This is a genomic window from Rhizobium aethiopicum (assembly GCF_900094625.1).
GTDB lineage: Bacteria > Pseudomonadota > Alphaproteobacteria > Rhizobiales > Rhizobiaceae > Rhizobium > Rhizobium aethiopicum.
In genome coordinates, this window is record NZ_FMAJ01000001.1 from 334,649 (window position 1) to 782,527 (window position 447,879).

Below are 447,879 nucleotides of genomic sequence, written 5' to 3' on the forward strand. Positions count from 1 at the left end.
GCCGGGCTGTCGGTATGCGAGACAGTGGCTTTTTCAAGAATTCGCTCGAGTTGCTTTGTATAGGCGGCGCTCCTTGCGGAGGCTATCCGCACTCCTTCGGCATCGACGTCTCCGACCGTTCGAAACGCTGAGACCTCCGGCACCAGATAGGTCGCTTTGACGGAGATGTAGGGAGGTGAAAAGGAAAACCGGTCGGCTCTCGAAGGATCCGAGGCAATGAAAGCAATGTCCCACTCGCCGCGATCCGAAGCGGCGAGGATGTCGGCGGCCGAGCCGTACTGGATCAGCGACAGGGCACGATCCAGTTGCTCGGCAATTTTGTGACCGATCCGGGCGCTTGGTCCGACCAAGGCGCCGGCCTGATCGTCCCAACGGACCAACGCTGCATTCGACATGTTGACGGCGGCCCGGATTACGCCCGCCGGCGCTATCTCGGACAGAACTTTCTCCCGCGTCGACATTGGGCCGGGCTCCCTAGTATGCAAACCGGGCTGCGAGCGCCTCCGATCCTCTCGCAAGGAGGGCGACGTCTACGCCAACGGCGGTGAACAACGTCCCGAGCGAAATGCAGCGGGCTGCGAACGTCTCGTCCGGCGTGAGGATGCCTGCCGGCTTTCCAAGAAATTTCAGGCGTTGGATCGCATCTTCGATCGCCGCGACCACCTCGGGATGTCCCGGCTGGCCGGGATGGCCGAAGCTCGCCGCCAGATCGGCAGGGCCGATGAAGACACCGTCGACACCGTCGACCGCTGCGATGGCCTCCAGCCGACCGAGTGCCTCGCGGGTCTCGATCTGCAGAAGCAGGCAAATCTCCTGTTCGGCAATCCGCGTGTAATTCGGCACACGCCCGAAGCGGGTGGCGCGCGTCAAGGCGGAGACGCCGCGAATCCCGTGCGGGGGATAGCGTATCGCGGCGACCGCCGCCTTCGCTTCCTCTTCGTTCTGCACATAGGGAATGAGGAGCGTCTGGACGCCAATGTCCAGAAAGCGCTTGATCAGCACGGGATCGTTGAAGGCGGGGCGTACGACCGGGGAAACGTCGTATGGCGCGACCGCCTGCAATTGCGGCAGGACGGTGAGGACGTCGCTTGGTGAGTGCTCGGTATCGAACAGCAGCCAGTCGAAGCCCGACGGCGCGACGATTTCCGCCGCGTAGCTTCCGGGAAGGCCGCACCAAAGTCCGATCTGGCTTTGACCGGCTCTCAGTTTCCGCTTGAAGCGATTGACGGGGAGTTCCATGGGCACCTCACACGAACGAGACGCCGATGGAGCCGACCGGGCCATAGTCGGCTTGGATAACGTCACCCTTGGCAATGTCCACCGGGCGCGTGAACGAGCCGGCAAGCACGATCTGGCCCTTCTTCAAGCCGCCTCCGACGGCATGGAGCTTGTTCACGAGCCAGGCGATCCCTGCAGCGGGATGCCCCATGATGGCTGCGGAAACGCCCGATTCTTCGATGATGCCGTTTTTCGAAAGCGTCGCGCCGACCCAGCGGATGTCGATATCCATCGGCCGGATGATACGGCCACCCACAACGATCGCTCCGAAAGCGGCGTTGTCGGCGATCGTATCGGTGATCGCTCTGGGCACCTCGGTTCGGTAGTCGATGATCTCAAGAGCAGGGACGACAAACTCCGTCGCGCGCATGACATCATAGACGCGAGTGCCCGGGCCCTCGAGATCCTCACCCATCACGAAGGCGAGCTCGACTTCGAGGCGAGGCTTGATGAAGAGCTCCGCCCTGATCTGCGCTCCGTCGTTAAAGAGGGCATCGTCGAGAATGACGCCGTAGTCGGGTTCCGTCATTTTCGAGGCCATCTGCATCGCCCGCGATGTCAATCCGATCTTATGACCCGCGATCAGCGCGCCCTTTGCAATCCGCGCCTGCGCCCAAAGCGCTTGGATCTTGTAAGCATCTTCAAGTTCCAAATTCGGGTATGTCCTGCTCGGCTGGACGATGGGCTTGCGTTCGGTTTCTGCCTTCAGCAGTGCGTCGGCCGCCGCCTGGCGTTCCTTTTCCGTAATCATGATTTGGCTCTGCTGATTTCGTTATTTGATCGGTGGGCGCGGCAGGATGGCCTCGCCCGGCTCCATGACGTAGGTATAGTCGAGCGAGAACCACGGACCACCGACGTCCGTGTCGGACGGGTGCGGCTCGTCATGACGGACAAAGTCGCCTGTCAAAGCCGCGGTTACGCCGAACTGCACATCGGAATCAATGTTCGGATCGCTCGGGTCGAAGACCTGGGAGATGAGGGTTTTGTATCCCTCTTTGAAGATCAGGGCATGCAGATGAGCAGGTCGGTAAGGGTGTCGGCCTTGCGCTTGGAGAAGCCGACCTACGACCCCGTCGATAGGGATCGGATAGCCCATCATCTTGACCGTTCTGAACCAGAATCGACCCTCGCCGTCCGTAGTGAACTTGCCGCGCAGATTCATTTCCGCCTGATCAGGATCCTGGTTCTCGTAAAGGCCGACAGGAGACGCGTGCCATACGTCGACCTCGGCGCCTTGGATGGGCTTACCTCCGCGATCAACCACCTTCGCGTGGACGAACAAGGGCGTTCCGGGCGTTTCCGAGCGGATGATGGTTCCGCCGTTCTCGACGCGCGGAGAGTTGAGCCGCCAAAAGGGCCCGAGTAGCGACTGTGAAGTCTCGGTCTGCCCGTTGTCGCCGTTGTTGAGCAGGCACACAAGCGACGAGACGCCAAGCGATCCGGCGATGAGCACGAACTCATTGTGGCTGTCAGTCTGCAGCTGCCCAATTTCGTTGAGGATGGCGGTCGCTTCGCGAAACTCGACTTCCGACAGCCTTACCTCCCGCACGAATGCGTGGAGGTGCTTCACCATTGCAACGAGTATTTCCCGGAGCCGCGGATCTTCGGTGCGGTTCATCACGGTGAGAACGGCAGGCGTCAACTCGCTTTCGGTCCTGATTGCCATAAGGCTACCTCCCAATGAGGCTCGACTACCAGAATAATCGATTATCGGTCAAGTCAGTCATTGAGCTTTAAACGCCAACGGCAGAGGCTGAATCGCACATTATTGCAACTAAATTACTGAAATAATTGTAAGAAAAAGAATTTTCGCTTGCGAAGATGCGGGCATGCGGCGCTTTCTCACGTATCGCGTTGACAAGAATAATCGTTTATTATATCGATCATCGAAACTTATCCGAATTGCTGGGAGGAAGGATGGATTCGGCCGACGACAGCTCTCTTGGGCCGTTGACAGAAGACGGGCCGTCAACCGGTTTTTTCGACGATGGCAAGAACACCATCGGCAGCCAGCTGGCATCGCGCCTTCGGGAGGCGATCATCTCCGGTGAATTGGAAGCGGGCAGCAAGATTAATCTCGACAAGGCGCGGAAGACTTTCAATGTCAGTCTGAGCCCATTGCGGGAGGGCTTGGCCCGGCTCATTTCAGACGGCCTGGTCGAGTTTCAGGACAACAGAGGCTATCGCGTCGCGCCGATCTCGCTGGCTAATCTCGAAGAGGTCACAAGCCTGCGCGAGGAGCTCGAGGTTTTCGCGCTGCGTGAATCGATGCGTCTCGGCGACGTCGAATGGGAGGGCAACATCATGCGTGCGCTTCATCGTCTGAACCGCACGGAGCGCGACGCCGCTCGTCCCGAAACGCTGGAGCACTGGGAAACGCTTCACCGCGAATTCCATCTCACCCTGATCTCGGGCTGCGGCAAACCTCTGCTACTTCACTTCTGCAGTCTTCTGCTCAATCTCAACGACCGATATCGCCGTATCTTCCTGATCCGTACGTCGGGGGATCGCAACGTCGGGCAGGAGCACAGCGAGATTGCCCAGGGCGCGGTCGCGCGTGATGTCGAGTATGCCTGCGAAAAGCTGCGCCAGCACATCCATCGCACCGGCACCAATCTTCGCAACCATCTCGCGACGAAGGGGATCGCGTGATGGCCGCCGCAGCATTGAGATCGGCACCCGTGATTGGCGTTGCGCATTTCTCATCGATATTGCTGCCTCCGGTGGAATTTGCGAAGGCCGCCGCCCGCGCAGGCTTCTCCAGGGTCGGGCTCAGGCTGAATCCGGCGTTCCCTGGTGCGCCTTACTACGAGCTGCCTGTCGGTGGTTCGGCTGCTCGCGAGCTGAAATCCGTGCTTGCAGGCGAAGGCGTCGAAGTTTTCGATGTCGAGTTCTTCGTCATCGATCCGTCGTTCGACGCGTCGTCGGTGGAGGCCACCGTCGCAGCGGCCGCGCACATTGGAGCACGGCGGCTTAGTGTCTGCGGAGACGATCCTGATCACGCCAGATTGGTAACGAACTTTTCGGAATTCTGCGGCCTCGCGGACCGTTACGGCTTGGCCGTCGACATCGAGAACATGGGTTGGCGGGTGATTAAAACCTTCCAGGACAGCGTCGGACTTGTGAAGGCGAGTGGTGCCCGCAATGCTGGCGTCCTCGTCGACGGAGTACATTTCTTCAGGAATGGCGGCACGCTCGCCCCGCTCCGAAGCGATGCCGGTTGGGTAAAGCACGTTCAGTTGTGCGATGTCGTTGGACCGGCGCCGGTGACGCCACAGGAGATGATCACTGAAGCTAGAGGCGGGCGGTTCGCACCAGGGGAGGGCGAATTGCCGTTGAAGGAACTCGTTGCAGCGGTCGATAGCTCCGCGGCGATCTCGGTGGAAGTCCCACTCGCAGGGTCCGCCCCGCCTGAGACGCATTTAAAACATCTGTACGACAGGGCAGAAGGATTATTCGGGCCGGATCGCTGATCCGGCGCCGGCGAGGCGTGAGCCGCGTCGGAGGGAGGAAGTCAACACATGGGTTATACGTTCGATTTTGGTGCGGTCTTCGACCGCGCCCCGGAATTTTTTTGGGGTTCGCTTGGGACGCTCGGTCTCGCGGTCACCGGAATGATCCTTGCGCTCGCGATCGGTATTCTCGGCGTCGCTGCAAGAACGTCCAAGAACAAGCTCGTCCGAGCTCCGGTGATTGCCTTCGTCGAGATTGTTCGAAACACACCGTTCCTGGTGCAGATTTTCTTCATCTACTTCGCGCTTCCGCTCATGGGAATCCGTCTGAACCCTACGGCTACCGCCATTATCGCGCTGGGGATCAATGGGGGCGCTTATGCGATCGAGATCATTCGAGGCGGTGTGGAAAGCGTGAGCAAGGGGCAGGTCGAGGCAGGCTTTGCATTGGGCTTGCATAAGACCGATGTGTTCCGGCTGATTGTTCTAAAGCCGGCTCTGCGGGCGATCTATCCGTCCCTGACCAGCCAGTTCGTGATGTTGACCTTGACGACTTCGGTCTGCACTTCGATCGCCGCCTACGAGCTGACCTCGGCGGCGCAGCGGATCGAATCCGACACTTTCCGAAGCTTCGAGGTCTATTTCAGCGTGACCGCAATCTACCTGGTCATCTCGAGCCTCATGATGGGCATCTTCGCCCTTATCTCCCGTTCCTACTTCAACTACCCGACCCGATAGGAGTCGTTCATGGGTCCCATCGGTGAAAACGAGCTGTTCTTCCTCTTGCAGGGTCTGAAATGGACTGTGCTGCTGGCCATCATCGGCTTCGTCGGCGGAGGCGTATTTGGAGTTCTGATCGCTCTGGTGCGCACGTCGAAGAACCGCTTCGCACGTTTCTTATCGTCGGGCTACATCGCGCTCTTCCAGGGCACGCCGCTCCTGATGCAGCTCTTCGTCGTCTATTACGGCGTCGCGCTATTGGGCGTGGACGTCAATGCATGGATCGCCGTGGCCATCGCGTTCACCCTCCATGCAAGCGCCTTCCTGGGGGAGATCTGGCGCGGCTCGATCGAAGCCGTTCCGAAGGGCCAGACCGAAGCCGCAAACGCACTCGGGCTGCATTACATCTCCCGAATGAAGGACGTTGTCCTGCCGCAGGCGCTGAAGATTTCGATGCCTGCAACCATCGGATTTCTCGTCCAGCTCATCAAGGGCACATCGCTCGCAGCAATCGTCGGCTTCATCGAGCTTACCCGTGCCGGACAGATCATTTCGAACCAGACCTACCGCCCACTGCTCGTCTTTGGGATCGTCGGAATCGTCTACTTCATCATTTGTTGGCCTCTCTCTCACATCGGGAGCGGCCTCGAAAAACGGATGGCGAAAGCTGCCCGCTAACCTTGCTTCGCTCGAAGCAAAGACCACAGAGGAGGAGAATGGAATGTATAGCAATCGCAGGCAATTTCTTGGAATGGCCCTGGCTACGGCCGCCTTCGTCACGGTAGGCGCCGCTGCGGCCTCCGCGGCGACCGTCGAGGAGATCAAGACCAAGGGCACGATCGTCGTCGGCATTCAGGGCGACAACGAGCCATGGGGCTTCGTCAACACCAGCGGCAAGCAGGACGGGTTCGACGCCGATGTCGCGACACTCTTCGCTAGGGAACTCGGAGTTAAGGTCGAGTTCCAGCCGCTCGCCGTCGCCAACCGCATTCCGGCCCTGACCACCGGCAAGGTCGATATCCTGTTCGCCACCATGGCTATGACGGAAGAGCGCGCCAAATCGATCCAGTACAGCAAGCCATATGCTGCGAACACCATCTCGCTCTATGCGGCAAAGGCCGATACCGCAAAAACGCCTGCCGATGTTGCCGGGTGGGAAATCGGCGTGCCGAAGTCCAGCTCGCAGGACAAGGCCGTTACGGACGCCGTGGGATCGACGGCGACCGTCCGCCGCTTCGACGACGACGCCTCGACCATTCAGGCGCTGGTCTCCGGACAGGTCAAGGCCATTGGAGGCAACATGTTCTATGGACAGCGGCTCGATGCCGCCAGCGCCGGCACCTACGAGCGCAAGATCGACTTCCTGACGACTTACAATGGCGTCGGAACGCGACTGGGCGAGAAGGACTGGAACGAGGCCGTCAATGCCTTCCTCGACAAGATCAAGGGTAATGGCGAACTTGCAGCCATCACCAAGAAGTGGATGAACATCGACCTGCCGACGTTCCCGGAATCCATCCCCAACATCCCGTTCACCGTCAAGTAAAGCATACATGGAGGGCGCCGTGCTCAGTTCCGCTAATGATCAGTCGACATTGATATCCCTTGAAAAAGTGGAGAAATGGTACGGCTCCTTCCATGCATTGAAAAACATCAGCCTGTCGGTTCGCAAAGGTGAGAAGATCGTCCTTTGCGGACCTTCAGGTTCCGGCAAGTCGACGTTGATCCGCTGCATCAACGCTCTCGAGCTGATCCAGGAAGGCAGGATCATCGTCGACGGGCAGTCGCTCGACGGCACAAGCAAGGCGATCGATGCCATTCGGCGTGAAGTCGGGATGGTGTTCCAGAACTTCAATTTGTTCCCGCACATGACCGTTCTGCAGAACTGCGCGCTTGCGCCCATGAGGGTCCGCGGAACCAGCCGGGCTGACGCCGAGAGGCTGGCGAGAAAATACCTCGAACGGGTTCGAATCCTTGATCAGGCGGAGAAGTATCCCGCGCAGCTCAGCGGAGGGCAGCAGCAGCGTGTCGCCATTGCCAGGGCCCTTTGCATGGAACCCAAGGCGATGCTGTTCGATGAACCGACATCGGCGCTCGATCCGGAAATGGTCAAGGAAGTGCTGGACACCATGATCGGTCTCGCACGCGATGGCATGACCATGATCTGCGTGACCCATGAAATGGGTTTCGCCCGGCAGGTCGCAGACAGGGTTATCTTCATGGCCTCCGGCGAGATCATCGAAGAGGCCAAGCCCGAGCTCTTTTTCAAGTCTCCGAAGCATGAGCGCACCAAGGCTTTCCTTGGAGAGATCCTCGCACATCATTGAGTCGATTGGGCATATTGCGATGAACAATAAATTCCTCGTCGGCCTCATCGGGGCCGACATCCAGATGTCGAAGTCGCCCGCACTTCATGAAACCGAGGCGCGGCACCTGAAGCTGGATTACCGTTACGAACTCGTCGATCTCGCCGAACGCAGTCTACCCGCTTCTGCGCTGCCCGAACTGCTCGCGGAACTTAGTGATCGCGGCTTCGCAGGAAGCAACATCACGCACCCGTGCAAGCAGACGGTCATCGCGCATCTTACCGGCCTGTCCGAGGACGCCGAGATGCTCGGAGCGGTCAACACGGTCGTGCTTCGGGACGGAAAGCGGATCGGGCACAATACGGACTGGTACGGCTTCTATAGGAATTTCGAGCGCGGCATGCCCGGCGCTGCCAAAACGCATGCCGTCCTGCTCGGAGCCGGCGGCGCAGGGGTTGCCGTCGCGCACGCGGCCATCAAGCTTGGTATCGAGGTGCTCTCGATCTTCGACCAGGACACAAGTCGCGCCGCTGCGCTTGCCGATCAGCTCAACCGGCGCTTTTCAAGAACCTGCGCGCAGCCGATCAGGGACGTCGGCGCGGCGCTCGATTCTGCGGATGGGCTGATCCACGCTACCCCGACGGGCATGCGAAGTCATCCGGGTCTCCCGATCGACCCGGAATGGCTTCATCCACGTCACTGGGTCGCCGACATCGTCTACATGCCGCTCGTGACCGAACTTCTGGCCTTGGCAGAAAAGAAGGGTTGCCGGACCTTGCCGGGCGGCGGCATGACCGTGTTCCAGGCCGCGGCGGCCTTTGAACTGTTCACGGGTGTAAAACCGGATGCGGAACGCATGTCGCGCCACTTCGAAGAATTGTGTCGAGCTACCGCCTGACCGGGAGGACATGCCTTGCCGCACATCATTATCGACTATAGCCAGGGTGCTGCCGAACGGGTGGCGATCGATGAATTGACCAGAGCGGTCCACCATCGGGTGCGGGACGGGGGCCTGGTCAAGCCCACTGCCGTGCGGACCTTCGCGAGGGAGGCGACCTTCTCCTGCGTCGGCGACGAGCATCCTGACAATCACTTCATCCAGATAATCGTGCGCATCGCGCCTGGCCGGCCGGCAGAAACGAAGCGGAAGTTGTTGAAGGCCGTCCTCGAAGCCGCGCGCGGCGTAGCGGCTCCCGCGCTTCAAGCGGGACGGCTGGGGCTGCGGGCTGATCTTTACGAATCCGATCCGGATTTCGCATTCCAGGAAATAGCGTTCGCCTGAGCTTGGCAACGCCCTCACAAGGACAATTACAATGAGCCTGATCTATGTTCTCAACGGCCCAAATCTCAACTTGCTTGGAAAGCGTCAGCCTCACATCTACGGTCACGAGACGCTGGCCGACGTCGAGGCAGACTGCCGGAAACTGGCCACCGAACTTGGCCACGAAATCCGCTTCCACCAGAGCAACCGTGAATACGAAATCATCGACTGGATCCACGAAGCGCGCGAAGACGGAGCCGGCATCGTCATCAATCCAGCCGCATTCACGCACACGTCTCTTGCAATCCTCGACGCCTTGAACACGTTCGAGGGTCCCGTCATCGAGATCCATATCTCCAACGTGCATAAGCGCGAAAGCTTCCGTCATCATTCCTTCGTTTCCCACCGCGCCGACGGCGTCATCGCCGGCCTTGGTACGGAAGGCTATCAGCTCGGAATTCGCCGCGTCGCGACGATGCTCAAGGCCCCGAAGAAGGACTGACTATGGCTCCCCCAGTCAAGCTGGCGGTCCTCGGCGCGGGGCTCATCGGAAGGCGTCACATCAAACACGTGCTGGACGAACCGATTGCGGAGCTTGTCGCGATCGTCGATCCGACACCGGCTGGAGAGGCGATTGCAAGCGAGGTCGGCGCCAAATGGTTTTCGAGCTTCGCTGAAATGGTCGCCGTAGCGCGCCCTGACGGCGTCATCATCGCGACGCCCAACCAGATCCATGTCAGAAACGGTTTTGAGGCGGTAGAGGCCGGCATCCCGGCCTTGATCGAGAAGCCAATCGCCGACGATATTGCCGCTGGCGAGAAGCTTGTTCAGATAGCGGAGGCCAAAGGCGTCCCACTGCTGACCGGGCATCATCGCCGACATAATCCCATGATGCAGAAGGCTAAACAGATCATCGAAAGCGGAACGCTCGGGCGAATACTGGTCGTGAACGCGATGTTCTGGCTATTCAAGCCGAAGGAATACTTTGATATTTCCTGGCGGCGCGAACGCGGCGCGGGGCCGGTCTTTCTCAATCTGATCCACGACATCGACAACCTTCGCTACTTGTTCGGGGATATCACGGCGGTCCAGGCACGCGAGTCCAATGCAGTTCGCGGGAACGCGGTTGAGGAGACCGCGGTGATCCTCATCGAGTTCAGCAACGGAATTCTCGGCTCTGCTTCCGTTTCGGATTCCGTCGTCGCGCCCTGGAGTTGGGAGATGACGACCGGCGAAAATCCTGCCTATCCTAAAACTGAGGAGGCCTGCTACATGATCGGCGGCACCCACGGGTCGCTGTCGGTGCCGTCACTCAACATGTGGAGCAATCCCGGCAACAGGGGCTGGACGGAACCGTTCGAATGTCATCGCTCCAAGATCGAGCACGAGGATCCGCTCGTCCTGCAGATACGCCAGTTTTGCAGGGTCATCAGAGGCGAGGAAGAACCGCTGGTCAGTGGACGTGAGGGACTGGAAACCTTGAAGGTTATCGACGCCGTGAAGCGATCCGCCGCAGCGGGCCAGCGTGTCACCCTGATCTAAATGGTTATCCGCCAATTCAAGGCGGCCGCGACTCGCGCGATGTCAATCCGGCGCTGAGGTCTGCAGCGCGAGCGCGTGCAACACGCCGCCCATATTGCCCTTCAGCGCCTCGTAGACCATCTGGTGCTGCTGCACGCGGCTTTTGCCGCGGAAGGCTTCGGCGACGACTTCGGCGGCGTAGTGATCGCCGTCGCCCGCCAGATCGCGGATCGTCACCTTGGCACCGGGAATCCCAGCCTTGATCATGTCTTCGATATCGCCGGGTTTCATGGCCATGATCGTTACTCCTTGCGCATTATTCCGCGGCCAGTTCGCCGCGGCCTTCCATGAAATCAGGGAACCACGATTCATGGGCATCGCGCAATTGCTGAATCGGCAGCGAGATGAGATCGCCGACGACCAGCGCCGATCCCCCGACCGTGCCGAGACGGCGGAAGGGAACGCCGGCACCTTCGGCATTAGCGCAGACGAAATCGGCGACATCGGCTGGCACCGTCAGCACGTAGCGCGCCTGGTCTTCACCGAAGAGCAGCGCATGCGGCGCACCCTTGCCCTCGCCGAGATCGATCTTCAGGCCCTTGTCCGATGCCATGGCCATTTCGGCGAGCGCGACGCCGAGGCCGCCCGAGGAAATGTCATGGCAGGCGGTCGCCTGGCCGTTGCGGATAACGGAGCGGACGAAATCGCCGTTGCGGCGCTCGGCGAACAGATCGACCTCAGGTGCGGGACCTTCGCGGCTGGAAAGCACGTCACGCAGGTAGACGGACTGGCCGAGATGGCTGCCGTCCACGCCGATCATGATCACCTTGTCGCCGTCATTGGCGCTGCCGATGCGGGCCATCTTGCGCCAGTCCGGCAGCAGGCCGACACCTGCGATCGTCGGGGTCGGCAGGATGGCGACGCCATTGGTCTCGTTGTAGAGCGAGACGTTGCCGGAGACGATCGGAAAGTCGAGCGCGCGGCAGGCTTCGCCGATGCCCTTCACCGCTTGAACGAACTGGCCCATGATCTCAGGCTTTTCGGGGTTGCCGAAGTTGAGATTGTCGGTGGCGGCGAGCGGCTCGGCGCCGGTTGCGGTGATGTTACGCCAGCATTCGGCAACGGCCTGCTTGCCGCCCTCGAAAGGATCGGCCTCGACATAACGCGGCGTCACGTCGGAGGAGAAGGCAAGCGCCTTGCTCTTATGGCCGTCGACCCGCACGACGCCGGCGTCGCCGCCGGGAAGTTGCAGAGAATTGCCCTGGATCAGCGTGTCATACTGTTCGTAGACCCAGCGGCGGCTCGACTGGTTGGCCGAACCGACGAGTTGAAGTAGCGCCTGGCCGTAATCCCTGGGAGCGGCGACGAGATTGGCGGGCAGGGGCGCAGGCTTGCCGGCTTCGCGCCAGGGGCGGTCATATTCCGGCGCCTGGTCGCCGAGATCCTTGATCGGCAGGTTGGCGACTTCTTCGCCCTGATGCATGACGCGGAAGCGCAGGTCGTCGGTCGTCCTGCCGACGATCGCGAAGTCGAGGCCCCATTTGACGAAGATCGCCTTGGCTTCCTCTTCCTTCTCCGGCTGCAGCACCATGAGCATGCGCTCCTGGCTTTCCGACAGCATCATCTCATAGGCGGTCATCCTTTCTTCACGGACCGGCACCTTGTCGAGTTCGAGCAGGATGCCGAGATCGCCCTTGGCGCCCATTTCGACGGCCGAGCAGGTGAGGCCGGCGGCACCCATGTCCTGGATGGCGATAACAGCCCCGGTCTGCATCAGTTCGAGGCAGGCTTCGAGCAGGCACTTTTCGGTGAAGGGGTCGCCGACCTGAACGGTCGGGCGCTTCTCTTCGATCGATTCGTCGAACTCGGCCGAAGCCATCGTCGCACCGCCAACGCCATCGCGGCCGGTCTTGGCGCCAAGATAGACGACCGGAAGACCGACGCCCTTGGCTTCGGAGAGGAAGATGGCGTTGGATTTCGCAATGCCAGCGGCAAAGGCGTTGACGAGAATGTTGCCGTTGTAGCGCGCGTCGAACTCGACTTCACCGCCGACCGTCGGCACGCCGAAGGAATTGCCATAACCGCCGACGCCGGAGACGACCCCGGAGACGAGATGGCGGGTCTTCGGGTGATCCGGCTCGCCGAAGCGCAGAGCATTCATCGCGGCGATCGGGCGCGCGCCCATGGTGAAGACGTCGCGCAGGATGCCGCCGACGCCGGTCGCCGCACCCTGATAGGGTTCGATGTAGGAGGGGTGATTGTGGCTCTCCATCTTGAAAACCACGCAATCGCCATCGTCGATATCGACCACGCCGGCATTCTCGCCCGGGCCCTGGATGACGCGCGGTCCCTTGGTCGGCAGCGTGCGCAGCCACTTCTTCGAGGATTTGTAGGAGCAGTGCTCGTTCCACATGGCCGAGAAGATGCCGAGTTCCGTAAAGGTCGGCTCGCGGCCGATCAGATCCAGAATGCGCTGGTACTCGTCCGGCTTCAGGCCATGGCCCGCAATGAGTTCCGGCGTGATCGGCATGGTGTTTGGAATGGTCATGAGCGGAGAGTCCCTGGCGCGTTTTGCGCTGTCTTTAGCTTATGTAGCGGCGACGCGCGACAGGAAAATGCCCGCCGTCAACAGAGGGCGGGCAGAGTTTTCGACAAAAGAGCGAGCGATCAGAACTTGTAGCCGATCTGCAGGCCGGCGCGCGTCATGCCGTCGTTCGGTCCATCACAGAGATTGGCATGGGAGGAGTGGGCGATCTGGGCCATCACGTTCCAATTGCGGGTGAAACGATAACCGGCGCCCACATATTCGTGAAAGAGGACGCGACAGCCGAGTCCCGGTCCGTCATCATCGTCATCGAGATCGCCGGTGTGGATGACACCGCCGAAACCGGCTTCGGCAAACAGCTTCTCGTTGAAATCAACGGTCCAGGTGAAGCCGGTGAAGAACTGCGTGGCTTCACCCGCTGTGCCGATCGAGGTGCCGACATGGACACGTGGATGCAGCAACTGCTGCCAGCCGACCGTCTCATCATAGCCGAAGGGATCGAAGAGGGCGGTAATTTCAGGAAAGACGCCGTTTTCCCTGGAGTGCCCCGATTGAACCGAAGCTGAAACGCCGAAGCGCAATTCGTCGAATATTTGCTCACCTGCACTTGCGGAGCCGGTCATGGCGAAAAAGCCGATTACCGCTGCCACTGACGCTGTACTCAAAAAGCGCAGAGCGACCCTGCCGAAGTCGATCTTCATCTGCTGTCCTTTGATTCCCACGGGGGATGATCAAGAGGTACCACGGCCGTTCAGGTGGTAAAGCATCGCGATTCACCACGGATGTTTTTTTGGAACTATGACGTGTATTTGCAACAGGTCATATTTCGCCGTCATAGGCGGAGCCGCCATTTTCCAACAGCCGGCGCAGGATCATCAGGCCCGCTATCAACTCTTGTCCCGTCTTCGGCGAGGAGAAGCCAACGCGAACCCGGTGATAGGTTTTCTCGCCGCGTGCCGTCTTGAACTCGTCCTCGTCGTCGACCAGCACGCCGTCGCGGAAGGCGGCGTTCTTGAAGGTGCCGGACATCCAGGGCTCCGGCAGCTTCAGCCAGAGGAAAGGTGCGTGCAGGTGCGATGCGAAATCGAAACCATGCAGGTGCTTGCGAGCGAGCTGGGTGCGGCGGGAAAGCTCCTCGACACTCGCCTTGCGAATCTCATGCGCAGCGCCACTTTCGACGAGCCGTGCACAGGTCTCGGCCAGGATGAAGGGCAGGCCGCCCGTGATCATCCTGTGCGTTACCTTGATGCGCTGGGCAAAATGCGGCGGGCAGGCAACCCAGCCGCCGCGTACGCCGGCGGCGACTGATTTCGACAGGCCGTTGACGAGAAAGGTGCGATCGGGCGCAAGTGCCGCAAGCAGCGGCGTATCGTCGTCGGCCATGCCGCCATAAAGGTCGTCCTCAATCAACCAGACGCCGTGTTTCCTGGCTATGCCGGCGATAGCAGCACGACGCTCATAGGGCATGATCGCCACTGTCGGGTTATGAACGGTCGGCATCAGGAAAGCGAGCTTCGGATGCTGCTGCTGGCAGAGCCGCTCGAAATCCTCGGGGATCATGCCGTGTTCATCCGAATCGACTGTCACCGTGCGGCGACCAAGAAGGCGGGCGCTGCGGCTGACCTGCGTGTAGCTGAGATTTTCGAAGACGATCTTATCGCCTGGAGCCGAGACGGCGCCGATAACGGCTATCGCCGCCGCATGAGCGCCGAGCGTCGGCACGATATTTTCGACTTCCGGTGTCCAGCCGCTGCGGGCAAGCCAGCGACGTCCGGCTTCGAACCAGTTCGGGGGGAAGCTCCGGGAGTAGGACGAAATCTCTGCGAGATGCTGTTCGCCGATCTCCGCCAGAATGCCCGCTATGATCTTGCCCTGGCCGAGGTCGGGAGCAGCAGTGGTGTCGAAGCGGATCTTATTGGCCGGCGCATCCTGGAAGCGGGTGCCGCCGAGCGAGACGGCCATCGGATCGATCTGTTCGCCAGGCGGCGTCTCGGCTCGGTTCAGCACATAGGTTCCGCGCCCGACCTCGCCGGCAACGAGGCCGCGCTCGTGCACCAGCGCATAGGCGCGGCCGATCGTGCCGATCGTCACGCCGATATCGTAGGCGAGGTTGCGCTGCGGTGGCAATTTGCTGCCGGCGGGCAGGGCGCCGCTCGCAATGGCGGATTCGATGCTGTCGGCAAGCCGGAGATAGACCGGGCCGGAACCGCGGGAGAGATCAGGGAGCCAATTTGTCATGGTGACAATTGCTTATATTGTCACATTGTACCTGTCAAGCGTAAGAGTCAATTCCAAGGCAACCGCAAGAGGATTCCTGGAATGTCCGCCTTACCCGAGATCAAAATGCCGATTGTACCGATTGTCTCCTTCGACGACCGGCGGCAGGTTGTCGTGCAGCCCGTGCCCGCAAATACGACGACGCGTTTAGGCCGGATCTGGTCTGCAATTCTTCTCTGGCATCAGAAGCGGGAAGGCCGCCGGGCACTAAGGGGCCTGACGGCGAGCGAGCTCAAGGATATTGGCGTATCGCAGTCGGACGCGGCGCGTGAGGTCAGCAAGTCGTTTTTCTGGGACTGATCGCCTCGGCGGCGCAGCTGGTTAGCTGCAGGCCTTATTGCCAGCCGACCAGCGATTGACGTCGCCGGCGATGCGACCTGCCACCGGCTCCTGCATCATTGGGCCGAAGGCTTGAAGACGCGCCGGGCTGCCCTCGGCCTGCACGACGAGCAATGGCCGGCTTTCCGGGCTGCCCTTGTGAACAAGCAAGATGCGGGGGCGGCCGGTGAAGGAATTAAGTTCCGGCGCGAGCTTATAAGCAGCGAAAGCCGGATCGCCCGATTTGAACCAGCAGGCGTTCGCGCCAAGCGCCACCCGCTCCATCGTCGGCAGCGCGCCACGGTTCGGCGCCGTTACCGGAGCCGGCGACTGGCAGGCAGCCAGCATGGCTGCGAGAACAGTCGACAAGGCGGCGTTTACGATGGAGAGGCGGGGGCGCATGGTCTTGCTCCAGGGTGAAGGCTTGCACGTCCTTGCCCGCATCACGCCAGCGAGCAGGATGCATCCAGGCGGGTTCAGGCGGCGATGACGTCGAGCGCCGAGGCGAAGAGGCCACGGCCGTCCGAACCGCCATGGGCGGCTTCGATCAGGTTTTCCGGATGCGGCATCATGCCGAGCACGTTGCCCTTTTCGTTCATGACCGCGGCGATGTCGTTGAGCGAGCCGTTCGGATTGCTGCCTTCAGCATAACGGAAGACAACCTGGCCATTGCCTTCGATCTTCGCCAGAGTGGCTTCGTCGGCGAAATAATTGCCGTCATGATGGGCAACAGGGCAGCGGATGACCTGCCCTTGCGCGTAGGCGCGGGTGAAATCCGTCTCGGCATTGACGACTTCGAGTTTGATCTCGCGGCAGACGAATTTCAAAGAGGCGTTGCGCATCAGCGCGCCCGGCAGCAGGCCCGCCTCGACGAGAATCTGGAAGCCGTTGCAGACGCCGAGCACCTTCACGCCCTTTGCAGCCTTGTCGATGATCGCCTGCATGACCGGCATACGCGCGGCGATCGCGCCGCAACGCAGGTAATCGCCATAGGAGAAGCCGCCGGGGATCACAATCAGATCGACATCCGGAATCTCGGTTTCCGTCTGCCAGATTGTCACTGGCTCGCGGCCGGAGATCTTGGTCAAGGCCGCGATCATGTCGCGGTCGCGGTTGAGGCCCGGAAGTTGAACGACGGCTGATTTCATGGGGTGCCTGCGTTTAGCGAAAGAAATTGAACTGGAACGCTTTCGGCGAGCCATACTCCATTGTCGGAGACAAAGAAAGAATGGCCCTTAGAAAACATGGCGGCTGCGTCGACACGCAGGATGATAGAATCGCCCTTACGGCGCGTGGCGACGATTTTCGCGCTTTCGATATCCGCTGAGAGATGGACGTGGTGCCGCTCCATCTTCTTCAGGCCTTCGCGCTCGATCGAGGGCCAGCTTGTCCTTGACGTGCCGTGAAAGAGGACATCAGGCGGCTCGACCGCCTTCAATGCCAGATCGACGCCGACGCTGTGGCCTTGATTGGCACGAATTCTGTCATCGACGAGCGCAAAGCGCTTCTTCGGACTGTTCTCGATGATCTCGACAATATCGGCGCGAGACACGTCGTATTTCGACGTCACCGCCTTTGCGAGCGCATCGAAGGATACCCATCCTTCGAGATCGAGCGTCAGGCCAGCGGCATCCGGCGCATGGCGCAAAACATAGCTCATGAATTTCGAGACTTCCGTCTCCAGCTTTGCTTCCACCATGACGCCTGGTCCTTATGGCCTGTGCGGGGCAGGCCCGCGATCGTCAGTCGATCGCGATCGCGTAGTTCTCGATCACCGTATTGGCGAGCAGTTTTTCGCACATAGCCTTGAGGTCGGCCTCGGCCTTGGCCTTGTCGGCGCTTTCCAGCTCCAGGTCGAAGACCTTGCCCTGTCTGATATGGCCGACGCCCGAAAAGCCGAGGGCGCCGAGGGCGCCTTCGATAGCCTTGCCCTGCGGATCGAGAACGCCGTTTTTCAGCGTGACTGTGACACGAGCCTTAATCACTTTGTCTTTCCTGCCTTACTTGACGAGACGTTTTTACTTAACCAAAACGGGGCCGGTGCCGCGCACGGGCTCGTTTTCATTGATGATGCCGAGGCGGCGAGCGACTTCGGAATAGGCTTCGAGCAAGCCACCGAGGTCGCGGCGGAAGCGGTCCTTGTCCATCTTCTCGCGGGTTTCGATATCCCAGAGCCGGCAGCTGTCCGGCGAGATCTCGTCAGCGAGGATGATGCGCATCAGATCGCCTTCGAAGAGGCGGCCGCATTCGATCTTGAAATCGACGAGCTGGATGCCGACGCCGAGGAAGAGGCCGGTCATGAAGTCGTTAACGCGGATGGCGAGCGCCATGATGTCGTCGAGCTCGGCGGGATTAGCCCAGCCGAAAGCGGTGATGTGTTCTTCGGAGACCATCGGATCGTCGAGCGCATCGGATTTGTAATAGAATTCGATGATCGAGCGCGGCAGCACGACGCCTTCCTCGATGCCCAAGCGCTTGGCGAGAGACCCGGCGGCGACATTGCGCACGACGATCTCGAGCGGAATCATTTCCACTTCCTTGATCAACTGCTCGCGCATGTTGAGCCGGCGGATGAAATGCGTGGGAATGCCGATCTTGTTCAGATGGCTGAAGATATATTCGGAAATACGATTGTTGAGGACGCCCTTGCCGTCGATGACTTCGTGTTTCTTCTTGTTGAAGGCAGTGGCATCGTCCTTGAAGAACTGGATCAAAGTGCCCGGTTCCGGACCCTCATACAGAATCTTTGCCTTGCCCTCGTAGATACGGCGGCGACGGTTCATCGTGGTCATTCTCTGTTGTTGGCGCTCTTGGGATGGCGCGGTGGATCGATCTCGTGGCGTCCCCTTAAAGGAAAAGAGCGGCTTTCACAATCCGCCTGTCACTCCTTCCTCGGTTTCCGAAATTCCTGGCGCCGGCTTTCGAATTTTTCGGAATGCCGCTCAGAGAATCGAATGAATGCGCCAGACAAGTTTAGCGCCTTTCCCTGTACGGTGGAATGAAGGCGAAATGGCGGGCCGCTTATACAGGTTTTATTTGGCGGCTCTGCTTGGCAGTGCGCGGCGAAGATGGGTCTGCAAGGCGCGAGCGGCAGTCAGCCCGGGGCGCCAGCTTCCGGCGCGGATGAAGGAGGGAATCTGCATGGCCGGCATCGGCCGGGCGAGCGCATAACCCTGCAGCGTGTCGCAATCGAGTTCCTGCAGAATGCGGATATGATCAGCCGTCTCGACGCCCTCGGCAATGACGAGGATGTTGAGCGAGCGGCCAATATCGATGATCGAGCCCACCAGTTTGCGCTGCTCGGACGATTGCGGCAGCATGCGGATCAGCTCGCGGTCGATCTTCAGTGTCTTCGGGCTCAGGCGCAGCAGGCTGACGATCGATGCGTGGCCGGTGCCGAAGTCGTCGATCTGGATGTCGATGCCGAGCTTGCGCAGCTTCTTGAGGTTGGCGGCCACCGCTTCGTCGCAATCGTCGAGCGAGATCGATTCCAGCAGTTCGAAGGCGATGGTGCCGGGTTCGATCTTCAGGGTGCGGAGCTTCTTGCCCAGATCGGGATCGGCCAGCCGCCGGGCGGAAACGTTGACCGATATTTTCGGGATCGACAGCCCCTCCTTGATCCAGGCGCGGCGGTCGGCCAGCGCGCGCTCCAGGATCAGGGCGTCGATTGTCGAGACGACGTCGAGATCTTCGGCGATTTCGAGAAAGCGGTCCGGCGCCAGCAGCCCGTGTACGGGGTGTTGCCAGCGGGCGAGCGTCTCGAGGCCCGTGATGTCGAGGGTACGGGCATTGAACTGCAGCTGGTAGAAGGGCACGAACTCGCTGCGTTCGAGGCCGATCAGGATCTCGTCGGCGAGCTGCTTGGCGGAGACGACGTCGCGGCGGGCCGATGCCGAGAAGAATTCGAAGCGGTTGCGGCCGAGGCCCTTGGCGCGATAGAGTGCGATATCGGCATCGAGCAGCGTCTGCTTGGCGTCCAGCTTCGGTCCGCCGTCGATGGCGATGCCGATGCTTGCGCCGAAACGGCAATCGTGCCCCTCATATCTGACGGGTTTGCGCAATTCGCGAATGATACGCTGGGCAAGGCTACCGATTTTCTTCGATGCCGCATCGACGGTGCAGAGGATGACGAATTCATCACCGCCGATGCGGGCGACGAAATCGCCGGTGCGGACGGAATTAATCAGCACGCTTGCCGCGTGCTGCAGCATGGTGTCGCCGGCCCGATGGCCAAGCGTGTCGTTGATCTGCTTGAAGCGGTCGAGATCGATATGCAGGATCGCCAGGGCAAGGCCCTTGGCGCGACATTCGGCCGAGCGTTCGTCCAGCATCTTGTCGAGATAGCGCCGGTTCGGGAGGTCGGTGAGATAATCGTGCAGCGCCAGGCGCTCGATGCTCTCCTTCGCGGCCTCGAGCTCGCGGTTGCGGGCCTCTGCCAGGTCCTTGGCGCGCTGCAGCTCGTTGCGGAGTGCGACGTCCTCGGTGACGTCCCAGTTGGCGCCGATCAGCTTGCGGTGGCCGTTGCCGTCGACGAAAAAGGCCGAGCGGGCGCGGATAATGCGCTCCGCGCCGTCGCCGCGGATAATGCGATATTCCTGCTGGAAATCGCTGCCGCTTTCGACGCTGCGTCCGGCCAGGCCAAGCACGCGCTCGCGATCATCGGGATGGAGGCTTTTCGCCCAGGCATCGCCTGCGATCTGGTGCGGGGCGCCCTGCAGGCCGTAAATGGAGATGAGGCGATCGTCCCATTCGACAGTATCATTCTCGATATCGGCCTCGAAGACGCCGATGCGGGAAATCGCCAGTGCCAGGTCGAGCCGGCGCGACAGACGCGACAGTGTCTCCTCGGCCTCCTTGCGGGCGGTCATATCGATATCCGTGCCGACGATGCGTGTCGGCACGCCATTTTCATCCCATTCCACGCAGGCGCCGCGACAGTCGATCCAGAGCCAGTGGCCGTCCCTGTGGCGTTCGCGATACTCGAAGATCTGATATTCCGGGTCGCCGGCGTTCTGCCGCTCGATGGCATGCGCGACGAAATCGCGGTCGTCGGGATGGACGAGCTGCAGCCAGGCGTCGTAGTCGCCGACGACGTGCTCGTCGGGTGCCATTCCACGGATGGTTTTCCACGTGGGCGAGTAGTATTTCCTGCCGAGACGGAAGTTGTGGTCCCACACGCCCAGTCCCGAGCCGACGAGCGCATGGTTCCAGCGGCTTTCGCGTTCCGCCAGGTCTAAGTCGCCGGCTATCGCCCCGTTGACGCCTGCCTCAACCGCTGCGGTATCGCCATGCGGATCATCGGCCTCTGGATGGGCTTTCTTCACGGGCATTCTCGCTTATTCATCCCGGCGCAGTCTGGTGTCATTCCATTAAGAAAGACTTAGAAAGAAACTGCTCAATTAGCGAGAACGCGAGTTTTCCTCAATCGGCAGAGAGACGGCTCAGGAACTGGGCGAAGACCATGGTTCCTTCGGGCCACGGGCCGTGACCGGAATCTGCATTGATATGCCCTGCCTCGCCGGCATCGACGAGGAAGGAACCCCAGCTGCTGGCGATATCGTCAGCGTGGTCGTAGCTGCCGAACGGGTCGTTGCGGCTGGCAACGGTGATCGACGGGAAGGGCAGCGGATCGCGCGGGTAGGGCCCGAAGGTCATCAGGTGCCGTGGACGAATGTCGGGATTGGTGACATCGGGCGGGGCGACGAAGAATGCGCCTGCTACCCGCTTGCGGAAATGCGGGATGGCGTGGATCGCCGAAGGTACGCCGAGCGAATGGGCGACGAGAACGACCGGGCGGGTCGAGGCGTTCACCTCTTCGGCTATGCGGGCGATCCAGTCCTCGCGGACCGGTTTCGTCCATTCGGCCTGTTCGACGCGCCGCGCCGTGCTGAGCTTTGCCTCCCAGCGGCTCTGCCAATGGCCGGGGCCGGAATTGGTATAGCCGGGAATGATGAGGATATCTGCGTCTGAGGCTTTCATAGTGCCGCCGATGTGAGAAAGCCCGTCCAAGATGTCAAGAGGGGGCGGCAAGGGAGAGAGCGACACGGGCGCTGAAATTTGTTATGTTGCTCCAGTGCCGGTTGCGGATTTCGTATCGGCTTGCCCCCGATGCGTGTCCGCCGCCGACCAAGTCTCGGCTGAGGAGGAGAAAGCCATGGCGGCATTTCATGTCATGACGGGTGCCAGCGAAAACTTTGCGCGGCCCGTGATCAATCGCATCGGCATCGCCGACGTCTTCGATGCGCTGAAGCGCGGGCTCGATGATTTCAGTGAGAAACCTTCCCATTACGTGTTCCTGTGCCTGATGTATCCGATCGCCGGCGTCTTCCTGACGCTGTGGACCTCCGGGGCCAACCTTCTGCCGATGGTCTTCCCGCTGATGTCCGGATTTGTGCTGATCGGCCCGATCGCGGCAATCGGCCTCTACGAAATCAGCCGCCGGCGCGAGGAAGGCCTCGATACGTCATGGAAGCACGCGCTCGAGGTACGCCATTCGCCGGCGCTGCCGTCGATCGTCGCGGTTGGGCTGATGCTCTTTGGACTTTTCGTCGTCTGGCTGGTGACGGCCCAGACGCTGTACACCAGTCTTCTCGGCGACGTCTTTCCCCGCACCATGACGGATTTCACCCGCCAGGTCTTCGCCACGGCCCAGGGCCTGCAGCTGATCATCTGGGGCAATCTCATCGGCTTCGGCTTCGCGCTCGTCGTGCTGGCGATTTCAGTCATCACTTTTCCGCTGCTGCTCGACCGCGACGTCGGTGCGGTTGCCGCCGTCGTGACCTCGATCCGTGCGACGGTCATCAATCCGGTGCCGGTGCTGCTTTGGGGCCTGATCGTCGCAGCGCTGCTCGTCGTCGGCACCATCCCGGTCTTTGCCGGACTTGCGCTGGTCATCCCGATCCTCGGCCATGCGACCTGGCATCTCTATAGGAAGCTGATTGCGCGCGAGCCCGCGTGATCGCAGCTTTCCGGGGATCGCGACCGTCGCGATCCCCGCAATCCCGGACCTGGCCTCGTTTCCGGAACCTCGAGACTTCTTCCCGCGTTATCTAATGCCGGCTTTGAGTGGGACTTTGAGAGGTGACGATGAAGCATCTGTTCGCCCGCTTCGCAAGCAAGACATCGGAATGGGCGGGCAAACCCGTCGTCTTCATCCTGGCGCTGAGCGTCGTCGTCGTCTGGGCCGTGCTCGGCCCGTTCTTCGACTATTCGGAAACCTGGCAGCTCATCATCAACACCGGTACGACGATCATCACATTCCTGATGGTGTTCGTGCTGCAGAACGCTCAGACGCGCGACACGCGGGCGATCCAGGCGAAGCTCAACGAAATTATTCTGACGAGCCATGCGGAGAACCGCTTCATCGGCATCGAACATCTCGACGAAGACGAGCTGAAGCATCTCGACCGGCTTGTCGCCAAGGCTGCCAAAGGCAGGGGTGAGACAGAGGCGTGCCGGACGACGGAGGCCGCTCAAGCGACGCCACCGCCGAAGAAGGCAGAGGCGGACAAACGTTCTGCCAAAACATCTAAGCAGAAGCAGCGGCCGCTTGAGAAAAGCTAACCATCATCCACTCTGCAACACAAAATGACAAAGGCATAAATCAAAACGGCGCCTGCGAGGCGCCGTCAGACTGTTGAAAAAGTCTCCCTCGTCATGCTCGGCGTTGTGCCGAGCATCTAACCACCGCGATTTCCTCGTCTTAATTGGGTCGGCGCAGATCCTCGGCACAAGGCCGAGACGACGTCGCCGCGCTGCAAGACGCCGTGTATCGCTGCAGCCTGCTCAAGCGTTGCCGAAGACGCGGCGGAAGATCGTATCCACATGCTTCGTGTGATAACCGAGATCGAACTTCTCCCGAATATCCTCCTCGGAAAGTGCGGCGCGAACCTCAGCATCAGCAAGCAGTTCCTCCAGGAAATCCTTGCCCTGTTCCCACACCTTCATGGCATTGCGCTGCACGAGGCGATAAGCGTCTTCACGGGAGGTGCCGGCCTGGGTCAGCGCCAGGAGGACGCGCTGGGAGTGGACGAGGCCGCGGAACTTGTTGAGGTTCTTCTCCATGTTCTCAGGGTAGACCAGCAGCTTTTCGACGACGCCGGCCAGTCGTGCCAGGGCGAAGTCGAGGGTGACTGTGGCGTCCGGGCCGATCATGCGTTCGACCGAGGAGTGAGAGATATCGCGCTCGTGCCACAGGGCGACGTTTTCCATGGCCGGCATGGCATAGGAGCGGACCATGCGGGCAAGGCCGGTCAAGTTTTCGGTCAGCACCGGGTTACGCTTGTGCGGCATGGCCGAAGAGCCCTTCTGGCCGGGCGAGAAATATTCTTCCGCCTCCAGCACCTCGGTGCGCTGCAGGTGGCGGATTTCGGTCGCCAGCCGTTCGATGGATGAGGCGACGACGCCGAGGATGGCGAAATACATGGCGTGGCGGTCGCGCGGGATGACCTGAGTCGAGACCGGCTCGGCCTTCAGGCCCAAGGCTTCGGCCACATGCTCCTCGACGCGCGGATCGATATTGGCGAAGGTGCCGACGGCGCCCGAGATGGCGCAGGTCGCGACTTCCTCGCGGGCAGCGACCAGGCGCTGGCGGCAGCGCTCGAATTCCGCATAGGCAAGCGCCAGCTTGACGCCGAAGGTGGTGGGCTCGGCATGGATGCCGTGCGAGCGGCCGATGGTGACCGTGTCCTTGTATTCGAAGGCACGGGTTTTCAGTGCTGCAAGCAGCCGGTCGAGATCGGCGATAAGGATGTCGGTGGCGCGCACGAGCTGAACGTTGAAGCAGGTGTCGAGCACGTCTGACGAGGTCATGCCCTGATGGACGAAGCGTGCATCCGGGCCGACGATCTCGGCGAGATGGGTGAGGAAGGCGATGACGTCGTGCTTGGTGACGGCCTCGATCTCATCGATGCGGGCGACGTCGAAGGTGGCGGCGCCGCCTTTCTCCCAGATCGTCCTTGCCGCCGATTTCGGAATGACGCCGAGCTCGGCCAGCGCGTCGCAGGCATGCGCCTCGATCTCGAACCAGATGCGGAACTTGGTTTCCGGAGACCAGATGGCGACCATTTCGGGCCGGGAATAACGCGGGATCATGGGCGGCTGCCTTCACTTCAAGAGGTTTACTTCGATTTGTCTCGCGCAATTCCTGGGAAAGCTGCTTCGCGTTTTTCGGGGAAAACCGATCGGCACTTTACTGAAATTGCTTTAGCGCCCCTGTAGCAAAGACGGACGGCAATCTCAACGCATGCGTTTGGCAAGATGATAGCTGCTGACGAACAGGCAGACGAGGCCGAGCGGCAGGAACAAGCGAAGGCCGATTACCAGGAACTGGTAGACGGCGCTGATGCTGGTGAAGACGAACTGGATGGCCCAGACGATACTGCCGACGGGCGCGTGCCAGCGCGAATAGAAGATGCGATACTCCATCGCAAACAGGAAGGCGGTCATCAGGATCGTGGCTGTCGTCAGCGTCACGAAGAAGGCGGCAAAGCGAGCTTCCAGCGGCCTGTTATGGGCAAAAAAGCGGGCGACCGGCAGGGCGAAGGGCCAGGAGAGCACGCCACCGAGGAAATAAAGTGCGGCGACCTCGGCAAGCCGGCTGGTCTGCAGACCGTTGCGGAGGTAAAGGCCGAGCATGGCGGCGGCGAGCATCTGCATGCCCCAGAGCAATGCGCCGGCAAAGAGATCGGAGGCGGGCGGCTTTGCCGCCCTTAGACGATCCATCCTGGGGCGATCCAAGTTCAGGGATGAACTGGAACGGCGATCCAGCGTCCGTTCCTCTCCGCATCGAAGGCCAGGACGAGGGCGATGTGAACTTGGTTTCCGCCTTCCGGCTGGTAGACCATCGCGCCGCCGATCCGGTATTCCACCGAACAGGCGCGCTCTGCCGGAACGGCGGTGGCCTGGCGGGCCGCCTGACGGTTCGGGGCACCCTCCTTTTCGATCATCTGCAGGCTGAAGCCGATGATGCGTTTATCGATAGCGGCGCATTCCTTGGGCGTCGGCACGGGCATCTCGCCGAGCGAGAGCGTATAAGGCGATTTCGGCGGTCCGTCGGTCGCAAGCGTGGTGTAGCGAAGCGTTTTCGAGGGAGAGCCGAGCTCGGTCGGCGGGTTGAAGGCGGCAATCAGGCCGGGATTGGTCAGGAGATCGTATTTGTCCATCTGGCTGCGCGCTGCCGTCAGGTTCTGCCGCCGCGCCTTGGAGAGATTGGCGTCCTTCTCGGTCAGTTCGGTGCGGAAGGGCGTGCCGTCGAGATACTGACCGTTGCCGGTATCGATGAAATAGGTGTTGGAGTAGGGCGCGCTGCCGCCTGCCTCGATTCCGAATTCCTGAAATGCGAAGACCTTGCCGTCGGCGGAAAAGCCGATCGGTTGAATGCTGGCAATGTCGCCGGCCAGCGACATGCCCGGCAGGCCGGCAATTGCGGCGGCAAGCATGCCACCCATCATCAGACGCTTCTTCATGCTCGTGCCCCTTCGGCTGCCTGACGCAGACCGGCGACGGTCTTGCGGTACTCCTCGACCGTACCGCCCTTGAAAATTGCAGAGCCTGCGACGAGAACGTTGGCGCCGGCGCGTGCGATAGCCGGCGCCGTTTCCATTGTGACGCCGCCGTCGACTTCGAGTTCGATCGGGCGGTCACCGATCAGTGATTTCGCGGCGGCTATCTTGGCCGTCATCGCCGGAATGAATTTCTGGCCGCCGAACCCTGGGTTGACGGACATTATCAAGATGAGGTCGACGTCATCGAGCACGTTCTCGATGGCGCTGAGTGGCGTCGCTGGATTGATCGTCACGCCGACCTTCTTGCCGAGATTGCGGATGGTCTGCAGCGAGCGGTGCAGATGCGGCCCGGCTTCGGAATGGACGGTGATGCGATCGCAGCCGGCTTTGGCGAAGGCTTCGAGATAGTCGTCGACTGGAGAGATCATCAGATGGCAGTCGAAGGCGGCTGATGTGTAGGACCGCAGCGACTTGATGACATCGGGACCGAAGGAGATGTTCGGCACGAAGTGTCCGTCCATCACGTCGAGGTGGATCCAGTCTGCGCCGGCGGCCGTGACGTCGCGCACCTCCTCGCCGAGCCTGGCGAAATCCGCCGCGAGGATCGAAGGGGCAATGCGAATAGGCAGCGTCATCAAGTCTTACTCCCGTGTGGGCGCCATCTGCGCACGGCGCCGGAAATTCATGGCTGGCAGCCGCTCATTGCGTCGGCGCAGCCGGTGGAAAAAAGCCATTGCCCCGCCATTCGAGCAGGCGGTAGGGATTTTGCGAAAGCTCGTGTGCACCGGTGAAGGCGACGGCGCCGACCGGTGTCTGGAACGTCGTGCCGACAAGGGTCTCCAGCAGCGGTTTGCCGGCGGCAGCGGCGGCTTCCACCGCTTGACCGGCAATCAGGGCCGCCGCCAGCGACGGCAGGACATAACCTTCAGGCTCGGTGCCTTTGGCGCGCAACGCCTCGGCCGCCGGCCTACCTTCGGGCAGAAGGGTATATTCGGGCAGGACCACGGCACGCACGCCGGGCGCCAACGGCAGCGGCTGGTCGGCAGCGCGCATGGCATCGCCGCCGAGGATCGACAGCGGAATGTTTTCCGCCTCGGCGTCGCGGGCGATAACGGCGACGTCGTTGCGATCACCGCCGACGAAGACCCTGGTGGCGCCGGCCCGTTTCAGGCGACGCACGAGGGCAATCTGCTGCTCCTGGCCCGGACGATAAGTATCTGTGAAAACCGGCTTCAAGCCATTCTGCTCCAGCGCATTGCGCACCGCTTCCGTCAGTTCGCGGCCATGAATGGTGCCGTCCTCGATCAGGGCGATCGGATCGGCCGCCCAGTCCTTGAGTATCACCTCGATGATCTTTGCCGCCTCAGTGCCGTCGGCAGGCGCCAAGCGGAAGAGCGGCCAGCCGTTTTTCAGCGCATCCTCCATCAGGATGCGCGACCGTACTGAAACGGTGATCGCCGGAATATTGGCGTCCTTCAGCTTCGGCAGCGCGCCTTCCAGCGTTTCGCTACAGAGAAAGCCGACCGCGATCTGTACCTTGGCATTGACGAGCGCATCGGCGACCGCCGCGCCACCATTGTCCTCGCAGGTGTCGTTTATGGCGACGAGCGTGTTTCCCGACTGCTGGATCTCGAAGCCGGCGCCGGCGGCAATCTGCGTGCCGAGCAAGCCGAGCGCACCACCCTGCGGGGCGACGACGCCGATCGTCACGCCGGCCGCATGGCCTTGCGCCGCCGCTACCAGCAGCGTCAGAAAGGCTGCTATGCCACGCAGGTTGATCATGAAAGGCGGAGATCCCTAGCCATCGTCCATGCCCTTTTATCCGCAAGGTCGCAATCGTCAAAGAAAAACAAGCGCAACCCGACGCTTTTCACCGGTCCTATTGTAGAAAAGGTAACCGATGCTCGCCATATTGGCGCGATAGCAAGTCGAACTACGGCGTCAGGCGTCATTTCAGTCGCGCAAAGGACACTGTAGCATTTTGAATTGCTGCATAGTTCTCCTTAAATCGATCCCGATTTAAGGAATGACGCAGGCAGAAGAGCGCGCGGGAGAAGCACGTGTTGAACAGGCAGCATATCGATCCCGGCCTTTATCGCGATGCCATGAGCCGTTATGCCGGCCATGTGCAGCTCGTGACGACGGTAATGGAAGGCATGCGCCGCGGCGTCACCATCACCGCCGCCTGCTCGGTTTCGGACAATCCCGCTTCGGTGCTGATTTGCCTCAACAACACCAATCCGAAGAACGACATTTTTTTCCGCAGCGGCATCTTCGTGCTCAACACGCTCGGCGCCCATCACCAGGCAGTCGCTGACGCTTTCTCCGGGCGCACCGCGCTTGCCGATGAAGAGCGTTTCGCCAGCGCCCGTTTCGACAAGCTCGTCACCGGCGCGCCCGTCCTTGCCGATGCGCTTGCCTCCTTCGACTGCCGGGTGACCGATATCAAGGAAATGCCGACGCACAATGTCATCTTCGGCGAAGTCGCCGCCGTCCGCTTCAGCGAAAAGCATCCGGCTCTCATCTATTTGAACCGGGATTATCACACGCTCTAATTGGGGCTGGCGGGAAACGAGGAAACAGAGAATGGACAATGCCGGGATCGAGGAAATGTTTCAGGGACTTGGCCCCGTCACGATCAAGCGCATGTTCGGCGGCAAGGGAATTTATCATCTCGGGCGTATCGTCGCGGTCGAAGTGCGCGATGAAATGCTGCTGAAAGCTGACGAGACGAGCGCACCGGAATTTGCCGCCGCCGGCGCCACGCAATGGGCCTATGAAGGCAAGAAGGGCAAGCCGGTGAAGATGCCCTATTGGTCGATCCCCGAAGAGGCCTACGACGATCCCGATCTGATGGCGAAATGGGTGCGGCTGGCCTATCAGGCAGCGCTTCGCGCCGATAGCTAACCGCGTTTGATCGCGGGGAGCGCTGAAATCGCCGCCTTGGTGAAGGCAGACAACGGCTCGGGTAATTCGTTCAGGGGAAACCAACCGAAAGCCGAAAGCTTGTCGGGTTCGGTCAATTGCGGCTCGCCCTCGACGTCGCAGGCGAGATAGAGAAGTGAAATCCAGTGCTGACGGTCGGTATCGATGATCTGTTCGGTCATGCCGATCCGCTCGATCCGTCCGATTTTGAGACCGGTTTCTTCTTCGGCCTCGCGGCGGGCCGCTTGCTCTGCCGGCTCCATGTGATCGACCTTGCCGCCGACGATGTTCCAATAACCGGCTTCCGGCGCTTTCACACGCTTATAAAGCAGAACCTTGGCGTCGCGCAGAATCACCAGGCCGACGCCGAAGCCCGGAAAGTCGAGTCCGGGCTTGCCCATTGGATGTTCAGACCTTGGCGCTGCCGGCAATCAGCATGAAAGCGGGAATATCGTCACCGAAGCCGACCGGGGTCGGGCCGTCGTCGTGATCGCGATGACGGCGGCGATCGCGGCTGTCGTCGTTTGCCGGGTAAGGCCGGTTGTTGCGCGCATTGTTTTGCGGCTTCTGCTCTGCTTTGCGCTCGTTCTTCACGACTTCGGCCTTTGCTGGTGCTGCTGCGATCACTTGGACGTCATTATCCTGTATGTCGTTGTCAGATTTATGACTCGCAGCACCGTGCTTGCCGCGTCCGCGACCGCGATCCTTGTCGCCACGTTCCCGCCCGTTGCGGCGCGGACGGTCGCTGTCCTTGCTTTCTTCCACAGCCGGCAGCGAGGTCAGGTCGCCGTTCAGCCATTCGACATTTTCACCGATCAGTTTTTCGATCGCGTCGACGAATTTGGTGTCGCGCTTGGTGACGAGGGTGAACGCGGCGCCCGAGCGACCGGCGCGGCCGGTGCGGCCGATCCGGTGGACATAATCTTCCGAATGGATCGGCACGTCGAAATTGAAGACGTGGCTGACATCGGGAATATCGAGGCCGCGGGCAGCAACGTCGGAGGCGACGAGCAGCTGGAGGTTGCCGTCGCGGAAATTCTGCAGCATCGTCGTGCGGGAACGCTGGTCCATGTCGCCATGCAGCGCGCCGACGTTGAAGCCGTGGCGCTCGAGCGAACGGAAGAGATCGGCGACATCCTTTTTGCGATTGCAGAAGATGATGGCGTTCTTCAGTTCGGTCTGAGCACGGACGAGTTCACGCAGAACCGCGCGCTTCTCGTAGTCCTTGCTGTGCGAAGCGACGAAGCGCTGCGTTACCGTTTTTGCTGCCGAAGCGGGCTTGGCCACTTCGATGCGCTCTGGATTCTGCAGGAAACGGTCGGCGAGCTTCTGGATCTCCGGCGGCATGGTGGCCGAGAAGAACAGCGTCTGGCGGGTGAAGGGGATGAGCTTGGCGATGCGCTCGATGTCGGGAATGAAGCCCATGTCGAGCATGCGGTCGGCCTCGTCGATGACGAGAATTTCGACGCCGCTCATCAGCAGCTTGCCCCGCTCGAAGTGATCGAGGAGGCGACCCGGCGTGCAGATCAGCACGTCGGCGCCACGCTCGAGCTTGCGATCCTGGTCCTCGAAGGAAACGCCGCCGATCAGCAGGGCAACGTTGAGGCGGTGGTTCTTGCCGTATTTCTCGAAATTCTCGGCGACCTGGGCGGCGAGTTCGCGCGTCGGCTCGAGGATCAGCGTCCGGGGCATGCGCGCGCGGGCGCGGCCCTTTTCCAGAAGTGACAGCATCGGCAGAACGAAGGATGCCGTTTTGCCGGTGCCGGTCTGCGCGATGCCGCAAATGTCGCGACGCTCGAGCGCAAAGGGAATAGCCCCCGCCTGGATAGGTGTGGGGATCGTATAGCCCGCGTCTGTGACAGCGGATAGCACTTTTTGGCTCAAGCCAAGGTCAGCGAATGTCGTCAAAGGGAAAACAGTTTCCGTTCCGGTTCGGCCGAGCTCTGAACGAGTCGGCGGGATTGCATGCCGCAATGCAGCGCGACATAGCCCCGAATGGCCGGCAAGTCAAGAAATAGAGAGGCCGCACCCGGTGCAGAGTGAAGCTTTGGTTACCGGGCGGGTATTACTTGATATAGGTGGCGAGTTTAAGGCCGGCATTCATGAAATATACTGGATCGATGGCTCGGCCATTCTGCCGCACTTCATAATGCAGGTGCGTGCCGGTCGAGCGGCCGGTGCTGCCGGCAAGGCCGATGACGTCGTTGCGGTCGACCGTATCGCCGGCCGTGACCAGGACTTGGGACATGTGGCCGTAGCGCGTCGAGATGCCGTTGCCGTGATCGATCTCGATCATATTGCCGTAACCGCCTGTCCAGCCGGCTGATATCACCTTGCCGGGCGCCGTCGGGCGGATCTTTTCGCCCGGCGAAAAGCGGAAGTCGACGCCGGAATGCAGCGCCAGGCGGCCGAGGAAAGGGTCGCGGCGGTTGCCGAAGGGGCTGGTCATTTCCTTGCCGACGGCGGGGTTGCGGAAGGGCAGGGATTCGGCGGTGCTGCGCACAGCTTCCAGCCGTGTCAGTGCGCCGTCGAGAGCGATCAGCGAATTGTTGAAATCGTCATTGCTCTCCGGCTCGACGAAGGGGCCGCCAACGGCGCTGTTATCTTCGTCCTGCTTGACAGCGGTCTCGGGCATGGGAATCTTGAACCGCGTCAGCACGCTCTCGATGGCATTGGCGGCGTTGCCGGCGTCGCTCGTGAGCTGCTCGATGCGGTTGCGCTGGTCCTGTTCAACGTCCTTCAGCGACAGCGTCACCTTGGAGAAGATGCGGTCGGCGCGGTCGCCGACCGTCTCCGTGGCCGGCACGTAGGCAAGAGTCGTATTGTCGGGAGTGGCATCGGCTGGTGCGCCGCTTGCCAGCTGTTTCTCGATCGCCTCTATGCCGCTTTCGCCGAGCGAAGCGCGCTTGTCCTTAATGGCGGGGGCATAGGATTGCGCAGGCAAAGACGGCGCGCTGTCCCTATCCTTAAGCCCGGAGCTTTCGGCCCGGTCGAGCAGGTTGTCGAGCTTGCCGTGGCGTGAGGTGAGCGCCATCTGCTGCTCCATCAGCTTGTCGACCTTGTCTTCCACCACCTGCTGGTCGAGAAGCTGGCGGGAGGTGATGCGATCGACCTGGGCGCGAAGGGCGGCGATGCGGTCCTCGTAGTCGTGCTGCATGCGGGCCTGGCGCGCCATGGTGGCGCCGATCAGGTCGTCGCGCAGCACGAGATAGGAGGTCGCCAAGAGATAGCCGATGGAAAAGACACCGACGAAGCAGAAGGCGAGGGCGGCCATCCACGGCCGAACCGTCATGTGGCGGACTTTGTCACCACTTGCCAGGATCAGAATATGTTCCTGGGCCCGCTTGCCGAATACCCGGTGCTGATGTCCGCCGTTCACGCAGGCTCTCCCGAATGATGCTCTACGCCTCTTTCGGAAAATTAGACACGTTTATGGTTAATGAATGCTTTCGTTGCCGCCGTTTACGCTAGAAGATCAATCAGCTCAGGCATGGCTGATCGACGCCAGGGAGCGGTAGAAGGATGGCGTCAGCCCGGCCTCGGCGCGGGCGAGATCGTTGAAAGGCGGCTTCAGCGGCCCGCGGAAATTGGCGCGCACCAGCTCCTGAAAGGCCTTTGCCGGGTCGCGCTTCTCCCGCGCGCAGAGGAATCGGAACCATTTGGCGCCGACGGCGACATGACCTTTCTCGTCGTTGTAGATGACATCGAGCACCGCTGCGCTGTCGAGATCGCCCGTCTCACGCATTTTCGCTTGCAGCGATGGCGTCACGTCGAGACCACGGGCTTCGAGAATCAGCGGCACGACGGCGAGCCTTGCCGTCAGGTCGTTGCGCGTCGAATGAGCCGCCTGCCAAAGCCCGTCATGGGCGGGAAGATCGCCGTAATCGGCGCCGAGATCGTTGAGGCGCGCGCGCACCATGCGAAAATGCTTCGCCTCCTCGAAGGCGACCTGCATCCAGCCGTCGAAGAAGGAATTGGGCACCGGTTCGGTCGCGAATCGCGCGACGATATCGAGCGCGAGATCGACGGCGTTGAGCTCGATATGGGCAATTGCATGGAGGAGGGCGATCCGGCCCTTCAGCGTGTGCAGCGAGCGCTTTTCCACCTGGGTCGGCGGCGTCAGCACCGGTTTCTCGGGGCGACCGGGCCTCTCCGGCAGGGCCGCGTCGAGCGGTGAGCGCAGCGACACCCGGCGGGCGAACCAGCGGGTGGCGCTTTCCTGCGCAAGAGCGGTCTTACGGTCGAGGTCGGCCGAGCGGATGGCGTCGATAGCGCCGCCGCGCAGCGAGCTTATCGCGAAATCACCGGTCACGCGGCCAGATTCCTGACGGCCTCGAGCACGGTCTCGGCATGGCCCTGTACCTTCACCTTCTGCCAAATCGTCGCGATCGTGCCATCCTGGCGGATGAGGAAAGTCGTGCGCTCCACGCCCATGAAGTTGCGGCCGTACATGCTCTTTTCCTTCCAGACACCGTAGGCCTGGAGCGTCGTCTTCTCTTCGTCAGAGGCGAGCGCCACCGAAAGACGGTGCTTTCTGATGAACTTGTCATGGCAGGCGGCCGAATCGGGCGACATGCCGATGACGGCGGCACCTGCTGCTTCAAACTCCGGCGCAAGCGCAGTGAAAGCCAGCGATTCGGCGGTGCAGCCCGTCGTATCATCCTTGGGATAGAAGAACAGGACGAGGGGCCGGCCGTGAAAATCGGAAAGCGAGACACGGCCGCCGCCATCGCGGGGGAGATTGAAGTCGGGGGCCAGGGCGCCGATGCCGGGAACCGCCATTGGGAAAACCTTTCTTTTGCCGGGTTTGTGGATGACACTCTCTGTCCCCGAATTATATAGTGGACGGAAACCCGTCCAGCATAGCCGGGTTCAATTCTTCGATTTAAGGGAGAGCCCGAGGGCGCATGTCAGCCATCCGCGGCGAAAAGGTCACGTTTCGCAAGAAGGATATCGTTGCGCTGGACCGTTTGCCGTCCGCCCAGACCGAGAATCCGATCATCGTTCATTGCCCGCCGCCGCGTTCGCCGATGCGGCGCACGGCGAAGCTGACGTCCGTTTTTCTCGGACTGATTCTCCTCATTCTCGCCGCCATCGTCTTCACCGTCGAGAGCGGCATGTTCGACAAGCCGCTGTCTCAGCAGGCGCAGGCGGCGCTGAACGGCGTGGCCGGACCGCGCTATCGCGTCGAAGTCGGCTCCACGGTCATCCGTTTCACCTCCGACTTCCGGCTGGCGCTGGAAGCGCGCAACGTGAATATGATTGACCAGGACAGCGGCCAGCACCTGTCGACGACGGGTTCGGTTCGCCTCGGGCTCGATCCGCTGCAGCTTTTCCGTGGCCGTATCGCCGTCGCCGATATCGAAGCGGAGGATATCGCTCTCGATACCGCGCTTCTGCCCTCCGGCAAGCCCGTCCAGCTTGACGATCTGCGCATCGACGCCATGCCGGCGGCGATGGAGACGATCTTCTCGCAGCTTGACATGTTCGACAGCATCGTGACGCGCGGCTCGACAAATTCCGTGCGCATCTCCGGCATTGACATCAAGCTCGCCGATACCGCGAACGGACCGCTGTCGCTCGTCGTCGACAATCTCGTCTTCGCCCATGCCGGGCCATCCTCGCTGCAATTGAGAGGTGAGGTTGCGCTTAACGGCGAAGTGGCGGAGCTCGACGTGCTGGCCGAGAAGGAAGACGGCCAGGTGTCGAAGGTGGTGGCGACGCTCAAGCATGCGAACCTCACGCCTTTTGCGCTCAAACGCAATGATCAGGGCGTCATCCGGCAGGGGCTCAGCGCCTTTGCCGACCTGACGGTGTCAGCCACCAGGGAGCGCGCCGGCGCCCAGCCGGCGCTTGCCGCAACGGTCGATGTAGACCCCGGGCTGATCTATGCCGACGGCGATCCGCAGGAGCTGTCAGGCGGGCAAATAAACCTCGCCTACGATTTCGCCAAGCAAACGCTGGAGATCGCTAAATCGAATGTCCGGTTCGGCGCGACCACGCTTCCCCTCAACGGCGCGCTGATCGATCTCGACAAACTCGATCCCAAAGCCGGCAAAGGTTTCGGCATCGATCTGCTCGTCAGCGGCGGCACAGCCGCCCCAAGCGGCTCCGGCGAAGAGCCTGTTGCCTTCGACATCCAGGCGACCGGGCGCTATATGGTCGCCGGCCGGGAATTCCTGTTCCCCAACATGACCGTGTCCAGCCCGCTCGGCGCGCTCTACGGCGCGTTGCACGTCAAGCTCGGCGATAAATCACCGGAAATCAGCTTCGCCGGCCAATCCAGAGAGCTGCAGACAACGGCGATCAAGCAGCTCTGGCCGTTCTGGATGGCGCCCAAGGTGCGCACATGGGTGCACGGCAATCTCTTCGGCGGCACCGTCACCGACGCTTCGATTTCGGTTTTCATTCCCTTCGGCAGGCTGGACGAGGCAGCCGGCGGCAAGGGATTGAAGCTCGACGCCAACCAGATCCGCATCGGCTTCGATGTTGCGGGCGCGCGGATGAACGTCGCCGGCGACATTCCGCCGGTCCGCGATACTGCGGCGCATTTCGACCTGACCGGCCCGGTTGCGACGATCTCGATCAAGAGCGGCACCTCCTATTTTCCCTCCGGCCGGTCCGTCGGTCTCGGGGAGGGGACGTTCGTCATTCCGTCCGCATACGATAAGCCGCTGATGGCGGATATCGATCTGGCGGTATCGGGCGCGGCGGACGCGATAGGCGAGCTCCTCACCTATAAGCCGATCCGGGTGCTGCAGCGTGCCGGCTTTTCGCCTGACGACTTCAAGGGGCACATCGACGCGAATGTGAAGGCGCATTTCGGACTGCTCTCCTCGCAGAACCCGCCGCCGGCCGAGTGGAAGGCCGCCATGAAGCTCGCCGACGTCGATCTTGCCAAGCCGTTTTCCGGCCGCAGGATCAGCAATGTCAGCGGCATGCTGAACGGCGATCCGAAGCAGATCACGCTCGATGCCAAGGGCGAGATCGACGGCATTCCCGCCGATATCGATCTGACCGAACCGGTCGAGGCGTCGTCCGGCGTCGAGCGGCAGCGCGTGATCACGGCGAGCCTCTCCGACGAGCAGCGCAGCAAGGTAATGCCGGGGCTTTCCGATATCGTCAGGGGTAACCTGAAGATGGTGCTGACGCGGATTGACGACGACAGGCAAGACGTTCAGCTCGACCTCACCAGATCGATGCTCGACCTGCCCTGGATCGGCTGGTCGAAAGGCAGCGGCATTGCCGCCTCCGCGGAATTCGAGATGTCCGGCCCGCCCGAGAATACTCAGATCAAGAATTTCCGGCTGAAGGGCGACGGATTCGGCGCCAGCGGATCGCTTGTTGTCGGCAAGACCGGCCTTATCTCTGCGGATTTCGACAGCGTCAGACTCTCCTCACTCGACGATTTCGCTTTGTCGGTAAAGCGCAGCAAGGGCAATTTCGACGTCTCCGTTTCCGGCGACAGCGCCGATGCGCGGCCGGTCATCGCCCGATTGAAATCGGGCTCGGACGGCGGGGAGGACGGCGACGGTGACAATGTGGGCGTGTCGGTGCGCGCAAAGTTGAAAAACGTCATCGGCTTCAACGACGAGAAGGTCGGCAATTTCCAGGCGCAAGTGTCACTGCGCGGCGACAAGCTGCAGGCGCTGAATTTTTCCGGCGTCACCGGCAGCGGCGAGGCCGTTGTCAGTCAGATGAAGGACGGCGGTGTCATCAATATCACCAGCGGCGATGCCGGTGCCGTTTCGCGTTTCGCCGATCTCTATCAGCACATGCAGGGCGGCCTGCTGAACCTCGCGATCCGGCTCTCGGCGCAGGGCGGGTGGGATGGTTCGCTCGATGTGCGCCGCTTCTCGATCGTTAACGAGCAGCGACTACGTTCGATCGTCTCGACACCTGTCGGAAACGAGCAGCGCAGCCTCAACGAGGCTGTCAAACGCGACATCGACACCTCGTCGCAACGTTTCCAGCGCGGCTTTGCACGCATCGTCTCGCGCAACGGCATGATCGGTATCGAGAACGGCGTGCTGCGAGGCGACCAGATCGGCGCGACCTTCCAGGGCGTGGTGCGCGACCGCAGGGGCAATATGGATATGACCGGCACGTTCATGCCGGCCTACGGCCTCAATCGCCTCTTCGCCGAACTGCCGCTGATCGGCGTCATCCTCGGCAATGGCAGCGACCGCGGCCTGATTGGCATCACCTTCAAGCTCACCGGCAAGTTCGACCAGCCGAACCTGCAGATCAACCCATTGTCGATCATCGCCCCGGGTGTTTTCCGGCAGATCTTCGAATTTCAGTGAGGCGGGGCGAGACTTAGAGCCTTTCCGGATTAGATTGAAGCATTCTGCCGGAGCAGGTTTTCGTCAGGGCAAAGGCGATTGGGGACGGACATACCCCAGGTACGTCCGAGCCGATCGCCTTTGGTCCTGGCGGAAAGATGTCCGGCCCTTCGGGTTGGCTGAAACAGGCCGGCTGATCGACCGGCCGGCTTGGCCGTAGAGCTGGGCTACGACGCGCGCCGGCCGGTCGACCATCCGACTCCGTTTGAGCCAACAGAATGCTTCAATCTAACCCGGAAAGGCTCTAGATCTCCCTTCGTCTGAGGAGGTAATCGAGGCCGCCGACTCGATACCAGCGGTAGCCATAGCCATCGAGCATGACTGTATGACGTCCTTTCTCATCGGCTTCGCTACTTGCGCTATCGGCAATATCGATCAGCAATCGCCCGTGGTCGCCCACGTCGGGATCGAAGGTCACTTCCGCCGGGTGCGGATGCAGGTTGTGCAGGATCAGCACCGAGTTGCCGCGCCAGTCATAACGCAGCGCCAGTACGCCGTCATTACCCGTGTCGACCGCTGAGAAATCGCCCCAACCGATCTCGGGAGCCTCCTTGCGCATTCGGATCATCCGCTCCGTCCAGTTCAGCAGCGAATTCGGATCGCGCCGCTGGACGGCGACGTTGATGTGCTCGAAGCCGTAGGGGCCGTCCTTGATGACTGGGGAAATGGGCTTTTTGCTTTTGGTGAAACCACCTTCCGGTTCTGTCGACCATTGCATCGGGGTGCGCGCGCAGTTGCGCTCCGGCAGGCACAGATCGTCCCCCATGCCGATTTCATCGCCGTAGCGGATGACCGGTGTGCCGGGCAGCGAAAACAGCAGGCTATAGGCCATCTCGATCCTGCGACGGTCGCCGGCGAGCATCGGCGCCAAGCGACGGCGAATGCCCCTGTCATAAAGCTGCATGCCCTTCTCGGGTCCGAATGCCGCAAACACAGCGTTGCGCTGCTTGTCCGTCAGGCGACCGAGATCCAGTTCATCGTGGTTGCGAAGAAACAGCCCCCATTGCGCGGTCGCGGGGCGCGGTTTGGTGGCCTCCATCGCCTTCTTTAGAGGGCGCGTGTCGGCCGTGGCGAGAGCATAAAACAGAGTCTGATTGACCTGGAAATTGAACATCATCTGCATACGGTCGCCATCGTCGCCGAAATACTCGAAATTGTCCTCGGGCAGGACATTGGCCTCCGCCAGCACGATGGAATCGCCCAGGCGCCATTGCAGGAACTCGCGAAACTTCCTTAGCATATCGAACTGCTCGACCGGCTTGGTGACCTCAGCGCCTTTCGTGGCGATGATGAAGGGGGCGGCGTCCATCCGAAAGCCCGAGACGCCGAGCTGAATCCAGAAGCCCATGATCTTGAGGATCTCCGCCTGCACCTCGGGATTGGAGGTGTTGAGATCGGGCTGATGGTCGTAGAAGCGGTGGAAATAATAGGCCTTGGCCTTTTCGTCATAGGTCCAGGTCGTCTTCTGGACGCCGGGAAAGACCATGCCTTGATCCGCGTTTGCGGGCTTTTTATCCGACCAGACGTACCAGTCGCGATAGCGCGAATTCGGATCGCTCCTGGCGTCTTCGAACCAGGGGTGATCCTTCGACGTGTGATTGATCACCAGATCGATCAAAACCCGGATGCCCCGCTGTTTGGCGCCGTGGGTGAATTCGACGAAATCGCCGAGCGAGCCATAGCGGCGGTCGACATTGTAATAATCGGAGACGTCGTAACCGTCGTCGCGACCGGGCGACGCCTGGAACGGCATGAGCCACATCGCCGTCACGCCGAGGCCGGAGAGATAATCGAGACGGCGCATCAGGCCCTGGAAATCGCCCACACCGTCGCCGTTCGCATCCATGAAGGTCTCGACGGACAGACAGTAGATGACGGCGTTCTTATACCAGAGGTCGTTGATCATGCCGGCGCTCCAAATGCATCTGGTCGCAAATCCCGTCGAGCGGAAAAGGTTCCGGAAGGCCGTTATTCGTAGCGCCGAGAGTCGGCTAATTCCGACCTATGTCGACAAGCGTGTCATTGATGCTTTGCTTATTTTAGATAACTCTGATGTAATGTGGCTCGGTGCAATGTCGGAGGATGCCATGCAGTGCGCCCGGACCGTCTCTTTCCTTTCGGCCACCATAATGGCCGTGACAGTCGGCGAGGCTTCGCATTCTGCAGAAAAGGGCGCGCGACTGACGCCGCCGGAGAGCATCCCCTCCAAGCACGTCCTGCTGGTTCCTCTCGACGCAAAGATGACGCCGCCGATTTTCTCGATCGGATGGTGGTCGCGCGTACGGCCCGCTTCGGAGGTCACTCCGCTCGGACCTCCGCTTCGAGAGACGAAACAAGACGATGCGGAATATCGATGGCGGGCCGACTGATCCCGCTCCAAAGGAAAAGCCGGCGCGGGGCGCCGGCTTTGAAATCCGTTCAGTTTGATGCCACTTACGCCGCGCGGCGGATCAGGATGTGCTTCTTCTTGCCGAGCGAGAGCTTGATGACGCCATCGGCGGTGATTTCGCCGCTGCCGATCAGGCGGCGTTCGTCGCTGACTGCCTCGTCATTGATGCGTACTGCGCCGCCCTGGACGTGGCGGCGGGCCTCGCCGTTCGAGCCGGCAAGGCCGGCGCGGACCATCAGCGAGAGCAGGCCGATGCCGCCGTCGAGTTCGGTCGCCGGGATTTCGACTGAGGGCAGGTTTTCGGCAACGCGGCCTTCCTCGAAGGTGGTGCGCGCCGTTTCAGCGGATGCTTCTGCCGCCTCCCGACCGTGGACGATTGCGGTCGCCTCCGTAGCGAGAATCTTCTTCGCCTCGTTGATTTCGGCGCCGCCGAGGGCATCGAGTCTGGCGATCTCGGCGAGCGGCAGGCGGGTGAAGATCTTCAGGAAGCGGCCGACATCGGCATCCTCGGTGTTGCGCCAGTACTGCCAGAAATCATAGGGGCTGAAGACGTCCTCGTTCAGCCAGACGGCGCCGGTGGCACTCTTGCCCATCTTAGCGCCCGAGCTCGTGGTCAGAAGCGGCGTCGTCAGCGCGTAGAGCTGCGGCGTGCCCATGCGGTGGCCGAGGTCGACGCCGTTGATGATATTACCCCACTGGTCCGATCCGCCCATCTGCAGGCGGCAGCCGTACCGGCGGCTGAGCTCGACGAAGTCGTAGCCCTGCATGATCATGTAGTTGAACTCCAGGAAGGAGAGTGACTGCTCGCGGTCGAGCCTTAGCTTGACGCTGTCGAAGGAGAGCATGCGGTTGACCGAGAAATGGCGGCCGACATCGCGCAGGAATTCGACGTAGTTGAGCTTCAAAAGCCAGTCGGCATTGTTGACCATGAAGGCATCGGTCGGACCGTCTCCGAAGCGCAGGATGCGCGAGAAGATCTTTTTGATGCCTTCGATATTGGTGGAGATCGCCTCCGGTGTCAGAAGCTTGCGCTGCTCGTCACGGAATGAGGGGTCGCCGACCATCGAGGTGCCGCCACCCATCAGGGCGATCGGGCGGTGGCCGGTCTCCTGCAGCCAGTAAAGCATGGTGGCGGAGATCAAATTGCCGATATGCAGACTAGTCGCGGTTGCGTCGTAGCCGACATAGGCCGTCACGACCTCCTTCGCGAACAGGTCGTCGAGGCCGCTTTCATCGGAAACCTGATGAATGAAGCCGCGCTCTTTCAGCGTGCGGAGGAAATCGGACTTGAACTCGGACATGGCTTTCGTCTCTTGGTGTCTGCGCTGCGCTCACCGGGCTTGCGCAACTTCGTTGTTGTTGATCTGTCGCGGCGCGTTTAGCACTGTTTTTAGCAAAGTGCATCCGGGAATCGCATGGGAGGCAAGCCTCATGGATGTGATCAGAACCGCGGTCGGTCTGATGAGCGGCACATCGATGGATGGAATCGATGTCGCGCTGGTCAGAACCGACGGCCGCGGTTTCATCGAGCGTGGGCCGTTCCTGGGCCTGCCGTACGACGCAGCGTTTCGCGGGCGTCTCAAACGGGCGCTGGAACTGGCGCGGCCGCTGACCGACAGGAGCGAACGGCCGGGGGAACTGCGCGAGATCGAGCTTGAACTGACCGAACGGCACGCAACTGCCGTTACGGCATTCATAGAGCGTTTCGGGCTCGCTGCGGATGCCATCGATGTTCTCGGCTTTCATGGCCAGACGGTATTGCATCGTCCTGACGACGGGCTGACGATCCAGATTGGCGACGGCCGGGAGCTGGCGCGCCGGACCGGCCTATCGGTGGTTTACGACATGCGCGCCAACGACATGGTTCACGGCGGGCAGGGGGCGCCGCTGGTGCCGGCCTATCACGCTGCCCTTGCGGGAAAATTCCAGCAGGCGGGAGAGGCGGTGTGCTTTGTCAATATAGGCGGCATCTCCAATCTCACCTATATCGGCGCAGACGGCCGGATTGCGGCCTTCGACAGCGGCCCGGGCAATACGCTGATCGACCAATGGGTGGAGATGCAGACCGGCAGAAGCTACGATCCCGGCGGCGAGATCGGCGGACGCGGCAAGGTGGTCGCCGCCTTGGCGGAGCGGTATCTAGAAAGCCCGTTTTTCCGCGGCAATGTCCGCCGGTCGCTCGACCGCGGCGATTTCGAGCCGCTTCGGCGCGACGAGGCGAGCCTTGAAGACGGTGCTCGGACGCTGGCGCACGTCGCCGCCGCCTCGATCGTCAAATCTGCCGGGTTCCTGCCCGACAGCCCCTCGACCTATATCATCTGCGGCGGTGGGCGGTTGAACGGCACCCTGATGGCGGAATTCGCTGCCATGGCCGAAGGTGCGGGGTCGCGGGTCTTGACCGCGGAACAGGCAGGCTTCGACGGCGATGCGATGGAGGCCGAGGCCTGGGCTTATCTCGCGGTCCGCTCGCTTGAAGGACTGCCGCTGACATTTCCCGGTACGACGGGCGTTGCCGCTGCTGTCAGCGGCGGAGTGCTGGCAACGCCGTGACACGCGAAAGCCCTATATTGATGACGTCGCGGCTGCGCTTTGTGATGTGGGACGAAGGCGACGCTGCTCTGTTGCAGCAACTGCATTCGACGACAGCGATGACGCGCTATCTTCCCGGCAACGCTCCCTGGAGTCTCGATAAGGCCGAGCAACGGCTGCGCAGCTGGTTCGAGGAACAGGCGCGCGACGGCACGACCAAATACAAGCTTCTTGCCGAGGACGGCAGCTTCATCGGTCGCGCCGGCATTTCGCGATTCGGGAGCGAGGAATTCGAACTCGGCTATTCCCTGCGCGAGGAGGCGTGGGGCAAGGGCCTGGCGACGGAGGCGGCGAGCGCGCTGGCCTGCTGGTTCATCGCAAGGGAGTTCGCGCCGGGCTTCATCGCCTTCACGCATCCCGAAAACATCGCCTCGCAACGCGTCCTTAGGAAGATCGGCATGCGCGAACGCGCGCCGATCCTGATCGATGGAGTGCTCGACACGGCTTTCGAGCTGACTGCCGGCATGCGGCCGGGAAAGCCCAGCGCGTCGTGAGGATGGCGGTGGGCAGACCTAGGCTGCTCTGCGCTCAACGGATCCGTTTGGCCGCCGGCTCGGGCACCAGCTCGCCATTGAGGCGGCGGTCGAGATAGTCTTCGCATTCGCTCATCAGCGTCTCGACCTGACCATTGAAGAAGTGGTTGGCGTTGGCAACGGTGCGATGGGTGATGAGGATGCCTTTTTGGGTCTTCAGCTTTTCCACCAAGCCGTTGACATCCTTTTCCGGCGCCACCTTGTCGGCCTCGCCGTTGATGATCAGGCCGGAGGAGGGGCAGGGCGCCAGGAAGGAGAAGTCATAGGTATTCGGCTGCGGGGCGATCGACATGAAGCCCTCGATCTCAGGCCGGCGCATCAGAAGCTGCATGCCGATCCAGGAGCCGAAGGAATAGCCGGCGACCCAACAGGTCTTCGAATCGGGATGCAGGCTCTGCACCCAGTCCAACGCGGAGGCGGCGTCGGACAATTCGCCGGCGCCATGATCGAATTCGCCCTGGCTGCGGCCGATGCCCCGGAAGTTGAAGCGCAGCGTCGTGAACCCGCGCTTCTGGAACATGTAGAAGAGCTGGTAGACGATCTGATTGTTCATCGTCCCGCCGAACTGCGGGTGCGGGTGCAGGATGAGTGCGATGGGCGCGCTTTTTTCCTTGGAGGGCTGGTAGCGGCCTTCAAGTCGGCCGGCTGGGCCGTTGAAAATTACTTCGGGCATTGGTACTCCGGGTTTTATTTCGCGTTCGCGCTGCGTTGGACGACAACATGACTTGACTCGGGTTGTCAGCTTTTCTAAAACGCAGTTTAGAACAATTCGAAACTTGCATGGCGATCCACGGCTTCGTGGAACGTGTCATAAGGCAAGCCCGGCGGAAATTTCAAGAAAAATGCACCGCCGATGCTGAAGCAAGCTCGTCAAGCGCAGGACTGAGGATCATGGCGCCGCCACGCCTTTATCTCGACTGGAACGCCACAGCGCCGCTGCACCCCGCGGCACGCGACGCGATCATGCGCGCCATCGACATCTTCGGCAATCCGAACAGCGTGCATGGAGAGGGGCGCGCCGCCCGCGCCGCCATCGAAGGGGCACGGCGCAGGGTAGCTGCCCTTGCCGGCACCGATCCGGGCAATGTGATTTTCACCAGCGGCGCGACGGAGGCTGCCAATCTGGTGCTGACGCCCGATTTTCGTATGGGTCGCACGCCGCTTCGGCTCGGCCACCTTTATTTTTCGGCAATCGAACATCCGGCGGTGCGCGAGGGCGGGCGCTTTTCCCGGGACAAAATGACGGAAATTCCGGTGACGGAAGCCGGGATCGTCGATCTTGATGCGCTCGGCCTTCTGCTCGGCGCCCATGATAAGGCCGCCGGCCTGCCGATGGTCGCCATCATGCTCGTCAATAACGAGACGGGCATCGTCCAGCCGGTCGAGGCGGCGGCAAAGATTGTCCATGCCCATGGCGGCCTCCTGGTGGTCGATGCGGTGCAGGCGGCTGGCCGCATCGCGCTCGACATCGGGCAGATCGGCGCCGACTTCATGATCGTCTCTTCGCACAAGATCGGTGGACCGAAGGGAGCCGGCGCGCTGATCGCGCGCGGCGAGGCGCTGATGCCGAGGCCGCTGATCCAGGGCGGCGGACAGGAGCGAGGTCACCGGTCGGGGACGCAGAATTCGCTGGCGCTGATCGGCTTCGGAGCGGCGGCAGAGGTGGCAGCGGGCGAACTCGCGACGCGCAACTCCGCAATCGGCGCGTTGCGCGCGCGACTGGAAGCCGGCATGCGCCGGGTGGCATCCGACGTGATTATCCACGGCGAGGGCGGCGAGCGTGTCGCCAATACAATCTTCTTCACCCTGCCGGGGCTAAAGGCGGAGACAGGGCAGATCGCCTTCGATCTCGAAGGCGTGGCGCTTTCGGCGGGCTCGGCCTGTTCATCGGGACGGCTTGGTGAAAGCCATGTGCTGACGGCGATGGGGCGCGACGCCAAGCTCGGGGCATTGCGCATCTCACTCGGCTTTTCGACGACTGAAGAGGACATCGACAGGGCGATTGCCGCCTTTGCGAAGATCGCTTGCCGGCGCAGATCGGCGGGCGAGGCGGCCTGACCGCATCATAAACTTGCAGAAACGCAAATTTCTGCTTGCCAATCGGGCTGAAAAGTCCCTTTTGGCCTCTTACATCAGGGGCAAGTCAATTGCCCCGTGCGCTACAAGCTGCCGGACCTTGTATCCGGCGAGATTGGAGAATGAAATGGCTGCCGTGCAGGAAACGATCGACCAGGTGCGCCTGATCGATGTGGACCAGTACAAATACGGTTTCGAGACCGTCATCGAAATGGACAAGGCACCGAAGGGCCTGTCCGAGGATATCATCCGCTTCATTTCGGCCAAGAAGCAGGAGCCGGAATGGATGCTGGAATGGCGTCTGGAGGCCTATCGGCGCTGGCTGACGCTGGAAGAGCCGACCTGGGCGCGCGTCAATTATCCGAAGATCGATTTCAACGACATCCATTACTATGCCGCGCCGAAGAGCGCGCCGGGTCCGAAGTCGCTCGACGAGGTCGATCCGGAGCTGTTGAAGGTCTATGAGAAGCTCGGCATCCCGCTGCGTGAACAGGAAATCCTCGCTGGCGTCGAGAAGCCGAAGATTGCCGTCGACGCCGTTTTCGACAGCGTTTCGGTCGTCACCACTTTCAAGGCGGAGCTGAAGAAGGCCGGCGTGATCTTCATGTCGATCTCGGAAGCCATCCGCGAGCATCCCGATCTCGTCCGCAAATACCTCGGCTCGGTCGTGCCGACCTCCGATAATTATTATGCGACGCTGAATTCGGCTGTCTTCACCGACGGCTCCTTCGTCTTCGTGCCGAAGGGCGTTCGTTGCCCGATGGAGCTTTCCACCTATTTCCGCATCAACGAGAAGGGCACCGGCCAGTTCGAGCGCACGCTGATCATCGCTGAAGAGGGCGCCTACGTCTCCTATCTCGAGGGCTGCACGGCGCCGCAGCGCGACGAAAACCAGCTGCATGCGGCCGTGGTGGAACTGGTTGCGCTCGACGATGCCGAGATTAAGTATTCCACCGTCCAGAACTGGTATCCGGGCGACAAGGAAGGCAAGGGCGGCATCTACAACTTCGTCACCAAGCGCGGCGATTGCCGTGGCGACCGCTCGAAAATTTCCTGGACGCAGGTCGAAACCGGCTCGGCGATCACCTGGAAATATCCGTCCTGCATCCTGCGCGGCGACGACAGCCGCGGTGAGTTCTACTCGATCGCCGTTTCTAACGGCCATCAGCAGATCGACAGCGGCACCAAGATGATCCATCTCGGCAAGAACACGTCGAGCCGCATCGTCTCCAAGGGTATCGCGGCCGGTGTTTCCAACAACACCTATCGCGGCCAGGTCTCGGCCCACCGCAAGGCCTCGAATGCGCGCAATTTCACCCAGTGCGACTCGCTCCTGATCGGTGACAAGTGCGGCGCTCATACCGTGCCCTATATCGAGGCGAAAAACTCGACGGCGCAGTTCGAGCACGAAGCGACGACCTCGAAGATCTCCGAGGACCAGCTGTTCTACTGCCTGCAGCGCGGCATCCCCACCGAGGCAGCGATCGCACTGATCGTCAACGGCTTCGTCAAGGAAGTCCTGCAGGAACTGCCGATGGAATTCGCCGTGGAGGCGCAGAAACTGATCAGCATCTCGCTGGAAGGTTCGGTCGGTTGACATGAACGAGACGGACAAGAAACGCATTCTTGAACGTCTGGAGAATATGCGCGGGGAGCTACTGGCGAAAATTCGCCCCCGCGAGCAACGATACGAAACAGAAAAGCCGCCGGAGCAGCCTTACGTGTTTCTCCAGCAGCGCATGGAAAAGGCAGGAAAGATCGTCGGAGGTTTGCCTGACTTCATCCAAATTCTTTTCGGTTTGATCCGGTTTTGGCGGTAGTGGCCTAACGCGCCGGCATTCTTAGAAATTACGCGAGGCTCTTAGCGAGCTGTGCAGAGAAAACTCAGGAACCAAAGATGCTTGAAATCAAGAACCTTCATGCTCGCATCGCCGAAGACGGCACCGAGATCATCCGTGGCTTGAACCTGACGGTGAAGGCCGGCGAAGTGGCGGCGATCATGGGGCCGAACGGCTCCGGCAAGTCGACACTCTCCTACGTGCTGTCCGGCCGCGAAGACTATGAGGTGACGGAGGGCGACATCCTTTATAACGGCGAGAGCATTCTCGAGCTCGATCCGTCCGAACGCGCCGCCAAGGGCATCTTCCTCGCTTTCCAATATCCGGTCGAAATTCCGGGTGTCGCCACCATGCAGTTCCTGAAGGTGGCGATGAACGAGCAGCGCAAGGCGCGTGGCGAGGACGAGCTGACGACGCCGGATTTCATGCGCCGCGTCAAGGAAGCTGCGGCCAAGCTGCAGATCAATACAGAAATGCTGAAGCGGCCGCTCAACGTCGGCTTCTCCGGCGGCGAGAAGAAGCGCGCAGAGATCCTGCAGATGGCGCTGCTCGAGCCGAAGCTCTGCGTGCTCGACGAAACCGATTCCGGTCTCGATATCGACGCGCTGAAAATCGTTGCCGACGGCGTCAATGCGCTGCGTTCGCCCGATCGCGCCGTCGTGGTCATCACCCATTACCAGCGCCTCCTCGACTATATCGTGCCTGACACCGTCCACGTCCTTTACAAGGGCCAGGTGGTCAAGTCCGGCGACAAGACCTTGGCGCATGAGCTGGAAGCCAATGGTTACGCCGACATCATCGGCGCAGCAGCGGCCTGAGTTCGGGTGGAAAGGACAACGTCCATGAACATGCAGACGACGAGCCGCCTGACCGCGGCCGAAACGGCGCTCATTGAGGCCTTCAACCAGCAGATCGGCGATCTGCCCGGCAATGGCGCAGTGACGGCATTGCGTGACCGGCTTCTCGACGACCTCAAGAAGGCCGGCCTGCCGACGCGCCGCGTCGAAGCCTGGCACTATACCGACCTGAAGAATCAGCTGCGCGCCGTGCCGGTGCAAGTGGGTGATGCCGGCTCCAGCGCACTAGAGCCGATCGTTGCCGGCTCTACGGTGCTGGCGGTGATCCAGGGCCATGCCAACCCGAAGGCTATCGCCAGTGGCCTTGGTCTTTCCGCCTATTGCGAACATCTGCTCGACGGCTCCGCTGCTGATGGGCTGGATGCCTTGGGCAGCGACGATGCGGTCGGCCGCATCAATGGCAGCTTCGTGCGCGACGGTTATGTGGTCGACGTGCCTGCCGACACCGCGCTTGAAAACCCGCTTGAATTCCAGTTCATCCATGCCGGCGGGCAGACGCATACGCGCCTCCCCGTTTCCTTCGGCGCCGGTGTCAAGGGAACTGTCATCGAGCGTCACCGTGCAGTGACGGGTGATGCCGCCATGGTGTCCCACATCAGTGACATCACCGTCGGCGAAGGCACGGAGCTGACCTGGATCATCCTGCAGCAGCAGGGCGCCGAGGATACGCATCTCGGCCAGATCCGCGTCGATCTCGGCGCCGATGCCAAGCTTCGCCTGTTCGTCATCAATGCCGGCGGCAAGCTGGTGCGCCAGGAACTGCATATCAAGGTGACGGGCGAGGGCGCCGATCTGACGCTACGCGGCATCAACCTGCTCGGGGCCGAGAGCCATACCGACGTGACGATGGTGCTTGGCCACGACGTACCGCATACCGGCTCTACCGAAGTGATCCGCAACGTCGTCTTTGACCGCGCCAAGGGCGTATTCCAGGGCATGATCCGGGTTGCGCCAGACGCCCAGAAGACCGACGCCAAGATGGCCTGCAATACGCTGCTGATGTCCGACGACGCCGAGTTCTCGGTCAAGCCGGAGCTCGAGATCTTCGCCGACGACGTCCAGTGCGGCCATGGCGCGACGGTGACCGATATCGACGCCAACCATCTCTATTACCTGATGGCGCGCGGCATTCCGGAAAACAAGGCGCGGGCGATGCTCGTCAACGCCTTCGTCGCCGAAATCGTCGAGGAACTGGAAGACGAGGCCCTGGTCGAAGCGCTGGAAAGCGTGATTTCGGCCTGGCTCGAAAAGCACGCCTGATCGGATCACAGCCATGGACAAGATAGTGCCGGCCACTGAGTACGACGTCGAAGCCATCCGACAGGATTTTCCGATCCTGGCGGAGAAGGTGCACGGCAAGCCGCTGGTCTATCTCGACAATGGCGCCTCGGCCCAGAAGCCGCAGGTGGTGATCGACGCCATCTCGCATGCCTACAGCCACGAGTATGCCAATGTGCATCGCGGCCTCCACTATCTCTCGAATGCTGCTACCGATGCCTACGAGGCGGCGCGCGAGAAGGTTCGCCGCTTCCTCAATGCTCCTGATGTCAACGACATCGTCTTCACCAAGAATTCGACGGAGGCGATCAACACCGTCGCCTATGGCTGGGGCATGCCCAAGATCGGCGAAGGCGACGAAATCGTTCTGACGATCATGGAGCACCATTCGAATATCGTGCCCTGGCACTTTATCCGCGAGCGGCAGGGCGCCAAGCTGGTTTGGGTCCCGGTCGACGAAGAAGGCGCCTTCCATATCGAGGATTTCGAGAAGAGCCTGACGGAGCGCACCAAGCTTGTCGCCATCACCCATATGTCGAATGCGCTCGGCACGATCGTTCCCGTCAAGGAGGTCTGCCGGATCGCGCATGAACGCGGCATTCCGGTGCTGATCGACGGCAGCCAGGGCGCCGTGCATCTGCCTGTCGACGTGCAGGACATCGATTGCGACTGGTATGTGATGACCGGCCACAAGCTCTACGGACCGTCGGGAATCGGCGTGCTTTACGGCAAGAAGGAGCGGCTGCAAGAGATGCGCCCCTTCCAGGGCGGCGGCGAGATGATCTTCGAAGTTGCCGAGGATGCGGTCACCTACAATGATCCGCCGCATCGCTTCGAAGCCGGCACGCCGCCGATCGTCCAGGCGATCGGGCTCGGTTACGCCCTCGACTACATGGAGAAGATCGGCCGTGAGGCGATCGCCCGCCATGAGGCCGGTCTTGCGGCTTACGCTGCCGAGCGCCTCAGGTCGGTCAATTCGCTGCGGATGTTCGGGACTGCGCCCGACAAGGGGAGCATCTTCTCCTTCGAACTGGCGGGCATCCATGCCCATGACGTCTCGATGGTGATCGACCGGCAGGGCATTGCCGTGCGGGCCGGCACGCATTGCGCCATGCCGCTCTTGAAACGCTTCGGCGTCACCTCCACATGCCGTGCATCCTTCGGCATGTACAATACCCGTGCCGAGGTCGATGCACTGGCCGATGCGCTTGATTACGCGCGCAAGTTCTTTGCCTGAGGAGTGTCCGTGATGAGCCTGGATGAAAGCGAACAGAAGATCGACGTGCGCGAAGGCATCGTGCATTCGAGCATCCCGGCCGATGAGCTGGCACGGCTCAGCGACGACGTCATCGGCGCGCTGAAGACCGTCTACGATCCGGAAATCCCGGCCGACATCTTCGAACTCGGCCTGATCTACAAGATCGACATCGAGGACGATCGGATGGTGAAGATCATGATGACCCTGACCGCGCCCGGTTGCCCGGTCGCCGGCGAAATGCCGGGCTGGGTGGAGAATGCCGTCGGCGCCGTCGAAGGTGTGTCGGGCGTCGAGGTCGAAATGACCTTCGATCCGCCGTGGACGCCGGACCGCATGTCCGAGGAGGCGCAGGTCGCCGTCGGCTGGTACTGAGCTGCGCTAGTACGCAGTACCCCGCGCGGTATTGATCCGTTTACCTCGGGCGACTACATTTGATTCACGAAGCACCGGATCTTGACCCCGGTTGCGGAAGGAGATGAAGCCGATGGGCTTTGCAGTGATGAGCATGACGGACGGGGCTGCGGCCCGCGTCAAGGCGATCGTCGAGAATTCCGGGCCGGAAGCCAAGGGTGTGCGGGTCGGCATCAAGAAGGGCGGCTGCGCCGGGATGGAATATACCATCGATCTGGTGACCGAGCCGAATGCCAAGGACGATCTGATCGAGCGTGACGGCGCCAGGGTCTGGGTCGAACCCTCAGCCGTGCTTTACCTGCTGGGCACCGAAATGGGCTTCGAGCAGACGACGCTGCGCTCCGGCTTCACCTTCACCAATCCGAACCAGACATCGGCCTGCGGCTGCGGCGAATCCGTCGAGCTGAAGCCAGCCGATCTCGCGGCCCTTGCCGCACAGCGCCAGAGCGAGCCGGCGCATTCCTGACATACAGTGAGGCTGGCCAAAACTCTGCGCCAGCCAAACTCTGACAAGCTATCGGCGTGATCAGTCGCGCTTGATGCTCATGAGCATTTCCCACATGTCGGCGCCGGTTTCGAAGACCACGGCATTTGCCTTGTAGCTCTGCTGGGCTTCGAGCAGGTCGGTGAGTTCTGAAGCCAGATCGACACCCGAGGTCGTCGGCTCAATGTTGGCTTGGACGCCTGGTTCAGTCGAAGTGAGGCTGGTAGTCAGCCTTGCGTAATCGGGCGTACTGCTGTTTGCGACGTTTGTCGGCGATTGCGCCCATCCGCGTCGTCTGCGCCCGCATTCCCGTAAGAGCAATGTTGGTGATGCCGGAGATGCTCATCAGCCGTTTCCTCGAGATCTGAATGGGTCCCTTGTAGGCGCAATGGCTTAGGGAATGTTGAAGGTGTTGCGTTAGCAAAGATCTGCAGGCGCGCGGTCACGCCGCCAGACCTGTTCCGGACTGAGACAGGAAGGCGGCACGGCGATGAACCGGAGTGCTATCGCGACGCCACCCAGTCGTGCCAATCGCTTTCATTGCCGTTGAAGACGTTGAGATCGATCTTGCCGTCGACGCCGTCGGAGAGGCCGGAGCCGGAATACTGCCAGAAGACCCACTTGCGGCCGGGATAGACCTTGGAGGGATGGGCGGCGACCGAGCGCAGCCAGAAGGGATAGTTGAGCAGTTCTCCCCTCAAATTGTCGCGGTAGAAGTCCGGTGCGGTATAGATGATCGGGCGCTGGCCATAGTGGCGTTCCACCTTGTCCAGGAATACCTGCATTTTCTCCAGAACGCGCTTGCGGGAGATTCTTTGGCTGCAGCTCGACTCACCGTTCCATTCCACATCGATGACCGGCGGAAGCGCGTTGGCTTCCTTCGGCACGTTGCGGATGAACCAGTCGGCCTGCTCGCCGGCCGTTCGGCACCAGTAGAAGAAGTGATAGGCGCCGTGTTTCAGGCCGGCTTCCCTGGCGCGGCGCCAGTTCTTCTTGAACATCGGGTCAAGGTGGTCGCCGCCGTCCGTGGCCTTGATGTAAACGAAGTTTGCGCCCTGTTTGCGCAACGTTTCCCAATCTATCTCACCCTGCCAGCGCGACACGTCGACACCATGCACGGCAAGCTTTCTCGGCGAAGTCCTGCCGAAGTTGATCGGCTTGGCATCACGGAAGCGGTGGCCGTAAATTCTTGAGCGCGTCGGCGATTTCGGTCCGGCATCGGGGTCGATCCCCGGATTGTCGGGCATGAGCATCGCGACGGGCCGTTCCGTCGGCATCGGCATGCCGACGGCCTCGTCTGAAGGCACGAGCGCCTGCGGCCCAGGAACTGGCCCGGTCCAACTTAACGCCTGCTGCGGCGCGCCGGTCTGCGGGGCAGCATCGCCCACGACCGCAGCCGGTATCGGGCCGTTCGGTTTGGTGATCGCATTGGTCGTTTCCGCCGACGCCACAGGGGTGAGCACATCTTCGGCGCCGGAGCTGGCGGCGCAGCCCGACAGGATCAGGGTGGCGAGGAGAATTGCTGGCACAGCCGATGGACGCATAAGAACCTGCACGCAAAACAGAGGTCGACGGCAATATCCATGATGAATGGAACCCGCCCATTTCCAATTGCTAACAGAGACTTGCTAAGAAAGGTTAAATTTGAACCGTGTGCTCGGAATGGCTGCGTCGGGTCGGGCCGTGCGGTGATTGAAAGGCCGAACTGCAGGCTGCCCCTCCCGCACTGGCGGGAGGGGCTTGCCGAGATGCTACTCCGCAGCCTCCGCATAACTCTCGACCGGCGGGCAGGTGCAGATCAGGTTGCGGTCGCCATAGACATTGTCGACGCGGTTGACCGGAGACCAGTATTTGTCGACACGGAAGGCGCCGGGCGGGAAGCAGGCTTGTTCCCGGCTATAGGGCCGATCCCATTCGCCGACGAGATCTTCCACCGTGTGCGGGGCGTTCTTCAGCGGGTTGTTGGTCTTGTCCATGCGACCTTCCTCGATGGCGCGGGCTTCCTCGCGGATCGCCAGCATCGCCTCGCAGAAGCGGTCGAGCTCGGCCTTCGTCTCGCTTTCCGTCGGCTCGATCATCAGCGTGCCGGCAACAGGCCAGCTCATGGTCGGGGCATGGAAGCCGCAGTCGATCAGGCGCTTGGCGACATCGTCGACGGTGACGCCAGCGCTGTCGACCAGCGGACGCGTGTCGATGATGCATTCATGCGCGACACGGCCGGTCTTCGACTTGTAGAGCACGTCGTAAGCACCCTTCAGCCGGGCGGCGATATAGTTGGCGTTGAGGATCGCCACCTTGGTCGCCTGCGTCAAACCTTCGCCGCCCATCATCAGGCAGTAGCTCCAGGAGATCGGCAGGATCGAGGCCGAACCGAAAGCGGCGGCCGAAACCGCACCCGCACGGCCGTCCGTCTCGGGATGGCCGGGCAGGTGGGGCGCCAGATGCGCCTTGACGCCGATCGGGCCCATGCCGGGGCCGCCGCCGCCATGCGGAATGCAGAAGGTCTTGTGCAGGTTGAGGTGGGAGACGTCAGAGCCGATGTCGCCAGGGCGGGACAGGCCGACCATGGCGTTCATGTTGGCGCCGTCGAGATAAACCTGACCACCGTGCTTGTGCACGAGGTCGCAGATTTCCTTGACCGTCTCTTCGAACACGCCGTGCGTCGAGGGATAGGTGATCATGCAGCAGGAGAGATTAGCCGCATGCTCCTCAGCCTTGGCGCGGAAATCATCCAGATCGATGTCACCGTTTTCGCGCACCTTGACGACGACGACCTTCATGCCGACCATCTGCGCCGAGGCCGGATTGGTGCCATGCGCCGAGGTCGGGATCAGGCAGACGTCGCGATGACCCTCGTTATTGGCGATATGGTAGTTGCGGATCGTCAGCAGGCCGGCATATTCGCCCTGAGCCCCGGAATTCGGCTGCATCGAGAAGGCGTCGTAGCCGGTGACGGCGCAGAGCTTTTCCGTCAGGTCGTCGATCATTTCGCGGTAGCCGAGCGCTTGGTCTGATGGCACGAAAGGATGGATATCGGAAAATTCCGGCCAGGTGATCGGCAGCATTTCCGCCGTTGCATTCAGCTTCATCGTGCAGGAGCCGAGCGGGATCATCGAGCGGTCGAGCGCCAGATCGCGGTCGGAGAGCCGGCGGATGTAGCGGGTCATCTCGCTTTCGGCGCGATTCATGTGGAAGATCAGATGGGTGAGGTAATCGCTGGTGCGCAGCAGTCCCTTCGGCAGGCGATAGGACGGCTCGAAATCGGCAATAGTGAAATTGCCGCCGAAGGCACGCCAGACCGCTTCCAATGTTGCAGGCCGCGTGCGCTCGTCGAGCGACATGCCGATCTTTGTCTCGCCGACCTTGCGCAGATTGACGCCCTCGGCGACGGCGGCGCGCAGGATCAGGCCCTGCATATGGCCGACATCGACGGTGATCGTATCGAAGAAGCTTTCGGGCTCGACCTTGTAGCCGAGCATCTCCAGGCCCTTGGCCATCAGCACGGCTTTCTGATGCACCTGCTGGGCGATGGCCTTGATGCCCTTCGGACCGTGGAAGACGGCGTACATGGAGGCCATGACGGCGAGCAGCACCTGAGCGGTGCAGATGTTCGACGTCGCCTTTTCGCGGCGGATATGCTGTTCGCGGGTCTGCAGCGACAGGCGATAGGCGCGGTTGCCGCGGGCGTCGACGGACACGCCGACGAGACGGCCGGGCATGGAACGCTTGATAGCATCCTTGACCGCCATAAAGGCTGCATGCGGGCCGCCGTAACCGACCGGCACTCCGAAACGCTGCGAGGAGCCGACGGCGATGTCGGCGCCCATCTCGCCAGGCGATTTCAGCAGCGTCAGCGCCAGAATGTCGGCAGCGACGACGGCGATGGCGCCGGTCTGGTGCAGGCGGGAGATCAGGCCGGTGAAGTCATGCACATGACCGTGCGTGCCCGGATACTGGAAAATCGCGCCGAAGACATCGACGGGATCGAGATCGGTGAAGGGATTGCCGACGATGACGCTCCATCCCAGCGGCTCGGCGCGGGTGCGGATGAGGGCGATGGTCTGCGGATGGCAGTCGGCGTCGACGAAGAAGGCCTTCGCCTTCGACTTGGAGACGCGCTCGGCCATCGCCATGCCTTCGGCGGCGGCGGTCGCCTCGTCGAGCAGCGAAGCGTTGGCGACGTCGAGGCCGGTCAAGTCACAAATCATCGTCTGGTAGTTCAGGAGCGCTTCCAGGCGGCCTTGGCTGATCTCCGGCTGGTAAGGCGTGTAGGCCGTGTACCATGCCGGGTTTTCCAGGATGTTGCGCTGAATGACAGGCGGCGTGATCGTGCCGTAGTAACCCTGGCCGATCAGCGAGACCAGCACCTTGTTCTTGTTGGCGGTCTCGCGCAGCTTGTCGAGCGCCTCGCGCTCGGTCATCGGCGCGCCCCAGACGAGCGGCGCCTTCTGGCGGATGGCGGGCGGCAGCGTCGCATCGATCAAGCCGTCGAGGCTGTTATAGCCGATCACCTTCAGCATGTCGGTCATTTCGGACGGCGAGGGGCCGATATGACGGCGATTGGCGAAATCGTAGGGCTGATAGTCGGTGAACTGGAATTCGGTCGGCGTCGTCATTACGCGGTGAGCTCCTTGTAGGCGGCCTCGTCGAGCAGGCCGTCGGCATCGGAGGGGTTCTTGAGCTTCAGCTTGAAGAACCAGCCGGCGCCTTGAGGATCGGAGTTGATGAGCGAGGGATCGGCAACGATTGCGTCGTTGACAGCGGTGATCTCACCGTCGAGCGGACAATAGACCTCGGAGGCTGCCTTGACGGATTCGACCGTTGCGGCATCGTCGTTCTTCGCAAAGCTCTTGCCGACTTCGGGCAGTTCGACGAAGACGAGATCGCCCAGCTGTTCGACGGCATAGGCGGTGATGCCAACGGTTGCGACATCGCCGTCGAATTCGAGCCATTCATGTTCAGCGGTGAATTTCAGCATGGAAAAATCCTTTCGGAAATGGGGTTTCAGCGTTTGTAGGTCGGCGTAACGAAGGGCAAGGCGGCGACGGTGACGGGCAGGAACTTGCCGCGCAGTTCGGCATAGACCTGGGTGCCCACCGCCGCATGGGAGACCGGCAGATAGCCCATCGCGACGGGACCTTCGACGCTGGGGCCGAAGCCGCCTGATGTGACTTCGCCGATTTCGGTCTTGCCCTCGGCATCGGCGTAAAGCTTGGCATGGCCGCGTACCGGCGCCTTGCCTTCCGGCTTCAGGCCGACGCGGCGGCGGGCGGCGCCGTTTTCGAGTTCGGAGAGGATGCGGCCGGAGCCGGGGAAGCAGCCGGCGCGCGCACCATTGCCGCGCCGCGCCTTCTGCATGGCCCATTCCAGGGCTGCCTCGACCGGCGAGGTGGTGGTGTCGATATCGTTGCCATAGAGGCAGAGCCCAGCTTCGAGGCGCAGGGAGTCACGGGCGCCGAGGCCGATCGCCTGAACGTCGGGATGTTCGAGCAAGCGCATGGTGACATCCACGGCCTTGTCTGATGGAATCGAGATTTCGAAGCCGTCCTCGCCGCTATAGCCGGAGCGCGAGACCAGACTGGAAACGTCGTGCAGGCGGCAGTGGCGCACGTCCATGAATTTCATAGCCGCGACGTCGGCCCAGAGTTCAGCGAGAACCTCGACCGCGCGCGGTCCTTGCAGCGCGATCAGCGCGCGATTCAAAAGGGTGATATCGCACTGGTCGCCGATATGGGCCTGCAGATGAGCGAGATCGGCCTCCTTGCAGGACGCGTTGACGACGACGAAAAGGTGGTCGTCAACATGAGTTATCATCAGATCGTCGAGAATGCCGCCGGTATCGTCGGTGAAGAAGCCGTAGCGCTGGCGGCCTTCGGCGAGACCGAGAATATCGACGGGCACCAGGCTTTCGAGCGCCAGCGCCGCATCCTCATAACTTCCCGATTTCGCCTTCACGATGACCTGGCCCATATGGGAGACGTCGAACAGGCCGGCCTCGGTGCGGGTATGAAGATGTTCCTTCATGACGCCCGCCGGATATTGCACCGGCATGTCGTAACCCGCAAACGGCACCATGCGGGCGCCGAGCGAAAGATGCAGGGCATGCAGCGGGGTTTTCTTCAGGGCAGCAGTATCGTCCAAACGACGCCTCCGGGGTTCGCGCCTTGTTGCCAAGGCGCGGGCTCAAATCTGAAGGCGCGACTGCGCCTCTCTCCTGAGCCCCCTCTGTCCCTTTGCCTGAGATTGTTATCCCTTCGGCGAGCGTTTCGCGAACGCTTCTCTCCAGAGTTCCGTCTGCCCCCTTGCTGGTCCTTTGGCCTGAGAGTTTCCGGGGCGGTTGCTCCTTCGGCACCGGTGGTAGAAGCACCGGATTCTCCCAACAGGGTTGGCCGCAATTATCCGGCGGGCGCAGCGCTTGGCAAGGCCAAATGTCGTGACCTGACAAATTTTTGTCGCCATATTCACGGCAGGCCGCTATCTGCGGCAAATCTGCTTTTGCATTCGACAGGGAAAACGGCTATCGCGACATGCTGTTGAAGGGGATATCATGCGGCGGACTGGACTGAAAGCGACGCTCTTCCTGCGCATGCTTTGCGCCTTCAGTCTGCTTTTGCTCGGATTTGCCCATCAGGCGCCGCAGGCTGTCGCTTCCGATGGTTATGATGCCGCGGCCTATATGCTGCCAGATGGCACCTTTGCCTCGCTCTGCGTCACCGTGAAGGAGGCCGACGGCAAGACCGTCGCCTTCAAGCCGAATTGCGAAGCCTGCCGGCTGTCGGCCTCGGTGATCCTGCCGACGCCGGATGCGGGTTCCTGGCTCGAGCACAAGCTCGTCTCGCTGACCAATTCACCGATCGAAACCGCGGCGATCGCCGGGGTGGGCGCCGTCAGCCGGCCGAATTCCCGCGCGCCTCCGATCTCCGTCTGATCTTCCTCCGCAATCCTAATGCAACATGCCGGTCCGCCTGCGAGACGTGCCGCGGCCGGCGAGGAGATATTCGATGAAACCGATCAACACGCAAACTATCAAGACTTTGGCACTCGCCGCGCTTCTTTCGGCCACCGCCGTGGCCGGCGCCGAGGCGCATGTGAGCTTCCTCGACAAGCAGGCAGCACAGGAAAGCACCATTCTCGCGACGCTGCAGGTGCCGCATGGCTGCGACGGCAAGGCGACAACGGAAGTGCGGGTCAAGCTGCCGGAAGGCTTCGTCTTCGCCAAGCCGCAGCCGAAAGCGGGCTGGGAGCTCGATGTGGTCAAAGGCGATTACCAGAAGACCTACGACAACCACGGCGACAAGGTGAAGGCGGGCGCGATCGAGGTGCGCTGGAAGAACGGCAATCTCTCAGACGATTTCTACGATACCTTCGTCATCCAGGGTAAGGTTTCCGGCGTCGAGGCCGGCAGCTCGCTCGCCTTCCCGGTAACGCAGATGTGCGGTGACGCTGCCCAGGCTTGGGATCAGGTGGCTGGGGAAGGCGGAGACGCGCATGACCTCGAAAGCCCGGCGCCGCTCCTGAAGATCGTTGCGGGCGACGGCCACGGGCATGACCACGACCACATGGCCGGCATGGATATGACCGGTATGACGGCTGCCGCGCCGGCGGGCGAACCAGTCAAGGCCGGCGATCTCGAAATCTCGGGCGCCTTCGCCAAGGCAATGCTGCCCGGCCAACCGGTCGGCGGTGGTTTTTTCACAGTGAAGAACGACGGCATGATGGATGATCGCCTGGTATCGGTGTCGTCGCCTGCATCAGGCGAGGTTCAGATCCATGAGATGGTGACCAAGGACAATGTCATGCGGATGCGCCAACTGAAGGACGGCATCGTCATTGCCGCGGGCGAAACGATCAAGCTCGAGCCCGGCAATTTGCATCTGATGTTCCAGAAGGTAAAGACGCCGTTCAGGCAGGGCGATACGGTGCCGGTGACGCTGACCTTCGAAAAGGCCGGGCAGGTCGACCTGGTGCTGCAAGTACTTTCGGCACAAGGCAAGTGAGCACGGGTTGGTTGACGCAGAAAAGCCCGCGAGGCGGGCTTTTCGCTGCGAAGGGGATTGCCTCAGACGTCCTCGTAGGATTGCAGTGCCTGCTTGAGGCCTGCCTGGGGCTGGCGATTGCCCCTCTCCATCAGGTCGAGCGCCACTTCGGTCGATTGGATGATGCTGGAGGGATCGTCGATTCCTTCGGTGCCTTCGGCCTTCAACTGCCGGTCGGCGAGACGGCGCGAGTCGCGCGCGGCGGTGCTCGTGGCAACACGCTGCGGTATTCTCAGCGTTTCCAAGGCAATGGCGGCTGTGCTTGCCGAAATGGACAGGAGCTGGGTCATGCCGGCACAGTATCGACAGGTTCTTGGCGCCGGCATAAGAAAACCGGCGGCATTTTACTGAATTAAAAGAATTTATTCCGTCACGATCAGTTGCGCTCTCAAACTCGGATATCCGCCATGATCCAGGCTCTCCTCGTCGCCGTCGGCGGCGCCATTGGTTCCGTTCTCAGATATTACGTCGGCAAATGGGCGCTGAGGCTCATGGGCCCGGCCTTTCCCTGGGGGACTCTCGCTGTCAATGTCGTCGGCTGCTTTGTCATCGGCGTCTTCGCCGAATTGATCGCGCGAAGGTTCAACGCCTCGATCGAATTGCGGCTGCTGCTCATCACCGGCTTCCTCGGAGGCTTCACCACGTTCTCGGCCTTTTCGCTCGACGCCATCTCTCTGTTTGAGGGCGGCAATACCGTCGCCGGCGGCGTCTACATAGCAGCCAGCGTCGGTCTTTCTATGGCGGCGGTGTTCGCCGGCCTCGCCATCATGCGTGCTTTGGTCTGATTCCGGTTTCCGTTTTGGATGAAAATGCTCTAAGGCTGCGGCAAGAACGCCGGCTTGGCCCGCGCTGCAATTTCCGAAAGACTATTCATGGCTGGCATAGAACATATCAAGGTTGAACCTGACGAGGCGGGGATGCGGCTCGATCGCTGGTTCAAGGTGCATTTTCCCGGGCTCGGATTCGGGCCGCTACAAAAGCTCCTGCGCTCCGGTCAGGTCCGCGTCGACGGCGGACGGGTGAAATCGGATGCACGCGTGCAGCCCGGCCAGACGGTGCGCGTGCCGCCGCTCGATGTAGACACCAAGTTGAAAACCGGACCGATCGCCGGCAAGGATCTCAAACATTCCACGGATTTCGACCTCCTGTCGCGCATGGTGCTGCACGAAGACGAAAAGGTGATCGTCCTCAATAAGCCGCCCGGCCTTGCCGTGCAGGGCGGCTCCGGCGTTGCCCGGCATATCGATCAGATGCTAGAGGCCTGGACCAGCCCGAAGGGCGAAAAGCCGCGGCTCGTCCACCGCCTCGACCGCGATACGTCAGGCGTGCTCGTCATCGCCCGCACCCGGGGTGCGGCACAGAAGCTGACAGCCGCTTTTCGCGAGCGAGATACGAAGAAAACCTATTGGTCTCTCGTGAAAGGCGTGCCGCGCAAGCGCGAAGACAAGATCTCGACCTGGCTCGTCAAGGAGCCTACGGCTGACGGCGACCGCATGCGGATTGCCAAGCATGGTGAGGACGGGGCAGATCATGCAGTGTCCTACTACCGCATCGTCGAGACGGCGGCGCAGCGTCTCGCCTGGCTGGAGATGGAGCCCTATACCGGGCGCACGCACCAGCTTCGTGTCCATGCCCTGCACATCGGTCATCCGATCATCGGCGATCCCAAATATTTCGACGATGATCCGAACTGGGATTTTCCCGGCGGCATCCAGAAGCGGCTGCATCTGCACGCCCGCCACATCGACATCCCGCATCCCTCGGGCGGCAGGCTACGAGTGACCGCGCCTCTGCCGCCGCATATGGTGCAGAGCTGGAACCTGCTCGGCTTCGATGAAAATTCGGCGCCCATTCTGGACGATGAAGCATGAAACTTGCGCTTTTCGATTGCGACGGCACGTTGGTCGACAGTGCCGGGCTGATCCACGAAACCATGCGCCGCACCTTCGAGGAGTTCGGCAAGGCGGAACCGCGGTTTGAGGACACCAAGGCCATTATCGGCCTGTCGCTGGATATCGCGATCGCCCGCATGCAGGGCAGGCCGCATGTCGAGCAGGAAGACATCGACATGACAGCGCATTACAAATCGCTGTTTACGGTCGTGCGCAGGGATCTCGACTACAAGGAGCCGCTGTTTGCCGGCATCCGTGAGATGATCGATACGATCAGCGGCCGCGAGGATCTGCTGATCGGGGCGGTGACCGGCAAGTCGCGGCGCGGGCTTAATCTGGTGATGGAGACGCACGGATTCGACAGGCATTTCGTCGTTGCGCGCACTGCCGACGATTGTCCCTCCAAGCCGCATCCGGCCATGGTGACGGAATGCTGTGACGAAACAGGCATGAATGCCGCCGACACCATTGTCATCGGCGATGCGGTTTACGATATGCAGATGGCAAAGGCTGCCGGCGCCAAGGCGATCGGCGTTGCCTGGGGCTATGCCAGCGTGGATGAGTTGATCGCCAACGGCGCCGATGCGATCGCCTACCATCCGAACGAGATATTGCGCCATTTTTCCTGAGGTGACGCCATGCGCGATCTTCTGAACGATCTTTCCGAAGGCTTGAGCCATCCCGATCCCATTCGCCGCGCGCAGATCCAGATGAAGAAGCCGCTGCCGAAGCGTTTCTACACCGAGGTCGCAACCGTCGAGCACGAGGGCGGCTTTGCGATCACCCTCGATGGCAAGCTGGTGCGCACGCCTGCACGGCTGGCTCTCGCCGTGCCGACAGAGGCGCTTGCCCGGCTCGTTGCCGCCGAATGGCAGGCGCAGGCGGAGGTCATCGACCCGGCCACCATGCCGGTGACGAGGCTCGTCAACACCGCAATCGACGGTATCGCTACCAATACGCAGGCGATCTTCGAGGACATACTGCGCTTTTCCTCGACCGACCTCATCTGCTACCGCGCCGAAGGGCCGGAACGGCTGGTCGAGCGCCAGGCCGAGCGCTGGGATCCGATCATCGACTGGGCCGCCAACGATCTTGGCGCCCGCTTCATCCTCATCGAGGGCATAATGCATCACGAACAGCCGCGTGAGGCGACCGCCGCCTTCGCCGTCACCCTCGCGCGCCATCAGAGCCCCATGGCGCTCGCGGCCCTCCACACGATCACGACGCTGACCGGATCGGCGATCCTGGCGCTTGCCTTCGCCGAAGGCCGGGTGACTATGGAAGAGGCGTGGTCGCTCGCCCATCTCGACGAGGACTGGACGATCGAGCATTGGGGAAGCGACGAGGAGGCCGAGGAGCGGCGGGCCAAGCGCTTTGTCGAGTTCAAAGCCGCAGCGGATGTTTTTTTCGCCCTAAGCGCCTGAAACATATTGCCTTCCCGGGCATTATGACGAAATCTGCGACTCCAATGGGGCGTGCGGGATTTTGCAATGAATTGGCTGAGGTCGTGTTTTTGCCGGGCCGCACTTGTCTGTATTGCGCTCACGGCCTGCGTCAGCCTCTCGGCCAACAAGCCGGAGGCGCCGCTCTACGATGTTCGCAGCGCCGTCGTTCTCTCCGGCCCGAACATTCCGGCCGAGCTGCTTGCCGGTGTCAACGACCGCGTCAATGCCGCGATCAATGCCACCATGCGCGACACCGTGCTGCCCCGCGTGGTGCTGACGATCCGCGTGGTTTCGATCCAGAAGGGACTGGGCTTCCAGAAGGACCGCAATGTCGCCAAGATCAGCGTCGACGCGGCTTCGGTCGAGGACGGTTCGGTCATCGCCGTCAGCGCCTTCGACGTGACCAGTATGGCCGCCGATCCCAAGCTTGCCGACGATATTATGGCCGAGGACGTCGCCGCACGGATTCGCTCGGTTTTCTCGCTCAGCGGCCGCAGCCGCTAACGCATATCGAGCCGCGAGAGCGGCGAGGGGAGATCGCATGAAGGAAATTCTCGAGGAACTCGAACGCCGCCGCGGCGTCGCCCGTCTCGGTGGCGGCAAGGAGCGCATCGATGCTCAGCACAAGCGCGGCAAGTTGACGGCGCGCGAGCGCATCGACCTTTTCCTCGACGAGGGCTCCTTCGAGGAGTTCGACATGTTCGTCGAACACCGCTCGACCGATTTCGGTATGGACAAGAGCCGTATCGCCGGTGACGGCGTCGTCACCGGCTGGGGTACGGTCAATGGCCGTACGGTCTTCGTCTTCGCCAAGGATTTCACCGTCTTCGGCGGTTCGCTTTCGGAAGCGCATGCCGAGAAGATCATGAAGGTGCAGGACATGGCGCTGAAGAACCGCGCGCCGATCGTCGGCATTTACGATGCTGGCGGCGCGCGCATCCAGGAAGGGGTTGCCGCTCTCGGCGGTTATGCCGAGGTCTTCCAGCGCAATGTGCTCGCCTCTGGCGTCATTCCGCAGATCTCGGTCATCATGGGCCCCTGCGCCGGCGGCGACGTCTACTCGCCTGCCATGACCGATTTCATCTTCATGGTGCGCGATACTTCCTACATGTTCGTGACCGGTCCGGACGTGGTGAAGACCGTGACCAACGAGACTGTGACGGCTGAGGAGCTGGGCGGCGCCACGGTACACACGACACGCTCGTCGATCGCCGACGGCGCCTATGACAATGATGTCGATACGCTCCTGCAGGTGCGCCGGCTGATCGATTTCCTGCCGCAATCGAACACATCGCCGCTGCCTGAGATCGAATGTTACCAGTCGGTGACCGACACCGATAGTTCGCTGGATACGCTGGTGCCGGCCAGCGCCAATAAGCCTTACGATATCAAGGAACTGATCCGTAAGGTCGCGGACGAAGGAGATTTCTTCGAAATCCAGGAGAGCTTCGCCAAAAACATCGTCTGCGGCTTTGGCCGCGTCGAAGGCTCTACCGTCGGCTTCGTCGCCAACCAGCCGATGGTGCTGGCGGGCGTGCTCGACAGCGACGCCTCGCGCAAGGCCGCTCGCTTCGTGCGTTTCTGCGACTGCTTCAACATTCCGATCATCACCTTCGTCGACGTGCCGGGCTTTCTGCCGGGCACGGCACAGGAATATGGCGGCCTGATCAAGCATGGCGCCAAGCTGCTCTTCGCCTATGCGGAGGCGACGGTGCCGAAGCTCACCGTCATTACCAGGAAAGCCTTTGGCGGCGCCTATGACGTGATGGCGTCAAAACATCTGCGGGGGGACCTGAATTATGCCTGGCCGACGGCGCAGATCGCCGTGATGGGCGCCAAGGGCGCGGTCGAGATCATCTTCCGCAAGGATATCGCCGATCCGGAGAAGATTGCTTCCCACACGAAAATGTACGAGGACAGGTTCCTCTCGCCCTTCGTCGCCGCAGAGCGCGGTTATGTCGACGAGGTGATCATGCCGCATTCGACCCGGCGGCGGCTGGCGCGCGGCCTGAGGATGCTGCGCAACAAGGATCTCGCCAATCCCTGGAAAAAACACGACAACATTCCGCTTTGATATTTTCCCGCGAATAAAGCCGTGCGCTCAGGTGTTTACATCCTGTCGAAAAAGTGAACGGCCGTCAGTGATCCGTGTCTTCAATCCTTGCCGAAGACAAGCTAACGCTCGGCTCTTATACTTTTAAAGGAGAGGTTTAATGTCAAGTTTCGAGCGTCTTTCCGCCTATCGCCCCTATGGGTTGGCCGCTCTCAGAATCATCACTGCACTGCTATTTATCGAGCATGGTACGATGAAGCTTTTCGGTTTCCCGGCGTCGCAGATGGCCGGCTCGCTGTCGCCGCTGATGCTTTTCGCCGCGCTTCTCGAGCTTGTCGGCGGTCTCCTCATTCTCGTCGGTCTGCTGACGCGTCCGGTCGCCTTCCTGCTGGCTGGGCAAATGGCGGTTGCCTATTTCATGGCGCATGCCCCGAACAGCTTCTTCCCGGCCGTCAACCAGGGCGACGCCGCGATCCTGTTCTGCTTCGTCTTCCTCTACCTTTGCTTCTCCGGTCCCGGCGCTTTGGCGGTCGATAACCGCAAGACGGCTTGAAACGGACATTGATTGCGGGACGCTTCGGCGCCCCGCAGCATTTCCGGGATCAGGCGGTGAGTTTGAGGCCGGCGATGCCGGCGACGATCAGCGTGGTGCAGGCAAGGCGGGAGACACTTGCCTGGTCACCTAGCAGCCAGATTCCCAGGATCACGGTGCCGACCGTGCCGATGCCGGTCCAGACCGCATAGGCGGTGCCGATCGGCAGGTGCTTCACCGCCAGACCGAGCAACACGATGCTGACGACCATCGATATGACGGTCAGCGCTGTCGGCAGCGGCCGCGTGAAACCATCTGTGTATTTAAGGCCGATCGCCCAGCCACATTCGAAAAGACCGGCGAGAAAAAGCAGAAACCAGGCCATGCGACTCTCCTTGTCAGAGCGAGGCCGTCCCCGCGACGGTTGCATCCTGGGGATGCCGCAGTCGTCTGCGATAGTGCCTATATCAGTGAGGGAACGGCTGTCTTCAAGGTAGGAATCGCCTCGACCACCATTCCACCCGTTTCTTGCCGGCTTCCGGAAGAGATCATGGCTGTCCGCTGGAAAGGTTCTTGGCACGGCGGCAGAGGCGGTCGAAGGTTTCAAGGAAACGCGAGCGGTCTTTCGGGCTGAAGGCGGCGTTGTAACCCTTGCTCTCGCCGGTTTCGCGCAGATGCGCGCCGAGATCGCGCATGGCGCTCGCCATGCCGATATTGGTCTCGTCGAAGACACGTCCCGTGGGGCCGCTGACGAAGGCGCCGGTCGCGACGCAGCGCACGGCAAGCGGCACGTCGGCGGTAACGACGACGTCACCCGCGCCGGCGCGTTCGGCGATCCAGTTGTCGGCGGCATCGAAGGCGTTGGAGACGATGACGTTTTGGACCATCGGATCGCGCGACGGGCGCAGCCCGGAATTGGCGACGAAGGTGACTTCGAGACCGTGGCGTTCGGCCACCTTCAGGATTTCCGGCTTGACCGGGCAGGCATCGGCGTCGACATAGATCATGGCGATATCCTCATGCCGGCTCACTGGCCGACTGTCTGATCATATCGATATGGGGAATGCCGTCTTCCAGATATTCCTGCGAGGTTCCGACAAAGCCGAAGGATTCGTAGAAGCGGCGCAGATGGGCCTGCGCCGACAAGGCGATCGGATTCTTCGGATAAAGCCGCTCGCAGGCGGTGATCGCTTCGCGCATCAATGCGTCGCCCAGCCGCTTGCCTCGATGGGCAGGCGAGACGACGACGCGGCCGATCTTCGACGGATCCTGCGGCTCGTAGGGTTTCAGGATTCGCACCGCGCCCAGGAGTTGGGTGCCCTCCAGCAGCCGCAGATGCAGAGCATCGATATCCTTGCCATCGAGTTCCGGATACGGGCAGTTCTGCTCGACGACGAAAACATCAACGCGCACCCTGAGGAGGTCGTAGAGCTCTCGCGCAGAGAGCTCATCGAAGCTCCTCAGATCGACCCGATAGTTGGCTGCAGTCATTAATACACCACCACGCCGCGGATGCTTTCGCCCTTGTGCATCAGCTCGAAGCCCTTGTTGATGTCTTCGAGCGGCATGGTGTGGGTGATCATTGGATCGATCTGGATCTTGCCCTGCATGTACCAGTCGACGATCTTCGGCACGTCGGTGCGGCCGCGTGCGCCGCCGAAGGCAGTGCCCATCCAGTTGCGGCCGGTCACCAGCTGGAACGGCCGAGTCGAGATTTCCTGGCCGGCGCCGGCCACGCCGATGATCACCGACTTGCCCCAGCCGCGATGGCTGGCCTCCAGCGCCTGGCGCATCACCTTCGTGTTGCCGGTGCAGTCGAAGGTGTAGTCGGCGCCGCCGATCAGGTCGCCATTGCGTTTGGTCATGTTGACCAGATAGGGCACGATGTCGTCGCCGACCTCTTTCGGATTGACGAAATGCGTCATGCCGAACTTCTCGCCCCAGGCCTTGCGGTCCGGGTTGATATCGACGCCGATGATCATGTCGGCGCCGGCAAGCCGCAAGCCCTGCAACACGTTCAGGCCGATGCCGCCGAGGCCGAAGACGATGGCGGTCGATCCGATCTCCACCTTGGCGGTGTTGATGACGGCGCCGATGCCTGTGGTGACGCCGCAGCCGATGTAGCAGACCTTGTCGAAGGGGGCGTCGGGGTTGATCTTGGCGAGCGCAATCTCCGGCAGCACCGTGTAATTGGCGAAGGTCGAGCAACCCATATAATGATGGATCCTGTCCTTGCCGATCGAGAAGCGGCTGGTGCCATCCGGCATCACGCCCTGACCCTGGGTTGATCGAATCGAGGTGCAGAGATTGGTCTTGCGGGACGTGCAGGAATAACACTCGCGGCATTCCGGCGTATAAAGCGGAATGACGTGGTCACCCTTCTTGACCGAGGTCACGCCCGGGCCGACATCGACGACGATGCCGGCGCCCTCATGGCCGAGAATGGCGGGGAAGAGGCCTTCCGGATCGGCGCCCGACAGGGTGAAATCGTCGGTATGGCAGATGCCGGTCGCCTTGACCTCCACCAGCACTTCACCGGCCTTCGGCCCGTCGAGCTGCACGGTCATCACTTCCAGCGGTTTTCCGGCCTGAACGGCAACAGCGGCGCGAACGTCCATCTTCATATCTCCTGCTGATTTGTCGGTGCCCTACTGCTTTATCGGGCGGAGCTTGGCATGGCCGGCGAGCTGGGCTCAAGCGAATTCCATGATGACGGCGTCGACGGCCAGGCTTTCGCCGGCCGCGGCATTGATCTTCGAAACGACGAGATCGCGATCGGCGCGCAAGACGTTTTCCATCTTCATCGCCTCGACGATCGCAAGGGTCTCACCGGCCTTGACCTCCTGGCCCTCGGCGACCGCGATGGACACGACGAGGCCGGGCATCGGGCAGAGCAGGAGCTTGGAGGTATCGGGCGGCAGCTTCACCGGCATCAGCCTGTCGAGTTCCGCATGGCGCGGCGAAAAGACCTTGGCGGTCACCGAAAGTCCCTGCCAGTCGACGCGCAGGCCGTTGGGGACGGGACGGATCTGCGCGGTGATCTCCTGGCCGCCGACCTTGCCGCTCCAGACGGGATCACCGGGTCTCCATTCGGAGACAACGCTCCGGCTTTCGCCATCGATCTCCATATCCATTTCGAACGGGATGGTGACGAGGCCGTCGAGCAATCGGACGGCGACGTAGCTTCCGCCTGTTTTGACGACCCAATGCTCCCGCAGCGCGCCCGCTGCCGCGCGCAGGCGATCGGCGAAAGCTTCGCGGCGGTTCGCTTCGATGAGCGAGGCAGACAGCGCTATGGCGGCAAGCGTTGCCTCCTCCTGCCGGTCCGGCTTCATCGGCGCAAAGCCGTCAGGATATTCCTCGGCAATGAAGCCGGTGGAAAGCCGGCCCTCGCGCCAGCGCGGATGTTTCATCAGCGCCGCCAGAAACGGAACATTGTGCTCGATGCCGTCGACGACGAAGCCGTCCAGCGCCCGGCCCATGGCGTCGATCGCTGAGCTGCGCGTCGGCGCCCAGGTGCAGAGCTTGGCGATCATCGGATCGTAATACATCGAGATCTCGGCGCCCTCGAAGACGCCGGTATCGTTGCGGACGACAATGTTGCCCGTCCTGCCCTCCGCCGGCGGGCGGTAGCGCGTCAGCCGGCCGATCGAGGGCAGGAAGTTGCGGTAGGGATCCTCGGCATAGAGCCGGCTTTCGATTGCCCACCCATCGAGCCTGACATCTTCCTGGCCGAAGCTAAGCGGCTCTCCCGACGCGATTCGGATCATCTGCTCGACGAGGTCGATGCCGGTGATCAGTTCTGTCACGGGATGCTCGACCTGCAAACGGGTGTTCATTTCGAGGAAATAGAAGTTGCGGTCGCGGTCGACGATGAATTCGACGGTACCGGCGCTCTGATAGTCAACGGCCTTCGCCAGCGCCACCGATTGTTCGCCCATGGCTCTGCGGGTCTTTTCGTCGAGGAAAGGTGAGGGCGCCTCTTCGGCCACCTTCTGGTTCCGCCGCTGGATGGAGCATTCCCGCTCGCCGAGATAGACGACGTTGCCATGCGCGTCAGCCAGCACCTGGATTTCGATATGGCGCGGCTCGACGACGAATTTCTCGATGAAGACGCGATCGTCCCCGAAGGAGCTTTTCGCCTCCGAACGGGCGCGCTCGAAGCCGTCGCGCACCTCGGCCTCATTCCAGGCAATGCGCATGCCCTTGCCGCCGCCGCCAGCGGACGCCTTGATCATGACGGGATAACCGATCCCGCCCGCGATCGTTTCCGCATGCGCGGCGTCCTCTATGACGCCGAGATGGCCGGGCACCGTAGAAACACCCGCGGCATTGGCGAATTTTTTCGATTCGATCTTGTCGCCCATCGCCTTGATGGCCTTCGGCTTCGGGCCGATGAAGACGATACCCTGCTTTTCGAGCTCGGCGCAGAAGGAGGCGCGCTCGGACAGAAAACCGTAACCGGGATGCACAGCCTCGGCGCCGGTCGCCTTACAGGCGGCGATGATCTTCTCGGCGACCAGATAGCTTTCCGACGCTGCGGCAGGGCCGATATGGACGGCCTCGTCAGCCATGTCGACATGAAGCGCATCCCGATCCGCATCCGAATAGACCGCAACGGTCGAAATGCCCATGCGACGCGCGGTCTTGATCACGCGGCAGGCAATCTCGCCGCGATTCGCGATCAGGATTTTCTTGAACATCGAGACTCCACCCAGAAATACGTTCCGGAGTTTTACGCATAAAACATCGGAACGCACAATCGGGCGTGAGATGTCAGGCGACGGCGGCTTGAGCGACGGGCTCTTCGTCGACGATGCGTAGCCACCGGCTGCGCCGCGGTTCCGGCCGATCGCGCAGCGTGACGGCGGCCATGATCCCGGTCCAGTGCGGATGGTTGGCGCCTGGCAGCGTTGCCTGCTCGATCTGCCGGAGGACATCATGTTCGGCCGGCGACACGGCGATGACGCCGCCTTCGAGAATGCTTCTGAAGATGCGCATGGTAAAATCGACGTCCTGGCGGGTGATGCTCTTGCGGTCGACGGCGCGCGACAGCTTGTAGCCGCCGATGCCGTCGCTGATCGCCAGGCGAAGCTGGTCGAGGGCAAGCGCTCTCAATTCACCCGGGACATCGGCTGAAATCTCCATGACGTGGAGAATGAGCTCGAGTTCCAGCGCCGAGTTGACGACGCCGTCGGTCGTGAACATGCGCCTGATCCAGGCAACGTTGACGTCATCAAGCGAGCCCTGCGGATAGGTGTAATGGACGACGAAACCGGCGATCTGCTCCACGAAGAAAGCGTTCCACTCGGCACATTTTTCGGGACAGGAATTGTTGAGCGCCAACATTGCAACGACATCCTGGGATGTCCGGATCCCCTCTGGGAAGGCATGTTTACGCAGCAGCACGATGTCTTCGGCCGTCAGCCGATGCTTGCCGGCCACGACACAGGCCGGAAAAGCGAGACGGAATTCGCTCATGTTTTAACTCCAGGCTTCATCATGAAACCGGCGACAGTTTTATCGTCCGCGAATTGACGATCCCTCAAGAAAAGGCGTTAACCCGATGTTCCCCAAGTCACGAAGATTTTAGCGATCGCGCCTGCAGCCGCTCGCGCCAGATGATGAAGAGGCCGGATGCGACAATGATGAAAATGCCGATCCACTTGGAAAAGCTCGGGAAGTCGTTGAAAAGCGCATAGCCGAGCACAGTGGCCGAGATGATCTCGAAATACTGGAACGGCGCCAGCAGCGACAGCGGTGCAAGCCGGAAAGCCCGGACCACCAGCATGTGGGCATATCCGGAGATCGAGCCGAGGGCGACAAGCAACGCAAGGCCGAGGCCGGAGGAGGGCAGGGAAATGGCGAAATCCTCGTTGCCGGCGCTGCTGCCGACGAGAAGGGCGGCCGCCATGAAGATCGTTCCGCCGATGCCTGCCATCGTCTGCATGGTGAGCGGCGAATCGGCCTCGCCGATTGCGCGATTGAGGAACAGATACAGCGAGAAAAGAAAGGCGCAGGCTACCGGCAGCAGCGCCTTCAGGCCGAAAATCTCATAGCTCGGCTGAATGACGATCATCGCGCCGCCGAAACCAATGACGATCGCCATCCAACGCCGCCAGCCGACCTTCTCCCCGAGAAACAGCGCCGACATTGCGGTCAGCATGAAGGGCTCGACGAAATAGATGGCAAAGACATCGGCAAGCGGCATGTATTTGACGGCGACGAAGAACAGCAGGCTCGCAGCCCCGTGCAGCACGCCGCGCAGCAGGTTCATCCATGGCCGCTTGGCCGAAAGCGCCTTGAGCCCGAAAAGCGCGAAGAGAATCGGCAGGGTGCAGGCGATCTGGAAGAAGAAGCGATAGAAGGTGACCTGACCCGGCGACATGGCCTCGAAGGTCGCCATATATTTGGCGATGGCATCCATGGTCGGCAGGATGAACATCGCGCCGGACATGATGGCCATGCCCTGCAGGGAGTTTCGATGGGGCTCTGACATGGCTGCCGATTCTTGTGGGAAAGACGTCCATCAATCATGGGAAAGCCGGGCAAAGCAAGCCCCGGGAACCTCGCAAACGTCAGGCGTCGTTCACCGTTTCACCAAAAACCGTCTCGAAAGCGGCGCGCAGCATGACGTCCACATCCGCCATCATGACAGGGAGGCCGAGATCGACGAGGCTGGTGACACCATGGGCCGATATTCCGCAGGGCACGATGCCGCTGAAATGATCGAGATCGGGATCGACATTGAGTGACAAGCCGTGGAAGGTTACCCATTTGCGCAGCCGGATGCCGAGGGCGGCGATCTTGTCTTCGGCCATCGACCCGTCGGGCAGCAACGGCTTTTCCGGACGGCGCACCCAGACGCCGACGCGGTCCTCGCGCCGCTCGCCGCGCACATTCATCATGTCGAGCGTGCGGATGACGACATCCTCGAGAGCGGCGACGAAGGCGCGTACGTCTTGGCGCCGCCGCTTCAGGTCGAGCATGACATAGGCGACGCGCTGACCGGGTCCGTGATAGGTATATTCACCGCCGCGTCCGGTCGCAAAGACCGGAAAGCGGTCCGGCTGGACGAGGTCGGCCGCATTGGCGCTGGTGCCGGCGGTATAAAGCGGCGGATGCTCGACGAGCCAGACCAGCTCGTCGCCACCTTCTGCGATCGCCCCCACCTCGCGCTCCATCGTCTGCACCGCCTCCTCATAGGCAACGAACCCATCGGTGATGCGCCAGCGCACCGGGCCTGTGCCGAGTTTCGGGAGCATGGAAAATTCGAGATCTGTGCGAAGCATGGCGATTCCTTGCCGCTTGACCCGGATGCCTGAGGAAATAGGGGCGGCAGGAGACGTATATGGACCCGTTTTCTGGCCAATTCAAATGCCGTGACAGGTTTTCAAAAAAACTGTCATATCGCCCTTGTGCACCCCAAATGCTTTTGCTACATGCTGCCCCGCCGACGCAAATCGGCCTACCACGATGCGGTCGTGGCGGAATTGGTAGACGCGCAGCGTTGAGGTCGCTGTGGGGCAACCCGTGGAAGTTCGAGTCTTCTCGACCGCACCAAAATTGTTAAAAAACCCTCGTGACCGTTTGGTTCCACGAGGTTTTTTTATGTCTTCATTTCCCCGAAGTACGCGAGAATGCAGCGACGCAGGAACTCAGCCCGTGCCCGGCCACAGCTGGGACAGCTGAACGAAAAAGGGCCGTACTACGGCCCTTCGTTGCGATCGCGCTTTATGGACGATCAATGCGTTGCGCGGCAGGCTTCGGTGCGTGAGGCACCACTGTCGGCACCTTTGGTGTGGGAGCCGCTCGGGCCGACCATGCTGTGGCAAGGCGGCAGGGGCTTGATGCTCGCGGTCGCTGTCTTGTCGACCCCAGATCCCGTCATGGCAACCGGGGCGAAGCCGTCGCTGTCATTGGTGTAATCACTGGAATAAGCGGGAGCCTTGCGGTTGTTGCTATAGTGGACGGGGGCAGGCTGCGCCATCTTGGAGGGCGCAAAGCCATCGCTGTCGTTGGTGTAGTCATCGGAATAGGCCGGCTGGGCGAAAGCAGCGCCTGCAAGGCTGACGGCAAACAGGGATGCGGCGAGGGCAAATTTGATGCGCATGGTTTCTTCTCCTCAATCTGTTGTTGCATTCAACAACATAAACCATCCCCGGCGAATAGGATTTTCGCGCGTCAATTGAGGCAATTTTGTGAACTGAATGGCGCTGGGCTGCGGCATTTTGTTCAAATGAAATCACGGAGTTGTCGCTGAATCTGACGTTCTCGTTACGGCAGCAGTCTAACAATACAGGCGGGAGATCGCGCCTTCTTGCTGCAATCTGAAATTGTTAACTTTTGGTAATGTGAGACGGGGTCGGACGGGAGGCGACATTCGCCTCCCGTCGATGATCGCCATCTGCCAGTCCTGCGTCAGTCTTCGTTCGGGATATGGGCATCGACACCGGTAAGCTGCAGTTTGTTGCGGACATGGTGGACACCGTCGACCGAAAGCGCGCCGAGCTCGACCTTGCGGGCAATGCCGATCGTCTCGACCGAGCCTTCCAGGGTAACGACGTGACCATCCGCGTGAACCTCGATACTGTTGATATCGACCTCGGGAATGTTCTCGATAGCGTCGTTCACCCGCGCCTCGAGCTCGTCGCTTTCATCGCGGTCGATCGTACCAGCACGGAGCGAATCCTTCAGGCGATTCTCGTTGCCGTCCTTGTCCGTGCCATCGATCCGGAAACCGGTGTTGGGATCGCTGTCGAAATTTGCCGCAGTCTCGCCATAGGGGCGGTTTGCCGGGTCGCTGCCAGCGGTGCCGTCGGCATAAGGCCAGCCATCATCGAGATTACGTTCCTCCAGATCGCGATAATCTTCTTCACGGGAAAGTGCTGGGGCCTCGCGTGAAATCGGGGGCTTGTCACCGATCCTTGCCATTATAGTCGCTCCTTGTTTCTCTGCGGGACAACGCCGACAGGGGCGAATGGTTCGGAGCGCAGGGCGTTTTGTCAGCCCTGCGTTTTCTCCCATTTCTTGACGAGGCGATCGCGCTTCAGCCGCGAAAGCCGCTGCAGCCAAAAGATGCCATCGAGCTGGTCGACCTCGTGCTGGATGCAGACCGCGAGGAAACCTTCGGCGGCTTCCTCGTGCATGACGCCTGCGGCATCCTGATAGCGAAAGCGGATCGCCTGCGGGCGTGTGACCTCGTCGGTCGCGCCGGGCATGGAGACGCTGCCTTCGGCATGGGTCATGGTCTCCTGCGACATCCAGGTGATCTCCGGATTGACGTAGAGTCGCACACCGTCGGCTCGTTTGAGCTCCAGCACCGTGACCCGGAGGAAGACGCCGATGTGGGCGGCGGTGATGCCGACGCCGGGGGCTGCGCGCATCGTCGCCAGCAGGTCGTCGGCAAGTGCTGCCAGCGACGCATCGAAGGCCGTCACCGGCGCGCAGACGGTCTTCAGGCCCGGATGCGGATAACGCAGGATCGGCCGGATGGGCATGAAGCGGGCTCCCTCTCTTTCAAACGACGGGAAACTATCGCCGGCCGCAGGCATTGTCATCAGGAAGCACGGTTTGGCGCTTTACCACAGGCATGCTTTGAGCTAGCAGGGGCCAAGGATTCCGACTGCGGGCGCTTCGCGCGGGATTCTCTTATCCGTTTGTTGACAATGTATTTTCGGCCGACATTTGCGAATGCGGCGCGGCAGTCGTTTAAATTCGAACCAGGTGCGAGGGCGGCAAATGACCGACACGGAAGACCGCATTCGCCGGCGCGATGACGAGGAAGCGGATATCTACGACGAGGACGGCAATGTCCGCGGCGATTTCCTGGCGCTCGTCGGCGCCGCGATCGCCGATCGCGATACGCTGTTCCTGCGCGGGAATGTCGCCCGCCTGCATGAATCCGAGATAGGCGACCTGCTCGAATCGATCCAGCCGGATCAGCGCCTGGCGCTGGTGCGCCTGCTCGGCGAAGACTTCGACATGACGGCGCTGACCGAGGTCGACGAGGCGATCCGCCGCGAGATCGTCGATCAGATGCCGAACGAGCAGATTGCGGCCGCCATCGGCGAGCTCGATTCGGACGATGCCGTTTACATTCTCGAAGACCTCGACAAGGAGGACCGGGAAGAAATCCTCGCCCAGCTGCCGTTTACCGAGCGGGTGCGGCTGCGCCGGGCGCTCGACTATCCCGAAAGCTCGGCCGGACGCCGCATGCAGACCGAGTTCGTCGCCGTGCCGCCGTTCTGGACTGTGGGACAGACGATCGACTACATGCGCGACGAGGAGGATCTGCCCTATTCCTTCTCGCAGATTTTCGTCATCGATCCGACCTTCAAGCTGCTCGGCGCCGTCGATCTCGATCAGATCCTGCGCACCAAGCGGCAGACGAAGATCGAGCAGATCATGCGTGAGACCAATCACCCGGTTCCCGCCGAGATGGACCAGGAGGAGGCCGCCCAGCTCTTCGAACAATACGACCTTCTTTCGGCTGCCGTCGTCGACGAGAACGGCCGGCTGGTCGGCGTGCTGACCATCGACGACGTCGTCGACGTCATCCACGAAGAGGCGGACGAGGACATCAAGCGCCTCGGCGGCGTCGGCGACGAAGAGCTGTCCGACAATGTGATCTCGACGGCGCGCTCACGTTTCCTGTGGCTTTTGATCAATCTCGGCACGGCGATGCTGTCGGCCAGCGTCATCGGCCTGTTCGACGCCTCGATCGAGAAGATGATCGCGCTTGCGGTGCTGATGCCGATCGTCGCGTCGATGGGCGGCAATGCCGGCACGCAGACGATGACGGTGACGGTGCGCGCGCTCGCCACCCGCGATCTCGACATCTACAATGCCGGCCGCATCATCCGCAGGGAGGCCGGCGTCGGCATCCTCAACGGCGCCGTCTTCGCCACGATCATGGGCCTTATCGCCGGCACCTGGTTCCAAGACTATCAGCTCGGCGGTGTGATCGCGGCGGCGATGATCATCAATCTGATGGCGGCCGCGCTTGCCGGCATCCTGCTGCCGCTGCTGCTCGACAAGATGGGAGCGGACCCGGCGATCGCCTCGTCGGTGTTCGTCACGACGGTAACCGACTGTACCGGCTTCTTCGCCTTTCTCGGCATTGCCACGTGGTGGTTCGGCATCTGACGGATCGTCGAAATTGACTATTACGTAAAAGTCAATATTATTGCCGGTTCGACGACGGGGAACACATGCCGGTGAACAAATATTATAGCATAACGGAGCTCACGCGCGAATTCGGTGTATCGACGCGCACGCTCCGCTTCTACGAAGACGAGGGACTGATCCATCCGGAGCGGCGAGGGCGCACCCGTCTCTTCCGTCCGGCGGACCGACGGCTCATCGGAGAAATCCTGCGCGGACGACGGATCGGCTTCACCATCGCGGAGATCCGCGAGATCATCCAGGTCTACAAGGAACCGCCAGGCGAGCTCGGCCAGCTGAAGCTGCTGATGAAGCGCGTCGACGAGAAGCGTGAAGACCTTCGCCAGAAGCGCAAGGACATAGACGACACGCTGACGGAACTCGACAATATCGAAGAGGCCTGCCTCGGCCGCCTCGCCGAAATCGGCGTCACCACCTGAGACTTGCCGCAGGGCGGTTGCCGGCCTCTATTGTGCCTCAGCGCTGCATTCGCCGGCTATCGTCTGGACCTGCTCATTGTTCTGCGGATCGATTTTCCCTGTCTGCAGCGGTATGAGCAGAGCCTGGGCCTGCAGTTTGTCGAGCGTGCACTGGCAGAAGCCGCGGCAGAGAGCCTCGCCTTGCTGCTTGACGCAAGCGGCATTGCATTGCCTTAGGTAAGTTTCGACCGGATCCGGCTGCGACGGCGGGACGACAAGGGAAAATCCGTAAGCGATCGCAATCAGCACCGGCTGGTGAATGAGGTAGAAGGCAAGGCTGTGGCGGCCGAGCCTCGCCGGCAACCGGGAGCCTGTTCCGATGGCTGCAAGCCGATGCGGGAGCCTGGTTCTGATGGCGATCAAGGCGATGCTCAACCCGACAAAGAACGGCAATGCCCAGGGAAACAGCGGCACGTAGTCGTTGGAGCGTTGCGGCATTTCGGCGAGGCCGATCCATGCGAGGTATCTGGGATCGAAAACGGACGAACGCAGCAGGCCGGGTGTGCCTAAATTATCGAGGATCCAGGCGGCAAGAAGCGCGACCGTGACGAGGAGCGTGAAGGCGAGCGGCAACCTGATGAAAACGACGCCGATGAGCGTGAGCACTGCGATACTGTGCAGGATGCCGAAATAAATCCAGGTGTCCGGCATTGCAATGCGGGTGGCGACCGAGATGACCGCGGCGGCCACGGCAATCATGCCGAACCGCTTCCAGAAGGACGGCCAGCGGATCTCCGGCTTGCTCGAGAGCACCAGGCTGATGCCGACGATGAAGAGAAAGGTCGTGGCGATCGCCCGAGCATAGATTTTCAGCCAGCCGGTCTCGGCCGTGCCCGGCGCGAGATATCCCATGAATTCCATGTCCCAGGTGAAATGGTAGCTTGCCATGGCGACCAGCGCGATGCCGCGCGCCGTATCCAATAGACCGATGCGCGGCGGTCTTGCCGCCGCATCTGCCTGCATTGCCGGCATTGTCATCAAAGTCCCCCGGTCAGATCATTTCCGTCGTTCGACGGATTGTCGCGGCGAAGAGCAGAAAGCTGGAGATTTGATGGCGGGCCGGCATCCATGATCGCCAGCCGCGCCTGCGAGAAAAACTGCCGCCGTGTCAGCACGAAGATGACGGTCGCCGTCGTCAGCATGAAGACATAAGGGTTGATGAACCAGCCGAGATAGCCGATCGACAGGAAGATCGCCCTCAGCCCCTCGTTGAAATTGCTACCGGCGATGACGTTCATGCGGATGACGCGCTCGGCGGCCCGCTCGGCGGCGATGATGTCGCTCTCGGTGTCGCGCATCATCGGGATGGAGCCGAAAAGGATGGTGCAATAGTTGAACAGCCGATAGGACCAGCCGAACTTGAAGAAGGCATAGCCGAACAGCGCCGCCAGACCGCCGACCTTGAGCTCGAAGGCGGCATGGCCGCCATGGAAGACGACGGGCAGGTCGGCAAAGACGGCGTCGACCTTTTCCGTCGCGCCGAGCAGCGCAAAGCAACTGCCGAGCGCAAAGATCGAGGTCGAGGCGAAAAAGGCAGTACCGTTCTGCAGGCCGGACATGATCTGCGTATCGATCATCTTCAGGTCGCGACGCAGCGAATTGTAAATCCACTCCCGGCGCCGTTCGGTCATCGCATGAGTGAGGCTGGTGCGTCCGAAGAAGGTGCGACCCTTCAGCAGCCAGGAATAGCCCATCCAGACACAGGCAAAGAAAGCCAGAGCGATGTAATCCGCCGTCGTCATCAGTGATTCACTCTCCGCATGAATGCGGCCACCTTACATATGCGCTGCGATGCTGCAATGACTGGCAAGCCGGGGCGGCCGGATTTGGAGTGCACGGCGTCCGCAGGTCGCGTTCGCGACGATAGAGACTTTGAAAAAGCGATTCCGATTTTCAGGCCTATACGCTAGTTTGCGATGTCGCACCGACTCCATGCGATGTCGGTTCGCCGCGCGGCTCGGAACCCGGCAGCGTTTAAGCTTAAATTCCAGTGTTCAAAAGGCGCATCCATGTTTCTTTCGGTATTCGACGTGTTCAAGATCGGTGTCGGACCGTCGAGCTCGCACACGATGGGTCCGATGTCGGCTGCCAACCGGTTTCTCGACCTGATCCTGTCGAGCGAATGGCCGCGCCCGTCAGGTGCTCAGGTCGCCGCGATCAACGTCAGCCTGCATGGCTCGCTCGCCCATACCGGGATCGGCCATGGCACGGGCAGGGCCGTCATTCTCGGACTGATGGGTGAGGCGCCCGACAGTGTCGATCCCGACAAGATGGACGGCATCATCGATATGGTGGAGCGCACCGGCCGCATCACGCCGGCGGGGCATCCGGCCTACCAGTTCCAACCGAAGACCGACTTGATCTTCGACAAGAAGCAACCGCTGCCAGGCCACGCCAACGGCATGATCTTTTCCGCTCATGACAGGGATGGCCGGCTGCTCCTCAAGCGAATCTATTATTCGGTCGGCGGCGGTTTCGTCGTCACCGATACCGAACTCGAACAGATGCGTGCCAAGAAGAACGCGAGCAGTGGGGCGCGTGTGCCCTATCCCTTCTCGACCGCCAAGCAGATGCTCGAGATGGCGGAGCGCTCCGGGCTTTCGATCGCGCAGATGAAGCGGGCGAACGAGGAGAGCCAGCGCAGCCAAGAGGAGCTCGACCAGGGGCTCGACCGCATCTGGGACGCGATGCGCTCCTGCATCGAGCGGGGTCTCGAGGTCGAGGGCATCATGCCCGGCGGCCTCAACGTCAAGCGCCGCGCCCGCCGAATCCACGACAAGCTTCAGGAGGAGTGGCGCAGCAATCGCGTCAATCCGCTGCTCGCCAATGATTGGCTGAGCGTCTATGCGATGGCCGTCAACGAGGAGAATGCGGCCGGCGGACGCGTCGTCACCGCACCGACCAACGGCGCGGCCGGGGTCATTCCGGCGACGATCCGCTACTACGAGCATTTCCACGAGGATTGGGACCAGAACGGTATCCGCGATTACCTGCTGACGGCCGCGGCGATCGGCGGCATCATCAAGCACAATGCCTCGATCTCGGGCGCCGAGGTCGGCTGTCAGGGCGAGGTCGGCTCGGCGGCTGCGATGGCGGCTGCGGGGCTCGCGGCCGTGATGGGCGGCACGCCGGAGCAAATAGAGAACGCCGCCGAGATCGCGCTCGAACATCATCTCGGCATGACCTGCGATCCGGTCGCGGGCCTGGTGCAGGTTCCCTGCATCGAGCGCAATGCGCTCGGCGCGGTCAAGGCGGTTACGGCGGCATCGCTCGCCGTCAAGGGCGACGGCCAACATTTCGTGCCGCTCGACGCCTGCATCGAGACGATGCGCCAGACCGGCCACGACATGAGCGAGAAATACAAGGAAACCTCGACCGGCGGCCTGGCCGTCAACGTCGTCGAATGCTGAGTTTGTGGACTCCTGGTGGTTGCCGCTTGACGCTCGCTGCCAAAAGGATTTCAACGGCAGCATGGCATTGCATCTCATCAAGCTCTGTGTGGGCGCCGACTCGATCGACGATTTGCGCGAATGGGTGGCGGAACGGTCGCTCAGCGCCATAGCCGCCGGCCTCGAGCCGCATTCGGTGCACACGACGCGCATGGTGCCCAAACGCATGGAAGAACTGCTCGACGGCGGCTCGCTCTATTGGGTGATCAAGGGACAGGTGCAGGCGCGCCAGAGGCTGCTCGACATCGAGACGTTCACGGACGGCGAGGGAATTTCGCGCTGCCGCCTGATGCTCGGTCCCGAGGTCATCGAGACCGCGGTGCAGCCGAAACGACCCTTCCAAGGCTGGCGCTACTACGTACAGGACGACGTTCCGCCCGACCTGACAAGCCTCGGTGCCGGCATCGCTGAAATGCCGGCCGACCTCCGCCGCGAGCTTACCGAACTCGGCCTGCTCTAAAACTCAGCGCAGGCGCAACTGCACCGGCGCACCGCCGTCCGGCGAGGTCACATGCAGGTGAATGCGGGCCTCCGGCTGAGAATAGCGCCAGGCGCGGGCGCCATGGCAAAGCAGCAGATTGATGAGATCCCGGGTTTTCGGCGATTTCGCCTTCGGCCGCTGCAGGCCGATCTCGGCCAGGCGCAACGCCGCCTCGTGCAGAGGATGCAGGGATGAACGCGTCCTGGCCGCAGCGCGGCGCTCTGAAGGCGTTCCCGGAACATTCTCATTAATCGCCATTGTTTTCCCCGTAAGCAATACTGATCGAGTTCAAAAATGGTGGCCGGAAACGCAAACACCGATTCCGGCCGGTACCGATGCCGCCGACACCTCTGTGGGCAGCATCGAATAGCTCATTGGGCGGCTGCCCAGCACTTGACGCCGGCCTTCTTCAAGGCCTTGCAGGCGTTGACGGCATCACGCTGATCGTCGAAGCCGCCGAAACGAGCGCGGTAGACCTGGTCGCCACCGGCGCCATAGGCGACGGCGAAGGGCTTTGCCGAGGCGAGCGCCTTGCCGCCTTTGCTCTTTGCGCCTTCCAGCAGGTCCATCGCCATCTGCCGGCTCGGCGAAACGCCGACCTGCACGACCCAGCCGGTTGGACCAGCATTGGTCGAAGCGGCATTGGTCGAAGCGGTCGTGACATGATCGACGCCGGCATCCTCCCGCTCCACCGGCGCTGCGGCCGAAGTCTGCGGCTTGAAGGTCGAGGTCTTGACCTTGGTGGGTGCAGGCATCGCCTGCGCCACCAGCGGGTTATCGGATTTCGGTGCGGCGGTCTCTGCATAGGCGACTTCGGTCTCTGCGACCTGATAGCGCGCATCCGGCAGCGGCCCCTTGTGCGGTAGGCTGAGATCGGCTGCAGCAGCCGAGACCGGCGGCTGCGCCGCCGTGATCGTCTTTGCGAGCTGCTGCGGTGCCTTCTTCGGCAGAACGGGGGCAGGCGTTTCGATGATTGCCGGCGCGGGGGCAGGGGCTGCCTGGGCGATCAGCGCCGAGGATCCGCCGCGGCTCGATGCCTTCGGCAGGTAGGTCGCGATCAGGTTGCGCATCTGGGCGTCGCGGGCAGGCGTCGAGGTGCCGCCCATCACGACGCCGACGATCGACTTGCCGTCCACCTGCACAGAGCTCACCAGATTGAAGCCGGCTGCGCGGGTATAACCGGTCTTGATGCCGTCGACACCACGCACGGAGCCGACCAGGCGATTGTGACTGCGGATCGTACGGCTGCCGAACTTGAAGGCACGGGTGGAGAAATAACCGTAATATTGCGGGAAATGCTGGCGAAGGGCGATGCCGAGGCGGGCCTGGTCGCGCGCCGTTGTCATCTGCGCCGTGTTCGGCAGGCCGTTGGCGTTGCGATAGGTGGTGCGCGTCATGCCGAGAGCGTGCGCCTTGGCGGTCATCAACTGGGCGAAGCGATCCTCGCTGCCGGCGAGCAGTTCGCCGAGGGCGGTCGAGGCATCGTTGGCCGACAGGGTGACGAGGCCGAGAATACCTTGTTCGACGGTGATCGTGCCGCCCGCGCGCACGCCGAGCTTGGTCGGCGCCTGGGCTGCTGCATGAGCGGAGAAGGGGACCGGCGTGTCGAGACGGATGCGACCCTGCTCCAATGCTTCGAAGACCATGTAGAGGGTCATCATCTTGGTCAGGGAGGCGGGGTATTGCAGCCGATCGGCGTTCTCGCTGTAGAGAACATTGCCGGTTTTGGCGTCGACGACGATGCCGGCATATTTCGGATTGGCCGCTTTCGCTTCGACACTTGCCGAATCGACCAGGACGATCGTGACAGCCACCGAAAGGATCGCCAACAGCTTTGCCACAAAGCTGCCGGACCGGGACGATGATACGGAGGAGACTGACCTTGACACTATTCCACTCTTCGCTTGCATTTCAGTTATTCGGCAGGAACCGCGCACACTCCCCGCCGCACAGTTCGTCTTCTAAAATTACCGGTTGGGCGTTACCAATCCGTTTATGATGAATCGTTTCTTTCACTGTCCAGGGAGCATTTCAGGGGCTTGTCGCAGAACGGTTCATCAGACGCGCCTCCACAAAGGTCCGGATAGCGGCATCAATATGTTCCCAGTCGCCGAGATGGCTGCTGGAGAAGCGATAAAGGACGCTGAGATCCCTCCCGACCTTGATATCACGCTGGCAATCTCCGCTCGCCGCCTTGTCGGGGGCTGAAGGCAGTAGGCAGCGCACCACGTAGTCCGGTCCGCCTTTGACCGGCGCGGTCAGCAGCACCTCGTCGCCGTAGCCCGCGTCGGCGCGCAGACGATGCAGCGTCAAACCGTCGTGAAAGGGCTCGGCCGCCCCTTCGAGCAGATGCGAATAGATCGGCTCCAGACGTCCGGACATGTCGCGCGACATGGTGCTCTGGGCGATCTGCAGGAAGATCAGACCGGCGGATTGGGAGACGTCATCGAATCGAAGATGGTTTTCCTTGCCGTAGCCCAGCATATCGGGCCAGGTGAGATAGAGGTCGACGCGCTCGGCGGCGCCGTCATGCCTCTGGCTTGGGAAGCGGATGGTGTTCTCGGGAAATTTGACCGTATCGCGGCCGATGGTCAGCGTGATCTCGGCCGTGCTGTCGGTATTGCCGGCGAGCGAGATATGCCGGCCGAACCAGCGCCCGCCGATGCTGATCGCAACAGTCAGCACCGCAAGAACGGCGATGACCGCCATGGTGCGGAGGAGGAAGCCCGTGGAAAGAAGCGGCTGCTCGTCGGGTGCGCTCTGCGCGGTTCGGCTCATGGCGGGTCTTCGCGTTACGGCCCGCCGCAGGAAAGACATGAGCCGCCGGCGCCAATGATGAATCTCATCGGCATGATCCGACTGACAAGGTTAATACTTCACTAAGATTTCAAGGGGGTGGCCGCATCGAAAACGAAATGCTCGTCCCAAAAAGAGGCGAGCCGTCCCCGGGACAGCGGGAACGGCTCTTGGGCACCGGTCGGGGACGGGATGCGGGGACTGACCGGGCCGAAACCTGTGCCGGCTTGGCCGGCGGCTGGCTTACTTGACGCTACCGACTGCGACGGTGCGGCCGTCCTGAAGCTTCGACCAGCGGGCCGGATCGTTGGCGGACTGGCGCTTCAGATAGGTATATTCGGTGTCCGACCACAGCAGCACCTTGTTGCGCATGTTGTCGAGAATGAAGTCGCCGTGGTCGGTGCGCACCGTCAGCACGGCATGACCTTCGCCATTCGGCTGCAGCACGACCGTGATCAGCGTGTCGGATGGCGAGAAGCCGTCCTCGATCAGCATCTTGCGCTTCAGCAGGACGTAGTCCTCGCAGTCGCCGACGCTTGTGGGATAGGCCCAGCGCTCCTCGACGCCGTAGATCTGTTCATCCGTCTCCGGCTGGATCGAAGAATTGACGGTGTAGTTGACCTTGAGAATTTCCTTCCAGCGATCCTCTGTGAGGATGGCCGGCCCGGCATCGCCGCCGGCATAGGTGCATTCCGTTGGATTGACCTTGCAGAACTCATAGTGTCCGATCGGCGGGCTGGCATTGCCTGCCAGTGCCATGCTGGCGGGCGTTGCCTGTCCCGAGCCCGCCATGGTCATCGCGATGACACCGGCCAGAAGGCCGCCTTTCAGGATATTCGCAGTCGTCATTGCCGTCTCCCCTAAGTTGAGAGGAGAATGACATGGACGTTTTTATCTCACGCAAAATTACGTAATAGAATTATAGGCTTAGTTGAATCAAATACCGATAAAACTTAGCTCGAATGCGAATAAAATTTGGCACGTATTTGTGTCGAAATCGATTAAAATTGTAGTTGACGCGACAAGGGTTTCGCCGCTGGAAAGCCTGGGCTGCCGTCGCGCCGTTAAGGTTTTCATTGAGCCGGATAAATGACGGCGGCGTCGCGGCGGGGCGCGTGCGGTGGCGATGCGGGTGGAATCCGTCGGTGGGAACGGGCCGAAAGCCGAATATCGGTCGGATTCCAGAGTCCGGCATAAAAATTATTTTTGAGGAAAATCGCGGAATCGATCGGTGGCTGCGACGATTGCCGCGCTCATATCGGGATTTGCGGTGGAATGGGAAGCGTGCGGAAGGATCAGGAGCTCGCTTTGCGGCCAAGCGCGGGCCAGTTCCCAGGCGGTGACGAGCGGCGCCTCGATGTCGAACCGTCCCTGCAACAGGATGCCGGGAATGCCGGCAAGCCGCCCGGCGTTCTTCAAGAGGACGCCGTCCTCCAGCCATGCGCCGTTGACGAAGTAGTGAGTGATGATGCGGGCACGCGTCAAAACATAGGCTGGATCGGCCCAGCGCCGCGGCAGGCCTTGCGGATCGGCGAGCAGGATCGAGGCTGCCTCCCAATCGTGCCAGTCGCGCGCCGCCTTGAGGCGCGTCTCAGCGGCAGGATCGTTGAGCAGACGGTGGTAGGCGCGAGCCATGTCCTCATCCAGCACTCGCATGGTGGCGGGAACTGCTTGACGAAAACGGTGCCATTCTTCCGGAAAGAGCGGCGCCATACCGCGACACAGCCAATCGATTTCCGATCGCCGCGTGGTGGTGACGCCCGATATGACGATGGCGGCGACGCGTTGCGGATGCGTTTCGGCGTAGGCGAGCGCCAGCGTCGAGCCCCAGGAATTGCCGAAAAGCAGCCAGCTGTCGATGTCGAGAAAAAGCCGCAGCCTTTCAATATCGGCCACAAGATGCCAGGTCGTATTGAGCGAGAGGTCGGTTTCAGGATCGGCGGCACTCGGTAGGCTTCGGCCGCAATTGCGCTGGTCGAACAGGATGATTCGATAGGCATCCGGATCAAACTGACGGCGGGCGGCGGTCGAACAGCCCGAGCCCGGTCCGCCGTGCAGGACGAGGGCCGGCCGTCCCATCGGGTTGCCGCAGGCTTCCCAATAGATCAGGTTGCCATCGCCCGTATCGAGCAGGCCGTGATCATAGGGTTCGATTTCCGGATAGAGCGCTGACATCGGTTCGTGGATCTCGATTGAGGTGGAGGTTCTGCCTCTTGTCCATGACGAGGGGAAGGCGGACGGCAGGCGGGCAATCCCGGACGCAAAATCGCTCCCCGGCTCCGCGTGACTGCTTCCGACGGATCCCTGTCGCAGGTTGGTCCACCCATAATACTACATATCTACTGGTTGGAACGACTTGCGACAGGATTTCGCGCCAGCCATCCCTAGCCAGATTTGCCGCCGCTTGCTGATCGCTTGCAGTAGGGCTCCGGTCTTTCAACACGACCTGACCCGGTGTGCGGACCTGGCAAACGCTTTCGCACCAGTCCGTCACGAATTGGCCATCACCAAGGTCCGCGGCAAGGCGGCGCGATTTTCAGGCTGTCAAAGGAATTCCCGCAGCGTGTCGCGGGACTGGATCGACAGGAATTCGATCGCCACACCTTCAACGAAGTGACGCACGACGCGGCCACGCATGTTGCCGAGGCGCACCGCCGTTCCGATCGTGGGGCGCATCTCGACGTCGATGGCGGCACCCGACAGCGAAAGGTCCATGATGCGGCAGGTATAACGCGTGCCGTCCTCCAGCGTCAGTTCGGTCTTCGTATCGCGCGGCGTCAGGCGGTCGTGGCGACGATCTTCCGGCAGGCCGAGTTCGTGCTTGTTGGCAAGCCAGGTGAGCTGGGCGGCGAGCTTCTCGCGCTTGCGCTCGGTCGCATTGATCGACATGGTGAAGCCGCGGCCGTCGAGCGTCTGAACATAACCTTCGACGCGACCGAGATGGTCGATATAGGCGACTACCCGTTCGTTGGCGCGCGGTCGGCCGGAGCAGGTGACGTACATATCGCCGGGCGACATGTCGATCACCGTGCATTCGAATTCCTCGTAGTTCGCAAGCATCAGCCGGCCCTGCATATTGATCGGCACACGCTGGAAAACGCCTTGTTCAGGGCGCGGCGCAGGTCGTTGCGTCTGTGCTGGCTGGAACGAGTGCATCAAAGGGCTTCTTCATGAAAATTGGAGAGACCAATCTTTACTGCCAATCCATTAACAGAAGGTTGTTTCGCCCTATTGCGACATAGCCGAAAACGAGCATGCGCGGTGTCCCGAAACGAGACACTCAACGCGCCTGGGCACTCAGCAGCTGTGACACCATGCGGCGCATGGCTTGGCCGAACCCCATGCCCTTTGCCGCGACGATCTCGTTGATCGGGCGCAGTTCGGCGGGCGCGGCCTTGCTGAACTTTTCGGGCAACAGACGGCTGCGGTCGAGCGCCAGGAATTCCAGCGGCACGATCTCCAGCCAGCTCGCAGCCGCCTTCGGGGCGATCGCGCCGAGCAGCCGGTCGCAGGCGCCATCCGGCGAGCGCAACGGCATCATGATGATCTCGAACGAGGCCTGATGACCGATGGTGCTGTAGCCAGTGGCGTTGAACAGGGCCGGCATGGCATGGTCCATGACGCCCATAGCCGTGCGTTCGATATCGGCGTGCTGGCCGTGCGCCCAGAGGGACGAAAACCGTTCACCGCGCAGGTCGCGTCCAAAGAAATCGCAGATGCGGGTGCCGGCGAGCCGGAAGCCAATGTCTCCGCCGCCGCGCGCCTCAAGGATGAAGAGGCTTTGCAGAAGATGGGGAACGGCGGAAGGTTCGACCTGTGATTTCAGCGGCGCATCGGCAGCGCCGCGGATACGGTTCCAATAGTCAAAAATTTCGATGGTCGTTTGCACACGCATTTCACACCAACCTGTCCCATTCCGGGTCGTTTTCGGGCAGTCATTGCCCCTACAGCTTCTACCTTGCGGATTTCATGCCAAATCCCGGCCGTTAAGGTTAAGGAAGGGTTTCGCTTGAGGCGCAGCGTCTGCCATGGCAATCTCCGGCCATCGCTTCGACTTTCGGAGTTCTGCACAACCTTCCCGTCCGGGGTCTTTCCAGGGGTTCGGGTTACGCCGTCCGGCACTACGGGCGGCTTTTTTTTTGGTCATCCCTCCTGTATGGCTGGGGCCTCAACGAGGCGAACACAGATGAATGAGCAGACGGGCGAGCCGCAGATGACGCCCGAACCTTCCGAGGTCCAGCCGCGGGCGCGGCCCCCGCGCGTACCGGTCTTCAATCTTCCGCCGGCGCTTTTCTTCAGCCTTTGCCTGCTCGTCGTCATTTATGCGGTGCAGTCGCTCATTCTCTCGGACGACGCGGTGAGCTGGCTGCTGTTTACCTTTGGTTTCGTTCCCGCCCGCTATGTGATTCCGCTGTCGCAGCAGGGGCTGGAGCTGTTCTGGACGCCCGTCACCTATTCGCTGCTGCACGGCAGCGTCCAGCATATCGTCTTCAACGCCTTCTGGCTGATGGCCTTCGGCGCACCGGTCGTGCGCCGCATCGGGACGCTGCGGTTCCTGTTCTTCTGGATCTTTTCCGCCGCCGCCTCCGCCGCCCTGCACGCGGTCCTCAACTGGGGCGACGTGTCGCTGCTGATCGGCGCGTCGGGCGTCATTTCCGGGCTGATGGGGGCCGCCTGCCGATTCGCCTTTCCGGCCGAGCGACGGCCGATGGCGGTGGCGCATCTCAACGCCCGGCTTTCCTTCATCGAGGCGCTGAGAAGCCGGACGGTCGTCATCTTCATGCTGCTCTGGGTGGTCGGCAATGCCCTCATCGCCGTCGGCATCCCACTCGTCGGCGACAGCGATCAAGGGATCGCCTGGGATGCCCATATCGGCGGCTTCGTCTTCGGCTTCTTTTTGTTTTCGCTGTTCGACCGGGCGCCACGGCCGCCTGCGGAACCGACCGGAACAGAGAAGGACATGTTGCAATCCTGAGCCGGGCGGTGCACGATTGAACCATCCGTGATTGGGGGGAGAAACCGCCGCGGATGCCTGCGACACGTGTCACAGGTTCGACATAGGAGGTTCGAATGACCAGTTCAGTCAAAGCAATCCTCGACCTGAAGGGCAGGGACGTCGTCACCGCCGGGCCGAACACCACCGTCGCAGAGGCGGCCGTCATTCTGAGCAAGAAGAGGATCGGCGCCATAGTCGTCGTCGGCATGGAAAACCGGATTTCCGGCATGTTCACCGAGCGCGATCTCGTCCATGCCATCGCCAAGCACGGCAAGGAAAGCCTCGATCAGCCGCTCTCACAGCTTATGACGTCAAAGGTCTACCGCTGCCACGAGGAGACGACCGTCAACGAGCTCATGGAATTGATGACCAGCCGCCGTTTCCGTCACGTTCCGGTCGAAAGCAACGGCAAGCTTGCCGGCATCATCTCGATCGGCGACGTGGTGAAGTCGCGCATCGCGGCGGTCGAGCGCGAGGCCGAGGAGATCAAGGCCTATATTGCCGGCTGAGGTTTTGGCTGTTTGTTCAAGCGGCGCGTCGTCCCAAAACGCCTGCCGGGGCGACGCGTCATGGAGCGCTGGCGTAGACTTCCTGCATGCGCTCGATCTCGGGGAGCCTGGCTCTGGCTTCTTCGTAGCCGCGTTCGATCGCCTCACCGGCCCGGTGGAATTCTGAAAGGCCGATATAGCTGAGGCGCGGCTGCAGCGAAATGTCGGGCGGATCGCCGGCAAGGCGGGCGCGGGCAATCCTGTCCTGGATGATGTTGAAGGCCTGCACCATGACGCCGGTCATGCCGAGGCGGGCATAGGGCGCCTCTTCCTGTTTCTGCACTTCCTGCGGCGAGAGGCTGGCATTGTGCCGGACGACGGCCGAGCGCCCGTAGAGATCGTAATTGAGATTGACGGCGACGACCAGCGGCTGCTCATAGGCGCGGCAGACGGAGACGGGAACCGGGTTGACCAGTGCGCCGTCGACGAGCGTGCGATGATTGCTGCGTACCGGCTCGAAGATGCCCGGCAGCGCATAGGAAGCACGCAGCGCCGTGATCAGCGAACCATTGGCGATCCACACCTCGTGGCCGGTATTGACCTCGGCCGCGACCGCGACGAACGGCCGGTCCAGATCCTCGACGTTCAGGCCTTCGAGATGCTCCTGCATGCGCTTGGTCAGCCGCATACCGCCGAACAGGCCGCTGCCGCCGATGGTCAGATCGAGCAGACTTGCGATGCGGCGCATCGTCAGCGAGCGCGCGAAGCTTTCGAGTTCATCGAGTTTGCCGGCGAGATAGCAGCCGCCGACCAACGCGCCGATCGATGTGCCGGCAATCATGCCGATCTCGATTCCGGCCTCGTCAAGGGCGCGCAAGACGCCGATATGGGCCCAGCCGCGGGCCGCTCCGCCGCCAAGCGCGAGCGCGATCTTGAGTCTCTTGACGGGCGCGGGCGCAGGAATTGTCTCGAGTATCGTCGACATACCGGAACCGGAACCTTGGCCTTCAGCGCTTTGACGGTGCAGAGTCCAGTTCAGCATTGCGCTCTCCCCTCCCAGCAGAACACGTATGTTACGATAGTGTGCCCGTTCAGTTGCCAAATGGTATATAGAACCGGTTTCTGGCACAATAAGGGGCAAATGCCGGGGAGGGCGGTCTATTTTCCGTATATGTCCTGCGGATCGAAGTGACGCTCGTCATCAACGATATCGAGCATCGGCTTTCCGTCCCGGAGCGTGACCGTCCGATAGAAGCAGGACCGGCGGCCGGTGTGGCAGGTGGCGTCGTGTCCGGCGACCACGACCTTCAGCCAGATGGCGTCCTGATCGCAATCGGTGCGAATTTCCTTCACCGTCTGAAGGTTGCCCGACGTCTCGCCCTTCTTCCAGATCTTGCCTCGCGAGCGGCTGAAATAATGGGCCGTGCCCGTCTGGATGGTCAGCGCCAAGGCCTGGGCGTTCATATGCGCCACCATCAGCAGTTCACCATCGCCGGCGTCGGTCACGATCGCGGTGATCAGGCCGCGGTCGTCGAAACGCGGCGTGAAGTCGCCGGCGTCTTCCAACGCCGATTTGTCCTCGGATGGTTGATTGAAGATCAGTTGACTCATCGCGGCCCTCCTGAGGGAGCCGGTATCAGCGGCTCCGCACCATGCTCATGAAACGGGCCTGATCGGCCGGTTCCGTCTTGAACGTTCCCGTAAACGTTGTCGTCAACGTGGTCGAACCCTGCTTCTGAACGCCGCGCATCGCCATGCACATATGTTCGGCCTCGATCATCACGGCAACACCGCGCGGATTGAGCGTATCGTCGATCGCCCGGGCGATCTGGGCGGTCATCGTTTCCTGCGTCTGCAGACGCCGGCCATAGATTTCGACGACACGGGCAATCTTCGACAGGCCGAGGACGCGGCCATCAGGCATATAGGCGACATGGGCCTTGCCGATGATCGGAACCATATGGTGTTCGCAATGCGAATAGAACGGAATGTCCTTGACGAGGACCATGTCGTCGTAACCGGCGACCTCCTCGAAGGTGCGGCCAAGCACATCTTCCGGCGCCATGTCGTAACCGGCGAAAAGCTCGCGGTACGCCTTGGCGACGCGGGCGGGCGTTTCAATCAGGCCCTCGCGCGCCGGATTATCACCGGCCCAGCGCAGCAGAACGCGAACGGCCTCCTCGGCCTCCTGCTGGGAGGGACGATCCGAGTCACGGTTCGGCTGCGGAAAGTTCTTTACGATGGCGTCCATGATCAATGGTCTCCTGGCCCGCATCGCGGACCCATCTGTCGGAATCGCCACTGGTCAGTCCCATGCGGGAATTCATGCACCTTTGGCAGGCTCCGGGGCTTTCAGGGCAAATTCAAACGCCCGTCCGGCACGGTTTCCCAATCAAACTTACACAAGGCCATTGCATTTTAATGGCCTTCGAACGACATACATATAGGAAGACGGCCATCCTATGTAAGTATGCTCAGACGACACGGTGTGTTTTTTGTTTCGATGACAATAACCCCCCAATCAAGGCCGATCCGCAGCGATTTGGAGCGGAAATCCAGCATGGACGACATCTACAACAGCAAAATCCTCGAATTCGCCGGCAATATTCCGTTGACGGGGACGCTGGAGGATGCCGATGCGACCGCCCAGGCTCATTCCAAACTCTGCGGCTCGAAGGTGCGGATCTGGCTGAAGATGAACGGCGATACCGTGACCGGTTTTGCCCATGACGTAAAGGCTTGCGCGCTCGGGCAGGCCTCGTCCTCGATCATGGCCCGCCATGTCGTCGGCGCGACATCGGGCGAATTGCGGCAGGCGCGCCTGGACATGCTTGCCATGTTGAAGGCCGATGGAGCAGGACCTGCCGGCCGATTCGAGGACATGCGCTATCTCCTGCCCGTGCGCGATTACAAGGCCCGCCATGCTTCGACGATGCTGACTTTCGACGCGGTCGTCGATGCGATCGGACAGATCGAGGCGAAACGGGCGGAAATTGTCGAGGCGTAACCGAGATGTGCGAGTTCTGTGCCCTGCAGGCCAGCGATGACGACGACGGCGGAGCCGCCGGATCCGAAAAGACGCGCAAATCCGCGGCACACCGTTCCCGCAACTACGCCGGCTCCTTCCGCAAGACTCCCGATCGCCTGCTCGGCATGGGACTCATCCGTCTCTATCAGCTGACGCTTTCCGGCTTCGTCGGCAATTCCTGCCGCCATATCCCCACCTGCTCGGAATATGGCTACGAGTCGATCGCCCGCCACGGCCTCTGGGCAGGGGGCTGGATGACGCTCTTTCGCGTCGGCCGCTGCGGCCCGGGCGGGACCAGCGGCCTCGACCAGGTGCCGGAGACGCTCGGCGACGATTTTCGCTGGTTGACCCCGTGGCGCTATATCGCCCTCGGACGCAAATGAGGGTGACGGCGGTGAGGATACCGGCGGAGGATTGTGTTTGTGAGGGCCGGGCAGCGGCGAGGCGTGAGGTGCAGTCACTGTTCGGTGACTACGATCGCGAAGGAGCGGGGGAGAGCGAGCGGCTATGAGCATGTTTGTCGCCCTTCTGCACAGCATCGTCCTGACGCCCGACCGCCGCGTCATCATGGAGGATCTGCGGGCGCTTGCCACAGAGCTCGGCTATCGCGCGCCGCGCACACTGGTTTCAACCGGCAATCTGGTCTTCGAAGCCGACGACATGCGCCCGCATGAACTCGAGGTCGCGCTGGAAGAGGGCTTCGAAGAGAAGTTCGGCAAACATGTCGATATCGTCGTGCGCAGCGATTGCACCTGGATGGCGCTCTGCGGCACCAATCCCTTCAGGGATGGCAGTGGAGATCAGGTCATCGTCCGCGTCATGCGCCTGCCAATCGATCCGGAGAAGGTGGAGGCACTGAAGCCGCTGATGGTGGAAGGCCAGCGCATCGCCGTTGTCGGCGGCGACCTCTGGATCGATTTCGCCGGCAAACCGAGCCAATCTAAATTGCTGTCGGCGCTGACGACCAAGCGGCTCGGCATCGGGACGATGCGTAACTGGAATACGGTCTGCGGCCTCGCCCAAATGATGATGTAGACCGGGCATCTTCCTTTACTCCCGCGGAAAATCTGAGTATCAGGCGGCAGCGCATCCAACAAAGGGAGGCGCGTCGTTGCAACCACCCGCATTCGTTGGCGGGACTGGACAAGGAGAATTTCGATGTCTGAAGCCATTTCCCTGATATTTCCCGATGGTTCCGTGCGCAGCTTCCCGGCTGGCGCGACCGGCAGGGATGTCGCCGAATCCATTTCAAAGTCGCTCGCCAAGAGTGCCGTCGCCATTGCGATCGACGGCACCGTGCGTGACCTTTCCGATGCCGTGACCGACGGCAAGATCGAGATCATCACCCGTAAGGATGGCCGCGCGCTGGAGCTCATTCGGCATGACGCCGCGCATGTGATGGCCGAAGCCGTACAGGAGCTGTGGCCCGGCACGCAGGTGACGATCGGCCCCGTGATCGAAAACGGCTTCTATTACGACTTTGCCAAGAACGAGCCCTTCACGCCCGACGATCTGCCGAAGATCGAAAAGAAGATGAAGGAGATCATTGCCCGCAATGCGCCCTTCACCAAGCAGATCTGGTCGCGCGAGAAGGCCAGGGAAGTCTTTGCCGCTAAGGGTGAGCAGTACAAGGTCGAGCTCGTCGATGCGATCCCGGAAGGGCAGGATCTGAAGATCTACAATCAGGGTGACTGGTTCGACCTCTGCCGCGGCCCACATATGGCCTCCACCGGCCAGGTAGGCACGGCTTTCAAGCTGATGAAGGTTGCCGGCGCCTATTGGCGCGGCGACAGCAACAACGCCATGCTGTCGCGCATCTACGGCACGGCATGGGCGGACCAGGCCGATCTCGACAATTATCTGCATATGCTGGCCGAAGCCGAAAAGCGGGATCATCGCAAGCTCGGCCGCGAAATGGACCTGTTCCATTTCCAGGAAGAGGGCCCGGGCGTCGTCTTCTGGCACGGCAAGGGCTGGCGCATCTTCCAGACGCTCGTCGCCTATATGCGCCGCCGGCTTGCCATCGATTATGAAGAAGTCAACGCGCCTCAGGTGCTCGACACGTCGCTCTGGGAAACCTCGGGGCACTGGGGCTGGTATCAGGAAAACATGTTCGGCGTGAAATCGGCGCATGCGATGACGCATCCCGACGACAAGGAAGCAGATAATCGTGTTTTCGCGCTGAAGCCGATGAACTGCCCCGGCCATGTGCAGATCTTCAAGCATGGCCTGAAGTCCTATCGCGAACTGCCGATCCGTCTGGCGGAGTTCGGTCTCGTGCATCGCTACGAGCCATCGGGCGCGCTGCATGGTCTGATGCGCGTGCGCGGATTCACGCAGGACGACGCGCACATCTTCTGCACCGACGAGCAGATGGCCGCCGAATGCCTGAAGATCAACGATCTCATCCTCTCGGTGTATGAAGATTTCGGCTTCAAGGAAATCGTCGTCAAGCTTTCGACCCGCCCGGAAAAACGCGTCGGTTCCGACGCGCTGTGGGACCGTGCGGAAGCCGTGATGACCGACGTGCTGAAGACGATCGAGGCGCAGTCCGAGGGCCGCATCAAGACCGGCATCCTGCCAGGCGAGGGCGCTTTCTACGGGCCGAAGTTCGAGTATACGCTGAAGGACGCGATCGGCCGCGAATGGCAGTGCGGCACGACGCAGGTCGACTTCAACCTGCCGGAACGTTTCGGTGCCTTCTACATCGACAGCAACTCCGAAAAGACGCAGCCGGTGATGATCCACCGTGCCATCTGCGGCTCGATGGAGCGTTTCCTCGGCATCCTGATCGAGAACTTCGCCGGTCATATGCCGCTCTGGGTGTCACCGCTGCAGGTGGTGGTCGCAACGATCACCTCGGAGGCCGATGCCTACGGACTTGAAGTGGCCGAGGCGCTGCGCGAGGCGGGTCTCAACGTCGAGACCGACTTCCGCAACGAGAAGATCAACTACAAGATCCGCGAGCATTCGGTCACCAAGGTTCCTGTCATTATCGTCTGCGGCAGGAAGGAGGCGGAGGAGCGCACGGTCAACATCCGCCGCCTCGGCAGTCAGGAGCAGGTTTCGATGGAGCTTGACGCCGCCGTCGAGAGCTTGGCCCTCGAGGCGACACCGCCGGACGTCCGTCGCAAGGCTGAAGCAAAGAAAGCCAAGGCGGCCTGAAAACCGCTGCCATCCGACAGCGCCAGTCTGGCGCTGTCGGAAATCTGAATGAGTCCGCAATATCCTCGTCGTGAACGAGGAGCGGGGGGTCATCCCGATGCCGCATTGCGACGGTTTCTCCGAGGCCGTCTTCTCGATGCGCCGCCGAACGCACAGTTCGAAGGAAGTGCGGTCGAGCCAAACCGTTTGCGGGAGATCAATCGAGGCTGGCGCCGTCGCCGCCTTGCGGCACGAGCTGTTCGTAGGAGGGCAGCGGCGCCTCCGGAGCCGGCTGGACACCCGGCGGCGGCGGCGTGCCGGCCGGCACCTGCTGCACCGTGCGTGCCGCGGGGCTCTCTGGTTGCTGCGGCTGGTGGTCCTTCATCAGAACTTCGACATCGGTGTTCCTGCCGGCAGCGACGGTGAAGTCGCGCTGATAGATCTTGTCCTTGTTGCGCGCGACCGCGGAATATTCGCCTTCGGCAAGGACCATGGTTGGAAAGGCGCTGACGCTTTCGCCGACACTGTCGCCGGCTGCCGTCAAGATCGACCAGGCCGTGTCGGCGATCGCCTCACCGCCGGCTTCGGAGACCAGCTTGAAGGTAATCTGGGCGGCGCGGTGCTGGATCGTTGCCTCTGTGAGCTTGCCAGCCTCGACCTGGATGTCGGCGCGGATGACGGCGTTGACGCTGCCATATTCGGAAACGATATGATAGGTGCCGGCATTGAGACGCACGACCGTGTTCGGCGAGACGTCGGCCACGACGAGACCACGCTCGCCATCATCGCGCACTTCCGAGGAATAGATCGAGAAGCTCAGCTGGTCGGGGCGGATGCGGGCATCGGCGCCGGAGACGGCATTGAGTAGTAGGCCGCCGGCATCAAGCACCATCACCTGCTTGTCGACCTCGCCGTCAGTGGGCACGGTCAGCTTCTTGGTGACGCCGGCGCGGCCGAAGGAGACATTGACGAAGTAATCGCCCGGAGCGAGCTGGAAGGCGGCGGGCCCGCCCTTGGCGCTGGCGACCAGCGGCAGCTTGCCGTCGGCTCCGGCGATCGGGCTGAAGACATACCAGGAAAGGCCGTCTTCGACAGCGGAGCCGTCCGCCGTCAGCTTGGCTTCCATCGCGACGTCGCGCAGCTTGGCGCCTTCGGGCGCGGTGCCGGGTGCGATGAAGGCGTTGAGCTTCGGCATTTTCGATGTCGAGTCGAGCTGTTTGAACTCTTTGAAGGCATCCTGCGCGCCGGCGCCGATGGGCATCAAGACCATCAGGGCGATGGCGAGGCCGATGCGTGCAACAGGCGAAATGCCAAACATCTGTTTCGTGAACCGATTGACTTCTGAAATCGCAAAGGCCACTTCAAGACCAACGCGATGGCAAATTCAAGACCCACGCTCTGCAACAGCATAAAAATGAAAGTTTCTCCCGTATGAAATCCGATATCAAGCTGATTGATTACCTTGCCGTGCGCCGTTCCATCCCCGCTTTCCAGATGTGTGAACCCGGCCCCGAGAAGGCCGAGATCGAGGAGATACTGCGGCTTGCCTCGCGTGTTCCCGATCACGGCAAGATCGCTCCCTGGCGTTTCATCGTCTATCGCGGAGATGAGCGCGCACGCCTCGGCGAGGAGCTCCTGAAACTCGCGCTCGAGACAAAGCCCGACCTTTCCGAAGAGATGATCCAGGTTGAGCGCACCCGCTTCACCCGGGCGCCCGTGGTCGTCGCCGTCGTCAGCAAGGCGGGGCCGCACATCAAGATTCCGGAATGGGAGCAGCTAATGTCGGCCGGCGCGCTCTGCCTCAACGTCATGCTTGCCGCCAATGCCACCGGTTATGTCGCCAACTGGCTGACGGAATGGTTCGCCTATGATGAGCGCGCCCACCCGCTGCTCGGCGTCGAACCCGGCGAAAAGGTTGCCGGCTTCATCCATATCGGCTCAACGACATTTCCGGCAATCGAGCGGCCGCGGCCGGAGCTTGCCGATACGGTGAGCTGGGTCGGCGGAGAGGACTGATGTTCTACACGACAGACAGCAATCGGCATGGCCTCGCACATGATCCCTTCAAGGCGATCGTATCGCCCCGTCCGATCGGCTGGATCGGCAGCAAGGGCAGGGACGGTTCGATCAATCTTGCGCCCTATTCCTTTTTCAATGCGGTCGCCGACCGGCCGAAGCTGGTGATGTTTTCCTCCGCCGGGCGCAAGGACAGCCAGCGAAATGCGACCGAGACCGGCGTCTTCACCTGCAATTTCGTCAGCCGCGATCTCGCCGAAAAGATGAACCTCTCCTCGGCGGCGCTGGCCTATGGCGACAGCGAATTCGACTTCGCCGGGCTGACCCCGAAACAGTCCGAACTGATTGACGCCCCCTATGTCGGCGAGGCTTATGCCGTGCTCGAATGCAGGGTGACAGAGATCATCGAGCCGAAGACGCTGTCGGGCGCACCTTCCGAAAACGTCATGGTCTTCGGCGAGGTGGTCGGCATTCGCATCGACGAGGCGATCGTCAGGAACGGTCGCCTCGACATGTCCATCGCCCGACCTGTGGCCCGCATGGGCTACATGGATTACAGTGAGGGCAGCGATGTTTTCGAGATGTTCCGGCCGCAGGTGCCAAAAGCGTAGTCCGAACGCAAGACATACAAAGGCTTAAGAAACGTGGTGAACGAATCTTAAACCTTTTGCCGCTACCGTCGCAGCAATGAATGCAGCGCGAGGAAATCGCGTTTAATTGCTGGGGCGTCGCGTGATCGTAGAAGCTTTCCTTCGTTGGATCGAAACGGCCAAGACCGGTGATCGGGCCCGGGCCGCGAACGCACTCGGTCGAGCCTATCTGCAATCCGAGATGAGCGGCGAGGAGCGGGCAGCAGCCGAGATGGCGATGACCTTTCTTCTCGATGATCCGTCGCCGCGTGTGCGGCTCGCGCTTGCCGAGGCGATCGCCTGGTCGCCTGATGCGCCGCGCAGCCTGATCCTTTCGCTTGCCGCCGACCAGCCCGAAGTCGCCTGCCACGCCGTCACCTGTTCACCGCTTTTGAGCGACGCCGATCTCGTCGATCTTGCCGCGCGCGGCAACGGCGCCACGCGCATGCTGATCGCGGCAAGGGCCTACGTCACGCGCCCGGTCTCCGCCGCCCTTGCGGAGGTCGGTGATGAAGAGGAACTGCTCTGCCTGCTCGAAAACGACGGCGCGGCCATCTCCAGCCAATCGCTGAAACGCATCGCCGAGCGGCTCGGCGATTGCTGCGATATCCGCAACCTGCTGCTCGACCGCAGCGATCTTCCGGCCGATGCCCGCCAGCTGCTCACTCAGCATGTCAGCAATGCGCTGGTCGGCCTGCCGCTGGCGCAGGCGGCGGTCGGCCTGCAGCGGCTCCAGCGCATCAGCCGCGAGGCGACCGAGGCAGCCATCGTTTCCATCGCCGGCGATGTCGCGCCGCGGGAGGTGCCGGATCTCGTCGAACATCTGCGCCTCGAGGGCCGGCTGACGCCGTCCTTGCTTATGCATGCGCTCTGCGCCGGCAAGCTTGATTTCTTCGCTGCTGCAATCGTCGATCTCACGGCGTGCAGCGAGCGCAGGGTGCGCTCGATCCTGGCGACTGGCCGCATGCATGCGGTGCGCGCCCTTTACGAATCTGCCGGCCTGCCGAGGGATATCAGCGTGATTTTCGTCGAAGCGACGCTTCTGTGGCGCGAGGCCGCTCGAAAGGCGCCGGGCAGCGTGCTAGGCACCGTCGGCGGCCGTCTTCTTGAAAAATTCCGCCATCACGACGGCTCGCATAGCGCGGCCGGAGAACTGCTCGATATGGTGGAAAAGCTTCATGTCGCCGAGCATCGGCAATCGGCGCGCGTCTATGCGGCGCTTGCGGCGGCCTAGTCGTTCAGCCGGGTTACCACCCAGGAATAGCTGGCGGATACGAAATGCACGGGTTTGGAAAGCGTCTCCTTGACGTCTTTGCCCGATGGGAGATGTGCGCGAACCTGGCCGGCGATGTTCTCAGCAAAGCCGGCGATGCCTGGTGGTTCTTTGGGGGCGGCAGGAGCGGTGCCGGCCGCGGCGGCAGGCGCCGGTTTCGGCGGTTCCGCGGCGGCGAGCGCTCTCGGCGCCTCGCACACGGCGATAACCGAGGGATAGCTGACATTGGCGTAGGCTTTGAGCCGGCGTTCGGCTTCGGCATCGCAAGCGGCAACGGTTTCCCAACGCTTGTCGACCGTCGCGACATAGCTGCATTGGCTGACGGAATCGTCGCAACCGAGAATGGTCATTGCGATGAGCACCGCTTGCATATTCTGCCTCCCTGGCTATTGAACCTGAATCGCCTTAGACGGCGCAATTCCAACCGAAACAAGGCGAAGGCATTAAATCTTCGTCATGTCAGAAAAATTTCTCGCCGCGCAAGTATTGGAAACCATCATGTCCGTCATTATCGCCCAGGAGCCGCCGCGCCAGGACGGCGTCATCCGGCTTCTCGATCTTTCCGACGCCTATGCAGGGTCGCTCTATCCCGCGGAGAGCAACCACCTGGTCGACCTCTCCTCGCTGGAGAAACCTTCGGTAAGCTTCTTCGTCGCCCGTAACGAGGGGGCGATCGTCGGATGCTGCGCGCTGGTCGAGGCCGGCGATGGTACGGCGGAGATCAAGCGCATGTTCGTCGACCCGCAGGCGAGGGGATTGAGGATCGCGAGCGGATTGATGAATGCGCTGGAGGCGATCGCGCGGGAAAAGCGGCTGACGGCGATCCGGCTCGAGACCGGCATCTACCAGCCCGAGGCGATCGCCCTCTACCGCAAATACGGATACCGGGAGATCGAGGCTTTCGGCACCTATCTTCCGGATCCGCTCAGCCTGTTCATGGAAAAGCGGCTGGGATAGCGGCCTGCGAAGGCACGTTCAGCCTTCGGCGACGCGCGGGATCGGTTTGGACGGCGGAGCCTGTTCGTCGATGACGATCGGCGGCACCCTCTCGCTGCTCTCGGCGCTGCGGGCCTCGTGGATCCATTCACGCCAGATGGCGACGATCAGCGCCATCAGCACCGGGCCGATGAACAGGCCGAGAAAGCCCATCGTCTTGACGCCTCCGACGAGGCCGAAAAAGGTCGGCAGGAAGGGCAGCTTGATGGGGCCGCCGACGAGCTTCGGCCGCAGCGTCTTGTCGACGATGAAAAGCTCGACGGTGCCCCAGACGAAGAGGCCGACGCCGGCAACATGCGAGCCGCTCGCCAGGAGATAGATCGAGACCAGCGTGAAGGAGAGCGGCGCACCGCCCGGGATCAGCGCCATCACGCCTGTCAGCACGCCAAGTGTCACCGGCGACGGCACGCCGGCAATCCAGTAAGCCACGCCGAGCACGATGCCTTCGCCGATCGCAATCAGCGTCATGCCCATGACGGTGGAACTGATCGTTGCCGGGACGACACGCGAAATGCGCTCCCAGCGATTCGGCAGGATGCGCTCGCCGAGCATGTCGATCTGCTTGGAGAAGGAGAAGCCGTCGCGATAGACGAAGAACAGCGCGATCAGCATGAAGAGCAGCGTCAGCAGAAGGTGGAAAGCCCCGCCGCCGGCTGCCAGTACGGCGCGATAGATGTTGCCGATGTGAGCGCCGCTGACCGCCTGGATGAGTTCGCCGAGAGCCCCGGGACTGCCGATATATTTCGTCCAGAGGTCATCGAGATAGGGGCCGGCAAACGGCAAGGCGACGATCCAATCCGGTGTCGCGGCGCCGGCGCGGTTGGCGTGGATCGCCCAGGCGAGCCAGGTGCGCACTTCGCCCGTCGTATAGGTGACGGCAAGCCCGATCGGAATGACCAGAAAGGTGACGATCATGACGATGGCGATCGTCGCGGCGATCGTCGTATTGCCGCCGACACGGGCGAGAAGCTTGCGATAGAGCGGCCAGCTGGCAAAGCCGATGACGAGCGCCGCAAGCACCGGCACCAGGAAGCCGTAGAAGAAATAGACGCCCGCCGCAACGACCAGCACCAGCAGCCAGCGCGCCGCCGAAATGGAGGGAATCAGCGGCGTGCGTGTCGGCGCCGACGACCCCAGCCATCGCGGTTCATGATTGCTTTTCTGACGGTCGAACACACCCACGCGCGCCTCTTCTTATTCTTGTACTCTGGTTATGGGCCATGAACCCGGCGGTTTCAAGGTCCGCACCGTGAAAGCTGATATAAAGCATCACTCATCGACCGCCCGGCATGGCGTCTTACTGCTGCGGGCGGCTGAGAACCTTGAAGGCATAGAATTGCGTCTTCTGATTGGCGGAGAAATTATTGTCGGAACTGAGGATGAGGACGTCGGTACCGTCCTTGACCTTGCCGAGCGACATGGCCTCGATATTATCGGGCACGAGGCCGATAGCTCTGAGATCGAGAATCTGGCTCTTGCGGGCCGGAACGACACGCTGGTCGTTCTTGGCGAGTGAGGGAATCGCGGATACGTCGGTGGCGCCGGCGAGATCGACCATCATGATCTTGATGTTATTGCCGAAACCCTCGGCATAGCTGCGCTCGACGGCGAGCAGGCGGTGATCGTCAAGCGCAAGCATTTCCGACATGCCGTTGTCATTGCCGCCGTCGGCCTTAGTGGCGGCCTGCGGGATCGGCGAGACCGGATAGACATACTCAGACTTCGGCTCGCCGCTTGCGCCGTCATAGCGGATGATGCGCGACAGGCTGCCCGTCGTCAGCGACGGCTTCGGCCCATCCTGGTAGAGGGCGGCTTCGGTGCCGACGAATACGTCGCCTGAGGGCGCGACGGCGAGATCCTCGAAAGCTTGGTTGTCGCGGATGCCGGTCGACTTGCCGATGGTCGGAGCAAAACCCTCAGGCAGCTTGAACTCGCGCACGAACGAACCGTCCGGCGCAGTGACGCGGATGAAGGGCGGCAGCAGCACCTTGGCGTCGCCTTCGCTGCCCCAGTAGATGCCGTCCTTGCCGAGGCGGATCGATTCTGGGTCGACGGTCTTGGCGGCGAAGGGTTCACCGTTCTTGTCTTTCAGCGTCACATGCTTGACAACGGAAACGCCCTTGAGGCCCGACGCCTCGACATCGATGTCGAGTTCATAGAAGCGGGCGGGTGCCTTGTCCGAACGGTCGTCGCTGATGGCGATATAGTGGCCGGTGGCGGCATCGAAATCGAGGCCTGATATGCCGCCGAATTCGATGCCGTTTTCCATCTGGCCGGTGGGTATAACGAATTCACCGAGATAGGAGAGGGAAATGCCGGCGGCGCAATCGCCGAAGGGGCAGGCGCTTTCGAAGGTGGCGCCGATATCCGTGGCATTGACGGTGACAGTGCTGGACAGGAGAACGAGAGCGGCGGTCGCGGCAAAACGCTTGGTCATGGCAAAATCCGGCAAGAGTTGAAAACGTGTAATGGCGCAGGCGCCATTTCAAGGGCGCGCGCCATCCGCTTCATGCGCCGGTTGTTTGACGGAGTTGTTACGGTTCTTCGTCAGTTCCGTGAAATCGCAGGTGCTAAAATGCAGCGCGCCGGCCGTCTCTGTCGAACCGTTCGGCGCGCGTGGGACTTATTCAAATATCAAGGTTTTCTGCGAAGGCCGCACGCTCCTGGATGAAGCGGAAGCGGGCCTCGGGCTTGGTGCCCATCAGGTCGTCGACGGCGCTGCGGGTGCCTTCGAAATCCACCTCGTCGATCAACACCCGGAGCAGGGTGCGCTTGGCCGGGTCCATGGTGGTTTCCTTGAGCTGGGCGGGCATCATCTCGCCGAGACCTTTGAAGCGGCTGATCTCCACCTTGGCCTTGCCCTTGAATTCCGTCTGCATTAGCTCGGCACGGTGATTGTCGTCGCGCGCATAGGCGGATTTCGCCCCTTGGGTGATCTTGTAGAGCGGCGGCACGGCCAGGAAGAGATGGCCGCCACGCACCAGTTCCGGCATTTCCTGGTAGAAGAAGGTGATGAGCAGCGAGGCGATATGGGCGCCGTCGACATCGGCATCTGTCATGACGATGATGCGCTCGTAGCGCAGATCTTCCTGACGGTATTTCGAGCGTGTGCCGCAGCCGAGCGCCTGGATGAGATCGGCGAGCTGCTGGTTGGCGCCGAACTTCTCGCGGCCGGCGCTGGCGACGTTCAGGATCTTGCCGCGGAGCGGAAGGATCGCCTGGTTGGCGCGGTTGCGCGCCTGCTTGGCTGAGCCACCTGCCGAATCGCCCTCGACGATGAAGAGTTCGGCGCCTTCGGCGGTGTTCTGCGAGCAGTCGGCGAGCTTGCCGGGCAGGCGCAGCTTGCGCACCGCCGTCTTGCGGTTGACTTCCTTTTCCTTGCGGCGACGCAGGCGCTCCTCGGCGCGCTCGATCACCCAGTCGAGCAGCTTGGCCGCTTCGTTCGGATTGTCTGCGAGATAGTGGTCGAAGGGATCGCGCAGCGCATTCTCGACAAGACGCTGGGCCTCGACGGTCGCGAGCTTGTCCTTGGTCTGGCCGACGAATTCCGGCTCGCGGATGAAAACCGAGAGCATGCCGACAGCCGAGATCATCACGTCATCGGTGGTGATCTGGGCGGCGCGCTTGTTTTGCGTCAGCTCGGCATAGGCCTTCAAGCCCTTGGTCAGCGCGATGCGCAGGCCGGCCTCGTGGGTGCCGCCTTCGGGGGTCGGGATGGTGTTGCAATAGGAATGCACCTGCGGGTCGCCGCCATACCAGGTGATCGCCCATTCCATCGAACCGTGGCCGTTGGCCTTCTCGGTCTTGCCGGCGAAGATCTCGCGGGTGACGGTGAACTCCTTGCCCATCGTCGCCTGGAGATAATCCTTGAGGCCGCCGGGGAAATGGAAGGTGGCCTTATCAGGGACCTCTGAGCCTTCAGGCAGAACGCCGGGCTCGCAGCTCCAGCGGATCTCGACGCCGCCGAACAGGTAGGCCTTGGAGCGCGCCATGCGAAAGACACGGGCGGCTTCGAACTTCATGTGCTCCCCAAAGATCTGCGGATCAGGATGGAAGCGCACACGCGTGCCGCGGCGATTGTGGACGTCGCCCAATTCCTCAAGCCCGCCCTGCGGCAGGCCGCGCGAGAAGCGCTGGCGGTAAAGCTTGCGGTTTCGCGCCACCTCGACTTCGAGGAAGTCGGAGAGCGCATTGACGACCGAAACGCCGACGCCGTGCAGGCCGCCCGAGGTCTCATAGGCCTTGCCGTCGAACTTACCGCCGGCATGCAGCTTGGTCATGATGACTTCCAGCGTCGACTTGCCCGGCACCTGCGGATGGTTCTCGACCGGGATACCGCGGCCGTTGTCGGTGACGCTCAGATAACCCTGCAGATCGAGATGCACCTCGATGAAATTGGCGTGTCCGGCGACCGCCTCGTCCATCGCGTTGTCGATGACTTCGGCGAAGAGGTGGTGCAGCGCCTTTTCGTCGGTGCCGCCGATATACATGCCCGGGCGCATGCGCACCGGCTCGAGGCCTTCGAGAACGCGGATCGACGAGGCGCCATACTCATCCGCGTTCGAGGCGGCGGGGGCGGGGCGAGGCGAGGCGAGCGGTGCAGCCACCGGCGCACGTTCGGCCGCAGCCGCAGGCTTCTGGGCCTCCTCGCGTTTTTCAGAGAGGGGCATTCCGGAAAAGAGGTCGTTGCTGTCGTCCATGGAGCCGTTCAGATCTTCATCCTGTCTTGGGCGGACATCCGCCGTCGACCCAAAATCACCGCATTTCATGTCACGTTTGCGAATCAGGCAGATTTTGCCAGAAAGCAGCTTTATACGCGACACCGCCTCTTTTGGCGGGCTTTTCAGAAATGATTTGCGTTGCCGGGCGCGGAATGGCAAGCGGCGGCAGGCTTCAGGAAACCATCCGCATGCGAATGTCCACAAGTCATTGCACTGTTATATCGGCAATTGCGGCCTTTTTGCTGTTCGCAGCCGTGCTTTCCGCCAGCGAAGCAGCGCGGGCCGCCGATGCGCTGGCGCCGTTCAAGGACGATCTGTTCTCGAAACAGACCGTGCTGCAGACAGGCGACGACGGCGCCTACGAGGTCATCGACTATGACGAGATGCGCGATATCAACGGCCGCGACCAGATCCCGCAAAAACGGGTCCAGCAGAAATATGTCGCACTCGGCGTCCGCAAGGCCCAGGCGGACGAAACGCTGTCTCTCGACGGTATCAGGCTCGATGTCACCAGGGTGGGACAAGCTCAGAACGCCGCATTCACGGTGATCTTCATCCACGGCCGCGACGGCGACCGCCGGCTCGGCGCCAATGATTACAGCTTCGGCGGCAATTTCAACCGACTGAAGAACCTCGTCGCTGGCAATGGCGGCGTCTATTATTCGCCGACGGTCAGGAGTTTCGACAGCAACGGCGTTGCCGCGATCGAAGACCTGATCCGTTATGCCAGCGCCCAATCGCCCGGCCGGCCGATCATACTTTCCTGCGCTTCGATGGGCGGCCAGATCTGCTGGGGCGTTGCGCGGGACAGTGACAGCGTCAAGCGGCTGAACGGCATGCTTGTCATGAGCGGAGTCACCGATCCGGATTTCACCAGGAGCGCCTTCTACAAGGCCAAGCTGCCGCTGTGGTTCGCCCATGGCAGCCGTGACCCGGTCTATGCCGCGAGTGACCAGCAGGCGCTGTTCGAAAGCCTGCGCAAGGCAAGTTATCCGACGCGCTTCACGCTGTTTCAGACGGGAAATCATGGGACGCCGATCCGGATGATTGACTGGCGCAGGGTGTTGAACTGGATTCTTGCTCGCTGACGGCGATTTCGCACAAAGTCACGCGAAATCGCAGAGATTCCCGCGACATCAAGGGCATGATGCTTTTCTTTGCCGCCAGCTTTTGATAATGCGGCCGGGGACATGAAGTTTGTGGAAGGCCGGCATGACACCTGACGTGCGCCCGCTCGTGGCGGGAAATTGGAAAATGAATGGCACGCGTGCCTCCCTGGATCAGATCAAGGCGATCGCGGAGGGCGTTCGTCCGCCGCTCGCCGGCAAGGTCGAGGCGCTGATCTGCCCGCCGACGACGCTGCTCTACGTGGCAACCGCGCTCTGCACCGACAGCCCGCTTGCGATCGGCGCCCAGGATTGCCACCAGAAACCATCGGGCGCGCATACCGGCGATATCTCCGCCGAAATGATCGCCGACAGTTTCGGCACCTATGTGATCGTCGGCCATTCCGAGCGGCGCACCGACCATGCCGAGACCGACCATCTGGTGCGTGCCAAGGCAGAGGCGGCTTTTGCTGCTGAGCTCACGGCAATCATCTGCATCGGCGAAACGGCCGACGAACGCCGCGCCGGGCAGGAACTTGACGTCATCAAGCGCCAGCTTTCCGCCTCCGTTCCCGATGCCGCGACTGCCGAAAACACGGTTATCGCCTACGAGCCGATCTGGGCGATCGGCACCGGCGTGACGCCGACATCGGTCGATGTCGAAAAGGCGCATGCCTTCATGCGCGCGGAGCTCGTGGGCCGCTTCGGCGACGAAGGCCGCAAGATGCGCCTGCTCTACGGCGGCTCGGTGAAGCCCGCCAATGCCGCAGAGCTGCTCGGCATCGCCAATGTCGACGGCGCGCTGATCGGCGGGGCGAGCTTGAAAGCCGCCGACTTCCTCGCCATCTACCGGGCCTATGAGGCGCTGCTCGCCTGAGGCATTGGTCATTGCCCGGTTTATTCGTCTATTTATTCCGGGCCGAAGGGCTTGGAATAGGCGAGAGCCTCATGTAAAGAGCCGCCAGAATTCTTACTTATGTCCGTCTCCAGGCGGGCAGGACTGGACCCATGCAGACAGTATTGATTGTCATCCATCTCATGATCGTGCTCGCCCTCGTCGGCGTCGTGCTCATCCAGCGCTCGGAAGGCGGCGGTCTCGGCATCGGCGGCGGATCGGGCTTCATGTCGGCCCGCGGCACGGCCAATGCGCTGACGCGCACGACCGCGATCCTGGCGACCCTGTTCTTTCTTACCTCGCTCGGCCTCGGCATCCTAACGCGTTACGAGGGTCGTCCGATCGACATTCTCGACCGCATTCCGGCGACGAGCGGCCAGGGCAACGGCATTCTCGATTCGCTCGGCGGTGGCCAGGCTCCGGCAACTCAGCCGGCCGGCAACGGCGTTCCGAACGGCGGCGCTGCCGCTCCGGCACCGGCCGCCCAGGCTCCCGCAACGCCTGCGCCTGCAACTCAGGCACCGGCCGCCAGCGCACCTGCGGCGACTGCCCCGGCAGCTCCGTCGGCCACTGCTCCGGCGACGCCCGCGGCTCCGGCCACGCCGGCACCGGCTCAGCCCTCCGGCGTCCCGACGGGACAGTAAACCGGGCAATGACATAAACCGCCGGCAGGCCCTCGGGTCTGCCGGTTTTCTTTTGTGCAGATTCCCCCATCAGGCTCCGAAAGTTCTGGAAAAGAATTTTTGGGCTGGTGGAATCGTTATTGAAAAGGTATCCGGTGAAGCCCATGGCGCGATACGTATTCATCACTGGCGGCGTGGTTTCTTCCCTCGGAAAAGGAATTGCGGCCGCCGCTCTCGGAGCGTTGCTGCAGGCCCGTGGATATCGGGTGCGGCTTCGCAAGCTCGACCCCTATCTGAACGTGGACCCGGGCACGATGAGCCCGACCCAGCACGGCGAAGTCTTCGTCACCGACGACGGCGCGGAAACCGATCTCGATCTCGGCCACTACGAGCGTTTCACGGGGCGTTCGGCGACCAAGACCGACAACATCACCACCGGCCGCATCTACAAGAACATCATCGACAAGGAACGGCGTGGCGACTATCTCGGCGCGACGGTGCAGGTCATCCCGCACGTCACCAACGAGATCAAGGATTTCGTCACCGAGGGCAATCAGGACTACGATTTTGTCATCTGCGAGATCGGCGGCACGGTCGGCGACATCGAGGCGATGCCCTTCATGGAGGCGATCCGCCAGCTCGGCAACGACCTGCCGCGCGGCACCGCCGTCTATGTCCATCTGACGCTGATGCCCTATATTCCGGCGGCCGGCGAGCTGAAAACCAAACCGACCCAACATTCGGTGAAGGAGTTGCAGGCGCTCGGTATTCATCCCGATATCCTGCTGGTGCGCGCCGACCGCGAAATCCCGGAGGCCGAGCGCCGCAAGCTCTCGCTGTTCTGCAACGTGCGGCCGTCCGCCGTTATCCAGGCGCTCGACGTCGCAAATATTTACGACGTACCGATGGCCTACCACAAGGAAGGCCTCGACGACGAGGTGCTCGCCGCCTTCGGTATCGAACCGGCGCCGAAGCCGCGCCTCGACCAGTGGGAAGAGGTCTGCAACCGCATCCGTACGCCGGAAGGCGAGGTGACGATTGCGATCGTCGGCAAGTATACCGGCCTCAAGGATGCCTATAAGTCGCTGATCGAGGCGCTGCATCACGGCGGCATTGCCAATCGCGTCAAGGTCAAGCTCGAATGGATCGAGTCTGAGGTCTTCGAGAAGGAAGATCCCGCGCCTTACCTTGAAAAGGTGCATGGCATCCTGGTCCCTGGCGGCTTCGGCGAACGCGGCTCCGAGGGCAAGATCCATGCGGCGCGCTTTGCCCGCGAACGCAAGGTGCCTTATTTCGGCATCTGTTTCGGCATGCAGATGGCCGTTATCGAGGCGGCCCGCAATCTCGCCGACGTGCCGGACGCGTCGTCGACCGAGTTCGGCCCGGCGAAGGAGCCGGTGGTCGGTCTGATGACGGAATGGGTCAAGGGCAACGAGCTGCAGAAGCGAACCGCAGCCGGCGATCTCGGCGGGACCATGCGTCTTGGCGCTTACAAGGCGACGCTGAAGAAGGGCACGAAGATCTCGGACATCTACGGTTCGACGGATATTTCCGAGCGTCATCGCCATCGCTACGAGGTCAATATCGACTATAAGGATCGGCTCGAGAGCTGCGGTCTCGTCTTCTCCGGCATGTCGCCGGATGGTGTTCTGCCGGAGACGATCGAGTATCCCGATCATCCCTGGTTCATCGGCGTGCAATATCACCCGGAATTGAAGAGCCGACCGCTCGACCCGCATCCGCTGTTTGCAAGCTTCATCGAAGCGGCGACGGAACAGAGCCGCCTCGTCTGACGCATGCGCCGCCAGATCGCGCGGTTATGCGCGATCTGGTTCATCCGCCGTTCCAATTTTAGGCAGCCGCCGGCAACGGCCCGATATAGACCGAACGCGGGCGAATCAGCCGGCCGTCGAGCGCCTGTTCGCGGGCATGCGCCAGCCATCCGACCGTGCGTCCGATCGCGAAAACGCCGGTGAAGGCCTGACGCGGGAAACCGAGCGCTTCGAGCAGCAGCGCAGTATAGAATTCGACATTGACGTCGAGCGGCCGGTTCGGCTTGCGCGCCCTCAGGATCGCCAATGCGGCGGTTTCCACGGCTTCCGCCAGCGCGCCGCGGGCGCTGTCAACCTGGCCCGACGCGATCAGCGGCTTCAGCGCCCCCTTCAGCGCATCGGCGCGCGGGTCACGGACGCGGTAGATGCGGTGGCCGAAGCCCATTAGCCTCTCGCCACGATCAAGCGCTTCGGCAAGCCACCTGCCGGCATTATCCGGCGTTCCCACCGCATCCAGCATGTCGAGCACGGGGCCGGGCGCACCGCCATGCAGCGGTCCCTTCAGCGCGCTCAGCGCCGCCAGCACCGAAGAGGTGAGACCGGCCTGCGTCGAGGCGATGACGCGCGATGCGAAGGTCGAGGCGTTGAGGCCGTGGTCTGATATCGTCACGAGGTAGGTGTCGAGCGCCGCCGTCTGCTCCTGGGTGGGCAATTGTCCGGTCAGCATGCGCAGGATATCGGCCGCCTGCGGCAGCGAGGCGTCGGGCGCGATCGGCGTTTGACCGCGCTGCAGCCTGAGAATCGCCGGCAGGAAGACCGCCGGCGCTGCCAGAAGGCTGAGCGCAGTGTCGAAATCATCGCCGTCGGGCAGCCGGGCTAACAGCGCCCGCAGCGCATCGACCGGCAGGGCGAGCAGGGCGGCGTCGGCGGCCTTGAGGTGGTCGAAAACCTTCGTTCGCGCCTGTGCCAGCCAGTCGCGCAAGAGCGCCTCATCGAAGTTTCGCTCCATCAACCCGTCGAGCAGTAGCGCGGTGACGCGCTCATAGCTGCAGTCTGCGACCAGACGATCCAGCGATACGCCGCGGATGATCAGTCGACCCGCTTCGCCATCGACATCCGACAGCTGCGTTTCGGCGGCAATGACATCTTCCAGTCCATTTCTCATGTGGTTTTCTCCTTTACGGACTGGATGATCCGACCTAGTCTCATTGACGTCAATCTTGATGCAATTGATCAACATGAGGCTCCAATGCCGTGGCTGACCGCCGAGGAGGCGCTGCAGGCGCTGAAGACCAAGCCGCAGACGCTCTACGCCAATGTCAGCCGCGGGCGCATTCGCGCCAAGCCCGATCCCGCCGATCCCCGCCGCAGCCTCTATCAGGCTGCCGACGTGCAACGGCTTGCCGAACGCCATGCTGGCCGCCGCAAGTCCGAAAGCGTTGCCGCCGAGGCTATCCGCTGGGGCGATCCGGTTCTCTCATCGGCCATCTCCACCATCATCGATGGACGGCTTTTCTATCGCGGACGGGACGCGGCCGACTTTGCCGAGGCGGCGACGCTGGAGCAGACGGCAGCACTGCTCTGGAATGGTGCGGAAGTGCTGTCCTCCAAGACCGAGGCCGGGCGTGCCGCTCCGTCGCTTCAGGCTGCATTCGTGGCGCTTGCCGGGCGGGTGACATTGGATCTTCCGTCGCTCGGCCGCTCGCAGGCAGCCCTTCGCCACGAGGCGCAGAGTGTGCTCTCTACCGTCGCCGATGCGCTGGCGCCGGGGCCTTCGGATCAGGCGCTGCATCTCAGGCTGGCGACAAGCTGGCAGCGGCCGGATGCTGCCGATTGCCTGCGCCGCGCACTGGTGCTGCTTGCCGATCACGAGCTCAACGCCTCGACCTTTGCGGCGCGGGTCACGGCATCGGCGGGTGCTGCACTGTCGGCCGCCGTGCTTTCCGGCCTGGCGACATTGACGGGGCCGCTGCATGGCGCTGCCTGGCAAGGCGTTGATGCTTTGATCGAGACCGTCTGCGCTGTCGGGGCCGAACAAGCGATTCGCCGCACGCTTGCCCAGGGCAACCGCCTGTCGGCCTTTGGCCACCCGCTTTATCCCGATGGCGATGTCAGGGCTCTCGCGCTGCTTTCGCATTTTCCCCTGCCGCCGCAGTTTTCGAACCTCCGTGACGCCGGCGAAGCGGTGGTCGGCGAGAAGGTCAATGTCGATTTCGCGCTTGCCGCGATGGCCGCCGCCTTCGATCTTCCGAGGGAGGCGCCGATTATCCTGTTTTCCCTTGCCCGTTCCGCCGGCTGGCTTGCGCATGCGATGGAGCAGATCGACAGCGGCGAATTGATTCGGCCGCGGGCACGTTATGCAGGTCCTGCGCCCGACATGAGGAGCAGCGCTTGAGCGTTGCGCCGGTCTGCATTTTTTCGTCTAGGGAAATGTTCGAATTCGGCTATCATGCCTGACATGGAAGAAGACGGTTGGCGGGGCGTTTTCGCAGAAGCAGTTCCCGCACGGTCACGGGGGCTTTCCATGAATATGACGTTTCGCAACCTGTTTGCCGCCGCACTCGCTGCCGGCCTCATTCCGCATGACGCGGCGCTCGCGCAGTCTGCGGGCTGCGCGATCTCCCGCGATGCCGGCGCCCGCCAGGTGCTCAGTTGCCCCGGTGGCGTGAAGGTGACGGCCGAGGCCGGCGCGTCCTTCCGGTTGTCCGACCGCAACCGTGACGGCAGCCCCGATTCGGCATCGCTGCGGCGCAAGGCCATTCTCGTCGATGTCGACGGCAGTCGGCATACGGGTGGTTTCCAGGTGGTGACACCGCAGGCGATCGCCGCCGTGCGTGGCACGCAATGGGCCGTCGACGTCGCAGCCGGCAGGACTTCGGTGCTCGTCGTCAGGGGCAGCGTGGCCGTCCGCCGGCCGGTCGGCGAGCCGGTGGTGCTGTCGCCGGGTGAGGGCGTCGACGTGACCGGCGGAACCGAACCTCTCCTGGTGCGCCGCTGGCCTGCGCCGCGCGTCGCCGCCCTTCTTGCCCGCCTCGGCCAATAAGTGCCATGAGCCATCGCCTGCTGACCGTGATCGCGCTGCTGCTCGCCGGTCTTTGGGGCGCTGGACTCGGCTATCTCAATCTCAATGGCGGGATAGGCCTTCTCGACCGGATGGAGGCGTCGCTCGCCGATATTCGCAGCATCGCCGTCGGGGCTAAGGCGCCGCCTCCCGTCGTCTCGATCGTCGCGATCGACGACCGTACGGCGGCGGCCCATGGCTATCCTCTTGATCGGGCCACACTGGCGCGGCTCGTCAACGCGATCAACGCCTTGAAGCCGAAGGCTCTGGCGCTCGACATCCTGCTCGTCGATCCGGGACCGGAGGAGGGCGATGCGGCGCTGACCGCAGCCCTTGCAGGGGGACCGAGCGTGATTGCAGCGGCGGCCACCTTTGTGCAGAGCCGGCAGCGGGTCACCGACTTGGCGGACGATCCGCTTGCCGCCATCCCAGAGGCAGATCAGCTTCTCTTGCCGCTCCCGCGCTTTGCCGGTGCGGCGGCGGTCGGCGTCGTCAATGTCGCCACCGACCAGACCGGCACGCCGCGTTTCATTCCGCTGATCTCGCGCGCCGCAGACCGGCTGGATCCGGCTTTTCCGCTGCGTGCCGCCTCGGTGGCGCTCGGTGTCGATCCCAGTATCGAACGCGACGCCATCCTCCTCGGGGCGCTGCGCATTCCCACAGATATCGGCCAGCGCCTGCCGGTAACCTTCTATGGCCGGCACGGCAGCATCGCCACGTCAAGCGCCGCAGATGCGCTTGACGGCAGGCTGCCGGCCGAGGCGGTCACCGGGCGCATCGTCGTCATCGGCGCGACCGTCACGGGCGGCGGCGACGTCTTCCCGACGCCGTTCGATCCCGTCATGCCCGGCGTCGAGGTCATGTCGACGGCGATCACCCACCTCGTTACCGGCGACGGCATGGTAAGAGACCGCAGGATCAGGCTGATCGATGCCGGTATCGCCTTCGCCCTGCCACTCGTGCTGGTTTCACTGATCGCCTGGCGGCGGAGTGCTGCGGGCTATCTCATCATCGTGCTGATGCTGGTCGTCTGGGCAATGCTCAATCTGTCGGCCTTTGCCCATGGCTATTGGCTGAGCGCGGCGTTACCGATTGCCGCAGCGCTGCCGCCGGCGCTGGTCTTCGGCGCGGCCGAGCTCTGGCGCGACCGCGGCCGCGCCCGCCATTTCGCCGAGCAGAGCGCGCTGCTGCAGCGCATCGAGGCGCCGGGCTTCGGCGAATGGCTGGCGCGCCATCCGAATTTCCTTGCCGCGCCGGTGCGCCAGGACGCCGCCGTCATCTTCATCGATCTCTCGGGCTTCACAGGCCTCAGCGAAAACGTCGGACCGGTCAAGGTAAGCGAAGTGCTGAGCGGTTTCTTCGAAATCATCGACGAGGAGGCACGTGCCCATGGCGGCGCCATCACCAGCTTCATGGGCGATGGGGCGATGATCCTGTTCGGCCTGCCGGAACCGAGCGACGACGATGCCACCCGCGCCGTCGCCTGCGCGGTCAGACTGTGCGAGCGGACGCGGGCCTGGCTTGACGTTCATGCCGGGTTTGCCGAGAAGAAGATCGGCTTCAAGGTTGGTGCACATTGCGGGCCTATCGTCGCCTCGCGGCTCGGCACCGGCGACCGGCAGCAGATCACGGCGGCGGGCGATACGGTGAATGTCGGGAGCCGGTTGATGGAGATCGCTGCCCGCCACGGCGTCGAGCTGGCGCTCAGCGCCGAAATCGTCCGCGCCGCAGGCCCTGACAACGTGCTCCATACGTCAGGCCGCATCGAGGGTCCGTTGGAAACGGCGTTGCGCGGGCGGGCAAGCCATATCGACGCCTGGCTGTGGCGCAGCGGCATGCTTTGACAATCGCTGCGGGAGCGGCTAGGAACGGCGCAAATACCCCGCCGGCTGGCTCCGGCCATGGTGCATTCGCGCCTGACAGCTCCGAAAGATCGAACTCATGACAGAATTCAACGGCGTCGTTCCGGCGATCGCCAAGGCGTTGCAAAAGCGCGGTTATGCCGAACTCACCCCGGTGCAGCAGGCGATGCTCGATCCCAACCTCGCCTCTTCCGACGCTCTGGTTTCGGCCCAGACCGGCTCCGGCAAGACCGTGGCCTTTGGGCTTGCGCTGGCGCCGACGCTACTCGAGGGCAACGAGCGCTTCGGTGCTGCCGGCGCCCCGCTTGCGCTCGTCATCGCCCCGACGCGAGAGCTTGCCCTGCAGGTGAAGCGCGAGCTCGAATGGCTTTATGAGATGACCGGCGCGGTGATATCAAGCTGCGTCGGCGGCATGGACATCCGCAGCGAGCGCCGCTCGCTGGAACGCGGCGCCCATATCGTCGTGGGCACGCCGGGCCGCCTCTGCGATCATATCCGCCGCCACGCGCTCGACATGTCGGAGCTGAAGGCCGCCGTGCTCGACGAGGCCGACGAGATGCTCGATCTCGGCTTCCGCGAGGATCTGGAATTTATCCTCGACTCGGCGCCGGACGAACGTCGCACGCTGATGTTTTCGGCCACCGTGCCGGCTGCGATCGCCAAGCTTGCCAAGAGCTACCAGCGCAATGCCGTCCGCATCAGCACCGCGGCGGAGGAAAAGCAGCATGTCGATATCGAATATCGGGCCCTTGTCGTAGCCCCGAGCGATCGCGAGAACGCGATCATCAACGTGCTGCGCTATTATGAGGCGACCAACGCCATCGTCTTCTGTTCGACGCGCGCCGCCGTCAATCACCTGACCGCGCGCTTCAACAACCGCAATTTCGCCGTGGTGGCGCTGTCCGGCGAACTTACGCAGAACGAACGCAGCCATGCGCTGCAGGCTATGCGTGACGGGCGCGCCCGCGTCTGCATCGCAACCGACGTCGCCGCCCGCGGCATCGACCTGCCGGGCCTCGATCTCGTCATCCACGCCGACCTGCCGACCAATCCCGAAACCCTGCTGCACCGCAGCGGCCGCACCGGGCGGGCCGGACGCAAGGGCATCAGCGCGATGATCGTGCCGCTCAATGCCCGGCGCAAGGCCGAGCGCCTGCTCGAGAATGCCGGGATTTCGGCCGCCTGGGCGCGGCCGCCGTCAGCCGAGGAGGTGAGCGAGCGCGACGACGAGCGGCTGCTTGCCGATCCGATCTTTCACGATGCGCCGCAAGAGGAAGAACAGGGGCTGGTGCAGCAGCTTCTTTCCAGTCACGGCGCCGAAAAGCTCGCCGCTGCTTTCCTGCGTCTTTACCGCACTAACCATTCGGCGCCGGAAGACCTCATCGAGGTTACCGTTCAGGACGATCGCAGCCGCAAGCGCCGCGACAATGCCGCCCCCTTCGAGCCGGCGCAGAAGGGACCGCGCGAGGATTTCGGCCCGAGCGTCTGGTTTTCCGTCTCGGTCGGCCGCAAGCAGAATGCCGAGCCGCGCTGGCTGATCCCGATGCTCTGCCGCAACGGCAACGTGACGAAGCGCGAGATCGGCGCGATCAAGATGCAGCCCGATGAAACCTATGTCGAAATCGCCGCGGCAAGCGCGGAAAGCTTCCAGGAGGCCCTCGGCCCGAACAAGGCGCTCGAACGCGGAATCCGGGTCACCAGGCTTCCCGGCACGCCTGACTTCAGCCGCGCGCCAGCGCCGAAGCCCTATGCCGGCAAGGCGCCCCGTGACGAACGGCCGGGCGATGGGTTCCGCGACGAGCGGTCCAAGAAGAAGTTCGGCAAGGGTGCGGGCGGCGGTTATGCCGCAGCCGAGAACGGTGGCGGGGAAAGGCGGGATGCCAAGCCCTGGAGCAACAAGTCGGGCAAAACCGGCTACGATGGCGCAAAATCCGACAAGCCCAGATATGACAAGCCGAAATTTGAAGGCGGCAAATATGAGGGCAAGGGCGGCGCTGGACCGAAAGGCAAATTCTCGAAGAAGAAGCCGGGCTGATTTCGATCGTGCGATTTCTTGACGGGCAGGATCAGACGACGATGAAGCGCCCTGGCATAGCGCGTCCCGATCCCGGCGTCTTCATCAAGGCCAATCTGCCGATCTCACCGGTCCACTCCGTCCCAGAGATCCTGCTCCACACCGCAGGGCCTGCGAGCGGGCTCTGGCGGCTTGCCGGCCGTGGAGAATCCGATCCGCCGCCCTACTGGGCCTATCCCTGGGCCGGCGGCGTCGTGCTTGGCCGCTATCTGCTCGACCGGCCGGAAATGGTCGACGGCCGCCGCGTCCTCGATCTCGGCGCCGGCTCCGGGCTGGTCGCCATAGCGGCGTCGAAGGCCGGAGCACGCGCGGTCACGGCGGTCGATATCGATGCCAATGCCGTCGCCGCGATCGGTCTCAATGCGGCAATCAACAGCGTAGACATCGAGGCCGTCGCCGCCGATGTCATCGATGGGCCGGCGCCGGAGGCGACTGATCTCGTTGTGGTCGGCGATCTTTTCTATGATCCCTCGCTTGCCTTGCGGGTAATCGCCTTCTTGCGGCGTTGTCGGGCAAGCGGCATCGAGGTGCTGATCGGCGATCCCGTGCGGGCCTATTTGCCGCATCGAGACCTCAGGCGAATTGCGACCACGGCGGTCGCGGATTTCGGCTCGGTTACCAGCGGTGATGTGGTGCAGGCGGGTATCTTTTCCCTCTCCTGATCGGGAGGGAGGCGGGACTACACCAGAAGATCAGGCCGCAGCAGAATGACCGGGCAGGGTGCGCCGGCCGGCAGCTCCGGCGCAGCCGGCGGACGAATGATCAGGCAATCGGCTGCGGCGAAGATCTTCATCATCGAGGAATCCTGCTTGCCGAAAGGTTCTGCGCGCCAACCGCCTGCAGCGGATTTCGAAAGTTTTGCCCTGATATAGTCCTGTCGGTGGTCGTTGGCGCGCAGAGTAACAGCCGCCTCCGCCATTGCCTCGCGTTGGACCGGCGGCAGGGAAGCGAGCTTGCGGATCAACGGCTCCAGGAACAGCAGCGAACAAACGAGACTCGAGACCGGATTGCCGGGCAGGCCGAGCACATGCGTCTCGCCGAAGCTGCCGACCATCAGCGGCTTGCCGGGACGCATGGCGATGCGCCAGAAATCGAGCTGCATGCCGGCCTCGATCAGCGTCGCCTGCACCAGATCATGATCGCCGACCGACGCGCCGCCGAGCGTGACGATGACGTCGGCCTTGGCATCCCGGGCCTTGTCGACCGCCGCGGTGATTTTTGCCTTGTCGTCCGGCACGATGCCGAGATCGAGCACATCGGCGCCGGCTTTGCGAGCAAGGGCTGCGATACCGAAGGTATTGGAGGCGATGATCTGCGAAGGACCGGGCTTGCTTCCGGGCGGCTGCAACTCGTCGCCGGTTGCGAGGATGGCAATCAGCGGGCGCTTGAGAACCTCGACATCGGGCCGGTTCATGCCGGCCGCTACCGTCAGCCGGGAGAAATCGAGCACGGTGCCGGCAGATAGCACCGTCTCGCCTTCGGCGAAATCCTGGCCGCGGGGACGTACATGCTGGCCCTGCCGTACCGGGAAGGTGGTCCTGATGCCGCCGTCGATCTTCTCCGCATCCTCCTGCAGCAGGACGCTGTCGGCGCCCGGCGGAACAGGCGCACCGGTAAAGATGCGGACGGTCTCTCCCTGGCCAACGGTTCCTTCGAAGCCGTGGCCGGCGGACGACGTCCCGATGACCTTCAACACGGCGCCTGGCTCCGGCGCGTCGTCTCGGCGTAGCGCGTAGCCATCCATGGCCGAGGCATTGAAGGGCGGCTGGGTCAGGCGCGCCGTGAGATCAACCGCCAGGACTCGCCCTTCAGCCTCGGCAAGCGGCAACGTCTCCGACGCCACGATAGGCTTGGCGCGGGAGAGCAGGCGGTCCAAGGCGTCGGCGACGGGCAGAAGGTTCATCTTGCCTCCGGGTGACGGAAATCACCTGACTTGCCACCGGATTTTTCGAGCAGCCTGATGCCGCCGATCTCCATTGCCTTGTCGGCCGCCTTGGCCATGTCATAGATCGTCAGACAAGCGACCGAGACGGCGATCAGCGCCTCCATCTCCACACCGGTCTTGCCGGTAAGCTTGGCGGTGGCCGTGACGCGCAGGCCGGGCAGGGCGGCATCTTCCTCTATCTCGACCGTGACCTTGGTCAGCATCAGCGGATGGCAGAGCGGGATGAGATCGGCGGTGCGTTTTGCCGCCATGATGCCAGCAAGGCGCGCCGTCCCGATGACGTCGCCCTTCTTGGCGTTGCCCTGACGGATCAGCGCAAGGGTTTCCGGCGCCATCTTCACCTCGCCCTCGGCGGTGGCGATGCGCACGGTCTCGGCCTTGTCGGAGACATCGACCATATGCGCCTCGCCGGAGGCATCGATATGGGTAAGTCCTGGCTTTCCGCCGCTCATATCATTCGGCCGCGATGGCGGCTTCGCCAAAGAGCAGCGCGCGGGTGGCCGCCGCCACGTCGTCCTTGCGCATCAGGCTCTCGCCGACAAGGAAGGTATTGATGTCGACGGCCTGCAATCGCTGGCAGTCGGCATGGGTGAAGATGCCGCTTTCACCGATCAGCAGCCGATCCGCCGGAACCATGGAGGCAAGCGTTTCGCTGACCGTCAGGCTGACCTCGAAAGTGCGCAGATTGCGGTTGTTGATGCCAATCAGCGGCGAGGAGAGCTTCAGTGCGCGCTCCATTTCCGGCACGTCGTGCACCTCGACCAGCACGTCCATGCCGAGTGAAAAAGCTTCGTCCTGCAGACGCTCGGCAGCGTCATCGGTCAGCGACGCCATGATGAGCAGAATGCAATCGGCACCCCAGGCGCGGGCTTCATGGACCTGATAGATCTCGAACATGAAATCCTTGCGCAGGGCAGGCAGCGTGCAGGCGGCACGGGCCGCCGTCAGGAATTCCGGTGCACCCTGAAAACTCGGCGTGTCGGTCAGCACGGAAAGGCATGCCGCGCCGCCCGCTTCATAGGCCTTTGCCAGCGCCGGCGGATCGAAATCCGGACGGATCAGCCCCTTCGACGGGCTTGCCTTCTTGATCTCGGCGATCAGCCCGAACTGGCCGGCCTCACGTTTGGCGGCAAGCGCCTTATGGAAGCCGCGCGGCGCCGACTGATCGGCCTGCATCGCCTTCAGGTCGGGAAGCGACACAGCTGCCTGGGCGGCGGCGATTTCCTTGCGCTTATAGAGTTCGATCTTCTTCAGGATGTCGGTCATCGGCCAATCCTAATCGATATCGTTGGAAACGGCGACGAGTTTGTCGAGGGCGAGCGCCGTGGCGCCGCTATCCAGCGAATGCGCAGCAAGCTCCATGCCGTCGCGAATCGTCTCGACCTTGCCCGCGATAACAAGCGAGGCGGCGGCATTGGCGAGCGAGACATCGCGATAAGCATTCCTTGCGCCGCCGAGGACCTCACGAAGCGCTGCGGCATTGGCGACACCATCACCGCCCTTGATGTCGGCGAGCACGCAGGGGCTGACGGCGAAATCGGCGGGCGAGAGTTCGAAGGTGCGGATCTTGCCATCTTCGAGCGCCGCCACCTTGGTGATGCCAGTGGTGGTGATTTCGTCGAGGCCGTCGCCATGGACCACCCAGACACATTCGGAGCCGAGATCACGCATGACTTCGGCAAGCGGCACCAGCCACTGCGGCGAGAAGACGCCGAGCAGCTGGCGGCGGACGCCGGCCGGGTTCGAAAGCGGCCCCAAAAGATTGAAGATGGTGCGCGTGCCGAGCTCGACCCGGGAGGGGCCGACATGGCGCATGGCGGAATGATGAAGCTGCGCGAACATGAAGCCGACGCCGGCTTCAGTGATGCAGCGCTCGATGATCTCGGGACCGACATCGATATTGACGCCGAGTGCGGCCAGATTGTCCGCCGCCCCCGATTTCGAACTCAGCGCCCGATTGCCGTGCTTGGCAACGGGCACGCCGGCCCCGGCGACGATCAGCGCCGCCAGCGTCGAAATGTTGTAGGTACCGCTGGCATCGCCGCCGGTGCCGACGATGTCGATCGCATTGGCCGGCGCCTCGACGGTCAGCATTTTCGATCGCATGGTGGTGACGGCGCCGACGATTTCGTCGACGGTTTCGCCACGCACGCGCAGCGCCATCAGAAAGCCACCGATCTGCGAGGGCGTCGCTTGGCCCGACATCAGGATGTCGAAGGCGTCGCGAGCCTCGTCACGCGTCAGCGGCTCGCGGCTTGCGGCCTTGGCCAGGAACGGCTTCAGATCGGTCATAAAACCTCCTAGCGGACCGTCGCCTGTTCGGCGAGCGTCTGGTTGATCTCAGCCCCATACTGCGTCTGCAGCTGGTTGACCATCTGATCGAGGATATCTTCGCCGGCGGCATTGGCCATGGCGGTGATCTGAGCGTCGCGGTTGTTCAGCACGTCGCCGGTCGGCTGGCTGTTGACCTCGGTGACCTTCATCAGGATCTGCGTCGCGGGATCGCCGCCGACGGCACTTGCCACCGTATCGACGGGGCCGGAGAAAGCGGCCTTGACGGCGGCGCGCCCGAGAACCGGATCATCGGTGGAGCGGGTGATGCCGCTTTTGCTTTCGACGGCGATGCCGAGCGGCGCCGCAATATCGGCCAGGGCGGTGCCCTTTTGCGCCTCGGCCTTCAATTCCTCGGCCTTCTTGGCGAGTTCGGCCTTCTGCTGCTCCGCCGTCCAGTCCTCGACGGCCTTCTCGCGCACCTCGGCGATCGGGCGGTCCCGGTCCGGTATGATTTCGCGGACATTGAACCAGACATAGCCGTCATTGCCGACCGGAAGCGGCGACGCATCGACGCCGACCTCGGTCTTGAAGGCTTCGCCGAGCAGCTGCTGCTTGACCGGGATATCCTTGACCTCTTCGCCAGCCTTGTCGGCGCCGGTCATATCGACGGCGTCGATTGTTACGGCCTTGAGCTTCAACTGGCCGGCAATATCTTCAAGCGTCGCGCCTCCGGCGCGCAGATCTTCGATGCGGTCGTGAACGTTGATCACTTCCTGAGAGGCATTGGAGAGCGCCAGCTGCTGGCGGATATCTTCCTTGACCTCGTCGAAGTTCTTCACCGTTTCCGGCTTGATGTTCGTGATGCGCAGGATGACGGCGCCGAAAGAGCCGTCGACAACCGGCGTCGTGCCGCCGTCTTTCGAAACCGCAAAGGCGGCATCGGCGACGGCCTGGTCGGGAACCTTGTCCTTGGTGAACTCGCCAAGCAGCACGTCGCTGGCCGTTTTGCCCTGGTCGGCGACCAGCTGATCGAAGCTGGTGCCGCTCTTCAGTGCCGTTTCGGCGGCGGCGGCAAGATCCTTGCTGGCGAAGGTCAGCTGTTCGATCGTCCGGCTTTCGGGCGTGCGATAAATATCCTTGCCCTTGTCGAAAGCCTCGCGAATCTGGTCGTCGGTAACGGTCGCGGCGTCGGCGATATCAGCCGGCTGCAGCTTGAGATAGATGATCTTGCGGTATTCCGGCGCGCGGTAGCGCTGCTTGACGCCCTCGAACCAGGTCGCCAGCACGTCGTCGGCAGGCGCCTTGACCGGCTCGATATTGGCGTTGGTGAGCAGCAGATAGTCGACACTGCGGCTTTCATCGCCATAGAGCTTCATTGCATCGACCAGCGTCTTCGGCGCGGTAAAGCCGTTGGAAAGGGCATCGACGATCTGGCTGCGGACAGCGACCTTGCTGCGCTCCTTGATGTAGTCGTCCTGGCGAATGCCGGCATTGCGCAGGCGCGAGACGAACAGCTCGCGGTCGAACTTACCGTTGACGGCCTTGAAGGCCGGATCGTCGCCGATCAACTGGGCGAGACGATCCTCGGACAGGCCGAGGTTCATATCTTCGGCGAGCTGGTCGAGGGAAGCGCCGGCGACGAGCTGCGAGAGCACCTGCTGTTCGACGCCGAAGGCGCGGGCCTGCTCCGGGGTAAGACGCATACCGAACTGCTGGCCGAGGCTCGCCACCTGGCGCTGATAGGCGAGGTGGAATTCGTTGACATCAACCTGCTGGTCGCCGACGGTCACAACCGTCGTGCTGTTGCCGCCTGATATCAGCTCACGCGACACGCCCCAGATGCCGAAGGAGGCGACCAAGAGAAGCAGGAGCAGCTTGGCAACCCAGGTCTGAGCAGCTCTTCTCAGAAAATGGAACATGGAAACGCAAACCTCGCAGTATTCATTGACCCGCGCGCGGGCAGACATCCGACGTTCCTTAGAACAAAGCCGACAGGAAATGAAGGGTTGTCACGCGAAAAGCTGCGCAGGGCTGCGATGGTGACGCAAGGCGTTGATGGCGAACAAAAGATCGGCTCCGGCGGAACCTTTCAGGCCGCCATTTCGTTGATGCGGCATCCCATGAAACAGGAGCAGACCATGGCAGAATTGAAAACCGCTTCCGCCGAATCCACCGCTGCGCGCGTCAAGGCGGATATTGCAGCAGACGATCTGTCGGCGCAGGTAACGGCACTCCGCGAAGATCTCTCCAGACTGACGGACAGTGTGCGGGCGCTGGGACAGGGGGCAAAGTCGGTGGTTACGGACGAAGCTTCGCTGATGACGGAACGGTTGCGCGACAAGGTTCGCGAAGAACCGATCATGGCGCTCGCGGTGACGGCGGGCATCGCCTATTTGTTCGGCCTTTTGAGCCGCCGCTGAAAGGCCTTCGACAGACAAAAGCCGGACGCGAAACGCCCGGCTTTGGATTCACGTCTTCAGCAGTAGGTCAGCGGCGGATGACGCGCCCGAGGGCGATCAGAATGCAGGCACCGACGAAGCCGGTGATGAGATAGCCCAGCCAGCCGGCGAGCGGCTGAATGTTCAACAGACCCAGAATCCAGTTGGCGACGATTGCGCCGACGATCCCGAGCAATATGTTCATAAGCAGGCCCATGCTGCTGCTCATGACCTTTTCCGCCAGCCATCCGGCGATGCCGCCGATGATGATGGCTGCAATCCAACCCACGCCTGCGTCTTCCATGGTAATCCCTCCTGGTGAAACGACTCGCAACAATGCACGAAACGAAAAAAAGTTCCACTCCTGGAGGAACTTAAGCGCTCACGGATGCAGCAGGGTGACCGGCGTCTCGAGCAGGTAGGCGGCGAACTGGAACAGCAAGCCGGCTATAGCTAGAAATGCGAAGCTGAATGGCATGATCAGGCTTTTGCTAAACATTTTTCCCCTCTCCTTTCAGTAAAGCATAAGCCCAATTGGAGGTTGCGCAAGATTATTACTAATGATTGGTTAAGCACGGTATTTAAATAAAGTTATAAATAACTATAAAGGATGCGTTTTACACCCAGCGACAAAACTAAATGCCCGAATAACGGGCACATCTCCCGGCATCGGTCAAATATTTCAACGTTCCTGTGAATTTTCACCTGAAAGAGGTCTGGCCGCGACCTAACGCAGAGCGAGACATGCACCAATTCGGCGCAGGTGCCGGCACCGGCTCAATAGCCGATTTGGCGTCCGGCTTGCGGCGGATTGATTTTGACGCGCACTGCGTCATTTTTTCCTTGAATTCGGTTCAATCAGGGAAGACTCGATGCCAACAGCTGCAATCGCCATCGCCTGCCTCTGCCTGCTCACGCTTTCCGGCTGCGGCAGTACCGCAAAGGGTTGAAAAAGGATGGACAGGAGGCGAGCCACGCAATGGACAATGCGAGCCATCGGGTGCTCTCGGCCGGCGCCAAGAAGTGACGGCAACAACGCGGCAGCCATCGTCGCCACGCGGCAAGGCTCGCATGAAAAAAGCCCGCCTGGGGTGAGGCGGGCTTGGCATAACAGAGAGAATGGACGGACGGAAACCGTCCCGACTATTAGAGCATTTCCTTGAGGAAGCGGCCGTACGTCATTCGACGTAACCGCAACCGAAGGGTTCCGGCAGCGGCCGCCAGGATCGGGTCAGAAGTTGCCCCAATTCTGGGCGCGGGCACGGGCGCGAATAATCCGGTATTCGCGACCGCCATAGAGCGAACCGATGGTCAGCAGAAGTGTCAGAACATCCCAGATGATATGCATGTTATCCTCTCAGGGTTGGACGGCTCTACCGTCGATCGGTGAAGGTACAATAGCAATCTTTCAAACCTGCTTATATGACAAGAAATCGGGATGAGCGGGGAAGCGGGCAGGCCGCTTGCGAAGGAGAGGGGCGCCGCCGCCCTCGCGCATCTTGCGCGAATTCGAAAAGTTACAGCGTCCTTTGCGCGTCTGATAACACGCGTAGCGCTGTGGGAGCAGAGACATGAACAAATCAGCCGACAGCAGCCCATGACGATTTTCTCCGTCCGCCACATCACGTCCTATCGTTACCGCAGGGCAGTCGATTTCGGCGAGCACCGCCTGATGTTCCGGCCGCGCGACAGTTTCGACCAGCGGCTGATCGAGGCGTCGCTGACGACCTATCCGGAGCAAAGTCATGTGCGCTGGATCCACGATGTTTTCGGCAATTGCGTGGCGCTCGTCGATTTTTTGCGGCCGTCGTCCGAGCTTCGTTTCGAAACCTGGATCACGCTCGATCACACGCCGCAGCTCGCCCCGGACATTCGGATCGATGAGGCGGCGCTGACCTATCCCTTCGCCTACGACAAGGACGAAATCGCCGACCTCGCGCCGGCGATGCAGCGCCATTATCCCGATCCCGGTGATGAGGTCGGCCGCTGGGCGGGCCGGTTCGTGCGCCAGGGACACCGGACGGAGACCGGGCACCTGCTGATGACGCTCTGTTATGCGATCCGGGAAAGCTTTGCCTATGCACGGCGCCATGAACATGGCACGCAGACGCCACTGCAGACCTTGCAGCTTCGCTCCGGCACCTGCCGGGATTTCGCACTTCTGATGATGGAAGCGGCACGCACGCTCGGCCTGGCGGCGCGGTTCGTCACCGGCTATGTCTACGTCCCCGACCGGGACGGCTCCACGGTGCTCGGCGGCGGCTCCACGCATGCATGGTGCCAGGTCTATCTTCCCGGAGCCGGCTGGGCAGAGTTCGATCCGACCAACGGCATCGTCGGCAACCGCGACCTCATCCGCGTGGCGGTTGCCCGCGACCCGCGCCAAGCGGTTCCTTTGAGCGGCAGCTATGACGGAGAGGGATCGGATTTCGACGGCATGACGGTGCAGGTCAACGTGACCACGCGGCAGGCGTGGCTTACCGAGGGGTAATGGCCGATTGCCCCCGGGGGCAATGTGCACTGCCCGCGGCGTTATGAACCGGCCTTTGCCGGGAGATGCGCGATATGACAGTTGCGCGTCCGCGGGAACCGGGTAGCGCGACCAACGTTCCATACTCACCTCCACCCATCCGGGGAGGGACGAGGAAGCCACAATGAAGATACGCGCCGGGTTTCATCTGGGCTATGAATGCATACAGCCGACGCCGATGCTGCTGGTCCTCAACATTCATCCCTCCCGTCGCGCCGATCTTTTGAGCGAGCAGATCCTGACATTCGACCGACCGATCGAAGCCTGGGAATATACCGATGGGTTCGGCAATGCTTGCAGCCGGATCGTCGCTCCCCCTGGGCTGACGACGATTTCTACCGAGTTCGAGATCTACGACACGGGGCAAGCCGACATCGTTCCTATCCAGGCCGTGCAGCACGCGATCAAGGATCTGCCCGACGAGGTGCTCGTCTTCCTGCTCGGCAGCCGCTACTGCGACATAGACAGGCTTTCGGACTTCGCCTGGGCAACCTTCTCATCAACGCCGCCCGGTTGGGCGCGCGTACAGGCGATCTGTGATTTCGTGCATAACCACATCACCTTCGACTATCAGAAGGCCGACGTTCTCAGAACCGCGCATGGCGGCTTCACCGACAAGAGCGGCGTCTGCCGCGACTTCGCCCATCTCGCCATCGCGCTTTGCCGATGCATGAATATTCCTGCTCGATATTGCACGGGCTATCTCGGCGATATCGGCGTTCCGGCCGACCCCAATCCAATGGATTTCAGCGCCTGGTTCGAGGTCTTTCTCGGTGGTCACTGGCACACGGTCGATGCCCGCCACAACACGCCGCGTATCGGCAGAATTCTGATTGCAACGGGCCGAGATGCCACCGACGTCGCGATGTCGACGGCTTTCGGCCCGGCGACGCTTTCCCGCTTCGAGGTGATCACCGAAGAAGTTCCGTAAGAGAAGCCGCCGCAGGCGGATCCTAAGCCTTCTTGAGGAATTCGGTTTTCAGCACAAGGCCTTTGACCTGTTTGGTGTTGCACTCGATCTCGCCGGGATTGTCGGTCAGGCGAATGGCCTTGACCAACGTTCCGCGCTTCAGCGTCTCCGAGGTGCCCTTGACCTTGAGGTCTTTGATCAGTGTCACGGAATCGCCATCGTGAAGCTGGCTTCCGTTGCTGTCCTTTACAATAATGTCCCCGGCCATGATGTCCTCGCTTGATGATGCGGGAGGGGAAATCACGACGACACGGGATAGTCAATCGCCGGCCCCGGGCCGTCCCATCCGATCCTCGGTTTCCTGGGCTCTCCAAGGGGTGGCTGCACAGACCTCACGAACACAGCTGCGCAGCCAGCGATGCGCGGGATCGGCATCCATCCTCGGGTGCCAGAGCAGTGAAACCGTGAGCTCCGGCGTCGGAACGGGAAGACGGAAACTGTGCATTCCCGCTCGCAAGGCTGCCGTGTGCCGTTCAGGGACGCTCGCGACCAGGTCAGACGCGCGGGCGAGGGCCAGCGCGGTGGAAAAGCCGCCGACGATGGTGGCGACCTGCCGTTCCAGCCCGAGCGCATGCAGAGCGTCATCGATGGCTCCTTTGTCGAGTCCGCGCCGCGAGACGGCGATGTGGCCACCGGCCGCGTAACGGGAGGGCGTGATTTCATCCCCGCAAAGTGGATGCCCCACGCGCACGACGCCGATGAACCGGTCGTGGAACAAGGCCTGCGCCCGCACCTCCGGTCCCATCGTCTCGCCGACGACACCGGTTTCCAGATCAACGCTTCCGTCACGCAACGGCGCGCTGTCCTTGTCCGGTTTCTGGACGAAGCGCAGCCTCACACCAGGGGCTTGCTCGCTAAGGCGAGCGATGAGGCCGGGGCCGAAGCTCTCGGCAAATCCTTCGCTTGCGCGCAGCGTGAATGTCCGAACGAGCCGGCCGATGTCAAGCGCTTCGGCAGGTCGCAGAACCGCCCGACCTTCCTCGACGATGCGGCCGACCCGCTCGCGCAGTTCGAGCGCCCGGGGTGTCGGAACCAGGCCGCGGCCGGCGCGCACCAGCAACGGATCGCCGGTAGCCTGGCGCAATCGTGCCAGCGCCCGGCTCATTGCCGATGGGCTGAGCCGCAGCCGCTCGGCCGCACGGGCAACGCTGCCTTCGGCGAGCAGGACATCCAGGGTGACAAGCAGGTTGAGGTCAGGGGTCGACATCCAAGCGGTATAACACGGTTTTCCGGTGATGTGGCGCCAAACGCACGAATGAAATGCAAATGCTGCGCATTCCGCCATGCCGGTGCCAGAGCTACGCTTCGATGGCTCCGTTTCAGGAGCGTCAATACATGGAGGTCCTGTTGCAGCCGATCATTGAAGCACAGGGTGAGGCAGCCGCCGATCGCCCCTATTCCGTCCGCTGGGCGCTCGCCAGTCTTTGCCTCTCCATGCTGCTGCCGTCGCTCGGCACCAGCATCGCCAATGTCGGCTTGCCGGCCATGGCGCGGGCATTCGACGGCTCCTTCCAGGAGGTGCAGTGGATCGTTCTGGCCTATCTCCTTGCTACCACCACCCTCATCGTCAGCGTCGGGCGGCTGGGCGACATGATAGGCCGAAGACGGCTTCTGCTCATCGGCATCCTGCTCTTTACGCTCGCCTCCGCCTTCTGCGGGCTTGCGCCGGCGCTGTGGCTGATGACCGCCGCGCGTGCGTTGCAGGGTCTAGGCGCTGCCATGATGATAGCCCTCTCCATGGCCTTTGTCGGCGAAACGGTGCCGAAGGCGAGGACCGGCAGCGTCATGGGGCTGCTCGGAACCATGTCGGCGATCGGTACCGCTCTCGGCCCATCGCTCGGCGGCGTTCTGATCGCCGGGTTCGGCTGGCCGGCCATCTTCCTAGTCAACGTGCCGCTCGGCATCGTCACCTTCACGCTCGCCTATCGTTTTCTGCCGGCCGATTCCGAGATTAGGAAAGCCGAGAGCGCCCGCTTCGATATGGCAGGCACCTTGCTGCTTGCCCTGACGCTTTCGGCCTATGCGCTGGCGATGACGATCGGGCGGGGCAGCTTCGGGTTGCTGAACCTGTCCCTGCTGGCGGCCGCTGTTTTCGGGACCGGTCTCTTCGTCTTCGCCGAGTCGAAAACGGCGTCGCCGCTGATCCGATTGGCGGTGTTCCGCAATCGGGTGCTGAGCGCCAGCCTGGCCATGAACGCGCTCGTCTCGACGGTGATGATGGCGACGCTGGTGGTCGCACCGTTTTATCTCTCCCGTGTGCTCGGGCTCAGCGAGACCGCAGTCGGAGCCGTCCTGTCGATCGGGCCCGTCATCTCCATCTGCGGCGGAATTCCCGCTGGCCGCCTGGTCGATCGTCTGGAGGCGTCATTGGTGATCGCCGCAGGCCTCATCGCCATGGCGGCCGGCGCCATCGCGCTTGCAGTGCTTCCCGGAATTGCTGGCTACATCGCCGCCATCGCCATCCTGACGCCCGGCTATCAGTTGTTTCAGGCGGCCAACAACACCGCCGTCATGGCCGATGTCGGACCCGACCAGCGCGGCGTCATCTCGGGCGCGCTCAACCTGTCGCGCAATCTCGGACTGATTACCGGCGCCTCGGTCATGGGCGCGATATTCGCGCGAGCGTCGGGGACATCGGATATCGCTGTCGCACGCCCCGAGGCCGTTCACTGGGGCATGCAGATCACTTTTGCCGTCGCAGCCATGTTGATCGCCGCGGCACTCGCCATCGCGGTCGTGACTTACGGCGTCGGCCGAGCGGCCAGCAGATTTCATAAGGAGGTCGACGGCGTGGTCGTGAAGCAGCGCGCGACCGAGCAGGATTGAGACCAAGGTCCGACCTGACCCGGACTTCGTGCCGATACCCAAGCCCGGGTCGCGACAATAGGTTTCGCGGCGAGTCGGATTTGCGGAGTTTTAGCTGTGACCAAGATCTTACTTGTGGGAATGATACTGACGCCGGTCATTTTCTGGGGTTCTATTGGCGCGCTGATCTACTCGATGTTGTCATGAACGTCTATTGCACCGATCGTCCGCGGCTCAGAGCCGGGCTTGAGGCGCGTCGGACCGGGCAGGTGCCGCCCTCGAAGACCTTCCGAAGCTGATGCGCGATCTGTGGCTTCTTGCGCAGGATCAGGCGGTGCGGGCGCCAGGGTCAGATCGTGAAAGATCATCTGGTGAAGCTCCCGAACGATCATGCTGATCACTGGAGAGCTGAGCCCCTTGTTCATTGTCTCGGAACAAGCCCGTCAAGCAGGAAGTCCACGCCTTTCCTGAAAACGCCGTCCCAATCATTGTCCAACAGCAGACGAGCACGCTCGATCGTCGGATATTCTTGGCTGAGGTGAGCAAGACGCTGCTGCCCGGCGAGCATATCTTCGTCCGAAAGGTCGAAGTTCGCACGGGTGATGGTCGCGCCCATCACATAGTTCCAGAGCGACCATATCGCGCCGTTCAGATCCGCCTCGTCGACGCCGGCTCTGGATAAGATCCCGCCCAGCAGCTCCAGACGAGCGAGAATGTTCGGGCCGAGCGCCCGGCGCGGAAGCAGCGACGCCGACCAGGGATGGCGCAGCATGCTGGCCCGCCAGTCTTCAAGCATATGAACGACCGCTTGGCGCCAGTCCGGAGATTCGCTCAGTTGAGGCGACCCGCGATATTCGAGCACCGAGTCGAGCGCGAGATCAAAAACCTCGTCTTTGTTGGAGACGTGCCAATAGAGGCTCATCGCGCCCGAGCCGAGGCGATCGGCCAACCGACGCATCTTCAATCCGTCAATGCCCTCGGCGTCCAGCAGCTCAACCGCGGTCGCGATGATCCGTTCGAGCGAAAGGGGCGGCTCCTGTGCGGAGGGGATCGGGGCAGCTTGCCGTTGAGGCCGTTTATCCTGAGTGCCGTCGCGCCTGGCTGCCATGCGTCTTTCCTAAAAGATCAGGACATCGATTTAAGCCGACGAAGCGATGATGTCGATCCTGGCCGTTGACTCGTACAGCGTACGATGCGATGGAGTCGTACATTGTACGATTCGTGTAGCCGAAGAGTTAAAGGCGCATTCCAGCAGGCGGCGAGGGTCGTTCCTCGCACTCATCAAGGCCTAGAGAACATCATGTCACACGCAACGAAACATCTGCTTATCGGAGGACTGATCATCATGACCATGGGAATTCCCATTGCGACGATGGCGAATGAGGGTGACCTCAAGCTCACCATCGTCAATCCGAAAAACCTCTACGACCCTACGCCGAATGGCTATAGCACGGCGGTGATCGTACCCCGCGGCGCGCGGTTGGCGTACATCTCCGGACAGGGTGGCCAGGACAGCACCGGAGGCTTGTCGGCGGACTTCGCGGTCCAAGTTAAGCAGGCCTACGCCAATTTGCGCAGCGCCCTCGACGGGCTCGGCGCAAGGCCGGATCAGGTCGCCAAGCTGACGATCTTCGTGGTCGATCACGATATGTCCAAGCTCGAAGTGCTGACCAGGAACGTCAAGGAAATGTTCGGCGACGCACTGCCGGCGCAGACCCTTGTTCCCGTTCCCAAACTTGCAATCGATCCGATGCTGTTCGAGGTCGAAGCCATCGTCATGCTTGAATAGTGGCCGCGACTGATCCCGCCGCGGAAAAACGGCGGAGCCGCCGTTTTCACCGCCGCCTGCGTTCGGTCTAAATGCCACAGCAGATAACGTCGACCGGAACGAGCGATACATCCGGGCGCTTTCGCGGCCAGTGAAACCAAGGTCGCGTCTGGAGACGCTTGTCATCCGTGGCCGCTCGTCGACGCGATCACGGCGAAGCACACTGCGGCAGCCGCAGCGGCTTCTTTAGCTTCGTGAGCTCTTCCGCTTTGGCGCAATCAGGAAAGCCGACGAGCTGCATGGTTTCGATCAACCGCTGGCGCTCCGCTTCGTTAAATCCGGGAAGGTTGACAAACCCCTCGACGGTCAGATTGGGAAACCGCCTCAGTGCGTCCGTTACCGAGACCTTCGCCTCTTCGGTTCGGCCAAGAGCCGCAAGCGCGCCAGAACGCATCACCCAATGTTTTCTTCCATAGTTTTCGGGCGTCAAGCGGTCCAGCATCCGCAGGGTATCCTCGTACCGGCCCGCCATGAAATAGGCATGCGTGAAAATCCTGGCACTCCACATCGGGAAACCTGGGTTGAGACTGAGCGCCTTGTCGACCAGCTGCGCGGCGCGCTCAGGCTCGCCAAAGGTCGAGGCCCAATCGATATAGAATGTCAGAACTTCGAACTGACCGGGAGCGAGGCGCAGTGCGGTATCGAACTCTGCCTTGGCGCGTTCGAATTCGCCTCTGTCACCTAAAAGCATGGCATAAACAGCATGCGCCTCGGCATCGCTCGGGTCGAGCTGGACGGCGCGCTCGGCAGCCGCGGCAGACAAAGCCCGGTTCTTGTCGGCTTCAACCCCAAAGCCGATCAAGATGCCATGGGAATGGCTTAGTTCGACCCAAGCGCGGGCAAGGCCGGGGTCCAGTTCGACCGCGCGGGTGAGCAGCCTGACAGCCTCCTCGACGTCCGCCTGATTGACTTGCTCGAGCTTTTCGGTGCCGAGCAGATAAAGTTCGTAGGCGTTGAGATTCTCGGGCGGCTTTCGGTGGGCGGTGATGCGGCCCGCCTCCTGGACCAAACCTGCGCCACCGCCAAGGCGGTTCGAAATCTGCTCGGAAATTTCAAGCTGGATTGCGAACAAGTCTTGGTCGGGCCGGTCCCAGCGCTGCGACCAAAGATGATTGCCCGTTTTGGCATCGATGAGCTGCGCCGTAATTCTAACACGGTCAGACTGACGCTGGATGGATCCGTCGACCACAAATCCTGCACCCAGCGCCTTACCCACTTCACTCGGCACGGCCAGCTTGTCCCGGTACTGTTCAGTCGAGTTACGGGCGATCACGTGGAATTCAGGGAACCCCGCCAGATCGGTTATTATGTCCGCAGTGAGGCCGTCGGCGAGGCGTCCGGTCGCTTCGTCACCGCCATAGTTGTCGAACGGCAGCACCGCTACCGACGGCTTGCCGCTTGCTGTCGCAGTCGGCCAGAATTGCCAGACTGTCCCGGCCAGAGCCAGAATAAGGACTGGCACGGCTGCTGCTGCCCAAACCCAGCGCGGAAAAGATAACCGCGCTTTTTGGCGTGGGGCTCGTCCCTCAAGGATGACGCGGAAAGCCTGTACCGGTTCGGCGATATTCTTCACCTTCTGCTCGCCCATCGGCTCGAAGCCGAAAGCCAGCTTTTTCTCAACCTCCCTGGCGACCTTTCCCGACACACAGATGCCGCCCGGGTCTGCCAGCTGCTGAAGCCTGGCCGCGACATTCACGCCCTCGCCATACCGGTCATCGCCCTCAACGATCACCTCGCCGAGATTGATCCCGATCCTGACACTTATCCGCTGGTCCTCGGGAACGGCGGCATTCCGTTCCGCCAGCCCGCGCTGCAGCGAGACGGCGCATTCCACAGCGTCCACCACGCTGCCAAACTCGGCGAGCATCCCGTCGCCCATTAGCTTGAAAATCTGGCCGTGATGGCGAGCAATCTCCGGCTCAAACAGTTCCTTGCGTCCCGCACGAAGGCGCTCGAATGTGCCAGCCTCATCGCGCTCCATCAGCGCGGAATAGCCCACGACATCAGCAGCGAGGATGGCGGAAAGCTTGCGGTCCATTGGTTCGGCCTCACCGCCCTATTATAGGACTGGTCGCACTCAAATGAAACCGACCGACCTCTGGGAACAGCGACCGGTGCCCAGCTCCGAGCACGTGTCGTAGCGGCGGAAACATGTTTGCGATCGCTAAGCAGGTACCATCAATGAGTGAACGGCACCCATGACGAGATGACCCAACCGCGGTGTCGATCGAACTAAGGAGCGCGAATCAATTGCTTCGACTTGCTTCGCCGCGACGATGATTATGCTGAATGGACCGAACGCAGATGGCGGAAGAGGTGGGATTCGAACCCACGGTACGGTTTCCCGCACGCCGGTTTTCAAGACCGGTTCCTTAAACCACTCGGACACTCTTCCAAGTGCTTGGGAAGCTTTAAGAAATTCCGTTTCGGTCTTTCCGGTGAATCGGTGGTTTCTGCCGATTTGCTGCCCATTACTCACAGGCCGGCTTTTTAGCAGCTTTGCTGGCATCGTCAACTTGTTCTGCAGAAAAGCGGCTTTGATAGCCGCTTCTCTCTGCCGTCCTCAGACAAGGACGGCGAAATTGTCGAACGCGAGCTGCGGAAAGCCCGTCGGCTCGACGTCGGGCTGAATATCGAAGCGGATAAAATCGACCGCTCCCAAGGCTGCGAGAGAGATATGCTGGCCATCGGCAATGGTGTCACCATAGACCGTCAGCGACATCTCGCTCACCTTGTTGCCGCCGATATAACCCTCGAAGGTTACAAGGGCATCGACACCTTCATAGGCGGGGTCGAAATTGGTTGCGACGTCGACGCCCTCTACCGTGAAGAGCTTGCCATCAACACGTTCGAAAAACGGATTGTAGGGATTGGTGACGACATACTCGTTGCCGCCGGATTCGGCGACCGTCCAGAGGTTGCCATCGAGTTTGTCGCCGAACTTGAATCCTGCATAACCCGAAGCAATATCCGGCAGTCCGGGATATTGCGTGGGAGCATTCTCGAAATCGATGGAATACTGTCCTTGCGGGGGAGTGTGGACGCCGATCTTGAGACTGGCGAGATCGGTGCCGCCCTTTCCGTCGGATATCTTGAACGAGAAATTCTCGCCGAAGACCCCACCGGGCTCCAGGCCGGTCGGATCACTGACCGTGTAACTATAGCTGCCGTTGCTCCAAATCGTCAGCGTTCCGTGCTCACCCTCGATGGTAAGATATCCCGGCTCGCCCGCCTTGTTGGGAATTCTTATTCCATTGACGAATTGAACCTGAAGCAGGTCACCATCGGGATCCGAGGCGTTGTCGAGAAGATTTCCTTCAATGGCTTCCTCTGGCGCGTAATCGTGGACCGACACGTCAGGCACTGTTGGTTTGCGATTTGCCATGGCTCGTCTCCCTAAAGATGAGCGTGGAAAGGAAGGCCGGGCTGCGGCCCGCACCTTGCAAATAAACTTTCTACTCCACTTTGAGTCAAGCAACAAACTACACGCGCTAAGGGAGTTATGGCCGTCGCCATTGCCGCCAGGGACCCGCAAGCAAGAGAGCGAGAGGCCGATCAACTACCCTGAGATGAAAGCTCCAGCTGCAACCGGTGCCTGGAGAACAGCAGCTGTATGTCCTCGGTGTCTCGATCCGATATTTCTCGACCTTTTGCAGCAGGCTGACGTTTACCGTGTGCTCCGCATCGGCACGCCGGTTTCGGCTCTTATTGCAACAGCCGAAGGGCAGGGCAGAGGGCCTCGCGTTAGCAATTTATAAACCATGATCATTAGAATTGTCGCTATCGCTGCGAAATCGTTCACAAATTCGCCACGAACTTAACAAGATTAAAGCCTCGTTAGGCGGGTGGGAGTAAGGCGTTATTGGCCCAAGATGGGGCAAGGTTCCTTAACCATAACGATCTTTGAGCGGCGTGGGACATATGAGATTGGGATACGGGGCGGCGTCTTTCGCAAAGACAATGCGGTGGCTGGCGATATCGGCGATGTGCGCGTCGGTTGCAGCGTGCGGCACGACACAGGCGGTGCCGAAGAAAAAAGCCCACGGCAAGGAATATTTCTCCGAATCCGAATATGGCGTGAAGGCCAGCCCCCGCGTCGCCACCGGCAACAATATCCCGAAGGGCGGCGGCCGCTACATAGTCGGCAACCCTTACGAGGTGAAGGGCAAGTGGTATTATCCGAAGGAAGACTTCGCCTATAACAAGGTCGGCGTCGCCTCCTGGTACGGCTCGGCCTTTCACGGGCGCCTGACGGCGAACGGCGAAGTCTACGACCAGATGCATCTATCCGCCGCGCATCCGACCTTCCCGCTGCCGAGCTATGCGCGCGTAACCAATCTCGAAAGCGGCTCCTCGGTCATCGTGCGCGTCAATGATCGCGGCCCCTATCACGAAGGCCGCATCATCGACCTATCCAACAAGACGGCCGACATGCTGGATCTGCAGCACAGCGGCACCGGCAAGGTGCGCGTGCAATATGTCGGGCGCGCCCGCATGGACGGTCATGACATGCCTTATCTGATGGCCTCCTACGTGCCGAAGGGCAGCCGCATTCCGGGGGTCAATCCGGAAGGGCAGATCGCCACCGGCGTCATGGTCGCCTCCAACAGCCGCAAGATCACCCGCGATCAGCTGCAGAGTGCTGAAGGCTATGAGACGCAGCCAAAGAATGTGCCGGTACCGATGTCGGCGACCTCCTATGCCGGCTCGATGCCGAGCGCGCGCTACAATGCGGCGCCCGCCCTTGCGCCGGGCGCCCATGTTCTGGTGGCACCCTCGGCTCCTTCCTCCAGCGCCGCTCCGGCCTTCGATCAGATGGTCGTTCTGCCGGAGATCGGTCCCATGCCCTATGAGCGGCCCTATGGCGGTTCTCAGGCTTCTCTCGCGCTTGGTTATCAGAACGACGGCGTGAAGACGGTTACCGTGGATCTCGCCTTCGACGCGGTGATGGTGCGCAATGACGGGCTGACACCGGCGTCCATCCTTGCCTCGAGCAAGCGTCAGCAGGCAAAATCCAACGCGCGCTGAGCATGGCGATTGCATCCGATTTCGTCGCGCTCTAACCTTCTCAAAATGCCGTTGACCGATGGGAATTGCGATGCTGAGGCCCGTGCTTCGCCTGCTTGCATGCCTGATGCCGCTCGCCGCCAGCGCACAAGCCGCCGACGGGGGCGCATCCGGTTTCGCTACCAAGGCGGCGCAGGCCTATATGGTCGAGGCCTCGACAGGCACGGTGCTTCTCGCCAAGAACGAGGATCAGGGCTTTTCACCGGCCTCGCTTGCCAAGCTGATGACGATGGACCTGGTCTTCGAGGCGGTGACCAAGGGCCAGGTCACCCTCGATACCGAATATCCCGTTTCCGAATATGCCTGGCGCACCGGCGGCGCACCGTCGAGGACGGCAACGATGTTTGCCGCGCTGAAGTCGCGTGTGCGGGTCGAGGATCTGATCAAGGGCGTCGCGATCCAGGGCGCCAACGACAGCTGCATAATCCTCGCCGAGGGAATGGCAGGAAGCGAGCAGCAATTCGCACAGTCGATGACGCGCCGCGCCCGCGAACTCGGCATGGAAAAGGCGGTGTTCGGCAACTCCACCGGCCTTCCGGACGGCAAGAGCAAGGTGACGGCGCGCGAGATGGTGACGCTCGCCGCCGCTCTCCAGCAATCCTATCCCGATCTCTATCCCTATTTCGCGCAGCCGGATTTCGAATGGAACAAGATCTTCCAGCGCAATCGTAACCCGCTGCTCGGGCTCGATCTCGGCGCCGACGGGCTTGCGACCGGCTTTGCCGAGGGCGAGGGTTACTCGATCGTCGCGTCGGTCCAGCGCGACGGCCGGCGGCTGTTTTTGACGCTTGCCGGCATCGCTTCCGACAAGGAGCGGACGGAGGAGGCCAAGCGCGTGCTCGAATGGGGGCTGAGCGCCTTCGAGAGCCGGCAGATTTTCGCCGAGCATGAAGTGATCGGCGCAGCCAGCGTCTATGGCGGCGCGGCGCGCACCGTCGATCTTGTCGCAAAGGCGCCGGTCAGCGTCTATATTCCGATAAGCAACCCCGATCGGCTGTCGGCCCGCATCGTCTATCGCTGGCCGCTGACGGCGCCGGTGAAGCCGGATTATCAGGCCGGCACGCTCAGGATTTTCGCCGGCAGCCGGCTGCTCAGGGAAGTGCCGCTCTATACCGCGCAGGCGGTCGGGGAGGGCTCACTCAGCAGCCGGGCGGTCGACGCCATTCTGGAACTCGGCGAATCGCTTTTCTTCTCCTGGCTCTGGGACAAATCCGCCCCCGGCTAAGCGCCTTATGCGCCTCGCGACCCTCTAGATCACGCGCTTGCACACGACTGTTCTTTGCACGCATATCGTTGCCGACAGTCATGCTCCAGACTTGAACCCTCGACCTTCTGATACAATTTGCCGGGGAAGGTGATTATGTCGCCGCGGCGAAAGGTTTTCCTTCCCGATGTCTTCGGATAGAAAGAAGAGGCGGGGCGCGCGCGTGTGCGGCGTCCGGAATGCGGGAAGTTGTCATTGTCATCCGGTACGGGACTGTTCGTTACATTTGAGGGCGGGGAAGGTGCGGGGAAATCCACGCAGATCCGCCGCCTCGCCGAGGCGCTGAAAGGCGAAGGGCACGAGGTGCTGGTGACGAGGGAACCGGGCGGATCGCCGGGCGCGGAGGCCGTTCGCCACGTGCTGTTGTCGGGCGCCGCCGAGGCCTTCGGCACGCGGATGGAGGCAATCCTCTTTGCGGCTGCGCGCAACGACCATGTCGAAGAGGTAATCCGGCCTGCCCTTACATCAGGCAAGATCGTGCTCTGCGACCGCTTCATGGATTCCTCCCGCGTCTACCAGGGCGTCACCGGCAACCTCGAGCCGGAATTCATCGAGACGCTGCAGCGGGTCGCCATCAACGGCGTCATGCCGGATTGCACCCTGATACTGGATATCCCCGCAAAGGTCGGCCTGGAGCGGGCGCAGAAGCGCAGCGCTTCGGCGGGACCCGATCGCTTCGAGAAGGAGCGGCTCGAAACGCACAAAAAACGCCGCGAGGCCTTTCTCGATATCGCCGCCCGCGAGCCGGAGCGGTGCCACGTGGTCAACGCCATGCAGACGGAAGAGGCGATCGCTGCCGAGATCCTGGCCGTCGTCAAGCGGCTGATGTCGCCCGCAGACCGCGCCCGGATGCCGGAAGCCGCCCACCATGAGTAATTTCGATTATGAGTGACGATAGGCCGGGACTGCTGGACGGCGCCATCTGGCCCGCGGAAAATACGAAGCTTTTTGGCCATGAGGAGGCGGAGGCGTTCCTTGCCCAGTCCTACCGATCCGGCAAGGGCCATCACGCCATCCTGATCGAAGGGCCGGAGGGCATCGGCAAGGCGACGCTCGCCTTCCGCTTCGCCAATCACGTACTCTCGCATCCCGATCCCGACGCGGCGCCGGAGACGATCGGCGATCCTGATCCCGCCTCCGCCGTCAGCCGGCAGATCGCCTCCGGTGCCTCGCACAACCTCCTGCATCTCGCCCGGCCAGTGGACGAAAAAACGGGCAAGGTGAAATCGGCGATTACCGTCGACGAGGTGCGCCGCGCCGGAAAGTTCTTCTCGCAGACCTCGGGGACCGGCAACTGGCGGATCGTCATAATCGACCCGGCCGACGACATGAATCGCAACGCGGCCAATGCCATCCTGAAGATCCTCGAGGAGCCGCCGAAGCGGGCGCTGTTTCTGGTGCTTTCGCACGCACCGGGCCGGCTGCTGCCGACGATCCGCTCGCGCTGCCTGCCGTTGAAACTGGCGCCGCTTGCCGACGAAGCGCTCATTGCGGCTCTTGCCCATCTCGGTCTATCGGGCGAGGGCGGCGTGCTTTCAGCGGCCAAGGGCAGCGTCGGCGAAGCCTTGAAGCTCTTGAACTATGGCGGCGGCGAAATCATCGCCTGTTACGACCAGGTGTTTTCCGCCGAGGGGCCAACGGCTCGCAAGGCAATGCATCGGCTGGCCGAGGCACTTTCGGGCAAGGAAAGCGACACGATTTTCGATTTCTTCGTCAGCCACGTTGGCGACGACATCATGAGCCGCGCTCGTGCGGCGGCAGGCGAGGGGCAGATCGCCACAGCCGAACGGCTGGCGCGGCTCTATTCCAACATCACCGAGCGGCTTGCCGTTTCCGACGCCTATAATCTCGACCGGAAGCAGACGATCATCAGCATTCTCGCCGACATCAAGCAGCCCGGTCCCTAGGGCAATTCCAGTCAAAGCGCGAAGCGCTTTTGCCGGCAATCGCGTAGATCCAAACGGTTAGAGCGGTTTCAGCCGGCCAGCAGCTTCCATGCGACGACGCCAAGCGTCACGGCAAGAACAATGCGGATGGTGCGTTCGTGCAGTTTCGGCGCCAGAAGGCTTCCCAGAACGATGCCGGGAATCGAGCCGACGAGCAGGGCAAAGAGCATCGGCCAGTCGATCTCGCCGATCAGCCAGTAGCCGGTGCCGCCGATCAGGGTCAGCGGTACGGCGTGGACGATATCGGAACCGACGATCTCGCGCACATCGAGCCTGGGATAGAGAACAAGCAGGATCGTCACACCAAGCGCACCGGCGCCAACCGAGGTCAAGGTGACAAGCACGCCGAGACAGAATCCGAGAGTGACGGTGAGGGTAAGAATGGTCGCCGGCCGCGGCGGCGTGCGTTCGCCGATAGCGCGGCGCGCCAATTCAAGTATCGGGCGGCGAAAGATCAGCATGACCGCGGTCATGACGAGAAGCCAACCGAGCGCTGATGTAATGGTGTTGGTCACGCCGATGCTCTTGCGATCGACGCCCGCCAGCAGCCAAAGCATCAACAAGGCAGCCGGCACGCTGCCGGCGGCGAGACTGCCGACGATCTTCCAGTTGACGCGCCCATGCATGCCGTGGACGGCGGTGCCCGCCGCCTTGGTGATCGCCGCATAGAGAAGATCGGTGCCGACCGCAGTTGCGGGATGGACACCGAAGAGCAACACCAGCAGGGGTGTCATCAGCGAACCGCCGCCGACGCCGGTGATGCCCACAAGTGCGCCGACAAACAGGCCCGAAAGCGAATAGAGAGGCTCGAATGTCAAACAAGCGCCTCCGACGGCGCCCAGCCACAGCAATTGCAATAGGTGAAAACTGGCACTTCGTTCGGTCCTGCCCCTCTTTCTCACGACCGGTAAATTGCGTCCGAGACGGAGTCAAGTTCACGACCCAGTGTGCCGGAAATCATGGATGGCAGCGAAACTTGATGTTTCGCTTGACGGTGACATGCGCTAAGAGCGGCTAACCATTGATAGAATAAGCCGGACATTGGCCGCCATGACAGACAAGACGCCCTTCTACATCACCACCGCGATTTCCTATCCCAACGGCAAACCGCATATCGGCCACGCCTATGAGCTGATCGCGACGGATGCGATGGCGCGCTACCAGCGCCTGGATGGCAGGGACGTCTTCTTTCTGACGGGCACCGACGAACACGGCCAGAAGATGCAGCAGACGGCGCGCGCCGAGGGGATCACCGCGCAGGCGCTTGCCGACCGCAACTCCGGCGAATTCCAGGCGATGGCGAAGCTCCTGAATGCCTCGAACGACGACTTCATCCGCACCACCCAGGAGCGTCATCACGAGACATCCGGGAATATCTGGAAGCTGATGGCCGATAACGGCGATATCTACAAGGACAGTTATGCCGGCTGGTATTCGGTGCGCGACGAGGCCTATTACCAGGAAAATGAGACGGAGCTACGCGCCGACGGCGTACGCTACGGCCCGCAGGGCACGCCCGTCGAGTGGGTGGAGGAGGCGAGCTATTTCTTCAAGCTCTCCGAATACCAGGACAGGCTGCTCGCCCATTACGAGGCCAATCCCGATTTTATCGGTCCGGCCGAACGCCGCAACGAGGTGATATCCTTCGTCAAATCAGGCCTGAAGGATCTGTCGGTCTCGCGCACGACCTTCGACTGGGGGATCAAGGTGCCGAACGATCCCGCCCACGTGATGTATGTCTGGGTGGACGCGCTGACCAACTACATCACTGCGACAGGCTATATCGAGGACAGGACCGGCCCAAGGGCAAAATACTGGCCGGCGGACGTGCACATCATCGGCAAGGACATCATCCGCTTCCATGCCGTCTATTGGCCGGCGTTCCTGATGTCGGCGAAGCTACCGCTGCCGAAGCGCGTCTTTGCCCATGGCTTCCTGCTCAACAAGGGCGAGAAGATGTCGAAGTCGCTCGGCAACGTCGTCGATCCGGTCAATCTGGTCAATCATTTCGGGCTCGACCAGGTGCGCTACTTCTTCCTGCGCGAAGTCTCCTTCGGTCAGGACGGCAGCTATAGCGAAGAGGCGATCGGCACGCGCATCAATTCCGACCTCGCCAACGGCATCGGCAATCTGGCCAGCCGCTCGCTGTCCATGATCTTCAAGAACTGCGACGGCAAGATGCCGGAATGCGGGCCCCTCAGCGACGAGGACAAGGCGATGCTGGCCCAGGCCGATGCGCTGCATGCGTCGACGCGCGATGACATGGATAAACAGCTCATCCATCGTGCGCTCGCCTCGATCATTGCAGTCGTTTCGGAGGCCGACCGCTATTTCGCCGGTCAGGCGCCCTGGGCGCTGAAGAAGACGGATCCGGCGCGTATGGGCACGGTGCTTTACGTCACCGCCGAGGTCGTGCGCCAGATCGCCATCCTGCTGCAGCCTTTCATGCCGGAATCATCCGGCAAGCTTCTCGATCTCGTCGCCGCGCCCGCCGACAAGCGTGATTTTGCCGCCCTTGGCGAGGCGGGCCGCCTCGTCGCCGGCACGGAACTCGAAGCACCGATGCCGGTCTTCCCGCGCTATGTGGCTCCGGAGGTCTGAGGCGGTGCTGATCGATACCCATTGCCATCTCGATTTCGCCGATTTCGAGGCGGAGCGCGACGAGATCGTCACGCGTGCCCACCAAGCCGGCGTCAAGCAGATGGTGACGATCTCAACGCGGGTGCGCAAGCTCGAGGGACTGCTCGCCATCACCGAGAAATATCCGTCCGTCTTCTGCTCGGTCGGCACCCATCCAAACAATGCCGGCGACGAGCTGGATATTCAGACGGAAGATCTGGTGCGCCTGGCCAATGCCCATGAAAAGATTGTCGCAATCGGTGAAGCCGGCCTCGACTACTTCTATGATACGCAGAAGCCCGAGGACCAGCAAACCGGCTTTCGCCGGCATATCGCCGCCGCCCGGGAAACCCAGCTTCCGCTCGTCATCCACAGCCGCAGCGCCGACGAAGACATGGCTGACATTCTGACGGAAGAAGCGGGGAAGGGGGCCTTTCCCTTCATTCTGCACTGCTTCTCTGCCGGTCCGGAACTGGCGAAAGCCGGCGTCGACCTTGGTGGCTATGTTTCCTTCTCGGGCATCCTGACCTTCCCGAAATCGGACGAGTTGCGCGAGATCGCCAAGACCATCCCGCATGAGCGGCTGCTGGTTGAGACCGACGCGCCCTATCTCGCGCCGAAGCGCTGGCGCGGCAAGCGCAACGAGCCGTCCTATGTCGTCAACACGGCCGAAGTGCTCGCCGAGACGATCGGCCTTTCCTATGCCGAAGTTGCGCGGATCACCACGGAGAACGCTTTCCGCCTGTTCTCGAAAATGCCAAGGGTCTGAGAGCGTGCTCTACCGGCGGCGTTTCACCATTCTCGGCTGTTCGTCGTCACCGGGGGTTCCGCGCATCACCGGCGACTGGGGCGCCTGCAATCCCGACAACCCAAAGAACCGGCGTACGCGCGCCTCGTTCATGGTGCAGCAATTCGGCCCTGACGGGGTGACAACGGTCATTATCGACACCGGGCCGGATTTTCGCGAGCAGATGATCAGGGCAGGGGTCGACCATGTCGATGCGGTGCTCTACAGCCATCCCCATGCAGACCATATTCATGGCATCGACGATCTGCGCGGCTATTTTCACAATACGCGCCGCCGGGTGCCAATCTTTGCCGACCAATTTACGATGGACAGGCTGCGTGAAGCCTTCGGCTATTGCCTGGAAACGCCGCCGGGCAGCAATTATCCGCCGATCGTGCTGCCCATTGTCATTGAAAATTTCGACGAACCCGTCGAAATCCGCGGCCCCGGCGGCAAGATCGAGTTTTCACCGCATATCCAGCAGCATGGCGATATTCATTCGCTCGGCTTCCGGATCGGCGATGTGGCTTATTGCAGCGATATCAGCGATTTCCCGCCGCAGACCGTCGAGAAACTGCAAAACCTCGATGTGCTGATCATCGACGCCCTGCAATATAGCTATCATCCAAGCCATCTGTCGCTGGAACAGTCGCTCGATTGGATCGGCCGGCTGAAGCCGAAACGGGCGATTCTCACCCATATGCATACGCCGCTGGACTACGATGCGGTGATGGATCAGACGCCGGACCATGTGGTGCCGGCGTTTGACCAGATGAGCTTCGAGATCGAGTTTCTCGTATAACTCAAGCGCTGCGGCGTCCCAAGGACTGTCAAAGCGGGATCTGGGTTGAACCCGACCCGTGCCGCAGGTCACTGGATATAGGGAAGAAGCTCGACCGCGCCGCGATAAATCATGTCAAGCGAGACATAGAGGATGATCAGCAGACCGACATACGCGATCCAGCGATGACGGCTGAGCAGCCGGGCGATGAAGTGCGCCGCGATGCCCATCAGCGCGATCGACAGGCCAAGGCCGATGACCAACACGCTCGGATGTTCGCGCGCGGCGCCCGCAACGGCGAGCACGTTATCGAGCGACATCGAAACGTCGGCAACGACGATCTGGGTCGCTGCCTGAAAGAAGGTCTTTTTCGGAACGCCTTCGCCGCTTTCGGCTACCTCTTCCTCGTGGTGGCCGTTGCGAAGCTCGCGCCACATCTTCCAGCAGACCCAAAGCAGCAGCAGGCCGCCGGCCAGCAGCAGGCCGACGATCGCCAGCAGGTAGACGGCAACACTGGCAAAAAGAATACGCAGGATCGTTGCGGCAAGAATGCCGATGACGATCGCCTTTCGCCGTTGCGTGGCCTCAAGGCCGGCAGCGGCGAGACCGATAACCACGGCGTTGTCGCCGGCGAGAACAAGGTCGATAGCAATGACCTGCAGCAAAGCCGTCATACCGGCTGCCGTGAAGATGTCCATATGAAATGTCCCCTATACGTCAAGTGCCGTGCTAGCGTCTCGACGGTTTGACGTCAACCGCCGAGGGATAGAACAGACGGTGCAATTCACTGCCTGATGCATCCGAAAAGATAGGCGACAACGTTATGGAACTGCAGGTGGAATAGCGCCGGGCCGTTGCCATTGCGTGGAACATTCATCGCGGCCGCCGGTTCTTCAAGTCAGAAACCAGGCGTCGGTTCGACGGCTGGAACGAGACATCGAGAGGAGCGTTCCGTGAGCAACATTCACAACGATACCAATCCGGCTTTTTCAGGCCCGATGGGCGGCGGCAGCCTTACCGCATTTTTCGACAGCCGGTCAGAAGCCGAATCCGCGGTCTCCCGTCTCGAGGACGCGGGCGTGCCGGTCGCTAGAATAAGATTGATGCCGGGATATGAGGCGGATGAAACAAATGCCGGCGTCATGAGCGACGATCGCAGCGGCTTCTTCGATGCGCTGGCCGACTTCTTCTTCCCGGACGAGGATCGGGCGATGTATGCAGAAGGGCTGAGGCGAGGCGGCTTTCTCGTCCAGGTCAATGATATCGACGACGCGCTCTATGAAACCGTTCACGATATTCTGGACGACGAGGGCAGCATCGACATCGATGAGCGAGCTGATCTCTGGTTATCGGAAAGCGGCCGCCAAGGCGGATCCAATACGGGTTTTGCCGGCTCGGCCCGCGGCGGCAGAGCCGCGGAAGACCTGGCGGTGTCCGAAAGCGCATTTGAAGGGTCGTCTGCCGGCGAGGCGCGACCGGTCGCGGTGCGCGATACCGCGCACGGAAGCGCCAAGGTGCGTGCCTATACCTTCACAGGCGGTTCAACGTCATCGGAGCATCCGGATCAGCAGTCGCAGACCCAGTCGCAAGGCGGATCCCATCAGAGCCAGGGTTTCCGGCGCGATCATTGATGTGAACCAAGCCGACGCAATGCCGGGCATCTCTTGGGCTCGCTATTCGAGGAGACGTTCATGCAATCATCCATCAACCGCGACGGCTTTCTTCCGCCCGATCCGGATGAACTGGTCGCGGAAGGAGAACTACCTTTTGCCGATGCGGTCGCCGAGTCCGCACGTGAAAAGGCCGACCAAAGCCTGCACCGACTGCAGCTGGAGCTAAGGCTGTTGCGCGCCCGCATTGGCCTGCTGCGTGAGGATGCGGAAGCAGCGCTGAAAGCCAAGGCAACGTCAGTCGATGCAAATGCGCATGTGCAGCTCGGGGATTATCCTTGGTTTAAGCTCGCGATCGCCACCGGTGTAGCCTTCGCGGTAGCGAGGGTCATCAGGAACCTGCCATTCGGCGTATTGCTGGCCGGACTTGCCGGTCACGCTTCGCAGGCGAGACGGTGGTGAATAATCGGCCGGGTTCGAGCCGGACGACGGAGAAGACGTCGGTCAGGCAAGGACGTAAGCTTTTGGCGTAGCTGGCAAAGGTTTTCGTTCCATAATCTATCTTATGTGATCTACGTTTTACGTCGGGTGGGTTCTATTTCCAAGTGCGACATGCCGGTAGGAATACTGGCTCCGAGCGAGCGCGCCGCCTCTCCCCGGCCGGCAAGATATGTGGGTGCGCGCGCGGACTGACGACATGTGACCCACATTGGCCTCCCGATTGCGCCTGGTCGGTTTAGCTTTGCCTTAAAGAAACTGTGCAACGATGAGGCCTATCATCCAAACCGGCGATCTGATGAAATTTCGAAAAGATCAAAAAATAGCGCGCAGCTGCGCGGGCTCCCTACCCAGCTATGCGATCGCCTTCGCTCCGGCAATATTTGCGGCCATTATTGCAATCATCGTCGTCTGGGTGGCAACGAACTGGCGGCTGGAGCGAACTTTGGCTGATGAACGCTCGATCGTTGCCGGAGAGCTTGCCACAATCTCATCCCGGCTGCAGACGAACTTCAATAGCAATGTGAAGCTGTTGCAAGGACTGGCGGCCGGTATCGCCGTCGATCCAGCAATGGGTCAGAACGGATTTTCCAAACTTGCCGCACAGATCCTGCAGCCTGAGTCCCAATTGCGAAGCTTCGCCGCGGCCCCGGACATGGTTGTCAGATGGGTCTATCCCGAAAAAGGAAATGAAAGGGCTATCGGGCTCGACTACCGAAAGAATGAGAAGCAAAGGGCCGCCGCGATGCTGGCGCGCAACACCCACAATATCGTGTTGACTGGCCCGGTCGAACTTGTCCAAGGCGGAACGGCTTTCGTGGTCAGGTGCCCGGTTTATACCGATGACGGAAATAGCCAGATCTTCTGGGGCCTGCTTTCCGGAGTCATAGATATTCCAAGGCTTTATGCAGACAGTGGTCTCGGTTCGACCGAGCTGGAGATTGCCATCAGCACCGCCCCGGAGCCGAATTCCTCGAAACAGGTTTTTCTCGGCAGCCTGGAGACCTTTCAAAAGGAACCGGTCTTGGCAAATGTCGATATGACCTACGGCAGATGGACCCTCGCCGCGCGTCCCAAGCATGGATGGGGTAGAAATAGCGGGATCGGCACCTTCGAGGCTTATGCCAGCCTGTTGGCCTTCTGTGTCGTTGCACCCATCGTCTGGGTCGGCTTTCTGACCAAGTCGCGCCAAGGAACCATTGAAAAACTTCGCCTGCACAAGAAGAAGCTCGTTCGTGCGCGGCAGCGGCTGGAATACCTGTCGCTGCACGACGCCCTGACGGGGCTTGCTAATCGACGGTTCGTCGACCAGATGATCTCGCAACCGCCGCGGCCGGGTCCGCAAGATTGCCTGATTCTCATTCATATCGACCTTGACCGGTTCAAGGAGATCAACGACACGAAAGGCCATGCCGGCGGCGACATCGTCCTGCAAACAACGGCTTCGCGCCTCGCCGATCTGACCGGCCCAAACGACGTCGCGGCTCGGATCGGCGGCGACGAATTCATATTCGCCAGCTGGAGCGCCAATCCCGAGCCGAGGGCAACGGAAATGGCCAAGCAGATTGTCGATGCGCTCCAGCGGCCCGTCTTCATCGATGGAGCGGCATATGTGGTCGGAGCAAGCGTCGGTGTCGCCTGGGAGGCGGAACCGGCTCGCGGAGACCTCGGTCAATTGCTCCTGAATGCCGATCTGGCTCTGTACGAGGCGAAGAAGGCGGGCCGTGGCCGCGCGGCCATTTTCACTGAAGAGCTACGCACCGCCGCAATTCATTCGAAGGAATTGGCGGATGAATTCAACCAAGCGCTCGAACGTGATGAACTCGTCGCGTTCTTCCAGCCGCAGTTCAATGCAAACAACTTGACTATCGCAGGCGTCGAAGCGCTCGCCCGGTGGGATCACCCGCGGCGAGGACTGCTCGGCCCGAACGAGTTTCTCGGTGCTGCGGAAAGGCTCGGGCGTAGCGGCGACATGGACAGGCTGATCCTGCAAAAGGCCCTGTTCGAGCTGACGAGATGGGACGGCTTGGGGATGAGCATCCCACGGGTTTCAGTCAATATCTCGGCGCGCCGGCTGGCGCAGGCAAATCTGCTCGCCGAGCTGTCCGAGCTTCCGGCAGCGAGGGGGCGGCTGTGTTTCGAGCTGCTGGAAACGATATCCTTCGAGGAGCTTCAGCCTGCTCTCAACGAGGTAATTCCAGCCATCAAAGCGCTCGGTATTGAGATCGAGATCGACGATTTCGGTACGGAACATGCCAGCATCGTCAGCTTGCTTCGATTTGAGCCCCGAAGGCTTAAGATCGATCGAGAGATCATCAAGCCGATCATCGCCTCCCCTTCTCAACGCCGTCTGGTCTCCTCAATTATCGAAATCGGCCGATCACAGAACATCGACATCGTAGCCGAAGGCGTGGAGACAATGGAGCACGCGAAGATCCTGAAAGATCTCGGCTGCCACTTGCTGCAAGGCTACGCCCTGGCCCGCCCAATGACCTCGGAGCAGTTGATCGAATTTTGCCGCAGGAGGAACAAGGGAACGGCCGAGGCAGGCCGCTAGCGTCGGCCTCGGGCTCAAACGGCAACGAGCGTGACATCCTGGTCGTCGGTCGCCGGCTATTAGTGCTTGCAGGTCTTCGTCGGCAGGTTCATTCTTACTCCTGTTGAAGCCCACCGGCTGCGGCCGTCATGCCGTTGCACACAGGGTTGTCGTGAGATGCCTGCGATGGAATGCGCCGGCTGCGGTTTTGATATTCAGAGCGGTTTTGCTTTCTGTCCGCGATGCGGCGCAAGGCAACCCCTCTCCTGCGCGGCCTGCGGCTATCCATGTCAGCCCGATTTTGCCTTCTGCCCGAAATGCGGTGCATCGATCCCGGGCAAAGCCCAGCCCGCCGCGAAGCCGATCATCGCGGCGGTACCGGCTCAATCCGATGGCGATGCCGACCGGCGGCCGGTGACGGTGCTGTTTGCCGATCTCTGCGGCTTCACGACGCTGAGCGAGCAGATCGACCCCGAAATCATGCGGGTGCTGCAGAACGAATTGTTCGAAGAGATGACCCAAGCGGTGGAAGCCTACGGCGGCTTCGTCGACAAATTTGTCGGCGATGCACTGCTGGCGCTGTTCGGGGCGCCGGTCGCCCATGAGGACGATCCGGTGCGGGCGCTCGGCGCAGCACTTGATATGATCGAACGGGCCACTGCGGTCGGCACGCGCTGGCAGTCGCGTGCCGGCGTGCCGCTGCGTCTTCATATCGGTATCAATAGCGGGCCTGTCGTCACCGGCGGCTTCGGCGCCGCCAGTACCAAATCCTATTCGGTGACCGGTGACACGGTGAACACCGCGCAACGGCTGCAATCCATGGCCGGCGAAAACGATATTCTGGTCGGTCCGCTGACATACCGCCTCACCCGCCATGCCTTTGCCTTCGACAGTCTCGGCGCGCAGACCCTGCGCGGAAAGATTGGAAACGTCCTCGTGCATCGGCTCACCGGGCTGCTGGAGGCGCCGCATACGGCGCGCGGGCTCGAAAGTTTCGGCCTACAGGCGCCGATGGTCGGGCGGGACGCGGAATTGGCGCGCCTGCTGACCTGCCTCGACCTTGCTTGTAACGGCGCCGCGCAGCTTGTCCGCCTGATCGGTGAAGCGGGCATCGGCAAGTCGCGTCTGGCTACCGAATTCGTCGGAGTCGCAGCCAATGCGGCTCGCTTCCCTGGCCTTGCCATCCGCAAGGCCACCTGCTCTCCCCTCGGCGAACAATCCTACGGCACGCTCGCTGCGGTCGTGCGCAGCGCCTACGGGATCGGCGAGCGCGACGCTCCCGACAAGACGCGACAACTGCTGACGACGGGGTTTCGAGCGCTCGATCTCACGCCGGATGACATCGAGGCGCTTTTGCCGCTCTTTCTGCATGTCCTCGGCCTCGGCGATCCCGATGGCGCGCTGCGGCACATCGAGCCGGAACAGTTGCGGCGGCAGATCTTCTATGCGGTCCGCACCGTTTTCGAGCGGCGGCTGGCGCAAGGTCCTCTCCTGCTTGTCATCGAGGACCTCCACTGGGCGGATGCCGCCTCGCTGGAGGTGCTCCGCTTCATGATGGACCGGCTGGAGCGCAGCCGGCTGATGCTGCTTGCGGTCTACCGGCCGACGTCGCAGACCGACCCCCTGAACTCCCATCGCGTCAGCGTCACCGTACAGCGTCTCGGCCCCCTCCTCGCTGCCGATGGGCAGAAGCTGCTTGGCGCCTTTTTCGGCGAGGGTCACGGCAAATTGCCGGCGCCGATGCGCAAGCGCATCCTTGAGCGCGCTGGCGGCAATCCGCTGTTCATCGAAGAAATCCTGCGCGGACTGATCGACATGGGCACGCTGCACAATGACGGTCAGCGCTGGCATGTCGCGGCCGAAGACACCGACGTCGACATACCGGTCAATCTGCAGGCGCTGCTGCTCGCCCGCGTCGACCGGTTGCCCCAGGAGATCAGGCGTTTGGCGCAGGAGGCGGCGGTCGTCGGCCCGAAGTTCGATACCGCCCTGCTCCGCAAGGTCGCGACCGACCCGGCCTCCATCGATGCGGCGCTGGATTATCTCTGCGATGCCAACATCATCGAGGAATTGCATGGACCGGACGCGGTGATATCGCCGGGCTATCGCTTCAGCCAGACGCTGATGCACGACGTCATCTACCACAATCTGCTGCTGCAACGGCGCATGGAGCTTCACCGACGGATCGGCAGAGCCCTGGAACATCGATATGGCATCGCGCCGGATCGCGCAGAGCATCTGGCGCAGCTCGGTCATCATTTCAGCCTGACGACCGAAAAGGCCAAGGGCGCGAGCTATCTGATGGCGGCGGGCGATCTGGCCCGCAAGACATATGCCAATGACGATGCCATGCGTCTCTACCGTCAGGCGCTTTCGGCCTTTGCCGACGAGCCGGAGGTGACGCCGGAGCAATCGGCGCTGCTGGAGCGCCTTGGCGATCTCTGCGGTCCTGCAGGCCGGCGCGACGCCGCCCTGAACCATTATCAGCAAGCACTCGCCACCCACCGCTTGAAAGAGGATCGGATCGCCGCCGCGAGGATCTTGCGCAAGATCGGTCATCTGCATCTCGATGCGGGACGCCGCGATCTGGCGGAGACCCATTGCGCCGAAGCCGAAGCCATGATCGCAGCCATCGATGCGCCGGTCGAACATGCCCATCTCCTGCAGGAACGCGGCCACCTCGCCTTTCGCATGGGCGATCAGGCTGCTGCCGCCGAATGGGCCACACAGGCGCTGCAATGCCTGCAGACGCTGCCGATTGACGGAACGACGGAGGCAGGACGGGAGGCAGCGCGGGCGATGGCGGAGGCGCTGAACACCAAGGGTGCGGCGCTGGCGCGGCTCGGACGTCGACGCGATGCCGTGCAGGAGGTGGAGCGCAGCCTCTCGGTCGCCGAGAAGGCCGATCTGCAAAGCGCCGCCTGCCGTGCCTATTCCAATCTCGGCGTCCTCTACACGATTGTCGATCCCGCCAACGCCATCAAGATCTGCCGGCGCGGATTGGAGCTCGCCACCCGTATCGGTGATCTCGGCTTTCAGGCGCGTCTTCTCGCCAACCTCGCGGTCTCCTGCTGCACCTTCACCGATCGCTGCTCAGCCGAGGGCGTGCCGGCTGCGGAGAAGGCGGTCGAAATCGACCGCGCGCTCGATCAGCGCGACCATCTCTCCGTGCCGCTGATCGTGCTAGGGCAGATTCACCAATGTCATGGGCAGCCGAAGCTAGCTCGTAAGTATTACGAGGAAGCCCTTGAGGTCGCGAAGGAAATTGACGAGCCGCAACTGCTGTTTCCGTGCTATGATGGCTTGGCAACGCTGAGCCTCGAACATGACGACATGGACGAAGCGGAACGGTATTTCACGCTGGCGCAGGATGTATGCATCCGCCACAAGCTCGACCCTGGCACATTCGTCGTCTTGCCGTTTCTCGACTGAAGGTTTTGCGGAGCGACGATCGCTCGACATGCGACTACCCCAAGCGATTCAAACGCATAAAAGGAGGAACGCACAATGCAGGAGAACCACGCCGATAGACCATTACAACCTGGAGATCGCGCACCCAATGTGGTGCTGGATGCAATCACCCGCCATGGCAAGATCGCCATCGATGATTTTCGCGGCCAGAAGCCGGTGCTCGTCGGCTTGTTCCGCGGCCTGCATTGCCCCTTTTGCCGTCGGCAGATCGCCGCAATGGCCGAACTCACCGATGCATTGCAGGAGAAGGGCATCGACAGCCTGACAGTCGTCAATACGCCAATCGAGCGCGCGCGCCTCTATTTCCGCTACCATCCGCTTCCCAATTTGCTGGCGGCCTCAGACCCCGAACGGGTATCGCACAGAGCCTTCGGCCTGCCCAATATTGAGTTCACCGAATCCGAGAACGACTGGCCGCACAAGGTCAGCATGAGCACCATGTCCTCAATGCGGATCGATATGCCGGGCGAGCTACCAGAGCCCATGGATGTGATGGCTGCCGTCGAATATCTCGACAAGGCCGACGGTTATGAATTCACGGAGGACGACACGCGGATGATCACCACCGGCCACGGACAGCTCGTCGGCGAATTCCTGCTCGACCGCGATGGCGTCGTGCGCTGGTGTTTCACGGAAGTCGAGGAAGGTGGCCGCAACTTGTTCGGCGGTCCCGCCCCTCGCGATGTGATGTCGGCGGCGGCGAACATCGCTGCTTGAGGCCTGTTGCGGCTGCGCTACTGCGCCCTGAAACGGGCGTGGCAGGTCGTGCAGCTCTGCAGCATGAGGTGGAAAACATGTTCCGCTGACATTGCCGCCAGCCCCTGCCCGCTGCGGACGTGAATCCCGAGCGGGCCGCCGCCCATGGCCTCTCCAGGCTTCATCCGCATGCCCGCAGCCATCGGTCCGGGGTTATTCTGTGCGGCGGCGCCGAGCGCAACGGCATAGTCACGCAGGTCGTTCGCGATACGGTCGAACCGCTCGCGCTCCTCAACAATGTTCGGCTTGGCCTTTGATTGCGGGCTGGCCGCGTCGGATGCGAAGTGTCCGGAGAGAACAGAGCCCGATCTGTCGCGGATGGTGTCTGCTGCCCACCTGAACTGGTCGGCATTGTAGCTTGCCGGATCGTTGAACATTCCCGCGATCGTCTTTGCCGCGACGGCCATGGCCTTCATGTCCGCTTGCCGAAGCGCGACGACCTCCTCGGCGGCTGGTGACGGAGCCACGGTCGTCAGGACCGCTCCCACGGTGGAGAGCAGTCCGAACATCTTCGCGAAAAGGGCCTGTTTCATAAGGCTGCGTTTCCAATCCGTCGTGCCGCTTTGCCAGTGATATCCGTTCTCATCTGGGCAGCAAGAGGGCGAGCCTCCTGCCCTGATCAGGCCGCCATCTTGCGGCAGCTTTCGGCGCAGCGGCGGCAAGCATCGACACAGCTCTGCATGTCACCGATCCGCTCGCAATCCTCAGCGCATTGGGCGCAGATTTCGGCGCATTCACGGCAGACATGCTTGTGGTGCTCGGAGCCGATGAGCATGAAATGCGCGGACGTGCGGCAGATCTCCGCACAGGCCATCATCAGCTTGAGGTGGGGCGGACGGGTATGCTCCCCGCCCAGCTCAAGGCAGTGGCCCATGGCCATCGACAGACATTCGCTGTAGCAGCTCAGGCAGTTGGAGATGCAGTTCTTCATTTCGGTCGACATATTATGCATGGTGAAGCCTCCTATTCGACTTCCTTGATGAGGATGGATGCGATCTCAGGCAACGGAAGTCCGGGGAGGCGGATCGATCCTGCGGATGAGAAGCAGCGGCCGATAGGCGGATGGCATCGGTTCATGCCGCATCGAGTCAAAATTCGGAGCGGCGACACCAGCGAAGTCCGGCAGGATCGGACAGCAATGCATCATAGAACAGCAGACCGCGCGTTGTCCGCACGGATGGCCGCGCAGGTGATGCTCACCAGTGATGGCAGAATGCTGGCTTGGAACGGTCGCCTTCGCCGGCGCCACGCCGAGTGGGCTCGCCGCCACCAGTGCGACGAGAACAATTCTGATATAGCGGAATAGGTTCCCAAATCTCATCCGCGGGTTCCCTTCGACGGTAGAACCGTAGCGCCGCAGAAATGTTCCGGGGCCATCCGGCGATCGCGGCCCACTCGTCGATTCGCATGGGATCGAAGGAAGCATTAACGGCAGCCGATTATTCTTCGCCCGCGCGAGGAGAGGATCGATGAGAACTGGTTATTCGCTCGTCCAGATAGGGCTTCACTGGCTGGTCGCCCTTATCGTGCCGGTGCAGTATCTGACTGGCGGCAGCATCGAGAAGATCCATCATGCCCTCCATATGGGGATCACGCCATCCGATTGGGACGTCGTCCAGCACCAGATTCATAACTATGCCGGAATAGCGATCGGCCTGCTGATGGGCGCCCGTCTGGTTCTTCGTCTCCTGCAGCCGCCCGAAGCCGCTGCGCCCGGCACATGGGCCGGCCGAGCCGCCACGGCGCTTCATCACGCCTTCTACGCCGCGATCATCGGACAGGCCTGTACAGGGTTCGTCGCAAGCTACTTCTGGTTCGGGATCGCGCCATATCATGTCATCGGATCGAAGATCATCCTGGCAATGGTGGCGCTGCATCTTGCCGCGGCGGCCTGGCACACGCTGGTTGCCCGTGACGACACGGTCGATCGGATGCTGCTGCCGCGCCGGAAGCAGTCAGCCAAAAACATCTGAGTGGCGAGCGTCACCGCGCGGGGGATGCGCGTCACATAAAGGACTCGAATGTCGGGCATAGACAGGTCCGCAATTGAAAACGGGCTGATTTACCTGTAGCTGTTTGGGAATGGGAAAGATGTACCGAATCACATTGAGCACGCTGCTCGTGATGATGCGGCTGGTGATCGTCGTATCACTGGCGGGGTACTCTCTGGCGAACGCCAGCGCGGCGATGCACGGTTCCCCGTTTCCCGAACTGCAAGTCGCCGCAGAGGTGTCGCCGTCCCATGAAGGCCACGACATGGCGGAAGCGGGCCATCACGACCACTCGCGCATCGACATGTCCGACGATGGCGGTACATCGAACCTCGTCAAGCAGGAATGCTGCAAAGATTTCTGCGGCGGGTTCGGCATCATTTGTGAAAGCCCCGACGTCGGCGGAGCTGTCGTCACCTCGATCCGTCAGTTCGTGGACGACCGCACGACCTTCGGCGAACAGCCGCCGCTCCACCGCCCGCCGAATATCTGAATAGAGACGCGCCCGCTCGATCGGGTCCATTCGGTCGCCGCCTGACTCCGGGCGAGCGCCCGTAGGTTATCTCTTATTCGGAAATTTCATAATGAAACCCTCGCTTTTCGTGGTGGGGCTGCCGCTTGTCATCGGCGGCTGCACATCCACGCTTCCTCCCGACGTGGTCGCGTCTTCCGCCGCGGTCGAACAACCGTCGCCGCGCCCGGCCGCATATCGGTCACCGGTCTCGGGCTATGTCGCCAGGCAGCCCCTCGATCCCAAGCCGTGGCGTAAACAGAACGATCTGCAGTCTCCCGCGAAAGGAGACGCCTCATGATCGGTCCCCGAAAATTAACGGCCGTGCTGGTGTTCCCGCTAGCGCTCGGCGGCTGCGTCACGGGCGGCGACTATTCCAGCAAGCAGGCAGGCTTCGCTTCCGTTGCCGACAAGACCGCCATCGCGACGGCGAAGCAAACGGTCTGGATCCAGAACCAGAATCAGGCACGGTCGGCCGCCGCTGAGGTCAAAAATCTGCTCGCGCGACGGAAAATCCTCGACGCCGAGACGGCGGTCCAGATCGCCCTGCTCAACAATAAGGGCCTTCAGGCTGCCTACGCCGATCTCGGCGACAGTGCGGCCGATGCCTGGCAGTCGACGATGTTCATCAACCCGATAGTCTCGATCGGCGCGACAGGCATCGGCACACCCGGATTGGAGGCCTTCAAGACCATCGAGGGGGTGATCACGACGAACATCCTGGCGCTTGCGACGAGAAACCGCGACGTGGCCATCGCCGACACCCGCTTCCGCCAGGCGCAGCTGAGCGCCGCCGTAAGAACGCTACAGGTCGCCGCCGAGACGCGGCGCGCCTGGATCGGGGCGGTGGCCGCCTGGGAGAATGTCGGGCAGCTGCAACGCGCCCAGGCGACGGCGGACGCCGCTTCCGAACTTGCGGAGAAACTTGGCGAGACCGGCGCGATGACCAAGGGCGCCCAGGCGCGCGAACATGTGTTCGTCGCCGAGCTCGCCGGCGAGACCGCGAAGGCCCGCCTCGCAGCTCGTCTTGCCAAGGAGGAGCTCACACGGCTGATGGGTCTCTGGGGGGCCGACCTGGACTACCAGATTCCGAACAGCCTGCCGCCGCTGCCCAAGGCCGTCGTCCGACGCGATACGATCGAGGCCGAGGCTCTGAGGTATCGCATCGATCTTCAGGTGGCGAAGCTTGAGCTGGAGGCAACCGCAAGGTCGTATGGGCTCACCGAAGCAACGCGTTATATTACCGATCTCGAGATCCTGACTGGCTTCGAAACAGAACGGGAAATCGAGGACGAGGAGAAGACCACCAGAACCACCGGCCAGGTCGAGCTGGAGTTCGCGATCCCGATCTTCGACACCGGCAGGGCGCGGATGCGCAAGGCCGAGTTGGCCTATATGCGGGCGGCGAACCAGCTCGCAGAGAGGGCCGTCAACGTCCGCTCGGAAGCACGCTCGGCATACGAGGCCTATCGCTCGAACTACGACATCGCGCGGCACTACCGCAACAATGTCGTGCCGCTGCGCACCAAGGTCGAGGAAGAATCCCTGCTGACGTACAACGGCATGATCACCAACACCTTCGAGCTGCTCACCGACACGCGCGACAAGATCAACTCCATCCTGCTCTCCGTCAACGCCAAGCGCGACTTCTGGCTCGCCGAAGCCAACCTCGCGCCTGCGATCTATGGCGGCGGCACGACCAACGCGTCGGCAGAGACCGAAGTCGCCGCTGCCTCGGACAGCAGCGGCGGCGGCCATTGAGAAAGGAACCCGACATGTTCAACAGACGACAATTGTTCGGAGCGAGCGCAGCGCTGCTGGCGGCGGGCGCATGGACGAAAACCTCGGCGATGGGGCTGCCGGACGCCCCGACAATGGAATCGGCGGACATGCAACCGCCGCTCCACCCGACTTCTGGCCCGGACTATCAGCCGGTCGTCACCCTCAACGGCTGGACCCTGCCCCACCGGATGAACAACGGCGTCAAGGAGTTCCACCTCGTCGCCGAGCCGGTCGAACGCGAGGTGGCCGACGGCATGACCGCCTATCTCTGGGGCTACAACGGCCAATCTCCGGGTCCGACGATCGAGGCGGTCGAAGGCGACCGGGTGCGCATCTTCGTTACCAACAAGCTGCCGGAGCACACGACGATCCACTGGCACGGCATGATACTGCCATCGGGCATGGACGGCGTCGGTGGTCTGACGCAGCCGCATATTCCCGTCGGCAAGACCTATGTCTACGAGTTCGACCTCGTGAAATCAGGCACTTTCATGTACCACCCGCACTCCGACGAAATGGTGCAGATGGCGATGGGCATGATGGGATTCTTCGTCGTCCATCCCAAGGACCCGCAGTTCATGCGGGTCGACCGCGACTTCGTCTTCCTGCTCAATGCCTACGACATTGATCCCGGCTCCTATGTGCCGCGCGTCATGGAAATGACCGACTTCAACATGTGGTGCTGGAACAGCCGCGTGTTTCCGGACATCAGTCCGCTCGTCGTTTCCAGGAACGACAGGGTCCGGGTGCGGGTCGGCAACCTTACGATGACGAACCATCCCATTCATATGCATGGATATGACTTCGAGGTCACATGCACGGATGGCGGCTGGGTGCGGCCTGAAGCGCGGTGGCCGGAGGTGAGCATCGATATCCCCGTCGGCGCCATGCGCGCCTACGAGTTCGACGCCAAGTACCTCGGCGACTGGGCGATCCACTGCCACAAGTCACACCATACGATGAACGCCATGGGTCACGACATTCCGACCTTCATCGGTGTTGATAAATCGAAGGTCGCGGAGAAGATCAAGAAGCTGCAGCCGGAATACATGCCCATGGGCACCAAGGGCATGGCAGACATGGGCGAAATGGAAATGCCCATCCCCGAGAACACCATCCCGATGATGACCGGCTGGGGGCCGCACGGCCCGATCGAGATGGGCGGCATGTTCTCCGTCGTGAAGGTCCGCGAGGGCATTTCAGCCGACGATTACTCCGATCCGGGCTGGTACGAGAACCCACCCGGGACGCAGGCCTGGGAGTGGACCGGTGAGCTGCCGGACGCGACCAAGGCCAAAGACGCGAAGACGCAAATCACGCCAAAGCCGACGAACGGCTGAGGCTCAATATCCCGCATGAAAAAGGATCTACACATGAAAATTCATTTATTGGCACTGGCGCTCGCAGCGCTTGCAACCCCTGCCCTCGCCTCCGGCAATCACGCCGGCGGTCACGGCGAGAAAATGGCTGTCGGAGAGCCTGGCGACAAGGCCAAGGCGACACAGACGATCCGCGTCACGATGAAGGAAACCGACGACGGAAAGATGTTGTTCACGCCGGCGGTCTTCAATGTCCGCAAGGGACAAACGGTCAAGATCGCGATCAAGAACGCCGGCACAGTCGACCACGAATTTGTGCTCGATCAGCAAGACAAGATCCTGGAGCACAAGAAGGTCATGGAGAAGTTCCCGGAAATGGAGCATGCCGATCCCAATTCCATCCGCCTTCCGGCCGGAGAATCCGGCGAGATCGTTTGGAAGTTCACCACCGACGGCGAGTTCAAATTCGCCTGCCTCATCCCAGGCCACTACGAAGCCGGCATGCACGGCGACGTCAGCGTCGCCGGAAAGTAATGCGCAAAGGAGCCATGAAATGAAAACTGCAATGATCAAAATCGGTGTCGCCGCCCTGCTCGCAGCCAGCTCGGCTTCCGGCGCGTTCGCCCAGGAGTTCACCAAGGGCGTCGTCAACAAGGTCGACGTCAAGGCAAAAAAGGTTACCATCAAGCATGAGGACCTGAAGAACCTCGACATGCCCGCGATGACGATGGTTTTCCGGGTCGAAGATCCGGCTCTCATCGACAAGCTGAAGGAAGGTTCGAGCATTGAGTTCGTCGCCGAGCGCGTGAACGGCAAGCTGATGGTCACCGAAGTCAAGTAGCTGAACTCCTGCCGCCCGGATCCACGTCCGGGCGGCAGCGCAGGAGGAGTGGAGACGATGCATAGGAGAAGATTCATTGCACTGGCGACTTCCGCGATGGCGTTGCCTGTCGGCTGGGCCTTCGCCGCCGCGCCGGTAAAGATGACAGTCTACAAGGACCCGAACTGCGGTTGCTGCCATGAATGGTCGAAGGCGATGGCGGCGGCAGGGTTTTCCGTCGAGGCCCGCGATACCGACGACCTCGCCGCGGTCAAGGCGCGGCTGGGCGTGCCTGGCGACCTGGAGGGATGTCACACGGCCGTGGTCGACGAATATTACCTGGAGGGACACGTGCCGCTCGATGCCATCCGGCGCCTGTTGCGCGAGCGACCGCCGCTCCGGGGGCTCGCCGTGCCGGGAATGCCGCCGGGTTCGCTCGGAATGGGTGATGACCCGCAGGCGTCCTATGACGTCTATGCGATCCCCTCGGGGATCGGTGCGCCATTCGTGTTCATGGAATTCCGCCCCCCGAAGGGCTGACGCCTCGATCGACCGTAATCTGCCGTAAAGCCGATCAGGAGAGCGGGGCGTTGCAGAGCGCTGACCAGAGATCGTGCTTCCAGTCGGTTCCCGGCCGCGCTGAAATGTCGATCGGATAGTCGGCGGAATTTATACGCACGGTGGCGGGCGAAACGCAGCGCACGCTCGCCTTGTGTCTTCCTCCGTCCCGATAAAGCACAGCCCCGCCACGGTCGATTTCCGACAATGTGATGACGACGTCGAAATCGAAAGCCCGATCACGGGCGGGCCCGCCCTCTGCCAGACTGAGACTGACCGACCGGCTGCCGCCGAACGAAGCTGTGTGGAAGACCGCATGCTCGGAAGCCACCGATACCGATGCGGACTGGGCGCAAATGATCAAAGTCAGAAGCACTCGGCGCATTTACCCCTCCCGCGGTCAATGCTCTTCAACCTACCATATTCCAGGACGTTTCGCGACTGGCGGTGGCGACCTCCGCCCGCTACGGCCGCCAGAACGTCTGCATCTCGTCGGGCGTGACCTTGCCGTCCTTGTTGGCGTCCACGCTACCGAAGATCCGCTTGTGGGTCGCCGTCACCTCCTCGAAGGACAGCGCCCCATCCCCGTCGGTGTCAGCGATCGCGAACATGATCTTCATCATGGATCCGCGCGTACCCGTCGTCGGCATGCCCCCCATCATGCCGGGCTGCATCGGCATGCCCCCGGACGAGCCAGGCTGCATCATCATGCACTGCATTGGCATCGTATTGCCTTGACCTTGTCCCATCATGCCAGGCTGCATCATGCCTAATCCGCCCGGCATTGCGCCCTGGCCTTGGGCGGTCGTGTCCGCCATTCCCGACGGCTGGGTCGCCTGCGCCGAGTTCGCGGGATGATGCGGATCCGCCCCGCTCGTCTGCGCAAGGGCGAGCTCTGCACTGCCGACGGCAATCGCCGCGGCCAGCAGGAACGCGTTTGGAATGCTTATCATTCTCATGTCGTTTCTCCTTTTGGTTTGGTCTATATCCGCGTCTGCTTCTCCAAGCTGGAGCAGAATGGATTCGAGTGTCGTGTCCGGCGAACCTGCCGCCGGTCTAGTCGATCGACGAGTTGCGCAGCCTGAGCGATTTGCCGACGAAGGCCATGCAGACGGTCCTGCTATAAGTGCTCCAGGCTGATGAGGAACGGTTATCGTTCATGAATGTCTCGTTGCCGAGCGTTGGTCTTGGGCGTTCGAAAGGAGGCCCGCGGATTCGACCGGATAGCGCCGAGGCGCAATTCGGCATCCTTAGGCAGTAAGACGAGGAGGCCCTAGCGTGGGAGCAGATGCCAGGCCGCTGCCGGTCTGATTGCCAGCGAAAGGAAGAAAAGAAACCTGGGCTGCCGGAACTTCGAGAAGGTCCATCAAGACCGCGGCAGTGCAAGAACCGCATGGCCCTGAGCAGCAGGCCTTGTGGTCGGGTGTTTCAAAGTCGCTCTGACTCGAGACATGGGCATGATTGTGGAGGGGGGAACGTTCGAATTGCTCTTCGACCGAACGGTCATGGCATCGCATCGCTTGCACGCCGGAAGCCGGCACGAACAGAAGCGCTATCGCGACCAGCACGGCCGGCAATGCCTTCGTCCAATCGAAACTGCAGCGGTCGGCGGCCATTGTCCGGCTCCGTTCCCACGGTCAGCCGAAGCGTCGGCTGATGAAGTTGAAGATAGCAGCAATGAACACTCCCGCATAGCCGCCGAAGATAAGGCTTTGCACGATGCCGAGCGCCAGGCTTCGTACATCGAAACCAGTCAACCCCAAATAGAACTGCAGCCAGGGCCTATGCAGACCCCATTCCGGGGCCATGAAACCGAGCAGCATGCACAGCAGGAATGAGATGGTGGCGAAGGCGGCGAGCGTCGCGCCGAGCACCGGCACGGACACACACGCCGGCATCGCCGGGGAGCTTGCAGGTTCAGCATAAAGAACAGTATTTGCCATCGAGCGATCCTCCGACCGGCTGCCGTTGCAGCCTCACGACAGCGCGATCATCTGCCCGCTCGTAGCAAACTTCCTTGATTTGAATCAAATACAGCGGCCCGTCACCGCTGAAGGTTCGCCTGGGCCTTCGCGATGGCGTCGTGCGGTGGTGTTCACAGAAGTCGAGGAAGGCGGGCGCAGGATGTTCGGCGGCCCCGCCCTTTCGGACGTGATGTCAGCGGCTTCGGATATCGCCGTGTGAACCGGATCATCCGGATGCCGTATGCGATGCCAGCCAATCGTGGAACGCTGCAACTTCCTGCCGGCGCAACGCCTTTGGTGCAGCGACGATGTAATAAGCCCACTTTACCGGCCAGCGGATATCCGGCAACAGATGAACCAGCCTGCCGCTGTCGAGCTCCTGCGCCACGAGCGCCTTGCGAACGAGGGCGACGCCCCTCGCCGCGACAGCCGCCTGGATCACGGCGGCCGTAGAATTTATCTTCAATCCGCGATCCGGGGGAAGCTGGTTTACACACGACCTCACTAGCCATTCCGCCCATGTCGGAAAGTCGCCCCCCGGATGCGGCGTGCCGTCATGGATCAGCGTCTGTTCGACAATCCATCCGGCGGTTACGTCCCGATCAGCCGGCAGCAGCCGATTGTGGCAGACGGCGATGATCTCCTCGCTCATCATGAACGTCGACTTCACGTCCTTCCAGGAGCCCAGACCACAGCGTATGCCGATGTCGGCCTCGCCCTGGGCCAGATCGACGACCCTATCCGACACATCCAAGCGCACATCGATGTTCGGATAATGCGTCGAAAAATCGTCCAACCTTGCGAGCAGCCAGTTGGCGACCAGCGCCTGGGAAGCCGTTACCACCACGACCGATCTGGCTTTCCTGCCGCGAAGTTTCCGCAGCCCCGTCTCGAGAAGATCGAGTCCCTGGGCAATATCATCCAGCGCGTCCTGCGCCTCGTCGACAGGCGTGAGCCGTTCGGCGCCGGAGCGGCTTCGGCGAAACAGTGGATAGCCGACCCAATCCTCCAGCGAACGCACGAGCTGACCCACGGCAGGAGGCGTGACATTCAGCTCGGTCGCGGCGCCGACAAAGCTGCCGTGTCTCGCGGAAGCCTCCAGCGCCTGCAGGGACTTCAATCTGGTCAGCTCTCTCATCTCGCTCGCGACAAAGTTTTTCTTTGTTTACGCTATGTCCTGTTTTCCTCGCGAAATCAATCTCCCGCGCTACCCTGGCGGAAACAGGACGAGATTTGCGATATGGTGCTTCAGGGAAAGACGGCGTTGATCACAGGCGGCTCGAGCGGGATAGGTCTCGCAACCGCCGCAATGCTGCGCGATGGCGGTGCTCGCGTGGCCATTGCCGGGCGATCGCAGGACAAACTGGATCGCGCCGTGGGTGAACTGGGCGGTGACGTCGTTGCGATCTGCGCCGACGTATCCTCGCTCGATCAGCTGGAGCGGATGAGGACTGAGCTTCAGAATGCTTTCGGGTCCCTCGACATCCTTTTTGCCAATGCGGGCATGGCGCTCGGCACGCCGCTCGCGACGGCAGACGAGGAGACCTATCACACGCTCATGAACGCGAACGTGAAGAGTGTCTTCTTTACCGTTCAAGCCGTACTGCCGCTCATGCGGGAGGGTGGCTCCATCATTCTCAATACCTCCTGGCTGAACCAGGTCGGCACGCCGGGTCGGGCCATCCTTTCCGCGTCGAAGGCCGCAGTCCGCTCCTTTGCACGCAGCATGTCGGCGGAACTGATCGACCGCAAGATCCGGGTGAACGCCGTCAGCCCCGGATCGATCGAAACTCCTATTCACCGTGGAAAGAACCAGTCCGAGGAGGAATTCCGCGCCTATGCGGAGCGGGTCGGCGCACAGGTGCCGATCGGACGCATGGGCAGGCCGGAGGAAGTCTCAGCCGCCGTCCTCTTCCTCGCCAGCGACGCGTCGAGCTACATGCTCGGTGCCGAGATTGTTGTCGACGGCGGCAGATCGGAGCTTTGAACATGATGCTGAACGACGACCTCTCCAAGCGCGCACTCGTCCATGCCGGTCGGCTCGAATGGATGCCAAGCCCGACGAAAGGCGTGGATCGCCGGATGCTGTTTCGCATCGGCGGTGAAAAGGCTCGCGCCACCTCCATCGTGCGCTACGCCGCCGGCAGCGCCTTCCCGCATCATCAGCATCCGGGCGGCGAAGAATTTCTTGTCTTGGACGGCGTATTCCAGGACGAGAGCGGCGATTTCCCCGCCGGCAGCTATGTTCGAAACCCTCCCGGAACGGGCCACGCGCCCGGAAGTCAGGCAGGATGCGTGATCCTGGTCAAGCTGTGGCAGTTCAAGGAGGGTGACCGGGAGCGGATCATCCGCCTGCCCGGCGAAGGTCAGATCGGTGCGTTTAGCAAGGGGGTAACGTCATCGCGGATCCTCTTCGACGGAGCGGACGAGCGTGTAATGCTTGAGGACTGGCAGCCAAAAGCCGAAATCGAGCTATCCAATCCGAAAGGACTGGAACTGCTGGTGGTCGAGGGTTCGCTGACGGAGGCAGGCGACACCCTTGAACCGTGGAGCTGGCTGCGCCTTCCGCCGGGGCGGACGTTTCGTGCCCGGGTCGGAGATGGCGGCGCGAAAATCTGGTCCAAGTCGGCACCTCTGCTTCATAAGGACGTCTGTGCCTTCGACCAGAATGAAGAAAAAGGATGAGCGAGATGAAAGCTTGCAGGGTAGCCGTCGTCGGCGCCGGCCTCGCCGGGCTTTATGCAGCACGCGCGCTGCACGCTTCGGGTATCGACGTGATGGTTCTGGAAGCGCGGGATCGGCTCGGCGGACGCATTCTTACAACCGACGAACTGGGCAGGCCAGCGGAAGACGGTTTCGACCTCGGCCCGTCCTGGTACTGGCCGCAGATGCAGCCGGCCATGGAAACGCTGATCAGCGAACTTGGCCTCCCCTCCTTCGCACAGAACAGCGAGGGCGACGTGATTTTTGAGAGAATGTCGCGGGAGAAACCGCAGCGCTACCGGCCCACCCTGCAGGAGCAGCAGTCGCTGCGGCTTTCGGGGGGCACGGGATCGGCCGTGCACGCACTTGCAAAAGAGATACCTGCCGACCGCATTCTTCTCGATTCCACGGTGACGGCGATGGCCCTATCCGACGGCGGGGTTAATCTGACGGTGAAAAGAAGCCAAAAAAGCGCCGACCTTCGAGCCGAGCGGGTCGTTGCCGCACTTCCGCCGCGGCTGCTGGAGGCGAATGTGACCTTCAGTCCCGGCCAGGACGTTCAGACCGCCGTCCGCTGGCGCGACACGGCCACGTGGATGGCGCCGCATGCGAAGTTCTTCGCCGTCTATGACGAACCGTTCTGGCTGACGGCCGGATTGTCCGGCACAGCGCAGAGCATGGTGGGGCCACTCGTAGAAATCCATGATGCGACGAGCGCGTCGGGCAAGGCAGCGCTTTTCGGATTCCTCGGCATAGGCGCCGATCAGCGCGTCACGCTTGGTGAAGAGGTGCTGAAACAAGCCTGTCTGGCACAGCTCTCCAGGCTGTTCGGTGCCGATGCCCTCAAACCGCGGGCGGTTCTGCTCAAGGACTGGGCGGCCGATCCGCTAACGGCCACGGCTGCCGATCGCGTCGGCGGCGGCCATCCGCTGCCGGGCAGCGCGCAATGGGTGTCCGGTGCATGGAAGGACCGCCTCATCCTGGCCGGCAGCGAGACAAGCCCGTCCGAATCTGGTTACCTCGCCGGCGCCGTCATCGCCGCCGGCCGGGCGGTCGCCGACATCCTGTCGATCATGGAATGCAAATGAACTTCATGCATCACGCTCCCGCAACGGCAAGGCGAAACGCCTGGATCCTGACCGTTGCGCAAGCTTTCGGTGGTGCCAACGCCCCGATCGTCGTCTCACTCGGCGGCCTGGTCGGACAACATCTGTCGCCGGATCCCGATCTCGTCACCCTTCCGGTCAGCCTCCTCAACCTCGGGCTTGCGCTCGGGACGCTGCCGGCCGCCTGGGTGATGCGGCGGTTCGGGCGCAAGCCCGGATATTTGCTGGGTTCGACGATCGGCGTGGTTTCCGGCCTGGTCGCCGCCATAGGGATCATGCTCTCCAGCTTCGCAGTCTTCTGCCTTGGCACCTGCCTCGCGGGCTTCTACTCCTCCTACGTTCAAAGCTACCGGTTCGCGGCGACCGACAATATCACGGGATCGGAGAGCCAGAAGGCGATCGCCCGCGTCATGGTCGGCGGCCTTATCGCCGCGATCATCGGTCCGCAACTTGTCATCTGGACGCGCGACGCGCTGCCGGGGACACCCTTCGCCGGGAGTTTCTTCAGTCAGGCCGCCCTCGCCGCCTTGGCATTTCCAGTGCTTTTCATGCTTCGTGCGTCAGCCCCGCGGACCGCTCACGGACCGGAACATGCGCCGGAGCGGCCTCTCGCCGACATCCTGACCTCGTCGCGCTATTTGCTCGCCATTGCAACGGGTGTCGTCTCCTACGGGCTGATGACCTTCGTCATGACCGCCTCCCCGATCGCGATGGTCGGACACGGCCATTCTATCGACGAGGCCGCGCTCGGAATCCAATGGCATATTCTCGCTATGTATGGCCCGAGCTTTTTTACCGGCCGGCTGATGGTGCGCTTCGGCAAGGAACGGATCGCGGCCATCGGTCTCCTCCTCATCGGCGGCTCGGCGGCCGTTGCGCTCTCCGGTTTCGATATCGCCCATTTCTGGATTTCGCTGGTTCTGCTGGGGGTCGGCTGGAACTTCGGCTTCATCGGCGCAACGGCCATGGTGGCCGAGTGCCACACGCCGGCTGAACGCAGCAAAGTGCAGGGCGCCAATGACTTCATAGTCTTTGGAACGGTCGCCTGCGCGTCCTTCCTGGCCGGATCGCTGCTCCACAGCTCCGGCTGGGAAACGATCAACTGGATCGTGCTTCCGGCGGTCGCCCTGGTGCTGGTTCCGCTGGTCTGGCGGGCGGCACGCCCCGTCGCGATATAGGCTGACCTGGCCTCAAATCATCCGGCCTATTCCGGAAGACCCGCCTTGCGGTAACCATCCATGAAATGGTCAAGCGTCTGAGCGTCGCGAAATGGTTCGGTCGCCGCCCAGTGGCGGCTGGAAAAGCCAGGATTGGCGACAAGGAAGAGTTTGGTCTCCGCCCGCGCGTCGTCGAGCCGGCCGAGTTGGGCCAGGCTTGCCGCCAGGAAACGGCGGGAGCTTGTGCGATAGGTTTCGTCGTGACGCAGCGTCTCGACAGCGGCCTCGTACTGGCCGGCTGCATATAACGCCTGGCCGAGCGCCAGATAATACCAGCTTGCAGGAAAGGGATTGAGCCGGAACGCCTTGCGAGCATGCCTGAGACCTTCCTCAATCCGCCCAGCCAGAACCATGATGTCGGATAATGCGGCAAAGGTATCCGCCTCGTTCGGGTCGAGTTCGATTGCCTTAGCGAATTGCGCATCCGCCTCAGGGAAATCTCGTGCATAAGCAAGCAGATAGGCGAGGACCCAACGGCAACCGGCATCGTTCGGATCGATCGAGACGGCCTTGCGCGCCAGGTCCAGAGCAGCGTCGCGGTTCGATTCCGTCGGTCCGCCGCTATGGACCCATCCCATCCAGTGGTTCATGGCAAGCCAGCGATAGGCTTCGGCATAATCGGGATCGAGGGTGACAGCGCGCGTCAGCATCAGATGCGCTTCCTCAGCTGCCTGCGGGGAATCGTCCATCAGCTTGCGCGCCCGCACGCAGAGATCATAGGCCTCGAGGTTTTTCGGCCGATTGCGCGGCGGGGGTGCGCGTAGCCGGCCGAGCAGCGCCTCGACGATCCTTGCCGTCACCTCGTCCTGAACGGCGAAAATATCATTCAGGTCGCGATCGAAGCGTTCCGCCCAGAGGTGATCCCCGCTCGCCGCGTCGATCAGCTTGGCGTTGATGCGCACGCGCCCGGCGGCACGTCTTGCGCTTCCCTCCAGCAGGTAGCGCACACCGAGCTCCTCGGCGATCTCCCGCACCTCGATCGCCTTGCCTTTGTAGGCGAAGACCGAGTTACGGGCGATGACGAACAGCCCGGGCATCCTGGAGAGGTCGGTGATCAGGTCTTCCGTCAACCCGTCTGCGAATGATTCTTGTTGGGGATCGTTGCCAATATTCAGGAAAGGCAGCACAGCGATCGACGGCTTGTCAGGCAGCGGCAAGGTTTTTCGCTTCACGCCGCTGAGCCGATGCACCGCTCCCGTGAAGCGGTAGCCGACACGGGGAATCGTCGCGATCCATTCACCGCCGCCGGCGGACGGGCCGAGCAGCTTGCGCAGTTGCGCGATCTGGACGGTGAGATTGCCTTCCTCGACCGCCATGCCCGGCCAGGCCGCGTCCATCAGCTCGGTCTTGGCAAGGATTTCGCCTGGTCGCCCGACGAGCGCCCCGAGCAGCTTCAGCCCGCGGTGGCTGACGGCAACGGGATCATCGTTCCGAAGCAGCGTTCCCGCATCCGGATCAAGCACGAACGGACCAAAGGCAAAGCGCGATCCCTGCATAAGCGGATCTATAGTCCGTTTGGGAGTTTTTGAGAACTTTTTGGCGAGGCTTAATTACACCGCTTCCCCTAACCCGCAGAATTCACCTCTTTCACCTCAGGGGGCTCACCCCTCAGACCATCCCGACCTAAGAGGAGATCTGCATGACCGCCGCCAGCACGACATCACAGCGCGAGGATCAGGTTCCGTGGGCCGCGATGGCGGGAGTTATCGCGACCGTGACGGTGTTTGCCGTGGCGCAGGGGTTGACCTATCCGCTGCTGAGCTTCGTCCTGGAGCGGCAGGGACTGAGCTCAGGTCTGATCGGCCTCTCGGCAGCGATGACGCCCCTCGGATTCATCATATCGGCGCCGATCATTCCGGCGGTTTCACGCCGCGTAGGCGGCGCGCGGCTTGCAATCCTCTGTTCGATGCTCGCCACCCTGACCCTGGTTGCGATCGCCTGGACCCAGCACGTCTGGGCCTGGATGCCGCTGCGTTTCCTGCTCGGCTTCTTTGCCAATCCGCTCTACGTGATCAGCGAAACCTGGCTGATCTCGATCACGCCGGCGCCGCGCCGCGGCCGCATCCTTGGCCTCTATTCATCGATCGTTTCGGCCGGTTTCGCCATCGGGCCGCTGTCGCTGGGCCTTGTCGGCCCGGAAGGCTGGCCGCCCTTCATGATCGGCATCACGGCTTTCCTCGCCTGCGGCCTGTTCGTGCTTGCCGTTGCCCCACGCCTGCCTGATATGCCCGATGAAGGTGAGGCAACGTCGGTCGGCGGCTTTTTCGCGCTGGCGCCGCTGCTGCTGTTTGCGGTTTTCACGGCCGCCGCCTTCGAGCAGATTCTGCTTTCCCTGTTCGCCGTCTATGGAGCGGCGCTCGGTAGCGCCGAGGGGCGTATTGCTTCGCTCATCACCTGTTTCGTCGCCGGCAATGCCGTGCTGCAGGTCCTGCTCGGGCGGGCGGCCGAACGGTTCGGCGCGCCGCGCATTATGATGTTCTGTGTGCTGGCTTGCCTCGCCGGCTGCCTGTCGCTGGCGTTGAGCTTCACCACGTGGCTCGTCTGGCCGCTCGTCTTCGTCTGGGGCGGCGTCTCCTTCGGGCTCTACACCACATCGCTGATCCAGCTCGGCGAGCGTTTCACGGGCCAGACCCTGATCGCCGGCAACGCGGCTTTCGCCTTCGCATGGGGCATCGGCGGCATCGCGGGTTCACCTGCGGCCGGACTGGTGATGCAACTGATCGGGCATCGCGGACTGCCATTGTCCCTCGGCCTGCTCAGCTGTGTCCTGGCGGTGCTTCTATGGGTTGGGAAACTGCGGCGCTGATTGACAGCGCCGCACGTAGATCGCACGCGCAAGGCTGTTGATCCCTGCCCCTTGAAATCGTCAGTCGCTGAGATATATTACACGTTATATAACAATATATGCAGTTAGAGATCGGCATGGTCGAGGATGTGGTCCGAACGCTCGGCTTTCTATGTCTGGGCAGCCGGCTGCGGCGCATCGGGGAACGATTGCAGGCCGATACGCAGCAGATTGTCGACGCGGCCGGACTTGGCATTCAAGCCGGCCAGTATCCATTCCTCGCGGCGATCGATCGGGCCGGGCCGCTGACGATCGGCGAACTGGCTCAGTCGGTGGGCATCACCCAGCCCGGTGCGACGCGGACCATTGGCCAGCTTCTCGAACTCGGCTTGGTCGACATGCGGCCGGCGCCGGACGATCAGCGCCGCAGACTGGTGTCGCTGACCGACAAGGGGCAGGAACTTGTCAATTATTCGAAGACGACGATCTGGCCGCGCGTCGCGGCTGCCGTTGCGGATCTCTGCGGCGATCTCGACGGGCCTATCCTCGCGCAATTGGCAACAATCGAGGATGGGCTTGCGGCGGCGCCGCTCATTCGCCGGGGCACGACTGCTGCGTCGCGCGTCCTTTCAGACGCTGAGCAGGAGGAAGGACGATGAAACATGTGCTAGACCGGCCGATCTGGAGCGCGCTGCAGACGGCGCACGCCGATCTCGCCGAAGGCGGCAGATACGCGCGCCGTTATCCGCCTTCGATCGCTCCCTTCGCGGCCTCCGCGGACGATGGTCCGGAAAGCCTCGGAGCCCTCGAGAATCTACCTTCCGGCGATGAGAGAATGTTTCTCGTCGAGGCTGGACCAATCGCGCTTCCGTCAGGTCTAGTGGTCGTCATGGAGGCCTCGGTGACCCAGATGGTTGCCGAGCGCCCTCACGAGCGAATTTCGGATCCCCGCATCCAGCCACTGACCGAGGCTGATGCCGCTGAAATGCTCGATCTGGCGAGCTTGACCAAACCGGGGCCATTCACCTTGCGCGCCCAGAGCCTTGGCCACTTCTGGGGGATAAGGCATGAAGGCCGTCTCGTGGCCATGGCCGGTCAGCGTATGCGGCAGACGGGCTTCATCGAGCTCAGCGGACTTTGCACCCATCCCCATTTCCAAGGGCGCGGCCTCGGCAGCCTGCTCTTCCGTTTCGTTGCCGGTGAGATCGCATCCGGCGGCGACAAGGCCTATCTGCATGCCTACGCGGCGAACACGTCCGCCATTTCGCTCTACAAGGCGCAGGGCTTCGTGGTTCGGTCGGAGATGAACATGCGGGTGGTCAAACGTCGCCCATGACCGGCCCTCCCCATCGTTCGCAACGCAGTGTCAGGCCAATGTCATCGAAACCCTCTAAAGCGCGGGAATGAATTGACTGACGCGAGGTGCTTTCGATGGCGACATTGCAGCAGGTCGCGTTCCGGGCAGGATGTTCGCTGGCAACCGCAAGCAGAGTTCTCAACCGCAACGGGCCAGCCAGCGATCTGATGGTGCGCAGGGTGCGCCGCGCTGCCGCGGAACTCGGCTATCACTCGGCCGGGCGTCTCGGACGCAGGCCGGTGGTCGGCGTTTTAATCCCGAGCATCACCAATCCGGTCTTTGCCTCGTCGCTGTCAAGCATCCAGAACCGCATGCTGGTCGCCGGCCACGGTGTTCTGATCGCCCAGTCGAATTACGATCCGGCGCGCGAGGCCGATGCCGTCGCCGCACTTTTGAACGACCGGCCGACCGGACTGATCCTCACCGTCTGCGACCCGTCGACGAGCGAAGCGCTGCTGGCCCGGCTGCCACCGACCGTGCTTCTCAACAATCTGCCGACGGCGCAGTTTCCGGCAGCCGTCACCGCCGACAATCGCGGTGCCGGCCGCAAGCTCACGACTTTCCTGACGAGCATGGGCCACCGCCACATTCTCTTTCTCTCCGGCAATTTCGCCGCCTCCGACCGCGCCCGTCTTCGCTATCAGGGCTATCTCGATGCCATGGCCGAAAACGGCCTGACGCCTCTTGATGCGATCCAGATCTCCTTCGTCGGCGGCTACGACCAGCTCGATCTCAGCACGGCGATGAATTCGCTTTCGCCGACGGCGATTATCGCCTCCAACGATCTGCTTGCCCTCGGCGTCATCGGCGCACTGAAGCGCGAAGGGCTTTCTGTGCCTGGGGATGTTTCGGTCGCTGGATTCGACGGCATCGCCATCGGCCGGTTGATCGATCCGCCGCTGACAACCATCGAAATGCCGGATGCCAGCATGGGGGCGACGGCCGCCTCGCTGTTGCTCGACATGGCGGAAAATGCCGCCCCTGCCCGCCATCTCGATGTCGCCTACACGCTTCGCCGCGGCGGCACGGTGCGTGCCATCTGAGACGCTCCCAACAAAAAGGCCCGCCACGCGCTTGGCGTGGCGGGCCTTGCCACTTTGTCTGACAAGGAAGGCGATCAGCTGCGCGGCAGCATGCCCTCAACGTCGGCGGCCGCGTCGTCGAGCGCTTCCTTTGGTTCAGCCGACTGATCGACGATGCGCGAGAGGTTGTCGACGATCGTCTGCGTGACCTTGACGCCGTTCGAGCCGGGGAAGGCATACCAGGGGATCATCACCGGCATCTGGCTGAGGCCTGCCTGGAACAGCGGGTTCTGCTTGTAGAAGTAGCCGAGATATTCGGGCGACTTGGCGGCGAGCTCGTTGTTCGGCACATAGCCGGTGCCGGGGACGACGACGGAGGCGCCGTAGGGGCCGGCAGCGAATTTCGCGAACTTCCAGGCGGCATCCTGCTTGGCGGCGTCATGGGTCAGGATGACGACGGCGTTGCCGCCCGTGGGCAGGCGGCCGTTGACCGGATCGTTCAGCGGGATCTTGGCGGTGCGCAGATCGAACTTGTTGCCGACATTCTTGATCGTGTTACGCAAGGCGCCGGTCGTCTGGAACTCGAAACCGACCTTGCCAGCGGCGAAGGCCTGCTCACCGGCCGGTTTGGTGAAGACCGGCATGCCACCTTCAGTGACCATGCGATGCAGGATTTCGACAGCCTTCTGGCCTTCCGGACCGTTGAAGGCAACCTTGCTTTCGTCGTCGCTCAACATCTTGCCGCCGGCGCCGAAGAGGAGTGCGGAAAACATCCAGTCGTCGCCCTGCCAGCGGAAATCGATGCCGTCGACGCCATTGCCGAGCGCCTTGATCTTGCCGCCGAGCGCGATGACCTCATCCCAGGTCTTCGGCGGATTGTCCGGATCGCCGCCGGCCGCCTTCACCAGGTCGGCATTGTAATACATGATCGGGTTGGAGGTCGCGAAAGCGAGACCCACCTGCTTGCCCTTGACCTGTGCGAGCTTGAGGATCGTGTCGGAGAAGCCCTGCTCTGCCATGTTGCCGTCCTTCTGGACGAGCGGGCCGAGGTCGACGGCGACGTCGCGTTCGTCGAGCATGCGCAGGCGGTTCAGACCGATGAAGGTGATATCGGGCATTTCGCTGGTGCCGACCTGGCGAAGGATCGTCTGGATGCCTTCTTCATAGGTTGCGGATGGGCTGGCGAACTGGATCTTGATGTCAGGGTTTTCTTCCATGAACTTCTTCGAGATCGTGTCCATCACGTCCTTAAAGAAGCCCGGCATCGGGTAATGGACCGTCAGCGTCGTCTCGGCTTGCGCCGGAAGCGCGATTGCCAGGGATACGGCCGCTGCGGCGAGAAGCTGGGTGATATGTTTCATCGCTCGTTATCCTTGAGTTGAAGCCGGTCAGCCTTTCAGACCGGTCATGGTGATGCCCTCGACGAACCGCTTCTGGGCAAGCAGAAAGGCGACGACGAGGGGAAGGGTAATGATGAGGGTTGCTGCCATCAGCGCGCCGTAGTCGTCGCCGGCCTCGGCGGCGCGGAAATACATCAGGCCAAGCGGCGGCGTAGCGTAGTCCTGCCGGCTGATGACGATCAGCGGCCAGTAGAGGTCGTTCCAATGGGCTACGACTGAGAAGATGGCAAAGGCTGTGACCGCCGGCCAGGCATTCGGTACTATGACCCTGGCGACGATACCGAGTTCCGACATGCCGTCGAGACGCGCGGCATGAATGAGATCGTCCGGCATGGCGCGGAAGAACTGCAGGAACATGAAGATCGCGAAGACTGAAATGCTGAAGGGCGCGACCAGGGCGGCATAGCTGTTGAGCAATGCCGCTCGATCGAACGCGACATAGAGCGGCAGCGCGGTCGCATGGATCGGCACCAGCAGACCGAGCATGACAAGCGCCATCATGGCGCGGGCCGCACCAAAGCGCAGCTTCGCCATCGCATAGGCGCAGGGGATCGCCACGAGCACCTGGAAGAAGAAGATGAGCCCGCAGACGGCGACGCCGTTCCACAGGAGGCGGCCCATCGGCACCCGGCTCAAGGCCTTGGTGAAGTTCTCGACATAGGCGAGATGCGCCGGAAGCAGCGACAGCGACGAGGTGAAGATGTCGCTCTGCGTCTTGCCGGCCGCCGAGATCATGAAGATGTAAGGCGCCAGGAAGACCATCGCCCCGATGGAGAGCAGGCTCAGGCGGATGACCCTACCAAGGGAAAAAGTGCCGGCCATCATGTGTAATGCACCCGGCGATCGAGAAGGCGGTACTGCAGGAACATCAGCACCACGAGGATCAGGAGGAAGACGACCGTCATCGCTGAGGCGTAACCGACGCGCAGATAGACGAAACCCTCCTGGTAGATGGTAAAGAGCAGCACTTCGGAGGCCTTGTTCGGGCCGCCCTCCGTCAGCGTCTTGACCGTCTCGAACACCTTGACTGCATTGGTGATGCTGATGGTGATGACGAAGAGCGTCGTCGGCCCGAGCATCGGCCAGGTGACCAGCAGGAAGCGGTCGAGCGACGACCTAGCGCCGTCCACTTCGGCTGCGGCATAAAGCTCGCGCGGGATTGCGGTGAGCCCGGCCAGAAACAGCACCATGTTGAAACCGGTCGATTGCCAGACGCCGATGATCGAAAGGCTGTAGAGCACCGTTCCGGAACTGCCGAGCCAGTTCGGGCCGGGCAGTCCGGCAAGCGCCAGCAGCGCGTTGAGCGGTCCGATGGTCGGGTGAAACATGTATTGCCAGACGGTTGCCATGGCGACGATCAATGAGGCGACCGGAAGGAAATAGGCGGTGCGGAAGAAGCTGCGCGCCGCGGTCTCGCTTTCGATCAGCATGGCGATGCCGAGACCGAGAAGGATCGAGACGGGCGCGACGATCGCGGTATAGACCGTCGTATTCCACAGCGACTTGCGGAATGTGCGGTCGGTGATCAGATGAGCGTAATTTTCGAAACCGACAAAACGGAACTTGCCGTAACCGAGTTCGAAATCGGTAAAGCCGAGCAGGATGACCGCCGCGACCGGCAAAAGCACGAAAAGGAAAAGCAGGACGATCGCCGGCAGCACCAGCATCCAGGCGATGCGGGCCTCGCTGCGCCGATGCGCAACGGCGGCCTCACGCGGCATGGCGATAAAGGCGACGCTAGCCATGGGCGCGCTCCCGCTGGGGGTCGCCGGCATCGGCAGAGCCGAGCTGGGCATCGGCAGAGCCGAGCCCGGGATCCCCGGTCGCAACGCTACCGGCCAGCCGGCTGCCGTCTTCGGCAAAGATCAGCGTGCGGCCGGGCGACAAGCGAAGTCCGACTGCATCGCCGGCTACAAGGCCCGCTGCTTCGGAGGGTTGAACCTTGGCGATGAGGGATTCCCGGATCCCTTCGAGCCGGCAATGGAGGACGACTTCGGAGCCCAGGAACTCTACGCGTTCGATCCGCGCGGCAAGGCCATCATGCCTGTTTTTAGAAAGAAAGACGAATTCCGGGCGAATGGCGAGCGTGACCGGCTTCTTCCCGCCGGGCGCATTTTCGAGCGTCAGACGCAGGCCACCGCAGAGGATAACGCCGCCTTCGGCAAAAGCGGAAAGCAGGTTGATGCGCGGCTGGCCGATGAAACGGGCGACCTCGATATGGGCGGGATCGTCGTAGATCACCTCGGGGCTTGCGATCTGCAGCAATCGGCCGCCCATCATCACGGCCACCCGGTCGGCCATCGAAAGCGCTTCCGCCTGGTCATGGGTGACATAAAGCGTCGGCACGCCCGCACGCCGATGAAGGTCGACGATTTCGCCGCGGGCATGGACGCGCAGGTTGGCGTCGAGGTTGGAAAGCGGCTCGTCCATCAGGAAGACGCTCGGCTGGCGCACCATGGCACGGGCGAGCGCCACGCGCTGGCGCTGGCCGCCCGACATCTGGCCGGGCTTGCGGTCGAGCAGATGGTCGATCTTCAGCGAGGTCGCCATATCGCGGACGTCGCGGGCGATTGCCGCGCGCGTGGCGCGCTGACCTGGCAGCAAGGAGCCGATGAAGGGCAGCCGCTGCATGTTCGACAGCCGGCGCATCGCCAAGGGTACGGCGATGTTCTGCGACGCTGTCAGATGCGGATAGAGCGCGTAGGACTGAAAGACCATGGCGATGTTGCGGTCGGCGGCCGCAACACCGGACATATCTCGACCGCCGATCAGGATTTCGCCGCCATCGGCGTGGTCGAGGCCGGCCAGGACGCGCAAGAGCGTGCTCTTGCCGCAGCCGGAGGGGCCAACCAGCGCGATGAATTCACCGGCCTCGACGTCGAGGCTGACGCCATCGAGGATCTGGTTGCCGCCGAAGGCCTTGGTGATGCCGCGAAGCGAGAGCGCACTCATTCGACGGCTTCCCGCTGCTTGACCGCCTGGGGATAGACCTCGTGGACGACGTCGTCGAGCACATAAGCGGTCATCCCCGGAACGGCGACGATCTCGCTGTCGACCGATGTATCGAAGTCGTGAACGACGGCGCCGATCAGGCGTTCCCCCGGCATCTCCCGCTCCATCTTGTCGATGATGAAGGCAGCCGAAGGGCCCCAGGTCAGCCGGGTATTGTCGAAATGACCCTGCCAGGCCCAGTGAAGGTGGCCGCTGGCAAACAGCGCCACGTCATGGGCCGATATCAGATCATAAAGCCGCCGGCGCTGAGCCGGGCGAACGCTCCAGTAGCCGGTATCGCCTTCATTGGGCGCATCGACGAACAGAGGCTTATGCGCGAAAAGTACCACGCGTCGCCCTGCCCTACCTTCGAGCGCCTTGGCGAGCCACTCGAACTGGGCCTCCTCCTCATCATCTTCATGTCCGAGAAGCAACGAATTCAATCCGATGAGGCGCCAGCCGGCCGCATCCTCCAGCCAGCGATCGTCACCGGCAAGGCTGCGCCAGCGAGCCAGCCGCTCGGCATTGACGGGCTGGTCCGAACCTTTGAGGTGGCCGACATCGTGATTGCCGGGAACGATCAGCATCGGGATCGATACCTGGCGCATGAGATCCATCGAGAAGACGATGTCCTCGTCCTTGTCGGCACCGTCGACAGTGAGATCGCCGGTATGGACGATCAGATCGGCGCCGGTCTCCTCGATCCAGGTCAGAAGCGGCGCCCAGTTGCCGTTGAAATGCGGCTTGCCGGGGCTGAAATGGGTGTCGGTGATCTGAATAATTTTCATGAGGGCGCGCGTCTCCGAGAACCTCGGAAGCGTCTCATCGACGCTCCCTTCTCGGGCCCTCTCTAGAAGGCTCCCATGTCAATCAGACATCCGCAGTTTTCAGCTGTTTTTCAGTTTTGACATCAATCCGTCATGCAGGCGCAGGCCGGCTCCGGGAAGGAGCCGGCCAATCTGCAGGATTGGGTGAGATCAGTGACGCGGCGCGTTGGCGGGAATGGAGGACACGGTCGCCGAAACCGGATCGCTTGCCGGAAAGGTGTCTTCGAGACCTTCGTTCAGCTCCTCTTCCAGCGTCTCGCTATCGTGGGTCGAACGTGCGCTCGGCTGGCCGACAAGGCCCTTGCTGCCTTCGTCGAAGTTGCCGTTGCTCAAGGCGTCGTACCGGTTGATGCTGCCGTCTGCGCCGCGGCCGGGAAAGGCGGTCAGCTGAACCATCATCACCTTGGCGTGGTCGAGCGCGGTCGAGTTGTCGAGCTCGCCATGAGAATTGTCGATTTTGACGGCAATCGACTCTCCGCCCTCGCCCAGGAATTCCACGGTGAAGAAGTTGCCGGACTGTGTCACGCGCGTATCAATCAGCTGCATGGGAACCTCCTAGTGTTCGTGCCAAGTCAACGGCGATCAGCATCAGGAGTTCCACGGCAGCGGCATTTCAATGTGGATGCACGGCGCGCCGGTTTGCATGGGCTCGACACCCGACGGGCAGTTATGGTTAATTTATTAATAATAATTCCGGGTTTACAATTGGAACCATGCGGCCTTTCCGAGTGTTGATGCTGCGCCGTGGAGGAACCCCGATGATCCTGAAAATCCTTGCCCCCAAGATCGACCCCGATTGCCATGATACCGGCACCTACGCCGACGGAATCTTCGCCGAAAACCGCATCGATATTTCACGCCGTGACGGCCATCGTCGCTCGCCGCACGAGCGCGATTACGGCGCCGACAGGAAACTGGAAAACCTGCCGCTCGGCTTCGCGTAAGCAACCTTCGGAAGATCACGACCTGCTCTTGCCGGCCGGATAGTACCGGCCACATTCTCCCTCTGACGCCATTCGTGCAGGTTGGGAGAAGCCTTTGCCCTGGATCGCTTACATCGCCCATTTCATCGCCGCGGCATTTCTGGCCAACGGCATCCCGCATTTCGTCAACGGCGTCAGCGGCCGGTCCTTTCGCACGCCATTCGGCAATCGAAGTTCGCCCATGGTAAATGTCATATGGGGCTGGGCGAACTTCCTCTTCGCCTTCCTGCTCTTTGCCAATATCGGGCCGCTCTATATCGGCACTCCGGGCGATACGATCTTCGTCGCGGCCGGCATGCTCGTCACCGGCATCCTGCTCGCCCGCTTTTTCGCAGGCGGCGCGACGTAGCAGTTTGTTGATAAAGTCCCCTCGTCATGCTCGATCTTGTGCCGAGCATCTGAGCACCGTAATTACCTGACAAAAAAACTTTTAATTTCAGTCTCCTAACTGGATGTGCGTAGATCCTGGGCACAAGGCCGAGGATGACGTCACGGGTTGCAATGGCTTGTCAGCAGCACGCCAGAGCATTTCCTCCGCTTATGTTACTTGCATGATGATAGTCACTCCTGTAGTGACATCTGCCATGCAGCGGACAAGTTTCAGCCAGTTCAAATGCCCGGCGGCGCGCGCCCTCGACAGCGTCGGCGACTGGTGGAGCATTCTCATCCTGCGCGACGCCTTCCAGGGGCTGTCGCGCTTCGACGAATTCCAGAAAAGTCTCGGCGTTGCCCCGAACATCCTGACGCGGCGATTGAAACATCTGACGGATCAGGGCTTGTTCGAACGACGGCTCTACCAGGAGCGCCCCGCCCGCTACGAGTATCTGCTGACCGAGAAGGGCCGCGATTTCTTCCCGGTGCTGATGGCGCTGTTTTCCTGGGGGAGCCGGCACATTCCGGAAGAGGATCTCGCCTTTCTGCTCAGCGATGCCGCTTCCGGCAGATTGCGCGAGACGCTGCTGGTCGATGCCCGGACCGGCGAAGAAGTAACGCCCGAAAACACCAGCCTGCTTGCTGGCCCCGCAGCCGACGACGAGGTGCGCGAGCGGATCGCCCGCATGCGCGCCTGGTATCTCGGCATCGACGCATAGAGAGGAAAATATCATGGATCGCATCGTTGTCACCGGCATGGGACTTGTGTCGCCGCTCGGCACCGGCGTCGAGCCCGCCTGGAAACATCTCCTCGACGGCGCCTCCGGTCTCAAGGTGCTGCCGGAGGATGTCGTCGGCGAGCTTCCGGCCAAGGTTGGCGGTGTCGTTCCTGGCATCGTCTGGGATGTCGAGGCCGGCTTCGACCCTGACCGTTACATCACACCCAAGGACCAGAAGAAGATGGACCGCTTCATCCAGTTCGCCATAGCGGCGACGGACGAAGCGGTGAAGCAGGCCGGCTGGATGCCGATTGACGAAAGCAGCCGTGAACGCACCGCAACGATCATCGCCTCCGGGGTCGGCGGCTTTCCGGCGATAGCCGAAGCGGTGCGGATCGGCGAGGCGCGGGGCGTGCGGCGGCTGTCGCCCTTCACCGTGCCCTCCTTCCTCGTCAATCTCGCCGCCGGCCAGGTCAGCATCCGCTATGGGTTCAAAGGGCCGCTCGGCGCACCGGTGACCGCGTGTGCCGCCAGCGTCCAGGCGATCGGCGATGCGGCGCGGCTGATCCGCGCCGGCGAAGCAGATGTGGCGATCTGCGGCGGTGCCGAGGCCTGCATCGACAAGGTGAGCCTCGGCGGCTTCGCCGCTGCGCGTGCGCTTTCCACCGGCTTCAATGAAACGCCAGAACTGGCCTCGCGGCCATTCGACACGGCGCGCGACGGTTTCGTCATGGGCGAAGGCGCCGGCATCCTAGTGATCGAGACGCTGGAACATGCGCTTGCCCGCGGCGCCACACCACTTGCCGAACTCGTCGGCTACGGCACGGCGGCGGATGCCTACCACATGACCGCGGGCCCCGAAGATGGCGACGGCGCGCGCCGGGCGATGGAGGCAGCACTCAGGCAGGCGAAAATTCCGGCCTCGGAGGTCAGGCACCTCAACGCGCACGCGACTTCGACACCGGTCGGCGACAAAGGAGAGATCGCTGCGATCGGCACGGTCTTCGGCCGCAATGGCGCCATTGCCGTCAGCGCAACGAAGTCCGCGACCGGCCATCTGCTCGGCGCGGCCGGCGGGCTGGAGGCAATCTTCACCATTCTTGCGCTGCGCGACCAGATCGCGCCCCCAACTCGCAACCTTGTTGAAGCCGATCCGGCCGCCGAAGGCATCGATATCGTCGGCAAGACGGCGCGGCCGCTGGCGATGGATTATGCCATCACCAACGGCTTCGGCTTTGGCGGCGTCAATGCCAGCGCGCTGTTCCGGCGCTGGTCTTAAGGCGTTGCCCAGTTTTGCTGGAATTACGCCAGAAATCGCCTACACTTCGCTGCTATCTATCGGGGATCTTCCCGATAGAGCCGGAGATAATCCATGCGCGCCTTCTTCGCAGTTCTCATCCTGTGTGCCGCGTCCCTCCTCTCCACCGCCTCAGCCCGCGCCGAAGATCCGATCGAAACGACACGGACGATGATCGAGGAACAGATCAAAGCCTTCCTCAACGAGGATGCCGAGACCGCCTATTCCTTTGCCGCTCCCGGCATCAGGGAGATGTATCCCGACAAGAACCTGTTCTTCGCCATGGTGAAGAAGAGCTACGAGCCGGTCTATCATCCCGGCAATTACGCCTTCGGCCGCAGCCGCTCGATCGACAATGGCGCGCTGATCTATCACGAGGTGCTGATATCTGGCCGCGACGGCAAGGACTGGACGGCGATCTACCAGATCACGCGCCAGCCGGACGGCACCTACAGGATCAACGGCGTACAGATCATGCCCGATGCGGACAGCAAGGGTATCTGACGCGGTGTGCCGCCGTCAGAAGTCGGCCGGTTACACGGTGGCGTTGCGCTAACAATTTCGAAATCCTCCCAAGGTAATAAGAGCCACCGGAGGGTCGTTAGCGTGAACACTGGCAAGCAATTTTTCACAGCTCTTGAAGGGTTGCGGGGAATTGCAGCCATCATGGTCATGTTCCTGCATACGGGTGGCACCCTTGGCCCGCTGCCGGCAAATATCAGCTATCTAGGCGTAGACTTCTTCTTTCTTCTGAGCGGCGTCGTTCTCGCAAATTCATACGAAAAGCCATTGTTGGCGGGAGAGATTTCGCCTGCCGGATTTCTCCTGCAGCGCATCATTCGGCTTTATCCGCTCTATCTTCTTTCGCTTCCGATTGGCCTTCTCAGTTATGCGCTTCAATTCGGCCTGGAGCCGCTGGCAGGCCTTCTTCCGAGGGCGCTCCTGTTCATCCCAAACCCAAATCCAGAAGGGCCGTTCCCTTTGAACGGGCCTAGCTGGTCGCTCTTCTTCGAGCTCTGGGCCGGATTGCTGTTCGCCCTTGTTCTGATCAGACTATCGTTCAGAACCGTGCTTACCATCGCCCTGGGGACTGCCTGGATCACCACATATGGGGCATCGATCGGAGGCAATTTCGATATTGGCCACCAGCCAGGCTACTTGGGATTTGGCTTTTCGCGAGTGCTGTTCTCGTTCTCGCTCGGGATCTGCCTCTACAGGCTATTTGCTGTCCGGAAACCGACTGCCGCCAATGGCAACATGACTGGCCTCATTGTCTGTGGTTGTTTGATTCTGATCACAAACATTCCGGCCAGCGCATTCTTCGGATTCCCGTATTTCGACCTCTTCATATGCCTTGTTATTTTCCCGGCAATCGTTTGGGCTGCAATGCGCACGACGCAGACGGGCTTCATTGAAATGATATTCCGCTGGCTGGGAAGGCTTTCCTATCCGATCTATATTCTGCATGGGCCTATCTTCAGCCTGCTGGATTCACTGCGGCGAAGGGGCTTCGACCTTCCTGCCTCTCCAGCAGCCGGGATGGTCGTCGTTGTGGCAATTTTCATCGTGGCTGGCATCGCCACCGTTTGCTTCGACGAGCCCGTGCGCAAGAAGCTCAAAATGATGGTTTCGCCCAATCCACCTTCTACGGCTCCTCAATCAGCAGCCTAAACTGCGAGGAGCAAATCTGAAATGTCGCGACGCGCTTTGCCCGATTAAGCATCTCTGCAGATTGAAGTTGTGTCCGCCACCCCCCGAACGTACAGACCCTATGTCTTTCTATCGGGGTGAAACTCAATGCCTATGTCATTCAAGTGGTCGCTCGCAGCCATCATGATCGGCTTTGCCGCATGTCGGGTGTTGCGCAGGCGGAATCCTTCTCAAGACTTGCACAGCAAAATCACGCCCTCGGAAAACTGACCAAAGGAAAGGCTGGTGGATACGGCTGGGTCGTTTCCAACGGCAGCAAGCGGTTTTTCTGCCGGCTGAATGCCAGCTTGGCTTACGTCAACAAAAAAGAAATGGTGGGCATTACGTCGAGCGGACGGCTTATCAAGGTGGACCGCGCGACGTTTGAGGCATCGATCGGCGGCCCTGACCCGTCAATACCGCAGTGGAGCGAGCTTCAAGCTGGCCGCGTCAAGCCGGCTGATGTCGGGAGTTGTACAGCCGCTCGCTGATGAATCACCCGGGCGAAAAGCCGCAGCAAGATGCTAGCGCATCGGGCCGATGCGTTCATTCAAAGTGTTACAGCGTCCTTTGCGCGTCTGGCACGGTATCACAGCGCGGGCGATCAGACCGGGTCAAGATCGCCCCTCGCCCATTCCTCCATCGTTTCGGCCATGAAATCGGCGAAGCGGCCCTCGGCGATCGCCTTGCGGATGCCCTGCATCAGTTCCTGGTAATAAGCGAGATTGTGCCAGGAGAGCAGCATGCCACCGAGGGCTTCGTTGGCGCGAACGAGGTGGTGCAGATAGGCGCGCGAATAGTCGCGCGAGGCCGGGCAGTTCGACTGTTCGTCGAGCGGGCGCATATCCTCAGCATGGCGGGCATTGCGGATATTGACCTTGCCACGGCGGGTGAAGGCCAGACCATGGCGGCCTGAACGGGTCGGCATGACGCAGTCGAACATATCGATGCCGCGGGCGACGGACTTCAGAATATCGTCCGGCGTGCCGACACCCATGAGATAACGCGGCTTTTCGAGAGGAAGGACCGGCAGCGTCGTTTCCAGCATCTGCAACATGACATCCTGCGGCTCGCCGACGGCGAGGCCTCCAATCGCATAGCCCTTGAGGTCGAGCTCGCTCAACGCCTTGGCGGAACGGACGCGCAATGCCGGAATATCGCCGCCCTGGACGATGCCGAACATGGCTTTGCCGGGCTGCTCGCCAAAGGCGACCTTGCAACGCTCGGCCCAGCGCAGCGACATTTCCATGGCGCGCTCGATCTCCTTCGGCTCGGCCGGCAGCGCCACGCATTCGTCGAGCTGCATCTGGATGTCGGAGCCGAGCAGACCCTGGATTTCGATCGAGCGCTCCGGCGACATGTGGTGCAGGCTGCCGTCGACATGCGACTTGAAGGTGACGCCCTGCTCGTCGAGCTTGCGTAAGCCGGACAGCGACATCACCTGGAAACCGCCGGAGTCGGTCAGGATCGGGTGTTCCCAGCGGATCAGCTTGTGCAGGCCGCCAAGGCGGGCGACACGCTCGGCCGTCGGGCGCAGCATCAGGTGATAGGTGTTGCCGAGGATGATGTCGGCGCCGGTTTCGCGCACCTGGTCGAGATACATGGCCTTGACGGTGCCCACCGTGCCGACCGGCATGAAGGCCGGCGTGCGGATCGTGCCGCGCGGCATGGAAATCTCACCGAGACGGGCGCCGGCATCGGTCTTCTCAAGCGTGAATTGGAAGTTCTCTGTCATCTAGTCTTTCCGGAAAAGAAGGCTCGCGTCGCCGTAGGAGTAGAAGCGGTAGCCCGTGGAAATGGCGTGTTCATAGGCCGCATGCATGGTTTCGAAGCCGGCGAAGGCCGAGACCAGCATGAACAGCGTCGAGCGCGGCAGGTGGAAATTGGTCATCAGCATGTCGACTGCCTTGAAGCGGTAGCCGGGGGTGATGAAGATGCCGGTGGCGCCGGCCCATGGCTTGATCTCTCCGCTTTCCCCGGCAGCGCTCTCGATCAATCGCAACGAGGTCGTGCCGACACAGACGATACGCCCGCCTCTTTCGCGCACCGTATTCAGCCGCGCGGCGACTTCGGCACTGACATAGCCGCTTTCGAGATGCATCTTGTGATCGTCGGTATCATCAGCCTTGACAGGCAGGAAGGTGCCGGCGCCGACATGCAGCGTAACAAAATGCCTTTCTATGCCGGCCCTGTCGAGCCCTTGGAACAAGCCAGGCGTGAAATGCAAGCCGGCCGTGGGGGCTGCGACGGCGCCCTCCTCGCGGGCATAGATCGTCTGGTAGTCGGCTCGGTCGCGCTCGTCCTCGGGGCGCTTGGCGGCGATATAGGGCGGTAGCGGGATATGGCCGACGGCGGCGATCGCCTCGTCGAGCATCGGGCCGGAAAGATCGAAGGCGAGCGTCACTTCGCCCGCTTCGCCCTTTTCCTCCACCGTGGCATCGAGCGAGCCGATCATGCAGCTTTCTCCGCTGTGGCCGAAGGCGATGCGATCGCCCTCCTTGATGCGCTTGCCTGGTTTGGCAAAGGCTTTCCAGCGGCTGGGACCGACGCGCATGTGCAGCGTTGCCGAGACCTGCTGGCCGCCGGCGCCGTCGCGATGGCGGATGCCCTCGAGCTGGGCGGGAATGACCTTGGTGTCATTGAAGACCAGCGCGTCGCCGGCGTGCAGAAATGACGGCAGATCCGAAACACGATGATCCGAGAGCGCGCTTGCCGCTTTTGCATCAACGACAAGCAGGCGCGCGCTGTCGCGGGGCTCGGCGGGCCGCAGGGCGATGCGCTCCTCCGGCAGATCGAAATCGAAAAGGTCTACGCGCATAGGTGCACTTTCAGGCAAAGCGAAACCCGCCCCGCGCTCTCGCGCAAGGGCGGGTTCCAGCAGAAATCACAATCAAACGTCGGCGGCAACCCGCAAGGAGACGATCGAGTCCGGATCGGAGACCGGCTCGCCGCGCTTGATCTTGTCGACATTGTCCATGCCTTCGATCACCTGGCCCCAGACGGAATACTGCTTGTTCAGCCAAGGGGCGTCGGTGAAGCAGATGAAGAACTGCGAGTTGGCCGAGTTCGGGTTCTGCGAACGCGCCATCGAGCAGGTGCCGCGCACATGCGGCGTGGCGGAGAACTCAGCCTTCAGGTCCGGCTTGGCGGAGCCGCCCATGCCGGCACGGCCGGGATTGAATGTTTCCGAGCCCTTCTTGCCGTACGCGACGTCGCCCGTCTGGGCCATGAAGTCCTGGATGACGCGGTGGAAGACGACGCCGTCATAGGCCTTCTCGCGGGCGAGCTCCTTGATGCGGGCGACATGCTCCGGCGCTACCTGCGGCAGAAGCTGAATGACAACCTTGCCCTTGGTGGTTTCCAGAATGATGGTGTTCTCAGGATCCTTGATCTCGGCCATTGCCTTCTCCTCTTCTTTTCGTCTCGTCGTTCACTTCTTGCCCAGGGTGACCTTGATCATCCGGTCGGGACTTTTGACTTCGCCGTTCTGGCCTTCGCCGCGCTTGATCTTGTCGACATTCTCCATGCCGGAAACGACCTTGCCGACAACGGTGTACTGGCCGTTGAGGAAGGAACCGTCGGCGAACATGATGAAGAACTGCGAATTGGCGGAATTCGGATCCTGCGAGCGGGCCATGCCGACCGTGCCGCGCACGAAGGGTGTCTTGGAGAACTCAGCCGGAATATCCGGCAGATCGGAAGAACCGGTGCCGGCGAGGCTCGCATCGAAGCCTTTTTCCATATTGCCGTATTTGACGTCGCCGGTTTGGGCCATGAAGCCGTCGATGACGCGGTGGAAGGCGACATTGTCATATTCGCCCTTCTTGGCCAGTGCTTCGATCTGCGCGACATGCTTAGGCGCCACATTGGGCATGAGCTCGATGACCACCGGACCGTTCTTCAGCTGAATGGTGAGATAGTGATCGGCCGATTGGGCCAACGCATCCCCCGCGAAGGAAGCGAGATACAACACACCGGCAAATGCGAGATAGAAGAGTTTCATATGAGCTCCGTTGCGGCGGTATCCGCCTGGTCTTTGCGCTTGCTAATTTGGGCGCTTGCTAATTTGGGCGCTTGGATTTGAGGGCTTGCAAGACGGCAGCCGGCACGAAAGCGCTGACATCGCCGCCCATGGCGGCGATCTGGCGGACCAATGTGGCGGTAATGGGCCGCGAAGCGGTGCCGGCCGGCAAGAAGATGGTCTGAATATCGGGCGCCATCGTTCTGTTCATGCCGGCCATCTGCATTTCGTAGTCAAGATCCGTGCCATCGCGAAGGCCGCGGATCAGAAGCGTGGCGCCATGGGCGCGGGCGGCGTCGACGACCAGATTATCGAAGGCGACGACCGTGATGTTGCCGGTCTTGCCGGGCAAGGCTTCGGCCAACGAAAGGCGGATCAGTTCGGCTCTCTCTTCGAAGGAAAAGAGCGGCGCCTTGCCGGGATGGATGCCGATCGCGACGATGACGTTTTCGGCGACGTTCAGCGCCTGGACCAAAACATCCACATGTCCGTTGGTGATCGGGTCGAAGGACCCAGGATAAAAAGCTGTCGTCATCTGGCCCGACCATTGGTTTGACGCCTTTTGTCACGGATGCGGACTTGCCGCAAGTGATTTACCCGGTGGCGCCGCATGGCTGAACAGCGGATGAACATGTCATTCAAGGCTGTTTCAGACGCGATCTGCTTAACTCGGAGCATCAACCCAGCCAATGCCGTTCCGGCATGCGGCGCTCCCGGAAAGACCCATATCCATGCTGATCGTGCTCGTTGCACTCTCCGTTGTTCTCTCCCTCGCCGCCGAGATGGCCTATGGCTATTTCGTCGATCGCTATGAGGTGAACTGGGTGCGACCGGAGCTTGCCGAACATGCGGCGATCGTGCGCGCCCAAGGCCGCCTGCGCGGAAATGAAGGGACCGGACTTCGAATCTGAACGCCAGATGAACGAGACATTCAAGGAGGCTTCAGATCGCCATTGGTAAACCCCCCACAACATCCGGCGGAACCATTTTTTGGCGGATGCGTTCACTCAACCGACACAGAAATGCGTCAAAGCGCGGCAGGAAGGACTAAAATGCCCGGCAAGATTACGATGATTAACGTGCTCTGGATGGTCATGGTCACGGGCATGCTCACCGCAACTGTCGCTCTTTATGATCAGAAGGTTGATACCTCCAAGGTTTATGGCCCATTTGCTTCGGCTCGCACGGCCGTCATGGGCCAATACTGAGGAGCGAGTACGCAACTCCCCAGGAAAGGAATGCCTATGTTCACGATCTTGACAGTGCTCACCGCCCTCATCAGCGTCATGTTCATCGTGTCTGTGGCCTCGACGATATCAGCGCTGCGGCGCGAAGGCGAAGAGGTGAAAGCGCTTAACGAAAAGCATAGCGCGTTCTGACGTTCCTTTTCCCCACCCATGAGCGGCACCTTCCGCCGCCTGGGCCTATCAAAGCCGGATGCACTCAGCGTCCGGCTTTTTTCTTGGGCATTGAGCCCGGTTTGAGCCGACGAATGGTTCGGAGTGCTCTAATAGATAAGGGCGGCTCGAAGCCGCCCCTTTCATTCGATCATTCCTCGGCAGCACCGCCCGGATCGCCATCGGCAGCCGGCGTCTCACCGGCGCCTTCGGCCGCATCGGCTCCTTCCGTCTCATCCTCTTCGGGCTCGCTGATGCGCTCCACCGAGACGACTTTCTCGTCCTTGGCTGTCGAGAAGATGGTAACGCCTTTGGTGGCGCGGCTGGCGATGCGGATGCCGCCCACCGGCACGCGGATCAGCTGGCCGCCATCGGAGACCAGCATGATCTGATCGCCGTCGTCGACCGGGAAGGCAGCGACCAGCTCGCCGATTTCGCCTGTTTTCGACGTATCGGTAGCGCGGATGCCCTTGCCGCCACGGCCGGAGATGCGGAAGTCATAGGAGGACGAGCGCTTGCCGAAGCCCTTTTCGGAGACAGTGAGCACGAATTGCTCGCGCGCCTTCAGTTCTTCGTAGCGCTCGTCGGACAGCTGTCCCTCCTCGGTGACTTCTTCGCCGACCAAGGCGATGTCCTCTTCATCAACGCCTATCGCCCGGCGTTCGGCGGCGGAGCGCTTGAGGTAAGCGGCCCGTTCCCAAGGTTCGGCATCGACATGGCCGACGATCGTCATGGAGATGATACGGTCGCCCTCGCCGAGATTGATGCCGCGCACGCCGATCGAGTTGCGGCCGGCGAAGACGCGGACGTCGTCGACCGAGAAGCGGATGCACTGGCCGAGCGCCGTCGTCAGAAGCACGTCGTCCCGTTCCGTGCACGTCTCGACGGAGAGGATTTCATCACCCTCCTCCTCGAGTTTCATGGCGATCTTGCCGTTGCGGTTGACCTGAACGAAGTCCGACAGCTTGTTGCGGCGAACCGTGCCCCGCGTCGTCGAGAACATGACGTCGAGATTGTCCCAGCTCGCCTCATCCTCCGGCAAGGGCAGGATGGTGGTGATGCGCTCGCCGGGTTCGAGCGGCAGCATGTTGATCAACGCCTTGCCGCGCGAGGTCGGCGTGCCGATCGGCAAGCGCCAGACCTTTTCCTTGTAGACGATGCCGCGGGAGGAGAAGAACAGAACCGGCGTGTGCGTGTTGACTACGAATAGCCGGCTAACGAAATCTTCGTCGCGGGTCGTCATGCCGGAGCGGCCCTTGCCGCCGCGGCGCTGGGCGCGGTAGGTGGTCAGTGGCACGCGCTTGATATAGCCGAGATGCGAGACGGTGACGACCATGTCCTCGCGGGCAATGAGATCCTCATCGTCCATTTCGAGGCCACCATCGACGATCTCGGTGCGCCGCGGCGTGCCGAACTCGTCACGGACGGCTGACAGTTCGTCCTTGACGATGGTCTGGATGCGCACGCGCGACGAGAGGATATCGAGATAATCCCGGATTTCCTCGCCGATCTTATTGAGTTCATCACCGATTTCGTCGCGGCCGAGTGCCGTTAGGCGGGCAAGGCGCAGTTCGAGGATAGCGCGCGCCTGCTCTTCGGAGAGGTTGTAGGTCAGGTCGTCGTTGATGCGGTGGCGCGGATCGTCGATCAGACGGATCAGGCTTTCGACGTCTTCGGCCGGCCAGCGGCGCGTCATCAACTCTTCGCGGGCGGATTGCGGATCCGGCGCCTGGCGGATGACGCGGATGACTTCGTCAATATTGGCGACGGCGATGGCGAGACCGACCAACACGTGGGCGCGCTCGCGCGCCTTGCGCAGCAGGAATTTCGTTCTCCGGCTAACCACTTCTTCGCGAAATGAGACGAAGGCGCGCAGCATGTCGAGCAGCGTCAGCTGCTCCGGTTTGCCGCCGTTCAGTGCCACCATGTTGCAGCCGAAGGAGGTCTGCAGCGGCGTATAGCGGTAAAGCTGGTTGAGGATGACCTCGGCATTGGCGTCGCGCTTGAGCTCGATGACGACGCGATAACCCTGGCGGTCGGATTCGTCGCGCAGATCGGAGATGCCTTCGATGCGCTTTTCGCGCACCAGTTCGGCCATCTTTTCGATCATCGTCGCCTTGTTCACCTGGTAGGGGATCTCGGTGATGATGATCTGTTCGCGATCGCCGCGCATCGGCTCGATGGCGGCGACGCCGCGCATGATGACGGACCCGCGACCGGTCTCGTAGGCCGAGCGGATGCCGGCGCGACCGAGGATCTTTGCGCCCGTCGGGAAGTCGGGGCCGGGAATGATCTGCATCAGTTCCGGCAGCTCGATCGCCGGATCGTTGATCAGCGCGATACAGCCGTCGATGACTTCGGAGAGATTGTGCGGCGGAATGTTGGTCGCCATGCCGACGGCGATGCCGCCGGCGCCGTTGACGAGCAGGTTAGGGAATTTGGCGGGAACCACGACCGGCTCGGAGAGCGTGCCGTCATAGTTGTCGCGGAAGTCGACGGTTTCCTTGTCGAGATCGTCGAGCAGCGAATGGGCAGCCTTCTCGAGGCGGCATTCGGTGTAACGTTCGGCCGCAGGCGGATCGCCGTCGACGGAGCCGAAATTGCCCTGGCCGTCGATCAGCGGCAGGCGAAGCGACCAGGGCTGCGCCATGCGGGCGAGCGCATCATAGATCGCGGCATTGCCGTGCGGATGGTATTTACCCATCACGTCGCCGGTGACGCGGGCGCATTTGACGTATTTCTTGTTCCAATCGATGCCGAGCTCGGACATGCCGTAGAGGATGCGCCGGTGCACGGGCTTCAGGCCGTCGCGCACGTCGGGCAGCGCGCGGCTGACGATGACGCTCATGGCGTAATCGAGATACGACCGCTGCATTTCCTCCATGATGGAGATGGGCTCGATGCCTGGCGGGAGCTTCCCGCCGCCGGGGGGTGTTTGCTCAGTCAAAACAGATCACGATCTCTTCTAGAATCACTTGAAGATTTATAGCGGAAAGCCTGTTCCCGCGCCAATTTCCGAGCGCGTTTTGAACAGGCTTTTGCGGCTTAAAGAGGGTAAAGCGTGCAGGTTTCGCGGCCGGACCGGGCAAATCCATCGCGGGGCTGCCGGGCGATATTTGCCAAATCGGAACCAGCGCTTCACAATCATGAAAACCACGCATCCATATGACGTTCCGGAGAGACGATGGCAAGCGCCGACCAGTTGATCAACGCCTTCACGACGCTCCTCGTCACCATCGATCCGCCGGGACTCGCCCCCATCTTCCTGGGGCTGACGACGGGCATGAGCCGGAGCCAGCGCACGCAGGTGGCGCTGCGCGGCTCGACCATTGCCTTCATCATCCTCGCCGTCTTCGCCCTCTTCGGTGCAGGCGTGCTCGGCGTGCTCGGCATCTCGATCGGCGCCTTCCGCATCGCCGGCGGGCTGCTGCTCTTCTGGATCGCCTTCGAGATGGTGTTCGAGCGGCGGCAGGAGCGCAAGGAGAAGGCCTCCGAAGCGGCCGTCACCAAGGATCATATCGAGAATATCGCCGTCTTTCCCCTCGCCTTGCCGCTGATCGCAGGCCCAGGTGCGATCTCGGCGACGATCCTGCTGGCCGGCACGCTGCCGACCTCCGTCGAGAAAGCGCAGCTGATCGCCGTCATCGCCGCCAATCTGTTGCTGACCTTCCTGATGCTGCTGATCGCCGACCGGCTCGACCGCTTCCTCGGCGTCACCGGCCGGGCGATCCTGACGCGCCTCCTCGGCGTCATCCTCGCCGCGCTGGCGGTGCAATTCGTCGTCGACGGGGCGAAAGCCGCGCTCAACCTGATCAGCGCGACGCCGCACTGAACGCCGCAGCTCCAAAGAAAAAGAGCATGACGCCATCAGAAGGCATCATGCTCTCAACTTTCTCCAAGCCAGGAAAAGCGGCCGATCAGAACGGGATATCGTCGTCGAGATCGCGCGAGAAGTTGCCGCCGCCACCGCCACGGCTCGGCGATGAAGAGGGAGCCGGGGCGCCGTAATCATCGCCGTAATCATTGTTGCTGCTGCCGCCGCGGCCGCCGCCGAAGCCGGAGCTTGCGCCGCCGCCATCGCCGCGGCCGTCGAGCATCGTCAGCGTCGAGCTGAAGCCCTGCAGCACGACTTCCGTCGAGTAGCGGTCTTGGCCCTGCTGGTCCTGCCATTTGCGGGTCTGCAGCTGGCCTTCGATATAGAGCTTGGCGCCCTTCTTCACATATTGCTCGACGACCTTGCAGAGACCTTCGTTGAAGACGACGACGGTGTGCCATTCGGTCTTTTCGCGGCGCTCGCCGGAATTGCGGTCGCGCCAGGTTTCCGAGGTCGCGATACGGAGGTTGGCGATAGGCCGGCCATCCTGAGTGCGGCGGATTTCGGGGTCTGCACCCACGTTTCCAACCAGAATTACCTTGTTCACGCTACCAGCCATGCTTCTCACCCTGCCTGCCGCCCTGCCCGGCGGCGTTGATCGATCAGCGCACCTTAAACCATAGAGACCGCAGATGCGCGTGAACCGAGTTTAATCCACAGTTTATCCCATCAGAAAGCCGCATGCATTCATCAGGAATTTTGTTCTTTATTTGTTCTAGTTTATCCGTATGATCCTGTCAACAGAATCGAAAACCTTGAGCCTTCCCGGATATTCAGCCTCGACTCGCCCGTTGGCATCACTAAATAAGGGCTGTTATCCAGAAAACCAAAGCAGAGACGATGAGCGAACTGAAGACGATCTCCATCCGCGGCGCGCGCGAGCACAATCTGAAGAGCATCGATCTCGATCTGCCGCGCAACAAGCTGATCGTCATGACCGGACTTTCGGGCTCGGGCAAATCCTCGCTCGCCTTCGACACCATCTATGCCGAGGGCCAGCGGCGCTATGTCGAGAGCCTGTCGGCCTATGCCCGGCAGTTCCTCGAAATGATGCAGAAGCCCGATGTCGACCAGATCGACGGGCTGTCGCCTGCCATCTCGATCGAGCAGAAGACCACGTCGCGCAACCCGCGCTCTACAGTCGGCACCGTCACCGAAATCTACGACTATATGCGCCTGCTTTTTGCCCGCGTCGGCGTTCCCTATTCGCCGGCGACCGGCCTGCCGATCGAAAGCCAGACCGTGAGCCAGATGGTCGATCGCGTCCTCGCGTTCGGCGAAGGCACCCGTCTTTATATTCTCGCGCCGCTCGTGCGCGGCCGCAAGGGCGAATACAAGAAGGAACTGGCGGAGCTGATGAAGAAGGGCTTCCAGCGCGTCAAGGTGGACGGCCAATTCTACGAGATCGCAGAGGCGCCTGTTCTCGACAAGAAATACAAGCACGACATCGACGTGGTCGTCGACCGTATCGTCGTGCGCCCGGATGTGTCGGCACGCCTGGCCGACAGCCTTGAAACCTGCCTGAAGCTCGCCGACGGCCTGGCGATTGCCGAATTCGCCGACAAGCCTCTGCCGCCGGAGGAGACCTCGGCCGGCGGTTCGGCCAACAAGTCGCTGAACGAGACGCATGAGCGCGTGCTGTTTTCGGAAAAATTCGCCTGCCCGGTCTCGGGCTTCACAATCCCTGAAATCGAACCCCGGCTGTTCTCCTTCAACAACCCCTTCGGCGCCTGCCCGACCTGCGACGGCCTCGGCGCCCAGCAGAAGATCGACCCCGACCTGATCGTGCCCGAACCGGAGCGGACCTTGCGCGACGGGGCGATCGCGCCCTGGGCCAAGTCGACCTCACCCTATTACAACCAGACGCTGGAAGCGCTCGGCAAACATTACGGCTTTAAGCTCGGCACCCGCTGGAACGACCTGTCCGACCAGGCCAAGGATGTCATCCTCAACGGCACCGACGACAAGATCGAGTTCCACTACGCCGACGGCGCCCGCTCCTATACGACGCACAAGAATTTCGAAGGCATCATCACCAATCTCGAGCGCCGCTGGAAGGAAACCGATTCTGCCTGGGCGCGCGAGGATATCGAGCGCTTCATGTCGGCCGCCCCCTGCCCGGCCTGCAACGGCTTCCGCCTGAAGCCGGAGGCGCTGGCGGTGAAGATCAACAAGCTGCATATCGGTGAAGTGACGGGTATGTCGATCCGCGTCGCGCGCGACTGGTTCGAGGTGCTGCCGGCGACGTTCAACGCCAAGCAGAACGAGATCGCCGTCCGCATCCTCAAGGAAATCCGCGACCGTCTCCGCTTTTTGAACGATGTCGGCCTGGAATATTTGAGCTTGTCACGCAACTCCGGCACATTGTCGGGCGGCGAGAGCCAGCGAATCCGGCTCGCCTCGCAGATCGGCTCGGGGCTGACGGGTGTGCTCTACGTGCTTGACGAGCCGTCGATCGGCCTGCACCAGCGCGACAACGCCCGGCTGCTCGACACGCTGAAGCACCTGCGCGATATCGGCAACACCGTCATCGTCGTCGAACATGACGAGGATGCAATCCTGACAGCTGACGACGTGGTCGATATCGGTCCCGCGGCCGGCATCCATGGCGGCCAGGTAATCGCCCATGGCACGCCGCAGGATATCATGGACAATCCGAAGTCGCTGACCGGAAAATATCTCTCGGGCGAACTCGGGGTTCCCGTTCCCGACGAGCGCCGCAAGCCGAAGAAGGGTCGCGAGATCAAGGTGGTCGGCGCGCGCGGCAACAATCTCAAGAACGTCACGGCGTCGATTCCACTCGGGGTCTTCACTGCGGTGACCGGCGTTTCCGGCGGCGGCAAATCCACCTTCCTGATCGAGACGTTGTATAAATCGGCGGCGCGCCGCGTGATGGGCGCGCGCGAAATTCCGGCCGATCACGACCGCATCGATGGGTTCGAGCATATCGACAAGGTGATCGATATCGACCAGTCGCCGATCGGCCGCACGCCGCGCTCCAATCCGGCGACCTATACCGGCGCCTTCACGCCGATCCGCGACTGGTTCGCCGGCCTGCCGGAAGCCAAGGCGCGCGGTTACCAGCCGGGCCGCTTCTCCTTCAACGTCAAGGGTGGGCGCTGCGAGGCCTGCCAGGGCGACGGCGTCATCAAGATCGAGATGCACTTCCTGCCCGATGTCTACGTCACCTGCGACGTCTGCCACGGCAAGCGCTATAACCGAGAGACGCTCGACGTCACCTTCAAGCAGAAATCGATCGCCGACGTGCTCGACATGACGGTGGAGGAAGGCGTCGATTTCTTTGCGGCAGTACCCGCCGTGCGCGACAAGCTGCAATCGCTGAAGGATGTCGGCCTCGGTTATATCAAGGTGGGTCAGCAGGCCAATACACTCTCGGGCGGCGAAGCGCAGCGCGTCAAGCTCGCCAAGGAACTTTCGAAGCGCTCGACCGGACGCACGCTCTACATTCTCGACGAGCCGACGACCGGCCTGCATTTCCACGACGTCGCAAAGCTGCTCGAAATGCTGCACGAACTGGTCAATCAGGGCAATTCGGTGGTGGTGATCGAGCACAATCTCGAAGTCATAAAGACGGCCGACTGGGTGCTCGATTTCGGCCCCGAAGGCGGCGATGGCGGCGGTGAGATCGTGGCTGTCGGCACGCCCGAGGCGATCGTCAAGGAGAAACGATCCTATACCGGACACTTCCTGAGGGAATTGCTGGAGCGGCGGCCGAGCAAGAAGGCGGTTGCGGCGGAATGACGATGAAGTCAGCGTCGCCCGATGGCCCGACACGGGCTTTCGATGCTGCGCTGGCTGGAGGGCATGGCGCGGGAATGGGACATTCCGGAAAACCGGCTCTACACCAATGCGCGGATGGAGCGAAACTATCGCTTTTTATTGCGCCTCCGGATTTCAGCAATCGGGTCGCCGGTCGAATCCTTATCGGCCAGGATGGACGCTCGTCGATATGACAATAGAGATTCACGCGGCGGGACCGCTGCGAACGGGGAGGACGACATGACGAAATCCGGCATTATCCGCACCGGCATCGGCGGCTGGACCTTCGAGCCTTGGCGAGGGCATTTCTTTCCCGATGACCTCAAACAGAAGGATGAGCTGCATTATGCCAGCCGCCAATTAAAGGTCATCGAGGTCAATGGCACCTATTACAGCACGCAGAAGCCGGCGGTCTTTGCCAAATGGGCAGCCGATGTGCCCGATGGTTTCATCTTTTCGCTGAAGGCAACGCGTTTCGTTACCAATCGGCGGGTGCTTGCCGAAGCCGGTGAATCGATGGAACGCTTCCTGTCATCTGGGATCAGCGAACTCGGCGATCATCTCGGGCCGCTGCTCTGGCAGTTCGCGCCGACGAAGAAGTTCGAGCCGGAAGATTTCGAGGCCTTCCTGAAGCTGCTGCCGGCAAAACAGGACGGGCTGCCACTCCGCCACGTGGTCGAGGTGCGGCATGATTCCTTCAAGGTGCCGGAGTTCGTCGCGCTGCTCGCGAAATATGGAGTGGCGCCCGTCTGCGCCGAACATTTCGAATATCCGATGATCGCCGATGTCACGGGTGATTTCGTCTATGCGAGGCTGCAAAAGGGATCGGACGATATTCCGACCTGCTATCCCGACAAGGATCTGAAGGCCTGGGCAAGCCGGCTTGAGACCTGGGCCGAGGGCAAGGTTCCGGCCGATTTGCCGCTGATCGACGGGGATCGCCAGGTGAAGGCGGAGCCGCGCGACGTCTTCGCCTTCATGATCCATGAGGGCAAGGTCAATGCGCCGCACGGGGCGATCGCCCTGCAGAAGTTGCTCGAGCAATAAGTCGGGTTAAAGCGGCAGTACAGCCGCCGCGAGATCTTCCGCCGTCAACCCCTTGCCGGCGCGTTGACCTGCCGCTCCGTGCAGCCAGACGCCGGCGGCCGCGGCCTCGAAGGCGGGCAGGCCCTGAGCGAGCAATCCGCCGATAATGCCTGCGAGCACGTCGCCGGACCCGGCGGTGGCAAGCCAGGCAGGCGCATTGGTGTTGATGAGGGCGCGCCCGTCCGGCGAGGCGATGACGGTGTCGGCGCCCTTATAGACGATCGCGGCATTGGCGCGGCGCGCGGCCGCCACGGCCTTATCCACCTTCCCAAGCGCCTCGTCGTCGCCGATATCGGGAAAGAGCCGCGAGAATTCGCCCTCGTGCGGCGTCAGCACCAGACGCGGCTCGCCGCGAAAAAAAGCAAAAAGCTGGTGCGGATCATCTTTGAACGAAGAGATGCCGTCGGCATCGAGCACAAGCCGGCGATCGGCAAGCGCGGTGACGAAGCCGCGGGCTGTCGCGCCGACGCCGAAGCCGGGACCCAGGACGAAGGTCTGCAGCCGTTTATCGGAGAGCCATTCCGCGAGATCCGCCTCGTCGTCGACTGCATGCAGCATGACGGCTGTGAGATGCGCGGCATTGGCGGCTAATGCCGCACGGGGCGCGGCGATCGTCACCAGGCCGGCGCCGGCCTTCAGGCCGGAGAGCGCCGACATCCGCGCGGCACCCGTCTTGTCGGCCTCGCCCGAAAAGACGACCAGATGGCCGCGCTTGTATTTGTGGGTTTCCAGCTGCTCGGCCGGCAGCACGTGCTTCAAGGCATCCGGCTTGTTCTCGGCGATGACGCAGCCGGCAGCGGATCTGACGATGCGGGCGGGAATGCCGATATCAAAAACCTCCAACTCGCCGCAGAGCTCCCTTCCCGGCATCAGGAGATGGCCGGGCTTGCGCGTCATGAAGGTGATGGTGTTCCGAGCGCGGAAGGCGGCGCCCAGCACCTTGCCGGTGCGGCCATCGAGGCCGGAAGGGAGGTCGATGGCAAGCACGGGCAAATCAGCCTCGGTGATGCACTTGATCAACGTGCCCACCTCCGCCGCCACCGCGCGGCCGAGCCCTGCGCCGAACAGGCCGTCGATGACGACGTCGCCGCCTTCGGGTCGGTAATGCTCGAGCCCCTGTCCCTGGAGGGCGCAGCCGGCCTGAGCGCGCGCGGCATCCCCCTTCAGTCTCGCCGGATCCGCGAGGTGAAACAATGCCACCTTCGCCCCGCTCTGCAACAGATGTCTCGCCGCCACATAGGCGTCGCCGCCATTGTTGCCGGGCCCGCACAACACGACGAAACGCAGAGCGCCCGGATGAAGTCGCAGTGCGGCGGCCGCGGTTGCTGCCCCTGCCCTTTCCATCAGACCAAAGGAGTCGATGCCGGAGGCGGCGGCGGCCGCATCGACAGCGGCCATTTCGGCGGGTGTGAGAAGAAGGTCGGATAGATGCTCGCTCATCAGCCTATTCAATTCAAAAAACGCCCAAAAAACAACCGCCTTGACCATTGAGTGAAAGACGTAAATTTATGCATATGCCTATTTTGTCATCACTCCGGGAGGAATCTCCGGATTCGCTGACAAACCCACCTTTTTCGATTTCCGTGGCGAATTTGGACAGCGGGCGATGTTTTTAGCTTATTCCGTCGTCAAATTGGTCCAGAATTTCTTCCGAAGGCGCCGGTTTTGACAGAATCGACGTCTTTTTTCGCTAAGACGGATTTCAAACTGGCACGATATCTGCATCATATCCGGCGAGCGGGAACATCCCTGCCATAACAGGAGAAGCGGAGAGAAATTTTCTCATGAAAAAGATCGAAGCGATCATTAAGCCCTTCAAGCTGGACGAAGTGAAGGAAGCCCTTCAGGAAGTCGGACTGCAGGGTATCACAGTTACGGAAGCCAAGGGCTTCGGTCGCCAGAAGGGCCACACGGAACTTTACCGCGGAGCCGAATACGTCGTCGACTTCCTGCCGAAGGTGAAAGTCGAGGTGGTGCTGGCAGATGAAAACGCGGAGGCCGTTATCGATGCGATCCGTAAGGCGGCTCAGACGGGCCGCATCGGCGACGGCAAGATCTTCGTCTCCAATGTCGAAGAGGTTATCCGTATCCGTACCGGCGAGACCGGCATCGATGCCATCTGACCACTTTGCCAAGCGCGCAAAGTCCGATAGCGTCAGCGCGCCCACCTATTGTTATCACAAATTGGAGGAAGGTATTTAATGGCGACCGCAAGCGGAATTCTGAAGCAGATCCAGGAAAACGACGTCAAGTTCGTCGATCTGCGCTTCACCGACCCGAAGGGCAAGCTGCAGCATGTCACGATGGATGTTGCCAGCGTCGACGAGGACATGTTCGCTGACGGCGTGATGTTCGACGGCTCTTCGATCGGTGGCTGGAAGGCTATCAACGAGTCCGACATGGTGCTGATGCCCGATACCGAAACGGTGCACATGGACCCGTTCTTCGCTCAGTCGACCATGGTTATCGTCTGCGACATCCTCGATCCGGTCTCCGGCGAAGCCTATAATCGCGATCCGCGCGGCACTGCCAAGAAGGCCGAAGCCTATCTCAAGGCGTCCGGCATCGGCGACACGATCTTCGTCGGTCCGGAAGCCGAATTTTTCGTCTTCGACGACGTCAAATACAAGGCCGATCCCTATAATACCGGCTTCAAGCTCGATTCGACTGAACTGCCGTCGAACGACGACACCGATTACGAAACCGGAAACCTCGGCCACCGCCCCCGCGTCAAGGGCGGCTATTTCCCGGTTCCGCCAGTCGACAGCGCCCAGGACATGCGTTCGGAAATGCTGACGGTGCTTTCCGAGATGGGCGTCGTCGTCGAAAAGCATCACCATGAAGTGGCCGCCGCCCAGCATGAACTCGGTATCAAGTTCGACACGCTGGTGCGCAACGCCGACAAAATGCAGATCTACAAATATGTCGTGCACCAGGTGGCCAATGCCTACGGGAAGACGGCGACCTTCATGCCGAAGCCGATCTTCGGCGACAACGGCTCGGGCATGCACGTGCACCAGTCGATCTGGAAGGGCGGCAAGCCGACCTTCGCCGGCGATGAATATGCCGGCCTCTCCGAGACCTGCCTGTTCTATATCGGCGGTATCATCAAGCACGCCAAAGCGATCAATGCCTTCACCAACCCGTCGACGAATTCCTACAAGCGTCTCGTGCCGGGCTATGAAGCGCCGGTTTTGCTCGCCTATTCGGCCCGCAACCGTTCGGCCTCCTGCCGCATTCCGTTCGGCTCCAACCCGAAGGCCAAGCGCGTCGAAGTCCGCTTCCCGGATCCGACAGCCAACCCCTATCTCGCCTTCGCCGCCATGCTGATGGCCGGCCTCGACGGCATCAAGAACAAGATCCATCCCGGCAAGGCCATGGACAAGGATCTTTACGACCTGCCGCCGAAGGAGCTGAAGAAGATCCCGACCGTTTGCGGTTCGCTGCGTGAAGCGCTTGAAAGCCTCGACAGGGATCGCAAGTTCCTGACGGCCGGCGGCGTCTTTGACGACGACCAGATCGATGCCTTTATCGAACTGAAAATGGCGGAAGTGATGCGTTTCGAAATGACGCCGCATCCTGTCGAATACGACATGTATTATTCGGCCTGATTGGCCGCAATACGGAAAGTCCCGGTTTGCCGGGGCTTTCACCTCCACGGTCATGAACGGCAGAAGGAGGATATGACGTTCATGTGACGCGTCTGTGCAAAATTCTTGATTTGCGCGGGACCAATCACCAAATTCGGTGATGAAAGGAAGTCGTACCATGAAAGAAAGAATAGCAAAGTTCAGTATCGGCGAAGTGGTCCGGCACAAGGTTTTTCCGTTTCGCGGCGTCATCTTCGACGTTGATCCGGAGTTCGCGAATACGGAGGAATGGTGGAATTCCATTCCCGCCGAAGTGCGGCCGAGCAAGGACCAGCCCTTCTATCACCTGCTCGCCGAAAACGACGAAAGCGAATATGTCGCCTATGTCTCTGAGCAGAACCTGGTGAATGACGAGAGCGGCACGCCGCTTCGCAACCAGCAGGTCTACCAGATTTTCGATCAGGCTCCCTCAGGGCAGTTCAAACCCAAGATGAGCTTCGCCCACTAATAAGATCAGACCTGCCGATCGATCAAACGAGGCCCCGCATCTCCCGGCGGGGCCTTTTTTCTCTTGGCGCGAAACAAAAAACCCGGCGCAAAGCCGGGTTTTTATTCAAACATGAAAGCCGGATTACTGCGCCTTGGCTGCCTTCTGGGCGTCTTCCAGCTTCTTGCGAGCCTCTTCAGCCTTCTTCTGCATGCCTTCCTGCAGGCTGCGCTGGCTTTCGGCGAGCTTGGATTCGGAGACCGGTTCGCCGTCATAAGCGCCGGTGAAGCCTTCGAGCGAGATCTTGATCGGGTTCGGCGCGCGGCGGAAGTTGATCGAGGTGAAGATCACGTCGCTGCCCTTCTTGAGGCTGGCGATCATCGCGTCGGTCAGCGGGATTTCAGCGGTGCACTTGTCCGGCAGGCATACGGCGTAGTCGAGCTTCTGGCCCTTGCCACCATCGATCTGCATGCTGATGCCGGGAGGAATGAGACGCGCGGTGGGAACCGAGACCTGCAGGAGCTTGCGGTTGATCTTGCCTGTGACCGAAATCAGTCCGACGGCCGTCACGAGCTGGCCGCCATTGGCGAGAATCAGGTTCTGGACAACACAGATGTCGTTGTCTTCCTGCTTGCTGCAGGTCTTGTACCAGCCAAGCTTCGGCGCACCGGCGGCCTGTGCCGGAGCATCGGCCGGAGCCTGTGCCGCCGCATCCTGGGCGAAGGAGGAGACCGGAGCCGAAGCGGCGCCGAACATCACTGCCAGAACGGACAGTGCTGCCCGCATTTTCTTTTCAGACTTGAACATCATAACGAATTCCGTCTCCTGATATCCGTTCGGGACAGCGACGTGCCATCCCAACCATCGGGTCGTTCGGCACTCCACCTCATGGAAAAATAAGGCAAATGCATGACCCCGAAACTTCGGGTTCACCTGTTACATCGCAGCGTTCAAGATATCCAGCTTTTCTTTGGCAATTTAAGAGGCAATTTCGCCGAGATGCCAAAGAAATGGCGTCCACGTGTTGGAATCGATCGATCAGATGCTAATCTCGCCGTGAATCATGCCCGTTTTCACGGATCAAGGATTGCCGAATGCTCCGTATTGTCGTTCCTCTCGTCCTCACGCTGCTGTGCGGCTCCGTCGCCGCCGAGCCGCTGCACGGCATCGCGATGCATGGCGAGCCGGCCTTGCCGCCTGACTACCAGCACTTCCCTTACGTCAATCCGGATGTGAAGAAGGGCGGAAAGATCACCTATGGCGTCGTCGGCACCTTCGACAGCCTCAATCCGTTCATTCTGAAGAGCATGCGCACGACGGCGCGCGGCATGTGGGACCCGGAATATGGCAATCTCGTCTACGAATCGCTGATGCAGCGCTCCCGGGACGAGCCCTTTACGCTCTACGGCCTGCTTGCACAGACGGTGGAATGGGACGACGACCGAACCTTCATCCAGTTCAACCTCAATCCGAAGGCGAAATGGTCGGATGGACAGCCGGTGACGCCGGAGGACGTGATGTTCTCCTTCGAACTGCTGCGCGACAAGGGGCGTGTTCCCTTCTCGAACCGCCTGAAAGTCGTCGACAAGATGGAGAAGGTCGGTGAACACAGTGTGCGTTTCACCTTCAACGACAAGGCCGACCGCGAAACGCCTTTGATCTTCGGGCTTTTCCCGGTGCTGCCGAAACATGCGATCGATCCAGAAACCTTCGACCGCAGCTCGCTGACGCCTCCGGTCGGCTCCGGGCCCTACAAGGTGAAGACGGTGAAACCGGGCGAGAGCATCACCTATGAGCGCGACCCGAATTACTGGGGCAAGGACATTCCCGCCAAAATCGGCACCGACAATTACGATCAGATCACCGTTCAATATTACCTGCAGGACACGACACTGTTCGAAGCCTTCAAAAAGGGCGATGTTGACATCTATCCCGACGGCAACCCCGGTCACTGGGCCAATGCCTACAATTTTCCGGCCGTCACCTCGGGAGCAGTGATCAAGGACACATCCACGCCGAAACTGCCGAGCGGCATGTTGGGCTTCGTGTTCAATACACGTCGGCCGATCTTTGCCGATCCGAAGGTGCGCGAAGGCCTGTCGCTGGTGTTCGATTTCGAATGGGCCAACAAGAACCTCTATTCCGGCGCATACAAGCGCACCCAGAGCTTCTGGCAGAATTCCGAGCTTTCAAGTTTTGGCGTTCCTGCCGATGCGAAGGAACTCGCTCTGCTCGGGCCAATCAAGGATAAAATCGCACCCGGCATTCTCGACGGCACCTATAAGCTGCCGGTCACCGACGGCTCCGGCCGAGACCGCAACGTGCTGAAGCAGGCGGTGGGATTGTTGAAACAGGGTGGCTACACAATTCAGCGCGGCAAGATGCTTGACGCCTCCGGCCGCCAGCTCGCCTTCGAAATCATGACGCAGAATGCCGACCAGGAGAAGCTCGGCGTTGCCTATCAGCGGTCGCTGCAGGCGATCGGCATCGCCGCTTCGATCCGCACGGTCGACGACTCGCAGTATCAGAGCCGAACGAGCAGTTTCGACTACGACATGATCATGAAGTCCTATACCTCGTCCTTGTCGCCCGGAAACGAGCAGCTCGGCCGCTGGTCTTCGGCTGCGCGCACGCGCGAGGGCTCAGACAGTTTTGCCGGCGCCAACGATCCCGATCTCGACACGCTGATCGACCATCTGCTCAGGGCGCGCTCGGCGGAGGATTTCACAGCGGCGGTGCGTTCCTACGACCGGCTGCTGCTTTCCAGCCATTACGTGCTGCCGCTCTATCACATGGATCAGCAATGGGTGGCACGGAGCAAGCGCATCGGTCGTCCCGACAGCGTGCCGCTCAGTGGTTATCAGCTGCCGGTATGGTGGGACGCGAGCGTGCAATAAGAACCAACGGGAACGCCCGACCTCCATGCGGCCTTCGGGCGTGCGCAAAAACAAGGAAGATTATCATGGAGCGTATCACCATCGACGTCGTCTCGGATGTCGTTTGCCCCTGGTGCTATCTCGGCAAGGCGCGGCTTGAACTGGCCATCGCCGAAGTGCAGGACGAGATCGGCGTCGACATCAACTGGCGGCCGTACCGGCTCAATCCCGACTACCCCAGGGAAGGCGTCGACCAGAAGAAGGCGCTGGCGGAGAAGCTCGGCGGCGAGGAGCGCGTGGCGCAGGCCCACAAGATGCTCACCGATTACGGCCGAGAGGTCGGTATCGCTTTCGATTTCGAGGCGATCAAGATCGGCCCGAACACGCTCGATGCCCATCGGCTGATCCACTGGGCGATGATCGAGGGTCGCGAGGCGCAGGACAGGGTCGTTGCCGCGCTGTTCAAGGCCAATTTCGAGGAGGGCCGCAATGTCGGCGACCATGCGGTGCTGCTCGACCTCGCCGAGAGGGCGGGTCTCAATCGTTCGGTCATCGCCTCGCTGCTCGCCTCCGATGCCGACAGCGATCTGATCGTCGCCGAGATCAAAGCGGCACAGGAAATGGGGGTCAACGGCGTGCCGTTCTTCATCTTCGACCAGCAATATGCCGTCAGCGGCGCGCAGACGCCGGAGGTGCTGGCGAATGCGCTGCGCGATATCGCCAAGGCGAAGACCGAGGCGCGGTCTGGGCTTAACTGACGTTGCCTGCTCCGGCAGCGCGCAGGTGGACGCTCGGCGGGACGGCCCCTCATCCGCCTGCCGGCACCTTCTCCCCGTCAGAACGGGGAGAAGGTTAGGGTGAGGGGCAGCCTTTGGGTGCGAACGGAGCGCGTCGCGTGCCAGTTCCGCCTCAATCCAAAACCGGAACGCAACGCACCTCGGTCTTCACCGAATTGGCGATGAAACATTCGTCATGGGCGCGATGATGCAGGGCCTCAAGTTCGCTGAGCAAAGGCTGCTTTTCGCCGCTGAAGACGACATGCGGCCGGAGCGTCACCACGGTCATGGCGAGACGGCCTTCGCTATTCTTCTCCATGATGCCTTCGGCGGCATCGGTGTAACTGTCGACGCAGAAGCGCTGTTTGGCGGCGATCGACAGGAACCAGAGCATATGGCAGCTGGAGAGCGAAGCGACGAATGCCTCCTCCGGATCGACGGCGTCCTCGGCGGAATAGGGCAGCGGAACGACCCGAGCGGAAGAGGATGCCCTCACCTCGATGCCGCCGTCAAAGGTCCAGCGGTGGACGCGGCTGTAGCGATTGTCGGTGAAGGTCTCGCCGTTGCGCTCCCAGGCGATCATTGCGCCGTATGTCGCCATGTCCGTCTCCCTATTTTTTGCGCAATCCCGGACGCAAAACCGCGGCACACTTTTTGCGGGGATTGCTTTACTTCGCCATCTCCGCCAGCTGCGTCATGATCACGGCAGCGCCCTGCAGACGTTTTTCCGGCGTCGGCAGGTCGCGAGTCAGGAACAGGCTGTGATCGGGGCGGATCTTCGCCATCGTGCCCTGCCTGCCGATATAGCCGACGAGGTTTGCCGGGTTGGGGAATTCCTTGTTGCGGAACTGCACGACCACGCCTTTCGGGCCGGCATCGAGCTTTTCGACATTGGCGGTGCGGCAGAGCGACTTGATGTAGACGATCTTCAGCAGATGCTGAACTTCGATCGGCATCGGCCCGAAGCGGTCGATCATCTCGGCGCCGAAGCCGTCGATTTCCTTGAGCTCGGTAATTTCGCCGAGCCGGCGGTAGAGCGCCATGCGCAGATGCAGGTCGGGCACATAGCTCTCGGGGATCATCACCGTCGTGCCGACCGAGATTTGCGGCGACCAGCCGGTATCGTGGATCTCGTCGACACCCTTGACCTCGGCGACCGCCTCTTCGAGCATCTGCTGATAAAGCTCGAAGCCGACCTCCTTGATGTGGCCGGACTGCTCCTCGCCAAGCAGGTTGCCGGCGCCGCGGATATCGAGGTCGTGGCTCGCCAGCTGGAAGCCGGCCCCGAGCGTGTCCAGCGACTGCAGCACCTTCAGCCGGCGATCGGCCGTCGCGGTCAGCACCTTGTTCACAGGCAGGGTGAAGAGCGCGAAAGCGCGCACCTTCGAACGACCGACGCGGCCGCGCAGCTGATAGAGCTGGGCAAGGCCGAACATGTCGGCGCGGTGGACGATCAGCGTGTTGGCCGTCGGCACATCTAGGCCGGATTCGACGATGGTGGTCGACAGCAGTACGTCGTAACGCCCTTCATAGAAGGCGTTCATGATGTCTTCCAGTTCGCCGGCCGGCATCTGGCCGTGCGCGACGGCGACCTTCAGTTCCGGTACATCGGACTGCAGGAAGGCATGCACGTCGGCAAGATCGGCAAGCCGCGGGCAGACATAGAAGCTCTGGCCGCCGCGATAATGCTCGCGCATCAGCGTCTCGCGGATGACAAGACTGTCGAAGGGCGAGATGAAGGTGCGTACCGCCATGCGATCGACCGGCGGCGTGGTGATCAGCGACAATTCGCGCACCCCGGTCATGGCAAGCTGCAGCGTGCGCGGGATCGGCGTCGCCGACAGCGTCAGCACGTGCACGTCGCTCTTCAGCTCCTTCAGCCGCTCCTTGTGCTTCACGCCAAAATGCTGCTCCTCGTCGATGACGAGCAGGCCGAGGTTGGCGAATTTGATGCCGGCGCCGAGCAGCGCATGGGTGCCGACGACAATATCGGTCTTGCCCTCAGCCACTTCCTTTTTGGTCAGCGCCAGCTCCTTGGCGCCGACAAGCCGCGAGGCCTGCTGAACGCGCACCGGCAAGCCGCGGAACCGCTCGGAGAACGTCTTGAAATGCTGGCGGGCGAGCAGTGTCGTCGGCACGACGACGGCAACCTGGACGCCGTTCATCGCGGCGACGAACGCGGCGCGCAAGGCCACTTCGGTCTTGCCGAAACCGACATCGCCGCAGACGAGGCGGTCCATCGGCCGGCCGGCTCCGAGATCAGAGCGCACGGCGTCGATGGCGTTGTCCTGGTCCTCGGTCTCATCATAGGGGAAGCGGGCGGCAAACTCGTCGTACAGGCCGTCCGGCGTCGTCAGCATCGGCGCATGACGCGTCAGGCGCTCGGCGGCGATGCGGATCAACGCGTCCGCCATGTCGAGCAGGCGCTTCTTGAGCTTGGCCTTGCGCATCTGCCAGGCGCCGCCGCCGAGTTTGTCGAGCTGGGCGTCAGTGCCCTCACCGCCATAGCGGGAGAGAAGATCAATGTTTTCGACCGGCAGGAAGAGCTTGGCCTCGTCGGCATATTGCAGTTCGAGACAGGCATGCGGAGCGCCCGCCGCCTCGATGGTCTTCAGCCCGATGAAACGGCCGATCCCGTGTTCGGCATGGACGACGATCGAGCCTTCGTCGAGTCCGGCGACCTCGGCGATGAAATCGGCGGCGCGCTTGCGGCGCTTGGAGCGGCGCACCATGCGGTCGCCGAGAATATCCTGCTCGCCGATGACGACGAGTTCGCCCGCCTCGAAGCCGGATTCAAGATTGAGCACCGCGGCAGCGGCCTCGCCTTTCGCCAGCGAGCTTACATCCCTTAGCGCCTCGACCGGCTTGACCTTTTCCAGTCCGTGTTCGTTCAACACCTGCAGCAGGCGCTCCAGCGAACCTTCGGTCCAGGCGGTCACGAGCACCTTCGCGCCGGCGGCGCGGCGGTCGGCAATATGCTTGACGACGACGTCGAAGATATTGACGCGCTCGGCATCGCCGCCGCCCTCTGCATTCGAGCGGGCCCAGCGCTGGCCCTGACGGGCGTCGACATTGACCACCCGCCTCGCCTCGCCCTCGATTTCATTGAAGGGGCTGATGCGGATCGCGCTGAGCGCATCCAGGGTTCTGGCGAACAGCTTGCTGTCGAGGTAGAGCTGGCCCGGTGCTACCGGCTTGTACGGCGTGCCCTGGGCCATCTGGCCCTTGACCGATTGGCCGGAATTCAGGCGGGCATCGAAATAGTCGAGAACCAGCTTGGAGCGTTCCTCCGCCGCCTCGCGCACCGTATGGTCGGTAACGATACGAAAGCCACTCAGATAATCAAAAACGGTATCGAGCTTCTCGTAGAAGAGCGGCAGCCAATGCTCCATGCCGGGGTAACGGCGCCCTTCGGAAACGGCGAGATAGAGTGCATCATCGCGCGTCGTCGCGCCGAAGGCCGAGAGATAGTTTTTCCGGAAACGGCTGATCGTATCCGGGGTTAGCGTCACCTCACTCATCGGGTTGAGATCGAGGGAGCGCACCTGGCCCGTCGTGCGCTGGCTCGCCGGATCGAAGCTGCGGATACTCTCCAGCGTATCGCCAAAGAAATCGAGGCGGACCGGCTCTTCCGAACCCGGCACGAAGACGTCGAGAATGCCGCCGCGCACCGCATATTCGCCGACCTCGCGAACGGTCGCGACACGGTCGAAGCCGTTGCGCTCCAAGCGCCCGGCGAGATCGTCCATGCGCAGCTGATTGCCCGGGCGCGCCGAAAAGCTCAGGCTTTCGATGACGTCGTGCGGCGCCACCTTCTGCAGCATCGCATTCGCGGTGACGAGCACGATCGCGGCATGCGGCTTCCTGCGATGGGCAATGAGGCCGCCCAAGGCGGCAAGCCGGCGGGCCGAGGTATCGGCGCTCGGCGAGACGCGGTCATATGGCAGACAGTCCCAGGCCGGCAGGGTGAGAACCGGAATGTCCGGGGCGACGAAGCCGAGCATCTGTTCGAGATCGGCCATGCGGTGGCCGTCCGACATGACATAGGCGACCGGCTCTCCCGCTCGGGCAAGCTCGGCGAGCAGCAGCGGTTCGAGGCCGACAGGCACATTGCCGATCGTCAGCGGCTCGGCAATGGCCGCAAGCTTCTTCGCATCGAAACCAGGGATCATTCCGGCGTCCTGAGGGGCTTGTCGAAATCGGGCGTGTAGGCGGCGAGGCGGGCAAACATCGGTGTCTGGAAACGCTCAGGAACTGGCCAGGTTCCCATGATCCAACGAACGAGATCGTTGTCCTCCTCCGCCATGATCGTCTCGAACTCGTCGAGTTCGGCTTCCGAAAGCGTCGCGATCTCGGCTTCGGCGAACTGGCCGAAGACCAGATCCATTTCGCGGATGCCGCGGTGCCAGCAGCGGAAAAGGATCCGGCGGCGGCGCGGGTCGAGACCGGCACTCGTGAGCGTGACACCTGTCATGGCATTACCTTCCTGTTGATGCGCCTCTATAGACCCTCGAAAGCGGCTTGTCAGCCTTGCCAAGGCCGCATTGTTCATCGCATTTTGGCCGCATGCGCCCCGCCATTCTCGATCCACTGTTTTCTCCCATTTCGGGCCTTCCGGGCGTCGGCCCTAAGATCGCCGAACTGCTCGTCAAGCTGCTCGGGCGCGAGACGCCGGAGGATTGCCGGGTCATCGACCTCCTGTTTCACGCGCCCTTCTCGCTGATCGACCGCCGCAACCAGCCGGGGATCGCCCGGGCGCCCCAGGGCGCGATCGTCACCATCACCGCACGTGTCGATCGGCATCAGGTGCCACCGCGCGGCAAAAGCAATGTCCCCTACCGGGTCTTCCTGCATGACGAGACCGGCGAGCTGACGCTGGTCTTCTTCCGCGGCCAGGCGGCATGGCTGGAAAAGCAGCTGCCCATCGATGCGGATGTGACGGTCAGCGGCAAGGTCGACTGGTTCAACGGCCGCGCCTCGATGGTGCATCCCGACTATATCGTCAGAGCGGAGGAAGCAGAGAACCTGCCGCTCGTCGAACCGATCTATCCGCTGACGGCGGGGCTATCGCCGAAAACGCTGCGGAAGATTATCGAGGCCGCCCTGCCGCGGTTTCCCGAGCTGCCGGAATGGATTGACGCCGTGCTGACGCAGCGGCAGGGCCTGCCGGCGATTCGCGACAGCTTTCAAATGCTGCACGAGCCGCGCGACCCCGCCGATATCGACCCGCAGGCCCCTGCCCGCCGACGCCTCGCCTACGACGAATTCCTCGCCGGCCAGCTTTCGCTCAGCCTGGTGCGCCAGAGGCTGCGCAAAGTGGCGGGCCAGCCGGTGCATGCGACCGGTGCCGTCAGCGGCAAGATCCTGAAGACGCTGCCCTTTTCGCTCACATCAAGTCAGAACGCGGCGATCGCCGAGGTTTTGAAGGATATGGCTGGCAGCGAGCGCATGCTGCGACTGCTGCAGGGCGATGTCGGCTCCGGCAAGACGCTGGTGGCGCTGATGGCGATGGCGGCCGTGATCGAGAGCGGCGGCCAGGCCGTGCTGATGGCGCCGACCGAAATCCTGGCGCGGCAACACCACGCAACCATCTCGAAATTCGCCGCCTCTGCCGGCCTCGGCATCGAGGTGCTGACCGGGCGCACGAAAGGACGCGAACGCGAAGAAATTCTTGAGCGCATCGCCTCCGGCTCGGCCCAGATCATCATCGGCACGCATGCGCTCTTCCAGGACAGTGTCGCTTACGCCAATCTGATGCTGGCGGTCGTCGACGAGCAGCACCGCTTCGGCGTGCATCAGCGTCTGCGGCTGACGGCCAAGGGCATCTCCCCGCATATGCTCGTCATGACCGCGACGCCGATCCCGCGCACGCTGGTGCTTGCGGCTTTCGGTGACATGGACGTTTCCAAGCTCACGGAGAAACCGGCGGGCCGCAAGCCCATCCAGACGATCACCATCCCGATGGAACGAACAGGCGACATCGTCGGGCGGCTGCAGAGCGCGATCGCGGAGGGCAAGAAAGCCTATTGGATCTGCCCGCTGGTCGAGGAGTCCGAAGAACTCGACCTGATGTCGGCCGAGGAGCGGCATGCCACGCTCGTCTCCGCCCTCGGTCCCGGCATCGGCCTCATCCACGGCCGTATGAGCGGGCCGGAGAAGGATGCGGCGATGATGGCATTCAAGAACGGCGAGACCCGCCTTCTCGTCGCCACCACCGTCGTCGAGGTCGGCGTCGATGTGCCGGACGCAACGATCATGGTGATCGAACATGCCGAGCGCTTCGGCCTGGCGCAGCTGCATCAGTTACGCGGCCGCGTCGGACGCGGCGGCGAGGCCTCGACCTGCATCCTGCTCTACAAGGGGCCGCTTGGCGAGACCGGCCACGCCAGGCTTTCGATCATGCGCGAGACGGAGGACGGTTTCCGCATCGCCGAGGAAGACCTGAAATTGCGCGGCGAAGGCGAATTGCTCGGCACCCGCCAGTCGGGCACACCGGGCTTCCGCATCGCCAGCCTCGAGGCGCATGCCGACCTCCTGGACATCGCCCGTAAGGACGCGGCCTATCTGATCGAGCGCGATCCGGAACTGACCAGTGAAAGAGGAACGGCGATCCGAAGCTTGCTCTACCTCTTCCGCCGCGACGAGGCGATCCGGTTTTTGCGAGCAGGTTAGTCGGCCTTCGACACCGCCACCGGCTTCGGCCGCGGCAAATGCTTCGGCTTCGGCTCGGACTGAGGGTGTTCAGGAGCCACAAGGCCGCCCGAAATCAGGAATTTGGCGGCATCCTCCGGCGACATGTCGAGCACGACGATCTTTTCACGCGGTACAAAGACGAGGAATCCGGCCGTCGGCACCGGCGTTGGCGGAAGGAAGACGGCGACCATATCCTGGCCCATCGCGTTGAACTTCGAAGCGATCTCGCCCTTGGCGTCGGTCGCGATGAAAACCAGGGCCCAAAGGCCGGGACTTGGATATTCGATCATGCCGACTTTCTTGAAGGAGTTGGACTGCTCCTTCAGCACGGTTTCGAAAATCTGCTTCACGCTTCTGTAGATCGTGCGCACCAGCGGCATGCGCTGGACGACCGATTCGCCGAAACCGACTATGCTCTGGCCAATGAGATTCTTGCCGAGAAAACCGACGACGGTGATCAACACGACGGCCGTCAGCAGGCCGAAACCGGGAATGGCGAAGTTGAGATAGCTTTCCGGATTCCAGCGGGCCGGAATATAAGGCCTGACCCAACTGTCCGACCAGTGGATGAAGGTCCAGGTCAGCCAAATGGTGATCGCGATCGGGGCGCAGATGATAAGGCCCGCGAGAAAATTATTCCTCAGCCGGGTCGCGACCGGCATTTTGGGGGCATTGTCGGTCATCTCTACTGATGAACTCCATCTCGGTCCTGGACAGGCCGGAACGCGGGCCCTTCCCCCTTTGTCCGTCGACCAAAATTGCCAGAATTCGGGGTCTCGCACAATATGTTTCGGCGAGGCCGGGGTGTCGCGGGCTTACTCCACAGTCACTGATTTCGCCAGGTTGCGGGGCTGGTCGACGTCAGTGCCCATGAATACGGCGGTGTGATAGGCGAGCAGCTGGATCGGCAGCGAGAAGATCATCGGCGCAATGATTTCGTCGACGACGGGGAGGACGATCGTTGCCATGGTCGGCAGTTTCGAGGCCGCCGCACCGGCTTCATCGGTGATGAAAATGATGCGGCCGCCGCGCGCTGCGACCTCCTGCATATTCGAGACCGTCTTCTCGAAGAAGCGGTCGTAAGGGGCGATGACGATAACAGGCATGTTCTCGTCGATCAGCGCGATCGGCCCATGCTTCAGTTCGCCGGCGGCATAACCTTCGGCATGGATATAGGAGATTTCCTTGAGCTTCAGCGCGCCTTCCATGGCAAGCGGGAAGCTCGTGCCGCGCCCGAGATAGAGCACGTCCTTGCATTTCGACAGTTCGCGTGACAGGCCTTCCATCTGCGGCTGGATGAGGTTCAGCACCCGGCTCATGATGCGCGGCATTTCAGCGAGATGTCGCACCAGCGCCCTCTCCTCCTCGGCGCTCACCGTGCCGCGCGCCTTGCCGGCGCCGATCGCCAGCGACGCCAGCACGGCAAGCTGGCAGGTAAAGGCCTTGGTCGAGGCGACGCCGATTTCGGGACCGGCCATGATCGGAAAGACGGCGTCGGATTCGCGGGCGATCGTAGATTCGCGCACATTGACGACGGCGCCGATCTTCAAGCCATTGTCGCGGCAATAACGCAGCGATGCCAGCGTATCGGCGGTTTCGCCCGACTGGGAGATGAAGAGTGCGGCCTGCGACGGCGACAGCGGCATTTCGCGATAGCGGAATTCGGAGGCGACGTCGATTTCAACAGGCAGACGGGCATAACGCTCGAACCAGTATTTGCCGACGAGACCGGCGAGATAGGCAGTGCCGCAGGCCGAAATCGCAAGGCCGGTCGCCGCCTTGAAGTCGATCGCGGCGGCATTGGCGCCGATCGTGTTCTCGGCGAAATCCACGTAGTGGCTGAGCGCATGGGAGATTACCTCCGGCTGCTCATAGATTTCCTTTTCCATGAAATGGCGGTGATTGCCCTTGTCGACGACATAAGCGGTCGCCTGCGAGATCTGGCGGGCGCGCTCGACCGGCTTGCCGGCAAAATCGAGAACCGACACAGCGTCGCGAGTGATGATGGCGCAGTCGCCGTCGACGAGATAGGTGATCTCGTTGGTGAAGGGCGAAAGCGCGATCGCATCCGAGCCGAGGAACATTTCGCCGCGGCCATAGCCGACGGCAAGCGGCGGGCCTGAGCGGGCGGCCATGATCGTGCCGGGATCGGCTTTGAGCATGATGGCCAGCGCATAAGCGCCGGTCACCCGGTTCAGCATTTTCAGCATGGCGGCGCGCGGATCGAGGCCTTCACGCAGATATTTCGCCATCAATTGGGCGACGACTTCGGTATCGGTCTGGGTATGAAAGACGGCGCCCGCCTCGCTCAATTCATCGCGAAGCTCCGAAAAATTTTCGATAATGCCGTTATGAACGACGGCCACGCCCTCTACGAAATGCGGATGGGCATTCGTCTCGTTCGGCACGCCATGGGTTGCCCAGCGCGTATGAGCAATGCCGACGGTGCCGGGCAGCGGCTCGGCGTCGAGGCGCTTTTCAAGATTGAAGAGCTTGCCCTCGGCACGGCGGCGATCCATCAGCCCCTCATGAATGGTGGCGACGCCGGCGGAATCATAACCGCGATATTCCAAGCGCTTCAGCGCATCGACCAGGCGCCCGGCAACGGGCTGAGTTCCGACGATCCCCACAATGCCGCACATGCAAAATTTCCCCATAAAGGCTTCGATAACGAGGCCAGTCCTAACGATTTCCGCTTATTTCTCAATGGCCTCGGCGGTCACTTTCAATTTCGGCCGGTTACGGAAAGCCGCCTCAAGTCTTCGCCTTTTTCGCTGCCTTGATGGCGAGCGCCCGTTCACGCAGCAGCGTCGCGCGGCCGGGCTTGATCTCCTGGCGGGCGCGCCCGAGCGCAAGCGCATCGGCCGGCACGTCGACGGTGATGACGCTGCCGGAGGCGATGTAGGCGCCGTCGCCGATCGTCACCGGCGCGACCAGCGAGGAATTGGATCCGATGAAGGCATTTGCGCCGATCACAGTCTCGCTCTTGTTGACCCCGTCATAATTGCAGGTGATCGTGCCGGCGCCGATATTGCTGCCGGCGCCGACGACCGCATCGCCGATATAGGTGAGATGGTTGACCTTGGCGCCCTCGCCGATCCGGCCGTTCTTGACCTCGCAGAAATTGCCAACCTTCGAACCATTGGCGAGATCGGCACCCGGCCGGAGCCGCGCGAAGGGGCCGACGGTCGCGCCTCCGCTGACATGGGCGCCCTCGATATGCGAGAAGGCATGAATGACGGCGCCGCTGTCGATCACCGCGCCGGGACCGAAGACGACGTTCGGCTCGATCAGCGCATCCTGGCCGATGACAGTGTCATAGGAGAGGAACACGGTTTCCGGCGCGATCATGGTAACGCCGGAGAACATCATCTGGCGGCGGCGGCGCTCCTGCCAGAAGCGTTCGATAACGGCGAGTTCGGCGCGGTTGTTGCAGCCGGTCATTTCGATTTCAGGGGCATCGACGGCGGTGACGCGACCGCCGAGCGAACGGGCGATCTCGACGAGATCGGTCAGATAGAATTCGCCCTTGGCATTGGCATTGCCGATGCGCGAGAGGAGATCGAGCGCCTTGCGGCCGTTGATCGCCATCAGTCCGCTGTTGCACCAGGTCACGGCGCGCTCGGCGTCGGTGGCGTCCTTCTCCTCGCGGATGGCGATGAGTTCGCCATCCTTGACCAGCAGGCGGCCATAGCCGGTCGGACGGTCGGTGTGAAAGCCGATGACGACGACGTCGCTGCCTTCGGCGAGGCCCTGGCGGGCGGCTTTCAGCGGCCCGTCGGTCTGCAGCGGCACATCGCCATAGGTGACGAGGATATCGTCATAGCCCCTGGCGATCGCCTCGCGCGCCGCCAGCACCGCATGGCCGGTGCCAAGACGCTCTTGCTGCAGATAGGCTTCGATGGCGACACCGTCGATGCTCGCGGCCATGGCGACGTTCTCGGCGTCGCGGCCGACGACCAGGGCGACGGAGGAGATATCGGCGGAGGCGACCGCCTCGACCACATGGGCGATCATCGGCCGTCCGGCGACCGGATGCAGCACTTTCGATTTCGAGGATTTCATCCGCGTGCTGTCACCGGCGGCAAGGATGACGGCAAGACAAGTACGTTCCATGATCTGCTCCGCGAATCCGCGCGATAAGGCGGCTTTTCTGCCTCATACTGCATTATTCCGGAAATCGGAAATCCATTTCAGGATGAAATTCTGCAGCAGTTCAAGGCGCTAGGACGCCTCTTCCGTGACTGGAAAGCCATTCGGCGCCAAGGTAGGCAGAGCCTTCACGCGCGCTAGATCGCAGGCGAAATCGGCCCCAGGACAACCGGAGAGCCGCGGGCCGCGAAGGCCTCGTGCACGTGATCGCGACCGTCCAGGATAACGACTTCCATCGCGCGCCGCGCGGCGGCGCTATCGCCGGAAACAATGGCATCGACGATGCGCATATGGGTATCGGCGATATTGGCGAACCCGTTTTCGGAGGGCGGCGTGCTGATGCGGAACATGCCGACCAGAGCCGCTTCGATCAGGCTGCCGAGGGTGCGCATGAAGGGATTGTGCGAGGCTTCGGCGATTGCCAGGTGAAAGCGCAGGTCGGCGAGCGCCAGGCTGTCGGCCGTATGCCCGCTCGCCGCCATCTCCTCAGCCAGCCCGCGTAGCGCCTCGATTTCCTCGGCATCGGCGCGCTCGGCGACCAGACCGGCGGCGAAGGGTTCGACGGCAAGGCGGATATCGTAAAGCTGCAGCAGGAATTCTTCGGTCACGCCATTGTCGAAGTGCCAGGCGATGATTTCGCTGTCGAACATATTCCAGAGGTTTTTCTCGGTCACACGCGTGCCGACCCGCGCCTTGGCGACGACCATGCCCTTGGCGGCGAGCGTCTTCATCGTTTCCCGCAGCACCGTGCGCGATACCTTGAAGCGTTGCGCCAGCTCCGTATCGCCCGGCAGGATCGAGCCGACGGGATAGGTGCCGGCGACGATCGCCTTGCCGAGCTCGTCGACCACCTGTGCGTGGCTCGTCCGGGCACGGCGCCCTGTCTTGCGTGTCTCGATCAGTTTATTGCGCAATCGATCACCCCCCTCAGGCATACCTCTTGTTCAGGCTTGAAAGGAACAGGAACGCTTTCTGCATAAGGATGAATGCAAACAGCAGCAGGCCGATCAGAATCTTCGTCCACCAGCTCGACAGCGTGCCGTCGAAGGTGATGTAGGTCTGAATGAGTCCCTGGATCAGAATACCGATCAAGGTTCCCGCCACGAATCCCGCTCCTCCGGTCAGCAGCGTCCCCCCAATGACCACCGCAGCGATGGCGTCAAGTTCCACGCCGACTGCAGCAAGAGAATATCCGGCAGAGGTGTACAGCGAAAAAACGATTCCGGATAGGCCGGCGAGAAAACCCGACAGCGCATAGATCTGGATTGTCGTGCGGCCGACCGGCACGCCCATCAGCCGCGCCGTCTGCGGTCCACCGCCGAGTGCATAGACGTTGGTGCCGAAGCGGGTACGGTGGGCGATGAAGATGCCGGCGGCAAAGACCAGAAGCATGACGGCACCGATCAACGTCAGCCGCCCGCCTCCGGGCAACCGCCAATAGAGGCTCGTCAGCGTGGAATAATAGTCGTGGTTGATCGGAATGCTGTCGATCGACAGCACGAAGGCGATCCCGCGGGCAAGGAACATGCCGGCAAGCGTGACGATGAAGGCCGGCATGTCGAGATAGTGGATGATTGCGCCCATGATCGCGCCGAAGGCGGTGGTGATGACGAGGACCAGCGCAAAGGCGAGCAGCGGATGGATCGAAGTGTTCTGCAGGATGACCGCGAGGAAGACGCCGGTAAAGGCGATAACCGAACCGATCGACAGATCGATGCCGCCGGAGATGATGACAAAGGTCATGCCGACGGCGGCAATGCCGAGAAAGGCATTGTCGGTCAGAAGATTGCCGATGACGCGCGTTGACAGCATGTTCGGATATTGCAGCGTGCAGCCGGCATAGGCGAGTACGAAGATGACGATCGTCGCTAGCAGCGGCAGGTATTTGGAGTTCATTTCGGCTACTCCCTTCCGCCCTGCCGGCGGCTGGCGAAGATGGCGAGCGACTGCACCGCCGGCGACTGGATGATGAGGATCACGATAATGATGACGGCCTTGATGATCAGGTTGAATTCAGGCGGGAATCCCGAGGACAGGATCCCGGTGTTGACCGCCTGGATGATCATCGCGCCGATCAGTGACCCGAGAATGCTGAACCGTCCGCCGAGCAGCGAATTGCCGCCGACGACGACCGCGAGGATGGCGTCAAGCTCCAGCCAAAGACCGGCATTGTTGGCATCGGCGCCCTTGATGTCGGCCGCGACGATAATGCCCGCGATCGAGGCGCAGAGCCCGCTCAGCATATAGACCGCCATCAGCAGCACCGGCGTTTGAATGCCGGAGAGCGTGCTGGCGCGGCGGTTGATGCCGACAGCCTCGAGCAGCATGCCGAGCGCGGTGCCGCGAACGAGCAGGATGACGAGCAGGCCGACGAGCAGCCAGATGACGACGGGCATCGGCAGGAGAGCTATGGAACCGCTGCCGAAGAAGATCAGGCCGTCATCATTGAAGGTCAGAATGGCGCCTTCGGTGATGAGCTGGGCGATGCCGCGGCCGGCCACCATCAACACCAGCGTGGCGATGATCGGCTGGATGTTGAGGATCGCCACCAGAAATCCGTTCCAAACGCCACAGCCAAGCCCGATGGCCAAGGTCAGGAAAATCGTAAAAGCGACTGAATTTCCGGAAACAATCGACGATGCTGCGACGGCGCCACAGATCGCGACGACCGCACCGACGGAGAGGTCGATACCCTTTGTGGCAATCACCAGCGTCATGCCGATCGCCAGCAGCGCCACCGGCGCGCCGCGATTGAGCACGTCAATCAGGCTGCCATAGAGCCGACCATTCTGAACTACCACATTAAAAAACTGCGGTGACGTAATGAAATTCAAGAGAAGAATGACAGCGAGAGCAATCAATTGCGGCGCCAGGCGATAGGCAAGCGCGTACCGGGAGGACTTCATGCTTCCTCCTTCTTGTGCTCGGCAGCGGCGATGGCATCAACGATACCGGCGGCAGTGATGCGCTCGCCCGTGAGTTCGGCGATATGCTGCCTGTCGCGAAGTACGATAACACGTGAACTATAGGCGACAAGCTCTTCAAGTTCCGAGGAAATTACGATCAATGACATGCCTTCGGCGCAGAGCTGTTCGATGAGCCGGATGATCTCGGCATGGGCGCCGACATCAATACCGCGGGTTGGTTCATCGAGGATGAGAAACTTGGGATTCGTTGCCAGCCAGCGGGCGAGGATCGCCTTCTGCTGGTTGCCGCCGGAAAGCAGCCGGATCGGCTTTTCGCGGTCGGTCGTGCGGATGTCGAGCGCCTTGATGTAGCGGTCGGCGAGCGCATTCTGCTCGGCGCGCGACAGCGGCCTGGTCCAGCCGCGGCGGGCCTGCAGCGCAAGCGCGATGTTTTCCCGGATCGACAGATCGCCGACGATGCCGTCGGTCTTGCGGTCCTCTGGGCAGAATCCGAAACCCTCCGCGATCGCGGCCCGCGGGCTGGAAAGGGTCACGGGCTGGCCGTCGATCGTCGCACTGCCGCTGTCGGCATGTTCGACGCCGAAGAGCAGCTCGGCGGTTTCGGTGCGCCCAGAACCGAGCAGCCCGGCCACGCCGACCACCTCGCCGGCCCGGACATCAAGATCGAACGGCTTGACCTTGCCGCGTTTGCCGTAGCCGGAAAAACGGTAGCGGATCTCGCCCGCGGCGATGCTGTGTTCCCTGACCGTCTCTTCAGCCTGGGCGAGTTCCCGCCCGAGCATCATCGCAATCAAACCCTGGCGCGGCAGATCGGCGGCGTCGCGGGTGCCGACGAGCTTGCCGTTGCGCAGCACGGTGATGCGGTCGCTGATCGCATAGACCTGCTCGAGGAAATGGGTGATGAAGACGATGCCGAGGCCACGCTTTTTCAAGTCCTCGATGATGCGGAAGAGCAGCGCCACTTCCTGATTGTCGAGGCTCGCCGTCGGCTCGTCCAATATCAGGACCTTGCCGGAGAGATCGACGGCGCGGGCGATGGCGACCACCTGCTGGACGGCGACGGAGAAACGTCCAAGTTCGGCGGTGACGTCGATATCGATGCCGTAGCCGGCGAGCAGTTCGCGCGACTTGCGGTTCATCGCGCCGACATCAGTCATGCCGAAACGCCGCGGCTGGCGTCCGAGAAACAGGTTTTCGGCCACACTTAGATTGGTGAGGAGATTGACCTCCTGATAAACGGTGCCGATGCCGAGCTTCTGGGCGGCGAGCGTATTGGCCGGATTGATCTCCTGGCCGTCGAGCGTCAGGCTGCCGCCATCGCGATGGTAGGCCCCGGTGATGCATTTGATCAGCGTCGATTTGCCGGCGCCGTTCTCGCCGAGAAGCGCATGAACCTCACCGCGGCGCAGGGTGAAATCAACCTTGTCAAGGGCGACGGCGCCGGGAAAGACTTTGGAGATGGCCGAGGCTGCGAGAATATTCTCGATATTGTGAACCATGGGGGCTGCTGTTTCCTGATATTGCGCCTTGCGGCCGCGCCAGGACCGGGCATGACGCCCGGCCCGGCACCTGCAGTTCCGTACCGGCCCATGATGGGCCGGTACGGTTCCAGGTTCAAATCAGTAGCCCTGACCCTTCTTCTCTTCGTAGACCTTCATCGGTTCGTCGGAAGGTGTGTAGAGCTTGGACTCGGTCTGGATCCACTTCGGCGGAGCCTTCTTGTCCTTCAGATAGGCTTCGAGCGCATCGAAGGCGGGACCTGCCATGTTCGGCGTCAGCTCGACCGTGGCATTGGCTTCGCCCTCGGACATCGCCTTGAAAATATCCGGCACGGCGTCGATGGAGACGACGAGGATATCCTTGCCGGGCTTCAGGCCGGCTTCCTTGATCGCTTGGATGGCCCCAACGGCCATGTCGTCGTTATGGGCGTAGAGCGCGCAGATATCCTTGCCGCCATTTTCGGCCTTCAGGAAGCTTTCCATGACTTCCTTGCCCTTGGTGCGGGTGAAGTCGCCGGTCTGGCTGCGAACGATCTTGAGGTTGTCATGGCCGGCAAGGGCCTCTTCGAAGCCCTTCTTGCGAGCGATGGCCGGCGACGAGCCGGTCGTGCCCTGCAACTCAACGACGTTGCACTTCTTGTCGCCGGCGGTCTTGACCAGCCACTCGCCAGCAACCTTGCCCTCATGGACGAGGTCGGAGGTGACGGCCGTCAGGTAGAGATCGTCCGGAGCCTTGACGGTGCGGTCGAGAAGGATAACCGGGATATTGGCTTCCTTGGCTTCCTTCAGAACATCATCCCAGCCGGTTTCGACGACGGGAGCGATCAGAATGGCATCGACGCCCTGGGCAATGAAGGAGCGCAAAGCCTTGATCTGGTTTTCCTGCTTCTGCTGCGCATCGGCAAACTTCAGATCGATGCCGCGCTTCTTGGCCTGCTCCTTGGTTACGGTCGTTTCAGCCGCACGCCAGCCCGATTCCGAACCGATCTGCGAGAAACCGACGGTCAAGCCGGCGGCCGAAGCCGAACCGAACATGCAGGCAGCCAGAATCGTGGCACTCAAAAGTGCAGTCTTCAATTTCATGATATCCTCCCAATGCCGCTCCTTCGCGGCGCACGGTCAAAAAATCATATAGTATTACTTTTGTAAATCGCTTTTTAGCGCGAGAGCAGAAAAAAAAGGGCGCCCGCGAGGACGCCCTTCATACCAGCAACAGCGACGCCGATTATTGCGCCGGCAGCTTGTCGTCGACGCCTTCGACGTAGAAGTTCATGCCGAGCAACGTGCCGTCATCGGCCTTCTCGCCGGCCTTCAGCCAGGGCGTGCCATCCTGCTTGTTGATCGGGCCGGTGAAGGGATGCAACTCGCCCGACTTGATCTTGGCCTCGGCTTCCTCGGCGAGCTTCTTCACGTCGTCGGGCATGTTCGTGTAGGGCGCCATCGTCAGAATGCCGTCCTTCAGGCCATCCCAGCTCTGTTCCGACTTCCAGGTGCCGTCGAGAAGCGCCTGGACGCGCTTGACGTAATAGTTGCCCCAAGTGTCGATGATTGCGGTCAGCTGTACGTTCGGGCCAGCCTTGATCATGTCGGAAGCCTGGCCGAAGGCCTTGACGCCGCGTTGCTCGGCAACCTGCATCGGAGCGGTCGTGTCGGTGTGCTGGGTAAGAATGTCGACGCCCTGGTCGAGCAGCGCCTTTGCCGCATCGGCTTCCTTGCCCGGGTCGAACCACGTATTGACCCAGATGACCTTCATCTTGAAGTTCGGGTTGACCGACTTGGCGCCGGTTTCGAAGGCGTTGATACCCATCACCACCTCGGGAATCGGGAAGGAGGCGATATAGCCTGCCGTGCCGGTTTTCGAGAGCTTGCCCGCGATAATGCCACTGATGTAGCGGCCTTCATAGAAGCGCGAATTGTAGGTCGCGACATTGTCCGCGGCCTTGAAGCCGGTCGCATGCTCGAACTTCACTTTCGGGAACTTCTTGGCGACGGCGACAGTCGCGTCCATGTAGCCGAAAGATGTGGTGAAAATGAGCGAGCAGCCGGAACGCGCCATGCGCTCGATGGCGCGTTCGGCATCAGGACCCTCCGGAACACTTTCGAGGTAGGACGTTTCGACCTTGTCGGCGAATTCCTTCTCGACCTGGAGGCGGCCGTTTTCATGGGCCTGCGTCCAGCCGCCATCGGTGCGGGTGCCGACATAGACGAAGCAGACCTTGGTCTTGTCGGCAGCCTCGGCGGCCGAACCTATGCTCAGGACGAGGGCAGCTGTCGCTGCGAGAGCAAGTGCAAGTTTTTTCATTTTGATCCCTGTTGGTTGGAAGTTCGAAACCCGTTTTTGTTGTTGCTCACCGGTCGGGCACGAAGGCCTTGCCAAGCGAGGCCGGCGTATTGATCAGCGTCGTGCGCCGATTATGCGAGATGATGATGAGGACCACAACTGTCGCCGCATAGGGAAGCATCGACAGGAACTGCGACGGAATGCCGATGCCGAAAGCCTGCGCGTGCAGTTGCAGGATCGTCACCGCTCCGAAGAGATAACCGCCGGCCAGCAGGCGCCAAGGCCGCCAGGAGGAGAAGACGACAAGCGCCAGCGCGATCCAGCCCCGCCCTGCCGACATATTCTCGGTCCATTGCGGCGTGTAGATCAGCGAGAGCTGCGCCCCCGCCAGGCCGGCGCACGCGCCGCCGAACATCACGGCGAGATAACGCGCGCGGATGACGTTGATGCCAAGCGCATGGGCCGAGGCGTGATTATCGCCGATGGCGCGTATCTTCAGGCCGGTGCGGCTTCTGAAGAGGAACCAGTTGACGGCGACAACGAGAAGGATCGACAGGTAGAAGATCAGATCCTGCTTGAAGAGGACCGTGCCGACATAGGGAATGGCCGAGAGCTCAGGGATTTCGATCGGCAGAAGGCGGATGCCGGGCGCACCGACAAAGGCTTCGCCGAGCATGCCGGAAGCGCCAAGACCGAGGATCGTCAGGGCAAGGCCTGTCGCCACCTGATTGGTGACGAGCGTCAGCGTCAGGAAGGCAAAAAGCAGCGAAAACAGCGAGCCGCCGACGATGCCGCCGATAATGCCGAAATAGGGCGATCCGGTGAGCTGGGCCGCGGCAAAGGCGCCGACCGCGCCGATGATCATCATGCCTTCGACGCCGAGGTTCAGAACGCCGGCGCGTTCCGTCACGAGTTCGCCGAGAGCTGCGAGCACGAGCGGCGTCGAGGCGGTGATAACCGTCATCAGAATGGCTTCGAAAATGCTCATGCCGCTCCGCCCCTGACCCGCGACCAGACAATGCGGATTTTGTAATAGATCAGCGTATCGCAGGAGAGCACGAAAAAGAGCAGCAGACCCTGGAAAACGCGGGTGACCTTGTCGGAAATGCCTATCGAAAGCTGTGCGGCCTCGCCGCCGAGATAGGTCAGCGCCAGCACCAGGCCCGACGCGATGATGCCGAGCGGGTTGAGACGGCCGAGGAAGGCGACGATGATGGCGGTGAAACCGTAACCGGGAGAGATCGCCGGCTGGAGGTGACCGATCGAACCGGAGACCTCTGATATCCCGGCAAGGCCCGCGAGCGCGCCCGAAAACAGAAAGCTGAACCAGATCATCTTCCTCGCGGAGAAGCCGGCGAAGCGCCCTGCCCTTTCCGATTGGCCGAGCACGACGATCTCGAAGCCTTTCAACGTATAGCGCAGCATGAACCAGGCGCCGATCGCCGCAATGATGGCGAAGATGAAAGCCCAGTGAGCCCGCCCCGATTCTTCCCAGATCGCCGGCAGCACCGCTTCCGGCGCAAAATCGCGCGAAACGGGAAAGTTGAATCCCTTCGGATCGCGCCAGGCGCCGCGAACCAGCCAATCGAGGAAAAGCTGGGCGATATAGACCAGCATCAGCGATGTCAGGATCTCGTTGGTGTTGAAATGCGCCTTCAAAAGCGCCGGGATGGCGGCGAAAAGCGCTCCGCCAAGTGCGCCGAGCACCAGCATCAGCGGCAGCACGAGCGGTGAATGCCAGTCGTAAAAGACGATCGGCAGATAGGAGCCGGTGATGGCGCCGATGGTGAACTGTCCCTCGGCGCCGATGTTCCAATTGTTCGAGCGGTAGCAGACGGCGAGGCCGACGGCGATCAGGATCAGCGGCGCGGCCTTGATCGCCAGTTCGTGCAGCGACCAGACCTCGAGCAGCGGTTCGACGAAGAAGGCGCTCAGCGCCTCGACCGGGTCCTTGCCGAGCAGAGCGAACATGATGGCGCCGAAGGTGAGCGTCAGGACGAGGGCGAGGAGCGGCGAGACGAAGCCGAAGAGCTTCGAGACGTCGGGGCGTTTTTCCAGTTCAATGCGCATCGGCTGCCTCCGCGGCAGAACTGCTCTCTTGCAGGCCGCCCATCAGTAGGCCGATCTTCTCGCGAGTCAGCTCGCCCGCCGGGAAAGGCCTGGAAAGGCGGCCCTCGGAAATGACCGCAATATCGGTCGCCACCTCGAAGATCTCGTCGAGATCCTGGCTGATGACGACGACGGCCGAACCGCCTCTTGCGAGATCGACGAGGGCCTGGCGGATGCGGCTCGCCGCCCCGGCATCGACGCCCCAAGTCGGCTGGTTGACGACCAGCACCGCCGGCTGCCGATCGAGTTCGCGGCCGACAATGAATTTCTGCAGATTACCGCCGGAAAGAGAGCCGGCGGCCGGATCATCGCCGCTCTTGCGGACATCCATCGCTTCGGAAATGCGCCGGGCGGCGGATTTCACCGCCCGGCGACGGATCATGCCGAGCAGGCCCAGAAACGCCCTGCGATCCGACTGGCTGCGGGCAAGGACGAGATTATCCGACAGTTTCATGGCCGAGACGGCGGCGTGCCCGTGGCGTTCCTCCGGCACGAAGCCGGCGCCGAGCAGGCGGCGGGCGGTAATGCCCTGATTGCCCACATGTCTTTTGCGAATGATGATCGCCGCGGGCGAAGCGACCGGATATTCGCCGGAGAGAGCGTCGAAGAGCTCGCTCTGGCCGTTGCCCGCCACACCGGCAATGGCCAGGATCTCACCGGAACGCACGGTCATCGACACCTCGCGCAACGGCATGGCGAAAGGCGTGCGGGCAGGAACGGAAAGGTTGGCTACGGCCAGCTGCACCTCGCCTTTGTCGCTGCGCTCCGGATGCGTAACGGCGGCTACCTCGCTGCCGACCATCATGCGGGCGAGCGAGGCCGGCGTTTCCTGCCTCGGATCACACGCGCCGGTCACGCGGCCATGGCGCAGCACCGTGGCTCGATCGCAGATGCGCTGCACCTCCTCCAGCCGATGGCTGATATAAAGTACCGAACGGCCCTCGGCGCGCAGCTTGAACAGCGTTTCGAACAGCTTGTCGGCTTCCTGCGGCGTCAAAACCGAGGTAGGCTCGTCGAGAATGATCAGCTTCGGATTCTGCAGCAGCGCCCGGACGATCTCGATGCGCTGGCGCTCGCCAACCGAGAGATCGGCGACATGGGCATGCGGATCGAGCGGCAGCCCGTAGGCTTGCGACAGCGCCCTCGCCTCCTCGGCGATCCTGTCGATCGGAATGGCGTCATCGAGCGATAGCGCGATGTTTTCGGCAACCGTCAGCGCCTCGAACAGCGAAAAATGCTGGAAGACCATGCCGATGCCGAGCTTGCGGGCTTCCCCGGGCGAGGCGATGACGACCGGCCTGCCTTCCCAGAGGATGTGCCCGTGCGTCGGTTCGAGAACGCCGAACAGCATCTTGACCAATGTGGATTTGCCTGCGCCATTTTCGCCGAGAAGTGCATGAATTTCGCCCGGCGCGATGTCGAGATCGATTTCATTGCAGGCGGCAAAGCTACCGAAATACTTCGTCAGCTTCTGGACGGATAACAACGCACCGGAATCCGGCACATTCAATGCAGACACGTTCCCCTCATTTCTTCTGCCAACCGGTCCGTTCGGATCTCATGGAATCAGCAGCGTCGTTCCTGTTGTTTTTCTTGCTTCCAGATCCGCGTGAGCCCGCCCAACCTCACGCAGCGGATAGGTTTGGTTGACATTGATACGCACTTTGTTGCTTTGCACAACATCAAATAGCGCCTTTGCACTGTCGACCAATTCCTGGCGCGTGGCGATATAGGCAAAGAGCGACGGCCGCGTCGCAAAGAGCGATCCCCTCTGAGCCAGCATGGCGAGGGTGAAATTCTCGATCGGACCGGAGGATTGGCCGAAGGAGGCAAACAGACCGCGCGGCTTCAGGCAATCCAATGACTGTGGAAAAGTATCGCGGCCGATCGAATCGTAGACGACGTCAACGCCCTTGCCGCCTGTTATCTCGCGGACGCGGCCGACGAAGTCTTCGCTCTTGTAGTTGATCACGTGATTGTAGCCATGGGCAAGCGCCAGTTCGACCTTTTCCTCGGAACCGGCCGTGCCGATGACGGTGGCGCCAAGCGCCTTTGCCCATTGGCCGGCGATCAGGCCGACGCCGCCGGCGGCGGCATGGAACAGCAGCACCGTCTGAGGGCCGACCTTAAAGGTGCGGTTCAAGAGATATTCGGCGGTCATGCCCTTCAGCATCATCGCCGCCGCTGTTTCCAGCTCTATGCCGTCTGGCACATGCACCAGATGACGCGCCTCGATGTTGCGCTCGACGCTATAGGCCCCATCGGCGCTGGCATAGGCGACACGATCGCCGATCCTGAAATCGGCAACATCAGGCCCGACCGCCGTCACGGTTCCGGCGCCCTCCTTGCCGGTGACGAAGGGAAGGTGCGGCACCTTATAGGAGCCGTTGCGGAAGTAGACATCGATGAAGTTGAGGCCGATCGCTGCCTGGCGGATCTGCACCTCCCCTGCAGCGGGTGGCGCGAGATCGATGTCGACGTAGTCGAAAACCTCAGGTCCGCCCGTCTTCGAGAATGAAACCGCATGCGTCTTCGTCATCTTGTCTGTCCTAAGCTTCGCGTCCAAGGGAGGGGAAGAATTGCAGCACCGCGCCGATGACGTAAAGATAAAGCCCGGTCACGATGAAGAGAATGAGCGCCCATTCCGGCATTTCGAAGCGCATCAGCAGCGAATAGACGCCGAGCGCCGACCACAGGAAGAAGACGCCGAGATTGAGCGGGCGCAGCCTTTTGACGCGCACAGGATGCAGGAAATTGATCGGCAGAAAGGTCAGCACCACCGATATCGTGACGACGATCAGCGCGGTCGTGGCGCTCGCATCGATGACGAACAGGGTGAAGACGATCATGTTCCAGACGACGGGGAAGCCGGAGAAGAAATACTCGTCGGTCTTCATGCCCATATCGGCATAATAGATAGCGCTGGAGACGACGATCATGCCGGCGGCGACGAAGGACCAGGGCTCTCCGATCATGCCGCTCTGATAAAGCGCGAAAGCCGGCAGCAGCACATAGGTGACGTAATCGATGATATTGTCGAGCGTATCGCCCGACCAGTTCGGCAGCACTTCCTTGACGCGCACCTTGCGGGCGATCGGCCCGTCGATGCCGTCGACCAGAAGCGCCAGGCCAAGCCACCAGAACATGTCGATAAAGCGGTGCTCTGCGGCGGCCACGACCCCGAGAAAGGCAAGGAATGAGCCGGACGCCGTGAGGATATGGACGGAAAAGGCGCGCATCTCCGCGTAAGGAACGCGCTTGTAGTTGAAAATCTTCATATTCCCCCGACCGCCTGTCGCGCTCACCCCGGCGAGCGTGTTTTTTCGCCATTATCACCGAACCCTGTTCCTGAATCCGGTTGGGTTCGACGCCGTAGGTCTTTGTTGTCACACCGCTTTTGCCGAAAATCAGCACCCGGCTGCGGCGCGCCGCTCTAATATGCATCCTTTGACCGGCTTCGCCAGCGGGAAATATGACATTCTCCGCACGCCATTGAATCCTGACAATGACATGCATATTTCCCTTCTGAAGCGTCGCGTGGAATGGAATGCCTTTAATTCCGGCCGGATTTGTAATATCTCGCTCCCAATCCGACAGTTCATCCGACGAATACGGGATCCGCTACCGAAATGAACGCGCCTGCAAAGACCGAAGACTTCGCCTCGTCCATCCCCGCCGGCGTCTACGCCGAGACGGTGCTTGCCGTGACGCACTACACCGACCGGCTCTTCCGCTTCACGATGACCCGGCCGCAGGGCTTCCGTTTCCGTTCCGGCGAATTCGCGATGATCGGCCTGATGGTCGAGGGCAAGCCGGTCTTCCGCGCCTATTCGATCGCCAGCCCCGCCTGGGCCGAAGAGCTTGAATTCTTCTCGATCAAGGTTCCGGACGGCCCGCTGACCTCGCATCTGCAGGCGATCAAGCCCGGCGATCAGGTGCTGATGCGCAAGAAGCCGACGGGCACGCTGGTGCTCGACGCACTGACGCCCGGCCGTCGCCTTTACATGTTCTCGACCGGAACGGGCGTTGCGCCTTTCGCCAGCCTGATCCGCGACCCCGAGACCTATGAAAAATTCGAGGAAGTCATCCTCACGCATACGACCCGCGACGTCGCGGAACTGAAATACGGCTTCGACCTCGTGCACGAGATCCAGAATGACGAACTGCTGAAGGAAGTGGTCGGCGACAAGCTGCGCCATTATGCGACCGTCACGCGCGAGGATTTCGAATATCGCGGCCGCATCACCGATCTGATCTCGTCTGGCAAGCTGTTTACCGATCTCGGCGTCCCGCCGCTCGATCCGGCAATCGACCGCGGCATGATCTGCGGTTCCTCGGCCATGCTGAAGGACACCAAGGAACTGCTCGAGAAGGCCGGCCTCAACGAAGGCGCCAACAGCAAGCCCGCCGAATTCGTCATCGAACGCGCTTTCGTCGGCTGACGCTCTTTCGACAATCCAATCTGCAAGCGGCTCCGGAAACGGGGCCGTTTCTATTTGCGGGCGAGATAGTCGATCAGCGCCGCCATGGCCGCACGCGCCTCATCCGGCCTGCCCTGCTGGATGGCCCGGATGACAGCGACATGCAGGGCGATGGCGCGGTCCATGCGCTCGGGGCTTGCGGTGGAATACCAGAGGCGACGCGAATGCGTCTGCACCGGGCCGAGCGCGGCCGTGATGAAGCCATTCGGACAGCCATCCTCGAGGATCTCGTCAAAGGTCTTGTCGGCAGCGAAGAAGCCGGCGAGATCGCCGGTGGCGGCGCATTTCTCCATCGCGTCGGCGCAATCGCTGAGGCGGAGGCGCTGCTCGTCCGTCGCATGTTCGGCAACGAGACTTGCCGCGATCGGCTCCAGCTCGCGGCGCACCTGCATGACATTGCCATGATCCTCCGGCGCAATCTCGGCAACCTGCAGCCCAACCCGCGGCTTCACCAGGATCAGCCCCTGCCAGGCAAGTTTCTGGATCGCCTCGCGCACCGGCGTGCGCCCGTGCCCCGCCATATCGATCAGCTGCTTTTCGGTGACGAGCGCGCCGGGCTTCAGCGCCAGCGTCACGATCAGATGCTCAAGCGCGAGATAGGCACGGTGGCTTTGTGACGTCTGCATGCCGATGATCCCGCCGCCAACTGATATATCACACTGTGGCACGGTGACGAACTGAAGACAAGGCGCCGCTAAACGCCTAAAGGGTGGCAGCGTGAAAATCACGTAGCTACCGCGCCGACCTTTTCATTCGTGCCGCAGCGCCTCGATCGGATTGAGCTGCGCGGCCCTTCTTGCCGGGAAATAGCCGAAGATCATGCCGATCGCCGCGGAGAAGAGGAAGGCGACGGCCACCATCATCGGGCTGAAGACGAAGGGGACTTTCAGGAGGGTGACCGCCACCAGACCGACGCTCAGGCCGAGCACGATGCCGGTGATGCCGCCGAAGAGCGAGAGGGCCACCGCCTCGACCAGGAACTGGGTGAGCACCTGGTTTTCGAGGGCGCCGATCGCCAGGCGGATGCCGATTTCGCGGGTTCGCTCGGTCACTGAGACGAGCATGATGTTCATGATGCCGATGCCGCCGACGAGCAGGCTGATCGCGGCGACGGCTCCGAGCAGGCCGGTGAGCAGCGTCGTCGTGCCGGTCATCGCCTCGGCGATCTGCGTCATGTCGTTGACGTTGAAATCGTCCTGGCGGCCGGGAATGATCTTGCGACGCTCGCGCAGCAGATTTTCGACATCGGCCTGCACCTTGGCTGTCGAGACACCGTCGCGCGCCGAAATGATGATCTGCGGCACGTTGCTGTTGCCGCTGATGCGCCGCTGGAACACCTTGACCGGCATGATGACGACATCATCCTGATCGGTGCCCATGCCGGACTGGCCGCGCTTGGCGAGCACCCCGATGACCGGGCAGGAAACCTTGCCGACGCGGATTTGCTGGCCGATCGGATCGGCGCCGCCGAAGAGCTGCGAGCGAACCGTCTCGCCGATGATGCAGCGGGACTGGCCGCGCTCCTCGGCGGGCGAAAAAGCGCGGCCGAGCGCCAGGTTCCAATCCTGCGCAACGAAATAGTCGTTGGTGGTGCCGGAGACGCTGGTCGAATGGTTCTGGCCGCCAAAAATCACGGTCGCCGTCGACTGGTTAAGCGGCGCCACCGCCCTCAGGCCGCCGATCTGGTCTCGGATGGCGCCCACGTCCTTGACGCTGAAGCGTTTCGCCTCGGAGCTTGCCCGGCCGGGACCGAACTGGCCGGGACGGACGAACAGCATGTTGGTGCCGAGCCGCGACAGTTCGGTCGAGACCTGGGCGGTCGTGCCGTTGCCGATCGTCACCAGCGCGATGACGGCGGCAACACCGATGACGACGCCGAGCACGGTCAGGAAGGAACGCAGCATATTGCGGCTGATGGCGCGCAGCGCGAGCTTCAACGTCTCAAAGAACATGATTCGCCCTCCTCCCGTGCTCCAGCTCCGTCTCCAGCTTGCCGTCGACGAAGCGCAGCAGCCGCTCGGCATAGGCGGCGATATCAGGCTCGTGGGTGACCATGACGATGGTGATGCCCTGCTCGCGGTTCAGCCGCGTCATCAGATCCATGATCTCGACGCTGGTCTTGGTGTCGAGATTGCCGGTAGGCTCGTCAGCGAGCAGCAGCGCCGGCTCGGTGACGATGGCGCGGGCGATGGCGACACGCTGCTGCTGGCCGCCGGACAGTTCCTGCGTCTTGTGATGCTCGCGGCCGGACAGGCCAACCAGGGCCAGCGCCTCGTGCGCCCGTTCACGCCGTTCACGCACCGCCATGCCGCGATAGATCAGCGGCAATTCGACATTTTCGACCGCCGAGGTACGCGACAAAAGGTTGAAACCCTGGAAGACGAAGCCCAGCATGTGGCGGCGCAACAGCGTTAGCTGGCTTCGGTCGAAGCCGCTGGTCGGGATGCCCTGGAAGAGGTATTCGCCCGATGTCGGCACGTCGAGGCAGCCGAGAATGTTCATCGCCGTCGACTTGCCCGAACCAGACGGCCCCATGATTGCGACGAATTCATGGGCATCGATCGCAAGATCGACATGGTCGAGCGCGCGGATCGCCGCCTCGCCCTCGCCGTAGATTTTCGAGACCTTCCTGAATTCGATGAGCGGCGGGCTTGTCATCCGTCGCTCCGCCTAATTCGTCCGCACCGCGGCGTCGGTCACAAGCGCGTCGTTTTCCTTGAGTTCGCCGGAGATTACCTGGGTGAATTGGCCGTCGGACGAGCCGACCTCAATGATGACGGGCGTGGAGCGGCCGTTGCGCAGCACCCAGACGCGGCGTTGTGCTCCCGTCAGCACCTCACCGGAATTGCCGCCGCGCCGGCGTGGCGGCCCGAAAATCCCCATGATGCCGCGGCCGCGCCGTTCCGCCTGCGGCGGCGCATAACGCAGCGCCGCGTTCGGCACCATTAACGTGTCCTTGACGGCCTCGACGGTGATGTCGGCGGTCGCCGTCATCCCGGGGCGCAGCAACAGGTCGGCATTATCGACCGAGAGCACCGCCTTATAGGTCACGACGTTGTTGACCACTTCGGAGGCGAAGCGGATCTGCTCGATCTCGGCGGGGAAAGACCGGTCGGGATAGGCATCGACAGTAAACTTCGCCTTCTGGCCGACGGCGATCTTGCCGACATCGGCCTCGTCGACATCGACCTGCAGCTCCATCTTCTTCAGATCGCCGGCGATGGTGAAGAGAATGGGCGCGGAGAGCGAGGCGGCAACGGTGGCGCCCGGATTGACGGAACGGGTGAGGATCACGCCGTCGATCGGCGAGACGATCTTTGCCTTGGCAAGATTGACCTCGGCGAGCTGCAGGTCGGCTTCCGAGGCGAGAACCTCGGCTTCGTTGATCTGTTTGGCGGCGACGGCGGAATCATATTTGTAGGTTGCGTCGTCGAGGCTCTGCTGGGTGGAGACGTTGCTCCTGACCAGGCTCTTCAGCCGCTCGAGCGAGGTGCTCGCCGATTCGAGATCGGCATTGGCCTTGGCGACATTCGCCTTGGCGGAATTGACCTTGGCGCGCGAGCTCTTCACATCCGCCTCGAGCTTGTTGGTGTCGAGCAGCGCCAGCACGTCGCCCGCCTTGATCGTGCTGTTATAATCGACGTTGACGTCGCGGACGGTGCCGGAAAGTTCGCTCGATATATCCACCTGCTCGGTCGGCTGCACCGAACCGGTGGCGGTGACGAGAACCGTCAGGTCGCCGCGTTTTGCCGGCTGTGTGGTGTAGCTCACTTCGCTTTGACCGCGCCCGACGTAGAAATAAGCGGCAGCCACCGCGGCTGCGAGAAGGATCAAGACAACCAGCAGGCGCCCGCGCCAGCGACCCCGCTTGTTCTGCCTTGCCGACGCGGCCAGAACCGCTGCGAGGTCGGGCGTCGTGCCGGCCTTTGCTCCGGTTTCGTCGCCGCTTACGAGTTTGTTCATGTCATCCTCGATCGGTCAGTGGCCGCATCGGCCTGCAATGAGATAATCACAGCGCAGATGAACCGGGAATTAGCGTTGCCGCCGAACTGGCACGGAATTGCGGATGGGTGAAATGAAATATTGGTAAGAAAAGTCAAGTTTCGGCGCGGTGAAGCCTCTCGCGCAAGAATCCGCGGCCTTTTCCGGCTACAGATAGGCAGAAATCATCGCCCGTCACCCGGCATCCTCGGCATATTGTCCAGCACCCGGCAGCGGATGCAGCCACGCTTCGCGCCGCTTTGTCCAGACTTCATGGTTCGGCTCAAGATCCGTCGGCGGACTGTCGAGTGAGCCGAGACGGATTTCCACCGCCGCCTCCTGAAGGCAGAAAAGCCTGCTGCCGCAGGCGGGGCAGAAGCTGCGGCCGGCGAAGGTGGCGATCTCGCCACTATGGGAGAAAGCCCGGCGAGGCCACAGCGCGAAAAAGACGAAGGCGGAACCGCTCGATTTGCGGCAATCGGCGCAGTGGCAGAGGCCGACGCGAAGCGGCTCGCCTTCCACCCGGTAGGCGACCGCTCCGCAAAGGCAGCTTCCCGTTCTGATCCTCATTGACGGGCGTTAGGCGTCGAGTTTGGGGGGGAGCCGCGGCGGACGGCGCTTTGCGGCCATCAACAGGTCGAGTTCCGTGGCGGAGGGGCCGAACTTCTCGTAGAGGCGTTTCGCCTCCTTGTCGTCCAGCCGGTATTTCCTGGCAAATTCGCTCATGCTGTAGGGGCGGCCACGCAAAACTCTTCGCGCCGGGGTCGCCGTTTTCGGTGCGTCGGTCATGGTTTTCTCCTTTCATCAGCTTCCTTGTAAGTTAGAGCGGCCCGTTCATTTGAAAAGAGTCGAGAGGCCTTGGCAGCGCCATCAACCGCGGACGGATGCGGCTGATTTTCCTGGAACCTTTTTGTCGAGAGACGGTTTTCGCAGCGGGGTTGCGGGCCGCGCCAAGCGGACGCGGCGGTGCCGGAGAACATCGGGATTTTTCCGCTTTCTCCCGATGGCCAACGAAATGGCAGGCGAGCTCCCTACCCGCCCGGCCCGCTTCCTCAGCCTCATTTTCCGGCGAGATCACGAAATGTTAAAATGCGGAACGCATGCGCCGGCGCGAGGTTGTCAACAGGAGGTCGACGTGGCCTCAGTTCAAACCAAGGAGAAACCAAATGGCAAACCAAGGTGGAACCCACGAACAGCACGTCAAGGCTGGGCAGCAGAGTCACAAGAACGACTCCAATACCCGCAGCGCCTCTTCAGGCGGCCGCGACGCGCAGTCCAGCGGAACCCGCGGCGGCAGCCATGAGCAGCATGTAAAGGCTGGTCAACAAAGCCACAAGAACAGCCACTAAGGCTGTCGTGACATGAAACTCGGCCCGCGCCCTCCATTCCGGCGCGGGCTTTTTCGTGATCCTTGAAGATGGGTGGGCATTTCGATAGCATCATAGATATGACACGGCCACGAAGATGAAGAAACTCAATCTCGGAATGCCTCAGAGAGGCCTGCTCTTACAATCGTACTTCGTGGGCATGACGTTGGGCCATATTCCGTTTCTCTTTGAAGGAATCGGACTGATAACATTTGTTCTTAAGTTTATTTTTTCAATACCAGTCATAATCTCGATATATTTACTATATTATCTTAAATACGACAAAGTACATTCACGCCCAGTTTTCTGGTCGTGTCTATCGTTTATTTTGTCTTTATGCCTGGTTATACTGATTTACTTTTTGTTACTTCTCGATGGCGGCCAGTGGGATTTTCGTCTTTTATCTGTTTTTCTGATCCTTGCCGTACCGTCGTCCCTAATTGCCTGCGGTTATTTCGCCCTCAGACTTTGGCTGCAGATAAGATTCTCGCGCGGACAGAGCGAAGCTACGGTTTGACGAATGGCGCCGTCGTGGGTTGGACGCTGAGGCATCAAGACAGACGCCGGCCATCCTCGCCGAAGAGGTGCAGGACGGAGGGGTCGAGATGGAGCGGCAGGCTGTCGCCCGATTTCATGCGCTGCTGGCCGGCAAAGACGGCGATGAGCTTCTTGCCAGCAGCTTCGGCGTGGACAACGGTTTCGGAACCCAGTTCTTCGACCAGGGTGACGCGGGTGTCCAGCTTGCTCGCGCTCGCCCCGTCGGCAAGGGTGATGTGCTGCGGCCGGATGCCGATGCTGACCCTCTCGCCTATCGGACCTGCTTCTCTGGCAATAGCGGAAAGACGATGGCCGCCGACGGTTTCGACTTGGGTGAAACCGCCTTCGTGGCCGACGACCGACCCTTCCAGGAAATTCATGTGCGGCGCGCCGATGAAGCCGGCGACGAATCGGTTGGCAGGTTTGTTGTAGAGCTCCAGCGGCGTTCCCACTTGCTCGATCCTGCCGCCTCTCAAGACGACGATGCGGTTTGCGAGCGTCATCGCCTCGACCTGATCATGGGTGACGTAGATCATCGTCGCCTTCAGGCGGGCGTGGAGGGCGGCGAGCTCGGCGCGCATGCTCACTCGTAGCTCGGCATCGAGATTGGAGAGCGGCTCGTCGAGGAGGAAGGCATCCGGCCGGCGGACGATGGCGCGGCCGATCGCGACGCGCTGACGCTGACCGCCGGAGAGCTGACCCGGACGGCGCTGCAGGAAAGGCTCGATCTCCAGCATGCGGGCGGCGTCAGCGATGCGCGCTTCGATCTCGGCCTTCGCCACCTTGGTATTCTCCAGACCGAAGGCAAGGTTTTCGCGCACGCTCATGTGCGGATAAAGCGCATAGGACTGGAAGACCATGGCAAGACCGCGGTCGGCGGCGCCGATCGCGGTGACGTCCTTGCCGTCGATGGCGATGCTGCCGGCCGTGGGTTTGTCGAGGCCGGCTATCAGCCGCAGCAGCGTCGATTTCCCACAACCGGAAGGGCCGACGAAAGCGACGAACTCGCCGTCGTTGACCTCAAGCGAGACGTCGCGGATAACCTCGACTGAGCCGAAGTTCTTGACGATGTTCCTGAGCTCGAGACCGCTCATACACTCTCCTGTTTCCAAATCCTGGCCGGCCTATTTCAGTCCGGATCCGGCGATGCCCGTGGTGATGAAGCGCTGCAGGAAGACGAAGATCAGCACGACGGGGATCATCGAGACGACGGTCATGGCGAGGATGTAGTGCCACTGCACATTGAGCTCGCCGGCATAGACGTTGAGGCCGACCTGCAGCGTGTAGAGCTCCTTGCGCGACAGCACGATCAGCGGCCAGAGGAAGTCGTTCCAGCGCCAGACCACCGAGAAGATCGCCAGCACCGCGAGCGCCGGCGCCGACAGCGGCAGGATGATGCGCCAGTAGATCTGCCATTCGCTCGCCTTGTCCATGCGCGCGGCGTCAATCAGCTCGTCGGGGATCGTCAGCATGTATTGGCGCAACAGGAAGACGCCCGTCGGCGTGGCGACGGTCGGCAGGATGACGCCCCAGAGGCTGTCGAAAAGGTTCAAGCTGCCGATGACGGAATAGAGCGGCACCACGATCACCGAGAGCGGCACCATCAGCGTTGCCAGGATCATCAGCATGACGGCGGTGCGGCCGGGGAACTGGTATTTCGACAGCGCGAAGGCGGCCATCGAATTGACCAGCAGGGTGATCGCCGTCGCCACAACAGTCACGAAGACGGAGTTGCGCAGGAACAGAAAGAAGTCGAAGCGCTGGAATGGTTCGGTGTAATTGCCGGCGGCGAATTCGACCTTGCGGACCGGCGTGCGGTCCTTAATGTTGACCTTGACGATTTCATCAGGCTGCTTCGGATCGATCATCTGACCCATGATGCCGATGCGGCGGACTTCGGCGAGCACGTGGGTGCTGCCATCCGGCATCGTCACCTTGTAGAGCGGCAATGGTTTGTCGTAACCCGGCACTACGGCCTGCTCGGTGACATAGGGCAGGAAGGACGGCGGGAACTCGGCGAGCGCCGCCGGTGTCTTGAAGGAGGAGAAGACCAGCCAGATGGCCGGGCCGAACATCAGGAAGACGCCCGAGATCAGCCAGATCCAGGTGACGACGTCGGTCCAGTGCCAGCCGCGGCCGCGCCGGCGAAGCAGGAAGGTGCCGACAGCGTTCATTGGCGGGTTCCCTTCTTCTCGTTGCGGCTGCTTGCGGCCAGCTGCACCAACGTCAGGATGACGAGCACGATGCCCATCAGGATCGAGGCGGCCGAGGCAAGCCCGGGATTGCGCAGCGAACTCGCAAAGCCGGTCTCGTAAATAAACTGGGTGATGTACATGGTGCTGGTTCCGGGTCCGCCGCCCGTCAGCACGAAAACCTCGTCGAAGATCTGCACGGCGCGGATCAGTGCCAGGACCAGGACGACGATAAGGTTCGGCATCAGAAGCGGCAGGGTGATCCGCCGGAAGATGCGGGTGGGGCTCGCCTTGTCCATCGCCGCCGCTTCGTAGAGATCCCTTGGGATCGCCTGCAGGCCGGCGAGCAGGATCAGCGCGTAAAAGCCCATATGCGCCCAGACTGAGACGAAGACCGCGAAGAAGAAGGCCCAGAAGCGATCGCTGAGCCAGGAGAAGGGTTCGAAACCGAAGGGGCTCAACGCATAGTTCAACAGGCCTTCACGCTGGAGGATCCACTTCCAGATCAGGCCGACGACGACGGGCGACAGCAGCACCGGAAAGAAGAAGACGGCGCGCCAGAAGCCGCGATTGGAAAGCTCGCGGTTGAGGATCAAAGCCGTCGCAAGCGCGGCGATCAACATCGCCGTCACCTGGAAGACGACGAAGACGGCGGTATTGCGCACCGCCGCCCAGAAGGTGTCGGCAGCACAGGTCGAAGGGTCGAGATAAGAGCCGCAATCGAACAGGATGCGATATTGCTGATCGCCCACATAGGTCCGGTTCTGAAGGAAGATGGCACCGCCGCTCGTCGTCGAATAGAGGAAGTTGATGACCAGCGGCAGGAGCACGAAGACGGAAAAGATCAGCATGTTGGGCGCCAGGAAGACGCCGGCCATGCCGTTCAGGCCCGTCAGCTTCTGCCAGGCGCGCATGGGAATGTCGATTATCCCCATGAGGAGGCGGACAGGCGCATTGAGCGCCTGCCGCAGACCGGCTCTCGCCGGGGGTTCGGAAGAAACCGTCTTCTCCGCCATCCGCTCTTCCGTCAGTTGCCGCCGACCTTGGCCTTGATGTCCTCGTCGATGCGCGCATAGGCATCGTCGAGCTTCATTTCGCCGGCGATCACCTGGCTGATGCGGGCGACGATGGCGCTGTAATAGGCGTCGGACCACTTCCAGCCCGGCAGCTTCACGGCGGAGGCGGCCGTCTGACCGGCCGATGCGACGAAGGCCTTCAGCGCCGCCTGCACATGCGGATTTTCCGTCTTGAAGTCCACCTGGCCGGCTGCCACCCCCTTATGCGCCGGAATGAACAGGCTGCGCTCGGCGAATTCCTTCTGCACGTCAGCACCCGCCAGGTAATCCATCACCTTGGCGACGTCCTTCGGGTTCTTGGTGTATTTGACCGCGACCAGACCGGCGCCGCCCTGCATGCCGCTGCAGGCGGCCGTGCCGCACGGGCTTCCGGCCATGACCCAGTCGAAACTGTCGCCGATCTTCTGGGCGAAGGCAGAAACCTGCCAGCTGCCGGAATAATAATAGGCAAGACCGCCATTGATGAAGTCTTCGGCGGCAGAGCGATAGGTTGTGCCGGCAGCGCTGACCCAGACGTCCTTGTTGACGGTGCCGTCCTCGTTCCACTTGACGAAGCGGCTGAGGAACTCCTTGGCACCCTGATCGATGGGCGCCGGCTTGCCGTCGGCGGCAATATAGTTGGCGCCGTAGGAGATGTTCGGGCCGGAGACGCGGTGGCCGGAGCGGTCGATCGCCATGGCGAAGACCTTCTGGCTGTCGGCGACCTTCCGGGCTGCCGCCGCCCAGTCGTCCCAGGTGGCCTTCGGGCCGGGAATTTCGACGCCGGCCTGCTCGAACAGCGTCTTGTTGACGAAGCCGCCGGTGAGAGTCAGCTGCGTCATGAAGCCGGTGATGGCGTTCGAACCGTCGGGACGCATCCAATCGGCTTGGGCGCCGAAATTATCGTCCCAGTATTTCGCATCGGCCAGCAGCGGGCGAAGATCGAGCCAGTGCTGCGCCTGCGCCTTCAGATTGGTGACGCGGGCGATATCAGGCCCCTGCCCGGCTTCCAGCTGCACCGGCAGCTGTTCCTTGACGACGTCATAGGAGACTTCGTCGAGCATGACGTTGACATCGGGATTGGCCTTGGAGAACCGCGCCAGCAAATCCTTGATCACCTCGCCTTCGCCGCCGTCGGAATACCACATGATGCGGACGTCGCCGGCGTGGGCGGCAACGGAACTCAACAGAACCGCAGCAAAGGCCGCGCCGATCGATTTCATTCTGGTCATAGTCTCCTCCTCTTTGACCGATGAACTTCTGCTTCCGGCCAGGTCCTCCACCTGTCCGGACATGTCGCCTAAGAGGCAGCGCGCCGCCGCTGCCTGCCCGGTATCTCCAGATGTACCGCGTCTCCCCGCACCGACCAGTCCATCGGCTTGAGAATACGGCCTTCGGCGCGCACGGTGCCGTCCTCTTCGAAGATAACCTGACCATAATCCGGGTCGTCGATGGTCAAGGCGCCCTCATTGCCGCGGCGAGCAGCAAGCGTAGCGAAACGCGCCCGCATGCCGTCGACACCGTTTTCGCGACCGAGATCGGAGAGACGGACGATCCAGCGGCCCTTGCGACCGGCCAGGCGCAGCTCGACATCCGTCGTCGGCCCGTGCTTCACCGGCTCAAGCGGCCCATTTCCGATCAGCAGCGCAAGTCCATCGCCGGAGCGGGCGAGCGCCAGATTGCCATCGACCACCGTGTCGTCGAAGGCTTGTAGCGGGAACCAGGCATGGGTGAAATCCGGCTGTCCCTCGAGGATATCGAAATCGAGAATGGCAAGATCGCGATACTGATGCACGCGCGGCAGGGTTCCGCAGCCGCCCCAGAAGCTCGGCCGGCCGTAGCCGAACTGAATGGTTTCGCCGGGATGGTTGATCCAGATCTGCGCCTCCGGCCTGCGGCCCAAGCGCAAATGCAGCACCGTCTCCTGATAGCCCCAGGCACCGGGGCGATAATGGGCGATAGTGCCGAGCGCAGTGTCGCGCGTCTTGTAGTGATAGAGGGCGGCGAAGCGGTTCTCGCCCTGGGAAAACGTCCATTCCTGCGCGTCGTCGGACTGGTGCGCGGCGGTCGCCGCGAACTCTTCCGGAAAACGCAGGCCGTGATCGCGGATGCAGACGGCAAGCTGCGGCAGCGCGTGGACGCGCCGGCCGTACCAGCCGCGGCCCCAGAGCAGCCGGGCGGTGGCCGACAGCTCGACCGAGCGGCCGGGGCGCAGCGTATGTTCATAGGAGCGGCCCTGGCTGCCGGTCAGCATGCCGTGATGGGCCGAGCGGGCGACGATTTCCATCAGGCGGATGATGCTGGCATTTGCGCGGTTGCGGATCGTCTCATCAGGGGCGCAGGCAGCAAGCGCCGTCAGGCCTTTGAGGTCGATCGGGAAATAGGGGACGGAATTCCACTCGGCCATTTCCCAACGCTCGAAATGATCGAGCCAGGCGCGGACCCGTTCTTCGCCGACCTTCATCTGCTCGGCGCCGCTACGGCCGGAACGGACGAAGACGGCATCGGGGAACAGCCTGCCGCCGAGATAGGCGGCGGTGTGAAAGAGAAGCGCGTGGTTTTCCGAAAAATACCACTGCACGTCGTTGCCGGGCTCGTCCATCCAGTAGCGGTAATTGAGAACGGCGTGCTCGATCCTCTGCCGCAGGTCCTGCGACAGCAGATCGCTCCAGCGCGTATAGGCAAACAGCAGCGGCACCAGCACGAAATCTGCGCAGTCGTGACAATCCTCGATGACCGGCAGCATGGAGGCGATCATCGCCTCGGTCTCCTCGCCGCCCTGCCCCAGTGCAAGGCGTGCGAAGGCGCAGACCGTATCGGGTTCGGAATGGGCGGCAACTTCGGCCAGCGCCTCGGCGACGCGATCCTCGAGCGCGGCGGGTGCCTGCCCCTGACGCTCGGTGTGACAGATTTCGACCCCGAGCGTGCGGCCAAGCGAAAATTCGCCTGTTTTGAACGTGATCCTGAAATGGCGGAAATCGGCCGGCATTTCAGCTGAGCCACCGAGCTCCAGCTTCGTTGCCCCCGCTTCCAGCGCAAAATCATAATCGAAGCGCTCGACCGACATGAAGTCGCCTTCGATCTCGACATGACAGCTCAGCGCCACCGGCAGCGGTTTGGGAAACAGGATTGTCACATCCTCGCCGAGATAGGCGGCGCGGTCGAAGCGCATGCCTTCGAGGATAGCCTCCAGCCCGTCCGCGTCACCGGCGGCGATTGGAACAGGCACCGATGTTTCGATCGCCGGCCCTTCGAGATAATCCAGCTGGAAATAGAAGCGGGCGTCGCGTTCGGCGAGATCGTCGAAATAGACGCGGATCTCGTTGAGGCCGGCGACAAGCTCGACCTCGAAGAGCTGCTGTGCTTCCAGATTGCGCTCATAGGGCGCCATGAAGCCCTGCTCAGCGCCGTTCACGAAGAGGATGGCGCCGCCGCAGGCCGACAGGCGCAGCGTGGCTGGTCCCGCCGACTGCGCATCGAGAAAGGTGCGCGCCCAGCAGCCGATGCGCGTCGGCCGAAACCAGAAGCCGGAGAGATCGACGCGCGGCGATGCGAATGGAAGCCACCAGCGGATCGCCTCGAATTCGGCTGATGGTTGCGGCCGCCGGCCAGAGAAACATGCCTTGAATTCGGTGCGGCAGGGATATTCGTGCGGGATGAAATTCTTCGTCTTGGTGACGAAGAAAAACGGATCCATCCTGCCTTCCATCGGCCGATCGGCGACATCGTAGCGTGCCTGCGAGAGGTGGCCGAGTTGCCAGTAGACGATCGGGCTCTGTTTCGCGGTCTTGCGGCGGAGATAGTATTGCTCGGCGGCCATGCGTCAGCCCGCTTGAGCTCTGACACACCGGGCATAACGCCGACGCCTGGACTGGCCGTCAAACAGCATCTTCAAAGCCTCCCTGCTCTGTCGCTTGTCGCTGACTCCTCACGGCAATTGTGCATAGCCGTTCCATTTGCGCAATCTGAAAGATTTTTGCATACTTCATGGGGGAGCGAGGAAATCTGATGGCCGCGGAGCAGAAAAAGGGCAGGCGTACACGCCTCGACGACATTGCCGCCCGATGTGGCGTGTCGATCAGCACGGTGTCGCGGGCGCTCGCCGGCGAAAAGGGCGTCAGGCCCGAGATCCGCAAGCTGGTGCTGGAGACGGCTAGCGCTGTCAGTTACGCCCTGCCGGCGAGTGTCGCCGGCAAGAAGGTCATGCTCGTCGCCTCCGGCGCGGCGATGATCGATTATGTCCGCAACCAGTTCACGCTTCACGTGCTCGAAGGATTGAACGCGCGCGCCTCCGCCCTCGGCATCGAGATGGCGATGCGCCCGGTCGCCGACAAGGCCGATGAAGCCCGCGTCATCGCCGAGATGCGCAATGATGCAAGTTTCGGTGGCATGCTGATCCTGACCGTCGACGACGAGGATATGCTGGCGGCGGCCGCCGATCTCGGGAAGCCCGTCGTGCTGGTCAACAGCGACGATCCCTATATGCGGCTTTCGAGTGTGACGCCTTGCAACCGCTCGGCCGCTTTCATCGCCGCCGAGCGGCTGATCAAGGCCGGGCATCAGCGCATCCTGTTCATGCTGCGGCCGGGACGGCGAACCATCGAGCGGCGCCTGGAGGGCTGGCGCGACGCCCTGCATCATCATGGGCTGAAAGCCGATGCCGATCTGGTGCTCGAGGTCGACGACTGGCTCCCGGAACTCGGCGCCGAGGCGATCACCCGCCTTGTCCGCGACAAAAACCTCTTCTTCACCGCCGTCCTGACGGCGGGCGACAGCCTTGCCAACGGGGCCGTGCGCGGATTGCAGGCGATGGGTTATGCCGTGCCGCGGGACGTCTCCGTCATGGGCATCGACGACCTGCCGCAATCGGCCTTTCTCAACCCGCCGCTCTCGACGGTGCATATTCCGATGCGCGAACTCGGCGCCACCGCGCTCGATCTGCTGCGCGACATGATGCTCGGCCTTGCCTTGCCGCGCCGCCGCGTCGAGCTGTCCTGCCATCTGGTCGAAAGGGGCAGTGTGGCGGCTGTCCGCCGCGTCGATGCCGCAATGGAAGATCGCTGACGATGGAGGCTCAGAGATCGGCGAGAGCAGCCCCTCATCCGCCTGCCGGCACCTTCTCCCCGCTTGCGGGGCGAAGGGGATATGTCGCAACCTCTCTGTCCCATACCGCCCTCTCGCATGGCACGTCCCCTCGCCCCGTTTACGGGGAGAGGGTTAGGGTGAGGGGCAGCCTCCAGCGCGACCCGCACAGCGATGGCGGCGCGGTCGAGATATCTCAAGCTTCCATGAAGCTCGCTTCGAACAACTCGCGCGCATAGGCATCATGCGTGGTGCCGGCCTGCAGGTCCGCCTTGGTAAGTTCATCGACGAAGCCGCCGTTTTTCATGATCAGCACCCGGTCGCACATATGGGCGATGACCGCGAGATCGTGGCTGACGAGCAGATAGGTCAGGCCCTTCTCCTCGCGCTGGCCGGCAAGCAGGTTGAGGATTTCAGCCTGGACAGAGACGTCGAGCGCCGATGTCGGCTCGTCGAGCAGCAGGATGGGCGGCGACAGGATCAGCGCCCGGGCGATCGCCACGCGCTGCCGCTGGCCACCGGAAAGTTCGTGCGGGAAGCGGTTGGCGAAGCTTGCCGGCAGGCCTACCTGGATCAAGGCCCGTTCGACCTTCGCCCAGATGTCGGAATGGCGCATGGCGCGCAGCGGCTCGGCGAGTGCGGTGCCGATCCGATGGCGTGGGTGCAGGGAGCCGTAAGGGTCCTGAAACACCATCTGGGCCGACGTCAGTTCCTCGCGAGAGCGCTTCTTGCCGATCGGCTTGCCGCGAAGCTCGATCTGGCCGGTCCAGCCGGCCTCCATGCCGGCGAGGCAGCGCAGCACCGTCGACTTACCGCAGCCGGATTCGCCGACAATGCCGAGCGTCTCGCCCTGGCCCACCTGAAAACTGATGCCCCTGACAACATGGTTCCTGTTCTTGCCGGAAGAAAAGACGACATCGAGATCACGGACATCGATCATTGCGCCGCCTCCAGATCGAGTCTCGCGCGGTCGAGAACGGCAAGCCGGCGGACCGGATTCTTGGGGTCGGGCAGCGCTGCTATCAGTCCGCGCGTATAGGGATGGCGGGCCTCTTCGAGGCTGGTCAGGGTTTCGACGATGCGGCCGGCATACATGACGATGATGCGTTCGCAGAATGCAGCCACCATGCGGATGTCGTGGCTGATCAGCAGCAGGCCGGAATTATTCTCGCGCACCAGTTCATCGAGCAGCAGCAGCACGTCCTTTCGCACGCTGACATCGAGAGCCGAGGTCGGTTCGTCGGCGATGACAAGCTTCGGCCGCGCCAGTAGCATCATGGCAATCATCACGCGCTGGCCCATACCGCCCGAGATCTGGTGGGGATAAAGCGCCATCACCCGATCGGGATCGGTGATGCGCACGCGCTCCAGCATGGCGCGGGCCGCATCCTGCGCCGGGTTGCCGCGCAGGCCGAGGTGAAGGCGGGCGGCCTCGGCGATCTGCTTGCCGATCGACAGCACCGGATTCAGCGAATAGCGCGGATCCTGCATGATCAGCGCGATGTCCTTGCCGCGAAGAGCGCCCATCTGACGTTCGGTCTTTGCAAGCAGCGGACTGCCGGCTAGATCCAGGCGCTCGGCCGACACCATCGCTGCCGGCGGCAGGAGGCGCATGATGGCGCGGCCGGTCGTCGATTTACCGGAGCCGGATTCGCCGACGATCCCGACGCGTTCGCGCCCGACGTCGAAACTGACATTGGAGACGGCGGGCACAGCCCCTCGCCCGAAACGGACGCTCAACTCCTTGACCGAAAGAACGGGCTGGCGATCACCAGCTTGTTTGTCACGAACTTTCATTTCACGATCTGGCATGGCGGGGATCCAGAATGTCGCGCAGAGCATCTCCGGCGATGTTGAAGGCAAGGCTGCTGAGCAGGATGGCAATACCCGGCATGATGGCGACCCACCAGTAATCGAGCATGAACTTGCGGCCGTTGGAGATCATCGCTCCCCATTCGGGCGCCGGCGGCTGCGCGCCAAGGCCGAGGAAGCCGAGCGAGGCCGCCGTCAGGATGATGCCCGCCATATTGAGGGTCAGTCGGACGATGACCGAGGGAATGCACATCGGCGCGATGTAAAGAAGCAGGATGCGTATCGGCGAAGCGCCGTAAAGGCGTGCGGCAACCACATAATCGGCGTTTCTGACGACAAGGGCCTCGGCGCGTGCAAGCCTTGCGATCGGTGGCCACGCGGTGAGCGAAATCGCGATGATCGCCGTGCCCAGGCCGGCGCCGAGGGCGGCGGCAAAGGCAAGCGCCAGGATCAGCGACGGGAAGGACAGCACGATATCGGTGGCGCGCATCAGGAACGCATCGGTATTGCCGCCGAAGAAACCTGCGACGACGCCGATCAGCAATCCGATCGGGCCGACGATCAAAGATACCGACAGCACGGTCTGGATGGTGATGCGCGTGCCGAAGATGAGACGGCTCAGAATGTCGCGACCGAATTCGTCCGTTCCGGCGAGATGGGCAAGGCTCGGCGGCTGCAGGGCATCGCCGAGCGATTGGATGACCGGGTCGTAGGGCGCAAGAAGCGGCGCGAAAATCGCGACGACGCAAAGCAGGCCGAGAATGACGAAGCCGGCAAGACCAAGCGGCTCGTCGGCCAGTTTCCGGCCGGCGCGCCCGAACGAAGCGGCAACGCGGCTCGGCATGCTCGGAGGACGGATGCGGATCTCACTGTGGATGGCGTCGCTCATCGGGCTGCCTCCCGCATGCGCGGATCGAGCAAGGCGTAGGCAACGTCGGCGAGAAAGTTCAGGAGCATGAAGATGAATCCCACGATGATGGTGGCTGCGACGATGGCGTTCATGTCGCCGATCATCAGCGCGTTCGTCATATATTGGCCGATGCCCGGCCAGGAGAATACGATCTCGGTGACGACTGCGCCTTCGAGCAGGCCGCCATAGGAAATGGCCAGGATGGTGATCAGCTGCACCGCGATGTTCGGCAGGACATGGCGCAGGATCGTACCGGTCGGGCTGACACCCTTGGCACGGGCGGCGATGACATAATCCTGGCTCAGCTGCTCGAGCGTGAAGCTGCGGGTCATGCGGGTGATGTAGGCCATCGCCGCATAGGCGAGGATGACGGCAGGAAGAATGATGTGGCCGAGCGCGTTCCAGAAGATTTCCGTTTCGCCCTTCAGGAGGCTGTCGATCAACAGCAGGCCGGTCTGCGGGGTAACGAGGCCTTCGTAAAACACATCGACCCTGCCCGGCCCGCCGACCCAGTTCAGGCCGGCATAGAAGATGACGAGCCCGACGATGCCGAACCAGAAAACCGGGATCGAATGACCGACAAGGGCGACAACACGTGCGACCTTGTCGATCATGCTGTCGCGAAACAGCGCCGCGACCAGGCCGAGCGGGACGCCGACGAAGGTCGAAATGATCACCGCCAGCGTCGCGAGTTCGAAGGTCGCCGGAAAGGCCTGAGCGAGGTCCGAAGAGACGGGATTTCCGGTGAGCACAGCTGTGCCGAAATCACCATGGGAGAGCCCGTTCAGATAGAGGAAGAACTGCTGATAGATAGGCAGATCGAGCCCCAGACGCGTTCGCATCGCCGCATAGGCGGCGGGATCGGCGAGTTCGCCGACGATTGCGCCGACGGGATCCGTGGGCAGGACGCGGCCGATCACGAAGGTCACACAGAGGAGGATGAACAGGCTGACGAGCAGATGCGCCAGTCGTCGGCCAAATTCGGCTACAGAGAGTTCCTTCATGATCGGCTGCCTCGGGAGTATTACTGGGTTTCAGACTTGGTGACGCTCTCGAGACGCGTCAGCTGGGTCGGGTGCCCCACATATCCCTGCACCTTGCTCGACAGGACGATCGGCTCGAAGCGTTCGAACATTGGCAGCACCGCCGGCTTCTGTTCCACGAACAACTTCTGCATCTCGACGTAGAGCTCGCCGCGCTTCTTGGCGTCCGGCTCCATGGATGCCTTGGCCGTCAGAGCCGTCAGCTCCGGAATGTCCCAGGCCGAGCGCCAGACGAAGTTGCCGGCATTGTTGGCTTCTTTCGAGTTGTCGGGATTGGAGGAGAACTGCTCCATCGAGCCGAGCACGTTCGGCATATAGGCGCTGGTTTGCGGGATCAGCAGATCGAAATCCCTGGCGCGATGAGCGGCGATGATTTCGGAGCCGTTGCCCTGCTGGATGTCGACCTTGATGCCGACCTGGGCGAGCGACGCCTGGATGGCCGTGGCAAGGTCGATGCGCGGCGTCTGCGCGATCGTCTTCAGCGTCAGCGAGAAGCCGTCCTTGAACCCTGCTTCGGCCAACAGCTGCTTGGACTTTTCAACGTCGAGATGCCAATCGGGGTTCGGGATCGCAGATTCGAAATTCTCCGGAACCGGAACGTTTCTCGCCCGTCCGTATGGCCCCATGATCGTCTTCTCGATGCCCTTATAGTCGATGCCATAGGCAATCGCCTCGCGAACCTTCGGATTGGAGAGGTACTGGTTGCCGGCATTCATCGACAGCACGTAGAAGCCGCCTGTCGGAATGCGCTGGATGGTAAAGCCCTCCTTGTCCTTGAAGGTCGCGAGATCGGCTGCAGTCATGGCGCTGGCGATATCGATGTCGCCGCGCTCGAGCATCAGCCGCTCGACCTGGCTTTCCGGAACATGCCGGACGATGACGCGCTTCATCTTCGGAGCGCCGGTGACATAATCCTTATTGGCATCGAGGATCACGAGTTCATTCGGAGACCAGCGGTTCAGGGTGAACGGACCGGAGCCGGCCGAGTGCGTGCGCATCCAGCCATTTCCCCAGTCGTTGTCGGCGACATGCTTTTCGACCTCGACGCTGTCGACGACGCTCGTGGTCGATGCAGCGAGCCGGTAGAGCAGCATCTCGGCCGTCACCTGGCCCGAAAAGTCGATGCGCACCGTCTTGTCGTCGACTGCCGTGACGAGCTTGTCGACATTCGTCTTGTCATAGCCGATACGCTTGAGGTTGGCGGCAGCGGCCTGATCGAGCTTCAGAAGCCGCCCAATTGAATAGACGACGTCCTTCGACGTCACCGGATTGCCGGAAGCGAAATTGGCCTGGCGCAGCGTGAAGGTGATGCCCTTGTCGTCGATCTTCCAGCTTTCGACCAGCTGCGGCACGATCTTGCCATCCGGCGTGCTGTTGACCAGCCGGTCGTAGAGGTTCGACATGATTTCGACCGCCTTGCCCTCGGTCGCCTGATGCGGATCGAGCGACAGGACCTGCGCCAGTGATGTCCCGATCACCAGCTGGTCCTTCGGCGTGGCTGCGTGCGAAAGCGGTGCGGCGATCGTCAGGGCGCCGATGACGGCGCCGACCAACAGGCCTTTCGAAAAATGCTTCATTGTAACTCCTCCCTGGATTACTATAAGAGACATATTATGTCGTCCGTATGTCGTATTATGATTTATCGAAGTCGGATTTGATTTGCAAGACCGTGCGGAAGACTTGAGGCAAAGGAACTGGGGAAACGAGAATGACGACACTCGGCCGTGGTCGGCAAAGACTGGCACAGCAGGTTATCGATCAGCTGCGAGCGCAGATCGAAACGGGGAAATTGCGCGTCGGCGACCAGCTGCCGACCGAGCCGCAGCTCGAATCGACCTACGGCGTCAGCCGCACCGTGGTGCGTGAGGCCATTGCGGATTTGAGGGCTGCAGGTTTTGTCCGGCCGATCCAGGGCAAAGGCGTCTTTGTCGCCGATCCAAAGATCCATTCGGTCATGTCACTGACGCCGGTGGAGATCAAAAGCATCCCGGAAACGCTTGAATTGCTGGAGTTTCGCATGGCCGCGGAGGGCGAAGCGGCGGCGATTGCCGCCTATCGCCGCACGGCCGAGCAGGAAGCGGCGATCCGCGAGGCCAACCGTCGAATGGCGCAACTAATCGAAAGCGGACAGCAGACGGTCGAGGCCGACTACGCCTTTCACATGGCAATCGCGGCCGCCACCAACAACCGATTCTATGTCGATGTCCTGCGTCATTTCGGCCCCCGCGCCATCCCCCGCGGGCAGTTTCCCACGCTGCCGGAGGCAAACGACCGCGAGTATCTGCAGAAGGTCTATGCCGAGCATGTGGAAATCCTGTCGGCAATCGCCGATCAGGATCCCGACCGTGCCCGCCAGGCGATGCGCGCGCATCTGATGGCGAGCCAACGGCGTTATCGGATGCTCGCCGAACAGCAATAGGGCTCGACACCCTCAAAAATTCATATTATGTCATATGACATTGTAGAATTTGGAGAGGTCTTCGATGTATCTTGGAACACAGGTGGCGGCGCGCGACGATGACGATTATCGGATCTTCGCGCAGTTGGGGGTGAAGCATATCAGCGCCGATCCGCCGGGGAAGCCGAGCAGCTGGACGCTTGCCGATATCGAGCGTCATCGCGACAAGGTTGAAAGCTTCGACCTGATCCTCGACATGATCCAGCTGCCCCTGCCCTCGCAGCCGATCGAAAAAGCCTCCTATCCTGACATCCTGCTCGCCGGTCCCGAGCGCGACCGGCAGATCGATGCCGTCTGCCATATGATCGAGAATGTCGCAGCCGCCGGCATTCCGGCAGTGAAATACAATCTCAACCTGATCGGCATTCCGCGCACGCCGGACGAACCGGGACGCGGCGGCTCGATGAATGCGAGCTTCCGCTGGGAGAAGACCGATCAGCAGGCAGCACCGGGCCTTGCCGGCGTGCTCTCCGAGGACGAAAACTGGGAGCGGATCGATTACTTCCTCGAACGAGTCGTTCCGGTCGCCGAAAGCAATCGCGTCCGGCTCGCCTGCCACCCGCACGACCCGTATACGCCGCCCGGCTATCGCGGCGTCACGCGGGTGCTGGGGACGGTGGAAGGGCTGAAGAAATTCGTGCAGATGCGCGAAAACCCCTATCACGGCCTCAATTTCTGCCAGGGCTCGGTCGGCGAGATGCTCGAAAATCCCCGCGAAGAGATCGACGACATCATCCGCTGGTTCGGAGAGCGCAACAAGATCTTCAACGTCCACTTCCGCAATATTCGCGGCGGCAAGCTGTCCTTCATGGAAACTTTCCCTGATGAGGGCGACATGGACATGGTCCGCTCGGCCAGGATCTACAAGGAGGTCGGCTACAAATACATGCTGATGCCCGATCACGTGCCGACCGTCAGCGGCAAGGATCCTTCCGCCACCGCATTCGCCTTTTGCTACGGCTATATCGCAGCCTTGCTGCAGACGCTCGAAAGCGCCTGAGGCGGCCCCATTTTCAACACGTAAGGAATAGGACTTGATGATGAACCCGATTGAACTGAAGAAGGCCGTCGGCAGTGGCCTGCTCTCGTTTCCGGTCACGCATTTCGACGATCAGCTTAAATTCGACGAGGCGAAGTACCGCCGTCATGTCGAGTGGCTCGCTGGCTACGACGCCGCCGCGCTGTTTGCCGCCGGCGGCACCGGTGAATTCTTCTCCCTCAACCCGAGCGAGATTCCCGCCGTCATCCAGGCTGCCAAGGCCTCGGCCGGCAAGACGCCGATCATATCGGGAACCGGCTACGGCACCTCGCTTGCCATCGAGATCGCACAAGCGGCCGAAAAGGCAGGCGCCGACGGACTATTGCTGTTGCCGCCCTATCTGATGTTTGCCGAACAGGCCGGCCTGATCGCCCATGTCAAGGCGGTCTGCCGGTCGGTCGGCATCGGCGTCATCGTCTATAACCGCGACAATGCCATTCTGACAGCCGACAGCATCGCGCGGCTTGCCGAGGAATGCCCGAACTTGATCGGCTTCAAGGACGGCGTCGGCGATGTCGACAAGGTGATCGAGATCACCACGCTGCTCGGCGACCGCCTCGTCTATGTCGGCGGCATGCCGACCCACGAGGTCTATGCACAAGCCTATTTCGCCGCCGGCGTGACCACCTATTCCTCGGCCGTCTTCAACTTTGTCCCGGCACTGGCGCAGCGCTTCTATGGCGCCTTGCGCAACGGCGATCAGGCGACCGTCGACGAGATCCTGAAAAGCTTCTTCTTCCCCTTCGTCGCCCTGCGCAATCGCAAGAAGGGCTACGCTGTGTCAATCATCAAGGCCGGCCTCCAGGTGCTTGGCCAGAATCCAGGGCCGGTACGCCCGCCTTTGACGGATCTTACGCAGGAGGAGCTCGCGCTGCTGGAAAAGATCGTCCAGGCCAACGGCGTCGAACGGATTGCGGCGGAGTAAAAGCGAAGATGTTTGCTCCGGCGGGTTGCCCCTCACCCTAACCCTCTCCCCGTAAAACGGGGAGAGGGGACGTACCAAAAGCAATGTGGAGATGGAGGAAGCCGGCGCGGCATATCCCTTCTCCCCGCGAGCGGGGAGAAGGTGCCGGCAGGCGGATGAGGGGCAGATCTCGGCAATCTCCCAGGCTGAAAATATCGCAGCCCTAATGGCCCTCGCCTACAGCGCCATACCAGTCCCGCGGTCAAAAATGTGCACCTGGTCGCTGGTGATGCTTGCTTCGAACACGGCGCCGTAGCGGGCGGGGTATTCGCCGTCGACGATCGCCGTCACCTGCTGTCCGGCGAGATCGAAGACCACATGGGTCTGGGCACCTGTCGGTTCCACCAGCATGGTCCGGCCGGCAAGCGGCGTCCCGTTTCCAATACCTGGAACGAGATGTTCGGGGCGCAGGCCGATGGTGACGGCCTGGCCGGCCTTGACCTTGCGGTCGCGAGCGATGCGGATCGCCGTACCGTCTTCGAGGCGGGCGGCGGGCTCGCCGTTTTCGCCGTCGACCGTGCCCTCGAGCATGTTCATCGCCGGTGAGCCGATGAAGGCGGCGACGAAGAGATTGGCGGGCTTCTTGTAGAGTTCGAGTGGCGTCCCCGCCTGCTCCACCCTGCCGTGATTAAGCACGATGATGCGGTCGGCGAGCGTCATCGCCTCTATCTGGTCGTGGGTGACATAGATCGAGGTCGTCCGGACCTTCTGGTGCAGCGTCTTGATTTCCGAGCGCATCTGCACGCGCAGTTTCGCATCGAGGTTGGAGAGCGGCTCATCGAACAGGAAGACGGCAGGGTTGCGCACGATGGCGCGTCCCATGGCGACGCGCTGGCGCTGGCCGCCGGAAAGCTGGGCCGGTTTGCGGTCGAGCAGCCTGGCGAGATCGAGCATGCGGGCGGCCTCAGAGACGCGGGCCTCGATCTCGGGTTTGGCAACGCCGGCGAGCTTCAGATTGAAACCCATGTTTTCGGCGACGGTCATGTGCGGATAAAGCGCGTAGGACTGGAAGACCATGGCGATGTTGCGCTCGCGCGGCGTCATGCCGTTGACGACATTGCCGCCGATGGCAATGTCGCCGCCGGTGATCTCCTCGAGGCCGGCGATCATCCGCAGCAGCGTCGATTTCCCGCAGCCGGACGGGCCGACGAGCGCGACGAACTCGCCGTCGTCGATATGAAGAGAGATGCCGTGGATGACGTCGACGGCGCCATAGGCCTTGCTTACATCATTCAGTTCAACGGATGCCATGATGCACTCCAATGATTGGATCAGGACTTGACGGCGCCGGCAGTCAATCCGGCAATGATGTGTCTCTGGGCGACGAAGAAGACGATGATGGTGGGCAGGATGGTCAGCGTGATGAAGGCCAGCACCAATTGCCATTCCGTGCCGTATTCGCCGCGATAGACCATGATCCCGAGCGGCCAGGGATATTTGGATTCAGAATTGAGCATGATCAGCGGCAGGATGTAGCTGTTCCAGCTGCCGACGAAGGAGATGATGCTGACGGTGGCGACAATCGGGCGGGAGAGCGGCAGCGAGATATGCCAGAAGAAGCGGAGGTAACCGCAACCGTCGACGAAGGCCGCCTGAAACAATTCTTCCGGAAGATTGCGGAAATAGTTCCTGAACAAAAGGATGCTCATGCCGAGGCCGAAGGCCACCTGCGGCAGCACGACGCCCCAATAGGTATTGAGCAGGCCGAGATCGCGGATGCGGATGAAGAGCGGCAGGATCGCGGTCGCCGCCGGAAACATCAGCCCGAGCAGGAAATAATTGAGCAGGAAGGACGAGCCGAAGAAGCGGACATGGGCAAAGGCGAAGGCGGCCATCGACGAGACGATCAGCGTCAACAGCACGGTCAGCGCTGCAATGACAAGCGAATTGCCGATCTGCAGCCAATAGCGCTCGCCGAAGAGAATGTCGGTATAATTCGTCCATTGCCATTCCGTCGGCAGGCCGAACGGGTTGGTGCGCAGATCGCCCAGGGTCTTGAAGCCGCCGAGCGCCGTCGTCAGCAGCGGCACCAGTACGATCGCCGCGATCAGGCTCAGCGACACGTAGAGATAGATCCGGGTGGATGTGCTCATGCGGATGGAAGAGCTCATATCAGTCATGGCGCATGAAGATCCTTTTGTAACCGAAGGCGAGTGTCACGCAGATGATGAACAGCACGACGCCGACGGCGCTGCCCAAGCCCACCTGCATGCGCATGACACCGTAGGTGTAGAGGAAGGTGACCATCGTCTGCGTCGAGTTGGACGGCCCGCCGCCGGTCAGCGGCATGATCATGTCGAAGAGCTGCAGCGAGCCGACGACGGCAAAGAAGATGGACAGGCGCAATGTCGAACCGAGCAGCGGCAGCGTGACGTAGCGGAACTTCTGCCAGCCGGTGGCGCCGTCGATTTCAGCCGCCTCCAGCACGTTCTTGTCGACCGACTGCAAGCCGGCGATGAACAGCATCATGTGAAAGCCGAAATATTTCCAGACGATGACCCCGAGGATGGCATAGATCGCCAAGTCCTTGTCGGCGAGCACGTAGGGATTGGCGAAACCGAAAAAGTTGGAAACGGCGGCAAACAGGCCGTAATCGCCATCGTAAACGAAGCGCCAGATGAGGCCTGCGGCGACATCGGCCAGCACATAGGGCAGGAAGAAGATCAGGCGGTAGCCGACGACGCCGGGAATGCGGTGCGCCAGCATCGTCGCCAGCCAGATGGCAAGCGGCACCTGGATGCAGATCGAGATGACGATGATCAGGCCGTTATTGACCAGCGCCTGGGTGAATGCCGCGTTGCGGAACAGGACCTGGAAATTACGAAGCGCGATGAACTCGGTCGGCGTGCCGTAGCCGTTCCACTTATAGAGGCTGTACCAGGCCGCCTCGCCCATCGGCATGATGACGAAGAGCGTGAAGAGCAGCAGCGCCGGCGGCAGAAACAGCAACAGCACCGTCAGCCGGTCGTGGGCAACCGAGCTCTTTTTATTTGCGGCTCGTCTTGCCGGCCTTGCGGCACTCGGGGTCGATAAGACTGAGATATTGGCCATGGTTCCTGCTTTCGCATCTCGTCGGCAGCGATGCCGGCGCTCCCGATTGGCAGGAGCGCCGGAAGGTCCTGCGGGCGCTGGTTATTGCTCCAGTTCGAAAGCGTCCTGGATCATCTGGGCGCCGTCCTTGGAGTTCATCTGGCCGGAGACGATTTCCACCGAGACGTCGTTGACGACGCGGCCGACTGCCGCACCGAGATCCTGGTCGAAGAAGTTCTGATGCCAGGTCGAACCCGCAAGCTGTTTTGCCGATTCGGCGAGCAGCGGGTTGACGACGCCGTCATCGGCGCCGACGGCAACAGGCAGGAGCATGCCTGATTTGGCCATCGCCCGTTCATTGTCCGCATTGGTCAGGAAAGCGAGGAAGTCGATCGCTTCCTTGGAGGCCTTCTTGGTGAGCGCCCAGCCGTTCAGGCCACCGAGCGTATCAGTCGGCTTGCCTGCGCCGCCTTCGACCGTCGGGAAAACGAAACGGCCGATATTGTCTGGCGCCAAACCCTTGCCGTCGCCGGCATTCTTGCGCTGGTTGGCTTCGGTCGTTTCAAAGCCGAGGATCATCGCCGCCTTGCCGTCACCGAAGACGCCGAGCGTCTGTGGCCAAGTGGCGCCGAGATAACCGGGCTGGAAAGGTTCGAGTTTGCCGAGTTCGGCAAGATCGTCGCCGGCCTTGATGATCGCAGGATCGAGGAACCCTTCGCCCTCGCCGTTCTTGGCCGCGTCGAAAACCTTCTGGCCGCCTTCACGCATCACCAGATAGCTCCAGTAGAAGTGGATCGGCCATTTGTCACCGCCGCCGCCGGCGATCGGCACGATGCCGGCTGCCTTAATCTTCTTCACGGTAGCGAGAAAATCCGCCCAGCTCTTGATGTCCTCGGCTTTGACGCCGGCCTTTGCAAACAGCGCCTTGTTATAGAAAAAGCTGACCAGACCGACCTTGTAAGGGATTGCCCAGGTCTTGCCGTCAAAGGTCAGGCCGTCGACCGAAGCCGGGGTAAAGGCCTTGCGCAATTTGCCGCCATCGGCGTCGAGGGCTGTCGTCACATCCTGCAGCGCGCCGGTCTCGGACTGCTGCTTCAACACGCCGCCACCCCAGCTGTAGAAGAAGTCCGGCACGTCGTCGGACTGCAGCAGGGTGGGAAGCTTGGCCTTGAAGGCTTCGTTTTCGAGGAACTGCATCTGGATGTCGACATCGGGATGCTGGGCTTCGTATTTCTTGACGATGTCCTCCCAGGCCGCGACGTTTTTCGGATCGAGCTCGAGATGTAACCACTTCACCACCGTCGCCGCCGAGGCAGCTCCTGCTCCGGCCAGCAACATGCCGGCTGCCGCGGCCATGGATACGATGCGCCTGCCGCCGGAAGCGGCGCCGTTCGACATAAAATTCATGATTTTCCTCCCAGGGGACCTATCCTCACAATTTTTCCCCTATGCGGATTAATTCAGCGGACCTTTTGCCGGATGTCAACCCGATGCGTTAATTTTTCTCAAATACGCTTGACAGCCCCGCGAAATTGGCTGCTATTTATTTCGTAACCCGTTAAAAATATTGGCGTCCGCCCAACGAACCGACTGCCGGCAAATTTTCATGAAGACTGCAGATCCAGAATTGATGCGCGCGATCAATCGCTTGAACGTGCTCGACACCATCAGGCGCCATGGACCGATCTCGCGCATCGAGATCAGCGAGCGCACCGAACTCTCGACAACAACCGTCTCCGCCATCACCGCCTCACTGCTCGATGACGGGCTGATCCTGCCGCGTCATGAAGGTGATATCCGCAATGAAGCCGTGCGTGGCAGGCCGCGCGTGGCGCTGGAGCTCAATCCCGATGCCGCCCGCGTCGTTGGCGGCAAGATCGCCGCCAACCGGATGGTGTTTGTCGTCACCAATTTCCGCGGCGACGTGCTGTCGAAGCTCGCCCTGCCGATCCGCATCGACCGCCAGCCGATCGGCGTCATCGCCGATCTGGTCGAGGATGGAGTCAGGCGCTGCGTCGTCGATGCGGGGCTGTCACTCGAAGATGTCGACAGCGTCTGCCTCGGCTTTCCCGGCGTCATCGAGCATCGTACCGGCTACATCAGAAGCAGCCCGATCTTTCGCGACACCAATGTCGATTTCGCCGCCGAGATGTCGACGCGGCTGTCGACGCCAACGATCGTCGAAAGCGACGCCCATGCCATCACGCTCGGCCATCACTGGTTCGGAAGAGCCCGGGATCTCGAGGATATGGTGCTGATTTCGCTGGAACAAACGCTGGGGCTCGGCGTGTTGCACGGCAACCGCCTGTTCCGCGGCGCCGGCGGCCTCAGCCATAATCTCGGTGACCTGGTACTCGGCATGGGGCCGAACGGCGTGGTGCGGCTCTTCAGCCAGGCCGGAGAAAGCGCTATTCTCGGCGAACAGCAGACAGACGGCCGTTTTGCCGAAGCGATCCGCCTCGGGCGCGGCATGACCCATGCCCAGGCGCTGATCAAGGCAGATGACGACCGGCTGATCGGCGCTGCAATCCGCGCCGGTGAAGCAGTCGGCTTGACCATTGCCAATATCGTCACGCTGTTTGCGCCGCCGCGCGTCATTCTCGTCGGCTCCAGCCTGGCGCTCGGCGAACCCTTTTTGAACAGCCTGCGCGATGCCTATGCGCTCGCCATTCCGCCCTCGCTGAAGGGGGTAAGCGAACTCGTCTTCGACGATTCGAGCGATGATTTCTGGGCGCAGGGTGCCGCCGCGGTGGCGCTCTACGAACTTTACGAATCGCCCTGGAGCACCACCGGGCCGGCGCTCTGAGGAGCGCAATCAAGATCAATGGAGGAATTCATGGACAAAGTCGGTATCGGCATCATCGGATGCGGCAATATCTCGGGCGCCTATCTCACGGCGATGGCCTCCTTTCCCATTCTCGACATCCGCGGCGTCGCCGATCTCAACCGTGAACTCGCAGAGGCAAAGGCTCGCGAATTCAACGTTCCCGCTAAGACGGTCGAAGAGCTCTTTGCGGACCCCAAGATCGAAATCATCGTCAATCTGACCATTCCGAAATCCCATGTCGCCGTCGCGCTCCAGGCGCTCGAGGCCGGCAAGCACACCTATTCGGAAAAGCCGCTAGGGATTAATTTCGCAGAAGGGAAAAAATTGGCGGACGCCGCCAAGGAGAGGAATCTGCGCATCGGCGCCGCACCCGACACCTTCCTCGGCGGCGGTCACCAGACGGCCCGCGCCTTGATCGACCGGGGCGTCATCGGCCAGCCGGTCGGCGGCTCGGCTACATTCATGTGCCCGGGCCATGAGCGCTGGCATCCGAACCCCGCCTTCTACTACGAAGTCGGAGGCGGGCCGATGCTCGATATGGGGCCCTATTACATCACCGATCTCGTCAATCTCCTCGGACCGGTTGCTCAGGTTGCCGGCTTTGCGACGACGCCACGCAATGAGCGGCTCGTGACCAGCGAACCGCGCAATGGCGAGCGCATCCCCGTGCATGTGCCAACCCATGTCGCCGGCATGATGGCTTTTGCCAGTGGCGCCGTCGTGCAGATCGCCATGAGCTTCGACGTCGCCGGCCACAAGCATGTGCCGCTCGAGGTCTATGGCACCGAGGGCACGCTCATCGTGCCCGACCCCAACAAGTTCGGCGGTCCTGTCGAATATCTGAAGAAGGGCGGCGCCTTCGAAGACCAGCCGGTCACTGCACCCTACGCCGAGGGCAACTTCCGCTCGCTCGGCGTCGCCGACATGGCGCATGCGATCCGCTCGAACCGGCCGCACCGCGCCAACGGCGACCTGGCACTGCATGTGCTCGAAGTGATGGAAGCCTTCCATACAGCGTCCGAAACCGGCCGGACGGTGACGATCACCACAGCGGTGGAACGCCCTGCCCCGTTATCCGATGCGCTCATCGACGGACGGCTGGCGAAATAATTTCAGGAGGAATAGAGAATGCGTGAAGCACTGATCGTCTGGGGCGGCTGGAGCGGCCACGAGCCGCAGGAATGCGCCGAAATCATCAAGACCATGCTGGAGGAAGACGGCTTCAAGGTCTATCTCGAACACGGCACCGAGGCGCTTGCCGACCCTTCCGTCCATGATCTCAGCCTCGTCGTGCCGATCATGACGATGTCGAAGATCGAGAAGGAAGAGGTCAAGAACCTCGCCGCCGCGATCGAAAGCGGCGTCGGCCTTGCCGGCTATCACGGCGGTGCCGGCGATGCCTTCCGCGACTCCGTCGACTACCAGTTCATCATCGGCGGCCAATGGGTGGCCCATCCCGGCAACATCATCGATTATACCGTCAACATCACCCGTCCCGACGATCCGCTGATGGCGGGGATTGCCGATTTCCCCTACACCTCGGAGCAATATTACATGCATGTCGACCCGTCGAACGAGGTGCTGGCGACAACCAGGTTCACCGGCGAACACGCCTACTGGATCGACGGCGTCGTCATGCCGGTCGTCTGGAAGCGCAAATACGGCAAGGGCCGCGTCTTCTATTCCTCGCTCGGCCATCAGGCCAAGGAATTCGACGTTCCCGAGATGAAGACGATCTTCCGCCGCGGCGCCAATTGGGCGGCGCGGTGAAATAGGATCGTTCGCACGTGCCAATGGGCTGCCCCTCACCCTAACTACCCCTACCCTAACCCTCTCCCCGCTATGACGGAGTGAGGTGCCGGCCGGCGGATGAGGGGCAAGCGTCAATCTCAGCGCAAAATCAACGCCGTGCCGTAAAGCCCCAGCGCAAACACCGTATGCGCAAGGAGGTTCAAACACCGGACCTTGTTCGGCTTCGGATGTCTCGAGGCGGCCCAGCCGAGGCCGAGGCCCGGCTGCAGCAGGAACCACCCTGCCCCGACGGTGATGATGCCGAAAATCCAGGCGGGAAGAAATGTGGGTGCGGCGAGCCATCCCTCTCCCATGATGAGTGCAAAGATAACGCCATAGAGAATGCCGACGGCGTAGTGGCTGAACCAGCCGAGAGCGAGTTCTTGAGCATAGGGCTCGGCATCGGCGATGTTCTCATGAAAGACCTTGCCGCGGCCGAGATGCCGGAACCAGCGGCCGACCGGCGCCCAATTGGCCGGCGGCTGGCCGAAGACCTTGGCGAGCACGATCGCCCAGAGGTCCATGAGGATGGTTGCACCGGCGCCGATCGCCAGACCGCGCCACAGAATATCGAACATCGGGAATCACCGGAAAGCGTTGACGTGAAGAAGCGCCAGAAGATCATTGCAGCCGGTTCAGCGCAATGGCGTTGGTGCACGCTACCTGTTCTGTTGCAATCGGCATGTCAGCGGATTGCCCTGATGCCCACCATAGCTCTATCATGAGACGCGGGGGTCAATGGCGATGCCATTCTACCGGAGCGAACTGAACAGCTCCGATTTCGCCGGACTTTCGCGCGATGGCCGTTGCCTCCAGGCGATGCCCCTTCGGCCATCCCAAAGCATGATCAGCGGCATCCATGGCGGCCGACATGCTTGGTGGCGAAGCCGCAAGAAGGATGCGGTAGCGCCTGGCGCCAGGGGACTTGCGCTTCCCTGAATTTCAGCCAAAAATACTAATCGTAATACTCGGGCACCTCACAACAATGCGGCGCTTCCGGAAGTTATTCATACAATAAATCAAAGTTGATTGCAGATTGCCGGCAGCGCGACGCGGCATCCGGCCTGCCGAGACTGAACAACTCGAATTTATATCTATCTTCACGGCGGGAAGCGCCATGTCTTTCGTAGAGTCGCAAGGGGACAGGAAGTATCGGACCAGCGAGCGAGTGGGTGGGCTCGTGAATTGCTCATCGTTGCAGGTCGAACTCAGGCATTTCGATCCGGGCTGGCAGGTCGACCTTACACTTGAGTGCACGGAAGTTGCCGTCCTGCTCTCGGGTCAGTCGAAGATCCGGTGGACTGGTGATGGCCACAGGCGAGAGGCAATCGCTCGCCCCGGCGTCGCTTGGGTGTGTCCGGCAGGTGTCCATGAGAGCGCGGTGGAAATCATGGGTACCATGCCCGAGTCCCTGCACATCTTCCTACCGCCGTCGCTCGTCGGTGCGACCGCGCTTTCAAACTTCGACATCGACCCGGCCAAGGTGCAGCTCGCCTATGCGGGTGGCGTTCCCGATCCCATGGTGCTGCAGATCGGCCAGCTCTTTCGGGGTTTGTTGAACAGAAGGCTTGAGCCTACTGATCGCCTCTTCCTCGACGGCGTTCAAATGGCGCTGGCGGCGCACCTGCTCAGCACCTATTCGTCTGTTCGCTGGCAACCCGCCGCACGGGCGCCGACTGTCAACCCAAGAAGGCTGCAACGCGTCTTCGATTTCATCGAAGCCCGCATCGCAGCCGAAATCTCGCTGGATGACCTTGCTGCGGAGGCGTGCCTCAGCCCCTTTCATTTTGCCCGCACGTTTCGCAAAGCTACCGGCCTGACCCCGCATCGCTACGTCACCGAGCGACGGATCGAGGCGGCCAAGGAAAAGCTGCGGCTCGCGCGGTCCTCGCTCGTGGAGATCGCGCTCGATACCGGCTTCGGCTCACAGGCGAATTTCACCCGCGTCTTCCGCAAGATGACCGGCTTGACGCCCGGCCAATACCGCGCGCTCTTCACCGGTTAGCGGGTTTCGCCCGCCGGAGATGGTTCGCCATTCGGGCATGCCGGCACGCCGGAGCGCAAGATCTGCACATAGCGCAGCAAGAGCTGAAAATACTGCAAAACCGGTTCCGCCTATACACCTGTCTCATCGAGCGGGGAGCGCTCGCCCCTGAACGAAAAAGGGAGACAGGAGATGATTACCATTGACGAAGCTCGCAGGATCATCGCCGCAGGTGAGGCGCGGGCTAATGAGATCGGTGTGCCGGTCAATATCACCGTTCTGGACGCCGGAGCGCACCTCAAAGCGTTCAGCCGAATGGACGGCGCAGTGCTCGGCTCGATCGACCTGGCTATGGGAAAAGCCCGCACGGCCGTACTGTTTCAAACGACAAGTGAGGCCGTCTGGGAGTATTGCAAGCCCGGCGCGCCCGCCCATGCCCTCGAATTGTCCAACGGCGGCCTGACTCCGTTTGCCGGCGGCATCTCGCTCTTTGCCCGCGACGGCACTGTGATAGGCGCCGTTGGCGTTTCCGGCGGAGCGGTTCCACAGGATCTCGAAATTGCACAGGCAGCGGCTGCGGCCGTCACGTGATGCTGTGCCGACACTTGATTTCGACCAACCTGAAACCATCGAAAGGAATGTCTCATGACCAAGACCATTTTGATTACTGGTGCAGGCTCCGGCTTCGGCAAGGGCGCCGCCATCGGCATGGCCAAGAACGGCCACAGCATCATCGCGACCACGCAGGTTTCCTCGCAGGTGACGCCGCTGCGTGAGGAGGTCGCCGCGCTCGGTCTGAAGAACGTCCGTGTCGAGCGTCTCGACCTCACCGACCCCTACGACATCAAGCAGGCGCAGGGATGGGATATCGACGTTCTTTGGAACAATGCCGGCATGGGCGAAGCCGGCCCGGTCTGGGAAATCCCGATCGAGCTTGTTCGCAAGAACTACGAAGTCAACGTGTTTCTGCCGCTGGTGCTGACCCAGGGCGTCGTCCAGAGATGGGTTCGCGAAGGCAAGACGGGCAAGGTGGTCTTCACATCCTCGATGGGCGGCCTCTTCACCCCGGCCAACTGGGGAACCTATGTCTCCACCAAGCACGCGCTGGAATCGATCGCCGAAGCGCTGCAGCAGGAACTCGCCCCTTATGGCATCAAGATCCAGACAATCAATCCGGGGGCCTACTACACCGGCTACAACGAGACGATGGCGGACAATCCGTTCCGCTGGCTGGATGACGGCAAGAACTTCACCAAGCGCGCAGATCTGCGAAAGGGTTTCGACGATTTCTTCGCGACGCCCGAAGGTAAGATGGACCCGAAGGAAATGATCGACCGGATGATCGAAGTCGTTCCAGCCGACACCGGCAGGTTCCGCAATGTCGTTCCGAAGGTCATCGAGGACATGCTGAAGGAGCATCAGCTGAGAGCTTGGGAAAACCAGATCTAAGCAGACTTCTGGCGGCGAGCCCGCAAGCGGCACCCGGCCAGCGGGTGCTAACCCACCAACTCGACCTTCTGGAGGAAACCATGCCCTACACCGCAACGGCAACCTTCTGCCGGCCGCAATCCCTGAGCAGGCGCATCTTCAATGCAATCCTCGGCATCGCCGCCACCATTCTTGCTCTGGGCGGGCTCGAAGCCCGCGCCGCAGCGCAGTCTCTGACCGAAACCGAACGCCGGAACAAGGCAGCCGTCGAGGCTGGCTTCGGAGCCTGGGCGGCCGGCACAGGCAGCCCCTACGACCTCCTCGCCGACGACGCCCGCTGGACAATCGAGGGCTACTCGCTGGCATCGAAGACCTATCCCAGCCGCGAGGCCTTCCTGCGTGAGGTGATCCGCCCTTTTAATGCCCGAATGAAGGCGCCGCTGAAGCCGACGATCCGCAACGTTTATGCCGACGGCGACACTGTGATCGTCTTTTTCGACGCCCGCGGCATCGCCCGCGACGGAGAGCCATACGCAAACACCTATGCCTGGTTTCTCGACATGCGCGACGGCCGGATCGTGCGTGCCTCGGCTTTGTTCGATTCGGTGGTGTTCAACGCGTTCTGGACCCGTGTGACGCCGGCCGACTAGCGTCTTCCTGGTCAGAACCACACTTGCCATTCTAGCGGCGCGGCGGGCATCCTGTGCCATATCGCCCAGATGCTCGTCGCCTTCTCTGCACTTCCAGGAAATCTATAACAGGAACGGCCGGCCGACCGATTGGCCGCCCTCTTCCTGCGGCTCCTCGGCGCCATGACCGATATCGGTGACCGTCGGCCCTCGAGTGGCTGTCGAAGAACAACCGTCTTGACGGGCGCGGTCGCGCCGATCGCAACTAACGTCGCGGCAGGCACGTTTCAAAGCGCGTCGCGTTCGTATCGCGGCGTCCAGCCGCGGGCCATGCCGCGGCTCATCACGCTTTCCGCCAGCGCTAGTTGCCGGCGCAGATGTCTGCAGTCGTCGAGCAGCGAGCGGATCGCCGCCTTGGCATCGTCATCATGCCAGGCAAGCACAGCCTCCACTTCCCATGCAGGATCAGGCCAAGTCGGGTTGGAGCAAGCCGGACCTGGCGGCGGCTGATCGGGTTTGAATGTTTTTGCCGGCAGCATCAGTTCAATGCCAGCGGCAGCTGGACCGGGCGCGGCAAGGGCGGCAGCGGCCGGCTGAGTTCGACCTTTTTCTGCCAGGCGGCGCGGCGCTGCTGATCCCGCTCGCGGGCGGCGCGGGAGGCTTCGACGAGGGCAAGGGCGTTGGCGATCACCTGTTCCGTATGTGTCATGACCATCTCCAATGTTCCTGTTTTGTTCTAATTTAGACTTTTGGCCGGAGAAGTCAAGCGCCTGGGCGAGCTTCGTGGAACCGGGAGGAAAAGCGGGACCGAGACGCGGGCGCTCAGTCAGCGGCTTCTATGACGGCGATGCCCGCCTCCTGCGCCGCCCTGATAAAGGCGGCCCTCACATGCTCGGGCGGGAGGTCGCCGATAATCGCATCCAGGCAGGCTTTGACGGCTTCCAGATATTCTTCGCCGTCATCCGCCGGCCAGTCATGGAGGAGCGTGCGCGCGGCATCCCACACAGAGTTGATAACGGCATAATGCCCGAGGCCCATCGAGGCCAGGCCCACCGGTCGAAAATTTGCCGTCTGTCTCACTTTGCTACAGCTTTTCCTAATTTCTGCGAGCTAATCGATAATATGCAATTTGCATGCCGTGGCAGCGGCCTTCGATCTCGGCCAACCATGGCGTGACAGACATGTCCCTCATGCAAAGTCCGGCAGGTGACGCTTGAGAGCGGCAGCGTCTGAAGCTTCTCAATGGGTTCCGGAAACCTTGCCATCAGTCATTAAGCGACCGATTATGGTAAATATCAGACTTGGCGCATCAATCCTACTCATTAAGACCGGCTATTTCCTTGAATATTCTATTCAACGCGCAGCAACGCGTCGTTTTTCCGGAAGCAACGTGCTGCAATGATCCGTCATTGATTGTCCCGGAGGTGGACGTGAACGCATCCAGCTCGTACAATGCCGCCTCTTGCACGCGGCGGATCTGGAGGACGCGCGATGCCAATCTTCATGGACCGGCACTATCTCAAGGGAACTTCGCCCGCCGAGGTCGCCCAGGCACATCGCATGGATATCGATATTCAGGATCAATACGGCGTCAAATTCCTTACTTATTGGTTTGACGAGCGGCGCGGGACCGCCTTCTGCCTCGTGGATGCGCCCGACAGGGAAACCGTCCAATGCGTGCATCGCGAGGCGCACGGTTTTGTCGCCAATGAGATCGTCGAGGTGGCTCTGTCGGCGGTCGAGGCCTTTCTCGGCCGCATCAATGACCCCGATCCGGCCCCCGGCCAGCGGTCGGCGCCAGTGGATCCTGGCCACCGGGCGATCCTATTCACCGATATCGTCGGCTCGACCGAGATGACGGCACGCCTCGGCGACCGCATGGCGACCGAACTGGTGCGTGCCCATGACGCGATCGTGCGCCGATGCATCGGCAAAAATTCCGGTCGGGAGGTCAAGCATACAGGAGACGGCATCATGGCCGCCTTCGCCGCAACGAGCGCGGCGGTCGCATGCGCCCGGGCGATCCAGCAGGAATTCCAGCATTATAATGGCGACAGTGCCGAGCCGATCCATATCCGCATCGGGCTCGACTGCGGCGAACCGGTCGAGGACAGCAACGACCTGTTCGGCTCCACCGTGCAGCTCGCGGCCCGCCTCTGCGCAGCCGCCGCCAGCGACCAGATCCTGGTGTCGGAGAATATTTTTCGGGAATATGGCGCCAGCGACCTCTTCGCCCATGCGACGCGACGGCGCCTCAAAGGATTTTCAAAGCCCATGCTGGTCTTCCGGTGCGACTGGGCCAATGCCGGCCCAGGCTAAAGCGCGTCGCCGATCGAGTAAGACGCATAGATCGGGTGAAATCCGCTGAGGCTGTTGGCGCTTCTCGAGGCCTGCCGCACTCGTCGTGACCAACGAATAGGCGATCGCCGGCCAGCTGAGATTGGAGATCGGGCGCGCGCCGCGCAGATGACGTCGCGGCGCGTCGGGCCAGACGGCAAGAACCAGCCCCGTTTTTCAAGCATTGCCGATGTTTTGATCGCCCATCCGGTCGAATTTCGGGCCACTGTCGAGCATGCCCGACATTTTCAGAAAACGCCGAAAATTCTCGCGCGCAGCGCTGAGGGGAAAATGCCCCTTGGCCGTATCCCTGCACGCCTTCAGCAGCGTGTCATATGCCAGACCTCGCTTGTCCTGCGGCCACTCATCCAGAAAATCGAAGATTTCGTCGAGACATGTGATCTCGGCGACGAAATGCTGACGATGAAGAAAAACCGGCTCGAACCGAGCTTCCGACATAGTAACCTCCCATTTATATTACTTTTTTATGGGATAATATTACTGAAAACCGCGGGTTTGTTCAAGACAAAATCGGGATTTGTCCGGCAGGGAACACTATGAACTTACTTCCATAATCGCAGAATAGCTCGACCAGATTATCCGGGATTTCCCCCTGGAGCGAGAACGTTTAAGCCATTCCCTATCAGATGCGCGCAACCGTCCCGCAGGTCCTCGCAACTGCTTATGCGGGCATGATAGATTGCAGAGACCAACCTCAGGAGAGCTCAGATGACCCGATTTCTCACACTGGTCGCGACCGGCGCGATGATCGGCATGACCACGATCGCGTGCACCTCGCCCGCAAGGCAGGACCGGGAGGATTATCAATATCAGCTGGATACTTCCAGGAACCCGGCCTGCGCGGGTGGGTTCAGACCCGGCAATGCCCGCTCGTGCAGCTATTGACGGGAGGAACTAACCAGCCATGCAGCCCCTGCCCCGGAAGCATCTACCGGCAAGCTCATAGGCTGTGTCGTTTTCGCATCACTTTCCGTAGGGTTGTAAATTCCCTCTTGGCAATGGCGAATTGCTTCGCTACAAAACGTCACCGCTTCAGATCGAACACAAGGGAGGCGTTGAATGACATCAGCAATCATCGAAGCCTTCCCGTGCGGAATGACCCGACGCTAGGTCATTTCCATTCGCGGCCCGCCCCGAGCGCGCCCGACTCGCGGTTTTTCCATCCTTCATAGTCCGATTGACCTGACGGGATTACTCCGTCTCCCGTGCGGGCTGTGCCTTTTAACTCTCTATTTTGAGGACCGGTTCCGATATGGGCCGGGCTGGCTTAAATGACCCGCAAGAAGCTCGATTTCCGCGCCGATGCCTATCGTCACGTGCTCGGCTTTGTTTTTCATCATTGGAGCCACCGGCGCCTTTTGGTGGGCGCCATTGTCGTGCTGGTTGTAGCCAGCACGCTGGCCGAAGTCATGGTGCCGGTGTTTTCCGGCCGCATCGTCGATGCCATAGCCGGCGGCAATGCGGCGGATGGCGCGCTCAGCGCCTTTGTCGTCGTCGTCACTCTCGGCTTTACCAGCGTGACACTGCGTTGGTTCATCTTCAACGGCATCATCCGCCTCACACTGCGCATCATGGCGGATGTGGTCAATAACGGTTTCCACAAGGTGCAGCGGTTCTCGACCGACTGGCACGCCAATAGTTTTGCCGGTTCGACGGTACGCAAGATCACCCGCGGCATGTGGGCGCTCGACTCGCTCAACGACCTGCTGCTGGTCGCCCTGCTGCCCTCCATCGTCATGCTGGTCGGCGCCAGTATCGTGCTCGGCAGCTATTGGCCGATCATGGGCCTGATCGTCAGTGCGGGGTCGCTGATCTATATCGGCGTCACGGTAGCGCTTTCCATGGGTTTCGTGTCGCCAGCGGCAAGGCTTGCCAATGCCTGGGACACCAAGCTCGGCGGCGCGCTGGCCGATGCGATCAGCTGCAATTCGGTGGTCAAGGCCTTCGGCTCCGAGAACCGCGAAGAGGCCCGCTTGGGCCATGTGCTGGCCAAATGGGACAGCCGCACACGCAGAACATGGAAGCGCGGCACCTCGAGCGGCACGATCCAGGGCTTCATGATGGTATCAATGCAGGCCGGCATTCTGGGAACGGGCCTCATCATGTGGCGGCAGGGGCTGGCGAGCCCCGGCGACATCACCTTCGTGCTGGCGATGTTCTTCGTTCTGCAAGGCTATCTGCGCAATGTCGGCCAGGACATCCGCAACCTGCAGCGCGCCGTCAACGACATGGAGGAACTGGTGCTGCTCGACAAGATGCCGCTCGGCATCGAGGACAAGCCGCACGCCAAGCCGATTGCGATCGGCGCGGGCGAGATCGTCTTCGATCGCGTCACCTTCCAATACGGCGCTCATCCCGAGCCGCTTTACGAGGACTTTTCGGTCACCATCAAACCGGGTGAGCGCGTCGGCCTGGTGGGGCATTCGGGCTCAGGCAAGACGACTTTCGTCAAGCTCATCCAGCGCCTCTACGACGTGAACGCGGGCGCCATCCGCATTGACGGGCAGGACATCGCCGAAGTCCGGCAATCAAGCCTGCGCGGCCAGCTGGCCATCGTCCAGCAGGAGCCCATCCTGTTTCACCGCACGCTGGCTGAGAACATCGCCTATGGCAGGCCGAACGCCACCCGGCGCGAGATCGAGCAGGCGGCGAAACAGGCCAATGCGCACGGCTTCATCGTCGACCTTCCCAAGGGCTATGAGACGATGGTGGGTGAACGCGGCGTCAAGCTATCGGGCGGAGAGCGGCAGCGTGTCGCCATTGCCAGGGCCTTCCTGGCCGATGCGCCGGTGCTGATCCTGGACGAGGCGACGTCGAGCCTCGACAGCGAAAGCGAAGTGCAGATCCAGCAGGCCATGGAGCGTCTGATGGTCGGCCGAACGACGCTTGTCATCGCCCATCGCCTGTCCACGGTGCGCGCGCTGGACCGACTGCTGGTGTTCGACAAGGGCAGGATCGTCGAAGAGGGCGACCACCAGGCGCTGATCCGGCTCAATGGCGGCATCTATCGCCGGCTGTTCGAACGCCAGGCGCTGGAATTGACCAAGGGGCTGGTGGCTTAAAGGGAATGCCAGGGCTGGTGCTCTGGCATTTCTTCTGCATAGCTGCGGCTGAAGCCGGGCCAGGATCAGGATAGACGGAGCGCTTCTATGATCACCTTGAAGGCGGGCGAATTCTGGCGTTTGTCCGGGTAGTAGAGATAATAGCCAGGAAAGGACTGACACCAGTCGTCAAGAACCTGAATGAGGCTCCCCGCCTCGATTTCGCCGGCGACAATATCCTCCGGTACATAGGCGATGCCGTAACCTTTGACCGCGGCATCGATCATCGCATAGCTGGTGCTGAACGTCAGCTGCCCATCGACCCGTACCCGCAGCTCCCTGCCGTCTTTTGCGAACTCCCATGCATAGAGACCACCCGACGTGGATTGGCGGCTATTGATGCAGACATGGGCGACGAGGTCCTGAGGTTTCTGAGGAATCGTCCTCCTCGCGAAGTAGTCCGGCGATCCGACGGCGACGAGGCGCCAGTCCGGCCCGATCTTGACGGCGACCATGTCCTTGTCGACGCTTTCGCCAAGACGCACGCCCGCATCGAATCGATCCTCGACAATATTGCGAAAACCGTTGTCGGTGTTCAATTCCAGGCTGATATCGGGATAGTCCTTCAGCACATTGCATAATCTCGGCCAGACAAAGCTTTCCAGGGCGTGGTCCGATAGGGTGATCCGGACAGTCCCCGCGGGCTTGTCCCTGATCTCCATCAACTGGTCGATCTCTGTTTCGAGCTCCTCGATCCGCGGGGCAAGCGAGCGAATCAACCTCTCCCCCGCTTCCGTCGGCGACACGCTGCGCGTCGTTCGGGTCAACAGCCGCAAGCCCATTCGCGCTTCGAGCTTCTTGATCGTGTGACTGATCGTCGATTGGGACGTGCCGAGCCTCGCCGCCGCTTTCGTGAAGCTGCGCTCCTCGGCCACTGCGAGGAACCACAGCATGTCATTCAGGTCTTCCCGCTTCATGGATCGCCCTCTCCGTCTTCACGATTAATGTCGAGAATCGATAGGTTCCTGAGAATTGCAGCGACCGATGACAGAAGTCAGCTCAACTTATGTTGAGCACCAGGTGAATGACGAGTTCCCATCAGACCGGAAAAATAACGCCGACCCGGCACGTTCTTAGGACGGGGCGCATCTCTGGGAGGCGTCGCATTGACAGGTCCGGCTGGGAGTCGCTCTTCGCCTTCACGGCCCGGCTCCGGCCGCCTCATCGATCCGCAGCGCTCGCAGGGCGCTCGACGCGCGGGATCGTGCGGTGAATTTCGGCAGGAATGCTGACGAATGAGAGTGCGGTTGGGGCGGCGACAAGGCAGCATTCTCAGCCCCGAAGCCTGGGATCAGCGGACGAGGCTCACGACAGGGCGAAGATCCTGACCTCCCTGCCGATGCCCTGGAGTTCGGCCATGCGCGAGGCCGACGTGATGCCGCTGTCGCGCAGGATTTCGGAGACATTGATATCTTCGACGATCGCCTCGGTCGTCATGATCACATTGGGATCGGCGAGGCCCTGGACGCGGGAAGCGATATTGACGGTCTGGCCGAAATAGTCCTGCCGGTCGTTGAGGTTGACGGCGAGGCATGGTCCCTCGTGGATGCCGATCTTCAGCAGGAGGTCTTCGCTGCCGTGCTCGGCATTCAGCCGGCGCATTGCGTCCCGCATCCTGAGTGCTGCGGCCACCGCACGGTCCGGGCTCGGAAAGGTCGCCATCACGGCATCGCCGATCGTCTTGACGACGGCGCCGGCCTCGGTGGCGACGATTTCGTGTAGGACGCGGAAATGCGCCCGCACCAGATCGAAAGCGGCAAGATCGCCGACGCGTTCATAAAGCGCGGTCGAGCCCCTGAGATCGGTGAAGAGGAACGTCAGGCTGGTAATTTTCAGGCGCTGGTCGACGTCCAGCGTGTCGGTCCGGTAGATGTCGCGAAAACTCTGGTTCGTCAGCAGGCGCTTGGCTGTTAAAAACGCCCGCCTGCGGCCGAGCAGCTCGTGCAGGTCATCGCCGGCAACGCAGACATTCGGCACCACCCGTCTATCGGTATGGTTCTCGAGGGTGAGCCGCAGCAAGCCGGGACGCAGCGTCACGGTTTCGTTCAGCGCATGCCCCCTGCTGATGACCATCGAGAGATTCTGGCGTTCGTCGGTCGGCTCCCCCTGCACATCGATGAACTGGGCCGAATGCGTCACCGCGTCGAAGATGATGACGAATTGCGCCGGCAGCTGCAGCGACACGAACGCCTTTTCGCCGGGCGCCAGCTCGATCATCTCCAACAGGATGCGGTCGAACTTCGCCTCCAGATCCACAGGCAGGTCGACGCCGGAGCTGAAGAATATCTGGCGGTAATATTCGAGCGGCGGCAGCCGGTCGGGCTCGTGGGCGGCGATCCTGCGCACGCGCGGGCTGACCGTGAATGTGACCTCGACCATCTCGTCGAGGGTCGGTTCGTATCCGGCCGCGCAGAGGGCGCAATGATAGGTGTCCTGGACGACGCCTTTGAGGGTTGCGCCGCTGTCAAGGACGCCGCCGCAGCCCGGGCAAAGCACATTCCAGGTCATTTCGAACGCGCCGATGCGGGCCGCATGCAGAAAGGCAGCGATGGTTTTCTCTTCGTCCAGATGATGCTTGTCGGCGAAGGCGAGCGCATTGATGCGATTGAGATCACGATCGGCGCCATGCCTGACGACGTTTTCGATGCACTCGACCGTCTGCGGGTCAGCCGCCTGTCGCAGGGTGGCAAAAAGCACGTCCATTTCGCTCATCGGACACGTCTCTATGCTGACGATACGGCTGATGACGCCGGTCTGCGGATAATAACACGGGACGTTCCCAATAGAAATCAGACGGGTCCGAATGCCACCGGCCGAGGATCACCGCCACCGGAAATCGCGGCCATCGTATCGTCCGTTACTGCGTTGCATCACCACTGAGAAAATCGGTGGAAACCGCAAACAAAAAGTGAACATCACCCCCTCGACTTCCGCTACAATCAGTCGTTTCGGCCTCATCAGCCAGATCGCAAAGGAGAAACGATGGATCGACTCGTCGGCGCGGATGAAGAGGCTCGATCGATAGAACGGGTTGAGGAAGCCGGTCTTGGGCGCGACATTACCGCGATCAAAGTCGGCGACTGTCTCCTCGGCTACAAGGCCGTGCAGCGCCGTGTGCGGGGCGGCCGCTGGAACCATTTCCGTGGCCGGATGCGCGAGATCGAAAAGTTGATCCGCCATCGTCACGGCGAGATCGTGCCCGAGGCGGATGACGCATTGATCTATGTCGAGGTGATCGCCAGTCTCGCTTATGTCGAGTTCAAGGAAGGCTTCGTCGAGGTGGTTCTCGGCTGGGCGGCGCGATGGCTGCCTTGGGCCGGGAAAGCCGCGATCGAGGAAATCATCTACGAGCGGACGAAGGTGCGCTTTGCTGACCTGACCGCCGACGCGCTCGGCCACGCCCTCCATCTGAGCTATGCCGAACGCAGCGCCCTCGACATTCGCACCATTGGCGCCTTCGACGTGTCGAAGGCGAAACGGGCAAAACTGCAAAAGGCAAAGAGACGCCAGCGCGACCGAAGCCGAAAGGAGGAGCAGCGGCGGGCCGCCGGTGCCGTTTCCAGGGCCGACTACCTCGACAACTCCCTCGCCGCAGCCCGCCCCTGGGAGGCCTTCGGCATCAGCCGCCGCACCTGGGAGCGCCGCGGCAAACCGATGCCGGAACCAATGCCCGACGTCGCGCCGATTTCGCTCGCTGCCTAGCTCAGCGGCTTTTTCGCCTGTCAGCCGGGAGGCCCGAACCAGGTATTCATCGCCGCGTCGAGGCCGTCCCGTGACCCCTCGCCCACCCATGCCACATATCCGTCCGGCCGGATCAGCGCCGCACTCGGCGCTGCGACCGCGCCCAGCGCCGGCAACTCCCATGGCCCGTCATAGCGCGCATCGACCAGAGGCACGCGTTCTGACCATGGCGCGGTGTCGAGACTGCCGGGCGCGCCGAAGTTCAACAACACCGGTCTTGCATCTTTCAGAAGGGTAAAGACACGCAAGGGGCCGCCCGTCGTGACCAAGTCGAGGTCGGGCATGCGGCGGCCGAGCAGCGGGTGCCCCTTGCCGAAATCGTAACGGATGCCAAGTCCGGACATCTCGGCGGCGATCTTTCTGCGCGCCTCCTCCAGGGCGAGGAGCTCCAGGACGATGTCGCGCAGAGCTTCGGTGCGATCATCAGTGCGTTGCAACGCGACCTGCGCCATCGTCGTGCGCAGCACGCGGGCAGCGACCGGATGACGCTCGGCATGATAGGTGTCGAGCAAGGCCTCGGGCGATACGCCCTTCACCACCTCGGCGAGTTTCCAGCCGAGGTTCACCGCATCCTGCACACCGGTATTGAGCCCCTGTCCGCCGACCGGCGAATGCACATGGGCGGCGTCACCCGCCAGCAGCACCCTGCCCTTGCGGTAGACCTCGGCCTGCCGCGACATGTCGGTGAACCTCGAAATCCATTTGAGACTGTGGATTCCGTAATCGGTTCCGCAGGCGGCGATAAGCGCTTGCCGGAGATCGTCAAGCGTCGGCTCGCCTGTGCCGCCGGCCGTCTTTTCCGTGACCATGACGTTGATCGGACCTTCGCTCGCGAAGACCACCTTGCCGTCGCGGATTTCATATTGCTCGCGGCCGAAGGCATGCATGCCGAGCGCGGTGCGATGGACGCCGAGCGGCGGCTCTTCCTCCATCTCGGCCTCGGCGAGAATATTGCTCGTCGTCGCATCCGATCCCGGAAAGCCGATGCCGGCCAGCTTGCGAACCAGACTGCGGCCGCCGTCGCAGCCGACGAGATAGCCCGCGCGCAGTGACGATCCGTCGGAGAGTTGAAGGGTGACGCCGGTCCCATCCTGCAGGAAACCGATCAGTTCGCGTCCACGATAGATCGTCACCGGCAGTTCGCCGACCCAGCCGGCCAGGATGCGCTCGATATGCTTCTGCCGCAGCGCCAGCCCGTAATTGTGCCGGGTCGGGAAATCGCTGATGTCAAGCCGCGTGACCGCAAATCCGGTGACCTGGGCGATCTGCCCCTCCGCCAGGAACCGATCAACGATGCCGCGCTGGTCGAGAACCTCGAGCGTGCGCGAACTCAGACCGCCGGCACGCGAACCGACGATCTCCTGGTTCTCGCGCCGCTCTACGATGGCGACATCGACGCCCGCCAGGGCCAATTCACCCGCCAGCATCAGCCCCGTCGGCCCGCCTCCAGCAATCACGACCGCATGTTCTTTCATTCGCGAACTCCTCTGTTCAAACTGCCCGAGCGCAAATCCGCCATAGTGGGCCGACCCGGCCCGGCTGACGCTCCCCTATTTCCTGATGCCTGTTCGGGTGCCTTTTTCCCCTGTCGCAGGTCGTTCCCCCTATAAAAGTAAGCTCTCTACTGGTGGGAAGGACTTGCGACAGAGTTTCTGCCTTGCTTTCCAAAGCCCTGTTGGTCGCCGCTTGCGTGGTATCTGGCGGTGGAGCGCGGGCGTTTCAACACGACCGGACCGGGTGGGCGCCGGATCCGGCAGAATGCTTTCCCTTGCACCATTCGTTCTCGAACGGTGACCGATCAAAAAGCTGTTGCGACGCCTCTCACTGCGGAGCCGGCGCCTTTTGCGGGATGGTCTCGGCCGCTGGCTGCTCGGATGGATCGGCGGGATGGCCATAGAGCGTGTAAACGGCACCCGCCACAATGCCGAGGACGAGAAGAGCGAGCACATAAGACATCATTCCGCGGATGGCCGTTTTCGGTGTCTTGTCCATCAGGGACCTCCAGGATCACTCAGGGGTCAAAGTCGATGCGGGCGCTTTTGGTTCCGAGAATGAAAAGTCTGGGGTTGTCCGCTTGCGCGAAGGCGGTGCAGATCACCACCCTGGATTCTGATTTTTGGTGCTTTGAAATCCCTCCATTTCAGGGGATGATCATCCCGGTCTAACGCTGGGTGTTGTCATGGAAAGTCACGAGCCGTTTCTGCGCGAGACGATTGCGCTATCCAAATCCGCGGTAGCAAACGGCGATGAACCGTTTGGCTCGGTCCTGGTCAAGGACGGCGAAGTCATCTTGCGCGCCGAAAACAGCGTCTTCACGGGCCACGATATGACGAACCACGCGGAGATGAATTTGGTCAAACTGGCGGCGCAGCACTACGACCCTGCTTTTCTCGCCAACTGCACGCTCTATACCAGCACTGAGCCCTGTGCGATGTGCTCCGGGGCGATCTACTGGTCGGGCATCGGGCGGATGGTGTTTGCGTGCTCCGAAACGCGGCTCGGCGAAATTGCCGGGATCGGGTTGAACGTACCCAGCCGGGCGGTGTTGCAGACCGGCGCGCGAGCCGTCACTGTGGTTGGCCCGACGGATCTTGAAGACGAAGCCGCCGAAGTCCACCAGGAATTCTGGCCGAAGCATCTGGGCAAGGTTTAGGCTCAGGCTCGTTGATCAGAGCCATCCGGTGACGGCGGCTGCGATGCAGATTGCCAAGAAGAAGGTGTGGGCGCCTCTATCGCAGCGGCTAACGATGCGCCACCAGTCCTTCAGCTTTGCGAAGGCTCGAACAGCAAAAAACACATCACCGATTGCAGCCTCCTTTTGGAGCGTCGGGGTTGGTGGGCAGGATTGCGCCAACTCGGCGGCGAACGGGAGCGACGAAAGATCACCGTCAGATCGAGACCTACCCCGCCATAGTGCCGCCATAGAATTCAGCCCAATCATGATTGTATAACAGGCGGATGCGAACGATGAGATTGCTGGTTCTCCTTGCTGCGGGCTTATTTCTGATAGCGGTGCATGCCCAAGCCCAAGTTTACGCGCCGTATGATGGATACGACGAATACGACGGCTACGGCTATGATGAGCCTTACAGCCCCTATCCCCCTCCTCCCTACTCCGAGCCAGAACCTGATTATCTGGAACCCTTTCCAGAACGTCGGGAGCCATCGACGCGCGCTGGAAGAGGAACCATCGTCATCGCCACGCGTGAACACACGCTTATCTACACCACGTCAGAGGGTGAGCAGTTTGCCTACCCCATCGCCGTCGGCCGCGAAGGCAAACAATGGTTCGGGACAACGCGGGTCGTGTCGAAACGACCGCATCCCGAATGGCGGCCGACAGCCAGCATGCGCCAGAAGAACCCAAGGCTCCCGGCAGTGGTGAAACCCGGGCCTGCAAATCCGCTCGGAACCCGCGCAATCTACCTTGCCGACGGACTGCTCCGCATCCACGGCACCAACGACCCCTCCTCCATCGGCACCAATGCATCAAGCGGATGCTTCCGGATGTACCGCGAGGATGTTGAGGAGCTTTACGATATGGTGCAGCCGGGGACCCAAGTGATCGTTCAGCGGTGACAGAGCATTGCCGAATTGTACCTGGGAATAGTGCTCTCGCGACGTGGTGCGTGTGTTTTTCGCTTGCCTGGGTTTTGTCGATGTCGCAACGGTGGATCACTCATTTATGTGCTGCAACGGCGAAGTGACCTGCAGTTGGGATGCCCGTTGCATCTTGACCTCATGGAAATGCCAGACCGCCAGAACCAAGGTCGTCACGATGAAGAAGGCGAGCGCTGCCAGATGGATTTTGCCGAGGCGGCGCGCGAAATAGGACTTGGCCTTGGCTTCGACAGCTTGGGCCATGGCCCTTCTCCGCTTGTCGTCTTCAAGGAGATGCCGAACTATGCGTCCATGTGACCGATCCTGCGCGCGGGGCCGGTCATCGTCCTTCGGTTCTGCATTCAACCCATGACGCAGGGCACTAAAGATCAGGATAGCCAGCAACACCCAGAGCATCAGGAAGGACATGCCAAAAAGGCGTTCGCTGAGGGTGGTCATATCCATTGAAGTCTCGGGGCTACAGAGCAATGGCCGCCCCTGCCAGCAAAGAGGAACTGCCGCATGATTTCAGCTCTATTCTGCGAGCCGACGAAGGGCCATGCCTACAAACAGCATAGCCATGAATATTAGCAACATGGTGCAAACGAAGACACGAAAGAAGTTCGCGAGGGGAGCAATTTTGACCCTGGAAAGCTGCTTCACAGGCACTCCGCGCGGTTTCGTCATTACCAAACCCAGATAACCAAATAATGCGAAAACCAAAAACATGGCCATATAGGGGTCCATCCAGTCGGGGACCCTGATACGGCGGGTAAGAGTGAACGCGATTGCTTGATTAGCCGAAAGCAACGTTAAAGAGGCAAATATGAAAACTGATTTTAGGTGCTTAGAAACATTCATGAATTCCCCCATAGTCACAACCACGCCCCATAGCTGCAGGGTGTCGGAATGCACGCGGATGTCAATTTATCCCATAGGCGCACTGGGACGGCGAAGCTTACCCCGTTTGGGGTAGGGCGCGATGTTCAGTCCGGGAAAATACCCCCGCCCAGCTCGCGAGGAGCGCTGTCGGCCCGTTGGAAGGCAAGGCGGGACATCAACGCCGCGTTAGAGGTTCCACAGTTCACAGAGCAGATCGAGGCATTCGCGTAGGTCACGGGCGAGTTTTAAGCTTGGTCCGCTTGCTGCTACCTGGGCGGACGACTTCACAGAGGGATAGCCTTTCTCGCCTCGCCGTCACGCATCGGCGTGTCGTACGGATTCGCGACCGCCACAGCCCGTAGGGAGCGATGCGCATCGCGGGACGGCTTTCGTTTCGACGGCGCGGACATTCTTGGAATTTATGGTGAGAGCGTCGGGGTTCGAACCCGAGACCTACTGATTAAAAGTCAGTTGCTCTACCGGCTGAGCTACGCTCTCCCTCTCCGCGGGTGTGAAGCACCCCGGCTGGAAGTGGGCGGAACATAGGCAGGTGACCCATTGCGGTCAACCGAAAAATTCGGCTTTTGCAAAGGTAAGGCACATTTCTCTCGCGCGCAAAGGCAGATTTCTCGCCCACGCGAAAAGGTGATTGGCAATCCCGGGCCTGCGACGCTAGGAACAGGGCGCAGATTGCAGCCGGAGAGAATGCGTGTCGATTGCCGATATTTCCCTGTGGAGCGCGTTGTTGGCAGGGGCGCTATCCTTTCTTTCGCCCTGCGTGCTCCCCCTCGTCCCTCCCTATCTCTGCTATATGGCCGGCATTTCGGTCGAGCAGTTCCGCGGCGGCGCCGCGGTTGCGGTCTCGCCCGATATCAGGCGCGGCGTGCTGTTTTCGGCGCTGCTCTTCACGCTCGGCTTTGCCACGGTCTTCGTGGCGCTCGGCGCCGGTGCGTCGAGCATCGGCATGGCGCTTCGCCAGCATCTCGATCTGCTCTCCAAGATCGGCGGGCTGATCATCATCGTCATGGGGCTGAATTTCCTCGGCCTCTTCCGAATCGGTCTGCTTGCCCGCGAGGCGCGCTTCCAGGCCGGCGGCAAGCCGGCAACGCTGACCGGAGCTTATATCATGGGTCTTGCCTTCGCCTTCGGCTGGACGCCCTGCATCGGGCCGGTGCTCGGCGCCATCCTCGGCGTCGCCGCCTCGCGCGAGACGGTCGGCTCCGGCGCCGGGCTGCTTGCCATCTATTCGCTGGGTCTTGCCATCCCCTTCTGGATCGCCGCCGGCTTTTCCGGCGCCTTCATGCGCTTCCTGTCGCGCTTCCGCCGTCATCTCGGCACGGTGGAAAAGGTGATGGGCGTCTTCCTCATCCTCACCGGCCTCGCCTTCCTGTTCGGCTGGGTCAGCGATGTGGCGATCTGGTTCCAACAAACCTTTCCGATCCTGATGCAAATCGGCTAGAAGAGATTCTTCCCCGCCGCCCATCCCGCGAAAACCGGACTTTCCCTTGGCCGACATCATCAGCCTGCTGCTGCCGTTCTTCGGCCTGATCCTGATCGGTTATGCCGCCGCCAAGGCGACGAAGCAGCCGGCCGAGGCGCTCGGCTGGCTGAATACCTTCATCATCTATGCCGCCCTACCCGCTTTGTTCTTCAAGCTCGTCTCGCGCACGCCGATCGAAGAGCTGACGCAGGTCGATTTCATCGTCACCGATATCGCGGCGACCTATGCGGTCTTCATCCTGCTCTTTGTCATCGGCCGTTTCGTGCGCGGCAATAGGCTTGATGAATGCACCATCCAGTCCTTTGCCGGCGCTTATGGCAATATCGGCTATATGGGGCCGGGGCTGGCGCTGCTGGCGCTCGGCGAAGGTGCTGCCGTGCCGGTGGCGCTGATCATCTGCTTCGAAAATGCGCTGCATTTCATCGTGGCGCCGGCGCTGATGGCGACAGCCGGGGACGACAAGCGCTCTCCCGGCCGGCTCGCCGCCGATATTGCCCGCAAGGTGGCGCTGCATCCTTTCATCCTGTCGACCGCGGCAGGCTTTGCGGTTGCCGCCTTGCACATCGATCAGCCGCTGGCGTTCCAGCGCCTGGTTGACTACCTCGCCCAGGCGGCCGCTCCCTGCGCGCTCTTCGCCATGGGCGTGACGCTGGCGCTGAGGCCGCTCAAGCGGATCCCGGCCGAGATTTCCTATATCGTGCCGGCGAAACTGATCCTGCACCCGATCGCGGTGTTCCTGGCGCTGACCGCTGTCGGCGGATTCGAGCCGGTGTGGATCCAGGCGGCCGTGCTGCTCGCCTCACTGCCGACGGCAACCAATGTCTTCGTCATCGGCCAGCAATATGGCGTGTGGCAGGAACGCGCCTCGGCTACGATCCTGATCACCACGGTGTTTTCGGTGGCGAGCGTCTCGCTCTGGCTGATCGCGATCCGCTCAGGCCTTCTTCCGCTTCAGCTTTTCCTTTAACGAATCCGGAATATCGCGGAAGCCCCGGCCGGGCTCGATACCCTCGCGCATGACGAGATTGCGCAGCGGCGGAATGGCCGAGAGGATATGCAGGCCGGCAGCGCGCAGCATCTGAACGGGGAGGAAATCGGAAAGCAGCGAGCGGTTGAGCAGATCGACGCTCGCGGTGCGCGTCATGATATCGGCTCGGCGGCGGCGGTCGAAGCTTTCGCCTGCATCAGCCGGCAGCGGCAATTCCGCCCTGTCGCAGAGGATATCGGTGAGCACCATGATATCGCGCAGGCTAAGGTTCAGCCCCTGCGCCCCGATCGGCGGGAAGACATGGCCGGCCTCGCCGATCAGCGCGATGCGCCCCTTGCCGAAACGATGCGCCATCATGCCGGAGAGCGGCCAGATCTGGACGCCCTCCTCGACATCGACCTTGCCGAGCATGGATTGCATCTGCGCCTCGACGAGAGAGCCCAGTTCGGCCAGCGGCAATTCCATGCGGGCGGCCGCTTCAGCGGGATCCTGCACCCAGACGAGGCTGGAGCGGCTTCCCGGCAGCGGCACCTGGGTGAACGGGCCGTGTCTGGTGTGGAATTCGCTCGAGATGTTCTGATGCGGCAGCGAATGGGCGAAGTTCAGCACCATGGCCGATTGCGGATAGGACCAGGTGCGCACGCCGATGCCTGCCGCATCACGAAGCGTCGAGCCGCGGCCATCGGCGCCGACGGCAAAATCGGTTGTCAGCACCTCTCCGCCGGCAAGCGTGATCGACACTCTCTCGGCTGAGATATCGATCGATTCGGCCATATCGGTGAAGCGGGTAATATTGCCCTCGCCGGCCGCGGCCGCTTCGAGGACATCGTTGAGCGCCTTGTTGGGGAAATTGTAGCCGAAGGCATCAAGACCAACCTCGGCGGCGCGGAAGGTGGTGGTGGGCGCCCGCAGCAGCCGGTCGGTGCCGTCGATGATGCGCATGCTGGTCAGCGGCGCTGCCGCCGACCGCAGCCTTTCCCAGAGCGTCAGGCGATCGAGGAAGCGGATCGATTGATCCATCAGCGCCGTGGTGCGCCGGTCTTCCTTTGCGGCAACCGGAGCCACCAGCGCCACGTTGCGGCCGCCGCGGCCAAGCGCGATTGCGGCGATCATGCCGGCGAGCCCGCCACCGATCACCGCGATTTCGAATGTCTTCATGCTATCATTCCGCCATCGTAAGAGGCGGCCCGGCCGCTTATGCGGCCGGCTTCGCCTGACGGCGCCAACTATAGCCCTTGCCGGCTTCGGCGTCACGCACCGCCGGCTGATAATGATGGGGAATGGACGGAAGGCGGTTTTCGGCCAGTCGCTTCAGCGCCGTGGCATTGCTGACCGCGAAACTGTCGATGCCGACGCGCAGCATCAGCGGCACCTGGTCGATCAGCACGTCGCCGACGGCGCGCAGCTCGCTGGTGTAACCAAGGCGCTGGCGCAGAAGCGAGGCATGGCTGAAGGCGCGGCCGTCGTTGAAGGCGGGAAAGGCGACGGCAACGATTTCGAGACGATCAAGGTAAGGCTGCAGCCGGCGCACGTCATCGGCCGGCTTGATCAGCACGCCGAGGCCGACATCGTTGCTCTCATCGGCCCTGGCGATCAGCTCGTCGAGGCTAAGCAGCGGCCTCTGCTCGCCTGTTGCCTTCACCTCCTCGGTTTCGATCACCCACGGATCGTTTTCGGCAAAACCGGTTTCTCTCCAGATCTTCGTCATCATCCCCTCCTTAAGCCGCTTCTGCGGCCGAGCCATAGAGCGCATCCTTGAAAGGCTGCGGCCCGACGCGGCGATAGGCGGCGAGGAAGTTTTCGGATTGATCAAGCCGCAGGCCGAGATAGGTGTCGACGATCGTCTCGATCGCATCCGTCACCCGCTCCGGCTCGAAGCCGCGGCCGATGATCTCGCCGATCGAGGTATGTTCGTCGCCCGAACCGCCGAGCGTGATCTGGTAGAGTTCGGCACCCTTTTTCTCCACGCCGAGCAGGCCGATATGCCCGACATGGTGGTGGCCGCAGGCATTGATGCAGCCGGAGATCTTGATCTTCAGCTCGCCGATCTCCGCCTGGCGTTCGGGATTACCGAAGCGGCGGGAGATTTCCTGCGCGACCGGGATGGAGCGCGCATTGGCGAGCGCGCAATAGTCCAGCCCCGGACAGGCGATGATGTCGGTGATCAAGCCGGCATTGGCTTCGGCCAGATTGATGGCGACGAGGCCGCGATAGACCGCTTCGAGATCGGCCAGCGCCACGTGCGGCAGAATGAGGTTCTGCTCATGGCTGACGCGGATTTCGTCGAAGGCATATTCTTCGGCCAGATCGGCGATGGCCTCCATCTGGGCGTCGGTAGCGTCGCCCGGAATACCGCCGATCGGCTTCAGCGAGATCGTCACCATGCCGTAATCGGGGTTCTTGTGCGGCTGCACATTCTGCTGAACCCAGCGGGCGAAGGCCGGATCGGCCTTCTTCCAGCGGGCGAGGTTTTCCCAGCCCTCAGCGCGCTGGGGCAAATCAGGCGGCGCGAAATAGGCGGCGATCGCCTCGACATCCTGTTCCGGCAGCTTCAGCTCGGTGTCCTTCAACGCGGCGAATTCGGCCTCGACCTGACGCGCCAGTTCCTCGGCGCCGGTCTCATGCACCAGGATCTTGATGCGGGCCTTGTACTTGTTGTCGCGGCGGCCATGCAGATTGTAAACGCGCACGATTGCCGTGGTATAGGAGAGCAGATCCTCCTCGGGCAGGAAGTCGCGGATCAGCTTGGCAATCATCGGCGTGCGGCCCTGGCCACCGCCGACATAGACGGCAAAGCCGATTTCGCCCTTGTCGTTCTTCTTCAGGTGCAGGCCGATATCATGGACCTGGATGGCGGCGCGGTCGCGCTCGGCGCCGGTGACGGCGATCTTGAACTTGCGCGGCAGGAAGGAGAATTCGGGGTGGACCGACGACCACTGGCGCAGGATTTCGGCATAGGGCCTGGGATCAGCGATCTCGTCGGCGGCAGCGCCGGCGAAGTGATCGGCGGTGACATTTCTGATGCAGTTGCCGGAGGTCTGCAGCGCATGCATCTCGACGCTCGCCAGATCGGCCAGTGCATCGGGGATTTCCGACAGCTTCGGCCAGTTGAACTGCAGGTTCTGGCGCGTGGTGAAGTGGCCATAACCTCGGTCATAGGTGCGGGCGATATGGGCGAGCATGCGCATCTGGCGCGCGCTCAGCGTGCCATAGGGAATCGCGATGCGCAGCATATAGGCATGGAGCTGCAGGTAGACGCCGTTCATCAGGCGCAGCGGCTTGAACGCGTCCTCGGCAAGCTCACCGGAAAGGCGGCGCTGAACCTGGTCGCGGAACTGCTCGACGCGCTCGCTGACAAAGGCATGATCAAATTCGTCGTAACGGTACATCGTCTTCCTCAGACTGCAATGAATTCGGGATCGGCAGGTGCGTAGCCCGGTGCGTATTCCATGGTCGGGCCCTGGGCACGGATGCGCTCGCGCAGGCGAAGCGGCCACAGAATGCCGTTGGTTTCCTGAACGTCGACGACGGCCACGTCAACGACCTCGTTGTCGGCATAGGACTTTTTGCCAATGGCTTCCAATGCTTCAACGGCTTCGTTGTGACGGGCGACAAGCGCCTCCTGCAGCGAGGTCGACCATTTGCCGTTGGCATCCAGCCAGACGGCAATGCCGTCCGTCAGCCGGTTGGCCGTCAGAACCTTGTCACCCATATTCAGCTCCTTGCAAGTTCCTCGAGCCGGGCGTTCGCACGCACCAGCGGCTCGGACAGTTCGAAATTGGCGCCGGCGACCGCATCGCCGATAATGACCATCACAGGCCCGGTCAGCTCGTCGCGGTGCTGCAGATCGGGCAGATCGGCAAGCGTGCCATGCAGCAGGCGGCGCTCGCTGCGGCTGGCATTCTCGATGACGGCGACCGTGGTCTCGGCGGGGATGCCGGCCTGCATCAGCCGCTCGGCGACCGAGGCGGCAACCGTGCGGCCCATATAAACGGCGATCGTCGCGCCGGATACGGCAAGGCTTGCCCAATCGGGCAGCACGTCGCCGGTGAGATCGTGGCCGGTGGTGAAGACGAGCGAGGAGGCGACGCCGCGCAGCGTCAGCGGCAGCTCGAAATCGGCGGCGGCAGCGAAGGCCGAGGTGATGCCGGGCACAACTTCATAGGTGACGCCGGCGGCGCGCAAGGCGGCCATCTCTTCCCCTGCCCGGCCATAGACCAGCGGATCGCCGGATTTCAGGCGGACGACGCGCTTGCCCTGGCGGCCGAGTTCGACGAGCAGCTCGTTGATCTCTTCCTGCGACTTCGAATGACAGCCCTTGCGTTTGCCGACGGAAAGCCGCTCGGCGTCGCGGCGGCCCATATCGACGATCGCCTGCGGCACGAGCGCGTCGTAGACGATGACATCGGCTTCCATCATCACGCGCTGGGCACGCAGCGTCAGCAGATCCTCAGCCCCGGGACCCGCGCCGACAAGCCAGACATGGCCGGCGACCTTGTCCATCGAAGCAAACAGCCGGTCGGCGGCGTGGCGGGCCTGCGGCAGGTTGCCATTGGCAACAGCGTCGGCAACCGGGCCGGAGAAGAACCGGCGCCAGAAGACCCGGCGGGAAACGCCGCGGGGAACCAGTTGTTCGACTGATTTGCGATAGCTCGTCGCCAGCGCGGCCAGACGCCCGAGTGAGGGGGAAAGAAGCTGGTCGATCTGAGCGCGGATCATCTGGGCGAGAACCGGTCCCGCGCCCTCAGTGCCGATCGCCACGGCGACGGGAGCGCGGTTGACCAGCGCCGGCGTGAAGAAATCGCAATAATCGGGCTGATCGACGGCGTTGGCCGGAATTCTGGCGGTGCGGGCGGCGTCGACGATTTCACGGTCGTCCGCTTCATTGCCGGTGGCGGCAAAAACGAGCGCTGCGCCCGCGACCTGTTCGGCGGAAAAGGCAGCGCGCACCGTCTCGATCCGGTTGGCGATCAGGAAGGCATGATAATCGGCTTCCGGCCGCTCGGCATAGGCAACGATCCTTGCCCTTGTGTTCAACAGCAGCCGCACCTTGGCGAACGCCTCGTCGCCATTGCCGAAGACAGCCGTCTTCTGGCCTTCCACGCGAAAGAAGGCTGGAAATACCGAAAGCTGCTCAGTCTTGGGAGACATCATCAATCCACTTCGAAGTTGCCAGAATATGCCCGTGATCGACAAGCGATTGAAGGAACAGAAATTCGAAAGCCCCGGCAAGCGCGTATTCTTTTGCTCGCCTCATCGGCGATTTGAGAAAAGTCAACCGTGCTGACGACAACCACCTGTTCCCACACTCTTTGTTGCGGTGCAGTGTAAAGCCTGTGACAAACGACGTCCACCGGCGTTTGCCGCATTTCGCTCGTGCCGCCAAGACGATAGACTGAGGAAAAACTGGAGATAGCAATGCCCGACAAGACCATCGCCGCCCGCCTGCTTTCGGTCATCGAGGACGATATCCTACCGCTGACCGAAGGCGGGGTTTCCTCGGGCAACAAGGTGTTCGGCGCGGCGATCCTGCGCAAATCCGATCTCTCGCTCGTTGTGGCCGAGACCAATAACGAGCTCGCCAATCCGCTCTGGCATGGCGAGGTGCATACGCTGAAGCGCTTCTACGAGCTTGGCGACAAGCCGCAGACGAAGGATCTGATATTCCTTTCGACGCACGAACCCTGCACCATGTGCATGTCGGCGATCACCTGGGCGGGCTTCGACAATTTCTACTATTTTTTCAGTCATGAAGATTCCCGCGATGCCTTCGCCATTCCGCATGATCTCAAGATCCTGAAGGAGGTCTTCGGGCTTGAACCCGGCGGCTATCGGAGGCAGAACGCCTTCTGGAACAGTTTTGCGATCGCCGATCTGATCGAAACCGAAGAAGCTCAGCTGAAGACTGCGCTGAAGGCGCAGACCGTCCGCATCAAGGCACGCTACGACGCGTTGTCGGCCAGCTATCAATCGTCGAAGAGCGCCAACGACATTCCGCTGAACTAGGGCCGCTCAATTGAGGCCGCTGAACCGAGGCATCATGGAACCTTCCAAAGACATTTCACGGCTGATCGAGATCATGGCGGCGCTGCGCCATCCCGAAACCGGCTGCCCCTGGGACATCGAGCAGAATTTCCAGACGATCAAGCCCTATACGATCGAGGAGGCCTACGAGGTTTCCGACGCGATCGAGCGCGGCGACATGGACGACCTCTGCGAAGAACTCGGTGACCTGCTACTGCAGGTGGTCTTCCATGCCCGCATGGCCGAGGAGGCCGGCGAATTCTCCTTCGGCGACGTGGTCAACGCCATCACCACCAAGATGATCCGCCGCCACCCGCATGTCTTCGACCGATCGGACGCCGACACACCCGACGCGGTGAAAATCCAATGGGACGAGATCAAGCAGGCGGAAAAACGCGAGCGCGCCGAGCGCCGGGCGAGGAGCGGGATCACCGAGGATTTCAAGGGCGGCTTCCTTGGCTCGGTGCAGCGCAGCTTTCCGGCTTTGACCGAGGCGCTGAAGCTGCAGGAACGCGCCGCCAAGGTCGGCTTCGACTGGTCGGCGCCCGAGCCGATCCTCGACAAGATCGAGGAAGAAATCGGCGAATTGCGGGCCGCACTTCGGGACGGAGACCGGGCGAAGGTCAGCGACGAACTCGGCGATTTGATCTTCGCCGTCGTCAACATCGGCCGGCATGTAAAGGCCGATCCGGAACAGGCATTACGGGGAACGAATACGAAATTCCGGCGCCGCTTCAATCATATAGAACAGGTTCTTGAAGCGGAAGGTGAGACGCTGGAGGATGCGACGCTCGAGCGGATGGAGGAAATCTGGCAGGCGGCCAAGGCGATTGAAAGAGCACTCGTGGCTGGGTAGGTCAGGCCGGGCTTGGCAAGGAGCTATCCCCACTCTCCGTCATCCTCGGCCTTGAGCCGAGGATCCATGCCACGACTATTGGTGGATGCGGTGGGGATGCTCGGCTCAAGGCCGAGCATGACGGAGGGTGGGGCTAAAATCGCCTGAGATAACCCACCGCCGTCAGCGCCGTAGCACCAAACGCGCGCCCTACCGCTCCCAATCCTCTTTCGCAGCCTTCGGGCCATTGCCGATGCGGCGTTCGAGTTCGGCGGCTTCGGTTTCCGACAGGCGCAGGTCGAGCGTGATCGAGCCATCCTCATTATCCTCGCGGCCGTCGACGATCGCGTGGTCGTAGAGCCAGGGCAGCAGCGCCAGCTTGTCGACGGGAAGGCGGATCGTCGTTTCGGTCATCACGCCGGAAAGCCTGCGGCTGATCTCATCCATCAGCGTATTGACGCCCTCGCCGCTGACGGCCGAGACGGCGACGACGTTACTGACGCCCGCCACCCTCTGCACCATCGTGTCGTGGACCTCAGGCTCCAACCGGTCGATCTTGTTCCAGACCTCGATCAGCCGCTTCTCCGCTTCGGCCTCGTCGATGCCGAGGTCGCCGAGGATGCGCATCACGTCGGAGCTCTGCGCCTGATTGTCGGGATCGGACATGTCGCGGACATGCAGGATGAGATCGGCTTCCAGCACCTCTTCCAAGGTGGCGCGGAAGGCGGCGACGAGATGGGTGGGCAGGTCCGAGATGAAGCCGACCGTGTCGGACAGGATGACGGTACGTCCGTGCGGCAGCTTCATGCGGCGCAGCGTCGGGTCGAGCGTGGCAAAGAGCATGTCTTCAGCCAGCACGCCGGCGCCGGTGATGCGGTTGAACAGCGTCGATTTGCCGGCATTGGTGTAGCCGACAAGCGCGACGATCGGATGCGGCACCTTACGGCGCTTGGCGCGGTGGAGCTGGCGGGTGCGCACGACCTGCTCCAGCTCGCGTTCGAGCTTGATGATGCGATCCTGCAGGAGCCGCCGGTCGGCTTCGATCTGGGTTTCGCCGGGGCCGCCCATGAAACCGCCGCCGCCGCGCTGGCGTTCAAGGTGGGTCCAGCTGCGGACCAGCCGGCCCTTTTGGTAGTTCAGATGCGCCAGATCGACCTGCAGCGTGCCCTCCTTGGTGGAGGCGCGGCGGCCGAAGATTTCGAGGATCAGGCCCGTCCGGTCGATGACCTTGGCGTTCCATTCCTTTTCGAGATTGCGCTGCTGCACCGGCGTCAGCGGATGGTCGACGATGACGAGACCGGAATCGCGCTCGTCGAGCAGCGCCTTGATCTCCTCGATCTTGCCGGTGCCGAGCAGCGTCGCCGGTCTCGGATCGTTGACCGGAACGATCGATCCGTTGACGACATCGAGGTCGATCGCCTGGGCAAGGCCCGTCGCCTCTTCGAGCCGGCTTTCCGGGGTGCGGGTCGAGGCCGATTCGGTCTGGCCGCCGCGGCTGCGCGATTTCAGAACCGGCACGACGACGGTCGCGCGCATATCGTCCCTGTGCTTGGCGGCCTCAGGGATGATCGAATCGTTCTTGGTATCGCGTGTCGAAATGACGGCTGATCCTGTTAGGACGCGGCTTCTTCATTCTCGAACATCTGCATCGGCTGGCCCGGCATGATCGTCGAGATCGCATGCTTATACACCAGCTGCGAGTGGCCGTCACGGCGAAGAAGAACACAGAAATTGTCGAAGGAGGTAACAACGCCCGTGAGTTTCACGCCGTTGATCAAAAAGATTGTCAGGGAAATCTTTTGCTTGCGAACAGTATTGAGAAATAAGTCCTGCAGATTCTGAGAACGTTCCGCCATCGCGCCGCTTCTTTCTTTATTGCCGACCTGAGCTGGCCGGTAGAATATCAATCAATCTCTCCACGCAAGAGCGGCAGCACCCTCATTCCGCCGGTCCAGCAAATCTTGGTATCAAATCGCAATCTTTTCCGCAACGTCGAAAAAGGCTTCGCGGACTTTCTGCGAGAGGCTGCCTGGGTGACCGTTGGCAATGGCCCGGCCATCGACGGAAACCACCGGAAAACAAATGCTTGTGGCCGCGGTGAGGAAGACCTCGCGGGCTGCGAGCATTTCTGAAACGGAGAAGTTCCGCTCGGCGATCTTCAAGCCCAGCCTGGCTGCGACATCGATCAATGTGGTGCGGGTAATGCCGCGCAGAATGCCGTGTTCGGCCGGCCGCGTCACCAGCGTTCCCTCCGAATCAACGATCCAGACATTGGTCGCCGCCCCTTCCTTCACCATGCCGTCGCCATCGACATAGATCGCCTCCTGGGCGCCGGCTTCCTTGGCCTGCTGGCGGGCCATGGCGTTCGGCAACAGGCCGACCGACTTGATGTCGACGCGGTCCCAGCGGTTGTCGATAACGGTGATCGCCTTGATGCCATTCGCATTCTTGGCGGCGATGATCTTCGGATCGGTGCTCTTCGCGGTTATCACAAGCGAGGGGGGCGTGCCCTCAGCCGGGAAGACATGGTCACGGCGGGCAACGCCGCGCGTCACCTGCAGGTAGAAGAGCCCGTTGCGCACATGGTTGCGGCGCAGCGTCTGACGAATGACCTGCGTCAGCGCCGCCCGGCTCATCGGCCAGACGATGCTGAGCTCACCGAGCGAACGGCCGAGACGGTTCAGGTGGCGCGTGAGGTCGACGATATAGCCGTGGCGCACCTCGCAGACCTCATAGACTCCGTCGGCGAACTGGTAGCCGCGGTCCTCGATATGCACGCTGGCATCGGAATGCTTGACGTAACGGCCGTTCACATAGGCAATTCTCGGCATGGGAAACCTGGTCTTCGGGAGGCGATAGAGGGATGCGGCGCGGCAATGGCCCCGCCGGAAGGATCAGACGCCGAGCGACTTCAGCTTGCGGTGCAGCGCCGAACGCTCCATGCCGACGAATTCGGCGGTGCGCGAGATATTGCCGCCGAAGCGGTTGATCTGGGCGATCAGATAATCCTTCTCGAACATCTCGCGGGCTTCGCGCAGCGGCAGCGTCATGATGTGGTAATCGTTCTTGGCCGAAACCTTCGGCAGCATGTCGCCAAGGTCGGTCGGCAGCATGTCGGCGGTGATCGCCGTGTCCGGCCCGTCGGTGCGGGCAAGGATCATCAGCCGCTCGATATTGTTGCGCAGCTGGCGGATATTGCCCGGCCAGTCATGGGCCTGCAGCACGGCCATGGCATCGTCGCCGATACGGCGCGGACGAATGCCGGCCTGTTCGGAAATCTGGCGCATGAGCTGATCGACGAGGAAGGGAATGTCCTCGCGGCGCTCGGCAAGCTGCGGCACACGCACCGGCACGACGGCAAGGCGATGATAGAGATCCTCGCGGAACCAACCTTCGGCGATGCGGCTCTCGAGATTATAGGCGGTCGAGGAAATGATGCGGACATCGACCTTGACGCGCTTGGAACCACCGACCCGCTCGAACTGCTGATCGACCAGCACGCGCAGGATCTTGTTCTGCGTCTCGCGCGGCATCTCGCCGACCTCGTCGAGATAGAGGATGCCGCGATGCGCTTCCTCGAGTGCGCCGATCTTGCGCGCCTGGCCAGGCGTGCCCTCGGTGCCGAAGAGCGCTACCTCCATCCGATCGGGCGTAATGTTGGCGGCATTCAGCGCCACGAAGGGGCCATTGGCGCGGGCCGACTTCTTGTGGATCATCCGCGCCACCAGCTCCTTGCCGGAGCCGGATGCACCGAGAATCATGATGCGGCTGTTGGTCGGCGACACCTTCTCGATCGTCTGGCGCAGCTGCGACACGGCAACCGAAGTGCCGATCAGCTCCAGGGCATCGCCGGTGCGCCGCTTCAACTCGGAAACCTCGCGCTTGAGCTTTGAATTTTCCAGCGCGCGTTCGGCGATCAGGATCAGCCGGTCGGCCTTGAAGGGCTTCTCGATGAAATCGAAAGCGCCGCGCTTGATCGCCGAGACGGCGGTCTCGATGTTGCCGTGGCCCGAGATCATCACGACCGGCAGGTCGGGATGGCGGGTCTTGATCTCATCCAGCAGCGACAGGCCATCGAGCTTGCTGCCCTGCATCCAGATATCGAGGAAGATCAGCCGCGGCACGCGATCGGAGATCGCCGCCAGCGCGCTGTCGCTGTCGTGAGCCGTTCGCGTCTCGTGTCCCTCGTCGGAGAGAATGCCGGAAACGATCTCGCGAATATCGTGCTCGTCGTCGACGACGAGAATATCAGAGGCCATAAACGCTTTCCTTGTCATTGGCGGCGGGGGCAGCGGGCGTCGGATCCCGCCGTGGCAGATGCACGCGGATCATTGCCCCTCTTCCCCGGTCGAAATCGGCGGGCGCATCATGCAGCTCGAGCTGCCCGCCATGTTCCTCGATGATCTTCTTGACGATGGCGAGCCCAAGGCCCGTGCCCTTCTCGCGCATCGTCATGTAGGGTTCCAGAATGCTGTGGCGGTTCTCCACCGGCAGACCACGGCCGTTGTCGATCACGTCGACGGTGAATCGGTCGCGGCCGGCATCGAAGGCGGCGCGAACGAGAATCTTGCGTTCGTCGCGTTCCTCACTCGGAACGGCTTCGATCGCTTCGACGGCATTCTTGATCAGATTTCCGAAAGCCTGGCCGAGCATGCGACTGTCGAACAGGCCTTCCAGCGGCTGATCGCCGAAATCCTGCTGGAAGGTAACGTGATGATTGCCCATTTCGCGCAGGAAGATGACGTCCCGCAGGATATCACGCAGGTCGCTCGGCTCCTTGGTCGGTTTCGGCATGCGGGCGAAGGCGGAGAATTCGTCGACCATGCGGCCGATATCGCCGACCTGACGGATGATCGTATCCGTGCACTGGTCGAATACGGTTCGGTCGTCCTGGTTGATCTGCTTGCCGTAGCGGCGCTGGATGCGCTCGGCGGACAGCTGGATCGGCGTCAGCGGGTTCTTGATCTCGTGGGCAATGCGCCTTGCCACATCACCCCAGGCTGTCGAGCGCTGGGCAATGACGAGGTCGGTGATGTCGTCGAGCGTAATCACATAGGATTCGCTCATGTCGCGGACTTCCTCGCGGGTGACCTGCACGCTCAGCGTCCTCACCGTGCCGCCGCGCACCAGCGCGATCTGCTTTCGGAAATCGCCGCGATGACGCACCGCCGCTTCGGTCAGCACCTGATCGACCTCGGGCGCGATATCGGCCAGCTGCTTGCCAAGCATCTCGTCGGCCGGAAGCGCCATCAGCGTCTCGGCCGAGCTGTTGACGATGGCGATCCGGCGATCCTGCTCGACGCCGATAACGGCTGCGGTAACGCCCGACAGCACCGCCTCGATGAAGCGCCGGCGGTCATCGACTTCGTCCTTGGCCTCGAGGATCTCGTCGCGCTGAGTGCGGATTTCCGAGATCATCTTGTTGAAGGTGCGCGAGAGATTGGCGACGTCGCCGTCGACGGCATGGACCGGCACGACGATATCCATATTACCCGATGCGACGCTGTCGGCCGCCGTGATCAGCAGGCGGATCGGCCGGACGATGCGGTCGGCAACGGCGATCGCCGTCCAGATCGCTGCCAAGAGCACGATCAGCGCGAAACCGATATAGAGCACTGCGAAGGCAATCTGCAGCGAGAAGCGGTTGGCCTCCATAGAACGGTATTCGGTGGCGTTCTCCTCCATCATGCGCATGGCGCCCATGACCTTGGGATCGACGGCCCGCACCGTATAGAGGAAGGTGCCCTGGATGGCGTCGAGCTTGATGATGGCGCCGACCAGGTTGGTGACACCGGGCGGGATCAGCGTCGGCTGGCCGGCCGCCGCCTTTTCCAGCGCGTCCTGCGGAATCGCCGGCAGCGGTTTTTCCGTGGTGATATCGGCCTGGACGACCACCGAGCCGTCGCGTTCGACGAGAAAGGCGCCGAGCAAGCCGCGCCCCCTCGCCTGTCGCGTCATCAGTTCGGCAAAACCCGTGCGGTCGAGGCTGTAGAGGGCGCGGTTGCGCTCCAGGTCGTTGGCCATGGAGACCGTCTGCCCCTGCAGATAGCTGGCGTTCTCCAGCATATAGGCCTGGCCGATATTGCGCGACGAGCTGACGATCGACTGGGTGCGCAACGCAAACCAGCGGTCGAGGCCGGCATTCAGCGTGATGCTGGCAAAGATGGCGACGAGAATCGCCGGCGTGATCGCAACAATCGAGAAGAGCACGACGATGCGGATGTGCAGGCGTGCGGCCGCCCTGCCCCGTGTACGCGCCTTGAGCAGCCTTGCCACCTCGCGGGCGATGAGCGCCAGCAGCGTCAGGACGAAGAAAGAATTGACGATCACCGAAGTGATGACGACATGCGACGTCGGCGCGATCGGCGTCAGCCCGAGCAGCACGAAGAGTGTCACCGTGGCGCAGAGAAGCGCGCCGCCGGCGAGCACGAGGCCCGGCACGGCGAAAAGGGCGCGGCGATCGGTCACTGTCGTCACCGCCTCGCCCGCCGCCGGCGCTACCCCATCCTGCGTCATTCGGCCTCTCTTCAGACGGCCCGCCGCCGTCCCGCCATCCGATCGAAGCCAAAGAACGCCGGCTCAGGAAAGCCAGCGTCGAAACGACTCGATCGGGAGCGAAATGTCCAAAACCCTTGCGTGACCTTTAAGCAACGCATTGTGGCGAAAGTGCAACGCCGGCCGTCACATTGTCAAGCCGCGCGGGCGCCCGCAGCGCCACAGTTTTGGTGACATGCCTAGAAGCGACGCGGTCCTTCGGGTTTGTTGCCGACGATCCCGTCAATCCGCTCCAGCACCTCCGATGTCATCTTGTGCCGATGTGAGAGCGCCGCGAGATTGTCCTGCAGCTGGCTCGCGCGCGAAGCGCCGAGAATGACTGTGGAGACGTTGCGATTGGCGAGGCACCACAGAAGGGCGAGATGGGTGATCGACAGGCCGATCTCGTCTGCGAGCCGTGCCAGTTCGCCGACTTGTTGGAGCTGGGCGCGGCCGGCATCGCTCGACCATTTTTCCTTCAGCCATTCGTAGCCGGGCAGGTTCATGCGGCTGTCAGCGGGCACGCCGTTATTGTACTTGCCGGTCAGGACGCCGGAGGCGAGCGGCGACCAGATCGTCGTGCCAAGGCCGATCAGGTCGTAAAGCGGGAGGTAATCAGCCTCGACCTTCTGGCGTTCGAAGATGTTGTACTGCGGCTGTTCCATGGTCGGCGGTGTGATGCGCAGGTCGCGGGCAACGGCGTAGGCTTCGGTCAACTGCTGGGCGGACCATTCGGAGGTTCCCCAATAGAGCACCTTACCCTGCGAGACGAGATCGTGCATCGCCCGCACCGTTTCCTCGATCGGCGTGTCGATATCCGGCCGGTGGCAGAAATAGAGGTCGAGGTAATCGACCTGAAGCCGCTTCAGTGCCGCATGGCAGGCATCGGTCACATGCTTGCGCGACAGACCGCGCTGCGTCGGCTTCTGGCCGCCCCAGAAAACCTTGCTCGAGACGATAAAGCTGTCGCGGCTCCAGCCCAGGGACTTCAGCGCCTCGCCCATGACGATTTCGGATTTGCCGCTTTCATAGCCCTCGGCATTGTCGAAGAAGTTCACCCCGTTGTTGTAGGCAAGCCGCATGAGATCGACAGCGTCGCCGCCGTTCACCTGCTTGCCGAAAGTGACCCATGAGCCGAAGGAGAACTCACTCACCTGCAAGCCCGACTTTCCCAAACGACGATATTCCATCACGCAGCTCCCGGAAATTGAACATTGGCCGACCGTTCACCGAGGCCGGCACCACACGATCGATCGGCGACCGATCCGCCTAATCTATGGCGTCGACAGCGATATGCGAGGCGCAGCCCGCCAAATTGACCGTTATGAAACATGATGTCGCAGTCCCGCCGGTCCCGACCGCATAGAAAAGGGCGCTCCACGACATCGGTCGGAGCGCCCATGGCGTGCTGTCGACGACAGTTGCGGCGGAAGTAGACAGCAGCAACGGCAGATGACGAGATTCGGAACGGATAGGCAACATGCGCGCGCAGTTTGCGACACTGCCGCCCGCCGATCGACCCCGTTATCCACCAGTTATCCACAGCCTATCCACAGGCGCGGCGACGACGACCACAGCAACTTCAATGACATTTGCCCGATGGCAAACAATAGCTCCCAAATACTATGTGACCATCGGATGACACTGCACTTTTGTTTGCGGACGCAGATACAAACCGCAATCGGGCTCGGATAGATTTGATTTTGTTCCCGACCGTGGCGGCGGATCCTGGGAGGAGGTGGCGGTGGGCAAACGAGGAGCCCACCGCCGTTTTTCAGGCGGTGCGGGAGCTTCTGTAAACAGAGACGCCGAGTTCCCTGATCTTCTTGCGCAAAGTGTTGCGGTTGAGGCCGAGAAGATCGGCCGCCTTGATCTGATTGCCGCGCGTTGCCGTGAGCGCCGCGAGAATCAGCGGATATTCCAATTCGGTCAGCACGCGGTCATAGAGGCCTGGCGGCGGCAGGTTTTCGCCGAAGCTTGCGAAATAGCTGCGCATGTTCTCCTCGACCGCCTGGGCGATCGTCATCGACCCGCTGCGGATCGGCCCCTTGTCGATCGGGCTGTCGGGCACATCGGAGCGCAGCTCGGCATCGATAATCTCTCGGGTGATGACATCCTGCGGATAGAGCGCCATCAGCCGGCGAATGAGGTTCTCCAGCTCGCGCACATTGCCCGGCCAGGCATAGGCCTTCATCAGCTCCAAGGCCTCCTGGTCGAAGCGTTTGGAGCCGAGGCCTTCCTTTTCCGCCTGCTGGATGAAATGGCGCACGAGATCGGGAATGTCCTCGGCGCGGTCGCGCAGCGGCGGCAGGCGCAGCGGCACGACGTTGAGGCGATAGTAGAGATCCTCGCGGAAGAGCCCCTGGTTGATCGCCTGCTTCAGATCCTTGTTGGTGGCGGCGACGATGCGCACGTCGGTGCGGATCGGCGTGCGGCCGCCGACGGTAGTGTATTCGCCTTGCTGCAACACCCGCAGAAGCCGCGTCTGGGCGTCCATCGGCATATCGCCGATCTCGTCGAGGAAGAGCGTGCCGCCTTCGGCCTGCTCGAAGCGGCCGGTCGAGCGGGTCTGCGCGCCGGTGAACGCGCCCTTCTCGTGACCGAAGAGTTCCGACTCGATCAGATCGCGTGGGATCGCGGCCATGTTGATCGCGACGAAGGGGCCGTTGCGGCGCTTGCCGTAATCGTGCAGGGCGCGGGCGACGAGCTCCTTGCCGGTGCCGGATTCGCCGGTGATCATCAGCGTCAGGTCGGTCTGCATCAGGCGGGCGAGCACACGGTAAATTTCCTGCATCGCCGCCGAGCGGCCGACGAGCGGCATGCCGTCCTGCATGTCCTCTTCGAGCTTGGCGGGCTTGCGCTTCGGCTCGGCCAGCGCCCGGCCGATGATGCCGATCAGCTCGGTCAGGTCGAATGGCTTCGGCAGATAGTCGTAAGCGCCCTTCTCCGAGGCCTTGATGGCGGTCATGAAGGTGTTCTGGGCGCTCATGACGAGAACCGGCAGGTCGGGGCGGGCCTTCTTGATGCGCGGCAGCAGATCGAAGGCGTTCTCATCGGGCATCACCACGTCGGTGACGACGAGATCGCCCTCGCCCGCTGAAATCCAGCGCCAGAGGGTAGCAGCGTTGGAGGTGATGCGAACGTCATAACCGGCGCGGCTCAAGGCCTGGTTGAGCACGGTGCGGATGGCCGCATCATCATCTGCAACGAGGATCGTGGCTGTCATCGAGAAGGTCCTGTCGAGCTTGCGGAAGAAGCATCCTCGAGCGAGGCGTCCTTCGACGCCGGCATGAGAACGCGGAAAGTCGTGCGGCTGTTCTGGCTGTCGCATTCAATGATGCCGCCGTGATCGCCGATGATCTTGGCGACCAATGCGAGGCCGAGGCCGCTGCCGTTCGTCTTGGTGGTGATGAAGGGATCGAAGAGATGCGGCAACAGGTCGGTGGGCACGCCGGGGCCATTGTCGTGGACGCAGAACTCCAGCGGCAGCGAGATCTTTTCACGCGTGCCGGCGACCGACAGACGGATGCCGGGGCGATAGGCCGTCGTCAGCATGATCTCGCCGTCTGGCCGATCGCCCACGGCTTCGGCGGCGTTCTTCACCAGGTTGAGAAAGACCTGAACGAGCTGATCCCGATTGGCATAAACCGCCGGCAACGACGGGTCGTAACTCTCGGTGATGCGGATGTTGCGGGCAAAGCCCGCCTTGGCGACCGCCTTCACGTGATCGAGCACGGAATGGATGTTGACCGGCATGCGGTCGACCGGCCGTTCATCGGAAAAGACTTCCATTCGATCGACCAGCGATACGATGCGGTCGGTTTCGTCGCAGATCAGCCGGGTCAACGCCCGGTCATCGTCGACCGCGGACTGTTCGAGCAACTGCGCAGCACCCCGGATACCGGAGAGCGGGTTCTTGATCTCATGCGCCAGCATCGAGGCGAGACCGGTGACCGATCGGGCCGCGGCGCGATGCGTCAGCTGCCGGTCGATCTTGTCGGCCATCGATCGTTCTTGGAAGACGATGACGACGGCGCCGGTTTCGCTCAGCACCGGAGCGACATAGAGATCGACGAGCTTGTCCTGGCCAAGCCGCGGCGAGCTCAGGTCGACACGGTATTCGTTGACCGGCGCCTTGCGCTCGCGCACCTGGTCGATGAGCGCCAGCAGCGGACTGCCGAAGGGGATGAAGGTCGAGATTCGGTAACGCGCCAGATGCGAGGCGCTGGCGCCGAAGAAAGCTTCCGCTTCCCAATTGGCGAAGGCGACGAAACCGGATTCATCGACCATGATGACCGGGTTCTGGATGGCGTTCAGCACGGCCATGGCAACGGTTCCGCCGGCGTGGTCGGGCGGAGATGTCGTATCCTTCGTCATGCCGCCTCCCGGCTGTCGACAACCGCTGTGTCAAGTGCATCGTGAAGCCGCGCAGCCACCTCGCTCGGGTCGCGCGAGGTCATGATCTCAGCCTTCTCGCCGCCGGCGAGTGCGGGGGCAAACCGCTCGAGATACCAGCCGAGATGCTTGCGGGCATGGCGGATCGCCACTGCCTCGCCATAGAAATCGAGCATCATTCGGTAATGTTCGACGGCGATATCGGCAATGTCCTCGCGTCGCGGCTCGACCGCCCCGGCGAGCACGCCGGCATGCCACGGCCTGCCCTGGCAGCCCCGGCCGATCATGACGGCATCGGCGCCAGAGCGGCGCAGGATTTCCTGCGCATCGTCGGCGGTCTCGACGTCGCCATTGGCGATCAGCGGAACCGAGATCACATCACGGACGGCGCGGATCGCATCCCAATCGGCACGGCCCTCATAAAACTGCATGCGGGTGCGGCCATGGATGGTCACGAGCTGGATGCCGGCCGCCTCGGCGCGGCGCGCGATCTCAGGCGCGTTGATGGAGTTCTCATCCCAGCCGAGGCGCATCTTCAGCGTCACCGGAATGTCGACGGCCCTGACCGTCGCCTCGATCAGGCTGAGCGCATGATCGGGATCGCGCATCAGCGCCGAGCCGGAATAACCGCCGATCACCTTCTTTGCCGGACAGCCCATGTTGATGTCGATGATATCGGCGCCATGATCGGCGGCGATCTTCGCCGCTTCCGCCATCCAGTGCGCCTCGCGCCCGGCGAGCTGCACCATATGCGGCCGGAAGCCGGCAGCCTTCAGCCGCGACCAGGATTCGGCCGTGTCGTTGACCAGCTCGCGGCTCGCCACCATCTCGGTGACGACGAGGCCGGCGCCGAAGCGCCAGGCGAGCTGACGGAAGGGCATGTCCGTCACGCCGGACATAGGCGCCAGCACAACGCGGTTCCGCACGGACACGGGTCCGACTCGGAAAGGCGCTGCGAGATTCTTGCAAATCAAATGATTATCTTTCAGGCACACCATGGAACTGCATTATTTTTAGCCATAGATCCGTGCCTTTGCCAAGGGGGATCGGATCGGAATTGATATTTTTCGGGCAGATGCTGGAAAAGGCCAGAGCAAGAGGTTAGAGCACTCCGGTCAATTCCGCATGGTTTAGGGGATTTATGCTGCAAATGCCGTCCAAGCAACCGATATCGGCTGGCATTGTGATCGTTGCCGCCGGCCGCGGCGAGCGCGCCGGATCCTCCCAGGAAGGCCCCAAGCAATATCGCCTGATCGGCGGCAAGCCGGTTATCGTCCATACGCTTGAAAACTTCATGACATGGGAAGCGGCAACCGAGATCGTCGTCGTCATTCATCCCGATGACGAGGCATTGTTTGCCAAGGCGTCTCATCACATCATCTCGGCGACGCCGATCCAAACGGTGCATGGCGGCGCGACAAGGCAGCAGTCCGTGCTTGCCGGCCTTCGATACCTTAAGGACAAGAATGTCAGCCACGTGCTGATCCACGATGCGGTGCGGCCCTTCTTCGACCATGGGCTTCTCGACCGCATTGCCGAGGTGCTTGCGAACGGCGCGCAGGCGGTGCTGCCGGCCATGCCGGTCATCGACACACTGAAACGCGCCGACAGCGCCGGCACTGTATTGACGACAGTTTCGCGCGAGCAACTCTATGCGGCGCAGACGCCGCAATCCTTCGCCTTCACAGCGATCGTCGAGGCGCATGAGAAGGCAGCGGCGAGCGGGCGAAGCGATTTTACCGACGACGCCTCGATCGCCGAGTGGGCGGGCATTCCGGTGACGATCGTCGAGGGCATGCCCGACAACGTCAAGCTGACGGTCAAGAGCGATATCGCCATGGCTGACGACAAACTGTCGGCCTCGCTACTTCCCGACGTACGCACCGGCAACGGTTATGACGTGCACCAGCTGGAACCGGGCGACGGCGTGACACTCTGCGGCGTGTTCATTCCGCACGATCAGAAGCTCAAAGGCCATTCCGATGCCGACGTCGCGCTGCATGCACTGACGGACGCGCTGCTTGCCACCTGCGGCGCCGGCGATATCGGCGATCATTTCCCGCCCTCCGACCCACAATGGAAGGGGGCGGCCTCGAAGATCTTCATCGAGCATGCCGCCCGCATCGTGCGCGAACGCGGCGGCACGATCATGAATGCCGATGTCTCGCTGATCGCCGAGGCGCCGAAGGTCGGCCCGCATCGCGCGGCCATGCGGGCAAGACTGTCGGAATATCTCGGTATCGATATTGAACGATGCTCGGTCAAAGCGACGACCAATGAGAAGATCGGCTTCGTCGGCCGGCGCGAAGGCATCGCGGCGATCGCCACAGCGACCGTCGTCTATCGCTGGAGGAAATAATGGGCCTGTTTCCCCAGGATATCCAATCGGCGGCAGAGGCGATCATCCGCGAATTTACCGCCGCCGGGCTGATGATCTCGACGGCCGAATCCTGCACCGGCGGGTTGATCGCCGGGGCGCTGACCGAAATATCGGGCTCGTCCGCCGTCGTTGACCGTGGCTTCGTCACCTATACGAACGCGGCGAAGATGGAGATGCTCGGAGTGCAGGAGCAAACGCTGCTCGGCTTCGGCGCGGTTTCCGAAGAGACCGCCCGGCAGATGGCGCATGGCGCCCTCTTCCGCTCGCGCGCCGAAATCGCCGTCGCCGTCACCGGCATTGCCGGCCCCGGCGGTGGGTCGCCGGAAAAACCGGTCGGGCTCGTGCATCTCGCCGCCAAATCGCGCGCCGGCGCACTCATCCACCGAAAGATGCTTTACGGCGATATCGGCCGCGGCGCGGTGCGCCTGGCAACGGTCAAGACCGCGCTGGAGATGGTGCATTCGCTAATGGCCGACTGCCGCCGGCCGTAATCGTTCGTCACGCCGTCGCGTAGATCCTGTGCGCCCTCGTCTCGAAGGCCTCGGTGAACATGCGGAAGGCGCGGTCGAACATCGAGCCCATCAGCGCGCCGAGAATGCGGCTCTTGAACTCGTAATCGATGAAAAAATTGATGGTGCAGCCGCCGGTCGGCGTTTCGGCGAAATGCCAGCGATTATCGAGATATTTGAACGGCCCGTCGATATATTTGACCTCGATGACCCGCTCGGCCCGGTTCAACAGTACCTGGGTCGTGAAGGTCTCGCGGATCGCCTTATAACCGACGGTCATGTCGGCGACGAGCAGGACCTTGCCGTCGCGCTCCTTGCGGCTCCGGACAACAAGCGCTTCGCAGAGCGGCAGGAATTCGGGATAACGCTCGACATCGGCAACGAGATCGAACATCTGGTCGGGCGTGTGCGGGACGGAACGGTGCGTTTCGAATTGCGGCATAGGCGGCACTTAAGCGGGCCGGTCCAGAAGATCAAGGAGCTCGCGCATGTGGCGGCGGGATTTTAGCTGGACAACGGGCACATCGGGACCATGTTCGGCGATGCCGGCCGCGATACGCGGCGCAAATTTCTGCTCGAAGGTCCAGATGAAGCGGAGGAACTCCAGATCGATCTTCTCCGTACAGCCCGAGGCCATTTCCGGGCGGGTGCGGCCGATCCATTTCGCCCATCGGCTGATCACACCGCCGATGCAGAGCAGCCGCGGCATGCGGACCCAGATGACGAAATCGGTCCGCGGCATCCGAATGTCCAACGAGGACGGATTGGTCCCGTCCATGATCCAGCGTTCTTCGAGGATTCGGGTGGCGATGATACGTCGCTGCTCCGCCCTGTCGCGCGTCACCCAGCCGGGAAGCCAATAAACGTCGCGGTCGAGAGATATGTAAGGGAGCCCGCAGTACCGGGCAATTTTTAGCGACAGCGTGGATTTGCCGCCGCCCGAGCAGCCGACAACGAGAATGCGCCGGGCCGTTCGGATATGTTCCGCCGCGTGTTTTATGTCGATGATCTGCTGACACAGCGGCAACTCTGCTCTCTGGTCCATCGGATAACTCCGTTGCCCGCCGGTGCCTTCGCGACCGTACTCCTAAGCACACAGAGCAACGAACTTACGGGCTTCTTTGCGCGATCTTATGATAACGGTGGATTTTATAAGCCCATGTTTCCGGAGCGTTGCTTCGATCGAGGGTGCGGCATTCCGTTCGAAATTCCATACATAGACAAGCGCCTCCAGCGAAATGCGTTCAGGACAGCCGGCCGGCAATTCCGGGCGATTTCGTCCGAGATGGCGGAACGCTCTCGATATCATCCCCCACAGGCATGCATATCTTGGCAGACGAAGCCAAACGACGGCCTCGGCACGCGGCAGGCGAAGATGAAAGGAATTGAGGCCGGTTCCATCCATGATCCAGCGTTCTGCCGCCACGGCATCGCCGATAAGGCGGTTAATCTCGTTGCGCGGCCTCTTTCTCCAACCCGGCAGCCAGTAGAAGTCGCGATCCATCGAGATGTAGCGAAGGTCGAGCGCTTGCGAGAGCTGTTTTGCAAGCGTGCTTTTGCCGCTGCCGGGGCAGCCGATCACCAGGATACGATCGGCATCGGCCAGCGTTGATTGATCCGGATATGACATTCATCGTCGCCTCAAATGCGACACCTCGGCCAAGGAGATCGCCGCTGCCTGCCCCTCATCCGCCTGCCGGCACCTTCTCCCCGTAAACGGGGCGAAGGGAATATGTCGCGACCTCTCCGCCCCTCGCTAGCCTCTCGCACGGCACTTCCCCTCGCCCCGCTTTTACGGGGAGAGGGTTAGGGTGAGGGGCAGCCATCGGCGCGAATGGGGCAGCAGAGAGACGAGCCGAGCAGCCGCAGCGTGGTTAGCCGCTTTATCAGCAGTCCGACAAAACAAGCACTCCAAACCTTACTCGGCTGCCAGCAGCAGCTTCTTTTCCCGCGCTGCCCGCAGCCTTGTGAAATCATCGCCGGCATGGTGTGAGGAGCGGGTCAGTGGGCTGGAGGCGACCATCAGGAAGCCTTTGCTGTAGGCGACGGTTTCGTAGGACTTGAATTCTTCGGGCGTAACGAAGCTTTCGACCTTGTGATGCTTGCGGGTCGGCTGAAGGTACTGGCCGATCGTCAGGAAGTCGACATCGGCAGTGCGCAGGTCGTCCATCAGCTGCAGCACTTCATTGCGCTCCTCGCCGAGCCCGACCATGATGCCCGACTTGGTGAACATGGTAGGATCGAGTTCCTTCACCCGCTGCAGCAGGCGGATGGAATGGAAATAGCGGGCGCCGGGGCGAACCGTCAGATAATTGCCGGCAACCGTTTCCATATTGTGGTTGAAGACGTCGGGCTTGGCGGCAACCACGCGCTCCAAGGCACCCGGCTTCTTCAGGAAGTCAGGCGTCAGGATCTCGATCGTCGTTGCCGGCGAGGCGGAGCGAATTGCCCAGATCACCTTTTCGAAGTGTTCGGCGCCGCCGTCCTCGAGATCGTCGCGATCGACCGAGGTGATGACGACGTGGCTGAGGCCCATCTCCCTGACCGCCTTGGCGACATTCTCCGGCTCGGCCATGTCGAGCGCGTTCGGCTTGCCGGTGGCGACATTGCAGAAGGCGCAGGCGCGGGTACAGATCTCGCCCATGATCATGAAGGTGGCGTGCTTCTTGTCCCAGCACTCGCCGATATTCGGGCAGCCGGCCTCCTCGCAGACGGTGACGAGCTTGTGCTCCTTCACGATCGCGCGCGTCTCGGCATATCCCTTGGAGGTCGGCGCCTTGACGCGGATCCAGTCCGGCTTGCGCATGACCTCCGTATCCGGCCGATGCGCCTTCTCGGGATGTCGCACGCGCTTGGCGTCGGGATTGATCGTGTCGAGGATGGTCACCATTGCAATTTCAGCTTTCTATCGCCCCTGTGCGGCAAATCATCAGGACCTAGCGCCGCACCAGCCGCGCAAGGAATATCAGCAGGCAGGCGCCAAGGAAACCCGTCACGAAATAACCGAGTCGCCCGCCAGCCAGTTGAACGTGAAACTGGGCGAGGATCGCGGTGGCAACGACCGAGCCGACGATGCCGAGCACGATGTTCAGGAAAACCCCGTATCGCGCATCCATCAGCTTGCCGGCGAGCCAGCCTGCGAGCCCGCCGATGATAATTGCCGAAATCCAGCCCACGCCTTCCATGCCTGTCTCGCCCTCAAACTGCGCTAAGCGACCGCCCTTGCGACCAGAACCACGATGATCGCGCCGACGGTCGCGTGGATGATCTGCACGACCAGCGCATTTTCAATGCCCAGCGAAATGCCGAGCGCGCTGAACAGATATCCGCCAACGAAGGCGCCGATGATGCCGCTCAGCAGGCATCTGATCAGGCCGCCGCCACCGACGACCAGACTTGCCAGGAATCCCGCAACCAGACCGATCAGCAAAAACACCAGCAACGCCTGCGTCTCCATAGACATGATGATTTCCTTTCGTTTCTTCCAGCCCCCGGCCTAGCCCATCCCGGAGGACGGATTGGCCGCCTCGGGATAGCGGGCAGCCTTGGAAATTATCAAGCGTTCAGCACGCGGCCATAGGCATCGAGCACCGCTTCCTTCATCGTTTCCGAAACGGTCGGATGCGGGAAGATGGTGTGCATCAGCTCTTCCTCGGTTGTTTCGAGGTTCATCGCGACGACGAAGCCCTGGATGAGCTCCGTCACTTCGGCGCCGACCATATGGGCGCCGAGCAGTTCGCCGGTCTTCTTGTCGAAGATCACCTTGACCATGCCCTGGTCTTCGCCGAGCGCGATCGCCTTGCCGTTCGCCGCGAAGGAGAAGCGGCCAACACGGATATCGCGGCCCAGCTCCTTGGCCTTGGCTTCGGTAAGACCGACGGAGGCGACCTGCGGATTGCAATAGGTGCAGCCCGGGACCTTGCCCTTGTCGGTGGGATGAACATTCGGCAGGCCGGCGATCTTTTCGACACAGACGACGCCCTCATGTTCGGCCTTGTGGGCCAGCATCGGCGGGCCGGCAACGTCGCCGATCGCATAGATGCCCGCGACATTGGTCTTGCCGTAACCATCGGCGACAACGCAGCCGCGATCAGTCTTGATGCCGAGCGCCTCGAGACCGAGGTTCTCGATGTTGCCCTGAACGCCGACGGCCGAAATCATCCGATCAGCAGTGATCTGCTGCACCTTCCCGTCTGCAGTCTCGACATGGGCGGTGATGCTTCCCGCACCCTTCTCGACCTTGGTCACCTTGGCGCTGGTGAAGATCTTGAGGCCGCGCTTTTCCAGCTGCTTGCGGGCGATGGCGGTGATTTCGGCATCCTCGACCGGCATGATGGTCGGCATGACTTCGACGACCGTGACGTCGACGCCCATCGAGCGATAGAAGCTTGCGAATTCGATGCCGATCGCACCCGAGCCCATGACGATCAGCGACTTCGGCAGCGCATCCGGCTTCAGCGCCTCGAAATAGGTCCAGATCAGCTTGCCGTCGGGCTCGATGCCGGGCAGCGCACGCGGGCGGGCGCCGGTCGCGAGGATGATGTGCTTGGCGCTATAGGTGCCCTCACCCTTGACGTTCTTCGGCAGCGGATGCTGCGGCTCGACCACAGGCTTCGACGATTTGCCAACGACGATCTCGCCGGGCTTGGTGATTTTTGCTTCGCCCCAGATGATGTCGATCTTGTTCTTCTTCATCAGGAAGCCGACGCCGGCATTCAAGCGGGCGGAGACGGCGCGCGAGCGGCCAACGACGGCCTTGGCGTCTGGCTTGACCGTGCCGTCGAGAACCAGGCCGAAATCCTTGAAGTGGTTGGCATGGTCGAGCACCTCGGCCGAGCGCAGCAGCGCCTTCGTCGGTATGCAGCCCCAGTTCAGGCAGATGCCGCCCATATGCTCGCGCTCGACGATCGCCGTCTTGAGCCCGAGCTGGGCTGCGCGGATGGCGGCGACATAGCCGCCGGGACCGGAGCCGATGATGATGACGTCGTAGGATTCAGCCATGTGTTTCCTGCCCTTTTGTTACGCTGCGCTGCGGGTCATGAGCACCCACGCGTGTCTCTTGCTGTTTTCGAAGAGCGGCACGGCATCGGCGCGCGCAGCCTCTACGAATCCGTTTCTTCCATAAAGCGACAGAGCCGCCTCGTTATCACTTGCGGTAATGAGACTGACGGGGCGGTAATCCGCCCTTTCGATCTGATCGTCCAGCAGCCTTCGCCCAATGCCAATGCCGCGCATATGGCGGTACACGCCGAGACTGCCGATGAACCAACTCCCCACAACCGTTTTCTGCAAGGCGAGCATCGGCGCGGTCGCCGGGATCGTCGCCTCGATATCACCTATCCCCTCATCTAGCGCATGGCCGATCGCCAAGCCGGCGACCTCGCCATAGGCCTCGGCGATGACGGCATCCCGCCAGCCGCCGACAGCCTCCTCCTCGCTCATCTTCAGCCTGCCCCGCTCCAGCGGCGTGTCGCTGACGCCGTTCGCCACATCGGCGAACCAGAGCCAGGAGGCAAAACCGTGCGATGCGATATCCGCCAGGATCGCCAGCTCCGAGGCATCCCGCCGTGAGGCCTGCCGCAGCCCGACGAAGGCGGTCATTCTCAGATCCCCAGCATCATCCGCACGATCGATTCCAGCCCGCGCCCGAGTGCACGAGTATTTTCTGCATCGAGGTGAATGCCGTCGATCGGCGTGGTCTTGGCGACGGAATTGCCGTCGAAAAAGCCGCAGCCGAGTTCGTCGGCAAGATCGCGATAAAGAGTTGCGAGCTTGGCCGATTCTTCGGTGCCGCCGGGAAAGGATGCGGCGAAGGGCACGTTTCCCGTCGCGCAGATCGCCGGCGGCGCCACGATCAGGATCTCCGGCCCGTCGAATTCGAAGGGCCAGGCATGATTGCGGATCAGCCGCACCAGCCGGCTGATGCCCTGGCAGGCGGCAAAGGCGGAGCCGGCTACGACCGGCTTCATGTCGTTGGTGCCGAGCAGAAGAATGACGAGGTCAAGCGGCGCATGCGTCTGCAGGATCGTCGGCAGGACGCGCGCGCCGTTGCGGTCGCAATCCGCAAGGTGGTCGTCGAAAGCGGTCGTGCGACCGTTCAACCCCTCGGCGATGACACGCGCCTCGCTGCCGAGCGCTGCCTGAAGCACGCTCGGCCAGCGGTTATTGTAGTCATGACGGCCGATCGTCTCGGCGTCATAACCCCAGGTCAGCGAGTCGCCATAGCAAAGAACGGTCTTGGTCATTTCCGCCTCCGCTCCGCTATCAGACAAGCATGCCCATCGGGTTTTCGATGTAGCCCTTGAAGGCCTGGAGCAGTTCGGCGCCGAGCGCGCCGTCGACGCAACGATGGTCGGTCGAGAGCGTGACCGACATAACCGTCGCGATGGCCATTTCGCCGTTCTTGACAACGACCCGCTGTTCGCCGGCGCCGACCGCGAGGATGGTCGCATGCGGCGGGTTGACGACGGCTGCGAAGTTCTTCACGCCCATCATGCCCATGTTCGAGACCGAGCTGGTGCCGCCCTGATATTCCTCGGGCTTCAGTTTTCGGTCCTTGGCGCGCTTGCCGAGATCACGCATCTCGTTGGAGATAACAGACAGGGTCTTCTGCTCGGCCTTGCGAATGATCGGCGTGATCAGGCCGCCGGGGATCGACACGGCGACGCCGACATCGGCGTGCTTGTGCTTGACCATGTTGCTGTCGGTCCACGACACATTGGCATCCGGAACGTCGCGCAGCGCCAGCGCCATGGCCTTGATGACCATGTCGTTGACCGAGAGCTTGTAGGCCGGGGCATTGTCCTTGCGCGGCGCCGCGTCGTTCAGCTGAGCACGAAGCGCCATCAGAGCATCGAGTTCGCAATCGACGCTGACGTAGAAATGCGGGATCGTCTGCTTGGATTCGACCAGGCGCCGGGCAATCGTCTTGCGCATGCCGTCATGCGGCACAAGCTCATAGGAGCCCGGCTCGAAGAGCTTGAGCACGGCGTCATCGGAGGCACCCTTCGGCGCTGCGGCGGCCGGAGCGGCTGCGGCCTGCGGAGCGGAAGCAGCAGCGGCCGCTGCGGGGGCAGCCTTGCCGCCGCCGGCAACGGCGGCTTCGACATCGCTCTTGACGACGCGGCCATACGGGCCTGAGCCTGCGACAGCAGAAAGATCGATACCGGCTTCCTTGGCCAGGCGGCGGGCGAGCGGCGAAGAAAAGGTGCGGTTGCCACTTGATGACACCGCCGCGGGTGCTGCGGCAGGCGCCGGTGCCGCTGCAGGAGCGGCCTCAGCCTTCGCCGGCACTGCCTCGGCCTTCGGCGCAGGTGCGGCCTCTGCCTTGGCCGGAGCCGCCGAGCCCGCGCCGCTTGCGGCAGCGGCGAGATCCTCGCCATCGGCGGCGAGAACGGCGATCAGCGCGTTGACCTTGACGCCTTCGGTGCCGGCGGCAACGACGAGCTTGGCGACCGTGCCCTCATCGACGGCTTCGACTTCCATGGTCGCCTTGTCGGTCTCGATCTCGGCGATCACATCGCCAGACTTGACCGTATCGCCTTCCTTGACCAGCCACTTGGAAAGATTGCCTTCTTCCATGGTCGGAGAGAGGGCGGGCATCGTGATATTGATCGGCATCGAAATACCCTCCCCTTATTTGTAGCAAACGGCCTTCACCGCATCGACGACTTCGCCGACGTTCGGAAGCGCCAGCTTTTCGAGATTGGCGGCGTAAGGCATCGGCACGTCCTTGCCTGCAATCGTCAGGATCGGCGCATCGAGATAGTCGAAGGCCTGCTGCATGACGCGGGTGGCGATTTCGGTGCCGACGGAGGACTGCGGATAACCTTCTTCGACGGTGACGAGGCGGCCGGTTTTCTTCACCGATTCGATGACCGTCGGCAGATCCATTGGGCGGATGGTGCGAAGGTCGATCAGTTCGACGTCGATGCCGATTTTCTCCAGTTCGGCAACCGCCTTCGTCGCATAGGTCATGCCGATGCCGAAGGAAACGACGGTGACGTCCTTGCCCGGACGATGGATGCGGGCCTTGCCGATCGGCAGAACGAAATTGTCAAGCTTCGGCACGTCGAAGTGCTGGCCGTATAGAATTTCGTTTTCGAGGAAGATGACCGGGTTCGGATCGCGGATCGCCGCCTTCAGCAGGCCCTTGGCGTCGGATGCCGTATAGGGCATGACGACTTTCAGGCCGGGGATAGCGCTATACCAGGCGGCATAATCCTGGCTGTGCTGGGCGCCAACGCGGGCGGCAGCACCGTTCGGGCCGCGGAAGACGATCGGAGCGCCCATCTGGCCGCCGGACATATAGAGCGTCTTGGCGGCCGAGTTGATGATATGGTCGATCGCCTGCATGGCGAAGTTGAAGGTCATGAATTCGACGATCGGGCGAAGGCCGGCCATGGCGGCACCGACGCCGACGCCGGCAAAACCATGTTCGGTGATCGGCGTATCGATGACGCGGCGGGCGCCGAATTCCTGCAGCAGGCCCTGGGTGACCTTGTAGGCGCCCTGATATTCGGCGACTTCCTCGCCCATGACGAAGACGTCGTCGCTGGCGCGCATTTCTTCGGCCATGGCGTCGCGCAGCGCTTCGCGCACCGTCATCGACACCATTTCGGTGCCGGCCGGAATTTCCGGGTCGTTCGGAACGACAGCCTTCGGCTCGGCCGGAAGCGGCGCGGAAGCAGAACCGCTATTGGTCGGCTTCTCTTCCTGGGCAACCTGCGGAGCGGCGGCGGGGGCGGCCGGCTTGGCGGATGATATATCCGAGGCCGATTCGCCGTCCTGCAGCAGCACGGCAATCTTGGTGTTGACCTTGACGCCTTCGGTGCCGGCATCGACGAGCAGCTTGCCGATGACGCCTTCGTCGACGGCTTCGACTTCCATCGTCGCCTTGTCGGTTTCGATTTCGGCGATCACGTCGCCTGAGGTGACCTTGTCACCTTCCTGCTTCAGCCATTTGGACAGCGTGCCTTCTTCCATCGTCGGAGAGAGGGCGGGCATGAGGATATCGATAGGCATGGGTTCCCTCCCCGATTAGAGCAGAATGTCGGTATAGAGCTCGGATGCATCCGGCTCCGGATCGGCCTGGGCGAAGTCGGCACTGTCGGCGACGATGTCGCGGACATCCTTGTCGATCGCCTTCAGATCGTCTTCGGACGCCCAGCCCTTTTCGATGAGGCGCGCCTTCACCTGCTCGATCGGATCCTGTTCGGAGCGCATCTTCTGCACTTCTTCCTTGGTGCGATATTTCGCCGGATCGGACATGGAGTGGCCGCGATAACGATAGGTCAGCATTTCGAGAATGATCGGGCCCTTACCGGAGCGGCAATGTTCGAGCGCTTCGTCGGCCGCCGCCTTGACGGCGCGAACGTCCATGCCGTCGACCTGAATGCCGGGGATGCCGAAGCCGGAGCCGCGCAGCGAGTAATTCGACTGGGCGGTGGCGCGCGCCGTCGAGGTGCCCATGGCGTAGCGGTTGTTTTCGACGATGTAGACGATCGGCAGCTTCCAGAGCGCCGCCATGTTGAAGCTCTCGTAGACCTGGCCCTGGTTGGCGGCGCCGTCACCGAAGTAGGCGATGGCGACATTGCCGTTGCCGCGGTAGCGGTTTGCAAAGGCAAGCCCGGTTCCGAGCGAGACCTGGGCGCCGACGATGCCGTGACCGCCATAGAAATGCTTCTCTTTCGAGAACATGTGCATCGAGCCGCCCTTCCCGTGGGAATAGCCGCTGCGGCGCCCGGTCAGTTCCGCCATGACGCCGCGCGCTTCCATGCCGGTTGCCAGCATGTGGCCGTGGTCGCGATAGGCAGTGATGACCTGATCGCCTTCCTTCTGCGCCATCTGCATGCCAACGACGACAGCTTCCTGACCGATATAGAGATGGCAGAAGCCGCCGATGAAGCCCATGCCGTAAAGCTGGCCGGCCTTCTCCTCGAAGCGGCGGATCAATAGCATCTCGCGATAGGCCTTGAGTTCCTCATCCCGATCGAAGTCGGCTACCGGGCCTCCATTCGATGCTTTGGCTGCTGGTTTTGCTGCAGTTTTGCGGCTGGAAACGGTCGCGGTCTTTCGCGGCGCCATTCAACCCTCCCTATGGGTTTGTCGTTTCTCGATGGCGCGTACCATAGGGAAGAAATATGACCACAGCAATGCCATAATTGCATGGCTCGTATTCGGTACTAAATTATTGGAAATAAACAAGAAATACCAATTAACCGGATTCCGGTTAATTGGAATAATGGTTGAATATGACGATCTCGTCCGCACGCGACATATTCAGCTGATATCGCGCCTTTTCGTCCAACATATCCTTGTCGAGCGAGCCGTCACTCAGCAGCGCGACCTGGCTTTCCAGATGTTCGCGCTTCGTTTTCAACATCGCAAGCTCTTTTTCGCGCGCGACGCGCTGACGCTCGAACGTCTCCGTCGCCCGAAGGCCATAGTCGCCATGGATGCAATGATAGCCGAAATAGGAAAGGAAGGCGACCGTCATGGCCGGAATGACGAAGCGGCCGATCTTTCTCTTCTTATGATGCTTTGTCCACATACACGCATGCTCTTGAACGCATTACCAATTCGTTCATCATAACGCGCAGAGATTAACCGTTCATTGACCGTAAAAGGTGCGCAATAAAAAACCCGCGCCGGAAGGCGCGGGTCGAGCCGTTGAAAGTCGGAACGATCAGCCTTTGATGATCGAGCGGCCGGCATATTGGGCCTGGGGGCCGAGGCCTTCTTCGATGCGGATCAGCTGATTGTACTTGGCGAGGCGGTCGGAACGCGACAGCGAACCTGTCTTGATCTGGCCGCAGTTGGTGGCAACCGCGAGATCGGCGATGGTTGAATCTTCCGTCTCGCCGGAGCGGTGCGACATGACCGCGGTGTAGGCCGCCTTGTGCGCCGTATTGACCGCGTCGAGCGTTTCCGTCAGCGAACCGATCTGGTTGACCTTGACGAGGATCGAGTTGGCAACGCCCATGCGGATGCCGTCGCGAAGGCGGGCGGAATTGGTGACGAAGAGATCGTCGCCGACGAGCTGCGTCTTGTTGCCGATCAGATCGGTCAGCGCCTTCCAGCCATCCCAGTCGTCCTCGGCCATGCCGTCCTCGATCGAGATGATCGGGTATTTGCCGGCGAGTTCGGCCAGATATTCGGCCATGGCGCCCGATTCGAGCGTGCGGCCTTCGCCTTCGAGAACATACTTGCCGTCCTTGAAGAATTCCGTCGATGCGCAGTCGAGGCCAAGGCACATGTCGTCGCCCGGCTTGTAGCCGGCTTTCTCGATCGACTTCATGATGAAGTCGAGGGCCTCAGGGGCGCTCTTCAGGCCCGGCGCAAAACCACCTTCGTCACCGACGTTGGTGTTATGGCCCTGTGCGGCAAGTTCCTTGCGGAGCGTGTGGAAGACTTCCGACCCCATGCGCACGGCTTCGGCGATCGAATCGGCGCCGACCGGCAAGATCATGAATTCCTGGAAATCGATCGGATTGTCGGCATGGGCGCCGCCGTTGATGATGTTCATCATCGGCACCGGCAGCAGGCTGGCGGAAGCGCCACCGACATAACGATAGAGCGGCAGGCCGGATGCCTGGGCGGCAGCCTTGGCGACGGCGAGCGACACGCCGAGGATGGCGTTGGCGCCGAGGCGCGACTTGTTCGGCGTGCCGTCGAGCTCGATCATGATGTTGTCGATCTGGATCTGGTTTTCGGCGTCGATGCCGCCGATCGCGTCGAAGATCTCGGTGTTGGCAGCCTCGACGGCCTTCTGGACGCCCTTGCCGAGGTAACGCTTGCCGCCGTCGCGCAGTTCGACCGCCTCGTGCGCTCCGGTCGAGGCGCCCGAGGGAACGGCCGCGCGGCCCATGCTGCCGTCTTCGAGATAGACGTCGACTTCGACGGTGGGGTTGCCACGGCTATCGAGGATCTCGCGGGCGATGATATCGGTGATTGCAGTCATGGGTTCTTCCTGCTCGGTGGGTGATAGGTCGTTGGAAACCGTCTTAATCGAAGGTGCGCAAATTACAAAGCCGCAATTTCCGGCCTTCGAACGGGCATTGTGTCGTGGCCTAAACCACGATCATGTCAGCCTGTTGAACGTCAAGCCTTGGCGACCGCGTCGAAGGCAAGCAGCTTCTCAAGCAATCGCGGCATGTCCTTGAGATAGACCATGTTAGGGCCATCGGACGGTGCATTGTCGGGGTCCTGATGGGTTTCGAGGAAGACGCCGGCAATGCCGGCAGCTACGGCAGCGCGTGCCAGCGTCTCGACGAATTCCCGCTGACCACCGGAGGAATCCCCCTGCCCGCCCGGCTGGGCGACGGAATGGGTCGCATCGAAGACCACAGGAGCGCCCATCGCCGCCATAATCGGCAGCGAACGCATGTCGGAGACCAGCGTATTATATCCGAACGAGGCGCCGCGCTCGCACAGAAGAACATTTGGATTGCCGCTGGCGTTGAGCTTCTTCAAGACGTTCTTCATATCCCAAGGCGCAAGAAACTGGCCCTTCTTGACGTTGACGACGCGGCCGGTCCTGGCGGCGGCGATCAGCAGGTCGGTCTGACGGCAAAGGAAGGCCGGGATCTGCAGGACATCGACGGTCTTGGCCACTTCCGCACATTGCTCGGCGGTATGAACGTCGGTCAGGACCGGAAAGCCGAATTCCTTCTTCAGGTCGGCAAATATCTCCATGCCCTTTTCGAGGCCGATGCCACGCTCGGCCGAGAGCGAGGTGCGGTTCGCCTTGTCGAAAGAGCTCTTGTAGACGAGGCCTAGGCCGAGCTTGCCGCAAAGCTCCTTCAGCGTGCCGGCCACCATGAAGGCGTGATCGCGACTTTCCATCTGGCAGGGGCCGGCGATCAGCGACAGGCGCCCTGTATTGGAAAAGGTAACCTGGCCGTTGCCTTCGCCGATCTTGACTTCGGAATTCGTATTGGAGCTCATCGTGGTTCCTCGAAGGCGAAGAGCGTGCCCTGGCCGGGCGCGGGCTTCACCAGAATGCGATTATTCTTGCGCGTGTAGGTCACCCCGTTAGCAGCCAAATGCGCTTCTGTCACGGCAAGATCGGCGACATTGAAGAGGATTGCCCGGCCGCGCAGGCCGCGCTCGGCGGGTGAGACCGCAGTCTCGAAATAGGCTTCCAACCCTTCCGGCGTCAGCAAGCTGATCCTCGCGTTCGAGGCCGCGATATTGACGCCGAAACCGGTTTTCTCGACTGCCGATTGCGCTGCGGCAAGGCTGACGAAGCCGGCGAAGGCCGCCGGCTCCGGCGCGCAGAGCGCCACCTCTGCAATGCCGGTGACGCCATTGGCATGCTTTTCCAGCGCACCGCGATCGGCCGGCAGCGGGTTGACGCGCTCGACGGCGAAGAGAAAGAGATCGGGCGCGCGGAGGTCGCCGGCAAATGCCAATCTGAAGCTGCCAAGGCTCTCCGAACCATCCGGCATTTTCATCGGCCGGGTGAACTCCAGCATGTCGCCGGCGCTCGATCCCTTGCCGGCGAAACTCTTGTGATCCAAGCCGGAATCCTCGGTGCCAAAGGCAATTGCCGAAAGACCCTCCTCCCCGCAGCGGAAGCGGAAAGCCTGGTTGCGGGCTGTAAAGACGTTGCCTTGCCGCGCCGATACCTCGCTCTCCTCAACGCTCGCAACACCGAGCGGCTCCAGATAGGTCTTGTCGGCAAAGAAGACGCAGGCATTCTCGGTGCCGAAGGGATGGCGCGCATCGGCGGCAACGGTGAAGCCGAGCTTTCCGAGCCTCTCGCGCGCCAGGTCGATATTGACGACGGGCAACACGACATGATCCAACGGGTGCGGATTGGCGGAATGTCGGCTCATAATGTCCCCCTCTCTAAAATGGCAAGAGATGTGCGACGGCGCGCGCTCAATTCAAGGCTTATGTGCCAAATCCCGCGAATGAAAATAAAAATCTCAACGAGTTGACGCGAAGTTTTACGAAAATTTAGCTACTTGCGGAACACATATGGAACATATAGTGTCTGTTCTGGATTTGTTTCAATCAGGGGTCTGACGTCGATGCTCACGCGCAAACAACAGGAGCTTCTCCTTTTCATTCATGAGCGCATGAAGGAATCCGGCGTTCCTCCCTCGTTCGACGAAATGAAGGATGCTCTTGATCTCGCCTCGAAATCCGGCATCCACCGGCTGATCACGGCGCTCGAGGAACGCGGCTTCATTCGCCGCCTTCCGAACCGCGCCAGGGCGCTTGAGGTGATCAAGCTTCCAGAGGCCTACAGCCCCAGTCTTCAACCGCGCCGCGGTTTTTCGCCAAGCGTGATCGAGGGCAGTCTCGGCAAGCCCCAACCGGTTGCCGCCCCCGCTGCGGCAAAGCCGGTCGCCGACAACGGAAACTCTATCTCCGTGCCGGTCATGGGGCGGATCGCCGCCGGCGTTCCGATCTCGGCGATCCAGAACAACACGCACGACATCGTCGTTCCCGCAGATATGCTTGGCTCCGGTGAGCACTATGCACTGGAGGTCAAGGGCGATTCGATGATCGACGCCGGCATCTTCGACGGGGACACGGTGATCATTCGCAACGGCAGCACCGCAAGTCCCGGCGATATCGTCGTTGCTCTCGTCGACGACGAGGAAGCAACGCTGAAGCGTTTCCGCCGCAAGGGCGCCTCGATCGCGCTGGAGGCCGCCAACCCGGCCTATGAGACCCGCATCTTCGGGCCCGACCGCGTCAAGGTGCAGGGCAAGCTCGTCGGCCTCATCCGTCGCTATCACTGACACTGGACGCACCGGAATCCGTGAAACTGTCGGTTCGCCAATCATAGGCGCGATGGCGTGTCCATGGCCGCGACAAGGCGTCGAAGGCGGTGGCGACCTCCAGGCCGCTGTCGGCAAAACGCAATTCGAGCGAGCCGGTCCTACGCAGCGTCTCGCCGGTAAACAGCGTCGCGCCCGAGCGGCAGATGGCGAAGCGCAAGCGTACCGACGTCACGACGATGTCGCCGGCATCGCAGGCCGGGCCGAGATAGGCGGCGTTCTCGATGACGGCTACGACGCGACCATTTGCAAGCACCGCTATGCACCAGGCTTTCTTGACGCAGGAAAAACGCCCCGCCTCAGCGCCCGCTGCGACCGCCCGCATGGCGATCCTCGCTTCGTTCTGTTGCTCGTGGGAAAGCTTGAGGCGCCTGTCTTTTTCCTCCGAGACTGCAGGACCATCCAGCATTTTCGGCGGATGATGCGTCGGCAGAACCAGCGCTCTCTGCCATTGGCTGAAGATGAAGTCCGCCGGCCTCTCGCGGTTGGAGGCCATTGATGCCGTCGCGACGACCGCAACGAGTGCGCCATCTTCCGAAATCACCAGATCCGGCGGCCGGGACACCGGCAGCACCAATAGAGTAAACGTCGAGACGGCGATGAGAGCGGTGCCGACATGGCGCAGCCGTGTCCGCAGCAGGGTCATCAGCAGGAAACCCGCCACGGCCACCGCGAAATACCAGCCGGGCAAACGACCGATGTCGATATTCCCGCCCCAGCCGGATATCGTCTTTGCCACCGCGATCACCAGATCGAGGCCGAATCCGACCACTTTCCAGGGCAATGCATCCAGGCCGAAAGGCATGAGCAGCATTGCGAACAAGCCGGCCGGCATGACGATGAAAGAGATAATTGGCATCGTCGCGAGGTTTGCCGGAAGACCATAGGCCGTCAGCCGATGGAAGTGCTCGATCGAAAAAAGCGCCGTGGAAAAGCCGCCGATCAGCGAGGTCAGGAAAACACCTGCGAAGAAGCGCGCGACGGCGGCGACCAGCCGCAGGGCCGGCATTTTCAGGAAGGCGTTCTCGCGGACGCGCCGGTCCTTCCACAGCTGATAACCCGATACCAGCGCCAAGGTCGCGGCAAAGGACATTTGAAAGCTGGGGCCCAGGACTTCAGAGGGCGAAATCGCGATGATGACAAGCGCCGAAAGAGCGACATTGCGAAGGCTGATCGAAGGCCGGTCGAAGAATACGGCAATCAGCATGATCGCCATCATGATGAAGGCGCGTTCTGCCGAGACCGCGAAACCCGAGATCAGGAAATAGGCCGTGACGGCAACGAGCGCGCCGGCTGCGGCGAACTTCTTGGTCGGATAGGCTTGGGAGACGCCGGGAAAGAGGCTGAGCAGCATCCGGAAGCCGACGAAGAAGATGCCGGCCGACAGCGCCATGTTGAGCCCTGATATAGCAATGATATGGGCAAGTCCGGATTGGCGCAGCGCCTCCGTTGTCTCATCGGAAATAGCGCGCCGTTCGTCCGTCACGAGAGCGGCGGCAAAAGCGCCCGTGTCGCCCGGCAGGATCGAGCGTATACGATCGCCAACGCCGCTGCGCAGCCGGAAGAGCCATTCGAGCAGAGCTCCGGAAGTGGATTTCACCTCCGGCGGCTTCGCCTGCAAATCGAGCTTCGTCGGCGCGCCGTAGAAGAAGCCGTTCGCACCGATGCCATCGAAATAGGCACCGAAGGAGAAATCGTTGAGGCCGGGCAGCGCCGGGCCTGCCGGCGGCGTCAGGCGTGCCCTGCCGGTAATGACGTCACCGATCTCGAAAGGCGCGTCGGCGCCGCGGGCGATCACGGTTATACGCCTGGGCGGCCGCTTCACCTCCGGCGCCGCGGTGCCGGTGACGGCAAGAATATAGCGCCACCGCCCGCGATCCTCGCCTTCGCGCCGCTCGACGCGGCCGGTTATCGTCGTCGTCACCGCTGAATCGAGCATGACGGTCGAGGCCCGCCAGCTCTCGAACTGCGCACAGAGCATGCCGCATAACACAAGCGCGAACGCCAGAAGCGTTGCCTGCAAAGCCGGGCGGCCGCGGCCAGCGACGAGAACCGCAACCGCCAACGCCAACAGGCCGAGCAGCGATGGAACGACCGGAATATCGGTTGCCGCCAAAAACCAGAAGGCCGAGCCGGCCCCGAGGAAAACCGGCGAAAACAGGAGCAGGCGGCCGTAGTCCACCTCCTCGCTCAGCATGCGGGCGCCAGCACGCAATAATTGGTGGGTGGCGGTCGTCAGCCGGTGTCCTAAAGGTACCGACGACTGCGTCGTTACCGGCCGCGTCGCCGCGGCAGGCGCATGGGCAGGTGTGGGATCGGCAATGCCGTTGCCCGCTTGCGGCCGCAATTCGACTGTCGTCAATTCCTGCATGCGCCGCCCAAGGTCACTCCGCCCAGACCCAGAATGCAACCTTCACGCAATTCCGGCAAGAATAATCGATTGAAATACGCGCGAAAATCGCGAACGGCAAAAGGCCAGTCGAATCATCGGCTTCCGCTATGCGTGCGGCTCATCGCTGCAGTGCCTAAAAGGTGATGCCGCAATGCACAAAATGCCGTCACGGTAACTTGGCATAAGCGTCGCGATCATATAGCTATCGGAAAGGACGCTTAACCCCTATGGCGCTTTTGTGGCGCCACCGACATTTCGGAGGACAGCATGACGGATCAAAGCGCTACAATAAAAATCGGAGACAAATCGGTCGACCTTGCCGTTAAAAGCGGCACAATCGGCCCGAGCGTCATCGATATCGGTGCCCTCTACAAGAACACCGCTTCCTTTACCTACGATCCGGGCTTCACCTCGACCGCATCCTGTGAATCGAAAATCACCTATATCGACGGCGATGAAGGTGTCCTGCTGCACCGCGGTTATCCGATCGAGCAGCTCGCTGAGCACGGCGACTTCCTCGAGGTCTGCTACCTCCTGCTCTACGGCGAACTGCCGACCGCTGCGCAGAAGAAGGATTTCGACTATCGCGTCACGCACCACACGATGGTGCATGAGCAGATGAGCCGCTTCTTCACCGGCTTCCGCCGCGATGCGCATCCGATGGCCGTCATGTGCGGCTGCGTCGGCGCGCTGTCGGCGTTCTATCATGACTCCACAGACATCACCGATCCGCACCAGCGCATGGTCGCAAGCCTGCGCATGATCGCCAAGATGCCGACGCTTGCCGCCATGGCCTACAAGTACCATATCGGCCAGCCATTCGTTTACCCGAAGAACGACCTCGACTACGCATCGAACTTCCTGCGCATGTGCTTTGCCGTCCCTTGCGAGGAATACGTCGTCAATCCGGTGCTGGCCCGCGCCATGGACCGCATCTTCATCCTGCATGCTGATCACGAGCAGAACGCCTCGACCTCGACCGTGCGCCTTGCCGGTTCGTCTGGCGCCAATCCGTTCGCCTGCATCGCTGCCGGTATCGCCTGCCTCTGGGGGCCCGCCCATGGCGGCGCCAACGAAGCAGCGCTCAACATGCTGAACGAGATCGGCACTGTCGACCACATTCCGGAATATATCGCCCGCGCCAAGGACAAGAACGATCCGTTCCGCCTGATGGGCTTCGGCCACCGCGTCTACAAGAACTACGATCCGCGGGCCAAGATCATGCAGAAGACGACGCATGAAGTGCTCGGCGAACTCGGCATCAAGGACGATCCGCTGCTCGAAGTGGCGATGGAACTGGAGCGCATCGCGCTGACCGACGAATATTTCATCGAGAAGAAGCTCTATCCGAACATCGACTTCTATTCCGGCATCACGCTGAAGGCGCTGGGCTTCCCCACGACCATGTTCACCGTGCTCTTCGCGCTCGCCCGCACCGTCGGCTGGATCGCGCAGTGGAACGAGATGATCGAGGATCCGGAACAGCGCATCGGCCGTCCGCGCCAGCTCTATGTCGGCGAACCGAAGCGCGATTACATCCCGGTTTCGAAGCGCTGATCGCTTCAGAACTCAAAAGAAAACCCGGTCAGAGATGGCCGGGTTTTTTCTTGTTCAGCACGTCGAGCAGGATCTCGGCAGCATGTTCCCCGGGCGGCTTTTCCGTCTGCATGCGCTGCCAGATGAGGTCGTAGCCTTCCTTCATCGCTTTCAGCTGATAAGTATCGGCCGACAACCTTTCCATCCAGCGCGCGAGGCTTGCGCCGCGGACGACATCGTTCAGATATTCCGGCACCACCGGGTAATCGGCAATCAGGTTTGGCAGCGCGCCGGTCCAGGTCTTGATGCCCGATGTCAGCATGCGCATAATCCAATCGACCTTGTAGGCGGAGACGACGGGCACATCGGCAAGCGCAAGTTCAAGAATAACCGTGCCTGACGCCGCCATGGCTGCATCGGCCTCGGCAAAGGCTTTCCATTTTGCTTCCGCGCCGACGACGATCTCCGGCTTTGCCGCCCATCCCGCCGTCATTTCGCGAACAAGCGCTTGCCTGTGCGTCACCGTCGGCAGAATGAAACGTGTCGGCCCATTGCGGGCGACGAGTTCATTCGTCGCGACCTCGAAGTATGGCAGAAGCTTCTGGATCTCGGAGGAGCGCGAGCCGGGAAGAAGCAGGATCGGACCGTTGCCCGGCTGCCTTCCCACGCGCAGGCGACGTGTCTCCAGCAGCGCCTTATCGGCGATTAGTCGATGCCCGACATAGGTTGTCGGCGGGCCATTGAGGCGCTGCATGGCTGCCGGTTCGAAGGGCAGGACGGCAAGCACGTGATCGACATAGCCGAGCATTCGCGTGGCGCGATATTCCTTCCAGGCCCAGACGCTTGGACAGACGTAATTGACGACCGGCAGATCGGGCAACGCGGTGCGCACGCGCTTGGCGACGCGATGGGTGAAATCCGGGCTGTCGATGATGAGCAGGATATCCGGCCTTGCGGCGACAATCTCAGCCGTGGTTCGACGGATCAGGCCAAACAGCCTTGGCAGCCGGCTCAACACCTGGGTGATGCCCATGATGGACAGCTCGGAGAAATCGAACAGGGATTTCAGGCCTTCCGCCTGCAGCCCCTCGCCGCCGACGCCGACAAGCTCCACCGGCCCGCCGTAAATCCGCTTCAGCGCGGCGATCAGATCGGCGCCGAGCAGATCACCCGACACCTCCCCGGCAATGACGGCGACCTTTAGCGGCGCCCCGTTCATTCGAGCCCCCATGCCGGCAGGCCGCGATCGATGCCGCAGACGAACAATCCCGCCTCGTCGGCGGCGCTGATGACCGCGGCACGATCGAGCACAAGCGATCGGCCGGCCTCGACGGCAATGCCTGCAAGGCCGGCTTTGCCGGCATTCAGGACCGTTGAAACGCCGATCGCCGGCAGGTCGGCGCGGATATCCTGCTGCGGCTTGCAGAGCTTGACGATCCCGCCGCGGCGGCGCGGCGAGATGCGTCCGGCGGCTCTGAGACCGGCGACACGATCGAGCATCTCGTCCGTGCCTTCCAATCCCTCCAAGGCAACGACGCGCCCGCCGATGCTGACGGCGCCCTGCCCGACATCGAGCCGGCCGAGCATTTCGGCGGCTTCGGCCGCACGGGCAATGTCGCGCCGATCTTCCTCACCGGGCGCCACGGCGCCAAGCGGACCGACGGAGGCAAGAAGATCCGGAGCGATCTCATGGGCGCCGACGACGCGCCGGCCGTTGCCCTCGATCAACCGGATGACCATCTGCAGAACCGTGTCGTCGCCGCCGGAGAGCAGGGTGCGAATGGCGGCCGGGACCTTCATCAGGATGCGCAGCGTCGGACGCACCTCGCGCCATTCCGGGCGGCGGCGCACGCTGCCGGACATCACCACACGGCCGATGCCATACCGATTGAGCAAGCCGTCGAGGGCGGCGAAATCGCCGATGCCGATGACGGCGTGGTCGTAATCTTCCCAGCGCCGGTCACTCTCATCCTTCAGCGCGACGATAACCGGATTTTCGCCGGCTGCGCGGGCGGCTTCGGCGACATAGGAAGGCAGAAGGCCGCCGCCGGCGATGATCGCCAGCCGGCCCGCAGCGGTGTCGCCTGAAAAAGCCACGGACTAGCCCTTCTGCCCCCGGCTCGGCGAGGACAGGGCGCGGTCGCTTTCGGCGGCGATGAAATCGAGGATGTGCGTCACCTGCTCGCAATCGGCATATTCTTCGCGGATCGCGGCTGCGTTTTCGCGCACGGAGCCCGTTCCTTCGAAGATCGCCTTGTAGGCGCGGCGAACGCGGTGGATGACGGCGCGATCAATGCCGGCGCGCGTCATGCCAACGACGTTGAGGCCGCTCAGCAGACCGGGATTGCCGTTCAGCATGCCATAGGGAATAACGTCGTAACTCACCGCCGACAGGCCGCCGACGAAGGCCTGACGGCCGACGCGGGTGAACTGGTGAACAGCCGAGCCGCCGCCCAGAATAACCCGGTCCTCGATGACGACATGGCCAGCGAGCATGACGTTGTTCGACATGATAACGTGGTTGCCGACGCGGCAGTCGTGCGCGACATGGGAATTGGCAAGGAAAAGATTGTTGTCGCCAACGATCGTCTGGCCGCCGAAATCGGCCGTGCCGGTGTTCATCGTCACACCTTCGCGGATCGTGCAGTTGGCGCCGACCGTCAGCGTCGTCTCTTCGCCGCCGTGGTGCACGCTCTGCGGATCGCCGCCGACGACCGCCATCGGGAAGATGCGCGTGCCTTTACCGATCACCGTGCGGCCGGTGACGACCACATGCGCCAGGAGTTCGACATTCGCATGCAGGACGACATGCGCCCCGACATGGCAGAAAGGACCGATTTTGACGCCCTCACCGACAACAGCCCCGTCGTCGACGACGGCCATCGGATGAATGTGGGCGCTTTCGGCGATATTGCTCATGCCTGATCCTTACGAACGATCATCGCGCCGATATCGGCCTCGGCGACCAGCGCGCCGTCGACCTTAGCGTCGCAATGGAATTTCCAGATATTGCCGCGCTGCTTCTGCTTCCTGACATGGAATTCGACCCGATCACCGGGCACCACGGGCTTGCGGAACCGCGCATTCTCGATGGTCATGAAATAGACGAGGTTGCCCGGCTGGCCTTCCTTCTTGGCACAAATCGCACCCGCCGTCTGGGCCATGCCTTCGATCAGCAGAACGCCCGGCATGATCGGAGATTCCGGAAAATGGCCAGTAAAATGCGGTTCGTTCACCGTCACGTTCTTGATGCCGATCGCGCTGTCGTCGCCGTCGATCTCGATGATCTTGTCGACCATGAGAAACGGATACCGATGCGGCAGCAGCTTCATGATCTCGATGATGTCAGCCGAAGAAAGCGTTGTCGTGGCTTCCTCAGTCATTTTGCTTGCCTCCAGGGTTCCTTCCGCGCAGCTTGCTCTTCGACACCTGCTGTGCGGCCTCTCTCAGATAGTCTTTTAGCGGACGTGCTGGGATACCGCCATATTGTCCGCCGGCGGCAAGGTCGGTCATGATACCGCTTTTGGCGGCGATCTGCACGCCGTCGCCGATCGTCACATGCCCCTTAATTCCCGCCTGGCCGCCGATCTGCACGCCATTGCCGATCTTCGTGCTGCCGGCGATGCCGACCTGCGAAACGATGGCGCAATGGCGGCCGATCTGGACGTTGTGGCCGATCTGGACCTGATTGTCGATCTTGGTCCCCTCACCGATCACAGTGTCGTCCATTGCGCCGCGGTCGATGGTAGTGTTGGCGCCGATCTCAACATTGTCCTGGATGATCACCCGGCCGATCTGAACGATCTTGATCATGCCGCGCGGACCCGGTGCATAACCAAAACCGTCCTGGCCGATCCGAACACCATTGTGGATGATGACGCCATTGCCGATCAGCGCACAAAGAATGCTCGCGCCAGCCGCAACCGAACAACCCCGGCCGATCTTGACATTCGGGCCGATGACGCTGTTCGCGCCGATGCGCGTTCCCTCCCCGATCTCGGAATGCGCACCGATGACGGCCAGCGGTTCAACGATCACGCCCTTTTCGAGTTTAGCGCTCGGATCGATCACTGCGCTCGGGGCAATCTCGCTTTCACCCGAAATGGCGACCGGACGCAATGCTGCGGGGTAGAACAGGCCGCCCGCCATCGCGAAGGCAGCATGCGGATTGGACGAGAGGATAACCGGAAGATGCGGAGGAACGAGATCGGCAAGCGCCTTGTCGCAGATCACCGCCGAGGCCTCGCATGTCGCAAACTCATCGCGGTTACGGCGCGACAGTATATAGCAGACATCGCCCGCCCGTGCCCGGCTGATGGGGGCGACAGACCTGACGATGATATCGGCATGATCGGAATTGGCGAGTTCCGCCCCAAGAAACTCTGCCAGCTCAGCGAGCTTCAGACCTTCATGGGGCAGAAAAAAAACGTTTTGCTCCATCGGCAATGCTCCAGAACGGAATTGAGTCTTACAGTTCCGGACTGCCGATATCAGAATTGGTTGTTGATGCCAAACTTGAAGTTCTGCGTCTTGTCGAAGTCTTCCTTGAGGACCGGGATCGCGTAATCCAGACGCAATGCACCGAAGGGAGACTGCCAGACGACGCCGACACCGACTGAAGCGCGCAGCGAGGCGTCTTCGCCCTCGATGCCGTCGCCCCTCAGGTCAACGTCGTTGCCGAACAAGGTGCCGGCGTCGGCGAAGACCGCGCCACGCAGGTTGAAGTCGCGCGGGAAGCCGGGCATCGGGAAGGTCGCTTCGGCCGACGCCGTGAAATAGGTCGTGCCGCCCAGCGGGTCGTCGTTGTTGCCGGAAACGCGCGGGCCGATACCCTTGTTCTCGAAACCGCGAATGTCGCCATTGGTCAGCGTGAACTGGTCGAAGACGTTCAGGTGTTCGCCGAAGCCGACGACATAACCAGCCGAGGCCGAAACCGAGCCGATGATATCTGCATCATCAGCAAGCAGGTGGTAGTAGCGGGCCTTGCCGTAGATCTTATAGTACTGCGAGTCACCGCCGAGGCCGGCAATTTCCTGCGTCGCCGTCGCGTAGATGCCTTCGCGTGGCAGAACGGTGTCGTCGAGCGTGTTGTAGGTCAGCGTCTGCGAGACGGACGAACGCGTCCACGGGCTGTCCTCAACGAGGTGCTGATACGGAGCGGACAGGTCGGAAAGATCGCTGTTATCCGCGTCATACTTCATCTGTTTGTAGTTATAACGGAACGTCGTCGCCAGATCCTCAGTGATGGGCGCGGTGACGCGCAGGACGACGCTGGTTTCCTCGTAATCGTAGTTGTCGTTGCTCGACGTCTCGCTGTGGTTGACGTCGAAGCCCGCCGCCAGGCGGTAGCCGAGGAAATAGGGCTCGGTGAAGCTCACGCCGTAAGCACGCGAACCTTCCTGACCGCCGCCGGCCGATATGCGGATGTACTGACCGCGGCCGAGGAAGTTCTTTTCTTCGATCGATGCTTCGAGCAGCAGACCGTCGCCGCCGGCGGCGTAACCGGCGCCGACACCGAACGAGCCGGTCGACTGGTCCTGCACGTCGACCACCACCACGACACGGTCAGGCGAACTGCCCGGCTGGGTGGAGATATTGACGGAAGAGAAGTAACCGAGCGCCTCGAGGCGACGCTTGGCCTTGGTGATCATCTGCTGATTGAAGGCATCCCCTTCGCTCATGTCGAATTCGCGGCGGATGACGTAGTCGCGCGTGCGGCTGTTGCCACGGATCTCGATGCGCTCGACATAGGCGCGCTCGCCCTGGTCGACCAGATATTCCACGCCGATCGTGTTGTTGTTGAGGTCGCGGTTACCGCGCGGCGTGACGCGCGCAAAGGGATAACCCGCAGAGGCCACCTGATCGGAAATCGCTTCGATCGACTTCTGCACTTCCTTGGCGCTGTAGACCTGGCCTTCCTTGGTGCGCACGAGCGGCAGCAACTGATCGGAGCCGACGCCCTCGACTGTCGACTGGACGGTCACGGGCCCGAAGTCGTAACGCTGGCCTTCCTCGATGTTGAAGGTGAGCGTGTATTTGTTGGTCGCTTCGTCGAAGCTGGCATCGGAAGAGACGATGCGCATATCGGCATAGCCGCGATTGTAATAGAACTGGCGCAGCGCCTCTTCGTCGGCGTGAAGCTTGTCTTCGTTGTAGACATCCTTGCGGGTCAGGAACGAAAGGAAGTTCGAACGCTTGGTATTGATGACGGCAGCCAGACGGCCGGCGCTGTAGGCATTGTTGCCGACAAAATTGATTGAATCGATCTTGGTGCGATCGCCCTCGTTGATGACGAAGGCGAGATTGACGCGGCCCTCGCCGAGCGGCACCACCTGCGTCGTGACTTCGACTTCGCTGCGGCCGGTGGCGGCATAGGCCTCTTTGATCGACTGGATATCGGCCTGGATCTGCGTGTCGCTGTAGGGACCGGCAGCATGGGTCTGGACGATGGCCGCGAGCTTGTCGTCCTTGATCTTGCGGTTGCCGTTGAAGACGACCTGATTGACGAGCTGGGCTTCCTGCACGTTGACGACGAGCGTGCTTCCGGAGACCGAGATCTTGACGTCGGAGAAGTAGCCCGTGCCGTAAAGCTGTTTGACGGAGTTATCGATATCGGTGTTCGAGAAACTCTTGCCGGGAGCGATGGTGAGGTTCGACCGGACGGCTTCCGCGCCGACGCGGCTTGCGCCACGCACATCGATGCGCTGAATGACCGCGGCCTCGGCGGCCGTAGCAGAAACGAACGTCAAAGCACCTGCGCCCGAAGCAACAACACCAGCAGACAGCGCAACCGCCGATACTGCGTTCAAAAACCTTGAACCAGCCTTCATTTCACCTATTACCTTTTTTCCCTCGTCCCCATCCCCGGGAGAACCCGATTCCGGTCACGTGTGTCGTTTTACCCGCTTTTGACATACAAGCAAGGGAGGTCGTTAATTTCTGTTTACTTCATTTCCAAGCGTGACCCATTCGCCACTACAGCCTTGAAACATCGTAAATAAATAGTAATTCCCTTGCCTTGCGCGTTTACCCTGAGCTCAGGCTGATGTCGTTCCAGGTCGTGAAAACCATCAATGTCAGTATCATTGCCAAACCAATGCGAAATGCAAATTCCTGAGCCTTGGAGCCCAGGGGTTTGCCCCGCACCGCCTCCACCGCATAGAACATCAGGTGGCCGCCATCAAGTACCGGAACCGGCATCAGGTTAAGCAATCCTATCGAAACTGAAAGTGTCGCAGCAAGTTGCAGCACCGCGCCTATCCCGAGGCTTGCCATCTGGCCGGAGGCCTGCGCCACGCGGATCGGTCCGCCCAGTTGATCGGCCCGCATCGATCCGTTGAAGATATTGCCGATATATTTGAAGGTGCCGGTGACGATACCTGCGCTCTCGATCACCCCCTCACGCAGCGCCTGGAGCGGCGTGTAGGTCCGAAGGCGGAAGTTGCCGGCTTCCTTGCTGGTGACGATGCCGATCTGGCCGAGTTCAATCTTGTTGCCGAACTGGTCGGTAATGTCGGTTCGTTGCGGAACCATCGGCACATCGAGCTTCTGGCCGCCGCGCTCAACCGTCACGACTATCCTTTGGCTCGGACGGATGGCGACGTAGCGGCGCACATCATCGAAGGTGTCGACCTTGTTGCCGTCGATTGCAACCAGAAGATCGCCGGGAAGGATGCCTGCGGCGGCGGCGGAACTCTCCGGCTTGACCTCGGCAACGACAGGGTCGGCAATCATGCGGCCGTAGACGGTGAAGAGTACGGCGAAGATGGCAATCGCCAGCAGGAAATTGGCGATCGGGCCGGCGGCGACGGTCGCGGCGCGTTTCCACAGCTTGGCGCCGGCAAATGAGCGCTCTTTATCCTCCTCTGACATGGCGGCAAGTTTATCGCTGTCCGGTTTGCTCGAAACATCCTCGTCGCCGAAGAAGCGGACGTAACCGCCAAGCGGGATCGCGGAGAGCTTCCAGCGCGTTCCGTGGCGGTCGGTAAAGCCGAATATCTCCGGACCGAAGCCGACAGAAAAGGCCAGGATGCGGATGCCGCACCAGCGCCCGATGAGGTAATGGCCCATCTCATGCACAAAGACGAGCAGCGAGAGCACCAGGATGAAGGTGACGATGTTCCCCATCACAAATGCGTATATGCCGGTCATCACGTCCATAAATTCCTTCCGTCAGGCTGCCGCGTCATCAGAGGCCGAACAATGCCGCCGCCAGCGACGTCATCCCGACCCCCTTTATCAGGGAAAATAGTCCAGCAAGCAAGAACGCCGCAAAACAGGCGAAAATCAGTCCGTCGACCCGGTCCATGACGCCGCCATGACCCGGAATGAGGCGGCTTGAATCCTTGACGCCGAATTTTCGCTTGATGAAGGATTCAAAAAGGTCGCCCGACTGGCTGCACGCCGACAGGACGAGCGCCACGCCTGCGGCAACGATTTCGGTACCCGGGAAGAGGAAATGGGCGAGAAGGACGCCGGCTGCGACCGAGGAAACGGCGCCGCCGATAGCACCCGACCATGTCTTTCCCGGCGAGATCGACGGGGCAAGCTTCGGTCCGCGGAGCGCCCTGCCGACGAAATAGGCGAGGATATCGGTCGCCCAGACGACGGCAAAGACGAAAAGCATCGCGTAAAGGCCAGGCTGGTCGTCGCTTCTGATCGCGGCGAGCGCCAGGCCAGTGGCGCCGGAATAAAACAAGCCCACCGGCAACCAGCGGCTCGTGCCATGCAGGATGATCAGGGCTATGCCGACGGCGGTGACGCCGGCCAGCATGCCGGCGGCGAATTCGAAATTGCCGACAACCACGAGAAAAGCGATCGCCGCCTCGCCGATCCAGCCGACAACATTGGCAACCCAGTCGCGCGCAACGCCTGTTATTTTCGTCCATTCATAATAGATCAGCAGGCCGATCGCGGCCGCCAGCATGCGGAAGGCAAGCCCGCCATACCAGGTTGCAACGAGAACGATGACCGCGAGAATCAATCCTGAAACGATGCGCAGTTTCAGTTCCCGCTGCATCAGGTGCCGACCGCGGCCGCCTGCGATGACAGGCCGCCGAAGCGCCGGTCGCGGGAGGCGAATTTTTCGAGCGCCGAGCGGAAGATCTCGGGGCTGAAATCAGGCCAATATTCCGGGACGAAGATGAACTCCGAATAGGCGGCCTGCCAGAGCAGGAAGTTGGACAGCCGCTCCTCGCCGCTGGTGCGGATGATGAGATCCGGATCGGGGATGCCGGCAGTGTCGAGACGGGCGTTGATCAGAGCGGGAGTGATGTCCTGCGCCCTCAGGCGGCCGGCTTCGACGTCCCTCGCCAGGCTAACCGCGGCGCGCGAGATTTCGTCGCGAGAGCCGTAGTTGAAGGCGATGACCAGCGTCAGCGCCGTGTTGTCTGTCGTCGTCTCCTCCGCCTCGAGCAGCAGGCCGAGAATGTCGCTGCGCAGGCTGTGGCGGTCGCCGATCACCTTGATGCGCACATTCTGACGATGAAGCTCGGCCAAGTCGCGGCGGATGAAAGCCTTGAGCAGACCGAGCAGATCGGAAACCTCGGCCTCGGGCCGGCGCCAGTTCTCCGAGGAGAAGGCGAACAGGGTGAGATATTTTATGCCGGCTGCGCCGGCCGCGCGTACTGTCTCACGCACAGCCTCGACGCCCTTGCGGTGGCCCATCGTACGCGGCAAGCCGCGCTGCTTGGCCCAACGGCCGTTGCCGTCCATGATGATGGCAACATGCTCTGGCACAGTCAAAAATACAGCTTCCGACATTTCCCGTCCGGTCTTTCCAGGCAAAGGCACAGATCCACTAGACCTGCATGATTTCCTTTTCCTTCTCGCCAAGCAAGCGGTCGATTTCGGAAATCGTCTCGTCCGTCATCTTCTGTACGCGTTCGGACTGCGCACGGCTCTCGTCCTGGCCGATTACACCGTCCTTTTCGGCTTTCTTGAGGCCGTCCATGCCGTCGCGGCGGACATGGCGAATCGCGACCTTGCTCTTCTCGGCATAGTCGTGGGCCACCTTGACCAGCGACTTGCGGCGCTCCTCGTTCAGCTCCGGCAGCGGAATGCGCAGGCTCTGGCCATCGACGATCGGGTTGAGCCCCAGATTGGATTCGCGGATGCCGCGCTCCACGGCGCTGACCATCGACTTGTCCCAGACGGAAACCGTCAGCATGCGCGGCTCGGGTACGGTGATATTTGCGACCTGGTTCAACGGCACGCGCGAACCATAGGCTTCGATCGTCACCGGATCGAGAATGTTGGCCGAAGCACGGCCGGTGCGCAACGATGCGATGTCGCTTTTGAATGCGGAAACCGCGCCGTCCATCCGGCGCTTCAGTTCCTTGATATCGATACCTTCACTCATGTCGATGCTCCCGTTTAGAGCTGATGCCGAAAAGTCATCGGTTTTCGGACGTCCTCATGCCCTAATTATTTACTGTAGCCAGGGCTGCGCCGAAACGCGGCGCAGCTTGTATCAGTTGTCGGAGACGATGGTCTTGAGCCCACCGCCCGTCAAGATTTCAGCGAAACCACCCTTCTCATGGATCGAGAAGACGATGATCGGGATGGAGTTTTCTCGGGCGAGCGCCACTGCGGCAACGTCCATCACCGCGAGCCCCCTGTCCAGCACTTCCTGGTGCGTCAGGCGGTCGAAGCGGGTCGCATCGGGATATTTCTTCGGGTCGGCGGTGTAGATGCCGTCCACCTGCGTGCCCTTGAAGATTGCTTGCGCGCCCATTTCGGCAGCGCGCAGCGCGGCAGCGGAATCGGTGGTGAAGAAGGGATTGCCGGTACCGCCGGCGAAGATCACCACGCGTCCCATCGACAGATGGTAGAGGGTGGCGCGCTGCGAGAAGCTCTCGCAGATTTCCGGCATGGAGATGGCCGAAAGCACCACCGTATCGATGTTCAGCTTGCGCAGCGAGGTCGCGAGCGCCAGCGCATTGATGATGGTGCCGAGCATGCCCATATGGTCGCCGGTCACCCGGTCGCCGCCCTTGGATGCGACTGCGACACCGCGGAAGATATTGCCGCCTCCGACGACGACGCCGACTTCCACGCCCATATGCCTTGCCTCGGCGATATCAGATGCAATGCGGTCCGCCACCGCGACATCGATCCCGAAACCCTGGCCACCCATGAGCGCTTCGCCGGAAGCCTTGAGCAGAACGCGTTTATAGACAGGCTCTAAAGACATCTTGGCTCCTCGTAAATTGCCGTGAATGCCCGATACACGAAGGGCACCGCGTTGTCACGCGATGCCCTGGTGTTTTCCCGATTATGGCTGGAAGATCAACCCTTGACGGCAGCCGCGACTTCGGCTGCGAAATCGGTCTCTTCCTTCTCGACGCCTTCGCCGAGCAGAAGACGGGCCATGCCGGCAACTTCGATCGGCGCGCCGACGGCCTTTTCAGCTTCCTTGATGGCGGCAGCGACCGTCAGATCCGGATTGATGACGAAGGCCTGCGAGAGAAGAGCGACTTCTTCGAAGAATTTGCGCATGCGGCCTTCGACCATCTTTTCGATGATGTTGTCCGGCTTGCCGGACGCGCGCGACTGCTCAATGAAGACGTTGCGCTCGCGTTCGGCGACGGCGGCATCGACTTCTTCCGGGCGGATCGCCAGCGGCGCGGTCGCAGCGATGTGCATGGCGACCTGGCGGCCGATTGCGTTCAGGGCTTCCTTGTCGCCGGTCGATTTCAGGGCGACGAGGACGCCGAGCTTGCCGAGGCCGTCGGAAACTGCATTGTGGATATAGGTGGCGACGACGCCGTCCTCGACGGAGAGAGCGACCGAACGGCGCAGATTCATGTTCTCGCCGATCGTTGCGATCGCATCCTTGATGGTGTCGGAAACGGACTTGCCGGATGCCGGGTAGGTCGCAGCAGCGACGGCCTCGACCGTGCCGTTGGTCGAGACGGCGACCTTGGCGATGCCGCGGACAAGATCCTGGAAGGCATCGTTACGCGCGACGAAGTCGGTTTCGGAGTTGACTTCGACGACGACGGCCTTGGTGCCTTCGCTCGAAACACCGATGAGGCCTTCGGCGGCGGTGCGGCCGGACTTCTTATCGGCCTTGGCGATGCCCTTGGCGCGCAGCCAGTCGATCGCCGCTTCCATGTCGCCGCCGGTTTCAGCAAGAGCCTTCTTGCAGTCCATCATGCCTGCGCCGGTCTTTTCGCGCAGTTCCTTCACCATTGCTGCCGTAATCTCGCTCATTACTCTTCCTCTTGTCGGTTCAAACGGTGGACCGCAAAGCACGGCGCGCCACCGGATTGAGGCACGAAATGTACCTGTATGTATGACAGCGTGATGAAGACGCGCCATAACGAAATTTAACTGGCGAAGCGCCTGGGGCCTCCGCCTTGAAACAGGTAAGGCCGCCGAACTTCGATGAGTCGCGAGCGGCCTTCCCAGTCTATGCAAGCTTCGGCGGAGTTTTCGCCCCGCCCGCTTTCATCAGCCTTCGGCTGCTTCCTCGAGAGCCGGCTCGACCGGAACTTCGGAGGATGCGCCGAGATCACGGCCGGAAGAGCTCTGCTGACGCGCGATGCCGTCGATGGCGGCGCGGGAGATCAGCTCGCAGTAAAGAGCGATGGCGCGCGATGCATCGTCGTTGCCCGGGATCGGATAGTCGATCAGGTCAGGATCGCAGTTCGAATCGATGATGGCGACGACCGGGATGCCGAGGCGCTTGGCTTCGTCGATCGCGATCTTTTCCTTGTTGGTATCGATGATGAACATCAGGTCCGGCGTACCGCCCATGTCGCGGATACCGCCGAGAGCCTTGTCGAGCTTTTCGCGCTCGCGCTCGAGGTTCAGGCGTTCCTTCTTGGTGAAGCCCTGGGCTTCGCCGTTGAGGATCTCATCAAGCTTGCGCAGGCGCTGGATCGAGTTGGAGATCGTCTTCCAGTTCGTCATCATGCCGCCGAGCCAGCGCGAGTTGACGTAGTACTGGGCCGAGCGCTTGGCGCTGTCGGCGATGATCTCGGACGCCTGGCGCTTGGTGCCGACGAAGAGAACACGGCCGCCGCGGGCAACGGTGTCGCTGACGACCTGAAGGGCGCGCGACAGCATCGGAACGGTCTGAGCCAGATCGATGATGTGAATGTTGTTGCGGTCGCCGAAGATATACGGCTTCATCTTCGGGTTCCAGCGATGGGTCTGGTGGCCGAAGTGGACGCCTGCTTCAAGAAGCTGACGCATAGAAAAATCAGGCAATGCCATGCCTTGTTACTCCTTTTCCGGTTGAACCTCCGCAAGACGAACAGCACCCTCTTCGAGGATGCCACCGGCGGAACAGCCCGGATTTCTCCCGGACGATCCCATGCCTTACGTGTGGAATGCCGGTGCCCATACATTCGATTTGGCGCAAAAGCAAGGCCTTTGCCGGAAAAACCGACCTATTCGCCGGCCCGGGGCGCGGCTAGCGGAAGCGAGAGGCGGCCGGCCGGCTACTCCACCCTTTAAACGCCGCCGTTCAGCTAGCCAGCGTCGGCAGCAGCCCCAGCATGACGCCGGCGTCGGGTGTCGGCAGGATTGCGTCGATCTCGGCTGGCAGCAGGCTGCCGATTGCGCTGTCGGCGCTTCCAGTCGCGGTTCCCAGCGGACCGCGGAAGCCGTGTCGCGTCCAGGCGAGTTCCTGCAGCCGCGCGCTGATCAGCGCCTCGACCAGCCGATTAGCGTTTTCATCGACGACGATCAGCGGATGCGAGGAATAGACGGTGGGGCGCGGATAGAGCATCACCGGCTTGGCGCCCGTGCTCGTCTTGATACGCGCCCAACGTGTGGGATCGGCGAGTATCCATTCGACCAGCTGATTCTCGTAACCGACGATCATCGGTTCGCCGCCGAGGCCGCCTGCCAGATACTGGTCGAAAAGCTTGCCTGACGACGGTGACTTGAAGCCCATATTGCGGAAGATGGCCTGCACCTTGCCGCCTGACGTGGCAAGATCGCCGGATGTCGCGACATTGCCGCTGAAAAGGCTGAGCACAAGGCCGGAGAACATGAAGCCGGAATTGGAACGGTTGGGATCGGTTGATACGATCCGGGCGCGGCCATAGAGCGAGTTGACGCCGAGCTTCGACCAGTCGGCGCCGGCGAGGATCGCGTCGAGCAGCGCCTTCAGATCGAGCTGGTGGTGGCCATCCTTCGTGACCGTCACCAATCCTGCCTGCATCAGCCCGTCGACCACGGGCTGCCAGGAATAGACGACGATCGGCGTGTTCAGCACGACGCGGTCGTTGCGGATACCGATCCCGTTCTGTCTGGCGATATCAACCATGATCGAGGAGGACGGCCAGAGGAATTGCGGATGCTGCGACAGCAGCGCCTGTTCGCGCACCATCTCGACGGAGCCGGCGACGCGGCCATCTACCGTCAAGCCGTATCCGCCGAGCGCCCTGTTGACGTCGGGGTCGGCGAGGAAGGCCTCCTTCTCGCCGCCGACGAAGCCGAACAATGTCGTGCGGGTGCCGAGCAGACCCTGCAATTCCGGCCGGTCCCGAACGGCGAAATAACCGCCGGTGCCGGCGACGCCGGCTCCGAGCAATCCCACTCCAAAGGCGCGACGAGAAAGGGCCATCAGCGTCCAATATCCTCTTTGAGCGATGCCTGAATGAGGCGAAGATCGGTATCGAGCGTACCAAGTTCCTCGTCGACCAGGCTGTCGGCGTAATGAATGAAGGCCTCTTCGAGCTTCACCAGAACGCCGCGCACCTCCCCCAATTGCTTCGGGTCGGGAACGCGCTTGGCTTCGATCACGGCAAAACCTTCCGCCACTTCGGCAGCACGCGGCAGATAATAGGAGAGGAACCGGCGAACGGCATTGGCGCTTTCGGGCTTGGCCTCGACCGTGCGAAAGACATCGGCAGCGATTTCGGCAAGGTGCCGGACAGCAGCTGCGGCCGGCTTGTCAGCGATCGCGTCGGCGGCAGTCTCCAGCCTTTGCGCAAAGGGAACGGCCGTCTCCAGCAGATCGCGCGCAAAGGCCACACGCCCGCTGCCGATGCGCTTGAGATCGAGACCTTCGAACAGCCGGCGCGGCGCGAGCAGAATGACAAGCCCGGCGAAGACCAGAAGGGCGATGATGGCGGCGATCCAGAACGGCATGCCGGCGGCAAAGCTCAACAGCGGCACGGTGAGCGCCGCCGCCAGTCCCGCCACGATCCAGTTGCCATCATTGCCGAGCCAGTTGCGCATGCTCGTCCTAGTTATAGCCGCGCGCGGTGCGGAAGGCGGTGGCAAGATCGGAGCCGCCATCGAACACGCGCGCCGAGGTCTGCTTGGCAAGAGTGTCGAGCTGAGTCTTGTCGGCGTCGCCGAATGTGATGCCGAAGATCGGGACACGCGGCTCGATCGCATTCCACGCCCTCATGAAGGCCCGGCTTTGATCATCGGACTTGCCGTCGGTCATGATGACGACGGCTGGCAGATAGGCCGAGAGCCTGTCGGTTCCGGCGATTTGCTGCAAAGCCCGTTCGGCGCAGGCATACATGTTGGTGCCGCCACTCGCCTTCTGCCTGGAAATCTCGTTCAGCAGTCCTTCCTGCTCAAGCGGGTTTCCACTAGCCATAAACATCTTGCGCACGCTGCCGTCGAAGGGAATGACTATGATCTGGTCGACGGGAGACCATTGCACCAGAACCTTGCTCGCCTCGTCAGGTGTCAGGAGGAAACGCATCGCCTTCTGCAGCTGGTCCTCGCCTTCTCCCTGCATCGAGCCGGAAAAATCGAGGCAGAGCGCGGTCAGGGACGGTTTGCGCAGCGCCGCCTGATAAAGGGTGAGCGCCTGGCGGATGACGCCGGACTCCGGCATGCGGATCGCCGTCACCAGCCGGGTTGGGTCGAAATTCCAGCCCGGTTCCGGCTTTGCGGCAACACCGGTCAGCGGAATGCGCCGGCCGGTATCAGCGATACGTTGCTGCACGGGCGCCGAACGGAGATAGGCGAGCAGATCGTTGAAGAAAGTCTGGATTTCAGGCCCGCGGCCATGATCGACGAAGCCGATCGGCGAGTCCGCCATGGCCACACCATCGGCCGGATAGATCGCATAAAGCGGCTCCTGCGACAGCGTGGCGAGCTTGTCGTTGGTTTCCTTCAGCACCGCCTCGTAGTTCCACATCGCGTCGTAGAGTGTGCCCTTGCCGGCGGAATCGACGTAGAGATCGGCAAGCCAGCCGGAGGAGCCGGAAGAGCGCACGACGCCTGAAAGCAGCGCCCGGACGCTCTCCTGGACGTTTTTGTTATCGAGATCGCCAGGCTCGATCACCGGCTTGTTGCCGAGCGCGCTCGACAGCATGGCGAGATAGGCGCTGGCGCCGGAATTGGATTGCGTCGCCGAGGTCATCAGGAATTTCAGCGATCCGTTCTGAACGGCAGCCAGGATGTCTTTCATAAAAACATCTTTGCCGATCCATCCAAGCTGCTCAGCCTTCGATTTGCGCACGCCGAGAACCACCGGCGTCTGGGCGACCGAGGTGAGGCTCTTGACGCGGCGCCTGGTGTCGAACATGTCGACCCAGACGCTCGAGGCCGGCCAGACCGCATCCTGTATGACGCCCGGGTCGCTCTGCAGCGCCAGGCCGATGTCGAGCGTGCCTTCATATTTGAAGGTACAGGTGGCGTTCTTCTGCTTGCAGAACTCCTCGACGATCGGCTGCAGGACGGTGTTTTCCGAGCCTGATACGATCGAGAATTCCGGGCCTTGGCCGAAGGGATTGCAGCCGGCAAGGGCCAGAGCGGCAATAAGTGCCAGACCTGAGAGCAGCGCTCGCGTCGTCATCCTGTCGATCACGCCTTAGTCATCGCCTTCTTGAGCTCGATCGTCATCTGCTCCATCTGCTGCTCGGCGAGCGCCCGCTTCCGGCGCCCCTCGTCCTGAACCTGGAGCACGCCTGAGATCGTATCGATGAGATCCTTATTCGCCTTGGCTAGCGTGTCGATATCGACGATGCCGCGCTGCGACTGCTGCTCGATCGCTATCGCCTGGTCCTTCATCATCTCGGATGCCTGGCGGATCATGTCGTTGGTGGCGTCGGTCACCGCCTTTTGCAGGTCGAGCGCCGATTTCTGCCGCGTCAGGCCGAGCAGGATCACCATCTTCTGCTTCCACGCCGGCACTGTCAGCGCCGAGGTCGCCTGCAGGTTTTCGATCAAGGTCTCGTCGCCTGCCTGGACGATGCGGATCTGGGGCAATTGCTGGATGCCGAGCTGACGAGCCTGCTGCAAGTAGAAGACCCGCTTTTCCAGGCGATCGAGTGCCTGCAGGCTGTCCTGGTATGTCTGTGTTTCCAGCATGCCGCCGCCGGGTCCGCTCGCAGCCGCCTCTGCCTGCGCCTTCAGCTTCGGCAGTTCGGTGCTGCGGAAACGCTCGGCAAAATCCTTGCCGGCGTGTACATAGGCCTCGAGCCGCATGATCGACTGCCTGGTTTCCTCATGCAGGTCGTCGAGCAGCGCGATGTCGCGCCTCAGCGTATCCTTGTGACGGTCGAGTTCCAGGCCAATCCGATCGATCTGGCCGGCGACGTCCTCGAACTCCTCCTTGAAGCGTTCGAGCCGCGCCTTTGCCGAGAGGAACATCCGGCTGAGAAAGCCCTTGTCTTTCAGTGATGCCGGGTCGAGGCTCTTCGACTTCAGGATGATGTCGGTCAGCAGCCGGCCGACCTCGCCGAGATCCTTGTTGCGGACCTCGCGCAGGATCCTGTCGGCATAGTCGCTGACAGCCTGCTGGGCGCGGTCGCCATAGACCGAAATGCCGGCTCTGTCAGCAATATCGATGCTATCGGAAATGCGGGCAACTTCCGCCGGATCGGCGGCGACAACCGGCACGGCGGCATTCTGAACAGTCGCGAGATCGGTATCGGCCATGGTAAGGCTTTCAGGCTTGCGGCGCGTAATCGTCCGGGGGCCTATTTCGCAATTACAGGCCCCGTCGCAATGGACTGGCCGCTGGATCGCACCGATCAGATGAACAGGACGACAGAAGGCGACTCAATCATCGCTGGTCGCCCACACAATAATGAACTTTATGATACAGTTTTATGACAGCCGACAAGCCGCCGCTTACTTGCAGACTTCGCCCTTGCGGTCGAGCAGCTCGAGCTTGGCGAGCTTGCCGGTCAGGACGAAATCGCCGTAATCCATCGTCAGGTCGCGGGTGATGCCGTTCTCGTAGAGTTTGAACGACATGCGATAGACCGGCAGCGAATCCGATTTCGCATTCTCGTTGAAATAGGCGATGGTCACCGGCCAGAAGGCTGTCTTCGAGAAGGCGCCGGCATTGCCGGCATCGGCCGCCTCGGCAGCGGGCGTCTCCTGCTTGCCGACGATCGTAGTCGTCACCAGCGACTTGTCGCCGTCGTCGGACCCATCGAAAACGCGCGCTTCGAAGAAACGCTTGCCGTCCTTGGCGTTCTGGATCACGTCGAGCATGTGCTCCGTCGGAAAGCGGCTTTCGGCCAGCTGCAGCTCGCGGCTCGCCGGCTGCTTGAGATCGACCTTGACGCCATTAGGCTGATCCTCGGCCGCGCCATGAACCTCCTTATCGAGCTGTTCGTCGGTGAAGGATTTCGTGTCAAAGGTAAACTTGCGGTCCTTCAGGTTCTCGAAGGTCTTCGTCTGCTGATCGCTGACGCGCACGCTGTCGCCGGTGTCGATCTGTGTCACGAAGCGGAAATTTGTGGTGAAGCCCTGGCAATAGCTGCCGTCGAATTCATAGACCATGCGGCCGTACATGGAGGCGATGCCGGAGCGGTCCGACGCGTCCTTCAATTCCAGATCGTAGACCGCGCGATGTGCGACGAGGCCGGTCGCGATCGCCGCGCTTGCCGCAGGCGCGCCCGCCCATGCATTGGCGGAAACGCTGGCAAGAAGCAGAGCGGCAAGACCTGATCGGAACATTCATTAACTCCTGTTGGACTCAGCCGCGATGTTATAAGAACGCTTTCGGCCAAATCGAGGCTCGAAACTGTCATATTAAAGATTCCAGTCTTGATGCATAATTTTTGAAGAATTGACAACAAAAGCGGAGACGAAAATGTCCGACGAAATTGCAGCCCGCCTGACTGAGATGGGGATAACCCTGCCCGAAGCCGCGGCACCGGCCGCAAATTACGTTCCCTATGTCATCAGCGGCAATCTTCTCTACATCTCCGGCCAACTGCCGCTCGACGGCGGCAAGGTCGCCGTCGCGGGCCATCTCGGCAAGACCGTCGACGTCGCGAGCGGCCAGCGCGGCGCCGAACTCTGCGCCATCAACATCCTCGCCCAGGCGAAGGCGGCGCTTGGGGGCGATCTCGGCCGTATCCGGCGAGTGATCAAGCTGAACGGCTTCGTCGCCTCGGCGCCCGATTTCATCGAGCAGCATCTCGTCATCAACGGCGCTTCTAACCTGATTGCCGGCGTGCTCGGCGAAGCCGGCAAACATGCCCGCGCCGCCGTCGGCATGGCAGCCCTGCCGCTGAACGCCGCAGTCGAAATCGATGCTATCATGGAAATCGCCGAATGACTAACGGCGACTGGATTAAGGACGTTCCGGTCGCTCACCGCGGCTATCACGATCTGAATATGCTTGTCTGGGAAAATACGCTTTCAGCCTTCTCGCGCGCTGTCGAAGCCGGCTTTGCGATCGAATGCGACCTGCACTACGCCTCCGACGGCGTGCCGATCGTCTTCCACGACGAGAACCTGCAGCGTCTGTGCAATCTCAACGGCGACATCCGCGAGCGCACCTCCCGGGAACTCGGGCTGATCGCCGTCGGCGGCACGAGCGACAAGGTACCGACGCTCCGCCAGCTCCTCGATCTCGTCCAGGGCAAGGTGCCGCTGGTGCTGGAGCTGAAGGGTCGCGAGGCCGATGACGAAGGGTTTGCCGAATCCGTGCTTGAGGTGCTCGAAGGCTATGAAGGCAAGGTTGCGCTGATGAGCTTCGACGATTGGTTGCTGCGCGATCTGAAAGCGCTTGGCTCGCCCTACCCGCTCGGGCTGACCGCCAACGGCAACACACCGGAGGAGCTCAAGACGCATGCGGAGGCAATGGAGATCGGTCTTGATTTCATCTCCTATTATTATGGCGACCTGCCGAATGCCTTCATCACCGGTCAGCGCGAAAAGGGCATTCCGGTTATAACCTGGACGGTGCGGGACGAAGAGGCGCGCCGGCGCACATTCGAAAACGCCGACCAGATGACTTTTGAAGGCTTCGATCCGCGTGCGGCGGTTTGACGCTCGCTTTTTGGCCAAGATCATGCGCAGACTGGGGCAGAGCCGAGACCATCCTCCCACAGGCTTCGCATTTGCCCCATGACTGACGAACTGTCCATTCGCGTCGAGCGCTCCTTCACCGCGATCTCCCCGGCGAGCTGGTCCAGGCTTGCCGGGGCGTCGAACGCCTGCAGCACGCTCGCCTATAATCCCTTCGTCTCGCACGCTTTTCTGTCAGCGCTGGAGGAATCCGGTTCGGCCACTGCCGAAACCGGCTGGCTCGGCCATCACCTGCTGCTCGAAACCGATCGCGGCGAACTGATCGGCGCCCTGCCCGGCTACCTCAAGAGCCACAGCCAGGGCGAATATGTTTTCGACCATGGCTGGGCCGACGCCTTCGAGCGGGCCGGCGGGCGGTATTATCCCAAGCTGCAGTGCTCGATCCCGTTCACGCCGGCGACGGGGCCGCGTCTCCTCGTCGCCCAAGGGCTGCAGCGGCTGCCGATCCAGAGCGCGATCGCCGAAAGCCTGAAGGAGGTCGTGCGCCGGCTCGGCATCTCCTCGGCCCACATCACCTTCGTACCGGACGAGGAGATCGGCGTCTTCGAGATGGACGGCTATCTGCACCGCACCGACCAACAGTTCCATTTCATCAATGACGGCTATGCCAATCACGACGAATTTCTGGAAACGCTCGCTTCGCGCAAACGCAAGGCATTGCGCAAGGAGCGCCGTGCCGCGCTCGAGAACGGAATCAGCATCGACTGGCTGACCGGGCGCGATCTGACGGAGCGGATCTGGGACCAGTTCTTCAAGTTCTACATGGATACCGGCGGCCGCAAATGGGGCAGGCCCTATCTTACCCGCAAGTTCTACTCGTTGATCGGCGAGCGCATGGCCGACGACATCCTGCTCGTCATGGCCAAGCGCGACGGGCGCTATATCGCCGGCGCGATCAATTTCATCGGCGGTGATACGCTCTACGGCCGTCATTGGGGCTGCATCGAGGACCACCCCTTCCTGCATTTCGAGGTCTGCTATCACCAGGCAATCGACTTCGCCCTTTCCAAAGGGTTAAAACGCGTCGAAGCCGGTGCGCAGGGAGAACACAAGCTTGCCCGCGGCTACCTGCCGGTGACGACGCATTCCGCCCATTATGTCGCCCATGCCGGGCTTCGCCGGGCGATCGGCGACTATCTCGACCGCGAGCGTGCCGATGTAGAACAGATGGGTGAGCTGCTGGCCGAGCACAGTCCTTTCCGCAAAGGCGAACGTCAGCAGGAGGATTGACGCCGCCCCGGCGAGCGCGCTACCCGATCAATCGAAAAGCGAGGAGATTTCGCGATGACCAGCGCCTATGACGACAACAACATCTTCGCCAAAATCCTGCGCGGTGAAATTCCCTCGCACCGTATCTACGAGGACCAGCATACGGTCGCCTTCATGGATGTGATGCCGCAGGCGCCAGGCCATGTGCTCGTTGTTCCGAAGGCGGCTTCGCGCAATATCCTCGATGCCGATCCGACCACCCTCACCCATGCCATCACCGTCGTCCAGAAGGTCGCCAATGCGGTCAAGGATGTCTTCGACGCCGATGGCGTGTTCATCGCGCAGTTCAACGAACCGGCAGCCGGACAAACGGTGTTCCATCTGCATTTCCACGTCATCCCCCGCCATGAGGGTGCAGCGCTCAAACCGCATTCCGGCAAGATGGAGGACGGCGCCGTGCTTGCCGCCCACGCTGAAAAGATCAGGGCAGCTTTGGCGTAAGATCGATCACAGCCGTAACAGGGGTGCGCAACAAAAAGGCCGCGGGTGACGCGGCCTTTCCCTATTCGGTGAAGAGATCTCACTTCTTGCGCGGAACCTTCGGAACCGCGCTTCCCTTCTTCGGAGCCTCGCGGACCTCGGGCTCGGCCTGCGGGACCGTCTTGGCCCGGGCCTTGCGGGCCGTCTTGGTTTTCAGCTCGCCGTCATCCTCGTCGTCGGCTTCGGGATGGACGACCTCGGCTTCCAGCTTCGGCTTAATCGGCGCCGTGTCCGGAATGGCCTCCAGCAGAATGCCAGGCTTGCCGTCTTCCTTGGGGCCGACGGTGACGTTGACGACGCCACCCTTCTTCAACTTGCCGAAGAGGATTTCGTTGGCGAGCGGCTTCTTGATGGTATCCTGGATCACGCGGGCAAGCGGGCGGGCGCCCATCTTCTCGTCGTAACCCTTTTCGGCAAGCCAGGCGATCGCGTCCTCGTGCAGGTCGAAGGTGACGTTCCTTTCGGAAAGCTGAGCCTCCAGCTGCATGATGAACTTCTGCACGACCTTGTGGATGACCGCCGTCGGCAGCGCCGCGAAGGGAATGATCGCGTCGAGACGGTTGCGGAACTCCGGTGTGAAGAGACGGGTCAGCGCCTCTTCGTCCTCGCCGGTGCGCTTGGACGAGCCAAAGCCGATCGCAGCCTTGGCCATTTCCGAAGCGCCCGCATTCGTCGTCATGATCAGGATGACGTTGCGGAAGTCGATCTTCTTGCCGTTATGGTCAGTCAGCGTGCCGTGGTCCATGACCTGCAGCAGGATATTGTAGATATCCGGATGCGCCTTCTCGATTTCGTCGAGCAGGACCACGCAATGCGGATGCTGGTCGACGCCATCGGTCAGGAGACCACCCTGGTCGAAGCCCACATAGCCGGGAGGCGCGCCGAGCAGACGCGAGACTGTGTGACGCTCCATATATTCCGACATGTCGAAGCGCAGGAGTTCGACGCCGAGTGACGCTGCCAGCTGCTTTGCCACCTCGGTCTTGCCGACGCCGGTCGGACCGGAGAAGACATAGGCGCCGATCGGCTTGTTCGGCTCGCGAAGGCCGGCACGCGCCAGCTTGATCGAGGTCGAAAGAGCTTCGATCGCGATATCCTGGCCGTAGACCACCGAACGCAGTTCCTGCTCGAGATTGGCGAGCACCGCCTCGTCGTCCTTCGAGACGGTCTTCGGCGGAATGCGCGCCATCGTGGCGATCGTCGCCTCGATCTCCTTCTCGGTGATCAGCTTGCGGCGCTTCGACGGCGGCAGCAGCATCTGGGCCGCACCCGTTTCGTCGATCACGTCGATTGCCTTGTCGGGCAGCTTGCGGTCGGAGATGTAGCGGGCCGACAATTCGACGGCCGACTTGATGGCGTCGTTCGAATAACGCAGGTGGTGATATTCCTCGAAATAGGGCTTCAGGCCCTTCATGATCTCGATCGCATCATTGATCGACGGCTCGCTGACGTCGATCTTCTGGAAACGGCGGACCAGCGCCCGGTCCTTCTCGAAGAACTGGCGGTATTCCTTGTAGGTGGTCGAACCAATGCAGCGGATGGCACCCGATGATAGCGCCGGCTTAAGCAGGTTCGATGCATCCATCGCGCCGCCCGACGTGGCGCCGGCGCCAATCACCGTATGGATTTCGTCGATGAACAGCACGGCGCCCGGATATTCTTCCAACTCCTTGACGACCTGCTTCAGGCGCTCCTCGAAATCGCCACGATAGCGCGTGCCGGCGAGCAGCGTACCCATGTCGAGCGAGAAAATCGTCGCATCGGCGAGCGCCTCGGGAACCTTGCCTTCGACAATCCGCTTGGCCAGACCTTCGGCGATCGCCGTCTTGCCGACGCCGGGATCACCGACATAGAGCGGATTGTTCTTTGAACGGCGGCACAGGATCTGGATGGTGCGGCTCACCTCGGCATGACGGCCGATCAGCGGATCAATCTTGCCGCCCTTGGCTTTCTCGTTGAGATTGACGCAATAGGCCTTGAGCGCGTCCTGCTGCTTCTTGGGGCCACCTTCTTCCTCGCCGCCGCGCGCTGTCGGCTTACTCTCGGCCTCTTCCTCGGCGCCACGCGGGGTGCGGGTCTCGGAGGCGCCCGGCCGTTTGCCGATGCCATGCGAGATGTAGTTGACGGCATCATAGCGCGTCATCTCCTGCTCCTGCAGGAAATAGGCGGCATGACTTTCGCGCTCGGCGAAGATAGCGACGAGCACGTTGGCGCCGGTAACCTCTTCGCGGCCGGACGATTGCACGTGGATGACGGCGCGCTGGATGACGCGCTGGAAGCCGGAGGTCGGCTTGGAATCCTCGTCATAACCCGTGATCAGATTGGAAAGTTCGTTATCGACATATTCGACGAGCGTCTTGCGCAGCGCGTCGAGATCGACATTGCAGGCACCCATGACCGCGGCCGCATCGGCATCGTCGATCAGGGCGAGCAGCAGATGCTCGAGCGTCGCATATTCATGATGCCGCTCGTTGGCAAAGGTCAGTGCCTGATGGAGCGCCTTCTCTAAACTAGGCGAAAATGTTGGCACGTTCAGATCCTCACTTCTTTTCCATGACGCATTGCAGCGGATGCTGGTGTTGCCGGGCGAAGTCCATCACCTGGCTGACCTTCGTTTCCGCTACCTCGTATGTGAATATTCCGCACTCGCCGACGCCGTGGTTGTGGACATGGAGCATGATGCGGGTGGCACTTTCACGATCCTTCTGAAAAAAACGCTCCAGAATATGAATGACAAATTCCATGGGCGTATAATCGTCATTCAAAAGCAGCACGCGATAGAGGTTGGGCTTCTTGGTCTTCGGCTTGGTGCGCGTGATGACCGAGGTTCCGCGATTTCCGTTGTCCCCGTTCCTTTCGCTGTCGTTCTGCATCCGGATCGGCTTTGCGATCATTTTCATTCATTCCTCGATCAATCCGGCGGAGCATGGGAGGGCGCTTTTCCCGCCGAATATCTGAAACACTAACTTAGTTCATAATAGGTCGATTTTAAGCCCCCTGTCGGACACTGCAATCAAGAAATGCCGGCATGCACGGGAAAGACCAAAAAAGTCTCCCGGCCGATCCGTGCGGGCGCTGCCGTGAAAGTGAAAACAAAAAAGGCCGGCTACAGATGCGTAGCCGGCCTTCACTTTTCAATATGCAGCGCAGGTTGCGCCTTTAGGATCAATTTATGCAGCGGCAGGCGCCGACGGCTGCGGCGACTTGGTGGTTCTGGCGACGGCAGCGGCAATCGGAGCTTCGTAGGGCCTGTAGGCCGACTTGGCGAGGTCGGCATACATTTCGCCGAGCTTGGTCGTCTCTGAGACGAAGCGCTCATAGCTGGATTTGACGTAGTTGGTCTGCAGCTCGAAGGCGGCCTCGAAGCTCTTGGCGCCGGCGAGCGTTTCGAAATGCGTCACCGCATCCTGAAAGGATTTCTTAGAATATTCAGCAGCTTCGGCGGCGATCGCCTGAAAGCCCCTGGCGGTGTCGGAATAGTTTCTCAGCGCCGTGTCCACGGCTTCCTTGCTCTTCCTGTTGGCATCGTCAAAGTTGAACATGAGCCATCCTCCGTTGGGCTGTTGACGCCCGCAAGGTAGCCGCAACGCACAAAGAGTCAAGTAGTCTTGTGCGGCGCAAAACAGCCTTTGGTTGCATGACAATAATAAAACAAAGCCAGCGCGCCGGGTAACGTACGTCTTTAACTGTTTTTGCTAATATATCGCACGACAGCACAACCTTGAGCTTTAAAAAAAATTTTATTCGACAGCATAAAAACAAAAAAACCGGGCAGATTGCTCCGCCCGGCCCACTGCAAGCTGGCAGGCTCGATCAAAGATCGACGTCGAGGATCGCCATCGAAAAGTTGTAGGAGCGGTCGCCGTCCTCGTCATCGACATAGACGACGCCCAGAAATTCTTCGCCGAGATAGACTTCAGCAGAATCGTTCTTGCGCGGACGCGCCTTGACGACGATCTGCGGGTTGAGCGTACGTTTGAAGTAAGCGTCGAGCTTCTTGATTTCTTCTGGCTTCACTCTGTCATCTCCGTAAGCGGTCTTGATTGGCCGCTTCTTGCACACGAAAAGCAGCGGTGTAAAGGCAAGGTTGCCACTTGGCGTGACCCCGCCCGGTTCGTACCGAGCTTTCCTATCCTTGTTCCAACGGGCGCTCAGATATCGGCACCGATGACCTGATCCATGTTGCGCGACGGCTCTGAACAGCCGGCCTCGCCGACGACTTTGGCCGGAACGCCTGCGACCGTCTTCTTGGGCGGCACCGCCTTCAGCACGACGGAGCCTGCGGCAACCCGCGAGCAATAGCCGATCTCGATATTGCCGAGGATCTTGGCGCCGGCGCCGATCATGACACCGCTGCCGATCTTCGGGTGACGGTCGGCGCCCTCTTTGCCGGTGCCGCCGAGCGTCACACCATGTAGGATCGAAACGTTGTCGCCGATGACGGCCGTCTCGCCGACGACCAAGCCGGTCGCATGATCGAGGAAGATGCCCTTGCCGATACGCGCCGCGGGATTGATGTCGGTCTGGAAGACGCTGGAGGAGCGGCTCTGCAGATAGAGCGCAAAATCACGCCGGCCGCGGTTCAGCAGCCAGTGGGCGAGACGATGCGTCTGCAGCGCATGGAAACCCTTGAAATAGAGCACCGCCTCCATGAAGCGCAAACATGCCGGATCGCGGTCATAAATGGCCTGGATGTCGACGCGCAGGATGGAACTCCACTCCGGCCAGTCGAGGAGCATTTCCTCGAAGGTCTGACGCAGCAGGTTCGCCTGCATATCGGGGTGATCGAGCCGCTCGCAGATGCGATGGATGACGCATTCCTCAAGCGAACGATAATTGATCACGGTCGAGTAGAGGAAGGCCGCTAGAACCGGGTCTTTTTCGGCCGCGATCCGTGCTTCTTCACGAAGGCTGTCCCAGATGGGATCCATCACCTTCACGGGATGGCCTGCCTCGAAAGCACGAATGTCTGTCTTTGCGACCATCGCCGCTCTCCTCGTTGCCAACAGAAATGCCGTTTTCGGAACGCCAGTATATAGAGGAAAACGGCAATAACATAAATGGGTGCCGTCACCACGGTTTTTTAGCATGGCTTTCGGCATCACGATGATGTCACCCCTCGGCGACCCTTGCGTAGAAGGCCAGCACCGCCTGCTTGAAAACCTTGTCGCCGACGGCGAGCATATGATCGCGGCCGGGGATATCCAGCGCTTCGGACTCGGGCATCAGCGCAGCGAGTTCCTGCGGCGAGCCGGCGATATCATCCTTGGTGCCGACGCCGATCAGGGTCGGCATGTCGAGCTTGCCCATATCCGAGCGAGCGACGAGGTCGCGCGAGCCGCGGATGCAAGCGGCAAGCGCAGTGCGGTCGCTCTTCGTCTGCTCGGCGAAGGCACGGAACATGCGGCCGCGGTCATGCGTCACGGCCTCCAGCGACGGAGTAAGCAGCGCATCGGCGATCGGATCCCAGTCGCCGACGCCATCTGTCATGCCGATGCCAAGACCGCCGAGCACCAGCGAGCGGACGCGATGCGGATTGGCGAGTGCCGCAAAGACGGAAATGCGCGCCCCCATCGAATAGCCCATGAGATTGGCCTCGGGGATGCCGAGATGGTCGAGCAAGGCCATCGCATCACCTGCCATGACCCAGGGGCGATAGGCTTCGGCATCGTGCGGTTTGTCGCTTGCGCCATGGCCGCGATTGTCGATGGCAATCACCCGGTAGCCGGCATCGCCCAGCGTCTTCAGCCAGCCCGGATGCACCCAGTTGACGTTTGCCGTCGAGGCAAAGCCATGGATCAACAAGACAGGCACACCGGAAGGATCGCCCTCGTCGAAAAAAGCGATCTTCAATCCATCATGGGTGAAGCTTGAAAAAACTGGAGTATTCAGGTTCATGGGCCTTCCTTTTGGCGCGACCATAGTCGAGCCGCCCCTCGGCGTGAAGCCAAAACTGTGGGCAAAAACTGTGCCCAACGCGACGCTTTGGCTCTACACATTTGCGGCGAAGGCTTATAAGGTTCGCGCACTTTCAAAGCATTCGGAGAGCGACATGGCCGGCCACAATATTCCCCACTTCCAGAACGACGGCGGTCATCGCGTCATCGAAGTCGGCGTCAAGGAATTCATGTGCACCGGCGCTTCGGTTCCTTTCGACCATCCGCATATCTTCATCGACATGGGCGACGACAACGAGAAGGTCTGCTCCTACTGCTCGACGCTTTACCGCTATAATTCTTCTCTCAAGCCGAGCCAGACCAATCCGGCCGGCTGTGTTTTCCACGTGAAGGCGGCTTAAAGTCCAGAACCCGGATCGGACTGATAATGCCGGTCGAACATGCCGCCATCATCGGCGCCGGCATTGCCGGGCTGACTGCTGCCCTTACGCTTTCGCGCCGGGGCATCAGCTGCGAGATTTTCGAGCAGGCGGATGAACTCGTCGAAGTCGGCGCAGGATTGCAGGTTTCGCCGAACGCCTCCCGCATCCTGGCAGAACTCGGCATCCTCGAAAAACTTTCAAAAGTCTGGCTCGAACCGGAGACGATCCGGCTGGTGTCAGGCAGTTCGCTGCGCCAGCTTGCGGCCGTGCCGGCGGGCAAATTCGCGCGGCAGCGCTGGGGCGCGCCCTATGGTGTCCTGCACCGCTCCACATTGCAGAATGCGCTTCTTGCTGCGGTCGAAGCCGATCCGTTCTGCCGGCTTCATCTTGGCGTGCGACTGGGATCGAACTCGCCGCCTGTCGAGCGGCCCGCTGATGTCGTCATCGGCGCGGACGGCGTCTGGTCGAAGCTCCGGCAATCCGTTCCCGGCAGCCCCTCGCCGCGTTTTTCCGGCAACATCGCCTACCGCTTCACCATTCCCGAAGCAGAGGCGCCAGCCTTCCTCGACCGGACAAGCGTTTCGGCTTTCCTCGGCGGATCGGCGCATCTCGTCTGCTACCCGCTGAAGGAGACCGGCAGCATCAACATGGTGGCGATCACCGCCGGCAATGCCGCGCCGCATGCCTGGCGAAGCGAGCCGACGGCAGAGCAGCGCGCGCGGCTCAATTTGCAGCTTTCCGGCTGGAACAGCGCGATCGTGTCGCTGCTCGAAGAACAGCAGAAGCTCACTTTCTGGCCGCTCTTCGAAACCACATCAGGCGCCTGGCAGGACGGCCGCAGGACGGTTCTGATCGGCGACGCCGCGCATGCGATGATGCCCTTCGCCGCCCAGGGAGCGGCCATGGCGATCGAAGATGCCTACGAGCTTGCCGCGTTTCTGGCGAATCGTCCCGTCGCGGAAGCACTGGCGCTTTTCGAAAGGCATCGCGCGCCACGTATTGCAAAACTTCGCCAGCGCGGCGCTTTCAACCGGTTTGCCTATCATGCGAAAGGGCCGATTCGGATCGGCCGCGATCTCGTGCTCGGCTTGAAGCCGCCGCAAAGCCTGGCGGCCGATCTCGACTGGATCTACGGCTACCGGGCTCAGCACACGCTGTAAAGCGCCGCAAGCGGCGGCAGCACCCTAAAGCGCGTCACGATCTTTCAGATTCGCTCCTTGCGCTTTCGGTGGGTGCTTTTACGCATGTCGTTGCCGCAAAACCGCTGTACAGTTTTGCGCGACATGCGTTAGCCGCACCTCGTCAGACGGCGCTTGCCGCGGCAAAACCCCGTTCGATATCGGCCTTGAGGTCGGCCACGTCTTCAAGGCCGACCTGCAGGCGGATCACCGGCCCCTCCTTCGGGGCCTTGGCAATCTTGCGATCGTTCAGGTTGGCGTGCAGTGCGAGGCTTTCAAAGCCGCCCCAGGAATAGCCGAGACCGAAAATCCTCAGCGCATCGAGGAAGGCATGCGCCTTCGCCTTGAATTTCTGAGGGCTTTCAGCGGCAAGCACGAAGGAGAAGATGCCGCTGGCGCCCGTAAAATCGCGCTTCCAAATCTTGTGGGAGGGGAAACTCGGCAGCGCCGGATGCAGCACGCGGGCGACGTCCTCCCTGCCCTCGAGCCATTCCGCAATATGCAGCGCGCTTTCGTAATGCCGCTCGAGGCGCAGGCCCATGCTGCGCAAACCGCGCAGGATCTGATAGGCGTCATCGGGTGCGCCGCAGATGCCAAGGGCGCCGTTCGCCTCCTTCAGCCGCTCCCAGTGCTCGGCATTGGCCGATGCCGTTCCGAGCAGGATATCGGAATGACCGGACGGATATTTCGTCGCCGCATGAATGGAAATGTCGACGCCGTGATCGAGCGGTTTAAAATAGAGCGGCGTCGCCCAGGTATTGTCCATCATGACGACGGCGCCGTGGCGATGGGCGACTGCCGAGATCGCCGGAATATCCTGCATTTCAAAAGTATTGGAACCGGGAGCCTCGGTGTGGACGAGCCTGGTGTTGGGCCGAAACAGCGTCTCGATGCCGGCGCCGATCGCCGGATCGTAATATTCCACCTCGACACCGAGGCGCTTCAGCATCGTATCGCAGAAATGGCGGGTTGGGCCGTAAACCGAATCGACGACCAGCGCATGATCGCCGGCGGCGACGAAACCAAGGAACGGAATCGTGACGGCGGCAAGCCCCGAGGGTACAAGGATCGTGCCGGCCGAACCTTCGAGCGCGTCGATTGCCTCGCAGAGCGCATCCGTCGTCGGCGTGCCGCGTGTCCCATAGGTGTATTTCTGCGAGCGCGTGTCCATCGTCGCCGCATTCGGAAACAACACCGTCGAGGCATGCACGACCGGCGGATTGACGAAGCCGTGATAGTCGAAGGGGTCGTTGCCGATATGGGTAAGGCGGGTGTTGACGCCGGCGTTCTGCAGCAAGCTGTCTTTGTCTTTCATGTCGGAAATAGCCTTTGGCGAGGGGGCGCAAAAGCAGACTTTTGGACGCCTCGGCCGGCCCGGTCAACCCCTCAAAAGCGCGTGCGGCGGGTGCCTGGATTTTTGAATTTCGCGTTATTTTTCCGCAATCAGGCGCCCATTTCCCAGCCAATCGCCTTCGAATGCGGCGCAATTCGGCAAAATACTGAATTTTGCCGCAATTATTGATCGCGACACTTGACCATGGTGACATTTGCGACTGTGATAGGGTACTCGCGCCGGGAGGGTGTCGAGACGATGGGGGTGGCAGAGTTTTTCCGCCGGAACGCCCCACAAGAAAATATAATACAACGGAAAAGGTTGGGAAAAAAAATGAAGAACAAGCTTCTGTCCGCCGCGATCGGCGCAGCAGTTTTCGCTCTTGGCGCCTCGGCTGCTTCGGCCACTACACTCGGCGATGTAAAGGCAAAGGGTTTCATCCAGTGCGGTGTCAACACCGGTCTCGCCGGCTTTGCTGCGCCTGACGCTTCCGGCAATTGGGCGGGCTTCGACGTTGACTTCTGCAAGGCCGTCGCTGCGGCTGTCTTCGGCGACCCCACCAAGGTGAAGTTCACTCCGCTCAGCGCCGCCAATCGCTTCCCGGCCCTGCAGTCTGGCGAAATCGACGTGCTCGCCCGTAATACGACCTGGTCGATCAACCGCGACACGGCGCTCGGCCTGAATTTCCGCTTCGTCAACTACTATGACGGCCAGGGATTCATGGTCCGCAAGAGCCTGAACGTGAAGTCGGCGCTGGAACTCTCCGGCGCGTCCGTTTGCGTCCAGTCGGGCACGACCACCGAGCTCAACCTCGCCGACTACTTCAAGGCAAACAACCTTCAGTACAATCCGGTCGTCTTCGAAAAACTGGACGAGGTCAACGCCGCCTATGATGCCGGTCGTTGCGACGTCTACACAACCGACCAGTCCGGCCTCTACTCGCTGCGTCTGACGCTGAAGAACCCGGACGAACACACGATCCTGCCGGAGATTATCTCCAAGGAACCCCTCGCCCCGGCCGTTCGCCAGGGTGATGACCAGTGGTTCGATATCGTTAGCTGGGTTGGTTATGCCATGATCAATGCCGAAGAATTCGGCATCACGCAGGCGAATGTCGACGAGATGAAGAATTCGCCCAACCCTGACATCAAGCGCTTCCTCGGCGTCGAGGCTGATACCAAGATCGGCACCGATCTCGGCCTGACCAACGAGTGGGCCTACAACGTCGTCAAGAATGTCGGCAATTACGGCGAAGCCTTCGAGCGCAATATCGGCCAGGGCAGCCCGCTGAAGATCGAGCGCGGCCTCAATGCGCTGTGGAACAAGGGCGGCATCCAGTACGCTCCGCCGGTGCGCTGAGCGACAGCACGCATGAAGCCGGAAAGGCGGGCGACCGCCTTTCCCCCTCTAATAAAAAAGCTCCGAAAAGGAGCGCAATGGGGAATTGGCCAGGCATGACGCATCAGGCTTTGGATTCAACACGTGTATCCAGGAGCGGCTGGAGCTTTCAGTCCGCCCTCTACGACCCGATGATTCGGGGCATCTTCTTTCAAATTCTCACCATCGTACTGCTGGTCGTCTTCGTCTGGTGGGTTGCGCACAACACTGCCGTCAATCTGGCACGCGCCAACATCGCGTCGGGTTTCGGCTTTCTCAACGGCCGCGCCGGCTTCGAGGTCGGTCAGTCGCTGATCGCCTACTCAAGCGATTCAACTTACGGCCGCGCGCTGGTCGTCGGCCTTCTGAATACGCTGCTGATCGCCATTACCGGCATCATCACCGCCACCATCATTGGCTTCATCATCGGCATCGGCCGCCTGTCGCGCAATTGGCTGATTGCTAAATTGTGCACGGTCTATGTCGAAGTCTTCCGCAATATCCCGCCGTTGCTTGTCATCTTCTTCTGGTATTCGGGCGTTCTGGCGATTCTGCCGAGCGCGCGCGAGTCGCTGCATTTGCCGCTCGGGTCGTATCTGAACAATCGCGGCCTATCCTTTCCCAAACCGATCTTCGGCGAGACTTTCTGGCTCGTCGGCGTCGCCTTCATCGTCGCGATCATCGCCGTTATCGCGACGGCCCGATGGGCGCATCGCCGGCAGGCGGCGACAGGTCAGCCGTTCCATACGATCTGGGCTTCGATCGGTCTGCTGATCGGCCTGCCGCTTATCGCCTTCCTGCTCGCGGGCGCGCCTCTCAGCTTCGATTATCCGATCGCGGGCAAATTCAACCTCACCGGCGGCTCCGTCGTCGGGCCCGAGTTCATGTCGCTCTTCCTGGCGCTTTCCTTCTACACCGCTGCCTTCATCGCCGAGATCGTGCGCGCGGGCATTCGCGGCGTGCCGAAGGGACAGACGGAAGCTGCTGGCGCACTCGGACTTCACCCCTCGTCGATCACTCGGCTGGTCGTCATCCCGCAGGCGTTCCGCATCATCATTCCGCCGCTGAGCAGCCAGTATCTCAATCTGACCAAGAACTCGTCGCTGGCGATCGCCATCGGCTTTGCCGATCTCGTTGCCGTCGGCAGCACGACGCTGAACCAGACTGGTCAGGCCGTCGAGGTCATCCTCATTTGGATGGTCATATACCTTGGCCTCAGTATCGTGACATCGCTGTTCATGAACTGGTTCAATGCCAAAATGGCGCTGGTGGAGAGGTAAGATGAGCAACAGTTTCGTCAGAACCGCCATACTGGCGCCGGAGCCGCCCCCCTCAGGAGAAAAGGGCGCGGTCGCCTGGCTTCGCCGCAACCTGCTGGCGACACCGAAGGATATAATTCTTACCGCCCTAGCACTTGTCTTTCTCGCCTGGGCCTTGGTCCACGCGATCGACTGGCTCTTCGTGCAGGCGGTCTGGAGTGGCCCGGACCGCACTTTCTGCGCCACTGCCGTGCAGGGTGGCATCCAGCCAGACAGCTGGAACGGTGCATGCTGGGCCTTCGTCAATGCCAAATTTGACCAGTTCATTTTTGGACGTTATCCCCTCGATGAGCGCTGGCGGCCGACGCTGGTCGGCATTCTTTTCGTACTCCTCCTGGTGCCGATGCTCATCCCTTCGGCGCCACGCAAGGGCCTCAACGCGCTCCTGCTCTTTGGCGTGCTGCCGATCGTGTCCTTCTTTCTGCTTTACGGCGGATACGGCCTTGAGATCGTCGAGACCCCGCTCTGGGGCGGGCTGCTTGTCACGCTGGTGCTCTCCTTCGTTGGCATCGCCGTCTCCTTCCCGCTCGGCATCATCCTGGCGCTCGGAAGGCGCTCGCAGATGCCGGTGATCCGCACGGTCTGCATCATCTTCATCGAAGTCGTGCGCGGGGTGCCGCTGATTACGGTCCTCTTCATGGCGAGCGTCATGCTGCCGCTTTTCCTGCCAGCCGGCTGGACGGTGGACAAGCTCTTGCGCGCGATCATCGGGGTATCGATCTTCGCCTCGGCCTACATGGCGGAGGTCATACGCGGCGGCTTGCAAGCCATTCCGAAGGGACAATTCGAGGGAGCGGATTCGCTTGGGTTGGGCTACTGGCAGAAGATGCGCCTGGTCATCATGCCGCAAGCAATCAAGCTGGTGATCCCCGGCATCGTCAACACCTTCATCGGCATGTTCAAGGACACCTCGCTGGTGTCGATCATCAGCATGTTCGACCTTCTCGGCATCGTTCGCCTCCACTTCGTCGATCCAAACTGGGCGACCGCGGTAACGCCGCTGACGGGGCTGATATTCGCCGGCTTCGCCTTCTGGCTTTTCTGCTTCGGGATGTCGCGCTATTCAGCATTCATCGAACGTCACCTCGACACCGGCCACAAACGATAAGAATGAGGGAAAATAATCATGGCTGAAGCTCCAGCGAAAAAGCTCACCGTTTCCGCAACAGAAGTGGCGATCGAAATCATCAACATGAACAAGTGGTACGGCGATTTCCACGTGCTGCGAGACATCAATCTGAAGGTCATGCGCGGCGAGCGCATCGTCATCGCCGGCCCGTCGGGCTCGGGCAAATCGACGATGATCCGCTGCATCAACCGTCTGGAAGAACATCAGAAGGGCAAGATCATCGTCGACGGCACCGAGCTCACCAACGATCTGAAGAAGATCGACGAAGTCAGGCGCGAAGTCGGCATGGTGTTCCAGCACTTCAACCTCTTCCCGCACCTGACAATCCTCGAAAACTGCACGCTTGCGCCGATCTGGGTGCGCAAGATGCCGAAGAAGCAGGCGGAAGAAATCGCCATGCACTTCCTGAAGCGCGTCAAGATCCCGGAACAGGCCAATAAATATCCGGGCCAGTTGTCAGGTGGCCAGCAGCAGCGCGTGGCGATCGCCCGGTCGCTATGCATGAATCCGAAAATCATGCTGTTCGACGAGCCGACTTCGGCGCTCGACCCGGAAATGATCAAGGAAGTGCTCGACACCATGGTAGGTCTGGCCGAAGAAGGCATGACCATGCTCTGCGTCACGCATGAAATGGGCTTTGCCCGCCAGGTCGCCAACCGCGTCATCTTCATGGATCAGGGTCAGATCGTCGAACAGAATTCGCCGGCGGAATTCTTCGACAATCCCCAGCACGAACGCACCAAGCTGTTCCTCAGCCAAATCCTGCACTGAGCCCCGGAACGGAACTGGTCAAAGACCCGCCGCCCTTTTCGGTTCGGCGGGTCTTTCATGTTCAACGAGAAACTGTCGCCTGCAGCGGACTGCAGGGACCGGCAAGACCGGAATCGGAACCGCCCGATCCGGAAATATCGGCGCAACGGACGAGCATCTCGCGCCGCTGGTCGGCAGGCATGCTGCGGAAGGCGTCGAGGGTGCGCACCTCAGCCGCATCGGCGGCGCGCATCGCTGCGGCATCGCTTCTACCGTTCACCCGGCCGATGGCAAGATTGGCGTTGACGCCGATGACGCCGCCAATCGAAGCCGTGGCGTCGGCATCAACCCGGTCAGAACCGCCGACACGCGCATTGAGATCGGCATTGACGCCGCGGTCGCCGGCATAGGCGGCTGCATCGGCGTTGGCGCCGTTCGTGCTGCCGAGGGATGCCTCTGCCGTCGCATCGACGCCGCTTCGTGCGCTGAGCGACGCGCCGGCATCGGCATTGAGGTATTGCCGGCATTGACCGAAACGCCGACATCGATCGCCCGTGCTTGCCATGCCGGCAGCGCAAGGACGGGCACAAGCGAATGCAAGCAGGGCAACCGGTAGCCTGAGGTAGATATATGATCTTCCTCCGTTTCATGTGCCGGACGGTGACGTCCGACAGCTAAAATCGAGGAACGCGCGTGCCTTCGTCGATTGGACACCTGCCATCCAGGACATCCATGCGAAGCCAACGTGAAGGATTGGCGAATGGCGGTGAATGATGCCGCATCGTTATCGCCGTAAAAGCAGCCGGTGGGCGACTGTGCCAAAAGCGGTCATGTCGACTTCCGTTCTCGACTCGAGGGCAAAAATAAACCTCCGCTCTTCTGGATATGCCCATTGGGAATTCCATGTTTCAGCATGTTCTCATTTATTGACAGTGGAGGTTGGAGAATGGGCATTTTCGACAAAATCAAACATGCAATCTTCGGAGAAGCGAAGGCAGCCGAACCCGTTGCCGGGAGCGCGCCGAAGACAGAACCGGCACAAGCGCCCGCCTCACCGTCGGCCGCGCCCAGCCCAGCGCCTGCGCCCTCTCCCGCCCAGGGCAAGCCGGCCACAGGCCCAGCCGCGGCGACGGTCGATATCGTGCCCATCCTCGACGCTGCCGCGAAGAAGAGCGGCCAGAAACTCGATTGGCGTCACTCGATCGTCGACCTGATGAAAGCGGTCGGGATGGACGCGAGCCTGGCTGAGCGCAAGGAACTCGCCGCTGAACTCGGCTATACCGGCGATAGCAATGATTCCGCGAAAATGAACATGTGGCTGCACAAGGCGCTGATGAAGCGGCTTTCGGAAAATGGCGGCAAGGTGCCGGCCGACCTCCTGGACTGATCCCGATCGGTTGCTGACGAATGGCTGCCGCCATTTTGCGGCGGCAGCCATTCGGCCATGTCTTAAGCCCTTGCCCGCAGGCGCTGGAACCAATAACCTCCGGGCAGATAACTCCAATTATTCGATCTAGGGAGAGATAAATCCAATGCGATTGATGGCAGTTGTTGGTGTTGTGCTTAGCTTGGGCTGTATTTCGGCCGCAGAATCTCCTTCAAACTATCAATCCTACAGCGGCATTCGGGTCGATACCGACCCGGTCCTCCTGGCCCGATACGACAAAGCGCTCCAGCGGTGCGTGCCGGAGGCCGGTTCATGGCGACGCGGCTCGCCGGACCCGAGAAGCCTTCATTACAACGCGGCGCTCAGAAACTGTCTCTATCGACGCGGCTTCGTCGACAGAGGCGTCTATGCCTACCCCATCCCCGAAGTTTACTTCCAGCATTTCCTGGATCGCTGAGAACAGTTCCGAGGTTGGCGCTGATACTGGAGCGTTAGTTGATTGCTGGCGTGGCCCGGGCTGTGCTCGCAAGTGTTCATGGAGTGCACGCAATGGCGGGTCGAACGAGAATGTGGATATCGCCGCGCTTGGCGACATGAGGCCGGGAATGCCGGTGGCAAGCGTCGAGGCAGCAATGGCGTCGGCGTGGAAGACACCCGCTCCCAATAACTGCGGCAAGATCGGCCCGCTCGAAAAGAGCCATCGGTTCGTCTTATGGATCGATCGGAACGGGCTGATCGGCTGGTGAACTGCGACCATCGTTTCCCGCACCCGCTCAGCGGGATCGCCATGAGAATGAAGACCGCCGAGTTTGCGCAGCGGTGCCCTCTCTTAAGATCAGAGATGACCTTGCCATGATGCGCGGCGTGCGCAACATCATTCCGGAAGCGCGAGACGATCTGGAGACGCTTCAGGCACAGCGCTAGCGTTTTCGACTTGAGCTCACCTGCTGACGCGTCGGCGGAGGAGTACAACCCATCCCAGGCTCGATTTTGCGCGCGGCGACTCGTGATCGAATCAGGCACTCGAGGATGGATCAGGCGTCCCAATATCCCTCGATTAAGGCCCTATTTTTCGCGCCAAATTGCAGAAAATAGGCAAATTCAGCAAAAATATTGCCAGATTCACAAAAATTTCGTTTCCGCCACTGGCAGCGGGAATACAGTCAGATCCATCAATTTTTCCCAAATGTTTTCAATACAGACATATCGCTTTAGTTGCATCATGAATAATTCTCGGTCCGCGAGATATAAATACTGCCACATTTGGTCAACTCGAAATTCTTCAAATATTTCAAACCGTAACATCGAGGTGATTTTGATATTGTGTCAGCAATAAGGCTATTCTTCTCAAGCACTTACTGCCCGCGTTGCTGTTGCGCCCTCCATGAGGCCGGCCTATAACCCCCCGCCGTAACCCCTGATTAACTAAAAAATATTAACGGGCAAACGCAACGTTAGAGTTGAGGAACAAGATCATGACAACATACTACGTGGCTTCGAGCAGCAGCGGCGGTAACGGCAGCGCCTCCTCTCCTTTCCGCACGATCAGCGACGCGATGGCGGCGGACCTTAAGCCTGGCGACGAGGTCGTGGTGAAGGCAGGCACCTACAACGAGGCCATCAACATCGACAAGGACGGCTCGGCTGCAGGCAATATCACGCTTCGCTCGGAGGTCCCCGGCGGGGCGCTGATCCGGCCGCCCGAGGGCTCGTGGAACGCGATCAGTGTCAACGCCAACTACGTGGTCGTTAACGGCTTTGACATCGGCGGCGCCAACGGCGACGGCATCGAAGCGAACAATGTCCACCACGTCCAGATCCTCAATAACAAGGTCCACGGCAGCGGGGAGTCGGGCATCCAGTTCAACCAGTCGGACTTCATCCGCATCGAAGGCAACGAGACCTACAATAACGCGTCGACAGGCTGGTTCTCCGGCATCTCGATCTACCAGAACCGGAACATCACCGGCGATACCTCGACGGACGGCTACCGGACGATCGTGCGGAACAACATCTCGCATGACAACGTGACAAAGTCTGGTGAGCACACCGATGGCAACGGGATCATCATCGACGATTTCCAGAGCACTCAGACGAGCGGTTATCCGAACTACACGTTCAAGACCCTGGTCGAGAACAACCTCGTCTACGAGAACGGCGGCAAAGGCATCCAGGTTACCTGGAGCGACTCCGTCACGGTGAAAAACAACACCGCCTACCACAACAATCAGGACCCGCTGAACACCGGCACCTGGCGAGGCGAGCTCAGCAACTCGGCGTCGAGCAACAACACCTGGGTCAACAACGTCGCCGTAGCGGACCCATCGCTGAACCAGAACAATACTGCGATCGACAATACGTCCACCGACGCCTACACCAACAAGAACATCGTCTGGGCCAACAACATCACCTATAACGGCACGGCCGGCCAGGCCTCGGTCAAAACCGATGGCGGCAACGCAATGCCCAGCTCGACGGAGGGCAACAAGCTCGGCGTCGACCCCAAGTTCCTGGGTGCATCGAGCGACGACTTCCACCTCGGCTCCGGCTCGGCGGCGATCGACAGCGGAACCAGCAAGTACGGCGTCAGCTCGGTCGATCTGGACGGCGACGCTCGCGTCGTAGGAACGGTCGATATGGGTGCCTACGAATCCGGCTCCACCCCGGTATCGGGAACGCCGTCGGCGCCGACGCAACCGACAACGCCAACCACCGGTACGCCGACCACGGAGACGCCAACGACGGAAACGCCCACCACGGGAACGCCGACCACGCCGACTACGGGAACGCCGACGACGCCGACCACGGGGACGCCCACCACGCCGACGACGGAGACGCCTACCACGGGAACGCCAACCACGACGACGAAGCTCTACACCGGCACCAACGGCAACGACATCATGCCCCACGACGGTCAGTCCAACGGCGGCAACGAAACCTTCAAGGGTCTCGCCGGTAATGATCTGTTGAAGGGCGGCGCCGGCGCAGACGTGCTCGATGGCGGTAATGGCAGCGACACGGCCAGCTATGCGGGCTCCGGCGCGGGAGTCCACGTCAGCTTGGCGACTTGGACCGCAACGGGCGGGCACGCCACCGGTGACAAGCTCGTCAGCATCGAAAACTTGACTGGCTCCAGCTACGACGACGTGCTAACCGGCGGCAATAACGGCGGCAACGTTCTCAATGGCAGGGCCGGCGCGGACAAGCTTGACGGCGGCGCCGGCGCGGACGTCATCATTGGTGGTGCCGGGAAGGACGTCATGACCGGCGGCACAAGCTCGGATACGTTTGTCTTCAAAATGGCGACGGAATCCGGTTCGGGCTGGGACCGTGACGTCATCACCGACTTCCAGAAAGGCGTCGATAAGATCGACCTCTCGGCGATCGATGCGAACGGCTCCGCGCAGGGTGATGCAACCTTCCATTTCCAAGCGCAGGAGAACGCCTTGTTCGACAAGAAGGCTGGCGCGCTTGCTTGGCACTATGACGACAGGGATGGATCCGATCACGACGCGACCATTGTCCAGGCCGACCTGAATGGCGACGGCATTCACGACTTCGAGATCCAGCTGCAGGGCCTCGTCCACCTGGGCGCAGGCGATTTGATCCTGTAACCATACCTGTTGCGGCGGTCGTCCGACCGCCGCAACATCCGTGCCTACAATCGGGAAATATGCCGACGCGGTGGGTGATGCGGTCCCGCAGAGCGTCGGTCAGGCATTCGGATCCCAAAGTCTCCGTTCATGCCTCGAATGGAAGGTTGCTTGTTCAAGACGGCACCTCGTTCGTAGATAGCTCCCTTCACGGTAGCGCCCGCACGAGGCCGCGTCTTCGAAACCAACTCCAAGCATCGCAAGAAATCGACCGCCCCTTCCCTGCTGCGGGCTGAAGCCAAAGACGGTGGTCACCTGGCGCAAGCGGACGATAACGGCCGATGCGCCGATGGGGCCCAAGTCTCCTAAGAGCAGATGTAAACGCCGGACGAAGAAGCCATCGTTGTGGCCTTCCGGGACACTGCTGGATGACGTGCTGGGCTGCTTGCGAGACACCATCCCCAACCTCAGTCGCAGCGCGTTGCACCGCCGCCTCCAGTACTATGATGAGGTAGGGCTGCGGCGGCTTAGTCTAGAGAGGGCCTTCCCACGAGGAAGCACCACAAAATCAGATCATTGTAGATGCGGCAGTTGTAGGGGGCAGTGTGTCTGGTCCAGATCATCGTTATAGCCCGTTATACCAAACCCCCGTCCCCGGCGGTTACATGCGAGTTTGCTCCAACGTTTATGCTCGTAGCTTACGGGCGGCTGTGGATCGGCGCTTCGGGTTCACCGAGCAGCGGCTTCGATGGCTGGCGAGGCGGCTTTGTCATGCCACCATCCCATCAGCAACGTCTCAAAAAGCAATTGCCTAATACGTGTTATTAACTTCGACTAAGGACGATAAGCGGCGGCTGGAATCGACCCATTTCTGTCAATCGGAGCTAGTTCGTGGATTCCAGAAAGCTGCCGCTTATCACAACAGAGCGATGCCCAGCTTCGCGCTACCGGCGCTGCTCCGGGCCTGACAGCCCCTGCGGCGAGGCAGGTTTTCCGCTTATGAGGCTTATGCCGCACTTGGCCTTGGCAGCCTGCCACGCGCGTTGGAAGAAACGGATTTCTGTCGCGATGGTTTCGCGGAACGGATCGGTTTGGTTGAAGTAGTCGCGGTCCAGACCGAGCTTTGCACCGTCTGCATCGCCCTTGTAATAGGTGCCAAACAAATGATCCCAGATCGGGAAATAATTGGCAAAATTCTTGTCGTGATGTTCCCGCACTCGGGAGTGATGGATGAAGTGGTCGCGTGGTGACTGGATCACGTATTTGCCAAACCAGCCATGCCAGGGAATGGCACTGTGCTTGACCAGACCAATGGTGCCAAAGGCGATGGTCACGATGGCGAATTCGGCCGTTGGCAGGCCGATAAGCAGCGCCGGAACGACCATAATCGCCACGTTTATGGCCTTCTCAAGGGGATGCTCCCGCGATGAAGTCAGCGCGTTGAACTCTTCGGCTGCGTGGTGAAATTCGTGCAGCCGCCATAGTACGGGCAGCCGGTGCATCAACCGATGCTGCCAGTAGCTCAAGAAGTCTGACAGCACTACGAACAAGAGAACATGTGCCCAGCCTGGCAGCTTCCGGGCAAGGTCCAGGTGTGGGGCATCCTGAGCCGCGTGGGTGATGGCATAGGACAGACCAAATGATGCGAGCGCCGCGAATAGCGTAATCATTCCCGTCGCCTGAAGGACGAAATAGACGATGTCAGTGATCGTGGATTTGCTGCGTTCGAAGAAAACCCGACGGAACCCGGATTTGCCGAACCCCACATAGGTGAGTTCCACCGCGAAAACCATCAGAACCAGGCCAATGGAAATGGCGAAACTGAGCGCCATTGCCTTACCATTCAGATAGTAAGTGTTGTAAAAAAAGCTTCCAAGCTTGTGCAGGCAATACTCGACCAGCCCCATGGCTTGCTCCAAACACGAACCCGTACAGCTTAGTCCTGACGATGCGCTTATTGCCAGATTGCTCAAAGGACGACCGGGGCGTCCATTCGATGTATTACCGGCGGTGGAAGTGCAGTCCCGGGAGGCATGCAGGAGGGTCGAGGAGCACTGGGAAAAAATTACAACTGGCCGAAAGGCTCATAAAAAGAACTATCAGGACGGGAACAATTAGGCTAGGCACGGCTTGATGCGCGGCGGCATCGCTGCACATAAGCTGTTCAGGGGGCTTAAAGGTCGCGCCGCTGCCTTATCCCCGTCACTGGCTTCTTCGAGTGGGAAAGACTCTCCGGGACCAGCTAAAACAAGCAACCTTATGCCATCTCCATGAAAGATGAATCGCCCTACGCTTTGGCCGCATCTGGGAAATCTGGCATCACCCCGCCGGGTTAGAAATTCGCAACTTCGCCATCGTCACCTCCGCACCGAACCAGATGATGGCGGCGAGCCGCCGGGTGGTTTCCTTCGACGTCTCCCCTTGCTCTTCGCATGTGCGCCGAGGCTGGGTGGAAGGCCGAGCGCATGGCCTCAGGAAAACGCTCGCGCAGCTGCTTGCCGAAAGCGGTAACAGCAACAGCGAACTGAACGCCCGCTTCGGCTGGCGAAGCGATGCGATGGCCAACCACTACACGCGCAAGGCCGACAAAAAGAGGCTAGCTGTTTCGGGCGCTGCGAAAAAACGATAACAGCCTAACCCCTCGATCCAAACTCAATGAGGGGTGAGCGTCAGATTTGAATTCAAAAACAGACACTTAAAAAGTAGGTGGCGACCCCTGCAGGAATCGAACCTGCGACAACCTGCTTAGAAGGCAGGTGCTCTATCCAGCTGAGCTAAGGGGCCGTCCGGTGGCCGCGTTCAGGGAGCGCGACCGGATGCGGCATATGTGGACGAGAAATATCAGTGCGTCCAGGGCTGCGTGCGGGTATAGCGGAAATTATCCGGATAGGCCACAACTTGGCGGGCCGGGTCCTTCGGCGCGATAACGCGGTATTCGATGCCGTTGCGCTGGGCGTAGGCTTCGGCAAGCGCTTGCGTTTCGAAGGTGAGTTTCACCTGCTGGCGCGTATCGCTGGAGGAGGTGTAGCCCATCATCGGATCAATCTTGCGCGGCGACTCCTGATCGAATTCAAGCACCCAGAGATGGGTCTTGGCCTTGCCGGACTGCATGGCGGTCTTCGCGGGACGATAGATCTTGGCAGACATGACTGCGGCATCTCCGAATATGCGGGGACATCCCGCCTTGCATGGTCTCAATCCCGTTACCGGGCTTTGCTTCGTCGTTACGGATAACGCGAAGCGATGAATTTTGCTTATCCGCGAATCCCCGTTTTTTCAAGACGAAAGGCAGATCGGCGCGCAGCCCTTACCGCCACACCGACGAGGCGCCAAATGCGTGCGAACATAGTGCTGCCGCCAGATCGCGCGGTTGCGTACATTCTTCCCTAGATCACGTTGCCATCTGTCCCAATCCATCGCCATGCGATTGCGCAATATTACCACGTGTCTCATGTTGTGATCGCAAGCTGATTGCCGCATCCAGCCCGGGACACTAGTTTGCGGCCTAATCGGTTTCAGTGGATCATACGCATGACGAGACGTTCGGCAGAGTTCAATGCCATTGTGATAGGAGCTGGCATCACCGCCTTTTTCTATGTCGCCATCAGCTATGCCCAATATATCGGCCTGATCGCCCGCGGCTAAGGCCGATCCAGCCCTAACGCCGAATTGCGCCCCGCAGAGAAATGGACGGGCGATCGACATTTTCGCATTGCGTCCACAGGCCAGGTGAGAAATCTCCGGCCACAGCTGGATTTATGGGTTGCGACGGCGAAGTGAACCGTGTATTCCCGCTGCCAATCACGGCACGGAGTGTAGCGCAGTCTGGTAGCGCATCTGGTTTGGGACCAGAGGGTCGGGAGTTCGAATCTCTCCACTCCGACCATTCAATATCCTGATATTCGTCGTTCTTCATAATTGCATTGCAGCCGGCCTGCTTACGTGCCGTCACTTCGCTTTTGTCGTCGTGGCGCTGACGATTCGATCGCCCGGCTTGATGCCGAATTTGCTGACGATACCGGCGTTGAGTTCGACGACGTATTTCACTTCACTCATCGAATCGATGATGTCGCGCGAGAAGGGCGTCGCGTTTTCCTTGATGTGGCGGATCGTGCCGGCGGCATCGGCGAAAAGCATGTCGAGTGGCAGGGTGGTATTTTCCATCCACATGGCGACGCGCCGCGGTTCGCCGAAATCGAAGATCATGCCGGCGTCATCGGCCATCGACTTGCGGAACATCAGCCCACGGGCGCGCTGGTCGCCGGTGGCGGCGACCTCGACGGTGAAATGCAGCGTCTTGCCCGCGGCTGTCTGGATGAGCAGCGGCTCCTTGTCGAACCGCATTTCCTCCTCAGCCAAAGCCGGCAGGGCGACCAAGAAAAAAAGCGCCATGATGGCGCTTCCGATCGCATGAAAAAGGATATGGCCGCGCATGTCAGTGCGACCGGTTTGCCGGGCTCGGAACGTCGGGATGGATCTCTGCGGCCATCAGGCCCTTTTCGCCGTCGCCGAAGCGGACGAGGACCACCTGGCCGGGGCGCAGCTCCGTCAGGCCGAAGCGGCGAAGTGTCTCCATATGCACGAAGATGTCTTCCGTGCCCTCGCCGCGTGTCAGGAAGCCGAAGCCCTTGGTGCGGTTGAACCACTTGACCAAGGCGCGCTCAAGCCCGCTCGTCGCAGTGACCTGCACATGCGTGCGCACTGGCGGCAGCTGCGAGGGATGAACCGCCGTTGACTGATCCATCGAGAGGATTTTGAAAGCCTGATAGCCGCGCTCGCGGCGCTGGATGAGGGCAACGATGCGCGTCCCCTCGAGGATCGTCTGGTAACCGTCACGGCGCAGGCAGGTCACATGCAGGAGAACATCCTGCATGCCATTGTCCGGCACGATGAAGCCGAAGCCCTTGGCGACGTCGAACCACTTGACGACACCGGTGATTTCAACAAGATCGATCGTATCTGACGACAGCTCGTCGAGATCAGTGTATTCGTTCGATGAAATCCTATCAGCCATTATCGCCAGCCCCTCGATACGCGTCACACTGTTACGGTTAACTGATTCTTGAAATCAAGATTAACATCTTGGTAACGGATAAGCGCAAGTCCTGTTTTCGGTTATTCCCAGCTGCACATTTTATAATGATGACTTGCCCGAAGCTGACCATGGCTCGCCCAAAAGGGCCAGCCCCAATATAGGAGTAGATAAAATGCGTTATCTCCACACGATGGTTCGCGTCAGAGACCTGGACGCTTCGCTTTCCTTTTATACCACTCTGTTCGGACTGGAGGAGATTCGCCGCCACGAAAACGAAAAGGGCCGATTTACCCTGGTTTTCCTGGCCGCTCGCGACGATCTCGACCGTGCGCGCAGCGAAAAGGCACCCTGCCTCGAGCTTACCTACAACTGGGATACAGAGGATTATAGCGGAGGACGCAATTTCGGCCACCTCGCCTATGAGGTCGACGATATCTACGCGATCTGCCAGAAGCTGATGGACAACGGCATTACCATCAACCGGCCGCCCCGGGACGGCAACATGGCCTTCGTGCGATCGCCCGACGGCATTTCGATCGAAATCCTGCAGAAGGGAAGCCCACTTCCGGCCGCCGAACCCTGGGCGTCAATGGGCAATACCGGCGCCTGGTAAGGGTTTTTTCCGCAAGGCTTTTGCGAAGCTTGCGGCTTTTGCGATTTCGGGCCCGGCCGGCGCCTTGGCGCTTGCCGCGACCCGGCCCCGCAGGCAATCTCACGGTGACTCGAAGCGGAAGATGGCGATATTTCGCCGTTTTCGCATCAACCGGAGACCGATTGCTTGCGTAACGTTGAGATGCGGATGCCCATAACGGGAGCATTGCTGATCGCCACTTCGATGCTGGCGCTGTCAGGCTGCGTATCGAACAAGAAGACGCTCGATTCCGCCGCAGCCGTGCCGGCGACGGCAGCCGCAGCGCCACAGCTTGGCGCAGCAGCGCCCGTGAAATCCGCCCCGCGCTCCGTCTACACCGACCCTCGGCTCGTCAATGTCTCCGGCGCCCAGGCGGCGCCTCAGGTCGTGGCAGGGGATCCTAATGCCGCCGCCCCGCCGGCCGATCCCGCAATGGCCGCGCCTGCCAATATTGGCGGGCTCGTCATGCAATCGACACGGATCAACGCCCAGGCGATGAGCATCTTTTCGGATCGCCAGACGCCGCCGCAGAACAACAGCACCTCCACCATCATCCAGCCGCAGGCATATGCGCCCACGGAAGGTGTGGCGCCCGCAAGAGCCAGCGTCTACAGCCAGCCGACGGCGCCCGCGCAGCCGGCAGCCCCCGCGCAGCCGATGGTGCCGGTGCTGCCGCAGCAATCGTCCGAAAATTCCGGCACGCAGCCTGCGCCCGTACAAGCAGCCTCGCTGGCGACGGGCGCTATTCCAGCGTCGACGGCAAACGCGCTCTACAGCGCGCCGAAACAGAACCTGCTCGGCAGTCTTTCCGGCCTTCTGCACAAGGCGGCACTGCCGGGAATGACGCGAGTTGCTCCGAACGGGCTGCATGTACAGAACGATCATGTCGAGGTCGGCTGCTTTAAGCCGGACCTGCTGAAAGTGATCAAGACGGTCGAGAAGCATTTCGGCCGGCCAGTCATCGTCACATCGGGCTATCGTGACGAAGAACATAACCGCCTGGTCGGCGGCGCTGACGAATCGATGCACAAGAGCTGTGAGGCAGCGGACATTCAGATCGACGGCGTATCCAAATGGGACATTGCCGCCTATATCCGCTCACTGCCGGATCGCGGCGGCGTCGGCACCTATTGCCACACCGACTCGATCCATCTCGACACCGGAAAGACCCGCGACTGGAACTGGGGCTGCGGCGGCAAACGGGCGCCGGTGGCCGCGGCAAGGGCGATCTGATATCGCAGGGCCAAGCCCCCTCACCTGACGTCAACTGAATTTCAAGCGCTAATGGGAAGCTGCGCAAGCCGTTGATTCGCCAGCGGTAATCTCAAATGCCTCTGCTGCGAAAATATCTGTCATTTTTTTGAAAAAAATCGAATTTGCCGCTTGCGGCTTTCGAAGGTGCTGACTATAAGGGCGCCACCACGAAGGAAGCGCCCTTCGTCTATCGGTTAGGACACCAGATTTTCATTCTGGGAAGAGGGGTTCGACTCCCCTAGGGCGTGCCACTTTCTCTCCATATAGAAGCCATCACATCCGCTTGCAGAAGCCGGTGCGCGCGCCTATTTTAGCAATTGGCCTGCGCCCTTCGTCTATCGGTTAGGACGACAGATTCTCATTCTGTAAAGAGGGGTTCGACTCCCCTAGGGCGTACCATTGAGCCTGAGCAGCGCCGCCGCCCCTTTCAGCCGGTTCGATATTTCCAGCTATTCGCCACTCGCGGCGCCATGTTTTCCACAGCCCAAAAAATTCGGCGAAAACGATGATTTTTTCGCGTCTTGGCGCTTGCGGCTTTCGAAGGTGCTGACTATAAGGGCGCCACAACGAAGGAAGCGCCCTTCGTCTATCGGTTAGGACACCAGATTTTCATTCTGGGAAGAGGGGTTCGACTCCCCTAGGGCGTGCCACTTTCTACCCTCAAAATTTTCTTGTTCGCCGGCGTTTGGCGCAGCCGTCTATCTTGCTGGCGCTGCGTCGCAGATGCGCAGCTGGATGCGGCGTGCGCCTTGGTAATGTTCGGCGCCGAGCGAGCCTGCGACATGCAGGTTCGCACCGCGTGAATTGATGAGAAGATTGCCGAGGCCGCTATCTGCGGCGCGGAAGGCGATGCCGTCGAGCCGCGATCCGTCCATTGCCTCCAGCGTCACCTTCACATGTTTCTCGCCGACCAGGCGCGCATCCCGGACGCGGTGAGCCGGTACGGCAAAGAGCGGCTGAGCATGGCCGGAGCCGTAAGGGCCGGCAGCTTCCAGCCGGTCGATGAGTTCAAGCGTGGCGCCGCTCGCGCCGATTGCGCCGTCGATCTTCAACGTCTCGTTGGCGACGAGGCTCGCCACCGTCCTTGCGGCTTTCTCGGTGAAGTAACTCCGCAGCCTGCCCAGATCGGCACGCTCGACCGTCAGCCCCGCGGCCATTGCGTGGCCGCCGCCCTTGACGAGGATGCCCTCCTCGACCGCTGCCCGCACCATCTTGCCCATGTCGAAGCCGTTGATGGAGCGGCCGGAGCCGGTGCCGCGGCCGGAAGGATCGAAGGCGATCGCAAAGGCGGGCCGTTTGAACTTCTCCTTCAGCCGCGCCGCGATCAGCCCGACAATGCCGGGATGCCATTTCTCATGGGCGGTGACGATGACGGAGGCACCCTCGCCGTCGCCATATTCGGCGAGGGCCTCGGCTTCCGCCTCCTGCAGCATCATGGCCTCCATCGCCTGACGTTCACGGTTGAGCTCGTCAAGACGCTGCGCGATCACCTCCGCCTCGCCGGCATCGTCGAGCGTCAGCAGGCGGCTTCCGAGTGCGGCGTCGCCGATCCGTCCGCCGGCATTAATGCGCGGGCCGATCAGAAAGCCGAAGTGATAAGGCGTCACCGGGCCTGCGAGCCCCGCCTTGCGGAAAAGCGCGGCCAGCCCGGCATTGCTCTGGTGCCGGGCAGCGACCTGCCCCTTCACCACATAGGCGCGGTTGAGGCCCTTCAGCGGCACGACATCGCAGACCGTAGCAAGCGCCACGATGTCGAGCCATTGCAGGAGGTCGAGCGCCAGGATGCGTTTATTGCCGGCCGCGCGCAGCAGCCGCAACGTCGCGACCAGCACCATGAAAACGACCCCGGCTGCGCAAAGATGCCCCTGCCCCGAGAGATCGTCCTCGCGGTTCGGATTGACGAGGGCATGGCAGGGCGGCAGCTCATGTGTCACCTGATGGTGATCGATGACGACGACGTCGATATTGCGCCCGGCAGCCACCGCAAGCGCCTCGTGACTGGTGGAGCCGCAATCGACGGTGACGATCAACCGGGCGCCATTGTCGATCAGCTGGTTGATCGCCGCCGGATTGGGGCCATAACCTTCGAAGATGCGGTCAGGAATGTAGATGTTCGCCTTGATGCCGAAATGGCTGAGAAAGCGGAACATCAGCGCTGAGGAGGCCGCGCCGTCGACGTCGTAGTCGCCGAAAATCGCCACGCTCTCGCCGCGCTCGATCGCACGCACGAGGCGGGTTGCCGCCTTCTCGCAATCGGTCAGCGTGTGGGGATCGGGCATGAGGCCGCGGATGGTCGGATCGAGGAATTCGATCGCTTCGTCCACGGGGACGCCGCGTCCTGCCAGAACGCGGGCGATCAGATCCGGCAGGCCGTGGACCTGCGACATGGCGAGCGCCCGGTTCTGGCCGGCCTGGTCGAGCCTTGCAATCCAGCGATTGTCGAGCACCGATTTCTCAACACCGAGAAACGCGCGCGGTACCGGATCGACGAGATCTGCCATGCCAAACTCCGCTGACTTCATCTGTTCTTTCTACAGGAGCAGCGGAGATAACATAGGGAAGGATTTGCAGACACGGATTTTTACCAGAAGACCAGCCAGACGATGACGGCAATGCCGCCGATCTGCACCAGCAGGAAGGAAAACAGCGCCAGCAGAATTGCCCAGTTGCGACCTTCCGTATGTTCATCGTCAAGGTCCTCGTCATGGCTTTCTTCACGAAAGTCACGGCGCACCGGCTTGAGGATGTCTGCAAACATATCGGGACGGGCTGGCGGCACCTTGCTCGGGCAACCATGCTCGTTCCCGGCGTGGCTGTCCTTGCTCATGAAATGCTCCACGCCGACGACTCACCATCTATGGTTTTATTTATATCAGTATTTCGGCATTTGGTAATATAGACTTCCGTCAGGGGAGACTGAAAGATTAACAGAAAAAACCGCCCTGCCAGAGACAGGGCGGCTGATATTCCCGGGCGGAAATGCTTAGGCTTCTTCTTTCGGTCGTTCGATACGAATTACCTGCGGCTCGCCGAAGAGATAACCTTCCGACTTGATCGAGGCGACAGCCCTTCGCACGGACTCCTCCATCGTCGCATGAGTGACCAGAATTATCGTCTGGTGATGAGATGGCGCCAGATGCTGCTTGGAGCGCTGGACGATCGATTCGAGCGAGATGTGGTTTTCGGCCATGCGGGTCGCGACGCTTGCAAAGACGCCGGTGCGGTCGAGCACGGTCAGGCGGATGAAATAACCGCCCTCGTGGCTCTGCATCTGCGCCTTGCGGTAAGGCTCCAGCGCCTTAGCAGGATGGCCGAGCACCGGCACGCGCTGGGCGCCAGGCTGGCTCTTGGCGATATCAGCGATATCGCCAAGCACGGACGAGGCGGTCGCATTGCCGCCGGCGCCGGGGCCGACCATCAGCAATTCGCCAAGCACATCGGATTCGATCGCCACCGCATTGGTGACGCCGTCGACTTGGGCGATGACCGAATCGACCGGCACCATGGTCGGGTGCACCCGCTGCTCGATTCCTGTCTCGGTGCGCTGGGCAACGCCGAGCAACTTGATGCGATAACCGAGCTCGGCGGCGGCGTGGATATCCTCGATCGAGATATTGGTGATGCCCTCGAGATAGATGTCGTCGGCCGCGATGCGGTTGCCAAAGGCAAGCGTCGTCAGGATGGCGAGTTTATGGGCGGTATCGTTGCCTTCGATATCGAAAGCCGGATCGGCTTCGGCATAACCCAGCCGCTGTGCCTCCTTGAGGCATTCGGCGAAGGAAAGCCCCTCCTTCTCCATCTTGGTCAGGATATAATTGCAGGTGCCGTTCATGATGCCGTAGATACGCGAGACGGCGTTGCCCGTCAGCGATTCGCGCAGCGCCTTGATGACGGGGATTCCACCGGCTACCGCCGCCTCGAAATTCAGCAGCGCGCCCTTCTCCTCCGCGATCGTCGCAAGCTCGACGCCATGATAAGCGAGCAGCGCCTTATTGGCTGTCACCACATGGAGACCACGCTGAAGTGCGGTGCGCACCGAGATGTTGGCAGCACCTTCGGCGCCGCCCATCAGCTCGACGAAGACGTCGATATCGCCCTTTTCGGCCAGATCCTCCGGCCGGTCGAACCAGGTAACGGCGGAAAGATCGACGCCGCGGTCCCGTGTCTTGTCACGCGCGGAGACGGCGGTGATCGTAATCGGACGCCCGCAGGTGACGGCAAGCTCGTTGCTCTTCTGCTGAATGATGCGGACAAGCGAGGCACCAACGGTGCCCAAGCCCGCAATGCCGATTTTGAGGGCATCTGCCATGGATCGATCCTGAAATGTCTGTGTGGCGGCAGCCGCCGAATGCGGCTGCCGGAGAGTTGATTAACGGTGGGCGTTCAGCGAAATGACGTTGTGCATCGTCTCGTCTGCCGTCGACATGAACTTCTTGATGTTGCGCGCAGCCTGGCGGATGCGGTGTTCGTTCTCGACAAGCGCCAGACGAACGTAGTCGTCGCCCATCTCGCCGAAGCCGATGCCAGGGGCAACGGCGACGTCGGCCTTCTCGACCAGCAGCTTGGAAAACTCAAGCGAACCAAGATGACGGAATTTTTCCGGGATCTTCGCCCAGGCGAACATGGTGGCAGCCGGCGGCGGCACTTCGAAGCCGGATTTGCCGAAGCTTTCGACCATGACGTCGCGTCGACGTTTATAGACGTTGCGAACCTCCGCAATGTCGGAACCATCGCCGTTTAGTGCATGCGTTGCCGCCACCTGGATCGGCGTGAAGGCGCCGTAATCGAGATAGGACTTGACGCGGGTCAGCGCTGCGATCAGCCGCTCGTTGCCGACGGCAAAGCCCATGCGCCAGCCGGGCATGGAGAAGGTTTTCGACATCGACGTGAACTCGACCGTCACATCCATGGCGCCTGGAACTTCGAGAACCGAGGGCGGCGGCGTGTCGTCGAAATAGATCTCCGAATAGGCAAGGTCGGACAGTACGATGATGTCGTGCTTCTTGGCGAAGGCGACGACGTCCTTGTAGAAGTCGAGCGTCGCGACAAAGGCGGTGGGGTTCGAGGGATAGTTGAGGATCAGCGCCAAGGGCTTCGGGATCGAATGCCGCACCGCGCGCTCAAGCGGCGGGAAGAAGGTCTCGTCCGGCTCCACCGACATCGAGCGGATCACGCCGCCGGCCATCAGGAAGCCGAAGGCGTGAATCGGATAGGTGGGATTCGGGCAGAGAATGACGTCGCCGGGCGCGGTGATCGCCTGCGCCATATTGGCGAAGCCTTCCTTGGAACCGAGGGTGGCGACCACCTGCGTATCCGGGTTGAGCTTGACGCCGAAACGGCGGGCATAATAGGCGGCCTGGGCGCGGCGCAGACCGGGAATGCCCTTGGAGGAGGAATAACGGTGCGTACGCGGATCCTGCACGACTTCGCACAGCTTGTCGACGATCGCCTGGGGAGTGGGAAGGTCAGGGTTTCCCATGCCGAGATCGATGATATCGGCGCCGCCCGCTCGCGCGCTTGCTTTCAAACGGTTGACCTGTTCGAAAACATAAGGCGGCAAACGCCGGACTTTGTGAAACTCTTCCATTTCATTCCCCATGGAAAGGCGGCTTTCGGGCCGCGGTCGAAGTTCGTTCCGTCTCCAGCGGCTGCGACACGAACTTCACAATCGCAGCGCCGTATTCATCAGACCCAAGCCACGCGGCAAATCTTTGACCGAAAGACCGCGTCATGCGCATTATCGGGAAATTTGCGTCTTCCGATCCATCCGGAAGGCTTTGCGTCCAAATTGCCTGAAAGGCAAGGTTTATTTGGAGATTTCGGAGAGCGTCTCAGCGCCGTGTTCGGCGGCCAGGCGGCGCATTTCGGCAACCTTGGCCTGATATTCGGCTTCCGAGATCGCGCCGGCCTTGCGCCGGGCGGAAAGTGCCGTCAGCTGATGCTGCAGCTCGGCCGCCTGCTCGTCGCTCATCTGGACATTGGCGGCCGTCAGCGGCGCGCCGAAATTCGGATAACCGTCCGGCGACTTCGCCAGACCGCCTTCGACAGCCTCGCCCTTGGTGGCCGGCATGACGACGGCGGTGGGCGCCGCTCGCTTGGCGGCGGCGGCGGCCTTTTCCTCCGCCGTCAGATTGCATCCGGCAAGCGCCATCGCGGCCGCGGCGCAGATCAGTGCGGTGCGGTTGAAGGTTGCGATGCTCCGAATGCGGTTCTTGATCATGCCTCAAAATCCAGTTCTGAATGCTTCGACTGTTAAATTTGTCGCAGCCACAAAGCAATAGCACGAGCCGATGCGGCTGGAACTTGTTTTCTCGTTCGATCACGATGTACAACGAATGGATAAAAAGAGTGCTGCCGCCGGAGGAAATGGTGACCGACAGCAAGCAGGAGAGTGGCGGCCAGAAAAATGGCCCCAAGGCCGGTTTCGACGCAACCGATCTCGATCCCTATCTGTTGAAGGATCCCGAGACGATGGCGATGAATCTCGCCCGGGCGCTCGAAAATCTCGGCCAGGCCGCCTCGGCCTGGCTTGCGCCGCGTGAACGCGGCGAGATCACCGAAACTGCTATCGATCCGATGACCGACATGGTCAAGACGCTCTCCAAAGTGACGGAATACTGGATTTCCGATCCCCGCCGCACCTTCGAGGCGCAGACGCAGCTAATGTCCTCGTTCTTCGGCATCTGGATGCGCTCGATGCAGCGGATGCAGGGCGAGCCGCTGCCGGCCGACACCCGCAAGGACAAGCGCTTTTCCGACGAGGACTGGCAGAAGAATCCGTTCTTCGATTTTCTCCGTCAGGTCTATTTCGTCACGACCGATTGGGTGGACAAGCTGGTGTCGGAGACCGACGGTCTCGACGAGCACACCAAGCACAAGGCCGGCTTCTACGTGAAGCAGATCACGGCAGCGCTTTCGCCGAGCAACTTCGTCGCCACCAATCCGCAGCTCTATCGCGAGACGATCGCCAGCAGCGGCGAAAACCTGGTGCGCGGCATGAAGATGCTTGCCGAGGACATCGCTGCCGGCAATGGCGAGCTTCGCCTTCGACAGACCGACATGACAAAATTCGCCGTCGGTCGCGACATGGCGCTGACACCGGGCAAGGTGATCGCGCAGAACGATATCTGCCAGATCATCCAATACGAAGCCTCGACAGAAACGGTTCTCAAGCGGCCGCTGCTGATCTGCCCGCCCTGGATCAACAAATTCTATATTCTCGACCTCAACCCGCAGAAATCCTTCATCAAATGGTGCGTGGACCAGGGTCAGACCGTCTTCGTCATATCCTGGGTCAACCCGGATGCGCGCCATGCCGAAAAGGACTGGGGCGCCTATGCGCGCGAAGGCATCGATTTTGCGCTCGAGACGATCGAGAAGGCGACCGGCGAAAAGGACGTCAACGCCGTCGGCTACTGTGTCGGCGGCACGCTTCTGGCGGCAACCTTGGCGCTGCATGCCAAGGAAAAGAACAAACGGATCAAGACCGCCACGCTCTTCACCACCCAGGTCGATTTCACCCATGCCGGCGATCTCAAGGTCTTCGTCGACGAGGAGCAACTCGCGGCCCTCGAAGAGCATATGAAGGCCGCCGGGTATCTCGACGGCTCGAAAATGTCGATGGCCTTCAACATGCTGCGCGCCTCCGAGCTGATCTGGCCTTATTTCGTCAACAGCTACCTCAAGGGCCAGGAACCCCTGCCCTTCGACCTGTTGTTCTGGAATGCCGATTCGACGCGCATGGCGGCGGCAAACCATGCTTTCTACCTGCGCAACTGCTATCTCCGGAATGCGCTGACCCAGAACGAGATGATGCTCGATGGTAAAGCCGTGTCGCTGAAGGACGTGAAGATCCCGATCTATAATCTCGCCACCCGCGAGGATCACATTGCTCCTGCCAAGTCCGTTTTCCTCGGCAGCCACTTCTTCGGCGGCAAGGTGGAATTCGTTGTCACCGGCTCGGGACACATCGCCGGCGTCGTCAACCCGCCCGACAAGAAGAAATACCAATTCTGGACGGGCGGCCCGGCAAAGGGCGACTATGAGACTTGGCTTGAGCAGGCGACAGAGACGCCGGGATCGTGGTGGCCGCATTGGCAGGCCTGGATCGAGACGCATAACAGCAGGCGCGTTGCTGCGCGCAAACCCGGCGGCGATGCGCTGAACGCGATCGAGGAAGCGCCGGGAAGTTATGTGATGGAACGCGCCTGAGTGGCCGTGCAGGCATCTCTTTTGAGACATCGTCAGAAACTGCGATAGCGCGTAAACAAATTAGAAACCATAATTCGTCATCCTTGCGAAACAGTCGGAAGTCGCAGGCGGCCCAAATTCGGCCCTTTTGCGCCCTTACCGGCCCCGGCGAAGTTTAGTTTCAGTCAGTGCCGCCGGCCTGCGTAGCGAGTTTGAAAGACGAGTCTAGTATGGCGTTTGCGGTCGGGACGTTGGGTAACGTCGCCCCTCTTGGCGAATCTGCTTTTCGTTCACGCAGATCTCGCGGTTTTCTTTACGTTGTCGTCGGCGCCGGGCTTTTAACCTCAACATGGCTGATCGCGACCTTGGCAACGATGCATTCGGTGGCCGCGCCGGCTTCTGCCTCGGAGAGCTTCACGCAGGTCGCATCGGCGCTGAAACCGAAGCCGCCGACCCCTCACGACCGACTGATCCATGTCGGCAAAGCCGATAGACTGGCGGCCTTCAATGCCAAGCCGGTCGTAGCCCTGACCGCTCACCTCATTCAATCGCACGCGCAAAAGACCAATGCTGCCGCAATGGGAGCGCTGGCGCTTGCCAAGAACAATCACCTCGTCACCCCTCACGAACCGCCGGTCGCCGTCGCCGCCGCGACACCATCCGATACTGCGAAATTCGCCAAGGACGATATCATCACGCCGCCGGTCGAGCTTGCCCGGGCGGAAGCGGAAGCAGATAGCGACGACCGCATCATCATTCCCTCCAAGGAAACCGTTGCGGCCGTCGAACTTCCCGCCCTGCTCGCACGTGCCGATGCCGGACCGCAGCAGATTGCGCCGGCCCCGGTCGAGCCGGCCGCGCCCGCTCTCCAGACCGCATCGCTGCCGGAGGAAAAACCTGCGCCTGTGGAAGTTGCCGAAGCCGAAGAGCAGCAGCCCTTCGATCTCGTGCTGACTCCGGATGCAGGTTCCGTGCCGCTGCCGATGGCGCGTCCCGATGGCCTCGTCGGCAAACCGGCGCCGGCCGCCAAGGGTGCGCCGCGTTCTGCCGGGCCTGTACTGGCCTACGCCCAGCCCAACGCGCCGATCGAGGACGACGAGGACGATGCCGTGCCGCGCTACGACAAGCCGGTCTTCTCGCCGAAGCTGCGCGCAGGTGTTGCGATCTACGATATCGAGAACAGCACCGTCTACCTGCCGAATGGCGAACGACTGGAAGCCCATTCCGGCCTCGGCAAGATGCGTGACAAGCCGCGCTATGCGGACAAGAAGATGCGCGGACCAACGCCGCCGCACACCTATGTCCTCACCATGCGCGAGGCGCTCTTCCACGGTGTCGAGGCGATCCGCTTGACGCCCGTCGAGGGCTCGGACGCCATCTTTGACCGCGTCGGCCTGCTTGCCCACACCTATATGCTCGGCAAGAACGGCGATTCCAACGGCTGCGTCTCCTTCAAGGACTACAAGCGCTTCCTGGCCGCCTACAAACGCGGCGAGATCAAGCAGCTTGTGGTGGTGCCGAGGCTGAACAACAAGCCGACTTCGACGCTCGCCTCGCTGTTTTCATCGCGAAGCTGACCGCTACAGCGCCGCGCGTCTTTCAAGACACGCAAGGACGCTCTAACCCATTGGACCTGCGCATCTGCCCTGAGGGGAATGTCCGCGAAGCAGCTTTACTTCAACCAGACCGCTATTCGCTCGACCGCCTCGGCGATCTCGCCGTGCGATCCCGCATAGGACAGTCGCAGGGTTCTATGTCCCTCCAGCGGATCGAAATCTAGGCCCGGCGTTGCGGCGACGTTGATTTCGGCGAGCATGCGTTTGGCAAGGCCCATGCTGTCATTGGTGAAGCGCGAAACATCGACATAAGCGTAGAAGGCGCCGTCCATCGGTGAAGCGGGCGCCAGGCCGATCCTGGGCAGGCGGTCGAGCAGCAGTTCGCGGTTTGCGGCATAGCTAGCCCTGACGCGATCGAGCTCTTCGCTTGCACCGAGTGCGGCCGTGGCGGCGATCTGGGAGAGTTCGGGCGGCGAAATATAGAGGCTCTGCGCCACCCGCTCGATCGGACGCACCAGGCGCTCCGGCAGCACCATCCAGCCTATTCGCCAGCCGGTCATGCAGTAATATTTGGAGAAGGAGTTGATGACGATCGCCTCGTCAGTCAGCTCAAGCGCGCTCGCCTCCTCGCCGGCGAAAGTCAACCCATGGTAGATTTCATCGGAAATGAAGGCGATGGAGTGGGCCGCGCAGTATTCCGCAAGCGCCTTCAGCCCATCGCGGCCGGTCACCGTACCAGTCGGGTTGGCGGGACTTGCAAGCAGCACGCCTTTCAGCCTGATGCCGCTTTCCTTCTGCGCCGCCTCGAGACTTTCAGGCGTCAGGGTGAAATGGGTCTCGGCCGTCACCGGGACTTCGAGGACATTCAGCCCCAGCGCGCCGAGGATATTGCGATAGGCGGGATAACCAGGCCTTGCGATCGCCACGGCATCGCCGGCATCGAAAAGCGTGAGGAAGGCGAGATTGAAGCCGGCCGAGGAGCCTGTGGTGACGGCGATCCGCGCCGGATCGATCTCCAGACCGTGGCGATCCCTGTAGTGCCGGGACAGCGCCGATTTCAGCCCAGCCGTTCCCAGCGCATCGGTATAGCCGATTCGCCCTTCGGCAAGCGCTTCGCGGGCCGATTTCAGAGCAGCCTCGGGGGCTGAATGCGAGGGCTGACCGACAGCCATCGAGATGACGGGATGGCCGGCTGCCCGCCGCTTCGTCGCCTCCGCCAGGACGTCCATGGCATGAAAAGGCTCGACTTCGCTGCGTTTCGATATGGAAAACAAGATCGTTTCTCGCTCGGCTTCTTCGATAACGGCCAGACAATTGCCGCATTAATCGGCTCATCACAATCCCGCGATGGCCATGCGGGGATGAAAATTCCTGTTTGAGCAGAACCGAACGCACCGTACCTTGACGCGACGCATTCAAGTCCATTAACCCGGCGATGGTCTTCTCGATCAGGAGATGATCACATACCGCCGATGACGAGGATATCATGGCCTTCTTCCCGAAAACCTTCACCGCACTGGCGCTTGCCGCATCGATCGCCCTTCCCTTTCCAGCGGCGGCGCTCGACGACCAGCAGAAGAAGGAGTTCGGCGAGTTCATCAAGCAATATCTGATCGAAAACCCCGAGATCATGCTCGATGTTCAGGAGGCGCTGCAGAAGAAGCAGGAAGCCCAGCGCCTGGTGAAGGCCAATATGGCCATTGAAGAAAACAGCGCCAGCATATTCGAATCGAAGGATGACGTGACGCTCGGCAATCCCAAAGGCGATGTCACGGTCGTCGAGTTCTTCGATTATAACTGCAGCTACTGCCGCCACGCACTCCCGGACATGCAGGCCCTGCTGAAGAAGGACAAGAACGTCCGCTTCGTGCTCAAGGAATTCCCGATCCTTGGGCCGGATTCGGTCGCGGCGCACAAGGTGGCCGATGCTTTCCGCAAAGTCGCGCCGGAGAAATATACCGATTTTCACGTCGCCCTTCTCAGCAGCGAAGGCCGTGCCTCGGAAGAAAGTGCGATCGCGGTCGCAGGATCTCTCGGCGTCAGCGAAGACAAGATCCGCGCCGAGATGGCGAAGAGCCCGAACGACGGGATCGTCCGGGCGACCTATCAGCTTGCCTCCAGCCTCGGCATCAGCGGTACGCCCTCTTATGTAATCGGCAACGAACTGGTGCCGGGCGCAGTCGGGCTCGATGATCTCGAAGCCAAGGTCAAGAACATGCGCAGCTGCGGCAAGACCGCCTGCTGAACAACCGGGTAGCAGGCCGGCCGCTCTCAAATCGCCAGAATCGAAGCGTTTCAGCCATGTGGACAAATGTGGCGCGATTCCCGCCGGCCAATCCGTAAGGGCTTTCATTCGGTCTTCGCGGAGTCTATAGGTTGCCGTCGTGCATTTTACGGAACATTCGATGACGCAAACGATTTTTGTCCTGAACGGCCCCAATCTGAATATGCTGGGTAAACGCGAGCCCGGCATTTATGGCGGCAAGACTCTCAAGGACATCGAAGCGGACTGCAAGGCAGCCGGGCGCGAACTCGGCTTCGATGTCGATTTCCGTCAGAGCAATCACGAAGGCGTACTCGTCGACTGGTTCCACGAGGCCGACGAAAAGGCCGCCGGTGTTGCCATTAATGCAGGCGCCTATACGCATACGTCAGTCGCGCTGCATGACGCCATCCGCGCCATTTCCATTCCCGTCATCGAGCTCCACATATCCAACGTTCATGCACGGGAAGAATTTCGCCATAAGTCGATGATTGCGCCGGCATGCAAGGGCGTGATTTGCGGCTTCGGGCCTCACAGCTACATCCTGGCGCTGCATGCGCTGAAGAACATCACGGCATAAGAAGAAGACAGGGCAACACCATGGCTGAAAAGAAATCGGGTATCGATCAGGCACTGATCCGCGATCTCGCCAACATCCTCAACGAGACGGATCTGACGGAGATCGAGGTCGAGCAGGACGACATGCGCATCCGCGTTTCGCGCGGGGGCACGCCGCAATACGTCCAGGCGCCGATTGCTGCACCGGCCTTTGCCGCTCCGGTGGCAACCGCCGCTCCGGCTGCCGCCGCTGCCGCGCCCGCCGCAGCACCCACCCGCAACCCGGCCAATGTCGTCAATGCGCCGATGGTCGGCACTGTCTATATGGCGCCGGCTCCGGGCGCACGTCCGTTCATCGAGATCGGCGCCACTGTCAAGGAAGGCCAGACGCTCATCATCATCGAAGCGATGAAGACGATGAACCAGATCCCCTCGCCGAAATCAGGCAAGGTCACCGAGATCCTCGTCGATGACGGACATCCCGTCGAATACGGCCAAGCCCTCGTCGTCATCGAATAGGCCGATGCCCATGATTTCGAAAATCCTCATCGCCAATCGCGGGGAAATCGCCCTTCGCGTGCTCCGGGCCTGCAAGGAGCTCGGCATTGCCTGCGTCGTGGTGCATTCGACCGCCGACGCCGATGCCATGCATGTGCGCCTTGCCGACGAAAGCGTCTGCATCGGTCCGCCCTCCTCGCGTGAGAGCTATCTCAACATTCACCAGATCGTCGCGGCCTGCGAGATCACCGGCGCCGACGCTGTGCATCCGGGCTACGGCTTTCTGTCCGAGAATGCCAAGTTTGCCGATATCCTCGAAGCTCACGGCATCACCTTCATCGGGCCGACGGCAGATCACATCCGTATCATGGGCGACAAGATCACCGCCAAGACAACGGCGCTGGAACTCGGCATCCCCGTCGTTCCGGGCTCGGAGGGCGAAGTGAAGACTGAAGAGGATGCGCTGCGGACCGCCGCCGAAATAGGCTATCCGGTGCTGATCAAGGCGACCGCCGGCGGCGGCGGACGCGGCATGAAGGTCGCTAAAAGCGAAGCCGACCTGATCGAGGCCTGGTCGACGGCGCGCACGGAGGCGGCAGCCGCCTTCGGCAACGATGCCGTCTACATGGAAAAATACCTCGGCAAACCGCGCCACATCGAAATCCAGGTATTCGGCGACGGTGAAGGCAATGCCATTCATCTTGGCGAACGCGACTGCTCGCTGCAGCGCCGCCACCAGAAGGTCTGGGAAGAGGCAAATTCGCCCGCACTCAACGTCGAGCAGCGGATGAAAATCGGCCAGATTTGCGCCGATGCCATGAAGAAGCTGAAATATCGCGGCGCCGGCACGATCGAATTCCTCTACGAGAACGGCGAGTTCTATTTCATCGAAATGAACACCCGCCTGCAGGTGGAACATCCGATCACCGAAGCGATCACCGGCATCGACCTCGTGCACGAGCAGATCCGCGTCGCCTCCGGCGGCGGTCTATCGGTGACGCAGGACGAGGTGCATTTCTCCGGCCATGCCATCGAATGCCGTATCAATGCCGAGGATGCGCGCACCTTCGTGCCCTCTCCCGGCACGATCACGCATTTCCACGCCCCAGGCGGCCTTGGCGTGCGCATCGATTCCGGCGCCTATCAGGGCTACAAGATCCCGCCCTATTACGACAGCCTGATCGGCAAGCTGATCGTGCACGGCCGCACGCGCGTCGAATGCATGATGCGCTTGCGCCGCGCCCTCGACGAATTCGTCGTCGACGGCATCAAGACAACGCTGCCGTTGTTCCAGGATCTCGTCTCCAACCAGGATATCGCCAACGGCGACTACGACATCCACTGGCTGGAGCACTACCTCGCCAAAACGCCGGCGGCATAGAACAGGAATGGCAGGATCGCGCAGGAAGTCACCAGGCATAACCCCTGACATCCTCCTGCGCGCCTATTCCATCGGCCTCTTTCCGATGGCCGAGTCCGCTGACGATCCGGAGATCTTCTGGGTGGAACCGGAATTGCGCGGCGTTCTGCCGCTCGATGGCTTCCACATATCGAAAAGCCTCGCCAAAACTGTGCGCAGGAAACCGTTCGAAATCCGATTCGATCACGCTTTCGACCAGGTGATCGCAGCTTGCGCGGAGGAAACAACCGGGCGCCCAAGCACCTGGATCAACCAGACAATCCGGTCGCTTTATTCCACGCTGTTCGAAATCGGTCATGCCCATACCGTTGAAGCCTGGGCCGGCGATCAACTGGTCGGTGGTCTCTACGGCGTCTCGCTGGGCTCGGCCTTTTTCGGCGAAAGCATGTTTTCACGCCGGACGGACGCCTCGAAAATCTGCCTTGTACACTTGGTCGACCGGCTGAGGGAAAAGGGCTTCACGCTGCTCGACACGCAATTCACCACCGAGCACCTGAAGACGTTCGGAGCGATCGACGTGCCGAAAGCCGAATATGCGCTGTTGCTTGCCAGCGCGATGGAATCGCCACACCTCAAGTTCTAAGGCGGATCAATTCACCCACACGTTGCTTTTCGAGCGAATTTGGCTAGGTTCGCGAACGCAACGGGGGATAGAATTTTGAAACGATATTTTGCAGCTGCGATCCTTCTCGCCTTGTGCACGGCTCAGGCCGACGCTCGCCCTTACCAGGAGATGTTTGCCGGCCGCGCCGATTTTTCCGATGAGGAAAAGCCATTGCTGGAAAAACTCGATTTCCAGCAGGGCGCGATCAAGCTGCCCGGAGCGAGCGCGACTTTGAACGTGCCCGCCGACTTCTATTATCTCAACCCCGCCGATACGAAGAAGGTGCTGGTCGATATCTGGGGAAACCCTGCGGAAGCGGCCGAGGGGACGCTCGGGATGATCTTTCCGGCGAAATATGCGCCGACCGATGCGGCGTCCTGGGGCTCCGTCGTGGGATATAGCGCCGACGGCTACGTCTCGGACGCTGACGCCGCCACGACGGACTACGACGAACTGCTGCAGAGCATCAATGATGCGATCAGAGAAAATAACGTCGAACGAGAGAAGCAGGGTTTCGAAAAAATCACGCTTGTCGGCTGGGCTTCGCCGCCGCATTACGACACATCGGCGCATGCGTTGCACTGGGCTCGCGATCTGATGTTCGGCGATGATCCGAAAGTGCCGCACACACTGAACTACTCCGTGCGCGTGCTCGGCCGCGAGGGGGTATTTCAATTCAACTTCGTTGCCGGACTCCAGCAGTTGGATGACATCAAGGACGTCATTCCTACCGTCACCAAGCTTGTGCAGTTCGACAAGGGAAGGGCCTATACCGACTATGTCGAAGGTGACAAGATCGCCGCTTATGGGATGGCGGGAATGATCGCTGCCGGCGCCGGCGCCAAGGTCGCTGCGAAAGTGGGGCTGCTGGCCCTTGCCCTTACCTTCTTCAAAAAGGCCGGCATACTTCTGGTAGTTGCGCTCGCCGGTGTGCTCCGCTTCGGCAAGGTTTTTTTCAAAAGCAATAAAACACCGACGGCATAGGCCTGCGGCCAAGCCAAGGCGGGTCGCGCGGCTAAGATTTCATGAGCCGCTTTCAACATCGGCTGCATGCCCACATCGTGTCGATTACGAGTTGCCCTTAGGTGATATGCTTAGCGCGCCGGCGCCTTGGCGCTATCGGGTGCCGGGACGTCCGAGCTTGTTTTGCACTCCTTCAGCCAGACGTCGTAGATCGGGTGTTCGACGGCGTTGAGGCCGGGGCTGTCGGCGAACATCCAGCCGGTAAAGATGCGGCGGATCTTGCGGTCGAGGGTGATTTCGTCGACCTCGACAAAGCCGTCGATCTTCTGCGCCTCCGCCTGGTCGCGCGAATAGCAAGCCTTCGGTGTTACCTGCAGGGCGCCGAACTGCACCGTCTCGTTGACATAGACGTCGAAGGTCGTGATGCGGCCGGTGATCTTGTCGAGACCGGAGAAGACGGCAACCGGATTGTCGATTCGGGCGGCATGTGCCGCAACCGTCGGAAGCAGAGCCGAGAGCGCCAGCAGCGATCCGGCGGCACGCAGGAGCATGTTCCGCGTGAAGAGCTTCATGTACCCGTCTCCAGAATTTTCAACTACGGCCGCGGTCAAGCACGGCCAACCTGCGGGTAAAGGTCAATTGTGGCCAAAAGCCGGGCTTGCGAGCGCCCGGTCAAGCCGCCTCAGTTGCCGGGCGTCCAGGCGTCGTAATCGCCGGTGACGCGCGGCCGCTCGCCGGGAACCGCAAGCGAGCCCGGCGGACGGTAAGCCTGCGGAGAACCGGTGAGGTTCGGACGATGCGTCTTCTGCCATTCCTTGGCGACGTAGCTTTCCTTGGATGGCGGAACGTCGGTGCGATGATGCATCCAACCATGCCAGCCCGGCGGAATGGCGGAGGCTTCGGCATAACCTTTGTAGATCACCCAGCGCTTCGGCAGGCCGTAGGAAGACATGCCGCCTTCGTAATAGACGTTGCCGAATTCATCCTCGCCGACGCGCTTGCCAAAACGCCAGGTCGCAAAACGCGTGCCCATCGTCTGACTGTTCCACCAGGTGAAGGTTTGAACCAGAAGATTCCACATGTCTTTTCCTTGCGCTCGCCGGGACGCGAGCCAAACCACAATTCTTTCCCTGCTTATGCCGTCGCCAAGCCGAATTGTCCAGCGATTCCACGAGAGACGAGGGTCATTTCAGAGCCATCTTGAGCCCAGATGCGAGGGCTCCAAGCCAAGCCTTTCAAGAAAACGATGGGCGTCCTTGCGCATCGCATTCGAGGTCAGCTGCACCGCGGCCTTTTGCCTCTGATATGGCGAACCCGATCATCCGGCGCCGATCCCCTGCCCGCGCATGTCGGCACGAGCCTGCACCGCCTCGATGGTCATCGCCGAGGAACCGCGGCCGGCCAAAGAGGTCGTCAGCATCGTCTGGACGTGCCGAGGATCTCGCCGCCGCGCTCTGCAACATAAAGCGTCTGGTCGGGCGACGCCTCGATGACGGCGAAGGCCCTGGCCTAATCGGCGAAAGCCTCGGCATCCGCCGTATCGCCGTGACCGCCGAGCATGTCGGCGGCAAACTGCGCCACAAGCGCCGGCAGATCGTCCCTGCGTGCTTCGCGAATAAGAATATCAGGCAATTCGACCGCCACGGTCTCAATGCCCTTCGAGCGGTTTTTCGAAGATCAGCGAGGGAATGCCGGATTGTCCGGGCGCGCTATTCTCGTTGCGGCCGACTTCGGTGAAACCATGCGTCCGATAGAAGGCGACCGCCGCCGCATTCTGCGGCTCGACTTCCAGACGCATGATCTCAGCGTCCGGAAAGCAGGTTTCGAGCTCAGCGAAGATATCGCGGCCAATGCCCTGGCGCAGCAGCGACGGGCTGACATAGAGGAGATGCAGCATGACCGTCTTCGTCAGCGCTTGCGACATTGCCGCATAACCCACGCCGCCGATGTTGCGGCCATTATCGGCTACGAGAAATTCGGCATCCCTGCGCACCAGCCGCGCCTTCAGCGCTGCCGGAGTAAAGAGATGGGCGATCAGCTCGTCCACCCTCGTTTTGCCGTGGAGATCGTCATAGGTGGCATGAAAGCTCTCCACCAGAAGAACGCGAACCTTATCGAGGTCGCGCTCTCCGGCGGTGCGAACGAAATACACGGCTTATTCCTCGATGCCGAGCTTCGCCTTGACGAGCGCCTGGACTGCCTGCGGATTGGCCTTGCCGCCAGTCGCCTTCATCACCTGGCCGACGAACCATGCCGCCATCGTCGGCTTCGCCTTGACCTTCTCAACCTGTTCGGGATTGGCGGCGATGATCTCATCCACGGCCTTTTCGATGGCGCCGGAATCCGTCACCTGCTTCATGCCGCGCGCTTCGACGATCTCGGCCGGATCGCCGCCCTCGGTCAGCACGATCTCGAAAAGGTCCTTGGCAATCTTGCCGGAGATGGTCCCGCCCTTGATGAGGTCGATGATCGCACCGAGCTGGGCCGGTGAGACCGGCGTCTGTTCGATGTCCTTGCCAGTGCGATTGAGCGCGCCGAGCAAGTCGTTGATCACCCAGTTTGCCGCGGTCTTGCCGTCGCGGCCGGCAGCCACTGCCTCGAAATAATCGGCGATCGCCTTTTCCGAAACGAGCACAGAGGCATCGTAGACCGACAGGCCGAGTTCACGCACGAAGCGCTCCTTCTTGTCGTCGGGCAGCTCGGGCAGATCTGCTTCGAGCGCCTTGACGAAGGCATCGTCGAATTCGAGCGGCAGCAGATCCGGATCGGGGAAATAACGATAGTCGTGCGCGTCTTCCTTCGAGCGCATGGAGCGCGTCTCGCCCTTGTTCGGGTCGAAGAGCCGCGTCTCCTGGTCGATCGTGCCACCGTCTTCCAGAATGCCGATCTGGCGGCGGGCTTCGTATTCGATCGCCTGGCCGATGAAACGGATGGAGTTGACGTTCTTGATCTCGCAGCGCGTACCGAAAGCCTCGCCCGGACGGCGAACGGAGACGTTGACGTCGGCGCGCATCGAACCTTCGTCCATGTTGCCGTCGCAAGTGCCGAGATAACGCACAATCGAACGCAGCTTGGTCATATAGGCCTTGGCTTCGTCAGACGAGCGCATGTCGGGCTTGGAGACGATCTCCATCAGCGCCACACCGGAACGATTGAGGTCGACATAGGACATAGTCGGGTGTTGATCGTGCATCGACTTGCCGGCATCCTGCTCCAGGTGCAGACGCTCGATGCCGATCTCGATATCCTCGAACTGGCCCTGGCGGTCCGGGCCTAGCGAAATGACGATCTTGCCCTCGCCGACGATCGGATCCTTGTATTGCGAGATCTGATAGCCTTGCGGCAGGTCGGGATAGAAATAGTTCTTGCGGTCGAAGAGCGAACGCTTGTTGATCTCAGCCTTGAGGCCGAGGCCGGTGCGCACGGCCTGCTTAACGCATTCCTCGTTGATGACGGGAAGCATGCCGGGCATGGCGGCATCGACCAGCGACACGTTCGAATTCTGCGGCTTGCCGAATTCCGTCGAAGCGCCGGAGAAGAGCTTCGAATTGGACAGCACCTGGGCATGGACCTCCATACCGACGATGACTTCCCAGTCGCCGGTGGCGCCGGGGATGAAGCGTTTCGGATCGGGCGTGCGGACGTCGACAAGGGTCATCTGATGCTCTTTGCAGGCTGTTCTTTTCCATTGGTGAGGTAAAGGAAACGACGTTCCGGTGCAAGGCTTTCGCAGATTTGCATCGCACCCGCTGCTGGCCATTTCCTCTACGGCAGCGGGGCCGTTTTGCTCCGAGCCCTGTATATCCAGCGTAGGCCAAGCGATCGAGAGCCCTTTCAACCTCCCCGATTGCCGATACCGCAGTCCTCCCTATGTTTGTCCTGAATGCCGCTCGGATTTGATACCCTCACAAAACGGAGGCTCGATTGAAGGATTGTCTGCCTTATCTCATCGGAGCTCTCATGGGGGTGCTGGCCGCGCTCATCATTTCCGGAATGTTGACGCTGCCGGGAACACCACAGCTCATGCTTTTCGCATTGCTGCCGGTCTTAGGCGGTGCGATCGTCGAGCGCACTTTCAACCGTCGATCTGCCAAGTCCTAGAAGCGCCATGGGAAGGTTGAAAGAAATCGTCATCGACTGCGACATTCCCTCGCGGGTCGCCCGTTTCTGGGCGGCGGCGCTCGATGGCTACCAAGTGATGCCTTATGACGATTCGGAGCTGGCTCGCCTTGCTGCGATGGGACTGACACCGGAAACGGACCGGACCGTGATGGTCGATGGCCCCGGAACGCGCCTGTGTTTCCACCTCCGCCAGGGCGAGCGCCCCGCTCGCAACCGAGTCCATCTCGATATCGCCGCTTCGGACCGTAAGGAGGAAGTGGGCCGGCTCTTGGCACTCGGCGCGACTTTCGTGCGGGAGACGGATGCCTATACGGTCTTGAATGATCCCGAAGGTAATAACTTCTGCGTCACCTCCGAATAGCTCGCTTGACCCGCGAACGGCGCATTGGAAACCTCAGAACTCCTGCCCATATCCGCCGCCTCCATCCGAAACGAGCTGCTTCGTCAGCCCGACAGAGGGCACGTCGCGGTCGAGCTTCGGATTATAGGCAACCGACAGCCAGTGGATGCCATAACCGTGCTTTCGGAAGAAGCCGATTGCCTCGCTATTGCCGGAATGGGTCTGTACCGCCGCCGTCTCGAAGCCCCGGCCGGCGATATCCTTTTCGATGCGGTCGAGAAGGGCTGAGCCGAGCCCCTGGCGGGTGAAGATGGGATCGATCCAGAAATCCGAGATAGTTTCATCCAATCCCTCGCGCGCCGCCCAGCCTGCGACCTGGCCATTCCGCTCGATGACGGTGATGGTCAGCCAGTCATTTTCCACGAAGTTGCGAAAAGCGGTGCGCGCCGCATCGATCATCGCGTCCGATTCGCCGATCGACGCCATCGCATTTTGCCAGGCCCTCAGCCCGATCTCGCTCAACAGTTCCGCTTCCCCGTCGCGCGCATTGCGAATGTGGATCAACGACACCTCCGCGTTACCCCTCTAACTAGATCACTGAGTCGCTGAATTTACCAGTAGCTGCAAAGGGATGATCAATCGAAACCACGGTTTTCGACCGGTTTTCATCGACAAGGATGCTCTTGACCCCGTTTTCCGGGCTGAATAATAGACCCTATCGAGGTGTTTTATGTTGAGCCTGCCTGAGTCCCGGTAAAGGCCCTGCCCGCAAGTTTCCTTGCGCGCATGGGCCCGAAAAAACGAAGCCCTGACGTTCGAATGAGCGCCAGATCGTTTTTGTGCGCCCTGCCGGGCGCGATACCGGATCTCACAACATGGACATTTCCCGCACGGAGCAGCGCATCCTGCATCTCATGGCCCAAGGCGGCCGTATCGAAATTAGCCGCGATGACAACAGGAAGATCGAGAACGTCAGTTGCTTCACCCGCGACGGCTGGCTCTATCCCGGCGTCGACCTCGATCTCTTCCGCAGACTGAAGCGCCTCAAGGCAATCAAATCTTCAAGCGGCGAGCCCTACCGGATCACCGAAAGAGGGCTGAGGCTGGTCAGATCGCAGCTGGACAATCGTTAGTTCGAGCAACCAACCCTGATCGCGTCTTAAACCGGCGCGGTCAGGGGCTCAGCTTCAAGCCTTAGCAGACAGTTCTGGCCGCATCACCGCCCACTCGTCGGCCATCGTGCCCGTGCCGCGCTTCTTGGCGGCGCGGCGATACCAGTAGTCCGCATTCCAGTCGTCGCCCTCGATGCGATGGCAGAGAGCGTGTCCCCAGTCGAACGGCTGCTCGCCTTCGTGGCGCTGACAAATATCGTGAACCGCCTGCCACTCCGCCCCGATGGCAAAACCGCCGGCAGCAAGGCGATCGATCGCCTCGATCAGTCGCATGAGATCATTGCCTGCCATAAGAGCCTTCCCTGTTCCTGCCATCAATCAACCAAGCGCTTCTCCATATGTACCTTTTCGAGCGGGACGCCCATGCTCTTGGAGAATTCGATTCCGTGCCAGATAATCGTGAAGCCGCAGTGTTCGTAAAGCCGGATCGCACCCGCATTTCTCGCATGCGTGTCGAGGCGCGCAGTCGCTAGTCCTTCGGCTGCCATCAGCTCACAGCAATGCAGCAGCAGAGCCCGGCCGACGCCCTTGCCCTGATGATCGGGATGCACCCAGAGGTCGGACATATAGTTCGGCTCGCCTTCGCGCGCTCCCCAGCCGACGATCTCCGCGTCCAGCTCAGCAACGAAAATCTCGGCTTGCGCCTGATGGGGAAAGACGGCGAATTCGTGCTGGACTTTGGCAATCACCTCGGGATCGCGATAGCTGTCCTCAAAGGCGTCGGCTGCGGCACAAGCAGCAAAGCCGACGACGCCGACCGCTTCGTGGTCGGCTGGCGCTATCCTCCGGATCGTGAGGCCCGTTACCACCACTTGGCCGGCGTAAACTTGCCGGCTGCCTGTTCGATGACGTAGGCGGTCTTGAAGAGGGTTTCCTCGTCGAAGGCCTTGCCGATCAGCTGCAGGCCGAGCGGCAGGCCCCTATGGTCGAGGCCGGCGGGCACGGCGATGCCGGGCAGGCCCGCCATGTTGACCGTCACCGTGAAGATGTCGTTCAGATACATCTTCACCGGATCGGCGGCGAGGTTCTCGTCGGCGACGCCGAAGGCGGAGGACGGTGTTGCCGGCGTCAGGATCGCGTCGACACCGGCGTCGAAGGCAAGTTCGAAGTCGCGCTTGATCAGCGTGCGGACCTTCTGGGCGCGGATGTAATAGGCGTCGTAATAGCCTGCCGACAGCACATAGGTGCCGATCATGATGCGGCGCTTGACTTCCTGGCCGAAGCCTGCGGCGCGCGTCTTCTCGTACATATCGACGATGTCCTTGCCGTCGACGCGCAGGCCGTAGCGCACGCCGTCGTAGCGGGCGAGGTTCGAAGATGCCTCTGCCGGTGCGACGATGTAATAAGCCGGCAGCGCGTATTTCGTGTGCGGCAGCGAGATATCGACGATCTCGGCGCCGGCATCCTTGAGCCAGGCAATGCCCTGGCGCCACAGCGTCTCGATCTCCTCGGGCATGCCGTCGACGCGATATTCGTTCGGAATGCCGATCTTCATGCCCTTCAGCGACTGGCCAAGCACGGCTTCATATTCCGGTACCGGCAGATCCACCGACGTCGTGTCCTTGGCGTCGACGCTCGCCATAGACTTCAGAAGGATGGCGGCATCACGCACGTCGCGGGCGATCGGGCCGGCCTGGTCCAGAGAGGAGGCGAAGGCGACGGTGCCCCAGCGCGAGCAGCGGCCATAGGTCGGCTTGATGCCGACGGTGCCGGTGAAGGCGGCCGGCTGGCGGATCGAGCCACCGGTATCGGTCGCGGTGGCGCCGGCGCAGAGATGGGCGGCAACGGCTGCCGCAGAACCGCCGGAGGAGCCGCCAGGGACAAGCTGCTGGTTGGAGCCCCCTGCCCGCCAGGGATTGATCACCGGGCCGTAATAGGACGTCTCGTTCGACGAACCCATGGCGAACTCATCCATATTGAGCTTGCCGAGCATAACGGCGCCGTCATCCCAAAGGTTTTGCGTCACCGTTGATTCATAACGCGGCTGGAAACCGTCAAGGATGTGGCTGCAGGCCTGAGTATGGACGCCGACCGTGGCAAAGAGATCCTTGATACCCAGCGGAATGCCTTCGAGCTCGCCAGCCTTGCCGGCGGCGATGCGCTCGTCGGATTTTCGGGCCATGACCCGAGCGAGATCCGGCGTCGTCTTGACATAGGCGTTCAACCGGTCATTGGCCGCATCGATCGCCGAGATGTAGGCTTCGGTCAGTTCGATTGCGGTAATCTCCTTGGCGCGCAACTTCTCGCGGGCTTCGGCAATGGTCAGGCTGGTGAGTTCGCTCATCGTGTTTTCGCTTCAGATCTTTAAAATGGCAACAGGGTCGGAAAGAGGCTTCGACGCCCTATTCGACGACTTTCGGCACCAGGAAGAAATTATGGTCGGTGACGGGGGCATTGGCGACGACGTCGGCCGCCTTGTTGCCGTCGGTTACCTCGTCGGTGCGCTTCTTCATCGCCATCGGGGTCACCGACGTCATCGCCTCGACGCCGTCGACATTGACTTCGGAGAGCTGCTCGACGAAGCCGAGGATGCCGTTCAGCTCGCCGACCATGCGATTTGCCTCGTCCTCGGAGACGGCAATACGGGCAAGTTTGGCGACGCGCTTCACGGTGGCAAGATCGACGGACATGGCATTCTCCGGATAGGATTTTTCCTACCCGCTATAAAGGCCATGTCCGCCCGGTGCAACGGGGTTTCGTCAGATCGACAGGCTCTCGGCCGGCTTCATCGCCCTCGCTTCAGTCTTCGATCCCTCCATGCCGGCAACGAACTTATCGGCCGTCTGGTCGATGATCGGGAAGGTGCCGTAGTGGCAGGGGATTGCCGTCTGAAAGTTGAAATAGCGCTGACAGGCGAGCGCTGCCACCGCGCCGCCCATGGTAAAGCGGTCGCCGATCGGCACGAAGCCGATATCGGGCTGGTGCAGCTCGTTGATCAGCGCCATGTCGGAGAAGATGTCGGTGTCGCCCATGGCGAAGATCGAGGCTTCGTCGTCGAAATGCAGCATCAGGCCGTTGGCGTTGCCGAGCGCATGCGAGACGCCGTCCTCGGTGATCTGAGCGGAGGAATGCAGCGCATTGGTGAACGTCGCAGAGAAGCCGCCGAGCGTGATCGTGCCGCCGGTATTGCCCATCTCGAGCCGGCCGACGCCCTTGGAGCCGAGCCAGGCGGCGAGATCGGCATTGGCCAGAACGACGGCGCCGGTTTCCTGGGCAAGGGCCACCGTATCGCCGACATGGTCGCCATGGCCGTGGGTCAGCAGGATATGGGTGATGCCTGCGGAAACATCCTTGATATCCTGGCCGGAAAAGGAGGCGTTATGGCTAAGGAAGGGATCGAGCAGGATCTTCGCCTTTGATGTCTCGATGCGGAAGGCGGAATGGCCGAGCCAGGTGATCTTCATCAAATCTCTCCTTACGTGATGCAAAATCTTATTTCGATGGTAAGGACATATCTCATGCGCCTGCAAAGAAAAGCGGCGGCGGCTTCAATTTCTTTTGACGGGATGAAACGGCAATGACGGTGCTGACGATCGAGGAAATGGCCGGAACGCTTGCCCCTGGACAGGCAATCGCCGGCCTCGATCTCGGCACCAAGACGATCGGGATTTCGATGTCCGATCTCGGCCGGCGTTTCGCCACGCCACGCCCGGTGATCCGCCGCGTCAAGTTCACGGTCGATGCGCAGGCGCTGCTGGATTTCGCAGCTCAGGAAAAGGTCGCGGCCTTCATCATCGGCCTGCCGATGAATATGGACGGATCGGCTGGACCGCGCGTGCAGGCGACGCGCGCCTTCGTGCGCAACATGGAGCAGAAGACGGCGCTGCCCTTCGTCTATTGGGACGAGCGGCTTTCGACGGTTGCAGCGGAACGGGCGCTCATCGAAATGGACGTCTCACGCGCCAAGCGGGCCGAACGCATCGATTCGGCCGCGGCCAGCTTCATTCTTCAGGGGGCTCTCGACAGGCTTTCCTTGCTCGCAAGGTCTGCCGGAGACGAATTCAGCGCCTGAGGCGCCTTCCACCAGGCAGCGATCGACTTGCGCTTTCTAAAGCCCAGGATGGCGAAGACGACGAGACTGTCCACCGCGATGGCGCGAGCAACGAGCGGCGGAATAGTTTCCGGCGGAATGCCGAGGGCTTCGCCATAAATCTCGAAAGTCAGGTCATGGACCTGCCGTGTCAGCATGAAGATGCCGAAATTCATGTCGTAATAGGAGAGCCAGTACCATCCGCCCAGAAAGACGATGGGGCCGGCCCAGAAGATCAGAAACCACTTCATGCGGCCTCTCCTCCATGCTTGCGCGCGATGGGCAGATCGAGGGAAACCAACCTCGTCGACAATGCCATGATGCAAAGAACCAGCGTCGGAATTGCAATATCCAGCGCCAGGACGGCGAAGAACATCATTGCCGTCACCAGAATTGCGGCTTTGGCGATCTTGCTTCCCATGGGCGTCAACTCGCAGGCTCTCACTCGTACATCTCTGCTCCCCGCCACACTGTCGGCTTAACCAGCCCCACGCAACGTAAACCATTTGTTAAGGTTAACACCGCGCCGCCTTGCTGTGGAAAAAGGGGGTCAGCCGTAGACGCCGCGCACGAGACGCTTCAGTGCCGTCGCCGCCTTCTCCCAATCCTTTGATGTCTTCAGCGACATGCCGGCGCACTGGCCGCCGGCGGCGCCGGCAAGCACGAGGTGCTGGATCGCAGCGATGACGACGGCATTGACGGCTGCCGCATCCACCCCCTTCGGCGGCGCCAGCGAGCCGCGCATGCGATCCAGCCAGAGGGCAAGAGCCTTCGAACGGGCTTCGGACAACCGCCTCACCTGCTCGGTGTTTTCCGAGACCTCCCAGGCGACGATCCTGCGCATCAGCGGATCACTTCTCAAGGCGTCAAGCAGGAGGAGCGCCAGCCGCTCCATCAGATCGCCATAGGTGAGCATGAACATGCCGCCGGCATCTTCCGGGATGCGGTCCTTGACCCAGGTGCCGAGATCTGCGCCGATCGCCTCGACCAGCCCGTCGAGGCCGCCATAGTAGCGGTAGATCAGCTGCTTGTCGCAACCGGCGCGGCGGGCGACGGCATTGATGCCGAAATTCTGGAAGCCCTCCTCCGCCAGCAGGCCCTTGGCGGCGGCAAGGATCGCGCGCTCGGTGGCGCCGCGATCGCGCACGCGCCGTTCCGGCTCCGCACCCGCTTCAGGCAAGATTTCAGTTTCTACGGCTTCATTCAGCATGACCCACCCTTCCCCGCTGTCACCAATCGGTGAGTATCTGGGGGATTCCGTTCGATCAATCCTATCTCTTTGGGAAGATTGTGGATATTCCGCTCGGGCCGGCGATTTGGCCTCCACCGGATGCGGAAAAGCCGCGCATTCGCCAGATCGGACCCGTCCAGAAATGTCGTCCTAGCGGTTGATCGTGATGGACGAACCCGGCATAGCTGCACTATGAACAAATCTAACAATCTCCGCTAAGGCCCTGCAATGGTGAATTATATCGAAGCCTCTTCCGCGCCGCCGAAGAATACCGGCGCCATTCGGCTTTACGATGCGCAGGCATTCGAGGGCATGCGCAGGGCGTGCCAGCTGACCGCCCGCTGCCTCGATGCGCTCGCCGATATCGTCAAGCCCGGTCTGCTCACGGACGAGATCGACCGGTTCGTTTTCGATTTCGGCATGGATCATGGCGCCCATCCCGCGACGCTGAACTATCGCGGCTACACCAAATCCACCTGCACCTCGATCAATCACGTCGTCTGCCACGGCATTCCAAACGACAAGCCGCTGCGCGAAGGCGATATCGTCAATATCGACGTTACCTTCGTGCTCGACGGCTGGCATGGCGATTCGAGCCGGATGTATCCGGTGGGCACGATCAAGCGCGCCGCCGAGCGGCTGCTTGAAGTCACCTATGAATCCCTGATGCGCGGCATATCAGCCGTCAAGCCCGGCGCCCGCACCGGCGCGATCGGCGAGGCGATCCAGACCTATGCGGAAGCTGAGCGCTGTTCGGTCGTGCGCGATTTCTGCGGCCACGGCGTTGGCCGGCTGTTCCACGATTCGCCGAATATCCTGCATTATGGCCGCGCCAATGAAGGGCCGGAGCTGCGCGAAGGCATGATCTTCACCATCGAGCCGATGATCAATCTCGGCCGGCCGCATGTGAAGGTGCTCGCCGATGGCTGGACGGCGGTGACCCGCGACCGCTCGCTTTCGGCGCAGTATGAACACACGGTCGGCGTCACCGCCGAGGGCTGCGAAATCTTCACGCTGTCACCGGGCGGTCTCGACCGGCCCGGACTGCCGTCGCTTGCCAGGTGACGATCTGATGGCGAAGCGGCCTGTTGCGACATCTTCCGACGACGAGCTGCCTTTCGAGACTGAAGAGCCTGTTGCCGATGAACGCTCGTTCTTCGGCGTCCGGCCACAGAAGCCCGCCGCGCCGAACGCCCGGACCGCCCTACCCGCCTCGCTCTTAGGGCCGGAACATTATCACGGCCATCGTGAGCGGCTGCGTGACCGCTTCCGCGAGCTGGGCGATACGGCGCTTGCCGATTACGAAATTCTCGAACTCCTGCTTTTCCGGCTGATCCCGCGACGCGACACCAAGCCGATCGCCAAGGCGCTCATCGAACGGTTCGGCTCCCTCTCCGGCGTCTTTGGCGCGCCGGCGGCGCTGCTGACGGAGGTGAAGGGCGTCGGCGAGGCCGTAGCGCTCGACCTCAAGCTGATCTCGACCGTGGCCCACCGGACCCTGAAGAGCGAGCTGCGAAGCAAGCAGGTGCTCTCCTCCTGGTCGTCGGTCATCCAATATTGCCATGCGGCGATGGCGCATGAGACACGCGAACAGTTCCGCATCCTCTTCCTCGACAAGCGCAACGTGCTGATCGCCGACGAGGTTCAGGGCCGCGGAACGGTCGACCATACGCCAGTCTATCCACGCGAAGTGGTCAAACGCGCGCTCGAACTATCGGCAACGGCAATAATCCTCGTCCATAACCATCCTTCCGGCGACCCGACCCCGTCGCGCGCTGACATTGATATGACGAAGGTGATCATCGAGGCAGCGAAGGCGCTTGATATCGCCGTCCACGACCACATCATCATCGGCAAGGACGGCCATGTCAGCCTTAAGGGGCTAAAGTTGATCTGATCCCGCTACGCTGAGAGGCGACTACACAACCACCGCCCAACCTTGCCACCATCACGGAGACGATCATGACCGGCAGTCGATCACCGGTGCTCTGCTGCTTCTGACCAGCGGCGTGCTGCTGACGCTCATTCTGCCCTCGATCCGGAGACGTCGCAGGCAAGCATCCGAGGCAAGCGAAGACTGAGGAAAGCTTGAGTTGACAGCCGTCGCTGGCGCGGGATTCTATGCAATCCTGCGCCGCCACTCGCTGAATACTACCCGCCCGAAATACCGAGAAGATAAAGCTTCATGACGATCTCCAGCGGTAACACTGATCGATCGACCCGGCTCTGCCGCGATGCGCTCTGCCTCGATGACTTCGAAATAAGGGCACGGCGACATCTGCCGAAGCCTCTGTTCGGTTATATCGCCGGCGCGACCGAGACCAATGCGTCGCTGCGGCATAACGCAGAGGCCTTCCAGGCCTATGCCTTTCGGCCTCGTGTCCTTCGGGACGTCTCGAGGCGAAGCACCGAGACGAGGCTCTTCGGCAAGACCCATGCCGCGCCGTTCGGCATCGCGCCGATGGGGATCAGCGCGCTGATGGCCTATCGGGGAGACATCGTGCTCGCGCAAGGAGCGGACCAGTCGGGAATCCCGATGATTATAAGCGGTTCGTCACTTATCCCCCTGGAAGAGATAGCCGCGGTTTCGCCACAAGCATGGTTTCAGGCCTATCTCCCCGGCGAACCCGACCGTATCGACGCTCTCATCGATCGGGTCGCTGCGACCGGCATCGGTACACTTCTGCTGACCGTGGATACGGCCACGCTGCCCAATCGCGAAAATAATGTAAGGGCGGGGTTTTCGACGCCTTTGCGTCCCGGGCTCCGCTTGGCATGGCAGGGCATCTCGCATCCCCGCTGGACAACCGGCACATTCCTGCGCACGATCGTCCGGCACGGCATTCCGCATTTTGAAAATTCCTACGCCACAAGAGGCGCGCCGATCATCTCCTCGAACGTCACGCGCGATTTCGGCAAGCGTGACCATCTCAACTGGAGCCACTTGGAGCGGATACGCAAGCGGTGGGCCGGCAAGCTCGTGGTCAAGGGGATCATGCATCCGGAAGACGCGGCAATGGCTGCAGATGCCGGCGCGGATGGAGTGATCGTCTCCAATCATGGCGGCCGCCAGCTCGACGGCACCGCATCCCCCCTTCAGGTCCTTCCGGAGATTGCGGCACGTGTTGGAGACAGCATTGCCGTCATGATCGACGGCGGCATCCGGCGTGGGACGGATATCATGAAGGCCCTCGCGCTTGGCGCCTGTTTCGTGTTCGTGGGCAGGCCGTTCCTTTATGCTGCAGCCGTCGCGGGGCTACCGGGCGTGCTCAGAGCGGCGGATATCCTGAAGACGGAACTGCATAGTAATATGGCCTTGCTCGGTGTTACGGGAGTGGCCGATATTTCCACGGACTACATCACTTGCGCATGAACAGCCGTCGCGCGCTGACATCGATATGACGAAGGTGATCACCGACGCGGCAAAAGCACTTGATATTACTGTCCACGACCACATCATCACCGGCAAGGACGACTATGTCAGCCTGATGGGCTGAAGCTGATCTGAAAAGCACAGGTCCGGCTGAATCGGCAGCTGTAAAACAATCTGTAACATTGACCGGTTACCGATGAATAAGCGACATTTTTGTCGCAAATGATTCCATTTCCAATCGAGGCTAGAGGATGTTTCAGTACGATCTCGTTGTGGTGGGTAGCGGTCCCGCAGGGCGCCGCGGCGCGATCCAGGCTGCGAAACTCGGCAAGAAGGTGCTCGTCATCGAACAGGGCAAGCGCGTCGGCGGCGTGTCCGTTCATACCGGCACCATTCCTTCGAAGACGCTGCGCGAGACCGCACTCAATCTCTCCGGCTGGCGCGAGCGTGGCTTTTATGGCCGATCCTATCGCGTCAAGCAGGAGATCAGTGCGGAAGACCTGCGTCGCCGCCTGCTGATTACGCTCAACCATGAAGTGGAGGTGCTCGAGCATCAGTTCGCCCGCAACCGTGTCCACCACATGCGCGGCAGGGCAAGTTTCATCGATTCCACCACCTTGCAGGTCATCAAGGACGACGGCGAAGCAATGACGGTGAGCGGCGCCAGCATCCTGCTTGCCGTCGGCACAAAGCCATTCCGGCCGGATTACATGCCGTTTGATGGCAAGTCCGTGCTCGACAGTGACGAGCTGCTTGATATCGAAGAACTGCCGCGCACCATGGTCGTGATCGGCGCCGGCGTTATCGGGATCGAATATGCGACGATCTTTTCGGCGCTGGATACTGCGGTGACCGTCATCGATCCAAAGTCGACAATGCTCGACTTTATCGACAAGGAAATCATCGAAGATTTCACCTATCAGCTGCGCGACCGCAATATGAAGCTGCTGCTCGGCACGAAGGCGGAGAAGGTCGAGCGGCTGGATACCGGCAAGGTCCAGCTGACGCTCGACAACGGCCGTCATCTTGTCACCGACATGGTGCTCTTTGCCGCCGGACGCATGGGGGCGACCGACGCGCTGAACCTTCCGGCCATTGGACTGGAGGCCGACAGCCGCGGCCGTCTCAAGGTCAATCCGGAAACCTTCCAGACGTCCGTGCCTAATGTCTACGCCGCCGGCGACGTGGTCGGCTTTCCAAGCCTTGCCTCGACCTCGATGGAACAGGGCCGCATCGCCGCGCGCGTGGCGATCGGCGCGGTCGCCAAGGAACCGCAGAAATATTTCCCCTACGGCATTTATGCGGTGCCGGAGATTTCGACCTGTGGCCTCACCGAAGAGGAAATGAAGGAGCGCGGCATCGCCTATGAATGCGGTATTGCCCGCTTCCGCGAAACCTCGCGCGGCCACATCATGGGCCTCGACACCGGGCTTCTGAAGCTGATCTTCTCGCTGAAGACCCGCCGCCTGCTCGGCGTGCATATCGTCGGTGAAGGCGCCACCGAGCTGGTGCATATTGGCCAGGCGGTGCTCAATCTCAAAGGCACGGTCGAGTATTTCGTCGAAAACACTTTCAACTATCCGACGCTCGCCGAAGCCTACAAGATCGCCGGCCTCGACGCCTGGAACCGGATGGGCGACATCAAGTCGGAACTCTGAACGCGCCGATGGCGGCACCATTTAATTCCGCCGGCTGAAACGGAGCCAGAGAACCTTGCGCATCATTTCGCTGAACGCATGAGGCGGCAGACTTCATGAGGCCCTGATCGCCTATATCAGGCAGGCCGATCCTGATGTGCTGTGCCTGCAGGAGGTGCTGCGGGCGCCGGGTGCGGCCCCCGGGCTGGTCGATCTACCGGGATGCGGAGCTGGAACTGCCGCAGCGAGCCAAGCTCTTCGATGAGATCAGCGCCGCCCTGCCCGGCTACGACGGCTTCTTCTGCCCGACATCGAGAGGTGCGCTCTTCGACGGCGACGCCGCCATCGTCGCTGAATTCGGGCTGGCGACCTTTGCCCGCAAATCGCATTCCATCGTCGCCCAGGCGCTGGACTTCGTGCACGGCAGTTTTTCCGCCGATGGCTGGGGTGAACATCCCAGGCCGCGAAACGCCCATTGCATCCGCCTCTTCAGCCATGAGCGCGCTCGTGCCGTGACGATCGCCCACATGCATGGCCTGCGCGATCCGTCCGGCAAGGGCGATACGGCGCAGCGCGAACAGCAGGCTTTGGCGTTGGCCGGGCTCATCGGGCGGATCTGGCCCGGCGACGAAGGGCTCGTGGTCTGCGGCGACCTCAATGTTCTGCCCGACAGCGCGACCTTCAAGATCCTTGCCCGGTTAGGTCTTTCCGACTCGTCACCAGAAACGGCCTTGTCGACACGCGAACCTCCTACTATCTGAAGCAAGTTCGCTTCGCCGACTACATGCTGGTTAGGCCGGAGGTAAAGGTTGCCAGGTTCGAGGTGGTCGAGGCGCCCGAGGTGTCTGACCACCGCGCATTGCTGCTCGAGATCGAGTAGTATATCGAGGGACGATGAGCTGGGCGAAACTTCTGCGCGCAGTTTCCTATTTTTGCGCCTTGGTTTGAACCTGATAAATCGCATTGATACGCGTGCCTGATTGTGTCTTCAACTCCATTTTGCCTCCGGGCAGAAGTGTCTAAAGAAAGATAGATTCTCTTGCCCCATGCTTTGGAAGCCGCGCGCAGGCGTTTTCAGCTCATCCTGATCAAGCCATCGCATTATGACGATGACGGTTACGTCATCCGCTGGTGGCGGGCGATGATCCCCTCCAACTCGCTCGCGGCTCTCTACGGCATCGCTGCCGAATGCGCTGAGCGCCAGGTGCTCGGGCCTGATACCGCGATCGACATCACAGTGATCGACGAGACCAATACGCGGATCGATTTCACCCGTCTGCTCGCCCAGTTCAAGCGTCACGGCAATTTCGGCATGGTGGCGCTGGTCGGCGTCCAGTCCAACCAGTATCCGCGCGCACTCGATATCGCCCGCCCGTTTCGTAATGCCGGCCTGCCGGTCTCGATGGGCGGATTTCATGTTTCCGGTTGCCTGTCGATGCTCGACGGCAAAGCGGTCGGGCTAGATGCCTGCCGCGATATGGGCATCTCGATGTTTGCCGGCGAGGCCGAAGGCCGGCTGGAGATGGTGCTGCGCGACGCCGCCGCCGGCGAGCTGAAGCCACTCTATAATTTCATGAACGACCTTCCCGGCATCGGCGGCACGCCGGTTCCCTTCCTGCCGAAGGACAACATCCAGCGTACGCTCGGGCTCAGCACGAGTTTCGATGCCGGACGCGGCTGTCCCTACCAGTGCTCGTTCTGCACCATTATCAACGTGCAAGGACGCAAATCGCGCTTCCGCTCCGCCGACGACGTCGAGAAGCTGGTGCGGATGAATTGGGCGCAGGGCATCCATAAATTCTTCATCACCGACGACAATTTCGCCCGTAACAAGGATTGGGAAGCGATCTTCGACCGCTTGATCGAGCTCAAGGAGCGGGATGGCATTCCGCTCGGCCTGATGATTCAGGTCGACACGCTCTGCCACAAAATTCCCAATTTCATCGAGAAATCCAAGCGCGCGGGCGTCACCCGGGTCTTCATCGGTCTTGAAAACGTCAATCCGGACAATCTGACCGCCGCCAAGAAGAACCAGAACAAAATCACCGAATACCGCAAGATGCTGCTCGCCTGGAAGGCGCAAGGCATCATGACGCTTGCCGGCTATATTCTGGGCTTCCCCGCCGACACGCCGGACTCGATCCGCCGCGACATCGCAATCATCCAGGAAGAGCTACCGCTCGACGTCATCGAATTCTTCATCCTGACGCCGCTGCCCGGTTCCGAGGACCATCAGGTCCTATGGAAGAAGGGCGTCGAGATGAACGGCGATCTCAACATCTACGATGTCGAGCATGTCTGCACCGCACATCCGCGGATGAGCAAGCAGGAGTGGGAGGACATCTACCACGAGGCCTGGTCGCTCTATTATTCACCTGATCATATGAAGACGCTGCTGCGCCGGGCCGTGGCGACCGGAGTGCCGCTGGCAAGGCTGGTAAAAGTACTCGTCTCCTTCGCAACAACGGTGCCGCTGGAAAACGTGCATCCGCTCCAGAGCGGCCTCCTGCGCCTGAAGACGCCGTCGGAGCGACGACCGGAGCTTTCCCGCGAACACCCGCTGGTCTTCTGGCCGCGATTTGCCTGGGAAACCGTCCGCAAACATGCGTCGCTCGCCGGTACGATCATCGGCCTGACGATCTCCGCCTTCTTGATCTCAAGAGATGCGAAGTCGAAGAGTTATATGGATCAGGCGCTGACACCCGTCGCCGACGATGAGGAAGAGACGCTCAGCCTGTTCACCAAAACGTCAGGCGGAACGGCAGCTGTCAGCCATGTCAGGAAAGTCGCGCAACTGACACGGAGCGCGAATTAAGCGGCGGCCATTACATGGATCCCTTTCGCGGTGGTTCAAGCGACCTGGATCATCTCGCTTGTCTCAGCCATTTGCAGCGTGTCGAGGAATTCGACGATCGAGACCGGCTTCCCATCCCTGAAAAGGAACTTGTCGACGAATTCCGTACGGAATGTTACGCCCGATGGGATATGCCTGACCTCGCCTTCGCGATGGGCAAAGACCATCTGCGCGTCCTCGTCCACATAAATGCCGGCTGACCTGACGCTGGATAGATCCCATGCGGTGATAAGCTGCGATATTGCTTGGCGAAAGGCATGAGGTCCGCCCGATTCAGTCGAAAAAGGCGCAAGTCGTGTATTACCGACAATGCGAAAGGTGCAATCCTCGCCGAGCAGCGCCAGCGTGCCCTCAATATCGCCGCGGTCACGCACGGCATAGATTTCCTCTACCAGCTTCTTCATATCGTGCTTTGCAGTCATTTCAGGCTCTCCTCGCCACCCAACAAAATCTGCCTCAAATATACTTTACCACAACTATTTGTTGCTGAGGATGCGAAGACGAGGTTGACAAACGAACTGTGGGCGGATGATCCCAAAAAAGAAAAGGCCCCACGCGACGGCAGGGCCTTCCAAACTTCAGAACGGGCGAGCGATTTACTCGGCGCTGTCCTCGGAAGCCTTCTTTTTCGGAGCGGCCTTCTTCTTGGGAGCAGCCTCCTCGCCTTCGCCGGCGTCGGCAGCTTCAGCCTTGGCGGCAGCCTTTTTCTTCGGCGCGGCCTTCTTGGTTTCAGCTTTGGCTTCGCCTTCTTCCTCGGCCAGCAGCTCTTCCTTCGTCACCTTCTTGTCGGTGACGTCGATCTCGGTCAGCAGATGATCGATGACCTTCTCTTCGAAGATCGGCGCGCGGATCGAAGCGGCGGCGCCCGGCTGGCTGCGGAAGAATTCGAGGATCTGCTTTTCCTGGCCGGGATACTGGCGCAGCTGATCGTAAATGGCGCGCTGCATCTCGTCTTCGGTCACTTCGACGCCGGCCTTTTCGCCGATCTCGGAGAGCACGAGGCCGAGGCGAACGCGACGCTCGGCAAGCGTCTTGTATTCCTCACGCGCCTTCTCTTCGGTCGTGTCTTCGTCCTCGAAGGTCTTGCCGGACTGAGCGAGGTCGTTGTTCACCTGGCTCCAGATGCCGTTGTATTCGGCGTCGACGAGCGAAGACGGAGTGTCGAACTTGTACATCTCGTCGAGCTGGTCGAGGATCTGACGCTTCAGCTTCTGACGGGTCAGCGAACCGTACTGCGATTCGATCTGACCGCGGACGATCTCCTTCAGGCGATCGGCGGATTCGATGCCGAGCTTGGAGGCCAGTTCGTCGTTGATCTCGACCTTGCCAGGCGCTGCAACCTCCTTGACCGTGACGTCGAAGGTCGCTTCCTTGCCGGCGAGGTTCTTGGCCGGATAGTCGGCCGGGAACGTTACGGTGATGGTCTTCTCTTCGCCGGCCTTGACGCCAACGAGCTGGTCTTCGAAGCCCGGGATGAAGCGGCCAGAACCGATTACCAGTTCGGCGCCCTGATCGGTGCCGCCTTCGAAGGCTTCGCCGTCGACCTTGCCGACGTAATCCATGGTGATGCGGTCGCCGTTGGCGGCCTTGCCGGTCTTGCTCTCGTAGGAACGGGCGCTTTCGGCAACCTTCAGGACCTGCTCGTTGACTTCGTCATCCGAGATGTCGATGACTTCGCGCGTGACCTTGATGCCCTTGACCGACTTCAGCTCGATCGGCGGCAGCACTTCGTAGGAAAGCGTGAATTCGAAATCCTGCTGGGCGGAGAGGATCTTGTCGGCTTCGTCCTTGTCCTCCGTCATGGCGATTTCCGGCTGCGTGGCCGACTTTTCGCCGCGGCTGGACAGGATGGCGGTCGGCTGTTCGCGGACGATCTCGTTGACGAGCTCGGCCATGATCGACTTGCCATAGACCTTCTTCAGGTGAGCTGCGGGAACCTTGCCCGGACGGAAGCCGTTGATGCGGATCTTGTCCTTCACATCGGCAAGACGCTCATTCATCTTGTCTTCCATGTCCTTGGCCGGGATAACGACCTTGATTTCGCGCTTCAGCCCTTCAGCGAGCGTTTCGATAACCTGCATGTCTTCCTACCTTCATGTCGTGGCGGCCGTGCCCAGACGCCGTTCGTTTCGATGAGCACGACGCCGGCTGCGTGCCGCGCGTGGCTTTTCCCAATTCCTGTATCATTCCGCCAAAAGGGGAACGGCACTCACTTCCGAGTATTCGGAACAACCTTCGGTCATTCGGGGACAACCAAGTTCTTGGCCTCCCCCTGCAAACAGCCTGGTGCGGGTAGAGAGACTTGAACTCCCACGCCTTGCGGCACCAGAACCTAAATCTGGCGTGTCTACCAATTTCACCATACCCGCGTCCACAGAACCGCATGCCTATGCCTGCGCATGAGGCCTTCCGGAGCGCGGCGTCTCTATATCACCCGATTTGGTCGAGGCAAAGGAAAAATGAAGGGCAAATGACAGGGGATTTGCGCCTTAAAAGCGCCCCTGCCCCGAAGGCTTGCGGGATCAGTAAAGCGGCTCGTCGTAAACCGGCTTGCCATCGACGAGCAGGCTGCGGATCTGCGCGCTTCCGTCCGCTGAAACGCGCACCGCTATGGCGACGTTGCCATCATTGCGCGCCTCCTCCAGTGGTTTACCCTGACCTTCGGGGACGTAATAGCGCTCTATACCGTATTCGACGCGGACGCTGTCGCCCGCAGCCAATCCGCCACTATAGAATGGCTGGCTACGCAGGATCACCGTCTCCGGCTGCGGCGGCAGCGCCTGGAAAGACGATTCGCTCACCGTCCAGAAACCGTCCGCCTGCCTCTTCAATCGTACCCACAGGGTGTGTTCGCCGGGTTCAGTGGGAATGCCGCCGGCGACCGTCTGCACCGGCACGGCGGAAATGTCGTAATTCAACACGACATAATCACCGCGCAGGAAATCTCGTGGGTCGACTGGGGCGGTCTTTAGCAGGACCTCAGCGCCGCTGCTGAGGATCGATGCACGGCTCTGGATCATCGTGCCGAGGATCACCGTCTGCAAGCCGGCGACGATGATGGCCGATATCAGATATCCCTTGCCGGATTGCAGCCTCGCCATCAACGAGCTCATGCGCGCGCCTCCCGCGAAAAGCGCCGCTCGATACGGATGACGATCCAGGCGACGAGCGCCACCACGAGACCGGAGAACAGGAAGAGACTCGACGTGCCGAGGATCGAGCCGACGGTGACGGAGGCGAGATAGAGCATCTCCACGGCAAAGGTCGTATAGGCGAGATAACGCACCGCGCCGTTATCCCTGCCATGCAGAGCGATCGCCAGCACGGCAGCGGCGAGCGTCGCCACGCCGAGCACCACCAGCCGCCAGCCTTGCTCGATCTCTATATGCAGCAGCAGCAAGCCGATTACGGCGACGAGGAAGCTGTAGAAAGCCGGCGCTGCGCCGGCACTTCTGATCAGGGAAGCGATACGGGGGGGCGGCAAAGCCGTCAGCGCGAAGGCCGCCATGCCGCCGATTGCGAAGGCGAGCGCCACGGCGATCTCCTCATAAAGCGTGTAGAGCCAGGAGAGCCAGCCGACCAGCAGCAAGTAGGCGAGATGCCGGGCGCGCTCGGCGCCGGTATAACGCACCAGCGCGATGAGGATGACGGCCATGAGCGGCGCCATCCAGGGATCAAGCCCGATCCAATGCGTGTCGTTATTCTCGAGATAAACCGCAAAGGATGCCCAGGAGAGGAAGCCTGCGACGACCACGACCGCGCCCGAACGGAACAGGATCGCCGAGATCGTCGCGATCGCAAACCAGAGATACATCACCGTCTGCTCGTCGCCGGAGAGGTGATACATCTGACCGACGAGCGAGATGGCGCCGCCGAAGCTCATCGCGCCGATGATGAGCAAGCCGGTCGCCGCGGCTATCGCGCCACGACCGAACATCAGCGCGGCGGCAATGTGCACGGCCCAGATCAGGGCGAGGATGGCGCCGACGCGGACGAGGCGCGGAATGGCCTCCCAGTTGGACGCGACGACCAATAGCACGGCAGCGGCAAGCAGCACCGCCGCCAGCGCCATCAACACCCGGCCAAGGCTAAAGCTTGCCGGACGGCTGTCATATTCGGCGAGAAGCGCGCCGGCCGTTTCCTCTCCCAGCAGGCCCTTGCTCACCCAGAGCGAGAGATCCCGCTCCAATCTGCCGCGATACATGCTTGCACCCCTCGTTCCGCAACGCTCGCTCCGGCGCTACGGCTTCTGCCGTTATAGACGCAGCCGGCAGCTTCGCAAACGCCGGATTAGCGACAAATATGCAAATTCCTCATTGGTCTATTTTGGGGCAGTCGTTAACCGACCGCTAACGTCAGAAGCGCTAATATGAGCATACAAAGGGGGACGCATGCATTTTTCGCATACCTCTCATGTATTTATTGCACTGCAAAAAATCGATTAGTCATACTATTTACCGATCTATCGAAGCACGGGGATGGCGCCCCGGCCCGGTTTTCCGGACGCCCACGGATGCTTTTGTTCGTGACGAGATTCGCAGCTGCGCACTCCTCCTCCCAAGCGCGCTGCGATAGACTGGCAACACTCCTCCTCCCAGTTGCCAGTCAATATTATGCGCCCGCCGGATCCTCCCCCGGCGGGCGTGTTATTCGCCAACATATCGTACATAGATTCAGATACTTATTGCTCGCCTCCTAGGGCGGCGGCACCGCTGGCCCAGCGAAGACACCCGAAATCTCCGGCGCATCCAACCGTGGCACCGCCACGTGATGATCGCTTCGCCAGCCGCTAGAATAAGACAATCTGGCCATTCGGCGCGGACCTCGGTCGAGTCGATCCGCCAGAGAGCCCGCTTTTCCCCCATCGCGCCACGAGTCCCGGCTGTGAAGCCAGTATTCTCCGCAAACGACTTTGCCTATTCGTTGACCAGAGTGCGGTAAGATTGTGTAAAGCATTGCATGCGTCGCATAGGTGACTTGAAAACTTGGCTGTTTTCGTTCTTCGCGGTGCAACATATATTCCGCTCATCAAATAGAGGTCAGCGCCGATCGGTGGCTGCTGGCGGATCAAACCCTCGGAAAGGGGCTTAACATGAACATCACTCGCTCTTTCAATAACTGGCGCAAGTATCGTCAGACCGTTACGGAACTCGGCCGTATGACCAACCGCGAATTGCATGACCTCGGCATCGACCGTTCGGACATTCATCGCGTTGCTCGCGAAGCTTCTTCCCGTTAATTCAGTCGTCTCTGCTTCCTCCCAAGCAGATCCGTCTATGATTGAAACGCCCGCTGCATCACAGCGGGCGTTTTCTTTTTACGCAATAGACTGTCGCTATGGCTGCAGTCTTCAAATACCCTTTGCCCGCTCAAAAAATATTCACCGCTCAATTTGCAAGCATCATATTGCACATTTGCATGGCAGACGCCTCTTATTTGCACTGCACAATGGGACTGATATCTCCTATATAAACATCAACCGCAGAGAGACAGGCGATCCCGCCGTCCCGCGGACATTTGTTCGAGGAAGAAGACAATGAACCCGATCCGCATTGCAAAAAGCTGGCTCAGCTACCGCCGCACGCTCAACGAACTCGGCAGCCTGTCCAACCAGACCCTGTCCGATATCGGCGTCAGCCGCTACGACATCCGCAATATCGCATCCCGCTCGTTCCGCTAATTACGATCTGATAGACGATGCATCAAGACGGCGCCATCAGGGCGCCGTTTTTGACTCCGGGGTGTTGGATCACACCTGCCGGCATGATATCAGCCCGGAATGAACACGATCTCCTCCTACTCCCCTATCCACGTTGTCGGCGGCGGGCTTGCCGGTTCGGAAGCCGCCTGGCAGATCGCCAGCGCTGGCGTTCCCGTCATTCTGCATGAAATGCGCGGCGTGCGCGGCACGGATGCGCACAAGACCGACGGTCTCGCCGAACTCGTCTGCTCCAATTCCTTCCGTTCCGACGATGCCACCAGCAATGCCGTCGGCGTCATCCACGCGGAAATGCGTATGGCGGGCTCGCTGATCATGGCCGCTGCCGACCGGCACCAGGTGCCCGCCGGCGGCGCCCTCGCCGTTGATCGCGACGGCTTCTCGGATGCCGTGACCCGCGCGATCCACGACCACCCGCTCATCACCGTCGTGCGTGAAGAGATCACCGGCCTGCCGCCGAGCGACTGGGATCTCGCCATCGTCGCCACCGGACCGCTGACGGCGCCGTCGCTTGCCAGAGCCATCCAGGCGGAGACGGGCGAGGATTCGCTCGCTTTCTTCGACGCCATCGCGCCGATCGTCTACCGAGAGAGCATCGACATGGATATCTGCTGGTACCAGTCGCGCTACGACAAGGTCGGCCCCGGCGGCACCGGCAAGGATTACATCAACTGCCCGATGGACGAGGCGCAATATAATGCCTTCGTCGATGCGCTGATATCAGGCGACACGGTCGGCTTCAAGGAATGGGAAGGCACGCCTTATTTCGACGGCTGCCTGCCGATCGAGGTGATGGCCGAGCGCGGCCGCGAGACGCTACGCCACGGTCCGATGAAGCCGATGGGACTGACGAACGCGCACAACCCGACCGTCAAGGCCTATGCCGTCGTGCAACTGCGCCAGGACAATGCGCTCGGTACGCTCTACAACATGGTGGGTTTCCAGACGAAACTGAAATACGGCGCGCAGGCGGAAATCTTCCGGATGATTCCAGGCCTGGAAAATGCGGAATTTGCCCGTCTCGGCGGCCTGCACCGCAACACCTATATCAACTCTCCGACATTGCTTGGTCCGTCGCTGGCGCTGAAATCGCGGCCCGGCCTGCGCTTCGCCGGCCAGATTACCGGCTGTGAGGGTTATGTGGAAAGCGCCAGCGTTGGTCTGATGGCCGGGCGTTTTGCCGCCGCCGAACGCAAGGGCGAGGCGATCTCGCTGCCGCCGGCAACGACAGCACTTGGTTCGCTGCTCGGTCATATCACCGGCGGGCACATCGTCACCGACGAGGAGCCGGGCAAGCGGTCGTTCCAACCGATGAACATCAATTTCGGATTGTTTCCGGAGCTTGAGCCCGGCTCGATCGTCAAGCCCGAGGGCGTCAAGCGGTTTCGCGGCAAGGACAAAACAATCATGAAACGGCAGCTGATCGCACGTCGCGCGCTTGCGGACTGCGCCGCGTGGCTCGGTCAGACCCCGACGTTTGCCGAAAGCGCCTGAGCTGCTCTACTGCTTGTTGGCCGCCGAAGTATTACCGGATGGCAGCTCCTTATCCGGCTCGGCGACGTAGTTGCCGAGCAGCCAGAGCGCAACTTCGGAAGCCTCCTTCGGTGAAGCGAACTCGAATTTGCCGTTATGGCTGGGCGCATCGAGGAAATCGATCGTCAACCCCCTGCCCGTTTCCGAGCTTACCACACGCACACGGCCGGGCTCGATCAAATGGCAGGAGAAATGGCGCGCCATGTTGCGCATGAGGCCCGCCTTGTTGTCGTGTAGGCGCACGAAGATCGCTTGGCCGTTTTCCGTCGCCTGCAGCTGACGGATCGCCTCGTTGGGGAAGGCGCGGCCGAACTCGATGATGGCGAGACCCGTGTCGTGCAGACTGTCTTCGTTGTTTTGCGCAGCCATGCGTGTGGCTACGAAAGCGAAGAAGATGACGATGGCGAAAAGGACGCACCAGACGATAATGCCCACGCCGAGTCTCCGTTCAAAGCATAGTGGTGAGGGCCTTGTAGCGCGCGAGACTTGCGCGAATTTGACCGATGTCAGATTTTCCGGCGGGCCGCTGCCAGCGCCATTCTGAGCTGGCGGCGCCATTGCGGCGGCTGCAGCGGCCGGTCGAACAGGAGGGCACCTCGCCTCTGCGCCGTGAGGAGCACCGCTTCGGCCAGCGTCGCGGGCAGGAAGGCCGGAAATACGGCTGGCGCAATCGAGCCCGCCCTTCTCACCTTTGCCAGATGTTCAAGGCCAAGGCCGGCGAAAGCCTCGATGGCGGCGGAGATGCGCGCTTTGTCTTGCCCGGCGAGGAAGCCGTCGCGGTCGAGGCCGGTGGCCGAAAGGATCTGTAGCGGGATATAGAGCTGGCCGCGGCGGCGATGCAGTGGCATCAGCAGCAACAGGCCGGCGATCGCCTGGGCGACACCGGCATGGCCGGCGGCATCCGCTGATCGCGGCGCCTCTTCCGGCGAAAGCACGAGGCTCGCGAGCTGAATCAGCGCGGACGCCGTCTCGCCGGCATAACCTTCGAGCGAGAGCCGCGTTTCCATCGGATCGTCGTAGAGATCGAAGGTGCGGGCCTCGATCATGTCGACCAGCGTCTTGCGCGGCAGGCGATGGGTTTGGATCGCTGTCAGAAGTGCGGCGGCGACGGGATTTGCCGCCGTCGAGCCATGCGCGCTGCCTTCCAGCAGGTCGCGCCAATATTGCATGCGCACCTCGCCAGGCAACGGCTCATGCACCAGGTCGCGGATGCGGGCGAGCTCCGCGTTGAACGCGTAAAGCGCCGCAAGGGCGCCGCGCTTCTCCTCCGGCGACAGAAGACAGGCGAGATAACGGTCGCGATCATTGTCGCGCAGCATCGCCAGGCAGATGTCCTGGTTGTTCGCCATTTTCGCGTCAGCCATCGTCAGACCGCAATCAATGCCGCCGCGACGGCGCGCTGCTCGGCGAGCATGATGTTGAAAGTACGTACCGCGGCACCCGTGCTCATCGGATCGGAAGAGATGCCGCGCGTCTTCAGCGCCTGCTTCAATTGGTCGGGCAGACGGCGAAGCTCGGTTCCGGTGCCGACAAGCAGAACCTCGATATCATCAGACTCATCGAGCACACGGCGGAAATTTTCGATAGACAGCGGCTTCGACATGTCCATGTCCCAGCCGTGAATGCCTGAGGGCAGGCAAAGGATCGAGCCGCGATGCGACATGTCCGCAAAACGGAAACCGCCATTGCCGTATGTGTCGATTGGAGCCCGTCCGGGAAAATGCGCCGCGCGGATTTCTATGCCTTTTGCCATGTTTTCAAACCACCGTGCCGGATTTTACACCAGCATCCGTCTTATTGCTCTCTTCTCCGTCGGATGGTTCCGGCCGCAGCCGGAAGACGATCAAGACGGGAGCAGCGATATAGATCGAAGAGAAAGTGCCGAGGGCCACTCCGAAGAGCATCGCAAAGGAGAAGGAGCGGATGATGTCGCCGCCGAACAGATAGAGGGCGAGCAACGCAAGCAGCGTCGTCGCCGCCGTCAGCATAGTGCGCGACAATGTCTGATTGATAGAGGCATCGATCAGGATCGGCAGCGGCATCTTCTTGTAACGCTCGAGATTCTCGCGCATCCGGTCATAGACGACGACCGTGTCGTTCAGGGAATAACCGACGATGGTCAGCACGGCGGCGATGCTCGTCAGGTTGAACTCGATGCCGGTCAGCACGAAGAGACCAAGCATGATGATGACGTCGTGCAGCGTGGCAATGACAGCGCCGACAGCGAACTGCCATTCGAAGCGGATCCAGATGTAGATCAGAATCGCCGCGAGAGCAGCAACGACACCGAGCGTCGCCATCATCGTCAATTCGCCCGAGATGGCCGGGCCGACGACCTCGACGCGGCGGAAATCGTAATCGGCCTCGAGTTCGCCGCGCACCAGCGTCGCCGCCGATTGCTCAGCGTTCTCACCGCCGCCCTGGGACGCGATTCGGATCCGCGCATTCGACGACCCGCCCGTAGGCTCGACGCTGACCTCGCCAAGGTTGAGATCATCAAGGCGCGATTTGAGATCGGCGATGTCGGCATTGCCCTGTTTCGCCGTCACCTCAATGAGCGAGCCACCGGTGAAATCGATGCCGAGCTGCAAACCAACAGTGGCAAAGGCTGCCATGGCAATCAGCGAGATCACTGCCGACGCCGTGAAGACATAACGGCGGATCCCCATGAAACGCACATTGGCGTGCTCGAAAAGATGCGCGAGAACGCTCTTCGGCAGATGCCGGGGATGGCGCGCTTTCAGCCAGACGGCCACGATCGAATGCGTCAGAGTGAAGGCCGTGATGACGGTCGTCAGAATACCGACCGCCAGCGTCACGGCGAAACCCCGGATGGTTTCGCTGCCGAGGAAGAAGAGGATGACGGCGGCGATGAAGATCGTGACATTCGCGTCGACGATCGTAGCGAATGCGCGCGAGAAACCGCGGCTGACCGCCTCCGCAAACGTACGGGCGGCTTTCTCCTCTTCGCGGATCCGCTCGTAGATCAACACGTTGGAATCGACCGCCATGCCGACGATAAGCACGATGCCGGCAATACCGGGCAAAGTCAGCGTCGCGCCGGCAAGGCTGAGCGCCGCGACGATAAGGATCAAGTTGAAGAAGAGCGAGACGACGGCGATGACGCCGAGAATACGGTAAAGCGTGATCATCAGTGCTGCGACCAGCAGGACGGCGACGAGACCGGCAACCAGGCCGGAGAAGACGGAGTCGGCGCCGAAGCTCGGGCTGATGCTGCGCTCCTCGACGCTCGTCAGCGTCGCCGGCAAAGCGCCGGCGCGCAGCATCACCGCAAGATCGCGAACGCCATCCTCTGAAAAGTTTGCCGAAATCCGGCCCTCGCCGTCTGTGATCGCCGCATCGATGACCGGCGCCGACATCACCTGGTCGTCAAAGACGATGGCAAGATGTTTGCCGATATTTTGCGCTGTCGCCTGCGCCAGCCGCTCTTTGCCTTCCGCATCGAGGCGATAGGCAATCGAAGTCTCCTGCGTCTGCGGATCGATGGCGGGCTCGACATCGACCATGTTGCTGCCGGTGACGAATGCCGTGCGGTCGACGAGATAGGGAACCGGCGGATCGTCGAGCGAATAGAGCACCTCGGAGGTGGCCGGCCAGCGGCCGTTCAGCGCCTCCTGTCCCGACATGCTTTCGTCGAGCAGATGAAAGGAAAGCTTGGCCGGCTGGTTCAGGATATTTTTCACCCGCTCGGCATCGACCAATCCCAGCACCTGGACGACGATCCGATCGTCGCCCTCGGGGCGAAGCAGGAAATGATCGTAGCCTGATTGCGCCAAGCGGCGGCCGATAATATCGAGCGAGCGGCTGCGGGCGGAGGCAACGTCGGCGGCAATGCCGGCGTCGGAAATCTGCAGCGAAAGCTGCCCCTCGCCGCCCTGCTGCAGCGCAAGCCCAGGCTCTGAATGTTCGCCGGCCATAGTCAGAGGCTTCAGCAGATCGACCGCCTTTTGCGTCTCAGCCGGATCGGTGATCCGAACAGTGACGGTCTGGCCGTTACCGGTCAGCCCGGTATAGCGGATGCCTGCGCCCCGCAACGCGTTGCGCACCTTCGCGACCGCCTCTTCCAGGCGGTCCTTGACAATATCGGAGCGCTCGACCTTCAGAACGATGTGCGAACCGCCCTGCAGGTCGAGCCCGAGCGTCACGCCGTCGTTTCTCAACCATCCGGGCAGAGAGGAACGCTGCGCCTCGCCGAGCAGATTGGGCGCAGCGATGATGACGGCCGCAAAGGCGACCAGCCAAATCAGAAGTGTTTTCCAGCGGGAAAAATGCAACATTCTCTCGACGATCTTCCGATCCGGCTGTTCGCCGTTATCGCTTGTTACGCCGCGTCGGCCTTGACAGGCTCACCCTTGACGCGAACGTCCGAAATGCCGCTGCGAACGATGCGCACGCGCACGCCTTCAGCAATTTCGACTTCGACTTCCTTGTCGTCGACGACCTTGGTCACCTTGCCGACGAGACCACCGCCCGTCACGATCTGATCACCGCGGCGGATGGCCTTCAGGGTTTCCTCGCGCTTCTTTGCCTGCGCCCGTTGCGGCCGGATCAGCAGGAAGTACCAGACGACCATAAGCGGCACGAACAGGATGATCATTTCGAAACCGGAACCGCCGAATCCTGTTGCGGTATCGGTCGCAGTCTGGGCGAATGCCGGGGTGATGAACATGCTAAACTCCTCAGGCTTCTACGGCGGAACTCCGCCTGCTTTTTCAGGTTGCCGGACTATAGTTGCAGCTTGGATGAATGCAACAGAAACAGCCGGAAAGAGTACCGATTCCGCCGCCTCATAACCTTTCCGCCGGGAAAACGCCATGGTAGGCGGCATCGAAAGATCAAAGCGGCTTGCCGCAGCGAGAAATCAGGAGGCTTGGGATGACCGAGGAAATCAACATCGCCCTGCTTGCCGAGCTCAAAAGGCTCGCTGATGCCGTACAGCGTCTAGCGGGGCCGGCACCTTCCGTCAACGATTGGAATGCAGCCGACTGTTTCGTTTGGGCACCGTTGCGTCAGTATCTGCAGCCGGTGAAGAAGCCGAACCGTGTGGCGCTGAAGCTCATCCGCGGCGTCGACCACGTGCGCGATATCCTGCATGAAAATACGGTGCGATTCGCGGAGGGTTATGCCGCCAATAATGTGCTGCTATGGGGCGCGCGCGGCATGGGCAAATCCTCCCTTGTTAAGGCCGTGCATGAGGATGTCAGGCGCGAAAGCGGCGTCCCGCTGAAGCTGGTCGAGGTCCATCGCGAAGATATTGCCAGCCTTCCCAACCTGCTCGACCTCCTGAAGGACCAGCCCTACCGCGTGATCGTCTTCTGCGACGATCTTTCCTTCGATCACGACGACACCGCCTACAAGTCGCTGAAGGCGGCACTCGACGGCGGCGTCGAAGGACGGCCGGACAATGTGCTCTTCTACGCGACGTCAAATCGGCGTCATCTCCTGCCGCGTCACATGATGGAAAACGAACAGTCGACGGCCATCAATCCATCGGAGGCGGTCGAGGAAAAGGTCTCGCTGTCCGACCGCTTCGGCCTTTGGCTCGGCTTTCATAAATGCAGCCAGGAAGACTATCTCGGCATGATCGACGGCTATGCCGATCACTTTACGCTCGGCCTCGACCGCGAAAAGATGCATGCCGAGGCGCTGGAATGGGCAACCACGCGCGGCGCGCGCTCCGGCCGCGTCGCCTGGCAATATATCCAGGATCTGGCCGGACGCATGCGCGTTCATATCGATCGGGCGTAGGCTCCGCCGAACGGGATTCGATGCGAGAGGTTGAAAAATGACAAAAGCCCGGCTGGTGGCCGGGCTTTTGCGCTTCCTGGTACGCTCTACCTATTCCAGGAAAGTCATCGGGTTGACCGGCGATGCGTCCTTGCGCACCTCGAAATGGACCTGCGGCTGCTTGACGTCGCCGCTCATGCCGGAAACGGCGACGGTCTGACCGCGCTGTATCTTCTGGCCGCGGGCGACGCTCAGCGTATCGGCATTGCCATAGACGGTGACGGTGCCGTCGTCGTGACGGACGAGAACCGTGTTGCCGAGCTCCTTCAGGCCGTTGCCGGCATAGATGACGACGCCGTTTTCGGCGGCCTTGATCGGCGTGCCCTGCGGTACTGAGATGTCGATGCCGTCATTGCGGTTGCCGTTGACGTTGGCGCCATAGGCGGCAATGACCTGACCACGAACCGGCCAGCGATATTTGCCGATGCCGGTCGATTCAGGCGCGTCGGAGCTGACGTCGGACTTCTCCACTTCGTCAACGGTCTGGGTGGCGACCGGCGCCTTGTAGGGCGCCGGCTGAACGGCTGCGGTCTGTTGGGCAGGCGCCGGATCAACCGGCTTCGGCTCAGCCTTCTCGGCAGGGATCGAGGCAGTCTTGATCGTATCGGAGCTGCCGTTCGGGATTTTCAGGGCCTGACCGACACGGAGAGAGTTCGCCGTGAGATTGTTGGCTGCCTTGAGATCGTCAATATTGGTTCCGGTCGTCCTGGCGATCTTTGCCAGCGAATCGCCCTGCTTGACGACATAGCTGCCGCCAGGCGCCTTCGGGTCCTTGCCGGCGCCGGCCGGAATCTTGCCGGTGGGATCGGCGCTCGCCGTGATTTTGTCCCGTGCAGAATTGGCGCCGGGGACGACGGCGACCTTCTGTTCCGGCGCCTTGGCCGGGTCCGGCATATTGCCGGGCTTGGAAAGATCGGCCGCCTGCGAAGCCGCCTTGGCAGAATTGCCACCGTTGAAGGTTGGGATCAGGATTGCCTGGCCGGGCTTGGCGGCTGAGGCAGCCTTCAGATTGTTGACCCGCAGGATTTCCTTTTCCGGAACGCCAAAGCGCCGGGCCAAAGTGGCAACGCTTTCACCCGGACGAAGCGTGACGGAAGGCGCGTTGGTCGCGGACCAGCCGGAAACCTTCGGAGTCGTGCCGGTCGTCAGAGAATCGGGTGTCGCCTTCGGGGCAGCCGGCGCTATGAGCCGTGGTTTTTCAGCCTGCGCCGTAGCCGGGAAAGGCTGGGCGAGAGCAACTTCCTTTTCCCGCTGGCGGGACGGCGCGGCAGCCGTCGGAGCGGCAAGCTCGGAACGCTGTATCGAGACCGGCGAGGAAGCAATGCGTGCGCTCGACGGGCGGACCGGATCGTAGCTCGGGCGCGCCGGATAGGGCTGATTGAGCGCACCATTGCCGCCGCCGTAACCCGGCTGGCTGACAACGGCGGAGCCGCCGAGGTCGGCGCTCGGCACCGGGTCCCCCTGTGAACCACCCCTGGACGGGATGGAACTTGTGGTGATCTGATCCTGGCCTGAGGAGGAAAACAAGCCGCCGAACCGTGTCACATCGGAACTGCAGCCAGTTGCGGCACTCGCCAGCAGGCCAACAACCAGGAGATTACCGGCCGACTTACCGAACTTCGGCGAAAGACTTAAACGCATTGACTCGACCCACTGAGAACGCAACCATTTGTGAGTCTATTAAAGCGCGTTAGTATTACCACGCGGTTAAGAGGCTGGAATCAGTGCGATATTTTTGAGAAGTTGATAACCATAGCTTACGGGTGAAAAATCGCAGTGTCTGGAACGTGTTGCCGATAAGGGCGCGCTGGCTATCGAAGCCGCTCTACAACAGCGAAGCAAGACGCGGAACGATCGGCAGATAGGGGGCTTCGAACAGTTCCTCGCGTTCGAAACGGCTGCCGGTTTTCGTCAGCCGCACCATGCGGCACTCGTTCTCCGAAATCATCAGCGGCGCAATCATCGAACCACCGGAAACCAGCTGGTCGGTATAAAAGCGCGGCATGGAATTGAATGCCGCTGTCACCAGAATACGGTCGAAAGTGCCCTCTCCCTGCATGCCAGCGCTGCCGTCGGCATGGCGGATGACGACGTTACGCAGACCCAACGATTCCATGCGCCGTTGCGCGCCTGATGTCAGCGTCTTGTAGCGGTCGATGGACAGGACGCGCTCGGCGAGGCGGCCCATGATGGCGGCGGTGAAGCCGCTGCCAGTGCCGACTTCCAGGACGCGTTGCCCCGGCTTGAGCTTCAGATGATGGAGGATGCGGACGACAAAATCGATGCCTTCAAGGAAGGAGCCGCATTCGATCGGTATTGTCCGGCTCGAATAGGCGTCGTCGGAAAATTGCGGCGGTACGAACAGCGAGCGCTGCGTCTGCTCGACCGCCGTCAGCAGATCGAGATCGGAGATGCCTTCTGCCCGCAGTCTGAGGACGAGCGCCGCAAAGCCCTCCTTCTCCGCCAGTCTTGCCGTCAAACTTGTGCTCCGTATCCCAAGGCCCGCGCCACCCGGTCCGTCACGGAATAATCGGTCAGATCCAGTTTCAAAGGCGTTACCGAAATCTTGTTATGCTTCAAGGCGTGGATATCGGTGCCTTCGACGAAGGCGCCGGCGCGCTCGCCGAACTTCAGCCAGTAATAGGGAAATCCCCGGCCATCGGAACGGGCGTCGACTTGCAGGTTGAAGGCGAGCTTGCCCTGCATGGTCACTTCCGCGCCATCGACCTCGTCGGGACGGCAGTTCGGGAAGTTGAGATTGAGGAATGTGCCCTCCGGCAAGTCGAGCACCATCAGCTTTTCCAGAAGGGCCGGCGCATGCGCCTCGCAGACCTCCCACGGCACGATGCGCGCCCCGTCCTCATAGAGATAGGCCTGGCTGAGCGCAAAGGAGCGCACGCCCTGCATCGTACCTTCGATGGCGCCCGCGATCGTGCCGGAATAGGTCACGTCGTCTGCAACGTTCGAACCTGAATTGACGCCGGAGAGAACGAGATCGGGCTTGATGTCCATCACCTGGCGGATGCCCATGATGACGCAATCGGTCGGCGTGCCGCGCAATGCGAAATGTTTGTCGGAAATCTTGCGCAACCGCAACGGCTCGGACAGGCTCAACGAATGGGCCAAACCGCTCTGATCGGTCTCGGGCGCCACGATCCAGACATCGTCTGACAGTGTGCGGGCAATCCTCTCCAGCGCGGCAAGGCCTTCCGCGTGAATGCCATCGTCATTCGTCAGCAGAATGCGCATCGCCTCAGACCGCCCGTTCGATCTTGGTCAATCCGCCCATATAAGGCAGCAAAACGTCCGGAATCGTGACGGAGCCGTCTTCGTTCAGATAATTTTCGAGGACAGCGATCAGGCAGCGGCCGACGGCAGTGCCGGAACCGTTCAGCGTGTGCACAAATTTATTGTTCTTGTCGTCCTTGCCGCGATAGCGCGCATTCATGCGCCGGGCCTGGAAATCGCCGCAGACCGAGCAGGAGGAAATTTCGCGGAAAGTGTTCTGCCCCGGCAGCCAGACTTCGAGATCATAGGTCTTGCGCGAGCCAAAGCCCATGTCGCCGGTGCAAAGCGTCATCGTGCGGAAATGCAGGCCAAGACGTTTCAGCACCTCCTCGGCACAGGCTGTCATCCTTTCATGCTCGGCGATGGCGCTCTCGGCGTCGGTGATCGAGACTAGCTCGCATTTCCAGAACTGGTGCTGACGGAGCATGCCGCGGGTGTCACGGCCGGCCGAACCCGCTTCCGAACGGAAGGACGGCGTCAACGCGGTGAAACGCAGCGGCAGCTTTTCCTGGTCGAGGATCTCCTCGCGCACCAGATTGGTGAGCGTCACCTCCGCCGTCGGGATGAGATAGCGGCCATCCGTCGTTTTGAAGAGATCCTCTTCGAATTTCGGCAGGTTGCCGGTGCCAAAAAGCGCTTCGGCGCGGACCAGCAGCGGCGAGCTGACTTCAGTATAGCCATGCTCGCGGGTGTGGAGATCGATCATGAACTGGCCGAGCGCGCGCTCGAGCTTGGCGAGCGGCCCGGTCAGAACCGTGAAGCGCGAGCCGGAGAGCTTGGCGGCGCGCTCGAAATCCATATAGCCGAGTGCCTCGCCGATTTCGAAGTGCTCTTTCGGCGTGTGGTTCCAGCGCGGCTTTTCGCCAATAATGCGGGCAACGACATTGTCGTGCTCGTCCTTGCCGACCGGGACGTCGTCGAAGGGGATGTTCGGGATGCGAGAAAGCGCGTCGTTGAGTTCGGCCGTCAGTTGCCGTTCTTCTTCCTCGATCGCAGGCAGCAGGGTCTTGAGTTCGGCGACCTCTGCCTTCAGCTTCTCGGCGAGTTCGCCGTTCTTCTGGGCCATCGCCGTGCCGATCTCCTTGGAGGCGGCGTTGCGGCGGGAGAGCAGGTCCTGCGCCTTCTGCACGGCGGAGCGGCGCTTTTCATCGAGGGCCACGAGACTTTGGGCCAGAGGCTCCGCGCCACGCTTGGAAAGGGCGGCATCGAGCGCTTCGGGATTCTCACGGATCCATTTGATATCGAGCATCGTCGTTCCAACTCGTTGCAATAGAAATGACCGGCGGGAGAAACCGACCGGAGATGAAACGGCAGACCTCAGGGAAAGTCCGGAACCGGTCAGACACTGTCCGTCTTGGCGACGTCGGAGGAACCAGAAGCCTCTTCAAGTGCCTGTTGGGAACGCTGACGCTCCACGAGTCGTGCCGCGTAGATGGAAATCTCGTAGAGAAGGATCGTCGGTATCGCAAGGCCGATCTGGGACATCGGGTCCGGCGGCGTCAGCACGGCGGCGACGACGAAGGCGAGTACAATCGCGAACTTGCGCTTTTCGGCCAGCCATTCCGACGTCAGCAGGCCGACACGGGCAAGCAGCGTCGTGACAACAGGCAGCTGGAAGACGAGGCCGAAGGAAAAGACCAGCGTCATGATCAGGCTCAGATATTCCGAAACCTTCGGCAGGAGCGAGATCGCTACTTCGTCATTGCCCGGCGCCTGCTGCATCGACAGGAAGAACCACATGACCATCGGCGTGAAGAAAAAATAGACCAGTGCGGCGCCGAGAAGGAACAGAATCGGGGAAGCGATCAGGAACGGCAGGAAGGCCGCCCGTTCATTCTTATAGAGGCCTGGGGCGACGAACTTGTAGATCTGCGCAGCGATGATCGGAAAAGCGATGACAAAGCCGCCGAACATGGCGACCTTCACCTGGGTAAAGAAGAATTCCTGCGGCGCGGTGTAGATGAGCTGCGCCTTCGCGACGTCGAGATTGGCCCAGCTAACGGCGAGCTTGTAAGGAAAGACCAGGTAGTTGAAGATGTGCTTTGCGAAAACGAAGCACACGATGAAGGCGATGAAGAACGCCCCGATCGACCAGATCAGCCGCGTGCGCAGCTCCATCAGGTGCTCGATCAGCGGCTGCGGCTTGTCTTCGATATCACCGCTCATGCCTCGTCCTTCTTTTTCGTCTGCGCCGGCTTGCTGGGCGTTGCAGGTTTCCTGACCACCGACGTGCGCTTTGGCTTTTCCACGGGCACCGCAATGGCGGCGGCGGCATCGGCTTTATCGGCAACCTTGGCGCGCGGCTTGCGCACGGCCTTCGGCTGCTCGGCAACGGTATCGGTCTGGACGATCGCTGCTGCAACCGGCTCGGGCTGCGCAGGCGCCGGCACCAGCGGCGGCGTTTCCGGCAGGCTCATCGACGGCGTCGGGGCCGAGACGGCAGCCGGCGGCACCTCCGTCTTGTTTTCCGGAGCCGCAGTCGTCTTCTGCAAGTCGGCCTTGATCTCGTTGCCCATCTCGCGAAGAGGATTCATCGCCTCGCGCAGGCTGTTGACCGGATTGAGCCTCTGGGCGTCGCTGATCGTCTGGCGGACATCGTCAAGCTCGGCTTCGCGCAACGCTTCGTCGAATTGCGCACGAAAGTCGCCTGCGACCTTGCGGGCGCGCTGCGTCATCTTGCCGAAAGCGCGCAGCATCGGCGGCAAATCCTTAGGACCGACAACGACGATCAGCACGACCGCGATGACCAAAAGCTCGGTCCAGCCTATATCGAACATGCAAGGCTCCTGGACGGGAAGCGCGGGGGCTGCGCTTTTTCCCGGACTTGGTTACTTCGTTTCGTCGGCCTTGTGATCGACCGTTTTTGCCGTATCCGGCGCGTCTTCGTCCGTCATGCCCTTCTTGAAGCTCTTGATGCCTTTGGCAACATCGCCCATCAGTTCCGGAATCTTGCCGCGACCGAACAACAACAGCACGATGACCAGAACGATCAGCCAGTGCCACATGCTAAGAGAACCCATCACTCTAACTCCCTGTTTCGATGTTCCCCGATGTAAGGATTTCTTACACCGTTTCCAACATCAAGCCCTTCGAACTGAGCTTAATGTCACGGTAACACCCTCTGTGACAAGTCACAGACCCGTCGAAAAACGTGATCGCCATTGTTTTCGTCATGCATGGCAAAAGCAAGACGAAGCCGCTCAATCTTCGGAGGCAGAGCGCGGTGCAAGCAACCCAAGTTCTTCCAGATCCATCTGGGTGATCGGATCCTCGTCCTCGGTCAATTCGTCGTTCATCGACGGTGAGGGAATATTGAAATTAGCCGGGATACGGCCGGACAGCAGGCCCGCTCCCTTCAATTCTTCGAGGCCGGGCAGATCGCGCAATTCCTCCAAGCCGAAATGGTCGAGAAAATCGCGGGTCGTACCCAAAGTCACCGGCCGGCCCGGTGTGCGCCGGCGGCCGCGAAACCGCACCCAGCCGGCTTCCATCAGCACGTCGAGCGTGCCGCGTGAGGTCTGAACGCCGCGAATGTCCTCGATTTCGGCGCGCGTCACCGGCTGGTGATAGGCGATGATCGACAGCACTTCGAGTGCGGCGCGCGAAAGCTTCTTCACTTCATTGTCATCGCGGCGGATGATGAAGGAGAGATCGGCGGCCGTGCGGAAAGCCCAGGCGCCCTCGATCTGCACAAGATTGACGCCCCGCAGCGCATATTGCTCCTTCAGGCGCAGCATGATCGCATGTACATTGGCGCTCCTAGGCAGCCGCTCGGCGATGAAGCCTTCTGAAACCGGCTGCGAGGAGGCGAAGACCAGCGCCTCGGCGATGCGCTCAGCCTCGATCTCGGCCTGCAGGTCGCGGCCCTCCTCATCGAAATCCTCGTCGCCCTTCAGATCGATCAAGCCGGCCGCTCCTGTTCCACCACCTGCAGCGTCGCATGTTTCGGGCCGCGGCGCATATAGATCGGCTGAAAGGCGCCGTTCTGGCGGATTTCGAGCTTGCCCTCGCGCACCAGCTCCAGCGAAGCAGCAAAGGCGCTGGCGATCGCCGTGACGCGTTCTTCCGGCGCTGCTAGATAACGCAGCAGATAATGCTCCATTGCCGTCCAGTCACCGAATTCGCCGATCATCTGCGTCAACAGCTCACGGGCATCGGTCAGTGACCAGACATTGCGCCTTTCGATCGTCACTTGGGTGACGGCATGGCGCTGGCGCAGCGCCGCATAGGCAGTCAGGAGATCGTAGAGGCTCGCCACATAAGCGGATTGCTGCCGATCGGGAATATGCTCGGGCGCGCCGCGGGCGAAGATATCGCGGCCGAGGCGATTGCGGTTCACAAGGCCCTCCGCCGCCTGGCGCATGGCTTCGAGACGCTTCAGGCGGAAGGCGAGCGTTGCCGCCATCTCCTCGCCGGAAGGGCCGTCATCCTTGACCTGCTGGGGAATGAGCAGTCGCGACTTGAGATAGGCAAGCCAGGCCGCCATGACGAGATAATCGGCGGCAAGCTCGATGCGGATGCGCCGGGCGCTTTCGACGAATTGCAGATATTGCTCGGCGAGCGCCAAGACGGAAATGCGCGACAGGTCGACCTTCTGATTGCGCGCGAGATAGAGCAGCAGGTCCAGCGGCCCTTCGAAGCCAGCGACGTCGATTACAAGCGCCGGCTCGTGGCTGGCGCGCTCGGCGCCGTTATCCTGCCACAGCTTGTCCATTGGCGTTGCCGCCTGCGGACGTTCCGTGCCCTTGACCGTGTTCACACCTTGCTCCTCTGCGATCAGACCATCGCAAACATCGCCTCGAATTCCGCCCGCAATTCGGCTTCGTCAGCCATATCCGGCGCGGCGAAGCCTGCTTCTACCGCTTTTGCGCGGGCAAGCGACAGGCCGGCCAGCGGCGGAACATTTGCCACGACATCCAGCATCTCGTCCATATGGCCATTGCAATGCAGCACGATATCGCATCCGCCTGCAATGATATTCGCCGCCCTTTCACCGATCGTGCCGGAAAGCGCATTCATCGAGCTGTCGTCGGAAAGCAGCAGACCGTCAAAGCCGATGTGCTCACGGATGACGCCGTCGATCACCTTGCGCGAGGTCGTCGCCGGATTGTCCGGGTCGATAGCGGTGAAGACGAGATGGCAGGTCATTGCCATCAACTCGTGCTTCATCGCGATGAAGGGCCGGAAGTCGTGGGCCTCGAGCTCATCGCGGGCGACGGTGACGACAGGCAGCTCCAGATGTGAATCCGCGAAGCCGCGACCGTGGCCCGGCATATGCTTCATCACAGGCAGAAGGCCGCCGGCCCTCAGCCCTTCGCCAGCCGCCCGCCCCATGGCAATGACCGTATCGGGATCACCGCCATAGGCGCGGTCGCCTATGACGTTGCTGCTGCCTTCGACCGGCACGTCGAGCACCGGCAGGCAATCGACATTGATGCCAAACTTCGAAAGGTCGAAGGCATGGAGGCGCGACATCACCCAAGCGGCGCGCAGCCCGAGTGACGGGTCGCGGCGATAAAGATCACCCAGCGCCTGACCCGCGGGATAGCGCGGCAGGACCGGTGGACGGATGCGCTGGACGCGACCGCCTTCCTGATCGATCAGCACCGGCGCATGCCAGCCGACGCTGTCACGCAATTCGGCGACGAGGTCGGCGATCTGCGATGCTTCGGAGATGTTGCGCCCGAAAAGGATGAAGCCCCAAGGTCGCTCGCCCCGGTAAAAGGCCTTCTCTTCGGAGGTGAGGGAAAGGCCGCTGCAGCCCAGGATCATCGCTTTTGATTCGGTCATGTGAGAATCATAGACACCGCCCCGCCAAATGCGAGCGAGCCCGGCCACGATGCACAAAAAAGAGCGGCGCGCCCGACCCGGGCCCGCCGCTCTTCTATAGCGATCTGCAGTTACCGGGAGATCAGGCAGCTTCCACCCGCGGCACGATACTTCTCGCACAGTGCTGCGGCCTCGTCCTTGGAGCCGACCGGGATGCGGACACGGTAGAAAGTGCCCTTGCCGGCAATATCGGCCCTGCGGATCTCATGGGCGCGGCCACCGAGCACGCCGGCAAATTTCTTCGACAGGTTGGCATAGGATTTATTGGCCTCATCCTCCGATGGCAGCGAAGCGATCTGCAGGCCGTAGCTGCCGGCGGCTGCGGCCTGCGGCGGCTGGGCGGCGGCCGGCGTTGCGGAGGCGACCTGCGTCGGCTGCTGTGCGGGCGTGCGCACATTGCCCTTCTCGGTGACGGTGCCGACGACGTTGACCGGCTGATCGACCGGGCGGGCGATCGGAACCGGGGCGGTATCGGCGATCGTCGTCGTCTTGACCGGGCGTACCGGCGCATCGGCCGGCGCAGGAGTTGCCGCCTGCACATCGGCAGTTGCTGCAGGCAACGGCTGTGCCGGCGCGATTTCGACAGGTGCTGCTGAACGCGCATCGGCCGAGGCAACCTCAGCACTTGCCGGGAAGCTCGCAGCCGTTCCGGCAACCGGCGGCGCGATCGGGGCCGATGACGCCGTCGGGGCAGACTGCGCCGTCACCGGCGGCTGGGCAGACGGCATCGGCTGGGCCGGCTGGTCGACGGGCGCCGGTTCCTCACGGGCAACCAGGGTGCCGTCAGGCTTGACGATCATCGTGCGGACCTTGCGCGGCGACACGGACGGCGTCTTGTCGGCGTCGCTTGCGGAAGCGTCGTCGGCGCTGGCTTGGTTCGGCAGCAGACGCGGATCCTCCGTCTCACCAACAGCGGTCGGCGTCACGCGACCGTCGACGCCGACGTTCTCGTCATCCTCCGGCAAGGCCTCCGGCGTCAACGTGCGCTGGACGACATCGACAGGCGCCTCGTCCGAGGAGACGAGCGCCTTCTGCTTCGGCTCCTCGGCAGAACCCGCTACGCGGTCATAGACGGCCTTATCCTGGTTCGGAACCGTCTTGCCGCCAGGATTTTCCGGAACGACCTTGACCGGCGCCTTATCGGCAGTGATCACGCGCGGCTCGCCGGACGCGATAATACCAAGTCCTTCGCCGTTCCAGACGGAGGAATAGACGCCATAACCGACGCCGGCGAAGACCACCAGCACCACGGCCCCGGCAAGCAGCCGGCGCATCGACCGGGCGCGGCTGAAATCAGCGGCCTGGCTTGCCGACTCGATGTGGACCTCGGAAGTCTCGCGGCGCTCAACCGGCTCGCGCACGCTGCGGCGGAAATCCTCCTCCAGCGCCCGTTCGAAATCATCGAGACCGTCGGCAATGGTCGGCTTGGCCGGCTTTGCCACAGCGGCAGCCATATTACGGGCGGGCGCCGCCGTCTCGCGCGGCTTGGCCGGCTCGAAGAAGCTCGCGATCTCGGCGTCGAGATCGAAATCGAAATCCGCGGCTTTCGCGACCGGAGCGGGCTGCTCGACCGGCGGCAGCGCCGGCACGTGCATGTCATCCACTGTCTCCGGACGATCCTCGGGATCGGAGATCATCGCCGGATCGAACGGTAGGTCTTCGGTTGATTCAGCCGCAGACGCCTCTGCGGCAGGCGCCCGGTTGAAAGCCGGAGCCGGAGCGGGCTCTCGGGCCTGCGGCTCGGCGATAAAGGCCGGTGCGGGCCGGGCCGGCGCAGCGGCCTGCGAGCGCTCAGGCGCTGCCTGCTGAGACGCGGGCGGTGCCGGCTCTGCCTTTGGCTGCGGCGCAGGCTCGGCTGCTTCGGTGAAATCGAGATCGGCAAGTTCCAGCTCGATGCCGGCTAGATCCAATTCGAAATCGTGGCCGGCGAAGGGATCATCGGCTTCCGACGCCGGCTGCGGCGCCCGTGAATATGCGGTTGTGGCAGGCTGGGCCGGGGTGATCTCGGCAGGCTGTAGCGCGACCGGACTAGCGGCTTCGACAGCAAACGCTGGAACGCTTTCGATCGGAGCTGTGACGACCGGTGCAGCAGAGACCGACGCGGGCGCGACCGCTTCGGGCTGAACCGGTGCGGCGACCACGGTGGCGGCGGGCGCGGCTTCGATGGAGGCGGACTGCGGCGAAACAGGCGCGAGATTGGCGCGCTGCAATACCGGATGGGGCACGGGATAACGCGAGACGTCGGCCAGCAGGTCGTCGAGATCGAACGTGCCGGCGGTGTGCGGCACTTCAGGCACGACTTCGGTCAGGGCCGCATCGGCATGAATATCGCCCTCGATGGCAGCCGCGAGATCGAAACCGGCTTCGGAGCTGAACTCTTCCAGCTCGTCTTCGACTTCAACGAATTCATCGGCTTCGGCAATTTCTTGTGGCGCAACCGCCTCGTCGTGGCGATCGAGCTCAGCGGGAAAACCAAACGAGGGCGATGCGGATTGGAACTCATCGGGAGCTTCGACGGCAGCGATGGGAGCCGGCTGCTCGATCACGAGCTCCGGCTCTGCCGGGGCAGGATCGACAAGCGCTGGTTCAACCGCCGGATCGGCGGCTGCTTCGGCCATCGGATCGGCGGCTGTTTCAGTCACAGGCGCGGCGGTCACTTCGGCGACAGGTTCGACTGCAGCGACCGGCGGAACCGCCGGCTGCTCGCGTTTCGGCGCGTGGAAATTCGCAAGCGGCAACCTGATGCTGGCGGCCGACCATTGCGGCGCCTTGGCGGGCTGCGCCAAAGAAGAGACCGGCGCTGCTCCGATCGACAATTCGAGTTCCTCGATTAGATCGCGGGCGCCGCCGAAAGCAGTCTGGACCGGCGCTTCGGGAGCAGGATCGACAGAAAGCGGCAGCGGATCGGCCGCCCAGTCGGCGGCAGCGTCCCACTCTCCTGCAGGGGGCTCGGCAGAACCTTCTGCGGCAACGGGATCAACGGAGACTGGTGCCGGAACATCCACGCTTACGGCAGCGGGCGAAACATCGAGAACGGGCTCGACATAATCTTCGGGGGTGATCTCGTCAGAGATCGGCTCGGCCGGCCGGTCCAGTTCGCCAAGCGGACGCGGCGAATCGTAACGGTCGAACTCGCGCCCGAGTTCGTCTTCAAGATTGAAGGCGGGTTCGCGGCGCGCGGCCTCGGTCACTGTATTTGCTGCAACACGCGGTTCGAAGCCGACGATACGGGCAAGTTCGGCCAACGGATCGTCGTCAGCAAACAGATCGTCTTTTCCGCGCGTATCATACGCAAGTTGTTTCTCAGCCATGCCTATCCCACTCGCAAACGCCAACGCTCAAATGCCAGCGCATTGTGGGGAAATGGTGACGTTATCGCATTTCGTCAGGTGCGGCAGTGCCTGTAATGGCAAGTCCCGACTTCAAAACCGACGCGACAGCGTACACCAGCCCAAGTCTGGCAATACTTGATTCTCGGTTTTTATCATTAACAAATCGTAATTCCGGCTGATCTTTACCTTTGTTCCAATGAGCATGGAACGAACTTGCGAGGTCGTAGAGGTAAAAAGCGAGGCGATGCGGCTCCTGCGACTGGGCTGCCGCCTCGACGATACGCGGGAATTCGGCAAGCTTGGCGACAAGCTGCAATTCGGCCGGATCGCCAATGCCAGCAACGGCTTTAGCAAGATCCTCGGGCGAAACGTCGAGGCCGGGGAAAGCCTCCCTCGCCTGCCGGAAGACCGACATGCAGCGGGCATGCGCATACTGCACATAAAAAACCGGATTGTCCTTCGATTGCTCCGTCACTTTGGCGAAATCGAAGTCGAGCGGCTCGGAATTTTTACGATAGAGCATCATGAAGCGGACCGAATCACGTCCGACTTCCTCGACGACGTCCCGAAGCGTGACGAAATCGCCGGAGCGCTTCGACATCTTCACCGGCTCACCGTTGCGGTAAAGCTTGACGAGCTGGCAGAGCAGCACCGTCAGCTTCGCCTTGCCGTCTGAAACGCCGCGTGCAACCGCTTCCAGCCGCTTGACGTAGCCGCCATGGTCGGCGCCGAGCACATAGATCATCTCGTCGAAACCACGATCGAACTTATTCTTGAAGTAGGCGACGTCAGCGGCGAAATAGGTGTAGGAGCCGTCCGACTTGATCAGCGGCCGATCCATGTCGTCGCCCACCTCGGTCGAGCGGAACAGCGTCTGCTCGCGATCTTCCCAGTCTTCGGGAAGCTGACCCTTCGGCGGCGGCAGCGTGCCCTTGTAGACGTAGCCCTTGAAGGTCAGGTCGTTGATCGCCGTGCGGATGGCCGCCGCTCCATTAGCATGCAGGGCGCGCTCGGAAAAGAAAATGTCGTGATGGACGTTCAGCGCCGCCAGATCTTCGCGGATCATGACCATCATCGCCTCGATGGTGCGATCCTTGACGATCGGCATCCATTGCTCTTCCGGCATATTGTGCAGCCGCACGCCGTAGTCGGCGGCAAGCGACTGGCCGACCGGCACGAGATAGTCACCCGGATAGAGACCGGAAGGAATCTCGCCGATCCTTTCGCCGAGCGCTTCTCGATAGCGCAGGAAGACCGAGCGGGCTAGCACGTCGATCTGCGAGCCGGCGTCGTTGATGTAATATTCCTTCTCGACGCCGTAGCCGGCAAAGGCGAGCAGGTTGGCGAGCGCGTCGCCGACGACGGCGCCGCGGCAATGGCCGACATGCATCGGGCCGGTCGGATTGGCCGAGACATATTCGACGTTGACCTTCCGGCCATCACCGAGGGTCGAGCGGCCATAGTCGGTGCCTGCGCCGATGATCGAGGCCAGCAGCCGCTGCCAATAACCGACGGCGAGACGGATGTTGATGAAGCCGGGACCTGCGACCGAGACATCGGCGACGTCGGCATCCTCCTTCAGCTTGACGATGATGACGTCTGCAAGGGCGCGAGGATTGGTCCCGAGCGGTTTTGCCAGCACCATCGCGGCGTTGGTCGCAACGTCGCCATGGCTCGCATCGCGCGGCGGTTCGACGGTGATGCGGCCGAAATCGAGCTCAGATCGCTTTTCCCTGACCAGATCGATCTGTTCAAGGGCGGTTTTGATCCTGGCTTCGAAGTCGGTAAAAAGGTTCATCGCACTCTTCCATGCATAGGCTGTGCCAAAGGCTGAAATCGGCCTTCGGCGGGCGACCGCTGCCTATCGCAAATCCGGAGTGTGGTCAAACAATCGCCTGTGGGCACTGATCGCATAAGTGTCCGTCATGCCGGCGAGATAGTCGCCGACATGGCGAGCTTTCGGCGCGACGGACAGCCCGGCGATATGATCGACCCAGTAATGGCTCTGCATCTCCTTCGGATTGGCCATATAGGCCGCAAAGAGATCTGTGACGATCTGGGCAGCACCGGCCCGAATGCGCATGATATCGGGATTGCGGTAGATGCGCTTGAAAAGCATCGCCTTGATCTGCCTGTCGGTTTCGGCCATCTCTTCGGAAAAAGTGGCGATAACCCGGTCGGCGCCGCGGATGTCGGCTGCGCTCTCCGGACGAAGAACGGAAAGTCGCTGCTGCGCAACGCCGATGACGTCCTCGACCATGCGGGTAATCTGACGGCGCATGATCTCGTGGGTGAAGCGACTGGGCTCCAGATGCGGATACCGTCCCCTCACCTCGGACATCAGCCCGGCAAGAAAAGGGATTTCCTCCAGCATCTCGAAGCTCAGATAGCCGGAGCGCAGGCCGTCGTCGATATCGTGGGTGTTATAGGCGATGTCGTCGGCAATCGCCGCGACCTGGGCTTCCAGGCTGGCAAAAGTCGCGAGTTCCAGATCGTGCAGTTCGCAATAATCGAGGATCGGCTGCGGAACCGGGCCGCGCGTGCCCGCACCCTCCGGCGTCAGCAGCGGACCATTGTGCTTGACGAGACCTTCGAGGCTTTCCCAAGTCAGGTTGATGCCGTCGAATTCGGCATAACGCCGCTCCAGCTTGGTCACGATGCGCAATGATTGTGCATTGTGGTCGAAGCCACCATAGGGCAGCAGCACCTCGTGCAGCGCATCCTCGCCGGTATGGCCGAACGGCGTATGGCCGAAATCGTGGACGAGCGCCACGCCTTCGGCCAGGTCCTCGTCGAGTTTCAGGGCGCGGGCAAGCGCACGGGCGATCTGCGCCACCTCGATCGTATGGGTCAGCCGGGTGCGGTAGTGGTCGCCATCCTGGGCAATGAAGACCTGGGTCTTGTGCTTAAGCCGGCGGAAAGCCGTCGTGTGGACGATACGGTCGCGGTCGCGTTGGAAATCGGAGCGCGTCGGGCTGCCGTCTTCCGGATAGAGACGCCCACGCGTCGTCCACGGGTCTGCCGCATAGACCGCTCTTTCGCTGCCGCCGAAACCTAAAACCCGCCTGTCAATCGTCATTCTTCACCGTCATTCTGCCTGTTGCCGCATCTGCCCATTGACGCCGCTTTGCCCTGTTCATACCTATAGCCTGATGAAACGGCAAAGAGGCGCTCGCACGCGCACTTCGGCGCCTCATGGCCTTTTCGCGAAGATCATGCTAAGTTCCTTTGATATCAGGCATTTGAACATTTCAGTGCCGAAACTCATTCTCTCCGGATCTTGACCCCGGCAGGAGGAAATATGACGGATACGAGTGTAACCCTTTCGGATGCCGCGGCAAAGCGCATCGCCGCGATCGTCGGTGCGGAGGCCGGCAAAAGCGCGTTGCGCGTTTCGGTTGAAGGCGGCGGCTGTTCGGGCTTTTCCTATAAGTTCGATCTTGCCGACGGCGCTGGTGAAGACGACGTCGTCGTCGAAAAGAATGACGCCAAAGTGCTGATCGACAGCCTGTCGCTCGTGTATATGGCAGGCTCCGAGATTGACTTCGTCGACAATCTGCTTGGTCAATCCTTCCAGATCAAGAATCCCAATGCGGTGGCGAGCTGCGGCTGCGGCACCAGCTTCTCGATCTGAACATCTCAACGCAGAGCGTTATCCCCATCGAACCGGCCGAAGAATTGCTTCCGGCCGGTTTATCGTCTTGTCCGGCGACGAAAGACCGCGATAAAAGAAGCGCGCTAAAGCGCGTCGCGATCTATTAGATTCGCTGCGCTTTAGCTCTTTGGTTTTGCGCATGTCGTCATCGCAAAACCGCGGCACACCTTTGCGCGACACGCTGAGAGCCAACAGGACGAAGAGATGAAGATCGCGACTTGGAACATCAACGGCGTCAAGGCGCGCATCGACAATCTCACGCAATGGCTCAAGGATTCCAACCCCGATATCGTCTGCCTGCAGGAGATCAAGACGGTCGACGAGGGTTTTCCGCGGCTGGAGATCGAGGCGCTCGGCTATCACGTCGAGACGCACGGCCAGAAAGGCTTCAACGGCGTCGCGATCCTCTCCAAGAGTTCCCCTTCCGAAGTCAATCGCGGTCTGCCCGGCGATCCGCTGGATGAACAGTCACGTTTTCTCGAAGCGGTGTTCACGCTGGCCGATACGCGCATCCTGCGCGTCTGCTGCATCTACCTGCCGAACGGCAATCCTGTCGACACCGAGAAATATCCCTACAAGCTCGCCTGGATGGAGCGTCTGCGGAGCTTCGCCGCCGAACGGCTCGCCTATGAAGAGATGCTGATCCTTGCCGGCGACTACAACGTCATTCCCGAACCACACGACTGCTTTGATCCGAGGGTCTGGGAAAATGACGCGCTGTTTCTGCCGCAGACGCGGCAAGCATTCCGCAGGCTCGAAAATCTTGGATTGACGGATGCGGTGCGGGCGACGACGGATGCGACGCAGATTTATTCCTTCTGGGACTATCAGGCCGGTGCATGGCCGAAGAACAACGGCATCAGGATCGACCACCTGCTGCTGTCACCGGAAGCGGCCGACCGGATGACGTCGGCTGCGGTGGAAAAACATGTGCGGGCCTGGGAAAAGCCGTCCGACCACGTGCCAGTGGTCGCCCATTTCGATTTCGCTGCCTGAGGTTTGTGTCCAGCCTTGGTCTAATCAGAGCCGCTGGCGATGCTGCGCGAGAGCGATACCGCCGTGCGACGGTCGGCCTCATTCGCAACCGAGAAGGCCTGCTCCTGCAGCGCTTCCATCCAGTTGCAATCTTTCGGCTTGCACCGGTCAAGAGCGGCGGTCATCAGCGCGAGACCGCGGGCCGTCTGGCCTTCATCGAAAAGAATATTTCCGAAAACCGCCATGGCGCCGGGATGGCCACTCTTGCGGGCCTGGTTCAACCACTTTTTCGCCTGCTGTGGGCTGGCATTGCCGCCCTCGCCTGCCAGCATCATCTGCGCCAGCTGGAATTGGGCCTCCGGTACGCCAAAGGTGGAGGCCACCTGGAAATACAGCTGGCGCGCCTGGGTGAGATCGATCTTGACCGGGCTGCCTGATATGCCGTGCTTGTAGTAATTGGCGAGCGAGAGAAGCGCGTTGACGAAGAAGCCGGTGTCCTCCGAGCCGGGTTCGACACCCTGCTGGGCAATCTCGCTGTAGATCTTGAAGGCTTCGAAATCATCCTGGGTGACGCCGTCGCCGTCCGCATACATATTGGCAAGCGCCCAGCGCGAACCGGTATGGCCCTTTTCCGCGGCATATTTGTAGGCTTCGACCGCCTCCTCCTTCTGACCGTTCTTGTAGGCCTTGAAGCCGAACTTGAAGAGATCGAAAGGACCGGATTCCTTGCTGACGTCGCCCTTGATGTCAAAGGCGCGGGCCGGACAACTCATGGCCAGCGCAACGGCTATCGACATGCCCATCAGCATGAATTTGAACAGTTTGAACTCGGACGTCACCATTTCAACCGATTTCTTTCGTTCATCCCTGGCAGGTGACGGCGCTTACGCCGTGCAACCCGCGGATGTATCCCGTCGAGGCGAGCGATCCCGCGGCGAGCTCCATGGCTCCTTTGCCCGCGTCGCATCCAGCCCACTGACCTTTTCTCAAAGGCCGAATTTTCAGCGCATCGTTCGGGACCGCCCGGCTTTCGGCACGGCCCGACTGCAATCTCTCTGGCACTCTTTCAGTGGGCGCGGCATCCGCCTTCCCGCCTTCATCGCTTTCGTAAACAGCAATTGTGACGAAACCAGTATCGACATCTGCCACGAAGCTCGGCTGGCTGTGCGAGCGGGCAGACAACGACGACGATGAATGGATCGACGGCACGATCGTGAGGTCGAATTTACGGTCGGAATAGCCTTGCCCGGAAAGAGAAACGGCCGCAATCACGCGGCTGTCGCCACGTGCGCCGTACGATCTTGTGTTACCGGAAAAAAATCGACCCATGCTACTGATTACACGCACCGTAAGTCTGCCATCACCTCGCCCGCAAATATCGGTGCGCTCTCTTTGTGGCGGGAAATGGACAAATTCGCCCCATCGCCACCATACGCTATCCGTCGGAAAAAAGTGTTGCTGAATCGTCACAAAACGAGGCCGGGAAATAACATGATTAATGGGCGCGCATAAAGAAGAGCCCGGCAGTGCCGGGCTCCTCAATTCTTCAAATCGTGGAATTAGAACTTGATCTTTATGCTTGTCGACAGCGCAGCGACCAGATCGTTCCCAAACGAATAGGAGACGTCGTCGCCATAGGTCTGGCCATTATACTCGAAGGTGCCGGACGAACCGCTCGTCAACACGCCGACGGCACCGGCGAAGCGCCATTCGATATGTTCGGTCGGCGTGTAGGCGGCGCCGAGCCCGAGCGTCCAGCTGTCGGTCTGTGCACCATAACCCTGACTGGTGCCGCGGTCCCACGTGAGGCTGACTGCGCCGGCCCACTGATCGTTGAACTTGTGGCCCACGCCGCCGGAGATGGTCCAGCCGTCACGATAAAAAAGGTCGAGCGAAGTGAGTTCCGTAGCGCCGCCGGCCGTGCATGCGGCCAGGCCTTTTGTCGATTTCGGGCAGAAAGCCACGGACTGGAGGACACTCCAGTTCGTCCACTTGACCGATCCGAAGGCGAGCCAATCCGGAGCGATACCGCTTTGCAACTTCAGCTCCAGCGAATCGGGCGCCTCCGCAGAGCCGAAGACGTCCGTGATTTGACCTCCAAATATCGGCACAACTGGAACCTGGCGGAGATCAACAGTGCCGGTCAGATTATCGTACTTCACGCGGCTATTGTAGACGAGGCTCGCGCGCATCGCATATTCCGGAATCTCGTAAGCCAGACCAGCGCGCCAGCCCCAGCCGCTATCGTCGAGATCGAGGCGGCCAATGCCGTTGCCGGTGCCGAGCAGAAGCGGAAGGGTGGAAACCACACGTTCCTTGAAGCCCTCCACTTCCTGATAGAAAGCGCCGCCGATGAAGCGAAGCTGTCCGGGGCCGACATCAAAACGATAGGAGCAGGTGCCGCCATAGTTGCGAGTTTTGATCTCCGTCTCGATGTTGTTGTTTGCGCCGGCCCAGTTCACACCGGGGTCGGTATGCCCGCCGAAGGGCTCGGAATAGTCGACGAGGCAATCGATCGTGTCGGCGAAGCCAGCTTTGAAGCCGATATAGGGAATAGTGTAATTTGAGGTATCGTCAGCTGTGTCTGGACGGCTGTTGAGATTGCCGTCCCCTATTGAAGTATCCGTGTCACGAACGTCCTTCAGCCTGCGCTGCGGCGTGACGTAGGTCACACCCGACTGAAATGAGAACGGCGAGGTATCGAACAGTTGATCGATGTTATAGCCGCCGCGCTCCAGGCCACCGGCAAAGGACGGCGAAGCCAGCGACGAAAGAAGAACGAGCGACGTTGCGCCCTTGGAAAACATACGCGATGCCATTGTGTCTCCCCCACTCCAGCAATTGATGTGGCGACACTGTGTAAGTGTTCGCCGAAAATGGCAACGCGCCCCACGGCAGCATTCCCAGTCACTGCAGTGGCTAACTTACGTAAGGAAATTGACGGACACGTCAAAAAATCTGGTTAATAAAATTTTATTCCGCGAGAAGCGCTATTTCGGCGCGCTTTGGGGCGTTCATTCCAAACATCGTGAAAGCTGTATCAATCTGACAACAGTTCGAGTTTTCGCCCGTGACATGCCCGTACAGCCACAATCCACAGGTCGGGTGCCTGAAGTTGGCCTCTTTCAAGGCCGAATCGCATGCATCACAGCGGCGAAGAAAAACGCGCCCGCGAGGGGCGCGTCTTTGAAATGTCTTAGAAAAGCGGCTTCCGAAATTTATCCGGCTTCGCTGACCCGGGACAGAGCGACCCTCAAGCTTGCGATCTGCCCCTCCAGTTCCTGGAGGCGCTCGCGCTCGGCCTCGACCACCTCGGGATTCGCATTGGCGACAAACTTCTCATTGGAGAGCTTGCCGTTGATACGTGATATCTCGCCTTCCATCTTGGCGATCGCCTTCTCCAAGCGGGCCTTTTCGGCGGAAAGATCGATCAGATTGCCGAGCGGCAGGCAGATGGTGGCTTCGGCGACGACGATCTGAGCGGCGCCCTTGGGCGCGTCATCGGCCAGCGATATCGCCTCGACACGCGCAAGCCGCTTGATGGCGGCATCGTGACGGAACAGCCTTTCGCGCGTCAGGTTGTTGGCTTTGACGACGACGAGCGGGGCTGTCGCCGACGGCGGCACGTTCATTTCGGCGCGCACCGAGCGGATGCCGGAGACGAGGTCGATCAGCCAGTTGATCTCGTCGGCGGCCGTGTCATCGGCATAGGAGGGCGACGGCCATTCGGCATGGCAGACCAGCCTGTCGCGCTCTTTGCCCTCGCCTGCCGTATGCGCCCAGAGCTCTTCGGTCATGAAGGGCATGAAGGGATGCAGCAGCTTGTAGATCTCTTCGAGAATATAGGCGCTGCAGGCCTGGGCCTCGGCCTTGGCGCCCTCGTCCTCACCGTTGAAGACCGGCTTCAGCAGCTCGAGATACCAGTCGCAGACCTCGTTCCAGACGAAGCGGTAGAGCGCACCGGCTGCGTCGTTGAAGCGGAAGGCTTCGAGCGCTTCCGTTACGTCACGTTCCGTTCGGGCAAGCTCCGTCAGGATCCAGCGGTTGATGGTGAGTTCGGCCGCCTCCGGGACGAAATGCGGGTCGCTCTTTGCACCGTTCATCTCGGCAAAGCGCGTGGCGTTCCAGAGCTTGGTGCCGAAATTGCGGTACCCGGCGATACGGGCCGGATCCAGCTTCACGTCGCGGCCCTGCGCCGCCATGATCGCCAGGGTGAAGCGCAGCGCATCGGCGCCGTATTCGTCAATCAGTTCCAGTGGATCGATGACGTTGCCCTTCGACTTCGACATCTTCTGACCGTTCTTGTCCCGCACCAGCGCGTGGACATAGACGGTCTGGAAAGGTTCGACAGGTTCGCCGTCCTCGTCCTTCATGAAGTGCAGGCCCATCATCATCATGCGTGCGACCCAGAAGAAGATGATGTCGAAACCAGTAACGAGAACGTTGGTTGGATAATAGCGGGCAAGCTCCGCGGTCTCGTCCGGCCAGCCAAGTGTCGAGAAGGGCCAGAGCGCGGAGGAGAACCACGTGTCGAGCACGTCCTCGTCCCGCGTCAGGATCTCGCCCGGCTTGAAGTTTTCGAGCAGATCCTCGACATAGGCCTTCATCGGTCCTTCGTGCGAGAGGTAATGCTGGATGGCCGCCTGCAGCGCCTCTTCCTCGGTCTTCTCGACGAAGACCTGGCCGTCCGGCCCGTACCATGCCGGAATCTGGTGGCCCCACCAGAGCTGGCGGGATACACACCATGGTTGGATGTTTTCCATCCACTCGTAATAGGTCTTGTCCCAGCTCTTCGGCACCATTTTGGTGCGACCTTCTCGCACGGACGCAATCGCCGGTTCGGCAAGCGTCTTGGCGTCGACGTACCATTGCTCCGTCAGCCGCGGCTCGATCGGCACGCCGCCGCGGTCGCCGTGTGGAACCATGTGCTTGTGCGGCTCGATCTTCTCGAGCAGGCCGGCCTCCTCGAAGATTTCGACGACGATCTTGCGCGCGTGGAAGCGGTCCTGCCCTTCCAGACGGTCCCAGGCGCCGTGCAGAGCCGCCGGATGGTCGAGCCCTTCGAGGAAATCCTCATTGTCCTTGATGGCGATCGTGCCATCGATATTCATGATGTTGATCGCGCGCAGGCCGGCACGCTTGCCGACGTCAAAGTCGTTGAAGTCATGCGCTGGCGTGACCTTGACGGCACCGGTGCCTGCCGTCGGGTCGGCGTAGTTGTCAGCAACGATCGGAATACGGCGGCCGACGATGGGCAGGATGACATTCTTGCCGATGATCGACTTATAGCGCTCGTCGTCCGGATTGACGGCAACACCGGTATCGCCCAGCATCGTTTCCGGACGCGTAGTGGCAACGACCAGATAGTCGCGCGTTTCCCATTCGGTCGGCTTGCCATCCTCGTCGAAAGCGACCGGGTATTGATAGGTGACGCCAGGCTCCAGCGGATAACGAAGATGCCAGAGATTGCCTTTGATCTCATGCTGTTCGACTTCCAGGTCCGAGATCGCCGTCAGGAGTTTCGGGTCCCAGTTGACGAGTCGCTTGTCCTTGTAAATCAGACCTTCCTTGTAAAGCGTGACGAAAACCTCGATGACCGCCTGCGACAGGCCTTCGTCCATGGTGAAACGTTCGCGTGACCAGTCGCATGACGCCCCCAGGCGCTTCAACTGGTTGAAGATCAGGCCGCCCGATTCTGCCTTCCACTCCCAAATCTTGTCGATGAAGGCTTCGCGGCCCATTTCGCGGCGGCCGGGCAGCTGCTGCTCCATCAGCTTGCGCTCGACGACCATTTGGGTAGCGATGCCGGCGTGATCCATGCCCGGCTGCCAGAGCACGTCCTTGCCGCGCATGCGCTCGAAGCGCACCAGGATGTCCTGCAGCGTGTTGTTGAGCGCATGGCCCATGTGCAGCGAACCGGTGACGTTCGGCGGCGGGATGACGATGGTGAAGGTCTCGGCCCCGGGCTTGGCGTTCGCGCCGGCGCGGAAAGCGTCTTCCTCATCCCATTTCGCGGCGATTTTCGGTTCGACGGCAGCAGAATCATAGGTCTTGTCGAGCATTTTCTGACCAATTTTCGAGGTTCGAGGGTGGCGTTTGTAAATAGGATGGCCACGGGCAAGTCAATAAAAAAGCCGCCCCGGAGACCGGAGCGGCTTTTCCAAGTAAAAGCAATCCGATCAGCGGCGGGGGCCGCGCGCCACGCGCTCGATTTCCTCGCGCACCAGCCGTTCGACCAGCGTCGGCAGATTGTCATCAAGCCATTCGCGCAGCATCGGGCGCAGCATGTCCTCGGCGATCTCGTCCAGCGAGCGGCGCTCGGCACCGTCGATCGCGGCGGCAAGCTCCTCGAAGGAGCGGCTGATCTGCAGACCGGCGTCTTCAGAAAGGAGCGTCGGCTGGGTCTCGTCGACAACGCTCGGCAGGAAACGCTCGGTCGCCGAACGGGCGGGCTCCAAAGCCGGCGGCGCAGTCTCGGCGGCAACGGCGGCCGGCTGGGCGACTGCGGCCGGCTCGGCGACTGCGACCTGCGGTATTTCGGCAAACGTCGGTTCGGCCGGCTGCCGGACGGGATGACCAGGGGAAACGGGTGCTGCGGCAGCGGCAAAAGCAGGCTCGGCCGGCTGCGGCTGCGGGCTCGCAGCGCGCGGCGGCTCCGGCATCACGGCCGGCTGCGGCTCCGGCTGGCGGAAGCCGCTGGGAATTTCGCGCAGGGCTTGACCGGCCTGGACGGCGCTGCGCTCGGAGGCGGCGCGCACGCGGGCGGCGACATCGGCAAGCGACAACGCGCGGGCCGGAGCTTCTGTCTCAGGAGCGGTGCCGGCCGAATTGGCGGCGACGAAACGCGGATCGGAAGAGCGCATGGTCGGTTCTGGAAATTCGACGCCGGCATAGGTGTCGTCCACCGTCAGATGGATTTCGGAGCCGTTTTCGTCCTCCTCAGCGCCGTAAACCGGCGGCACCGATGCTGAGATCGCCTTGCCGGCGCCGGGTTCATTACTTTCGATGATCTGGCGGATGGAGGCCAGAATTTCTTCCATGGACGGTTCACGCGCTACACTTGGCTGAGCCATATCTATCCCCGTTATCCCAAAACAACGACCGGATGGTGTGGAGCGTTCATCCGAATCACCACGACCTTAGAATACCCCAGACTTGAAAAAAATCATCGCGAATCAAATGAATGCGGCCATGCACAGTTTTGTTACCCAATGCTTGCCGCCCGCATTCGGAGACGCCGGCATCAGGATAAATGAAGTTTGTGAAGGGTTTCGAGCAGCCCAACACATCCACCCGAAATCGAAATCTGTTTTCGGGTGGATGCGTGGATTCAAACTGTTACAGGGTCCTTTGCGCGTCTGAAAACGCGCGGCGCTGTAAGGAAAACGGGCGCCAATGGCGCCCGTCGTTCGAACTCACCTGGGAGAACAGTATTAGAAAACGAATTCGCGCGCCTTGGCAAAACCCGGCAGCGGCTTGACCGAAGCGTTGAAGAACACATTCTCCGAAACGGCACCGCGCTCGGCGACGAAGACTTTGGCGCGAGCGGCATTGCCGTAGCCTTCGACCGTGACCAGGCGGCCGCCATCGCGCAACTGACCGAGAAGAGCGGCCGGAACTTCCTCGACTGCGCCGTTGACGAAGATCAGATCATAGGGCGCGCCGGCGGCGTAGCCCTTTTCGAGAGGACCGGTCACGACCTCGACCTTGCCGTAGCCGGCAAGCTTTGCCTTCGCTTCGCCGGCCAGCTGCTCGTCGCATTCAAGCGCGATTACCGAGCCGGCGAGGAGCGACAGCAGCGCCGATGTGTAGCCCGTGCCGCAACCGACCTCGAGCACGAAATCATCTCTTGTGACAGCCGCAAGCTGCAGCAGCTTGGCAAGCGGTGAAGCCTCCATCAGGTAACGGGCCGGCTTCCCCGGTGCGGCGGCGGATATTTCGACGTCGTTGTCGATATAGGCAAGGAGCTTCGCCTTCTCCGGCACGAACGCCTCACGCGGCACCGTGAGAAAAGCCGTCAGCACCGAATGCGAGGTAACGTCCGTCGTGCGGATTTGGGTGTCGACCATCTTCGCGCGCGCTGCTTCGAAATCCATCATGTCCTCTCGCTCTTGAAAAAGCGGTTCCTGTCCCTCGTCTCTTAATCTCCGGCACGGATGCTTTCAAGGCTTCGCGAGGATCGATGGAAAGAATCCGCTCAGCGCCTCCTTCGCGCCACAGAAGGCAAGGCGCTGCATCTCGAGCGTGGAAGGCCCTGCCCCTTCGTGGTATGATTTGCAGCGGAGGAAATGGGAGGAGCAGGCCATGTCTGCGATATTCGACTATTTGACGCTGTTCGATTTCTTCATCCTCGCAGCGCTTATCGGCATCTTCTGCTGCGGGCTGCTGGATGGTGAAGCGACCTGAGGCGATGAGCGCCGAAGCACACTCGGCGTGGCTTGTATCCCGCCCGCCATGATCCAAGGCGGACGACGAGGAACCGCGCGCGTTGCCACAAGCACCAGCGAGCGGCCAGCAACGACCTCGAAAACAATCGAAGTGTCTCAATTATCTAGCATCTTGTGGAGATATTGGAGGCCTCGCCCGGAATTGAACCGGGGTACAAGGATTTGCAGTCCTCTGCGTCACCACTCCGCCACGAGGCCTCACCTGTGACCGACATCAAAAAATATCGTGTGGTGGCCGCGATTTAGACCAGCTCTAGAATGAGCGCAAGACCTTTCATTCTGAATGTGATCCTTTTTTCATTCTGCTGAAGCATTTGCAGAAAGTTGCGCAATCGGCTCTAGGCTCGGATGGTGACGGGCGATCGATAGTCGTCAACTGAATACCAATAGACGTCCGGCCCTTTCTGGCATCATCCCAAATAGTTACGATTGTAATGCGAACTGATTTGGATGATCCCCATGTTCTGGGGAGAAATCAATGCACGACGCGACATTCGGCGAGACCGCCAAAGACATCTTCATTTCACTGCTTGCCAGGCTCAAACGCATCGCCATGCTCTGTTTGAACGGAGGCAAGGAAGACGAGTGGGGCTATGCCCTCGTTACCGAACCCGTCACCGACATCAACACCAAGATGCCGATCACGGGCCACGTGATGCAAAAGGTCGTCGACGGCACGTTTGTTTACCGCCTGATGACCGAGGAAGAGTGCGAAGATTTCGACGCCGGCAGATCCTGGTGAATCACCTGAGGACGCCAAGAACCACCGCAGCATTTGAACAAATTCCAAACTTGACTTCGAGTTCCTGCCCGCCATCTTATCGCCAGGGAGGGTATAGGAGCTGCGATGGAATGGGCTGCCCTCAAGGAAAGCCAGGGACGAGCGGCATATGATGCCGAAACCCGGGATCTCCACGTAAAGTTCGCCGGTTCCGCGCCGGTGAGACATGCGAACATTCCGCCGCATGTCTACCAAAACCTTCTGGAAACAACCGATCCACACTTCTATTACAATTACTATATCGCGCCATCGCGCGTATTACCGGCCCGTCGGCAGCCCGTCGCGATGGTAATCCACGGACTGAAGCTCGTCCTGCTTCTTGCCGCCTGTAGTCTCCTGATGGCAACCGAGCTCGATCGGGGCCACAGCGGGATTTTCGAGGAAAGCGAATTGAGATCGAATTAGCGTCGCACCCGTTCGGACGCGCTCGAACCGGGCGACCGCAACTGCGCAATCAGCCAACGGTGAAGCTGGACCTTTCAAGCGATGTCCTGTTCTGGGAGCGGTAGCGGCGCTCGTCCCGACCACGGTCATTCCTGCCGTCGCGTTCGTTGCGGCCGTTAAAATTGCGATAGTTGCGAGGGCCGTTATAGCCGCTTCGACCTTGATCGATGACGCAGCCTTCGGGACGGCGGCAGATACCGCTGGCGTCAAAACCGCGGCTGTCGACGGCTTGCGCCTCGGCTGATGTGGCTGAGGTAACCGCCGCCGCGGACAAGACAACGATGAGAAGTAGCTTCATTTCCCCACCCGGACAATCGCGGCGCTTTCTACTCTCAAAAAACATGAATAGCGATCCATCGTTCCCCAGGGATCGTCTCCGATGACCGCCGTTACCCGGCCGGCTTTCGCCGCCTGTGCCACCAGACTGCCAGCCGGCGCCGAAGCCTGCGGGCGATTGAAAGATCATGCGAGAGCACCAGCAGGCCGAGCGGCACCATCCAGAAACCAAGGATCGGCAAGAAACCCAGCAACCCGCAGAACACGAGAGCCATGCCGATTGCCATCCGCCCGATGCGTGAGCGCGGCATGCCGATGCTGAAAGATCCGAGCACAAGCCTGTGGTTTACATGGTCGATACCGAAGCGCCCGGCCCGCCTTCTGCGCTTCTCTTTGCCCATTGTCTCTCGGCGTTCATTCCTATTTGTCATTTCCCAGAGATGGGCACAGACCGTCCAAATACAAGTTCATTTCATTTTTTTGAAAAAACCGCTTGGCAAATCGGGCAAGCATTTGTATTAGCCCACTCACACCGCGCCAAGCAGTGATCCCTGGTAGCTCAGCGGTAGAGCATTCGACTGTTAATCGACAGGTCGCCGGTTCGAATCCGGCCCGGGGAGCCATCTTTCAAGCTAATCATCACTGTTGTGGCTTTGGCCTAAGCGCGTGCCTGCTGGGCCATTGCAAGAGGCCGCGGCTGAGCGAAAGTGCAAGCCGCATAGGCTGCTCTGCCCGCGTGCTTGAGATCATCCGAAGTCGATGGGTGGGCTTCGCAACCCGCCCCAAGAATTGGCTCGCTCGGACGTCTCTCCTAGCCGCTACGACAGCTCGAGCGGTGTCAACCTTCCCAAGGCCCCGCCATTCAGTGGGTCGACACGCCGGCGTTCTTCCGGCAACAGAGGGTTGCCGGAAGAAGATATTAAGGTGACACGCGATCGGAGCGGGCGAAGGACAGCGTCCGCTGCCCGATGACGCGCATTACCAGGTCTGGCGATTATACCAATCGTCAATGTCTCTGCGGGTACGGTCCTTCTCGTAGCCGTAGCGCTCCTGGATCTTGCCTTCCAGCTGATCGCGCTTGCCATTGATGACGTCAAGATCGTCGTCCGTCAGTTTGCCCCACTGCTCCTTGACCTTGCCTTTCATCTGCTTCCAGTTACCTTCGACGCGGTGCCAATCCATAGCGTATTCCTCCTGTCGTTAGGATAGAGGAACGGAGACGAGCGATAAGGGTTCCGCTTCGGCAAGCCGCCAGCCATTGCAGAACCAACATTTTTGAGAGAGGCAGCGAGCTGGAAGACCAGGCCAGGCACCGGGCCTGAAACGGCACCGTCTCTAATAGCTGCAGGAACGGCCGTCGCCGGGTCGGAAGCCGTCGGCACAGGCCGGGTTCATGGAATCGCCAGGGTGGTATCCTGATGCCGAGCCATATGAATTTGGCGGCGTCGAGCAGGCCGAGGCGATGGCCGCCAGAGCAATCGCTCCGGCTGCTAAGATCTTTCGAAATCTGTTCATGGATAGGTCTCCCAGTTCCGTTGCGTTCGGTAAGCGAGAGCCCTCCCTCAGGAATAACGGGAGCATTTCCCGAGCTCATCTCCTCCGAAATTACGCTGCGCTTGAAGATATAGGCGCTCCCCTCGACGGACATCAGCTCCAGCCGCCAAAATTCTTGCCGCCCTTTATAAATTCTGCGCGCATAGGCGGATATCGCCAGGCTATTCCCGCGGCGTTACCGGAAAGCACCCGACGCATGTGCCCCGGAAGCAGTCTGACTTCCGGGGCAAGTTGATGAAGCGGTACGAGCTTTCATTGGCACGCATTTGCCGCATCGGGTTGTGTCGAGCTATTGCCGGAAGTGGGGGCCGGATTGCCGGTACCGCCAGCCTGCTGGCGCTGGCAATCGTTCGGATCGCCGCCGGAGCCGTTTGTATCGGTCGTGCCGGCGCCGATAGTCGTATTTGCTCCCGTTCCGCCGGAATTGGTGTTGCCAGAACCCGTAGTATCCGTACCAGACGTGGTGCCGCTGCCGGAACCTGACGTTCCGCCGCTGCTACCGCTGCCCGAGCCGCCGCCCGATTGGGCCATTGCCGACGTTGCCAGGCCAATCGAGATTGCTGTTACTGCGATCATTCTCAGAAGCATTGGGTATCCTCCTAGCTTCTCATTGCCGATAGGCAGCAAACAAAGGCCCGCCGCGATTGTTTCAGTTCGAAAGCGTACAGGAACCTCCCCTTATGCCGCCTCGGGTGATGAAATGAACGATGCGCGGAAACGCCATCGTTCTTGACTCGGACGCAAACCGGAACATAATAGGAACATCTAAAGAAGGTCCGGTTGGAAAGCTCTGGAGGAGATCGAGGTCGTGCGTCCGCAGACAGCCGAGAAATTGGCAGAAGAAACTTTGAGAGGAGAAGTGGACGCAGTTGTCGCTTTTCATCAGGGGGACATTCGTGCCGCCATTACGACGCTGCTGCTGGACTGCCATCATCTCAGACTTCAGCTTGCCCTGATAGATAAGGGCGAGAGCCGCAGCATGGCATGTGAACACACAACGACTTTCAAAGGACCATGAAACATCGCCGCAGCATCGGCGTCGCGCCCCCTGATCGCCATGCCGTTGAAATCGAAAAGACAACGCTGGCGACGTTAGCGGAGTGGTTCGTCATTTACGCCCGTTGCCACGCATGCCGCCACCAAACCTTTATCGACCGGCGGGATATTGCCCGGCGCTGCGGCCACGACCTGTCTCTCGCCAATCTGGCCAGACGCCTCCGCTGCCACGAATGCGGCAACCGCTCCGGCAATCTGCTGCTCCTTCAAATGCTGCCCCGCGATTGATCGGAACGCGCGCATTTCAAACCGACCGTTCCACCGGCCGGGAACAAACGTCGTGCTTAAAAGTTGTGTGGCATCAACCACGTAACGTCGCCTTTGACAGGAGGTCTCTCATGGGTCGCGGTATTCTACTTTGGCTGCTCGGTGTTCCACTGCCTATCATCATTCTTCTGGCTCTGTTTATGCGATAGGAACGGATCATGTCGGTATCAATGACAGGTTCCGGAGAGGTTGCTACTCCGGTCGAATCCTCCAAATCCGCCATGACGTGGGGACCCATCTTTGGTGGCGCAGCCGCCGCCATCGGAGTGACCCTCATCCTTCTGCTTCTGGGATCCGGACTTGGGCTGACGATGGTGTCACCCTGGTCAGGACAAAGCAGTTCGCTCGGCACACTCGGCATCACAGCGGCGATCTGGCTCGTTCTCGTGCAATGGCTCTCCTCCGCGCTCGGAGGTTATGTTACCGGCCGCCTGCGCACAAAATGGGCGGCTGTCCATACGGATGAGGTCTTCTTCCGAGACACCGCGCATGGTTTCATAAGCTGGGCTCTGGCGACGATCTTTGTCGCCGGGTTTCTCGCATCGTCGCTGACATCGCTCGCTGGTGTCGGTGCACAGGCGGTGGGATCGGCCGCCCAAGCCGTAGGCTCGACTGCCGTGGCCGCCGGTACGGCAGCAGCATCGTCGCCAACTTCGCCGCTGGATCTTTCCACCGGCTATTTCACCGACGCGTTGCTGCGTCCAGACCAGGCGCGTGCGGCAGCGACATCCAACGATGCTGCGGCAACATCGGAAGTCTCCCGCATCCTCCTCAATGGGGCTGCCGAAGGGCAAATTCCAGATGACGACAAAGCCTATCTCGCTACCATCGTCTCTGCGCGGACCGGTCTTTCCGAAGCCGATGCACGCACCCGCGTTGATACAGTGCTGAAACGTATCGACGACGCCAAGGCCGCCACCCAAAAAGCCGCCGACGAGGCACGCAAAACCGCCTCGACCACGGCGTTGCTTGGATCCTTGTCGCTTCTGATCGGCGCTTTCATCGCCGCTGCGGCCGCAGCTCTAGGAGGATCGCAACGCGACGAAGAGGAAGATCTCATCGTCACTTCCCGGGTCTAACCGATGAATCAGAAGGGGCGCGAGCTGAATGCTGCGCCCCTCCGTTGAATATTCCAGGCTTTCGGAGCTTGCATTATCGGCGGCCATTCGGCTGCCGTCGCGCCAACGCCGTTTTCCAGGACTGCGGCTAGTGCCAGTTGATAGAATCAGCGTTTCTGCGATTTCGCAACGGCCCGCTTCTGATGGCTGAGGACGAGCTCGATCTGGACATCTTGTTGGAATTCCATCACCCGCAGACCGACATCGCTCTCAGACATTCCCGCAGCGATAAGCTGATCGGCAAGCCTGCGGCACTCAGCCTTCCAGAATTCGATCGCGTCCGCGCCGTGCCGACGCCCGAGTTCTCGGGCGCAGCGCTCGATATTGGCAATTCCGGTTGCGGAGGGAAAGGCAATAACCTTGCCTTCATGAGAGGCGGCGGGGCGGCTGGGCGTTTCAGTGGCCATCGAACACAGGTTTCCTTTGATGCTATGTGTTGTCTACGGGACGATGGTTAATGCTTTCTATTCGTTCGCCTCTTTCAATGACGAGACTCTGCGTCACCGCCGTCAGATCACCTGATCTTCGGCCTTGACGGCGCCACGCCGATGCGCCGACAGTCTCCAACATGATCGACACCTTGAGGCAGCAGAGACCAACGATGATGACAAGCGCCCCCCGCGATTTCCTGAAAAGCCTGTTCGACGCGGCGGTTCGTGCCGCCGATCCGCTGACAGGCATCAAATCGCACCTGCCGGAGAAACCGAAGGGAAGAACTGTCGTGATCGGCGCCGGCAAGGGCGCGGCGCAGATGGCGCAGGCGCTCGAACGCTTATGGGACGGACCGCTCGAGGGACTGGTGGTCACCCGATACGGCTATGGCTGCAAAACGCGCTTCACCGAAATCGTCGAAGCAGCCCATCCGGTGCCCGACGCTGCGGGGCTCATTGCGGCCAAGCGGTTGGTGGAAACGGTGAACCGGCTAACGGAAGACGATCTGGTGATCGCGCTGGTCTGCGGCGGCGGTTCGGCGCTGCTGCCCGCCCCGCCGGAGGGGTTGACCCTCGAAGATGAGATCGCGCTCAATGAAATGCTGCTTGCTTCGGGCGCGCCGATCTCGGCGATGAATGTCGTGCGCAAGCATCTCTCCACCATCAAGGGCGGAAGACTTGGGGCAGCGACGAAAGCCAGAGTCGTCAGTCTGATTGTTTCCGACATTCCCGGCGACAACCCGGCTCATGTCGCGTCCGGGCCGACGGTGCCTGACGGTTCGACACGGCACGAAGCGCTCGAGATTATCAGGCAATATGGATTGCAGCTGCCGCAGGCCGCGCTCGACCATCTGAACTCGCCGAAGGCTGATGCGCCGCGGCCGGACGATGCGGTATTCCTGCGGCACGAGCATCACATCATCGCCTCTGCCGGTGTTTCGCTGGCGGCGGCGGCCGCCGAGGCGAAATCGCAAGGGATTGCGCCGGCAATTCTTTCAGATGCTATCGAAGGCGAATCGCGTGACGTGGCGCTGGTGCATGCGGCCATCGCCCGCGAGGTCATGGGGCGGAACAGGCCATTTGCGAAGCCGGTGGTCATCCTGTCCGGCGGCGAGACGACGGTGACGCTGAGAGCAAAGGGCGGCAAAGGCGGCCGCAATGGCGAATTCGCCCTTGCCGTGGCGCTCGCGATCGATGGACAGGACGGCATTCATGTCCTGGCTGCCGACACGGACGGGATTGACGGCTCGGAAGACAATGCCGGCGCCTTTGCCGATGGCGGCACTGTGAAGCGTCTTCGCGCCGCCGGGCTCGATCCGCGCCGGCTGCTCGACGGCAACGACAGCTATTCTGCGTTCGAGACTGTCGGCGATCTCTTCGAGACCGGCCCAACCGGAACCAATGTCAACGATTTCAGGGCAATCCTCATCCGTTGAGATAGATCAATTCGAGGAAAAGTGCGAAGCGGTTTTCCGTCCGGAATTGCGTAAAGACTAAAGTTTAGAGCGGTTCTGCGCTTCCGTGAAAAGCTGAACCGCTCTAATGAACGACCAGTCAGCGGTCAGGTCTCGATCCGCCCCTGCCCGACCAGCCAGCCGACCGATTCCTGGACCGCCTGCAGGGAGGTATATCTCGGAGTATAGCCGAGCAGGCGCTGGGCTTTGGCAATCGAGCAGTTCGGACTGCGGGCGATATGCTCCCATGTCGCCTCCGCGTCCTCCGCCGTCTGGCCCTCCGCCCAGACGTCGAATGGCGCAAAGGTGAGCTTCGGGTCCCGCCCGAACCACCGCGATACCGATTCGGCGTAACCGCGAAGCGTCACAGCCTGCTCCGATACCGCGTGGAAACTTTCGCCAGTGGATGCGTTCCAACTGGCGATCGCATCCATGAACATCGCCGCTACGTCATCGGCATGGACGTGGTGAACGGTCTCCAGCCCGAAATTGGGCAGCGCCAGGGCCTGCCCGCGGGCAAGCGTCGAAAAGACGTGCAGGTTAAAATTGCCGGCCGGATTGAGCGGCGCCCATCCGGGGCCGACAATGTGGCCGGGGTGGATGATGGTCGCCGGAAAACCCCGAAGCCTTGCCTGCTGCAGCAAATAGGTTTCGATCGCGGCCTTTTGGATGCCATAGTCACCGAAGGGAGACTTTGGCGCCTCCTCCCGTGTCGGCACGGCCACCGGGTATCCATGGGTCCAGATCGTACCGGTATGCAGGAAATGGCCGACATGCCCTGACAGGGCCGTCACCAGCTGCTCGGCGCTTTCCAGCGTGAAGCAGATCATGTCGATGACGATATCGGCTTTCACAGCCCGCACGGCCGCGCCGAACTCACCCTGCCGTTCCATCTCTGCCCGGTCCATCTGCCGCTGATCGACGGAGGCCCAGGCGCGGTTTGCCGTGTAAGGCCTTGCCGCACCGCGGCTGATCGTCACGACGTCGTGACCGGCCTCCGCCAGACGGGGAACGAGATAGGTCCCGACGTGACCCGTTGCTCCAATGACCAAGACGCGCATTGCCTTCCCTCCCGATGCCATGATCCGCTTCGACTATGCTGCGCCGTCCGGCGATCCTGCAAGCAGACTTTTCGTCACGAATGGCGAGCAGGCGCGGCTATTGGTTCTTGAAAACGAGGCAGGTGCCGCCATGCTTGAGGATCTGGTTGCAGACGTCGTTGGCCTCCATGCGTGTTTGCCGGGAGATGCGGGCGGCATAACGCGGGCGAAACCCGAAGCTGCGATCGCGCTGGCGCAAGATCAGCGGCTGCTCCGCATTCAATGGCGCAGGCAGATCCTGCACGGCCTCGCGAAACATGCGCCGGGCCATCGCGACGTCGCGATTCGCCGCCAGCTGTACGCCCCAGGGAGCCCAGATGCCCTCCTGACGCCAAGGCGTGTCCTTCAGTCTTCGGCTATCGGCAAGCGCCACGCAGCCGCCGAGGAAGGGCTTGTCCTTGTCGAGCGGGACAGCCGCGTCCTCAGGCGGATTGTCCTTCCATTCCTCGACCGTGTGTGCGGTGATCGCCATCACGTAGCTGCGCGTCTCGTAGGGTAACCTGCCTGATGTGAGGTAAGTCGCGAGGCCGTTTTCGCCGGCATTATAGGCAGCGGCGGCAAGGCCGAGATTGCCGAAACGGTTGCGCAGTTCATCGAGATATTGCGCCGATTTCCTTAAGGCTTCCAGCGCCTGATAACTGTCTTCGAGACCGCGGAGTTTGGCTGTTCCAGGCATGAACTGCGCAATCCCCTGCGCGCCCTTGATGCTGACGGCATCGGGGCGAAAGGTGCTCTCCCGCCAGATGAGACGGGCGAAATAATCCGGCGGCAACCGATTTGCCTCGGCGAAATGCTCGATGGCGATGCAGAGGTCGCGGTTGAAGCTCTCCTTGCGGATGCAGAGCGTTTCCCCCGTTCCCGAGGCCGACGTCCCGGAATAGAGACAAGCCGGCTCGGCAGCGCTCTCTTCCGGCTGCGCCTTTGTCTTGTCGAGGGCGGAAAACAGAAAACAGAGCGAAAGCAGAGCCTTCGCGGATGTCTTCCCAACGCCGGATTGACAGTTTCGCCTTATCATCGGATCTCAGCAGGTTCCAACTTCCATCGCGACGTCAATCCTAGATAGCATCAATAAAGGCGCGAAGCTTCCCCCATTTCCGTTTACCGCACGAAAAAGCCGCCGGGCCATTGGCCGCGGCGGCTCGGAAAAGCTTGAAGCAGCGATCAGGCCGACGGCTGTTTCGTCTTCCTGAGATAGGGCAGAACCGTATCGAAGGAGCCAAAACGCGTGACCGCATC

General features: G+C 61.5%; 447 protein-coding genes, 11 tRNA genes, 10 pseudogenes and 2 riboswitches (2 of these 470 only partly in view). Of the genes and pseudogenes, 198 read left to right on the forward strand and 270 right to left on the reverse strand.

Annotated features, from left to right (window positions below):
• The 4 genes in view from GA0061105_RS01660 to GA0061105_RS01675 are tightly spaced (at most 21 nt apart) and all read right to left on the reverse strand, a layout consistent with a single transcriptional unit that may run on beyond the window.
• Positions 1-461, reverse strand: partial view of a transporter substrate-binding domain-containing protein gene (locus GA0061105_RS01660; RefSeq protein ID WP_092747587.1) — the 5' portion only. Its footprint begins 256 nt before the window's first position; the window shows 461 of its 717 coding nt (coding positions 1-461); the start codon lies at positions 459-461; its stop codon lies beyond the left edge, outside the window.
• A 13-nt stretch (positions 462-474) separates the two neighbouring features.
• A complete protein-coding gene (gene hpaI, locus GA0061105_RS01665) occupies positions 475-1,239 on the reverse strand; it encodes a 4-hydroxy-2-oxoheptanedioate aldolase (protein ID WP_092747589.1) in 765 nt (254 codons plus the stop codon).
• Between the two features lie 7 nt (positions 1,240-1,246).
• Positions 1,247-2,029, reverse strand: a complete 783-nt coding sequence (gene hpaH, locus GA0061105_RS01670; protein WP_092747591.1) for a 2-oxo-hept-4-ene-1,7-dioate hydratase — start codon at positions 2,027-2,029, stop codon at positions 1,247-1,249.
• Positions 2,030-2,050: 21 nt separating this feature from the next.
• Complete coding sequence (locus GA0061105_RS01675; RefSeq protein ID WP_092747593.1) at positions 2,051-2,944, reverse strand: dioxygenase family protein; 894 nt, start codon at positions 2,942-2,944, stop codon at positions 2,051-2,053.
• A gap of 251 nt (positions 2,945-3,195) precedes the next feature.
• On the opposite strand from GA0061105_RS01675, the gene GA0061105_RS01680 reads away from it, so the two are divergent.
• The 10 genes from GA0061105_RS01680 to GA0061105_RS01725 are packed head-to-tail and all read left to right on the forward strand — an operon-like array spanning position 3,196 to position 10,559.
• Entirely contained in the window at positions 3,196-3,930 is a 735-nt protein-coding gene (locus GA0061105_RS01680; protein ID WP_064691766.1) for a GntR family transcriptional regulator, read from the forward strand.
• A complete protein-coding gene (locus tag GA0061105_RS01685; RefSeq protein WP_092747595.1) occupies positions 3,930-4,751 on the forward strand; it encodes a sugar phosphate isomerase/epimerase family protein in 822 nt (273 codons plus the stop codon). The genes GA0061105_RS01680 and GA0061105_RS01685 overlap by 1 nt, the downstream gene beginning before the upstream one ends.
• A gap of 48 nt (positions 4,752-4,799) precedes the next feature.
• A complete protein-coding gene (locus GA0061105_RS01690) occupies positions 4,800-5,468 on the forward strand; it encodes an amino acid ABC transporter permease (protein WP_092747597.1) in 669 nt (222 codons plus the stop codon).
• A 9-nt stretch (positions 5,469-5,477) separates the two neighbouring features.
• Positions 5,478-6,128 (forward strand): amino acid ABC transporter permease, encoded by a 651-nt coding sequence (locus tag GA0061105_RS01695; protein WP_064691763.1) that lies wholly within the window; start codon positions 5,478-5,480, stop codon positions 6,126-6,128.
• A 43-nt stretch (positions 6,129-6,171) separates the two neighbouring features.
• Complete coding sequence (locus tag GA0061105_RS01700) at positions 6,172-6,996, forward strand: transporter substrate-binding domain-containing protein (protein ID WP_092747598.1); 825 nt, start codon at positions 6,172-6,174, stop codon at positions 6,994-6,996.
• A gap of 7 nt (positions 6,997-7,003) precedes the next feature.
• A complete protein-coding gene (locus GA0061105_RS01705) occupies positions 7,004-7,777 on the forward strand; it encodes an amino acid ABC transporter ATP-binding protein (RefSeq protein ID WP_167358504.1) in 774 nt (257 codons plus the stop codon).
• Positions 7,778-7,796: 19 nt separating this feature from the next.
• Positions 7,797-8,654 (forward strand): shikimate dehydrogenase, encoded by an 858-nt coding sequence (locus GA0061105_RS01710; RefSeq protein WP_167358518.1) that lies wholly within the window; start codon positions 7,797-7,799, stop codon positions 8,652-8,654.
• 15 nt (positions 8,655-8,669) lie between these two features.
• Entirely contained in the window at positions 8,670-9,038 is a 369-nt protein-coding gene (locus GA0061105_RS01715; protein ID WP_092747600.1) for a 5-carboxymethyl-2-hydroxymuconate Delta-isomerase, read from the forward strand.
• Between the two features lie 31 nt (positions 9,039-9,069).
• Positions 9,070-9,519, forward strand: a complete 450-nt coding sequence (gene aroQ, locus GA0061105_RS01720) for a type II 3-dehydroquinate dehydratase (protein WP_064691758.1) — start codon at positions 9,070-9,072, stop codon at positions 9,517-9,519.
• Positions 9,520-9,521: 2 nt separating this feature from the next.
• Positions 9,522-10,559 (forward strand): Gfo/Idh/MocA family protein, encoded by a 1,038-nt coding sequence (locus tag GA0061105_RS01725; protein WP_092747602.1) that lies wholly within the window; start codon positions 9,522-9,524, stop codon positions 10,557-10,559.
• Positions 10,560-10,601: 42 nt separating this feature from the next.
• On the opposite strand, the gene GA0061105_RS01730 is transcribed toward GA0061105_RS01725, so the two are convergent.
• The 4 genes from GA0061105_RS01730 to GA0061105_RS01745 all read right to left on the reverse strand — a co-directional run bounded on the left by GA0061105_RS01730 (position 10,602) and on the right by GA0061105_RS01745 (position 15,321).
• On the reverse strand, positions 10,602-10,835 hold the full coding sequence (locus tag GA0061105_RS01730; protein ID WP_004676237.1) for a BolA/IbaG family iron-sulfur metabolism protein: 234 nt from the start codon (positions 10,833-10,835) through the stop codon (positions 10,602-10,604).
• Positions 10,836-10,854: 19 nt separating this feature from the next.
• A complete protein-coding gene (gene purL / locus GA0061105_RS01735) occupies positions 10,855-13,086 on the reverse strand; it encodes a phosphoribosylformylglycinamidine synthase subunit PurL (RefSeq protein ID WP_092747604.1) in 2,232 nt (743 codons plus the stop codon).
• Between the two features lie 119 nt (positions 13,087-13,205).
• Positions 13,206-13,784 carry an acyloxyacyl hydrolase gene (locus GA0061105_RS01740; protein WP_092747606.1) on the reverse strand — a complete coding sequence of 193 codons (579 nt, stop codon included), beginning with the start codon at positions 13,782-13,784 and terminating at the stop codon, positions 13,206-13,208.
• A 118-nt stretch (positions 13,785-13,902) separates the two neighbouring features.
• Positions 13,903-15,321, reverse strand: a complete 1,419-nt coding sequence (locus GA0061105_RS01745) for an aminotransferase-like domain-containing protein (protein WP_064691754.1) — start codon at positions 15,319-15,321, stop codon at positions 13,903-13,905.
• Positions 15,322-15,402: 81 nt separating this feature from the next.
• On the opposite strand from GA0061105_RS01745, the gene GA0061105_RS01750 reads away from it, so the two are divergent.
• Complete coding sequence (locus tag GA0061105_RS01750) at positions 15,403-15,660, forward strand: DUF1127 domain-containing protein (RefSeq protein ID WP_064691753.1); 258 nt, start codon at positions 15,403-15,405, stop codon at positions 15,658-15,660.
• Between the two features lie 21 nt (positions 15,661-15,681).
• Here GA0061105_RS01750 and GA0061105_RS01755 read toward each other — a convergent pair whose 3' ends face one another.
• The 7 genes from GA0061105_RS01755 to GA0061105_RS01785 all read right to left on the reverse strand — a co-directional run bounded on the left by GA0061105_RS01755 (position 15,682) and on the right by GA0061105_RS01785 (position 21,657).
• A complete protein-coding gene (locus GA0061105_RS01755; RefSeq protein WP_092747608.1) occupies positions 15,682-16,080 on the reverse strand; it encodes a hypothetical protein in 399 nt (132 codons plus the stop codon).
• A 74-nt stretch (positions 16,081-16,154) separates the two neighbouring features.
• Positions 16,155-16,826, reverse strand: coding sequence for a phosphoribosylformylglycinamidine synthase subunit PurQ (gene purQ, locus GA0061105_RS01760; RefSeq protein ID WP_064691751.1), 672 nt, complete (start codon positions 16,824-16,826; stop codon positions 16,155-16,157).
• On the reverse strand, positions 16,823-17,377 hold the full coding sequence (locus tag GA0061105_RS01765) for an RNA 2'-phosphotransferase (protein WP_092747610.1): 555 nt from the start codon (positions 17,375-17,377) through the stop codon (positions 16,823-16,825). Before GA0061105_RS01765 ends, purQ begins: the two co-directional genes overlap by 4 nt.
• Positions 17,378-17,420: 43 nt before the next feature.
• Complete coding sequence (gene purS / locus GA0061105_RS01770; protein ID WP_064691749.1) at positions 17,421-17,663, reverse strand: phosphoribosylformylglycinamidine synthase subunit PurS; 243 nt, start codon at positions 17,661-17,663, stop codon at positions 17,421-17,423.
• Positions 17,664-17,696: 33 nt separating this feature from the next.
• Positions 17,697-18,461 (reverse strand): phosphoribosylaminoimidazolesuccinocarboxamide synthase, encoded by a 765-nt coding sequence (gene purC / locus GA0061105_RS01775; protein WP_008526002.1) that lies wholly within the window; start codon positions 18,459-18,461, stop codon positions 17,697-17,699.
• Positions 18,462-18,710: 249 nt separating this feature from the next.
• Entirely contained in the window at positions 18,711-21,008 is a 2,298-nt protein-coding gene (locus GA0061105_RS01780; protein WP_092747612.1) for a putative bifunctional diguanylate cyclase/phosphodiesterase, read from the reverse strand.
• A gap of 91 nt (positions 21,009-21,099) precedes the next feature.
• Positions 21,100-21,657, reverse strand: a complete 558-nt coding sequence (locus tag GA0061105_RS01785; RefSeq protein WP_064691747.1) for an RBBP9/YdeN family alpha/beta hydrolase — start codon at positions 21,655-21,657, stop codon at positions 21,100-21,102.
• A gap of 175 nt (positions 21,658-21,832) precedes the next feature.
• Here GA0061105_RS01785 and GA0061105_RS01790 point away from each other — a divergent pair, with 175 nt between their 5' ends.
• Complete coding sequence (locus tag GA0061105_RS01790) at positions 21,833-22,636, forward strand: DUF2189 domain-containing protein (protein ID WP_064691746.1); 804 nt, start codon at positions 21,833-21,835, stop codon at positions 22,634-22,636.
• Positions 22,637-22,764: 128 nt separating this feature from the next.
• The gene (locus tag GA0061105_RS01795; RefSeq protein ID WP_092747614.1) at positions 22,765-23,241 is read left to right on the forward strand and encodes a low affinity iron permease family protein; all 477 of its coding nucleotides are present in this window, start codon (positions 22,765-22,767) and stop codon (positions 23,239-23,241) included.
• A 222-nt stretch (positions 23,242-23,463) separates the two neighbouring features.
• Here GA0061105_RS01795 and purB read toward each other — a convergent pair whose 3' ends face one another.
• From purB to GA0061105_RS01820, 5 genes are all read right to left on the reverse strand, one after another.
• Entirely contained in the window at positions 23,464-24,771 is a 1,308-nt protein-coding gene (purB, locus tag GA0061105_RS01800; protein WP_092747616.1) for an adenylosuccinate lyase, read from the reverse strand.
• Positions 24,772-24,915: 144 nt separating this feature from the next.
• Positions 24,916-25,401, reverse strand: coding sequence for a hypothetical protein (locus tag GA0061105_RS01805; RefSeq protein WP_064691743.1), 486 nt, complete (start codon positions 25,399-25,401; stop codon positions 24,916-24,918).
• Positions 25,402-25,418: 17 nt separating this feature from the next.
• Complete coding sequence (locus GA0061105_RS01810; RefSeq protein ID WP_064691742.1) at positions 25,419-26,144, reverse strand: DUF2259 domain-containing protein; 726 nt, start codon at positions 26,142-26,144, stop codon at positions 25,419-25,421.
• On the reverse strand, positions 26,141-26,818 hold the full coding sequence (rpe, locus tag GA0061105_RS01815) for a ribulose-phosphate 3-epimerase (RefSeq protein WP_092747618.1): 678 nt from the start codon (positions 26,816-26,818) through the stop codon (positions 26,141-26,143). Before rpe ends, GA0061105_RS01810 begins: the two co-directional genes overlap by 4 nt.
• A gap of 64 nt (positions 26,819-26,882) precedes the next feature.
• The gene (locus GA0061105_RS01820) at positions 26,883-27,965 is read right to left on the reverse strand and encodes a branched-chain amino acid ABC transporter substrate-binding protein (protein WP_092747620.1); all 1,083 of its coding nucleotides are present in this window, start codon (positions 27,963-27,965) and stop codon (positions 26,883-26,885) included.
• A gap of 278 nt (positions 27,966-28,243) precedes the next feature.
• On the opposite strand from GA0061105_RS01820, the gene GA0061105_RS01825 reads away from it, so the two are divergent.
• Together GA0061105_RS01825 and GA0061105_RS01830 are read left to right on the forward strand one after the other, a co-directional pair.
• Positions 28,244-28,738, forward strand: a complete 495-nt coding sequence (locus GA0061105_RS01825; RefSeq protein WP_092747622.1) for a flavin reductase — start codon at positions 28,244-28,246, stop codon at positions 28,736-28,738.
• Between the two features lie 31 nt (positions 28,739-28,769).
• Positions 28,770-29,090, forward strand: coding sequence for a TfoX/Sxy family protein (locus GA0061105_RS01830; RefSeq protein WP_092747624.1), 321 nt, complete (start codon positions 28,770-28,772; stop codon positions 29,088-29,090).
• Here GA0061105_RS01830 and GA0061105_RS01835 read toward each other — a convergent pair.
• The 5 genes from GA0061105_RS01835 to GA0061105_RS01855 all read right to left on the reverse strand — a co-directional run bounded on the left by GA0061105_RS01835 (position 29,087) and on the right by GA0061105_RS01855 (position 33,890).
• Positions 29,087-29,509: an NUDIX domain-containing protein gene (locus GA0061105_RS01835; protein WP_064691737.1), complete on the reverse strand. Its 423-nt coding sequence runs from the start codon at positions 29,507-29,509 to the stop codon at positions 29,087-29,089. The two genes, GA0061105_RS01830 and GA0061105_RS01835, sit on opposite strands and share 4 nt — an antisense overlap.
• Positions 29,510-29,516: 7 nt before the next feature.
• Positions 29,517-31,016: a DEAD/DEAH box helicase gene (locus tag GA0061105_RS01840; protein ID WP_064691736.1), complete on the reverse strand. Its 1,500-nt coding sequence runs from the start codon at positions 31,014-31,016 to the stop codon at positions 29,517-29,519.
• Positions 31,017-31,173: 157 nt separating this feature from the next.
• Complete coding sequence (locus tag GA0061105_RS01845) at positions 31,174-32,487, reverse strand: peptidoglycan DD-metalloendopeptidase family protein (RefSeq protein WP_092747626.1); 1,314 nt, start codon at positions 32,485-32,487, stop codon at positions 31,174-31,176.
• Between the two features lie 105 nt (positions 32,488-32,592).
• On the reverse strand, positions 32,593-33,420 hold the full coding sequence (locus GA0061105_RS01850) for a ferritin-like domain-containing protein (protein WP_092747628.1): 828 nt from the start codon (positions 33,418-33,420) through the stop codon (positions 32,593-32,595).
• Positions 33,417-33,890, reverse strand: coding sequence for a peroxiredoxin (locus tag GA0061105_RS01855; RefSeq protein WP_064691733.1), 474 nt, complete (start codon positions 33,888-33,890; stop codon positions 33,417-33,419). Before GA0061105_RS01855 ends, GA0061105_RS01850 begins: the two co-directional genes overlap by 4 nt.
• A gap of 125 nt (positions 33,891-34,015) precedes the next feature.
• Between GA0061105_RS01855 and GA0061105_RS01860 the strand changes: the two genes are divergently transcribed.
• Entirely contained in the window at positions 34,016-37,414 is a 3,399-nt protein-coding gene (locus tag GA0061105_RS01860) for a YhdP family protein (protein WP_092747630.1), read from the forward strand.
• A gap of 283 nt (positions 37,415-37,697) precedes the next feature.
• On the opposite strand, the gene GA0061105_RS01875 is transcribed toward GA0061105_RS01860, so the two are convergent.
• Positions 37,698-39,359: an alpha-amylase family protein gene (locus GA0061105_RS01875; RefSeq protein WP_092747632.1), complete on the reverse strand. Its 1,662-nt coding sequence runs from the start codon at positions 39,357-39,359 to the stop codon at positions 37,698-37,700.
• A 166-nt stretch (positions 39,360-39,525) separates the two neighbouring features.
• On the opposite strand from GA0061105_RS01875, the gene GA0061105_RS01880 reads away from it, so the two are divergent.
• The gene (locus tag GA0061105_RS01880) at positions 39,526-39,822 is read left to right on the forward strand and encodes a hypothetical protein (RefSeq protein WP_092748287.1); all 297 of its coding nucleotides are present in this window, start codon (positions 39,526-39,528) and stop codon (positions 39,820-39,822) included.
• Between the two features lie 64 nt (positions 39,823-39,886).
• Here GA0061105_RS01880 and tyrS read toward each other — a convergent pair whose 3' ends face one another.
• Positions 39,887-41,143 carry a tyrosine--tRNA ligase gene (tyrS, locus tag GA0061105_RS01885; RefSeq protein ID WP_092747634.1) on the reverse strand — a complete coding sequence of 419 codons (1,257 nt, stop codon included), beginning with the start codon at positions 41,141-41,143 and terminating at the stop codon, positions 39,887-39,889.
• Between the two features lie 130 nt (positions 41,144-41,273).
• Between tyrS and GA0061105_RS01890 the strand changes: the two genes are divergently transcribed.
• Complete coding sequence (locus GA0061105_RS01890) at positions 41,274-42,392, forward strand: anhydro-N-acetylmuramic acid kinase (protein ID WP_092747636.1); 1,119 nt, start codon at positions 41,274-41,276, stop codon at positions 42,390-42,392.
• Between the two features lie 20 nt (positions 42,393-42,412).
• Positions 42,413-42,925, forward strand: a complete 513-nt coding sequence (locus tag GA0061105_RS01895; protein WP_064691727.1) for a GNAT family N-acetyltransferase — start codon at positions 42,413-42,415, stop codon at positions 42,923-42,925.
• A 34-nt stretch (positions 42,926-42,959) separates the two neighbouring features.
• Here the strand turns inward: GA0061105_RS01895 and GA0061105_RS01900 are convergent, their stop codons facing one another.
• On the reverse strand, positions 42,960-43,637 hold the full coding sequence (locus GA0061105_RS01900; protein ID WP_004675601.1) for an alpha/beta hydrolase: 678 nt from the start codon (positions 43,635-43,637) through the stop codon (positions 42,960-42,962).
• Positions 43,638-43,855: 218 nt separating this feature from the next.
• On the opposite strand from GA0061105_RS01900, the gene GA0061105_RS01905 reads away from it, so the two are divergent.
• From GA0061105_RS01905 to sufA, 8 genes are all read left to right on the forward strand, one after another.
• Complete coding sequence (locus GA0061105_RS01905) at positions 43,856-45,022, forward strand: cysteine desulfurase family protein (RefSeq protein ID WP_092747638.1); 1,167 nt, start codon at positions 43,856-43,858, stop codon at positions 45,020-45,022.
• Between the two features lie 145 nt (positions 45,023-45,167).
• Complete coding sequence (gene sufB / locus GA0061105_RS01910; RefSeq protein WP_064685460.1) at positions 45,168-46,637, forward strand: Fe-S cluster assembly protein SufB; 1,470 nt, start codon at positions 45,168-45,170, stop codon at positions 46,635-46,637.
• A 1-nt stretch (position 46,638) separates the two neighbouring features.
• A complete protein-coding gene (locus GA0061105_RS01915; protein ID WP_064691724.1) occupies positions 46,639-46,860 on the forward strand; it encodes a hypothetical protein in 222 nt (73 codons plus the stop codon).
• A 77-nt stretch (positions 46,861-46,937) separates the two neighbouring features.
• Positions 46,938-47,696 (forward strand): Fe-S cluster assembly ATPase SufC, encoded by a 759-nt coding sequence (gene sufC / locus GA0061105_RS01920; RefSeq protein WP_064691723.1) that lies wholly within the window; start codon positions 46,938-46,940, stop codon positions 47,694-47,696.
• A 24-nt stretch (positions 47,697-47,720) separates the two neighbouring features.
• The gene (sufD, locus tag GA0061105_RS01925) at positions 47,721-48,995 is read left to right on the forward strand and encodes a Fe-S cluster assembly protein SufD (protein WP_092747640.1); all 1,275 of its coding nucleotides are present in this window, start codon (positions 47,721-47,723) and stop codon (positions 48,993-48,995) included.
• A 13-nt stretch (positions 48,996-49,008) separates the two neighbouring features.
• Positions 49,009-50,250 carry a cysteine desulfurase gene (locus tag GA0061105_RS01930; protein ID WP_092747642.1) on the forward strand — a complete coding sequence of 414 codons (1,242 nt, stop codon included), beginning with the start codon at positions 49,009-49,011 and terminating at the stop codon, positions 50,248-50,250.
• Between the two features lie 12 nt (positions 50,251-50,262).
• A complete protein-coding gene (locus tag GA0061105_RS01935; protein ID WP_004675587.1) occupies positions 50,263-50,643 on the forward strand; it encodes an SUF system Fe-S cluster assembly protein in 381 nt (126 codons plus the stop codon).
• 112 nt (positions 50,644-50,755) lie between these two features.
• A complete protein-coding gene (gene sufA, locus GA0061105_RS01940) occupies positions 50,756-51,148 on the forward strand; it encodes a Fe-S cluster assembly scaffold SufA (RefSeq protein ID WP_003586280.1) in 393 nt (130 codons plus the stop codon).
• Positions 51,149-51,208: 60 nt separating this feature from the next.
• Here the strand turns inward: sufA and GA0061105_RS01945 are convergent.
• The 5 genes and pseudogenes from GA0061105_RS01945 to gcvT form a co-directional block, all read right to left on the reverse strand.
• Positions 51,209-51,512, reverse strand: a pseudogene (locus tag GA0061105_RS01945) (flagellar basal body rod C-terminal domain-containing protein).
• Between the two features lie 157 nt (positions 51,513-51,669).
• Positions 51,670-52,710, reverse strand: coding sequence for a GH25 family lysozyme (locus tag GA0061105_RS01950; protein ID WP_092747644.1), 1,041 nt, complete (start codon positions 52,708-52,710; stop codon positions 51,670-51,672).
• 207 nt (positions 52,711-52,917) lie between these two features.
• The gene (gene gcvP, locus GA0061105_RS01955) at positions 52,918-55,782 is read right to left on the reverse strand and encodes an aminomethyl-transferring glycine dehydrogenase (protein ID WP_092747646.1); all 2,865 of its coding nucleotides are present in this window, start codon (positions 55,780-55,782) and stop codon (positions 52,918-52,920) included.
• Positions 55,782-56,144, reverse strand: a complete 363-nt coding sequence (gcvH, locus tag GA0061105_RS01960) for a glycine cleavage system protein GcvH (protein WP_092747648.1) — start codon at positions 56,142-56,144, stop codon at positions 55,782-55,784. Before gcvH ends, gcvP begins: the two co-directional genes overlap by 1 nt.
• A gap of 26 nt (positions 56,145-56,170) precedes the next feature.
• Entirely contained in the window at positions 56,171-57,307 is a 1,137-nt protein-coding gene (gcvT, locus tag GA0061105_RS01965; protein WP_092747650.1) for a glycine cleavage system aminomethyltransferase GcvT, read from the reverse strand.
• Positions 57,308-57,381: 74 nt separating this feature from the next.
• A riboswitch (glycine riboswitch) is annotated at positions 57,382-57,462 on the reverse strand.
• Positions 57,463-57,555: riboswitch (glycine riboswitch) on the reverse strand.
• Between the two features lie 158 nt (positions 57,556-57,713).
• Between gcvT and GA0061105_RS01970 the strand changes: the two genes are divergently transcribed.
• Together GA0061105_RS01970 and GA0061105_RS01975 are read left to right on the forward strand one after the other, a co-directional pair.
• Positions 57,714-58,094 (forward strand): hypothetical protein, encoded by a 381-nt coding sequence (locus GA0061105_RS01970; protein ID WP_064685471.1) that lies wholly within the window; start codon positions 57,714-57,716, stop codon positions 58,092-58,094.
• 73 nt (positions 58,095-58,167) lie between these two features.
• Positions 58,168-59,163, forward strand: a complete 996-nt coding sequence (locus tag GA0061105_RS01975; RefSeq protein WP_092747652.1) for a DUF1775 domain-containing protein — start codon at positions 58,168-58,170, stop codon at positions 59,161-59,163.
• Positions 59,164-59,225: 62 nt separating this feature from the next.
• On the opposite strand, the gene GA0061105_RS01980 is transcribed toward GA0061105_RS01975, so the two are convergent.
• On the reverse strand, positions 59,226-59,492 hold the full coding sequence (locus GA0061105_RS01980; RefSeq protein WP_092747654.1) for a hypothetical protein: 267 nt from the start codon (positions 59,490-59,492) through the stop codon (positions 59,226-59,228).
• A 117-nt stretch (positions 59,493-59,609) separates the two neighbouring features.
• On the opposite strand from GA0061105_RS01980, the gene crcB reads away from it, so the two are divergent.
• The 7 genes from crcB (at position 59,610) to GA0061105_RS02015 (ending at position 65,145) form a co-directional block, all read left to right on the forward strand.
• Positions 59,610-59,987, forward strand: coding sequence for a fluoride efflux transporter CrcB (gene crcB, locus GA0061105_RS01985; RefSeq protein WP_092747656.1), 378 nt, complete (start codon positions 59,610-59,612; stop codon positions 59,985-59,987).
• An 87-nt stretch (positions 59,988-60,074) separates the two neighbouring features.
• Positions 60,075-61,073, forward strand: coding sequence for an RluA family pseudouridine synthase (locus GA0061105_RS01990; RefSeq protein WP_092747658.1), 999 nt, complete (start codon positions 60,075-60,077; stop codon positions 61,071-61,073).
• On the forward strand, positions 61,070-61,723 hold the full coding sequence (locus tag GA0061105_RS01995) for an HAD-IA family hydrolase (RefSeq protein ID WP_092747660.1): 654 nt from the start codon (positions 61,070-61,072) through the stop codon (positions 61,721-61,723). The genes GA0061105_RS01990 and GA0061105_RS01995 overlap by 4 nt, the downstream gene beginning before the upstream one ends.
• A gap of 9 nt (positions 61,724-61,732) precedes the next feature.
• Positions 61,733-62,518, forward strand: a complete 786-nt coding sequence (locus GA0061105_RS02000; RefSeq protein WP_092747662.1) for an ATP12 family chaperone protein — start codon at positions 61,733-61,735, stop codon at positions 62,516-62,518.
• A 66-nt stretch (positions 62,519-62,584) separates the two neighbouring features.
• On the forward strand, positions 62,585-63,043 hold the full coding sequence (locus GA0061105_RS02005; RefSeq protein WP_064691710.1) for a calponin homology domain-containing protein: 459 nt from the start codon (positions 62,585-62,587) through the stop codon (positions 63,041-63,043).
• Between the two features lie 37 nt (positions 63,044-63,080).
• The gene (locus tag GA0061105_RS02010) at positions 63,081-64,613 is read left to right on the forward strand and encodes an acyl-CoA carboxylase subunit beta (RefSeq protein ID WP_064691709.1); all 1,533 of its coding nucleotides are present in this window, start codon (positions 63,081-63,083) and stop codon (positions 64,611-64,613) included.
• Positions 64,614-64,752: 139 nt separating this feature from the next.
• Entirely contained in the window at positions 64,753-65,145 is a 393-nt protein-coding gene (locus tag GA0061105_RS02015) for a DoxX family protein (protein ID WP_064691708.1), read from the forward strand.
• A gap of 49 nt (positions 65,146-65,194) precedes the next feature.
• Here the strand turns inward: GA0061105_RS02015 and sugE are convergent, their stop codons facing one another.
• The 8 genes from sugE to lipB form a co-directional block, all read right to left on the reverse strand.
• Positions 65,195-65,509, reverse strand: coding sequence for a quaternary ammonium compound efflux SMR transporter SugE (gene sugE, locus GA0061105_RS02020; RefSeq protein WP_064691707.1), 315 nt, complete (start codon positions 65,507-65,509; stop codon positions 65,195-65,197).
• 163 nt (positions 65,510-65,672) lie between these two features.
• Entirely contained in the window at positions 65,673-66,131 is a 459-nt protein-coding gene (locus GA0061105_RS02025) for a YaiI/YqxD family protein (RefSeq protein WP_092747664.1), read from the reverse strand.
• A gap of 10 nt (positions 66,132-66,141) precedes the next feature.
• Positions 66,142-66,615, reverse strand: a complete 474-nt coding sequence (locus GA0061105_RS02030; protein WP_092747666.1) for a GNAT family N-acetyltransferase — start codon at positions 66,613-66,615, stop codon at positions 66,142-66,144.
• Complete coding sequence (locus GA0061105_RS02035) at positions 66,615-67,742, reverse strand: S-(hydroxymethyl)glutathione dehydrogenase/class III alcohol dehydrogenase (RefSeq protein WP_092747668.1); 1,128 nt, start codon at positions 67,740-67,742, stop codon at positions 66,615-66,617. The genes GA0061105_RS02030 and GA0061105_RS02035 overlap by 1 nt, the downstream gene beginning before the upstream one ends.
• Before the next feature lie 75 nt (positions 67,743-67,817).
• Positions 67,818-69,827 (reverse strand): acetyl-CoA carboxylase biotin carboxylase subunit, encoded by a 2,010-nt coding sequence (locus GA0061105_RS02040; protein WP_092747670.1) that lies wholly within the window; start codon positions 69,825-69,827, stop codon positions 67,818-67,820.
• 73 nt (positions 69,828-69,900) lie between these two features.
• Complete coding sequence (locus GA0061105_RS02045; protein WP_092747672.1) at positions 69,901-70,605, reverse strand: hypothetical protein; 705 nt, start codon at positions 70,603-70,605, stop codon at positions 69,901-69,903.
• 97 nt (positions 70,606-70,702) lie between these two features.
• Complete coding sequence (locus tag GA0061105_RS02050) at positions 70,703-71,623, reverse strand: DMT family transporter (protein ID WP_092747674.1); 921 nt, start codon at positions 71,621-71,623, stop codon at positions 70,703-70,705.
• Between the two features lie 79 nt (positions 71,624-71,702).
• A complete protein-coding gene (gene lipB / locus GA0061105_RS02055) occupies positions 71,703-72,422 on the reverse strand; it encodes a lipoyl(octanoyl) transferase LipB (protein ID WP_064691701.1) in 720 nt (239 codons plus the stop codon).
• A 180-nt stretch (positions 72,423-72,602) separates the two neighbouring features.
• On the opposite strand from lipB, the gene GA0061105_RS02060 reads away from it, so the two are divergent.
• A tRNA-Leu gene (locus GA0061105_RS02060) sits at positions 72,603-72,687 on the forward strand.
• Positions 72,688-72,868: 181 nt separating this feature from the next.
• On the opposite strand, the gene GA0061105_RS02065 is transcribed toward GA0061105_RS02060, so the two are convergent.
• The 3 genes from GA0061105_RS02065 to GA0061105_RS02075 form a co-directional block, all read right to left on the reverse strand.
• Entirely contained in the window at positions 72,869-73,237 is a 369-nt protein-coding gene (locus GA0061105_RS02065; RefSeq protein ID WP_092747676.1) for a hypothetical protein, read from the reverse strand.
• A 308-nt stretch (positions 73,238-73,545) separates the two neighbouring features.
• Entirely contained in the window at positions 73,546-74,058 is a 513-nt protein-coding gene (locus GA0061105_RS02070; protein WP_092747678.1) for a BON domain-containing protein, read from the reverse strand.
• 71 nt (positions 74,059-74,129) lie between these two features.
• On the reverse strand, positions 74,130-74,624 hold the full coding sequence (locus GA0061105_RS02075) for a peptide deformylase (protein ID WP_092747680.1): 495 nt from the start codon (positions 74,622-74,624) through the stop codon (positions 74,130-74,132).
• A gap of 241 nt (positions 74,625-74,865) precedes the next feature.
• Between GA0061105_RS02075 and mgtE the strand changes: the two genes are divergently transcribed.
• Entirely contained in the window at positions 74,866-76,272 is a 1,407-nt protein-coding gene (gene mgtE / locus GA0061105_RS02080) for a magnesium transporter (protein ID WP_064691697.1), read from the forward strand.
• 65 nt (positions 76,273-76,337) lie between these two features.
• Positions 76,338-76,730, forward strand: a complete 393-nt coding sequence (locus GA0061105_RS02085; RefSeq protein WP_011425479.1) for a MerR family transcriptional regulator — start codon at positions 76,338-76,340, stop codon at positions 76,728-76,730.
• Between the two features lie 27 nt (positions 76,731-76,757).
• On the opposite strand, the gene GA0061105_RS02090 is transcribed toward GA0061105_RS02085, so the two are convergent.
• Positions 76,758-77,747 carry a heparan-alpha-glucosaminide N-acetyltransferase gene (locus GA0061105_RS02090; protein WP_092747682.1) on the reverse strand — a complete coding sequence of 330 codons (990 nt, stop codon included), beginning with the start codon at positions 77,745-77,747 and terminating at the stop codon, positions 76,758-76,760.
• A complete protein-coding gene (locus GA0061105_RS02095; RefSeq protein WP_092747684.1) occupies positions 77,747-78,511 on the reverse strand; it encodes a DUF599 domain-containing protein in 765 nt (254 codons plus the stop codon). The genes GA0061105_RS02090 and GA0061105_RS02095 overlap by 1 nt, the downstream gene beginning before the upstream one ends.
• A gap of 267 nt (positions 78,512-78,778) precedes the next feature.
• Between GA0061105_RS02095 and GA0061105_RS02100 the strand changes: the two genes are divergently transcribed.
• Positions 78,779-80,179 (forward strand): L-serine ammonia-lyase, encoded by a 1,401-nt coding sequence (locus tag GA0061105_RS02100; protein ID WP_092747686.1) that lies wholly within the window; start codon positions 78,779-78,781, stop codon positions 80,177-80,179.
• Between the two features lie 61 nt (positions 80,180-80,240).
• Positions 80,241-80,678 carry a DUF1489 family protein gene (locus GA0061105_RS02105; protein ID WP_064692081.1) on the forward strand — a complete coding sequence of 146 codons (438 nt, stop codon included), beginning with the start codon at positions 80,241-80,243 and terminating at the stop codon, positions 80,676-80,678.
• Between the two features lie 3 nt (positions 80,679-80,681).
• Here the strand turns inward: GA0061105_RS02105 and GA0061105_RS02110 are convergent, their stop codons facing one another.
• From GA0061105_RS02110 to GA0061105_RS02140, 7 genes are all read right to left on the reverse strand, one after another.
• Entirely contained in the window at positions 80,682-80,957 is a 276-nt protein-coding gene (locus GA0061105_RS02110; protein ID WP_064691693.1) for a hypothetical protein, read from the reverse strand.
• Positions 80,958-81,070: 113 nt separating this feature from the next.
• Positions 81,071-82,609: a serine hydrolase gene (locus tag GA0061105_RS02115; RefSeq protein ID WP_092747688.1), complete on the reverse strand. Its 1,539-nt coding sequence runs from the start codon at positions 82,607-82,609 to the stop codon at positions 81,071-81,073.
• 121 nt (positions 82,610-82,730) lie between these two features.
• Positions 82,731-83,516, reverse strand: a complete 786-nt coding sequence (locus GA0061105_RS02120) for a hypothetical protein (protein WP_092747690.1) — start codon at positions 83,514-83,516, stop codon at positions 82,731-82,733.
• Positions 83,517-83,738: 222 nt separating this feature from the next.
• A complete protein-coding gene (locus tag GA0061105_RS02125; protein WP_064691690.1) occupies positions 83,739-84,344 on the reverse strand; it encodes a transglutaminase-like cysteine peptidase in 606 nt (201 codons plus the stop codon).
• Between the two features lie 351 nt (positions 84,345-84,695).
• A complete protein-coding gene (gene pip, locus GA0061105_RS02130) occupies positions 84,696-85,670 on the reverse strand; it encodes a prolyl aminopeptidase (protein WP_092747692.1) in 975 nt (324 codons plus the stop codon).
• A 369-nt stretch (positions 85,671-86,039) separates the two neighbouring features.
• Positions 86,040-86,651: a PilZ domain-containing protein gene (locus GA0061105_RS02135; RefSeq protein ID WP_064691689.1), complete on the reverse strand. Its 612-nt coding sequence runs from the start codon at positions 86,649-86,651 to the stop codon at positions 86,040-86,042.
• Positions 86,652-86,775: 124 nt separating this feature from the next.
• Complete coding sequence (locus GA0061105_RS02140; protein WP_092747694.1) at positions 86,776-87,390, reverse strand: PAS domain-containing protein; 615 nt, start codon at positions 87,388-87,390, stop codon at positions 86,776-86,778.
• Positions 87,391-87,681: 291 nt separating this feature from the next.
• Between GA0061105_RS02140 and GA0061105_RS02145 the strand changes: the two genes are divergently transcribed.
• Both GA0061105_RS02145 and GA0061105_RS02150 read left to right on the forward strand, forming a co-directional pair.
• Complete coding sequence (locus tag GA0061105_RS02145) at positions 87,682-88,470, forward strand: rhomboid family intramembrane serine protease (protein ID WP_092747696.1); 789 nt, start codon at positions 87,682-87,684, stop codon at positions 88,468-88,470.
• Positions 88,471-88,565: 95 nt separating this feature from the next.
• Positions 88,566-89,000: a CBS domain-containing protein gene (locus tag GA0061105_RS02150; protein ID WP_064691686.1), complete on the forward strand. Its 435-nt coding sequence runs from the start codon at positions 88,566-88,568 to the stop codon at positions 88,998-89,000.
• Between the two features lie 58 nt (positions 89,001-89,058).
• Here the strand turns inward: GA0061105_RS02150 and GA0061105_RS02155 are convergent, their stop codons facing one another.
• From GA0061105_RS02155 to folE, 3 genes are all read right to left on the reverse strand, one after another.
• Complete coding sequence (locus tag GA0061105_RS02155; RefSeq protein ID WP_064691685.1) at positions 89,059-90,021, reverse strand: patatin-like phospholipase family protein; 963 nt, start codon at positions 90,019-90,021, stop codon at positions 89,059-89,061.
• A gap of 116 nt (positions 90,022-90,137) precedes the next feature.
• Positions 90,138-90,590 carry a phosphoribosyl-AMP cyclohydrolase gene (gene hisI, locus GA0061105_RS02160; protein ID WP_092747697.1) on the reverse strand — a complete coding sequence of 151 codons (453 nt, stop codon included), beginning with the start codon at positions 90,588-90,590 and terminating at the stop codon, positions 90,138-90,140.
• 25 nt (positions 90,591-90,615) lie between these two features.
• Complete coding sequence (gene folE / locus GA0061105_RS02165; protein WP_064691683.1) at positions 90,616-91,230, reverse strand: GTP cyclohydrolase I FolE; 615 nt, start codon at positions 91,228-91,230, stop codon at positions 90,616-90,618.
• A gap of 309 nt (positions 91,231-91,539) precedes the next feature.
• Here folE and GA0061105_RS02170 point away from each other — a divergent pair, with 309 nt between their 5' ends.
• The 4 genes from GA0061105_RS02170 to thrS all read left to right on the forward strand — a co-directional run bounded on the left by GA0061105_RS02170 (position 91,540) and on the right by thrS (position 95,172).
• A complete protein-coding gene (locus tag GA0061105_RS02170; protein WP_064691682.1) occupies positions 91,540-91,986 on the forward strand; it encodes an iron-sulfur cluster assembly scaffold protein in 447 nt (148 codons plus the stop codon).
• A gap of 5 nt (positions 91,987-91,991) precedes the next feature.
• Complete coding sequence (gene yidD, locus GA0061105_RS02175; RefSeq protein WP_092747698.1) at positions 91,992-92,390, forward strand: membrane protein insertion efficiency factor YidD; 399 nt, start codon at positions 91,992-91,994, stop codon at positions 92,388-92,390.
• Between the two features lie 124 nt (positions 92,391-92,514).
• The gene (locus GA0061105_RS02180; protein WP_092747700.1) at positions 92,515-93,042 is read left to right on the forward strand and encodes a DUF1697 domain-containing protein; all 528 of its coding nucleotides are present in this window, start codon (positions 92,515-92,517) and stop codon (positions 93,040-93,042) included.
• A 123-nt stretch (positions 93,043-93,165) separates the two neighbouring features.
• Complete coding sequence (gene thrS / locus GA0061105_RS02185) at positions 93,166-95,172, forward strand: threonine--tRNA ligase (protein WP_092747702.1); 2,007 nt, start codon at positions 93,166-93,168, stop codon at positions 95,170-95,172.
• Positions 95,173-95,368: 196 nt separating this feature from the next.
• Here the strand turns inward: thrS and GA0061105_RS02190 are convergent, their stop codons facing one another.
• Positions 95,369-96,469, reverse strand: a complete 1,101-nt coding sequence (locus tag GA0061105_RS02190) for a hypothetical protein (protein ID WP_092747704.1) — start codon at positions 96,467-96,469, stop codon at positions 95,369-95,371.
• A gap of 113 nt (positions 96,470-96,582) precedes the next feature.
• On the opposite strand from GA0061105_RS02190, the gene GA0061105_RS02195 reads away from it, so the two are divergent.
• The 3 genes from GA0061105_RS02195 to GA0061105_RS02205 all read left to right on the forward strand — a co-directional run bounded on the left by GA0061105_RS02195 (position 96,583) and on the right by GA0061105_RS02205 (position 99,030).
• The gene (locus GA0061105_RS02195; RefSeq protein ID WP_064691677.1) at positions 96,583-97,167 is read left to right on the forward strand and encodes a nitroreductase family protein; all 585 of its coding nucleotides are present in this window, start codon (positions 96,583-96,585) and stop codon (positions 97,165-97,167) included.
• Positions 97,167-97,778: a flavin reductase family protein gene (locus tag GA0061105_RS02200; protein ID WP_064691676.1), complete on the forward strand. Its 612-nt coding sequence runs from the start codon at positions 97,167-97,169 to the stop codon at positions 97,776-97,778. Before GA0061105_RS02195 ends, GA0061105_RS02200 begins: the two co-directional genes overlap by 1 nt.
• Before the next feature lie 106 nt (positions 97,779-97,884).
• Positions 97,885-99,030, forward strand: coding sequence for a DUF2336 domain-containing protein (locus GA0061105_RS02205; RefSeq protein WP_092747706.1), 1,146 nt, complete (start codon positions 97,885-97,887; stop codon positions 99,028-99,030).
• Here GA0061105_RS02205 and GA0061105_RS02210 read toward each other — a convergent pair.
• Positions 99,027-99,440 carry a hypothetical protein gene (locus GA0061105_RS02210; protein WP_092747708.1) on the reverse strand — a complete coding sequence of 138 codons (414 nt, stop codon included), beginning with the start codon at positions 99,438-99,440 and terminating at the stop codon, positions 99,027-99,029. The genes GA0061105_RS02205 and GA0061105_RS02210 overlap by 4 nt on opposite strands.
• Positions 99,441-99,567: 127 nt before the next feature.
• Here GA0061105_RS02210 and GA0061105_RS02215 point away from each other — a divergent pair, with 127 nt between their 5' ends.
• Positions 99,568-100,026 (forward strand): GNAT family N-acetyltransferase, encoded by a 459-nt coding sequence (locus GA0061105_RS02215; protein ID WP_092748289.1) that lies wholly within the window; start codon positions 99,568-99,570, stop codon positions 100,024-100,026.
• An 18-nt stretch (positions 100,027-100,044) separates the two neighbouring features.
• Here the strand turns inward: GA0061105_RS02215 and GA0061105_RS02220 are convergent, their stop codons facing one another.
• The 3 genes from GA0061105_RS02220 to parE all read right to left on the reverse strand — a co-directional run bounded on the left by GA0061105_RS02220 (position 100,045) and on the right by parE (position 104,765).
• Positions 100,045-101,247, reverse strand: a complete 1,203-nt coding sequence (locus GA0061105_RS02220; protein WP_092747710.1) for an AI-2E family transporter — start codon at positions 101,245-101,247, stop codon at positions 100,045-100,047.
• 115 nt (positions 101,248-101,362) lie between these two features.
• Positions 101,363-102,502, reverse strand: a complete 1,140-nt coding sequence (locus GA0061105_RS02225) for an esterase-like activity of phytase family protein (protein WP_092748291.1) — start codon at positions 102,500-102,502, stop codon at positions 101,363-101,365.
• Between the two features lie 190 nt (positions 102,503-102,692).
• On the reverse strand, positions 102,693-104,765 hold the full coding sequence (gene parE / locus GA0061105_RS02230; protein ID WP_092748293.1) for a DNA topoisomerase IV subunit B: 2,073 nt from the start codon (positions 104,763-104,765) through the stop codon (positions 102,693-102,695).
• 209 nt (positions 104,766-104,974) lie between these two features.
• Here parE and GA0061105_RS02235 point away from each other — a divergent pair, with 209 nt between their 5' ends.
• From GA0061105_RS02235 to GA0061105_RS02250, 4 genes are all read left to right on the forward strand, one after another.
• Positions 104,975-105,874 carry an alpha/beta fold hydrolase gene (locus tag GA0061105_RS02235; protein WP_092748295.1) on the forward strand — a complete coding sequence of 300 codons (900 nt, stop codon included), beginning with the start codon at positions 104,975-104,977 and terminating at the stop codon, positions 105,872-105,874.
• Between the two features lie 124 nt (positions 105,875-105,998).
• A complete protein-coding gene (tpiA, locus tag GA0061105_RS02240; protein WP_064692076.1) occupies positions 105,999-106,769 on the forward strand; it encodes a triose-phosphate isomerase in 771 nt (256 codons plus the stop codon).
• 131 nt (positions 106,770-106,900) lie between these two features.
• The gene (gene secG / locus GA0061105_RS02245; protein ID WP_064691672.1) at positions 106,901-107,431 is read left to right on the forward strand and encodes a preprotein translocase subunit SecG; all 531 of its coding nucleotides are present in this window, start codon (positions 106,901-106,903) and stop codon (positions 107,429-107,431) included.
• 143 nt (positions 107,432-107,574) lie between these two features.
• Positions 107,575-109,203: a CTP synthase gene (locus GA0061105_RS02250; RefSeq protein ID WP_064691671.1), complete on the forward strand. Its 1,629-nt coding sequence runs from the start codon at positions 107,575-107,577 to the stop codon at positions 109,201-109,203.
• Positions 109,204-109,261: 58 nt separating this feature from the next.
• Here GA0061105_RS02250 and GA0061105_RS02255 read toward each other — a convergent pair whose 3' ends face one another.
• Entirely contained in the window at positions 109,262-110,347 is a 1,086-nt protein-coding gene (locus GA0061105_RS02255) for a citrate synthase/methylcitrate synthase (protein ID WP_092747712.1), read from the reverse strand.
• An 84-nt stretch (positions 110,348-110,431) separates the two neighbouring features.
• On the opposite strand from GA0061105_RS02255, the gene GA0061105_RS02260 reads away from it, so the two are divergent.
• From GA0061105_RS02260 to GA0061105_RS02280, 5 genes are all read left to right on the forward strand, one after another.
• Positions 110,432-111,577, forward strand: coding sequence for a citrate synthase (locus tag GA0061105_RS02260; protein WP_208601610.1), 1,146 nt, complete (start codon positions 110,432-110,434; stop codon positions 111,575-111,577).
• Positions 111,578-111,706: 129 nt separating this feature from the next.
• Positions 111,707-112,225: a FecR domain-containing protein gene (locus GA0061105_RS02265; RefSeq protein WP_092747714.1), complete on the forward strand. Its 519-nt coding sequence runs from the start codon at positions 111,707-111,709 to the stop codon at positions 112,223-112,225.
• 5 nt (positions 112,226-112,230) lie between these two features.
• Complete coding sequence (locus GA0061105_RS02270; RefSeq protein WP_092747716.1) at positions 112,231-114,087, forward strand: CHASE2 domain-containing protein; 1,857 nt, start codon at positions 112,231-112,233, stop codon at positions 114,085-114,087.
• Between the two features lie 97 nt (positions 114,088-114,184).
• On the forward strand, positions 114,185-116,140 hold the full coding sequence (locus GA0061105_RS02275; protein ID WP_092747718.1) for a DEAD/DEAH box helicase: 1,956 nt from the start codon (positions 114,185-114,187) through the stop codon (positions 116,138-116,140).
• A 41-nt stretch (positions 116,141-116,181) separates the two neighbouring features.
• Positions 116,182-116,841, forward strand: a complete 660-nt coding sequence (locus tag GA0061105_RS02280; RefSeq protein ID WP_092748299.1) for a class I SAM-dependent methyltransferase — start codon at positions 116,182-116,184, stop codon at positions 116,839-116,841.
• 17 nt (positions 116,842-116,858) lie between these two features.
• Here GA0061105_RS02280 and GA0061105_RS02285 read toward each other — a convergent pair whose 3' ends face one another.
• From GA0061105_RS02285 to GA0061105_RS02305, 5 genes are read right to left on the reverse strand one after another with little or no spacing between them, the layout of a single operon-like run.
• The gene (locus GA0061105_RS02285) at positions 116,859-118,082 is read right to left on the reverse strand and encodes a molybdopterin molybdotransferase MoeA (RefSeq protein ID WP_092747720.1); all 1,224 of its coding nucleotides are present in this window, start codon (positions 118,080-118,082) and stop codon (positions 116,859-116,861) included.
• The gene (gene moaC / locus GA0061105_RS02290; RefSeq protein ID WP_092747722.1) at positions 118,079-118,576 is read right to left on the reverse strand and encodes a cyclic pyranopterin monophosphate synthase MoaC; all 498 of its coding nucleotides are present in this window, start codon (positions 118,574-118,576) and stop codon (positions 118,079-118,081) included. The genes GA0061105_RS02285 and moaC overlap by 4 nt, the downstream gene beginning before the upstream one ends.
• Position 118,577: 1 nt before the next feature.
• Positions 118,578-119,390, reverse strand: coding sequence for an indole-3-glycerol phosphate synthase TrpC (gene trpC / locus GA0061105_RS02295; protein ID WP_092747724.1), 813 nt, complete (start codon positions 119,388-119,390; stop codon positions 118,578-118,580).
• A 9-nt stretch (positions 119,391-119,399) separates the two neighbouring features.
• The gene (gene trpD / locus GA0061105_RS02300) at positions 119,400-120,416 is read right to left on the reverse strand and encodes an anthranilate phosphoribosyltransferase (RefSeq protein ID WP_064691663.1); all 1,017 of its coding nucleotides are present in this window, start codon (positions 120,414-120,416) and stop codon (positions 119,400-119,402) included.
• Positions 120,417-120,424: 8 nt separating this feature from the next.
• Positions 120,425-122,317, reverse strand: a complete 1,893-nt coding sequence (locus GA0061105_RS02305) for a SurA N-terminal domain-containing protein (RefSeq protein ID WP_092748301.1) — start codon at positions 122,315-122,317, stop codon at positions 120,425-120,427.
• Between the two features lie 219 nt (positions 122,318-122,536).
• Here GA0061105_RS02305 and GA0061105_RS02310 point away from each other — a divergent pair, with 219 nt between their 5' ends.
• Positions 122,537-122,818, forward strand: coding sequence for a hypothetical protein (locus GA0061105_RS02310; RefSeq protein WP_064692072.1), 282 nt, complete (start codon positions 122,537-122,539; stop codon positions 122,816-122,818).
• Positions 122,819-122,885: 67 nt separating this feature from the next.
• Here the strand turns inward: GA0061105_RS02310 and GA0061105_RS02315 are convergent, their stop codons facing one another.
• Complete coding sequence (locus tag GA0061105_RS02315; RefSeq protein WP_064691662.1) at positions 122,886-123,140, reverse strand: GlsB/YeaQ/YmgE family stress response membrane protein; 255 nt, start codon at positions 123,138-123,140, stop codon at positions 122,886-122,888.
• 568 nt (positions 123,141-123,708) lie between these two features.
• Between GA0061105_RS02315 and GA0061105_RS02320 the strand changes: the two are divergent.
• The 3 genes and pseudogenes from GA0061105_RS02320 (at position 123,709) to GA0061105_RS02330 (ending at position 126,297) form a co-directional block, all read left to right on the forward strand.
• Positions 123,709-123,863 (forward strand): annotated as a pseudogene (locus GA0061105_RS02320) (YgdI/YgdR family lipoprotein).
• A gap of 570 nt (positions 123,864-124,433) precedes the next feature.
• Positions 124,434-125,327 (forward strand): transglutaminase family protein, encoded by an 894-nt coding sequence (locus tag GA0061105_RS02325; protein ID WP_064691661.1) that lies wholly within the window; start codon positions 124,434-124,436, stop codon positions 125,325-125,327.
• Positions 125,328-125,490: 163 nt separating this feature from the next.
• Positions 125,491-126,297, forward strand: a complete 807-nt coding sequence (locus GA0061105_RS02330) for a transglutaminase-like domain-containing protein (protein ID WP_092747726.1) — start codon at positions 125,491-125,493, stop codon at positions 126,295-126,297.
• A 22-nt stretch (positions 126,298-126,319) separates the two neighbouring features.
• Here the strand turns inward: GA0061105_RS02330 and GA0061105_RS02335 are convergent, their stop codons facing one another.
• On the reverse strand, positions 126,320-126,544 hold the full coding sequence (locus tag GA0061105_RS02335; protein ID WP_092747728.1) for an alkylphosphonate utilization protein: 225 nt from the start codon (positions 126,542-126,544) through the stop codon (positions 126,320-126,322).
• A 51-nt stretch (positions 126,545-126,595) separates the two neighbouring features.
• Complete coding sequence (locus GA0061105_RS02340; protein ID WP_092747730.1) at positions 126,596-127,543, reverse strand: LysR family transcriptional regulator; 948 nt, start codon at positions 127,541-127,543, stop codon at positions 126,596-126,598.
• A gap of 128 nt (positions 127,544-127,671) precedes the next feature.
• On the opposite strand from GA0061105_RS02340, the gene GA0061105_RS02345 reads away from it, so the two are divergent.
• Positions 127,672-129,162 carry an MFS transporter gene (locus GA0061105_RS02345; protein ID WP_425348741.1) on the forward strand — a complete coding sequence of 497 codons (1,491 nt, stop codon included), beginning with the start codon at positions 127,672-127,674 and terminating at the stop codon, positions 129,160-129,162.
• A gap of 400 nt (positions 129,163-129,562) precedes the next feature.
• Here GA0061105_RS02345 and GA0061105_RS02355 read toward each other — a convergent pair whose 3' ends face one another.
• Positions 129,563-130,249: a TetR/AcrR family transcriptional regulator gene (locus tag GA0061105_RS02355; RefSeq protein ID WP_092747734.1), complete on the reverse strand. Its 687-nt coding sequence runs from the start codon at positions 130,247-130,249 to the stop codon at positions 129,563-129,565.
• Between the two features lie 192 nt (positions 130,250-130,441).
• Between GA0061105_RS02355 and GA0061105_RS02360 the strand changes: the two genes are divergently transcribed.
• Positions 130,442-130,930 (forward strand): RidA family protein, encoded by a 489-nt coding sequence (locus tag GA0061105_RS02360; RefSeq protein ID WP_092747736.1) that lies wholly within the window; start codon positions 130,442-130,444, stop codon positions 130,928-130,930.
• Positions 130,931-131,117: 187 nt separating this feature from the next.
• Here the strand turns inward: GA0061105_RS02360 and GA0061105_RS02365 are convergent, their stop codons facing one another.
• From GA0061105_RS02365 to GA0061105_RS02375, 3 genes are all read right to left on the reverse strand, one after another.
• Positions 131,118-133,007 (reverse strand): adenylate/guanylate cyclase domain-containing protein, encoded by a 1,890-nt coding sequence (locus GA0061105_RS02365; RefSeq protein WP_092747738.1) that lies wholly within the window; start codon positions 133,005-133,007, stop codon positions 131,118-131,120.
• Positions 133,008-133,274: 267 nt separating this feature from the next.
• Positions 133,275-133,364, reverse strand: a tRNA-Ser gene (locus GA0061105_RS02370).
• A gap of 168 nt (positions 133,365-133,532) precedes the next feature.
• On the reverse strand, positions 133,533-134,354 hold the full coding sequence (locus GA0061105_RS02375; RefSeq protein WP_092747740.1) for an Ig-like domain-containing protein: 822 nt from the start codon (positions 134,352-134,354) through the stop codon (positions 133,533-133,535).
• 536 nt (positions 134,355-134,890) lie between these two features.
• Here GA0061105_RS02375 and GA0061105_RS02380 point away from each other — a divergent pair.
• The 4 genes from GA0061105_RS02380 (at position 134,891) to GA0061105_RS02395 (ending at position 139,207) form a co-directional block, all read left to right on the forward strand.
• Positions 134,891-135,997 (forward strand): septal ring lytic transglycosylase RlpA family protein, encoded by a 1,107-nt coding sequence (locus tag GA0061105_RS02380; protein WP_092747742.1) that lies wholly within the window; start codon positions 134,891-134,893, stop codon positions 135,995-135,997.
• Between the two features lie 70 nt (positions 135,998-136,067).
• On the forward strand, positions 136,068-137,261 hold the full coding sequence (locus GA0061105_RS02385; RefSeq protein ID WP_064692070.1) for a D-alanyl-D-alanine carboxypeptidase family protein: 1,194 nt from the start codon (positions 136,068-136,070) through the stop codon (positions 137,259-137,261).
• Positions 137,262-137,495: 234 nt separating this feature from the next.
• The gene (gene tmk / locus GA0061105_RS02390) at positions 137,496-138,176 is read left to right on the forward strand and encodes a dTMP kinase (protein ID WP_092747744.1); all 681 of its coding nucleotides are present in this window, start codon (positions 137,496-137,498) and stop codon (positions 138,174-138,176) included.
• Positions 138,177-138,184: 8 nt separating this feature from the next.
• Entirely contained in the window at positions 138,185-139,207 is a 1,023-nt protein-coding gene (locus GA0061105_RS02395; protein WP_092747746.1) for a DNA polymerase III subunit delta', read from the forward strand.
• A gap of 68 nt (positions 139,208-139,275) precedes the next feature.
• Here the strand turns inward: GA0061105_RS02395 and GA0061105_RS02400 are convergent, their stop codons facing one another.
• Entirely contained in the window at positions 139,276-140,064 is a 789-nt protein-coding gene (locus GA0061105_RS02400) for a sulfite exporter TauE/SafE family protein (protein WP_092747748.1), read from the reverse strand.
• Between the two features lie 232 nt (positions 140,065-140,296).
• Between GA0061105_RS02400 and metG the strand changes: the two genes are divergently transcribed.
• The 3 genes from metG to GA0061105_RS02415 are packed head-to-tail and all read left to right on the forward strand — an operon-like array spanning position 140,297 to position 143,454.
• Positions 140,297-141,847, forward strand: coding sequence for a methionine--tRNA ligase (gene metG, locus GA0061105_RS02405; protein WP_092747750.1), 1,551 nt, complete (start codon positions 140,297-140,299; stop codon positions 141,845-141,847).
• Positions 141,848-141,851: 4 nt separating this feature from the next.
• The gene (locus GA0061105_RS02410) at positions 141,852-142,634 is read left to right on the forward strand and encodes a TatD family hydrolase (protein WP_092747751.1); all 783 of its coding nucleotides are present in this window, start codon (positions 141,852-141,854) and stop codon (positions 142,632-142,634) included.
• 4 nt (positions 142,635-142,638) lie between these two features.
• On the forward strand, positions 142,639-143,454 hold the full coding sequence (locus GA0061105_RS02415) for an MBL fold metallo-hydrolase (protein WP_092747753.1): 816 nt from the start codon (positions 142,639-142,641) through the stop codon (positions 143,452-143,454).
• Between the two features lie 68 nt (positions 143,455-143,522).
• On the opposite strand, the gene GA0061105_RS02420 is transcribed toward GA0061105_RS02415, so the two are convergent.
• Positions 143,523-144,131 carry a TerC family protein gene (locus GA0061105_RS02420; RefSeq protein WP_092747755.1) on the reverse strand — a complete coding sequence of 203 codons (609 nt, stop codon included), beginning with the start codon at positions 144,129-144,131 and terminating at the stop codon, positions 143,523-143,525.
• Positions 144,132-144,386: 255 nt separating this feature from the next.
• Here GA0061105_RS02420 and GA0061105_RS02425 point away from each other — a divergent pair, with 255 nt between their 5' ends.
• The 5 genes from GA0061105_RS02425 to GA0061105_RS02445 all read left to right on the forward strand — a co-directional run bounded on the left by GA0061105_RS02425 (position 144,387) and on the right by GA0061105_RS02445 (position 152,265).
• Positions 144,387-145,064, forward strand: a complete 678-nt coding sequence (locus tag GA0061105_RS02425; RefSeq protein ID WP_092747757.1) for a hypothetical protein — start codon at positions 144,387-144,389, stop codon at positions 145,062-145,064.
• A 60-nt stretch (positions 145,065-145,124) separates the two neighbouring features.
• Complete coding sequence (locus GA0061105_RS02430) at positions 145,125-145,505, forward strand: hypothetical protein (protein ID WP_092747759.1); 381 nt, start codon at positions 145,125-145,127, stop codon at positions 145,503-145,505.
• A 334-nt stretch (positions 145,506-145,839) separates the two neighbouring features.
• Positions 145,840-148,098 carry a bifunctional diguanylate cyclase/phosphodiesterase gene (locus tag GA0061105_RS02435; RefSeq protein ID WP_092748305.1) on the forward strand — a complete coding sequence of 753 codons (2,259 nt, stop codon included), beginning with the start codon at positions 145,840-145,842 and terminating at the stop codon, positions 148,096-148,098.
• Between the two features lie 165 nt (positions 148,099-148,263).
• Positions 148,264-151,509 carry an adenylate/guanylate cyclase domain-containing protein gene (locus GA0061105_RS02440; RefSeq protein ID WP_092747761.1) on the forward strand — a complete coding sequence of 1,082 codons (3,246 nt, stop codon included), beginning with the start codon at positions 148,264-148,266 and terminating at the stop codon, positions 151,507-151,509.
• Between the two features lie 75 nt (positions 151,510-151,584).
• Entirely contained in the window at positions 151,585-152,265 is a 681-nt protein-coding gene (locus tag GA0061105_RS02445) for a peroxiredoxin-like family protein (RefSeq protein ID WP_064691644.1), read from the forward strand.
• A gap of 17 nt (positions 152,266-152,282) precedes the next feature.
• On the opposite strand, the gene GA0061105_RS02450 is transcribed toward GA0061105_RS02445, so the two are convergent.
• Together GA0061105_RS02450 and GA0061105_RS02455 are read right to left on the reverse strand one after the other, a co-directional pair.
• Entirely contained in the window at positions 152,283-152,837 is a 555-nt protein-coding gene (locus GA0061105_RS02450; RefSeq protein WP_092747763.1) for a c-type cytochrome, read from the reverse strand.
• An 86-nt stretch (positions 152,838-152,923) separates the two neighbouring features.
• A complete protein-coding gene (locus GA0061105_RS02455; RefSeq protein ID WP_092747765.1) occupies positions 152,924-153,256 on the reverse strand; it encodes a four-helix bundle copper-binding protein in 333 nt (110 codons plus the stop codon).
• A gap of 517 nt (positions 153,257-153,773) precedes the next feature.
• Between GA0061105_RS02455 and GA0061105_RS02465 the strand changes: the two genes are divergently transcribed.
• From GA0061105_RS02465 to GA0061105_RS02500, 8 genes are all read left to right on the forward strand, one after another.
• Complete coding sequence (locus GA0061105_RS02465; RefSeq protein ID WP_092747769.1) at positions 153,774-154,277, forward strand: cytochrome b; 504 nt, start codon at positions 153,774-153,776, stop codon at positions 154,275-154,277.
• A 118-nt stretch (positions 154,278-154,395) separates the two neighbouring features.
• Positions 154,396-154,788, forward strand: a complete 393-nt coding sequence (locus GA0061105_RS02470) for a hypothetical protein (RefSeq protein WP_092748307.1) — start codon at positions 154,396-154,398, stop codon at positions 154,786-154,788.
• A gap of 91 nt (positions 154,789-154,879) precedes the next feature.
• Complete coding sequence (locus GA0061105_RS02475) at positions 154,880-155,107, forward strand: hypothetical protein (protein WP_064691640.1); 228 nt, start codon at positions 154,880-154,882, stop codon at positions 155,105-155,107.
• Entirely contained in the window at positions 155,104-156,567 is a 1,464-nt protein-coding gene (locus tag GA0061105_RS02480; RefSeq protein WP_092747771.1) for a TolC family protein, read from the forward strand. Before GA0061105_RS02475 ends, GA0061105_RS02480 begins: the two co-directional genes overlap by 4 nt.
• Before the next feature lie 14 nt (positions 156,568-156,581).
• On the forward strand, positions 156,582-157,928 hold the full coding sequence (locus GA0061105_RS02485) for a multicopper oxidase family protein (RefSeq protein WP_064691638.1): 1,347 nt from the start codon (positions 156,582-156,584) through the stop codon (positions 157,926-157,928).
• 33 nt (positions 157,929-157,961) lie between these two features.
• Entirely contained in the window at positions 157,962-158,441 is a 480-nt protein-coding gene (locus GA0061105_RS02490) for a cupredoxin domain-containing protein (protein WP_092747773.1), read from the forward strand.
• Between the two features lie 19 nt (positions 158,442-158,460).
• Complete coding sequence (locus GA0061105_RS02495; RefSeq protein WP_092747775.1) at positions 158,461-158,748, forward strand: copper-binding protein; 288 nt, start codon at positions 158,461-158,463, stop codon at positions 158,746-158,748.
• 57 nt (positions 158,749-158,805) lie between these two features.
• A complete protein-coding gene (locus GA0061105_RS02500) occupies positions 158,806-159,267 on the forward strand; it encodes a DUF411 domain-containing protein (protein WP_092747777.1) in 462 nt (153 codons plus the stop codon).
• 34 nt (positions 159,268-159,301) lie between these two features.
• On the opposite strand, the gene GA0061105_RS02505 is transcribed toward GA0061105_RS02500, so the two are convergent.
• The 4 genes from GA0061105_RS02505 to GA0061105_RS02525 form a co-directional block, all read right to left on the reverse strand.
• Positions 159,302-159,670: a hypothetical protein gene (locus tag GA0061105_RS02505; protein ID WP_092747779.1), complete on the reverse strand. Its 369-nt coding sequence runs from the start codon at positions 159,668-159,670 to the stop codon at positions 159,302-159,304.
• A gap of 79 nt (positions 159,671-159,749) precedes the next feature.
• The gene (locus GA0061105_RS02510; protein ID WP_092747781.1) at positions 159,750-160,244 is read right to left on the reverse strand and encodes an EF-hand domain-containing protein; all 495 of its coding nucleotides are present in this window, start codon (positions 160,242-160,244) and stop codon (positions 159,750-159,752) included.
• 678 nt (positions 160,245-160,922) lie between these two features.
• On the reverse strand, positions 160,923-161,228 hold the full coding sequence (locus GA0061105_RS02520) for a hypothetical protein (RefSeq protein WP_092747785.1): 306 nt from the start codon (positions 161,226-161,228) through the stop codon (positions 160,923-160,925).
• A gap of 247 nt (positions 161,229-161,475) precedes the next feature.
• Positions 161,476-162,387, reverse strand: a complete 912-nt coding sequence (locus GA0061105_RS02525) for a LysR substrate-binding domain-containing protein (RefSeq protein ID WP_092747787.1) — start codon at positions 162,385-162,387, stop codon at positions 161,476-161,478.
• Between the two features lie 105 nt (positions 162,388-162,492).
• Here GA0061105_RS02525 and GA0061105_RS02530 point away from each other — a divergent pair, with 105 nt between their 5' ends.
• Genes GA0061105_RS02530 through GA0061105_RS02545 form a run of 4 tightly spaced genes read left to right on the forward strand, consistent with a single transcriptional unit; the run spans position 162,493 to position 166,236 of the window.
• Entirely contained in the window at positions 162,493-163,236 is a 744-nt protein-coding gene (locus GA0061105_RS02530) for an SDR family oxidoreductase (RefSeq protein WP_092748309.1), read from the forward strand.
• A 2-nt stretch (positions 163,237-163,238) separates the two neighbouring features.
• A complete protein-coding gene (locus tag GA0061105_RS02535) occupies positions 163,239-163,934 on the forward strand; it encodes a cupin domain-containing protein (RefSeq protein ID WP_064691629.1) in 696 nt (231 codons plus the stop codon).
• 5 nt (positions 163,935-163,939) lie between these two features.
• A complete protein-coding gene (locus GA0061105_RS02540) occupies positions 163,940-165,040 on the forward strand; it encodes a flavin monoamine oxidase family protein (RefSeq protein ID WP_092748311.1) in 1,101 nt (366 codons plus the stop codon).
• Positions 165,037-166,236 (forward strand): MFS transporter, encoded by a 1,200-nt coding sequence (locus tag GA0061105_RS02545; RefSeq protein WP_092747789.1) that lies wholly within the window; start codon positions 165,037-165,039, stop codon positions 166,234-166,236. Before GA0061105_RS02540 ends, GA0061105_RS02545 begins: the two co-directional genes overlap by 4 nt.
• Positions 166,237-166,262: 26 nt before the next feature.
• Here the strand turns inward: GA0061105_RS02545 and GA0061105_RS02550 are convergent, their stop codons facing one another.
• Complete coding sequence (locus tag GA0061105_RS02550) at positions 166,263-167,771, reverse strand: winged helix-turn-helix domain-containing tetratricopeptide repeat protein (protein WP_092747791.1); 1,509 nt, start codon at positions 167,769-167,771, stop codon at positions 166,263-166,265.
• A 143-nt stretch (positions 167,772-167,914) separates the two neighbouring features.
• On the opposite strand from GA0061105_RS02550, the gene GA0061105_RS02555 reads away from it, so the two are divergent.
• The 4 genes from GA0061105_RS02555 to GA0061105_RS02570 all read left to right on the forward strand — a co-directional run bounded on the left by GA0061105_RS02555 (position 167,915) and on the right by GA0061105_RS02570 (position 171,460).
• Positions 167,915-169,081 (forward strand): MFS transporter, encoded by a 1,167-nt coding sequence (locus GA0061105_RS02555; RefSeq protein ID WP_167358505.1) that lies wholly within the window; start codon positions 167,915-167,917, stop codon positions 169,079-169,081.
• 116 nt (positions 169,082-169,197) lie between these two features.
• Positions 169,198-169,719, forward strand: a complete 522-nt coding sequence (locus tag GA0061105_RS02560) for a MarR family winged helix-turn-helix transcriptional regulator (RefSeq protein ID WP_092748315.1) — start codon at positions 169,198-169,200, stop codon at positions 169,717-169,719.
• Positions 169,716-170,396, forward strand: coding sequence for a GNAT family N-acetyltransferase (locus tag GA0061105_RS02565; RefSeq protein WP_092747793.1), 681 nt, complete (start codon positions 169,716-169,718; stop codon positions 170,394-170,396). Before GA0061105_RS02560 ends, GA0061105_RS02565 begins: the two co-directional genes overlap by 4 nt.
• A 95-nt stretch (positions 170,397-170,491) precedes the next feature.
• The gene (locus tag GA0061105_RS02570) at positions 170,492-171,460 is read left to right on the forward strand and encodes a substrate-binding domain-containing protein (RefSeq protein WP_064691624.1); all 969 of its coding nucleotides are present in this window, start codon (positions 170,492-170,494) and stop codon (positions 171,458-171,460) included.
• Positions 171,461-171,534: 74 nt separating this feature from the next.
• On the opposite strand, the gene GA0061105_RS02575 is transcribed toward GA0061105_RS02570, so the two are convergent.
• The 6 genes from GA0061105_RS02575 to GA0061105_RS02600 form a co-directional block, all read right to left on the reverse strand.
• Complete coding sequence (locus GA0061105_RS02575) at positions 171,535-172,800, reverse strand: ABC transporter substrate-binding protein (RefSeq protein ID WP_092747795.1); 1,266 nt, start codon at positions 172,798-172,800, stop codon at positions 171,535-171,537.
• 27 nt (positions 172,801-172,827) lie between these two features.
• Positions 172,828-173,664 (reverse strand): carbohydrate ABC transporter permease, encoded by an 837-nt coding sequence (locus tag GA0061105_RS02580; RefSeq protein WP_092747797.1) that lies wholly within the window; start codon positions 173,662-173,664, stop codon positions 172,828-172,830.
• On the reverse strand, positions 173,661-174,584 hold the full coding sequence (locus tag GA0061105_RS02585) for a carbohydrate ABC transporter permease (protein WP_064691621.1): 924 nt from the start codon (positions 174,582-174,584) through the stop codon (positions 173,661-173,663). Before GA0061105_RS02585 ends, GA0061105_RS02580 begins: the two co-directional genes overlap by 4 nt.
• The gene (locus tag GA0061105_RS02590) at positions 174,577-175,791 is read right to left on the reverse strand and encodes an ABC transporter ATP-binding protein (RefSeq protein WP_092747799.1); all 1,215 of its coding nucleotides are present in this window, start codon (positions 175,789-175,791) and stop codon (positions 174,577-174,579) included. The genes GA0061105_RS02585 and GA0061105_RS02590 overlap by 8 nt, the downstream gene beginning before the upstream one ends.
• The gene (locus GA0061105_RS02595) at positions 175,788-176,618 is read right to left on the reverse strand and encodes a metallophosphoesterase family protein (RefSeq protein WP_092747801.1); all 831 of its coding nucleotides are present in this window, start codon (positions 176,616-176,618) and stop codon (positions 175,788-175,790) included. The genes GA0061105_RS02590 and GA0061105_RS02595 overlap by 4 nt, the downstream gene beginning before the upstream one ends.
• 189 nt (positions 176,619-176,807) lie before the next feature.
• Positions 176,808-177,203 carry a hypothetical protein gene (locus tag GA0061105_RS02600; protein ID WP_064691618.1) on the reverse strand — a complete coding sequence of 132 codons (396 nt, stop codon included), beginning with the start codon at positions 177,201-177,203 and terminating at the stop codon, positions 176,808-176,810.
• A gap of 212 nt (positions 177,204-177,415) precedes the next feature.
• Between GA0061105_RS02600 and GA0061105_RS02605 the strand changes: the two genes are divergently transcribed.
• From GA0061105_RS02605 to GA0061105_RS02635, 7 genes are all read left to right on the forward strand, one after another.
• Complete coding sequence (locus GA0061105_RS02605) at positions 177,416-177,601, forward strand: hypothetical protein (protein ID WP_064691617.1); 186 nt, start codon at positions 177,416-177,418, stop codon at positions 177,599-177,601.
• Positions 177,602-177,695: 94 nt separating this feature from the next.
• Positions 177,696-177,989, forward strand: a complete 294-nt coding sequence (locus tag GA0061105_RS02610; protein WP_064691616.1) for a hypothetical protein — start codon at positions 177,696-177,698, stop codon at positions 177,987-177,989.
• Between the two features lie 235 nt (positions 177,990-178,224).
• Positions 178,225-178,731, forward strand: coding sequence for a winged helix-turn-helix transcriptional regulator (locus GA0061105_RS02615; RefSeq protein WP_064691615.1), 507 nt, complete (start codon positions 178,225-178,227; stop codon positions 178,729-178,731).
• A gap of 13 nt (positions 178,732-178,744) precedes the next feature.
• Positions 178,745-180,010: a beta-ketoacyl-ACP synthase II gene (gene fabF, locus GA0061105_RS02620; RefSeq protein ID WP_092747803.1), complete on the forward strand. Its 1,266-nt coding sequence runs from the start codon at positions 178,745-178,747 to the stop codon at positions 180,008-180,010.
• Between the two features lie 93 nt (positions 180,011-180,103).
• Positions 180,104-180,532, forward strand: a complete 429-nt coding sequence (locus GA0061105_RS02625; RefSeq protein ID WP_092747805.1) for a DUF4864 domain-containing protein — start codon at positions 180,104-180,106, stop codon at positions 180,530-180,532.
• Between the two features lie 102 nt (positions 180,533-180,634).
• Positions 180,635-181,699, forward strand: a complete 1,065-nt coding sequence (locus GA0061105_RS02630) for an acyltransferase family protein (protein WP_092747807.1) — start codon at positions 180,635-180,637, stop codon at positions 181,697-181,699.
• Positions 181,700-181,815: 116 nt separating this feature from the next.
• Positions 181,816-182,208, forward strand: coding sequence for a hypothetical protein (locus GA0061105_RS02635; protein WP_245304204.1), 393 nt, complete (start codon positions 181,816-181,818; stop codon positions 182,206-182,208).
• Between the two features lie 113 nt (positions 182,209-182,321).
• Here the strand turns inward: GA0061105_RS02635 and tgt are convergent, their stop codons facing one another.
• The 5 genes from tgt to coaD form a co-directional block, all read right to left on the reverse strand.
• Positions 182,322-183,452, reverse strand: a complete 1,131-nt coding sequence (gene tgt, locus GA0061105_RS02640; RefSeq protein ID WP_064691610.1) for a tRNA guanosine(34) transglycosylase Tgt — start codon at positions 183,450-183,452, stop codon at positions 182,322-182,324.
• Positions 183,453-184,535, reverse strand: a complete 1,083-nt coding sequence (gene queA / locus GA0061105_RS02645) for a tRNA preQ1(34) S-adenosylmethionine ribosyltransferase-isomerase QueA (RefSeq protein WP_092747809.1) — start codon at positions 184,533-184,535, stop codon at positions 183,453-183,455.
• Positions 184,536-184,607: 72 nt separating this feature from the next.
• Positions 184,608-185,117 carry a peptidylprolyl isomerase gene (locus GA0061105_RS02650; protein ID WP_092747811.1) on the reverse strand — a complete coding sequence of 170 codons (510 nt, stop codon included), beginning with the start codon at positions 185,115-185,117 and terminating at the stop codon, positions 184,608-184,610.
• A gap of 30 nt (positions 185,118-185,147) precedes the next feature.
• Positions 185,148-185,720, reverse strand: coding sequence for a peptidylprolyl isomerase (locus tag GA0061105_RS02655; RefSeq protein WP_092747813.1), 573 nt, complete (start codon positions 185,718-185,720; stop codon positions 185,148-185,150).
• Between the two features lie 58 nt (positions 185,721-185,778).
• Positions 185,779-186,273, reverse strand: coding sequence for a pantetheine-phosphate adenylyltransferase (coaD, locus tag GA0061105_RS02660; protein WP_064691606.1), 495 nt, complete (start codon positions 186,271-186,273; stop codon positions 185,779-185,781).
• 90 nt (positions 186,274-186,363) lie between these two features.
• Here coaD and GA0061105_RS02665 point away from each other — a divergent pair.
• The 3 genes and pseudogenes from GA0061105_RS02665 to GA0061105_RS33730 all read left to right on the forward strand — a co-directional run bounded on the left by GA0061105_RS02665 (position 186,364) and on the right by GA0061105_RS33730 (position 187,117).
• Positions 186,364-186,649: pseudogene (locus GA0061105_RS02665) on the forward strand (hypothetical protein).
• A 141-nt stretch (positions 186,650-186,790) separates the two neighbouring features.
• Positions 186,791-186,946 (forward strand): hypothetical protein, encoded by a 156-nt coding sequence (locus tag GA0061105_RS32710; protein ID WP_167358506.1) that lies wholly within the window; start codon positions 186,791-186,793, stop codon positions 186,944-186,946.
• Positions 186,947-186,982: 36 nt separating this feature from the next.
• Positions 186,983-187,117 (forward strand): hypothetical protein, encoded by a 135-nt coding sequence (locus GA0061105_RS33730; protein WP_010056528.1) that lies wholly within the window; start codon positions 186,983-186,985, stop codon positions 187,115-187,117.
• Between the two features lie 169 nt (positions 187,118-187,286).
• On the opposite strand, the gene gyrA is transcribed toward GA0061105_RS33730, so the two are convergent.
• A complete protein-coding gene (gene gyrA / locus GA0061105_RS02670; protein ID WP_092747815.1) occupies positions 187,287-190,082 on the reverse strand; it encodes a DNA gyrase subunit A in 2,796 nt (931 codons plus the stop codon).
• Positions 190,075-190,296 (reverse strand): hypothetical protein, encoded by a 222-nt coding sequence (locus GA0061105_RS32285; protein ID WP_141130174.1) that lies wholly within the window; start codon positions 190,294-190,296, stop codon positions 190,075-190,077. Before GA0061105_RS32285 ends, gyrA begins: the two co-directional genes overlap by 8 nt.
• Positions 190,297-190,319: 23 nt before the next feature.
• Here GA0061105_RS32285 and GA0061105_RS02675 point away from each other — a divergent pair, with 23 nt between their 5' ends.
• Positions 190,320-190,967 (forward strand): MarC family protein, encoded by a 648-nt coding sequence (locus GA0061105_RS02675; protein ID WP_064691604.1) that lies wholly within the window; start codon positions 190,320-190,322, stop codon positions 190,965-190,967.
• Between the two features lie 85 nt (positions 190,968-191,052).
• Here the strand turns inward: GA0061105_RS02675 and GA0061105_RS02680 are convergent, their stop codons facing one another.
• Positions 191,053-191,568 (reverse strand): single-stranded DNA-binding protein, encoded by a 516-nt coding sequence (locus tag GA0061105_RS02680; protein ID WP_004671899.1) that lies wholly within the window; start codon positions 191,566-191,568, stop codon positions 191,053-191,055.
• Between the two features lie 281 nt (positions 191,569-191,849).
• Here GA0061105_RS02680 and uvrA point away from each other — a divergent pair, with 281 nt between their 5' ends.
• The 3 genes and pseudogenes from uvrA to GA0061105_RS02695 all read left to right on the forward strand — a co-directional run bounded on the left by uvrA (position 191,850) and on the right by GA0061105_RS02695 (position 195,836).
• Positions 191,850-194,771, forward strand: a complete 2,922-nt coding sequence (uvrA, locus tag GA0061105_RS02685) for an excinuclease ABC subunit UvrA (RefSeq protein WP_092747817.1) — start codon at positions 191,850-191,852, stop codon at positions 194,769-194,771.
• A 24-nt stretch (positions 194,772-194,795) separates the two neighbouring features.
• A pseudogene (locus GA0061105_RS33210) lies at positions 194,796-195,033 on the forward strand (N-acetyltransferase); the annotation flags it as partial.
• Positions 195,030-195,836: a DUF72 domain-containing protein gene (locus GA0061105_RS02695; RefSeq protein WP_092747819.1), complete on the forward strand. Its 807-nt coding sequence runs from the start codon at positions 195,030-195,032 to the stop codon at positions 195,834-195,836. The pseudogene GA0061105_RS33210 and the gene GA0061105_RS02695, both read left to right, overlap by 4 nt.
• 6 nt (positions 195,837-195,842) lie before the next feature.
• Here GA0061105_RS02695 and GA0061105_RS02700 read toward each other — a convergent pair whose 3' ends face one another.
• Entirely contained in the window at positions 195,843-197,315 is a 1,473-nt protein-coding gene (locus GA0061105_RS02700) for an NAD(P)H-hydrate dehydratase (RefSeq protein WP_092748317.1), read from the reverse strand.
• Between the two features lie 344 nt (positions 197,316-197,659).
• On the opposite strand from GA0061105_RS02700, the gene GA0061105_RS02705 reads away from it, so the two are divergent.
• The 3 genes from GA0061105_RS02705 (at position 197,660) to hspQ (ending at position 199,973) form a co-directional block, all read left to right on the forward strand.
• Positions 197,660-197,998 (forward strand): P-II family nitrogen regulator, encoded by a 339-nt coding sequence (locus GA0061105_RS02705; RefSeq protein ID WP_003539626.1) that lies wholly within the window; start codon positions 197,660-197,662, stop codon positions 197,996-197,998.
• A gap of 78 nt (positions 197,999-198,076) precedes the next feature.
• On the forward strand, positions 198,077-199,486 hold the full coding sequence (gene glnA, locus GA0061105_RS02710) for a type I glutamate--ammonia ligase (RefSeq protein ID WP_092747821.1): 1,410 nt from the start codon (positions 198,077-198,079) through the stop codon (positions 199,484-199,486).
• A 157-nt stretch (positions 199,487-199,643) separates the two neighbouring features.
• On the forward strand, positions 199,644-199,973 hold the full coding sequence (gene hspQ, locus GA0061105_RS02715; protein WP_064691600.1) for a heat shock protein HspQ: 330 nt from the start codon (positions 199,644-199,646) through the stop codon (positions 199,971-199,973).
• Positions 199,974-200,096: 123 nt separating this feature from the next.
• Here the strand turns inward: hspQ and GA0061105_RS02720 are convergent, their stop codons facing one another.
• Positions 200,097-200,762, reverse strand: coding sequence for an invasion associated locus B family protein (locus GA0061105_RS02720; RefSeq protein ID WP_064691599.1), 666 nt, complete (start codon positions 200,760-200,762; stop codon positions 200,097-200,099).
• A gap of 284 nt (positions 200,763-201,046) precedes the next feature.
• Here GA0061105_RS02720 and GA0061105_RS02725 point away from each other — a divergent pair, with 284 nt between their 5' ends.
• Both GA0061105_RS02725 and GA0061105_RS02730 read left to right on the forward strand, forming a co-directional pair.
• Positions 201,047-202,849 carry an extracellular solute-binding protein gene (locus tag GA0061105_RS02725; protein ID WP_092747823.1) on the forward strand — a complete coding sequence of 601 codons (1,803 nt, stop codon included), beginning with the start codon at positions 201,047-201,049 and terminating at the stop codon, positions 202,847-202,849.
• Between the two features lie 65 nt (positions 202,850-202,914).
• Complete coding sequence (locus GA0061105_RS02730) at positions 202,915-203,586, forward strand: DsbA family oxidoreductase (RefSeq protein ID WP_092747825.1); 672 nt, start codon at positions 202,915-202,917, stop codon at positions 203,584-203,586.
• Between the two features lie 151 nt (positions 203,587-203,737).
• Here GA0061105_RS02730 and GA0061105_RS02735 read toward each other — a convergent pair whose 3' ends face one another.
• The 3 genes from GA0061105_RS02735 to GA0061105_RS02745 all read right to left on the reverse strand — a co-directional run bounded on the left by GA0061105_RS02735 (position 203,738) and on the right by GA0061105_RS02745 (position 208,078).
• Positions 203,738-204,205: an OsmC family protein gene (locus GA0061105_RS02735; RefSeq protein ID WP_092747827.1), complete on the reverse strand. Its 468-nt coding sequence runs from the start codon at positions 204,203-204,205 to the stop codon at positions 203,738-203,740.
• A 67-nt stretch (positions 204,206-204,272) separates the two neighbouring features.
• Positions 204,273-207,776 carry a transcription-repair coupling factor gene (gene mfd, locus GA0061105_RS02740; RefSeq protein ID WP_092747829.1) on the reverse strand — a complete coding sequence of 1,168 codons (3,504 nt, stop codon included), beginning with the start codon at positions 207,774-207,776 and terminating at the stop codon, positions 204,273-204,275.
• Positions 207,773-208,078 (reverse strand): FAD assembly factor SdhE, encoded by a 306-nt coding sequence (locus GA0061105_RS02745; protein WP_003579224.1) that lies wholly within the window; start codon positions 208,076-208,078, stop codon positions 207,773-207,775. The genes mfd and GA0061105_RS02745 overlap by 4 nt, the downstream gene beginning before the upstream one ends.
• Positions 208,079-208,170: 92 nt before the next feature.
• Between GA0061105_RS02745 and recG the strand changes: the two genes are divergently transcribed.
• A complete protein-coding gene (gene recG, locus GA0061105_RS02750) occupies positions 208,171-210,276 on the forward strand; it encodes an ATP-dependent DNA helicase RecG (protein WP_092747831.1) in 2,106 nt (701 codons plus the stop codon).
• Here the strand turns inward: recG and GA0061105_RS02755 are convergent.
• From GA0061105_RS02755 to pcsA, 14 genes are all read right to left on the reverse strand, one after another.
• Positions 210,273-210,980, reverse strand: coding sequence for a DUF502 domain-containing protein (locus GA0061105_RS02755; protein ID WP_092747833.1), 708 nt, complete (start codon positions 210,978-210,980; stop codon positions 210,273-210,275). The genes recG and GA0061105_RS02755 overlap by 4 nt on opposite strands.
• A gap of 132 nt (positions 210,981-211,112) precedes the next feature.
• Positions 211,113-212,939, reverse strand: coding sequence for a glutamine--fructose-6-phosphate transaminase (isomerizing) (gene glmS, locus GA0061105_RS02760; RefSeq protein ID WP_092747835.1), 1,827 nt, complete (start codon positions 212,937-212,939; stop codon positions 211,113-211,115).
• A gap of 112 nt (positions 212,940-213,051) precedes the next feature.
• A complete protein-coding gene (gene glmU / locus GA0061105_RS02765) occupies positions 213,052-214,413 on the reverse strand; it encodes a bifunctional UDP-N-acetylglucosamine diphosphorylase/glucosamine-1-phosphate N-acetyltransferase GlmU (RefSeq protein WP_092747837.1) in 1,362 nt (453 codons plus the stop codon).
• A gap of 173 nt (positions 214,414-214,586) precedes the next feature.
• Positions 214,587-215,363 (reverse strand): FadR/GntR family transcriptional regulator, encoded by a 777-nt coding sequence (locus tag GA0061105_RS02770; RefSeq protein ID WP_064691590.1) that lies wholly within the window; start codon positions 215,361-215,363, stop codon positions 214,587-214,589.
• A 13-nt stretch (positions 215,364-215,376) separates the two neighbouring features.
• Complete coding sequence (gene yjfF, locus GA0061105_RS02775) at positions 215,377-216,345, reverse strand: galactofuranose ABC transporter, permease protein YjfF (protein ID WP_092747839.1); 969 nt, start codon at positions 216,343-216,345, stop codon at positions 215,377-215,379.
• A 5-nt stretch (positions 216,346-216,350) separates the two neighbouring features.
• Positions 216,351-217,355 (reverse strand): ABC transporter permease, encoded by a 1,005-nt coding sequence (locus GA0061105_RS02780; RefSeq protein ID WP_092747841.1) that lies wholly within the window; start codon positions 217,353-217,355, stop codon positions 216,351-216,353.
• The gene (ytfR, locus tag GA0061105_RS02785) at positions 217,352-218,875 is read right to left on the reverse strand and encodes a galactofuranose ABC transporter, ATP-binding protein YtfR (protein ID WP_092747843.1); all 1,524 of its coding nucleotides are present in this window, start codon (positions 218,873-218,875) and stop codon (positions 217,352-217,354) included. The genes GA0061105_RS02780 and ytfR overlap by 4 nt, the downstream gene beginning before the upstream one ends.
• Before the next feature lie 120 nt (positions 218,876-218,995).
• Positions 218,996-219,958, reverse strand: a complete 963-nt coding sequence (ytfQ, locus tag GA0061105_RS02790) for a galactofuranose ABC transporter, galactofuranose-binding protein YtfQ (protein ID WP_064691586.1) — start codon at positions 219,956-219,958, stop codon at positions 218,996-218,998.
• A 142-nt stretch (positions 219,959-220,100) separates the two neighbouring features.
• Positions 220,101-221,177, reverse strand: coding sequence for a BMP family ABC transporter substrate-binding protein (locus GA0061105_RS02795; RefSeq protein WP_092747845.1), 1,077 nt, complete (start codon positions 221,175-221,177; stop codon positions 220,101-220,103).
• Between the two features lie 46 nt (positions 221,178-221,223).
• On the reverse strand, positions 221,224-222,144 hold the full coding sequence (locus GA0061105_RS02800) for an ABC transporter permease (protein WP_092747847.1): 921 nt from the start codon (positions 222,142-222,144) through the stop codon (positions 221,224-221,226).
• Positions 222,141-223,226 carry an ABC transporter permease gene (locus GA0061105_RS02805; RefSeq protein WP_092747849.1) on the reverse strand — a complete coding sequence of 362 codons (1,086 nt, stop codon included), beginning with the start codon at positions 223,224-223,226 and terminating at the stop codon, positions 222,141-222,143. Before GA0061105_RS02805 ends, GA0061105_RS02800 begins: the two co-directional genes overlap by 4 nt.
• Positions 223,216-224,784 carry an ABC transporter ATP-binding protein gene (locus tag GA0061105_RS02810; protein ID WP_092747851.1) on the reverse strand — a complete coding sequence of 523 codons (1,569 nt, stop codon included), beginning with the start codon at positions 224,782-224,784 and terminating at the stop codon, positions 223,216-223,218. Before GA0061105_RS02810 ends, GA0061105_RS02805 begins: the two co-directional genes overlap by 11 nt.
• Positions 224,785-224,823: 39 nt before the next feature.
• Positions 224,824-225,804, reverse strand: a complete 981-nt coding sequence (locus GA0061105_RS02815) for a quinone oxidoreductase family protein (RefSeq protein ID WP_092747853.1) — start codon at positions 225,802-225,804, stop codon at positions 224,824-224,826.
• Between the two features lie 10 nt (positions 225,805-225,814).
• Positions 225,815-226,543, reverse strand: a complete 729-nt coding sequence (gene pcsA, locus GA0061105_RS02820) for a phosphatidylcholine synthase (RefSeq protein ID WP_092747855.1) — start codon at positions 226,541-226,543, stop codon at positions 225,815-225,817.
• On the opposite strand from pcsA, the gene GA0061105_RS32290 reads away from it, so the two are divergent.
• Both GA0061105_RS32290 and GA0061105_RS02825 read left to right on the forward strand, forming a co-directional pair.
• Positions 226,530-226,898 carry a hypothetical protein gene (locus GA0061105_RS32290; RefSeq protein ID WP_141130175.1) on the forward strand — a complete coding sequence of 123 codons (369 nt, stop codon included), beginning with the start codon at positions 226,530-226,532 and terminating at the stop codon, positions 226,896-226,898. The genes pcsA and GA0061105_RS32290 overlap by 14 nt on opposite strands.
• Positions 226,895-227,707, forward strand: a complete 813-nt coding sequence (locus GA0061105_RS02825) for a ferredoxin--NADP reductase (protein WP_010060954.1) — start codon at positions 226,895-226,897, stop codon at positions 227,705-227,707. Before GA0061105_RS32290 ends, GA0061105_RS02825 begins: the two co-directional genes overlap by 4 nt.
• A 50-nt stretch (positions 227,708-227,757) precedes the next feature.
• Here GA0061105_RS02825 and GA0061105_RS02830 read toward each other — a convergent pair whose 3' ends face one another.
• The 6 genes from GA0061105_RS02830 to GA0061105_RS02855 form a co-directional block, all read right to left on the reverse strand.
• On the reverse strand, positions 227,758-228,372 hold the full coding sequence (locus tag GA0061105_RS02830; protein ID WP_092747857.1) for a GntR family transcriptional regulator: 615 nt from the start codon (positions 228,370-228,372) through the stop codon (positions 227,758-227,760).
• Between the two features lie 123 nt (positions 228,373-228,495).
• A complete protein-coding gene (locus GA0061105_RS02835) occupies positions 228,496-229,698 on the reverse strand; it encodes an ABC transporter permease (RefSeq protein ID WP_064691577.1) in 1,203 nt (400 codons plus the stop codon).
• Positions 229,688-230,404, reverse strand: a complete 717-nt coding sequence (locus GA0061105_RS02840) for an ABC transporter ATP-binding protein (RefSeq protein ID WP_092747859.1) — start codon at positions 230,402-230,404, stop codon at positions 229,688-229,690. The genes GA0061105_RS02835 and GA0061105_RS02840 overlap by 11 nt, the downstream gene beginning before the upstream one ends.
• A gap of 12 nt (positions 230,405-230,416) precedes the next feature.
• Complete coding sequence (locus GA0061105_RS02845) at positions 230,417-231,709, reverse strand: efflux RND transporter periplasmic adaptor subunit (RefSeq protein WP_064691575.1); 1,293 nt, start codon at positions 231,707-231,709, stop codon at positions 230,417-230,419.
• 213 nt (positions 231,710-231,922) lie between these two features.
• Positions 231,923-232,297 carry a GFA family protein gene (locus GA0061105_RS02850; protein ID WP_064691574.1) on the reverse strand — a complete coding sequence of 125 codons (375 nt, stop codon included), beginning with the start codon at positions 232,295-232,297 and terminating at the stop codon, positions 231,923-231,925.
• Positions 232,298-232,306: 9 nt separating this feature from the next.
• Positions 232,307-232,516: a hypothetical protein gene (locus GA0061105_RS02855; protein ID WP_064691573.1), complete on the reverse strand. Its 210-nt coding sequence runs from the start codon at positions 232,514-232,516 to the stop codon at positions 232,307-232,309.
• Between the two features lie 377 nt (positions 232,517-232,893).
• Between GA0061105_RS02855 and GA0061105_RS02865 the strand changes: the two genes are divergently transcribed.
• A complete protein-coding gene (locus GA0061105_RS02865; RefSeq protein ID WP_004673791.1) occupies positions 232,894-233,076 on the forward strand; it encodes a hypothetical protein in 183 nt (60 codons plus the stop codon).
• A 569-nt stretch (positions 233,077-233,645) separates the two neighbouring features.
• Here GA0061105_RS02865 and GA0061105_RS02875 read toward each other — a convergent pair.
• The 5 genes from GA0061105_RS02875 to GA0061105_RS02895 form a co-directional block, all read right to left on the reverse strand.
• Positions 233,646-234,725, reverse strand: coding sequence for an ABC transporter ATP-binding protein (locus GA0061105_RS02875; RefSeq protein WP_092747865.1), 1,080 nt, complete (start codon positions 234,723-234,725; stop codon positions 233,646-233,648).
• 30 nt (positions 234,726-234,755) lie between these two features.
• Positions 234,756-235,805, reverse strand: coding sequence for a carbohydrate ABC transporter permease (locus GA0061105_RS02880; protein ID WP_092747867.1), 1,050 nt, complete (start codon positions 235,803-235,805; stop codon positions 234,756-234,758).
• Positions 235,802-236,839, reverse strand: coding sequence for a carbohydrate ABC transporter permease (locus GA0061105_RS02885; RefSeq protein ID WP_092747869.1), 1,038 nt, complete (start codon positions 236,837-236,839; stop codon positions 235,802-235,804). The genes GA0061105_RS02880 and GA0061105_RS02885 overlap by 4 nt, the downstream gene beginning before the upstream one ends.
• An 11-nt stretch (positions 236,840-236,850) precedes the next feature.
• Entirely contained in the window at positions 236,851-238,110 is a 1,260-nt protein-coding gene (locus GA0061105_RS02890) for an ABC transporter substrate-binding protein (protein ID WP_092747871.1), read from the reverse strand.
• Positions 238,111-238,178: 68 nt separating this feature from the next.
• Positions 238,179-240,698: a hypothetical protein gene (locus GA0061105_RS02895; RefSeq protein ID WP_092747873.1), complete on the reverse strand. Its 2,520-nt coding sequence runs from the start codon at positions 240,696-240,698 to the stop codon at positions 238,179-238,181.
• A gap of 188 nt (positions 240,699-240,886) precedes the next feature.
• On the opposite strand from GA0061105_RS02895, the gene GA0061105_RS02900 reads away from it, so the two are divergent.
• A complete protein-coding gene (locus GA0061105_RS02900) occupies positions 240,887-241,942 on the forward strand; it encodes a LacI family DNA-binding transcriptional regulator (RefSeq protein WP_092747875.1) in 1,056 nt (351 codons plus the stop codon).
• A gap of 214 nt (positions 241,943-242,156) precedes the next feature.
• Here GA0061105_RS02900 and GA0061105_RS02905 read toward each other — a convergent pair whose 3' ends face one another.
• From GA0061105_RS02905 to GA0061105_RS02925, 5 genes are read right to left on the reverse strand one after another with little or no spacing between them, the layout of a single operon-like run.
• On the reverse strand, positions 242,157-242,900 hold the full coding sequence (locus GA0061105_RS02905; protein WP_092747877.1) for an ABC transporter ATP-binding protein: 744 nt from the start codon (positions 242,898-242,900) through the stop codon (positions 242,157-242,159).
• Complete coding sequence (locus GA0061105_RS02910) at positions 242,897-243,772, reverse strand: ABC transporter ATP-binding protein (RefSeq protein WP_092747879.1); 876 nt, start codon at positions 243,770-243,772, stop codon at positions 242,897-242,899. The genes GA0061105_RS02905 and GA0061105_RS02910 overlap by 4 nt, the downstream gene beginning before the upstream one ends.
• The gene (locus GA0061105_RS02915) at positions 243,759-244,661 is read right to left on the reverse strand and encodes an ABC transporter permease (RefSeq protein ID WP_092747881.1); all 903 of its coding nucleotides are present in this window, start codon (positions 244,659-244,661) and stop codon (positions 243,759-243,761) included. Before GA0061105_RS02915 ends, GA0061105_RS02910 begins: the two co-directional genes overlap by 14 nt.
• Positions 244,658-245,686: an ABC transporter permease gene (locus GA0061105_RS02920; RefSeq protein WP_092747883.1), complete on the reverse strand. Its 1,029-nt coding sequence runs from the start codon at positions 245,684-245,686 to the stop codon at positions 244,658-244,660. Before GA0061105_RS02920 ends, GA0061105_RS02915 begins: the two co-directional genes overlap by 4 nt.
• A 20-nt stretch (positions 245,687-245,706) precedes the next feature.
• Positions 245,707-247,302, reverse strand: a complete 1,596-nt coding sequence (locus GA0061105_RS02925) for an ABC transporter substrate-binding protein (protein WP_092747885.1) — start codon at positions 247,300-247,302, stop codon at positions 245,707-245,709.
• A 131-nt stretch (positions 247,303-247,433) separates the two neighbouring features.
• On the opposite strand from GA0061105_RS02925, the gene GA0061105_RS02930 reads away from it, so the two are divergent.
• The 3 genes from GA0061105_RS02930 to kdgD all read left to right on the forward strand — a co-directional run bounded on the left by GA0061105_RS02930 (position 247,434) and on the right by kdgD (position 250,147).
• On the forward strand, positions 247,434-248,144 hold the full coding sequence (locus tag GA0061105_RS02930) for a FadR/GntR family transcriptional regulator (RefSeq protein ID WP_064691561.1): 711 nt from the start codon (positions 247,434-247,436) through the stop codon (positions 248,142-248,144).
• A gap of 64 nt (positions 248,145-248,208) precedes the next feature.
• Positions 248,209-249,183: a mannonate dehydratase gene (locus GA0061105_RS02935; protein WP_092747887.1), complete on the forward strand. Its 975-nt coding sequence runs from the start codon at positions 248,209-248,211 to the stop codon at positions 249,181-249,183.
• A gap of 37 nt (positions 249,184-249,220) precedes the next feature.
• Positions 249,221-250,147, forward strand: coding sequence for a 5-dehydro-4-deoxyglucarate dehydratase (gene kdgD, locus GA0061105_RS02940; RefSeq protein WP_092747889.1), 927 nt, complete (start codon positions 249,221-249,223; stop codon positions 250,145-250,147).
• A 216-nt stretch (positions 250,148-250,363) separates the two neighbouring features.
• Here the strand turns inward: kdgD and GA0061105_RS02945 are convergent, their stop codons facing one another.
• From GA0061105_RS02945 to GA0061105_RS02960, 4 genes are all read right to left on the reverse strand, one after another.
• On the reverse strand, positions 250,364-251,572 hold the full coding sequence (locus GA0061105_RS02945) for an ABC transporter ATP-binding protein (protein WP_425348747.1): 1,209 nt from the start codon (positions 251,570-251,572) through the stop codon (positions 250,364-250,366).
• Positions 251,458-252,306 (reverse strand): carbohydrate ABC transporter permease, encoded by an 849-nt coding sequence (locus tag GA0061105_RS02950; RefSeq protein WP_064691557.1) that lies wholly within the window; start codon positions 252,304-252,306, stop codon positions 251,458-251,460. Before GA0061105_RS02950 ends, GA0061105_RS02945 begins: the two co-directional genes overlap by 115 nt.
• Positions 252,299-253,237: a carbohydrate ABC transporter permease gene (locus GA0061105_RS02955; RefSeq protein WP_064691556.1), complete on the reverse strand. Its 939-nt coding sequence runs from the start codon at positions 253,235-253,237 to the stop codon at positions 252,299-252,301. Before GA0061105_RS02955 ends, GA0061105_RS02950 begins: the two co-directional genes overlap by 8 nt.
• A gap of 81 nt (positions 253,238-253,318) precedes the next feature.
• Positions 253,319-254,623, reverse strand: coding sequence for an extracellular solute-binding protein (locus GA0061105_RS02960; protein WP_092747893.1), 1,305 nt, complete (start codon positions 254,621-254,623; stop codon positions 253,319-253,321).
• A gap of 199 nt (positions 254,624-254,822) precedes the next feature.
• Here GA0061105_RS02960 and GA0061105_RS02965 point away from each other — a divergent pair, with 199 nt between their 5' ends.
• Genes GA0061105_RS02965 through GA0061105_RS02975 form a run of 3 tightly spaced genes read left to right on the forward strand, consistent with a single transcriptional unit; the run spans position 254,823 to position 257,813 of the window.
• Entirely contained in the window at positions 254,823-256,022 is a 1,200-nt protein-coding gene (locus tag GA0061105_RS02965; protein ID WP_092747895.1) for an ROK family transcriptional regulator, read from the forward strand.
• Positions 256,023-256,052: 30 nt separating this feature from the next.
• A complete protein-coding gene (locus GA0061105_RS02970) occupies positions 256,053-257,153 on the forward strand; it encodes a Gfo/Idh/MocA family protein (protein ID WP_092748319.1) in 1,101 nt (366 codons plus the stop codon).
• 18 nt (positions 257,154-257,171) lie between these two features.
• Entirely contained in the window at positions 257,172-257,813 is a 642-nt protein-coding gene (locus tag GA0061105_RS02975) for a ThuA domain-containing protein (protein WP_092747897.1), read from the forward strand.
• Positions 257,814-257,932: 119 nt separating this feature from the next.
• Here GA0061105_RS02975 and GA0061105_RS02980 read toward each other — a convergent pair whose 3' ends face one another.
• The gene (locus GA0061105_RS02980) at positions 257,933-258,412 is read right to left on the reverse strand and encodes a DUF2938 domain-containing protein (protein WP_092747899.1); all 480 of its coding nucleotides are present in this window, start codon (positions 258,410-258,412) and stop codon (positions 257,933-257,935) included.
• 539 nt (positions 258,413-258,951) lie between these two features.
• Between GA0061105_RS02980 and GA0061105_RS02990 the strand changes: the two genes are divergently transcribed.
• The 4 genes from GA0061105_RS02990 (at position 258,952) to GA0061105_RS03005 (ending at position 261,896) form a co-directional block, all read left to right on the forward strand.
• Positions 258,952-259,839, forward strand: a complete 888-nt coding sequence (locus tag GA0061105_RS02990; RefSeq protein ID WP_092747903.1) for an AraC family transcriptional regulator — start codon at positions 258,952-258,954, stop codon at positions 259,837-259,839.
• Between the two features lie 171 nt (positions 259,840-260,010).
• The gene (locus GA0061105_RS02995; protein WP_064712817.1) at positions 260,011-260,409 is read left to right on the forward strand and encodes a GlcG/HbpS family heme-binding protein; all 399 of its coding nucleotides are present in this window, start codon (positions 260,011-260,013) and stop codon (positions 260,407-260,409) included.
• Positions 260,410-260,463: 54 nt separating this feature from the next.
• Positions 260,464-261,267, forward strand: coding sequence for an SDR family oxidoreductase (locus GA0061105_RS03000; protein WP_092747905.1), 804 nt, complete (start codon positions 260,464-260,466; stop codon positions 261,265-261,267).
• An 80-nt stretch (positions 261,268-261,347) separates the two neighbouring features.
• Positions 261,348-261,896 carry a nuclear transport factor 2 family protein gene (locus tag GA0061105_RS03005; RefSeq protein WP_092747907.1) on the forward strand — a complete coding sequence of 183 codons (549 nt, stop codon included), beginning with the start codon at positions 261,348-261,350 and terminating at the stop codon, positions 261,894-261,896.
• A 266-nt stretch (positions 261,897-262,162) separates the two neighbouring features.
• On the opposite strand, the gene GA0061105_RS03010 is transcribed toward GA0061105_RS03005, so the two are convergent.
• From GA0061105_RS03010 to GA0061105_RS03020, 3 genes are all read right to left on the reverse strand, one after another.
• Positions 262,163-262,414, reverse strand: a complete 252-nt coding sequence (locus GA0061105_RS03010; RefSeq protein ID WP_064691546.1) for a hypothetical protein — start codon at positions 262,412-262,414, stop codon at positions 262,163-262,165.
• Positions 262,414-262,584 (reverse strand): hypothetical protein, encoded by a 171-nt coding sequence (locus tag GA0061105_RS03015; RefSeq protein ID WP_164517744.1) that lies wholly within the window; start codon positions 262,582-262,584, stop codon positions 262,414-262,416. The genes GA0061105_RS03010 and GA0061105_RS03015 overlap by 1 nt, the downstream gene beginning before the upstream one ends.
• Before the next feature lie 113 nt (positions 262,585-262,697).
• The gene (locus tag GA0061105_RS03020; RefSeq protein WP_064691545.1) at positions 262,698-262,955 is read right to left on the reverse strand and encodes a DUF982 domain-containing protein; all 258 of its coding nucleotides are present in this window, start codon (positions 262,953-262,955) and stop codon (positions 262,698-262,700) included.
• Positions 262,956-263,366: 411 nt separating this feature from the next.
• Here GA0061105_RS03020 and GA0061105_RS03025 point away from each other — a divergent pair, with 411 nt between their 5' ends.
• Positions 263,367-264,194, forward strand: a complete 828-nt coding sequence (locus GA0061105_RS03025; RefSeq protein ID WP_064691544.1) for a nickel-binding protein — start codon at positions 263,367-263,369, stop codon at positions 264,192-264,194.
• Positions 264,195-264,389: 195 nt separating this feature from the next.
• Here the strand turns inward: GA0061105_RS03025 and GA0061105_RS03030 are convergent, their stop codons facing one another.
• Positions 264,390-264,671: a DUF982 domain-containing protein gene (locus GA0061105_RS03030; protein ID WP_064691543.1), complete on the reverse strand. Its 282-nt coding sequence runs from the start codon at positions 264,669-264,671 to the stop codon at positions 264,390-264,392.
• A 270-nt stretch (positions 264,672-264,941) separates the two neighbouring features.
• Here GA0061105_RS03030 and GA0061105_RS32715 point away from each other — a divergent pair, with 270 nt between their 5' ends.
• Both GA0061105_RS32715 and GA0061105_RS03035 read left to right on the forward strand, forming a co-directional pair.
• The gene (locus tag GA0061105_RS32715) at positions 264,942-265,118 is read left to right on the forward strand and encodes a hypothetical protein (RefSeq protein ID WP_167358507.1); all 177 of its coding nucleotides are present in this window, start codon (positions 264,942-264,944) and stop codon (positions 265,116-265,118) included.
• Positions 265,119-265,504: 386 nt separating this feature from the next.
• Positions 265,505-267,295, forward strand: coding sequence for an ABC transporter ATP-binding protein (locus tag GA0061105_RS03035; protein WP_092747909.1), 1,791 nt, complete (start codon positions 265,505-265,507; stop codon positions 267,293-267,295).
• Positions 267,296-267,360: 65 nt separating this feature from the next.
• Here GA0061105_RS03035 and GA0061105_RS03040 read toward each other — a convergent pair whose 3' ends face one another.
• Together GA0061105_RS03040 and GA0061105_RS03045 are read right to left on the reverse strand one after the other, a co-directional pair.
• The gene (locus GA0061105_RS03040) at positions 267,361-268,251 is read right to left on the reverse strand and encodes a LysR family transcriptional regulator (RefSeq protein WP_092747911.1); all 891 of its coding nucleotides are present in this window, start codon (positions 268,249-268,251) and stop codon (positions 267,361-267,363) included.
• Positions 268,252-268,639: 388 nt separating this feature from the next.
• Complete coding sequence (locus GA0061105_RS03045) at positions 268,640-270,046, reverse strand: adenylate/guanylate cyclase domain-containing protein (protein ID WP_064691540.1); 1,407 nt, start codon at positions 270,044-270,046, stop codon at positions 268,640-268,642.
• Positions 270,047-270,316: 270 nt separating this feature from the next.
• On the opposite strand from GA0061105_RS03045, the gene GA0061105_RS03050 reads away from it, so the two are divergent.
• Entirely contained in the window at positions 270,317-271,036 is a 720-nt protein-coding gene (locus GA0061105_RS03050) for a hypothetical protein (protein ID WP_064691539.1), read from the forward strand.
• A 20-nt stretch (positions 271,037-271,056) separates the two neighbouring features.
• On the opposite strand, the gene GA0061105_RS03055 is transcribed toward GA0061105_RS03050, so the two are convergent.
• On the reverse strand, positions 271,057-272,550 hold the full coding sequence (locus GA0061105_RS03055) for an FAD-dependent monooxygenase (protein ID WP_092747913.1): 1,494 nt from the start codon (positions 272,548-272,550) through the stop codon (positions 271,057-271,059).
• 346 nt (positions 272,551-272,896) lie between these two features.
• Positions 272,897-273,067, reverse strand: a complete 171-nt coding sequence (locus GA0061105_RS32720; protein WP_167358508.1) for a hypothetical protein — start codon at positions 273,065-273,067, stop codon at positions 272,897-272,899.
• A gap of 187 nt (positions 273,068-273,254) precedes the next feature.
• Between GA0061105_RS32720 and GA0061105_RS03060 the strand changes: the two genes are divergently transcribed.
• Together GA0061105_RS03060 and GA0061105_RS03065 are read left to right on the forward strand one after the other, a co-directional pair.
• Positions 273,255-273,728 carry a nucleoside deaminase gene (locus tag GA0061105_RS03060; protein ID WP_092747915.1) on the forward strand — a complete coding sequence of 158 codons (474 nt, stop codon included), beginning with the start codon at positions 273,255-273,257 and terminating at the stop codon, positions 273,726-273,728.
• A gap of 314 nt (positions 273,729-274,042) precedes the next feature.
• Entirely contained in the window at positions 274,043-274,654 is a 612-nt protein-coding gene (locus tag GA0061105_RS03065; protein WP_092747917.1) for a L,D-transpeptidase, read from the forward strand.
• Positions 274,655-274,750: 96 nt separating this feature from the next.
• Here GA0061105_RS03065 and GA0061105_RS03070 read toward each other — a convergent pair whose 3' ends face one another.
• The 3 genes from GA0061105_RS03070 to GA0061105_RS03080 form a co-directional block, all read right to left on the reverse strand.
• Entirely contained in the window at positions 274,751-275,140 is a 390-nt protein-coding gene (locus tag GA0061105_RS03070) for a hypothetical protein (RefSeq protein ID WP_064691534.1), read from the reverse strand.
• A gap of 69 nt (positions 275,141-275,209) precedes the next feature.
• Positions 275,210-275,590 carry a hypothetical protein gene (locus GA0061105_RS03075; RefSeq protein ID WP_064691533.1) on the reverse strand — a complete coding sequence of 127 codons (381 nt, stop codon included), beginning with the start codon at positions 275,588-275,590 and terminating at the stop codon, positions 275,210-275,212.
• A 389-nt stretch (positions 275,591-275,979) separates the two neighbouring features.
• Positions 275,980-276,055: transfer RNA gene (locus GA0061105_RS03080), tRNA-Lys, on the reverse strand.
• 211 nt (positions 276,056-276,266) lie between these two features.
• Between GA0061105_RS03080 and GA0061105_RS03085 the strand changes: the two genes are divergently transcribed.
• Positions 276,267-277,016 carry a cytochrome c biogenesis CcdA family protein gene (locus tag GA0061105_RS03085; protein ID WP_092747919.1) on the forward strand — a complete coding sequence of 250 codons (750 nt, stop codon included), beginning with the start codon at positions 276,267-276,269 and terminating at the stop codon, positions 277,014-277,016.
• A gap of 46 nt (positions 277,017-277,062) precedes the next feature.
• The gene (locus GA0061105_RS03090; RefSeq protein WP_092747921.1) at positions 277,063-278,025 is read left to right on the forward strand and encodes an AEC family transporter; all 963 of its coding nucleotides are present in this window, start codon (positions 277,063-277,065) and stop codon (positions 278,023-278,025) included.
• On the opposite strand, the gene GA0061105_RS03095 is transcribed toward GA0061105_RS03090, so the two are convergent.
• Genes GA0061105_RS03095 through cysG form a run of 5 tightly spaced genes read right to left on the reverse strand, consistent with a single transcriptional unit; the run spans position 277,993 to position 283,197 of the window.
• Positions 277,993-279,204 (reverse strand): UbiH/UbiF family hydroxylase, encoded by a 1,212-nt coding sequence (locus GA0061105_RS03095; protein ID WP_092747923.1) that lies wholly within the window; start codon positions 279,202-279,204, stop codon positions 277,993-277,995. The genes GA0061105_RS03090 and GA0061105_RS03095 overlap by 33 nt on opposite strands.
• A 37-nt stretch (positions 279,205-279,241) precedes the next feature.
• Positions 279,242-279,754 (reverse strand): DUF934 domain-containing protein, encoded by a 513-nt coding sequence (locus GA0061105_RS03100; protein ID WP_064691520.1) that lies wholly within the window; start codon positions 279,752-279,754, stop codon positions 279,242-279,244.
• A 10-nt stretch (positions 279,755-279,764) separates the two neighbouring features.
• Entirely contained in the window at positions 279,765-281,435 is a 1,671-nt protein-coding gene (locus GA0061105_RS03105) for a nitrite/sulfite reductase (RefSeq protein ID WP_064691519.1), read from the reverse strand.
• An 8-nt stretch (positions 281,436-281,443) separates the two neighbouring features.
• A complete protein-coding gene (locus GA0061105_RS03110) occupies positions 281,444-281,758 on the reverse strand; it encodes a DUF2849 domain-containing protein (protein WP_010014500.1) in 315 nt (104 codons plus the stop codon).
• A 2-nt stretch (positions 281,759-281,760) separates the two neighbouring features.
• Positions 281,761-283,197 (reverse strand): siroheme synthase CysG, encoded by a 1,437-nt coding sequence (gene cysG, locus GA0061105_RS03115; RefSeq protein ID WP_092748321.1) that lies wholly within the window; start codon positions 283,195-283,197, stop codon positions 281,761-281,763.
• A 267-nt stretch (positions 283,198-283,464) separates the two neighbouring features.
• On the opposite strand from cysG, the gene GA0061105_RS03120 reads away from it, so the two are divergent.
• On the forward strand, positions 283,465-284,052 hold the full coding sequence (locus GA0061105_RS03120; RefSeq protein WP_064691517.1) for a deaminase: 588 nt from the start codon (positions 283,465-283,467) through the stop codon (positions 284,050-284,052).
• A 34-nt stretch (positions 284,053-284,086) separates the two neighbouring features.
• Entirely contained in the window at positions 284,087-284,926 is an 840-nt protein-coding gene (mazG, locus tag GA0061105_RS03125) for a nucleoside triphosphate pyrophosphohydrolase (RefSeq protein ID WP_092747925.1), read from the forward strand.
• Between the two features lie 189 nt (positions 284,927-285,115).
• Here mazG and hflX read toward each other — a convergent pair whose 3' ends face one another.
• The 9 genes from hflX to dusB form a co-directional block, all read right to left on the reverse strand.
• Positions 285,116-286,441, reverse strand: coding sequence for a GTPase HflX (hflX, locus tag GA0061105_RS03130; RefSeq protein WP_092747927.1), 1,326 nt, complete (start codon positions 286,439-286,441; stop codon positions 285,116-285,118).
• Positions 286,442-286,518: 77 nt separating this feature from the next.
• Positions 286,519-286,761 (reverse strand): RNA chaperone Hfq, encoded by a 243-nt coding sequence (gene hfq / locus GA0061105_RS03135; RefSeq protein WP_064692060.1) that lies wholly within the window; start codon positions 286,759-286,761, stop codon positions 286,519-286,521.
• A gap of 111 nt (positions 286,762-286,872) precedes the next feature.
• Positions 286,873-287,736, reverse strand: a complete 864-nt coding sequence (locus GA0061105_RS03140; RefSeq protein ID WP_092747929.1) for a D-amino-acid transaminase — start codon at positions 287,734-287,736, stop codon at positions 286,873-286,875.
• 63 nt (positions 287,737-287,799) lie between these two features.
• Positions 287,800-289,164 carry a nitrogen assimilation response regulator NtrX gene (ntrX, locus tag GA0061105_RS03145; protein ID WP_064691513.1) on the reverse strand — a complete coding sequence of 455 codons (1,365 nt, stop codon included), beginning with the start codon at positions 289,162-289,164 and terminating at the stop codon, positions 287,800-287,802.
• Entirely contained in the window at positions 289,154-291,421 is a 2,268-nt protein-coding gene (locus GA0061105_RS03150) for a sensor histidine kinase NtrY-like (RefSeq protein WP_092747931.1), read from the reverse strand. The genes ntrX and GA0061105_RS03150 overlap by 11 nt, the downstream gene beginning before the upstream one ends.
• Positions 291,422-291,639: 218 nt before the next feature.
• The gene (locus GA0061105_RS03155) at positions 291,640-292,629 is read right to left on the reverse strand and encodes a potassium channel beta subunit family protein (RefSeq protein ID WP_092747933.1); all 990 of its coding nucleotides are present in this window, start codon (positions 292,627-292,629) and stop codon (positions 291,640-291,642) included.
• 584 nt (positions 292,630-293,213) lie between these two features.
• Entirely contained in the window at positions 293,214-294,665 is a 1,452-nt protein-coding gene (ntrC, locus tag GA0061105_RS03165) for a nitrogen regulation protein NR(I) (protein WP_064691510.1), read from the reverse strand.
• Positions 294,662-295,816 carry a two-component system sensor histidine kinase NtrB gene (locus GA0061105_RS03170; protein ID WP_064691509.1) on the reverse strand — a complete coding sequence of 385 codons (1,155 nt, stop codon included), beginning with the start codon at positions 295,814-295,816 and terminating at the stop codon, positions 294,662-294,664. The genes ntrC and GA0061105_RS03170 overlap by 4 nt, the downstream gene beginning before the upstream one ends.
• Entirely contained in the window at positions 295,813-296,832 is a 1,020-nt protein-coding gene (dusB, locus tag GA0061105_RS03175; protein ID WP_092747935.1) for a tRNA dihydrouridine synthase DusB, read from the reverse strand. The genes GA0061105_RS03170 and dusB overlap by 4 nt, the downstream gene beginning before the upstream one ends.
• Positions 296,833-296,975: 143 nt before the next feature.
• On the opposite strand from dusB, the gene GA0061105_RS03180 reads away from it, so the two are divergent.
• Together GA0061105_RS03180 and GA0061105_RS03185 are read left to right on the forward strand one after the other, a co-directional pair.
• Complete coding sequence (locus tag GA0061105_RS03180; protein WP_092747937.1) at positions 296,976-298,193, forward strand: bifunctional 2-C-methyl-D-erythritol 4-phosphate cytidylyltransferase/2-C-methyl-D-erythritol 2,4-cyclodiphosphate synthase; 1,218 nt, start codon at positions 296,976-296,978, stop codon at positions 298,191-298,193.
• On the forward strand, positions 298,193-298,705 hold the full coding sequence (locus tag GA0061105_RS03185; RefSeq protein WP_092747939.1) for a CinA family protein: 513 nt from the start codon (positions 298,193-298,195) through the stop codon (positions 298,703-298,705). The genes GA0061105_RS03180 and GA0061105_RS03185 overlap by 1 nt, the downstream gene beginning before the upstream one ends.
• A 7-nt stretch (positions 298,706-298,712) precedes the next feature.
• Here GA0061105_RS03185 and GA0061105_RS03190 read toward each other — a convergent pair whose 3' ends face one another.
• The 16 genes and pseudogenes from GA0061105_RS03190 to GA0061105_RS03265 all read right to left on the reverse strand — a co-directional run bounded on the left by GA0061105_RS03190 (position 298,713) and on the right by GA0061105_RS03265 (position 312,564).
• Positions 298,713-299,165, reverse strand: coding sequence for a type II toxin-antitoxin system RatA family toxin (locus GA0061105_RS03190; RefSeq protein WP_064691505.1), 453 nt, complete (start codon positions 299,163-299,165; stop codon positions 298,713-298,715).
• A gap of 9 nt (positions 299,166-299,174) precedes the next feature.
• Positions 299,175-299,768, reverse strand: coding sequence for a P-loop NTPase family protein (locus tag GA0061105_RS03195; RefSeq protein WP_092747941.1), 594 nt, complete (start codon positions 299,766-299,768; stop codon positions 299,175-299,177).
• A 42-nt stretch (positions 299,769-299,810) separates the two neighbouring features.
• Positions 299,811-300,357: pseudogene (locus GA0061105_RS33220) on the reverse strand (AAA family ATPase).
• Between the two features lie 284 nt (positions 300,358-300,641).
• Entirely contained in the window at positions 300,642-301,613 is a 972-nt protein-coding gene (gene lipA / locus GA0061105_RS03205) for a lipoyl synthase (RefSeq protein WP_092747943.1), read from the reverse strand.
• Between the two features lie 46 nt (positions 301,614-301,659).
• Entirely contained in the window at positions 301,660-301,908 is a 249-nt protein-coding gene (locus GA0061105_RS03210) for a GlsB/YeaQ/YmgE family stress response membrane protein (RefSeq protein ID WP_064691502.1), read from the reverse strand.
• Positions 301,909-301,931: 23 nt separating this feature from the next.
• Positions 301,932-302,186 (reverse strand): GlsB/YeaQ/YmgE family stress response membrane protein, encoded by a 255-nt coding sequence (locus tag GA0061105_RS03215; RefSeq protein ID WP_011425215.1) that lies wholly within the window; start codon positions 302,184-302,186, stop codon positions 301,932-301,934.
• A 92-nt stretch (positions 302,187-302,278) separates the two neighbouring features.
• Entirely contained in the window at positions 302,279-303,724 is a 1,446-nt protein-coding gene (gene lpdA, locus GA0061105_RS03220; protein WP_092747945.1) for a dihydrolipoyl dehydrogenase, read from the reverse strand.
• Positions 303,725-303,742: 18 nt separating this feature from the next.
• Positions 303,743-304,324 (reverse strand): GNAT family N-acetyltransferase, encoded by a 582-nt coding sequence (locus GA0061105_RS03225; RefSeq protein ID WP_092747947.1) that lies wholly within the window; start codon positions 304,322-304,324, stop codon positions 303,743-303,745.
• A gap of 2 nt (positions 304,325-304,326) precedes the next feature.
• Complete coding sequence (locus GA0061105_RS03230; protein ID WP_064691499.1) at positions 304,327-304,968, reverse strand: SGNH/GDSL hydrolase family protein; 642 nt, start codon at positions 304,966-304,968, stop codon at positions 304,327-304,329.
• A gap of 19 nt (positions 304,969-304,987) precedes the next feature.
• Positions 304,988-306,343 (reverse strand): pyruvate dehydrogenase complex dihydrolipoamide acetyltransferase, encoded by a 1,356-nt coding sequence (locus GA0061105_RS03235; protein WP_092747949.1) that lies wholly within the window; start codon positions 306,341-306,343, stop codon positions 304,988-304,990.
• A 15-nt stretch (positions 306,344-306,358) separates the two neighbouring features.
• Positions 306,359-307,747, reverse strand: coding sequence for a pyruvate dehydrogenase complex E1 component subunit beta (locus GA0061105_RS03240; protein WP_092747951.1), 1,389 nt, complete (start codon positions 307,745-307,747; stop codon positions 306,359-306,361).
• A gap of 15 nt (positions 307,748-307,762) precedes the next feature.
• A complete protein-coding gene (gene pdhA / locus GA0061105_RS03245) occupies positions 307,763-308,809 on the reverse strand; it encodes a pyruvate dehydrogenase (acetyl-transferring) E1 component subunit alpha (RefSeq protein WP_064691496.1) in 1,047 nt (348 codons plus the stop codon).
• Between the two features lie 145 nt (positions 308,810-308,954).
• A complete protein-coding gene (locus tag GA0061105_RS03250) occupies positions 308,955-309,275 on the reverse strand; it encodes an FtsB family cell division protein (protein ID WP_092747953.1) in 321 nt (106 codons plus the stop codon).
• A 135-nt stretch (positions 309,276-309,410) separates the two neighbouring features.
• Positions 309,411-310,685, reverse strand: coding sequence for a phosphopyruvate hydratase (gene eno / locus GA0061105_RS03255; protein WP_064691494.1), 1,275 nt, complete (start codon positions 310,683-310,685; stop codon positions 309,411-309,413).
• 140 nt (positions 310,686-310,825) lie between these two features.
• On the reverse strand, positions 310,826-311,671 hold the full coding sequence (gene kdsA / locus GA0061105_RS03260; protein ID WP_092747955.1) for a 3-deoxy-8-phosphooctulonate synthase: 846 nt from the start codon (positions 311,669-311,671) through the stop codon (positions 310,826-310,828).
• Entirely contained in the window at positions 311,668-312,564 is an 897-nt protein-coding gene (locus tag GA0061105_RS03265; protein ID WP_092747957.1) for a VOC family protein, read from the reverse strand. The genes kdsA and GA0061105_RS03265 overlap by 4 nt, the downstream gene beginning before the upstream one ends.
• Positions 312,565-312,762: 198 nt before the next feature.
• On the opposite strand from GA0061105_RS03265, the gene lexA reads away from it, so the two are divergent.
• Positions 312,763-313,482 carry a transcriptional repressor LexA gene (gene lexA, locus GA0061105_RS03270; RefSeq protein ID WP_092747959.1) on the forward strand — a complete coding sequence of 240 codons (720 nt, stop codon included), beginning with the start codon at positions 312,763-312,765 and terminating at the stop codon, positions 313,480-313,482.
• Here the strand turns inward: lexA and GA0061105_RS03275 are convergent.
• Complete coding sequence (locus GA0061105_RS03275) at positions 313,463-315,892, reverse strand: ComEC/Rec2 family competence protein (protein ID WP_092747961.1); 2,430 nt, start codon at positions 315,890-315,892, stop codon at positions 313,463-313,465. The genes lexA and GA0061105_RS03275 overlap by 20 nt on opposite strands.
• 288 nt (positions 315,893-316,180) lie before the next feature.
• Between GA0061105_RS03275 and gltA the strand changes: the two genes are divergently transcribed.
• Positions 316,181-317,470 carry a citrate synthase gene (gene gltA / locus GA0061105_RS03280; protein ID WP_008526864.1) on the forward strand — a complete coding sequence of 430 codons (1,290 nt, stop codon included), beginning with the start codon at positions 316,181-316,183 and terminating at the stop codon, positions 317,468-317,470.
• Between the two features lie 28 nt (positions 317,471-317,498).
• Here gltA and lpxB read toward each other — a convergent pair whose 3' ends face one another.
• The 18 genes from lpxB to GA0061105_RS03370 all read right to left on the reverse strand — a co-directional run bounded on the left by lpxB (position 317,499) and on the right by GA0061105_RS03370 (position 336,349).
• Complete coding sequence (gene lpxB, locus GA0061105_RS03285) at positions 317,499-318,668, reverse strand: lipid-A-disaccharide synthase (protein ID WP_092747964.1); 1,170 nt, start codon at positions 318,666-318,668, stop codon at positions 317,499-317,501.
• The gene (locus GA0061105_RS03290) at positions 318,665-319,546 is read right to left on the reverse strand and encodes an LpxI family protein (RefSeq protein ID WP_064691488.1); all 882 of its coding nucleotides are present in this window, start codon (positions 319,544-319,546) and stop codon (positions 318,665-318,667) included. Before GA0061105_RS03290 ends, lpxB begins: the two co-directional genes overlap by 4 nt.
• 3 nt (positions 319,547-319,549) lie before the next feature.
• The gene (lpxA, locus tag GA0061105_RS03295) at positions 319,550-320,368 is read right to left on the reverse strand and encodes an acyl-ACP--UDP-N-acetylglucosamine O-acyltransferase (protein WP_092747966.1); all 819 of its coding nucleotides are present in this window, start codon (positions 320,366-320,368) and stop codon (positions 319,550-319,552) included.
• The gene (gene fabZ, locus GA0061105_RS03300) at positions 320,365-320,832 is read right to left on the reverse strand and encodes a 3-hydroxyacyl-ACP dehydratase FabZ (RefSeq protein ID WP_064691486.1); all 468 of its coding nucleotides are present in this window, start codon (positions 320,830-320,832) and stop codon (positions 320,365-320,367) included. Before fabZ ends, lpxA begins: the two co-directional genes overlap by 4 nt.
• Complete coding sequence (lpxD, locus tag GA0061105_RS03305) at positions 320,825-321,889, reverse strand: UDP-3-O-(3-hydroxymyristoyl)glucosamine N-acyltransferase (protein ID WP_092747968.1); 1,065 nt, start codon at positions 321,887-321,889, stop codon at positions 320,825-320,827. Before lpxD ends, fabZ begins: the two co-directional genes overlap by 8 nt.
• Before the next feature lie 50 nt (positions 321,890-321,939).
• On the reverse strand, positions 321,940-324,279 hold the full coding sequence (gene bamA, locus GA0061105_RS03310; protein ID WP_064691484.1) for an outer membrane protein assembly factor BamA: 2,340 nt from the start codon (positions 324,277-324,279) through the stop codon (positions 321,940-321,942).
• A gap of 196 nt (positions 324,280-324,475) precedes the next feature.
• Complete coding sequence (gene rseP / locus GA0061105_RS03315) at positions 324,476-325,609, reverse strand: RIP metalloprotease RseP (RefSeq protein ID WP_064691483.1); 1,134 nt, start codon at positions 325,607-325,609, stop codon at positions 324,476-324,478.
• Between the two features lie 28 nt (positions 325,610-325,637).
• The gene (locus GA0061105_RS03320; RefSeq protein WP_092747970.1) at positions 325,638-326,468 is read right to left on the reverse strand and encodes a phosphatidate cytidylyltransferase; all 831 of its coding nucleotides are present in this window, start codon (positions 326,466-326,468) and stop codon (positions 325,638-325,640) included.
• A complete protein-coding gene (locus tag GA0061105_RS03325) occupies positions 326,468-327,211 on the reverse strand; it encodes an isoprenyl transferase (protein ID WP_064691481.1) in 744 nt (247 codons plus the stop codon). The genes GA0061105_RS03320 and GA0061105_RS03325 overlap by 1 nt, the downstream gene beginning before the upstream one ends.
• A 37-nt stretch (positions 327,212-327,248) precedes the next feature.
• On the reverse strand, positions 327,249-327,809 hold the full coding sequence (gene frr, locus GA0061105_RS03330) for a ribosome recycling factor (RefSeq protein ID WP_004678618.1): 561 nt from the start codon (positions 327,807-327,809) through the stop codon (positions 327,249-327,251).
• Between the two features lie 111 nt (positions 327,810-327,920).
• On the reverse strand, positions 327,921-328,643 hold the full coding sequence (pyrH, locus tag GA0061105_RS03335; protein WP_064691480.1) for a UMP kinase: 723 nt from the start codon (positions 328,641-328,643) through the stop codon (positions 327,921-327,923).
• Positions 328,644-328,738: 95 nt separating this feature from the next.
• Positions 328,739-329,665 carry a translation elongation factor Ts gene (gene tsf, locus GA0061105_RS03340; protein ID WP_092747972.1) on the reverse strand — a complete coding sequence of 309 codons (927 nt, stop codon included), beginning with the start codon at positions 329,663-329,665 and terminating at the stop codon, positions 328,739-328,741.
• A gap of 240 nt (positions 329,666-329,905) precedes the next feature.
• Positions 329,906-330,673, reverse strand: a complete 768-nt coding sequence (rpsB, locus tag GA0061105_RS03345) for a 30S ribosomal protein S2 (protein ID WP_003573382.1) — start codon at positions 330,671-330,673, stop codon at positions 329,906-329,908.
• A 253-nt stretch (positions 330,674-330,926) separates the two neighbouring features.
• Positions 330,927-332,033, reverse strand: coding sequence for a type 2 periplasmic-binding domain-containing protein (locus tag GA0061105_RS03350; RefSeq protein WP_092747974.1), 1,107 nt, complete (start codon positions 332,031-332,033; stop codon positions 330,927-330,929).
• Positions 332,033-332,650, reverse strand: a complete 618-nt coding sequence (locus tag GA0061105_RS03355; RefSeq protein WP_092747976.1) for a 5-bromo-4-chloroindolyl phosphate hydrolysis family protein — start codon at positions 332,648-332,650, stop codon at positions 332,033-332,035. Before GA0061105_RS03355 ends, GA0061105_RS03350 begins: the two co-directional genes overlap by 1 nt.
• A gap of 7 nt (positions 332,651-332,657) precedes the next feature.
• Complete coding sequence (locus GA0061105_RS03360) at positions 332,658-334,232, reverse strand: substrate-binding domain-containing protein (protein WP_092748323.1); 1,575 nt, start codon at positions 334,230-334,232, stop codon at positions 332,658-332,660.
• Between the two features lie 8 nt (positions 334,233-334,240).
• Positions 334,241-335,317 carry a toxic anion resistance protein gene (locus GA0061105_RS03365; RefSeq protein WP_092747978.1) on the reverse strand — a complete coding sequence of 359 codons (1,077 nt, stop codon included), beginning with the start codon at positions 335,315-335,317 and terminating at the stop codon, positions 334,241-334,243.
• A gap of 195 nt (positions 335,318-335,512) precedes the next feature.
• On the reverse strand, positions 335,513-336,349 hold the full coding sequence (locus tag GA0061105_RS03370; RefSeq protein ID WP_092747980.1) for a cell envelope integrity EipB family protein: 837 nt from the start codon (positions 336,347-336,349) through the stop codon (positions 335,513-335,515).
• Positions 336,350-336,485: 136 nt separating this feature from the next.
• Between GA0061105_RS03370 and GA0061105_RS03375 the strand changes: the two genes are divergently transcribed.
• The 4 genes from GA0061105_RS03375 to GA0061105_RS03390 all read left to right on the forward strand — a co-directional run bounded on the left by GA0061105_RS03375 (position 336,486) and on the right by GA0061105_RS03390 (position 339,421).
• Positions 336,486-336,956 (forward strand): RidA family protein, encoded by a 471-nt coding sequence (locus tag GA0061105_RS03375; protein ID WP_092747982.1) that lies wholly within the window; start codon positions 336,486-336,488, stop codon positions 336,954-336,956.
• The gene (locus GA0061105_RS03380) at positions 336,953-337,672 is read left to right on the forward strand and encodes a glycerophosphodiester phosphodiesterase (RefSeq protein WP_092747984.1); all 720 of its coding nucleotides are present in this window, start codon (positions 336,953-336,955) and stop codon (positions 337,670-337,672) included. The genes GA0061105_RS03375 and GA0061105_RS03380 overlap by 4 nt, the downstream gene beginning before the upstream one ends.
• Before the next feature lie 78 nt (positions 337,673-337,750).
• Positions 337,751-338,941: a GNAT family N-acetyltransferase gene (locus GA0061105_RS03385; protein ID WP_092747986.1), complete on the forward strand. Its 1,191-nt coding sequence runs from the start codon at positions 337,751-337,753 to the stop codon at positions 338,939-338,941.
• 54 nt (positions 338,942-338,995) lie between these two features.
• The gene (locus GA0061105_RS03390; RefSeq protein WP_092747988.1) at positions 338,996-339,421 is read left to right on the forward strand and encodes an HIT family protein; all 426 of its coding nucleotides are present in this window, start codon (positions 338,996-338,998) and stop codon (positions 339,419-339,421) included.
• A 79-nt stretch (positions 339,422-339,500) separates the two neighbouring features.
• On the opposite strand, the gene clpA is transcribed toward GA0061105_RS03390, so the two are convergent.
• From clpA to GA0061105_RS03420, 6 genes are all read right to left on the reverse strand, one after another.
• Complete coding sequence (clpA, locus tag GA0061105_RS03395; protein ID WP_092747989.1) at positions 339,501-341,990, reverse strand: ATP-dependent Clp protease ATP-binding subunit ClpA; 2,490 nt, start codon at positions 341,988-341,990, stop codon at positions 339,501-339,503.
• A 10-nt stretch (positions 341,991-342,000) separates the two neighbouring features.
• Positions 342,001-342,354 carry an ATP-dependent Clp protease adapter ClpS gene (gene clpS / locus GA0061105_RS03400; RefSeq protein ID WP_008526939.1) on the reverse strand — a complete coding sequence of 118 codons (354 nt, stop codon included), beginning with the start codon at positions 342,352-342,354 and terminating at the stop codon, positions 342,001-342,003.
• Between the two features lie 276 nt (positions 342,355-342,630).
• Complete coding sequence (locus tag GA0061105_RS03405; RefSeq protein WP_064691472.1) at positions 342,631-343,002, reverse strand: phasin family protein; 372 nt, start codon at positions 343,000-343,002, stop codon at positions 342,631-342,633.
• A gap of 271 nt (positions 343,003-343,273) precedes the next feature.
• On the reverse strand, positions 343,274-343,477 hold the full coding sequence (locus tag GA0061105_RS03410; protein ID WP_008526943.1) for a DUF3126 family protein: 204 nt from the start codon (positions 343,475-343,477) through the stop codon (positions 343,274-343,276).
• A 134-nt stretch (positions 343,478-343,611) separates the two neighbouring features.
• Positions 343,612-344,445 carry a serine O-acetyltransferase gene (gene cysE, locus GA0061105_RS03415; RefSeq protein WP_064691471.1) on the reverse strand — a complete coding sequence of 278 codons (834 nt, stop codon included), beginning with the start codon at positions 344,443-344,445 and terminating at the stop codon, positions 343,612-343,614.
• A gap of 127 nt (positions 344,446-344,572) precedes the next feature.
• The gene (locus GA0061105_RS03420) at positions 344,573-345,358 is read right to left on the reverse strand and encodes an alpha/beta fold hydrolase (protein WP_092747991.1); all 786 of its coding nucleotides are present in this window, start codon (positions 345,356-345,358) and stop codon (positions 344,573-344,575) included.
• A 154-nt stretch (positions 345,359-345,512) separates the two neighbouring features.
• Here GA0061105_RS03420 and GA0061105_RS03425 point away from each other — a divergent pair, with 154 nt between their 5' ends.
• Complete coding sequence (locus GA0061105_RS03425; RefSeq protein ID WP_092748325.1) at positions 345,513-345,758, forward strand: zinc-finger domain-containing protein; 246 nt, start codon at positions 345,513-345,515, stop codon at positions 345,756-345,758.
• 26 nt (positions 345,759-345,784) lie between these two features.
• On the forward strand, positions 345,785-346,939 hold the full coding sequence (locus GA0061105_RS03430) for an FAD-dependent monooxygenase (RefSeq protein WP_092747993.1): 1,155 nt from the start codon (positions 345,785-345,787) through the stop codon (positions 346,937-346,939).
• Positions 346,940-347,081: 142 nt separating this feature from the next.
• Here GA0061105_RS03430 and GA0061105_RS03435 read toward each other — a convergent pair whose 3' ends face one another.
• Positions 347,082-348,272 (reverse strand): cystathionine beta-lyase, encoded by a 1,191-nt coding sequence (locus GA0061105_RS03435; RefSeq protein WP_092747995.1) that lies wholly within the window; start codon positions 348,270-348,272, stop codon positions 347,082-347,084.
• 351 nt (positions 348,273-348,623) lie between these two features.
• Between GA0061105_RS03435 and GA0061105_RS03440 the strand changes: the two genes are divergently transcribed.
• The 4 genes from GA0061105_RS03440 (at position 348,624) to GA0061105_RS03455 (ending at position 352,886) form a co-directional block, all read left to right on the forward strand.
• Positions 348,624-349,649, forward strand: coding sequence for an amino acid ABC transporter substrate-binding protein (locus tag GA0061105_RS03440; protein ID WP_064691467.1), 1,026 nt, complete (start codon positions 348,624-348,626; stop codon positions 349,647-349,649).
• A gap of 95 nt (positions 349,650-349,744) precedes the next feature.
• Positions 349,745-350,947 (forward strand): amino acid ABC transporter permease, encoded by a 1,203-nt coding sequence (locus GA0061105_RS03445; RefSeq protein WP_064691466.1) that lies wholly within the window; start codon positions 349,745-349,747, stop codon positions 350,945-350,947.
• Position 350,948: 1 nt separating this feature from the next.
• A complete protein-coding gene (locus GA0061105_RS03450) occupies positions 350,949-352,094 on the forward strand; it encodes an amino acid ABC transporter permease (protein WP_064691465.1) in 1,146 nt (381 codons plus the stop codon).
• A gap of 18 nt (positions 352,095-352,112) precedes the next feature.
• Positions 352,113-352,886 carry an amino acid ABC transporter ATP-binding protein gene (locus GA0061105_RS03455; protein ID WP_064691464.1) on the forward strand — a complete coding sequence of 258 codons (774 nt, stop codon included), beginning with the start codon at positions 352,113-352,115 and terminating at the stop codon, positions 352,884-352,886.
• A 61-nt stretch (positions 352,887-352,947) separates the two neighbouring features.
• On the opposite strand, the gene GA0061105_RS03460 is transcribed toward GA0061105_RS03455, so the two are convergent.
• Complete coding sequence (locus tag GA0061105_RS03460) at positions 352,948-353,430, reverse strand: hypothetical protein (protein ID WP_342587631.1); 483 nt, start codon at positions 353,428-353,430, stop codon at positions 352,948-352,950.
• Positions 353,431-353,811: 381 nt separating this feature from the next.
• Between GA0061105_RS03460 and GA0061105_RS03465 the strand changes: the two genes are divergently transcribed.
• The 5 genes and pseudogenes from GA0061105_RS03465 to GA0061105_RS33225 form a co-directional block, all read left to right on the forward strand.
• Positions 353,812-354,252, forward strand: coding sequence for a DUF3597 domain-containing protein (locus GA0061105_RS03465; RefSeq protein WP_092747997.1), 441 nt, complete (start codon positions 353,812-353,814; stop codon positions 354,250-354,252).
• Positions 354,253-354,397: 145 nt separating this feature from the next.
• A complete protein-coding gene (locus GA0061105_RS03470) occupies positions 354,398-354,709 on the forward strand; it encodes a hypothetical protein (RefSeq protein WP_064691462.1) in 312 nt (103 codons plus the stop codon).
• On the forward strand, positions 354,660-354,998 hold the full coding sequence (locus tag GA0061105_RS34050; RefSeq protein ID WP_425348748.1) for a DUF7256 domain-containing protein: 339 nt from the start codon (positions 354,660-354,662) through the stop codon (positions 354,996-354,998). Before GA0061105_RS03470 ends, GA0061105_RS34050 begins: the two co-directional genes overlap by 50 nt.
• A gap of 729 nt (positions 354,999-355,727) precedes the next feature.
• Entirely contained in the window at positions 355,728-357,866 is a 2,139-nt protein-coding gene (locus tag GA0061105_RS03480) for a choice-of-anchor Q domain-containing protein (protein ID WP_092748001.1), read from the forward strand.
• Between the two features lie 146 nt (positions 357,867-358,012).
• Positions 358,013-358,374: pseudogene (locus tag GA0061105_RS33225) on the forward strand (hypothetical protein); the annotation flags it as partial.
• A gap of 415 nt (positions 358,375-358,789) precedes the next feature.
• Here the strand turns inward: GA0061105_RS33225 and GA0061105_RS03485 are convergent.
• Entirely contained in the window at positions 358,790-359,752 is a 963-nt protein-coding gene (locus GA0061105_RS03485; RefSeq protein ID WP_092748003.1) for a sterol desaturase family protein, read from the reverse strand.
• Positions 359,753-360,022: 270 nt separating this feature from the next.
• On the opposite strand from GA0061105_RS03485, the pseudogene GA0061105_RS33230 reads away from it, so the two are divergent.
• Both GA0061105_RS33230 and GA0061105_RS03490 read left to right on the forward strand, forming a co-directional pair.
• Positions 360,023-360,231, forward strand: a pseudogene (locus tag GA0061105_RS33230) (SOS response-associated peptidase family protein); the annotation flags it as partial.
• Positions 360,226-360,474 carry a tyrosine-type recombinase/integrase gene (locus GA0061105_RS03490; RefSeq protein WP_245304211.1) on the forward strand — a complete coding sequence of 83 codons (249 nt, stop codon included), beginning with the start codon at positions 360,226-360,228 and terminating at the stop codon, positions 360,472-360,474. The pseudogene GA0061105_RS33230 and the gene GA0061105_RS03490, both read left to right, overlap by 6 nt.
• 78 nt (positions 360,475-360,552) lie before the next feature.
• On the opposite strand, the gene GA0061105_RS03495 is transcribed toward GA0061105_RS03490, so the two are convergent.
• A tRNA-Arg gene (locus tag GA0061105_RS03495) sits at positions 360,553-360,629 on the reverse strand.
• A gap of 57 nt (positions 360,630-360,686) precedes the next feature.
• Positions 360,687-360,992 carry an ETC complex I subunit gene (locus tag GA0061105_RS03500; protein ID WP_064683560.1) on the reverse strand — a complete coding sequence of 102 codons (306 nt, stop codon included), beginning with the start codon at positions 360,990-360,992 and terminating at the stop codon, positions 360,687-360,689.
• A gap of 662 nt (positions 360,993-361,654) precedes the next feature.
• Here GA0061105_RS03500 and GA0061105_RS03505 point away from each other — a divergent pair.
• A tRNA-Pro gene (locus GA0061105_RS03505) sits at positions 361,655-361,731 on the forward strand.
• Between the two features lie 62 nt (positions 361,732-361,793).
• Here the strand turns inward: GA0061105_RS03505 and GA0061105_RS03510 are convergent.
• The gene (locus tag GA0061105_RS03510; protein ID WP_064695961.1) at positions 361,794-362,279 is read right to left on the reverse strand and encodes a DUF192 domain-containing protein; all 486 of its coding nucleotides are present in this window, start codon (positions 362,277-362,279) and stop codon (positions 361,794-361,796) included.
• Position 362,280: 1 nt separating this feature from the next.
• Positions 362,281-362,859, reverse strand: a complete 579-nt coding sequence (locus tag GA0061105_RS03515) for a cold-shock protein (RefSeq protein ID WP_064695962.1) — start codon at positions 362,857-362,859, stop codon at positions 362,281-362,283.
• Positions 362,860-363,052: 193 nt separating this feature from the next.
• On the opposite strand from GA0061105_RS03515, the gene gloA reads away from it, so the two are divergent.
• The 5 genes from gloA to GA0061105_RS03540 all read left to right on the forward strand — a co-directional run bounded on the left by gloA (position 363,053) and on the right by GA0061105_RS03540 (position 365,415).
• On the forward strand, positions 363,053-363,493 hold the full coding sequence (gloA, locus tag GA0061105_RS03520) for a lactoylglutathione lyase (protein ID WP_092748007.1): 441 nt from the start codon (positions 363,053-363,055) through the stop codon (positions 363,491-363,493).
• 165 nt (positions 363,494-363,658) lie between these two features.
• Entirely contained in the window at positions 363,659-364,744 is a 1,086-nt protein-coding gene (locus tag GA0061105_RS03525; protein ID WP_092748009.1) for a YcbK family protein, read from the forward strand.
• 197 nt (positions 364,745-364,941) lie between these two features.
• Positions 364,942-365,016 (forward strand) — tRNA-Glu (locus tag GA0061105_RS03530).
• A 73-nt stretch (positions 365,017-365,089) separates the two neighbouring features.
• A tRNA-Glu gene (locus tag GA0061105_RS03535) sits at positions 365,090-365,164 on the forward strand.
• 176 nt (positions 365,165-365,340) lie between these two features.
• Positions 365,341-365,415, forward strand: a tRNA-Glu gene (locus tag GA0061105_RS03540).
• A 48-nt stretch (positions 365,416-365,463) separates the two neighbouring features.
• Here GA0061105_RS03540 and recJ read toward each other — a convergent pair.
• From recJ to GA0061105_RS03565, 5 genes are all read right to left on the reverse strand, one after another.
• On the reverse strand, positions 365,464-367,266 hold the full coding sequence (gene recJ, locus GA0061105_RS03545; RefSeq protein WP_092748327.1) for a single-stranded-DNA-specific exonuclease RecJ: 1,803 nt from the start codon (positions 367,264-367,266) through the stop codon (positions 365,464-365,466).
• An 80-nt stretch (positions 367,267-367,346) separates the two neighbouring features.
• Entirely contained in the window at positions 367,347-367,592 is a 246-nt protein-coding gene (locus GA0061105_RS03550) for a hypothetical protein (RefSeq protein WP_092748011.1), read from the reverse strand.
• Positions 367,593-367,748: 156 nt separating this feature from the next.
• Positions 367,749-369,074 carry a homoserine dehydrogenase gene (locus GA0061105_RS03555; protein WP_092748013.1) on the reverse strand — a complete coding sequence of 442 codons (1,326 nt, stop codon included), beginning with the start codon at positions 369,072-369,074 and terminating at the stop codon, positions 367,749-367,751.
• 60 nt (positions 369,075-369,134) lie between these two features.
• The gene (locus tag GA0061105_RS03560; protein WP_064695967.1) at positions 369,135-370,352 is read right to left on the reverse strand and encodes an LL-diaminopimelate aminotransferase; all 1,218 of its coding nucleotides are present in this window, start codon (positions 370,350-370,352) and stop codon (positions 369,135-369,137) included.
• 219 nt (positions 370,353-370,571) lie between these two features.
• The gene (locus tag GA0061105_RS03565) at positions 370,572-370,985 is read right to left on the reverse strand and encodes a hypothetical protein (RefSeq protein WP_064695968.1); all 414 of its coding nucleotides are present in this window, start codon (positions 370,983-370,985) and stop codon (positions 370,572-370,574) included.
• A 146-nt stretch (positions 370,986-371,131) separates the two neighbouring features.
• Here GA0061105_RS03565 and GA0061105_RS03570 point away from each other — a divergent pair, with 146 nt between their 5' ends.
• Both GA0061105_RS03570 and GA0061105_RS03575 read left to right on the forward strand, forming a co-directional pair.
• Positions 371,132-372,976: a PHA/PHB synthase family protein gene (locus tag GA0061105_RS03570; protein ID WP_245304212.1), complete on the forward strand. Its 1,845-nt coding sequence runs from the start codon at positions 371,132-371,134 to the stop codon at positions 372,974-372,976.
• A 209-nt stretch (positions 372,977-373,185) separates the two neighbouring features.
• A complete protein-coding gene (locus tag GA0061105_RS03575; RefSeq protein ID WP_092748017.1) occupies positions 373,186-374,532 on the forward strand; it encodes a DUF2778 domain-containing protein in 1,347 nt (448 codons plus the stop codon).
• A gap of 95 nt (positions 374,533-374,627) precedes the next feature.
• Here the strand turns inward: GA0061105_RS03575 and GA0061105_RS03580 are convergent, their stop codons facing one another.
• Positions 374,628-375,785, reverse strand: coding sequence for a pyridoxal phosphate-dependent aminotransferase (locus GA0061105_RS03580; protein WP_092748019.1), 1,158 nt, complete (start codon positions 375,783-375,785; stop codon positions 374,628-374,630).
• Here GA0061105_RS03580 and GA0061105_RS32735 point away from each other — a divergent pair.
• From GA0061105_RS32735 to GA0061105_RS03610, 7 genes are all read left to right on the forward strand, one after another.
• Entirely contained in the window at positions 375,744-375,890 is a 147-nt protein-coding gene (locus GA0061105_RS32735) for a hypothetical protein (RefSeq protein ID WP_167358495.1), read from the forward strand. The two genes, GA0061105_RS03580 and GA0061105_RS32735, sit on opposite strands and share 42 nt — an antisense overlap.
• Positions 375,891-375,997: 107 nt before the next feature.
• Entirely contained in the window at positions 375,998-376,756 is a 759-nt protein-coding gene (locus tag GA0061105_RS03585) for a DsbA family protein (protein ID WP_064695972.1), read from the forward strand.
• A 160-nt stretch (positions 376,757-376,916) separates the two neighbouring features.
• Positions 376,917-377,354, forward strand: a complete 438-nt coding sequence (gene aroQ, locus GA0061105_RS03590; protein ID WP_092748021.1) for a type II 3-dehydroquinate dehydratase — start codon at positions 376,917-376,919, stop codon at positions 377,352-377,354.
• A 20-nt stretch (positions 377,355-377,374) separates the two neighbouring features.
• Entirely contained in the window at positions 377,375-377,851 is a 477-nt protein-coding gene (gene accB / locus GA0061105_RS03595; RefSeq protein ID WP_092748023.1) for an acetyl-CoA carboxylase biotin carboxyl carrier protein, read from the forward strand.
• A 4-nt stretch (positions 377,852-377,855) separates the two neighbouring features.
• Entirely contained in the window at positions 377,856-379,211 is a 1,356-nt protein-coding gene (gene accC / locus GA0061105_RS03600) for an acetyl-CoA carboxylase biotin carboxylase subunit (protein WP_208601614.1), read from the forward strand.
• Between the two features lie 7 nt (positions 379,212-379,218).
• Positions 379,219-379,833 (forward strand): leucyl/phenylalanyl-tRNA--protein transferase, encoded by a 615-nt coding sequence (gene aat, locus GA0061105_RS03605; RefSeq protein ID WP_064695975.1) that lies wholly within the window; start codon positions 379,219-379,221, stop codon positions 379,831-379,833.
• Between the two features lie 75 nt (positions 379,834-379,908).
• Positions 379,909-380,838 carry a DUF2167 domain-containing protein gene (locus GA0061105_RS03610; protein WP_092748027.1) on the forward strand — a complete coding sequence of 310 codons (930 nt, stop codon included), beginning with the start codon at positions 379,909-379,911 and terminating at the stop codon, positions 380,836-380,838.
• A gap of 110 nt (positions 380,839-380,948) precedes the next feature.
• Here GA0061105_RS03610 and GA0061105_RS03615 read toward each other — a convergent pair whose 3' ends face one another.
• The 5 genes and pseudogenes from GA0061105_RS03615 to gatB form a co-directional block, all read right to left on the reverse strand.
• Positions 380,949-381,389 carry a DUF2155 domain-containing protein gene (locus tag GA0061105_RS03615; RefSeq protein ID WP_064695977.1) on the reverse strand — a complete coding sequence of 147 codons (441 nt, stop codon included), beginning with the start codon at positions 381,387-381,389 and terminating at the stop codon, positions 380,949-380,951.
• 110 nt (positions 381,390-381,499) lie between these two features.
• Positions 381,500-381,898: an NADH:ubiquinone oxidoreductase subunit NDUFA12 gene (locus GA0061105_RS03620; protein ID WP_064695978.1), complete on the reverse strand. Its 399-nt coding sequence runs from the start codon at positions 381,896-381,898 to the stop codon at positions 381,500-381,502.
• 103 nt (positions 381,899-382,001) lie between these two features.
• Positions 382,002-382,461 (reverse strand): annotated as a pseudogene (locus tag GA0061105_RS03625) (N-acetyltransferase family protein).
• Positions 382,462-382,465: 4 nt separating this feature from the next.
• Positions 382,466-382,969 carry a GNAT family N-acetyltransferase gene (locus GA0061105_RS03630; protein WP_092748029.1) on the reverse strand — a complete coding sequence of 168 codons (504 nt, stop codon included), beginning with the start codon at positions 382,967-382,969 and terminating at the stop codon, positions 382,466-382,468.
• 3 nt (positions 382,970-382,972) lie between these two features.
• Positions 382,973-384,475 carry an Asp-tRNA(Asn)/Glu-tRNA(Gln) amidotransferase subunit GatB gene (gatB, locus tag GA0061105_RS03635; RefSeq protein ID WP_092748031.1) on the reverse strand — a complete coding sequence of 501 codons (1,503 nt, stop codon included), beginning with the start codon at positions 384,473-384,475 and terminating at the stop codon, positions 382,973-382,975.
• 266 nt (positions 384,476-384,741) lie between these two features.
• Here gatB and GA0061105_RS32740 point away from each other — a divergent pair, with 266 nt between their 5' ends.
• Positions 384,742-384,918, forward strand: coding sequence for a hypothetical protein (locus GA0061105_RS32740; protein ID WP_167358510.1), 177 nt, complete (start codon positions 384,742-384,744; stop codon positions 384,916-384,918).
• 7 nt (positions 384,919-384,925) lie between these two features.
• Positions 384,926-385,300: a VOC family protein gene (locus GA0061105_RS03640; protein WP_092748033.1), complete on the forward strand. Its 375-nt coding sequence runs from the start codon at positions 384,926-384,928 to the stop codon at positions 385,298-385,300.
• A gap of 33 nt (positions 385,301-385,333) precedes the next feature.
• Here GA0061105_RS03640 and GA0061105_RS03645 read toward each other — a convergent pair whose 3' ends face one another.
• On the reverse strand, positions 385,334-385,843 hold the full coding sequence (locus GA0061105_RS03645) for a GNAT family N-acetyltransferase (RefSeq protein WP_092748035.1): 510 nt from the start codon (positions 385,841-385,843) through the stop codon (positions 385,334-385,336).
• Between the two features lie 311 nt (positions 385,844-386,154).
• Between GA0061105_RS03645 and GA0061105_RS03650 the strand changes: the two genes are divergently transcribed.
• The gene (locus tag GA0061105_RS03650; protein ID WP_064695983.1) at positions 386,155-386,412 is read left to right on the forward strand and encodes a YjhX family toxin; all 258 of its coding nucleotides are present in this window, start codon (positions 386,155-386,157) and stop codon (positions 386,410-386,412) included.
• A gap of 54 nt (positions 386,413-386,466) precedes the next feature.
• Here GA0061105_RS03650 and GA0061105_RS03655 read toward each other — a convergent pair whose 3' ends face one another.
• The 5 genes from GA0061105_RS03655 to GA0061105_RS03675 all read right to left on the reverse strand — a co-directional run bounded on the left by GA0061105_RS03655 (position 386,467) and on the right by GA0061105_RS03675 (position 389,855).
• Positions 386,467-386,742 carry a hypothetical protein gene (locus tag GA0061105_RS03655; protein WP_092748037.1) on the reverse strand — a complete coding sequence of 92 codons (276 nt, stop codon included), beginning with the start codon at positions 386,740-386,742 and terminating at the stop codon, positions 386,467-386,469.
• A 23-nt stretch (positions 386,743-386,765) separates the two neighbouring features.
• Complete coding sequence (locus tag GA0061105_RS03660) at positions 386,766-387,263, reverse strand: GNAT family N-acetyltransferase (protein ID WP_092748039.1); 498 nt, start codon at positions 387,261-387,263, stop codon at positions 386,766-386,768.
• Positions 387,254-388,735, reverse strand: coding sequence for an Asp-tRNA(Asn)/Glu-tRNA(Gln) amidotransferase subunit GatA (gene gatA, locus GA0061105_RS03665; protein WP_092748041.1), 1,482 nt, complete (start codon positions 388,733-388,735; stop codon positions 387,254-387,256). The genes GA0061105_RS03660 and gatA overlap by 10 nt, the downstream gene beginning before the upstream one ends.
• 58 nt (positions 388,736-388,793) lie before the next feature.
• Positions 388,794-389,081, reverse strand: coding sequence for an Asp-tRNA(Asn)/Glu-tRNA(Gln) amidotransferase subunit GatC (gene gatC / locus GA0061105_RS03670; protein ID WP_092748043.1), 288 nt, complete (start codon positions 389,079-389,081; stop codon positions 388,794-388,796).
• 69 nt (positions 389,082-389,150) lie between these two features.
• Positions 389,151-389,855 carry a metal-dependent hydrolase gene (locus GA0061105_RS03675; RefSeq protein WP_092748045.1) on the reverse strand — a complete coding sequence of 235 codons (705 nt, stop codon included), beginning with the start codon at positions 389,853-389,855 and terminating at the stop codon, positions 389,151-389,153.
• 113 nt (positions 389,856-389,968) lie between these two features.
• Between GA0061105_RS03675 and ruvX the strand changes: the two genes are divergently transcribed.
• Positions 389,969-390,463, forward strand: coding sequence for a Holliday junction resolvase RuvX (gene ruvX / locus GA0061105_RS03680; protein WP_064695988.1), 495 nt, complete (start codon positions 389,969-389,971; stop codon positions 390,461-390,463).
• Here the strand turns inward: ruvX and GA0061105_RS03685 are convergent.
• The 3 genes from GA0061105_RS03685 to GA0061105_RS03690 form a co-directional block, all read right to left on the reverse strand.
• Positions 390,400-390,732 carry a DUF6105 family protein gene (locus GA0061105_RS03685; RefSeq protein WP_092748047.1) on the reverse strand — a complete coding sequence of 111 codons (333 nt, stop codon included), beginning with the start codon at positions 390,730-390,732 and terminating at the stop codon, positions 390,400-390,402. The two genes, ruvX and GA0061105_RS03685, sit on opposite strands and share 64 nt — an antisense overlap.
• Positions 390,729-390,902, reverse strand: coding sequence for a hypothetical protein (locus GA0061105_RS32745; protein ID WP_167358511.1), 174 nt, complete (start codon positions 390,900-390,902; stop codon positions 390,729-390,731). The genes GA0061105_RS03685 and GA0061105_RS32745 overlap by 4 nt, the downstream gene beginning before the upstream one ends.
• 129 nt (positions 390,903-391,031) lie before the next feature.
• On the reverse strand, positions 391,032-391,691 hold the full coding sequence (locus tag GA0061105_RS03690; protein WP_092748049.1) for a TetR/AcrR family transcriptional regulator: 660 nt from the start codon (positions 391,689-391,691) through the stop codon (positions 391,032-391,034).
• Positions 391,692-391,940: 249 nt separating this feature from the next.
• Here GA0061105_RS03690 and map point away from each other — a divergent pair, with 249 nt between their 5' ends.
• From map to GA0061105_RS03725, 7 genes and pseudogenes are all read left to right on the forward strand, one after another.
• Positions 391,941-392,777, forward strand: a complete 837-nt coding sequence (gene map / locus GA0061105_RS03695) for a type I methionyl aminopeptidase (protein WP_064695991.1) — start codon at positions 391,941-391,943, stop codon at positions 392,775-392,777.
• Positions 392,778-392,784: 7 nt separating this feature from the next.
• Complete coding sequence (gene radC, locus GA0061105_RS03700) at positions 392,785-393,609, forward strand: RadC family protein (protein ID WP_092748050.1); 825 nt, start codon at positions 392,785-392,787, stop codon at positions 393,607-393,609.
• A gap of 288 nt (positions 393,610-393,897) precedes the next feature.
• A complete protein-coding gene (locus GA0061105_RS03705) occupies positions 393,898-395,085 on the forward strand; it encodes an alpha-hydroxy acid oxidase (RefSeq protein WP_092748052.1) in 1,188 nt (395 codons plus the stop codon).
• Between the two features lie 4 nt (positions 395,086-395,089).
• Positions 395,090-395,209: pseudogene (locus GA0061105_RS03710) on the forward strand (JAB domain-containing protein); the annotation flags it as partial.
• Positions 395,210-395,336: 127 nt separating this feature from the next.
• Positions 395,337-396,743 (forward strand): Si-specific NAD(P)(+) transhydrogenase, encoded by a 1,407-nt coding sequence (gene sthA / locus GA0061105_RS03715; protein ID WP_092748056.1) that lies wholly within the window; start codon positions 395,337-395,339, stop codon positions 396,741-396,743.
• A gap of 103 nt (positions 396,744-396,846) precedes the next feature.
• Positions 396,847-397,602: pseudogene (locus tag GA0061105_RS03720) on the forward strand (endonuclease/exonuclease/phosphatase family protein).
• Positions 397,603-397,761: 159 nt separating this feature from the next.
• Positions 397,762-399,537 carry a B12-binding domain-containing radical SAM protein gene (locus GA0061105_RS03725; RefSeq protein ID WP_064695996.1) on the forward strand — a complete coding sequence of 592 codons (1,776 nt, stop codon included), beginning with the start codon at positions 397,762-397,764 and terminating at the stop codon, positions 399,535-399,537.
• A gap of 35 nt (positions 399,538-399,572) precedes the next feature.
• Here GA0061105_RS03725 and GA0061105_RS03730 read toward each other — a convergent pair whose 3' ends face one another.
• The 5 genes from GA0061105_RS03730 to GA0061105_RS03750 form a co-directional block, all read right to left on the reverse strand.
• Positions 399,573-399,998, reverse strand: coding sequence for a nuclear transport factor 2 family protein (locus GA0061105_RS03730; RefSeq protein WP_092748058.1), 426 nt, complete (start codon positions 399,996-399,998; stop codon positions 399,573-399,575).
• Between the two features lie 174 nt (positions 399,999-400,172).
• Positions 400,173-401,657, reverse strand: coding sequence for a trigger factor (gene tig, locus GA0061105_RS03735; RefSeq protein ID WP_092748060.1), 1,485 nt, complete (start codon positions 401,655-401,657; stop codon positions 400,173-400,175).
• 203 nt (positions 401,658-401,860) lie between these two features.
• Positions 401,861-401,945, reverse strand: a tRNA-Leu gene (locus GA0061105_RS03740).
• A gap of 153 nt (positions 401,946-402,098) precedes the next feature.
• Complete coding sequence (locus GA0061105_RS03745) at positions 402,099-402,689, reverse strand: GDYXXLXY domain-containing protein (RefSeq protein ID WP_092748062.1); 591 nt, start codon at positions 402,687-402,689, stop codon at positions 402,099-402,101.
• Positions 402,686-403,780, reverse strand: coding sequence for a DUF2157 domain-containing protein (locus GA0061105_RS03750; RefSeq protein WP_092748064.1), 1,095 nt, complete (start codon positions 403,778-403,780; stop codon positions 402,686-402,688). The genes GA0061105_RS03745 and GA0061105_RS03750 overlap by 4 nt, the downstream gene beginning before the upstream one ends.
• 888 nt (positions 403,781-404,668) lie before the next feature.
• Between GA0061105_RS03750 and GA0061105_RS03755 the strand changes: the two genes are divergently transcribed.
• The 3 genes from GA0061105_RS03755 (at position 404,669) to trmFO (ending at position 406,789) form a co-directional block, all read left to right on the forward strand.
• A complete protein-coding gene (locus tag GA0061105_RS03755) occupies positions 404,669-404,815 on the forward strand; it encodes a DUF1127 domain-containing protein (RefSeq protein ID WP_004678838.1) in 147 nt (48 codons plus the stop codon).
• Positions 404,816-405,112: 297 nt separating this feature from the next.
• Positions 405,113-405,256: a DUF1127 domain-containing protein gene (locus GA0061105_RS03760; protein ID WP_004678841.1), complete on the forward strand. Its 144-nt coding sequence runs from the start codon at positions 405,113-405,115 to the stop codon at positions 405,254-405,256.
• A 99-nt stretch (positions 405,257-405,355) separates the two neighbouring features.
• On the forward strand, positions 405,356-406,789 hold the full coding sequence (gene trmFO, locus GA0061105_RS03765) for a methylenetetrahydrofolate--tRNA-(uracil(54)-C(5))-methyltransferase (FADH(2)-oxidizing) TrmFO (RefSeq protein WP_064696001.1): 1,434 nt from the start codon (positions 405,356-405,358) through the stop codon (positions 406,787-406,789).
• 6 nt (positions 406,790-406,795) lie between these two features.
• Here the strand turns inward: trmFO and GA0061105_RS03770 are convergent, their stop codons facing one another.
• The 5 genes from GA0061105_RS03770 to yajC form a co-directional block, all read right to left on the reverse strand.
• The gene (locus GA0061105_RS03770; RefSeq protein ID WP_064696002.1) at positions 406,796-407,263 is read right to left on the reverse strand and encodes a hypothetical protein; all 468 of its coding nucleotides are present in this window, start codon (positions 407,261-407,263) and stop codon (positions 406,796-406,798) included.
• Positions 407,264-407,334: 71 nt separating this feature from the next.
• Positions 407,335-408,192 carry a phytoene/squalene synthase family protein gene (locus tag GA0061105_RS03775; RefSeq protein ID WP_064696003.1) on the reverse strand — a complete coding sequence of 286 codons (858 nt, stop codon included), beginning with the start codon at positions 408,190-408,192 and terminating at the stop codon, positions 407,335-407,337.
• A 2-nt stretch (positions 408,193-408,194) separates the two neighbouring features.
• Entirely contained in the window at positions 408,195-408,581 is a 387-nt protein-coding gene (locus tag GA0061105_RS03780) for an Mth938-like domain-containing protein (protein ID WP_092748066.1), read from the reverse strand.
• Positions 408,582-408,585: 4 nt separating this feature from the next.
• On the reverse strand, positions 408,586-411,126 hold the full coding sequence (secDF, locus tag GA0061105_RS03785; RefSeq protein WP_092748068.1) for a protein translocase subunit SecDF: 2,541 nt from the start codon (positions 411,124-411,126) through the stop codon (positions 408,586-408,588).
• A gap of 44 nt (positions 411,127-411,170) precedes the next feature.
• Positions 411,171-411,518, reverse strand: a complete 348-nt coding sequence (gene yajC / locus GA0061105_RS03790; RefSeq protein WP_064696006.1) for a preprotein translocase subunit YajC — start codon at positions 411,516-411,518, stop codon at positions 411,171-411,173.
• 206 nt (positions 411,519-411,724) lie between these two features.
• Here yajC and GA0061105_RS03795 point away from each other — a divergent pair, with 206 nt between their 5' ends.
• The gene (locus GA0061105_RS03795) at positions 411,725-412,597 is read left to right on the forward strand and encodes an ATP-binding protein (RefSeq protein WP_092748070.1); all 873 of its coding nucleotides are present in this window, start codon (positions 411,725-411,727) and stop codon (positions 412,595-412,597) included.
• Between the two features lie 90 nt (positions 412,598-412,687).
• Here the strand turns inward: GA0061105_RS03795 and GA0061105_RS03800 are convergent, their stop codons facing one another.
• The 13 genes from GA0061105_RS03800 to GA0061105_RS03860 all read right to left on the reverse strand — a co-directional run bounded on the left by GA0061105_RS03800 (position 412,688) and on the right by GA0061105_RS03860 (position 428,164).
• Positions 412,688-414,277 (reverse strand): peptidoglycan DD-metalloendopeptidase family protein, encoded by a 1,590-nt coding sequence (locus tag GA0061105_RS03800; RefSeq protein WP_092748072.1) that lies wholly within the window; start codon positions 414,275-414,277, stop codon positions 412,688-412,690.
• Between the two features lie 184 nt (positions 414,278-414,461).
• Complete coding sequence (locus tag GA0061105_RS03805) at positions 414,462-415,115, reverse strand: protein-L-isoaspartate(D-aspartate) O-methyltransferase (protein ID WP_064696009.1); 654 nt, start codon at positions 415,113-415,115, stop codon at positions 414,462-414,464.
• On the reverse strand, positions 415,112-415,885 hold the full coding sequence (gene surE / locus GA0061105_RS03810; protein ID WP_092748074.1) for a 5'/3'-nucleotidase SurE: 774 nt from the start codon (positions 415,883-415,885) through the stop codon (positions 415,112-415,114). Before surE ends, GA0061105_RS03805 begins: the two co-directional genes overlap by 4 nt.
• Positions 415,886-415,889: 4 nt before the next feature.
• Entirely contained in the window at positions 415,890-417,173 is a 1,284-nt protein-coding gene (gene serS / locus GA0061105_RS03815; RefSeq protein WP_092748076.1) for a serine--tRNA ligase, read from the reverse strand.
• Positions 417,174-417,262: 89 nt separating this feature from the next.
• Positions 417,263-418,090 (reverse strand): twin-arginine translocase subunit TatC, encoded by an 828-nt coding sequence (gene tatC, locus GA0061105_RS03820; protein WP_092748078.1) that lies wholly within the window; start codon positions 418,088-418,090, stop codon positions 417,263-417,265.
• Entirely contained in the window at positions 418,087-418,701 is a 615-nt protein-coding gene (tatB, locus tag GA0061105_RS03825) for a Sec-independent protein translocase protein TatB (RefSeq protein ID WP_092748080.1), read from the reverse strand. The genes tatC and tatB overlap by 4 nt, the downstream gene beginning before the upstream one ends.
• Before the next feature lie 51 nt (positions 418,702-418,752).
• Positions 418,753-418,944 (reverse strand): twin-arginine translocase TatA/TatE family subunit, encoded by a 192-nt coding sequence (locus GA0061105_RS03830; RefSeq protein WP_038688487.1) that lies wholly within the window; start codon positions 418,942-418,944, stop codon positions 418,753-418,755.
• Between the two features lie 180 nt (positions 418,945-419,124).
• Positions 419,125-419,829 (reverse strand): SMC-Scp complex subunit ScpB, encoded by a 705-nt coding sequence (gene scpB, locus GA0061105_RS03835; protein WP_092748082.1) that lies wholly within the window; start codon positions 419,827-419,829, stop codon positions 419,125-419,127.
• Complete coding sequence (locus GA0061105_RS03840) at positions 419,826-420,683, reverse strand: segregation and condensation protein A (RefSeq protein WP_092748084.1); 858 nt, start codon at positions 420,681-420,683, stop codon at positions 419,826-419,828. Before GA0061105_RS03840 ends, scpB begins: the two co-directional genes overlap by 4 nt.
• Before the next feature lie 17 nt (positions 420,684-420,700).
• A complete protein-coding gene (gene nagZ / locus GA0061105_RS03845) occupies positions 420,701-421,714 on the reverse strand; it encodes a beta-N-acetylhexosaminidase (RefSeq protein WP_092748086.1) in 1,014 nt (337 codons plus the stop codon).
• Between the two features lie 110 nt (positions 421,715-421,824).
• A complete protein-coding gene (locus GA0061105_RS03850) occupies positions 421,825-425,064 on the reverse strand; it encodes an SPOR domain-containing protein (RefSeq protein WP_092748088.1) in 3,240 nt (1,079 codons plus the stop codon).
• Between the two features lie 61 nt (positions 425,065-425,125).
• The gene (gene argS / locus GA0061105_RS03855; RefSeq protein WP_092748090.1) at positions 425,126-426,883 is read right to left on the reverse strand and encodes an arginine--tRNA ligase; all 1,758 of its coding nucleotides are present in this window, start codon (positions 426,881-426,883) and stop codon (positions 425,126-425,128) included.
• 63 nt (positions 426,884-426,946) lie between these two features.
• Positions 426,947-428,164 carry a deoxyguanosinetriphosphate triphosphohydrolase gene (locus tag GA0061105_RS03860; RefSeq protein WP_092748092.1) on the reverse strand — a complete coding sequence of 406 codons (1,218 nt, stop codon included), beginning with the start codon at positions 428,162-428,164 and terminating at the stop codon, positions 426,947-426,949.
• A gap of 222 nt (positions 428,165-428,386) precedes the next feature.
• Between GA0061105_RS03860 and erpA the strand changes: the two genes are divergently transcribed.
• Positions 428,387-428,719, forward strand: a complete 333-nt coding sequence (gene erpA, locus GA0061105_RS03865; protein ID WP_092748094.1) for an iron-sulfur cluster insertion protein ErpA — start codon at positions 428,387-428,389, stop codon at positions 428,717-428,719.
• 225 nt (positions 428,720-428,944) lie between these two features.
• Complete coding sequence (gene xth / locus GA0061105_RS03870; RefSeq protein ID WP_092748096.1) at positions 428,945-429,736, forward strand: exodeoxyribonuclease III; 792 nt, start codon at positions 428,945-428,947, stop codon at positions 429,734-429,736.
• A gap of 20 nt (positions 429,737-429,756) precedes the next feature.
• Here the strand turns inward: xth and exoR are convergent, their stop codons facing one another.
• The 7 genes from exoR to GA0061105_RS03905 form a co-directional block, all read right to left on the reverse strand.
• Entirely contained in the window at positions 429,757-430,557 is an 801-nt protein-coding gene (exoR, locus tag GA0061105_RS03875) for an exopolysaccharide production regulator ExoR (protein ID WP_064696021.1), read from the reverse strand.
• A gap of 19 nt (positions 430,558-430,576) precedes the next feature.
• Entirely contained in the window at positions 430,577-431,044 is a 468-nt protein-coding gene (locus tag GA0061105_RS03880) for a hypothetical protein (RefSeq protein ID WP_064696022.1), read from the reverse strand.
• A gap of 230 nt (positions 431,045-431,274) precedes the next feature.
• Positions 431,275-432,534: an OmpP1/FadL family transporter gene (locus tag GA0061105_RS03885; RefSeq protein ID WP_064696023.1), complete on the reverse strand. Its 1,260-nt coding sequence runs from the start codon at positions 432,532-432,534 to the stop codon at positions 431,275-431,277.
• Between the two features lie 399 nt (positions 432,535-432,933).
• Entirely contained in the window at positions 432,934-435,777 is a 2,844-nt protein-coding gene (locus GA0061105_RS03890; RefSeq protein ID WP_092748098.1) for a valine--tRNA ligase, read from the reverse strand.
• A 117-nt stretch (positions 435,778-435,894) separates the two neighbouring features.
• On the reverse strand, positions 435,895-436,788 hold the full coding sequence (locus GA0061105_RS03895) for a DUF2497 domain-containing protein (protein ID WP_092748100.1): 894 nt from the start codon (positions 436,786-436,788) through the stop codon (positions 435,895-435,897).
• 360 nt (positions 436,789-437,148) lie between these two features.
• Entirely contained in the window at positions 437,149-437,814 is a 666-nt protein-coding gene (locus GA0061105_RS03900) for a protein-L-isoaspartate O-methyltransferase family protein (protein WP_208601615.1), read from the reverse strand.
• 472 nt (positions 437,815-438,286) lie between these two features.
• A tRNA-Cys gene (locus GA0061105_RS03905) sits at positions 438,287-438,360 on the reverse strand.
• Positions 438,361-438,640: 280 nt separating this feature from the next.
• Between GA0061105_RS03905 and GA0061105_RS03910 the strand changes: the two genes are divergently transcribed.
• Both GA0061105_RS03910 and GA0061105_RS03915 read left to right on the forward strand, forming a co-directional pair.
• The gene (locus tag GA0061105_RS03910; protein ID WP_064696028.1) at positions 438,641-438,904 is read left to right on the forward strand and encodes a hypothetical protein; all 264 of its coding nucleotides are present in this window, start codon (positions 438,641-438,643) and stop codon (positions 438,902-438,904) included.
• Positions 438,905-439,009: 105 nt separating this feature from the next.
• Complete coding sequence (locus GA0061105_RS03915) at positions 439,010-439,348, forward strand: KTSC domain-containing protein (protein WP_092748104.1); 339 nt, start codon at positions 439,010-439,012, stop codon at positions 439,346-439,348.
• 49 nt (positions 439,349-439,397) lie between these two features.
• Here GA0061105_RS03915 and GA0061105_RS03920 read toward each other — a convergent pair whose 3' ends face one another.
• Together GA0061105_RS03920 and GA0061105_RS03925 are read right to left on the reverse strand one after the other, a co-directional pair.
• On the reverse strand, positions 439,398-439,685 hold the full coding sequence (locus GA0061105_RS03920) for a hypothetical protein (RefSeq protein WP_092748106.1): 288 nt from the start codon (positions 439,683-439,685) through the stop codon (positions 439,398-439,400).
• Positions 439,686-439,776: 91 nt separating this feature from the next.
• The gene (locus GA0061105_RS03925; protein WP_092748108.1) at positions 439,777-440,094 is read right to left on the reverse strand and encodes a PGPGW domain-containing protein; all 318 of its coding nucleotides are present in this window, start codon (positions 440,092-440,094) and stop codon (positions 439,777-439,779) included.
• A 117-nt stretch (positions 440,095-440,211) separates the two neighbouring features.
• Between GA0061105_RS03925 and GA0061105_RS03930 the strand changes: the two genes are divergently transcribed.
• A tRNA-Asn gene (locus GA0061105_RS03930) sits at positions 440,212-440,286 on the forward strand.
• A 355-nt stretch (positions 440,287-440,641) separates the two neighbouring features.
• On the opposite strand, the gene GA0061105_RS03935 is transcribed toward GA0061105_RS03930, so the two are convergent.
• From GA0061105_RS03935 to GA0061105_RS03945, 3 genes are all read right to left on the reverse strand, one after another.
• On the reverse strand, positions 440,642-440,845 hold the full coding sequence (locus GA0061105_RS03935) for a CsbD family protein (RefSeq protein WP_064696085.1): 204 nt from the start codon (positions 440,843-440,845) through the stop codon (positions 440,642-440,644).
• 153 nt (positions 440,846-440,998) lie between these two features.
• Entirely contained in the window at positions 440,999-441,178 is a 180-nt protein-coding gene (locus tag GA0061105_RS33235; RefSeq protein WP_092748110.1) for a hypothetical protein, read from the reverse strand.
• Between the two features lie 291 nt (positions 441,179-441,469).
• Positions 441,470-441,805, reverse strand: a complete 336-nt coding sequence (locus GA0061105_RS03945) for a hypothetical protein (protein ID WP_064696086.1) — start codon at positions 441,803-441,805, stop codon at positions 441,470-441,472.
• A 220-nt stretch (positions 441,806-442,025) separates the two neighbouring features.
• Here GA0061105_RS03945 and GA0061105_RS03950 point away from each other — a divergent pair, with 220 nt between their 5' ends.
• From GA0061105_RS03950 to GA0061105_RS03960, 3 genes are all read left to right on the forward strand, one after another.
• Complete coding sequence (locus tag GA0061105_RS03950; protein ID WP_208601616.1) at positions 442,026-442,235, forward strand: hypothetical protein; 210 nt, start codon at positions 442,026-442,028, stop codon at positions 442,233-442,235.
• Positions 442,232-442,501: a hypothetical protein gene (locus GA0061105_RS03955; RefSeq protein ID WP_064696088.1), complete on the forward strand. Its 270-nt coding sequence runs from the start codon at positions 442,232-442,234 to the stop codon at positions 442,499-442,501. Before GA0061105_RS03950 ends, GA0061105_RS03955 begins: the two co-directional genes overlap by 4 nt.
• 197 nt (positions 442,502-442,698) lie before the next feature.
• A complete protein-coding gene (locus tag GA0061105_RS03960; RefSeq protein ID WP_064696089.1) occupies positions 442,699-443,619 on the forward strand; it encodes a hypothetical protein in 921 nt (306 codons plus the stop codon).
• 146 nt (positions 443,620-443,765) lie between these two features.
• On the opposite strand, the gene GA0061105_RS03965 is transcribed toward GA0061105_RS03960, so the two are convergent.
• Positions 443,766-444,065 carry a DUF6074 family protein gene (locus GA0061105_RS03965; protein ID WP_064696090.1) on the reverse strand — a complete coding sequence of 100 codons (300 nt, stop codon included), beginning with the start codon at positions 444,063-444,065 and terminating at the stop codon, positions 443,766-443,768.
• A gap of 194 nt (positions 444,066-444,259) precedes the next feature.
• Between GA0061105_RS03965 and GA0061105_RS03970 the strand changes: the two genes are divergently transcribed.
• Complete coding sequence (locus GA0061105_RS03970) at positions 444,260-445,525, forward strand: glycerate kinase type-2 family protein (protein ID WP_064696091.1); 1,266 nt, start codon at positions 444,260-444,262, stop codon at positions 445,523-445,525.
• A 125-nt stretch (positions 445,526-445,650) separates the two neighbouring features.
• On the opposite strand, the gene GA0061105_RS03975 is transcribed toward GA0061105_RS03970, so the two are convergent.
• The 3 genes from GA0061105_RS03975 to GA0061105_RS03985 form a co-directional block, all read right to left on the reverse strand.
• Entirely contained in the window at positions 445,651-446,604 is a 954-nt protein-coding gene (locus GA0061105_RS03975; protein ID WP_092748114.1) for an NAD-dependent epimerase/dehydratase family protein, read from the reverse strand.
• A 97-nt stretch (positions 446,605-446,701) separates the two neighbouring features.
• Positions 446,702-447,658, reverse strand: coding sequence for a lytic transglycosylase domain-containing protein (locus GA0061105_RS03980; RefSeq protein WP_092748116.1), 957 nt, complete (start codon positions 447,656-447,658; stop codon positions 446,702-446,704).
• A 146-nt stretch (positions 447,659-447,804) separates the two neighbouring features.
• Positions 447,805-447,879, reverse strand: partial view of a peroxiredoxin gene (locus GA0061105_RS03985; RefSeq protein WP_064696093.1) — the end only. Its footprint extends 585 nt past the window's final position; the window shows 75 of its 660 coding nt (coding positions 586-660); its start codon lies off the right edge, out of view; the stop codon is at positions 447,805-447,807.

Bases quoted from the DNA above. Each gene is read 5' to 3' on its own strand.
- hpaI (WP_092747589.1), bottom strand. From the start codon at position 1,239: ATGGAACTCCCCGTCAATCGCTTCAAGCGGAAACTGAGAGCCGGTCAA.
- hpaH (WP_092747591.1), bottom strand. From the start codon at position 2,029: ATGATTACGGAAAAGGAACGCCAGGCGGCGGCCGACGCACTGCTGAAG.
- GA0061105_RS01675 (WP_092747593.1), bottom strand. From the start codon at position 2,944: ATGGCAATCAGGACCGAAAGCGAGTTGACGCCTGCCGTTCTCACCGTG.
- GA0061105_RS01680 (WP_064691766.1), top strand. From the start codon at position 3,196: ATGGATTCGGCCGACGACAGCTCTCTTGGGCCGTTGACAGAAGACGGG.
- GA0061105_RS01685 (WP_092747595.1), top strand. From the start codon at position 3,930: ATGGCCGCCGCAGCATTGAGATCGGCACCCGTGATTGGCGTTGCGCAT.
- GA0061105_RS01690 (WP_092747597.1), top strand. From the start codon at position 4,800: ATGGGTTATACGTTCGATTTTGGTGCGGTCTTCGACCGCGCCCCGGAA.
- GA0061105_RS01695 (WP_064691763.1), top strand. From the start codon at position 5,478: ATGGGTCCCATCGGTGAAAACGAGCTGTTCTTCCTCTTGCAGGGTCTG.
- GA0061105_RS01700 (WP_092747598.1), top strand. From the start codon at position 6,172: ATGTATAGCAATCGCAGGCAATTTCTTGGAATGGCCCTGGCTACGGCC.
- GA0061105_RS01705 (WP_167358504.1), top strand. From the start codon at position 7,004: ATGGAGGGCGCCGTGCTCAGTTCCGCTAATGATCAGTCGACATTGATA.
- GA0061105_RS01710 (WP_167358518.1), top strand. From the start codon at position 7,797: ATGAACAATAAATTCCTCGTCGGCCTCATCGGGGCCGACATCCAGATG.
- aroQ (WP_064691758.1), top strand. From the start codon at position 9,070: ATGAGCCTGATCTATGTTCTCAACGGCCCAAATCTCAACTTGCTTGGA.
- GA0061105_RS01725 (WP_092747602.1), top strand. From the start codon at position 9,522: ATGGCTCCCCCAGTCAAGCTGGCGGTCCTCGGCGCGGGGCTCATCGGA.
- GA0061105_RS01730 (WP_004676237.1), bottom strand. From the start codon at position 10,835: ATGGCCATGAAACCCGGCGATATCGAAGACATGATCAAGGCTGGGATT.
- purL (WP_092747604.1), bottom strand. From the start codon at position 13,086: ATGACCATTCCAAACACCATGCCGATCACGCCGGAACTCATTGCGGGC.
- GA0061105_RS01740 (WP_092747606.1), bottom strand. From the start codon at position 13,784: ATGAAGATCGACTTCGGCAGGGTCGCTCTGCGCTTTTTGAGTACAGCG.
- GA0061105_RS01745 (WP_064691754.1), bottom strand. From the start codon at position 15,321: ATGACAAATTGGCTCCCTGATCTCTCCCGCGGTTCCGGCCCGGTCTAT.
- GA0061105_RS01750 (WP_064691753.1), top strand. From the start codon at position 15,403: ATGTCCGCCTTACCCGAGATCAAAATGCCGATTGTACCGATTGTCTCC.
- GA0061105_RS01755 (WP_092747608.1), bottom strand. From the start codon at position 16,080: ATGCGCCCCCGCCTCTCCATCGTAAACGCCGCCTTGTCGACTGTTCTC.
- purQ (WP_064691751.1), bottom strand. From the start codon at position 16,826: ATGAAATCAGCCGTCGTTCAACTTCCGGGCCTCAACCGCGACCGCGAC.
- GA0061105_RS01765 (WP_092747610.1), bottom strand. From the start codon at position 17,377: ATGGTGGAAGCAAAGCTGGAGACGGAAGTCTCGAAATTCATGAGCTAT.
- purC (WP_008526002.1), bottom strand. From the start codon at position 18,461: ATGAACCGTCGCCGCCGTATCTACGAGGGCAAGGCAAAGATTCTGTAT.
- GA0061105_RS01780 (WP_092747612.1), bottom strand. From the start codon at position 21,008: ATGCCCGTGAAGAAAGCCCATCCAGAGGCCGATGATCCGCATGGCGAT.
- GA0061105_RS01785 (WP_064691747.1), bottom strand. From the start codon at position 21,657: ATGAAAGCCTCAGACGCAGATATCCTCATCATTCCCGGCTATACCAAT.
- GA0061105_RS01790 (WP_064691746.1), top strand. From the start codon at position 21,833: ATGGCGGCATTTCATGTCATGACGGGTGCCAGCGAAAACTTTGCGCGG.
- GA0061105_RS01795 (WP_092747614.1), top strand. From the start codon at position 22,765: ATGAAGCATCTGTTCGCCCGCTTCGCAAGCAAGACATCGGAATGGGCG.
- purB (WP_092747616.1), bottom strand. From the start codon at position 24,771: ATGATCCCGCGTTATTCCCGGCCCGAAATGGTCGCCATCTGGTCTCCG.
- GA0061105_RS01805 (WP_064691743.1), bottom strand. From the start codon at position 25,401: ATGGATCGTCTAAGGGCGGCAAAGCCGCCCGCCTCCGATCTCTTTGCC.
- GA0061105_RS01810 (WP_064691742.1), bottom strand. From the start codon at position 26,144: ATGAAGAAGCGTCTGATGATGGGTGGCATGCTTGCCGCCGCAATTGCC.
- rpe (WP_092747618.1), bottom strand. From the start codon at position 26,818: ATGACGCTGCCTATTCGCATTGCCCCTTCGATCCTCGCGGCGGATTTC.
- GA0061105_RS01820 (WP_092747620.1), bottom strand. From the start codon at position 27,965: ATGATCAACCTGCGTGGCATAGCAGCCTTTCTGACGCTGCTGGTAGCG.
- GA0061105_RS01830 (WP_092747624.1), top strand. From the start codon at position 28,770: ATGGACAATGCCGGGATCGAGGAAATGTTTCAGGGACTTGGCCCCGTC.
- GA0061105_RS01835 (WP_064691737.1), bottom strand. From the start codon at position 29,509: ATGGGCAAGCCCGGACTCGACTTTCCGGGCTTCGGCGTCGGCCTGGTG.
- GA0061105_RS01855 (WP_064691733.1), bottom strand. From the start codon at position 33,890: ATGGCGGTTCCCGGCATCGGCGCCCTGGCCCCCGACTTCAATCTCCCC.
- GA0061105_RS01860 (WP_092747630.1), top strand. From the start codon at position 34,016: ATGTCAGCCATCCGCGGCGAAAAGGTCACGTTTCGCAAGAAGGATATC.
- GA0061105_RS01875 (WP_092747632.1), bottom strand. From the start codon at position 39,359: ATGATCAACGACCTCTGGTATAAGAACGCCGTCATCTACTGTCTGTCC.
- GA0061105_RS01880 (WP_092748287.1), top strand. From the start codon at position 39,526: ATGTCGGAGGATGCCATGCAGTGCGCCCGGACCGTCTCTTTCCTTTCG.
- tyrS (WP_092747634.1), bottom strand. From the start codon at position 41,143: ATGTCCGAGTTCAAGTCCGATTTCCTCCGCACGCTGAAAGAGCGCGGC.
- GA0061105_RS01890 (WP_092747636.1), top strand. From the start codon at position 41,274: ATGGATGTGATCAGAACCGCGGTCGGTCTGATGAGCGGCACATCGATG.
- GA0061105_RS01895 (WP_064691727.1), top strand. From the start codon at position 42,413: ATGACGTCGCGGCTGCGCTTTGTGATGTGGGACGAAGGCGACGCTGCT.
- GA0061105_RS01900 (WP_004675601.1), bottom strand. From the start codon at position 43,637: ATGCCCGAAGTAATTTTCAACGGCCCAGCCGGCCGACTTGAAGGCCGC.
- GA0061105_RS01905 (WP_092747638.1), top strand. From the start codon at position 43,856: ATGGCGCCGCCACGCCTTTATCTCGACTGGAACGCCACAGCGCCGCTG.
- sufB (WP_064685460.1), top strand. From the start codon at position 45,168: ATGGCTGCCGTGCAGGAAACGATCGACCAGGTGCGCCTGATCGATGTG.
- GA0061105_RS01915 (WP_064691724.1), top strand. From the start codon at position 46,639: ATGAACGAGACGGACAAGAAACGCATTCTTGAACGTCTGGAGAATATG.
- sufC (WP_064691723.1), top strand. From the start codon at position 46,938: ATGCTTGAAATCAAGAACCTTCATGCTCGCATCGCCGAAGACGGCACC.
- sufD (WP_092747640.1), top strand. From the start codon at position 47,721: ATGAACATGCAGACGACGAGCCGCCTGACCGCGGCCGAAACGGCGCTC.
- GA0061105_RS01930 (WP_092747642.1), top strand. From the start codon at position 49,009: ATGGACAAGATAGTGCCGGCCACTGAGTACGACGTCGAAGCCATCCGA.
- GA0061105_RS01935 (WP_004675587.1), top strand. From the start codon at position 50,263: ATGAGCCTGGATGAAAGCGAACAGAAGATCGACGTGCGCGAAGGCATC.
- sufA (WP_003586280.1), top strand. From the start codon at position 50,756: ATGGGCTTTGCAGTGATGAGCATGACGGACGGGGCTGCGGCCCGCGTC.
- GA0061105_RS01950 (WP_092747644.1), bottom strand. From the start codon at position 52,710: ATGCGTCCATCGGCTGTGCCAGCAATTCTCCTCGCCACCCTGATCCTG.
- gcvP (WP_092747646.1), bottom strand. From the start codon at position 55,782: ATGACGACGCCGACCGAATTCCAGTTCACCGACTATCAGCCCTACGAT.
- gcvH (WP_092747648.1), bottom strand. From the start codon at position 56,144: ATGCTGAAATTCACCGCTGAACATGAATGGCTCGAATTCGACGGCGAT.
- GA0061105_RS01970 (WP_064685471.1), top strand. From the start codon at position 57,714: ATGCGGCGGACTGGACTGAAAGCGACGCTCTTCCTGCGCATGCTTTGC.
- GA0061105_RS01975 (WP_092747652.1), top strand. From the start codon at position 58,168: ATGAAACCGATCAACACGCAAACTATCAAGACTTTGGCACTCGCCGCG.
- GA0061105_RS01980 (WP_092747654.1), bottom strand. From the start codon at position 59,492: ATGACCCAGCTCCTGTCCATTTCGGCAAGCACAGCCGCCATTGCCTTG.
- crcB (WP_092747656.1), top strand. From the start codon at position 59,610: ATGATCCAGGCTCTCCTCGTCGCCGTCGGCGGCGCCATTGGTTCCGTT.
- GA0061105_RS01990 (WP_092747658.1), top strand. From the start codon at position 60,075: ATGGCTGGCATAGAACATATCAAGGTTGAACCTGACGAGGCGGGGATG.
- GA0061105_RS01995 (WP_092747660.1), top strand. From the start codon at position 61,070: ATGAAACTTGCGCTTTTCGATTGCGACGGCACGTTGGTCGACAGTGCC.
- GA0061105_RS02000 (WP_092747662.1), top strand. From the start codon at position 61,733: ATGCGCGATCTTCTGAACGATCTTTCCGAAGGCTTGAGCCATCCCGAT.
- GA0061105_RS02005 (WP_064691710.1), top strand. From the start codon at position 62,585: ATGAATTGGCTGAGGTCGTGTTTTTGCCGGGCCGCACTTGTCTGTATT.
- GA0061105_RS02010 (WP_064691709.1), top strand. From the start codon at position 63,081: ATGAAGGAAATTCTCGAGGAACTCGAACGCCGCCGCGGCGTCGCCCGT.
- GA0061105_RS02015 (WP_064691708.1), top strand. From the start codon at position 64,753: ATGTCAAGTTTCGAGCGTCTTTCCGCCTATCGCCCCTATGGGTTGGCC.
- sugE (WP_064691707.1), bottom strand. From the start codon at position 65,509: ATGGCCTGGTTTCTGCTTTTTCTCGCCGGTCTTTTCGAATGTGGCTGG.
- GA0061105_RS02025 (WP_092747664.1), bottom strand. From the start codon at position 66,131: ATGATCTATGTCGACGCCGATGCCTGCCCGGTCAAGCCGGAAATCCTG.
- GA0061105_RS02030 (WP_092747666.1), bottom strand. From the start codon at position 66,615: ATGACTGCAGCCAACTATCGGGTCGATCTGAGGAGCTTCGATGAGCTC.
- GA0061105_RS02035 (WP_092747668.1), bottom strand. From the start codon at position 67,742: ATGGACGTTCGCGCCGCTGTTGCCGTTCAGGCCGGAAAACCGCTGGAA.
- GA0061105_RS02040 (WP_092747670.1), bottom strand. From the start codon at position 69,827: ATGTTCAAGAAAATCCTGATCGCGAATCGCGGCGAGATTGCCTGCCGC.
- GA0061105_RS02045 (WP_092747672.1), bottom strand. From the start codon at position 70,605: ATGAGCGAATTCCGTCTCGCTTTTCCGGCCTGTGTCGTGGCCGGCAAG.
- GA0061105_RS02050 (WP_092747674.1), bottom strand. From the start codon at position 71,623: ATGTCAGAGCCCCATCGAAACTCCCTGCAGGGCATGGCCATCATGTCC.
- GA0061105_RS02065 (WP_092747676.1), bottom strand. From the start codon at position 73,237: ATGCGCATCAAATTTGCCCTCGCCGCATCCCTGTTTGCCGTCAGCCTT.
- GA0061105_RS02070 (WP_092747678.1), bottom strand. From the start codon at position 74,058: ATGGCAAGGATCGGTGACAAGCCCCCGATTTCACGCGAGGCCCCAGCA.
- GA0061105_RS02075 (WP_092747680.1), bottom strand. From the start codon at position 74,624: ATGCCCATCCGGCCGATCCTGCGTTATCCGCATCCGGGCCTGAAGACC.
- mgtE (WP_064691697.1), top strand. From the start codon at position 74,866: ATGACCGACACGGAAGACCGCATTCGCCGGCGCGATGACGAGGAAGCG.
- GA0061105_RS02085 (WP_011425479.1), top strand. From the start codon at position 76,338: ATGCCGGTGAACAAATATTATAGCATAACGGAGCTCACGCGCGAATTC.
- GA0061105_RS02090 (WP_092747682.1), bottom strand. From the start codon at position 77,747: ATGACAATGCCGGCAATGCAGGCAGATGCGGCGGCAAGACCGCCGCGC.
- GA0061105_RS02095 (WP_092747684.1), bottom strand. From the start codon at position 78,511: ATGACGACGGCGGATTACATCGCTCTGGCTTTCTTTGCCTGTGTCTGG.
- GA0061105_RS02100 (WP_092747686.1), top strand. From the start codon at position 78,779: ATGTTTCTTTCGGTATTCGACGTGTTCAAGATCGGTGTCGGACCGTCG.
- GA0061105_RS02105 (WP_064692081.1), top strand. From the start codon at position 80,241: ATGGCATTGCATCTCATCAAGCTCTGTGTGGGCGCCGACTCGATCGAC.
- GA0061105_RS02110 (WP_064691693.1), bottom strand. From the start codon at position 80,957: ATGGCGATTAATGAGAATGTTCCGGGAACGCCTTCAGAGCGCCGCGCT.
- GA0061105_RS02115 (WP_092747688.1), bottom strand. From the start codon at position 82,609: ATGCAAGCGAAGAGTGGAATAGTGTCAAGGTCAGTCTCCTCCGTATCA.
- GA0061105_RS02120 (WP_092747690.1), bottom strand. From the start codon at position 83,516: ATGTCTTTCCTGCGGCGGGCCGTAACGCGAAGACCCGCCATGAGCCGA.
- GA0061105_RS02125 (WP_064691690.1), bottom strand. From the start codon at position 84,344: ATGACGACTGCGAATATCCTGAAAGGCGGCCTTCTGGCCGGTGTCATC.
- pip (WP_092747692.1), bottom strand. From the start codon at position 85,670: ATGTCAGCGCTCTATCCGGAAATCGAACCCTATGATCACGGCCTGCTC.
- GA0061105_RS02135 (WP_064691689.1), bottom strand. From the start codon at position 86,651: ATGCACTCGTTCCAGCCAGCACAGACGCAACGACCTGCGCCGCGCCCT.
- GA0061105_RS02140 (WP_092747694.1), bottom strand. From the start codon at position 87,390: ATGCGTGTGCAAACGACCATCGAAATTTTTGACTATTGGAACCGTATC.
- GA0061105_RS02145 (WP_092747696.1), top strand. From the start codon at position 87,682: ATGAATGAGCAGACGGGCGAGCCGCAGATGACGCCCGAACCTTCCGAG.
- GA0061105_RS02150 (WP_064691686.1), top strand. From the start codon at position 88,566: ATGACCAGTTCAGTCAAAGCAATCCTCGACCTGAAGGGCAGGGACGTC.
- GA0061105_RS02155 (WP_064691685.1), bottom strand. From the start codon at position 90,021: ATGCTGAACTGGACTCTGCACCGTCAAAGCGCTGAAGGCCAAGGTTCC.
- hisI (WP_092747697.1), bottom strand. From the start codon at position 90,590: ATGAGTCAACTGATCTTCAATCAACCATCCGAGGACAAATCGGCGTTG.
- folE (WP_064691683.1), bottom strand. From the start codon at position 91,230: ATGGACGCCATCGTAAAGAACTTTCCGCAGCCGAACCGTGACTCGGAT.
- GA0061105_RS02170 (WP_064691682.1), top strand. From the start codon at position 91,540: ATGGACGACATCTACAACAGCAAAATCCTCGAATTCGCCGGCAATATT.
- yidD (WP_092747698.1), top strand. From the start codon at position 91,992: ATGTGCGAGTTCTGTGCCCTGCAGGCCAGCGATGACGACGACGGCGGA.
- GA0061105_RS02180 (WP_092747700.1), top strand. From the start codon at position 92,515: ATGAGCATGTTTGTCGCCCTTCTGCACAGCATCGTCCTGACGCCCGAC.
- thrS (WP_092747702.1), top strand. From the start codon at position 93,166: ATGTCTGAAGCCATTTCCCTGATATTTCCCGATGGTTCCGTGCGCAGC.
- GA0061105_RS02190 (WP_092747704.1), bottom strand. From the start codon at position 96,469: ATGTTTGGCATTTCGCCTGTTGCACGCATCGGCCTCGCCATCGCCCTG.
- GA0061105_RS02195 (WP_064691677.1), top strand. From the start codon at position 96,583: ATGAAATCCGATATCAAGCTGATTGATTACCTTGCCGTGCGCCGTTCC.
- GA0061105_RS02200 (WP_064691676.1), top strand. From the start codon at position 97,167: ATGTTCTACACGACAGACAGCAATCGGCATGGCCTCGCACATGATCCC.
- GA0061105_RS02210 (WP_092747708.1), bottom strand. From the start codon at position 99,440: ATGCAAGCGGTGCTCATCGCAATGACCATTCTCGGTTGCGACGATTCC.
- GA0061105_RS02215 (WP_092748289.1), top strand. From the start codon at position 99,568: ATGTCCGTCATTATCGCCCAGGAGCCGCCGCGCCAGGACGGCGTCATC.
- GA0061105_RS02225 (WP_092748291.1), bottom strand. From the start codon at position 102,502: ATGACCAAGCGTTTTGCCGCGACCGCCGCTCTCGTTCTCCTGTCCAGC.
- parE (WP_092748293.1), bottom strand. From the start codon at position 104,765: ATGGACGACAGCAACGACCTCTTTTCCGGAATGCCCCTCTCTGAAAAA.
- GA0061105_RS02235 (WP_092748295.1), top strand. From the start codon at position 104,975: ATGCGAATGTCCACAAGTCATTGCACTGTTATATCGGCAATTGCGGCC.
- tpiA (WP_064692076.1), top strand. From the start codon at position 105,999: ATGACACCTGACGTGCGCCCGCTCGTGGCGGGAAATTGGAAAATGAAT.
- secG (WP_064691672.1), top strand. From the start codon at position 106,901: ATGCAGACAGTATTGATTGTCATCCATCTCATGATCGTGCTCGCCCTC.
- GA0061105_RS02250 (WP_064691671.1), top strand. From the start codon at position 107,575: ATGGCGCGATACGTATTCATCACTGGCGGCGTGGTTTCTTCCCTCGGA.
- GA0061105_RS02255 (WP_092747712.1), bottom strand. From the start codon at position 110,347: ATGAGAAATGGACTGGAAGATGTCATTGCCGCCGAAACGCAGCTGTCG.
- GA0061105_RS02260 (WP_208601610.1), top strand. From the start codon at position 110,432: ATGCCGTGGCTGACCGCCGAGGAGGCGCTGCAGGCGCTGAAGACCAAG.
- GA0061105_RS02265 (WP_092747714.1), top strand. From the start codon at position 111,707: ATGAATATGACGTTTCGCAACCTGTTTGCCGCCGCACTCGCTGCCGGC.
- GA0061105_RS02270 (WP_092747716.1), top strand. From the start codon at position 112,231: ATGAGCCATCGCCTGCTGACCGTGATCGCGCTGCTGCTCGCCGGTCTT.
- GA0061105_RS02275 (WP_092747718.1), top strand. From the start codon at position 114,185: ATGACAGAATTCAACGGCGTCGTTCCGGCGATCGCCAAGGCGTTGCAA.
- GA0061105_RS02280 (WP_092748299.1), top strand. From the start codon at position 116,182: ATGAAGCGCCCTGGCATAGCGCGTCCCGATCCCGGCGTCTTCATCAAG.
- GA0061105_RS02285 (WP_092747720.1), bottom strand. From the start codon at position 118,082: ATGAACCTTCTGCCCGTCGCCGACGCCTTGGACCGCCTGCTCTCCCGC.
- moaC (WP_092747722.1), bottom strand. From the start codon at position 118,576: ATGAGCGGCGGAAAGCCAGGACTTACCCATATCGATGCCTCCGGCGAG.
- trpC (WP_092747724.1), bottom strand. From the start codon at position 119,390: ATGACCGACATCCTGAAGAAGATCGAACTCTATAAGCGCAAGGAAATC.
- trpD (WP_064691663.1), bottom strand. From the start codon at position 120,416: ATGACCGATCTGAAGCCGTTCCTGGCCAAGGCCGCAAGCCGCGAGCCG.
- GA0061105_RS02305 (WP_092748301.1), bottom strand. From the start codon at position 122,317: ATGTTCCATTTTCTGAGAAGAGCTGCTCAGACCTGGGTTGCCAAGCTG.
- GA0061105_RS02310 (WP_064692072.1), top strand. From the start codon at position 122,537: ATGGCAGAATTGAAAACCGCTTCCGCCGAATCCACCGCTGCGCGCGTC.
- GA0061105_RS02315 (WP_064691662.1), bottom strand. From the start codon at position 123,140: ATGGAAGACGCAGGCGTGGGTTGGATTGCAGCCATCATCATCGGCGGC.
- GA0061105_RS02325 (WP_064691661.1), top strand. From the start codon at position 124,434: ATGACGATTTTCTCCGTCCGCCACATCACGTCCTATCGTTACCGCAGG.
- GA0061105_RS02330 (WP_092747726.1), top strand. From the start codon at position 125,491: ATGAAGATACGCGCCGGGTTTCATCTGGGCTATGAATGCATACAGCCG.
- GA0061105_RS02335 (WP_092747728.1), bottom strand. From the start codon at position 126,544: ATGGCCGGGGACATTATTGTAAAGGACAGCAACGGAAGCCAGCTTCAC.
- GA0061105_RS02340 (WP_092747730.1), bottom strand. From the start codon at position 127,543: ATGTCGACCCCTGACCTCAACCTGCTTGTCACCCTGGATGTCCTGCTC.
- GA0061105_RS02345 (WP_425348741.1), top strand. From the start codon at position 127,672: ATGGAGGTCCTGTTGCAGCCGATCATTGAAGCACAGGGTGAGGCAGCC.
- GA0061105_RS02355 (WP_092747734.1), bottom strand. From the start codon at position 130,249: ATGGCAGCCAGGCGCGACGGCACTCAGGATAAACGGCCTCAACGGCAA.
- GA0061105_RS02360 (WP_092747736.1), top strand. From the start codon at position 130,442: ATGTCACACGCAACGAAACATCTGCTTATCGGAGGACTGATCATCATG.
- GA0061105_RS02365 (WP_092747738.1), bottom strand. From the start codon at position 133,007: ATGGACCGCAAGCTTTCCGCCATCCTCGCTGCTGATGTCGTGGGCTAT.
- GA0061105_RS02375 (WP_092747740.1), bottom strand. From the start codon at position 134,354: ATGGCAAATCGCAAACCAACAGTGCCTGACGTGTCGGTCCACGATTAC.
- GA0061105_RS02380 (WP_092747742.1), top strand. From the start codon at position 134,891: ATGAGATTGGGATACGGGGCGGCGTCTTTCGCAAAGACAATGCGGTGG.
- GA0061105_RS02385 (WP_064692070.1), top strand. From the start codon at position 136,068: ATGCTGAGGCCCGTGCTTCGCCTGCTTGCATGCCTGATGCCGCTCGCC.
- GA0061105_RS02395 (WP_092747746.1), top strand. From the start codon at position 138,185: ATGAGTGACGATAGGCCGGGACTGCTGGACGGCGCCATCTGGCCCGCG.
- metG (WP_092747750.1), top strand. From the start codon at position 140,297: ATGACAGACAAGACGCCCTTCTACATCACCACCGCGATTTCCTATCCC.
- GA0061105_RS02420 (WP_092747755.1), bottom strand. From the start codon at position 144,131: ATGGACATCTTCACGGCAGCCGGTATGACGGCTTTGCTGCAGGTCATT.
- GA0061105_RS02430 (WP_092747759.1), top strand. From the start codon at position 145,125: ATGCAATCATCCATCAACCGCGACGGCTTTCTTCCGCCCGATCCGGAT.
- GA0061105_RS02435 (WP_092748305.1), top strand. From the start codon at position 145,840: ATGAAATTTCGAAAAGATCAAAAAATAGCGCGCAGCTGCGCGGGCTCC.
- GA0061105_RS02440 (WP_092747761.1), top strand. From the start codon at position 148,264: ATGGAATGCGCCGGCTGCGGTTTTGATATTCAGAGCGGTTTTGCTTTC.
- GA0061105_RS02445 (WP_064691644.1), top strand. From the start codon at position 151,585: ATGCAGGAGAACCACGCCGATAGACCATTACAACCTGGAGATCGCGCA.
- GA0061105_RS02450 (WP_092747763.1), bottom strand. From the start codon at position 152,837: ATGAAACAGGCCCTTTTCGCGAAGATGTTCGGACTGCTCTCCACCGTG.
- GA0061105_RS02455 (WP_092747765.1), bottom strand. From the start codon at position 153,256: ATGCATAATATGTCGACCGAAATGAAGAACTGCATCTCCAACTGCCTG.
- GA0061105_RS02465 (WP_092747769.1), top strand. From the start codon at position 153,774: ATGAGAACTGGTTATTCGCTCGTCCAGATAGGGCTTCACTGGCTGGTC.
- GA0061105_RS02470 (WP_092748307.1), top strand. From the start codon at position 154,396: ATGTACCGAATCACATTGAGCACGCTGCTCGTGATGATGCGGCTGGTG.
- GA0061105_RS02475 (WP_064691640.1), top strand. From the start codon at position 154,880: ATGAAACCCTCGCTTTTCGTGGTGGGGCTGCCGCTTGTCATCGGCGGC.
- GA0061105_RS02480 (WP_092747771.1), top strand. From the start codon at position 155,104: ATGATCGGTCCCCGAAAATTAACGGCCGTGCTGGTGTTCCCGCTAGCG.
- GA0061105_RS02485 (WP_064691638.1), top strand. From the start codon at position 156,582: ATGTTCAACAGACGACAATTGTTCGGAGCGAGCGCAGCGCTGCTGGCG.
- GA0061105_RS02490 (WP_092747773.1), top strand. From the start codon at position 157,962: ATGAAAATTCATTTATTGGCACTGGCGCTCGCAGCGCTTGCAACCCCT.
- GA0061105_RS02495 (WP_092747775.1), top strand. From the start codon at position 158,461: ATGAAAACTGCAATGATCAAAATCGGTGTCGCCGCCCTGCTCGCAGCC.
- GA0061105_RS02500 (WP_092747777.1), top strand. From the start codon at position 158,806: ATGCATAGGAGAAGATTCATTGCACTGGCGACTTCCGCGATGGCGTTG.
- GA0061105_RS02505 (WP_092747779.1), bottom strand. From the start codon at position 159,670: ATGCGCCGAGTGCTTCTGACTTTGATCATTTGCGCCCAGTCCGCATCG.
- GA0061105_RS02510 (WP_092747781.1), bottom strand. From the start codon at position 160,244: ATGAGAATGATAAGCATTCCAAACGCGTTCCTGCTGGCCGCGGCGATT.
- GA0061105_RS02520 (WP_092747785.1), bottom strand. From the start codon at position 161,228: ATGGCAAATACTGTTCTTTATGCTGAACCTGCAAGCTCCCCGGCGATG.
- GA0061105_RS02525 (WP_092747787.1), bottom strand. From the start codon at position 162,387: ATGAGAGAGCTGACCAGATTGAAGTCCCTGCAGGCGCTGGAGGCTTCC.
- GA0061105_RS02535 (WP_064691629.1), top strand. From the start codon at position 163,239: ATGATGCTGAACGACGACCTCTCCAAGCGCGCACTCGTCCATGCCGGT.
- GA0061105_RS02540 (WP_092748311.1), top strand. From the start codon at position 163,940: ATGAAAGCTTGCAGGGTAGCCGTCGTCGGCGCCGGCCTCGCCGGGCTT.
- GA0061105_RS02545 (WP_092747789.1), top strand. From the start codon at position 165,037: ATGAACTTCATGCATCACGCTCCCGCAACGGCAAGGCGAAACGCCTGG.
- GA0061105_RS02550 (WP_092747791.1), bottom strand. From the start codon at position 167,771: ATGCAGGGATCGCGCTTTGCCTTTGGTCCGTTCGTGCTTGATCCGGAT.
- GA0061105_RS02555 (WP_167358505.1), top strand. From the start codon at position 167,915: ATGACCGCCGCCAGCACGACATCACAGCGCGAGGATCAGGTTCCGTGG.
- GA0061105_RS02560 (WP_092748315.1), top strand. From the start codon at position 169,198: ATGGTCGAGGATGTGGTCCGAACGCTCGGCTTTCTATGTCTGGGCAGC.
- GA0061105_RS02565 (WP_092747793.1), top strand. From the start codon at position 169,716: ATGAAACATGTGCTAGACCGGCCGATCTGGAGCGCGCTGCAGACGGCG.
- GA0061105_RS02570 (WP_064691624.1), top strand. From the start codon at position 170,492: ATGGCGACATTGCAGCAGGTCGCGTTCCGGGCAGGATGTTCGCTGGCA.
- GA0061105_RS02575 (WP_092747795.1), bottom strand. From the start codon at position 172,800: ATGAAACATATCACCCAGCTTCTCGCCGCAGCGGCCGTATCCCTGGCA.
- GA0061105_RS02580 (WP_092747797.1), bottom strand. From the start codon at position 173,664: ATGATGGCCGGCACTTTTTCCCTTGGTAGGGTCATCCGCCTGAGCCTG.
- GA0061105_RS02585 (WP_064691621.1), bottom strand. From the start codon at position 174,584: ATGGCTAGCGTCGCCTTTATCGCCATGCCGCGTGAGGCCGCCGTTGCG.
- GA0061105_RS02590 (WP_092747799.1), bottom strand. From the start codon at position 175,791: ATGAGTGCGCTCTCGCTTCGCGGCATCACCAAGGCCTTCGGCGGCAAC.
- GA0061105_RS02595 (WP_092747801.1), bottom strand. From the start codon at position 176,618: ATGAAAATTATTCAGATCACCGACACCCATTTCAGCCCCGGCAAGCCG.
- GA0061105_RS02600 (WP_064691618.1), bottom strand. From the start codon at position 177,203: ATGCAGCTGATTGATACGCGCGTGACACAGTCCGGCAACTTCTTCACC.
- GA0061105_RS02605 (WP_064691617.1), top strand. From the start codon at position 177,416: ATGATCCTGAAAATCCTTGCCCCCAAGATCGACCCCGATTGCCATGAT.
- GA0061105_RS02615 (WP_064691615.1), top strand. From the start codon at position 178,225: ATGCAGCGGACAAGTTTCAGCCAGTTCAAATGCCCGGCGGCGCGCGCC.
- fabF (WP_092747803.1), top strand. From the start codon at position 178,745: ATGGATCGCATCGTTGTCACCGGCATGGGACTTGTGTCGCCGCTCGGC.
- GA0061105_RS02625 (WP_092747805.1), top strand. From the start codon at position 180,104: ATGCGCGCCTTCTTCGCAGTTCTCATCCTGTGTGCCGCGTCCCTCCTC.
- tgt (WP_064691610.1), bottom strand. From the start codon at position 183,452: ATGACAGAGAACTTCCAATTCACGCTTGAGAAGACCGATGCCGGCGCC.
- queA (WP_092747809.1), bottom strand. From the start codon at position 184,535: ATGCGCGTAGACCTTTTCGATTTCGATCTGCCGGAGGAGCGCATCGCC.
- GA0061105_RS02650 (WP_092747811.1), bottom strand. From the start codon at position 185,117: ATGGCCGAGATCAAGGATCCTGAGAACACCATCATTCTGGAAACCACC.
- GA0061105_RS02655 (WP_092747813.1), bottom strand. From the start codon at position 185,720: ATGAAACTCTTCTATCTCGCATTTGCCGGTGTGTTGTATCTCGCTTCC.
- coaD (WP_064691606.1), bottom strand. From the start codon at position 186,273: ATGACGACAGCTTTTTATCCTGGGTCCTTCGACCCGATCACCAACGGA.
- GA0061105_RS32710 (WP_167358506.1), top strand. From the start codon at position 186,791: ATGCCCGGCAAGATTACGATGATTAACGTGCTCTGGATGGTCATGGTC.
- GA0061105_RS33730 (WP_010056528.1), top strand. From the start codon at position 186,983: ATGTTCACGATCTTGACAGTGCTCACCGCCCTCATCAGCGTCATGTTC.
- GA0061105_RS32285 (WP_141130174.1), bottom strand. From the start codon at position 190,296: ATGCGTGGTTTTCATGATTGTGAAGCGCTGGTTCCGATTTGGCAAATA.
- GA0061105_RS02675 (WP_064691604.1), top strand. From the start codon at position 190,320: ATGGCAAGCGCCGACCAGTTGATCAACGCCTTCACGACGCTCCTCGTC.
- GA0061105_RS02680 (WP_004671899.1), bottom strand. From the start codon at position 191,568: ATGGCTGGTAGCGTGAACAAGGTAATTCTGGTTGGAAACGTGGGTGCA.
- uvrA (WP_092747817.1), top strand. From the start codon at position 191,850: ATGAGCGAACTGAAGACGATCTCCATCCGCGGCGCGCGCGAGCACAAT.
- GA0061105_RS02695 (WP_092747819.1), top strand. From the start codon at position 195,030: ATGACGAAATCCGGCATTATCCGCACCGGCATCGGCGGCTGGACCTTC.
- GA0061105_RS02700 (WP_092748317.1), bottom strand. From the start codon at position 197,315: ATGAGCGAGCATCTATCCGACCTTCTTCTCACACCCGCCGAAATGGCC.
- GA0061105_RS02705 (WP_003539626.1), top strand. From the start codon at position 197,660: ATGAAAAAGATCGAAGCGATCATTAAGCCCTTCAAGCTGGACGAAGTG.
- glnA (WP_092747821.1), top strand. From the start codon at position 198,077: ATGGCGACCGCAAGCGGAATTCTGAAGCAGATCCAGGAAAACGACGTC.
- hspQ (WP_064691600.1), top strand. From the start codon at position 199,644: ATGAAAGAAAGAATAGCAAAGTTCAGTATCGGCGAAGTGGTCCGGCAC.
- GA0061105_RS02720 (WP_064691599.1), bottom strand. From the start codon at position 200,762: ATGATGTTCAAGTCTGAAAAGAAAATGCGGGCAGCACTGTCCGTTCTG.
- GA0061105_RS02725 (WP_092747823.1), top strand. From the start codon at position 201,047: ATGCTCCGTATTGTCGTTCCTCTCGTCCTCACGCTGCTGTGCGGCTCC.
- GA0061105_RS02730 (WP_092747825.1), top strand. From the start codon at position 202,915: ATGGAGCGTATCACCATCGACGTCGTCTCGGATGTCGTTTGCCCCTGG.
- GA0061105_RS02735 (WP_092747827.1), bottom strand. From the start codon at position 204,205: ATGGCGACATACGGCGCAATGATCGCCTGGGAGCGCAACGGCGAGACC.
- mfd (WP_092747829.1), bottom strand. From the start codon at position 207,776: ATGATCCCTGGTTTCGATGCGAAGAAGCTTGCGGCCATTGCCGAGCCG.
- GA0061105_RS02745 (WP_003579224.1), bottom strand. From the start codon at position 208,078: ATGACAGGTGTCACGCTCACGAGTGCCGGTCTCGACCCGCGCCGCCGC.
- recG (WP_092747831.1), top strand. From the start codon at position 208,171: ATGCGCCCCGCCATTCTCGATCCACTGTTTTCTCCCATTTCGGGCCTT.
- GA0061105_RS02755 (WP_092747833.1), bottom strand. From the start codon at position 210,980: ATGACCGACAATGCCCCCAAAATGCCGGTCGCGACCCGGCTGAGGAAT.
- glmS (WP_092747835.1), bottom strand. From the start codon at position 212,939: ATGTGCGGCATTGTGGGGATCGTCGGAACTCAGCCCGTTGCCGGGCGC.
- glmU (WP_092747837.1), bottom strand. From the start codon at position 214,413: ATGGAACGTACTTGTCTTGCCGTCATCCTTGCCGCCGGTGACAGCACG.
- yjfF (WP_092747839.1), bottom strand. From the start codon at position 216,345: ATGAACTCCAAATACCTGCCGCTGCTAGCGACGATCGTCATCTTCGTA.
- GA0061105_RS02780 (WP_092747841.1), bottom strand. From the start codon at position 217,355: ATGAAGTCCTCCCGGTACGCGCTTGCCTATCGCCTGGCGCCGCAATTG.
- ytfR (WP_092747843.1), bottom strand. From the start codon at position 218,875: ATGGTTCACAATATCGAGAATATTCTCGCAGCCTCGGCCATCTCCAAA.
- ytfQ (WP_064691586.1), bottom strand. From the start codon at position 219,958: ATGAAATTGAAGACTGCACTTTTGAGTGCCACGATTCTGGCTGCCTGC.
- GA0061105_RS02795 (WP_092747845.1), bottom strand. From the start codon at position 221,177: ATGAAAAAACTTGCACTTGCTCTCGCAGCGACAGCTGCCCTCGTCCTG.
- GA0061105_RS02800 (WP_092747847.1), bottom strand. From the start codon at position 222,144: ATGAGCATTTTCGAAGCCATTCTGATGACGGTTATCACCGCCTCGACG.
- GA0061105_RS02805 (WP_092747849.1), bottom strand. From the start codon at position 223,226: ATGCGCATTGAACTGGAAAAACGCCCCGACGTCTCGAAGCTCTTCGGC.
- GA0061105_RS02815 (WP_092747853.1), bottom strand. From the start codon at position 225,804: ATGACGAAGACGCATGCGGTTTCATTCTCGAAGACGGGCGGACCTGAG.
- pcsA (WP_092747855.1), bottom strand. From the start codon at position 226,543: ATGAAGATTTTCAACTACAAGCGCGTTCCTTACGCGGAGATGCGCGCC.
- GA0061105_RS02825 (WP_010060954.1), top strand. From the start codon at position 226,895: ATGAACGCGCCTGCAAAGACCGAAGACTTCGCCTCGTCCATCCCCGCC.
- GA0061105_RS02830 (WP_092747857.1), bottom strand. From the start codon at position 228,372: ATGCAGACGTCACAAAGCCACCGTGCCTATCTCGCGCTTGAGCATCTG.
- GA0061105_RS02835 (WP_064691577.1), bottom strand. From the start codon at position 229,698: ATGTTCTTTGAGACGTTGAAGCTCGCGCTGCGCGCCATCAGCCGCAAT.
- GA0061105_RS02840 (WP_092747859.1), bottom strand. From the start codon at position 230,404: ATGACAAGCCCGCCGCTCATCGAATTCAGGAAGGTCTCGAAAATCTAC.
- GA0061105_RS02845 (WP_064691575.1), bottom strand. From the start codon at position 231,709: ATGAACAAACTCGTAAGCGGCGACGAAACCGGAGCAAAGGCCGGCACG.
- GA0061105_RS02850 (WP_064691574.1), bottom strand. From the start codon at position 232,297: ATGAGGATCAGAACGGGAAGCTGCCTTTGCGGAGCGGTCGCCTACCGG.
- GA0061105_RS02855 (WP_064691573.1), bottom strand. From the start codon at position 232,516: ATGACCGACGCACCGAAAACGGCGACCCCGGCGCGAAGAGTTTTGCGT.
- GA0061105_RS02865 (WP_004673791.1), top strand. From the start codon at position 232,894: ATGGCAAACCAAGGTGGAACCCACGAACAGCACGTCAAGGCTGGGCAG.
- GA0061105_RS02875 (WP_092747865.1), bottom strand. From the start codon at position 234,725: ATGAGCGGTCTCGAGCTCAGGAACATCGTCAAGAACTTCGGCTCAGTC.
- GA0061105_RS02880 (WP_092747867.1), bottom strand. From the start codon at position 235,805: ATGAACGCTGTCGGCACCTTCCTGCTTCGCCGGCGCGGCCGCGGCTGG.
- GA0061105_RS02885 (WP_092747869.1), bottom strand. From the start codon at position 236,839: ATGGCGGAGAAGACGGTTTCTTCCGAACCCCCGGCGAGAGCCGGTCTG.
- GA0061105_RS02890 (WP_092747871.1), bottom strand. From the start codon at position 238,110: ATGACCAGAATGAAATCGATCGGCGCGGCCTTTGCTGCGGTTCTGTTG.
- GA0061105_RS02895 (WP_092747873.1), bottom strand. From the start codon at position 240,698: ATGGCCGCCGAGCAATACTATCTCCGCCGCAAGACCGCGAAACAGAGC.
- GA0061105_RS02900 (WP_092747875.1), top strand. From the start codon at position 240,887: ATGGCCGCGGAGCAGAAAAAGGGCAGGCGTACACGCCTCGACGACATT.
- GA0061105_RS02905 (WP_092747877.1), bottom strand. From the start codon at position 242,900: ATGATCGATGTCCGTGATCTCGATGTCGTCTTTTCTTCCGGCAAGAAC.
- GA0061105_RS02910 (WP_092747879.1), bottom strand. From the start codon at position 243,772: ATGCCAGATCGTGAAATGAAAGTTCGTGACAAACAAGCTGGTGATCGC.
- GA0061105_RS02915 (WP_092747881.1), bottom strand. From the start codon at position 244,661: ATGAGCGACGCCATCCACAGTGAGATCCGCATCCGTCCTCCGAGCATG.
- GA0061105_RS02920 (WP_092747883.1), bottom strand. From the start codon at position 245,686: ATGAAGGAACTCTCTGTAGCCGAATTTGGCCGACGACTGGCGCATCTG.
- GA0061105_RS02925 (WP_092747885.1), bottom strand. From the start codon at position 247,302: ATGAAGCATTTTTCGAAAGGCCTGTTGGTCGGCGCCGTCATCGGCGCC.
- GA0061105_RS02930 (WP_064691561.1), top strand. From the start codon at position 247,434: ATGACGACACTCGGCCGTGGTCGGCAAAGACTGGCACAGCAGGTTATC.
- GA0061105_RS02935 (WP_092747887.1), top strand. From the start codon at position 248,209: ATGTATCTTGGAACACAGGTGGCGGCGCGCGACGATGACGATTATCGG.
- kdgD (WP_092747889.1), top strand. From the start codon at position 249,221: ATGATGAACCCGATTGAACTGAAGAAGGCCGTCGGCAGTGGCCTGCTC.
- GA0061105_RS02945 (WP_425348747.1), bottom strand. From the start codon at position 251,572: ATGGCAATTGGTGCTGGCCTTCATCACGCTGACCATCCTGCCCACCAT.
- GA0061105_RS02950 (WP_064691557.1), bottom strand. From the start codon at position 252,306: ATGACTGATATGAGCTCTTCCATCCGCATGAGCACATCCACCCGGATC.
- GA0061105_RS02955 (WP_064691556.1), bottom strand. From the start codon at position 253,237: ATGGCCAATATCTCAGTCTTATCGACCCCGAGTGCCGCAAGGCCGGCA.
- GA0061105_RS02960 (WP_092747893.1), bottom strand. From the start codon at position 254,623: ATGAATTTTATGTCGAACGGCGCCGCTTCCGGCGGCAGGCGCATCGTA.
- GA0061105_RS02965 (WP_092747895.1), top strand. From the start codon at position 254,823: ATGAAGACTGCAGATCCAGAATTGATGCGCGCGATCAATCGCTTGAAC.
- GA0061105_RS02970 (WP_092748319.1), top strand. From the start codon at position 256,053: ATGGACAAAGTCGGTATCGGCATCATCGGATGCGGCAATATCTCGGGC.
- GA0061105_RS02975 (WP_092747897.1), top strand. From the start codon at position 257,172: ATGCGTGAAGCACTGATCGTCTGGGGCGGCTGGAGCGGCCACGAGCCG.
- GA0061105_RS02980 (WP_092747899.1), bottom strand. From the start codon at position 258,412: ATGTTCGATATTCTGTGGCGCGGTCTGGCGATCGGCGCCGGTGCAACC.
- GA0061105_RS02990 (WP_092747903.1), top strand. From the start codon at position 258,952: ATGTCTTTCGTAGAGTCGCAAGGGGACAGGAAGTATCGGACCAGCGAG.
- GA0061105_RS02995 (WP_064712817.1), top strand. From the start codon at position 260,011: ATGATTACCATTGACGAAGCTCGCAGGATCATCGCCGCAGGTGAGGCG.
- GA0061105_RS03000 (WP_092747905.1), top strand. From the start codon at position 260,464: ATGACCAAGACCATTTTGATTACTGGTGCAGGCTCCGGCTTCGGCAAG.
- GA0061105_RS03005 (WP_092747907.1), top strand. From the start codon at position 261,348: ATGCCCTACACCGCAACGGCAACCTTCTGCCGGCCGCAATCCCTGAGC.
- GA0061105_RS03010 (WP_064691546.1), bottom strand. From the start codon at position 262,414: ATGCTGCCGGCAAAAACATTCAAACCCGATCAGCCGCCGCCAGGTCCG.
- GA0061105_RS03015 (WP_164517744.1), bottom strand. From the start codon at position 262,584: ATGACACATACGGAACAGGTGATCGCCAACGCCCTTGCCCTCGTCGAA.
- GA0061105_RS03025 (WP_064691544.1), top strand. From the start codon at position 263,367: ATGCCAATCTTCATGGACCGGCACTATCTCAAGGGAACTTCGCCCGCC.
- GA0061105_RS03030 (WP_064691543.1), bottom strand. From the start codon at position 264,671: ATGTCGGAAGCTCGGTTCGAGCCGGTTTTTCTTCATCGTCAGCATTTC.
- GA0061105_RS32715 (WP_167358507.1), top strand. From the start codon at position 264,942: ATGACCCGATTTCTCACACTGGTCGCGACCGGCGCGATGATCGGCATG.
- GA0061105_RS03035 (WP_092747909.1), top strand. From the start codon at position 265,505: ATGACCCGCAAGAAGCTCGATTTCCGCGCCGATGCCTATCGTCACGTG.
- GA0061105_RS03040 (WP_092747911.1), bottom strand. From the start codon at position 268,251: ATGAAGCGGGAAGACCTGAATGACATGCTGTGGTTCCTCGCAGTGGCC.
- GA0061105_RS03045 (WP_064691540.1), bottom strand. From the start codon at position 270,046: ATGAGCGAAATGGACGTGCTTTTTGCCACCCTGCGACAGGCGGCTGAC.
- GA0061105_RS03050 (WP_064691539.1), top strand. From the start codon at position 270,317: ATGGATCGACTCGTCGGCGCGGATGAAGAGGCTCGATCGATAGAACGG.
- GA0061105_RS03055 (WP_092747913.1), bottom strand. From the start codon at position 272,550: ATGAAAGAACATGCGGTCGTGATTGCTGGAGGCGGGCCGACGGGGCTG.
- GA0061105_RS32720 (WP_167358508.1), bottom strand. From the start codon at position 273,067: ATGGACAAGACACCGAAAACGGCCATCCGCGGAATGATGTCTTATGTG.
- GA0061105_RS03060 (WP_092747915.1), top strand. From the start codon at position 273,255: ATGGAAAGTCACGAGCCGTTTCTGCGCGAGACGATTGCGCTATCCAAA.
- GA0061105_RS03065 (WP_092747917.1), top strand. From the start codon at position 274,043: ATGAGATTGCTGGTTCTCCTTGCTGCGGGCTTATTTCTGATAGCGGTG.
- GA0061105_RS03070 (WP_064691534.1), bottom strand. From the start codon at position 275,140: ATGGATATGACCACCCTCAGCGAACGCCTTTTTGGCATGTCCTTCCTG.
- GA0061105_RS03095 (WP_092747923.1), bottom strand. From the start codon at position 279,204: ATGAAGACATTCGAAATCGCGGTGATCGGTGGCGGGCTCGCCGGCATG.
- GA0061105_RS03100 (WP_064691520.1), bottom strand. From the start codon at position 279,754: ATGACGAAGATCTGGAGAGAAACCGGTTTTGCCGAAAACGATCCGTGG.
- GA0061105_RS03105 (WP_064691519.1), bottom strand. From the start codon at position 281,435: ATGTACCGTTACGACGAATTTGATCATGCCTTTGTCAGCGAGCGCGTC.
- GA0061105_RS03110 (WP_010014500.1), bottom strand. From the start codon at position 281,758: ATGGGTGACAAGGTTCTGACGGCCAACCGGCTGACGGACGGCATTGCC.
- cysG (WP_092748321.1), bottom strand. From the start codon at position 283,197: ATGTCTCCCAAGACTGAGCAGCTTTCGGTATTTCCAGCCTTCTTTCGC.
- GA0061105_RS03120 (WP_064691517.1), top strand. From the start codon at position 283,465: ATGCCCGACAAGACCATCGCCGCCCGCCTGCTTTCGGTCATCGAGGAC.
- mazG (WP_092747925.1), top strand. From the start codon at position 284,087: ATGGAACCTTCCAAAGACATTTCACGGCTGATCGAGATCATGGCGGCG.
- hflX (WP_092747927.1), bottom strand. From the start codon at position 286,441: ATGCGCGCGACCGTCGTCGTGCCGGTTCTGAAATCGCGCAGCCGCGGC.
- hfq (WP_064692060.1), bottom strand. From the start codon at position 286,761: ATGGCGGAACGTTCTCAGAATCTGCAGGACTTATTTCTCAATACTGTT.
- GA0061105_RS03140 (WP_092747929.1), bottom strand. From the start codon at position 287,736: ATGCCGAGAATTGCCTATGTGAACGGCCGTTACGTCAAGCATTCCGAT.
- ntrX (WP_064691513.1), bottom strand. From the start codon at position 289,164: ATGGCCTCTGATATTCTCGTCGTCGACGACGAGCACGATATTCGCGAG.
- GA0061105_RS03150 (WP_092747931.1), bottom strand. From the start codon at position 291,421: ATGACGCAGGATGGGGTAGCGCCGGCGGCGGGCGAGGCGGTGACGACA.
- GA0061105_RS03155 (WP_092747933.1), bottom strand. From the start codon at position 292,629: ATGGAATATCGTCGTTTGGGAAAGTCGGGCTTGCAGGTGAGTGAGTTC.
- ntrC (WP_064691510.1), bottom strand. From the start codon at position 294,665: ATGACAGCCACGATCCTCGTTGCAGATGATGATGCGGCCATCCGCACC.
- GA0061105_RS03170 (WP_064691509.1), bottom strand. From the start codon at position 295,816: ATGACGAAGGATACGACATCTCCGCCCGACCACGCCGGCGGAACCGTT.
- dusB (WP_092747935.1), bottom strand. From the start codon at position 296,832: ATGGTGTGCCTGAAAGATAATCATTTGATTTGCAAGAATCTCGCAGCG.
- GA0061105_RS03180 (WP_092747937.1), top strand. From the start codon at position 296,976: ATGCTGCAAATGCCGTCCAAGCAACCGATATCGGCTGGCATTGTGATC.
- GA0061105_RS03185 (WP_092747939.1), top strand. From the start codon at position 298,193: ATGGGCCTGTTTCCCCAGGATATCCAATCGGCGGCAGAGGCGATCATC.
- GA0061105_RS03190 (WP_064691505.1), bottom strand. From the start codon at position 299,165: ATGCCGCAATTCGAAACGCACCGTTCCGTCCCGCACACGCCCGACCAG.
- GA0061105_RS03195 (WP_092747941.1), bottom strand. From the start codon at position 299,768: ATGGACCAGAGAGCAGAGTTGCCGCTGTGTCAGCAGATCATCGACATA.
- lipA (WP_092747943.1), bottom strand. From the start codon at position 301,613: ATGGTGACCATCCTCGACACGATCAATCCCGACGCCAAGCGCGTGCGA.
- GA0061105_RS03210 (WP_064691502.1), bottom strand. From the start codon at position 301,908: ATGGAAGGCGTGGGCTGGATTTCGGCAATTATCATCGGCGGGCTCGCA.
- GA0061105_RS03215 (WP_011425215.1), bottom strand. From the start codon at position 302,186: ATGTCTATGGAGACGCAGGCGTTGCTGGTGTTTTTGCTGATCGGTCTG.
- lpdA (WP_092747945.1), bottom strand. From the start codon at position 303,724: ATGGCTGAATCCTACGACGTCATCATCATCGGCTCCGGTCCCGGCGGC.
- GA0061105_RS03225 (WP_092747947.1), bottom strand. From the start codon at position 304,324: ATGACCGCCTTCGTCGGGCTGCGGCAGGCCTCACGGCGGGATGCCTCG.
- GA0061105_RS03230 (WP_064691499.1), bottom strand. From the start codon at position 304,968: ATGACCAAGACCGTTCTTTGCTATGGCGACTCGCTGACCTGGGGTTAT.
- GA0061105_RS03235 (WP_092747949.1), bottom strand. From the start codon at position 306,343: ATGCCGATCAATATCACGATGCCCGCCCTCTCTCCGACCATGGAAGAA.
- GA0061105_RS03240 (WP_092747951.1), bottom strand. From the start codon at position 307,747: ATGCCTATCGATATCCTCATGCCCGCCCTCTCTCCGACGATGGAAGAA.
- pdhA (WP_064691496.1), bottom strand. From the start codon at position 308,809: ATGGCGCCGCGAAAGACCGCGACCGTTTCCAGCCGCAAAACTGCAGCA.
- GA0061105_RS03250 (WP_092747953.1), bottom strand. From the start codon at position 309,275: ATGTGGACAAAGCATCATAAGAAGAGAAAGATCGGCCGCTTCGTCATT.
- eno (WP_064691494.1), bottom strand. From the start codon at position 310,685: ATGACTGCAATCACCGATATCATCGCCCGCGAGATCCTCGATAGCCGT.
- kdsA (WP_092747955.1), bottom strand. From the start codon at position 311,671: ATGAGCTCCAATACGAATTCCGAAGTCAAGATCGGCGAAGGCAACGGC.
- GA0061105_RS03265 (WP_092747957.1), bottom strand. From the start codon at position 312,564: ATGAGCCGACATTCCGCCAATCCGCACCCGTTGGATCATGTCGTGTTG.
- lexA (WP_092747959.1), top strand. From the start codon at position 312,763: ATGCTCACGCGCAAACAACAGGAGCTTCTCCTTTTCATTCATGAGCGC.
- GA0061105_RS03275 (WP_092747961.1), bottom strand. From the start codon at position 315,892: ATGCAGGAATTGACGACAGTCGAATTGCGGCCGCAAGCGGGCAACGGC.
- gltA (WP_008526864.1), top strand. From the start codon at position 316,181: ATGACGGATCAAAGCGCTACAATAAAAATCGGAGACAAATCGGTCGAC.
- lpxB (WP_092747964.1), bottom strand. From the start codon at position 318,668: ATGAACGGGGCGCCGCTAAAGGTCGCCGTCATTGCCGGGGAGGTGTCG.
- lpxA (WP_092747966.1), bottom strand. From the start codon at position 320,368: ATGAGCAATATCGCCGAAAGCGCCCACATTCATCCGATGGCCGTCGTC.
- fabZ (WP_064691486.1), bottom strand. From the start codon at position 320,832: ATGACTGAGGAAGCCACGACAACGCTTTCTTCGGCTGACATCATCGAG.
- lpxD (WP_092747968.1), bottom strand. From the start codon at position 321,889: ATGGAGCAAAACGTTTTTTTTCTGCCCCATGAAGGTCTGAAGCTCGCT.
- bamA (WP_064691484.1), bottom strand. From the start codon at position 324,279: ATGAAGGCTGGTTCAAGGTTTTTGAACGCAGTATCGGCGGTTGCGCTG.
- rseP (WP_064691483.1), bottom strand. From the start codon at position 325,609: ATGGACGTGATGACCGGCATATACGCATTTGTGATGGGGAACATCGTC.
- GA0061105_RS03320 (WP_092747970.1), bottom strand. From the start codon at position 326,468: ATGCAGCGGGAACTGAAACTGCGCATCGTTTCAGGATTGATTCTCGCG.
- GA0061105_RS03325 (WP_064691481.1), bottom strand. From the start codon at position 327,211: ATGTCGGAAGCTGTATTTTTGACTGTGCCAGAGCATGTTGCCATCATC.
- frr (WP_004678618.1), bottom strand. From the start codon at position 327,809: ATGAGTGAAGGTATCGATATCAAGGAACTGAAGCGCCGGATGGACGGC.
- pyrH (WP_064691480.1), bottom strand. From the start codon at position 328,643: ATGTCTTTAGAGCCTGTCTATAAACGCGTTCTGCTCAAGGCTTCCGGC.
- tsf (WP_092747972.1), bottom strand. From the start codon at position 329,665: ATGAGCGAGATTACGGCAGCAATGGTGAAGGAACTGCGCGAAAAGACC.
- rpsB (WP_003573382.1), bottom strand. From the start codon at position 330,673: ATGGCATTGCCTGATTTTTCTATGCGTCAGCTTCTTGAAGCAGGCGTC.
- GA0061105_RS03350 (WP_092747974.1), bottom strand. From the start codon at position 332,033: ATGGCCCTTTCTCGTCGCGCCTTTGGAGTGGGATTGCTCGGAGCCGGC.
- GA0061105_RS03355 (WP_092747976.1), bottom strand. From the start codon at position 332,650: ATGCGCAACTGGCTCGGCAATGATGGCAACTGGATCGTGGCGGGACTG.
- GA0061105_RS03360 (WP_092748323.1), bottom strand. From the start codon at position 334,232: ATGACGACGCGAGCGCTGCTCTCAGGTCTGGCACTTATTGCCGCTCTG.
- GA0061105_RS03365 (WP_092747978.1), bottom strand. From the start codon at position 335,317: ATGGCCGATACCGATCTCGCGACTGTTCAGAATGCCGCCGTGCCGGTT.
- GA0061105_RS03370 (WP_092747980.1), bottom strand. From the start codon at position 336,349: ATGTTCCGATCAGGTCTTGCCGCTCTGCTTCTTGCCAGCGTTTCCGCC.
- GA0061105_RS03375 (WP_092747982.1), top strand. From the start codon at position 336,486: ATGTCCGACGAAATTGCAGCCCGCCTGACTGAGATGGGGATAACCCTG.
- GA0061105_RS03380 (WP_092747984.1), top strand. From the start codon at position 336,953: ATGACTAACGGCGACTGGATTAAGGACGTTCCGGTCGCTCACCGCGGC.
- GA0061105_RS03385 (WP_092747986.1), top strand. From the start codon at position 337,751: ATGACTGACGAACTGTCCATTCGCGTCGAGCGCTCCTTCACCGCGATC.
- GA0061105_RS03390 (WP_092747988.1), top strand. From the start codon at position 338,996: ATGACCAGCGCCTATGACGACAACAACATCTTCGCCAAAATCCTGCGC.
- clpS (WP_008526939.1), bottom strand. From the start codon at position 342,354: ATGATCGCAAAGCCGATCCGGATGCAGAACGACAGCGAAAGGAACGGG.
- GA0061105_RS03405 (WP_064691472.1), bottom strand. From the start codon at position 343,002: ATGTTCAACTTTGACGATGCCAACAGGAAGAGCAAGGAAGCCGTGGAC.
- cysE (WP_064691471.1), bottom strand. From the start codon at position 344,445: ATGGTCGCAAAGACAGACATTCGTGCTTTCGAGGCAGGCCATCCCGTG.
- GA0061105_RS03420 (WP_092747991.1), bottom strand. From the start codon at position 345,358: ATGAACCTGAATACTCCAGTTTTTTCAAGCTTCACCCATGATGGATTG.
- GA0061105_RS03425 (WP_092748325.1), top strand. From the start codon at position 345,513: ATGGCCGGCCACAATATTCCCCACTTCCAGAACGACGGCGGTCATCGC.
- GA0061105_RS03430 (WP_092747993.1), top strand. From the start codon at position 345,785: ATGCCGGTCGAACATGCCGCCATCATCGGCGCCGGCATTGCCGGGCTG.
- GA0061105_RS03435 (WP_092747995.1), bottom strand. From the start codon at position 348,272: ATGAAAGACAAAGACAGCTTGCTGCAGAACGCCGGCGTCAACACCCGC.
- GA0061105_RS03440 (WP_064691467.1), top strand. From the start codon at position 348,624: ATGAAGAACAAGCTTCTGTCCGCCGCGATCGGCGCAGCAGTTTTCGCT.
- GA0061105_RS03445 (WP_064691466.1), top strand. From the start codon at position 349,745: ATGACGCATCAGGCTTTGGATTCAACACGTGTATCCAGGAGCGGCTGG.
- GA0061105_RS03450 (WP_064691465.1), top strand. From the start codon at position 350,949: ATGAGCAACAGTTTCGTCAGAACCGCCATACTGGCGCCGGAGCCGCCC.
- GA0061105_RS03455 (WP_064691464.1), top strand. From the start codon at position 352,113: ATGGCTGAAGCTCCAGCGAAAAAGCTCACCGTTTCCGCAACAGAAGTG.
- GA0061105_RS03460 (WP_342587631.1), bottom strand. From the start codon at position 353,430: ATGGCAAGCACGGGCGATCGATGTCGGCGTTTCGGTCAATGCCGGCAA.
- GA0061105_RS03465 (WP_092747997.1), top strand. From the start codon at position 353,812: ATGGGCATTTTCGACAAAATCAAACATGCAATCTTCGGAGAAGCGAAG.
- GA0061105_RS03470 (WP_064691462.1), top strand. From the start codon at position 354,398: ATGCGATTGATGGCAGTTGTTGGTGTTGTGCTTAGCTTGGGCTGTATT.
- GA0061105_RS34050 (WP_425348748.1), top strand. From the start codon at position 354,660: ATGCCTACCCCATCCCCGAAGTTTACTTCCAGCATTTCCTGGATCGCT.
- GA0061105_RS03480 (WP_092748001.1), top strand. From the start codon at position 355,728: ATGACAACATACTACGTGGCTTCGAGCAGCAGCGGCGGTAACGGCAGC.
- GA0061105_RS03485 (WP_092748003.1), bottom strand. From the start codon at position 359,752: ATGGGGCTGGTCGAGTATTGCCTGCACAAGCTTGGAAGCTTTTTTTAC.
- GA0061105_RS03490 (WP_245304211.1), top strand. From the start codon at position 360,226: ATGGCGGCGAGCCGCCGGGTGGTTTCCTTCGACGTCTCCCCTTGCTCT.
- GA0061105_RS03500 (WP_064683560.1), bottom strand. From the start codon at position 360,992: ATGTCTGCCAAGATCTATCGTCCCGCGAAGACCGCCATGCAGTCCGGC.
- GA0061105_RS03510 (WP_064695961.1), bottom strand. From the start codon at position 362,279: ATGCGCGGCCATATCCTTTTTCATGCGATCGGAAGCGCCATCATGGCG.
- GA0061105_RS03515 (WP_064695962.1), bottom strand. From the start codon at position 362,859: ATGGCTGATAGGATTTCATCGAACGAATACACTGATCTCGACGAGCTG.
- gloA (WP_092748007.1), top strand. From the start codon at position 363,053: ATGCGTTATCTCCACACGATGGTTCGCGTCAGAGACCTGGACGCTTCG.
- recJ (WP_092748327.1), bottom strand. From the start codon at position 367,266: ATGGCAGATCTCGTCGATCCGGTACCGCGCGCGTTTCTCGGTGTTGAG.
- GA0061105_RS03550 (WP_092748011.1), bottom strand. From the start codon at position 367,592: ATGAGCAAGGACAGCCACGCCGGGAACGAGCATGGTTGCCCGAGCAAG.
- GA0061105_RS03555 (WP_092748013.1), bottom strand. From the start codon at position 369,074: ATGGCAGATGCCCTCAAAATCGGCATTGCGGGCTTGGGCACCGTTGGT.
- GA0061105_RS03560 (WP_064695967.1), bottom strand. From the start codon at position 370,352: ATGGAAGAGTTTCACAAAGTCCGGCGTTTGCCGCCTTATGTTTTCGAA.
- GA0061105_RS03565 (WP_064695968.1), bottom strand. From the start codon at position 370,985: ATGATCAAGAACCGCATTCGGAGCATCGCAACCTTCAACCGCACCGCA.
- GA0061105_RS03570 (WP_245304212.1), top strand. From the start codon at position 371,132: ATGGTGACCGACAGCAAGCAGGAGAGTGGCGGCCAGAAAAATGGCCCC.
- GA0061105_RS03575 (WP_092748017.1), top strand. From the start codon at position 373,186: ATGGCGTTTGCGGTCGGGACGTTGGGTAACGTCGCCCCTCTTGGCGAA.
- GA0061105_RS32735 (WP_167358495.1), top strand. From the start codon at position 375,744: ATGAAAAGGCTCGACTTCGCTGCGTTTCGATATGGAAAACAAGATCGT.
- GA0061105_RS03585 (WP_064695972.1), top strand. From the start codon at position 375,998: ATGGCCTTCTTCCCGAAAACCTTCACCGCACTGGCGCTTGCCGCATCG.
- aroQ (WP_092748021.1), top strand. From the start codon at position 376,917: ATGACGCAAACGATTTTTGTCCTGAACGGCCCCAATCTGAATATGCTG.
- accB (WP_092748023.1), top strand. From the start codon at position 377,375: ATGGCTGAAAAGAAATCGGGTATCGATCAGGCACTGATCCGCGATCTC.
- accC (WP_208601614.1), top strand. From the start codon at position 377,856: ATGCCCATGATTTCGAAAATCCTCATCGCCAATCGCGGGGAAATCGCC.
- aat (WP_064695975.1), top strand. From the start codon at position 379,219: ATGGCAGGATCGCGCAGGAAGTCACCAGGCATAACCCCTGACATCCTC.
- GA0061105_RS03615 (WP_064695977.1), bottom strand. From the start codon at position 381,389: ATGAAGCTCTTCACGCGGAACATGCTCCTGCGTGCCGCCGGATCGCTG.
- GA0061105_RS03620 (WP_064695978.1), bottom strand. From the start codon at position 381,898: ATGTGGAATCTTCTGGTTCAAACCTTCACCTGGTGGAACAGTCAGACG.
- gatB (WP_092748031.1), bottom strand. From the start codon at position 384,475: ATGACCCTTGTCGACGTCCGCACGCCCGATCCGAAACGCTTCATCCCC.
- GA0061105_RS03640 (WP_092748033.1), top strand. From the start codon at position 384,926: ATGGGAAGGTTGAAAGAAATCGTCATCGACTGCGACATTCCCTCGCGG.
- GA0061105_RS03650 (WP_064695983.1), top strand. From the start codon at position 386,155: ATGGACATTTCCCGCACGGAGCAGCGCATCCTGCATCTCATGGCCCAA.
- GA0061105_RS03655 (WP_092748037.1), bottom strand. From the start codon at position 386,742: ATGGCAGGCAATGATCTCATGCGACTGATCGAGGCGATCGATCGCCTT.
- gatA (WP_092748041.1), bottom strand. From the start codon at position 388,735: ATGAGCGAACTCACCAGCCTGACCATTGCCGAAGCCCGCGAGAAGTTG.
- gatC (WP_092748043.1), bottom strand. From the start codon at position 389,081: ATGTCCGTCGATCTTGCCACCGTGAAGCGCGTCGCCAAACTTGCCCGT.
- GA0061105_RS03675 (WP_092748045.1), bottom strand. From the start codon at position 389,855: ATGAAGATCACCTGGCTCGGCCATTCCGCCTTCCGCATCGAGACATCA.
- ruvX (WP_064695988.1), top strand. From the start codon at position 389,969: ATGACGGTGCTGACGATCGAGGAAATGGCCGGAACGCTTGCCCCTGGA.
- GA0061105_RS03685 (WP_092748047.1), bottom strand. From the start codon at position 390,732: ATGAAGTGGTTTCTGATCTTCTGGGCCGGCCCCATCGTCTTTCTGGGC.
- GA0061105_RS32745 (WP_167358511.1), bottom strand. From the start codon at position 390,902: ATGGGAAGCAAGATCGCCAAAGCCGCAATTCTGGTGACGGCAATGATG.
- GA0061105_RS03690 (WP_092748049.1), bottom strand. From the start codon at position 391,691: ATGCTGAATGAAGCCGTAGAAACTGAAATCTTGCCTGAAGCGGGTGCG.
- map (WP_064695991.1), top strand. From the start codon at position 391,941: ATGGTGAATTATATCGAAGCCTCTTCCGCGCCGCCGAAGAATACCGGC.
- radC (WP_092748050.1), top strand. From the start codon at position 392,785: ATGGCGAAGCGGCCTGTTGCGACATCTTCCGACGACGAGCTGCCTTTC.
- GA0061105_RS03705 (WP_092748052.1), top strand. From the start codon at position 393,898: ATGACGATCTCCAGCGGTAACACTGATCGATCGACCCGGCTCTGCCGC.
- sthA (WP_092748056.1), top strand. From the start codon at position 395,337: ATGTTTCAGTACGATCTCGTTGTGGTGGGTAGCGGTCCCGCAGGGCGC.
- GA0061105_RS03730 (WP_092748058.1), bottom strand. From the start codon at position 399,998: ATGACTGCAAAGCACGATATGAAGAAGCTGGTAGAGGAAATCTATGCC.
- tig (WP_092748060.1), bottom strand. From the start codon at position 401,657: ATGCAGGTTATCGAAACGCTCGCTGAAGGGCTGAAGCGCGAAATCAAG.
- GA0061105_RS03745 (WP_092748062.1), bottom strand. From the start codon at position 402,689: ATGAGCTCGTTGATGGCGAGGCTGCAATCCGGCAAGGGATATCTGATA.
- GA0061105_RS03750 (WP_092748064.1), bottom strand. From the start codon at position 403,780: ATGTATCGCGGCAGATTGGAGCGGGATCTCTCGCTCTGGGTGAGCAAG.
- GA0061105_RS03755 (WP_004678838.1), top strand. From the start codon at position 404,669: ATGAACATCACTCGCTCTTTCAATAACTGGCGCAAGTATCGTCAGACC.
- GA0061105_RS03760 (WP_004678841.1), top strand. From the start codon at position 405,113: ATGAACCCGATCCGCATTGCAAAAAGCTGGCTCAGCTACCGCCGCACG.
- trmFO (WP_064696001.1), top strand. From the start codon at position 405,356: ATGAACACGATCTCCTCCTACTCCCCTATCCACGTTGTCGGCGGCGGG.
- GA0061105_RS03775 (WP_064696003.1), bottom strand. From the start codon at position 408,192: ATGGCTGACGCGAAAATGGCGAACAACCAGGACATCTGCCTGGCGATG.
- GA0061105_RS03780 (WP_092748066.1), bottom strand. From the start codon at position 408,581: ATGGCAAAAGGCATAGAAATCCGCGCGGCGCATTTTCCCGGACGGGCT.
- secDF (WP_092748068.1), bottom strand. From the start codon at position 411,126: ATGTTGCATTTTTCCCGCTGGAAAACACTTCTGATTTGGCTGGTCGCC.
- yajC (WP_064696006.1), bottom strand. From the start codon at position 411,518: ATGTTCATCACCCCGGCATTCGCCCAGACTGCGACCGATACCGCAACA.
- GA0061105_RS03795 (WP_092748070.1), top strand. From the start codon at position 411,725: ATGACCGAGGAAATCAACATCGCCCTGCTTGCCGAGCTCAAAAGGCTC.
- GA0061105_RS03800 (WP_092748072.1), bottom strand. From the start codon at position 414,277: ATGCGTTTAAGTCTTTCGCCGAAGTTCGGTAAGTCGGCCGGTAATCTC.
- surE (WP_092748074.1), bottom strand. From the start codon at position 415,885: ATGCGCATTCTGCTGACGAATGACGATGGCATTCACGCGGAAGGCCTT.
- serS (WP_092748076.1), bottom strand. From the start codon at position 417,173: ATGCTCGATATCAAATGGATCCGTGAGAATCCCGAAGCGCTCGATGCC.
- tatC (WP_092748078.1), bottom strand. From the start codon at position 418,090: ATGAGCGGTGATATCGAAGACAAGCCGCAGCCGCTGATCGAGCACCTG.
- tatB (WP_092748080.1), bottom strand. From the start codon at position 418,701: ATGTTCGATATAGGCTGGACCGAGCTTTTGGTCATCGCGGTCGTGCTG.
- GA0061105_RS03830 (WP_038688487.1), bottom strand. From the start codon at position 418,944: ATGGGTTCTCTTAGCATGTGGCACTGGCTGATCGTTCTGGTCATCGTG.
- nagZ (WP_092748086.1), bottom strand. From the start codon at position 421,714: ATGACCGAATCAAAAGCGATGATCCTGGGCTGCAGCGGCCTTTCCCTC.
- GA0061105_RS03850 (WP_092748088.1), bottom strand. From the start codon at position 425,064: ATGGCTGAGAAACAACTTGCGTATGATACGCGCGGAAAAGACGATCTG.
- argS (WP_092748090.1), bottom strand. From the start codon at position 426,883: ATGAACCTTTTTACCGACTTCGAAGCCAGGATCAAAACCGCCCTTGAA.
- GA0061105_RS03860 (WP_092748092.1), bottom strand. From the start codon at position 428,164: ATGACGATTGACAGGCGGGTTTTAGGTTTCGGCGGCAGCGAAAGAGCG.
- erpA (WP_092748094.1), top strand. From the start codon at position 428,387: ATGACGGATACGAGTGTAACCCTTTCGGATGCCGCGGCAAAGCGCATC.
- xth (WP_092748096.1), top strand. From the start codon at position 428,945: ATGAAGATCGCGACTTGGAACATCAACGGCGTCAAGGCGCGCATCGAC.
- exoR (WP_064696021.1), bottom strand. From the start codon at position 430,557: ATGGTGACGTCCGAGTTCAAACTGTTCAAATTCATGCTGATGGGCATG.
- GA0061105_RS03880 (WP_064696022.1), bottom strand. From the start codon at position 431,044: ATGGGTCGATTTTTTTCCGGTAACACAAGATCGTACGGCGCACGTGGC.
- GA0061105_RS03885 (WP_064696023.1), bottom strand. From the start codon at position 432,534: ATGGCATCGCGTATGTTTTCCAAGGGCGCAACGTCGCTCGTTCTTCTT.
- GA0061105_RS03890 (WP_092748098.1), bottom strand. From the start codon at position 435,777: ATGCTCGACAAGACCTATGATTCTGCTGCCGTCGAACCGAAAATCGCC.
- GA0061105_RS03895 (WP_092748100.1), bottom strand. From the start codon at position 436,788: ATGGCTCAGCCAAGTGTAGCGCGTGAACCGTCCATGGAAGAAATTCTG.
- GA0061105_RS03900 (WP_208601615.1), bottom strand. From the start codon at position 437,814: ATGATGGATTTCGAAGCAGCGCGCGCGAAGATGGTCGACACCCAAATC.
- GA0061105_RS03910 (WP_064696028.1), top strand. From the start codon at position 438,641: ATGCACGACGCGACATTCGGCGAGACCGCCAAAGACATCTTCATTTCA.
- GA0061105_RS03915 (WP_092748104.1), top strand. From the start codon at position 439,010: ATGGAATGGGCTGCCCTCAAGGAAAGCCAGGGACGAGCGGCATATGAT.
- GA0061105_RS03920 (WP_092748106.1), bottom strand. From the start codon at position 439,685: ATGAAGCTACTTCTCATCGTTGTCTTGTCCGCGGCGGCGGTTACCTCA.
- GA0061105_RS03925 (WP_092748108.1), bottom strand. From the start codon at position 440,094: ATGACAAATAGGAATGAACGCCGAGAGACAATGGGCAAAGAGAAGCGC.
- GA0061105_RS03935 (WP_064696085.1), bottom strand. From the start codon at position 440,845: ATGGATTGGCACCGCGTCGAAGGTAACTGGAAGCAGATGAAAGGCAAG.
- GA0061105_RS33235 (WP_092748110.1), bottom strand. From the start codon at position 441,178: ATGAACAGATTTCGAAAGATCTTAGCAGCCGGAGCGATTGCTCTGGCG.
- GA0061105_RS03945 (WP_064696086.1), bottom strand. From the start codon at position 441,805: ATGCTTCTGAGAATGATCGCAGTAACAGCAATCTCGATTGGCCTGGCA.
- GA0061105_RS03955 (WP_064696088.1), top strand. From the start codon at position 442,232: ATGAAACATCGCCGCAGCATCGGCGTCGCGCCCCCTGATCGCCATGCC.
- GA0061105_RS03960 (WP_064696089.1), top strand. From the start codon at position 442,699: ATGTCGGTATCAATGACAGGTTCCGGAGAGGTTGCTACTCCGGTCGAA.
- GA0061105_RS03965 (WP_064696090.1), bottom strand. From the start codon at position 444,065: ATGGCCACTGAAACGCCCAGCCGCCCCGCCGCCTCTCATGAAGGCAAG.
- GA0061105_RS03970 (WP_064696091.1), top strand. From the start codon at position 444,260: ATGATGACAAGCGCCCCCCGCGATTTCCTGAAAAGCCTGTTCGACGCG.
- GA0061105_RS03975 (WP_092748114.1), bottom strand. From the start codon at position 446,604: ATGCGCGTCTTGGTCATTGGAGCAACGGGTCACGTCGGGACCTATCTC.
- GA0061105_RS03980 (WP_092748116.1), bottom strand. From the start codon at position 447,658: ATGATAAGGCGAAACTGTCAATCCGGCGTTGGGAAGACATCCGCGAAG.